Annotated in this window: 395 protein-coding genes, 14 pseudogenes and 2 riboswitches (1 of these 411 running past the window's edge); of the genes and pseudogenes, 177 read left to right on the top strand and 232 right to left on the bottom strand. The window is 67.6% G+C overall.

Annotation, left to right across the window (positions count from 1 at the left end):
• Window positions 1-10: 10 nt before the first annotated feature.
• The gene (locus AC1VVG_RS32295) at window positions 11-991 is read right to left on the bottom strand and encodes an alpha/beta fold hydrolase (protein WP_034192068.1); all 981 of its coding nucleotides are present in this window, start codon (window positions 989-991) and stop codon (window positions 11-13) included.
• Window positions 992-1,390: 399 nt separating this feature from the next.
• Here AC1VVG_RS32295 and AC1VVG_RS32300 point away from each other — a divergent pair, with 399 nt between their 5' ends.
• From AC1VVG_RS32300 to AC1VVG_RS32310, 3 genes are all read left to right on the top strand, one after another.
• A complete protein-coding gene (locus tag AC1VVG_RS32300) occupies window positions 1,391-1,792 on the top strand; it encodes a DUF3331 domain-containing protein (protein WP_124608304.1) in 402 nt (133 codons plus the stop codon).
• Window positions 1,793-2,185: 393 nt separating this feature from the next.
• Window positions 2,186-3,943 (top strand): ATP-binding protein, encoded by a 1,758-nt coding sequence (locus AC1VVG_RS32305; protein ID WP_124669445.1) that lies wholly within the window; start codon window positions 2,186-2,188, stop codon window positions 3,941-3,943.
• Between the two features lie 260 nt (window positions 3,944-4,203).
• Window positions 4,204-4,617 carry a DoxX family protein gene (locus AC1VVG_RS32310; RefSeq protein WP_034192071.1) on the top strand — a complete coding sequence of 138 codons (414 nt, stop codon included), beginning with the start codon at window positions 4,204-4,206 and terminating at the stop codon, window positions 4,615-4,617.
• A 495-nt stretch (window positions 4,618-5,112) separates the two neighbouring features.
• Here AC1VVG_RS32310 and AC1VVG_RS32315 read toward each other — a convergent pair whose 3' ends face one another.
• The 3 genes from AC1VVG_RS32315 to AC1VVG_RS32325 all read right to left on the bottom strand — a co-directional run bounded on the left by AC1VVG_RS32315 (window position 5,113) and on the right by AC1VVG_RS32325 (window position 9,035).
• Window positions 5,113-5,766: a hydrolase gene (locus tag AC1VVG_RS32315; protein ID WP_482837463.1), complete on the bottom strand. Its 654-nt coding sequence runs from the start codon at window positions 5,764-5,766 to the stop codon at window positions 5,113-5,115.
• Between the two features lie 198 nt (window positions 5,767-5,964).
• Window positions 5,965-7,839, bottom strand: coding sequence for an amidohydrolase (locus AC1VVG_RS32320; protein WP_482837464.1), 1,875 nt, complete (start codon window positions 7,837-7,839; stop codon window positions 5,965-5,967).
• 275 nt (window positions 7,840-8,114) lie between these two features.
• Window positions 8,115-9,035 carry a LysR family transcriptional regulator gene (locus AC1VVG_RS32325; protein ID WP_049033807.1) on the bottom strand — a complete coding sequence of 307 codons (921 nt, stop codon included), beginning with the start codon at window positions 9,033-9,035 and terminating at the stop codon, window positions 8,115-8,117.
• Window positions 9,036-9,153: 118 nt separating this feature from the next.
• Here AC1VVG_RS32325 and AC1VVG_RS32330 point away from each other — a divergent pair, with 118 nt between their 5' ends.
• On the top strand, window positions 9,154-10,059 hold the full coding sequence (locus tag AC1VVG_RS32330; RefSeq protein WP_049033806.1) for a helix-turn-helix transcriptional regulator: 906 nt from the start codon (window positions 9,154-9,156) through the stop codon (window positions 10,057-10,059).
• 315 nt (window positions 10,060-10,374) lie between these two features.
• Window positions 10,375-12,564: a TonB-dependent siderophore receptor gene (locus AC1VVG_RS32335; protein ID WP_482837465.1), complete on the top strand. Its 2,190-nt coding sequence runs from the start codon at window positions 10,375-10,377 to the stop codon at window positions 12,562-12,564.
• A 21-nt stretch (window positions 12,565-12,585) separates the two neighbouring features.
• Here the strand turns inward: AC1VVG_RS32335 and AC1VVG_RS32340 are convergent, their stop codons facing one another.
• On the bottom strand, window positions 12,586-13,401 hold the full coding sequence (locus AC1VVG_RS32340; RefSeq protein WP_482837466.1) for a response regulator transcription factor: 816 nt from the start codon (window positions 13,399-13,401) through the stop codon (window positions 12,586-12,588).
• A gap of 1,136 nt (window positions 13,402-14,537) precedes the next feature.
• On the opposite strand from AC1VVG_RS32340, the gene AC1VVG_RS32345 reads away from it, so the two are divergent.
• Both AC1VVG_RS32345 and AC1VVG_RS32350 read left to right on the top strand, forming a co-directional pair.
• Window positions 14,538-18,131 carry a YadA-like family protein gene (locus tag AC1VVG_RS32345; protein WP_482837467.1) on the top strand — a complete coding sequence of 1,198 codons (3,594 nt, stop codon included), beginning with the start codon at window positions 14,538-14,540 and terminating at the stop codon, window positions 18,129-18,131.
• Window positions 18,132-18,500: 369 nt separating this feature from the next.
• The gene (locus AC1VVG_RS32350; protein ID WP_226229864.1) at window positions 18,501-18,887 is read left to right on the top strand and encodes a VOC family protein; all 387 of its coding nucleotides are present in this window, start codon (window positions 18,501-18,503) and stop codon (window positions 18,885-18,887) included.
• 222 nt (window positions 18,888-19,109) lie between these two features.
• On the opposite strand, the gene AC1VVG_RS32355 is transcribed toward AC1VVG_RS32350, so the two are convergent.
• The 3 genes from AC1VVG_RS32355 to AC1VVG_RS32365 are packed head-to-tail and all read right to left on the bottom strand — an operon-like array spanning window position 19,110 to window position 21,761.
• Window positions 19,110-19,907, bottom strand: coding sequence for an ABC transporter ATP-binding protein (locus AC1VVG_RS32355; protein WP_482837468.1), 798 nt, complete (start codon window positions 19,905-19,907; stop codon window positions 19,110-19,112).
• The gene (locus AC1VVG_RS32360; RefSeq protein WP_482837469.1) at window positions 19,904-20,758 is read right to left on the bottom strand and encodes an ABC transporter permease; all 855 of its coding nucleotides are present in this window, start codon (window positions 20,756-20,758) and stop codon (window positions 19,904-19,906) included. Before AC1VVG_RS32360 ends, AC1VVG_RS32355 begins: the two co-directional genes overlap by 4 nt.
• A gap of 10 nt (window positions 20,759-20,768) precedes the next feature.
• The gene (locus tag AC1VVG_RS32365) at window positions 20,769-21,761 is read right to left on the bottom strand and encodes an aliphatic sulfonate ABC transporter substrate-binding protein (protein WP_034192079.1); all 993 of its coding nucleotides are present in this window, start codon (window positions 21,759-21,761) and stop codon (window positions 20,769-20,771) included.
• Between the two features lie 347 nt (window positions 21,762-22,108).
• On the opposite strand from AC1VVG_RS32365, the gene AC1VVG_RS32370 reads away from it, so the two are divergent.
• On the top strand, window positions 22,109-23,536 hold the full coding sequence (locus tag AC1VVG_RS32370; protein ID WP_034192080.1) for an MFS transporter: 1,428 nt from the start codon (window positions 22,109-22,111) through the stop codon (window positions 23,534-23,536).
• A gap of 127 nt (window positions 23,537-23,663) precedes the next feature.
• On the opposite strand, the gene AC1VVG_RS32375 is transcribed toward AC1VVG_RS32370, so the two are convergent.
• The gene (locus AC1VVG_RS32375) at window positions 23,664-25,064 is read right to left on the bottom strand and encodes an LLM class flavin-dependent oxidoreductase (RefSeq protein WP_059560900.1); all 1,401 of its coding nucleotides are present in this window, start codon (window positions 25,062-25,064) and stop codon (window positions 23,664-23,666) included.
• Window positions 25,061-25,219: a hypothetical protein gene (locus tag AC1VVG_RS32380; RefSeq protein WP_376698771.1), complete on the bottom strand. Its 159-nt coding sequence runs from the start codon at window positions 25,217-25,219 to the stop codon at window positions 25,061-25,063. The genes AC1VVG_RS32375 and AC1VVG_RS32380 overlap by 4 nt, the downstream gene beginning before the upstream one ends.
• Before the next feature lie 303 nt (window positions 25,220-25,522).
• On the opposite strand from AC1VVG_RS32380, the gene AC1VVG_RS32385 reads away from it, so the two are divergent.
• A complete protein-coding gene (locus AC1VVG_RS32385; RefSeq protein ID WP_124669453.1) occupies window positions 25,523-26,761 on the top strand; it encodes an SfnB family sulfur acquisition oxidoreductase in 1,239 nt (412 codons plus the stop codon).
• Window positions 26,762-26,914: 153 nt separating this feature from the next.
• A complete protein-coding gene (locus AC1VVG_RS32390) occupies window positions 26,915-27,247 on the top strand; it encodes a LysR substrate-binding domain-containing protein (RefSeq protein ID WP_482837643.1) in 333 nt (110 codons plus the stop codon).
• Between the two features lie 181 nt (window positions 27,248-27,428).
• On the opposite strand, the gene rfbB is transcribed toward AC1VVG_RS32390, so the two are convergent.
• Genes rfbB through AC1VVG_RS32440 form a run of 10 tightly spaced genes read right to left on the bottom strand, consistent with a single transcriptional unit; the run spans window position 27,429 to window position 36,574 of the window.
• Window positions 27,429-28,433 (bottom strand): dTDP-glucose 4,6-dehydratase, encoded by a 1,005-nt coding sequence (gene rfbB, locus AC1VVG_RS32395; RefSeq protein WP_034192083.1) that lies wholly within the window; start codon window positions 28,431-28,433, stop codon window positions 27,429-27,431.
• Window positions 28,430-29,314: a dTDP-4-dehydrorhamnose reductase gene (gene rfbD, locus AC1VVG_RS32400; RefSeq protein ID WP_482837470.1), complete on the bottom strand. Its 885-nt coding sequence runs from the start codon at window positions 29,312-29,314 to the stop codon at window positions 28,430-28,432. The genes rfbB and rfbD overlap by 4 nt, the downstream gene beginning before the upstream one ends.
• On the bottom strand, window positions 29,311-29,883 hold the full coding sequence (gene rfbC, locus AC1VVG_RS32405) for a dTDP-4-dehydrorhamnose 3,5-epimerase (protein ID WP_049029918.1): 573 nt from the start codon (window positions 29,881-29,883) through the stop codon (window positions 29,311-29,313). The genes rfbD and rfbC overlap by 4 nt, the downstream gene beginning before the upstream one ends.
• Window positions 29,880-30,776, bottom strand: a complete 897-nt coding sequence (rfbA, locus tag AC1VVG_RS32410; protein WP_059560909.1) for a glucose-1-phosphate thymidylyltransferase RfbA — start codon at window positions 30,774-30,776, stop codon at window positions 29,880-29,882. The genes rfbC and rfbA overlap by 4 nt, the downstream gene beginning before the upstream one ends.
• 42 nt (window positions 30,777-30,818) lie before the next feature.
• Entirely contained in the window at window positions 30,819-32,198 is a 1,380-nt protein-coding gene (locus tag AC1VVG_RS32415) for an MFS transporter (protein WP_482837471.1), read from the bottom strand.
• Entirely contained in the window at window positions 32,195-32,914 is a 720-nt protein-coding gene (locus AC1VVG_RS32420; protein ID WP_034192088.1) for an ABC transporter ATP-binding protein, read from the bottom strand. The genes AC1VVG_RS32415 and AC1VVG_RS32420 overlap by 4 nt, the downstream gene beginning before the upstream one ends.
• Complete coding sequence (locus tag AC1VVG_RS32425) at window positions 32,911-33,693, bottom strand: ABC transporter ATP-binding protein (RefSeq protein ID WP_482837472.1); 783 nt, start codon at window positions 33,691-33,693, stop codon at window positions 32,911-32,913. Before AC1VVG_RS32425 ends, AC1VVG_RS32420 begins: the two co-directional genes overlap by 4 nt.
• Window positions 33,690-34,577 (bottom strand): branched-chain amino acid ABC transporter permease, encoded by an 888-nt coding sequence (locus tag AC1VVG_RS32430; RefSeq protein WP_226252993.1) that lies wholly within the window; start codon window positions 34,575-34,577, stop codon window positions 33,690-33,692. The genes AC1VVG_RS32425 and AC1VVG_RS32430 overlap by 4 nt, the downstream gene beginning before the upstream one ends.
• On the bottom strand, window positions 34,570-35,463 hold the full coding sequence (locus AC1VVG_RS32435; protein ID WP_059560921.1) for a branched-chain amino acid ABC transporter permease: 894 nt from the start codon (window positions 35,461-35,463) through the stop codon (window positions 34,570-34,572). Before AC1VVG_RS32435 ends, AC1VVG_RS32430 begins: the two co-directional genes overlap by 8 nt.
• Before the next feature lie 16 nt (window positions 35,464-35,479).
• Complete coding sequence (locus AC1VVG_RS32440; RefSeq protein ID WP_049032445.1) at window positions 35,480-36,574, bottom strand: ABC transporter substrate-binding protein; 1,095 nt, start codon at window positions 36,572-36,574, stop codon at window positions 35,480-35,482.
• A 306-nt stretch (window positions 36,575-36,880) separates the two neighbouring features.
• On the opposite strand from AC1VVG_RS32440, the gene AC1VVG_RS32445 reads away from it, so the two are divergent.
• From AC1VVG_RS32445 to AC1VVG_RS32500, 12 genes are all read left to right on the top strand, one after another.
• Window positions 36,881-37,228: a RidA family protein gene (locus AC1VVG_RS32445; RefSeq protein ID WP_034192093.1), complete on the top strand. Its 348-nt coding sequence runs from the start codon at window positions 36,881-36,883 to the stop codon at window positions 37,226-37,228.
• Between the two features lie 13 nt (window positions 37,229-37,241).
• Window positions 37,242-38,486: a D-amino acid dehydrogenase gene (locus AC1VVG_RS32450; RefSeq protein WP_049032443.1), complete on the top strand. Its 1,245-nt coding sequence runs from the start codon at window positions 37,242-37,244 to the stop codon at window positions 38,484-38,486.
• A gap of 20 nt (window positions 38,487-38,506) precedes the next feature.
• Window positions 38,507-39,274 carry a maleate cis-trans isomerase family protein gene (locus AC1VVG_RS32455; RefSeq protein WP_034192095.1) on the top strand — a complete coding sequence of 256 codons (768 nt, stop codon included), beginning with the start codon at window positions 38,507-38,509 and terminating at the stop codon, window positions 39,272-39,274.
• Between the two features lie 82 nt (window positions 39,275-39,356).
• Window positions 39,357-40,061, top strand: coding sequence for a GntR family transcriptional regulator (locus AC1VVG_RS32460; protein WP_034192096.1), 705 nt, complete (start codon window positions 39,357-39,359; stop codon window positions 40,059-40,061).
• A 122-nt stretch (window positions 40,062-40,183) separates the two neighbouring features.
• Window positions 40,184-41,068 (top strand): glycosyltransferase family 2 protein, encoded by an 885-nt coding sequence (locus tag AC1VVG_RS32465; protein WP_482837473.1) that lies wholly within the window; start codon window positions 40,184-40,186, stop codon window positions 41,066-41,068.
• A 70-nt stretch (window positions 41,069-41,138) separates the two neighbouring features.
• Window positions 41,139-42,074 carry a dihydrodipicolinate synthase family protein gene (locus AC1VVG_RS32470; RefSeq protein ID WP_482837474.1) on the top strand — a complete coding sequence of 312 codons (936 nt, stop codon included), beginning with the start codon at window positions 41,139-41,141 and terminating at the stop codon, window positions 42,072-42,074.
• A 42-nt stretch (window positions 42,075-42,116) separates the two neighbouring features.
• Complete coding sequence (gene rhmD / locus AC1VVG_RS32475) at window positions 42,117-43,295, top strand: L-rhamnonate dehydratase (protein WP_034192099.1); 1,179 nt, start codon at window positions 42,117-42,119, stop codon at window positions 43,293-43,295.
• A 9-nt stretch (window positions 43,296-43,304) separates the two neighbouring features.
• Window positions 43,305-44,090 carry an L-rhamnose 1-dehydrogenase Lra1 gene (gene lra1, locus AC1VVG_RS32480; RefSeq protein WP_049032030.1) on the top strand — a complete coding sequence of 262 codons (786 nt, stop codon included), beginning with the start codon at window positions 43,305-43,307 and terminating at the stop codon, window positions 44,088-44,090.
• Between the two features lie 11 nt (window positions 44,091-44,101).
• Window positions 44,102-44,416 (top strand): L-rhamnose mutarotase, encoded by a 315-nt coding sequence (gene rhaM, locus AC1VVG_RS32485; protein WP_049032029.1) that lies wholly within the window; start codon window positions 44,102-44,104, stop codon window positions 44,414-44,416.
• Between the two features lie 15 nt (window positions 44,417-44,431).
• The gene (locus AC1VVG_RS32490; RefSeq protein WP_482837475.1) at window positions 44,432-45,325 is read left to right on the top strand and encodes an amidohydrolase family protein; all 894 of its coding nucleotides are present in this window, start codon (window positions 44,432-44,434) and stop codon (window positions 45,323-45,325) included.
• A gap of 111 nt (window positions 45,326-45,436) precedes the next feature.
• The gene (locus AC1VVG_RS32495) at window positions 45,437-47,170 is read left to right on the top strand and encodes an ABC transporter permease (protein ID WP_482837476.1); all 1,734 of its coding nucleotides are present in this window, start codon (window positions 45,437-45,439) and stop codon (window positions 47,168-47,170) included.
• A gap of 119 nt (window positions 47,171-47,289) precedes the next feature.
• Window positions 47,290-48,549, top strand: coding sequence for an ABC transporter ATP-binding protein (locus AC1VVG_RS32500; protein ID WP_482837644.1), 1,260 nt, complete (start codon window positions 47,290-47,292; stop codon window positions 48,547-48,549).
• A 55-nt stretch (window positions 48,550-48,604) separates the two neighbouring features.
• On the opposite strand, the gene AC1VVG_RS32505 is transcribed toward AC1VVG_RS32500, so the two are convergent.
• On the bottom strand, window positions 48,605-50,203 hold the full coding sequence (locus AC1VVG_RS32505; protein ID WP_482837477.1) for a bifunctional aminoglycoside phosphotransferase/ATP-binding protein: 1,599 nt from the start codon (window positions 50,201-50,203) through the stop codon (window positions 48,605-48,607).
• A gap of 321 nt (window positions 50,204-50,524) precedes the next feature.
• Here AC1VVG_RS32505 and AC1VVG_RS32510 point away from each other — a divergent pair, with 321 nt between their 5' ends.
• The 4 genes from AC1VVG_RS32510 to AC1VVG_RS32525 all read left to right on the top strand — a co-directional run bounded on the left by AC1VVG_RS32510 (window position 50,525) and on the right by AC1VVG_RS32525 (window position 52,591).
• Complete coding sequence (locus AC1VVG_RS32510; RefSeq protein ID WP_069706180.1) at window positions 50,525-50,965, top strand: hypothetical protein; 441 nt, start codon at window positions 50,525-50,527, stop codon at window positions 50,963-50,965.
• Window positions 50,966-51,187: 222 nt separating this feature from the next.
• Window positions 51,188-51,661, top strand: coding sequence for a universal stress protein (locus tag AC1VVG_RS32515; RefSeq protein ID WP_069706181.1), 474 nt, complete (start codon window positions 51,188-51,190; stop codon window positions 51,659-51,661).
• A 41-nt stretch (window positions 51,662-51,702) separates the two neighbouring features.
• Window positions 51,703-51,978, top strand: a complete 276-nt coding sequence (locus AC1VVG_RS32520; RefSeq protein ID WP_034192175.1) for a DUF1488 family protein — start codon at window positions 51,703-51,705, stop codon at window positions 51,976-51,978.
• A gap of 178 nt (window positions 51,979-52,156) precedes the next feature.
• Window positions 52,157-52,591: an Hsp20/alpha crystallin family protein gene (locus AC1VVG_RS32525; RefSeq protein WP_049030574.1), complete on the top strand. Its 435-nt coding sequence runs from the start codon at window positions 52,157-52,159 to the stop codon at window positions 52,589-52,591.
• A 104-nt stretch (window positions 52,592-52,695) separates the two neighbouring features.
• On the opposite strand, the gene AC1VVG_RS32530 is transcribed toward AC1VVG_RS32525, so the two are convergent.
• Entirely contained in the window at window positions 52,696-53,361 is a 666-nt protein-coding gene (locus AC1VVG_RS32530; RefSeq protein ID WP_034192106.1) for a nitroreductase family protein, read from the bottom strand.
• 230 nt (window positions 53,362-53,591) lie between these two features.
• On the opposite strand from AC1VVG_RS32530, the gene AC1VVG_RS32535 reads away from it, so the two are divergent.
• Window positions 53,592-54,242: a BON domain-containing protein gene (locus AC1VVG_RS32535; RefSeq protein ID WP_482837478.1), complete on the top strand. Its 651-nt coding sequence runs from the start codon at window positions 53,592-53,594 to the stop codon at window positions 54,240-54,242.
• Between the two features lie 397 nt (window positions 54,243-54,639).
• On the opposite strand, the gene AC1VVG_RS32540 is transcribed toward AC1VVG_RS32535, so the two are convergent.
• From AC1VVG_RS32540 to AC1VVG_RS32555, 4 genes are all read right to left on the bottom strand, one after another.
• Entirely contained in the window at window positions 54,640-54,864 is a 225-nt protein-coding gene (locus AC1VVG_RS32540) for a hypothetical protein (protein ID WP_049030575.1), read from the bottom strand.
• Window positions 54,865-55,004: 140 nt separating this feature from the next.
• A complete protein-coding gene (locus AC1VVG_RS32545) occupies window positions 55,005-56,033 on the bottom strand; it encodes an LOG family protein (RefSeq protein WP_482837479.1) in 1,029 nt (342 codons plus the stop codon).
• A 22-nt stretch (window positions 56,034-56,055) separates the two neighbouring features.
• Window positions 56,056-56,391 carry a c-type cytochrome gene (locus tag AC1VVG_RS32550; RefSeq protein WP_482837480.1) on the bottom strand — a complete coding sequence of 112 codons (336 nt, stop codon included), beginning with the start codon at window positions 56,389-56,391 and terminating at the stop codon, window positions 56,056-56,058.
• 19 nt (window positions 56,392-56,410) lie between these two features.
• Window positions 56,411-57,418 carry an Acg family FMN-binding oxidoreductase gene (locus tag AC1VVG_RS32555; RefSeq protein ID WP_034192111.1) on the bottom strand — a complete coding sequence of 336 codons (1,008 nt, stop codon included), beginning with the start codon at window positions 57,416-57,418 and terminating at the stop codon, window positions 56,411-56,413.
• 173 nt (window positions 57,419-57,591) lie between these two features.
• On the opposite strand from AC1VVG_RS32555, the gene AC1VVG_RS32560 reads away from it, so the two are divergent.
• The gene (locus tag AC1VVG_RS32560) at window positions 57,592-58,581 is read left to right on the top strand and encodes a zinc-dependent alcohol dehydrogenase family protein (protein ID WP_482837481.1); all 990 of its coding nucleotides are present in this window, start codon (window positions 57,592-57,594) and stop codon (window positions 58,579-58,581) included.
• Between the two features lie 25 nt (window positions 58,582-58,606).
• Here AC1VVG_RS32560 and fnr read toward each other — a convergent pair whose 3' ends face one another.
• The 3 genes from fnr to AC1VVG_RS32575 all read right to left on the bottom strand — a co-directional run bounded on the left by fnr (window position 58,607) and on the right by AC1VVG_RS32575 (window position 62,423).
• Window positions 58,607-59,380, bottom strand: coding sequence for a fumarate/nitrate reduction transcriptional regulator Fnr (gene fnr / locus AC1VVG_RS32565; protein WP_482837482.1), 774 nt, complete (start codon window positions 59,378-59,380; stop codon window positions 58,607-58,609).
• Window positions 59,381-59,790: 410 nt separating this feature from the next.
• Complete coding sequence (locus AC1VVG_RS32570; RefSeq protein ID WP_034192114.1) at window positions 59,791-60,438, bottom strand: response regulator; 648 nt, start codon at window positions 60,436-60,438, stop codon at window positions 59,791-59,793.
• The gene (locus AC1VVG_RS32575) at window positions 60,435-62,423 is read right to left on the bottom strand and encodes a PAS domain S-box protein (protein ID WP_482837483.1); all 1,989 of its coding nucleotides are present in this window, start codon (window positions 62,421-62,423) and stop codon (window positions 60,435-60,437) included. The genes AC1VVG_RS32570 and AC1VVG_RS32575 overlap by 4 nt, the downstream gene beginning before the upstream one ends.
• A gap of 250 nt (window positions 62,424-62,673) precedes the next feature.
• On the opposite strand from AC1VVG_RS32575, the gene AC1VVG_RS32580 reads away from it, so the two are divergent.
• Window positions 62,674-63,144, top strand: a complete 471-nt coding sequence (locus AC1VVG_RS32580; RefSeq protein WP_059560960.1) for a universal stress protein — start codon at window positions 62,674-62,676, stop codon at window positions 63,142-63,144.
• Between the two features lie 46 nt (window positions 63,145-63,190).
• Here the strand turns inward: AC1VVG_RS32580 and AC1VVG_RS32585 are convergent, their stop codons facing one another.
• The 4 genes from AC1VVG_RS32585 to AC1VVG_RS32600 all read right to left on the bottom strand — a co-directional run bounded on the left by AC1VVG_RS32585 (window position 63,191) and on the right by AC1VVG_RS32600 (window position 66,645).
• The gene (locus AC1VVG_RS32585) at window positions 63,191-64,024 is read right to left on the bottom strand and encodes a universal stress protein (RefSeq protein WP_482837484.1); all 834 of its coding nucleotides are present in this window, start codon (window positions 64,022-64,024) and stop codon (window positions 63,191-63,193) included.
• Window positions 64,021-64,524, bottom strand: a complete 504-nt coding sequence (locus tag AC1VVG_RS32590) for a universal stress protein (protein ID WP_175028192.1) — start codon at window positions 64,522-64,524, stop codon at window positions 64,021-64,023. The genes AC1VVG_RS32585 and AC1VVG_RS32590 overlap by 4 nt, the downstream gene beginning before the upstream one ends.
• Before the next feature lie 69 nt (window positions 64,525-64,593).
• Entirely contained in the window at window positions 64,594-65,796 is a 1,203-nt protein-coding gene (locus AC1VVG_RS32595) for an acetate/propionate family kinase (RefSeq protein WP_069706186.1), read from the bottom strand.
• Window positions 65,797-65,805: 9 nt separating this feature from the next.
• A complete protein-coding gene (locus AC1VVG_RS32600; RefSeq protein WP_034192120.1) occupies window positions 65,806-66,645 on the bottom strand; it encodes a universal stress protein in 840 nt (279 codons plus the stop codon).
• Between the two features lie 190 nt (window positions 66,646-66,835).
• Between AC1VVG_RS32600 and AC1VVG_RS32605 the strand changes: the two genes are divergently transcribed.
• The 5 genes from AC1VVG_RS32605 to AC1VVG_RS32625 are packed head-to-tail and all read left to right on the top strand — an operon-like array spanning window position 66,836 to window position 71,996.
• On the top strand, window positions 66,836-67,366 hold the full coding sequence (locus AC1VVG_RS32605; protein ID WP_034192121.1) for a hypothetical protein: 531 nt from the start codon (window positions 66,836-66,838) through the stop codon (window positions 67,364-67,366).
• Window positions 67,356-68,102 (top strand): beta-ketoacyl-ACP reductase, encoded by a 747-nt coding sequence (locus tag AC1VVG_RS32610; RefSeq protein ID WP_034192122.1) that lies wholly within the window; start codon window positions 67,356-67,358, stop codon window positions 68,100-68,102. Before AC1VVG_RS32605 ends, AC1VVG_RS32610 begins: the two co-directional genes overlap by 11 nt.
• A complete protein-coding gene (locus AC1VVG_RS32615; protein ID WP_482837485.1) occupies window positions 68,099-69,919 on the top strand; it encodes a PHA/PHB synthase family protein in 1,821 nt (606 codons plus the stop codon). The genes AC1VVG_RS32610 and AC1VVG_RS32615 overlap by 4 nt, the downstream gene beginning before the upstream one ends.
• On the top strand, window positions 69,916-70,959 hold the full coding sequence (locus AC1VVG_RS32620) for a bifunctional enoyl-CoA hydratase/phosphate acetyltransferase (protein WP_482837486.1): 1,044 nt from the start codon (window positions 69,916-69,918) through the stop codon (window positions 70,957-70,959). Before AC1VVG_RS32615 ends, AC1VVG_RS32620 begins: the two co-directional genes overlap by 4 nt.
• Entirely contained in the window at window positions 70,956-71,996 is a 1,041-nt protein-coding gene (locus tag AC1VVG_RS32625; protein ID WP_482837487.1) for a zinc-dependent alcohol dehydrogenase family protein, read from the top strand. Before AC1VVG_RS32620 ends, AC1VVG_RS32625 begins: the two co-directional genes overlap by 4 nt.
• A 90-nt stretch (window positions 71,997-72,086) precedes the next feature.
• Here the strand turns inward: AC1VVG_RS32625 and AC1VVG_RS32630 are convergent, their stop codons facing one another.
• The 7 genes from AC1VVG_RS32630 to AC1VVG_RS32660 form a co-directional block, all read right to left on the bottom strand.
• The gene (locus AC1VVG_RS32630; protein WP_343726820.1) at window positions 72,087-73,490 is read right to left on the bottom strand and encodes an MBL fold metallo-hydrolase RNA specificity domain-containing protein; all 1,404 of its coding nucleotides are present in this window, start codon (window positions 73,488-73,490) and stop codon (window positions 72,087-72,089) included.
• 159 nt (window positions 73,491-73,649) lie between these two features.
• Complete coding sequence (locus AC1VVG_RS32635) at window positions 73,650-73,835, bottom strand: DUF2964 family protein (RefSeq protein ID WP_059560974.1); 186 nt, start codon at window positions 73,833-73,835, stop codon at window positions 73,650-73,652.
• Between the two features lie 156 nt (window positions 73,836-73,991).
• Window positions 73,992-75,116 carry an ABC transporter permease gene (locus AC1VVG_RS32640; protein WP_482837488.1) on the bottom strand — a complete coding sequence of 375 codons (1,125 nt, stop codon included), beginning with the start codon at window positions 75,114-75,116 and terminating at the stop codon, window positions 73,992-73,994.
• Window positions 75,117-75,118: 2 nt separating this feature from the next.
• The gene (gene rbbA / locus AC1VVG_RS32645) at window positions 75,119-77,941 is read right to left on the bottom strand and encodes a ribosome-associated ATPase/putative transporter RbbA (RefSeq protein ID WP_482837489.1); all 2,823 of its coding nucleotides are present in this window, start codon (window positions 77,939-77,941) and stop codon (window positions 75,119-75,121) included.
• Window positions 77,938-79,011: an HlyD family secretion protein gene (locus AC1VVG_RS32650; RefSeq protein ID WP_034192130.1), complete on the bottom strand. Its 1,074-nt coding sequence runs from the start codon at window positions 79,009-79,011 to the stop codon at window positions 77,938-77,940. Before AC1VVG_RS32650 ends, rbbA begins: the two co-directional genes overlap by 4 nt.
• Window positions 79,008-80,504 carry an efflux transporter outer membrane subunit gene (locus tag AC1VVG_RS32655; RefSeq protein ID WP_034192131.1) on the bottom strand — a complete coding sequence of 499 codons (1,497 nt, stop codon included), beginning with the start codon at window positions 80,502-80,504 and terminating at the stop codon, window positions 79,008-79,010. The genes AC1VVG_RS32650 and AC1VVG_RS32655 overlap by 4 nt, the downstream gene beginning before the upstream one ends.
• 182 nt (window positions 80,505-80,686) lie before the next feature.
• Window positions 80,687-80,875 carry a DUF2964 family protein gene (locus AC1VVG_RS32660; RefSeq protein WP_034192132.1) on the bottom strand — a complete coding sequence of 63 codons (189 nt, stop codon included), beginning with the start codon at window positions 80,873-80,875 and terminating at the stop codon, window positions 80,687-80,689.
• Window positions 80,876-81,157: 282 nt separating this feature from the next.
• On the opposite strand from AC1VVG_RS32660, the gene AC1VVG_RS32665 reads away from it, so the two are divergent.
• From AC1VVG_RS32665 to ftsH, 3 genes are read left to right on the top strand one after another with little or no spacing between them, the layout of a single operon-like run.
• Complete coding sequence (locus tag AC1VVG_RS32665; RefSeq protein WP_034192133.1) at window positions 81,158-81,805, top strand: BON domain-containing protein; 648 nt, start codon at window positions 81,158-81,160, stop codon at window positions 81,803-81,805.
• 40 nt (window positions 81,806-81,845) lie between these two features.
• Window positions 81,846-82,355 (top strand): BCAM0308 family protein, encoded by a 510-nt coding sequence (locus AC1VVG_RS32670; RefSeq protein WP_034192134.1) that lies wholly within the window; start codon window positions 81,846-81,848, stop codon window positions 82,353-82,355.
• Between the two features lie 33 nt (window positions 82,356-82,388).
• Window positions 82,389-84,296: an ATP-dependent zinc metalloprotease FtsH gene (gene ftsH, locus AC1VVG_RS32675; RefSeq protein WP_482837490.1), complete on the top strand. Its 1,908-nt coding sequence runs from the start codon at window positions 82,389-82,391 to the stop codon at window positions 84,294-84,296.
• Between the two features lie 52 nt (window positions 84,297-84,348).
• On the opposite strand, the gene AC1VVG_RS32680 is transcribed toward ftsH, so the two are convergent.
• The gene (locus AC1VVG_RS32680; protein ID WP_482837491.1) at window positions 84,349-86,142 is read right to left on the bottom strand and encodes an adenosylcobalamin-dependent ribonucleoside-diphosphate reductase; all 1,794 of its coding nucleotides are present in this window, start codon (window positions 86,140-86,142) and stop codon (window positions 84,349-84,351) included.
• A 183-nt stretch (window positions 86,143-86,325) separates the two neighbouring features.
• Between AC1VVG_RS32680 and AC1VVG_RS32685 the strand changes: the two genes are divergently transcribed.
• The 4 genes from AC1VVG_RS32685 (at window position 86,326) to AC1VVG_RS32700 (ending at window position 89,669) form a co-directional block, all read left to right on the top strand.
• On the top strand, window positions 86,326-87,261 hold the full coding sequence (locus AC1VVG_RS32685; RefSeq protein WP_034192137.1) for a 1-phosphofructokinase family hexose kinase: 936 nt from the start codon (window positions 86,326-86,328) through the stop codon (window positions 87,259-87,261).
• 118 nt (window positions 87,262-87,379) lie between these two features.
• A complete protein-coding gene (locus AC1VVG_RS32690) occupies window positions 87,380-88,174 on the top strand; it encodes a polysaccharide deacetylase family protein (protein ID WP_367190751.1) in 795 nt (264 codons plus the stop codon).
• The gene (locus AC1VVG_RS32695; RefSeq protein WP_034192139.1) at window positions 88,167-89,423 is read left to right on the top strand and encodes a putative glycoside hydrolase; all 1,257 of its coding nucleotides are present in this window, start codon (window positions 88,167-88,169) and stop codon (window positions 89,421-89,423) included. The genes AC1VVG_RS32690 and AC1VVG_RS32695 overlap by 8 nt, the downstream gene beginning before the upstream one ends.
• 45 nt (window positions 89,424-89,468) lie before the next feature.
• On the top strand, window positions 89,469-89,669 hold the full coding sequence (locus AC1VVG_RS32700) for a DUF2188 domain-containing protein (RefSeq protein ID WP_482837492.1): 201 nt from the start codon (window positions 89,469-89,471) through the stop codon (window positions 89,667-89,669).
• A gap of 26 nt (window positions 89,670-89,695) precedes the next feature.
• On the opposite strand, the gene AC1VVG_RS32705 is transcribed toward AC1VVG_RS32700, so the two are convergent.
• Window positions 89,696-90,199, bottom strand: coding sequence for a lecithin retinol acyltransferase family protein (locus AC1VVG_RS32705; RefSeq protein ID WP_059560997.1), 504 nt, complete (start codon window positions 90,197-90,199; stop codon window positions 89,696-89,698).
• A 466-nt stretch (window positions 90,200-90,665) separates the two neighbouring features.
• On the opposite strand from AC1VVG_RS32705, the gene AC1VVG_RS32710 reads away from it, so the two are divergent.
• Window positions 90,666-91,142, top strand: a complete 477-nt coding sequence (locus AC1VVG_RS32710; protein WP_034192142.1) for a hypothetical protein — start codon at window positions 90,666-90,668, stop codon at window positions 91,140-91,142.
• Between the two features lie 292 nt (window positions 91,143-91,434).
• Window positions 91,435-92,178, top strand: a pseudogene (locus AC1VVG_RS32715) (exo-beta-N-acetylmuramidase NamZ domain-containing protein); the annotation flags it as partial.
• 47 nt (window positions 92,179-92,225) lie between these two features.
• On the opposite strand, the gene AC1VVG_RS32720 reads toward AC1VVG_RS32715, so the two are convergent.
• Complete coding sequence (locus AC1VVG_RS32720; RefSeq protein WP_034192143.1) at window positions 92,226-92,843, bottom strand: membrane protein; 618 nt, start codon at window positions 92,841-92,843, stop codon at window positions 92,226-92,228.
• Window positions 92,844-93,071: 228 nt separating this feature from the next.
• On the opposite strand from AC1VVG_RS32720, the gene AC1VVG_RS32725 reads away from it, so the two are divergent.
• Window positions 93,072-95,363 (top strand): heavy metal translocating P-type ATPase, encoded by a 2,292-nt coding sequence (locus tag AC1VVG_RS32725; RefSeq protein WP_124608270.1) that lies wholly within the window; start codon window positions 93,072-93,074, stop codon window positions 95,361-95,363.
• A 12-nt stretch (window positions 95,364-95,375) separates the two neighbouring features.
• On the opposite strand, the gene AC1VVG_RS32730 is transcribed toward AC1VVG_RS32725, so the two are convergent.
• Both AC1VVG_RS32730 and AC1VVG_RS32735 read right to left on the bottom strand, forming a co-directional pair.
• Window positions 95,376-96,329, bottom strand: coding sequence for a universal stress protein (locus AC1VVG_RS32730; protein WP_200087755.1), 954 nt, complete (start codon window positions 96,327-96,329; stop codon window positions 95,376-95,378).
• Between the two features lie 228 nt (window positions 96,330-96,557).
• Window positions 96,558-97,025: pseudogene (locus AC1VVG_RS32735) on the bottom strand (Lrp/AsnC family transcriptional regulator); the annotation flags it as partial.
• 219 nt (window positions 97,026-97,244) lie between these two features.
• Between AC1VVG_RS32735 and AC1VVG_RS32740 the strand changes: the two are divergent.
• Window positions 97,245-98,261 (top strand): 1-aminocyclopropane-1-carboxylate deaminase, encoded by a 1,017-nt coding sequence (locus AC1VVG_RS32740; protein ID WP_482837493.1) that lies wholly within the window; start codon window positions 97,245-97,247, stop codon window positions 98,259-98,261.
• A 267-nt stretch (window positions 98,262-98,528) separates the two neighbouring features.
• On the opposite strand, the gene AC1VVG_RS32745 is transcribed toward AC1VVG_RS32740, so the two are convergent.
• On the bottom strand, window positions 98,529-99,425 hold the full coding sequence (locus tag AC1VVG_RS32745) for a LysR family transcriptional regulator (protein ID WP_482837494.1): 897 nt from the start codon (window positions 99,423-99,425) through the stop codon (window positions 98,529-98,531).
• Between the two features lie 134 nt (window positions 99,426-99,559).
• Between AC1VVG_RS32745 and AC1VVG_RS32750 the strand changes: the two genes are divergently transcribed.
• From AC1VVG_RS32750 to AC1VVG_RS32765, 4 genes are all read left to right on the top strand, one after another.
• The gene (locus tag AC1VVG_RS32750; protein ID WP_482837495.1) at window positions 99,560-100,984 is read left to right on the top strand and encodes a M20 family metallopeptidase; all 1,425 of its coding nucleotides are present in this window, start codon (window positions 99,560-99,562) and stop codon (window positions 100,982-100,984) included.
• 48 nt (window positions 100,985-101,032) lie between these two features.
• A complete protein-coding gene (locus AC1VVG_RS32755; protein ID WP_482837496.1) occupies window positions 101,033-102,319 on the top strand; it encodes an MFS transporter in 1,287 nt (428 codons plus the stop codon).
• 72 nt (window positions 102,320-102,391) lie between these two features.
• On the top strand, window positions 102,392-102,865 hold the full coding sequence (locus AC1VVG_RS32760) for a hypothetical protein (protein WP_482837497.1): 474 nt from the start codon (window positions 102,392-102,394) through the stop codon (window positions 102,863-102,865).
• A gap of 492 nt (window positions 102,866-103,357) precedes the next feature.
• Window positions 103,358-104,923: a methyl-accepting chemotaxis protein gene (locus tag AC1VVG_RS32765; protein WP_059561015.1), complete on the top strand. Its 1,566-nt coding sequence runs from the start codon at window positions 103,358-103,360 to the stop codon at window positions 104,921-104,923.
• 579 nt (window positions 104,924-105,502) lie between these two features.
• Here the strand turns inward: AC1VVG_RS32765 and AC1VVG_RS32770 are convergent.
• On the bottom strand, window positions 105,503-106,132 hold the full coding sequence (locus tag AC1VVG_RS32770; RefSeq protein ID WP_482837498.1) for a hypothetical protein: 630 nt from the start codon (window positions 106,130-106,132) through the stop codon (window positions 105,503-105,505).
• Window positions 106,133-106,310: 178 nt separating this feature from the next.
• Here AC1VVG_RS32770 and AC1VVG_RS32775 point away from each other — a divergent pair, with 178 nt between their 5' ends.
• A complete protein-coding gene (locus AC1VVG_RS32775; protein ID WP_034192153.1) occupies window positions 106,311-106,556 on the top strand; it encodes an AbrB/MazE/SpoVT family DNA-binding domain-containing protein in 246 nt (81 codons plus the stop codon).
• Window positions 106,553-106,951: a PIN domain-containing protein gene (locus AC1VVG_RS32780; RefSeq protein WP_034192154.1), complete on the top strand. Its 399-nt coding sequence runs from the start codon at window positions 106,553-106,555 to the stop codon at window positions 106,949-106,951. Before AC1VVG_RS32775 ends, AC1VVG_RS32780 begins: the two co-directional genes overlap by 4 nt.
• A 208-nt stretch (window positions 106,952-107,159) precedes the next feature.
• Here the strand turns inward: AC1VVG_RS32780 and AC1VVG_RS32785 are convergent.
• From AC1VVG_RS32785 to AC1VVG_RS32805, 5 genes and pseudogenes are all read right to left on the bottom strand, one after another.
• Window positions 107,160-107,309, bottom strand: a pseudogene (locus AC1VVG_RS32785) (helix-turn-helix domain-containing protein); the annotation flags it as partial.
• A 170-nt stretch (window positions 107,310-107,479) separates the two neighbouring features.
• Window positions 107,480-107,934 (bottom strand): annotated as a pseudogene (locus AC1VVG_RS32790) (IS6 family transposase); the annotation flags it as partial.
• Window positions 107,935-108,011: 77 nt separating this feature from the next.
• A complete protein-coding gene (gene proC, locus AC1VVG_RS32795; protein ID WP_482837499.1) occupies window positions 108,012-108,824 on the bottom strand; it encodes a pyrroline-5-carboxylate reductase in 813 nt (270 codons plus the stop codon).
• A 66-nt stretch (window positions 108,825-108,890) separates the two neighbouring features.
• Window positions 108,891-110,519: an electron transfer flavoprotein-ubiquinone oxidoreductase gene (locus AC1VVG_RS32800; RefSeq protein WP_482837500.1), complete on the bottom strand. Its 1,629-nt coding sequence runs from the start codon at window positions 110,517-110,519 to the stop codon at window positions 108,891-108,893.
• Window positions 110,520-110,628: 109 nt separating this feature from the next.
• Entirely contained in the window at window positions 110,629-111,789 is a 1,161-nt protein-coding gene (locus AC1VVG_RS32805) for an alpha-hydroxy acid oxidase (protein WP_482837501.1), read from the bottom strand.
• A gap of 103 nt (window positions 111,790-111,892) precedes the next feature.
• Between AC1VVG_RS32805 and AC1VVG_RS32810 the strand changes: the two genes are divergently transcribed.
• Entirely contained in the window at window positions 111,893-112,723 is an 831-nt protein-coding gene (locus AC1VVG_RS32810; protein ID WP_034190081.1) for an IclR family transcriptional regulator, read from the top strand.
• A 14-nt stretch (window positions 112,724-112,737) separates the two neighbouring features.
• Here the strand turns inward: AC1VVG_RS32810 and dapA are convergent, their stop codons facing one another.
• The 9 genes from dapA to AC1VVG_RS32855 all read right to left on the bottom strand — a co-directional run bounded on the left by dapA (window position 112,738) and on the right by AC1VVG_RS32855 (window position 123,837).
• Complete coding sequence (dapA, locus tag AC1VVG_RS32815) at window positions 112,738-113,649, bottom strand: 4-hydroxy-tetrahydrodipicolinate synthase (protein ID WP_049028609.1); 912 nt, start codon at window positions 113,647-113,649, stop codon at window positions 112,738-112,740.
• A gap of 26 nt (window positions 113,650-113,675) precedes the next feature.
• Window positions 113,676-115,478 (bottom strand): ABC transporter permease subunit, encoded by a 1,803-nt coding sequence (locus AC1VVG_RS32820; RefSeq protein ID WP_185732804.1) that lies wholly within the window; start codon window positions 115,476-115,478, stop codon window positions 113,676-113,678.
• Between the two features lie 3 nt (window positions 115,479-115,481).
• A complete protein-coding gene (locus tag AC1VVG_RS32825) occupies window positions 115,482-116,591 on the bottom strand; it encodes an ABC transporter ATP-binding protein (protein ID WP_034190079.1) in 1,110 nt (369 codons plus the stop codon).
• Between the two features lie 30 nt (window positions 116,592-116,621).
• Window positions 116,622-117,722: an ABC transporter substrate-binding protein gene (locus tag AC1VVG_RS32830; protein WP_473375730.1), complete on the bottom strand. Its 1,101-nt coding sequence runs from the start codon at window positions 117,720-117,722 to the stop codon at window positions 116,622-116,624.
• Window positions 117,723-117,817: 95 nt separating this feature from the next.
• Entirely contained in the window at window positions 117,818-119,245 is a 1,428-nt protein-coding gene (locus AC1VVG_RS32835; RefSeq protein WP_049032567.1) for an FAD-binding oxidoreductase, read from the bottom strand.
• A 504-nt stretch (window positions 119,246-119,749) separates the two neighbouring features.
• Window positions 119,750-120,511 (bottom strand): enoyl-ACP reductase FabI, encoded by a 762-nt coding sequence (gene fabI, locus AC1VVG_RS32840; protein WP_034190077.1) that lies wholly within the window; start codon window positions 120,509-120,511, stop codon window positions 119,750-119,752.
• A gap of 17 nt (window positions 120,512-120,528) precedes the next feature.
• A complete protein-coding gene (locus tag AC1VVG_RS32845) occupies window positions 120,529-121,650 on the bottom strand; it encodes an alpha/beta fold hydrolase (protein ID WP_049032569.1) in 1,122 nt (373 codons plus the stop codon).
• A complete protein-coding gene (locus AC1VVG_RS32850; protein ID WP_482837502.1) occupies window positions 121,647-122,867 on the bottom strand; it encodes an acetate/propionate family kinase in 1,221 nt (406 codons plus the stop codon). Before AC1VVG_RS32850 ends, AC1VVG_RS32845 begins: the two co-directional genes overlap by 4 nt.
• Before the next feature lie 10 nt (window positions 122,868-122,877).
• Window positions 122,878-123,837, bottom strand: a complete 960-nt coding sequence (locus AC1VVG_RS32855) for a phosphate acetyltransferase (protein ID WP_059561045.1) — start codon at window positions 123,835-123,837, stop codon at window positions 122,878-122,880.
• Window positions 123,838-123,984: 147 nt separating this feature from the next.
• Between AC1VVG_RS32855 and atpG the strand changes: the two genes are divergently transcribed.
• Both atpG and atpC read left to right on the top strand, forming a co-directional pair.
• Window positions 123,985-124,854, top strand: coding sequence for an ATP synthase F1 subunit gamma (gene atpG, locus AC1VVG_RS32860; protein WP_059561356.1), 870 nt, complete (start codon window positions 123,985-123,987; stop codon window positions 124,852-124,854).
• Between the two features lie 9 nt (window positions 124,855-124,863).
• A complete protein-coding gene (gene atpC / locus AC1VVG_RS32865; protein WP_034190073.1) occupies window positions 124,864-125,304 on the top strand; it encodes an ATP synthase F1 subunit epsilon in 441 nt (146 codons plus the stop codon).
• A 233-nt stretch (window positions 125,305-125,537) separates the two neighbouring features.
• Here atpC and AC1VVG_RS32870 read toward each other — a convergent pair whose 3' ends face one another.
• From AC1VVG_RS32870 to AC1VVG_RS32960, 19 genes are all read right to left on the bottom strand, one after another.
• Window positions 125,538-126,284 (bottom strand): response regulator transcription factor, encoded by a 747-nt coding sequence (locus AC1VVG_RS32870; RefSeq protein ID WP_034190072.1) that lies wholly within the window; start codon window positions 126,282-126,284, stop codon window positions 125,538-125,540.
• A gap of 117 nt (window positions 126,285-126,401) precedes the next feature.
• A complete protein-coding gene (locus AC1VVG_RS32875) occupies window positions 126,402-127,139 on the bottom strand; it encodes an iron-containing redox enzyme family protein (protein WP_482837503.1) in 738 nt (245 codons plus the stop codon).
• A gap of 20 nt (window positions 127,140-127,159) precedes the next feature.
• On the bottom strand, window positions 127,160-129,559 hold the full coding sequence (locus tag AC1VVG_RS32880; RefSeq protein ID WP_034190070.1) for a putative bifunctional diguanylate cyclase/phosphodiesterase: 2,400 nt from the start codon (window positions 129,557-129,559) through the stop codon (window positions 127,160-127,162).
• Between the two features lie 162 nt (window positions 129,560-129,721).
• A complete protein-coding gene (locus tag AC1VVG_RS32885) occupies window positions 129,722-130,498 on the bottom strand; it encodes a Crp/Fnr family transcriptional regulator (protein WP_049033390.1) in 777 nt (258 codons plus the stop codon).
• 431 nt (window positions 130,499-130,929) lie between these two features.
• Window positions 130,930-131,940 carry a lipase secretion chaperone gene (locus tag AC1VVG_RS32890; protein WP_226103831.1) on the bottom strand — a complete coding sequence of 337 codons (1,011 nt, stop codon included), beginning with the start codon at window positions 131,938-131,940 and terminating at the stop codon, window positions 130,930-130,932.
• Window positions 131,941-131,958: 18 nt separating this feature from the next.
• Window positions 131,959-133,071: an esterase/lipase family protein gene (locus AC1VVG_RS32895; RefSeq protein WP_080287901.1), complete on the bottom strand. Its 1,113-nt coding sequence runs from the start codon at window positions 133,069-133,071 to the stop codon at window positions 131,959-131,961.
• On the bottom strand, window positions 133,064-133,480 hold the full coding sequence (locus AC1VVG_RS32900; protein ID WP_059561056.1) for a DUF4345 domain-containing protein: 417 nt from the start codon (window positions 133,478-133,480) through the stop codon (window positions 133,064-133,066). The genes AC1VVG_RS32895 and AC1VVG_RS32900 overlap by 8 nt, the downstream gene beginning before the upstream one ends.
• A 16-nt stretch (window positions 133,481-133,496) precedes the next feature.
• On the bottom strand, window positions 133,497-134,813 hold the full coding sequence (locus AC1VVG_RS32905) for a hypothetical protein (RefSeq protein WP_482837504.1): 1,317 nt from the start codon (window positions 134,811-134,813) through the stop codon (window positions 133,497-133,499).
• A complete protein-coding gene (locus AC1VVG_RS32910; RefSeq protein ID WP_034190065.1) occupies window positions 134,810-135,589 on the bottom strand; it encodes an outer membrane lipoprotein-sorting protein in 780 nt (259 codons plus the stop codon). Before AC1VVG_RS32910 ends, AC1VVG_RS32905 begins: the two co-directional genes overlap by 4 nt.
• Window positions 135,590-135,640: 51 nt before the next feature.
• Window positions 135,641-137,047 (bottom strand): ABC transporter permease, encoded by a 1,407-nt coding sequence (locus AC1VVG_RS32915; RefSeq protein WP_034190100.1) that lies wholly within the window; start codon window positions 137,045-137,047, stop codon window positions 135,641-135,643.
• Window positions 137,047-137,763 (bottom strand): ABC transporter ATP-binding protein, encoded by a 717-nt coding sequence (locus tag AC1VVG_RS32920; protein WP_034190064.1) that lies wholly within the window; start codon window positions 137,761-137,763, stop codon window positions 137,047-137,049. Before AC1VVG_RS32920 ends, AC1VVG_RS32915 begins: the two co-directional genes overlap by 1 nt.
• Window positions 137,760-139,151 (bottom strand): flavin-containing monooxygenase, encoded by a 1,392-nt coding sequence (locus tag AC1VVG_RS32925; RefSeq protein ID WP_301742434.1) that lies wholly within the window; start codon window positions 139,149-139,151, stop codon window positions 137,760-137,762. The genes AC1VVG_RS32920 and AC1VVG_RS32925 overlap by 4 nt, the downstream gene beginning before the upstream one ends.
• Before the next feature lie 20 nt (window positions 139,152-139,171).
• Window positions 139,172-143,185, bottom strand: coding sequence for a cytochrome P450 (locus AC1VVG_RS32930; protein WP_482837505.1), 4,014 nt, complete (start codon window positions 143,183-143,185; stop codon window positions 139,172-139,174).
• Window positions 143,182-149,160 carry an SDR family oxidoreductase gene (locus AC1VVG_RS32935; RefSeq protein WP_482837506.1) on the bottom strand — a complete coding sequence of 1,993 codons (5,979 nt, stop codon included), beginning with the start codon at window positions 149,158-149,160 and terminating at the stop codon, window positions 143,182-143,184. Before AC1VVG_RS32935 ends, AC1VVG_RS32930 begins: the two co-directional genes overlap by 4 nt.
• A gap of 75 nt (window positions 149,161-149,235) precedes the next feature.
• On the bottom strand, window positions 149,236-150,828 hold the full coding sequence (locus AC1VVG_RS32940; protein ID WP_482837507.1) for an acyltransferase domain-containing protein: 1,593 nt from the start codon (window positions 150,826-150,828) through the stop codon (window positions 149,236-149,238).
• Window positions 150,810-152,237 (bottom strand): TolC family protein, encoded by a 1,428-nt coding sequence (locus AC1VVG_RS32945; protein WP_059561069.1) that lies wholly within the window; start codon window positions 152,235-152,237, stop codon window positions 150,810-150,812. Before AC1VVG_RS32945 ends, AC1VVG_RS32940 begins: the two co-directional genes overlap by 19 nt.
• Complete coding sequence (locus AC1VVG_RS32950; RefSeq protein ID WP_482837508.1) at window positions 152,238-154,460, bottom strand: peptidase domain-containing ABC transporter; 2,223 nt, start codon at window positions 154,458-154,460, stop codon at window positions 152,238-152,240.
• An 11-nt stretch (window positions 154,461-154,471) separates the two neighbouring features.
• Window positions 154,472-155,743 carry an HlyD family secretion protein gene (locus tag AC1VVG_RS32955; RefSeq protein WP_034190059.1) on the bottom strand — a complete coding sequence of 424 codons (1,272 nt, stop codon included), beginning with the start codon at window positions 155,741-155,743 and terminating at the stop codon, window positions 154,472-154,474.
• Between the two features lie 164 nt (window positions 155,744-155,907).
• On the bottom strand, window positions 155,908-156,150 hold the full coding sequence (locus AC1VVG_RS32960; RefSeq protein WP_034190058.1) for a hypothetical protein: 243 nt from the start codon (window positions 156,148-156,150) through the stop codon (window positions 155,908-155,910).
• A gap of 1,402 nt (window positions 156,151-157,552) precedes the next feature.
• Here AC1VVG_RS32960 and AC1VVG_RS32965 point away from each other — a divergent pair.
• Together AC1VVG_RS32965 and AC1VVG_RS32970 are read left to right on the top strand one after the other, a co-directional pair.
• Window positions 157,553-159,250, top strand: a complete 1,698-nt coding sequence (locus AC1VVG_RS32965) for a M4 family metallopeptidase (protein ID WP_473375722.1) — start codon at window positions 157,553-157,555, stop codon at window positions 159,248-159,250.
• A gap of 411 nt (window positions 159,251-159,661) precedes the next feature.
• Window positions 159,662-160,504, top strand: a complete 843-nt coding sequence (locus AC1VVG_RS32970) for a hypothetical protein (RefSeq protein WP_482837509.1) — start codon at window positions 159,662-159,664, stop codon at window positions 160,502-160,504.
• A 51-nt stretch (window positions 160,505-160,555) separates the two neighbouring features.
• Here AC1VVG_RS32970 and AC1VVG_RS32975 read toward each other — a convergent pair whose 3' ends face one another.
• Window positions 160,556-161,830: a hypothetical protein gene (locus AC1VVG_RS32975; protein ID WP_482837510.1), complete on the bottom strand. Its 1,275-nt coding sequence runs from the start codon at window positions 161,828-161,830 to the stop codon at window positions 160,556-160,558.
• A 309-nt stretch (window positions 161,831-162,139) separates the two neighbouring features.
• Here AC1VVG_RS32975 and AC1VVG_RS32980 point away from each other — a divergent pair, with 309 nt between their 5' ends.
• A complete protein-coding gene (locus AC1VVG_RS32980; RefSeq protein WP_367190728.1) occupies window positions 162,140-162,616 on the top strand; it encodes a hypothetical protein in 477 nt (158 codons plus the stop codon).
• Window positions 162,617-162,672: 56 nt separating this feature from the next.
• Here the strand turns inward: AC1VVG_RS32980 and AC1VVG_RS32985 are convergent, their stop codons facing one another.
• Both AC1VVG_RS32985 and AC1VVG_RS32990 read right to left on the bottom strand, forming a co-directional pair.
• Entirely contained in the window at window positions 162,673-163,671 is a 999-nt protein-coding gene (locus tag AC1VVG_RS32985) for an ABC transporter substrate-binding protein (RefSeq protein ID WP_482837511.1), read from the bottom strand.
• 42 nt (window positions 163,672-163,713) lie between these two features.
• Complete coding sequence (locus tag AC1VVG_RS32990) at window positions 163,714-164,058, bottom strand: DUF3088 domain-containing protein (protein WP_049029151.1); 345 nt, start codon at window positions 164,056-164,058, stop codon at window positions 163,714-163,716.
• A 491-nt stretch (window positions 164,059-164,549) separates the two neighbouring features.
• Between AC1VVG_RS32990 and AC1VVG_RS32995 the strand changes: the two genes are divergently transcribed.
• On the top strand, window positions 164,550-165,734 hold the full coding sequence (locus AC1VVG_RS32995; protein WP_034190051.1) for a porin: 1,185 nt from the start codon (window positions 164,550-164,552) through the stop codon (window positions 165,732-165,734).
• A gap of 179 nt (window positions 165,735-165,913) precedes the next feature.
• The gene (locus AC1VVG_RS33000; RefSeq protein ID WP_482837512.1) at window positions 165,914-167,101 is read left to right on the top strand and encodes an LLM class flavin-dependent oxidoreductase; all 1,188 of its coding nucleotides are present in this window, start codon (window positions 165,914-165,916) and stop codon (window positions 167,099-167,101) included.
• 30 nt (window positions 167,102-167,131) lie between these two features.
• Here the strand turns inward: AC1VVG_RS33000 and AC1VVG_RS33005 are convergent, their stop codons facing one another.
• Together AC1VVG_RS33005 and AC1VVG_RS33010 are read right to left on the bottom strand one after the other, a co-directional pair.
• Window positions 167,132-168,349: an acyl-CoA dehydrogenase family protein gene (locus AC1VVG_RS33005; RefSeq protein WP_482837513.1), complete on the bottom strand. Its 1,218-nt coding sequence runs from the start codon at window positions 168,347-168,349 to the stop codon at window positions 167,132-167,134.
• Between the two features lie 321 nt (window positions 168,350-168,670).
• Window positions 168,671-169,635 (bottom strand): annotated as a pseudogene (locus AC1VVG_RS33010) (SDR family NAD(P)-dependent oxidoreductase).
• Between the two features lie 139 nt (window positions 169,636-169,774).
• On the opposite strand from AC1VVG_RS33010, the gene AC1VVG_RS33015 reads away from it, so the two are divergent.
• Window positions 169,775-170,695, top strand: a complete 921-nt coding sequence (locus tag AC1VVG_RS33015; RefSeq protein ID WP_482837514.1) for an AraC family transcriptional regulator — start codon at window positions 169,775-169,777, stop codon at window positions 170,693-170,695.
• Between the two features lie 185 nt (window positions 170,696-170,880).
• Here the strand turns inward: AC1VVG_RS33015 and AC1VVG_RS33020 are convergent, their stop codons facing one another.
• The gene (locus tag AC1VVG_RS33020; protein WP_006489184.1) at window positions 170,881-171,093 is read right to left on the bottom strand and encodes a twin transmembrane helix small protein; all 213 of its coding nucleotides are present in this window, start codon (window positions 171,091-171,093) and stop codon (window positions 170,881-170,883) included.
• Window positions 171,090-171,440, bottom strand: coding sequence for a hypothetical protein (locus tag AC1VVG_RS33025; protein ID WP_034190047.1), 351 nt, complete (start codon window positions 171,438-171,440; stop codon window positions 171,090-171,092). Before AC1VVG_RS33025 ends, AC1VVG_RS33020 begins: the two co-directional genes overlap by 4 nt.
• A gap of 241 nt (window positions 171,441-171,681) precedes the next feature.
• Between AC1VVG_RS33025 and AC1VVG_RS33030 the strand changes: the two genes are divergently transcribed.
• Together AC1VVG_RS33030 and AC1VVG_RS33035 are read left to right on the top strand one after the other, a co-directional pair.
• A complete protein-coding gene (locus tag AC1VVG_RS33030) occupies window positions 171,682-172,440 on the top strand; it encodes a YoaK family protein (protein WP_034190046.1) in 759 nt (252 codons plus the stop codon).
• 86 nt (window positions 172,441-172,526) lie between these two features.
• A complete protein-coding gene (locus AC1VVG_RS33035; RefSeq protein ID WP_034190045.1) occupies window positions 172,527-172,712 on the top strand; it encodes a ribbon-helix-helix protein, CopG family in 186 nt (61 codons plus the stop codon).
• Window positions 172,713-172,756: 44 nt separating this feature from the next.
• Here AC1VVG_RS33035 and AC1VVG_RS33040 read toward each other — a convergent pair whose 3' ends face one another.
• Together AC1VVG_RS33040 and AC1VVG_RS33045 are read right to left on the bottom strand one after the other, a co-directional pair.
• Window positions 172,757-173,593: a class I SAM-dependent methyltransferase gene (locus AC1VVG_RS33040; protein ID WP_482837515.1), complete on the bottom strand. Its 837-nt coding sequence runs from the start codon at window positions 173,591-173,593 to the stop codon at window positions 172,757-172,759.
• A 41-nt stretch (window positions 173,594-173,634) separates the two neighbouring features.
• A complete protein-coding gene (locus tag AC1VVG_RS33045; protein WP_367190720.1) occupies window positions 173,635-173,973 on the bottom strand; it encodes a zinc ribbon domain-containing protein YjdM in 339 nt (112 codons plus the stop codon).
• 334 nt (window positions 173,974-174,307) lie between these two features.
• Between AC1VVG_RS33045 and AC1VVG_RS33050 the strand changes: the two genes are divergently transcribed.
• The 3 genes from AC1VVG_RS33050 (at window position 174,308) to AC1VVG_RS33060 (ending at window position 175,618) form a co-directional block, all read left to right on the top strand.
• Window positions 174,308-174,571 (top strand): HPr family phosphocarrier protein, encoded by a 264-nt coding sequence (locus tag AC1VVG_RS33050; RefSeq protein WP_034190042.1) that lies wholly within the window; start codon window positions 174,308-174,310, stop codon window positions 174,569-174,571.
• Between the two features lie 65 nt (window positions 174,572-174,636).
• Complete coding sequence (locus AC1VVG_RS33055) at window positions 174,637-174,858, top strand: hypothetical protein (RefSeq protein ID WP_034190041.1); 222 nt, start codon at window positions 174,637-174,639, stop codon at window positions 174,856-174,858.
• Window positions 174,859-175,078: 220 nt separating this feature from the next.
• The gene (locus AC1VVG_RS33060) at window positions 175,079-175,618 is read left to right on the top strand and encodes a GNAT family N-acetyltransferase (protein WP_482837516.1); all 540 of its coding nucleotides are present in this window, start codon (window positions 175,079-175,081) and stop codon (window positions 175,616-175,618) included.
• A gap of 31 nt (window positions 175,619-175,649) precedes the next feature.
• Here AC1VVG_RS33060 and AC1VVG_RS33065 read toward each other — a convergent pair whose 3' ends face one another.
• On the bottom strand, window positions 175,650-175,871 hold the full coding sequence (locus AC1VVG_RS33065; RefSeq protein ID WP_034190039.1) for a hypothetical protein: 222 nt from the start codon (window positions 175,869-175,871) through the stop codon (window positions 175,650-175,652).
• Window positions 175,872-176,471: 600 nt separating this feature from the next.
• Between AC1VVG_RS33065 and AC1VVG_RS33070 the strand changes: the two genes are divergently transcribed.
• Entirely contained in the window at window positions 176,472-177,182 is a 711-nt protein-coding gene (locus tag AC1VVG_RS33070; RefSeq protein WP_059561100.1) for a response regulator, read from the top strand.
• Here AC1VVG_RS33070 and AC1VVG_RS33075 read toward each other — a convergent pair.
• The 11 genes from AC1VVG_RS33075 to AC1VVG_RS33125 form a co-directional block, all read right to left on the bottom strand.
• Window positions 177,160-177,546 carry a hypothetical protein gene (locus AC1VVG_RS33075; RefSeq protein ID WP_376698768.1) on the bottom strand — a complete coding sequence of 129 codons (387 nt, stop codon included), beginning with the start codon at window positions 177,544-177,546 and terminating at the stop codon, window positions 177,160-177,162. The genes AC1VVG_RS33070 and AC1VVG_RS33075 overlap by 23 nt on opposite strands.
• A gap of 18 nt (window positions 177,547-177,564) precedes the next feature.
• Complete coding sequence (locus AC1VVG_RS33080; protein WP_049030435.1) at window positions 177,565-178,062, bottom strand: low affinity iron permease family protein; 498 nt, start codon at window positions 178,060-178,062, stop codon at window positions 177,565-177,567.
• A gap of 149 nt (window positions 178,063-178,211) precedes the next feature.
• On the bottom strand, window positions 178,212-178,610 hold the full coding sequence (locus tag AC1VVG_RS33085; protein WP_049030437.1) for a RidA family protein: 399 nt from the start codon (window positions 178,608-178,610) through the stop codon (window positions 178,212-178,214).
• An 85-nt stretch (window positions 178,611-178,695) separates the two neighbouring features.
• Window positions 178,696-179,472, bottom strand: a complete 777-nt coding sequence (benD, locus tag AC1VVG_RS33090; RefSeq protein WP_482837517.1) for a benzoate diol dehydrogenase BenD — start codon at window positions 179,470-179,472, stop codon at window positions 178,696-178,698.
• Window positions 179,469-180,491: a benzoate 1,2-dioxygenase electron transfer component BenC gene (benC, locus tag AC1VVG_RS33095; RefSeq protein WP_482837518.1), complete on the bottom strand. Its 1,023-nt coding sequence runs from the start codon at window positions 180,489-180,491 to the stop codon at window positions 179,469-179,471. The genes benD and benC overlap by 4 nt, the downstream gene beginning before the upstream one ends.
• A gap of 39 nt (window positions 180,492-180,530) precedes the next feature.
• Window positions 180,531-181,019: a benzoate 1,2-dioxygenase small subunit gene (gene benB, locus AC1VVG_RS33100; RefSeq protein ID WP_034190024.1), complete on the bottom strand. Its 489-nt coding sequence runs from the start codon at window positions 181,017-181,019 to the stop codon at window positions 180,531-180,533.
• On the bottom strand, window positions 181,016-182,374 hold the full coding sequence (locus AC1VVG_RS33105; RefSeq protein ID WP_034190095.1) for a Rieske 2Fe-2S domain-containing protein: 1,359 nt from the start codon (window positions 182,372-182,374) through the stop codon (window positions 181,016-181,018). The genes benB and AC1VVG_RS33105 overlap by 4 nt, the downstream gene beginning before the upstream one ends.
• Window positions 182,375-182,487: 113 nt before the next feature.
• The gene (gene catA, locus AC1VVG_RS33110; protein ID WP_226253114.1) at window positions 182,488-183,423 is read right to left on the bottom strand and encodes a catechol 1,2-dioxygenase; all 936 of its coding nucleotides are present in this window, start codon (window positions 183,421-183,423) and stop codon (window positions 182,488-182,490) included.
• Between the two features lie 53 nt (window positions 183,424-183,476).
• Entirely contained in the window at window positions 183,477-184,613 is a 1,137-nt protein-coding gene (locus AC1VVG_RS33115) for a muconate/chloromuconate family cycloisomerase (RefSeq protein WP_482837519.1), read from the bottom strand.
• A 352-nt stretch (window positions 184,614-184,965) separates the two neighbouring features.
• Window positions 184,966-185,403 (bottom strand): hypothetical protein, encoded by a 438-nt coding sequence (locus AC1VVG_RS33120; protein ID WP_154233787.1) that lies wholly within the window; start codon window positions 185,401-185,403, stop codon window positions 184,966-184,968.
• A 138-nt stretch (window positions 185,404-185,541) separates the two neighbouring features.
• Window positions 185,542-187,701 (bottom strand): alpha-galactosidase D, encoded by a 2,160-nt coding sequence (locus AC1VVG_RS33125; protein ID WP_482837520.1) that lies wholly within the window; start codon window positions 187,699-187,701, stop codon window positions 185,542-185,544.
• 104 nt (window positions 187,702-187,805) lie between these two features.
• On the opposite strand from AC1VVG_RS33125, the gene AC1VVG_RS33130 reads away from it, so the two are divergent.
• From AC1VVG_RS33130 to AC1VVG_RS33145, 4 genes are all read left to right on the top strand, one after another.
• Window positions 187,806-187,988 carry a hypothetical protein gene (locus AC1VVG_RS33130; protein WP_034190020.1) on the top strand — a complete coding sequence of 61 codons (183 nt, stop codon included), beginning with the start codon at window positions 187,806-187,808 and terminating at the stop codon, window positions 187,986-187,988.
• A 758-nt stretch (window positions 187,989-188,746) separates the two neighbouring features.
• Window positions 188,747-190,216 (top strand): benzaldehyde dehydrogenase, encoded by a 1,470-nt coding sequence (locus AC1VVG_RS33135; protein WP_482837521.1) that lies wholly within the window; start codon window positions 188,747-188,749, stop codon window positions 190,214-190,216.
• 14 nt (window positions 190,217-190,230) lie between these two features.
• Entirely contained in the window at window positions 190,231-191,358 is a 1,128-nt protein-coding gene (locus AC1VVG_RS33140) for an NAD(P)-dependent alcohol dehydrogenase (RefSeq protein ID WP_124669514.1), read from the top strand.
• 170 nt (window positions 191,359-191,528) lie between these two features.
• Window positions 191,529-192,698 (top strand): helix-turn-helix domain-containing protein, encoded by a 1,170-nt coding sequence (locus tag AC1VVG_RS33145; RefSeq protein WP_482837645.1) that lies wholly within the window; start codon window positions 191,529-191,531, stop codon window positions 192,696-192,698.
• Window positions 192,699-192,773: 75 nt separating this feature from the next.
• On the opposite strand, the gene AC1VVG_RS33150 is transcribed toward AC1VVG_RS33145, so the two are convergent.
• Window positions 192,774-193,958 carry a sugar transporter gene (locus AC1VVG_RS33150; protein ID WP_482837522.1) on the bottom strand — a complete coding sequence of 395 codons (1,185 nt, stop codon included), beginning with the start codon at window positions 193,956-193,958 and terminating at the stop codon, window positions 192,774-192,776.
• A gap of 230 nt (window positions 193,959-194,188) precedes the next feature.
• On the opposite strand from AC1VVG_RS33150, the gene AC1VVG_RS33155 reads away from it, so the two are divergent.
• The 7 genes from AC1VVG_RS33155 (at window position 194,189) to AC1VVG_RS33185 (ending at window position 202,175) form a co-directional block, all read left to right on the top strand.
• Window positions 194,189-194,863 (top strand): HAD family hydrolase, encoded by a 675-nt coding sequence (locus AC1VVG_RS33155; RefSeq protein WP_034190015.1) that lies wholly within the window; start codon window positions 194,189-194,191, stop codon window positions 194,861-194,863.
• Window positions 194,864-195,487: 624 nt separating this feature from the next.
• Window positions 195,488-196,450: an SAM-dependent methyltransferase gene (locus AC1VVG_RS33160; RefSeq protein WP_034190014.1), complete on the top strand. Its 963-nt coding sequence runs from the start codon at window positions 195,488-195,490 to the stop codon at window positions 196,448-196,450.
• Window positions 196,451-196,463: 13 nt separating this feature from the next.
• Complete coding sequence (locus AC1VVG_RS33165; RefSeq protein ID WP_482837523.1) at window positions 196,464-197,546, top strand: terpene synthase family protein; 1,083 nt, start codon at window positions 196,464-196,466, stop codon at window positions 197,544-197,546.
• Window positions 197,547-197,558: 12 nt separating this feature from the next.
• A complete protein-coding gene (locus tag AC1VVG_RS33170; RefSeq protein WP_482837524.1) occupies window positions 197,559-198,611 on the top strand; it encodes a Rieske 2Fe-2S domain-containing protein in 1,053 nt (350 codons plus the stop codon).
• 26 nt (window positions 198,612-198,637) lie between these two features.
• Window positions 198,638-199,660, top strand: a complete 1,023-nt coding sequence (locus tag AC1VVG_RS33175; RefSeq protein WP_226103835.1) for a Rieske (2Fe-2S) protein — start codon at window positions 198,638-198,640, stop codon at window positions 199,658-199,660.
• A 953-nt stretch (window positions 199,661-200,613) separates the two neighbouring features.
• Complete coding sequence (locus tag AC1VVG_RS33180) at window positions 200,614-201,768, top strand: DUF6402 family protein (protein ID WP_260435766.1); 1,155 nt, start codon at window positions 200,614-200,616, stop codon at window positions 201,766-201,768.
• 2 nt (window positions 201,769-201,770) lie between these two features.
• Window positions 201,771-202,175 carry a hypothetical protein gene (locus AC1VVG_RS33185; protein WP_124608231.1) on the top strand — a complete coding sequence of 135 codons (405 nt, stop codon included), beginning with the start codon at window positions 201,771-201,773 and terminating at the stop codon, window positions 202,173-202,175.
• Window positions 202,176-202,205: 30 nt separating this feature from the next.
• On the opposite strand, the pseudogene AC1VVG_RS33190 reads toward AC1VVG_RS33185, so the two are convergent.
• Together AC1VVG_RS33190 and AC1VVG_RS33195 are read right to left on the bottom strand one after the other, a co-directional pair.
• A pseudogene (locus tag AC1VVG_RS33190) lies at window positions 202,206-202,527 on the bottom strand (hypothetical protein); the annotation flags it as partial.
• A gap of 26 nt (window positions 202,528-202,553) precedes the next feature.
• Window positions 202,554-202,796 carry a DUF6566 family protein gene (locus tag AC1VVG_RS33195; protein ID WP_049035449.1) on the bottom strand — a complete coding sequence of 81 codons (243 nt, stop codon included), beginning with the start codon at window positions 202,794-202,796 and terminating at the stop codon, window positions 202,554-202,556.
• Window positions 202,797-202,908: 112 nt separating this feature from the next.
• Here AC1VVG_RS33195 and AC1VVG_RS33200 point away from each other — a divergent pair.
• The 9 genes and pseudogenes from AC1VVG_RS33200 to treY all read left to right on the top strand — a co-directional run.
• Window positions 202,909-203,249, top strand: a pseudogene (locus AC1VVG_RS33200) (endonuclease/exonuclease/phosphatase family protein); the annotation flags it as partial.
• Complete coding sequence (locus AC1VVG_RS33205) at window positions 203,135-203,623, top strand: phage protein NinX family protein (protein WP_034190005.1); 489 nt, start codon at window positions 203,135-203,137, stop codon at window positions 203,621-203,623. The pseudogene AC1VVG_RS33200 and the gene AC1VVG_RS33205, both read left to right, overlap by 115 nt.
• A gap of 151 nt (window positions 203,624-203,774) precedes the next feature.
• Window positions 203,775-207,167: a maltotransferase domain-containing protein gene (locus AC1VVG_RS33210; RefSeq protein ID WP_482837525.1), complete on the top strand. Its 3,393-nt coding sequence runs from the start codon at window positions 203,775-203,777 to the stop codon at window positions 207,165-207,167.
• Window positions 207,167-210,580 (top strand): maltose alpha-D-glucosyltransferase, encoded by a 3,414-nt coding sequence (treS, locus tag AC1VVG_RS33215; protein ID WP_482837646.1) that lies wholly within the window; start codon window positions 207,167-207,169, stop codon window positions 210,578-210,580. The genes AC1VVG_RS33210 and treS overlap by 1 nt, the downstream gene beginning before the upstream one ends.
• Window positions 210,577-212,784 carry a 1,4-alpha-glucan branching protein GlgB gene (gene glgB / locus AC1VVG_RS33220; RefSeq protein ID WP_482837526.1) on the top strand — a complete coding sequence of 736 codons (2,208 nt, stop codon included), beginning with the start codon at window positions 210,577-210,579 and terminating at the stop codon, window positions 212,782-212,784. Before treS ends, glgB begins: the two co-directional genes overlap by 4 nt.
• Before the next feature lie 32 nt (window positions 212,785-212,816).
• On the top strand, window positions 212,817-214,931 hold the full coding sequence (glgX, locus tag AC1VVG_RS33225) for a glycogen debranching protein GlgX (protein ID WP_034190002.1): 2,115 nt from the start codon (window positions 212,817-212,819) through the stop codon (window positions 214,929-214,931).
• An 8-nt stretch (window positions 214,932-214,939) separates the two neighbouring features.
• A complete protein-coding gene (gene treZ / locus AC1VVG_RS33230) occupies window positions 214,940-216,811 on the top strand; it encodes a malto-oligosyltrehalose trehalohydrolase (RefSeq protein WP_482837527.1) in 1,872 nt (623 codons plus the stop codon).
• Window positions 216,808-219,051 (top strand): 4-alpha-glucanotransferase, encoded by a 2,244-nt coding sequence (gene malQ, locus AC1VVG_RS33235; protein ID WP_482837528.1) that lies wholly within the window; start codon window positions 216,808-216,810, stop codon window positions 219,049-219,051. The genes treZ and malQ overlap by 4 nt, the downstream gene beginning before the upstream one ends.
• Complete coding sequence (gene treY, locus AC1VVG_RS33240) at window positions 219,048-221,813, top strand: malto-oligosyltrehalose synthase (RefSeq protein ID WP_482837529.1); 2,766 nt, start codon at window positions 219,048-219,050, stop codon at window positions 221,811-221,813. The genes malQ and treY overlap by 4 nt, the downstream gene beginning before the upstream one ends.
• 92 nt (window positions 221,814-221,905) lie before the next feature.
• Here the strand turns inward: treY and AC1VVG_RS33245 are convergent, their stop codons facing one another.
• Complete coding sequence (locus AC1VVG_RS33245; RefSeq protein WP_482837530.1) at window positions 221,906-222,154, bottom strand: hypothetical protein; 249 nt, start codon at window positions 222,152-222,154, stop codon at window positions 221,906-221,908.
• Window positions 222,155-222,264: 110 nt separating this feature from the next.
• On the opposite strand from AC1VVG_RS33245, the gene AC1VVG_RS33250 reads away from it, so the two are divergent.
• The gene (locus tag AC1VVG_RS33250; RefSeq protein ID WP_482837531.1) at window positions 222,265-223,515 is read left to right on the top strand and encodes a phosphatidylserine decarboxylase family protein; all 1,251 of its coding nucleotides are present in this window, start codon (window positions 222,265-222,267) and stop codon (window positions 223,513-223,515) included.
• A 30-nt stretch (window positions 223,516-223,545) separates the two neighbouring features.
• Here AC1VVG_RS33250 and AC1VVG_RS33255 read toward each other — a convergent pair whose 3' ends face one another.
• The 5 genes from AC1VVG_RS33255 to AC1VVG_RS33275 form a co-directional block, all read right to left on the bottom strand.
• Window positions 223,546-223,791, bottom strand: coding sequence for a hypothetical protein (locus AC1VVG_RS33255; protein WP_034190091.1), 246 nt, complete (start codon window positions 223,789-223,791; stop codon window positions 223,546-223,548).
• A 255-nt stretch (window positions 223,792-224,046) separates the two neighbouring features.
• Window positions 224,047-224,379, bottom strand: coding sequence for a DUF1488 family protein (locus AC1VVG_RS33260; protein ID WP_482837532.1), 333 nt, complete (start codon window positions 224,377-224,379; stop codon window positions 224,047-224,049).
• Window positions 224,380-224,383: 4 nt separating this feature from the next.
• On the bottom strand, window positions 224,384-224,932 hold the full coding sequence (locus AC1VVG_RS33265; protein WP_482837533.1) for a type 1 glutamine amidotransferase domain-containing protein: 549 nt from the start codon (window positions 224,930-224,932) through the stop codon (window positions 224,384-224,386).
• A gap of 198 nt (window positions 224,933-225,130) precedes the next feature.
• Window positions 225,131-225,496: a hypothetical protein gene (locus tag AC1VVG_RS33270; RefSeq protein WP_482837534.1), complete on the bottom strand. Its 366-nt coding sequence runs from the start codon at window positions 225,494-225,496 to the stop codon at window positions 225,131-225,133.
• Window positions 225,497-225,592: 96 nt separating this feature from the next.
• Window positions 225,593-226,009, bottom strand: a complete 417-nt coding sequence (locus AC1VVG_RS33275; RefSeq protein WP_069705771.1) for a hypothetical protein — start codon at window positions 226,007-226,009, stop codon at window positions 225,593-225,595.
• A 157-nt stretch (window positions 226,010-226,166) separates the two neighbouring features.
• Here AC1VVG_RS33275 and AC1VVG_RS33280 point away from each other — a divergent pair, with 157 nt between their 5' ends.
• Both AC1VVG_RS33280 and AC1VVG_RS33285 read left to right on the top strand, forming a co-directional pair.
• Complete coding sequence (locus AC1VVG_RS33280) at window positions 226,167-226,523, top strand: DUF3175 domain-containing protein (RefSeq protein ID WP_482837535.1); 357 nt, start codon at window positions 226,167-226,169, stop codon at window positions 226,521-226,523.
• A gap of 42 nt (window positions 226,524-226,565) precedes the next feature.
• Window positions 226,566-227,885, top strand: coding sequence for a cation:proton antiporter domain-containing protein (locus tag AC1VVG_RS33285; protein WP_124608221.1), 1,320 nt, complete (start codon window positions 226,566-226,568; stop codon window positions 227,883-227,885).
• A 5-nt stretch (window positions 227,886-227,890) separates the two neighbouring features.
• On the opposite strand, the gene ligD is transcribed toward AC1VVG_RS33285, so the two are convergent.
• The 12 genes from ligD to AC1VVG_RS33345 form a co-directional block, all read right to left on the bottom strand.
• Complete coding sequence (gene ligD, locus AC1VVG_RS33290) at window positions 227,891-230,686, bottom strand: DNA ligase D (protein ID WP_482837536.1); 2,796 nt, start codon at window positions 230,684-230,686, stop codon at window positions 227,891-227,893.
• 24 nt (window positions 230,687-230,710) lie between these two features.
• The gene (ku, locus tag AC1VVG_RS33295; RefSeq protein ID WP_069705774.1) at window positions 230,711-231,706 is read right to left on the bottom strand and encodes a non-homologous end joining protein Ku; all 996 of its coding nucleotides are present in this window, start codon (window positions 231,704-231,706) and stop codon (window positions 230,711-230,713) included.
• Between the two features lie 37 nt (window positions 231,707-231,743).
• Window positions 231,744-232,247, bottom strand: a complete 504-nt coding sequence (locus tag AC1VVG_RS33300; protein WP_034189988.1) for a DUF421 domain-containing protein — start codon at window positions 232,245-232,247, stop codon at window positions 231,744-231,746.
• A gap of 15 nt (window positions 232,248-232,262) precedes the next feature.
• Window positions 232,263-234,368, bottom strand: a complete 2,106-nt coding sequence (gene katE, locus AC1VVG_RS33305) for a catalase HPII (protein WP_482837537.1) — start codon at window positions 234,366-234,368, stop codon at window positions 232,263-232,265.
• A gap of 123 nt (window positions 234,369-234,491) precedes the next feature.
• Window positions 234,492-234,878: a DUF3022 domain-containing protein gene (locus tag AC1VVG_RS33310; RefSeq protein WP_034189986.1), complete on the bottom strand. Its 387-nt coding sequence runs from the start codon at window positions 234,876-234,878 to the stop codon at window positions 234,492-234,494.
• Window positions 234,875-235,036: a DUF1328 family protein gene (locus AC1VVG_RS33315; RefSeq protein WP_027792525.1), complete on the bottom strand. Its 162-nt coding sequence runs from the start codon at window positions 235,034-235,036 to the stop codon at window positions 234,875-234,877. Before AC1VVG_RS33315 ends, AC1VVG_RS33310 begins: the two co-directional genes overlap by 4 nt.
• A 46-nt stretch (window positions 235,037-235,082) precedes the next feature.
• On the bottom strand, window positions 235,083-235,271 hold the full coding sequence (locus tag AC1VVG_RS33320; RefSeq protein ID WP_049028728.1) for a DUF3008 family protein: 189 nt from the start codon (window positions 235,269-235,271) through the stop codon (window positions 235,083-235,085).
• 74 nt (window positions 235,272-235,345) lie between these two features.
• Entirely contained in the window at window positions 235,346-236,779 is a 1,434-nt protein-coding gene (gene rpoN / locus AC1VVG_RS33325) for an RNA polymerase factor sigma-54 (RefSeq protein WP_482837538.1), read from the bottom strand.
• Between the two features lie 212 nt (window positions 236,780-236,991).
• Window positions 236,992-237,306 (bottom strand): hypothetical protein, encoded by a 315-nt coding sequence (locus AC1VVG_RS33330; RefSeq protein WP_034189983.1) that lies wholly within the window; start codon window positions 237,304-237,306, stop codon window positions 236,992-236,994.
• Window positions 237,307-237,331: 25 nt separating this feature from the next.
• The gene (locus tag AC1VVG_RS33335) at window positions 237,332-237,643 is read right to left on the bottom strand and encodes a hypothetical protein (RefSeq protein ID WP_226229543.1); all 312 of its coding nucleotides are present in this window, start codon (window positions 237,641-237,643) and stop codon (window positions 237,332-237,334) included.
• Entirely contained in the window at window positions 237,640-237,882 is a 243-nt protein-coding gene (locus AC1VVG_RS33340; protein WP_425340602.1) for a hypothetical protein, read from the bottom strand. Before AC1VVG_RS33340 ends, AC1VVG_RS33335 begins: the two co-directional genes overlap by 4 nt.
• Before the next feature lie 178 nt (window positions 237,883-238,060).
• Window positions 238,061-238,366 carry a hypothetical protein gene (locus tag AC1VVG_RS33345; protein WP_034189982.1) on the bottom strand — a complete coding sequence of 102 codons (306 nt, stop codon included), beginning with the start codon at window positions 238,364-238,366 and terminating at the stop codon, window positions 238,061-238,063.
• Between the two features lie 166 nt (window positions 238,367-238,532).
• On the opposite strand from AC1VVG_RS33345, the gene AC1VVG_RS33350 reads away from it, so the two are divergent.
• The 3 genes from AC1VVG_RS33350 (at window position 238,533) to AC1VVG_RS33360 (ending at window position 239,870) form a co-directional block, all read left to right on the top strand.
• Window positions 238,533-238,787, top strand: coding sequence for a hypothetical protein (locus AC1VVG_RS33350; protein ID WP_034189981.1), 255 nt, complete (start codon window positions 238,533-238,535; stop codon window positions 238,785-238,787).
• A 79-nt stretch (window positions 238,788-238,866) separates the two neighbouring features.
• The gene (locus AC1VVG_RS33355; protein ID WP_034189980.1) at window positions 238,867-239,298 is read left to right on the top strand and encodes a CBS domain-containing protein; all 432 of its coding nucleotides are present in this window, start codon (window positions 238,867-238,869) and stop codon (window positions 239,296-239,298) included.
• An 89-nt stretch (window positions 239,299-239,387) separates the two neighbouring features.
• The gene (locus AC1VVG_RS33360; RefSeq protein ID WP_034189979.1) at window positions 239,388-239,870 is read left to right on the top strand and encodes a PRC-barrel domain-containing protein; all 483 of its coding nucleotides are present in this window, start codon (window positions 239,388-239,390) and stop codon (window positions 239,868-239,870) included.
• Between the two features lie 212 nt (window positions 239,871-240,082).
• Here the strand turns inward: AC1VVG_RS33360 and AC1VVG_RS33365 are convergent, their stop codons facing one another.
• Entirely contained in the window at window positions 240,083-240,571 is a 489-nt protein-coding gene (locus AC1VVG_RS33365; RefSeq protein WP_034189978.1) for a response regulator, read from the bottom strand.
• A gap of 232 nt (window positions 240,572-240,803) precedes the next feature.
• Here AC1VVG_RS33365 and AC1VVG_RS33370 point away from each other — a divergent pair, with 232 nt between their 5' ends.
• Entirely contained in the window at window positions 240,804-241,469 is a 666-nt protein-coding gene (locus tag AC1VVG_RS33370; RefSeq protein WP_482837539.1) for a UdgX family uracil-DNA binding protein, read from the top strand.
• Window positions 241,466-242,776 (top strand): NRAMP family divalent metal transporter, encoded by a 1,311-nt coding sequence (locus tag AC1VVG_RS33375; RefSeq protein WP_482837540.1) that lies wholly within the window; start codon window positions 241,466-241,468, stop codon window positions 242,774-242,776. Before AC1VVG_RS33370 ends, AC1VVG_RS33375 begins: the two co-directional genes overlap by 4 nt.
• A 67-nt stretch (window positions 242,777-242,843) precedes the next feature.
• On the opposite strand, the gene AC1VVG_RS33380 is transcribed toward AC1VVG_RS33375, so the two are convergent.
• The 7 genes from AC1VVG_RS33380 to AC1VVG_RS33410 all read right to left on the bottom strand — a co-directional run bounded on the left by AC1VVG_RS33380 (window position 242,844) and on the right by AC1VVG_RS33410 (window position 247,551).
• On the bottom strand, window positions 242,844-243,452 hold the full coding sequence (locus AC1VVG_RS33380) for a DUF892 family protein (RefSeq protein ID WP_034189977.1): 609 nt from the start codon (window positions 243,450-243,452) through the stop codon (window positions 242,844-242,846).
• 58 nt (window positions 243,453-243,510) lie between these two features.
• Window positions 243,511-244,116 carry a DUF4142 domain-containing protein gene (locus tag AC1VVG_RS33385; protein WP_124669544.1) on the bottom strand — a complete coding sequence of 202 codons (606 nt, stop codon included), beginning with the start codon at window positions 244,114-244,116 and terminating at the stop codon, window positions 243,511-243,513.
• Window positions 244,117-244,157: 41 nt separating this feature from the next.
• On the bottom strand, window positions 244,158-245,015 hold the full coding sequence (locus AC1VVG_RS33390; protein WP_482837541.1) for an SDR family oxidoreductase: 858 nt from the start codon (window positions 245,013-245,015) through the stop codon (window positions 244,158-244,160).
• A gap of 127 nt (window positions 245,016-245,142) precedes the next feature.
• The gene (locus AC1VVG_RS33395) at window positions 245,143-245,709 is read right to left on the bottom strand and encodes a hypothetical protein (protein WP_473375687.1); all 567 of its coding nucleotides are present in this window, start codon (window positions 245,707-245,709) and stop codon (window positions 245,143-245,145) included.
• 66 nt (window positions 245,710-245,775) lie between these two features.
• Window positions 245,776-246,075, bottom strand: a complete 300-nt coding sequence (locus AC1VVG_RS33400; protein ID WP_049035074.1) for a DUF2795 domain-containing protein — start codon at window positions 246,073-246,075, stop codon at window positions 245,776-245,778.
• 27 nt (window positions 246,076-246,102) lie between these two features.
• Complete coding sequence (locus tag AC1VVG_RS33405) at window positions 246,103-247,131, bottom strand: SDR family oxidoreductase (RefSeq protein ID WP_473375686.1); 1,029 nt, start codon at window positions 247,129-247,131, stop codon at window positions 246,103-246,105.
• A gap of 27 nt (window positions 247,132-247,158) precedes the next feature.
• Entirely contained in the window at window positions 247,159-247,551 is a 393-nt protein-coding gene (locus AC1VVG_RS33410; RefSeq protein WP_343727763.1) for a BON domain-containing protein, read from the bottom strand.
• A 282-nt stretch (window positions 247,552-247,833) separates the two neighbouring features.
• On the opposite strand from AC1VVG_RS33410, the pseudogene AC1VVG_RS33415 reads away from it, so the two are divergent.
• Window positions 247,834-248,407: pseudogene (locus tag AC1VVG_RS33415) on the top strand (glycosyltransferase); the annotation flags it as partial.
• 118 nt (window positions 248,408-248,525) lie between these two features.
• Here the strand turns inward: AC1VVG_RS33415 and AC1VVG_RS33420 are convergent.
• Complete coding sequence (locus tag AC1VVG_RS33420; protein ID WP_473375684.1) at window positions 248,526-250,838, bottom strand: hybrid sensor histidine kinase/response regulator; 2,313 nt, start codon at window positions 250,836-250,838, stop codon at window positions 248,526-248,528.
• A 241-nt stretch (window positions 250,839-251,079) separates the two neighbouring features.
• Window positions 251,080-252,447, bottom strand: coding sequence for a sigma-54-dependent transcriptional regulator (locus tag AC1VVG_RS33425; RefSeq protein WP_034189967.1), 1,368 nt, complete (start codon window positions 252,445-252,447; stop codon window positions 251,080-251,082).
• Between the two features lie 350 nt (window positions 252,448-252,797).
• On the opposite strand from AC1VVG_RS33425, the gene AC1VVG_RS33430 reads away from it, so the two are divergent.
• Entirely contained in the window at window positions 252,798-253,826 is a 1,029-nt protein-coding gene (locus AC1VVG_RS33430) for a sigma-54 interaction domain-containing protein (protein WP_473375683.1), read from the top strand.
• A 193-nt stretch (window positions 253,827-254,019) separates the two neighbouring features.
• Here AC1VVG_RS33430 and AC1VVG_RS33435 read toward each other — a convergent pair whose 3' ends face one another.
• Window positions 254,020-254,739: a BON domain-containing protein gene (locus AC1VVG_RS33435; RefSeq protein ID WP_473375899.1), complete on the bottom strand. Its 720-nt coding sequence runs from the start codon at window positions 254,737-254,739 to the stop codon at window positions 254,020-254,022.
• A gap of 90 nt (window positions 254,740-254,829) precedes the next feature.
• Window positions 254,830-255,213 carry a chemotaxis protein gene (locus AC1VVG_RS33440; protein WP_473375898.1) on the bottom strand — a complete coding sequence of 128 codons (384 nt, stop codon included), beginning with the start codon at window positions 255,211-255,213 and terminating at the stop codon, window positions 254,830-254,832.
• Between the two features lie 271 nt (window positions 255,214-255,484).
• On the opposite strand from AC1VVG_RS33440, the gene AC1VVG_RS33445 reads away from it, so the two are divergent.
• Window positions 255,485-257,077, top strand: coding sequence for a PAS domain-containing hybrid sensor histidine kinase/response regulator (locus AC1VVG_RS33445; protein ID WP_482837542.1), 1,593 nt, complete (start codon window positions 255,485-255,487; stop codon window positions 257,075-257,077).
• 146 nt (window positions 257,078-257,223) lie between these two features.
• Here AC1VVG_RS33445 and AC1VVG_RS33450 read toward each other — a convergent pair whose 3' ends face one another.
• Together AC1VVG_RS33450 and AC1VVG_RS33455 are read right to left on the bottom strand one after the other, a co-directional pair.
• Window positions 257,224-257,688, bottom strand: coding sequence for a hypothetical protein (locus tag AC1VVG_RS33450; protein ID WP_482837543.1), 465 nt, complete (start codon window positions 257,686-257,688; stop codon window positions 257,224-257,226).
• Window positions 257,689-257,733: 45 nt separating this feature from the next.
• Window positions 257,734-258,372 (bottom strand): MarC family protein, encoded by a 639-nt coding sequence (locus AC1VVG_RS33455; RefSeq protein ID WP_034189954.1) that lies wholly within the window; start codon window positions 258,370-258,372, stop codon window positions 257,734-257,736.
• A 122-nt stretch (window positions 258,373-258,494) separates the two neighbouring features.
• Between AC1VVG_RS33455 and AC1VVG_RS33460 the strand changes: the two genes are divergently transcribed.
• Window positions 258,495-258,713: a DUF6566 family protein gene (locus AC1VVG_RS33460; protein WP_034189953.1), complete on the top strand. Its 219-nt coding sequence runs from the start codon at window positions 258,495-258,497 to the stop codon at window positions 258,711-258,713.
• Between the two features lie 49 nt (window positions 258,714-258,762).
• Here the strand turns inward: AC1VVG_RS33460 and AC1VVG_RS33465 are convergent, their stop codons facing one another.
• Together AC1VVG_RS33465 and AC1VVG_RS33470 are read right to left on the bottom strand one after the other, a co-directional pair.
• Window positions 258,763-259,140, bottom strand: coding sequence for a DUF5594 family protein (locus tag AC1VVG_RS33465; RefSeq protein WP_175029294.1), 378 nt, complete (start codon window positions 259,138-259,140; stop codon window positions 258,763-258,765).
• A 41-nt stretch (window positions 259,141-259,181) separates the two neighbouring features.
• Window positions 259,182-260,714, bottom strand: coding sequence for an FAD-dependent oxidoreductase (locus AC1VVG_RS33470; RefSeq protein ID WP_482837544.1), 1,533 nt, complete (start codon window positions 260,712-260,714; stop codon window positions 259,182-259,184).
• 234 nt (window positions 260,715-260,948) lie between these two features.
• Here AC1VVG_RS33470 and AC1VVG_RS33475 point away from each other — a divergent pair, with 234 nt between their 5' ends.
• A complete protein-coding gene (locus AC1VVG_RS33475) occupies window positions 260,949-262,109 on the top strand; it encodes an NAD-dependent formate dehydrogenase (RefSeq protein WP_034189950.1) in 1,161 nt (386 codons plus the stop codon).
• 34 nt (window positions 262,110-262,143) lie between these two features.
• Here the strand turns inward: AC1VVG_RS33475 and AC1VVG_RS33480 are convergent, their stop codons facing one another.
• The 6 genes from AC1VVG_RS33480 to AC1VVG_RS33505 all read right to left on the bottom strand — a co-directional run bounded on the left by AC1VVG_RS33480 (window position 262,144) and on the right by AC1VVG_RS33505 (window position 265,727).
• Window positions 262,144-263,568, bottom strand: coding sequence for an aminotransferase-like domain-containing protein (locus AC1VVG_RS33480; protein ID WP_059561253.1), 1,425 nt, complete (start codon window positions 263,566-263,568; stop codon window positions 262,144-262,146).
• Between the two features lie 290 nt (window positions 263,569-263,858).
• Window positions 263,859-264,113: a hypothetical protein gene (locus AC1VVG_RS33485; RefSeq protein WP_034190485.1), complete on the bottom strand. Its 255-nt coding sequence runs from the start codon at window positions 264,111-264,113 to the stop codon at window positions 263,859-263,861.
• Between the two features lie 34 nt (window positions 264,114-264,147).
• Window positions 264,148-264,603 carry a DUF1269 domain-containing protein gene (locus AC1VVG_RS33490; RefSeq protein WP_034190486.1) on the bottom strand — a complete coding sequence of 152 codons (456 nt, stop codon included), beginning with the start codon at window positions 264,601-264,603 and terminating at the stop codon, window positions 264,148-264,150.
• 68 nt (window positions 264,604-264,671) lie between these two features.
• Window positions 264,672-264,869: a hypothetical protein gene (locus tag AC1VVG_RS33495; RefSeq protein ID WP_059561260.1), complete on the bottom strand. Its 198-nt coding sequence runs from the start codon at window positions 264,867-264,869 to the stop codon at window positions 264,672-264,674.
• 49 nt (window positions 264,870-264,918) lie between these two features.
• Window positions 264,919-265,368: a phosphate-starvation-inducible protein PsiE gene (locus AC1VVG_RS33500; RefSeq protein WP_034190488.1), complete on the bottom strand. Its 450-nt coding sequence runs from the start codon at window positions 265,366-265,368 to the stop codon at window positions 264,919-264,921.
• Entirely contained in the window at window positions 265,365-265,727 is a 363-nt protein-coding gene (locus AC1VVG_RS33505) for a LysR family transcriptional regulator (RefSeq protein ID WP_482837545.1), read from the bottom strand. Before AC1VVG_RS33505 ends, AC1VVG_RS33500 begins: the two co-directional genes overlap by 4 nt.
• A 376-nt stretch (window positions 265,728-266,103) precedes the next feature.
• On the opposite strand from AC1VVG_RS33505, the gene AC1VVG_RS33510 reads away from it, so the two are divergent.
• From AC1VVG_RS33510 to AC1VVG_RS33530, 5 genes are all read left to right on the top strand, one after another.
• Window positions 266,104-267,174 carry a Dyp-type peroxidase gene (locus AC1VVG_RS33510; protein WP_034190490.1) on the top strand — a complete coding sequence of 357 codons (1,071 nt, stop codon included), beginning with the start codon at window positions 266,104-266,106 and terminating at the stop codon, window positions 267,172-267,174.
• Window positions 267,167-267,982: a family 1 encapsulin nanocompartment shell protein gene (locus tag AC1VVG_RS33515; RefSeq protein ID WP_034190491.1), complete on the top strand. Its 816-nt coding sequence runs from the start codon at window positions 267,167-267,169 to the stop codon at window positions 267,980-267,982. Before AC1VVG_RS33510 ends, AC1VVG_RS33515 begins: the two co-directional genes overlap by 8 nt.
• A gap of 108 nt (window positions 267,983-268,090) precedes the next feature.
• A complete protein-coding gene (locus AC1VVG_RS33520; RefSeq protein ID WP_049031555.1) occupies window positions 268,091-268,360 on the top strand; it encodes a hypothetical protein in 270 nt (89 codons plus the stop codon).
• Between the two features lie 620 nt (window positions 268,361-268,980).
• Complete coding sequence (locus AC1VVG_RS33525; RefSeq protein WP_069705794.1) at window positions 268,981-271,821, top strand: ATP-dependent Clp protease ATP-binding subunit; 2,841 nt, start codon at window positions 268,981-268,983, stop codon at window positions 271,819-271,821.
• A gap of 120 nt (window positions 271,822-271,941) precedes the next feature.
• The gene (locus AC1VVG_RS33530) at window positions 271,942-274,221 is read left to right on the top strand and encodes an FdhF/YdeP family oxidoreductase (RefSeq protein ID WP_482837546.1); all 2,280 of its coding nucleotides are present in this window, start codon (window positions 271,942-271,944) and stop codon (window positions 274,219-274,221) included.
• 100 nt (window positions 274,222-274,321) lie between these two features.
• Here AC1VVG_RS33530 and AC1VVG_RS33535 read toward each other — a convergent pair whose 3' ends face one another.
• A complete protein-coding gene (locus AC1VVG_RS33535) occupies window positions 274,322-275,743 on the bottom strand; it encodes a purine-cytosine permease family protein (protein ID WP_069705795.1) in 1,422 nt (473 codons plus the stop codon).
• A gap of 403 nt (window positions 275,744-276,146) precedes the next feature.
• On the opposite strand from AC1VVG_RS33535, the gene AC1VVG_RS33540 reads away from it, so the two are divergent.
• Entirely contained in the window at window positions 276,147-277,079 is a 933-nt protein-coding gene (locus AC1VVG_RS33540) for a LysR substrate-binding domain-containing protein (protein ID WP_034190495.1), read from the top strand.
• 45 nt (window positions 277,080-277,124) lie between these two features.
• Here the strand turns inward: AC1VVG_RS33540 and argE are convergent, their stop codons facing one another.
• The 4 genes from argE to AC1VVG_RS33560 all read right to left on the bottom strand — a co-directional run bounded on the left by argE (window position 277,125) and on the right by AC1VVG_RS33560 (window position 280,811).
• On the bottom strand, window positions 277,125-278,288 hold the full coding sequence (gene argE / locus AC1VVG_RS33545) for an acetylornithine deacetylase (RefSeq protein ID WP_482837547.1): 1,164 nt from the start codon (window positions 278,286-278,288) through the stop codon (window positions 277,125-277,127).
• Window positions 278,281-278,958, bottom strand: coding sequence for a DUF1028 domain-containing protein (locus tag AC1VVG_RS33550; RefSeq protein ID WP_482837548.1), 678 nt, complete (start codon window positions 278,956-278,958; stop codon window positions 278,281-278,283). The genes argE and AC1VVG_RS33550 overlap by 8 nt, the downstream gene beginning before the upstream one ends.
• An 8-nt stretch (window positions 278,959-278,966) precedes the next feature.
• On the bottom strand, window positions 278,967-279,404 hold the full coding sequence (locus AC1VVG_RS33555) for a RidA family protein (protein ID WP_034190498.1): 438 nt from the start codon (window positions 279,402-279,404) through the stop codon (window positions 278,967-278,969).
• Between the two features lie 84 nt (window positions 279,405-279,488).
• A complete protein-coding gene (locus AC1VVG_RS33560) occupies window positions 279,489-280,811 on the bottom strand; it encodes a flavin-containing monooxygenase (RefSeq protein ID WP_482837549.1) in 1,323 nt (440 codons plus the stop codon).
• 703 nt (window positions 280,812-281,514) lie between these two features.
• Here AC1VVG_RS33560 and AC1VVG_RS33565 point away from each other — a divergent pair.
• Both AC1VVG_RS33565 and trpS read left to right on the top strand, forming a co-directional pair.
• Entirely contained in the window at window positions 281,515-281,676 is a 162-nt protein-coding gene (locus AC1VVG_RS33565) for a hypothetical protein (protein WP_176730054.1), read from the top strand.
• 214 nt (window positions 281,677-281,890) lie between these two features.
• A complete protein-coding gene (trpS, locus tag AC1VVG_RS33570; protein WP_175028497.1) occupies window positions 281,891-282,904 on the top strand; it encodes a tryptophan--tRNA ligase in 1,014 nt (337 codons plus the stop codon).
• 9 nt (window positions 282,905-282,913) lie between these two features.
• Here the strand turns inward: trpS and AC1VVG_RS33575 are convergent, their stop codons facing one another.
• The 4 genes from AC1VVG_RS33575 to AC1VVG_RS33590 form a co-directional block, all read right to left on the bottom strand.
• Window positions 282,914-283,327, bottom strand: a complete 414-nt coding sequence (locus AC1VVG_RS33575) for a VOC family protein (RefSeq protein ID WP_049031105.1) — start codon at window positions 283,325-283,327, stop codon at window positions 282,914-282,916.
• Window positions 283,328-283,420: 93 nt separating this feature from the next.
• Window positions 283,421-284,341, bottom strand: coding sequence for a bestrophin family protein (locus AC1VVG_RS33580; protein WP_034190501.1), 921 nt, complete (start codon window positions 284,339-284,341; stop codon window positions 283,421-283,423).
• Window positions 284,342-284,501: 160 nt separating this feature from the next.
• Window positions 284,502-285,509 (bottom strand): cytochrome d ubiquinol oxidase subunit II, encoded by a 1,008-nt coding sequence (cydB, locus tag AC1VVG_RS33585; RefSeq protein WP_059561279.1) that lies wholly within the window; start codon window positions 285,507-285,509, stop codon window positions 284,502-284,504.
• A gap of 3 nt (window positions 285,510-285,512) precedes the next feature.
• The gene (locus AC1VVG_RS33590; RefSeq protein ID WP_069705799.1) at window positions 285,513-286,913 is read right to left on the bottom strand and encodes a cytochrome ubiquinol oxidase subunit I; all 1,401 of its coding nucleotides are present in this window, start codon (window positions 286,911-286,913) and stop codon (window positions 285,513-285,515) included.
• A 406-nt stretch (window positions 286,914-287,319) separates the two neighbouring features.
• Here AC1VVG_RS33590 and fdhD point away from each other — a divergent pair, with 406 nt between their 5' ends.
• From fdhD to moaD, 5 genes are all read left to right on the top strand, one after another.
• Window positions 287,320-288,192: a formate dehydrogenase accessory sulfurtransferase FdhD gene (gene fdhD, locus AC1VVG_RS33595; protein WP_482837550.1), complete on the top strand. Its 873-nt coding sequence runs from the start codon at window positions 287,320-287,322 to the stop codon at window positions 288,190-288,192.
• A complete protein-coding gene (locus tag AC1VVG_RS33600) occupies window positions 288,189-289,403 on the top strand; it encodes a molybdopterin molybdotransferase MoeA (RefSeq protein WP_482837551.1) in 1,215 nt (404 codons plus the stop codon). The genes fdhD and AC1VVG_RS33600 overlap by 4 nt, the downstream gene beginning before the upstream one ends.
• Window positions 289,404-289,602: 199 nt before the next feature.
• Complete coding sequence (gene moaA, locus AC1VVG_RS33605; RefSeq protein WP_482837552.1) at window positions 289,603-290,727, top strand: GTP 3',8-cyclase MoaA; 1,125 nt, start codon at window positions 289,603-289,605, stop codon at window positions 290,725-290,727.
• 47 nt (window positions 290,728-290,774) lie between these two features.
• Window positions 290,775-291,347, top strand: coding sequence for a molybdenum cofactor biosynthesis protein MoaE (locus tag AC1VVG_RS33610; protein WP_034190507.1), 573 nt, complete (start codon window positions 290,775-290,777; stop codon window positions 291,345-291,347).
• Between the two features lie 52 nt (window positions 291,348-291,399).
• Window positions 291,400-291,657: a molybdopterin converting factor subunit 1 gene (gene moaD / locus AC1VVG_RS33615; protein ID WP_034190508.1), complete on the top strand. Its 258-nt coding sequence runs from the start codon at window positions 291,400-291,402 to the stop codon at window positions 291,655-291,657.
• A 2-nt stretch (window positions 291,658-291,659) separates the two neighbouring features.
• Here moaD and AC1VVG_RS33620 read toward each other — a convergent pair whose 3' ends face one another.
• Entirely contained in the window at window positions 291,660-291,794 is a 135-nt protein-coding gene (locus AC1VVG_RS33620; RefSeq protein WP_264172389.1) for a hypothetical protein, read from the bottom strand.
• Window positions 291,791-293,137, bottom strand: a complete 1,347-nt coding sequence (locus AC1VVG_RS33625; RefSeq protein WP_482837553.1) for an aminotransferase class III-fold pyridoxal phosphate-dependent enzyme — start codon at window positions 293,135-293,137, stop codon at window positions 291,791-291,793. Before AC1VVG_RS33625 ends, AC1VVG_RS33620 begins: the two co-directional genes overlap by 4 nt.
• Before the next feature lie 125 nt (window positions 293,138-293,262).
• Between AC1VVG_RS33625 and gcvA the strand changes: the two genes are divergently transcribed.
• The gene (gcvA, locus tag AC1VVG_RS33630; RefSeq protein WP_124608189.1) at window positions 293,263-294,183 is read left to right on the top strand and encodes a transcriptional regulator GcvA; all 921 of its coding nucleotides are present in this window, start codon (window positions 293,263-293,265) and stop codon (window positions 294,181-294,183) included.
• Window positions 294,184-294,241: 58 nt separating this feature from the next.
• Here gcvA and AC1VVG_RS33635 read toward each other — a convergent pair whose 3' ends face one another.
• Window positions 294,242-295,666, bottom strand: coding sequence for an aminotransferase-like domain-containing protein (locus tag AC1VVG_RS33635; RefSeq protein WP_059561294.1), 1,425 nt, complete (start codon window positions 295,664-295,666; stop codon window positions 294,242-294,244).
• Between the two features lie 427 nt (window positions 295,667-296,093).
• On the opposite strand from AC1VVG_RS33635, the gene AC1VVG_RS33640 reads away from it, so the two are divergent.
• Both AC1VVG_RS33640 and AC1VVG_RS33645 read left to right on the top strand, forming a co-directional pair.
• A complete protein-coding gene (locus AC1VVG_RS33640) occupies window positions 296,094-296,252 on the top strand; it encodes a hypothetical protein (RefSeq protein WP_176730055.1) in 159 nt (52 codons plus the stop codon).
• A complete protein-coding gene (locus AC1VVG_RS33645) occupies window positions 296,245-298,419 on the top strand; it encodes a DUF4132 domain-containing protein (RefSeq protein ID WP_482837554.1) in 2,175 nt (724 codons plus the stop codon). The genes AC1VVG_RS33640 and AC1VVG_RS33645 overlap by 8 nt, the downstream gene beginning before the upstream one ends.
• 25 nt (window positions 298,420-298,444) lie before the next feature.
• On the opposite strand, the gene AC1VVG_RS33650 is transcribed toward AC1VVG_RS33645, so the two are convergent.
• On the bottom strand, window positions 298,445-299,857 hold the full coding sequence (locus tag AC1VVG_RS33650) for an aminotransferase-like domain-containing protein (RefSeq protein ID WP_049032151.1): 1,413 nt from the start codon (window positions 299,855-299,857) through the stop codon (window positions 298,445-298,447).
• A gap of 231 nt (window positions 299,858-300,088) precedes the next feature.
• On the opposite strand from AC1VVG_RS33650, the gene AC1VVG_RS33655 reads away from it, so the two are divergent.
• Both AC1VVG_RS33655 and AC1VVG_RS33660 read left to right on the top strand, forming a co-directional pair.
• Window positions 300,089-301,318, top strand: a complete 1,230-nt coding sequence (locus AC1VVG_RS33655; protein ID WP_482837555.1) for an NAD(P)/FAD-dependent oxidoreductase — start codon at window positions 300,089-300,091, stop codon at window positions 301,316-301,318.
• Window positions 301,319-301,359: 41 nt separating this feature from the next.
• Entirely contained in the window at window positions 301,360-302,511 is a 1,152-nt protein-coding gene (locus AC1VVG_RS33660) for a branched-chain amino acid ABC transporter substrate-binding protein (protein WP_059561305.1), read from the top strand.
• Window positions 302,512-302,541: 30 nt separating this feature from the next.
• Here AC1VVG_RS33660 and AC1VVG_RS33665 read toward each other — a convergent pair whose 3' ends face one another.
• Together AC1VVG_RS33665 and AC1VVG_RS33670 are read right to left on the bottom strand one after the other, a co-directional pair.
• Window positions 302,542-303,459, bottom strand: a complete 918-nt coding sequence (locus AC1VVG_RS33665) for a hypothetical protein (RefSeq protein ID WP_034189566.1) — start codon at window positions 303,457-303,459, stop codon at window positions 302,542-302,544.
• Between the two features lie 71 nt (window positions 303,460-303,530).
• Window positions 303,531-303,854 (bottom strand): TfoX/Sxy family protein, encoded by a 324-nt coding sequence (locus AC1VVG_RS33670; protein ID WP_034189565.1) that lies wholly within the window; start codon window positions 303,852-303,854, stop codon window positions 303,531-303,533.
• Between the two features lie 284 nt (window positions 303,855-304,138).
• Here AC1VVG_RS33670 and AC1VVG_RS33675 point away from each other — a divergent pair, with 284 nt between their 5' ends.
• On the top strand, window positions 304,139-306,169 hold the full coding sequence (locus AC1VVG_RS33675; RefSeq protein WP_482837556.1) for an SMI1/KNR4 family protein: 2,031 nt from the start codon (window positions 304,139-304,141) through the stop codon (window positions 306,167-306,169).
• Between the two features lie 62 nt (window positions 306,170-306,231).
• Here the strand turns inward: AC1VVG_RS33675 and AC1VVG_RS33680 are convergent, their stop codons facing one another.
• The 3 genes from AC1VVG_RS33680 to AC1VVG_RS33690 are packed head-to-tail and all read right to left on the bottom strand — an operon-like array spanning window position 306,232 to window position 308,713.
• Entirely contained in the window at window positions 306,232-307,968 is a 1,737-nt protein-coding gene (locus AC1VVG_RS33680) for a site-specific integrase (protein WP_124610151.1), read from the bottom strand.
• A gap of 58 nt (window positions 307,969-308,026) precedes the next feature.
• The gene (locus AC1VVG_RS33685; protein WP_034189563.1) at window positions 308,027-308,218 is read right to left on the bottom strand and encodes a DUF2964 family protein; all 192 of its coding nucleotides are present in this window, start codon (window positions 308,216-308,218) and stop codon (window positions 308,027-308,029) included.
• Between the two features lie 15 nt (window positions 308,219-308,233).
• Window positions 308,234-308,713: a universal stress protein gene (locus AC1VVG_RS33690; RefSeq protein WP_034189562.1), complete on the bottom strand. Its 480-nt coding sequence runs from the start codon at window positions 308,711-308,713 to the stop codon at window positions 308,234-308,236.
• Between the two features lie 296 nt (window positions 308,714-309,009).
• On the opposite strand from AC1VVG_RS33690, the gene AC1VVG_RS33695 reads away from it, so the two are divergent.
• On the top strand, window positions 309,010-309,771 hold the full coding sequence (locus AC1VVG_RS33695) for a 2-keto-4-pentenoate hydratase (RefSeq protein ID WP_124671266.1): 762 nt from the start codon (window positions 309,010-309,012) through the stop codon (window positions 309,769-309,771).
• A 128-nt stretch (window positions 309,772-309,899) separates the two neighbouring features.
• Window positions 309,900-311,315, top strand: coding sequence for a 3-deoxy-D-arabino-heptulosonate 7-phosphate synthase (locus tag AC1VVG_RS33700; protein ID WP_482837557.1), 1,416 nt, complete (start codon window positions 309,900-309,902; stop codon window positions 311,313-311,315).
• A 21-nt stretch (window positions 311,316-311,336) separates the two neighbouring features.
• Here AC1VVG_RS33700 and AC1VVG_RS33705 read toward each other — a convergent pair whose 3' ends face one another.
• The 3 genes from AC1VVG_RS33705 to AC1VVG_RS33715 form a co-directional block, all read right to left on the bottom strand.
• Entirely contained in the window at window positions 311,337-312,389 is a 1,053-nt protein-coding gene (locus tag AC1VVG_RS33705; protein WP_482837558.1) for a helix-turn-helix transcriptional regulator, read from the bottom strand.
• Window positions 312,390-312,536: 147 nt separating this feature from the next.
• On the bottom strand, window positions 312,537-312,863 hold the full coding sequence (locus AC1VVG_RS33710) for a hypothetical protein (protein ID WP_059561318.1): 327 nt from the start codon (window positions 312,861-312,863) through the stop codon (window positions 312,537-312,539).
• A gap of 32 nt (window positions 312,864-312,895) precedes the next feature.
• Window positions 312,896-314,401 carry a hypothetical protein gene (locus AC1VVG_RS33715; RefSeq protein ID WP_482837559.1) on the bottom strand — a complete coding sequence of 502 codons (1,506 nt, stop codon included), beginning with the start codon at window positions 314,399-314,401 and terminating at the stop codon, window positions 312,896-312,898.
• Between the two features lie 449 nt (window positions 314,402-314,850).
• Between AC1VVG_RS33715 and AC1VVG_RS33720 the strand changes: the two genes are divergently transcribed.
• Together AC1VVG_RS33720 and AC1VVG_RS33725 are read left to right on the top strand one after the other, a co-directional pair.
• On the top strand, window positions 314,851-317,022 hold the full coding sequence (locus AC1VVG_RS33720; protein ID WP_124610148.1) for a PA5441 family protein: 2,172 nt from the start codon (window positions 314,851-314,853) through the stop codon (window positions 317,020-317,022).
• Window positions 317,023-317,029: 7 nt separating this feature from the next.
• A complete protein-coding gene (locus AC1VVG_RS33725) occupies window positions 317,030-317,737 on the top strand; it encodes a DUF3142 domain-containing protein (RefSeq protein ID WP_049029037.1) in 708 nt (235 codons plus the stop codon).
• An 84-nt stretch (window positions 317,738-317,821) separates the two neighbouring features.
• Here the strand turns inward: AC1VVG_RS33725 and AC1VVG_RS33730 are convergent, their stop codons facing one another.
• Window positions 317,822-318,472, bottom strand: a complete 651-nt coding sequence (locus tag AC1VVG_RS33730) for a LysE family translocator (RefSeq protein ID WP_124610147.1) — start codon at window positions 318,470-318,472, stop codon at window positions 317,822-317,824.
• Between the two features lie 164 nt (window positions 318,473-318,636).
• Between AC1VVG_RS33730 and AC1VVG_RS33735 the strand changes: the two genes are divergently transcribed.
• Window positions 318,637-319,557, top strand: coding sequence for a LysR substrate-binding domain-containing protein (locus tag AC1VVG_RS33735; protein WP_482837560.1), 921 nt, complete (start codon window positions 318,637-318,639; stop codon window positions 319,555-319,557).
• A gap of 103 nt (window positions 319,558-319,660) precedes the next feature.
• Here AC1VVG_RS33735 and AC1VVG_RS33740 read toward each other — a convergent pair whose 3' ends face one another.
• Both AC1VVG_RS33740 and AC1VVG_RS33745 read right to left on the bottom strand, forming a co-directional pair.
• Window positions 319,661-320,497, bottom strand: a complete 837-nt coding sequence (locus AC1VVG_RS33740; protein ID WP_034189573.1) for an alpha/beta fold hydrolase — start codon at window positions 320,495-320,497, stop codon at window positions 319,661-319,663.
• Window positions 320,498-320,650: 153 nt separating this feature from the next.
• The gene (locus AC1VVG_RS33745) at window positions 320,651-321,484 is read right to left on the bottom strand and encodes an oxidoreductase (protein WP_482837561.1); all 834 of its coding nucleotides are present in this window, start codon (window positions 321,482-321,484) and stop codon (window positions 320,651-320,653) included.
• A 94-nt stretch (window positions 321,485-321,578) separates the two neighbouring features.
• Here AC1VVG_RS33745 and AC1VVG_RS33750 point away from each other — a divergent pair, with 94 nt between their 5' ends.
• A complete protein-coding gene (locus tag AC1VVG_RS33750; RefSeq protein ID WP_049029029.1) occupies window positions 321,579-322,550 on the top strand; it encodes an AraC family transcriptional regulator in 972 nt (323 codons plus the stop codon).
• 80 nt (window positions 322,551-322,630) lie between these two features.
• Window positions 322,631-323,491 carry a PhzF family phenazine biosynthesis protein gene (locus AC1VVG_RS33755; protein WP_482837562.1) on the top strand — a complete coding sequence of 287 codons (861 nt, stop codon included), beginning with the start codon at window positions 322,631-322,633 and terminating at the stop codon, window positions 323,489-323,491.
• Window positions 323,492-323,518: 27 nt separating this feature from the next.
• On the opposite strand, the gene AC1VVG_RS33760 is transcribed toward AC1VVG_RS33755, so the two are convergent.
• From AC1VVG_RS33760 to AC1VVG_RS33780, 5 genes are all read right to left on the bottom strand, one after another.
• Window positions 323,519-324,673: an aldose epimerase family protein gene (locus AC1VVG_RS33760; protein WP_124610142.1), complete on the bottom strand. Its 1,155-nt coding sequence runs from the start codon at window positions 324,671-324,673 to the stop codon at window positions 323,519-323,521.
• A 255-nt stretch (window positions 324,674-324,928) separates the two neighbouring features.
• Window positions 324,929-325,678, bottom strand: a complete 750-nt coding sequence (locus AC1VVG_RS33765) for an amino acid ABC transporter ATP-binding protein (RefSeq protein ID WP_482837563.1) — start codon at window positions 325,676-325,678, stop codon at window positions 324,929-324,931.
• Entirely contained in the window at window positions 325,665-326,315 is a 651-nt protein-coding gene (locus AC1VVG_RS33770) for an amino acid ABC transporter permease (RefSeq protein WP_034189548.1), read from the bottom strand. Before AC1VVG_RS33770 ends, AC1VVG_RS33765 begins: the two co-directional genes overlap by 14 nt.
• The gene (locus AC1VVG_RS33775) at window positions 326,312-326,998 is read right to left on the bottom strand and encodes an amino acid ABC transporter permease (protein ID WP_049036812.1); all 687 of its coding nucleotides are present in this window, start codon (window positions 326,996-326,998) and stop codon (window positions 326,312-326,314) included. The genes AC1VVG_RS33770 and AC1VVG_RS33775 overlap by 4 nt, the downstream gene beginning before the upstream one ends.
• Window positions 326,999-327,087: 89 nt before the next feature.
• Window positions 327,088-327,894 (bottom strand): transporter substrate-binding domain-containing protein, encoded by an 807-nt coding sequence (locus AC1VVG_RS33780; protein ID WP_034189546.1) that lies wholly within the window; start codon window positions 327,892-327,894, stop codon window positions 327,088-327,090.
• A gap of 515 nt (window positions 327,895-328,409) precedes the next feature.
• Here AC1VVG_RS33780 and ansP point away from each other — a divergent pair.
• The 6 genes and pseudogenes from ansP to AC1VVG_RS33810 form a co-directional block, all read left to right on the top strand.
• Window positions 328,410-329,900, top strand: a complete 1,491-nt coding sequence (gene ansP / locus AC1VVG_RS33785; protein WP_034189545.1) for an L-asparagine permease — start codon at window positions 328,410-328,412, stop codon at window positions 329,898-329,900.
• Window positions 329,901-329,967: 67 nt separating this feature from the next.
• Window positions 329,968-331,380 (top strand): circularly permuted type 2 ATP-grasp protein, encoded by a 1,413-nt coding sequence (locus AC1VVG_RS33790; RefSeq protein WP_069245753.1) that lies wholly within the window; start codon window positions 329,968-329,970, stop codon window positions 331,378-331,380.
• 64 nt (window positions 331,381-331,444) lie between these two features.
• Window positions 331,445-332,386, top strand: coding sequence for an alpha-E domain-containing protein (locus AC1VVG_RS33795; RefSeq protein ID WP_069245754.1), 942 nt, complete (start codon window positions 331,445-331,447; stop codon window positions 332,384-332,386).
• Between the two features lie 8 nt (window positions 332,387-332,394).
• Complete coding sequence (locus AC1VVG_RS33800) at window positions 332,395-333,201, top strand: transglutaminase family protein (RefSeq protein WP_049034049.1); 807 nt, start codon at window positions 332,395-332,397, stop codon at window positions 333,199-333,201.
• 35 nt (window positions 333,202-333,236) lie between these two features.
• On the top strand, window positions 333,237-334,058 hold the full coding sequence (locus AC1VVG_RS33805; RefSeq protein ID WP_482837564.1) for an IclR family transcriptional regulator: 822 nt from the start codon (window positions 333,237-333,239) through the stop codon (window positions 334,056-334,058).
• A gap of 363 nt (window positions 334,059-334,421) precedes the next feature.
• A pseudogene (locus tag AC1VVG_RS33810) lies at window positions 334,422-334,526 on the top strand (transposase); the annotation flags it as partial.
• Window positions 334,527-335,517: 991 nt separating this feature from the next.
• Here the strand turns inward: AC1VVG_RS33810 and trxA are convergent.
• Both trxA and AC1VVG_RS33820 read right to left on the bottom strand, forming a co-directional pair.
• Window positions 335,518-335,838: pseudogene (gene trxA, locus AC1VVG_RS33815) on the bottom strand (thioredoxin); the annotation flags it as partial.
• A gap of 232 nt (window positions 335,839-336,070) precedes the next feature.
• Window positions 336,071-336,499, bottom strand: a complete 429-nt coding sequence (locus AC1VVG_RS33820) for a methyltransferase domain-containing protein (RefSeq protein WP_343727981.1) — start codon at window positions 336,497-336,499, stop codon at window positions 336,071-336,073.
• 692 nt (window positions 336,500-337,191) lie between these two features.
• On the opposite strand from AC1VVG_RS33820, the gene AC1VVG_RS33825 reads away from it, so the two are divergent.
• The 5 genes from AC1VVG_RS33825 (at window position 337,192) to AC1VVG_RS33845 (ending at window position 344,645) form a co-directional block, all read left to right on the top strand.
• Window positions 337,192-338,373, top strand: a complete 1,182-nt coding sequence (locus AC1VVG_RS33825) for an efflux RND transporter periplasmic adaptor subunit (protein WP_049028349.1) — start codon at window positions 337,192-337,194, stop codon at window positions 338,371-338,373.
• 4 nt (window positions 338,374-338,377) lie between these two features.
• Complete coding sequence (locus tag AC1VVG_RS33830; RefSeq protein ID WP_482837565.1) at window positions 338,378-340,372, top strand: MacB family efflux pump subunit; 1,995 nt, start codon at window positions 338,378-338,380, stop codon at window positions 340,370-340,372.
• A gap of 71 nt (window positions 340,373-340,443) precedes the next feature.
• Complete coding sequence (locus AC1VVG_RS33835) at window positions 340,444-341,910, top strand: efflux transporter outer membrane subunit (protein ID WP_482837566.1); 1,467 nt, start codon at window positions 340,444-340,446, stop codon at window positions 341,908-341,910.
• A 23-nt stretch (window positions 341,911-341,933) separates the two neighbouring features.
• Entirely contained in the window at window positions 341,934-342,248 is a 315-nt protein-coding gene (locus AC1VVG_RS33840; protein WP_226194316.1) for a transposase domain-containing protein, read from the top strand.
• A 216-nt stretch (window positions 342,249-342,464) separates the two neighbouring features.
• Complete coding sequence (locus AC1VVG_RS33845) at window positions 342,465-344,645, top strand: LamG-like jellyroll fold domain-containing protein (protein WP_482837647.1); 2,181 nt, start codon at window positions 342,465-342,467, stop codon at window positions 344,643-344,645.
• A 129-nt stretch (window positions 344,646-344,774) separates the two neighbouring features.
• Here AC1VVG_RS33845 and AC1VVG_RS33850 read toward each other — a convergent pair whose 3' ends face one another.
• Window positions 344,775-345,707, bottom strand: coding sequence for a LysR family transcriptional regulator (locus AC1VVG_RS33850; RefSeq protein ID WP_034190464.1), 933 nt, complete (start codon window positions 345,705-345,707; stop codon window positions 344,775-344,777).
• Between the two features lie 81 nt (window positions 345,708-345,788).
• Between AC1VVG_RS33850 and AC1VVG_RS33855 the strand changes: the two are divergent.
• The 8 genes and pseudogenes from AC1VVG_RS33855 to AC1VVG_RS33890 all read left to right on the top strand — a co-directional run bounded on the left by AC1VVG_RS33855 (window position 345,789) and on the right by AC1VVG_RS33890 (window position 353,070).
• Window positions 345,789-346,739 (top strand): annotated as a pseudogene (locus tag AC1VVG_RS33855) (ketopantoate reductase family protein).
• Window positions 346,736-347,128: a VOC family protein gene (locus AC1VVG_RS33860; protein ID WP_034190462.1), complete on the top strand. Its 393-nt coding sequence runs from the start codon at window positions 346,736-346,738 to the stop codon at window positions 347,126-347,128. The pseudogene AC1VVG_RS33855 and the gene AC1VVG_RS33860 overlap by 4 nt, the downstream one beginning before the upstream one ends.
• Window positions 347,129-347,130: 2 nt before the next feature.
• Window positions 347,131-347,589, top strand: coding sequence for a MaoC family dehydratase (locus AC1VVG_RS33865; protein ID WP_034190461.1), 459 nt, complete (start codon window positions 347,131-347,133; stop codon window positions 347,587-347,589).
• Window positions 347,589-348,809 carry a CaiB/BaiF CoA transferase family protein gene (locus AC1VVG_RS33870; protein ID WP_034190460.1) on the top strand — a complete coding sequence of 407 codons (1,221 nt, stop codon included), beginning with the start codon at window positions 347,589-347,591 and terminating at the stop codon, window positions 348,807-348,809. Before AC1VVG_RS33865 ends, AC1VVG_RS33870 begins: the two co-directional genes overlap by 1 nt.
• A pseudogene (gene aroE, locus AC1VVG_RS33875) lies at window positions 348,809-349,635 on the top strand (shikimate dehydrogenase). Before AC1VVG_RS33870 ends, aroE begins: the two are co-directional and overlap by 1 nt.
• 19 nt (window positions 349,636-349,654) lie before the next feature.
• Window positions 349,655-350,098 carry a type II 3-dehydroquinate dehydratase gene (aroQ, locus tag AC1VVG_RS33880; RefSeq protein ID WP_034190458.1) on the top strand — a complete coding sequence of 148 codons (444 nt, stop codon included), beginning with the start codon at window positions 349,655-349,657 and terminating at the stop codon, window positions 350,096-350,098.
• A 206-nt stretch (window positions 350,099-350,304) separates the two neighbouring features.
• Entirely contained in the window at window positions 350,305-351,732 is a 1,428-nt protein-coding gene (locus AC1VVG_RS33885) for an MFS transporter (protein ID WP_124609965.1), read from the top strand.
• Between the two features lie 144 nt (window positions 351,733-351,876).
• Window positions 351,877-353,070, top strand: coding sequence for an MFS transporter (locus AC1VVG_RS33890; protein ID WP_343728022.1), 1,194 nt, complete (start codon window positions 351,877-351,879; stop codon window positions 353,068-353,070).
• Between the two features lie 29 nt (window positions 353,071-353,099).
• Here the strand turns inward: AC1VVG_RS33890 and AC1VVG_RS33895 are convergent, their stop codons facing one another.
• The 6 genes from AC1VVG_RS33895 to AC1VVG_RS33920 form a co-directional block, all read right to left on the bottom strand.
• Window positions 353,100-354,011, bottom strand: coding sequence for an ABC transporter ATP-binding protein (locus tag AC1VVG_RS33895; protein ID WP_049028185.1), 912 nt, complete (start codon window positions 354,009-354,011; stop codon window positions 353,100-353,102).
• 45 nt (window positions 354,012-354,056) lie between these two features.
• Window positions 354,057-355,031 (bottom strand): ABC transporter permease, encoded by a 975-nt coding sequence (locus tag AC1VVG_RS33900; RefSeq protein WP_034190455.1) that lies wholly within the window; start codon window positions 355,029-355,031, stop codon window positions 354,057-354,059.
• Window positions 355,032-355,096: 65 nt separating this feature from the next.
• Window positions 355,097-356,965, bottom strand: a complete 1,869-nt coding sequence (gene atzF / locus AC1VVG_RS33905; protein WP_482837567.1) for an allophanate hydrolase — start codon at window positions 356,963-356,965, stop codon at window positions 355,097-355,099.
• Window positions 356,962-360,555 (bottom strand): urea carboxylase, encoded by a 3,594-nt coding sequence (uca, locus tag AC1VVG_RS33910; protein ID WP_482837568.1) that lies wholly within the window; start codon window positions 360,553-360,555, stop codon window positions 356,962-356,964. The genes atzF and uca overlap by 4 nt, the downstream gene beginning before the upstream one ends.
• Window positions 360,552-361,208 (bottom strand): urea amidolyase associated protein UAAP2, encoded by a 657-nt coding sequence (locus tag AC1VVG_RS33915; RefSeq protein ID WP_034190452.1) that lies wholly within the window; start codon window positions 361,206-361,208, stop codon window positions 360,552-360,554. Before AC1VVG_RS33915 ends, uca begins: the two co-directional genes overlap by 4 nt.
• Window positions 361,209-361,219: 11 nt before the next feature.
• Window positions 361,220-361,987 carry an urea amidolyase associated protein UAAP1 gene (locus AC1VVG_RS33920; RefSeq protein ID WP_034190451.1) on the bottom strand — a complete coding sequence of 256 codons (768 nt, stop codon included), beginning with the start codon at window positions 361,985-361,987 and terminating at the stop codon, window positions 361,220-361,222.
• A gap of 57 nt (window positions 361,988-362,044) precedes the next feature.
• Window positions 362,045-362,176, bottom strand: a riboswitch (guanidine-I (ykkC/yxkD leader).
• A gap of 432 nt (window positions 362,177-362,608) precedes the next feature.
• Window positions 362,609-362,730: riboswitch (guanidine-I (ykkC/yxkD leader) on the top strand.
• A 138-nt stretch (window positions 362,731-362,868) separates the two neighbouring features.
• On the opposite strand from AC1VVG_RS33920, the gene AC1VVG_RS33925 reads away from it, so the two are divergent.
• Complete coding sequence (locus tag AC1VVG_RS33925) at window positions 362,869-363,891, top strand: ABC transporter substrate-binding protein (RefSeq protein WP_124671155.1); 1,023 nt, start codon at window positions 362,869-362,871, stop codon at window positions 363,889-363,891.
• 136 nt (window positions 363,892-364,027) lie between these two features.
• On the opposite strand, the gene AC1VVG_RS33930 is transcribed toward AC1VVG_RS33925, so the two are convergent.
• Window positions 364,028-364,786, bottom strand: coding sequence for a sulfite exporter TauE/SafE family protein (locus AC1VVG_RS33930; RefSeq protein WP_482837569.1), 759 nt, complete (start codon window positions 364,784-364,786; stop codon window positions 364,028-364,030).
• A gap of 477 nt (window positions 364,787-365,263) precedes the next feature.
• On the opposite strand from AC1VVG_RS33930, the gene AC1VVG_RS33935 reads away from it, so the two are divergent.
• A complete protein-coding gene (locus AC1VVG_RS33935) occupies window positions 365,264-366,598 on the top strand; it encodes an aminotransferase-like domain-containing protein (RefSeq protein ID WP_034190448.1) in 1,335 nt (444 codons plus the stop codon).
• Window positions 366,599-366,902: 304 nt separating this feature from the next.
• Here AC1VVG_RS33935 and AC1VVG_RS33940 read toward each other — a convergent pair whose 3' ends face one another.
• The 3 genes from AC1VVG_RS33940 to AC1VVG_RS33950 form a co-directional block, all read right to left on the bottom strand.
• A complete protein-coding gene (locus tag AC1VVG_RS33940) occupies window positions 366,903-370,007 on the bottom strand; it encodes an efflux RND transporter permease subunit (protein WP_059562112.1) in 3,105 nt (1,034 codons plus the stop codon).
• Window positions 370,004-371,125 carry an efflux RND transporter periplasmic adaptor subunit gene (locus tag AC1VVG_RS33945; RefSeq protein WP_482837570.1) on the bottom strand — a complete coding sequence of 374 codons (1,122 nt, stop codon included), beginning with the start codon at window positions 371,123-371,125 and terminating at the stop codon, window positions 370,004-370,006. Before AC1VVG_RS33945 ends, AC1VVG_RS33940 begins: the two co-directional genes overlap by 4 nt.
• Before the next feature lie 76 nt (window positions 371,126-371,201).
• Window positions 371,202-371,819 carry a TetR/AcrR family transcriptional regulator gene (locus tag AC1VVG_RS33950; protein WP_049035844.1) on the bottom strand — a complete coding sequence of 206 codons (618 nt, stop codon included), beginning with the start codon at window positions 371,817-371,819 and terminating at the stop codon, window positions 371,202-371,204.
• A 97-nt stretch (window positions 371,820-371,916) separates the two neighbouring features.
• Here AC1VVG_RS33950 and AC1VVG_RS33955 point away from each other — a divergent pair, with 97 nt between their 5' ends.
• The 3 genes and pseudogenes from AC1VVG_RS33955 to AC1VVG_RS33965 form a co-directional block, all read left to right on the top strand.
• Window positions 371,917-373,383 carry an efflux transporter outer membrane subunit gene (locus AC1VVG_RS33955; RefSeq protein WP_482837571.1) on the top strand — a complete coding sequence of 489 codons (1,467 nt, stop codon included), beginning with the start codon at window positions 371,917-371,919 and terminating at the stop codon, window positions 373,381-373,383.
• A 236-nt stretch (window positions 373,384-373,619) separates the two neighbouring features.
• Window positions 373,620-374,552 (top strand): helix-turn-helix domain-containing protein, encoded by a 933-nt coding sequence (locus AC1VVG_RS33960; RefSeq protein ID WP_080287916.1) that lies wholly within the window; start codon window positions 373,620-373,622, stop codon window positions 374,550-374,552.
• Between the two features lie 376 nt (window positions 374,553-374,928).
• Window positions 374,929-376,350: pseudogene (locus AC1VVG_RS33965) on the top strand (catalase); the annotation flags it as partial.
• On the opposite strand, the pseudogene AC1VVG_RS33970 reads toward AC1VVG_RS33965, so the two are convergent.
• From AC1VVG_RS33970 to AC1VVG_RS33995, 6 genes and pseudogenes are all read right to left on the bottom strand, one after another.
• Window positions 376,329-376,607, bottom strand: a pseudogene (locus AC1VVG_RS33970) (ATP-binding cassette domain-containing protein); the annotation flags it as partial. The pseudogenes AC1VVG_RS33965 and AC1VVG_RS33970 sit on opposite strands and share 22 nt — an antisense overlap.
• 102 nt (window positions 376,608-376,709) lie before the next feature.
• On the bottom strand, window positions 376,710-378,092 hold the full coding sequence (locus AC1VVG_RS33975; RefSeq protein WP_367190618.1) for an LLM class flavin-dependent oxidoreductase: 1,383 nt from the start codon (window positions 378,090-378,092) through the stop codon (window positions 376,710-376,712).
• A 26-nt stretch (window positions 378,093-378,118) separates the two neighbouring features.
• Window positions 378,119-378,886 (bottom strand): ABC transporter permease subunit, encoded by a 768-nt coding sequence (locus AC1VVG_RS33980; RefSeq protein WP_034190419.1) that lies wholly within the window; start codon window positions 378,884-378,886, stop codon window positions 378,119-378,121.
• Window positions 378,883-379,617, bottom strand: coding sequence for an ABC transporter permease (locus AC1VVG_RS33985; protein ID WP_059562182.1), 735 nt, complete (start codon window positions 379,615-379,617; stop codon window positions 378,883-378,885). The genes AC1VVG_RS33980 and AC1VVG_RS33985 overlap by 4 nt, the downstream gene beginning before the upstream one ends.
• A 4-nt stretch (window positions 379,618-379,621) precedes the next feature.
• Window positions 379,622-380,425 carry a transporter substrate-binding domain-containing protein gene (locus AC1VVG_RS33990; RefSeq protein ID WP_049036649.1) on the bottom strand — a complete coding sequence of 268 codons (804 nt, stop codon included), beginning with the start codon at window positions 380,423-380,425 and terminating at the stop codon, window positions 379,622-379,624.
• Window positions 380,426-380,600: 175 nt separating this feature from the next.
• Window positions 380,601-381,908, bottom strand: coding sequence for an NtaA/DmoA family FMN-dependent monooxygenase (locus AC1VVG_RS33995; protein WP_034190417.1), 1,308 nt, complete (start codon window positions 381,906-381,908; stop codon window positions 380,601-380,603).
• A gap of 339 nt (window positions 381,909-382,247) precedes the next feature.
• On the opposite strand from AC1VVG_RS33995, the gene AC1VVG_RS34000 reads away from it, so the two are divergent.
• Window positions 382,248-382,445, top strand: coding sequence for a hypothetical protein (locus AC1VVG_RS34000; protein WP_082744785.1), 198 nt, complete (start codon window positions 382,248-382,250; stop codon window positions 382,443-382,445).
• A 60-nt stretch (window positions 382,446-382,505) separates the two neighbouring features.
• Here the strand turns inward: AC1VVG_RS34000 and AC1VVG_RS34005 are convergent, their stop codons facing one another.
• Window positions 382,506-383,507 carry an AraC family transcriptional regulator gene (locus tag AC1VVG_RS34005; RefSeq protein ID WP_059562187.1) on the bottom strand — a complete coding sequence of 334 codons (1,002 nt, stop codon included), beginning with the start codon at window positions 383,505-383,507 and terminating at the stop codon, window positions 382,506-382,508.
• 58 nt (window positions 383,508-383,565) lie between these two features.
• Between AC1VVG_RS34005 and AC1VVG_RS34010 the strand changes: the two genes are divergently transcribed.
• The gene (locus tag AC1VVG_RS34010) at window positions 383,566-384,621 is read left to right on the top strand and encodes an SDR family oxidoreductase (protein ID WP_473376916.1); all 1,056 of its coding nucleotides are present in this window, start codon (window positions 383,566-383,568) and stop codon (window positions 384,619-384,621) included.
• A gap of 37 nt (window positions 384,622-384,658) precedes the next feature.
• Here the strand turns inward: AC1VVG_RS34010 and AC1VVG_RS34015 are convergent, their stop codons facing one another.
• The 5 genes from AC1VVG_RS34015 to AC1VVG_RS34035 all read right to left on the bottom strand — a co-directional run bounded on the left by AC1VVG_RS34015 (window position 384,659) and on the right by AC1VVG_RS34035 (window position 388,663).
• The gene (locus AC1VVG_RS34015) at window positions 384,659-385,120 is read right to left on the bottom strand and encodes a MarR family winged helix-turn-helix transcriptional regulator (RefSeq protein ID WP_034190413.1); all 462 of its coding nucleotides are present in this window, start codon (window positions 385,118-385,120) and stop codon (window positions 384,659-384,661) included.
• 160 nt (window positions 385,121-385,280) lie between these two features.
• Complete coding sequence (locus AC1VVG_RS34020) at window positions 385,281-385,994, bottom strand: SDR family oxidoreductase (protein WP_069706427.1); 714 nt, start codon at window positions 385,992-385,994, stop codon at window positions 385,281-385,283.
• A 72-nt stretch (window positions 385,995-386,066) separates the two neighbouring features.
• Window positions 386,067-386,441: a hypothetical protein gene (locus tag AC1VVG_RS34025; RefSeq protein ID WP_124609944.1), complete on the bottom strand. Its 375-nt coding sequence runs from the start codon at window positions 386,439-386,441 to the stop codon at window positions 386,067-386,069.
• A gap of 33 nt (window positions 386,442-386,474) precedes the next feature.
• The gene (locus AC1VVG_RS34030) at window positions 386,475-387,356 is read right to left on the bottom strand and encodes an NmrA family NAD(P)-binding protein (protein ID WP_473376915.1); all 882 of its coding nucleotides are present in this window, start codon (window positions 387,354-387,356) and stop codon (window positions 386,475-386,477) included.
• Between the two features lie 383 nt (window positions 387,357-387,739).
• Complete coding sequence (locus AC1VVG_RS34035) at window positions 387,740-388,663, bottom strand: LysR family transcriptional regulator (protein WP_034190410.1); 924 nt, start codon at window positions 388,661-388,663, stop codon at window positions 387,740-387,742.
• Window positions 388,664-388,768: 105 nt separating this feature from the next.
• On the opposite strand from AC1VVG_RS34035, the gene AC1VVG_RS34040 reads away from it, so the two are divergent.
• The 7 genes from AC1VVG_RS34040 (at window position 388,769) to AC1VVG_RS34070 (ending at window position 394,583) form a co-directional block, all read left to right on the top strand.
• Complete coding sequence (locus tag AC1VVG_RS34040; protein ID WP_059562232.1) at window positions 388,769-389,503, top strand: SDR family NAD(P)-dependent oxidoreductase; 735 nt, start codon at window positions 388,769-388,771, stop codon at window positions 389,501-389,503.
• Between the two features lie 12 nt (window positions 389,504-389,515).
• On the top strand, window positions 389,516-390,283 hold the full coding sequence (locus AC1VVG_RS34045; RefSeq protein WP_069706430.1) for an SDR family NAD(P)-dependent oxidoreductase: 768 nt from the start codon (window positions 389,516-389,518) through the stop codon (window positions 390,281-390,283).
• A gap of 27 nt (window positions 390,284-390,310) precedes the next feature.
• The gene (locus AC1VVG_RS34050; protein WP_059562196.1) at window positions 390,311-390,907 is read left to right on the top strand and encodes an NADPH-dependent F420 reductase; all 597 of its coding nucleotides are present in this window, start codon (window positions 390,311-390,313) and stop codon (window positions 390,905-390,907) included.
• Between the two features lie 501 nt (window positions 390,908-391,408).
• Window positions 391,409-392,251: a transporter substrate-binding domain-containing protein gene (locus tag AC1VVG_RS34055; RefSeq protein ID WP_049036066.1), complete on the top strand. Its 843-nt coding sequence runs from the start codon at window positions 391,409-391,411 to the stop codon at window positions 392,249-392,251.
• Window positions 392,248-392,982: an amino acid ABC transporter permease gene (locus tag AC1VVG_RS34060; protein ID WP_124671283.1), complete on the top strand. Its 735-nt coding sequence runs from the start codon at window positions 392,248-392,250 to the stop codon at window positions 392,980-392,982. The genes AC1VVG_RS34055 and AC1VVG_RS34060 overlap by 4 nt, the downstream gene beginning before the upstream one ends.
• Window positions 392,972-393,757: an amino acid ABC transporter permease gene (locus AC1VVG_RS34065; RefSeq protein ID WP_482837572.1), complete on the top strand. Its 786-nt coding sequence runs from the start codon at window positions 392,972-392,974 to the stop codon at window positions 393,755-393,757. Before AC1VVG_RS34060 ends, AC1VVG_RS34065 begins: the two co-directional genes overlap by 11 nt.
• Window positions 393,744-394,583, top strand: a complete 840-nt coding sequence (locus AC1VVG_RS34070; RefSeq protein ID WP_343728017.1) for an amino acid ABC transporter ATP-binding protein — start codon at window positions 393,744-393,746, stop codon at window positions 394,581-394,583. The genes AC1VVG_RS34065 and AC1VVG_RS34070 overlap by 14 nt, the downstream gene beginning before the upstream one ends.
• 1 nt (window position 394,584) lies before the next feature.
• On the opposite strand, the gene AC1VVG_RS34075 is transcribed toward AC1VVG_RS34070, so the two are convergent.
• From AC1VVG_RS34075 to AC1VVG_RS34130, 12 genes are all read right to left on the bottom strand, one after another.
• Window positions 394,585-395,916, bottom strand: a complete 1,332-nt coding sequence (locus AC1VVG_RS34075) for an LLM class flavin-dependent oxidoreductase (RefSeq protein ID WP_034190403.1) — start codon at window positions 395,914-395,916, stop codon at window positions 394,585-394,587.
• Window positions 395,913-397,280 (bottom strand): MmgE/PrpD family protein, encoded by a 1,368-nt coding sequence (locus AC1VVG_RS34080; protein ID WP_482837573.1) that lies wholly within the window; start codon window positions 397,278-397,280, stop codon window positions 395,913-395,915. The genes AC1VVG_RS34075 and AC1VVG_RS34080 overlap by 4 nt, the downstream gene beginning before the upstream one ends.
• 214 nt (window positions 397,281-397,494) lie before the next feature.
• Window positions 397,495-398,616, bottom strand: a complete 1,122-nt coding sequence (gene ssuD / locus AC1VVG_RS34085; RefSeq protein ID WP_175027792.1) for an FMNH2-dependent alkanesulfonate monooxygenase — start codon at window positions 398,614-398,616, stop codon at window positions 397,495-397,497.
• Between the two features lie 181 nt (window positions 398,617-398,797).
• Complete coding sequence (locus AC1VVG_RS34090; protein ID WP_343728018.1) at window positions 398,798-399,595, bottom strand: ABC transporter ATP-binding protein; 798 nt, start codon at window positions 399,593-399,595, stop codon at window positions 398,798-398,800.
• A gap of 2 nt (window positions 399,596-399,597) precedes the next feature.
• On the bottom strand, window positions 399,598-400,962 hold the full coding sequence (locus tag AC1VVG_RS34095; protein WP_425551672.1) for an ABC transporter substrate-binding protein: 1,365 nt from the start codon (window positions 400,960-400,962) through the stop codon (window positions 399,598-399,600).
• A gap of 52 nt (window positions 400,963-401,014) precedes the next feature.
• A complete protein-coding gene (locus AC1VVG_RS34100; protein WP_482837574.1) occupies window positions 401,015-402,055 on the bottom strand; it encodes a branched-chain amino acid ABC transporter permease in 1,041 nt (346 codons plus the stop codon).
• A 10-nt stretch (window positions 402,056-402,065) separates the two neighbouring features.
• On the bottom strand, window positions 402,066-402,947 hold the full coding sequence (locus AC1VVG_RS34105; RefSeq protein ID WP_034190398.1) for a branched-chain amino acid ABC transporter permease: 882 nt from the start codon (window positions 402,945-402,947) through the stop codon (window positions 402,066-402,068).
• A gap of 26 nt (window positions 402,948-402,973) precedes the next feature.
• Window positions 402,974-403,753 carry an ABC transporter ATP-binding protein gene (locus AC1VVG_RS34110; protein ID WP_482837575.1) on the bottom strand — a complete coding sequence of 260 codons (780 nt, stop codon included), beginning with the start codon at window positions 403,751-403,753 and terminating at the stop codon, window positions 402,974-402,976.
• Window positions 403,754-403,768: 15 nt separating this feature from the next.
• Window positions 403,769-404,872 carry a dimethylsulfone monooxygenase SfnG gene (sfnG, locus tag AC1VVG_RS34115; protein ID WP_482837576.1) on the bottom strand — a complete coding sequence of 368 codons (1,104 nt, stop codon included), beginning with the start codon at window positions 404,870-404,872 and terminating at the stop codon, window positions 403,769-403,771.
• A gap of 30 nt (window positions 404,873-404,902) precedes the next feature.
• On the bottom strand, window positions 404,903-405,481 hold the full coding sequence (gene msuE, locus AC1VVG_RS34120; protein ID WP_049033006.1) for an FMN reductase: 579 nt from the start codon (window positions 405,479-405,481) through the stop codon (window positions 404,903-404,905).
• A 244-nt stretch (window positions 405,482-405,725) separates the two neighbouring features.
• Window positions 405,726-406,916 carry an acyl-CoA dehydrogenase family protein gene (locus AC1VVG_RS34125; RefSeq protein WP_069706439.1) on the bottom strand — a complete coding sequence of 397 codons (1,191 nt, stop codon included), beginning with the start codon at window positions 406,914-406,916 and terminating at the stop codon, window positions 405,726-405,728.
• 40 nt (window positions 406,917-406,956) lie between these two features.
• Window positions 406,957-407,184, bottom strand: coding sequence for a hypothetical protein (locus AC1VVG_RS34130; protein WP_482837577.1), 228 nt, complete (start codon window positions 407,182-407,184; stop codon window positions 406,957-406,959).
• A 174-nt stretch (window positions 407,185-407,358) separates the two neighbouring features.
• Between AC1VVG_RS34130 and AC1VVG_RS34135 the strand changes: the two genes are divergently transcribed.
• Complete coding sequence (locus AC1VVG_RS34135) at window positions 407,359-408,576, top strand: acyl-CoA dehydrogenase family protein (RefSeq protein ID WP_482837578.1); 1,218 nt, start codon at window positions 407,359-407,361, stop codon at window positions 408,574-408,576.
• Entirely contained in the window at window positions 408,573-409,679 is a 1,107-nt protein-coding gene (locus AC1VVG_RS34140) for a sigma-54 interaction domain-containing protein (RefSeq protein ID WP_059557401.1), read from the top strand. The genes AC1VVG_RS34135 and AC1VVG_RS34140 overlap by 4 nt, the downstream gene beginning before the upstream one ends.
• Before the next feature lie 224 nt (window positions 409,680-409,903).
• Here AC1VVG_RS34140 and AC1VVG_RS34145 read toward each other — a convergent pair whose 3' ends face one another.
• On the bottom strand, window positions 409,904-411,181 hold the full coding sequence (locus tag AC1VVG_RS34145; protein ID WP_482837579.1) for an acyl-CoA dehydrogenase family protein: 1,278 nt from the start codon (window positions 411,179-411,181) through the stop codon (window positions 409,904-409,906).
• Window positions 411,182-411,843: 662 nt separating this feature from the next.
• On the opposite strand from AC1VVG_RS34145, the gene rbsK reads away from it, so the two are divergent.
• The 3 genes from rbsK to AC1VVG_RS34160 are packed head-to-tail and all read left to right on the top strand — an operon-like array spanning window position 411,844 to window position 415,239.
• Window positions 411,844-412,770, top strand: coding sequence for a ribokinase (rbsK, locus tag AC1VVG_RS34150; protein WP_175029076.1), 927 nt, complete (start codon window positions 411,844-411,846; stop codon window positions 412,768-412,770).
• Window positions 412,771-412,810: 40 nt separating this feature from the next.
• Window positions 412,811-414,184 carry an L-fucose:H+ symporter permease gene (gene fucP, locus AC1VVG_RS34155; RefSeq protein WP_034191098.1) on the top strand — a complete coding sequence of 458 codons (1,374 nt, stop codon included), beginning with the start codon at window positions 412,811-412,813 and terminating at the stop codon, window positions 414,182-414,184.
• Window positions 414,185-414,186: 2 nt separating this feature from the next.
• Window positions 414,187-415,239, top strand: a complete 1,053-nt coding sequence (locus tag AC1VVG_RS34160; protein WP_124671301.1) for an aldose 1-epimerase family protein — start codon at window positions 414,187-414,189, stop codon at window positions 415,237-415,239.
• A gap of 34 nt (window positions 415,240-415,273) precedes the next feature.
• On the opposite strand, the gene deoR is transcribed toward AC1VVG_RS34160, so the two are convergent.
• Entirely contained in the window at window positions 415,274-416,044 is a 771-nt protein-coding gene (gene deoR, locus AC1VVG_RS34165) for a DNA-binding transcriptional repressor DeoR (protein WP_034191096.1), read from the bottom strand.
• Window positions 416,045-416,181: 137 nt separating this feature from the next.
• On the opposite strand from deoR, the gene deoC reads away from it, so the two are divergent.
• Window positions 416,182-416,862 carry a deoxyribose-phosphate aldolase gene (gene deoC, locus AC1VVG_RS34170; RefSeq protein ID WP_124671302.1) on the top strand — a complete coding sequence of 227 codons (681 nt, stop codon included), beginning with the start codon at window positions 416,182-416,184 and terminating at the stop codon, window positions 416,860-416,862.
• Between the two features lie 65 nt (window positions 416,863-416,927).
• Here deoC and AC1VVG_RS34175 read toward each other — a convergent pair whose 3' ends face one another.
• Entirely contained in the window at window positions 416,928-417,788 is an 861-nt protein-coding gene (locus AC1VVG_RS34175; RefSeq protein WP_482837580.1) for an ATP-binding protein, read from the bottom strand.
• A gap of 106 nt (window positions 417,789-417,894) precedes the next feature.
• The gene (locus AC1VVG_RS34180) at window positions 417,895-418,803 is read right to left on the bottom strand and encodes a DMT family transporter (protein ID WP_482837581.1); all 909 of its coding nucleotides are present in this window, start codon (window positions 418,801-418,803) and stop codon (window positions 417,895-417,897) included.
• 91 nt (window positions 418,804-418,894) lie between these two features.
• Here AC1VVG_RS34180 and AC1VVG_RS34185 point away from each other — a divergent pair, with 91 nt between their 5' ends.
• Window positions 418,895-419,695, top strand: a complete 801-nt coding sequence (locus tag AC1VVG_RS34185; protein ID WP_059557410.1) for an AraC family transcriptional regulator — start codon at window positions 418,895-418,897, stop codon at window positions 419,693-419,695.
• 21 nt (window positions 419,696-419,716) lie between these two features.
• On the opposite strand, the gene AC1VVG_RS34190 is transcribed toward AC1VVG_RS34185, so the two are convergent.
• The 5 genes from AC1VVG_RS34190 to AC1VVG_RS34210 all read right to left on the bottom strand — a co-directional run bounded on the left by AC1VVG_RS34190 (window position 419,717) and on the right by AC1VVG_RS34210 (window position 425,066).
• The gene (locus AC1VVG_RS34190) at window positions 419,717-420,277 is read right to left on the bottom strand and encodes an OmpA family protein (protein WP_051701087.1); all 561 of its coding nucleotides are present in this window, start codon (window positions 420,275-420,277) and stop codon (window positions 419,717-419,719) included.
• A gap of 4 nt (window positions 420,278-420,281) precedes the next feature.
• Entirely contained in the window at window positions 420,282-421,892 is a 1,611-nt protein-coding gene (locus AC1VVG_RS34195) for a C1 family peptidase (RefSeq protein WP_049030028.1), read from the bottom strand.
• A 31-nt stretch (window positions 421,893-421,923) separates the two neighbouring features.
• Window positions 421,924-423,435, bottom strand: a complete 1,512-nt coding sequence (locus tag AC1VVG_RS34200) for a caspase family protein (RefSeq protein WP_049030027.1) — start codon at window positions 423,433-423,435, stop codon at window positions 421,924-421,926.
• Window positions 423,436-423,753: 318 nt separating this feature from the next.
• On the bottom strand, window positions 423,754-424,239 hold the full coding sequence (locus AC1VVG_RS34205; protein ID WP_069706457.1) for an anthrone oxygenase family protein: 486 nt from the start codon (window positions 424,237-424,239) through the stop codon (window positions 423,754-423,756).
• A gap of 2 nt (window positions 424,240-424,241) precedes the next feature.
• On the bottom strand, window positions 424,242-425,066 hold the full coding sequence (locus AC1VVG_RS34210) for a Rossmann-fold NAD(P)-binding domain-containing protein (RefSeq protein WP_482837582.1): 825 nt from the start codon (window positions 425,064-425,066) through the stop codon (window positions 424,242-424,244).
• 94 nt (window positions 425,067-425,160) lie between these two features.
• Between AC1VVG_RS34210 and AC1VVG_RS34215 the strand changes: the two genes are divergently transcribed.
• Complete coding sequence (locus AC1VVG_RS34215; RefSeq protein WP_200087867.1) at window positions 425,161-425,826, top strand: TetR/AcrR family transcriptional regulator; 666 nt, start codon at window positions 425,161-425,163, stop codon at window positions 425,824-425,826.
• A gap of 96 nt (window positions 425,827-425,922) precedes the next feature.
• Here AC1VVG_RS34215 and AC1VVG_RS34220 read toward each other — a convergent pair whose 3' ends face one another.
• The 10 genes from AC1VVG_RS34220 to AC1VVG_RS34265 all read right to left on the bottom strand — a co-directional run bounded on the left by AC1VVG_RS34220 (window position 425,923) and on the right by AC1VVG_RS34265 (window position 440,248).
• Window positions 425,923-426,225, bottom strand: a complete 303-nt coding sequence (locus AC1VVG_RS34220) for a hypothetical protein (protein ID WP_482837583.1) — start codon at window positions 426,223-426,225, stop codon at window positions 425,923-425,925.
• Window positions 426,226-426,228: 3 nt separating this feature from the next.
• Window positions 426,229-429,129 (bottom strand): tetratricopeptide repeat protein, encoded by a 2,901-nt coding sequence (locus AC1VVG_RS34225; protein ID WP_482837584.1) that lies wholly within the window; start codon window positions 429,127-429,129, stop codon window positions 426,229-426,231.
• On the bottom strand, window positions 429,126-430,514 hold the full coding sequence (locus AC1VVG_RS34230; RefSeq protein WP_482837585.1) for a hypothetical protein: 1,389 nt from the start codon (window positions 430,512-430,514) through the stop codon (window positions 429,126-429,128). Before AC1VVG_RS34230 ends, AC1VVG_RS34225 begins: the two co-directional genes overlap by 4 nt.
• Window positions 430,515-430,924: 410 nt before the next feature.
• Window positions 430,925-431,818 (bottom strand): 3-hydroxybutyryl-CoA dehydrogenase, encoded by an 894-nt coding sequence (locus AC1VVG_RS34235; protein WP_482837586.1) that lies wholly within the window; start codon window positions 431,816-431,818, stop codon window positions 430,925-430,927.
• A gap of 37 nt (window positions 431,819-431,855) precedes the next feature.
• A complete protein-coding gene (gene bktB / locus AC1VVG_RS34240) occupies window positions 431,856-433,049 on the bottom strand; it encodes a beta-ketothiolase BktB (RefSeq protein WP_034191088.1) in 1,194 nt (397 codons plus the stop codon).
• A gap of 48 nt (window positions 433,050-433,097) precedes the next feature.
• Window positions 433,098-434,726, bottom strand: a complete 1,629-nt coding sequence (locus AC1VVG_RS34245) for an electron transfer flavoprotein-ubiquinone oxidoreductase (protein WP_209392573.1) — start codon at window positions 434,724-434,726, stop codon at window positions 433,098-433,100.
• An 81-nt stretch (window positions 434,727-434,807) separates the two neighbouring features.
• Window positions 434,808-436,598 carry an acyl-CoA dehydrogenase gene (locus AC1VVG_RS34250; RefSeq protein ID WP_482837587.1) on the bottom strand — a complete coding sequence of 597 codons (1,791 nt, stop codon included), beginning with the start codon at window positions 436,596-436,598 and terminating at the stop codon, window positions 434,808-434,810.
• Window positions 436,599-436,902: 304 nt separating this feature from the next.
• The gene (locus AC1VVG_RS34255) at window positions 436,903-437,091 is read right to left on the bottom strand and encodes a hypothetical protein (RefSeq protein ID WP_124609327.1); all 189 of its coding nucleotides are present in this window, start codon (window positions 437,089-437,091) and stop codon (window positions 436,903-436,905) included.
• A gap of 353 nt (window positions 437,092-437,444) precedes the next feature.
• Window positions 437,445-438,605, bottom strand: coding sequence for an AraC family transcriptional regulator (locus AC1VVG_RS34260; protein ID WP_482837588.1), 1,161 nt, complete (start codon window positions 438,603-438,605; stop codon window positions 437,445-437,447).
• An 8-nt stretch (window positions 438,606-438,613) separates the two neighbouring features.
• Window positions 438,614-440,248 carry an AMP-binding protein gene (locus AC1VVG_RS34265; protein WP_482837589.1) on the bottom strand — a complete coding sequence of 545 codons (1,635 nt, stop codon included), beginning with the start codon at window positions 440,246-440,248 and terminating at the stop codon, window positions 438,614-438,616.
• Window positions 440,249-440,556: 308 nt separating this feature from the next.
• Between AC1VVG_RS34265 and AC1VVG_RS34270 the strand changes: the two genes are divergently transcribed.
• From AC1VVG_RS34270 to AC1VVG_RS34280, 3 genes are all read left to right on the top strand, one after another.
• Window positions 440,557-441,348 carry an HAD family hydrolase gene (locus tag AC1VVG_RS34270; protein WP_482837590.1) on the top strand — a complete coding sequence of 264 codons (792 nt, stop codon included), beginning with the start codon at window positions 440,557-440,559 and terminating at the stop codon, window positions 441,346-441,348.
• 306 nt (window positions 441,349-441,654) lie between these two features.
• Window positions 441,655-442,110: a carboxymuconolactone decarboxylase family protein gene (locus tag AC1VVG_RS34275; protein ID WP_482837591.1), complete on the top strand. Its 456-nt coding sequence runs from the start codon at window positions 441,655-441,657 to the stop codon at window positions 442,108-442,110.
• A gap of 129 nt (window positions 442,111-442,239) precedes the next feature.
• Window positions 442,240-443,340 (top strand): AraC family transcriptional regulator, encoded by a 1,101-nt coding sequence (locus tag AC1VVG_RS34280; protein WP_034190994.1) that lies wholly within the window; start codon window positions 442,240-442,242, stop codon window positions 443,338-443,340.
• Between the two features lie 25 nt (window positions 443,341-443,365).
• On the opposite strand, the gene AC1VVG_RS34285 is transcribed toward AC1VVG_RS34280, so the two are convergent.
• Window positions 443,366-444,856: a sensor histidine kinase gene (locus AC1VVG_RS34285; protein ID WP_124670585.1), complete on the bottom strand. Its 1,491-nt coding sequence runs from the start codon at window positions 444,854-444,856 to the stop codon at window positions 443,366-443,368.
• Window positions 444,856-445,575 carry a response regulator transcription factor gene (locus tag AC1VVG_RS34290; protein WP_049030868.1) on the bottom strand — a complete coding sequence of 240 codons (720 nt, stop codon included), beginning with the start codon at window positions 445,573-445,575 and terminating at the stop codon, window positions 444,856-444,858. The genes AC1VVG_RS34285 and AC1VVG_RS34290 overlap by 1 nt, the downstream gene beginning before the upstream one ends.
• Before the next feature lie 448 nt (window positions 445,576-446,023).
• Here AC1VVG_RS34290 and AC1VVG_RS34295 point away from each other — a divergent pair, with 448 nt between their 5' ends.
• The gene (locus AC1VVG_RS34295; RefSeq protein ID WP_049030863.1) at window positions 446,024-446,683 is read left to right on the top strand and encodes a carbonic anhydrase; all 660 of its coding nucleotides are present in this window, start codon (window positions 446,024-446,026) and stop codon (window positions 446,681-446,683) included.
• A gap of 57 nt (window positions 446,684-446,740) precedes the next feature.
• On the opposite strand, the gene AC1VVG_RS34300 is transcribed toward AC1VVG_RS34295, so the two are convergent.
• Window positions 446,741-447,310 carry a lipocalin family protein gene (locus tag AC1VVG_RS34300; RefSeq protein ID WP_482837592.1) on the bottom strand — a complete coding sequence of 190 codons (570 nt, stop codon included), beginning with the start codon at window positions 447,308-447,310 and terminating at the stop codon, window positions 446,741-446,743.
• A 250-nt stretch (window positions 447,311-447,560) separates the two neighbouring features.
• Here AC1VVG_RS34300 and AC1VVG_RS34305 point away from each other — a divergent pair, with 250 nt between their 5' ends.
• From AC1VVG_RS34305 to AC1VVG_RS34335, 7 genes are all read left to right on the top strand, one after another.
• On the top strand, window positions 447,561-448,157 hold the full coding sequence (locus AC1VVG_RS34305) for a sigma-70 family RNA polymerase sigma factor (RefSeq protein WP_034190990.1): 597 nt from the start codon (window positions 447,561-447,563) through the stop codon (window positions 448,155-448,157).
• Window positions 448,154-448,888: an anti-sigma factor gene (locus tag AC1VVG_RS34310; protein WP_034190989.1), complete on the top strand. Its 735-nt coding sequence runs from the start codon at window positions 448,154-448,156 to the stop codon at window positions 448,886-448,888. Before AC1VVG_RS34305 ends, AC1VVG_RS34310 begins: the two co-directional genes overlap by 4 nt.
• A gap of 155 nt (window positions 448,889-449,043) precedes the next feature.
• Window positions 449,044-449,877 (top strand): DUF1295 domain-containing protein, encoded by an 834-nt coding sequence (locus AC1VVG_RS34315; protein ID WP_482837593.1) that lies wholly within the window; start codon window positions 449,044-449,046, stop codon window positions 449,875-449,877.
• Window positions 449,874-450,974 carry an SAM-dependent methyltransferase gene (locus AC1VVG_RS34320; protein ID WP_482837594.1) on the top strand — a complete coding sequence of 367 codons (1,101 nt, stop codon included), beginning with the start codon at window positions 449,874-449,876 and terminating at the stop codon, window positions 450,972-450,974. The genes AC1VVG_RS34315 and AC1VVG_RS34320 overlap by 4 nt, the downstream gene beginning before the upstream one ends.
• A gap of 8 nt (window positions 450,975-450,982) precedes the next feature.
• Complete coding sequence (locus AC1VVG_RS34325) at window positions 450,983-451,594, top strand: lipocalin family protein (protein ID WP_482837595.1); 612 nt, start codon at window positions 450,983-450,985, stop codon at window positions 451,592-451,594.
• Window positions 451,595-451,686: 92 nt separating this feature from the next.
• Window positions 451,687-452,994 (top strand): NAD(P)/FAD-dependent oxidoreductase, encoded by a 1,308-nt coding sequence (locus AC1VVG_RS34330; RefSeq protein ID WP_124670581.1) that lies wholly within the window; start codon window positions 451,687-451,689, stop codon window positions 452,992-452,994.
• Window positions 452,991-453,155: the 5' end (the start) of a DUF1365 domain-containing protein gene (locus AC1VVG_RS34335; protein WP_343727852.1), read on the top strand. It continues 690 nt past the right edge of the window; 165 of the gene's 855 nt are visible here — the first part of the coding sequence; the start codon lies at window positions 452,991-452,993; the stop codon falls past the right edge of the window. The genes AC1VVG_RS34330 and AC1VVG_RS34335 overlap by 4 nt, the downstream gene beginning before the upstream one ends.

The following is a 453,155-nucleotide window of genomic DNA, read 5'->3' on the forward strand; positions in this document are numbered from 1 at the left end:
GACGGCGCGCTTACGCCTGCAGGAACGCGAGCAGCTCGGCGTTGATGCGATCGGCGCTCACGACGCACATGCCGTGCGAGCCGCCCTCGATCACCTTCAACACCGCATGCTTGACGATCTTCGACGACAGCCGGGCCGAATCGTCGATCGGCACGATCTGGTCGTCGTCGCCGTGCAGCACGAGCGTCGGCACGTCGAACTTCTTCAGGTCCTCGGTGTAGTCGACTTCCGAGAACTCCTTCACGCACAGGTACTGGCCGTGAATGCCGCCCATCATCCCCTGCGACCAGAACGCGTCGATCGTGCCCTGCGACACCTTTGCGTTCGGGCGATTGAAACCGAAGAACGGCACCGCGAGATCCTTGTAGAACTGCGAACGGTTCTCCGCGACGTTCTTGCGGATACCGTCGAACACGTCCATCGGCAGGCCGCCCGGATTGGTCGGCGACTTCACCATCTGCGGCGGCACGGCGCCGATCAGCACGGCCTTCGCCACGCGCTTCGTGCCATGACGGCCGATGTAGCGCGCGACTTCGCCGCCGCCGGTGGAGTGGCCGACGAGCGTTGCGTCGCGCACGTCGAGTGCGTCGAGCAGCGCGGCGAGATCGTCCGCGTACGTGTTCATGTCGTTGCCGCGCGACGGCTGGCTCGAACGGCCGTGGCCGCGGCGGTCGTGCGCGATCACGCGATAACCGTGCTGCACGAGGAACAGCATCTGCGCGTCCCAGGCATCCGCGCACAGCGGCCAGCCGTGCGAGAACACGACCGGGCGGCCGGTGCCCCAGTCCTTGAAGTAGATCTGCGTGCCGTCCTTCGTGACGATCGTGTTCATCGTGTGTGCTCCAGCGTGGGGGGAAGAGGCGGCGCGGGCGGGCGTGGCGGCCGCGGCAGCCGCGGCCGGCAGGGCGGCTGCGGCGACGGCGGTCGCGCCGGCCACGAGCATGTCGCGGCGGCGGGCCGACGGCACCACGTCGTTCTTGACGGAATCCATCGAAACTCCTGATAGGTGCGGCGCCGGGGCGCCGCGGGAAATGGCGGGCGAGGCGGCGGCCGCAGCCGTGGCGCCTGGCAGCAGGCCCGCGCCGGTCGTTGCGCACCCGGCAGGGCGCGCAATGCCGACGAATGCATGCCGACCGGAGCCTATCCCGGCGGACTGCGCGCCGTACTGAATGACGGCTGAATTGTTATGAACACGGCCGGTTGGCCGGCCGCGACGACCGCACGGCAGATCGATTAAGCGCGCGACCGGGACTATTCAGCCGCGCGTGGCTATCGTGGGATCCGTCCGCTTGCCGTGGATCGCACGGGGCGCGCCGGCGCACGACGCGTGTCGCGGCACAAACGGGTCCGATCGCGCCGGACCGCCCGACATTTGCCTGGAGATGCCGACATGGATGCCTTCAACCGCTGGGCACACACGATGACGCTGCTGGGCCCGCCGCTCGATGCGGGCCGCTGGATCGCGCCGCGCAGCCGTCGCCATGGCGACGTCTCGATGCCGTCGAGCGGCAGCGTGCGGCGCCACAGCGCGATCGTCGCCGTCGAGCGGCAGACCGATTCGTCGGTGCTGGTGTCGTGGAGCGACCCGACGCACTGCCGCTACGACGAGCAGCGCTGGATCAGCGCGAAGGCGCGCGCCCGCGGGCGCTGCGCGCTCACCGGCCACGAGATCCGTCATGGCGACGCGATCTACAAGCCGCAGTGGCGCGGCGCGAAACGTCCGGCGAATTGCCGCGAGATGGTTCTCGCGTCCGCGGTCGACCAGTTCGTGTCGCGCCCGGTGCGGGCGTGACGCGCTGCCTGTCGACATACCGACTGCGGTGAAATGAATTTGAAAGAATTGGCGAGCCGATTCAGGCCACCCATTAACCACGGCCGCTCGTTTCGATACGACGAAAAGCTGTATTTTCCTGAAAACATCCTGAAATGCATTTCATCAGGGAATTGGAAATGCATTAACGAATGAATGAGGCATTCGCGCATGAAGCAGGCCGGCGTGTGCGGGGCGGGGCCGGCCCCGCCGCGGCAGGCTGCCATCCGGGTCGGTGCGCGTCATTTCAAAAAATTCGATCGCTTCATTTCAATAATTTGAATCTTTCATTCATGCAAATGCCGTAGCATTGAAGTCGAAACCGGCGCGCGATTTCGACTGTGCGCCGTTGAATGTCATCCACAAGAAATTCCCATGATCCGGATTGGAACACTTCACGTTTTTCTAGACAGACGTGAAATCCGTTCGAACGGCAAGCTGCTGCGTATCGGCAGTCGCGCATTCGACATTCTCGAGTTGCTGATTCGGGCGAACGGCGCACTGGTCTCGAAAGACGAAATCATGCAGCGCGTCTGGCCGCACACGGTCGTGGAGGAAAACAACCTGCAGGTGCACATCGCGTCGCTGCGCAAGGCGCTGGCCGACGATCGCAACCTGATCGTGACGGTGCCGGGCCGTGGTTATCGCCTCGTCGCACGACAGGATGACGGCGAGGTGCCCGTGCGTACCGCAGCGGTGCGCGCCACGAGTGTGTCGAGCGTGCTGTTCGGCCGCGAACAGGCGGTGGCCGACGTCCTGGCCGCGCTGCAGGCTGCCCGCGTCGTGACGCTGGTCGGCGCGGGCGGCATCGGCAAGACGCGCATCGCGGTCGAGGCGGCCGCGCGTGCCGGTGCGCGGTTTCCCGACGGCACGGTCGTCGTGTCGCTGGCGACGGTCGCGTGCCCGCGTTTCGTTCCCGAGGCGCTGGCCGCTGCGTTGGGTGTCGCGCAGCCGGCCGGATCGCCGACGCTCGAGACCGTGCTCGCCCGCGTCGCGCATCGCCGGATGCTGCTCGTGCTGGATGACTGCGAGCATCTGCTCGATTCGGCGGCGCAGCTCGCCAGCGCGCTGACCGATGCGGCCGGCGGGGCATGCGTGCTCGCGACCAGTCGCGAGGCGTTGCGCATCAACGGCGAGCGCGTCTGCCCGGTTCCGCCGCTCGACGTGCCGGGCGAAGACGATGACGACGCGATGCGCGCGAGCGCGGTGCAGCTGTTCGCGGCGCGCGCCTGCGCGGCCGACCCGCGTTTCCCGCTCGATGCGCGCAGCGTGTCGCTGATGGCATCGGTCTGTCGCCGGCTCGACGGCTTGCCGCTCGCGATCGAACTGGCCGCGGCGCGTGCCGCCGTGCTCGGCATCGACGTGCTGGCCGCGCACCTCGACGACCATTTCCGGCTGCTGACCGGCGGCTTTCGCACTGCGTTGCCGCGCCACCGGACGCTGCGTGCGATGTACGACTGGAGCGACCGCTTGCTCCACGACGACGAGCGCCTGCTGTTGCGCTGGCTCGGCGTGTTCCGCGGCGGGTTTTCGATCGAGGCCGTGCGCGGCGTTGTCGGGACTCGCGGCCTGACCGGCACGCGGCTGCTCGACACGATCGCCGGCCTGGTGTCGAAGTCGCTGCTGATCCTCGACGCCGCGCAGGAGGTGCCGCGCTACCGGCTGCTCGCGACCACGCGCGCGTATGCGCAGCAGCAGCTCGACGCGCACGGCGAGTGCGAGGCGGCGGCACGCGCGCACGCACACTATTTCCTGACGTCGTTCACGGATGCGCCGGACGACGGCGGCACGCGGCTCGATGCGGTGCGGCGCGAACTCGACAATCTGCGCGAGGCGCTCGACTGGGCGTTCTCTGCACAGGGCGACACCGCGCTCGGCATGGCGCTCGCGGCCGTCGCGGTGCCCTGCCTGTTCGAGCTGTCGCTCGTCGACGAGTGCCGCGAACGGGCGCGCGCGGCGCTCGACGCGATGCGCGATCCGGATGCGCCGCCGGTGTCCGTCGACACGCGCACACGGCTGCTGGCCGTCCATGCCGCGGCAACCGCGCAGACGGCCGTGCAGGAAACGTGGCCCGACGCGCACGCGATCGGACTCGATGCGGCCGAAGCCGAACCGCGTTCGGGCGGGTCGTAACGACACGCCCGTCGGCCGCGGTATCGCGCTTCAGAACGTTTCAGGCAATCGGCGGGACCAACAGCGGGACAGCGGCGGGCGGCGCGCGTAGATTGCACGAACGCGTCGGCGACTCGCCGGCACGCATGCGGCGCCCGCCGCGCGCGTGCGCCGGGGTCGCGCGACGCCGTCCATCGCAAGCGCGGCAACACGCGCCCGACGCCGGACACGCGCGTCGCCGCGGCCTTGCGCCGAACCGAACCTCATCCTTTTCCCGTCGCATGAATCCTGCCCAATCGAATCTTTCCCGCCACGCCGTCGATCTCGGCCTGCTGTTCCTGCGGGTTGCCGCCAGTCTGTTGCTGATCGCCGTTCACGGCCTGCCGAAGCTCATCCACTACACGGCGGAAGCCGCCGCCATCGAGGATCCGTTTCATCTCGGCCGGACGCTGTCGATCCTGTTCGCGATCTTCGCCGAAGTCGTCTGCCCGGTCTTCATGATCGTCGGCGTGTGGACGAGGCTTGCAGCGCTGCCGGTGTTGATCGTCACGCTCGTCGCGCTGGTGTTCGTCCATCCGGACTGGTCGCTGCGCGACGGGCAATTCGCATGGATGCTGCTGATCCTGTTCGGCACGATCGCCATCGCGGGCGCCGGCCGTTATGCGCTGCCCGCCGTCATTCGCCGGCAGGAATAGCGCGTTGGCGGCCTGCGTCGGCGCATACCCGTGCGCCGTTCGCGGCCGGACGAAGCCAGCCGGCTCCGGTGCCGCGAGCGTCCGGTTTTCGTATCGATGTAGCGCATTTCCCGCGCGTGGCCCGCTATGGTGCGTCGGCCGGACGAGCGGGATTCGTCGGCACGCGGCTTCATACGGCCGTCCGTGCGGTGGCTGCGCCGAGCGTCCGTCGGCGTCGAAGCGATGACGTGTGCCCGGTCGTCGGCGGCAAACCCGAACCGGCGCGGGCGACGAGCGGGTTCGCGACCGAACGGGGCGCGATGGAAGAAAGGAGGATGATCCCGCCGGCCGGGACGGGGCATGCCCCGCTCGGCTCGATCGTACGGATCAGGAAGGAGATGAAGCGTCCGCCCGGTTCGACCGGCTGACGCGATGCCCGGCAAGGGCACTGCCGGCGACGCAGCCGCCGCCGGCAGCATGCGGCGTTCGCGGGCGGCATGCCGCCCGCGACACCGGTCAGTGACCTTCGCTCGCGCCGAACATCGACTTCGCGTAGGTGATGCCGAGGCCGTATGCGCCGCCATGTTGCACGGCGGTCTTCGTGGTCTGCGCATACGTCTCGGTACGCGCCCAGTCGCGCTGCAGCTCGAGCAGGTATTGCAGCGACGTCATCGGGCGCGCGCCGGCCTGGATCATGCGCTGCATCGCGCGCTCGTGCGCTTCGTCGGATACGTCGCCGCATGCATCGGCGATCACATACACTTCGAAGCCCTGATCGATCGCCGACAGCGACGGGCCGACGATGCAGACCGACGTCCACAGCCCGGCGAGCACGATCTTGCTCTTGCCGATCGCGTTCACGCGCTCGGCGATGCGCGGATCTTCCCAGGTGTTCATCGACGTGCGGTCGATCAGCTTTTCCTCGGGGAAGACCGACGTGATTTCCTCGTACATCGGACCGGAGAAGGTCTTCTCGGCGACCGTCGTGAGGATCGTCGGCACGTTGAATTCCTTCGCGGCCTTCGACACGAGCGACGTGTTGTTGCGCAGCAGGTTCGGATCGATCGACTTGGTCGCGAACGACATCTGCGACTGGAAGTCGATCATGATCAGCGTGTGATTGGTCGGGTTGATCAGCGACTTGCCGGGTTGGGCCGAAGCGGTGGGCATTGCAATTCTCCAAGAGTAGGTCGGGCGCCGAAGACGATCGACGCACGGGTTGGGCCGCGCCGATATCGGATCGGCACAGCCTGGAAGGGTGTGCATCCATGCGGTGCGCGCGGCACGCGCGACACATGGGTGCACGGCGGACGAGCGGCGGCGCCGCCCGTCGCGTTTCGGCGAAGGAAACCGGCCGGGTGGCCGGCGTTAGAACGCGAAGCAGCTGCAGCCGAGCGCGCCCCAGAAACCGTTGTGGTCGCTCACGGGCACGTCGTTGCGCCACGCGGCCAGATGGCCGTGCCCGTGCACGCCGCACTGGTTCGCGCAACTGTCGATGCAGGCGCGGGCAGCCGCGACCGGGCGATAGCGGCTGTAGCCGCCGAACTCGGCCACCGGCGACCACGCGGGGCTGACCGGCAGCGGCGGCGGCGCGAGCGGCGCGAATTCCTCGTCCGCGTGCACGACCTTGCCGTTCACGACCGTCAGCACCGACGACAGGTATTTGATCTGCGGCTCGTCGACCGTGAAGTAGTCGTCGGTGAGCACCGCGAAATCCGCGTACTGGCCGGGCACCAGCGCGCCCTTGTGGTCGTCCTCGTTCGAGAACCAGGCGCTGCCGACGGTATAGCGGCGCAGCGCTTCCATGCGGTCGAGCCGGTTGCGCTCGCCGTACAGCGCGGTGCCGCCGACGGTGCGCCCGGACACCATCCAGTACAACGACACGAACGGGTTGTAGCTCGCGACGCGCGTCGCATCGGTGCCGGCGCCGACCGGCAGGCCGGCGTCCAGCATCGCGCGGATCGGCGGCGTGCGCATGGCCGCGTCGGCGCCGTAGCGCGCGATGAAGTACTCGCCCTGGAACGCCATCCGGTGCTGGACCGCGATGCCGCCGCCGAGCGCGGCGATCCGCGCGATGTTCGCGTCCGAGATCGTCTCGCAGTGGTCGAAGAACCAGCGCAGCCCGTTGAACGGGATCTCGCGGTTCACGGCTTCGAACACGTTCAGGAAGCGGCTGATGGATTCGTCGTAGGTCGCATGCAGCCGGAACGGCCAGCGGTTCTGCACGAGCAGGCGGACCACCGCCGTCAGCTCGGCTTCGAGCGTGTCGGGCAGGTCGGGGCGCGGCTCCAGGAAATCCTCGAAGTCGGCGGCGGAGAACACGAGCATCTCGCCCGCGCCGTTCACGCGCAGGAATTCGTCGCCGTCGCCGGGCTTCGTCATCTTCACCCACTTCGCGAAATCCTCGATCTCCTGCTTCGCGTTCTGCGTGAACAGGTTGTAGGCGATGCGCATCGTCAGCTCGCCGCGTTTCGCGAGATCCATGATGACCGCGTAGTCGTCCGGGTAGGCCTGGTAACCGCCGCCCGCGTCGATCGCGCTCGTCACGCCGAGACGGTTCAGTTCGCGCATGAAGTGCCGCGTCGAATTCACCTGGTCGTCGTAGCCGAGCTTCGGGCCTTTCGCGAGCGTCGAATACAGGATGCCGGCGTTCGGCCGCGCGATCAGCATCCCGGTCGGGTTGCCGTGGCGATCGCGCCGGATCTCGCCGCCCGGCGGGTTCGGCGTGTCCTTCGTGTAGCCCACCGCGCGCAGCGCCGCGCCGTTGAGCAGCGCGCTGTCGTACAGGTGCAGGATGAACACCGGCGTATCGGGCGCGATCGCGTTGATTTCGTCGAGCGTCGGCAGACGGCGTTCGGCGAACTGCAGCTCGTTCCAGCCGCCGACCACGCGCACCCACTGCGGCGCGGGCGTGCGCTGCACCTGGCGGCGCAGCATGTCGAGCGCGTCCGCGAGGGACGGCACGCCGTCCCAGCGCAGCTCCATGTTGAAGTTCAGGCCGCCGCGAATCACGTGCAGGTGCGAATCGTTCAGGCCCGGGATCGCGGTGCGGCCGTTGAGGTCGACGCGCGGCGTGTCGCCGCGTGCGTGGCGCATCACGTCGTGTTCGTTGCCGGCGGCGAGCACGCGGCCGTCCTTCACCGCGAGCGCGGTGACGAACGAGCGCTTGTCGTCCTGTGTCGCAATCTTGCCGTTGAAAAAGATCGTGTCCGCGATCGGCACGTCGTTCGTCTGGGCTGTCATCTGGCGTTTCCCTTGAGTACTCGCGCGGCGAGTCGTGGAGGCGTGCCGGCGCGCTGTCGCGTGTCGGCGTCGTACTCCAACGTTAAGGGACGCGCGGATGAAAGTCCTGAGCGGCGTCTTAAACGATCTGAAAGGAAACGATCGAGGCGGGTGGGGGCGGTGTGAGGCGGATGGTGCGGTTGCGCGCAGGCCGGGTCGGCGGCGTGCATGACGGGTGCGCGGTCAAGCGTCGGACGGATGGCTGCCCGCGCCAGCCCCGGCCGTGAATGGACGAATCAGCCGGTCGATTTGTCGGGCGCCGTGAAGCGCTCGACCAGGTCGGGACGGTCGAGCTGCTCGACCCACCAGTGCAGCGCGCGGCCTGCTTCGTCACCGCGCCACGCGAGATAGCAGTGCGTGGTGTCGCGCATGCCGGTCACCTGGCGGGCGACGAGCCTGCCGTCGGCGATCGCGCGCGCGGCGATGCATTCCGGCAGCGTGCCGACCGCGAGCCCTTCGCACTGCGCATCGAGCTTGGCCGCGAGCGTCGGCACCGCGAGATACGGCTGGCCGGCGTCGATCGCGACCGACTGCGGTTGCAGTTCGCGCGACGTATCGCTGATCACCGCGCCGCGATACTGGACGACCGACGCCATCGGCAGCGGCTCGGGCAGCGACGCGAGCGGATGCGTCGGCGCGACGGCGAAGACGTGCCTGAGCGAGCCGATCGGCCGCGCGACGATGCCCGGCAGCTCCGGCGGGTCGCCCGCCGCGCCGACGACCAGATCGGCGCGGCGCGAAATCAGCGCGTCCCATGCGCCGCCGAGCACTTCGGTCGACAGTCGCAGCCGCGTGTCCATCCCGAGCGCGTAGAACCGGTGCACGTACGGCCACAGCGCGTCGAATGGCAGGATTTCGTCGATGCAGACGCGGACTTCGGTTTCCCACCCTTGCTGCGCACGCTGCGCCTTGATTTCGAGCTGCTCGGCCGCACGCAGCAGGCGTCGGCCTTCCTCGACCACGATGCGTCCCGCATGCGTGAGCTTCGCGCGCCGCCCGCTGCGGTCGAACAGCACCACGCCGAGATCGCTTTCGAGTTTCTGCACCAGGTAGGTCAGCGAGGACGGCACGCGATGCAGCAGTTCCGCGGCTTCGGCAAAGGTGCCGGTGCGGTCGATCGCGTCCAGCGCCTCGAGCGCTTCGAATGACAGCTTCATCGCGGGTTCCGGGAGGAGGGGCTCGCGCATCATACCAGCGCATGCGCGGTACGGGCAGCGCGTCCCACCGCGATTTGCTAGACTGGCGAGCCTCGTCATTCGCCGCTCGCGTCAACCGATGACTGCGCCTCAGTCAGACACCGCCACCTCCGATTTCATGCCGGCCGACGTGCGGCAGACCGTCGTTACCCAGACGTTGCCGAAAGGGCAGGTCGGCATCAGCCGGCTGAAGACGCTGCGCAGGAACATGGGGCTGACCGCCCCCTACACGCCCGAGCACTCGGATCTCATCGTCCTGCAGTTGCGCCCGTTCGGCGAACAGGAGCTGTGGCTCGACGGCCGCCGCGCGCCGTTCGTCCCGTACGACGCGGGGACCGTGACGATCCACGACCTCGACCGCAACTGGGTGGCGGATCTCAAGGGCGCGTTCGATTGCCTCCATTTCCACCTGCCGCGCCATACGCTGGAGGAGACGGTGGACGACCTCGGCGGCCGGCAACGCCCGCAACTCTACCTGCCGCCTCACCTCAGCGCGAACGACCCGATCATCCATGCGCTCGGCCGCGCGTTGCTGCCGGCGCTGTCTAGCCCCGACCAGGCGTCGCAGCTCTTCATCGATCATGTGGGGCTGGCGTTTCAGGCACACGTCGCCCATCGGTACGGCGGCGTCGGCGAGCGGCGGGAAAAGTCGGCCGGCAAGCTCACGCCGTCGCAGGAGCAGCGGGCGAAGGAACTGCTGCTCGAACACCTCGACGGGAAAATCGGACTCGCCGATGTGGCGAGCGCCTGCGGCCTGTCGCGCGGCCATTTCGTCAAGGCGTTTCACCAGACGGCCGGGATGCCGCCGCATCGCTGGCTGATCGTGCAGCGCGTCGAACGGGCGAAGACATGGTTGCGCAACCCGCAGATGCCGCTGAGCATGATCTCGGCGGCGTGCGGGTTCGCCGACCAGAGTCACTTCTCGCGCACCTTCACGCGCCTGACCGGCGTCAGTCCGCGCCGGTGGCGCATGGACAATACCTGAGTCGCCGCTGACGATACCGGCGCCGCGGGCAGCGCGTATGCCGGCGCGGCCCGTCGTCTGCGACGCGCCCGGACGCGCGCGCCGCCCTTCGCGTCGTGCCTGCCGGCGACGCCTACGAATTTTCCCGAACACCGCGTCACATCCACCCGGTATGATCGCTGCGCCCGCGCGCGCCGCGGCGGGCCGGCGCATGCCGGTGCGCGCGCGATCGACTTCGCCGGCACGACCATCACGACATCCCGGGACGGGCGCCGGCGCACGGCGCCGGTCGATCCGGCCGAACGGGCCAGGACAGCACGACGGAGTATTGAAGCGATGCGGACGCAGACAGGCGCGATACGGCGCACCATGACGATCGTTGCGGGCGGGACGTTGTGCGCGGCGGTCGCGGGCGGCGCGCAGGCGCAGGCATCGGGCACGGCGGCGGCGAAGGCAGGCGCCGCCGCGGCCGTGCTGCCGGCAATCGACGTGCAAGGAACCGCCGATGCCGCGTCCGCCGGGCTCGTCGGGCGGCGGACCACGGCCGGCACGAAGACCGACACGCCGGTGGCCGAGATCCCGCAAACGGTCAATATCGTCACCGCGCGGCAGATCGAGATGACCGGCGCGGCCGACCTGAACCAGGCGCTGCGCTACGTGCCGGGTTTCTCGACGTTCGGCGCCGACAGCCGGACCGACTGGTATGCGGCGCTGCGCGGCTTCACGCCGACGCTGTACGTCGACGGCGTGGCGGCGCCGAATACGGCCGTGATCGCGAACTGGCGCGTCGATCCGTACACGATCGATTCGATCGCGATCCTGCGCGGCCCGACGTCGGTGCTGTACGGCGCGGGCGAGCCCGGCGCGATCGTCGACGCGCACACGAAGCGCGCCGATGGCGAACGCGTGCGCGAGGCCGGCGTGCAGATCGGCAACGATGCGCGCAAGCAGGTCATGCTCGATGTCGGCGACACGCTCGATCCGGACGGCAAGTATGCGTACCGCTTCGTCGGCGTCGCGCGCGACGGCAACGCGGTGACGGGCCCGAACGGCGATCGCCGCGTCGCGCTCGCGCCGTCGTTCCGCTGGCGGCCGGACGCCGATACGTCGCTGACGGTTGCCGCGACGTTCCTGCAGGACAGCGGCGACATTTCGTCGAACTTCCTGCCCGCGTCGGGCACCGTACTGCCGAACCCGAACGGCCGCCTGTCGCAGGACATCTACATGGGCGATCCGTCGTTCAACGACTACCGCAAGAAGCAATGGTCGCTCGGCTACACGCTGGAACACCGCGTGAATGCGATCTGGACGCTGCACCAGGACGTGCGCTGGTCGCACCTGTCGCTGGACGATGCGACGGTGTTCGGCAACGGCCTCGCGCCGCGCAGCACGACGAACATGATGCGTTTCGCGGGGCTGTTCCAGCTCAACTACAGCCGGCTCGACGTCGACCATCACGCGCAGGCGCGCTTCGGCACGGGGCCGCTCGATCATACGCTGCTGTTCGGCCTGCAATTCGACCGGCAGACGACGACCAACAGCGTGTGGCTTGCGCTGGCGCCGTCGCTCAACCTGTACCACCCCGTCTACCGGCCGGTGACGGCCGCGATCTTCGCCGGCCCGACGTCGCTCGGTCATGTCGACCAGTACACGGCGATGAATGCGGTCGGTGTGTATGCGCAGGACCAGATCCGCTGGCGGCGCTGGACGCTGACGCTTGGCGGCCGCGAGGACGTCGTGAATGCGCGTTTCGACGACCGGACGGCCGGCACGCAGGCGCGGCAGGACGTCAGTGCGTTTTCCGGGCGCGTCGGACTGACCTATCAGGGCGACGCGGGGGTGTCGCCGTACGTGAGCTATTCGACGTCGTTCGATCCGGTCGTCGGCGTGCGGATGTTCGGCGGCGGTTTGCCGAAACCGACGCGCGGCGCGCAGGCCGAAGCCGGGCTGCGCTGGCAGCCGCCCGGCAGGAACCTGATCCTGAGCGCGGCCGTCTACCAGATCGACCAGACCAACGTCGTGACGCCGACGCCGGTGAATCTCGACCCGACCGGCACGACGTCCGTGCAGACCGGCAAGGTGCGCTCGCGCGGCATCGAGCTGAGCGCGGTCGGCAAGATGACGCGCGAGCTGTCGATCGTCGCGTCGTATGCGTACCAGGACGTCAAGAACGTGCAGGCGAACGATGCGTCGCTGAACCACTGGCCGGTGTCCGTGCCGCTGCCGCGGCAGATGGCGTCGATGTGGGCCGACTGGACCTGGCGTACGGGGGCGCTGTCCGGGCTCGGGATCGGCGGCGGCGTGCGCTACCAGAGCGCGTCGGCCGGCGCGCCCGACAATTCGCTCACGGTGCCGAGCGCGACCTTGTATGACCTCGCGTTGCATTACGACCTGCCGCACTGGCGTTTCGCGCTGAACGTCGCGAACCTGTTCGACCGGCGCTACGTCAGCGGTTGCCAGTCGTACGCCGTCTGCGTGTTCGGCAACGAGCGGACCGTGCTGGCCAGCGCGAAATACGACTGGTGACCGCGAGCGGGCCGAGCGCCGCTACGCGCCGCGCTGCGGTTCGCGGGTCGCGGCGCGCGAGCGCGCCCGGCGCTGGCGCCGCCACTCGGTCGGCGTGACGCCGAAGCGTTCGCGAAAGGCCGTCGCGAAATTGGCCGGCGTGGAAAAACCGATTTCCTTCGCGATGCTCGCAATGCTGAGCGACGTCGAACCCAGCAGATCCTGCGCGATCCGCAGCCGCTCGTGCCGCAGATACTCGAACACCGTCTGCCCGAGATTGTCGCGAAACGCGCGCGACAACCGCTTTTCATGCGTGCCGACCGCGCGCGCCAGTTGCTCCACCGTCGGCGGGTCGTTCAGCGTGCGCGACAGGTGGCGGATCGCCGCGCGCACGATGATGCCGTCGTCGTCGCCGGCCGCGAACGAGCCGTCCGCCGGCGCCGTATCGGCCGGTCGTTCGCGCGTCGTCCGCGCGAGCTGCACGCGAATGCGCGCGACCACTTCCGCCGGCTCGAATGGCTTCACGACATAGTCGACGCCGCCGATTTCCAGCCCTTCGAGGCGTTCGTGCAACGCGCCGGCCACGGTCAGGAAAATGACCGGAATCGCGCGCGTGGCCGGATCGGCGGCGAGCAGCCGGCATGCGGTGAAACCATCCATCCGCGGCATGCGGACATCCATCAGGATCAGGTCGGGCAACAGTGCCTGCGCGCGCTGGCATGCCTGCATGCCATCGGACGCGATGCTGATCCGGCAGCCCGTGCTGCGCAGGATGTCGGTCAGCAAACGCAGCTGGTCGGGTTGATCGTCGACGACCAGGATATGGGCGTCGCGCAATGCGGAGGTCGATGAAGGCATCGTGCACCTGTTCTGGAAAGGCGGTTGGATGCGTTTCCGCGGGTGGCCTGCCCGGTGCGGGGGAAACGTCATGCGCCGCTCTATGACGATGCATCAGCGCATCGCACGCTCGCATCGGTTCCGGAGGTTGGCGGCACGGCGCGGCAGCAACCGGCCGCCCGATGACACGGCGTTCGTTTTTTGATCGTCGGGCCGGTAAAGACACGGACGATTGCCGGGCGCGCATCGTGAGGATCGCGACTGCGGAAATCAATGCGAGCGGAATTGTAGGAGCTTATTTCGAATCCCGCCAGACGTGTCCGGAATATTCGCGCCATTCCGCTTTCCCGATTTTTAAAATGGCGGATTACGACAAGAGTGCCGCGCTTCGACATGCGTCGCCGCTCATGGTTTACGCGAACATCCTCCGCTTAACCATTCCATTGCTCGGTCGCGGGATTATCGTTTCGAGGTCGAATCGAATTTAAATCCGCTTCGGCAAAGCATTTGTCCTCTCCATAAAACATTTCGATTAATACCGGTGGCGCGAAATCGTTTGCGAGATGTCCGTATTTTGCGCAAGTCATTGAATGAATTGAATTTCACAATCTATAAAGAATGTCGTCTTTAATAATTCTAGATCGTGTCTCATAATTCGTCCGAACTTTGAACGCCGGGTGGCACAGCGCAACGGAAGGCACCGCAAGTGGTGACGGAAGTTGTGTGATTCGGATCCGAGGCGGCAATCGATGCGCGTCCGGGCGAAGGCTCGCGGCACGGAGGCGAAACGCCGGTAGTCGAAGATGAAATAAAAGAAACGGGGTTGGTCGCGGTCGGCGCGACATCACATCAGAGGTGTGGGTAACGGCAGGTTGAATCTCCGGATTCATCCGGGGAAAGACTCGTCCATAAAGCGCATTACGTATTCCTAATTCAGTTTCCGGATTGACGGAACGGGCCGTAGAACGTGCGGCGTGCCCGGGGGCTTCGATCGTCCTGTCGAAACGGATGGTCGACGCAACGCGCCTCCGGCATGGCCGGACCGGATATCGGAATCGGGTTCCGCACTGAAGTCGCAATCGCAATCGAAGTCGAAGCTTTCATAAAAGTAAGTAGTCCGTATTCAAACCAGACGCTACACAACGGAGCAGAAGACCATGAAGAAGAAGCAGATTTCGGCGCTGGCCGCCGCGATGTTCACGGGCGCGGGGATGCTGATCGCCGGCACCGCGCATGCCGACAATTTCGTCGACCGCGGCAATCCGGACAACGCACTGACCGGGCAGTGCATCGACGGAACCAACCCGCTGTGCGTGGCGACGAAGAGCGGGAACTACGTGGCGGTGAGCACCGCGAACGTGACGCAGGGCACGAATGCGAAGGCCGGCACCAGCGGCATCGCGATCGGTGACCAGTCGAACGCAAGCAGCAACGGCGGCGGCAGCAGCGGCGGCGCGATCGCGATCGGCGTTGGCTCGCAGGCGCTGGCGAACTCGTCCACCGCGATCGGCACGGTGGCCGTCGCGCAAGGCAACACGGCGCTGGCGATCGGCCGCCAGTCGGCCGCGATCGGCGATTTCTCGATGGCGCTCGGCAACGTCGCGGATGCGCACGGCACGAGCTCGATCGCGCTCGGCCACTCGGCGCTGGCCAGCGGCGACCGCTCGATCGCGATCGGCGGCGCGAACCCGACGTCGAGCGACGGCGTGTCGGCCGGCGCGTCATACGACGCGGCGACGCAGACGCGTGCCGGCGGCACGCAATCGGTGGCGATCGGTGCGGGGGCGCAGACGAACGGCAACAACCAGGTGGCGATCGGGTCCGGCAGCATCGGCGCGAACAACGGCGGCACGCCGGTGTTCGGCGGCACGGCCGCGCCGGTCGGCGGAGCGGTGTCGTTCGGCGCGATCGGCAGCGAGCGCCAGCTCAAGAACGTCGCGGCGGGCGCGGCCGATACGGACGCCGTCAACGTCCAGCAGCTGAAGAACGTGAACAGCACGCTCAGCATGGGCATCGGCAACGTCGACGCACGCGTGACGTCGGTCGGCAATTCGCTGTCGACCACGATCTCGAACGTCGACCAGCGCGTGACCAGCGTCGGCAACAGCCTCAGCACGAGCATCGTCACGGCGACGCAGAACGTCGTGAAGTACACCGACAACACCCACGCGGCGATCGCGCTCGACGGCGCCGGCGGCACCACGATCGGCGGCGTCGCGGCCGGCGTGGCCGATACCGACGCCGTCAACGTCGGCCAGCTGAAGGGCAGCGTCGCGCCGCTGCAGACGTCCATCTCGACCGCGGCTTCGACCATCACGAACCTGCAGAACAGCGTGACCGGCATCAACGCATCGCTGAGCACGGCGAGCGCGAACATCGGCAGCCTGCAGGCGGCCGACGCACGCAACGTGAAGTACGACGGCGCGAGCGGCTTCGACTCGGTGACGTTCGCGGGCGCCAACGGCACGACGCTGCACAACGTTGCCGACGGGACGGACGCGCACGACGCCGTCAACGTCGGGCAACTGAGCGGCGGCCTCGCATCGCTCAGCACGAGCGTGACGAACAACCTCAGCACGACGCTCGGCAACCTGAGCACGTCGATCACCAGCCAGATCGGCAACGCGACGAAGAACGCCGTGCAGTACGACAGCGACGCGCACAGCGGCGTCACGTTCGGCGGGACGGGAGCCGCGGCGCCGGTCGGGCTGCACAATGTCGCGGACGGGGTGGCCGCGAACGACGCCGTGAACGTGGGCCAGCTCGGCAAGGCGACCGACACGCTCAACCAGTCGATCACGGCCGTCGGCAACCAGGTGACGACGAATACGGGCAACATCGCGGCGCTCCAGCAGGATGCGCTCCTGTGGAACCCGGGCCTCGGCGCCTACGACGCGAGCCACGGCGGCCATGGCCCGCAACGCATCGGCAACGTCGCGGCCGGCACGAACGGCACGGACGCGGTCAACGTCGACCAGCTGACCGCCGCGATTCACGACGGCACGAGCCAGCTCGATGCGCTCGCCGTGAAGTACGACGATGCGAGCAAGCGGCAGGTGTCGCTCGGCGCCGGCAATGGCGGGAGCCCGGTGCACCTGACCAACGTCGCGGAAGGCAACGTGGCGGCCGGCAGCACGGATGCGGTGAACGGCGCGCAGTTGCGCCGCGCGATCGACGGGACGGCGGCCGCGCTCGGCGGGGGCGCGACCGTCAACCCGGACGGCTCGATCGGCGCGCCGTCCTACAAGGTTGGCGGCGGTTCGTTCAACAACGTCGGCGACGCGCTGACGAACCTCGACGGCCGCGTCGGCAGCAACACGACGACGCTCGAGAATCACGAAACGCGCCTCGGCAATGCCGAAACGAACATCGCGGGCAACACGGCCGCGATCGCCGGGTTGCAGCAGGACGCGCTGCAGTTCGACCCGACGCTCGGCGCGTACAGCGCCGCGCGCGGCGGCGCGCCGACGAAGCTGACGAGCGTGGCCGACGGCAACGTCGCCGCGGGCAGCACGGATGCGGTGAACGGCGGGCAGCTGTCGGGCGTGAAAACCGCGCTCGAACAGCAGATCACGAACGTGTCGAACCAGGCCGGCGAGGCCGTGAAGAACGTCGTCAAATACGACGTCGATCCGAACGGCAACCGGTTGAATTCCGTGTCGCTCGTCGGCGGCGACGTCAATTCGGCGGTCGTGCTCAAGAACGTTGCCGCGGGCACCAGCGATACCGACGCGGTGAACGTGAAGCAGCTGAAAGACGTGCAGTCGAACCTCAACCAGCTAGGCGCGCTCGCGGTGCAGTACGACGACAGCTCGAAGAGCACGATCACGCTCGGCGGCGCCGGCGGCACGCGCATCACCAACGTGCAGGCCGGCACGCTGAGCGCCACCAGCACGGATGCAGTGAACGGCTCGCAGCTGTACGCGACCAACCAGCAGGTATCGAAGAACACCACCGACATCTCGAACCTGCAGGGGAGCGTAACCAATATCGCGAACGGCAAGGCCGGCCTCGTGCAGCAGCAGGATCCGAACGGCGCGATCACGGTCGGGAAGGATAGCGGCGGCACCAGCGTGAACTTCACCGGCACGGCAGGGGACCGCGTGCTGACCGGCGTCGCGGCGGGCGTGAATGCGAACGACGCGGTCAACATGGGCCAGTTCAACACCGCGTTGCAGAATGTCGCGGCCAACGACAAGATCCACGCGGCGGCCACCGATGCGAACACGTCGTGGATCGCGCGCGCCGATGCCGGTTCGATCGGGTCGACGGCGACGGCAACCGGCAAGAACGCCGTGGCGGTCGGCCAGGGCTCGGTCGCCGATCGCGACAACTCGTTCTCGGTCGGCGCGAAGGGCAGCGAGCGCCAGGTTACGAACGTCGCGGCCGGGACGGCGCCGACCGACGCGGTGAACGTGCAGCAGCTCAACGACAACCTGTCGGCGGCGTCGACGCAGGCGAAGGGCTATACCGACCAGCGCATCGGGCAGGTGTATAACGCCTTCAACGACCTGAAGAAGGACATGTACGGCGGCGTTGCATCGGCGATGGCGGTGGCCGGCTTGCCGCAACCGACGGGCGCGGGCCGCTCGATGGTGTCGGCGGCGACGTCGAACTATCACGGCCAGCAGGGCTTTGCGGCAGGGTACTCGTACGTGACGGAGAGCAACCGCTGGGTCGTCAAGGCGTCGGTGACGGGCAACACGCGCTCGGACTTCGGCGCGGTGGTCGGCGCGGGTTATCAGTTCTGAGGCCGCAGCCGTAGCGTCGAGCGCCGCCGGCATCCGGGGATTCGCGGTTCGACCGGTCGCCAGCGGGACATGCGTGGCCCGCGGTCTGTCCGCGGACCTCGGGCCAGCGGCGTTCGATGCCGATCGCCGATCGGGCCTTTCGCGTCAAGGGGGCATGCCCGGAATGCGAGCGGCGCCGCCCGCGGCGATCGTCGACCACGCGCTCACCGCCGTGCGGCGCGGGTTTCGCGCACGGTCCGGATGCCTGCGCAATGCGAGTTGTCGCATGCGGGCGCCGGCTCGTATTCTGAAGTCGTCGGGCGGAACGGCATGGGGCCTCTGCCCATCACCGCATGCGAGCGCACGACCATGACCGCAACGACACCCACGATGAAGCTCAACCATTTGAGCTTCCCTTCGGCCGATACGCTGGCGACGGCCCGTTTCTTTGAGCGTTACCTCGGCTTCACGATCGCGGGAAGCTGGGACCAATCCTGGATCCTGAAGCGACCGGGCTTCGACGTCGTGATCGATCACGTCGGCGACGGCGTACCGGCATGGCCGACGAATTTCCACGTCGGGTTCGAACTGCCGAACCTCGAAGCCGTTCGCGCGCTGTTCGAACGCTTCAGGGACGAGGGCGTCGCGATGGAGACGGACATCTTCAACAACGGGCGCGGTTCGCGATTCTTTTGCCGGGCGCCGGGCGGCGTGATGTTCGAGCTGAACACGCGCGCGGATGCCGCGCCGGAGTATCAAGGCACGTTCGACGATTGACGCGAGCGCCGGTCGTCGCGGCCAGTGCGGCCTGCTCGAATCGTTCGGGCCGCACGGCTGTCCAGCGCCGGCCCCGGCGGAGCCGATCGAGTTCGATGGATGGGCAAGCGCGTGGCAGCGGCCCGCGCACGGGAGAACGCGGTTTTCCCCGCGCCGCTTGTTCAGACGACGAAGAAGCGCGTGGATTGACCGTGGTCGAACGTTCAGGCCGCGTATCGTGGCTTATTCCGCGTCATCCGCATGATCGTGAAAGCGCTGAAACGCACCGAGCAGTCGGGCGCGCAGCGCGGCCAGCGACGGGTCGCGCCGATCGCGCGGCCGTGCGAGGTCGACGCGGATCTCGTCGTCGACGCGCCCCGGGTTCGGCGCGAGCATCAGCACGCGATCGCCGAGATACAGCGCTTCGTCGAGATCGTGCGTGACGACGATCGCCGCCATCCGGTGCCGGTGGACGACGTCGAGCAGCAGTGTCTGCAGGCGCATCCGCGTGATCGCGTCGACCGCGCTGAACGGCTCGTCGAGCAGCAGCAGATCCGGCTCGCCGAACAGCCCGCGCGCGATCGCGGCGCGTTGGGCCATCCCGCCCGACAACGTGGCCGGCAGTTGCCGCGCGACGCCGGCCAGGCCGACTTCGTCGAGCAGGCGCGTGACGCTCGGGTCGCGGCCGCCGTGCGGGCCGGACGCGAAGCCGACGTTGTCCGCAATCGACAGCCACGGCAGCAGCCGGGGTTCCTGAAAGATCACGCCGACACGCGCCGACGGCCCGTCGAGCGCGACGCCGTCGAGCTTCGCGTTGCCGCGGAAGTGCGTGTCGAGCCCGGCGACGATCCGCAGCAGCGTGCTTTTCCCGCAGCCGCTCGGGCCGACCACGCAGACGATCTCGCCGCGCGCCACCTGGAGCGCGATATCGGCGAGGATCGTGCGATCGCCGTATTGCTTGCGGGTGATCCGCAGGTCGAGCAGCGGCGTATCGATATGCGCCGCCGTGCGCGCGGAAGCCGCGGAAGCGGTCGTGCTCATTTCGAACCCTCGCGCGACGTGCCGTCGAAGACATCGCGCCAGCCGAGCCAGCGCGACTCGACGCGGCGCATCGCGCCGTCGCTCAGCTTGCCGAGCAACGCGAGCAGCAGGATCGCGCCGAACACGAGATCGGGGCGCCCGGTTTCCCGGCCGTCGCTCAGCAGGAAGCCGAGGCCGCGCGTCGCCGCGATCAGTTCCGCGGCAACCATGAACATCCACGCGAGGCTCAGGCCGGTACGCAGGCCGGTGACGATCTGCGGCAACGCGGCCGGCAGCAGGATGCGGCGGAACAGCGCCAGCGGGCCGAGCCGGTATACCGCGCCGAGCTCGACGAGCTTGCGGTCGACGTCGCGAATGCCGGCGACCACCGCGAGGTGCACCGGGAAAAATGCGCCGATCGCGATCAGCGTGATCTTCGGCGCTTCGTCGATGCCGAGCCACAGCAGCAGCACGGGCACCCACGCGAGCGACGGAATCGCGCGCAGCGCCTGGAACGTCGGCTCGAGCAGCGCGTCGATCCGGCGGCTCAGGCCCATCGCCGCGCCGACGACGAGCGCGAGCCCGGCGCCGGCCGCAAAACCGGCCGCGACCCGCAGCGTGCTCGCGCCGACATGCCGTGCGACACGCGTGACGCCCATCCGCGCGAGCGTATCGAGGATCTCGCTCGGCGCCGGGACGAGATGGTCGGGCAGCCAGCCGCGCCGCACGACGCATTCCAGCACCACGAGCGCCGCGAACGGCAGCACGAGGCCGGCGATGCGCCACGCGCGAAGCGCATCGCGCCGGCCGGGGCGGGGCGAGACGGCGTGACGCTGCGCGAGTGCATCGCCACGGGCCGCGGTGTCCGTCATCGCGGCAACCTCACTGCGACGCGGCAACGAGCGGGCGCGCGAACGACGGATCGATCAGCGTATCGACGATCTTCGCGGGATCGACGCCCGGCTTGGTCAATTGCTCGGCCGTCAGCACCGGCGCCGCGGCTTTCAGCGCCGCGCGCTGCGCTTCGCCCGGCACCGGGTCGCTGAAATCGTTGCGCTGCAGCTGCAGCTTCGCGACCGGCAGCGACACCTTCGATTCGTCGGCCACGATCTGCGCGGTTTCGGCAGGATGCGCGACGATCCACTGGCGCGCGCGGTCGTAGACCTTCAGCACGCGCGCGACCGCCTGCGGATACTGGCCGGCGAACCCGTCGCGCACGTTCAGGAAGCCGTACGTATTGAAGGCGACGTTACGGTACAGCAGACGCGCGCCGTCGTCGAGCTGGGCCGCGGCCATGTGCGGATCGAGCCCGGCCCATGCATCGACCTGGCCGTTCGCGAGGGCCGTGCGGCCGTCCGGATGCTGCAGGTTGACGATCTCGACGTCGTCACGCGTCAGGCCGGCCGTGTGCAGCGCGCGCAGCGTGAACAGGAACGGGTCGGTGCCGCGGGTCGCGGCGATTTTCTTGCCCTTCAGGTCGGCGAGCGTGCGGATCGGCGAATCCTTGCGCACGACGAGTGCCGTCCATTCGGGGCGGGAGAACACGTAGACCGCGTGGATCGGGTTGCCGTTCGCGCGTGCGAGCACCGATGCGAGCCCGGCGGCCGAGCCGAAATCGACCGCACCGCTGTTCAGGTATTCGAGTGCGCGATTGCTGCCGAGGCTCAGCACCCAGCGAATCGACGTGCGGTCGGCCTTGAACTCGTCGTCGAGCCAGCCGAAGTGGCGGATCACGAGACTCTCGGGCGAGTAGTACGCGTAGTCGACGCGGATTTCGGCGGGCGTCGCCGCGTGCGCCTGAATCGATACGAGACCGGCAAGCGCGGCAACGACGAGGGCCGCGGATTGCCACGCGCGGGACCAGGACAGCTTCATCGGGGAATCTCCGGAAGGGCGGCAATGCGCCGCGAACAGGCAGGTGACCGACTAATGTAACGAAGCGCCCGCAATCCGTTAACGAAGAAATCCGCGTTTGAACATGCGCGCTGCTGCTAAGGGACCCGGCGGGCAACTTTATGACCCAGGCCGATTAATTTATCGCTTTATATCGCTTGGGATACGAGGGGCCGGGGAACAGAATGCCCGCTTCCGGGAGTCGACGGCTGCGCGTATCGTCGAGCCGGCATTCGCTCGATGCGATGCGATGTCGATCGCGAATGCACGCGTCAGCTCCTGCACCTTGCGAGCATCGCCGGTCATCCGGCGACCCATTAAGGAATGCGATGAGTTCAATCGATCTGAACGCGATCACGCCGGTTTCTTCCCCCATCCGCTCGGCCAGCGACGTCGCGCGGCTGATCAACACGGTCGACAGTTCGGTCAGCCATGCCCGGATGATCGTGCTGTTGGCGCTGGGCGGCGTGTTTCTCGACGCGTACGACCTGACGACGCTGTCCTACGGCATCGACGACGTCGCGCGCGAGTTCGGCCTGACGCCCGCGCTGACCGGGCTGGTCGGATCGGCGATCATGATCGGCACGATCTTCGGCAGCCTGATCGGCGGCTGGCTGACCGACCGGATCGGCCGCTACCAGGTGTTCATGGCCGACATGCTGTTCTTCGTGGTCGCGGCGCTCGCGGCCGGGCTCGCGCCGAACGTCTGGGTGCTGATCGGCGCACGCTTCGTGATGGGGCTCGGCGTCGGCATCGACCTGCCGGTCGCGATGGCGTTCCTCGCCGAATTCTCGAAGTTCAACGGGCACGGCAACAAGGCGTCGCGTCTCGCGGCGTGGTGCCCGATGTGGTACGTCGCGTCGTCGGTCTGCTTCCTGCTGATCTTCGGCTTGTACTTCCTGCTGCCGGCCGAGCACGCGGGATGGCTGTGGCGGGCGTCGCTGATCTTCGGCGCGGTGCCCGCGCTCGTCATCATCCTGTTCCGGAACCGGTTCATGAACGAATCGCCGCTGTGGGCCGCGAACCAGGGCGACCTGGCCAATGCCGCGCGCATCCTGCGCGAATCGTACGGCATTCACGCGCACGAAGCCGAGGATGCGCGCCGCGAGCCGAGCCCGCCGCCCGTGCGAATCCGCGTGCTGTTCCAGCGCCCGTATCTCGGGCGCACGATCGTCGCCAGCGTGATGAATCTGTGCATTCCGTTCGAATACACCGCGATTGCGTTCTTCCTGCCGTCGATCCTGTCGCAGTTTCTCGGCGCGGGCGTGTTCGAGACGATCGCGGCGTCGCTCGCGCTGAACGTGTTGTTCGCGTTCACCGGCGGCCTGCTCGGCATGCGCCTCGCGTATCGCTATCCGTCGCGCCATGTCGCGATCGCGGGCTTCGCGCTGCAGACGGTCGCACTCGTCGCGCTCGCGCTGGCGGGGCATCCGCACGGCGCGCTGGCGGTCGGCGTCGTGCTGCTGATGCTCGGCACGTGGCTGTTCGCCGAAGGGTTCGGGCCTGGCGCGCAGATGATGATCTATCCGACGCTGTCTTATCCGGCCGCGATCCGCGGAACCGGCGTCGGCTTCGGACGGTCGCTGTGCGGGATCGGCCAGGCGCTCGCGCTGTTCGTGCTGCCGATCCTGCAGGCCCGTCTCGGCACGGACATGTTCTGGGTTGTCGCGATCAGCGCGGTCACGCCGATCGTGTTTCTGCTGATCGTGCGCTACGAGCCGACGGCACGCGACATCGACGACGAAAGCATCGCCTGAACACCCGCCGGCGCGTGAGCGACGCCCCGAGGAAAACGCAAACGGCTTCGTCGGACCGCACGAAGCCGTTTCGTTTTGCACGGAAGACGGTCGACGCGCACGCGGGCCGACCGGCTTCCCCCTTTCACTACGCGCTGACCGCCTCCCGTTCGGCCGCGCGCTTGACCTGCTCGATGTCGCGAAACCGTGCGGCCGGATGCGTGTCCGGCAGCCGCGCGGTGCCGCCGAACAGTTTTTCGCGCAGCGTGCCCGGTGCATACGCGGTGGGGTACACGCCGCGCCGCTGCAGCTCCGGCACGAGATAACGCACGACATCCTCGAAGGTTTCGTGCGCCACCGCGTACGCGAGATTGAAGCCGTCGACGTCGGTCGCCGCCACCCATTCCTGCAGGATGTCCGCGACGGTCGCGGCCGAGCCGACGAACACCGGACCGAGTCCGCCGATGCCGCCCCACGTGGCCAGCGCCTCGATCGTCCACGCGGTGTCGCCGCCGGCCAGATGCTCCACCGCCGACACGATCGCGTTCGTTTCGACGCGCCGCACCGGATCGGCCGGCGCATACTGGCCGAAGTCGATGCCGGTCCAGCCCGACATGAACACCAGCGAGCCGTCGTACGACACGTAACGACGGTATTCGTCGAACTTGGCCTGCGCCTTCTCGTCGGTCTCGTCGACGATCACCGTGACGAGGTTGTAGATCAGCACCTTCGCCGGATCGCGCCGCGCGGCTGCTGCCTGCGCGCGCACGTCGGCCACGTAGCGCGCGAGCTGCTCGCGAGTCGGCGCGGCCACGAACACGCATTCCGCGTGCTGCGCGGCGAACGCCTTGCCGGGGCCGGACGCGCCGGCCTGGAACAGCACCGGCGTGCGCTGCGGCGACGGTTCGCACAGGTGGTAGCCGGGCACGTCGAAGAAGCGGCCCTTGTGGCCGATCTCGTGAACCTTCTCGGGATGGGTGAACACGCGGCCGTCGCGATCGCGCACCACCGCGCCGTCCTCCCAGCTGCCCTCGAACAGCTTGTACAGCACCTCGACGTATTCGGCCGCGACCGCATAGCGGTCGTCGTGCGTGCGCAGGCCGTGATCGCCGACGTTTTTCGCGCCGCTCTCCAGGTAGGACGTGACGATGTTCCACGCGAGCCGGCCCTTCGTGTGATGATCGGCCGTCGACAGCCGGCGCGCGAACGTGTACGGGTGCTCGAACGTCGTCGACGCGGTGATGCCGATGCCGAGATGCTCGGTGGCCATCGCGATCGGCGCGGCGAGCTGCAGCGGGTCGTTGACCGGAATCTGCGCGGCCTGGTGCAGCGCGTGATAGTTGCTGCCCTTGTAGACGTCGTAATAACCGATCACGTCCGCGATGAAGATCGCGTCGAAGATGCCACGTTCGAGCACGCGCGCGAGGTCGGTCCAGTAGTCGAGGTCCTTGTACTGCCACGAGCGGTCGCGCGGATGCGCCCACAGGCCGGGCGACTGGTGGCCGACGCAGTTCATCTCGAACGCGTTGAAGCGGATGGTCTTGCTCATCGCGCGGCTCCCGTTGCCGCGCCGGCGCGCCAGCCGGTTGCCTCGTGCGGCGATTCGCGGCGGCGTTCGCGCTCGAGGATCGGCCGGAGCCGGCTCGCGAGCGCGTCGTGGTCGGTGCCGGTGGAAAGGTCGGGAGCTGCGTGCGACGAAGTCATGCGGTGTTCCTCGAAGAGCGGGGCCGATTGCGCCGGGAGGCCAGTATAGGAAGCGCGGCGTGCGCGTTCCAATAACGGATTCGCAGATCGTTATCGTCGATGCGTATTACTTCGGGCACGCGGGGGCGCCCCGACGCTGACGCGTCGATTGCGATGCATCAGCACGACGTCGCCGGCGCGAAGCCGCCGTGAATCGCGCGGTCGTTTGTTATCCCAAGGAATATCGTTACGAGAATCGCTCGTTTTTCCGGCTCGCGCCGCGCTGCTAGATTGAATGCTTTCGTCATTCGACAGGAGAGTCCGATGTCAGACACGAGCGCCACGATTCAGGAGCGTCCCGCCGATGCGCAACCGCATGCCGCCCGCGTGATCGCCAACGACGCACAGGCGATCGAGGCCGCGCACGCGCTGGCGAAACGGCTCGCCGAAGGCGCGGCCGAGCGCGATCGGGACCGCCGCCTGCCGCGCGACGAAATCGAATGGTTCTCGCAGTCGGGGCTGTGGGCGATCACGGTGCCGAAGGCATACGGCGGCGCGGGCGTGTCGCATGTGACGCTGACCGAAGTCGTCAAGATCGTCGCGGCGGCCGATCCGTCGCTCGGGCAGCTGCCGCAGAATCATTTCGGGCTGGTCGACGTGATCACGCTGACTGGCACCGACGCGCAGAAGCGCCATTTCTTCGCGGAAATCCTGAGCGGCAAGCGCTTCGGCAACGGGTTCTCGGAGAAGGGCACGAAGCACGTGCTCGACCTGAAGACGCGCGTGCGCAGCGACGGCGACGACTATATCGTCGACGGGACGAAGTTCTATTCGACCGGTGCGCTGTTCGCGCATTACGTGCCGGTGCTCGGCCTCGACGACGCGCACCAGGCGTGGCTCGCATACGTGCCGCGAGCGACGCCCGGGCTGACCGTGATCGACGACTGGTCGGGATTCGGGCAGCGCACGACCGCGAGCGGCACGGTCGTGCTCGACGCGGTGCGGGTCCCGGCGTCGCACGTGCTGCCCGCGCAGCGCGTGTCGGACGTGCCGACGCTCAACGGTCCGCTGTCGCAGATCATCCAGGCCGCGATCGACGCGGGCATCGCGAAGGCGGCCATCGACGATACGCTGGCGTTCGTGCGGACCCGCACGCGCCCGTGGGTCGACAGCGGTGTCGAGCGCGCGGCCGACGATCCGCTGACGATTCGCGAGATCGGCCACCTGCACATCCAGCTGCACGCGGCCGAGGCGTTGCTCGAACGCGCGGCGCGCACGCTCGACGAGATCGCGGCGCGCGGCGACGTGACCGAAGACGACGTCGCGCGCGCATCGGTCGCGGTCGGCGAAGCGAAGGTATTGACGACCGAGATCGCGCTGCTCGCGGGCGAGAAACTGTTCGAGCTGGCCGGCACGCAGTCGACGCTCGCCGAGCACAACCTCGACCGGCATTGGCGCAACGCGCGCACGCATACGCTGCACGATCCGGTGCGCTGGAAATACCACCTCGTCGGCAACTACTACCTGAACGGCGTGCGTCCGGCGCGCCATGCGTGGAACTGAGCGGATGGCGGGGCGGCCGTCGGCGACGGCGCAGGCATTCGGATTGGCTTCCGGGTTCCAGGCCGGAAAGCAGCCAGTGGATGACCTTGTCTGTTTGCGCGGACATTCCGATGCCGGAAGGCCAGCACGTCGGATCTGTCCGCGCCGCAGGGCCTGCGCGCGGCAATCGAGCACGCGGCGGCCGAGGCCGACGTGACGCTGCGGGTGGTGGCCGAAACGAATGCGCTGAGCGTGCAGAAGGAACGGGTCGCGCGAGGTCACGGGTGGACGATTCTGCCGGCCGTCGCCGTCACGCAGGAGATCGCGCAGCGCACGCTGAGCGCGGCGCCGCTCGCGCCGCCCGGGCTGCGGCGCACGATCGTGCTGGCGGCGCCCGGCAGCCGGCAGGCGAGCGCGCCGGTTCGCTGCGTGGTCGGCGTGCTGCTCGACTGCGTGAAGACCACGTTCGAGCAGGGACACTGGCTCGACGCGCGCTGGCTTGGCTAGGCGGACCCGCGCGGTCGTACGCGTTTGTGCGTCTCGTGCGGCTGATCGGCCATCCGCATGGGCCGGACCCTTCCCTCAGGCTCTTCAGGTTTTCGAGCGAGACGCGGCGCGCCTGCCGTCCCCCGGTTTTTTACCTCCCCGAGGGATCGACTTTCGGGGCCGCGTCAACCCATCGCGACGTCTACAGGTACCAGTCGAGCGTCTTCACGATGCCTGTCTCGAAGGTTTCCGTCGGTTGCCACTGAAGTTCGCGTTCGAGCTTGCCGGCGTCGATCGCATAACGACGGTCGTGACCGAGGCGGTCGGCGACGAAGTGCTTGAGGCGCGCGTGCGGCGCGCCCTGCGGCCGCCGCACGTCGAGCAGCGAGCAGATCAGGTCGACGATGTCGGCGTTGCGCCACTCGTTGCATCCGCCGACGTTGTACGTTTCGCCGAGCGTGCCGCGCCGGATCACGGCATCGATCGCCCGGCAGTGATCGTCGACGAATAGCCAGTCGCGGACGTTCGCGCCGTCGCCGTAGAGCGGGATGGGCGTGCCGTTGACGCAGTTGCGGATCACCGTCGGGATGAACTTCTCGGCGTGCTGGCGCGGGCCGTAGTTGTTCGAGCAGTGGGTCGTCGTGACCGGCAGCCCGTATGTGTGGAAGTACGCGCGCACGAGATGGTCGGAGCCGGCCTTGCTGGCCGAATACGGCGAATTCGGCGCGTACGGCGTGGTTTCCGAGAACGGCGGATCGGTCGGGGCGAGCGATCCGTATACCTCGTCGGTGCCGATGTGATGAAAGCGGCGCGGCGCGCGCGCGTCGGCGTCGGGCCCGTTCATCCAGACCGTGCGCGCCGCCTCGAGGAGCGTCCAGGTGCCGACGACGTTCGCGCGGACGAATTCGCCGGGGCCGGTGATCGAGCGGTCGACGTGGCTCTCGGCGGCAAAGTGGACGATCGTGTCGATCGCATGGTCGCGCAACAGGCTTTCGACGAGCGGCCGGTCGCAGATGTCGCCGAGCACGAACCGGTGGCGGTCGGTGCTTTCCGCGCCCGCGAGATGGTCGAGGCTGCCGGCATACGTGAGCAGGTCGAGATTGACGATCCGGACCAGCGGATCCGTCGCGAGCAGGTGATGGACGAAGTTGGCGCCGATAAACCCGGCGCCGCCCGTGACGAGGACATGTTTCGGTCGATGGCTCATGAGGTTCGTTTCCAGGTATCGAGCACGTCGGCGAGCGCCGGGATCCAGCACGGCGCGTCGATGCCGAAATGCTCGCGAATGCGGGTGCAGTCGAGTGCGGAGTTCGCCGGCCGTGGCGCCGGCAGCGGATAGGCGGCCGTGCGGATCGGGCGCACGAGCGGTAGGCGATCGATGAGGCCGGCGCGCCGTGCCTGCGAGAAGATCGTCTCGGCGAAGCCGTGCCAGGTCGTGACGGGGGTGCCGCACAGGTGGTAGGTGCCCCAGCGCATCGCGGCGCCCGCGCGATGGCGATCCGCGATCGCGAGCAGCGCGTCGGCGACCGCGGCGGCGTGCGTCGGGCCGCCGTACTGATCGGCGACGACGGCGAGTTCGTCGCGTTCGCGTCCGAGCCGCAGCATCGTGCGCACGAAATTGCCGCCGTGCGCGCCGAATACCCACGCAATGCGGAGAATCACATGCGCATCGGGCAGCCGCTGGCGAACGGCTTCCTCGCCGGCCCATTTGGTGTGTCCGTAGACGCCGAGGGGCGCGACGTCCGCCATTTCATCGTACGCGCCTGGCGCGCGGCCGTCGAACACGTAGTCGGTCGACAGGTGCAGCAACGGGATGCCGGCCGCGGCACACGCGTCGGCGAGCGCCGCCGGGCCGGCGCAATTGGCGCGCCAGGCGGCGTCGGGTTCGGTTTCCGCGCGATCGACGGCCGTCCACGCGGCCGCATTGATCACGAGCGTCGCGTGGTGCGTGGCGAGCGCGTCACGCACCGCCTGCCGATCGGCGATGTCGAGCTGCTCGCGGGACAGCCCGATTGCCGGGCGTCCTCCCGCGCGCAGCATGAGTTCACGGCCGACCTGGCCGAGCACGCCGGTCACGAGGATCGTCATCGCGCGGCTCCGTGAAGGTCGGGCACCGCCGGCGGCCGGTCGCGCAGGCGCGGCTGCCGGAGATCCTTGTCCGACAGCTCGAACGGCACGTCGAGCGCGGGCCATTCGATGCCGATGTCGGGATCGTCCCAGCGTACGCCCGCGTCCGACGACGGATCGTAGTACGCGGTGCACTTGTACGCGAAGTCGGCCTCGTCGGACAGCACGCAGAAGCCATGCGCGAAGCCCGGCGGAATCCACAGCTGGCGATGCGACACGTCGTCGAGCACGGTGCCGAACCAGCGTCCGAGATGCGGCGAACCGGGCCGGATGTCGACCGCGACGTCGTACACGGCGCCGCGCGACACACGAACGAGCTTGCCCTGCGGATGCCGGAACTGGTAGTGCAGGCCGCGCAGCACGCCGCGCCGGGAGCGCGAGTGGTTGTCCTGCACGAAACCTGCATCGACACCTGCGTCGCGCAGCCACGACTCGCGATAGCTTTCGACGAAGAAGCCGCGCGCGTCGCCGAAGCTCGCCGGTTCGATCAGCAGCACGCCCGGCAGCGTCGTCTCGATGACGGACGTCATGCGGCGACCTCCTTGTTCAGGACGTCGAGCAGGTAACGGCCATAACCGCTTTTCGACAGCGCGTGCGCGAGCGCTTCGAGCCGTTGCGAGTCGATCCAGCCGAGCCGGTACGCGATTTCCTCGGGGCAGGCGATCTGCAGCCCCTGGCGGGCCTGCATCACCTGGATGAAATTCGCCGCGTCGAGCAGCGACTCGTGCGTGCCGGTGTCGAGCCACGCATAACCGCGGCCGAGGATCTCGACGTTCAGCTTGCCGTTCGCCAGATAGGCGCGGTTCAGGTCCGTGATCTCCAGCTCGCCGCGCGCGGACGGGCGCACCTCCTTCGCGAGGGAAACGACGTCGTTGTCGTAGAAGTAAAGCCCCGTCACCGCGTAGTGCGATTTCGGGTCGCGCGGCTTCTCCTCGAGATCGATCGCCCGCCCGTGCTCGTCGAACGATACGACGCCGTAGCGCTCCGGGTCGCGCACGTAATAACCGAACACCGTTGCGCCCGTCGTGCGCGCGGCGACGCGCTGCAGCAGCGACGACAGCGCCGGACCGTGATAGATGTTGTCGCCGAGCACGAGCGTCGCGGCGTCGTTGCCGATGAACGGCGCGCCGATCACGAAGGCCTGCGCGAGTCCGTCCGGGCTCGGCTGCACCGCGTACGAGAAATTCATGCCCCATTGTTCGCCGTCGCCGAGCAGTTGCCGGAACGCGTCGAGATCGCGCGGCGTCGAGATGATCAGGACGTCGCGGATGCCGGCCAGCATGATCGTGCTGAGCGGGTAGTAGATCATCGGCTTGTCGTACACCGGCATCAGTTGCTTTGATACCGAATGCGTGAGCGGATGGAGCCGGGTGCCGGATCCGCCCGCCAGAATCAATCCCTTACGGCCAGTCGCTGTGTGCATGATGTCCTCGCTGTCATGAAGAAGGGCGGGCCCGCGTGCGCGTCAACCCGGGTCGATGCGTCCGAACACGATCGCGAAGCCGGTCAGGTAGACCAGCGCGATCACGGCGAAACCGGCCGCGGTTGCGCGGTCCGGACTGGCGATCGCATGAAGCACGACCGACGCGATCGCCACGCCGACCAGCGAGCCGATCTGCCGGCTCGCGTTCAGCGATGCGGCGGCGAGATTCGCGTCCGCGGGGCCGGCCGACTGCATGACGACGAGATTCATCGCGGGGATGGCCTGGCCCGCACCGAAGTTCGCGATGCCGACCGCGATCGCGAGCGCCGTGTACGGGAGCGCCTCGATACCGATCAGCGCGGCGCTGCCGAGCGTGGCGAGCGTCAGGCCCGCGAGCAGCGTGCCGCGCGGACCGAGCCGCGCGCTCACGCGGGCGGACGCGAGATTGCCGATGCCGAACATCGCCATGAGCGGAAACAGCTCGAAGCCGGCGCGCAGCGCGCTTGCACCGCGCACCTGCTGCAGGTAAAGGCTCAGCAGGAAGATTTCCGCGAGGATGCCGAAATTGATCGCGAGCCCGAGCAGGCCGCCCGCGACGAAGTGCCGGTTGCGCAGCAGCGCGGGCGGCAGGATCCGGTCGCGGGCGCCACGTTCGCGCCAGACGAATGCCGCGCCGGCGGCGAACGTCACGGCCGCACCGGCGACGATGGCGGGCGAGCGCCAGCCGGCGCCCGGCCCCTCGATCAGCGTATAGCTGAGTGCCGCGAGCGCGAGCGCGCCGAGCAGATGGCCGAGCGTGTTCAGCGGGCCGGGATGGCGCGGCGAATGGCCGACATGGCGGCGCGTGAGCCACAGGCCGGCGAGCCCGACGGGGAGGTTGACCCAGAAGATCCCGCGCCAGCCGATCGCATCGACGAGGATGCCGCCGATGCAGGGCCCGATCGCCATCGCCGCCGATACCAGGGCGCCCCAGATGCCGATCATCCGTGTGCGCAGCGGTCCGGCCGGAAACGCCAGCGTGAGCAGGCTCAGCGAGCTCGGCATGAAGAGCGCGGCCCCCACGCCCTGCAGCAGCCGCGCGGCGACGAGCATGCCGCTCGTCTGCGCGGCCGCGCACAGCACCGACGCGGCGACGAACAGCGCGAGCCCGGCGACGTAGATCGCCCGCGGCCCGTAACGGTTCGCGAGCGCGCCGCCGAACAGCAGCAGCGCGGCGAAGCTGAGCGTATAGGCGTCGACGACCCAGACGAGGGCGGTCAGCGACATGTCGAGACTTGCCTGCATCGCCTTCAGCGCGACGTTCACGATGGTCACGTCGAGCATCGCCATCACGAAGCCGCAGGCAAGCGCGACCATCACGTGCACCGGCCGCGCGGCTGGCGCGCCGGCCGCACCGGCGGCGGGAGTGGTGTTCGTGCTCATGCCGCGCGCCCGCCGAGATAGAGACGCCGCATCTCGTCGCTGTCGAGCAGGTCGGCCGACGTGCCCGTCAGCGCGACGCGGCCCATCGTCAGCACCACGCCGCGATCGGCGATGCGCAGCGCCTCGATCGCGTTCTGTTCGACCATCAGCACGGCGATGTGCTCGGTATCGCGCATCCGCACGATCGCGTCGAATACCTCGTCGACCATTTTCGGCGACAGGCCGGCCGACGGCTCGTCGAGCAACAGCAGCACCGGGCGCGACATCAGCGCGCGCGCGAGCGACACGATCTGCCGCTCGCCGCCGGACAGCGCGCCCGCGGGCGACCGGTAGCGGCGCCGTAGCACCGGGTATTGCTCGCACAGCTCCTCGATCCGCGTTTCGCGGGGGAACGCGGACATCGCGTGGCCGCCGAGCATCAGGTTCTCGCGGACCGTCAGCGCGCCGAACACGTTGTCGGTCTGCGGCACGAAGCCGATGTCGTGTTCGCGGATCTTGCGGTGTACCGGCACGCGCGCGATGTCGCGGCCATGCATCGTGACCGTGCCGGCGCGGGGCAGGACGAAGCCGGCGATCGCCTTGAGGAGCGTCGATTTTCCGCAGCCGTTCGGGCCGAGGATCGTGACGATGTCGACCGGCCCGACGGACAGCGATACGCCGTGCAGGATGTCGATGTCGGCCGTGTAGCCGGCGACCAGGTCGCGAACGTCGATCATGACGCCTCCATCAGGCGGCGCGCATGGGCGCGTCCCAGGTACGCATCGAGCACGCGGCGGTTGCTTTCGAGTTCGGCGGGACGGCAGTCGGCGATCGCGGCGCCGCGATCGAGCACGATGCAGCGGTCGCACAGCTCGCGGATGAAGTGCATGTCGTGCTCGATCACGACCAGCGTGACGCCCAGCCCGCGGATGCGGCGCAGTTCGGCGACCAGTTCGCCGCGCAGGTTGGGGTGAACGCCCGCAGTCGGCTCGTCGAGCAGCAGCAGCTTCGGCTCGGTCATCATCGCGCACGCGATGCCGAGCAGTTTCTTCTGGCCGCCCGAGATCGCCGCGGCGCCCAGTTGCGCGACGTGCGCGAGCTTCAGTTCCTCGAGCAGCGCGGTGGCGCGTGCGTGCGTCGCGGTTTCCAGCGTGCGGGTCGCACGACTGCGCAGGAGCGCCGCGACGGGGCCGTGACGGGCCGACGACGCGGCCATCGCCAGTTCGAGCACCGACATGCGCGCGGGCATCGACGGCAACTGGAACGTCCGGCGGATGCCGAGCCGTGCGATCCGGTGCGGCGCAAGCGTGTCGATGCGACGCCCGGCGAAGCGGATCGCGCCGGCCGCGACGGGGGCGAAGCCCGTGATCGCGTTGAGCGCCGTGCTTTTGCCCGAGCCGTTCGGGCCGAGCAGCCCGACGATCTCGCCGTCGCCGACGGACAGCGAGAGGCCGGACAGCACCGCATTGTCGCCGTAGCGGATCGTGACGCCTTCAAGGTCGAGCAGCGCGCTCATGGATGAACCTCCAGTCGTTCCGGCACAAGGCCGCGCGGGCGCCACAGCACGCACGCGAGCAGCATCAGGCCGACGAGGCCGAGGCGCACCGCACCGGCGAGGTCGCTGCCGACGCCGAGCCAGTCCTTCAGGAACGGCGCGAACGCGTACACCGCCTGGACGATCAGCGCGCCGGCCAGCACGCCGGCGTGGCTGCCGAGCCCGCCGACCATGACGATGGTCCACAGCGCGAAGGTTTCCGACGCCACCATCGCGTCCGGGCCGACGTAGCTGATGTACCAGGTGAGCAGCGCGCCCGCGAACGCCGCGGGCAGCGCGCCCGCGACGCTCGCCCAGGTCTTCAGCGCGACCGGGTCGTAGCCGAAGCAGACGGCGAGCGCGGGCTCCTCGCGCATCACCTTCAGCGCGCGGCCGAAGCGGCCGGTGGTCAGCAGCCGGCAGGCGGCATAGGCGACGGCGAGGCCGCCGGCCGCGACGGCGAGGAACGCAAGATCGGCCCACGGCGCGCGCAATCCGGGAAAGAGCGGCGCGATGCCGCCGATACCCTGTGCGCCGCCCGTCAACCAGCCCTCGTTCAGCGCGAACGTGCGCAGGATCTCGGCGATCGCGAGCGTCGCGATGCCCCAGTAGTCGGCCGACAGGTGACGACCGAGCCGCGCGATCGCGACGGCCAGCACGCTCGCCGCGCCCGCCGCGAGCGCGAGGGCGGCCGGCAGCGGCCAGCCGAGCTGCGACGCGATGCCGGCGGCGTAGGCGCCGAGCCCCGCGAACGCCACGAAGCCGAAATTGACGAGCCCCGCGTAGCCTGCCTGCAGGTTCAGGCCGAGCGCCATCGTCGCGTACAGGCACGTGACGGTCAGCAGATGGACGATGAAACTAGACACGACGGACCTCCCCGTCGAAGAGGCCATACGGCCGGAACACGAGCACGACGAGCAGGATCGCGAACGATACCGCGCCGACGTATTCGACCGGAAAGAACGCGAGCGGCCGACCGACCAGCCCGCCGAAGTCGACGTCGAGCGCGATCGTCTCGGCCAGCGCGATCAGGAAAGCGCCGGCCGCCGCGCCGAGCGGATTGCCGAGGCCGCCGAGGATCGCGGCGGAAAACACCGGGATCAGCAGCCCGTAGCCGAGGTTGACGTGCACGCTTTCGGTCGCGCCGAGCATCGTGCCGCCGAGCGCCGCGAGCACGCCGCTGGCGAACGTGATCACGTTGGTCACGCGCTGCGCATCGATGCCCGTCGCGAGCGCGAGCGCGCGATTCGATGCGAGCGCGCGCATCGCCCGGCCGAGGCGGGTGCGGTACAGCAGCAGCGCGAACACGGCGAGCGCGACGCCACCGCACGCGATCGAAGCCGCCTGCGCGGACGACATCGCGACGCCCCCGACCATCAGCGGCGGGCGCACCGCCTGCGCGTACTGCAGCGGCCGCGAGCCGGCCGTGCCGAGCATCAGCGCGACGGCGAGCAGCGACACGGCGAGCGAGCCGATCATCGCGACCGCGCTGCCCGAGCGCAGCAGGCGCGTGAACACGAACAGGTTCAGCAGCGTCGCGGCAAGGCCGACCAGCGCGCACGAGACGGCGGTCGCGAGCGCGAACGGCATGCCGACGCGCTCGAACCCGAGGGTCGCGAACGCGCCGACCATCGCGTACTGGACGTGTGCGATGTTCGGGAAGCGAATCAGCGAGTACAGCGTCGACAGGCCGACGGAGACCAGCAACAGGTCGGACGTGCGCATCAGGACATCGATCAGGAATTGCAGCATCGCAGGCTCCCGGTGGCTACTGCGCGACGACGGATTGCCGGTACACGACCTTCTCGTACGGCTGCACCAGCCGCTGGCCGTCGGCATCGAACGCGATCGTGCCCGTCACGCCGTCATAGGGCTGGCCGGCCGCGAGTTCCGCACGCACCTTCGCCGGATCGGCCGAACGCGCGCGATTGATTGCCGCGGCGGACAGCATCGTCGCGTCGTACGCGTAGCTGCCGAAGGCCGAGCGCGGCGCCTCGTGATACGCGGCGCGATAGGCCGCCGCGTACGCGGCGGCGCTGCCGCCGAGCGCCGCGACCTCCAGGCCGATCTGCCCCTGCGCGATCTGGGCGGGGGTGTCGCTCGTGCACATCGTCAGGTAGATGCCGTACCACGGCCGCTGGTTGAGACGCATCTCGAACGCCTGCCGGTTCAACGTCGCGGCTTCCTGTCCGTACGCGCTGTACACGTAGCCGTCGGGCTGCGCACGCGACGCCTGTTCCAGCTCGCGCCGGTAGGTCGACTGGCCCTCGGTGTAGAGAACCGTCGAGACGATTGTGCCGCCGAGCGCCTCGAAACGCTTTTTGAACTCGGTGGCGATGCCCTGGCCGTAACCGTTGTTCGGCGCGATCAGTGCGACGCGCCGCAGCTTGCGGTCGTACACGTCCTGCGCGGCGAAGCGCGCGGACTGGTCGTCGAGCCCGATCGTGCTGAACGAACCCGCGCCGATCTTGCGGACCTGCTGGCTCGACGAACCGATGTTGACGTGCACGTCGCCCTGGCGCACGAGGAATTGTCCGACCGGAATCGTCACCGACGACGAGAATTCGCCGAGCACGAGCGGCACGCGCTCGACGGTCGCCAGCTTGCGGGCGGCGTCGAGCGCCGTGTTCGCGGTGCCGCCCGAATCCTCGATCCGTACCTGCAGCTTCTGCCCAAGCACGCCGCCTTGCGCATTGATCTTCGCGACCGCGAGCTCGATCCCGCGCCGCTGGTCCTCGCCGATCGACGCGCTTGCGCCGGTCAGCGGCAACACGGCGCCGACGCTGACGTCCGCATATGCAGGAAACGTTGCCCACGCGCCGAGCGCGACGCAGATCCCGAGACTCCAGCAACCCAGCTTCATTTTTGCGCTCCTGAATCGATGTTGAATCGCGTTTGAAATACAAAAGTGTCGACAGAATCACAGAACAAAAATCGTTGGCAAACATTTTTTGGACGAATCTCGAGCGGTTCGCGAAGCGCCCCGGAATTCACAAGAAAATGCGTTGTTTTAGCGCATGAAATGCACAATACGGGCGACGGTAAACACCAGCTGCGGGCACGTGCGCCAAATTGGCTCAGCGTCGAATCTTTTTGAAAAAAGTGTATACAGTCGTGAATATGGATGCTTAGAATTCAATCCACTCGACACGGAAGCGGAGGCGGTGCGATGGAAATCAAGCGTTATGGCGCGGGGGAACGGATGAGCCAGCTCGTGGTCGCGGGCGGCTTCGCGTTCATTGCCGGACAGGTGGCCGACGACACCGCGCTCGACGTCGCCGGCCAGACCCGCCAGATCCTCGACAAGATCGACCGGCTGCTCGATGGCGCGGGGCTCGACAAGCGCAGGATCGTGTCCGCGAGCATCTGGCTTGCCGATCACCGGAGCTTTGCCGACATGAACCGGGTCTGGGATGCGTGGGTGCCGCAGGGCGACGCGCCGGCGCGCGCCTGCGTGGAGTCGGCGCTCGCGTTTCCCGAATACACGGTCGAAATCGCGGCGATCGCCGCGTGCTAGCGGGGGACGCGCGATGAAGACGGTCGTGCTCGGAGGCGGCATCGTCGGTGTGACGACCGCGTACTTTCTCGCGAAGGCCGGCGACGAGGTCGTGGTGGTCGACCGGCGCGACGGCGTCGCGCTCGAGACGAGCTTCGCGAACGCGGGACTGATCGCGCCGGGGCATTCCTATACGTGGGCCTCCCCGCGCGCGCCGAAGATCCTGCTCAAGTCGCTGTTTTCGGACGGGCAGGCGTTGCGCCTGAAGTGGTCGCCGGACTGGCGGATGTGGGCGTGGTGTCGTCTGTTCCTGCGGAACTGCACGGCGGAGCGCTCGCGCCGGAACACGTCGATCAAGGTGCGGCTGTGCCGCTACGCGCAGCAGCAGCTGCAGTCCGCGACGCGCGACGAGGTGCTCGCGTACGACCGGATCAGCAGCGGCTTGCTGTATCTGTACCGCGATCCCGCATCGTTCGAGCGCGGCATCGCGAACATGCGAATTCTGTCCGAGAACGGCTTGCCGCTCGAGACGCTTGATTCGCGCGCGGTGATCGAGCGCGAGCCCGCGCTTGCCGGCGCGGCGGATGCGATCGCCGGTGCGATCTACTGTCCGTCCGACGAGAGCGGCGATGCGCACCTGTTCACCCGGGCGCTCGCCGAACGCTGCCGCGCGCTCGGTGTCGAGTTCCGTTTCGGCACCACGATCGACGGCATGCGCGCGAGCGCGGACGCGGTGGACTACGTGCAGACGTCGCAGGGCCGCGTGAGCGGCGACCGCTACGTGCTTGCGCTCGGCGCGTACTCGCCGTTCGTCGCGCGCGGGCTCGGCTACCGCTTGCCGATCTATCCGGTGAAAGGCTATTCGGTCACGCTGCCGATCGATGCACGCCACGAACCGCCGACGCTCGGCGGCGTCGAGGAAAACCAGCTCGTCGCATGGGCGCGGTTCGGCGACCGGCTGCGCCTGACCGCGACGGCCGAATTCAGCGGCTACGACACGACCCACACGCCCGCGGACTTCGCGCACATGCTGGCGACCGCGCGGGCGCTGTTTCCGAACGGCGCCGACTACACGAAGCCGTCGTACTGGGCCGGATTGCGGCCGATGACGCCGGAGGGCACGCCGATCATCGGTGCGACCCGCCATCGCAATCTCTTTCTCAACACCGGGCACGGCCACATGGGCTGGACGATGTCGTGCGGTACCGCGAAAATCGTCGCCGACCTGATCCACGGCCGGCAACCCGACATCGACATTACCGGGATGACACTCCAGTGAGCGAACTTCTTACGACCCCCATGCAGCAGGATGCCGGTTCGTACGCGCGCTTCGGCTTCTCGCTCGATGCGGGCATCGCGCGCCGCGCGGCGATCGGGCTCGTCGTGCTCGCGACCGACCATACGATCGAATACGAATGGCGGCGCGTGCTCGCGCTCGACGGCGTCGCGTTCTACGAGAGCCGGATCGCGAACTCCGCCGACATCACCGCGGAGACGCTCGCGCGGATGGACGGCGGGATCGCGGCGGCCGTCGAGCTGATTCGCCCCGGCGAGCGCCTCGACGTGGTCGCGTTCGGCTGCACGTCCGCGTCGACGGTGCTCGGCGAGGAGCGCGTGTTCGAGCGGATCCGCGAAGCGCGGCCGGGCGTCGCGTGCACGACGCCGATCACCGCGGCACGGGTCGCGCTCGGTGCGCTGGGCGCGCGCGGCGTCGCGCTGCTCACGCCGTACGAGCGCTCGATCAACGAAGCCATGGCCGCCTACCTGCGCGCACGTGGCGTCGACGTCGTCAGGGCGGGCTCGTTCGAGCATCGCGACGACAACGAGGTGGCGCGGATCGACCGCGCGTCGATCGAGCGCGCGGTGCTCGCGCTGGCCGCCGATCCGGCGGTGGACGCGGTGTTCGTGTCGTGCACGAGCCTCCGGCTCGTCGACGCGCTCGCGGAGATCGAGGCGCGCGCCGGCAAGCCGGTCCTGTCGAGCAATCACGCGCTTGCGTGGCATGCGCTGCGGCTCGCGGGCGTCGACGATCCGGTGCCGGGTTTCGGGCGCCTGTTGATGCAATGACGGTGGCCGCAGCACCCGAGGCGCCCGCAGGCCGGTTCATGGCCGATAATGACGGTCGCCGACAGACGAAGGAGGAGGCGAAATGGCAGCGAATTCCGTGCTTGGCGGCCGCGAGACACTGGCGCCGAAACGCGCGGGCCTGACGGTCAACGAGATTTACGAGCAGTTGAAGCAGATGGCCGTGCTGTACAAGATCCGGCCGGGCGAGCGGGTCAACGAGCTTGAACTGGCGGAGCGGTTCGACGTCAGCCGCACGCCGATCCGGGAAGCACTGAACCGTCTCGTCGCGGAGAACCTGCTGGTCTTCGTGCCGAATCGCGGATTCTTCATCCGCCAACTGGAAGGGAAAGACGTGTTCGATCTCTTTGAGCTGAGGCGTTCGATCGAGTCGACCGCGGTGATGCTCGCATGCGAGCGGGCGTCCGACAACGACATCAAGACCCTGCGCCGCTTCTGGCGGCAGGTGATGAAGAGCGCATCGCGGATGCCGTCGTCGGAGCTCGTCCTGAAGGACGAACTGTTTCACCTGGAGCTTGCCGCGCTGTCGGGCAATGCGGAGATCGGACGCGTGCTGCAGGGCATCAACGCGCGGATTCACTACGTGCGGTGGGTCGACGTCGATCAGCGGCGCGACGAGGCCTTCACCGAGCACCTGGAGATCCTGGACGCGCTCGCCGCGCGCGACACGGAACGTTGCGTTGCATTGACCGACACGCACATCCGCTGGCGGATGGAGGAAATCACGCGGGTCGTGGAAGCGAGCGTCGTCAAGCTGTACGCGAAATAACGGGCGGCCCGCGATGCACGCGTGCATCGCGAGGCCGTACCGACGAGACGCAAGGCAAAGGAGGACGGGCCGCCCGCAACCCGGTGCGGCGCATCGCCACGCTTTCGTTACGAGGTGCCGTCATGAAACATGGCACGCTGGTCACGTTGTACAAGCCGTCCGCGGCGCAGATCGATCATTTGCTGGGCTTGCCCGCGTACAGTCCGGCCGTCGTTGCCGTCGACAACTCGCCGGTCGTCGATCGCGAACTGCACGCGCGGCTCGCCGCGCGCGGCGTCGACGTGGTTGCGAACCACAACCGCGGCGGGATCGCCGGCGCGTTCAACGCCGGCGTGGAGTTTCTGATCCGCCGCGGTTGCGACGTCTTCTTCATCTTCGACCAGGATTCGACCGTGCCCGCCGACTATTTCGAGCGGATGCTCGCGGGGTGCGCGACGATCGGGGATACGCGCTTTCTGGTCGGGCCGCGGATCTTCAACCGCAACTTCCGGCGCAACCTGCCGCTCTTCACCGTGGGCCGCTGGTCCGCGCGGATCACGCCGATCGGCGACGGCGCGCACGGCTTGCTGCCGTGCTCGGTGATCATCTCGTCCGGCACCGCGATTTCGCTCGACGCCTATCGCGCCCTCGGGCGGTTTCGCGAGGATTTCTTCATCGACCATGTCGATGCCGAGTACTGCATGCGTGCGCAGGCGAACGGCGTGCCGGTGCGCGTGAACGCGGACGTGTCGCTGCCGCACGAACTCGGCAGTCCGTCGGCCCGGCAGCACTGGCCGCGCGTCGAGATCTTCGACCAGAGCGCACTGCGCCACTACTACGCGGCCCGCAATTGCATCCTGGTCGCCCGCGACTACTGGCGCCGCTATCCGGCCATGCTGCTGATCAACCTGATCACGCTGAAGCACGTGGCGTTCATCCTGCTGCATGCCCGCGACAAGCGAACCAAGCTGCACGCGATTCTGTGCGGCGTGACGGACGGGCTGCGCGGCCGGTACGGCAGGGTCTGAATCAACGTATGACGACGTGCGAAATATCGTTTCATGATTTATGTAATCCTAAATAATAGAGGCGGACAAGATGATTCACGACACGCAGGCCACTCGCCGCTATACGGGCGCGTTTTCCGTCGCGCCGACCATTTTCACCGAATCGGGCGAACTGGACCTGGAAGGGCAGATGCGTTGCGTCGACTTCATCATCGACGCGGGCGCCGACGGGCTGTGCATCCTCGCGAACTACTCGGAGCAGTTCTCGCTGTCCGACGACGAACGCGAGCGGCTCACCGGGATGATCCTCGAGCACGTCGCGGGGCGGGTGCCCGTGATCGTGACCACGACCCACTTCAATCCGGTGATCTGCGCGGCACGCAGCCGGCGCGCACAGGCGGCCGGTGCGGCGATGGTGATGATCATGCCGCCGTATCACGGCGCGACGATCCGCTGCGGCGAGGCGGCGATCGGCGCGTTCTTCTCGGAGGTTTCCGACGCGATCGACATTCCGATCATGTACCAGGACGCGCCGATGAGCGGCACGCAGGTATCGGCGGCGTTCCTCGCGCGGCTCGCGCGCACGATTCCGAACCTGCGCTATTTCAAGATCGAGGTGCCGCAGTCGGCGGCGAAGCTGCGCGAGCTGATCGCGCTCGGCGGCGACGCGATCGAGGGGCCGTGGGACGGCGAGGAGGCGATCACGCTGCTCGCCGATCTCGACGCGGGCGCGACCGGCAGCATCCTCGGCGGTGGGTATCCGGACGGCCTGCAGCCGATACTGGCCGCCTATCGCGCCGGCCGTCGCGACGAGGCGGTGGCCGGCTACGAGAAGTGGCTGCCGCTCATCAACTATGAAAACCGCCAGGCCGGGCTGCTCGCCTGCAAGGCGCTGATGAAGGCGGGCGGCGTGATCGCGTCGGACGCGCCGCGGCGCCCGCTAATGCCGCTGCACCCGCAGACGCGCGCGGGCCTCGTGGAGATCGCGCGGCGGCTCGACGCGTGCGTGCTGCGCTGGGCGCGCTGACGCGCCTGCCTGTTTTCTTTTTCCCCTGCGAGGAATGTCCCGATGAGCATGCCCACGATACGACACATCCGCGCGCTGACGGTGCGCGGCGGCGGCGCCGACTACCATGACCAGGGCGCGGACCACTGGATCGACGATCACATCGCGACGCCAATGGCGCGTTACCCCGAATACCGGCAGAGCCGGCAGTCGTTCGGCATCAACGTGCTCGGCACGCTCGTGATCGAGATCGAGGCGAGCGACGGCACGGTCGGTTTCGCGGTGACGACGGGGGGCGAGATCGGCGCGTTCATCGTCGAGCGCCATCTGGCGCGTTTCATCGAAGGTCAGCGCGTGACCGACATCGAGAAGATGTGGGATCAGATGTTCCACGCGACGCTCTATTACGGACGCAAGGGCGTGGTGCTGAACGCGATCTCCGGCGTCGACCTCGCGTTGTGGGACTTGCTCGGCAAGGTGCGCGGCGAGCCGGTGCACCAGTTGCTCGGCGGCAAGGTGCGCGACGAACTGCAGTTCTACGCGACCGGCGCGCGGCCGGACCTCGCGAAGGAGATGGGGTTCATCGGCGGCAAGCTGCCGCTGCATCATGGTCCGGCGGAGGGCGACGACGGCTTGCGCCGCAACCTCGATGAACTGGCCACGATGCGCGAGCGCGTCGGCGCCGATTTCTGGTTGATGCTCGACTGCTGGATGAGCCTCGACGTGCGCTATGCAACCCGGCTCGCGCACGAGGCGCACGCCTACGGGCTCAAGTGGATCGAGGAGTGCCTGCCGCCCGACGACTACTGGGGTTATGCGCAATTGCGCCGCGCGGCGCCGCCCGATCTGCTCGTGACGACGGGCGAGCACGAGGCGACGCGCTGGGGCTTCCGCATGTTGCTCGAGATGGGCTGCTGCGACATCATCCAGCCCGACGTCGGCTGGTGCGGCGGAATGACGGAACTCGTCCGCATTTCGGCCCTCGCCGACGCGCATGGCGTGCTGGTGGTGCCGCACGGCTCGTCGGTCTACAGCTATCACTTCGTGACGACGCGGCACAATAGCCCGTTCGCGGAATTCCTGATGATGGCGCCGCAGGCGGATCGCGTCGTGCCGATGTTCGATCCGCTGCTGCTCGACGAACCGGTGCCGAGCGGCGGACGGATGAAGGTGCCGGACACGCCCGGGTTCGGTGTGCGGCTCAATCCGGCCGTGCGCACCGAACGGCCCTACACGCACTGAGCCGCCGCGATGAAACTGCTCGAGAACAAGGTGGTCGTCGTCACCGGCGGCTCGCGCGGCATCGGCCGGGCGATCGCGCTTGCATGCGCGCGGCATGGCGCCGACGTCGTCGTCAATTACTGGGCCAACCCGCTGCTGCCGGCGCAGTCGGATCACGCGCTCGACGCGCTGATCGACGAGATCGGGGCGACCGGCCGGCGCGCGCTCGCGGTGCCGGGCGACATCGCGCGGCCGGACACCGCGGACGAACTGGTCGAGCGGGCCGTCGATGCGTTCGGCCGGATCGACGTGCTGGCGAGCAATGCGGGGATCTGCCCGTTCCACGCGTTCCTCGACCTGCCCGCCGACCTGCTGCGACGCACGATGGAGGTCAACCTGCACGGCGCGTTCCACGTGACCCAGGCGGTCGCGCGCCAAATGGCCAGGCAAGGCGACGGCGGCGCGATCGTCGCGACCAGTTCGATCAGCGCGCTGGTCGGCGGCGGCATGCAGACGCACTACACGCCGACGAAGGCCGGCGTGCATGCGCTGATGCAGTCGTGCGCGGTCGCGCTCGGCCCGCACCGGATCCGCTGCAATTCCGTGCTGCCGGGCACGATCCGCACCGAGATCAACGAAGCGGATCTCGCGGCGCCCGGCAAGGCCGAGTACTTCGAGCAGCGGATTCCGCTCGGCCGCCTCGGCGAGCCCGACGACGTCGCGGACTGCGTGGTGTTCCTCGCGTCGGACCTGGCACGCTACGTCAACGGCGCGGCGCTGCTCGTCGACGGCGGCCTGTACGTGAACCTGCAATGAAGGGGGCGGACATGGAGACGATCGCGTTCAGGATGCGGCTGCATCGCGGGCGCAAGGACGAGTATCGGCGGCGCCACGACGCGATCTGGCCGGCGCTCGCCGACGCGCTGCGCGCGGCCGGCATCGCGGACTACTGGATTTTCCTCGACGACGAAACGGATTGCCTGTTCGCCGTCCTGAAACGCCCGGCCGGGCACCGGATGGCCGAGCTCGCGCAGGCCGACGTGATGCGCCGGTGGTGGGCGTACATGGCCGACCTGATGGCGACGGACGAGGACGGGCGGCCGCTCGAAAAACCGCTGGAACCGATGTTCCATCTCGCGTGACCGTCAGGAGGCGCCATGCAGGTCGTCGATCCACATGTGCATTTCTGGGATGCCGATGCGTTGAGCTACGGCTGGCTCGACCGCGCGCAGCCGGCGTTCTCCGGGCCGGTGGCCGCGCTGCCGCGTGCCTATGGCCCGGCCGACCTGCGCGCGGACGCGGGCGAGATCGATGTCCTGAAAGTCGTGCACGTCGAGGCGATCCATGACGCGTGGACCACGCCGAGCGAGGTCGAATGGCTGCAGGCGCTTGCGGATGCGCCGGCGAGCGGCGGCATGCCCGAGGGCATCGTCGCGGGCGTCGACCTGTCGCGTGCCGACGCGCCCGCGCGGCTCGAGGCGGCCGCCGCCTGCGCGAACGTGCGCGGTATTCGTCAGGTGCTGAACCGTCACGCGAACCCCTGGTACAACTACGTCGACCGGGACTATCTCGACGATCCCGGCTGGCGCGCGCATTTCGGGTGGCTCGCCCGGCTCGGGCTGTCGTTCGACCTGCAGCTCTATCCGTCCCAGGTCGAGGCCGCGCTGGCCCTGGTCGACGCGCATCCGGACACGGTCTTCATCGTCAATCACGCGGGCATGTTCGTCGACCGCGACAGCGTGCACGGCTATCGCGCGTGGCGTACCGGGCTGCACGGGCTCGCCCGCCGCGAGAACGTCATGCTCAAGCTGAGCGGGCTTGCGATGTTCGATCACCGGTGGACGGTCGAGAGCTTCCGGCCCTATGTGCTCGAGGGCATCGACGCGTTCGGCGCCGCGCGATGCATGTTCGCGTCGAATTTTCCGATCGACCGGCTGCATGCCGGCTATCCGGCGCTCTGGCGAGCGTATGCGGACATCGTCGCCGGCGCGAGCGATGCGGAACGGCAGGCGCTGTTCATCGGCAATGCGGAACGGATCTATCGCCTCTGACCACTCGCCGCATGCATGGCGCCGCCCGTTGCGGCGCGCTTGACGCAAGTCAAGCCCGCCGGCCGCCCCGCCCGCGAAGATGAACCGCCATCATCGGCGGGGAGGGGCGTCGTGGAGCACCATGCGGAGGGTTTGCGGGGCGGGCGCTGGTCGCTGCCGGCGCCGGGCTGGCGGGATCTCGCCGCGATGCTGATCGTCGTCGGGTTCCTGTTGCTGGCCGGCCTCTCGGCGCACCAGATGGCCGGCCCGCTGGCGGTGGCGCCTCCCCCGGCCATTTCGCTGTCGCCCGCGGCGCTGCCCGGCTACGCGCTGCGCACCGTCGCGCGCATGTTCGCGGCACTGCTCGCGTCGATCGTCTTCACGTTCGTCTATGCGACCGCCGCGGCGCGCAGCCGCCGCGCCGAGCGCGTGCTGATCCCGCTGCTCGACGTGCTGCAGTCGGTGCCGATCCTCGGCTACCTGTCGTTTACCGTGCCGTTCTTCCTGGCGCTGTTTCCGGGGCGGATGCTCGGCGCCGAGTGCGCGGCGATCTTCGCGATCTTCACCAGCCAGGCGTGGAACATGACGTTCAGCTTCTACCAGGCGTTGCGCACCGTGCCGCTCGATCTCGACGAGGCCAGCCGCAGCTTCCGGCTGTCGGCATGGCAGCGCTTCTGGCGCCTCGACGTGCCGTTCGCGATGCCGGGGCTCGTCTGGAACGCGATGATGTCGATGTCGGGCGGCTGGTTTTTCGTGGTCGCGGCCGAGGCGATCGCGGTCGGCAGCCGGCGCGTCGACCTGCCGGGCGTCGGCGCCTTCGTCGCGCAGGCGATCGCGAATCGCGACCTCGCGGCCGTGGGCTGGGCGATCGTCGCGATGAGCGTCACGATCGCCCTGTACGACCAGTTGTTGTTCAGGCCGCTGGTCGCGTGGTCGGAGCGGTTCCGTTATGGCGATGCGTCGCCCACGGTCGCGTCGCGCAGCTGGATGCTCGACCTGTTCCACCGATCGCCATGGATCGCCCGTGGAGTCGGCCCGGTCCGGGCGGTGTTGCGCCGGGTGGCGCGCGCGCGGCTGCACGGGTTCGTGCCGGCATGGCGCGCCCGGATCGCGCTGCCGCGCCACGCGGGCGACGTGCTCGGGTTTGCACTGTGCGGGGCGGGATGCGTGTATGCGGCGGTCGAACTGTACCGGCACGGACGTGCGACGCTCACGTGGACGGACCTGCGTGTCGTCGCGAGCGAAGGCGCGCTGACGTTCGTGCGCGTGACCGTGCTGGTCACGATCGCGTCGGCGATCTGGGTGCCGGTCGGCATCGCGATCGGTCTGCGGCCGCGCGTGGCCGCCCGCATCCAGCCGGTCACGCAGTTCCTCGCCGCGTTTCCGGCCAACCTGCTGTTTCCGGTCGCGGTGTTCGCGATCGTGCACCTGCGGCTCGAACCCCGCATCTGGCTGTGCCCGCTGATGATATTGGGCGCGCAATGGTATGTCCTGTTCAACGTGATCGCCGGGGCGAACGCGTTCCCGGCCGACCTGCGCGAAGCGGCCGCGTGCTTTCGGGTACGGCCGGCGACCTGGTGGCGACACGTGATGCTGCCCGGCGTCCTGCCGTACTTCGTGACGGGCGCGATTACCGCGTCGGGCGGCGCATGGAACGCGAGCATCGTCGCCGAGGCCGTGAGTTGGGGCAGCACGCGCCTGGATGCCGGCGGACTCGGCGCCTATATCGCGCGGATGACCGACGCCGGCGACTATCCGCGTATCGCGCTCGGCGTCGCCGCGATGTCGCTGCTCGTGATCGCGACCAACCGGCTCGTGTGGCGCCCGATGGTCGCGTTCGCGGAACGCCGCACGCGGCTCGATTGAGCCCTCAACCGATCCTTTACGCACGGGAGACGCGGGTGCCGAACCTCAGCGAAGACACCGAACGCAACGTCACGCACGCGGCGGCGCCGCCGCCCGACCCGGCGGCGGTCGTGCTCGAGATGCGGGCCGTATCCCGATCGTTCACGGAGCCGTCCGGCGAGCCGCGGCACGTGCTGGCCGACATCGACCTCGCGCTGCACACGGGCGAGATCCTGGGGCTGCTGGGCCGCTCCGGTTCGGGCAAATCCACGCTGCTGAGGATCGCCGGCGGGCTCGTCAGCCCCTCGTCCGGGACGGTGACGTATCGCGGTGCGCCGCTCGCCGGTCCGACCGACGGCATCGCGGTGGTATTCCAGACCTTCGCGCTGTATCCGTGGCTGACCGTCCTCGAAAACGTCGAGCTCGGCCTCGACGCGCTGGGTCTTGCGCCGGGTGATGCCCGCGCCCGCGCGGCCGCCGCGATCGAGCTGATCGGGCTCGACGGGTTCGAATCGGCGTTTCCCCGCGAACTGTCGGGCGGCATGCGTCAGCGGGTCGGTTTCGCCCGCGCGCTCGTCAGCGAACCCGTGCTGCTGTTGATGGACGAACCGTTCTCCGCGCTCGACGTGCTGACCGCCGAAACGCTGCGCACCGACTTTCTCGACCTGTGGGATGCGCACCAGCTGTCGACGCGGTCGGTGCTGATGGTGACGCACAACATCGAGGAAGCCGTGCTCATGTGCGATCGCATCCTGGTGCTCGGCGGCGGCCCGGCGCACGTCGAGGCGACGCTGAACGTGCCGCTGCCGCGCCCGCGCAGCCGGCACGATCCGGCCGTGCAGGCGATCGTCGGCAAGATCTATGCGGCGCTGACGGCACGCATCGCCGATGCGACGGCCGACCGCGCAGCGACGGGCGGTGCGCTGGCCATGAAACTGCCTAACGTGTCGAGTCACCACCTCGCCGGATTCGTCGAGACGCTCGCGGCCGCGCCGTACGACGGGCATGCGGAACTCGGCACGATTGCAGCGGCGCTCGCGCTCCGGGTCGACGCGCTCCATTCGACGGCGGCCGCGCTCCATCTGCTCGCGTTCGCCGAATGGCGCGACCGGACCATCCGGCTGAGCGCCGCGGGCCAGGTGTTCGCGCAAAGCGACGACGATGCGCGGCGGCGCCTGTTTCGCGAGCACGTCGTCCGGTTCGTGCCGCTCGCCGAGCATATCGACGAAGTGCTCGGCGAACGCGAGGGGCGTCGCGCGCCGCGCGAGCGTTTCGAACTCGAACTGGAGGATCGTCTCGATCCGCGCAGCGCGGACCAGGCGCTGCGGGTCGTGACCGACTGGGGCCGTTACGCGGGACTGTTCGACTACGACGACCACACCCGCACGTTCGGCCGCTGACCGTCACGGCGATGGGGCGGCCCGGCCGTGTGCCGGCGGGATTCGCCCCGCGCGCCTACGCGCGCAGTGCGGCGAGCAGCGGCGACCAGAACGCGCGGCTGCCATATGCGGCGGCGTCGCGGTCGGTATCGAAGCGGACGGCGATCGCCGCTTCGGCTTCGGTCAGCGGATCGGCCTGCTCGATCTGCCGGGCCAGCACGGCGGTGTCGGCATCGGAGGCATCGCGTCCGCGTGCCGCCCGGGCAGCGACACGCGCGGCAAGCGTTGCCGGGCTCGCGGTGAAATCCAGTATCGCGACGCGCACGCCGAGCCGTGCGGCGAGCGCGATGAACGCTGCCCGGTGGCACCCGCGCAGGAACGTGGCGTCGACGATCGCCGTGTAGCCGCTGTCGAGCACTACGCGAGCCGTCGAAAGCAGTCCGTCGTAGATCTCGTCGATCGCCGTGTCCGAATACGCATTCGAGGGCAGGCGGGTGCCGGCCGAGGCGCCGGCCACGCGCTTGCGTGTGTCGTCGCTGGACAACCGGATCGCGCCGAGCCGCTCGGCCAGTGCGCGGCTGGCCAGCGATTTGCCCGAGCCGGACAGCCCGTGACACAGGAGCAAAACCGGTTGCGCATCGCGTCGTGCGTCGGCCATCGCCGACGCCGTGCGCAGATAGCGCTCGCGCGCCGCTTCGTCGCCGCGCAGCCGGGCGGTCAGCGCGCGCACCAGCGCACGGTAGACGAAGTAGCACGGCAGCACGCCCAGTGCCGAGGGGTCGCCCGTGCGTGCCAGCCAGCCGGAAAGGAGGCGCCGGGCGCAATCCTCGCGTCCGTGGGCGGAGAAATCCATCAGCGCGAACGCGAGATCGCTCGCCACGTCGATCCAGCGCAGCGCGTCGTCGAATTCGATGCAGTCGAACATCAGGATCCGGTTCCGCCAGCGCACGATGTTGTCGAGATGCAGATCCCCGTGGCACGCGCGCACGAAACCGCGCGACTGCCGAGCGGCGAGCAGCGGCGCGATGCGGATCAGCTCGGCGTCGTACCAGGCGCGCAGCGCGGCTTCGTCCGGCACCGTGACGTCGAGCGTGTCGAGCAAGGGGCGGCACTGGGCCGCGACGCCGGCGGCGCTACCGGGATGGCCGCGCGGCGCACGGCGCGGCGCATGCAGATGGTGGCGGGCCAGCGTATCGGCGAGGGCGTCCGCATCCGCGAGACCGTCGTCGTACGATGCGCTGCGAGCCGACAACATCGCGTGCGCATCGAAACGGCGCATGCGTACCACGTATTCGCCCGGCACCGTCCGCTGCCGGCGCCCGCCGGTCGGCACCGGTGCCCCGAACGCGCAGCGCCGGCCGTGCGCGAGGAGCGGCCAGACGCCCAGGTACAACGGGCCGGCAAACGGCCGGTTGAGCGTGCACTCCGCGAGCGCGCAGTGGCGCCGCCGCGCCGGCCGCACGAGATCCACGAAGGCGAAGCGCACCGGCTTGATGCGCTTGTACGCATAGCGCCCGGCCAGATAAACGACGGACAGATGGGTTTCGATCCGCTCGATCCGGCCCGCGGGGTGCGGATAGGTGGCAGGTCGGCGCATGGCGCGATCGAATTGCGTCGACTGTCGTCGCGTGTTTCCGCGACTCGGCACGAACGGGGGATGCGGCGCTCGGGACATGATGAACGAATGGGTTGTACGGGTGCGTCTGCGCGTTGCCGCACCCGGCGGGTTGGATTCGACCCGAGCCTGCGCGCTCCCGTCTGCCCGATGTCGCCGGACCGGCAGGCCGGGCATTGCCGACTCGATGAGCCGTATTGCAGCCGAGCGCGGCGCATTCCGGCTTGATGCCGGTCAAGCCGGAGGCGCGAAAGCGCGCTTGATGCAGGTCAACCGCGGCCGCCGACGCGGCGCATACAGTCGGCTGTGGCGCCTGCGTCAAGCGGCGCGCGACCATGTGCGGCATTCACGGCCTCATTCACGGCCCGAGAGGCATTGACGATGAAACGACGAGCGTTCGCGATGATCGTGCTGCTCGCGCTGGGCGCCTGCGCCGGCGCGGAGCGATCCGCGACATTCAGGACGATGGAAACACGACTGCTCGCGATGCGTCAGGCCGCATCGCTGCCGTGTTCGACACCGTCCGAATGCGACCGTGCGTGGAGCCGCACGCGGCGCTACGTCCAGGCGCATTCGTCGACCCGGATCACGCGATTCGGTGCGGACCGGATCGAGACGGCGCAACCGTATGCGGCGGGACAAGTCTATCTCTGGGCATCGCGCGTGGAATCGGGCGGCGGCGGCGCGGTGATCCGGCTCAAGGCGATGTGCAAGGGCATGTACGACACCGACGGCGGCCCCGGCTGGCAATACGATGTGTGCGCGCGGAAGATCCTTGAAATCGAGCAGGGCTTCCGGCCTGATGAGAACCCGCCGAGCTAGCGTCGGATGCCGCCGATTCCGGGCCACGCGGTGCCGCGCCTCCCGGTCGGCCGGATGCCGGCCGCTCGGGCCCGCATGCCGCGGCTGCCGCCAGTCTCCGCGCGTGCCGGTTTCATCGCGGCTTCAAACCGTTGACTCCGGTCAACGCGTGCCGGCGGCGAGCGCCGATGATGGAAGCGAATCCGGACGCCGCTCGCGCGTCCGTTCCTCAGCGAGGCCCGCATGTACACGACGATCATGGTTGCGACGGATGGCAGTCCTACCGCTAATCAGGCGCTCGACGCAGGCCTGAGGATGGCCAAAGTATGCGGCGCCCGCCTGTTCGCCGTGTTCGTCGTCGACAAATCCGCGCTTCTCGCCTACCGCGGCCGCATCGAGCCGGAAGCCTTGCTCGACGAGATCCGGCGCCACGGCGCCGCAATCTTGCACGATGCCGACCGGACGATCGCGCGCGCGGCCGTCAACGGCGAGACGGACCTCGTCGAGACCGATTTCGGTCAGGACGTCGCGGAGCGCCTGCAGCGCTACGTCGTCGATCATTCGATCGATCTGGCCGTGGTCGGCACGCATGGTCGACGCGGTGTCCGGCGGCTGGTGCTCGGCAGCGTCGCCGAGCGCTTCCTCCGCGCATCGCGTTGCCCGGTCCTGCTCGTGCGCGGCGAGGATGCCGCGCACGCGACGGTCGCGGCGGCCTAGTCCCGCCGTCGGCCCGTGCGTTACCCGCCAAGGTGATCATCATGCAGATCTCGTTTCCTTCCGAACATCCGACGTATTGCGACCTCGATTCCGCACTGAGCTTTCCGGCGCTCGTCGAGGGCCGCCGCGTACGCTGCGCGATCACCGCGGCCGCGCTGGAAGATCATTTCCGCGCGGCATCTCCTCGCGAGCCGGACCTCGTCGACGCATTCGCACGCCATCGTCCCGCGATCGAGCGCGCCGCGCGCTGCCTGCTCGAGGAAATCGGCGGACGGCCGATCCTGCTCCATAGCGGCCATTTCCGGTTCTGCACGTAATCGGCCGCCGCCCTTGACGCGCATCAAGCGCGTGCCGGGGCGCGGAGGTACGCTGGAATTCGAAAGATCATTCGTCCCACGCGCGGCATTGGGTGCCGCGCCATCCGGTCTTCATCGCGGCCGCTGCTGCCGGGACGAGCGCACCGGCTGCACGTCATCCCTATGAGGAGTGCGAATCATGAGCAACATGACGCGTTACGATCCGTTTTCGATCGAACCCGTGGCCGATCTGTTCCAGGGTCTGTTCAGGCCGCTGCGCGGCATGACGCTGGCCGACGAGCCCGATCTCGCATCGATGAAGATCGACGTCACGGAAAACGACAAGGCGTACACGGTGAACGCGGAGCTGCCCGGCGTCGCGAAGGACGACATCGACGTCCAGGTGACGGGCAACACCGTATCGATCCACGCGAAGATCGAGCGCAACAACGAGCAGAAGGACGGTGAGCGCGTGATCCGGCGCGAGCGCTACAGCGGTGCGATCAGCCGCTCGTTCTCGCTGTCCGGCGACATCGACGATGCGAACGCGAAGGCGACCTATCAGGATGGCGTGCTGTCGCTGACGCTGCCGAAGAAGGCGCCGGTCGGGCAGAAGAAACTCGCGATCAGCTGATCGGACGACGGGCAACGGGCGATGCGGGCACGCGTCGCCCATCGGGAGGATCCGGCGCGCGGAGCGATCCGCGCGCCGTCTTGCAGGCGCGGCCGCCGCCGTGCTCACGCATGCGAGGGCGCACTGCCGGTCCGATAGCCGACCGTCTGCGCGAGGATCGGCAACTCGTCCTCGTTCAGCCGCAGCGCGTCGGCGAGCGTGCGGTGATTGATCCAGCCGCGCACGACGGTGCCGAGGCCGGCCGCCGCGCAGTACAGCGAGACGTTCTGCGCGATGGCGCCGGCCGCGATTGCCGAGAACACGTCGCGTTGCTGGGGCGGCATGTCGAGTATCGCGGCCGTCCGGACGACGTAGACGAGATCCAGCGGCGCGCGGCCGACGAAGTCCTGATAGCCGGTCAGGTTGCGCGCATCGACGGCATGCTTGAGCACGAGCCGGTGCGCGGGCGCATCGTAACGATAGACGCCGCCAGGCAGCGCCACGTAGATGTCGATTTCGTTGAATGCGTGCGCGGACGGCGCGGTTCGGCCGCCGCTTGCCGGCCGGTTGATGCCGTCCGCCGCCCACAACAGCGTGCCGAGCGTCACCGGCGGGAGCGGCGCGGCGGCGAATTCGCGGGAACTCATGCGGGTCGCGAGCGCGGCCATCAGCGGCACGTCGTTGTCGAGCATCGGGCGCGGCAGGTCGATGATCTCCGGCGAGTCGCCCTCGGGCGACGCCGGCCGCGCGGCGGGCGCCGGCGAATAGGCCAACAGGTGCGGTGCGGTCATGCGAGTCTCCTTGAAGCGTGATTGCGCGTGCCTGGAACCTCGCGCATCGGCGATCTCACGATAAGGCGGCTGGGCCGTATCGGCTTGACTTCCGTCAAGCAGCGCACCGGCCGGCCACGACTTGCGGCGTGCGGCATCCGTTGACCTGCATCAGCGACCGGGCGCCGCGCGTGTGCAACGCTGACGACGTGCGGCGGACAGGCGCGCCGCGGCTCACAGGAGAGCAGACGATGAAAACCGACAAGCAGTTGAAGCAGGATGTCGAGGACGAACTGGAGTCCGACCCGTCGATCGATTCGACCCGCATCGGCGTCGAGGTGGCCGACCGGATCGTGACGCTTTCGGGTCATCCGCCGAGCTACGCGGAGAAGCTGGCGATCGAGCGTGCGGCGAACCGCGTGGGCGGCGTCAAGGCGCTCGTCGTCGACATGACCGTGCATCTGCCGGACGACGACGTGCGCACCGACGAGGACATCGCGAAAGCGGTGCGTTCGGTGCTGCACTGGACGGTCGGGCTGCACGACGACGCGGTCAAGGTGCAGGTCGAGCGCGGCTGGATCACGTTGTCGGGCAGGGTCGACTGGGCGTACCAGAGCCACCTGGCCGTGCGCGCGATCTCGCAGATGCGCAGCGTGACGGGCGTGACCGACCACATCGCGGTGCAGGGCACGGTCGGTTCGGACGACATCGGCGGCAACATCAAGCGCGCGATCATGCGTCACGCTGAGCGTGAGGCGAAGCACATCGCGATCGACGTGCACGACGGTACCGTGCGGCTGTCCGGCAAGGTCGGCTCGTTTTCCGAACGCAAGGCCGTGCGGGGTGCCGCGTGGTCCGCGCGCGGCGTGCGTGCCGTCGTCGACGACCTGGTGGTCGAGTAAGTCCGGCAGGCGGACGGGCGGTCCACGGCGATCCGGCAGGGTCGCCGGATGACGCTTTCAGGTGCACTTCACGAAACGGGCGGGGCGGTTGCGATCGAGACGGTCGCGGCCGCAACGGGCGGCTTCCGCTGCCGGCCCCACGTCACGCTCGAATCACCGGACGGTATCCGCGGGCGGACGTTCGAGCACGCCCGGAAGCATGCGGGCGACCCTTCCGGAAACGGGCGGTTCATCGCGGCTTCATCGGGACAAGGTCGGGGCGCAAGGGTTGCCGTGCCCCGACAGGCAGCCGTTCATTGAAAGGTGGCCGCTCCCGAACGGACGCGCGACACCGCGCGGCGACAGCGGCCGTCGCAGCGGCGACGGCTGCCGATGCCCGCCGCCTCGATGCCGGGCATCACGCCGCCTTGAGCGTGGCAAGCTGCAGCGCCTGGGCGAAGCGGGCCAGCGTGGCGATCGATCCCGTCACGCTTTCGTACCGCTCGCGCCCGATCTGTCCGTCGAGTATCACCAGCATGCCGGCGTCCCGGGCGAGGGCGACGAGTGCCAGCGTGTCGAGCGCTGCCGTGTCGGACGCGGCAACCCGCATCCCCGAATCGGAACGATAGTCGGCGTTTGACATGGCGTCTCTCCTGGTGGTTGCGCGATCGGCGTGCCGGTCGGCCGGTACCCGTGATTTCAGTATCGTTGCCGCGCGCCCGCGGTTCAATCAGCCTGCCCCGAAGTTGCGGTAGGAATCGCGCCCGTTCCGTCGGCCGATTCCTACACGGCACGTGGCGTCGAAGCCGCGTTGCAGCGTGCCGGCGCGCGTTCGCGCCGCCGCGCATACCAGCTGCCTATCGCTTGCCAGATCGCCGCGGCGGATTCGCAATACGTGAACAGTTCCAGGTCGCGGCGGTCGATCATCCCTTCGTCGGCAAGAAACGCCAGGTCGATCGCACGGCGCCAGTACGCCTCGCCGACGAGGATGACTGGCAGCGGCGCGATCTTTCGGGTCTGCAGCAAGGTCAGCACCTCGAACAGCTCGTCGAAGGTGCCGTAGCCGCCGGGGAAGAAGACGGCCGCTTTCGCGCGCTCGAGCAGGTGCAGCTTGCGGATCGCAAAATAGTGGAACCGGAAGCCGAGCGCCGGCGTGATGTACGGATTGGGCGCCTGTTCGCGCGGCAGCTCGATATTGAAGCCGATGCTCGGCGCGCCGCGTTCGTAGGCGCCGCGGTTGGCGGCCTCCATGATGCCGGGACCGCCGCCCGTGACGATGGCGAGGCGCGCGGTGCGCGTGCAGCGGTCGGCATGCGCGACGATGCGCCCGAATTCGCGCGCAACGCGGTAATACACGCTGTATTCGACGAGCCGGCTGGCGATCGTGACGGCGCGCCGCCGGCCCGCGTCGTACGGACGCTCCGCCAGCAGGCGATTCGCTTCGTCCAGCCGCGCCTTCGCGACCGACGGCGCGACGATGCGCGTGCTGCCGTAGATCACGACCGCATGGCCGATCCGCTCGTTCTGCAGCCGCTCCTCGGCTTTCCAGTAATCGAATTGCAGCCGGATGCCGCGCATGCCGGCACCCTGCAGAAGGGTCGCGTCTTCCTCGGCCGGCGGCCGGTTCAGGGAATGGGCGCCGCGCCGCGGCCGGCGCGGGGTGCGCCCGACGGAGTCCTCGCCGACGACGGCATCGGGCCTTGCGCGCGGCCGTTTGGCGCGGGCCTTCGCGAGCGTCGCGGCGGATGCGGGGCGGCGGCGTGCGCGGCCTCTTGCCATGCCGGCGGGCGCGCGTTTCACGAGGGTCGACATGAACGGAAGTGCCGCGCGCCGATCACTGGCTCAACACCCATTGCACGAGCTGCTGCGCGTCGTCGGGAGACAGCGGCCCGCCGCGATCGACGGCGGACGGCATCGGCGTGTCGCCCCAGTGCACACGGCCGCCGACGCGCAGCTTGCGTTCCAGTTCCGCCGCGGCGTGCGGATCGCCGCGGTAGCGCTCGGCGATCTCGTGAAACGACGGCCCGAGGAACGTCATGTCGATCGTATGGCAGAACATGCAGTGCTGCGCATTGACGAGTTCGGTCGGCTCGGGCACGGTCGTCTGCGCCGCGGCCGAGCCGGCCGCCACGGCGATCACGCAGAGGGCGGCGCAACGCATGACGTTCATGTTCGGTTCCTCGTCGAGGTCAGGTGAAGGAGATCACGTCGTCGAGCGGGCGACGCGGCGAATGCGGCGTATGCGGACCGCGCCCGACGCGCAGCAGCAGTTGCGGCTCGCCGCGCAGCCCGAGCATGTGGCGCAGGTGGGCGCGCAAGCCGGCCGTCTCGATCGGCTGGTTCAGGTACGACGCGGTATAACCCGCGCGCGTCGCGACGAGCAGGATGCGCTCGAGCGCCTGGCCGGCGGCGAGCCACGCTTCGCGATCGTCGCGCACGGTCGCGATGCACACGATCAGCGGCGATGCGCCGACGAGCTGGTGATGCAGCGCGGCGAGCCCGTTGCCGAGATCGAAGGTCCGTACCGCCATCGTCACGACGGGCGCGGCGAAGTCCAGCAACGACGGCACGCCGGCCGCGAAGGCCGGCATGCCGTCGACGTGCCGGCGCGGATCGATCCAGCTCGCCAGCTCGCGGCGAAAGCGCGGGTCCGCGAACTGCTGACGGTCGGCCTCGGCCACCAGCTCGGCGACGCGCGCGCGATGCGCGATCGAGTCGACACACGCGACGTCGGCGCCTTCCGCGACGCCCGCCGCGATCAGCGCCTGCTGGATCTCGTCCGGCACGGCCGTCGATTCGAACGGCGCGCGCGTGGTGACGCGCTCCGGAATCGCATCGAACAGCGCGCCGAGCGACGCATCGGAATAACCGTCGTCGCAGACCCGGACGAGTGCCAGGAGATCGGGATCGACTTCGGATGGAAACGTGCGGATCGTATGGGCGAGCCCGGCGTGATTGAGCGCGACTCGCAGGTTGAGCAACGCCGCGCCGCAGCTCATGATCAGCTCGCGATCGAACGGATCGACCACCGGCAGCGCGCGGACGCGGTCCGCGCAGACCGACATCGTGGTGCCGTTGACCAGGAAGCGCCACGGCTGGGAATTATGGCTGGACGGCGCCAGCACCGCGTAGCCCAGCAGCTCCCGCAGTTGCTGGTCGGGATGGGCGCTTGCGGCAAGCGGGGGAACGGATATCATCGATCATCTCCTGGTTGCCGCGCGGGCGGCGTCATGCCACTTCATCGTGTCAGCAACCGACCGGCGGCCGTTGACCCACGTCAAGCCCCCGTCATCGGGCGAGCCGCGCGCGTTGCGGTGCGGCTACGCTTGGAATGCGAAACGCGCGAGACCGATCGCGCAGGGAGGGGAGCATGCTCGCGATGATGTTTGACGGCACGACGCCGCACTTGCGCGAAGCGCGCGTGCCGGATCCGACGCCCGCGCCGGGCCAGCTGCTGATCGACGTGCACGCATGCGGCGTGTGCCGGACGGATCTTCACGTCGTCGACGGCGAGCTCGCGCATCCGAAGCTGCCGCTGATTCCGGGGCACGAAATCGTCGGAACGGTGCGCGCGATGGGTGCGGGCGTGACGGGCTTCGCGGTGGGCGACCGCGTGGGCGTTCCGTGGCTCGGCTCGACGTGCGGGCATTGCGCGTATTGCACGTCCGGCCGCGAGAACCTGTGCGACACCGCCGGATTCACCGGCTATACGATCGACGGCGGCTACGCCGAGCGTGCGGCCGCCGATCACCGGTATTGCGTGCATCTGCCGCGGCGCTATGCCGACCTGGAAGCCGCGCCGCTCCTGTGCGCGGGCCTGATCGGCTACCGAACCTTGCGCATGGCGGGCGACGCGCGCCGCATCGGCATCTATGGCTTCGGTGCGGCGGCGCATCTCGTCGCGCAGGTCGCGCATGGCGAAGGACGCGAGGTGTTCGCGCTGACGAAGCCCGGCGACACGGACGCGCAGCAGCTCGCGCTGTCGCTGGGCGCCGCATGGGCCGCCGGCAGCGACGAAATGCCGCCGGAGCCGCTCGATGCGGCGCTGATCTTCGCGCCGGTGGGCGCGCTGGTGCCGGCCGCGCTGCGCGCGGTCGACAAAGGCGGGATCGTCGTGTGCGGAGGCATTCACATGAGCGACATCCCGGCCTTTCCGTACGCGTGGCTGTGGGGCGAACGTCGCATCGCGTCGGTGGCCAACCTGACCCGTGCGGACGCAGTCGAATTCATGCGGGTCGCCGCCGCGATGCCGCTGCGGGTCGAGGCAGTGCGCTACGCGCTGACCGACGCGAACCGCGCACTCGACGACCTGCGCGGCGGACGCGTATCGGGCGCCGCCGTGCTGGGCATGCGCGGCTGATCCGCCCGACGGCGCCGCGGCGCGCTCAGATTTGCCGCAGGCCTTCCGAATCGACGATCCGGATCTGCTTGCCCTGCGCCGCGACGAGCCCCTTGTGCTGGAATTTCGACAGCATGCGGCTGACCGTTTCGAGCTTCATGCCGAGGTATTCGCCGATCTCGTCGCGCGTCATCCGCAGCACGAATTCCGCGGCCGAGTAGCCGCGCGCCTTGAAGCGCGCGGAAAGATTGAGCAGGAACGCGGCCACCCGCTGCTCGGCGTTCATCGTGCCGAGCAGCAGCATCTGGGACGATTCGCGCACGATCTCGCCGCCCATCATCTGGTACACGTGATGCTGCATCGGCCGCACTTCGCGGCACAGCTGCTCGAGCTGGCCGAACGGGATGATGCAGACCGTGCTGTCCTCGAGCGCGACCGCGTCGCCGTTGTGATGCCCGGTGTGCACGCCATCGAGCCCGAGCGATTCGCCGACGATCTGGAAGCCGGTGATCTGCTCGTCGCCGTCGCGATGCATCATGATGGTCTTGAACGACCCGGTCCGCACCGCGTAGATGCTGGTGAAGGCGTCCCCCGCGCGAAACAGCGTTTCGCCGCGCCGGACGTGGCGCGTCGTGCAGATCATCGCGTCGACGCGCGCGAAATCGTCGGGAGAAAGATCGGGCGGCATGCAGACGGTACGCAACGCGCATGTCGAACAGCGGGACGCGGCGCGCTTGGGCTGATCCGCCGGCTCGACGGAGCGCAGCGGGATGAACGGGCGTAACGGCATGGTCGTCGGGACTTCGGCACTGCTCTGCATGATCGGCTCCTGTTCGGCGGCAGCGGCGGTTCGCCGTCGGGCGGGATCGCGCTGGCCGTTGTAGCGGCGGTCTTGGTGTCTGCCGCCTTCCTGTCGGGAAAGCCCGCCGGACGCGCCGGAGACCGCTACGCCGGTCTCGTCGATGATGCTGCCCTGGCTCCGGGAGGCACGTTTGCTCGTTTTTCTTGATGCGAAGTATGGAGGTTGCGCGGCGTCAAGAAAATCAGCCGGAATTGAAGTTGCGGTAGGGGAGAGGGAAGCCTTGTAGGACGTTTCCTACAGCGCTGCGGCATCTTGTCGCGAGCGTCGCCGGCGTGCGCCGGACACGGACGGCGGGCGGCGCTTCGCCGCGCCGATGCGTCCGGCCCCTTCGCGCGGGGAAGCGGCCGTGCCCGATGCCGCCGTCGGCGTCACAGCTCGTCCGGGTCCTCGAACAGCTTGTGGCGCATCGCGTAGCGGACGAGCGCGGTGTCATTCGGCATCTGCATTTTTTCGAGGATCCGCGTCTTGTACGTGCTGACGGTCTTGACGCTGACGCAGAGCGCCTGCGCGATCTCGGAAATCGACTCGCCGGTGGTGACGCGCCGGAACACGTCGAACTCGCGGTCGGACAGGCGCTGGTGCGGCAGGAGATCGGTCGGCTCGTTCAGGCTCTGCGCGAACTGCTCGGCCATGGTCAGGCTGACATAGACGCCGCCGGCCGCGATCTTGGTCAGGGCGGCGACCAGTTCGGCGCTGGCACTTTCCTTGGTCATGTAGCCCGAGGCGCCCGCGCGGAATGCCCGCACCGCGTACTGCTGCTCGGCATGCATCGTCAGCACGAGGATATGCAATCCCGGCTTCTCGTCCTTGATCTGCTTGATGAGCTCGACCCCGTTGCGGCCGGGCATCGACAGGTCGAGCACCAGCACGTTGGCGTCCGTGCCGCGCATGAGCGCGATCGTCGACGCACTGTCCTGCGCTTCGCCGACGACCTCGAACCCGCTCGCGCTCTGCAGGATGTGCCGAAGACCGTCCCTGACGAGTGCGTGGTCGTCGGCGATGAGTACCCTGATCATGACCGCATCTCTCCTTGCTCGATGGCGTGCAGCGGCAGCGCCACGGTGATCGTGAATCCCTTGCCTGGCAGGCTGTCGATCGTCACCGTGCCGTCGAGCATGTGCGCGCGCTCGCGGATGCCGATCAGGCCGAACGACGGACGGTCCTGCGCATCGCGGGGGGGCGCCGGCGCGCCGTGACCGTTGTCCGCGATGCGCAGCATGCAATAACCGTCTTCCGCTTTCAACGACAGTTTCACGTTCGTCGCGTCCGAGTGCCGCGCGACGTTGGTCAGCGCCTCCTGCACGATGCGGAACAGCGTGGTCGCCCCCGCGCCGGTGAACGCGATGTCGCCGGGGGCGATGTCCCGGTCGACCGTGATTCTGTAGCGGCGCGTGAAATCGTTCGCCAGCCAGTCGATCGCCGGGACGAGGCCCAGGTCGTCGAGCATCACCGGCCGCAGATCGGCCGCGATGCGCCGGAGCGACGCAACGGTCGAATCGATCAGGCGGTGCATGCCGCCCAATTGCTCGCGCACGCCGGGGTTGGGCGCGACGACGCCCGCGAGCCCCAGTTCGACGGCCGACAGATCCATCTTGAGCGCGGTGAGTTGCTGGCCGAGGTCGTCGTGCAGTTCGCGCGCGATCCGCGTCTTCTCTTCCTCGCGCACGTTCTGCAGGTTGGCGGACAGGTCGCGCAGTTCCTCGCGCGACTGCTTGAGGGCGTTTTCCGCGCGCACCCGCTCGGTCACGTCGCGCAGCATGACCGTGTACAGCTTGCCGGTGCCGTCGCGAATCTGCGAGATCGACGCCTCGATCGGAAACTCGGTGCCGTCGCCGCGCAAGCCGAACAGCACGCGTTGCCGGCCCATCTGGCGCTCCGACACGCCGGTCACGCCGAATTGCTCGACGTGTCGCGCATGCGCGGCGCGAAAGCGCTCGGGGATGAAACGCGACAGCGGCGCACCGACCGCCTCCATCGCGGAGACGCCGAACACGCGCTCCGCGGCCGGGTTGAAGATCACGATCGTCTGGCTTTCGTCGACGGTGATGATGGCCTCCATCGACGAGCGGATGATGCCCATCATCCGGGCCTCGGTGGGCTGGCTGTCGCCGGCGGGCGCCGGCGTTCGGTTCGCGACGGCCTGCCGCACGAGCGCGGCCAGCGTCAGCGACAGTACGATGCCCGCCAGCAGCACGGCCGTCGCGGCCGCGTCCGTCGCGGCGCGCGGCGCGCTGTAGTGGAGCGAGAGCGGCGTGCCGCCGAACGTCAGCGCGTCGGTCCGCTCGAACGTCGCGCCGGCGTCGAATGCGTCGCTTCCGCCGAAACCGCCCGAATACACGGGCGCCGCGGGATGGTCGGCCAGGATTTCCAGGCGCAGCCGTTCGAGCAGGGACGGATCGACGAGACGAGCCGGATTCAGCGCCGCATACACGTACCCGGCCGCCGTTGCGTGCCGCGCGCCGGGCGACGTGCGGTCTTCACCCTGTGCATCGATCGGCAAGTACAGCGTCAGTTCGGTCCGGGCGATCGCCGCATCGGTGCCGTCCTGAATGGCGTTCGCGGCGAGCGCGACCTTGCCGGTTTCCGCCGCCCGCTGCAGCGCCTGCCGGGTCGGCTGATCGTTGTTCGCCAGGCTCGGCTCGATTCGCCCGAGGCTGCGGACCGGCGACTGCAACCCGTCCAGATCGAGACCGGCGAGATAACGGCGCCACGCGCCGCCGTCCGGCGGCGCGGGCAGTGCCGACGCGAATTCCCGGGCGCCGCGCAGGACGACGGCGGCACCGAGGAGGCTGCGGCGAAGGTCGGCTGTCGCGCGCGTCGCGGTTTGCGCGAAGCGCGCCTGGGCGGCTTGCTCCGCCCGATGCTGCAGCAGCCGGGATGCGGCAAACGAGGCGGCCACGCCGAGCACCAGCGTCAGCAGCACGGCAACGGTCGCATATCGGCTGGGTCGAATCGGCTGCGAAGCCGGTCCGGCCCGGAAGGGGGGCGCATTCACGGTCATTGCCGTTCATCCTGACGGATTTCGTCGACGGCGGGCTGGCGGCGGGCCGGACGCCGGGCACGGAGGGCGGAGCGGGCCGCAACCACGATATCGCCCTGAATTGTGCGCGTTTTGTCGGCATTCGCCAATCGGGACCGATGCGCAAGGGGGCGACGCCGCGCGTGCTTGACCCGTGTCAACGGACCGGCGCCTGCCGGGATCAGACTGGCTTCATGAACCGGTCGAACCCGGACGACAACTGGGAGGCGTCATGTATCACAGGATCTTTGCGGCACTCGACGGCAGCCGTGGCGCGCGGCTCGCGCTCGACGAGGCGATCTCGCTCGCCCGCGAGTCGGGCAGTCTGGTCATCGCCATGTGCGTGGTGTCGGATGCGCCGCGGCTCGCCGACGTCGACAGCGGCTATATCGATCAGCGCGATCCGGCCGGGCTGGACGCGGACCGGGCCGCGACAGCGGTCTCGGACGCCGAAACGGCGTTCCGGCTCTCGGGGGTGCGCGGCATCGCGCAAACCATCGACGCGTGCGGAGAAGACATATCGGACGTGCTGGCGCGCGCCGCGGCCGAATGCGAGGCGGACCTGATCGTGATGGGCACGCATGGCCGGCGCGGCGTGCGCCGCGCGTTGCTCGGCAGTGTCGCCGAGTCGCTGGTGCGCATCGCGGACCGGCCGGTGCTGGTCGTACGGGAGGGGCCGGACGCGTGCGCCGGCGTGTTGTGAGGGGAAGGAAGCGGGCAGCCGCGAGTGGCTGCCCGTTCGCGCCGGCTCAGTGGGACAGCAGGACCGGCACCGTCATCGTTTCGAGGATCGTGCGGGTCGCGCCGCCCAGCACGCGCTCGTGGGCGCGGGTATGGCTGTACAGGCCCATGACGAGCAGATCCGCATGCAGGTCGGTCACCCGGTTCAGCAGCGTCGCGCCCACGCCGACCGACCGATCGCGCGGCGTCGTCGAGAACGATGCGCGCACGCCGTGCCGTTCGAGATACGCGGCGACGTCGACGCCGGCGGGCGTCTTGTCCGGATCGGGCCGGCCGCGGACAACCGTCTCGACGTTGACGAAGCGTGCGCGGGCGAGCAGCGGCAGCGCGTCGGCCATCACGCGCGCGGCTTCCCGCCCGCCGTCCCAGCCGACCAGCACGTTCTCGCCGAGCGTGCGCACGTCGCCCGCATACGGCACGACGAGCGCCGGACGGCCGCTGCCCATCACGACATCCTCGACGAAACGGCGCGCCACGTAGGTCATGCGGTCGTCGGGATCTTCCTGGCCGAGCACCAGCAGATCCGCGTGACGAGCATGCAGGATCGTGGCGGCAATCGGGTCGCCGGCCGGCGCCTGCCATTCGACGCTGCGTCCCGCGCGCTCGGCGGCGGTCAGGAACCGTTCTTCCGCCTCCTTGCGCCGCTGGTCGCACAGGCGCTCGTAGACGGCAAGCTTGAGCGGCTCGTCGGGCCGGCGCAACGGCTCGAGGAGATCCTGGCAGACCACGTAGAGGCCGATCAAATGCGCGTTCCAGCGTCCCGCGAGTTCGAGCGCGAGGTCGACTCGCGTCGCACAACGCTCGCTGTCGTCGAGGTGAACGAGCAGGGTCTTGTAGCTCATGACGGTACCTTTTCGGTTGAGGCGGCGGGGGATTCGGCGGGGTGCTCCGACGGGCAGCTCGCCGGAATCATCAGGACCGGGCAGGTGGCTTGACGCAGCACGCGCTCGGCCACGCTGCCGAGGAAGAGGCGCTGAAAGCCGTGACGGCCGTGCGTGCCCATCACGATCAGGTCGGCCTCGATCTCCCCGGCGAGACCGACGATCCGGTGCGGGACGGTTTCGCCCGCGGGCGCGACGTTGGAGATCTGCGGCGTGCCGGCCACGCCGCGTGCTTTCATGCGTCGCGCCGCGTCCTCGGTGACGCGCAGCCCCTCTTCACGGAATGCATCGACCAGGATCGACGGATCGTATCCGTACATGTCGTAGGCCGGCACCAGGAAATCGACGACGTAGACGGGTGTCAGCCGGGCACCCGTTTCCGACGCGAGCGTCAGCGCGGCGTCGAGTGCACGGGACGACGTGTCGCTGCCGTCGAGCGCAACCAGAATGTTCGAGTACATGGCAGTTCCCTTGAACGGATGTCGATGCACTCATCATCGGCGCGTGCACGCCGGTCGCGCTGATCTGGATCAAGCGTCCCGGTTGCCGCGCAGCACGCGCACCGCCGCGCGCGCCGCGATCCAGGCCTCGTTGGTCGGCTCGACGACCACCGTGACCGCGCTCGCCGCGGACGACACGACATGCGCGTCGGCGGCATTCGCGCGCGCGTCGAGCGCGACGCCGAGCCAGCCGAGCGCCGCGCAGATCCGCTCGCGCAACACCGCCGAGTGCTCGCCGATGCCGGCCGTGAAGACGAGCATGTCGAGGCCGCCGAGCAGGGCGGTCAGCGCACCCGCCTCGCGCACGATGCGATGGACGTACAGCGCCAGCGCGTCGCGGGCCGGCGCGTCGCCGGCCGCCTCGCGCGCGAGCAGCACGCGCGGGTCGCCGGAGGCCCCCGACACGCCCTTGAGCCCCGACTCGTGATACAGCAGGTGTCCCAGCGCGTCGCCGGACAGCTTGCCGGCCTCGAGCAGGTGCAGGACGACGCCGGGGTCGAGCGTTCCGCAGCGGGTGCTCATCATCAATCCGTCGAGCGCGGAGAAGCCCATCGTCGTCGCGACGCTGCGGCAGTCGCGCAGCGCGCACAGGCTCGCGCCGCTGCCGAGATGGGCGGCGATCACGCGGCCGTGCGCACGCGCGCCGAACGACTCGTCGAGCGCGACGGACAGGTATTCGTACGACAGTCCATGGAATCCGTAGCGGCGCACGCCCTGGTCGAACCACGCGTGCGGCAGCGGCAGCAGCTGCTCGGTGCGCGGCAGCGTGCGATGAAACGCCGTGTCGAACACGGCGATCTGCGGGACGTCCGGAAACGCGTCGCGCAGCGCGTCGATCGCATCCAGGCTGTGCGGCTGATGCAACGGCGCCAGCGGCGTCAGCGTGCGCAGCGCGTCCAGCACGTCGTCGTCGACGAGCACCGGCTCCAGGTATCGCGCGCCGCCGTGCACGACGCGATGCGCGATCGCGCCCAGCGCGACATGCGGCAATTTCGTGCGGATCCACGTCGCGATCCGCGCGAGCACCGCGCGGTAGGGGTCTTCCCGCGTGCCGAGCGGCAGCGAACCGTCGGGCTCGGCGTCGAAGCGGATCGATACGCGGTGGCCGGCCGCGACCGCTTCGCCCTCGTGCAGCGGCCGCCGCGCGGGGGCGCCGTGCGGCGGGTACGCGAAGACCGCGAACTTCACGCTCGACGAGCCGGCATTGACGACGAGCAGGGCGAGCGTACGCATCGGCCGCCCTCAGTGCGACATCAGCACCGGCAGCGTCATCGACGCCAGCACCGTGCGCGTGGCGCCGCCCATCACCAGCTCGCGCCAGCGCGAATGGCCGTAGGCGCCCATCACGAGCAGGTCGGACCCGGTTTCATACGCGCGCGACAGCAAGGTGTCGCCGACCGCCGAGCCGGCGCCGGCATCGATGTCGAGCACGTTCACGTCGCGTGCATGGCGGGCCAGCATCAGCGCGGCATCGGCGGCCGGAATGCGCGTGGTCGCCGCTTCCGAGTTGCCGTCGACCACGGCGGCGACCGTCGTGCGCTTCGCATGCTCCAGAAAGGGCAGTGCGTCGTGCGCGGCGCGAACGGCTTCGCGGCTGCCGTCCCATGCGACGAAAACCCGTTCGCCGATCGACGGAAATTCGCCGGTGTACGGCCAGAACAGCACCGGGCGGCCGGCGGACAACACGAGGTTCTCCGGAAACTGGTCGTCGATATAGGTCTCGGGGTCGTTCGGGTCGCTCTGGCCGGCAATCACCAGATCGGCGAGACGGGCGGCGCGCGGCACGGCCACGTTCGCGCGCTCGTCCGCGCGAACCCAGGTGGCCGGTACTTTTGCCCGGGCGGTCTCCGCATGGAACAGGCGTTCCAGCGCGGCGAGCCGCTCGTCGCGTTGTTCGCGGTGCGCGTGGAAATAGTCGGCGGAGCCGGCCATCACGTAGAACGAGTAGGGCTCGGGCGTGTAGACCGCGAACAGCCCGGTGAGATGCGCACCGAAGCGCCGGGCGAGACGCAACGCGCACTCGAGGCGCGAATGCGCGCGGGCGCTCGTATCGAGGTGCACGAGCATGCTTTTGTAGCTCATCGGAATCGCTCCATCGACGGGGGAACCGCCAGTGCAATCCAGTCTACGAAGCAGGGTTTCCGCGTACTTGACTCAGATCAACGGCTCCCGCGCGCGATGCCCGCACAGTGAAGCGGTCGCGATGCCGATCCCGGGCAGGCGGCATGTGGCGCGATGCCAACCCATTGACCGGATCGAAAGAGGGAAGCCGATGAGTACGTACGCTTGGACGACACCGAACGACGTTTGCCGCGCGGGCTGCGATCTCGCGCTGCGCATGGCCGCGCTGAACCGCGACTGGCAGCATGAATGGCATGCGCTGGCCGGGCGGCGTATCGAGCGGGACCGCGCCGCGGTGGGCCACCTGCAGCAGGCGTTGGCTGAAACGCAAGAATGGACGGCGTTCGGCGAGGCGACCCGGCAGGTGATGCGCGACTACGCGATCGCGAGCGTCGCGATCTGGCAGGACGCCGTCGAGCTGGGCATGCGTGCGCAGTTCGAGAACGCCGGCGCGTGGCGCAACTGGTTGCGCGAATACGGCGCGGGTGCGTTGTCGCGTTATCAGACCGACTGGCTGCCCGATCTGGGACGACTGGCCGCGGTCAACGAAGCCAGCATGCCGTGGGCCGAATGGATGACGGCACTGGAACGCGGGCTCGAGGACGCGAACGACGAGGCGCCGGTTGCCCGTCGCCGTCTGAACGGCGTGACCGACGCCCGGGAGAACGATCATGTGCGCTGATCGTGTCGCGTTCGTCACGGGCGGAATGGGCGGGCTCGGCGCGGCGATCGGCCGGCGCCTGCACGACGCGGGCATGACGGTGGCGGTGTCGCATACGGAGCGCAACGACCACGTCGCGACGTGGCTCGCGCAGGAACGCGACGCGGGCAGGACGTTCCACGCTTTCGAAGTCGACGTCTCCGACTACGATTCGTGCCAGCACTGCGCGGCGCGCGTGCTGGCCGAGTTCGGGCGCGTCGACGTGCTCGTCAACAACGCGGGGGTCACGCACGACGCGACCTTCGTGAAGATGACCAAGAGCATGTGGGACGCGGTACTGCGCACCAACCTCGACGGCATGTTCAACATGACCAAGCCGTTCGTGCCGGGCATGATCGAGGCCGGCTTCGGGCGGATCGTCAACATCGGCTCGGTGAACGGCTCGCGCGGTGCGTACGGGCAGGCGAACTACGCGGCGGCGAAGGCCGGCATCCATGGCTTCACGAAGGCGCTGGCGCTCGAACTCGCGCGCCACGGCGTGACGGTCAACACGGTTGCCCCCGGCTATCTGGCGACCGCGATGCTCGCGACGGTGCCGAAGGAAGTGCTCGACACCAAGATCCTGCCGCAGATTCCGGTCGGCCGCCTGGGCAATCCGGACGAGATCGCCGAGCTCGTCGCCTTCCTGTGTTCCGATGCGGGGGCTTTCGCGACCGGCGCGGAATTCGACGTCAACGGCGGCATGCACATGCGATGAAAGCATCCGTCACGCGCATGCCGGTCGAGCACGAGCCGAAACGGCCAACGGGTACGCACGCACCGGCGTCGAACCCGGCCGAATGCATGCCGGCCCGGCCGTCGCCCGCCGACCAATGGAACCGCGCCGCGCATGCGAACGTGGCCGCGATGACCTTCGGGCTGTCGCCCGTGTCGCTCGCGCTGGCCGTGCTCGACTGGGGCGCGCATCTGGCCGTGTCGCCGGGAAAATGCTTCGGGCTTGCGACGCAGGCGTGGCTGGCCGCCGCCGCACCGGCGGCAAACCCGGGCGACGACGAGGCCGACGCCGCCGACACGAGCGGCCTGGCGGTGCACGCCGGGCAGGCCGATCCGCGCTTCGTCGCGCCCGCATGGGCCGGCTGGCCGTTTTGCGCGTACCGCGACGGCTTCCTGTCGATCCAGCGCTGGTGGCGCGACGCGACGCGCGGCGTGCCGGGCGTCGAACGGCACCATGAGGCACTGGTCGGATTCGCCGCGCGGCAGTGGCTCGACGCATGCTCGCCGGGCAATTTCCTCGCGACCAACCCGGTCGTGCTCGACGCGACGATGCGCAGCGGCGGCGCGAATCTCGCGGCAGGGCTGCGGCACTGGCTGGACGACGCGCACGCGCTGCTCGAACGCACGCGCGGCACGCGGGCGCGCGACACACGCACCTATCTGCCGGGGCGCGACGTGGCGATCACGCCGGGCCGCGTGGTCTGGCGCAACGCGCTGTGCGAGCTGCTGCAATACGACCCGACGACGGCCGACGTCGCACGCGAGCCGATCCTGATCGTGCCGTCGTGGATCATGAAGTACTACATCCTCGACCTGCAGCCGCACGATTCGCTGATTCGCTTCCTGGTCGACGCCGGCTACACGGTGTTTGCCGTATCGTGGCGCAATCCGGGCGCGGAAGCGCGCGAGCTCGGGCTCGACGATTACCTGCGCGACGGGTGCATGGCGGCGCTCGACGCCGCCCGCTCGATCTGCGCCGAGGCCGTTCACGCGGTCGGCTATTGCCTCGGCGGCACGCTGCTGGCAATCGGCGCGGCGGCGCTCGCGCGCGACGGGCGGCAACACGAGGTATTGCGCTCCATCACGTTGCTGGCCGCCCAGACCGATTTCAGCGAGCCCGGCGAGCTTGGCCTCTTCATCGATGCCAGCGAACTGTCCGCGCTCGATGCGCTGATGTGGCGGCAGGGTTACCTCGACGGCGCGCAAATGTCCGCCGCGTTCCAGCTGCTGAACGCGCGCGACCTGATCTGGTCGCGCATGATGAGCGAATACCTGCTCGGCACGCGCACCAAGCCGAACGACCTGATGTCGTGGAACGAGGACACCACGCGCATGCCGTACCGGATGCATACCGAATACCTGACGCGGCTTTTCCTCGACAACGATCTCGCGGCCGGCCGCTACTGCGTCGACGGGCGGCCTGTCGCGCTGTCGGATATCGACGTGCCGACGTTCGCGGTCGGGACCGAGCGCGATCACGTGTCGCCCTGGCATTCCGTCTACAAACTCCATCTGCTCACGCACCACGCGCTGACGTTCGTGCTGACCTCCGGCGGCCACAATGCCGGGATCGTGTCCGAACCCGGCCATCCGGGACGCCACTATCGCTGCGCGACGCGCGAGCCCGGCGCGCCATACCGCAGCCGGCACGATTTCGCGAGCGCAACGCCCGCGGTCGACGGCTCGTGGTGGACGTGCTGGCGCGACTGGTTGCATGCGCATTCGTCGGGCGACGTGCCGGCACGGGTGCCGGCCGCCGGCTTCGGCGCCGCGCCCGGCAGTTACGTGCTCGAGACATGAACCTGAACCCGAAGATGAACCTGCCTCCGGAAGCGCCCGCCGACGCGTGCCTGCCCGGCCTGTTGCCGCGCGCGGACGGCGCGCCGCCCGACCTGATCGCGCGTGCGTGCCATGCGCCGCCGCTGACGGTGGCCGTCGTGCATCCGTGCGACACGGCCAGCCTCGTCGCGCTCGCCGCCCTCGCCGCGTCGCCGCTGGGCGCATCGATCGAACCGCTGATCGTCGCGCCGCGCGCGAAGGTGTCGCGCGTGGCGGCGGAGGCGGGCGTCGATCTGGCGAAATGGCCGATCGAGGACGTGCCGCACAGCCATGCGGCGGCGGCCCGCGCGGTGCAACTCGCGGCGGCAGGCCGCGCCGGCGCGCTGATGAAGGGCAGCCTGCATACGGACGAGCTGGTGGAGGCCGTCGTGGCCGCGGAATCGGGCCTGCGCACGGACAAGCGCATGTCCCATTGTTTCCTGATCGACGCGCCCGCGTATTCGCGGCCGTTCATCCTGACGGACGCGGCGGTGAACATCGCACCGGATCTCGCGCAGAAGGCGGCGATCACGCAGAACGCCGTCGACGTCGCGCATGCGCTCGGTGTCGCGCGCCCGCGCGTGGCCGTGTTGTGCGCGGTCGAGACCGTCAATCCGGCGATGCGTTCGACGCTGGACGCGGCCGCGCTCGCGAAGATGGCGGAGCGCGGGCAGATCACGGGGGCGATCGTCGACGGCCCGCTCGCGTTCGACAACGCGATATCGCAGCGCGCCGCGCGCGAGAAGGGGATCGACTCGCCGGTTGCCGGCCGTGCCGATATCCTCGTCGTGCCCGATATCGAAGCGGGCAACATGCTCGCGAAACAGCTCGAATACCTGGGCGGCGCCGCGAACGCGGGCGTCGTCGTGGGCGCGCGCGTGCCGATCGTGCTGACGAGCCGCGCCGACGGCGTCGCCGTCCGGCTCGCCTCCTGCGCGCTCGCGGTGTTGCTGGCGCAAGTCCGGCACGACGCCGCCCCGATGCCTGAACAGGCCCCCCTTTCGATGGAGGAATCGCGATGAAAGCACTCGTGTATCACGGGCCCGGGCGCAAGGCGCTCGAACAGCGGCCCCGGCCGGAACTGCAGTCGCCGACCGACGCGATCGTCCGCGTGACGCGCACGACGATCTGTGGCACCGATCTGCACATCCTCAAGGGAGACGTGCCGAGCTGCGAACCGGGCCGCATTCTCGGCCATGAAGGCGTGGGCATCGTCGAGCAGGTCGGCGCGGCGGTCGATTCGCCGAAGCCGGGCGACCACGTGCTGATTTCATGCATCTCGTCGTGCGGCCGCTGCGAATACTGCCGCCGCGGCCTGTATTCGCATTGCACGACCGGCGGCTGGATCCTCGGCAACCGGATCGACGGCACGCAGGCCGAGTACGTGCGCATCCCGCATGCGGCGACCAGCCTGTACCGGATTCCGGCCGGCGCGGACGAGGACGCGCTCGTGATGCTGTCCGACATCCTGCCGACCGGCTTCGAATGCGGCGTGCTGAACGGCAAGGTGCAGCCGGGCTGCTCGGTCGCGATCGTCGGGGCCGGGCCGATCGGGCTGGCCGCGTTGCTGACCGCGCAGTTCTATTCCCCCGCGCGGATCATCATGATCGACCCGGACAGCCATCGGCTCGACGTCGCGCGGCGCTTCGGCGCGACCGACTGCCTCGACGGCCGCGACGGCGACCCGGTAGCGGGCGTGATGAAGCTGACCGACGGCGTGGGCGTGGATTGCGCGATCGAGGCGGTCGGCATTCCGGCGACGTTCGAGATGTGCACGTCGCTGGTGGCGCCCGGCGGGGTGGTCGCGAACGTCGGCGTCCATGGCGTCAAGGCCGACCTGCACCTCGAGAAGCTGTGGGATCGCAACATCTCGATCACGACGCGGCTCGTCGACACCGTCAGCACGCCGATGCTGCTGAAGACCGTGGGGGCCGGACGCCTCGATCCGGCGCGCCTGATCACGCACCGGTTTTCGCTCGACGACGTGGAAAGCGCGTACGACACGTTCGGGCGCGCCGCGCAAACCCGCGCGTTGAAGGTCATCATCGAGATCGGCTGAGTGCCGGCCCGGGGCCGCGTGTGGCGGGAACCGCGGCGGCGGCGCGTCCCGTCACGCGCGGCAGGCGTCTTGCCGGCGCTTCGCCGGCGGTCAGGACGACAGCGCGGCCGGTTCCTGCGTGCCGCGCGATTCGGCTTCGTCGAGATCGACGCACTGCTCGTAGGTCGGCACCTCGCACGGCCAATGCAGGCGTTCCGAGATGCGCCGGCGCATCGCATCCGCGGCAGCGGGTTCGCCATGCGTGACGAACGTCCGCACGGGCGCGCCCTGCATCGTGCCGAGCCAGTTCAGAATCTCTTCGTAATCGGCGTGGGCCGACAGCGTCGTGATCGACTCGACCTGCGCGCGCACGCGGACGTATTCGCCGTGAATCTTCAGCGTCGGCTCGTGCGCGGCGAGCGCCGCGCCGCGCGTGCCGGCCGCCTGGTAGCCGACCAGCGCGATCGTGTTGCGCGCATCGGGCGCGTAGCGGGTCAGGTGGTGCAGCACGCGCCCGCCCGTCGCCATCCCGCTGCCGGCGATGATGACCATCGGGCCGTGGTGTTCGGCGATCGCTTTCGACTGGTCGACCGAGCGGATCATCGTGGCCGCGTGGCCGAGGGCGTTCGCGTCGGAAACGGTCAGCCGGTGTTCGAGGATATGGTGGCGATAGAGCTCGGTCACGTCGGTCGCCATCGGGCTGTCGAGGAACACCGGGACGCGCGCCATGCGGCCGGACGCCTTGAGCCGCGCGATGTAGTGCAGGATTTCCTGCGCGCGGCCGACGGTGAAGCAGGGCATCACGACGACCCCGCCGCGCGAGAAGGTCTTGTCGAACAGCGCGGCCAGTTCATTCTCGGGGTCCGACGCCGGGTGCAGCCGGTCGCCGTACGTCGACTCGACGACCAGGTAGTCCGCGTGCGCGGGCGGGCGCGGCGGTTGCATGATCGGGTCGTGGTACCGGCCGAGGTCGCCCGAGAACGCGAGCACCTTGTGATCCCAGTGCATCACGACGCTCGCCGCGCCGAGGATGTGCCCGGCCGGCAGCAGGCGGAACGACACGCTGCCGCCCAGCGCCGTGCATTCGTCGAAGGCGACGGGCTTCAGCAGGCGCAGCGCGCGCTGCGCGTCGTCCAGCGTGTAGAGCGGTTGCGCCGGATGATGCTTCGAGTAACCGTGCCGGTTCGCGAAGTCGGCTTCCTCCTCCTGCAGCCGCGCGCTGTCGCGCAGCATGATGTCGCAGAGTTCGGCGGTGGCCGCCGTGCAGTAGACCGGCCCGCGATACCCTTCGCGCGCGAGCACCGGCAGATAGCCGGTGTGATCGAGGTGCGCGTGCGTGAGCACGACCGCGTCCAGCGTGTCGGCCGCGAGCGGCAGCGGCCGCCAGTTGCGCAGCCGCAGGTTCTTCGTCCCCTGGAACAGGCCGCAATCGACCAGCACGCGCCGGCTGCCGTGCTCGACCAGATACTTCGAGCCGGTCACCGTTTCGGTCGCACCGAGAAAAGTCAGTTTCATGGATTGCCTCACCGCGAGTCGACGGAACAGTAGGTCGATTACATCCCGAACGCGCGCGCGGCGGTTGATCGAAATCAGGGATGGCGGGATCCGCGTGCCGGCCGGGCGAGCCGGAGGATGCCGTTCATGATCGCGAATCCCGCGCGCCCGGCCGTGCCGCTAGCGCCCGGACGACGCGGGATCCAGCTGCGCGACGAACGCGACGATGCCGGCAACCAGCGCGACGGCCGCGTACGGAACGACCCGCGAGTCGATCAGCATCGCGTGCACGACGCCCAGCAGCGACGCGAGCGCGACGAACACGCAGAGCGTCGCGAGCGCGCTTCGGTATGGCAGACCCATCATGACGTTCTCCCGGGAGGCGGCCGCCGCGGACGGCGTTGCCGTCGACGCAGCGGCCGCGGATTGCGCAACACATGGCCCCATGATCGCGTGCCGCGCGCCCGCCCGCTTGATCTGTATCAACGGACGAATCTCGGCGTCACGGGGGCGATGCCCCGATCACGCCATCTGGCCGATCGTCTTGCGGAACCACGTCAACGACAGCAGGAACAGCACGCAGCCGATCGCGAACAGCGCCGCGAACTGGGCCCACACCGCATCAAGCCCGGCACCGCGATACAGGATGCGCTGCGCGAGTTCGACGAAATGGGTGGTCGGCGCGGCCAGCATGATGTCCTGCACGACGGGCGGCATGCTCTCGCGGGGCGTCAGTCCGCCCGACAGCAGTTGCAGCGGCAGCAGCACCAGCACGAGCAGCATGCCGAACTGCGGCATGCTGCGCACGAGCGTCGCGAGGAAGATCCCCATCGACGTCGTCGCGAACAGATGCAGCGCCATCCCGGCCACGAACAGCGGCACGGACCCGGGAATCGGCACGTGCAGCGCGCCGCCCACGACGAACGTCAGCGAAGCGACGGCCGCCACCGTGACGACGAGCCCCATCGACCAGACCTTCGCGAGCATGATTTCGGCCGCGGTGACCGGCATGACGAGCAGATGCTCGATCGTGCCGTGCTCGCGCTCGCGAATCAGCGCGGCCCCGGTGAGGATCATCGACAGCATCGTCACGTTGTTGATCAGCTCCATCAGCGCGCCGAACCAGACTTCGTCGAGATTCGGGTTGAAGCGCATCCGCATCGCGAGATCGACGGGCGGCAAGGACGTGCCGCGATGGCGGCGCACGAACGCATCGATCTCGCCCGCCACGATCTGCTGGACGTAACTGCCGCCGGTGAACGCCTGCGTCATGCGGGTCGCATCGACGTTGAGCTGGATCGTCGCGCGGCGGCCGGACAGCACGTCGCGCTGGAAGTCCGGCGGAATGTCGAGCGAGAACGTGTAGTCGCCGTTGTCGAGACCGCGGTCGGCCGCGCCGGCGCCGACGATCGGCGGCGGCGCGAACTGCGGCGGGAAGAACGCGGCCGCGATGCGCGCCGACAGCGGCGACGCGTCCTCGTCGACGATCGCGATTGGCACCTTGTGCAGCGTTTCCGGGCGGGCGGTGGCGGCGACGTAGATCGATGCGCTGAACGTGTAGACGATCAGCGCGAGCAGGATCGGGTCGCGGGCGAGGCTCCACAGTTCCTTGATGCCGAGCCGGTAGATGACGAGCAGGCGTGACATGATCACCGCTCCTGCTTGCGCAGCAGGATGCCGGTCGCCACCATGATGACCGGCACGGCCGCGAGCATCGGCCAGAACTGGGACGACAGGTCGGCCAGCCCGAGCGCCTTGTTGTAGACGCCGCGGCTGATCGCGAGCATGTAGGTGGCCGGATAGGCGGTGCCGACCCACTTGCCGCTGCCCTCGAGCGACGACAGCGGCGTGAGCAGGCCCGAGAACTGCACGACGGGAATCAGCGTGCCGACGATCGTCATGAAGATCGCGGCGATCTGGCTGCGGGTGAACGTCGACGCGAACAGCCCGATGCCGGTGGCCACGACATTGAAGATCAGCACCGCGGCCGCCAGCGTCGCGAAACTGCCCTTGATCCGCACGCCGAACACGACGTCGGCCAGCACGACCATCAGCAGGAAGTTCAGCATGGCGAGCATGACGTACGGCGCCTGCTTGCCGAGCAGGAATTCGGCCCGCGTGACGGGCGTCACGTACAGGTTGACGATCGAGCCGAGCTCGCGCTCCCGCACGACCGCGAGCGCGGTCAGCATCGCGGGCAGCATCAGCAGCAGCATCGGCATGATCGCGGGAATCATGGCCGGCAGGCTCTTGACGTCGGGGTTGTAGCGATAGCGGATCGCGATGTCGACGGCCGGCGCGAGCGACATGCCGAGCCGGCGCTTCGCCTGGTCGCGCAGCCAGTTCTCGTGCATGCCGGCCACGTAGCCGCGGATCGTTTCCGCGCGCATCGGCATCGCACCGTCGACCCATGCGCCGATCTCGACGCGGCGCCCGCGCGCGACGTCGCGCGCGAAACCGGGCGGGATCTCGATCGCGAGCGACAGCCGGCCGTTGCGCATGCGGCGCTCGATGTCGCGATCGTCGACGAGCGGCGCGCGCGGCACGAAGTAGCGGGAACCGGCGAGGTTCTGCGCATAGTCCTGGCTCAGGATCGACTGATCGCGGTCGAGCACCGCGAACGTCAGGTTGTCGACGTCGAGGCTGATCCCGATGCTGATCACGCACATCAGCACGAGCGAGCCGAACAGCGCCAGCGTCGCGCGCAACGGGTCGCGTCGCAGCTCCAGCACTTCGCGCCACAGATAACTGCCGGCGCGCGCCGGGCTGAACCACGCCGCCGCATGGGCGCCGCCGCCGCCCGCACCGGCCGCCGCGGGCGGCGGGGCGAGCCAGCCGGCGTCGGACGGTGCGCCGTCCGCGCCGTCCGCGGCGTCGGTACGCTGCGCGTCGCTCAAGTAGCCGATGAACGCCTCCTCGAGCGTGCCGGCGCCGCGCTGGCGGACCAGTTCGTCGGGCGCGGCGCTCGCCAGCACGCGGCCCGCGTGCATCAGCGAGATGCGGTCGCAACGGGCGGCCTCGTTCATGAAGTGCGTCGAAATGAAGATCGTGACCCGATCGTTGCGCGCGAGCGCGATCATCAAGCGCCAGAAGTCGTCCCGCGCCACCGGATCCACGCCCGACGTCGGTTCGTCCAGGATCAGCAGGTCGGGCTTGTGGACCATCGCCACGGCAAGCGAGAGCCGCTGGCGTATGCCGAGCGGCAGGCGTTCGGGCAGCGCGTCGAGCACCTCGGCGAGCCCGAAGCGCCCGACCATTTCGGTGATCCGCGCGGGCAGGTCCGGTTCGGGCACGCCGAACAGGCGCGCATGCAGCACGAGGTTCTGCCGGACGGTCAGCTCGCCGTACAGCGAAAACCCCTGCGACATGTAGCCGACCCGCCTGCGCGTGTCGATGTCGTTCGCGGCGACCGGCCGGCCGAACAGCGTCGCCGTGCCTTCGGACGCGGCGAGCAAGCCCGTGAGCATCTTCATCGTCGTCGATTTGCCGCAGCCATTGGAGCCGAGAAACCCGAAGATTTCGCCGCGCCGGATCTTCAGGCTCACGTGGTCCACCGCGACGAAATCGCCGAAGCGCATCGTCAGCGCGTCGGCCTCGATCGCGTAGTCGACGGCCGCGCCGGGCTCGAACGGCGTCGGCCGGACCGGCTGGTGCCCGTGCCGCCGCGCTTCCGGCAGCAGCGCGACGAACGCGTCTTCCAGCGTGTCGCAACCGGTGCGGGCGAGCAGCTCCGCGGGGCTGCCCGTCGCCAGCACGCGGCCGGCGTCCATCGCGATCAGCCGGTCGAACCGCCGTGCCTCGTCCATGTAGGCGGTTGCCACGAGCACGCTCATCGCAGGACGCGCGGCGCGGATGCGTTCGATCAGTTCCCAGAACTGGGCGCGCGACAGCGGGTCGACCCCGGTTGTCGGCTCGTCGAGGATCAGCAGGTCGGGATCGTGGATCAACGCGCAGCAGAGGCCGAGTTTCTGCTTCATGCCGCCGGACAGTTTGCCGGCAGGGCGGTCGAGAAACGCATGAAGGCCGGTGCTGTGCGTGAGTGCGTCGATGCGGCGGCGCCGCTCGGCCGCATCGTGGCCGAACAGTCTCGCGAAGAACTGCAGGTTTTCCTCGACCGACAGCGTCGCGTACAGGTTCCGGCCCAGGCCTTGCGGCATGTAGGCGATGCGCCGGCATACCCGCGCGCGATGGCGGCGCGACGACAGGTCGCCGTCGAGCGTCCAGACCCGGCCCTGCTGGATCGCCCGCGCGCCGGACACGAGCGCGAGCAGGCTCGACTTGCCGACACCGTCCGGCCCGATCAGCCCGATCATGCGGCCGGCCGGGATGTCGAGCGTCACGTCGTCCAGCGCGCACGTGGCGCCGTAGCGCAACGAGACACCCGACAGCCGGGCGACCATGCCCGATGGCGCGGACGCCGGCGGATCTTCCGCCGCGCCGGCCCCGGTGTCGACGGGCAACGTCGACTTCATTGCGGCACCTTGATCGCGAGGCGGGCCGGCCAGCCTGCGCCCGGATCGGTCTTCAGCCACGCGACGCCCGGCAGGCCGGTCTTGACGAGTTTCAGGTGGCGCTGCAGCAGGTCGCGGTCGATGCGTGCCTTGACCCGAAACATCAGCTTCTGCCGTTCGGTGGCCGTCTCGACCGTCTTCGGCGTGAATTGCGCGGTGCTCGACACGTACGACACGCGGGCCGGAATCACGTATTCCGGTGCCGCATCGAGCACGATCCGCACGTCGGCGCCGAGCGGCACCCTGCCGACGACCGTTTCGGGCAGGAAGAACGTCATGTAGACGTCGGACAGGTCGACGACATTGAGCACCTTGCCGCCCGCCGGCAGGACTTCACCGGATTCGGCGATGCGATACTGGACGCGCCCGTCGCGCGGCGACGTCAGCTCGCTGTCCGAGATGTCGGCCCGCACGCGTGCGACCGTCGCCTGCGCGGCCGTCACGGCCGAGCGCGCCGCGACGAGCTGCGCGCGGGTCGCGTCGATCCCGGCCTGGGCGGCGTCCACCTGGGCGCGCGCGGCATTCACGGTCGCTTTCAGGCTGCCCGCGCGGGCGCGATCGTCGTCGAGTTCCTGCAGCGACGACGCACCGTCCCGCGACAGCGTTTCGGAACGCGCGAGGCGTCGCATCGCGGCGTCCAACTCGCTTTCCCGCTGCACGACGAGCGCGGCGGCGGCGGCCTTGTCGCTGCGGCGCTGGGCCACCTGCGCGTCGATGCTCGCCGCGGTGTTCACGGCCTGCTGTTCCCGGGCCTGCGCCTCGTCGAGCTGGGCCTGCAGGACGACGACGTCCATGCGTGCCAGCGGTTGACCGGCCGTCACGAAGTCGCCTTCGTCGACGAGCATCGCGGTGACCCGTCCCGGCAGCTTGGTCGCGACGTCGATCTCGGTCGCCTCGATGCGGCCGTTGCCGCTGACGAGGCCCGCATCCGACTGTCCGTCGCGCCAGCGGGTCCACCCGTAATACGTGAGGCCGATCGCGAGCACGGCCGCACCGGCACCGATCAGAAGAGGGTGCTTGATGGTTTTCATTGTCGGGAACCCGAATCGGTGGAAAGGTGGTCCGGTGCGGCGGCGGTCTTGCCGGTATCGGTCGTTCCGCCGCCGAGCGCGCCGTACAGCGCGACGCGGCTCGACAGCAACGCGCGACGTGTCATGACCCATTGCTGCTCCGCGTTCATCAGGTCCCGTTGTGCATCGAGGACTTCGAGGAAGCGGGTGGCGCCGCTGTCGTAGCGCAGCTTCGCGAGGCGCGCCCGCTCCATCTGGGAGACGAGCGTGGCATGCTCGATCGCGACCTGATCGGCGAGCCAGTAGCGCGCGGCGAGGGCATCGGACACGTCGCGAAATGCGCGCTGCACGGTCTGCTCGTACTGCGCGAGGGCCTCGTCGCGCTGCGCGCGCGCGAGGGCGAGATTCGACCGGTTGCGGCCGCCGTCGACGAGCGGCAGCGTGACGTTCGGGATCACCGACCACACGCCCGCTCCGGACGACAGCAGGTCGTGCAGCGCGCTGCTTCCCGAACCGATCGCGCTCGTCAACGCGATGCGCGGGAAGAACGCCGCGCGGGCCGCGCCGATATTCGCGCGCGTCGCCTGCAGTTCGTGCTCCGCGGCCATCACGTCCGGACGCCGGGTCAGCAGCGAGGCGGGCAGGCCCGGGGCGAGCGACGGCATCACGGCGCCGTCGTCGAGCGTGAGCGGCGTGTCCGCCCGCTCCGGCGTCGCGCCGACCAGCAATGCCAGCGCATCGGCAGCCGATGCACGCGCCTGCGCCAGCTGCGTGCCGAGCGACTCGGCCTGCTGCAGCAGGATCTCCGATTGCGTGAGGTCCAGGCGCGAGATCGCACCGGCCGCATGACGCAGCCGGAAAATCCGCAGCGACTCGCGTCGTGTATCGATCGTCGCGCGCGTCAGCGCGATCCGTTCATCGATCTCGCACAGGGTCAGGTAGGCGTTCGCGACGCCGGTGATCACGCTCAACGCCATCGCCTGCCGGGCCGCGTCGCTCGCGAGATAGCGCTGCAGCGCCGACGCCTTCAGGTTGCGCACGCGGCCCCAGAAATCGATCTCCCATTGCGTCTCGGCCAGCTGGACTTCATAGACCTGGCCGACGATCGGCGCGGGCGTCAGGAAGCCGCCGGGCGTGCGAAACCGCGCATAGGCCGCGCCGGCGCCGATCGTCGGCCACTGATCCGCGCCGCGGATGCCGTAGACGGCGCGCGCCTGTTCGACGCGGGCCACGGCGGCACGCAGATCGCGGTTGTTGGCGAGCGCCTGCTCGATCAACGCGCGCAGGCGTGCATCGACGAAGTAGTCTTGCCAGGCAGGCGGCGCTTGTGCAATGGCGGGGCCGCGAGCCGACGGATCGGGGAACGCGGCGGGGATCGGGGCGGCCGGACGTTCGTCGGGTGGCGCGAACGACAGGCATCCGGACAGCAGGGCCGCACCCGCGGCCAGCGCAACGAGACGCATGCGCCGCGCGAAGGCAGGCTGAAACAGCGGCGGAAGCGCGACGGCGCGCATGGGATCTCCCATCGGATACGCGAACACTGGATGACGCCGCCTTCATGGCGACGCCGCTTCGGGTTCACTTATATCCGACGATTGCCGCGCGCTCCCTTGATCTGCATCACTGCCGCTGTAATGCGTTTCGAGTGAACCCTCGCTTGACAGGCAAACGCCAGATCGCCCGGCCGATGCGCCATTTACAGGCGGTCGCCGGGCGCGAGATTCAGCAGCACGACGAACGACAGGATGCTCAGGATCAACGTGACGATCGAATACCTGAACACCCGTTCGTCGAACAGCATGCCGTGCACGATGCCGGCCAGCGATGCCAGCGCGATGAACACGCTCAGCGTCGCGAGTGCGATGCGGTACTGCTTTCGGTTCATGACGGTCTCCCGGGAAGCGGTTCTGCCCTCTCGACGCGACCTGCCGGCGTTGTCGCGGCGTTCGCGGCGTCTCCGGTCATGATCGAGTCGCGCCGCGGCGCACCGTTGATCTGCATCAACAGACGAATTCAGCGGTGACGCATGCGCGTGCCGTGCCGGCAAGCCCGCGGTTGATTGATCCTCGTCAAGCCGCCGGCGCCGCCATGCGCGATGCTGAATCGGGTACGGCACGCGTCCGGTCGCACGCTTCGCGATCGGCACGCGCCCGGACGGGAGACCGACATGAAGTCCGATGCAGCACTCAAGCAGGATGTCGAGCAGGCGCTGTTCTGGAATCCGGCGATCGATGCGCGCCGGATCGACGTCGACGTACGCGACCGGATCGTGACGCTGCGCGGCACGGTCGACAGCTGGGCCCAGAAGCTCGAGGCGCAGAAAACCGCGCTGCATGTCGCGGATGCGCGCGCGCTGGTGCTCGAGCTGAACGTCGAGCCGCCGGAGGATGCCTGCGCCGACCACGAACTGGCGATCGCGATCACGTTCGCGCTCGGCTGGCAGGAGGCATTGCGCGATCACGCGATTCGCGTCGAGGTCGATCACGGCTGCGTGACGCTCGACGGCGAGGTCGATCATGCATACCAGAGCCGTGCGGCGGAAAAGATGGTGAGCCGGATGAAAGGCGTCGTCGGCGTCGCGAACCGCATTCGGGTGCGCGCCGACCATACGGTGCCCGACGTGGGCACCCGGATCGCCGAAGCGCTGGCCCGTCGCGCGCAGCGCGAGTCCGCCGGGATCTCGATCGATGCGGACGACGGCATCGTCACGCTGACGGGCACGGTCGCGTCGCTGGCGGAACGACGCGCCGCGTGTGGCGCGGCGGCGTCGGTCAGGGGCGTGCGCGAGGTCGTCGACCGGCTGACTGTCGCGTGAACGTCGCGCCCGTACGGTCCATTACCACGGAGAAGCAGCCATGAATCGCTCGCATTCCGGCCCCGGCCGCCACTATCTGCGCCGCGACAAGCGCATGCAGCCGCACACGAAGGACAGTTACCGCGAGCCGAAACGGCCGCCGGGCGACCGGATCTGCGACGGATGCGGGGCCGTCTGCGATGCCGGCCGCTGGACCTGGTACGCGACGCCGCTCGACCGGCGTCAGCTCGAATGCCCGGCCTGCAAGCGCATGCGGGAAAACGCGCCGGCGGGCGAACTGGTGCTGCGCGGCGAATACATGCGCAAGCATCGCTCGGCGATCCTCGAACTGCTCGAGCGGCAAGCCGGTCTGGAAATGAGCGAGCACGCGCTCGAACGCATCATGGAGATCGAGCAATCCGGCGACACGCTCGTGATTCGAACCACCGGCGTGCACGTGGTGAGGCGCATGGGCGAGGCGCTGCTGCATGCGCATCACGGCGCGCTGGCATTCAACTATCGCGACAGCGAGGACCTGCTGCGCGCGAGCTGGACGCGTGACGCGGCTTGAGCGGTCGCGAGTCCGGCGCACAGGCGCGACGTCATGAAGAAGCCATTCGACTACTCCGCGTTGCTGATCCCGATCGCGTTCGCCATCCTGATCGCCTATCAGTTGCTGATGGCCCAGCCGGCGACGACATCGATTTCGTACAGCGATTTTCATCGGCTGGTCGACGCGCGGCTCGTCGACGAGCTCGAAATCGGTCAGTCGTCGATCTCGGGTGCGCTGCGCATGCCTGAAGCCGGCGCGCTGCTGCCGGCTTCCGACGCGGTTGCCGTCAAGCAAGCCGGGCCGCCGTGGCGCTTCACGACGAACCGCGTCGGCGACGATCATCTGGTCGCCGCGCTGACCGCCGCCGGCATCCGCTATCGCGGGATGCCGGATTCGGGCTGGATCGCGACGCTCGCGACGTGGATGTTTCCGATGATCATGTTCTTGCTGGTGTGGAACTTCATGATGCGGCGGCCGGGCGGGATGAGGGACCTGAGCGGCATGGGCAAAAGCCAGGCCCGCGTGTACGTGCAGCAGGAAACCGGCATCACGTTCGACGACATCGCGGGTATCGACGAGGCGAAGGCCGAGTTGCAGCAGATCGTCGCGTTCCTGCGCAGCCCCGAACGTTATCAGCGGCTCGGCGGCAAGATTCCGAAGGGCGTGCTGATCGTCGGCGCGCCGGGCACCGGCAAGACGCTGCTGGCACGTGCCGTTGCCGGCGAGGCGGGCGTGCCGTTCTTCACGATCAGCGGGTCGGCATTCGTCGAGATGTTCGTCGGCGTGGGCGCGGCCCGCGTGCGCGACCTGTTCGGGCAGGCGCAGCAGAAGGCACCGTGCATCGTGTTCATCGACGAACTGGACGCGCTCGGCAAGGCGCGCGGCGTCGGACTGATGTCGGGCAACGACGAGCGCGAACAGACGCTCAACCAGCTGCTCGTCGAGATGGACGGCTTTCAGGCGAATTCGGGCGTCATCATCATGGCCGCGACCAACCGGCCGGAGATCCTGGATCCGGCGCTGCTGCGCCCCGGACGGTTCGACCGCCACATCGCGATCGACCGGCCGGACCTGACCGGACGCAAGCAGATCCTGGCCGTGCATACGAAGCGCGTGAAACTCGCGCCGGAAGTCGATCTGGCCGAGCTGGCGTCGCGCACGCCGGGCTTCGTCGGCGCCGATCTCGCGAACGTCGTCAACGAAGCCGCGCTGCATGCGGCCGAACTCGGCAAGCCAGCGATCGGCATGGCCGACTTCGACGAGGCGATCGATCGCGCGATGACGGGCATGGAGCGCAAGAGCCGCGTGATGAACGAACAGGAGAAGCGGACCATCGCCTACCATGAGGCAGGGCACGCGCTCGTCGCGCAAAGCCGTGCGCACTGCGATCCGGTGAAGAAGGTGTCGATCATCCCGCGCGGCATCGCGGCGCTCGGCTATACGCAGCAAGTGCCGACCGAGGATCGCTACGTGCTGCGCCGGAGCGAACTGCTCGACCGGCTCGACGTGTTGCTGGGCGGCCGGGTGGCCGAGGAAATCGCGTTCGGCGACGTCTCGACCGGCGCGCAGAACGATCTCGAACGCGCGACCGCGCTGGCGCGGCACATGGTCATGCAGTACGGGATGAGCGACGCGATCGGCCTGATGACGCTCGACGACGCGGCATCGCCGGGCGGGGCGCCCGGCGTGTGGACGCCGGGCGACGGCCGCTGCAGCGAGCACACGGCGCAACTGATCGACGGGGAAGTGCGCGCGCTGCTCGAGGACGCGCATGCGCGGGTTGCGGCGACGCTCGGCGCGCGTCGCGATGCGCTCGAACGGATCGCGCAGAGCCTGTTGCAGCACGAATCGATCGATCACGACAGGCTGGTGGCCCTCATGGGGCCGCCGGACGATGGCGACGGGGAGCACCGTCCGGCGCAAGCCGATACGGAAGCCGTCACCGGCGTCTCCGCCTGAGCGATCGAGCGCCGGAACGACGCCGGACGCCTGCCGTCGGCCATGGTGCCGGTCAACAGCTGATGCAGACGGCGTTGTCGCACGGTCGTGCCGCGTCATCCGCGACGACCGACGCAAGCTGCGGATCGGGGCGGAAGACGGTGATGCCCTTGAGCCGGTCGCGCCAGGCCTGGAAGAACAGCGCATCGACCTGGGCGAGCGAACACTGGCCGGGCATCGTGACGGTCTTCGAGATGCCGGCGTCGACGCACGGCTGCAATGCGGCGAGCATCGCGACGTGATCGGACGGTGCGATATCCGCCGCCGTGACGAAGTAGTCCGGTAGCGCGACGTGCTCGCCGTGCCGCTCGCGAAACAGCCGGTAAGCGTGATTCTCCACGCGAAACGGACGGATCCGCCCGTCCGCCGTGCGCACCATGCGGCGCTGCGTCCAGCCGACGGCCGGCTCGATCCCGTTCGAACAGTTGTCGCAGAAGGCGAGGCTCACGCTGCCGGCCGGCGCAAACGACAGCAGATGGCTGTTGCGCAGCCCGTGCCGCGCGATCGCGTGATGGACCTTCAGCTGCAGGCGCATGCGGTACGCGGGGCCGCTCAGATAGGCGGCCGGATCGTAGGCGGGAAATGCGCCGCGCTCGGCGGCAAGCGCAGCGGACGCGGCAAACGCATGCTCGCGCATCGTCCGCGCGATGCCGGCCGCCACCGTACGCGCGTCGATGCTGTCGTAGCGCAACCGCAGCATCGTCAGCGCGTCGCCCAGCCCGGTGACGCCCACGCCGACGCGCCGCATCCGGCGCGCCTCCCGTTCATGCGCCGCGAGCGGCCACGCGGTCAGGTCGAGCACGTTGTCGAGCAGGCGCACCTGGATGCGCACCGCGTCGGCGAGCGCCGCGGCATCGAAGCGCGGTTTGCCGTCGACACCGAACGGGTGAGAGACGAACCGCGACAGGTCGATCGGTCCGAGCACGCAACCGCCGTAGGACGGCAGCGGCTGCTCGCCGCACGGATTCGTCGCGTCGATCCGCTCGTGCGCGCGCATCGGATTCGCCTCGCGGATCGTGTCCAGAAACAGCAACCCGGGTTCGGCGCTGTCGCGTGCGGCATGGACGATCGCGTGCCAGAGCGCGCGGGCCGGCACCGTTGCATGAAGATAGCGCCCATCCAGCCGCCGGATCGATGCACCGGATGCGGCGCGGGGCGGCGCGTGATGAACGAGCGCCCAGGGCAGATCGTGCGCGACCGCTTCCATGAACGCGTCCGTGATGCCGACCGACAGGTTGAACGTCGGCCAGCGCATGCGTGCGCGCTTGGCGGCGACGAACGCGAGGAGATCCGGATGATCGCAGCGCAGCACGCCCATTTGCGCGCCGCGGCGCGGGCCGGTGAACGGCAGGGCGCCGCACATGGCATCGAAGCGGTCGATGGCCGCGCATGCCCCTCGTTCGGCTGACAGGCGCCGTTCGTACGCACCGGCGGGCGGCACCGGCGAGAAGTCGTAGCCGATTCCGCCCCCCATCAACAGCGTGAGCCGCGCGTCGTCGAGCGCCTGCTCGAGCGCGGCGTCGACGGTCTGCACCGGCCGGTCGGGCGACACGGCAAGCGGATGGACGAAGCAGTTGATCATCGTCCCGCCCGTCCGTGCGCCGGCGTTCGCCAGGATGCGGCCGGCGCCGATCGCACCGTGCTGCAGGTTCCGGAAGAACGCCTGCTCCATCTGCGCACGCAATCCGGTCGGCTCGGCGAGCGACAGCGCATGCGCGACCCGACGGAAGACGGCCGCGCGAGACGTTTCGCCGGGCTGCGCATAACGTTCGGCGAACACGGTGGTGCAAAGCGGCTGCTCGTCCATGGCGGGGCTCGGCGACAACGAATGATTCAATGTAGGCGCCTGCCCGGCCGTGCCGTTGATCGAGCGCAACCGGGCGCTTTCGCGGCACCGCTTGATGGCGGTCAACGCCGTCGCCGGCGTCGGACGTAACGTGGAGCCACGCCGGCGTCCTGCGCGCCTGCCATCGACTACGAGCAACCTGCCATGACCGATATCGTGACCGTCACGCTGAATCCGGCCGTCGATGTCTCGACGTCGGTCGAGCACATCGTCGATACCCACAAGCTGCGCTGCGCACGGCCGCGGCGCGACCCCGGCGGCGGCGGGATCAACGTCGCCCGGACCGTTCACCGGCTCGGCGGCGACTGCGTCGCGTTGTACCTGGCCGGCGGGCCGACCGGCGACGTCTTGACGCTGCTGCTCGAAGCGGAGCGCCTGCCGGCGGTGCGCATCCGGATCGCGGGCGAGACGCGCGAGAACGTGTGCGTGACCGAGACCGCGACCGGACGCGAATACCGCTTCCTGATGCCCGGGCCGCCGGTCACGGAGGCCGAGTGGCGGGACTGCGCGGCCCGCATTGACGCCATGCAGCCCGCGCCGCGTTACCTCGTGCTGAGCGGCAGCCTGCCGCCCGGCGCGCCCGACGACCTGTATGCGACGCTCGCGCGAACGGCCCGGGCACGGGGAAGCAGGGTGGTCGTCGATGCGGCGGGCCGCGCGCTGCAAGCGGCCCTCGAGGCCGGCGTTCATCTCGTGAAACCCAGTCTCGGCGAACTGAGCGCGCTGGCCGGCGAACCGCTCGACGACACGTCGGCGTGCCGCAAGGCGAGCGAACTCGTGGCGCGAGGCCAGGCCGACATCGTCGCGTTGACGCTCGGTGCGCGCGGCGCCTGGGTCGTCACCCGCGACCGCACGCTGCGCCTGCCCGCCAGGCCGACGGCGGTATGCAGCACGGTCGGCGCCGGCGACAGTTTCGTCGGCGGCATGGTCTGGGCGCTGGCGCGCGGCGTGCCGTTCGACGACGCGTGCCGCTACGCGCTGGCGGCATCGTCCGCGTCGGTCGAGCATCCGGGGACGGCGCTGTGCACCCGCGACGACATCGAGCGGATTCATGCCGAACTGGTTGCGCAGGCAAGCTGACGGTTCGCCGGCTCGACGCAAGCACGATCGCGTCGATGCGCGATCGATCATTGATCTGGCTCAGCGGTATTCGCGCCGCGATCGCGAAAAATGGGGCAGCCATTCCACGAGGTCCGCCATGGCCGTTCGCCCGATCGCCTGCCTGCTCCTGCTGTCGTGCGTGTCGGCGGTGTCGTCCGCCGACGTCGCAACCGTCGACTCGCCACCGCCGCGCGTGCTGATCCTCGTCTATCACCGGTTCGCCGCCACGCGCCTGGATTCGATGACGGTGCGTACCGAAACCTTTCGCCATCAGCTGCAGGCAATCGACGCGAACGGCTACCGCATCGTGCCGCTTGCCGACGTCGTGCGCTGGCACGGCGGCCAGGCCGATGCCGTGCCGGCGCGTGCGGTCGCGATCACGGTCGACGACGGTCATCGCTCCGTCTACGACATGCTGCGTCCGTTGCTGGCCGCCCGTCCGATGCCGGTCACGCTGTTCATCTATCCGTCCGCCATCTCCAACGCCAGCTACGCGATGACATGGGACCAGCTGCGCACGCTCGGGCAGGCCGGCGGGTTCGACATCGAGTCCCATACGTACTGGCATCCGAATTTCCACACCGAGCACGCCCGGCTCACGCCGGACGACTACCGGCGCTTCGTGTCGTTCCAGTTAAGCCGGTCACGAGATCGACTCGAGTCGGAAACCGGTAAGCCGGTGAGGCTGCTGGCCTGGCCGTTCGGCGTCCATGATGCGCAGACCGACCAGTTGGCCGCCCGTGAAGGCTACGTCGCGGCGTTCACGCTCGACGCGCGCCCCGTGCGCGTCACCGACCCGGCAATGGCGTTGCCGCGCTATCTGATGACGGACGACTGCGACACACGGTGCATGAACGGATTGTTGAGAACCGCCGGGGGAAGCCGTGATTGAACGCTTGATCGTCTGCCTGCTCGTATCGCTCGCCGGCTTCGCCGCCCGGGCGGCGCCCGTCACGATCACCGTCGTCGATGCCACGAACGGGCAGCCGCTCGCGGGCGCGATCGGCCATGCGGCGGGCGCGAACCGGACCGCCGATCGCGACGGCGCGTTGTCACTGGAGATCGACGCGGCGGGGACACGCGTGAGCGTGCGGGCGCCCGGCTACGCGCGAACCGAAGTGACGCTCGCGCCCGCCGAGGGCGCGCAGACGATCCGGATGACGCCGGTGCGTCCGAAAGCCGTGTATCTGTCCGCCTACGGCGTCGCGGACCACACGCTGCGCGACGCGGCGCTGTCCCTGCAGGACAAGACGGCGATCAACGCGCTCGTCGTCGACGTGAAGGGCGACAGCGGCGTGACGCCCTATCGCAGCCAGGCGCGCGACATCTCCGGTGCCGCGAGCAATACCGAAGGTGCCATCGTTCGTCCGCCCGATCTGCCGGACCTGTTGCGGACGTTCCACGCGCGCGGTCTTTACGTGATCGGCCGCATCGTCGTGTTCAAGGACGACCCGCTGGCGCGCGCGCATCCCGAGTGGGCCGTGCGCGACGCGGCGGGCGGGATCTGGCAGGACCGCGAGCATCAGCGCTGGATCGACCCGACGTCGCGGGCGGCCTGGCAACACAATTACGATATCGCCGAGGAGGCTGCCCGCATGGGTTTCGACGAAATCCAGTTCGACTACCTGCGTTTCCCCGACGCCAACGGTCTCCGGTTCGCCGAGCCCAATACCGAGGCCAACCGGGTCGCGGCAATCACCGGATTCCTGACCGGCGCGCGCGAACGGCTGCGGCCGTACAACCTCTACGTGTCGGCCGACATCTTCGGGTACGTCTGCTGGAACGCCGACGACACCGCGATCGGGCAGCGGCTCGACGCGCTCGGACCGGTCGTCGACTATGTGTCGCCGATGCTGTATCCGTCCGGCTTCACGTGGGGCCTGCCCGGCTGCCGGAAGCCGACCGAGCATCCCGGCGAGATCGTTGCGCGGTCGCTGGCCGAGGCGAAGCGCCGGACCGGCCTGGGCGGTGTCCGGTTTCGGCCGTGGCTCCAGGCGTTTCGCGACTATGCGTTCGATCGCCGGCCGTTCGATGCCGACGAGATCCGCGCACAGGTCGACGCGGCCGACGCGGCGGGCACGGACGGCTGGATGCTGTGGAACCCGCGCAATCGCTACGATCCTGCCGCGTTGCCGCGCTGAGCGGCACGGGCATGGCGGCGCGAACGTGCGAGAGACGAATCGATCATGCCGTGGAATGACGAACGTTATCCGCCTTCGATGCGGTATCTGCCGCCGCCGGTTCGCCGCAAGGCGATCGAGATGGCCAATGCGCTGCTGCGGCAGGGGCGGACCGAGGGCAGCGCGAGCCGCATCGCGATCGCGCAGGCGAAGCGTTGGGAGGATACGCGCGCCAACTTGCGCGGGCGCTCGCGCGGGTCGACGTGACGCGCGGCTGCACGACCGCCATGCCGTCAAAACTGGGCCGTACACCGCACCGGACATTCGCGCGCGGTCATCGCCGGATGCCACCGCGCGGCCAGCACGCACGCGGCGAGCATGACGGCGACCGCGATGCCGTGCACCGGGTTGCGCAGGCACGACGCGACCTGCTCGCTTCTCCCCACACCGAACAGGCACCACAGGCAGAAGTGCTCGCAGTTGTTCGTGAGCAGTCGGTAGCGGCATTCGCCGAGGCGCGATGCCGCGCGGCGCGCTACCTCCGTTCCGTCGTACAGCGTGCGCGCGTGGCGGATGACCGCGAGCCCGAAACCGGCCCGGAAGCCGTCCAGCGTGACGACCTCGACCGGGCCGCCGCTCGCACGGCGCGACCATCCCGCGTAATGAATCACGTTGCCGTCGCCGATGTAGATCCCGTGATGCACGTAACCGGGGCGGCGGGTCGCGAGGTGCGCACCGACCGGTGGTTCGCCATCCGGCATGGCGTCGTCGGCGTGTGCTGCGGTCGGATCCATCATCGCCAGCTCCTCGGTCCTGCGGCGGCGGGGTGGAAGAACCAGGCGCCGGCCGCGAAAGCATTGCGTCCTGTCACGTTTCCAGTATCGGCAGCGGCGCCGCGCGGAACAATCAGCGTGGCCTGAGCTTGCTGTCCGACGTCGGGCCGCCGTGTCGGAAATTTCCGACGAGCCCTGCAATATCGGCTGACAGCCGTCACGGACGATTGCGCCGTCCGCATGCTGTTTCCCCGAGTTTTCGGGTTTGCCGCGCGTTCGGGGCGGGTCGGGCGCGATGACCGTCTCGCGCGCCCGTCCCGCATCACCCGGCTTCGAGAGACGCGCACTTGACTTGAGTCAACGGGAAATCGACGTTCCGCGCGACGCTGACAGCGTCGTCGGCTCGCCCGAGCGACGTCACCGCACGCGCCCCGTTCCGCGACCGGACGGGCGGCATGGCAGCCCTGCGTGCTCGATCAGGAGAGTGAAGATGTGGACCGGAACCGTGAAGAGGCTGCTGCTGGCAGCCTGCCTGCTGAATCTCGTGGCGAACGCGCTGGCTGAAACATCGCCCGAGCCGATCGTGCGCAACGGCGTCGCTTATGTCACCGGCGGCATCGGTCAGGACGAGGTCGCCGCGTTTCGCGACGTCGCACCGCGATACAACCTGCGGATCACGTTCGCCTCGAAGCGGGGCCATTATCTTTCCGATGTCGACGTCACGCTGTCGTCCGGCAAGTCGACGATGCTCGACGCGCATACGAGCGGGCCGTTCCTGTTCGCCCGCGTGCCGCCGGGGCGATATACGGTGTCCGCGCACGACCGGGGCGTTCAGGAGGTGCGGCACGTCGTCGTACCGGCGCGCGGCGCCGTCGACGTGCGCTTCTACTGGCACGACCCCGAACGGCAAGGGGCGATGCGTCTGTGTAGCGGGTGTGCCGGATCGCAGCAGCAACCGGCGCGCTAGCCGTACGTTCGATCGCGACCGGCGAAGCGGCAATGCGCGGCGTGCGCGCCATCGGCGTCGCGGATTTCGGTGCCGAACGCGGTAGCGCCGATTTCGTCGGCACGAAGAAATGGATGCGGTGAAACCGGCTCGATCGCTACGGTCCCGCTGCGCCGCCGCGCTGACCGGCGCGCTGCTGTTCGCGCTTGCCCCGGCCGATGTGCGGGCGGAATCCGGCACGGCCGCGACGATCGACGAGGCGATCGCCGCCGAGATCGCCGACGGCCGTCTTGCCGGTGCGGTCGTCGTGACGGGCGACGCCGCGCATCGCCCGGTGCTTGTGCTCGACCGCCCGGACCCGCTGGGCGGCGATACGTTCGGCGGCCCCGTGGCCGATGCCGGGCCGGCCACGTTCACCGGGTACTTCCCGTTGCCGCTTCAGCCCGGCATGACGCTCGGCGAACTGGCGCGGCTGTTCAACGACCGCCTGCATACCGGCGCGGCACTGACCGTGGTGCCGATGGCGAACTACGCCCGTGCGATGCGCTTCGACGACACCGGGCTCGGCCGGGTGCCGCCATCGCCGAACCTGCGCGATGACGCCGCGCTGTCGCTCTACCCGGAGACAGGGCTCGTCGAAGGGGCGGCGGTCAGCGTCGGGCGTGGCACCGCGACACCGTTCGGCGTGGTCGGCGCGCCGTGGATCGATGGGCGCGTCCTCACCGACGATCTTCGCGCGATGCGGCTGGACGCGACGTTCTCGCCAGTACGCTTCGTGCCGACGGAGGAGCCGCATCGCGGCAGGATATGCGAAGGCGTGCGCATCGAACGGCCGCAGGGCCCGGCACGGCCGGGCGTGATCGGGCTGGCACTCGCGCTGGCGCTGCATCGGCGTTACCCGGCGCAGTTCCGGATCGGCGCGATCCGCGCATCGATCGGCTCGCGCGAGGTGGCGGACATGCTGGAGGCGGGGCGGTCGCTCGACGAGATGGAACGCGTGGTCGAGGCGCAAAACGCCGCTTTCGCGCGCGAGCGGGCGTCGTTCCTGCTGTATTGAGGCAGGAACGCCTGCCGCGGCATGGGCAGGCAAGTCTGCCTGCGATGTCAACCGGAGCTGCGCGGGCGATGGCCGCGCCGAAACGTCAACCGGCGTTCGTTGAAAAGCGCGCGCCAGTCGAGCTTCATCAACACGAACACGAGACCCAGCAACACCAGTTGCGTGACGACGAAGTATCCGCCGAGATAAGTGCCTTCAAGTTCGGATTCCACGTCGAGCCGGGTCGACGCGAAGCGGCCGAGATGCGCCCAGATCGCATAGGTCGTCGCGCGGCCGACGAAGAAGGCCGCCGCGATGATCCTGAGCGGCAACCCGGACAGTCCGTACGCAATGAACAGATAGTTCGACGGAAGCGGGCTCAACGCATAGAAGAAGAACGCGCCGGTGGTGAGCGTTCGGTGCCTTCTCAGCCAGCGTGCGGCGACGTCGATATTCTCGCGATCCGATTCCCGCATCCAGCGGGAGCGGACGAGCGATCGTGCGAAGGTCGCCAGAATCACGCGGCCGGTCGTTGCCGCGCCGGCCGCCACGATGGCAAAGATCAACGGATTGCCGTCCGGCAGGTTGAACCCGACCCACGACATCGCCATCCAGGTAGGCGGGGCGAACGCAGGCATGAGATTCAGCAGAAGAATCAGCAGAAAAAGTATAGCCAGCGTCAGCACGATTTCGATTCCAGGCCATCCGGTGTCACGGTTCAATTTTGCTGACGAAAGGGGCCGGCGGCTTGACTCACGTCAAGCAACGCGCCGTGCCGGCATGTCGCGGGACGCGCATCGTGCTGACCCATGTCAACGGTCGAACCGCGGCGCTCCCTAGACTGATGTCACGCCGTCTGCAACCGGAACAGGATGCAGTGAACGCCTCCATGCACGGCGATCGGAACAATCGTCATGTCGCGCATTCCCTGGTCGATCGATCTTGCGTTGCTGATTCTGGCGGCCGTCACGCTCGCTGCAGGAGGCGCGTGCATCGCGTTCGGCCTGCCTTCGTTCGCGCGCGTCGTCTGGCTGCTGGGTGCGCTGCCGGTCTTGTTCGCGTTGACGGTATCCGTTGGCAGGGCCGTGGCGAGGCGGCAAGCCGGCATCGATGTGCTCGCGTGGCTCGCGATCGGTCTGGCGATCGCGCTCGACGAGACCCTGACTGCCGCGGTCATTGCCTTGATGCTGGCAAGCGGCCGGACGCTGGAGCGGTATGCGCAAGACCGCGCGCAACGCGAGATGACCGCGCTGCTCGCTCGCGCGCCTCGGCAGGCAACCCGGTTCGAGAACGGCGAATGGCGTTCCGTTGCCGTCGAGACCCTCGTTCCCGGTGACAGGTTGCTCGTACGAAGCGGCGAATGCGTGCCAGTCGACGGCACGTTGACGGATGACGCGGAACTCGACGAATCCATGCTGACGGGCGAGTCGTCCATCCAGCGGCGGCGCTCGGGGGAAAACGCATGCAGCGGCGCGGTCAACGCCGGTGCGCCGTTCGACATGGTTGCCCGCACGACGGCGGGCGACAGCACGTTTGCCGGTATCGTCCGCATGGTCGCTCGCGCGCAACGCGAGCGCAGTCCGTCCGTGCGCCTCGCGGATCGATATGCCGCCTTCTTCGTGCTCGCGTCGCTGCTCGTCGCCGGCATCGCCTGGGTGCTGACCGGGGACGTCGCCCGTGCGCTCGCCGTGCTCGTCGTGGCCACGCCTTGTCCGTTGATCCTCGCCGTCCCGGTCGCCATCGTGTCGGGCATGTCGCGTTGTTCGAAGCGCGGCATCCTGGTCAAGGGTGGGGGCGCGCTGGAACGCCTTGCGCAAGCGACGATCCTGTTCTTCGACAAGACCGGGACGCTGACGGGAGGGCGGGCCCGCATCGTGGCGATCGAATGCGAGACGGGCGTCGGGGCGGCCGAGGTGCTGCGTTTCGCGGCGTCGTTGGGCCAGGCTTCGGGGCACGTGATTTCGGATGCGCTGACGGTTGCCGCACGGGAACGCCGGATCGATCTGTCGCCGCCGTCGGTCGTCGTGGAAACGGCGGGCGAGGGCGTGACGGGCCGGGTCGGCAACCGGACCGTCGCGATCGGCAAGTTCGGGTACGTGTCCGCCTGTTCGGCGATCGCCCCGTGGAGCGACGCATTCCTCAAGCGGGTCGGCAACGAGGGCGGGGCTGCCGTGTTCGTCGGCGTCGACGGCATCATGATCGGCGCGATCCAGATGGCCGACCAGGTGCGGCTGGAAACGCCGCGGGCGTTGCGGCTGTTGAAACGAGAAGGCGTCGAGCGCCTCGTCATGCTCACCGGCGACCGGCGGGACATCGCCCAGGCCGTCGGCGAGTTGCTGGGTGTCACCGACGTGCGTGCCGAGCAGACGCCGACGGACAAGCTCGTCGCGATTCAGGCCGCGCGCAAGGAGGGCGTGACGATCATGGTCGGCGACGGCGTGAACGACGCACCGGCGCTGGCGGCCGCCGACGTCGGTATCGCGATGGGGGCGCGGGGGGCGGCCGCGTCATCCGAAGCGGCCGACGTGGTACTGCTGGTCGATCGGCTGGATCGACTCGTGGATGCGATCCGTATCGCACGACGGTCGCGCCGAATCGCACTCGAGAGCGTGGTGGCCGGCATGTCGCTGTCGGTCGTCGCGATGATGGTTGCGGCGGCCGGATTCCTGCAGCCGATTGCAGGCGCGGTGATTCAGGAAGTCATCGACGTCGTCGTCATCGTCAATGCGTTGCGCGTGTCGCTGGTTCGCCCGAGGCCGACGAACGCCCGGCTCGACGATGCCGACGTCGAGCGGCTCAGGCGCGAGCACACGGCATTGTCACCGTTGCTGGACCAGATCAGGGATCTCGCGGATCGCTTGCCGCGACTATCCGGGGCCGCCATCGCCAGCGAGCTGGTCCAGATGATCGACTCGCTCGACGAACGGCTGCTGCCGCACGAACGCGCCGACGATCGGGACGTCTACGCGCGCCTTGCCCCGCTTCTCGGCGGCGAGGACCCGCTGGCTGCGATGAGCGGCGCGCACCGGGAAATCTTCAAGATGGTCCGATCGCTCCGGCAGATGGTCGCGGACCTGCCGCGCGACGGCACGAACGCCATGCAGGTGCAGGCGATACAGCGCCTGTTGTACGGACTGGAAGCGATCGTGCGCCTGCATTGCGCCCAGGAGGAGGAGCTGTTCCACGCCGTCGGAGCGGATGCGTGACGGCGAAACGCATCACGCATGCGGCGCACTCACGAGAAGAACCGGCGTTTTCGCGATGCGTGCAACGCGTCCGGCCACGCTGCCGACGAGCCAGCCCGTGACGCCGCGCCGCCCATGGGTGCCCAGGACGATCAGGTCCGCATGCCATTCGAGCGCGTCTTGCACGATCAGGTGAGGCACGTCCGCACCGGTGCGATCCGTTCGAATCAGTTGCGACTGCGCGCGCCCGGCGGGTGGGCCGTCGAGCAGGGTCATGGCCTTTTTCAGTACGTGATTGCCTTCGCTGATCAACGCGCCTTCCAGCGTCTCGACGGGGACGAAATCACCCAGCGATGTCGGGCGATCGAGCACGTAGATTGCCCGGCATTCGGTGTCGGGTCGCGAGAATTTCAACCCCGTTCGCAATGCGTGGAACGCAATCGCGCTTCCGTCGACGGCGAACACCATCCGCCGCGGCAGGTGTTCGGCAACCGACGCGAAACCGTCCGGAACGATCAGCAGCGGGCAGCCGACGAGCTTGCCGAGCGGGCCGGAAACCGTGCCTTCGATCCAGCCGAGCAGGCCGTGATGCTGACGTGTGCCGACGATCAGGAGGTCGGCCTGCCAGGCTTGTGCGCTGTCGGCCAACGCATCCACGACATCCCCGCCACGCGTGGCGAGGTCGATGACTTCCGTGTCGACGACGAGGTCGCCGCGATCCATTGCGGCTTTGGCGCGCGACACCGTATCAGATGCATCCCCGAGCAACTCGGCGCGCGCGGATTCGAGGAACGCCATGGTTTTCGATCCGAGCGGGACGAGCGTTCTCGGATTTTCCGCAACGCTAATGATGTGCACCGCTGCATTCGACGGGAGGAACGCTTTGGCATACGCGAGCGCGTGAGCGGATGCCGTCGAACCGTCGACGGCGATCAGCACCCGCTGGAGAGCGGGTGTCGCGTGGAAGGGGGAAGTGCTGGTGCTCATGAATGTCTCCCGCGGGCAACCGGCGATCGTGCATATGCAATTTTTCGCACGGGCGGTCTTCACGGGTTTGACCTTCGTCAAGCCAAGGTTTTGCGGGCAGAAGGAAACATGAACCACATTGTTTTCGACCGCACGTATTTTTGTTCCTCGGCAAGTCATGTTCCGAAAACGGAATGGCTCGCTGTATCAACAGGCGGCCCGGCCTGATGCCGTGTTCGCTGTCGTCCGCTATATAGCGATCTGGGTCGAAGGAAAAACCGGTTTGAGCACCGTGAAAGTCCGAATCTGACACACGCCGGGAAGATAAAGAAGCTGCTCGGCATGGAGCCGGTTGAAGCGTTCGCTACCGCGGGTGCACAGCACCATGAAGTAGTCGAACTCGCCGGTCACCACGTGGCATTCCACGCATCCGGATACGTTCTGGGCCGCTTTTTCAAACGCGGAAAAGGATTCGGGAGTCGACCGATCCAGCACGACGCCGATGAGGACGACCATGCCTGTGTCGAGGGCAGGAGCGTTGAGCAACGCGACGATTCCTCGGATCAAACCCAGACTCTTGAGCCGTTCCACGTGGCGCAGACAGGCCGGCGCGCTCAAATTCACCTTCGCCGCCAGCGCAACGTTCGAGATCGATGCGTCCTTCTGAAGGGCTCGCAGGATCGCTTTGTCCGTACGGTCAAGCGCGACGCGGCTCGCGTCATCGGGGTGAGATTTGTCGAGAAATTTTGTTGTCTATTTCATCGATTCAAAAAAATAAACATTCGTACGGATGGCGGAAATTGCATTTCAAGGCACGACAACGAACGTATGTTTGCAAGCACGTTTCGTGGTCAATTAACTAGAATTTCATCGTGCCCGGTCGCCCTGACGACATCAGGCGTCGGAACCCACCGACCCATCTTTCGGAGAACTTCCGTGAACCTCGATCGCTTTCCTCGCCACAAGCTGACCTTCGGCCCCACCCCCATCCATGAGTTGCGCCGTCTCAGCACCGAGCTGGGTGGCAAGGTTCATCTCTATGCGAAACGCGAAGACTGCAACAGCGGTCTGGCGTTCGGCGGCAACAAGACGCGGAAGCTCGAGTACATCGTTCCGGACGTTCTGGCGAGCGGAGCCGACACGCTGGTATCGATCGGCGGCATCCAGTCGAACCAGACGCGTCAGGTCGCGGCAGTCGCGGCTCATCTTGGGCTGAAATGCGTGCTGGTTCAGGAAAATTGGGTCAACTACTCGGACGCCGTGTATGACCGCGTCGGCAATATTCAGATGTCTCGCATGATGGGCGCTGACGTTCGGCTGGTCAGCGACGGTTTTGACATCGGCATTCGTCCCAGCTGGGAAGACGCAATGGAGAGCGTTCGCAAGGCGGGAGGGAAGCCGTATCCGATCCCCGCCGGTTGTTCCGAGCATCGGCTCGGCGGCCTGGGGTTTGTCGGTTTCGCGGAGGAAGTTCGCGCCCAGGAAGCTGAACTCGGATTCGAGTTCGATTACATCGTCGTTTGTTCGGTGACCGGCAGTACGCAGGCCGGCATGGTCGTCGGGTTCGCGGCGGACGGACGCGCGGATCGCGTGATCGGGATCGATGCGTCGGCCAAACCCGAGCAGACGCGCGAGCAGATTCTACGCATCGCACGCCAAACCGCCGACCTCGTGGAACTCGATCGGCCGATCAAGGACGCGGATGTGGTGCTGGACACGCGCTACGGGGGCCCCGAATACGGCCTCCCGTCGGAAGGTACGCTCGAAGCGATTCGACTGAGCGCGAAGACCGAGGGGATGTTGACCGACCCGGTTTATGAAGGCAAGTCGATGCACGGGATGATCGATAAGGTGCGCCGGGGCGAGTTTCCGGAAGGGTCCCGGGTTTTGTATGCGCACCTCGGCGGCGTCCCCGCACTGAACGCCTACAGCTTCTTGTTCAAGAACGGTTAAGGCTTGGCTGCGTTCCGGCTGCCAGATGGAGTCGGAAGCGATGGACATACAGACAATTCGGTCTACCGACTGACGGTCTATTCGCGTCGCCCCTACGCGGGGCGGCGGTCACTTTTCCTTGTCTTCCGAGGAAAGGTAACCAAAGGAAAGGCGCGTTCCTGGGCAGACGCCAAAGGGGCCTGCCCAGGTTCGTGTTCTCTTGATCGGCCGCGGTTCGTGACATGCCGGCACTGGGTGGCGACGAGCCGGTACGAAGCCGCCGCGTATCTACTCGGCCGTATGCAACTGCTTGATCAATTCGCCAACGAAGTCCGTCAATACGGTGGACAACACGCGTCCGGCCAGCGTCTGGATCTGGATCGCGCGTAACGACATCCCCGGATGATCGATCGGAATTGCTACCAGGCCGTCCGCCGCCAGACGTGCCTGCACCGTCATGCGGCTAGTCAGCGACACCACACCGGACATTTGAGTGAACGCATACAGCGTGCTCGAGTTGTTGCAGGTCAGAACGGGCTCAAAGAGCAGATTCTCGAGGCTGGCGGTCGTATCGAAAAGTTGGCGGATCGTCGTGCCGCGGTCCAGCAGGGCAATCGGGAAATTCCGCAACTCGGCCATCGACACGGTCGCGTGCCCGGCCAGCGCGTGAGTGCGAGGCACGACGGCGCAAATGGGCGCGCTTTGCGTGTACTCGACGTTGATCTCCGGCTCTCGTACGACACCGAAGGTCAGACCGATATCCGCTTCGCCACTCCGTACGTGTGCCGTCACATCGCCAGGCGCAGTCACTGCCACCTCGAAACAGGTACCGGGTGACCTTTCCAGGAATTGCGTGATGGCGCGAGGGAGAACATCCCGGGCAAACGCTTCCGACGCCGAGACGCGGATGGTGCTTCGATCGAATGAGTTCAGCGCCTTGATCTCCTCGATCACCTGCTGACCTTCGAGCAGGGTTCTCCGGACATGCGCGGCCAGCAGCTCCCCGGCCTTGTTGGGGACCATGCCACGCGCCTGACGCTCGAAAAGCGGGCAGCCGATCTCCTCCTCGAGCTTCGTGATCTGGCGGCTGATCGCCGAGATCGAAACGTGCAACTTGTCGGACGCCTCGCTCAGCGAACCGGTGTTTGCAACGGCAAGGAAGTATCGGAGTGCAGCGTTGTGCATGACGGGCCGCCAAGTTTGCGTTATCGGAAAGCGGGGCAGGCGAAAAAGTCAATTGTAGTGCGCATTTTGGTTCCGTACGCTTGACTCATCAGGGTTGAACACACCGCTCTTCCACGATACACGCGAGGATCACGATGACGCGCCGCCAAGCAATCGACTCTGCCACAAACTATTTCGATTCGGGTGGATTCCTGAAAGATCTCGCGCGTCGCGTCCACATGATGACGGAAAGTCAGGATTCCGGAAGATTGAACGAGCTTCGAGCATACCTCGTCGACGAGATTGCCCCATCGATTGGCCGTATTGGTTTTGAGTCGCGTATTGTCGAAAACCCCGTTGAAGGGCATGCGCCGTTTTTGATTGCGACGCGTATCGAGGATCCCTCGCTTCCGACGATGCTGATGTACGGGCACGGTGATGTCGTTCGTGGTTATGACGGACAGTGGATGGACCAGATGTCGCCATGGAACATTACGGTTGAAGGAGACCGGTGGTTTGGGCGGGGCACGGCGGACAACAAAGGGCAACACACCATCAACCTGGCCGCGTTGGAGCAAGTCATCGAGGCCAGGAATCGACGTCTGGGTTTCAATGCGACGCTGCTGCTCGAGATGGGGGAAGAGACAGGATCGCCTGGGCTACGCACGGTGTGCGAGCAGCACAAGAACCTTCTCGCGGCCGACCTTCTGATCGCTTCGGACGGCCCCCGGGCCAGATCGAATGTCCCGTGTGTTTTTCTTGGGTCTCGCGGATTCGTCAACTTCACGCTTTCCGTCCGGCTCCGTTCGGGCGCCCATCATTCCGGAAATTGGGGAGGGGCGCTCAGCAATGCCGGAACCGTACTCGCCAACGCCATTTCATCGCTCGTCGACGGGCGTGGGCGGATCCTCGTCGACGCGCTGTTGCCGAAGCCTATTCCGGTTGCGGTACGAACAGCGCTGAAGAATATTGCCGTCGGCGGCGGTCCCAACGATCCTCAGGTCGACGGTCATTGGGGAGAACCTGGCTTGACGGCTCAAGAGCGTGTCTATGCATGGAACGCCCTTGAGGTACTGGCCTTCACCACCGGTAACCCGACCAGCCCGATCGGGGCGATTCCTCCCGTTGCGCATGCGCATTGCCAACTCCGATACGTCGTCGGTACGGATTGCGAGCGTATCGAAGAAGTTCTACGGCGTCGCCTCGACGCGTGCGGCTTCGACAGGGTCGAGGTTGCGATCGGCGAGCGGATGGGCGCCACGCGTCTGCCGCCGGAAGATCCGTGGGTCGCATGGGCGCTCGATTCAATCGAGCAGACGACGGGAAAGCATCCCGACTTGCTTCCCAATCTTGGCGGGTCTCTGCCAAACGACGTCTTTTCCGAGGTTCTGGGCCTTCCAACGATCTGGATTCCGCACTCGTACGGAGCCTGCTCCCAGCATGCCCCGAACGAACACCTGCTTGGAAGCGTCGCTCGTGAGGCGCTGCAGATCATGGCCGGCATATTCTGGGATCTCGGGGAGTCGGCATCCGCCGTCCGAGATCGACGCAGGGAAGGAGCACGTGTCGAACGGGCATAAGACGCCCATTTTTAATGCACTTGTTATCGTAAGTTAACGGAGAATGAGATGCGTACGATGGAAATGGTGGATGCCGCGCCGGCAAGGGAACGAGCGCCAAACGTTTTTCGACTGGTGTCTGCCGCAACCGTCGGCAATGCGTTGGAGTGGTTCGACATACTGATTTACGGATTCTTCGCCATCTCGATTTCAAAGGCTTTCTTTCCGGCGTCGAGCAGTGGGGTATCCCTGCTTCTGACCTTCGGGACATTCGCGATCTCGTATTTGGCCAGGCCGATCGGCGCGCTCGTGCTGGGTTCGTATGCGGATCGTCGCGGTCGCAAGGCATCGATGATGGTTTCGATTGTTACGATGATGGTCGGCACGACGACGATCGCACTGACGCCGAGTTACGAGTCGATCGGGGTGACCGCACCGATCCTGGTGATCTGCGCTCGATTGCTTCAGGGTTTTTCCGCGGGCGGCGAATTTGGCAGTACAACGGCCTTTCTGGTGGAGCAGTGTCCCGAACGCAAGGGATTGTTCGCCAGCTTCCAGTTCGCGAGTCAGGGATTGAGCTACATGCTCGCGGCCGGTTTTGGTGTTCTCCTCACCTTGACCCTGGATGGAGACGCGATCGACTCATGGGGTTGGCGCGTGCCGTTTCTCTTTGGCGTGCTGATCGGTCCCGTCGGCCTGTACTTGCGAAAGCACGTGCATGAGAGCGATGGCGCAAGGCATGAAAGGCCCGAATCGTTCCCGGTGAGGGAGGTGTTCGTCAATCAGAAAACCAGAATGTTGTTGGCGATCGGTACGCTCGTCCTTTCCACTGGCGCCAGTTACGTCATTCTTTATATTCCGACCTACGCGGTACGCGAGCTTCATCTGCCTGCCAGTTTCGGCTTCATCGCAACGATGTTGACCGGCGGCATCCTGACGTTCGTCACGCCGTTCGTTGGCTATCTTTCGGACAAGATCGGCCGCGTTAGACTGATGACCTGGGCCGGGACAGCATTTATCTTGACCATTTATCCGGTCTTCAAATTGCTTGGGGCGCATCCCGATCTGGGAAGGCTCATTGCGATGATGGCTTGGATCGGGACGCTGAAGGCGGTCTATTTTGGCGCACTACCTGCGTTGATGGCGGAAGTATTTCCGACAGGAACCCGGGCGACCGGTATGGCTATCAGCTACAACATCGGCGTCACGCTGTTTGGCGGCTTCGCGCCGCTGATCGTCGCATCGTTGATACATCAGACAGGCAATTTGGCATCGCCGGCGTTTTACCTGATGCTGCTCGGCGTGCTGAGTTTGAGTGCATTGCGGGGATGCCGATCGATGTTGAATCTTCGATAGGCAGCGCATCGAGCGATTGCTTCACCGGATGCGGTCCGAGACTGTTTCGATGAAATGCGAGGCGAGGTCGGAATGAGTGCAAGGAAACTGGACACGGTATCGTTGGAGGCCTCGATGTGGAATTGGCTATTACCGCCTTCGGAGCGGGCCCGCGTGTGTGTCGTCGTTGATCCAAGCCCTGGCGTGGCCGCGGTTTCAGCGACCGTAGCCTCCTTGGCGGCGGTGCCGGAGGTGGCGCTTCTCCAGATTGACGATCCCGCTGATGCACACCGTGCATGGAGCGAGTCGCTGATGTCGGGCAGCATGTCCAATGCGTCGAAGACGAGCGGGGATGACCGGTTGAGTCAATTGCCGCGAGGCGTGCCGTTGCTATTGTGGTCGACACGTCCGCAAGACCTCGACTGGCTCGGCAGCATCGAAGGAAACAGGGTGAGTGCTCTCGTTACCGTCGAGGGCGACGGGGTCGAAATGCAAGTATCTCGTCTTCTCACGCTTGTTTTGAAGGAGTTGAAGCAGGCGATCGCCGAGCACGTATTAATTTACTGATGCGATAAAAATGGTCTTGCTTCGGAGTGTGGCTTTCCGGATTTATTCGAGTCATTTCAATGACGGAGAACGGGCCCGGTCGCTACGGGATTCCCGCGTGTATGCAGGAACGACATGCGCGACCAGGTATCCCGCTACACGCGATGTCGGCTTGTTTTACGCATGACAGGCAGCGGACTCGATGCAACGCCTCGAATAGCCGAGTTGGCTTGAAAGATATTCGACGATTCTCGTTCCGAGGCGAGATCGGTTCAGTCGACACCTGGTAATCGGCATGACGATGCGCGCGAAGTGCCGGGCACGCGCCCGCGCTTCGCGGGCAGAACATATGTCCGCCTGGAGTGGCGCTACGGGAAAGCGCGGACCTTGTCCAGAACGGCATCTTTCCTCAAGTTTATTCGATGCGTGACGATAATGAGAATACTCAGTAAACCGAATTAATCACGTGTCTTGAATTCATCAATTTTTCATCAACATGAACGAGTGAAAGGTATGTTGACCGTTATTTCGAAGTTGAACATCGGCAAGCGGCTGGGGCTCGGTTTTGCCTTGGTATTGGCGATGTCGTTGATCGGGATCGTCATCGGACTGATGCGTTTGTCTTCCGTTGCCCAGGCAACCCGCGACCTGGTCGCCAAGCCGTTGCAGACCGAACGGCTGGTCAATGACTGGTCCCGGCAAATCAGCGTCGCGGTTACGCGTACTACCGCGATTGCCAAGAGTGCCGATCCGGGGCTGGCCAGCTATTTCAACGACGAAGCCATTGCTGCATCGAAAGTGTCTGCGGCGAAGCAAACGGCCATCGAGGCGCTGATGACGTCGGGCACGGAAAAGCGCTTGTTCGCTGCCATCGGCGAACAACGCAAGCTTTTCCTCGCTATCCGGGATCGGATCTATGCGTTGAAGAAAGAAGGAAAAGCGGAGCAGGCCGACCAGTTGCTCGAACAGCAGTTCATACCGACCGCGCGGCAATTGGTCGACAAAGTCGATGCGTTGGTGAAGTACCAGCGCGTGGAAATCGACGGACTCGCGGCCGAGATCGACGCAAATTATCAATTCGGGCGCACGTTGATGATCGCGTTCGGCGTGGTCGGCATGCTGCTGAGCGTGGTATGTGGATGGCTGATCACCAGCAGTATTACCCGGCCGCTCATGCGCGCGACGGACGTCGCGCATCGAGTGGCCAGAGGCGACCTTAGCGTTCGTGTCGATGTTCATGGCACGGACGAACTCGGCCAATTGCTCGGCAGCTTGCGTGACATGCAAGCTGCACTTCTTCGCGTGGTTTCCAATGTGCGCCGCGGCTCGGATAACCTGGCGGCGGCGAGTGCCGAAATCGCACAGGGCAACGACGATCTCAGCTCCCGCACGGAGAGCCAGGCCAGTGCGCTCGAGCAAACCGCCGCGTCCATGGAAGAACTGAGTTCCACGGTGGCCCGGAATGCCGATAACGCTCACGAAGCGAATCAATTGGCCGTGAACGCGTCCACGGTTACCGCGCAATGCGGCGAAGTGATCAACCAGGTTGTGGCGACCATGAAGGGCATCCACGACAGTTCCCATCGAATCTCGGATATCACGGGTGTCATCGACAGCATTGCCTTTCAGACGAACATTCTGGCCTTGAATGCCGCGGTCGAGGCTGCGCGTGCCGGCGAGCAGGGCAGAGGTTTCGCGGTCGTTGCCAGCGAGGTGCGCAGCCTGGCCGGACGTTCGGCCGATGCGGCCAAGGAGATCAAGAAGCTGATCGGCTCGAGCGCGGGGCGCGTCGCTCAAGGCTCGGCGGAAGTCGAGCGCGCGTGGGTGGCGATGACCGAAGTCGTGAACTCGATCCGTCGCGTCACCGAGACGATGAGCGAAATCAGCGCCGCCAGCACCGAGCAATCGCTCGGCGTGGCCCAGATCGGCGAAGCCGTCGGCCAGATGGAGCGTACGACGCAGCAAAACGCCGCGTTGGTCGAGCAAACGGCGGCAGCGGCCATCAGTCTGCGTCAGCAGTCCCGGGAACTCGTGGAGGTCGTGTCGGTGTTTCAGCTTGGACGAGGTGAGGGGCTGTAGAGCCGAGCGTATTGTCGAATGGAAGAGACGGTGCGCTCGCGAGCACGGCATGCGGGCGCACCGTCGCGCTGAATCGCGGTCAAGCGAACGCGGACGAATGGCCCGGTCCCTTGATGCCGGATGTTGCCCGACAGCGCGTCGGGCAATGCGACGATCGAATCGTAGCGCGCGGAAAGGCGGTCTGCCTGCGCACCCGCGTGACTCAGTGTTTCCCGCTCCGCAGTCGTGGCTTCCCATTGTCGACGCACGAATTGCTCGTGTCGAATCGGCAGCGGGTTCCGCAGCCCGATGTCGTCGTGTCAGCCTCGATCGAGCATCGCACGGTCCGGCATGCGTCCGTCCATGGAGTATCGGGTCAACGCGTCCTGGATCGCCCGGGCTTCTCCCATTGAACGCCGACCAGATAGAACCGGCTCATCCGCGCGCTTGCAGATGCAGGTCACGGCGGACGATAGGCGTGGCATGCCGTTCTCCCTGTCCGGCGCATGATCGGCAGATGGAAGCCGCGAGCCGCCGCCGAGGCGTTGCTCGGCGATGCCCGGCCGGCATCGGGCAGGGCACCGGTTGCCGGTGCCCCGTTTACTTGTCGTACCAGGTGTGGATTTTCGACGCGCCCTGTTGCTGCAGGTATTGCTGAAGCTCCTGCTCACTGCGGACCGACGTCGTCTGGTTGATTTGACGATCGGTGATATCGAGGCGGTCGCCGACACGTTTCGCGGACACCAGGTGGCCGATGCCCGAATCGCGCTGCATGCCGAGCGCGAACTGGTGACCTTCCGGGAATTGAGCCAGCCCCTTGACGAGATCGTCGGCGGTGCCCTGGCGATGCTCGACGTTGCCGTTGTTGATGTGCTTGAACGCGGCGGTCACCGTATCGGGCTGCATGCCGTGCGCACTGATGTCTTTCACGTCCTGCTCCGACAGCCCGAGCTTCTGCACCACCGTGGGTTCGGACCAGCCGGTCAGGGACGCGATGGTATGCAGGCCGCAATCGTTCTGCGTGCCGGCATGAAACGGCGTGGTGCCATTGTCCGCACCCATCGCGGGGCCCGTTGCACCTGCACCCCGCTTCGGGCGAGCCATCGCTGACAAATCGGAAAGCTGTCCTAACGATGCGGCAGGCGCCCGCGGTTTTCCTGCGGGATGCCCGGCCGGGCTGTCCTGCGTGTGTTCGGAAACGGCGCCGCTGCGGGTGGACGAAATTTTCATGATGGACGTGCTCCAGGAAGAATCGGGAGGGTGCCGGCGGCCCCGGGCCGGACAACGGCTTCCAGGGGAAGGTGCGACGGTCGCCGAACCTGTCGGACCGAGTGTGGTGGATGCATCGATCTTGCCCTTGCGTGAGCGATCGCCTTACCTTAAAGTAAGGAATATAGGAGGTACCATCATGACAGCAGCAACCATCACATCAAAGGGTCAGGTCACGATTCCCGTGGACGTGCGCAATCAGCTTGGTTTGCAGGCCGGCGACCGGATCGAGTTCAGCTTTAACGAGGGAACTGGCAGGTATGAGGTCTATCCGGCCACGCGGTCGCTTGCGTCGCTCAAGGGCATCGTGAAAAAGCCCGCGAAACCGGTGTCGATCGAGGAAATGAATCGAGCCATCGCGGACCAAGGAGCATCCGCGAAATGATCGGATTGGATACGAACGTGCTGGTCCGCTACTTCGCCCAGGACGACGACGTACAGTCGAGGAAGGCGACGGCGCTGATGGAGTCTCTGTCGACCGAGCGGCCGGGATACGTTTCGCAGGTCGCCTTGGTCGAAGTTGTGTGGGTGCTCGGGCGGTGCTACGGCGTTGAGCGCGAGCAGATGAAGGACATCATCGACTCGATGATCGGCACCAAGGAACTGGCAGTTGAAGGTGCGGACACGGTGCGAAAGGCACTTCGCGTGTACGCGGCATCTTCAAAGGCGGATTTCGCAGACTGCCTGATCGAGCGTTCCGGCCATGCAGCCGATTGTGAGTACACGGCTACCTTTGATGTCGGGGCCGCCAAGGTCGCAGGGATGCAGTTGATCAAGTAATCGCCGTGCAAGCCGATAAACAGGAAACCAACCTGGCGCGCTAGCCAGTGCTCCGCACGGCCGGCAGCCGAAGCAGGTGTACAAGCTGAAAAAGCTTTCTTCATGGCGTGCAGTGTTGCGAGCGTGGCAATTGGCGCCGCCTCGGCAGTAAACGCAATGGATGGAAGCTACGAAGTTCGTTGGGAGTCTCCTACGCTGGAAAAATCGGACCGGCCGGGCCAGCAGCCCGATACCGGGCGACCAGCCGTTCAATCTGCCGTCGACTGATCCCGAGCCGCTCCGCGGCCCGCCAAGGCATCAGACGCTGCTCGACCACAGCTTCCACGACCTTCAGACGATCCAGCTCCCGCATGCTCATGGTGATCAGTCCAGGTTGCCCCACGATGCGCTCCGGCAGTTCGAACCGCCGCCAGCACGCGCCGAAACCCCCGAACACGACATTAGGATATAGCTGCTACACACAAAAAAGTTGATCATCAGCATTATGTAAAATTACTGCCCAGGAATGCCTGCGTGCGCTCCGGCAGTCGGAAGCCGGAAGCCTCGCATGCGGCGCTCGCGTTCGCGTGTAGGCTGATGACTGTTCTCGCTCGGTTGTTCACGCGGGCAGCCGCTTTGACGAAAATATGCTCCGCGTTTACGAGTTCCGGAACATCTGCCTTGGCCGCCGGATAGCTGCGCAACTGATCGGTGACGATCTTGTTCGGTGCGGAGCACGAGCGCAGCACTCGCTGAAAGAAGCGTTTGGCTGCGGCCTTGTCGCGTAGATTCTGCAGCAAGATGTCGATTTCGGTGCCCTGCTCGTCGACCGTGCGCCACAGCGAATGCGGCTCGCCACGCAGCGTCACGAAGATTTCGTCGAGGTGCCAGGTGGTTCCAAGGCGGCGCCGGCTGGCCTTGATCCGGTGGGCGAAACCGACGCCGAACTTGTCGCACCAACGGCGGATCGTTTCATAGCTTACGATCACGCCGCGCTCGAACACGTGACAAAGCCGCTTGTCGGGTGGAAATGCGCAATTTTTCGCTTTGGATCTTTCGAATCTGCCGGCGAATCGCATCGTTATACAGAAACCCATTCGTCGCCGAGCTGTTTCGAGCGAACTTTCGCCGCGAGCACACCGCGCTTGATACTCGTGGCGACATCGGCCCGCGCGAATGTGGCGAGCGCAGCAGCCGTTGTCCCCCCCTTTGAGGTCACGCGTTCGCGCAGCACGCTCACTGGATCGGTCGATTCGAACGCAAGTTGCACCGCGCCTTTGAATGTCGCAAGCGTCAGCGCGCGTGCCTGCGCCGACGAGAATCCGAACTCTTCAGCGGCCGCCTGCATCGCTTCGATGAAATAGAAAATGTAAGCGGGCCCGCTACCCGAGATCGCCGTCACCGAATCCAGATCGTCCTCGGCGTCGAACCAGCTGACAACGCCCACCGCGCCGAGAATCGTCGATGCGTCTTCGCGATCATCGCCACCGACTTCCGGGGATGCAAAAAGACCCGTAGCGCCCAAACCGATCAACGCGGGCGTGTTCGGCATGGCGCGCACCACGCGTGTGTGCCCGCCCAGCCAGTTCGACAGTTCCCGCACCCGAACGCCCGCAGCAACGCTAATGACGAGCTGTCCCCGCAGCAGTGGCGAGATCGATGCACAGGTTGCCTGCATCTGTTGAGGCTTGACGGCCAGCACGATCACGTCGCTTTCCGACAGCCCCGAATCGATGCGTTCGTGTGCGTCGATGCCGAACGTCGTGCTGCATTTCGCGCGCGCTTCTGCGCCCGGGTCGATCGCGGCGATATCGCCCGGAGCGGCACCACGGCTGATCAATCCGCCAATAAGCGCGCTCGCCATATTTCCTGCGCCGATAAATGCAATCTTCATGAGTGGCTCGCTATCTGGATGAGGTGTTCATTGATTTCGACGCAGCGCGATCGGTGGACTGCGTCATTACATATTCGGGTAATTCGGCCCGCCGCCGCCTTCCGGCGTGACCCACGCGATGTTCTGCGTCGGGTCCTTGATGTCGCAGGTCTTGCAGTGCACGCAGTTCTGCGCGTTGATCACGAGGCGATCGCTGCCGTCGTCGTTCTTCACGAACTCGTACACCGCCGCCGGGCAGAAACGCCCCTCCGGTCCCGCGTACGTGCGCAGGTTCACGTTCACCGGCACGCTCGCATCCTTCAGCGTCAGGTGCGCCGGCTGGTTCTCCTCGTGGTTCGTGTTCGAGATGAACACCGACGACAGCCGGTCGAACGTCAGCTTGCCGTCCGGCTTCGGGTATTCGATCGGCTCGCACTGCGACGCCGGCTTCAGCATCTCGTGATCCGCATGCTTGTGGTGCAGCGTCCACGGCACGTTGCCGCCCATCACCTTCTGCTCGAGCCCGACCATCAGCGTGCCCAGGTACAGGCCCTTCGCCATCCACTGCTTGAAGTTGCGCGCGCGGTACAGCTCCGTGTACAGCCACGACTGCTTGAACGCGTCCGGGTACGCGTTCAACTCGTCCGACTGGCGGCCGGCCTGCACCGCGTCGAACGCCGCGTCCGCCGCCAGCATGCCGGTCTTGATCGCCGCGTGGCTGCCCTTGATCCGCGATGCGTTCAGGAAGCCCGCGTCGTCGCCGATCAGCGCGCCGCCCGGGAACACCGTCTTCGGCAGCGACAGCAGGCCGCCCGCCGTGATCGCGCGCGCGCCGTACGACACGCGCTTGCCGCCTTCGAGGAACGCGCGGATCGACGGGTGCGTCTTGTAGCGCTGGAATTCCTCGAACGGCGACAGGTACGGGTTCGTGTAGCCCAGGCCCACCACGAAGCCGACCACGACCTGGTTGTTGTCCATGTGATACAGGAACGAGCCGCCGTAGGTGTCGGACTTCAGCGGCCAGCCGGCCGTGTGGATCACGAGGCCCGGCTTGTGCTTGGCCGGATCGATTTCCCACAGTTCCTTGATGCCGATCCCGTATGCCTGCGAATCCGCGTTCGCGTCGAGCTTGTACTTCGCGATCAGTTGCCGCCCCAGATGGCCGCGGCAGCCTTCGGCGAACAGCGTGTATTTCGCGTGCAGCTCCATGCCGAGCTGGAAGTTCTCGGTCGGCTCGCCGTCCTTGCCCACGCCCATGTTGCCGGTGGCGACGCCTTTGACCGAGCCATCATCGTTGTAGAGGATCTCGGCGGCCGGGAAGCCGGGGAAGATCTCGACGCCCAGCGCTTCGGCCTGCTGACCCAGCCAGCGCGTGACGTTGCCCAGCGAAATCACGTAGTTGCCGTGGTTCTTGAAGTTGTCGGGCAACGCCCAGTTGGGCGTGGTGACCGCGCTGCTCTCCGACAGGAACAGGAAGCGGTCTTCCGTCACCTCGACGTCGAGCGGCGCGCCGCGTTCCTTCCAGTCGGGGAACAGTTCGGTGATCGCGCGCGGGTCCATCACCGCGCCCGACAGGATGTGCGCGCCGATCTCGGAACCCTTCTCGAGCACGCACACGCCGATCTCGGTGCCTTTCTCGGCGGCCAGCTGCTTGAGCCGGATCGCCGCCGACAGCCCGGCGGGGCCGCCGCCGACGATCACGACGTCGTATTCCATCGATTCGCGTGCTGCATTCGAATCCGGGTGTATCACGTCACATCATCCTTAAAATAAGTAGATCTAAGCGAAGAAGCGAGACAAGTACAAAAGTATTCGTCAGACTCGCTTAATCGACTTCCGCCAATGAAGTCCCAATAGGCCGTACACACTCGCGATTCAAGCTCTCGACTCGGGTTCGTCCAAGCAGAGTCATCGTCGTATTCATTTCCGCTTTCATCAGCGCGAGCACATGCGAGACACCGCCCTTGCCTCGCGCGGCCAGCCCGTAGAGCGGTGCGCGTCCGAGCAGCACCGCTGTCGCGCCAAGCGAGACTGCCTTGACGACGTCCGAACCGCGCCGCGCGCCACCATCGACGAAAACGCGCAGATCGCGGCCCACCTGCCGATGAATCGCCGGCAGCACGTCGAGCGGCGCAGGCGCGCTCGCAAGCTGCCTGCCGCCATGATTCGACAGCACGACGCCATCCGCGCCGGCGTCGCGAGCGAGAAGTGCGTCATCGACATCCAGAATGCCTTTAACGACCACGCGCCCGCGCCAATGACGCCGTATCCACGTGACATCGGACCATTGCAACGCCAGGTCCATCTCTCGGCTCAGCAACGCGGCCTGCCGGTCCAGGTTCTCGGCTTCGCCCACGCTCTTCGCGATGTTGCGCAGTTGCGGCACGCCGTGCCACAGCATCTGGCACGACCACCGCGGATGCCGGACGCAGTCCAGCAACAACTTCGCCGACGGCCTCAGCGGCATGCGAAAGCCATTGCGCACATCGTGGTCGCGATTGCCATGAACGGGCGTATCGACCGTCAACACCAGCGTGCTGAACGCCGCATCGCTCGCGCGCCGCATCATGTCCTCGGCGATCGCGCGGTCGCGCTGCACGTACAACTGAAGCCACAGATCCGCATCCGGTGCAGCGGCACGCACGTCCTCCAGCAACGACGTTGCCGCCGTGGACACGACGAACGGCAAACCCGCTTCGGCTGCGGCCGCCGCCAGTATCTCGTCGCCCCTCGGCCAGAACAGACCATTGAGCCCGGTTGGTCCGACGATCATCGGTGCAGCGACTTCGCGGTCCCATATCGAAGTGGCCGGCGAGCACGCGGACACATTCGCCAGGACACGCGGCCTGAACTGCCATCGCCCGTAGCTGTTGCGCGCCGCGCGCATCGAATCGCCATCTTCGGCCGCGCCTTCGAGGTAATCCCATGCAATCCCGGCAAGGCGCGCCCGAGCGGCACGGCGGTAATCGTCAATACAAGCCAGCATGTCGGCCCCTGAAGTTCCGCGAGAAAATAATTGCATTACAATTACACTGATTGAAAATCGATGCGTCGCCACCTGGCCGCCATCCGTCTCCTACGGACTGTCCATGCCGAAAACTACCTCCGAATCCCCGCGCAAAACGGAAAGCGCACGCAAAGCCGAGCGTTCGTCGCTGTTCATCGGCTCGACCGAGAAGACGTTTCGCGTGCTGCACGCCTTCGACGGACCGAGCCGTCACATGACGCTAGGCGACATCGCGCGCGTAGCCGATCTCGATCGAAGCGCCACCCAGCGCGTCGTGCATACGCTGGAGGAACTCGGCTATCTCTATCGCGTGCCGGACACCCGAAATTACGGTCTCACCTCGAAGGTGCTGCAGTTTTCATACAACTACATTCGCGCCAATGAACTCGTCGACAAGGCGTCGCCCTATCTCCTCGAAATCAGCCGACAAATCGGCGAGACCACCAATCTCCAGGAGCTCGACGGCACTGAAATCGTGTTCGTCGCGCGCTTCCCGGGCCGTCACCTCGTCAATGTCGATATCGTCGTGGGTGCGCGCCTGCCAGCCATGTTCACCGCATCCGGTATCGCTATCCTGTCGCGCTTGCCCGAGGCGCAGGTCAAACGCATCCTCGCCCAGACGCGCCTTGAACCGATCACGCCCTACACCGAAATCAATCCCGACAAGCTGCTCGAACGCATCCGGCTCGCGACGCGACGCGGCTATGCCATCGTCGAGAACGAAACCGTGCTGGGCGACATCGCCGTGGCCGCGCCGATCACCGATCATGGTGGCACCGCAGTCGCCGCCATCAACATCGCCGTGCCCACCTCGCGCTGGTCGATCGAGCGCGCCGAAGCCGAACTCGCCAAACACATTCAGGTCGCCGCGACTTCCATTTCGAAGTCACGGCTTTCCACTTTCCGTCGCTGACGTAGCAGCGCCGCTCAGGCGGCAACCCCCGGCTCGAACAGGGCGAGCTGCTTCGCGAGCTCGGAACGCAGCTTCGTGGCCAGCGCGGCATCTGGCTTCACGAGCGGTGCGAGCATATGCGGCGCGTCGACGCCGATCAGATCCATCACTGCCTTCATGGGCCCCGGATTCGTCTCCGCGAACGCGAGATTCATGAGAGGAATCAGCGACCGATGCAATTCGAGCGCTTGCCCGATGCGGCCGTTCTCGACATGCTCCTGAATCTTGCGCCACGCGGTCGGCAACAGCGTCGCGGTCACGACGATGCCGCCGCGCGCGCCTGCCGCGAGGTGCATCGGGAACAGCGTGTCCTCGCCGCTCAGCACGGAGAACGATTCGTCGACGCCCGCCACCGTGCGCAGGAAGTGCCACATGTCCGTGTTGCATGCCTTCATGCCGATGATGCGTTCGTGACGAGACAGCTCGTGCAGCACCTCCGGCGCGATTGCAATGCGCGTGCGGTACGGAATTTCGTAGATCAGGATCGGCACCGGCGACTCGTCCGCATAGCGCAAGAAGTAGTCGCGAATGCCCTGCTGGGTCGGGTTCGTGTAGTACGGCGTTAGCACCAGCAGCCCGTCCGCGCCCGCGGCGGCGAACTCCTTGCCGGCCTGCAATGCGTCGTGATAGCCCGGGTCGAGCACGCCTGCGATCACCGGCACGTCGCCGTTGACTTCCTTGACCGACAACTCGGCCATGCGGATGCGTTCAGCACGCGGGAGCGCGCCGTATTCGCCAGTGCCGCCGAGCGGAACCAGACCGTCGATGCCCTGTTTGAGCAGGTAACGCAGCAGGTTGCGCGCGGCGTCGACGTCGATCGTGTCATCCGCATGGACCGGCGTCGGGATCGCGGGCAGGATGCCGCGCAGATTTTGTGAAGTGATCATTCAATCAATCTCTCAAGGAAAACCAGTCAGGAAGCCAGACTGCGGCGGCGCAGGCGGTCTGCAACCGCGATCAGCACCGAAATGAAGACAAACAAGCACGTCGAGACGGCAGCGATCACGGGCGAGATCTGCATGGTCGTCTCGTCCCAGAACTGCTTGGGGAGCGTCGTGCTCAAACCGCCCGAGGTGAACAGCGCAATCGTGAGTTCATCGAACGACGTGGCAAACGCGAACAGGAACGACGACATCAAACCCGCGCCGAGAATCGGGAACGTCACACGGCGCAGTGTCGTGAAGCGGCGTGCGCCCATGCTCTGCGCGGCGAGATCGAGACGCACGTCGTAGTTGCGCAGCACCGCCATCATCGTGATGACGACGTAGGGCACAGCCACGACCGTATGCGCGAGTATCAGCCCGAACGACGAGCCGACCAGGCCGATGCGGGCGAAGAAGTAGAACACCCCGACCGCCAGAATCATGCGCGGCACCACAATCGGCGCGAGCACGAAGGCCAGCATCGCCGCATTCCACTTGAGGCCGCCGCGCACGAGCAGGAACGCGGCGGGTGTACCAATCACCATCGAAAGCACGCCGGTGCCCACGCCGACCAAGAGCGACCGCGTGACGGCCTGCATCCAGAGCGGCGAATCCGCGACCTGCTGATACCACTGCAACGAGAAGCCGTGGGGCGGCCACGCGAGACCCGAGAGCGAGTCGAACGACAGCGGAATCATGAGGAACGCGGGCGCGCTCAAGAAGATCAGGATCAGCCAGACCACCGTGCGGAGCGAACGCTGCTTGTCGCCGCTCGCGCTGCGGCGTGGCGTAGGCACAATATGCAACACGGCGTCGGTCAGATTTCCGAGCGCGGTCAGCACGACGTCGCCGGCCTTTCGGCTCCAGCGGCGGCCGCTCTGCGGCGTGCCCGTCGTGGAGCTGCCGCCGGCCATCGTCGAAAGACCCACCATGCGGTCGTAGACCACGAACACCACCAGCACCACCACGAGCAACAGCACCGAGATCGCGCCAGCGAAGCGCCAGTTCAGCGCCTGCATCACCTGGTCGATGATGAGCTGCGTGATCATGGTCTGGCGACGGCCGCCGAGCAGCGCCGGTGTGATGAAGAAGCCGATCGCAGTGACGAACACCATCAGCGCCGACGACGCGACGCCCGGCAGCGAGAGCGGGAAATACACCTTCCAGAACACGGTGCCCGGGCGCGCGCCAAGCGTCGCCGCAGCGGTCGGCAGGCGACGGTCGATATTCTCCATCACTGAAAGCATCGTGAGGATCGCGAGCGGCATCAGCGCATGCACCATGCCGACGATCACGGCGGACAGGTTGTAGAGGAGATCGAGCGGCTGATCGATGATGCCGAGATGCATCAGCGTCCAGTTGATGACGCCGTTGCGCCCGAGCAGCACCACCCATGCGAACGTACGTACGAGAAAGCTGGTCCAGAACGACAGCAGCACCCAGTACAACACCTTGCTCTTGCGCTCGCGCGTGAGCGTCGAAATGAACAGCGCGACGGGATACGCGGTCAGCACTGAAAAGAACGTCGTGAGCAGCGAGATTTTCATCGTCACCCACAGCACTTCGATGTAGACGGGCGACGCGAACAGCCGTCGGTATTCGGTGAGCGAGAAGCCGCTGTCGTCGCGAATGCTCAGCAGCAGCAATTGCCCGACGGGGTAAATCAGGAACACCGACAGAAGCACGACGATCGGCGCGACCATCGCGGCGATGCGCAGCGCGCGGCGCCAGCGCAGCCGTTGCAGGCCAGTGCGGTTCGCCTCGGCGGGAACAGTGAGCGCGAAAGGATTCATGACTTACTCCGCAATCGCGACGGCATCGGACGCCGACCAGCGCAGGCGCAGCGCCTGGCCGATCTCGTATTGCTCGCCGAGCCGGTTGGTCGGGAACGCGGCGATCACTTCCGTGCCGCCGTTCACGGGCTCGATGGCCTGCAAATACAGCTTCGTCATGCCGCCGGTCACCATGATGTCGGTGAGCCGCGCCTGCATCGACTCCGCCTGGTTCGGCTGGTCCGCACCGATGTTGCCGGCTTCCACATGCAGGTTCTGCGGACGGATCATGATCCGCGCCTTGCTGCCGGGGCGCAGGCTGCCGTCGTACGCCATCGCGTGACCGCAGTGGCGCCCGCCGATGGCGATACCCACGCGTTCGTCGTCGCGCGACGACACCGTGGCGTCGAGCAGATTCGATTCGCCGAGGAAATCGGCCACAAACACGCTTTTGGGCCGAAAATACAGATCAGCAGGCGTGCCAAGTTGTGCGATCGCGCCGGCGTTCATTAGGCAGATGCGGTCCGACATCGTCATCGCCTCTTCCTGATCGTGTGTCACGTAGACGATCGTGGTGCCGAGGTCGCGGTGAATGCGCTTGATTTCGAGCTGCATGTGATCGCGCAGCTTCTTGTCGAGCGCGCCCAGGGGCTCGTCCATCAGGATGATCGACGGGCGATACACCATGCAACGCGCCAGCGCGATCCGCTGCTGCTGGCCACCGGACAGCTCGCGCGGATAACGCCCGGCCAAGTGCGGAAGATGCACCATCTCCAGTGCTTCGGCGACGCGCTTACGCGTCGCGGCGGCGTCGACCTTGCGCATCTGCAACGGGAACGCGATGTTTTCGCCCACCGTCATGTGCGGGAACAGCGCATAGTTCTGAAACACCATGCCGATGTCACGTTCGTACGGCGCGCCGTAGGTTACGTCGGTCCCGTTGATGTGAATGCTGCCGCTATCGGGATGCGACAGCCCCGCGATCAGGCTGAGCAAAGTGGTCTTGCCCGATCCGCTCGGCCCGAGCAAGGTCAGGAATTCGCCCTGGGCGACGTCGAGATCCGTCGGGGCAAGCGCGACGAAATCGCCGTAGCGTTTGCTGAGTCCGTTGACAGTGAGATTGGTAGCTGACATTGGCGTCGAAATCCGGAAAGTGCTGAAAGATCAGGAAAGAATCCAACGGTTGAATCGTTCCAGCGCAGTACTCTGGTTTTGCAGCCAGTACTTCGCGTCGATATGGACACCAGTCTTCATGTTGTCCGGAAAGGTCGGACAATTTTTCGCGACTTCGGGCTTCACATAATTGAACGCCGCAGGCAGTGTGAGGCCCGCCGGGAAGTAATCGACAAGTTGCGCCTGGCGCTTCGGATCGGTCGCGAACTTGATGAATTCGCGGCAGGCATTCGCGTTCGGCGTGCCCTTCAGGATCGCCCAGCTGTCACATCCCCAGATGTTCTGGTTCCAGACGATGGAAACCGGTGCACCGTTGGCCATCGCCGATTGCGCGCGCGACGCCCAGGTCGCGACCATCGCGACTTCGCCGGAGCCGAGCATCTGCTCAACCTGTGCGCCCGTCGTCCACCAGACATCGACGTGCTTCGAGATCTTGTCGAGGCTCGCGAACGCGCGGTCGAGATTGCAGGGATACACCTGGCCGGGCTGAACGCCCGACGCCATCAGCGCTTCCTCGATGGTGTCGAACGGATATTTGCGCATGGCGCGGCGACCCGGAAACTCGTTCACGTTCCAGAGATCGGCCCACGACGACGGCGCCTTGCGGCCCTTGAACGCATCGGTGCGATACGCCAGTACGGTCGCATACACGTTCGTGCCCACCGCGAACGGCGACATATATTGGCTGGGGACTTTCGATACGGCCGGATCGGCTTCGAGTCCGTGGCGCTCGAGATATTCCTTGCCGCCCGCCGTGAGCATCAGCACGGCCGGCTGGCTGATCTTCGCCATGTCCCAGGTGTAGCTGCCAGCGTCCACCATGCTCTTGATCTGCGCGGTCGGTTCCGCGTTCGCCTGCACGCCGACCACCTCGATGCCGGTCGCCTTGGCGAACGGCTCGTAGTAGACGGCCCGGTACGCCTTCGTATAGATCCCACCGTCGTCTCGAACGACGATGCGCTTGTTCGCTGCACGCGCCGGAGTCCAGACAAATGGAAACGCCGCCGACGCCGCACCGGCGGCCGCCAGTTTCATCACGCTTCGGCGTGCCGGATTTTCGATCGTGCAGTGCTCGGATTTCTTCGACTTCATCGTGAACTCCAAAGATTTGTACTACGTATTAATCATTGAACGCAGTAATCGACCGATTGACGAGCTGGCCTGCGCTCCGATCACATCCGCCAAGCTCAGGGAATGAGACGCCCCGGATTCATGAGATTGTTCGGGTCCAGCGCCTGCTTGATGGCGCGCATCGCGGCCAGTTCGACCGACGACTTGTAGTGCGCCATTTCGACGAGACCGGTTTCGCCGATGCCATGCTCCGCACTGAACGAACCGCCGAGCCGATGCGCCACGTCGTTGACGGCGCGACGCAGCGCACTGCCCATCGACGGCGCATCGGCCAGCGCTTGCCATGCCGAGAAGGAAAACATCGGGATGAAGTGAATATTGCCGTCACCCATGTGCCCGACGATCACCACGTCCAGATCTGGCGCGATCTCATGCACGGCGCGCGTGGCATCGTCGATGAAGGTCGGCACGGCGGAGATCGGCACCGAACAATCTGTCGTCAAGCCCACGCCCGCGCCCTTGTTTGCCTCGGTCACGCTGTGGCGCACTTCCCAGAGATTCGCGCGCTGCGCGTCGCTCATGGCGATGATCGCGTCCTCGATCAGATCCGCTTCTGCGGCTTCCTCGAGCGTGCGCTGCAGGATGGCCTCCATCTCCGCGCCATCGCGCGTATCCGACAATTCGACCAGTACGTGCCACGCATGCGTTTCCGCCAGCGGGTTGCGACGGTCCGACACGCGCTCGACCACGAGCTGCAATTGCCGCGCGTTCATCAATTCATAAGCAGACAGACGCGATCCACAGTTTGTCTGGAACATGCCGAGTACGCGCAGAGCCGCTTCGGGGCTGACCGGTGCAAACCACGCGAGCGCGTGGTGAGTGGGCAGCGGATGCAGCTTGAGCGTCGCGGCGGTGACGATGCCGAGCGTGCCTTCCGCACCAATGAACACCTGTTTGAGATCGATACCGGTATTGTCCTTACGCAGGCTACGCAGCCCGTTCCAGATGCTGCCGTCGGCGAGCACGACTTCCAAGCCGAGCACGTTGTCGCGCGTATTGCCGTAACGCAGCACGCTCGTGCCGCCCGCATTCGTCGACAGCGTGCCGCCTATCTGGCAGGAACCTTCCGCGCCCAGGCTCACGGGATACAGGCAATTGACCGCCGCCGCTTCGTCCTGCACGGTCTTCAGAATGCAACCGGCTTCGACTTCCATCGAGCGATTGGCGGCATCAAGCGCACGGATGCGCCGCATGCGCGCGAGGCTGACGATCACAGGTGCCGGACCCGCGCTGCGCGGCACTGCGCCACCGCACAGACTCGTGTTGCCGCCTTGCGGCAGGACCGACACGCCGTGCGCGGCGCACTGTCTGACGATGAAAGCGACCTGCTCCGTCGACGACGGATGCGCGACACACAGCGCGCGGCCCTTGTAACGCCCTCTAAAGTCCTCGACGAAGCCCGCCATGTCAGTTTCGGCGGTCAGCACCGCATCTGCGCCCAATTTCGCTTGTAGTGCTGCGATCAGTCCGACCTCGACTTCCATGTTCCATTCCTCGCCAGGTTGCACCGGTTGCCGTTGCCGCCGGTCAATTCATGTTGCGAAGGATAGGATCATCAAAATTGCAATGGAATACAAATAATCGCATTGCAATTGATTCGAGTGCAAACCCGTAGCGCTTCCGCTTGAATCAAGGGCGTATCCGGTGCAATTTGTCGCAACCCGAGCGTTTGTTCGTTGGTTTGGTCCTTGATGACGCGGGCGGGGTATGCGTCCTTTTCATGCGAAATGTGGCGACTTCAGGGTGCCGAGTTGCCTGCAGCCGGCCCTTGCCGCTATTGGGGTTGCACGCAATCGGCCTGTTCGCGAGCCCTCGATCTTTTATCTTTCTTCCGCGCTAACCGGCATTTTCTGGGCGATTCAGTCGGTTACGGTACTGCTAGCCGGCGCGGTGTCGCCCGCCTCGGCCAGCATCGTGAGCACGGCGGAGCGGATTTGCTCTTCGAGGCAGGATCTCGATCGACGATCGCCTCATATGCATGCGGAAGCCTAACCGAGCATGTGCATACCGGAATCGACATAGTGCGTGCCGCCCGTGATCGCCCGTGCGCCGTCGCTGGCAAGAAACGCGCAGAACGCACCGACGTCGTCGATGTCGAGCGCGTGATGCAGCGGTGCCCGGCGCGCGGTGTCGTCAAGCAGCCGGCCGAAGTCCGGCAGGCCCGACGCCGCGCGCGTCGGCAGCACGCCCGGCGAAATCGCGTTGACGCGAATGCCCGCGCCGCCGAGTTCGGCCGCCAGGTACCGCACGCTCGCCTCGAGCGCGGCCTTGACCGGCCCCATCACCCCGTAGTTCGCGACGACCTGCTCCGCGCCGAGATAGCTCATCGCCATCAGGCTCCCGCCGCGCGTCATCAACGGCTCGGCCAGCCTCGCCATCCGGATGAACGAGTGGCACGAGGTATCCATCGCGAGCGCGAACCCTTCCGGCGAACTGTCGACCACGCGGCCCTGCAGATCGGCCTTCGGCGCAAACGCGACCGAATGCAGCACGAAGTCGATCGCGCCCCATTGCGCCGCAAGCGCGTCGAACACCGCCGCCATCTGGTCCGGCCGCCCGACGTCGAGCGGCATCCGGATCGGCGCGTCGAGTTGCGCGAACAGCGGCTCGACGTGCGGCAAGGTCTTGTCCGACTGCCAGGTCACCGCGAGCGTGGCGCCTGCCCGGCAAAACGCGCGCGCGCATCCCCACGCGATGCTCCGCTCGTTCGCGATGCCGACGACGAGCCCCCGCTTGTGTCGCAATGTCATGTCGCCCCCCCGCCGGCCTAGCGTTGCGCCGCGATCCATCGCGCGATGTCGGGCCACACCGTCTTCAGCGTGCGCGTCCCCATGAACAGGCCGATATGGCCGCCCGGCACGAGCCGGCTCTCGATCCTCGACGCAGGCGTTCCGAGCAGATCGCGCGCGCCGAACACCTGCTCCGGCGTCGTGATGTCGTCGGCCTCGCCGGCGAGCAGATAGGCCGGGCATGCGATGTCCTTCAGGTCGAGCGTGCGCCCGAGCGCGACGAACGAGCCCTTCGCGAGCCGGTTCTCCTTGAAGATCTGCCCGATCGCCTGCAGGTACCAGCGTCCCGGCAGGTCGATCGGGCTTTCGTACCAGTTCGCGAACACCTCGCGCTTGCGCAGGTATTCGGGATCGTCGAGATGCTCGTACAGGTCGACGTGCTCGGCGAGATAGTGCTGGTCGGGATGCATGTTTTTCCAGCCGCGCAGCATGAAGCGTCCGCGCATCAGCCCGCCGCCCATCGCGACGAGTTCCTCGTAGAACGACGTCGGATACGTGTGCGCCATCTGCTTGATCGGGCCGTCGCCCGCGTCGGTGTCGATCGGCGAGCCTGCCAGCACGAGGCTCGCGACCTTGTGTGGGAAACGCGCCGCGTACATCGCGGACATCCAGCCGCCCTGACACAGGCCGACGAGATTCACGCGGCCGCCGAGTTCGTCGACGCACACGTTCAGCTCGGCCAGATACTGGTCGATCTCGAGGTCCTTCATGTCCTCGGTGGCCGAGCGCCAGTCGGTCAGGTACAGACGCGTCACGCCGTGCTCGCGCAGCGTCTGCATCAGGCTCTGCCCCGGCTGGTAGTCGGCGATCATCGCGCTGTGCCCCGCGTACGGCGCATCGACGATCGTCGGCAGCCCATGTGCCGGCGCGGACGAATAATCGCGGAACGTCATCGTCCGCAGCTCCAGCAACGGCCGGTTCGCCGATGCCAGCGCCGGATGCGCTTCGAAATGGAGCTTCTCCTCTTCCGAGAGGAAGCGGAGATTGCGCGCCGTGATCTCGGAGCCGGCCGCAAACATCGCCGTGGCGGCGGCCATCGGCCAGAAAATCGGCAGCGCGGGGGCGCTGACGGCAGGGGAAGACGTGTCGCGTGCTGTCATCGGAGGTCTCGCGAGGTCGGATACGGCGTGGAAGGGATTGCGTCGTCCAGCACGCGGCGCGTGTGCCGCGCGATCATCAGGTTCTCGTCGGTCGGGATCACGCGCACCGTCACGCGCGACGCGTCGCTCGAAATCACCGGCAGGCCGGCGGCGTTCGCCGCGTCGTCGAGCACGATGCCGAGCCACGCCGCGCGGCTGCAGATCCGTTCACGCACGCGCGGCGCGTGCTCGCCGATGCCTGCCGTGAACACGAGCGCGTCGAGGCCGCCGAGCACGCCGGCCAGCGCGGCGAGTTCGCGGGCCGCGCGATAGGCGAACAGCTCGACCGCGTGCGCGGCCGACGGCGCGTCGCTCGCGAGCAGCGTGCGCATGTCGCTCGACACGCCGGACACGCCGAGCAAGCCCGATTCGGCATAGATCAGATGCTCGACCTCGTCGAGCGACAGGCCGGCGTGACGCTGCAGGTACAGGATCACGCCCGGGTCCAGCGCGCCCGTGCGCGTGCCCATCGGCAGTCCGTCGACGGCCGTGAACCCCATCGTCGTCGCGACGCTGCGGCCGTTCGCGAGCGCACACAGGCTCGCGCCGTTGCCGAGGTGCGCGACGACCGTCCGTTGCCGCCCCCACGACGGATCGAGGGCCGCGAGCGCCGTCGCGATGTACTCGTACGACAGCCCGTGAAACCCGTAGCGCACGATGCCCTGCTCGGTCAGCGCGCGCGGCAGCGCGAACTCCCGTTCAAGCGCCGGTACCGTCGCATGGAACGCGGTGTCGAAACACGCGACCTGCGGCAGGTTCGGCGCCACGGCGGCAACCGCGCGGATCGCGTCGACGTGATGCGGCTGGTGCAGCGGCGCGAGCGGCGAAAGCGACGCGATCGCATCGAGCACGCGCGCATCGATCCGCACCGGCGCGGTGAAATACGGACCGCCATGCACGACCCGGTGCCCGACGCCGTCGAACGCGGCCTCTCGTCCGACATGAGCGGCGAACCACGTGTGCAGCGCCTCGATCGCGCCTTGATGCCCCGGTCGCGCGACGGCGCTGTCGGCGAGCACCTCGCCGTGCGCATCGGCCACGAACAGATGCGGTGTGCCATGCAGGTTCTCGACCTGCCCGTGCAGGCCCGCATCGAGCGAGCGATCCTCGTGCGTGTCGTAGACCGAGAACTTGAGGCTCGACGAGCCGGCGTTGAGCACCAGGACGGGATGTCGCATCGCGGCGCCGTCAGTGCGTGCCGGCCGCAACCGCCGGCGTGGCCACGGGCGCCGCCGCCGCCGCGACGAGCGCCGCGACCGCGCAGCTCGCCAGGCGCGTGCGTTCGCTGTCGGCGCGACTCGTCAGGATCACCGGCACGCGCGCGCCGAGCACGATGCCGGCCGCATCGGCATTCGCCAGGAACGTCAACTCCTTCGCGAGCATGTTGCCGGCCTCGAGGTCGGGCGCGACGAGGATGTCCGCATCGCCCGCGACCTCGGAACCGAGATGCTTGAGGCGCGCGGCCTCCGGGCTGATCGCGTTGTCGAACGCGAGGGGCCCGTCGAGCAGCGCGCCGGTGATCTGGCCGCGCTCGGCCATCTTGCACAGCGCGGCCGCGTCGAGCGTCGACGGCAGCTTCGAGCTGACCGTCTCGACCGCCGACAGGATCGCCACCTTCGGCCGGGCGATGCCGAGCGCGTGCGCGAGATCGATCGCGTTCTGCGCGATGTCGGCCTTCTGCTCGAGCGTCGGACGGATATTGACGGCCGCGTCGGTGATGAACAGCGGCTTGTGGTAAGTCGGCACGTCCATGATGAACACGTGGCTCAGGCGCCGCCCGGTGCGCAACCCCGTATCGGCGCGCACCACCTCCGCCAGCAACTCGTCGGTGTGCAGGCTGCCCTTCATCAGCGCCTGAGCGTCGCCCTCGCGCACCAGTTCGACGGCGCGTGCCGCCGACGCATGACTGTGCGGCGCATCCACGAGCCGATAGCCGGACAGGTCGACACCGAGCGTCGCGGCGAGCATCGTGATGCGCGCCACCGGGCCGACCAGGACCGGCACGACGATACCGGCCCGAGCGGCTGCGGCCGCCGCATGCAGCGATACCTCGTCGCAAGGATGCGCGACCGCGACCGTCACCGGGCGTAACGCGCGGCAACGCGCAATCAGCGCTTCGTATTTCTGATGCGTACGCAACTCGGTCATCGACTGCCCCTTTGCAAGGATCACGTGAACGGATTCTGGTGCGGGACCGGGCGACGTCGTTTGATTTCAGTCAATCGTTTCAGGTGAAGTCCCGATAGCATGAAGCCGCACGATGACATCCGGATGGCCCCGACGCCCCTCCCTGACATGCACATACGCGAAATCCGCTCGAAGATCGCCAGTACCTCGTCCACGCGCAAGATCACCAAGGCGATGGAAATGATGGCGCGCACCAAGATGGCGAGCGCGCAGCGACGCGCGCGTGAGTTCCGCCCGTACGCGGCGCGCATCGGCGCGATGGCGGAACGCGTGCTGCGCGACCGTCCCGACTACGTATCGGCGCTGATGGCGCGACGCGATACCGTGCGCCGCGTCGGCCTGATCGTCGTCAGCACCGATCGCGGGCTGTGCGGCCCGCTCAATGCGCGGCTGCTGGTCGAATGCGTGGATGCGCTCGAACGCTGGGACCGGGCCGGCGTCGCATGCGAACTGAGCGTGATCGGCGCGCGCGGCATCGCGCCGCTGCTGCGCCACGGCGCGACCATCACGGCGCGCGCGAGCGGCCTGGCCGCCGAGCCGCACTTCGAGCAGTTGCTCGGAGCGCTGCTCGTGCCGCTGACCGCGTTCGTCAACGGCGAGCTCGACGAAGTGCACGTCGCGTACAACCGGCTGACGAGCCCGCTCGCGTACGAACCGCGCATCGATGCGATGCTGCCGATCGCGGGGCTCGACACCAGCGCGCCGACCGACGGCGCGGCCGCGTCCGATTATCTGTACGAGCCCGCGCCCAAACCCGTCGTCGACACGTTGCTGCTGCGCTACGTCGAGGCGATGCTCTATCAGGCCGTCGTCGAGAACTACGCGTGCGAGCAATGCGCGCGGATGTTCAGCATGCAGACCGCGACTGACAACGCCGACCGCGTGTTGCGCGAACTGAGGCACCTGTACCAGAAGACGCGACAGGCGCAGATCACCACCGAGCTGTGCGAAATCGTCGCCGGCGCGGCGGCGGTCTGAAGGAGTCCCATGAAGACGTCGATGAGGCTCGACATCGTGAGCGTGGAAGCGGTGCTGTATGCCGGCGACGCGCATTTCGTCGTCGTTCCGGGGGAAAGCGGAGAACTGGGGATCTATCCGCATCACGCGCCGCTGCTCACGCGGATCCGGCCGGGCGTCGTGATGCTCGTCGATGCGCCGACCGGCGAGCATCGCCGTCTCCTCGTCGCGGGCGGTGTGCTGGAGGTCAGCCGCGACGGCGTGACGCTGATCGCCGATCACGCATTGCGCACGCCCGAACTCGACGATCTGCGCGCACGCGAAGCGCGGCATGCGGCCGACGACTGGCGCCAGCGCTACGCGCACGAAAACCGGCGCGCGTTCGATTTCGCGTCGGCCCGCACGGAATTGATGGATGAGATCCGGCGCTTCTTCGCGCTGGCACTGCGGCAACCCGCATCGCGGGAGTGAGTTGACCTGACGGCAGTAGTGAGAAGCACGGCATCGCAATTGGACGGGATTTTTCCATCGCCCGCCATTATTTTTGTTTTGGACCTTGGTCCGCGAAAGTCTCCCCGCCCTTTCTCGACGCTGGAGCAGCCCGAACAGCCCGAGCGGGTCTGCATGAAGACGCAGCGCGAAAACGCCGTTCGCAGGGGTGTCGATTTCCGCCGAATCCCGGCCCGGAACGGCCGCCGCCCGGCTCACGCGTGCGGCAACGCATCCGCTTCGTCTGCCAGCCTGCCGAGCGGCACGAAAATGTAGCCCTTCCCGCGCACGGTGCGAATGTAGCGATAATCGCCGACCGCCTGCTCGACCAGGTTGCGCAGCCGGAAGATCAGCACGTCGAGCCCGCGCTCGGAGCGCCCGGCCACGCTCAGCCCCAGCAGCGCGAGAATCTCCGCGCGCGACAGGACGCGCATCGGCTGCGAGATGAACAGCGCGAGCAGCGCGAATTCGCTGGCACGCAGCCCGAGGTCCTGTCCCGCGCGGGTGGCGCGCCGCGTGACGAAATTCACCTCGATGTCGCCGAATGCGTACGATTCGGGATTCACCGGCGCGCGCACCGACACGGGACGGTTCGGCGCGTAGCGGCGCATCGCGCTGCGCACGCGTGCGATCAGTTCCATCGGGTCGAACGGCTCCACCAGATAGTCGTCCGCGCCGATTTCGAGCGCAACGACCTTGTCGAGCACCTGCGCGTCGCGGCTGATCACGATCACCGGCATGTCGTGACCGGCGCGCCGCAGCGCACCGAGCGCCATGTAGAACGTCGTGGCCGGCCGTTCGACCCGCATCACGATCAGGGTGGGCGGCGTGGCCGTCACGTGCGCCAGCAGCCGCGACGCGTCGTCGAGCGCCGACGTGGCGATCTGGCAGCCGCGCAGGAGCGCGCGGATCCGGTCGCCCATGCGCGGATCGGGCTCTACGACAAGAACGTGGGTGGCCATGGAAAATCGTCCAGCACGACGGCCCGCACGGCGTATCGCGACGTCACGCCGGCCCGCCTTCCGGCCGGAACGGCCGGGCGCGGCCTGCACGAACCCGCGAACGTGCGGCGCAGCCAACTACACATGCATGCAGCAATCGAGACTCGTCAGTAGATAGCTCAGGCTCTTGCGGATCGACGCCTCGACGTCCCGCACGTCGCGGGCCGCGGGCGACTGGCCGAGCAGCGTCGCGACGATGTCGAGCGCTTCCCACGGATGCCGGTCGTCGTAGTCGGCATGCAGTTTGAGCCAGCGCATCGCGCGATGCCGCACGGCCGGGTCGAACTGCCGTTCATACGGCGATGCGCACAGCAACGCGCTCCACTCGCCGGTCACGCCTTCGATCGCGTAGTTGGTCGCGGCGATGCTCGGCGCGAGCGCGTCGGCGCTGCTGCTTTTCCAGCACCAGTGGCTCAGCGCGAATCCGTCCAGCGGCGCATCGCCGTGCAGCAGCATGTCGATCGTCACGCCCGATTCCGCAGCCCAGTTGGCCCAGTGATCGACGTGGTTCTGCTCGACGCGGATATTGCGGATCAGATAGCGTCGCGCCTTCTCGTCGCCGCGCGACCGATAGGCCGCGGTCTTCACCAGGTTCATCGCCATGTATTCCGGAAACTGGCTGACCACCGCCCAGCCGGTCACGAAGAACGCGCGCAGTTGCGACGCGCACAGCGTCCCGCCGCTCATCGCCGCGAACACCGGATGCGCTCGGACACGGGCCTTCAGCTCGTCGGTCGCGCCGACCACGTCGCGCAGCCAGGCCGGATAGTTCGTCAGGTCCATCAGGTCGCCGGTCAGTTCAAATGGAGCACTCATGCGTTCGTTCCTCGCTTGGTTCAATGGAATCCCCCTTCCTGCCAGGGTGCGGGGCGGCTGAAGTAGTAGCCCTGGCAATAGTCGACGCCCAGCGCGCGAAGCATCTCGGCCGTCGCCTCGTCCTCGACGTGCTCGGCGACGGTGCGGTACTGCATCACGTGAGCGATGTCGTTGATGGCGGACGCGATGCCGCGCTTGACGCTGTCGGACGTCATGGTCGCCACGAGGCCGCCGTCGATCTTCAGGTAGTCGATCGGCAACTGGCGCAGATACGAGAACGACGACATGCCGGCGCCGAAGTCGTCGAGCGCGAAGCGGCAGCCGAGGTCGCGCAGCTCGTGCATAAAACGCGACGCGACCTCCAGGTTGCGGACCGCGCTCGTCTCCGTGATTTCGAAGCACAGCAGCGTCGGGTCCAGCCCCGACGCCGACAGCTCGGCGATCGCGAACTCCACGAAGCGCTCGTCGGTGATCGACATCGCCGACAGGTTCACGTTGTATTCGACGTACTGGCGCCGTTCGAGCCGCGCGAGCCGCCGGATCACGTTACGCACGACCCAGCGGTCGATCATCGTCATGTGGCCGTAGCGCTCGGCGGCCGGCAGGAAGACCGGCGAGATCAGCTTGCCGTCGGCGTCCGGGATGCGCAGCAGGATCTCCGCGCGCTCCTGCGCGCCGTGCGCCGGCTGGATCGGCACGATGCGTTGCGCATACAACTGGAACGAATTCGTTTCGAGTGCCGTCTTCACGCGGCGGCTCCACTGCATGTGGTACGCCTGGCGTCCCGAGTTCATGTCGCGCGAATCCGCGACGTGCACGCGGTTGCGGCCGCGGTCCTTCGCGATGTAGCACGCGATGTCGGCCATCTGCATCGCCTTCTCGACGCTCTCGGGCCGACAGGCGAGATCCAGCACGCCGATGCTCACGCTGATCTTGAACGGCTCGCCCTCCCACAGGAACGTGAAATCCTCGAGACACGCGCGGATGCGCTCGGCCTTGCCGTCGTCCGGCGAGCCGTTGCGGCCGGCCGGCAACAGGATGCCGAATTCGTCGCCGCCCAGCCGGCCGAACACGTCGTCGTCCGCGAGACAGCGCGCGAACACCGCGGTCGCGTCGCGCAGCAGCGCATCGCCGGCCGCGTGCCCGCACACGTCGTTGACTTCCTTGAATCCGTCCAGGTCGAGAACCATCAACATGCCGCCGCCGCGGTGGGTCAACGCGTCGCCCAGGCGCTGTTCGAACGCGGTGCGATTGATCAGACCGGTCAGCGCATCGTGCGACGCCTGCCAGGTCAGTTTCTCGATCAACTGGTATTCACGCGTCATGTCGCGCAGGATCAGCACGTAACCGACGCAGCGGCCCGCGGCGTTGTCCATTCTCGACAGCGATGCGCGCACCGACACCGCCGCGCCGCACACGCGGATCAGGTCGAGATCGCGGGTGAACGTGTGATCGCCGCTGTTGCTGAGCGACGCGAGCAGCTTGATCGACATGCCGGTCGACGTATCGATCAGGTCGAGCACGTCGTTGATCGGCTTGCCGACACACAGCCGCGACGGCGCGCCGAGCAGCTGCTCGGCCGCCGGATTGACGGTCTCGATGCTGCGCGTGAGGCCGATCGTGACGATCGCATCGGCCACCGAGCGCAGCGCCGCTTCCGCGAACGCCTGGCTACGGTCCAGCTCGGTCTGCATCGACGCCTGCTGGCGCTGCGCGCGGCTCGCCCATCGCACCGACAGCAGGACGATCAGCAGCGAGGCCGCGACGTACGACAGGAACAGCTGGATGACGGCCGAACGGAATTCGGCGCTCAGTTCGTCGGAAAAGCGTTTCGGCAGCGGCTCGATGTGCGAGTTGAAGTCCCAGACCGCGCGGTTCAGGCGGCTCGTGCGTCGAACGTCGTCCGCCTGCACGGACGCGCGCAGCGCGTTCGCGATCGCGCGCAGGTTGACCAGTTGCCGGTCCGCGTCCTCCCAGTATTGCAACGCGGCGTTCAGGCGCGCGAAGCTGCTCAGGATCGGATAGAACCACACCACCGCGACCGCATCGACGGGATTGATGCCCGCGTCGATCAGCGCCTGGCGCGCCGCGCGGTGGTCCGGCGGCACGCTGATCATCGCGCGGCGGGCGACGCCGAGAAACGTGAGGGTGCGGTCAACCGCCAGGTAATCGTCGAACAGCTTTTCGTCACCGGTCTGTCCGTAGCGGGTCAGCAGGATGATCTCGTCCTTCTGCGCCTTCGACCAGCTGCTTTCGCCGCCGACGTACACGCGCAGCGACATGATCACGATCAGGCTGACCGCGACGAACCCGGCCAGCGCGACGATCACGACGACGATCGGCAGGATGCCGAGCGCCGGACTCCATGGCCACACGTGAAACGAGCTGCGCTGACTCTGGAGCTTCGAAATGTTTTCCATACCTGATTGACTGCTTTTCTGATTCTTCTCGATACCGCCGGCCAGCCGCGTCGCGACGCGTCTTGCGCCCGGACCTCGCCCCTTCCCTGCGCGCGCCGCGCCGGCGCACACGCCGTCGCGGCGGCACGCCGGTGCCGGCCGCGCGGCAGGAGGCTGCGGCCACTAGGTCGTCCGGACGCGTCGCGACAGCCCGACACCGGCCCCGGTACCGGCATCGATCGCGAGAATGCGGCGCGTTTCGTCGCGGATGACCCGATGGCAGTCGCAGCCCTGCCCTTCGAGACGGGCGAGATCCGTCAGCACGATGGCGCCGCGATGCTGATGGATCAGGCCGAGCTCGTGGAGCTGTCGCACGGTATCCGTGATGGTCTCGCGGCGCACGCCCAGCATCTGCCCCAAAGTGCCGTGCGTGACCGGGATTTCGATGCTGCGTGAGCGCTCGTAGGCGATCAGCAGCCAGCGGCCCACCTGATGTCGCATCACGTGATGGCGGCTGCAGAACATGACCTGCGACGCCTGCGCCAGCACCAGCTGCATCCGCACGAAGACCTGCCGCCTGATCGCCGCCGATGCATCGCACGCGTCGACGAAGCGGCGCGCATGCAGCCGATACGCGAATCCGCCGTGATAGACGACGACGCGGCGCTGCATCGTGCTGCCGATCACGTCGTCGCACACGATGCCTTCGCGGCCGATCTCCGTCACGCCGAGCGTCGTCTTGCCGCCTGTCGTGTATTGAAGCGAAATACCCGCCGTCACCGGGAAATAGACGGCCTCCAGATTCTCGCCGGCGTCGCACAGCAGCTGGCCGGTCTTGAGATTCGAAAGCATCAAATGAGGCGCCAATTCCGCGCGGCTAATTCCGTCGAGCGCAGACAGGAATTGATTGGCACCAAGCGCATGCGGCAACTCGATGACATTGTCGGCCTGATGTATCACGGTGCACCTCGTACGTTGTATTGCTGCCCCTCGGCCACCGAATCTTCATGCAGCGTTAAAACGAACCGGTTTTCCGGTTTTGCCGTTTTCCTTACGGTCTAATTAAACAAAAAGGTATCACGCAGCCCTGTCGTTCGCGCCACTCCGGCTTTGTTACATGAAGTAATTTGACAGTTTCAGGCATTGCCAGAAGATATTTGCATGGTCAATCAATTATCGGAGATTTAAATACCGCCCTTGAAAAGACACTTTCCCGGAGAATCATTGAAAATTCCGAATAGTGGCCAATGCAACGAAATGCAGTTAATTCTGAAAATAAAAATCATTCCTCCATCGAAATAATGCGGACTGAGTGACATATCCCACACTTCTCCAACGGAGAACGTGGAAGATCCATGACGGCGCCTGCCCGGGATGCCGTCGCCGGGCGGCTATCGCGCGCGCTGGCGAGCGGTGATGTCCGCGCTGTCCGCGTCCAGCGACGCTGCGCGCAGTGCGTCCGCCGGATCCGGAAAATCGCGCTGCAGCAATTGCGCGAGCTGGGCATCGCGCGCATCGGGCCCAAGCTGCTGCGCGGCGAGCCGCTCACGTTCGGCCGCATGGTCGCGATAGCGCGCCTGCCACGCATCGTCGTCCTGCCGCAGCCGTACGACGCGTGCGGCGACGTCGGCGCCGAGCTGCGCACGCAGCGCATCGGGCGTCGCGCGCTGCGCGTCGAGCCGTGCAACCGTCGCGACCGCCTCGCGCTGCCGCGCGAGCCGCTCATGCGCATCGCGCATGTCCGGCGGCAACGACTGGTCGAGCGCCACAATGCGTTCGCGCTTCTGCGCGTCGCTCAATGCCGGGTCGCGCGCAATCCGGATCCGGTCGAGGTCGTCGTGCTGCTGCCGGAACTCGTCGGCGAAGAACGGCGCGCTCCAGTCGCCGAGCCAGCGGCTCGCGAGTGCCGCCCGTCGCTCGAGCTGGCCCGCGAGCGCGTCCGGATCGATACGCATGCCGGGCTGCACGGCGCCCGGCTGCGCATCGAGCGCGGCGAGACACGCGCGATAGCGCGGCCACAGGTCGAGCGCTTCGCGCTGTGCCTGCCCGCCGATCGGCTGCGCGGCGACCTCCCGCGCAACCAGCGCGTCGAGCGCGTCCGGCGTCAGGTCGTGCTGCGCGAGCAGGAAGTAATCGAAGAATTCCCGCACCGCACGCCGTTTCGCGAGACGCCCGTCCGGCCCGAGCGGCAGGCGCGGCGCGCGCGAACCCGCCAGCGACGCGGGCGGCGCGACGTCGGACGCGGCAGGCACGGGCCGCGGCACCGCCGCGTCGGACACCACGACGCGCGCGGCAGGCAGCGCAGCGGCTTGCGGCGACGCCGCCGGCCGGTCGAGCGCATGCCATACCGCCGCGGCCGCGAGCACGCCGACGGCGCCATGGAGCACGGTGCGAGACAGCATCGTCCGGACCGTCATCGCTCAAACGCCCTGCAGCTTCAGCCGGTTCGCATGCACGCGCAGCGCGGCGACCGGATCTTCCGCATACGCGCCGCGGATGCCGAGCAACTGATTGATCGCGTCGAAGTGATTCCAGTGGTAGCGCGTCGAGATCACCGTGCCGAACAACGAACTGCAGGTCGACGTGAAGCCGTCGTTCGGCCCCGCGCCGGCCAGCGCCATCACGTTGCCGGCCGTCAGGAACACGAGCGTCGACGGATCCAGCAGATTCGCCGGATCGATCACCGGAATCACGCTGGTATCGACGGCGCCCGTCACGATGCCGAGCAGCGACACCGGCTGATATGCGGCGCCGCTCCATGAATACAGCAGGTGTACGTTGCCGCCGATCGTCTCGGTCGGCGCGCCGGTGCGACAGGCACCGGCGCCGAGGCCGGGGCTCGGGAACAGCTGGTTGAACCGCGTGGTTCGCGCCGTGCCGAGTGCGTCGAGCGCGGCGATCGCATCCTGGTTCGTGTTGTGCGTGTCGCTGGTCAGGATGCCGAACAGGTTCAGCAGCGCACCGAACACCGGCGTCGAGATGCCCGTCGGGTCGAGCTTCAGCGCGGCGAGCACGAAGTCGGCGAACTGCGAGCCGCGGTGCGGCGTCGCGATCGTCGTGACCGACGCGACGAGCGCGGGCGCGACCGACGCCACGTAGCGCGACGTCAGCCCGCCCTGGCTGTGTCCGATCAGGTTCACCTTGGCCGCGCCCGTGACCGCCAGCACCTGCTTCACATAGGCGAGCAGTTGCTCGCCGCGCCCGTTCGGGCCGAGGTCGCTCTGGAACCCCGACAGGTCGGCGACGTAGACCGTCGCGCCATGCCGCTGCAGGTCTGCCTGCATCCCGTACCAGTACGGCACCACGCCGAAATAGTCGTCGGTGCCGGTCAGGCCGTGCACGAGAATGATCGGATAGCGGGTCGCTGCATAGTCGTCGAGCGCGGCGCCGGCCGCTGTCTGCGCACGCGCCGCGGGTGCGGCCAGGCCAACGCCGGCGAGCAGCGCGGCAGCGGCCAGGAACCGCGCGCACGCGCGCGCAAGGCGTCGCAGCGGCACGGCGCGCCGAGCGATATCGATGTCGATGTCATGCATGCGCGTTCCCCATGGTTGCGTGAGCGGCCACGCGCCGCTGCCACGCGATGAACAACGGCGCGCCGACGACTTCGAGCACCGTGAAGCCGACGAACGGCGGCCACGGCAGCCCGAGCGTCGCGAGCGAAATCAGCCGTCCGATGCCGCCGAGGAAGATCATCGTCCACAGCGTCGCGAACAGCCGCCCCTGGCGCTCGATCCCCGGAATCACCGAGAACGCCGCGAGGCCGAGCCCGAGCCAGACGCCCGCGTAGAAGCGCAGGTTGCCGTCCAGCGTCGCGTCGGCCGGCAGTGCGAGGCCGAGCGACGCGTACAGCGGATCGTGGATGCCCATCATGCCGAGCACCCCGGTGATCGACGGGACCAGCGCAAGCACGGCGGTCGCCGTCTGAAGCGCGCGTTTGCTCATTCGAAACCTCCTTGCGTCATCGATAGAAAATGCCCAGCACCTGCACGCTGGTCGACTCCGGCATCGCACCGAAGCGGCTCCACGACGGCCCGCCCTGATGCAGCCACTGCAGCGCGACGTCGAACCGGTCGAAGCGCCGCCGCAGCTCGACCCAGTATTGCCGGCCGCCGCCGAGATCGGCCTGCATGAAGCCCGACAGATCCAGACGGCGCACGCCGATATTGCGCCATGCCGCCATCAGGAACACGCCGTGACGGGTTTGCAGCTCCTGCGCGGCGATCGACGTCTGCACCGCACTGCCCCAGGCGACCGGGTTCGCGCGCTGCAGCGCGCGCCATTGCGCGGCGTCCGCGCCGCCGCCGTTGCTCTGGAACTCGGCACTCAGCGACAGGTCGATCGGCAACGTCCAGGTCGCGCCCACCGACGAGCTGGTGCGGAACGCGCTGTCGCCGGCCGCACCGGTCGCGCGCGCGATCAGCGAGCGCCGGTAGCCGCCCGCCCATTCGACGTAGGCGACCACCGAGTTGCCGAGCAGCACGCTCAGGTTCTGGCCGAACTGCGGCGCCTGCCCGCTTTCGCCGTAGACGATCCATTGCGGCTGGATCGCCGTGCTGAGCCGCTGGCTCGCGACCAGCATCCAGCGATCGACGCCGTTGGTACGCTGCAGGTCGGACGATGCGGCCGGGTCGCCCGGCAGGCTGCGGCGCTCGAGCCGCGGCGACAGCAGCGCCGCGAGCGAGCCCGTGTCCCACACCTGCTGCGCGCGCAGCGCGACCGTACCGAGCCGGTTCGTGTGCCGGCTGTCCGGATCGGGCGGCACGTCGAGGCTCACCGCGCCCGCGCGAAAGAAGTCGGTCGGGTTGTAGCCGAGCGCCGCGCCGAGCCGCTCGTTGACGCGCCCCGCGTCGACGACGAACGTCGGCGCCGCGCGCCAGCTCGCGTACGCCTCCTTCACGAGCGTCACGTCGCGCGACGACGTGCGCGAGGTCCCGAGCGGATCGAACCGGTCGAAGCGCATCGAGAAGTGCGCGGCGAACGTCGGCGTCAGCCACTGCCCGTACTCGAATTCGACCGACAGCTGGTTGCGCCCGGCGTGCGCGCCGTCGCGATAGCGGCTCGCACGCAACGCGTCCTGCACGTCGAGCTTCCACGGCTTTGCGGTATCGGCCGGCGCGGTGGCGGACCGGTCGGCGAGATCGAGCGCCGCGGCATCGGCCGCATCCACGCCGCCCGCCCCGCTCATCGCCTCCGCGCCGGCCGGCGCCGCACGCGCCAGCGCCGGCAGCAGCACGAACGCGAGCGCGGCGACCCGGCATCGACGCCGCGCCGTCATTGCGCCTGGAAGCGGGACAGGTAGTCGCGCTGCAGCCATGCATCGGGAATGTCGCGCCATGCGTAGTCGGAGAAACGCATGACCGTGACCCAGTTGCTGTCGAGCCCGTCGATGATGACCGTCTCCGTCGGCCGCTCGACGCCGAGCTGCATCGTGTAGCGCCGGTAGAACGCGGTCTTCAGCAGCCGGTCGCTTTCCGAATAGAAGCGCGCCTTCAGCGGCCGGTTGTTCGCCGCGTCGATCCAGATCTCGATGCGGCGGTACGTGAGCCCGTCGCCGTGGCCCGTGAGCGCGAGCCGGTAGGCGCGGCGGGTCTGCCGGTCGCCGTCGGCGATGTCCTCGACGCCCTTCAGCTCGGCCGTGTAGTCGTGCGCGAGATTGACCGTCACGACGTCGCCGTTCGCGGCCTGCCCGAGCAGCCGCTGGTCGGGCGAGATCCGCACGCTCGCCTGGTTCGCGGGATCGTAGAACCACAGGTCGTTGCCGTTCTTCAGCATCAGCTTGCCCGTGTCGCGCGCCGGCGCGACGAAGCGCACCAGCGTGCGGAACGCGCCACCCGGCGCATCGGGCTTCGAATAGATCGACAGCGTATTGCCGTCCACCTGCTTGCCCGACCGATACTCGATCAGCGTCGCGGTCAGCACGAACGATTTCGCCGGCGCGCGGATCGCGTCGCTCGCCGCGAGCACCTTCTGCGGATCGGGCGCCGGCTGCGCGTGCGCGGCGCCGGCCAGGAACGAAAGACTCAGACAGCATGAAACGAACAGGCGACGCACGTGCGCTCTCCCGAAAGTGAAATGAACGAAAATGACCGCATCCGCACGGCGTCACACATGCCGCAGCGCATCGACGATCGACAGCCGCGCCGCGTGCCGCGACGGCAGCCACGCGGACAGCCCGGCCACGCATGCGAGCCCCGCGAACGTGACCGCGATGGTTCGCCACTCGCCCCACACGCGCACCGTGAGCGCGACCGCGTCGATGCGCGCGGGCGGCGTCCAGGCCAGCCCGCTGTGATTGACGGCCGCGGCAATCGCGAGCGCCGCCAGCACGCCGAGCGATGCGCCGGCCACGCCGAGCAGCGCGCCCTCGCAGACGAACAGCGCCTGAATGCCGCCGCGCCGCATGCCCATCGCGCGCAGCGTGCCGATTTCGACCGTGCGCTCGATGATCGCGGTGCTCATCGTGTTGCTGATCACGAACAGCACGATCGCGCTGATCAGCACGAACACGAAGCCGAAGATCACCGAGAACATCCGGTTGGTCTGGTCGTAGAACGGGTTCAGCGTCGCGAAATCGACGACGTCGAGCGGCTGGCCGTCGAAGCCGCCGCGCAGCAGCTGCTCGATGCGCGCGCGCGCCGCCGGCAGATCGGCCGTGCGCGCGAGCTGGATCTCGAGCGCGGTCGCGCGCGGCTCGGCGCCGCCGTATACGAGCCGCTGCGCCTGCGGCAGGCGCACCGCGAGATACACGTCGTCGAGCTCCTTCACGCCCTGCTGCTCGGCCTTCACGACCGAGAAGCGGCCGACGTTCGGCGCGCCGCCCGCGCTCGCGGTCAGCACCTCGATGTGGGTTGCGCCGTCGCCGGCCGGCTGCGAGCCGGCCTCGCCCTGGGCGAGCGCGAGCACGTCGGCCGGCGCACTCGCGTCCGGGCCGGCGGCGGCGGGCGCGGCCGGCCCCGGTGGTGCATCGCGGCAGTCCGCCACCTGCAGCGGCCCGCACAGATGCAGCACGCGCGCGACGCCGAGACCGACCACCGCCGCATCGTCGGCGCTGCCGCGCAACGCGAACGCGCGCGGGCGCAGCGGAAAACCGTAGGCGTTCCACTGCTGCATCCGGTACTGGTCGTCGGGAATCGCGCCGAATCCCATCACGGTGCGCGACACGCCGGCCGCGAAATTGCCGGCGATGCCGCCGAACTGCAGCGTCGGCGTGACGACCTGCAGCAGCGGCGCGAGCTGCGGGTCGCGCCGCAGGAGGTCGATCAGCGCCGCATAGCGGCGGATCCCGTACGCGGCCGGATCGCCCGTGCCGTACAGGTAATAGCCCTGCCGCTGGATCTGCAGATGGCCGCTGCGCTGCACGAAGTCGGTTTGCAGTCCGAGCGTGATGTCGCGGCTGAAACCGCCGAACAGCAGGATCGCACTGACGCCGACGATCATCGCGAGCAGCGTGGTCAGCGAGCGCCGGCGGTTGCGCTGCAGGTTGCGCAGCGCGAGCATCAGCGTATGGATCATCGGCACACCTCCTGCGCCGCCGTGCCGTCGCCGGCCCGTTCCCGGCCGACGATGCGGCCGTCGAGAATCCGGATCACCTCGTCGGCGACGCTCACCACCTGCGGATCGTGCGACGACACGATGAACGACACGTCGCGCTCGCGCTGGATCGTGCGCATCAGCGCGATGATCGCGTGGCCGGTGGCGCTGTCGAGGTTCGCGGTGGGTTCGTCCGCCAGCACCATCGCGGGCTCGGCGGCCAGCGCCCGCGCGATCGCGACGCGCTGGCGCTGGCCGCCCGACAGCTGGCTCGGCCGGTGCCGTCCCTTGTCGGCCAGCCCGACCGCGTCGAGCAGGTCGCGCACGCGCGCCGCGCGCCGGGCCGGCGCCCAGCCCGCCATCAGCAGCGGGTACTCGACGTTCTCGTACGCGGACAGCACCGGCAGCAGGTTGAAGGTCTGGAACACGTGGCCGACATGGCGCGCGCGGAAATCGGACAACGCATCGTCGGACAACGACGCGGTATCGTGGCCCGCGATCGTCACGCGCCCGCTGTCGGGACGGTCGATGCAGCCGATCATGTTCAGCAGCGTCGTCTTGCCGCTGCCCGACGGGCCGCTCAACACGGTGAAGCGCCCGGCCTCGAGCGTCGCCGACACGTCGGCGAGCCCGGTCACGCGCACGCTGTCGAGCAGGTAGGTCTTCGACAGGTGTTCGACGTTCACGAGGCTCATGACGCACCTCCCGCGCGCACGGGCGCCGCCGGGGCCGCCGGCGCGGCGCGCGCATCGGTGCCGGCCGCGCCCGGCACGGCCGGCAGGCCGCGTATCAGCCGCCGCAACTGCAGCCGGTAGGCGAAATGCTCGACCTCGATCACGTGCCGCGGCGTGCGATGGAACGCGATGCCGCCGCTCCAGTCGGACCGTCCGCGCCGGATCAGCCGGTCGACGTGCGCGGCCTTGCGCGGCGCCGCGTCGCGCGCATGCAGATAGCGCGCGAGCAGCTGCGCCTGGTAGTCCATCAGCGGCCAGTTGCCGGTCGACGTCTGGAACAGACCGATGAAGAACAGGTCGCGATGCTGCGCGTCGAACATGTTGAGGTACAGCGACGGCTGCTGCTTGTGCCATTGCAGATGCGCCTGGTCGATGAACGGAAAGCTCGGCCGATAGCCGGTCGCGTAGACGATCACGTCGACCGGCTCCTCGCGGCCGTCGGCGAACACGACGCGATCGCCCTTCAGTTCGCGCACGTCGGGCCGCGCATCGAGATCGCCGTGGCCGAGGTGGTAGAACAGCGTCGAATTGATGATGAAATGCGATTCGAACAGCTTGTGGTCGGGCTTGCGCAGTCCGTAGTCCTCCGGCTGCCCGGCCGTCGTCAGCCGCAGCAGCCGCTCGCCGAAGAAGCGGCGCGCCCACAAAGGCATGCGCAGCCGCAGCGGCCATTCGGCCCACTGGTCCGCCGGTATCCCGAACAGGAATTTCGGCCAGTAGTAGTAACCGCGCCGCGTGCTGTGGAACACCGCGCGCGCATGATGAGACGCCTCGACCGCGATGTCGCAGCCCGAATTGCCCGCGCCGACCACGAGCACGCGCCGGTCGCGAAAGATCTCCGGCGTACGGTATTGCGACGAATGCAGCTGCAGCCCGTCGAAGCGGCCCGGATAGTCCGGCAGTTGCGGATGCGACAGATGCCCGTTGCAGACGATCACGCCGCGATAGGTGCGCACTTCGCCGCGATCCAGCTCGACGCGCCACCCCGAGCCGCCGTCGACCGGCGCGATCTCGAGCACCGAGCGGCCGAACTCGATCCGCTCGTACACGCCGAAGCGCCGCGCGTACGCACGCAGGTACGCGAGCGCCTGGTCGCCGCGCGCATACGTCGGGTAGTCGTCGGGAATCGGAAAATCGGTGTATTCCGAAAACCGCTTCGAGCTGATCATGTGAATCGAGCGATACACCGCGCCGCTCGGCCGGCCGTAGTACCAGTTGCCGCCGACGTCGTCCTCGCGCTCGATCACGTCGAAGCCGATCCCGGCCGCGAGCAGGTTCTTCGCGGCGGTGATTCCCGCCGCGCCCGCGCCGATGATGCAGTACCGCGCGCCGTCGTTGCGCTCCGTCATGGTGGATCTCCCCTTTCCGTTCAAAGAACCGGCGCGGCCGCGGCCCGCGTGCCGGTCGCGCCGGCCAGCCGCGCATCGCGCAGATCGGCGATCGATGCGCCGCCGCGATCGGCGATCGCGAAGCGGCCGTCCGGATAGCGCAGCAGCAATTCGGCGTCGGCGGCGCACGCGGCGCCGAATGCGATGCCGCCGATGCGCCACGTGCGCGGCGGCTCGCCGTCTGCGGGCCACGCGCCGAGCAGCACGCGCAACACGTTCTCCAGATGATTGACCGGCAGCCATACCTGCGGGGACGGCGCCGCGTCGCGCGCGTCGCCGGCGCCCGGCGCGCGCCACAACGCATCGGCGTCGGCGGCCCTGACCTGCGCGATGCCGCCGCGCCAGTCCGCGTCGGGCAGCAGGTCGCCGCGCCAGATCGCGCACACGGCCGGCCGGACCGCATCGTCCTGCCCGTCGTGCGGCAGCGGCACCGTCGTCCCCGCGGGCGGATGACCGTGGTACACGAACGTCGCATCGAGCAGCACGCGGCCGGCGAGCGACGCGCACCGCACCGTCACGTGCCAGCCGTCGCCGGCCGTGCGGCCGGTCACGTCGGTGTCGAGCGCGAGGTCGCCGTGCGCATCGAGCGCGTCGGCGAGCGCATCGAGCGCGATCGTCACGTCGGCGGCTTCATGCAGGTAGGCGCGCTCGCCGTCGGGCGGCGCAACCCAGTCGGCCACGACGCGCGCGTGCTCGAGCAGCAGCGACGCGGGCACCGCCGCGCGGCCGCCGAAGCGGAATGCGCGCGTATAGGGCGCGCCGGCCGCGCGATAGCGCGTCGAGAAAAACGCGAACGGCCGGAATCGCCGCGGCTCGCCCGCGTGGTGCCGGCGTGTCGCCAGCTCGCCGAGATTCGGCAAGCCGTCGACCGCATCGAAGCCGCGAAGCTGGATCGGCGTCAACGCACGGCCGACGGCGCCCATGTACATCGGTTCGCCGTCGCCGGGGGCCGCGGGCAGCGTGGGCGGCGCGAGCTCCGCCAGCCAGTGCCGAACGCCGTCGGCGATGCGCATCGGCGTCACGTAGCGCCGCGTGACGGCGAGGTTCGTGATCATGCCGACGCCGTCCCACGTTGGCCAGACGAGCGTCTTCACGTCGCGCCCGGGCGCATCGCGGCGCGCCCACCAGCCGAGCCGCGCGAGCGCCTCGTTCGCGGCCGCGTAGTCGGTCTCGCCCGTCATGCCGCCCCAGCGGCCGGTCAGCGAGCCGACGTTGACGAAGCAGTCGACACGCGGCCGCTCGCGCACGGCCGCGTACAGATTCATGAAGCCGAGCACCTTCACGCGCGCGGTACCGACGAATTCGTCCACGGACTTGCGCGGCAACCGCACCGGCTGGTCGATGCCGGCGTTGTGGATCACGCCACGCAGCCGCGCGCCGAAGGCGTCGCACAACGCGCGCACGGCGTTCGCATCGGTCACGTCGCATACCGCGTAGCGTACCGGCAGGCCGAGCGCGGCCGCGGCGTCGAGCGACGCCTTCAGCTCGCGGCGCCGTTCGAGTTGCTGCAGCGTGTGCCGGATCGCCTTGGGCGGCCGCTCCGGCGTCGCCTGGCGCAGCAGGTCGAGCCCGTAGCGCCTGAAGCCCGCATCGTCGAGCGCGAGCCACGGCTCGTCGCCGGCCGGCGGCGCTTCGCGACCGGTGACGATCACCGTGCAGCGATACTGCTTCGCGATCTCGCAGGCGGCCAGGAACCCGATACCGCGTGCGCCGCCCGAGAACAGCACGACATCGTCGGGCCCCCAGTCGGGCGCCGCTTGCGCCGGCAGGTCGTCGCGGGTCGCGACGAGCGTGTGGCGGCGCCCGTCGCGATGACCGACCTCGAAGCGCCCCCAGCGATACAGCTCGCGTGCGATCAACCCGTCGACGCGGCCAGTTTCGTCCGGCGCGATGTCCAGCACGCGCACGTTGCAGTTCGGCAATTCCTGCGGCAGCGTCTTCGCGAGCCCCGCCCACAATCCGCCGAGCGGCTGGACGAGCGTGTCGTCGCCGTATCCCATCAGTCCATCCAGCCAGGTCACGGCGAGATAGAACAGCCGCGACGTCGCTTCTTCCTGCACCCAGTCGCCGTAACACGCCTGCAGCAACGCGACCGTGCGGCGCAGCGGCGCTTCCCACTGATCGCGCACGTCGAGCGAGAACGGTGCCTCGACGCCGAGATCGACGATCCCGTCGAACGGACCCGACTGGGCGACGAACGCGTTCGCGGCCGCCGCCGGATCGACGCCGTCGGCGGGGGCGAACACCGCGGGCTTCGCGCAGGCGCGTGCGAGCGCCGCCACCACGCGCTCGGCCGTGCGGCCGAGGCCGTTGACGATCGCGATCCGCTTGCCGCTCAGTTCGGCCGCCGGCCGTTCGGGCAGCGGTTCGATCTCGACCGGCCGCCACGTGAAGCGGTGGGTCGGTGCGCCGTCCACGTCTGCTTCGACGTCCATGCCGCGCCGGGCTTCGGGTGCCATCGCGTCGCGTTGCAGAAACGCCCACACGTCGGGCGGCAGCGTCGGCCCGGCAGCAGGCGCGGGCGCCGCCACGCTTGCCGCCCGCTCGCCGCCGGCCGTCGTTGCCGGCGCACCGGTGAACGGACACGCCGTGCCGCGCGAAGCCGGCACCTGCACGTCGCGCCCGGCAGGCGCCGCGCTCGTGCGTTCGCGCGATCTCGGCCGGGCGACCAGCTGAATGCCGTCACGCGGGCGCAGCGAAATCGTCGCGCCCGTGTCGAGCGAACGACCGGGCACCGCGCTCAGATCGACGTGCTGCGCGACCACCGCGATCAGCACGCGGATCTGCAGCAGCGCGGTCTGATAGCCGATGCACTTGCGCATCCCGCCGCCGAACGGAAAGTACGCGTACTTGTGCCGCGTCGGCGCGTGCGATCCGAAGTTCTCCGGATCGAATGCGTCCGGGTTGGCCCACAGCGCCGGATGACGATGCGTGACGTACGGCGACATGAATACCGACGAACCGGCCGGCACGTGATAGCCGCCGATCTCGTCGTCGTCGACCAGATCGCGCGTGAAGCCCCAGATCGGCGGATAGAGCCGCAGGATCTCGTCGACGGTCTGCACCAGATACGGCAGGCGCGCGATGTCGTCTGCCGTGGGCGCGCGACCGCCGAGCACCGCATCGAGCTCCTCGCGCAGCCGCCGCAGCACGTCCGGATGCTGCGCGAGCGCATAGAGCCCCCACGCCATCCCGCTGCCGGTCGTTTCGTGGCCGGCCAGGAACACCGTCATCACCTCGTCGTGCACCTCGCGCTCGGTCAGCGGCGCGCCCGTGTCGGGGTCGCGCGCGGCGAGCAGCAGCGCGATCACGTCGCTCGTGTCGCAGCGTCCCGCGCGATGCTCGGCGACGATCGCATCGACGATCGTGTCGATCCCGCGGCGCGCGCGTGCGATCCGGCGGTTGAACGGCGTCGGCATCCAGCGCGGCACGAAATCGTTCATGTTGCCCTGCGGCATCATCGCCTCGATGCCGAAGCGCACCGCCGGCCCGACCTCGTCCGCGTGCCGCGAGATGTCCGCGTTGAACAGCATCAACCCGAGCATGCGCAGGCTCACGCGCATCATCTCCTCGACGGCGTCGAACGGCGCGTGCGCGGGCCGCTTCAGCCAGCGCTCGACGAGCGCGAGCGCCGCGTCGCCGACGGCGGCCGTATGCGCTTCCACCTGCTTGCGGTGAAAGAGCGGCTGCACGACGCGCCGGTGACGCCGCCAGAACTCGCCGTCCGTCGTCAGCAGTCCGTCGCCGAAGAACATCTTGAAGTTGTCGTAGAAGCGGCCGCGCACGTAGTTGCGGTGATTGTCCTGCAGCACGTGCTGGACGCCGTCCGGATGCGCGAGCGCATGCGTGAGAAACGGGCCCAGCCGGTTGCGGGCGATGTCGCCGTACTGCTGCTGCAGCTTCAGCAGCATCGTGACGGGATTGCGCTTGTATTCCGCGAGATTGCCCATCACGACGCTGCCGCGCGGGCCGGGCGCGAGACGCTTCGTGCTCATGCCGACACCTGTTCGGAAGCCGCGGGCGCGGCGAGCCGAGCATCGATCTCGCCGCGCGTGGCGAACGCGCCGGTCACGCGGTGCACGTAGCCGGTCACGATGCCCGTCACGTCGCGCATCTGCATCACGATGCGGCCGTCCGGGCGCACCGCGACGAACCGGTTGCCGCTGCTCGCCGGCCCTTCGAGCGCGAAGGCGCGCGGCGTCACGCGCAGCGCGATCGACGCATGGCGCGCCGCCAGCTCGCAGTCGTTGCCGGCTTCGTACAGGTCGATGCGGCCGATCGACATCGGCGCCGCGAGCGGGATGTAGTCGCCGGCGACATGATCGAGCGCCGCCACGCGTGCAAGACCGTCGAGCAGGATGCTCGGCACCACGAAGCGCGAGAACACCGGATCGCCGTCCGGCACGTTCAGCCGGAAGCGCGCCTGCTTGCCCGTTTCGCTCATGCCGGTGTCGGTCGTCGACACGAACATGCCGGTCAGTCTCACCGGCGCCGCGTCGAAGTGATACGGATCGGCGACGGGCACAAACGTCCCGCCCGGCGGTTCGCTCCACACCGGTGCCGGCGCGTAGGCCGCGGCCAGGCGCACGGTGATCTCGAAGTGCGGCTTGTCGCGCACGAGCACCTGGCCGCCGGGCGCCAGCACGTCGCCGGAGATCCGCACGTGCACGAGCACGGCGTCGCCATCGCGTGCGGCGATGCGCGCGTGGATGCGCTTCGCGCTCGGCCGCTTCGCATCGTAGACGCGCAGGAAGTGCAGGAACGCCGCGTCCGCGAATCCGATGACCTTGAGCCCCGGCACGAGCCGCAGCGCGGCCTCGGCGGCCACTTCGGGCACGAACGTGCCCGGCAGCGTCGGAAAACCGTTGACGACGTGATGCTGCAGATACGCATCGCGCTCGAGATCGAACACGCGCTCGAAGCTCACGCTGTCGCCGGTGCGCGCCAGCTCGCGGCCGAGATAGAAATCCGGCTCGCGCGGCGTGGCGACGTGCGGCGCCGCTTCCGCTTCGTCGAGCTCGAAGTAGCCGGGCAGGTGCGTCTCGATCGCCCGTCGCTCGGCCTCGCCCAGATGCACGGACATCGCCGCGCGCTCGCCGAGACCGAGTTCGCGCATGAAATGATGCTGCCCTTCCGCGGTGCGCATGCTCGTGAACAGTCCGCTCTTCTCGAGAAACGCGCGCGTGACCGGATTCGAGCCGAGCCCCACCGAGCGCCACAGCGTCCAGCCAATCGTGAATTCGTCGTGGCCGAGCGCCGCGCGGTGATACGACGCCTGCGTGTTCAGGAAGTCGTTGCCGGACGCGTAGTCGGTTTCGCCGGCCTGGCCCGTCAGGCCGATGAACGACCCGAAGTTGCACCACAGGCGAGGCTGCCGGGCGCCGAACGCGCCGCGCAGGTTCCAGTAGCCGCGCACCTTGATGTCGCGCACCGCGACGAAATCGTCCAGCGACTTCACGAGCACCGATGCGGAACGGTTCAGTCCGGCCGCGTTGACCAGCAGGTCGACGCGCGGTTCGCGCGCGAGAATCGTGTCGATGGCCGTGCGCACGCTGCCGGGGTCCATCACGTCGGCGCGCAGGTACGTCACGCGATGCGCGCCGCAGAAGGCGCGCATCGCCTCGATGTTCATGCACGCCGTGCGCGCGTCGGCACGCCGCTCGAACGCGCGGATGATCGCCGGCAGCGGCTGCTCCGGATGCCGTGCCTTCTGCTGGCGAATGTAATCGGGGCGGGTCTTCGCGAACGCTTCGTCGTCCATCGCGAGCAGGTCCGCGTCGACCTCGTCGAGCGCGCTGCTGCCGATCAGGTACAGCGTCGGGCGCACGTGCGCGGCCAGCGTCTTCATCAGCTCGCCGGTGATCCCGCGTGCGCCGCCGACCGCGACGACGACCGCGTCGGGCCCGAGCGCCAGGCGCTCGTCCGCGCGCAGCTCGCCCGCGTCCTCGATCACGCGCGGCGTGCGGCGACGCCCGCCGCCCAGCGCGACGACCGGCAGCCAGTGACGCGCGCCGCTTTCACGCTCGGCGTCGCGCAGCGCATCGGGCAGCGAGCGGGCATCGGTCAGCACGGCCACCGGGCGCGCTTCCGGCATCTCGATCGCCAGCGCCTTCACGAGACCGGTGTAGAGCCCGGCATCCGGATGCGGCACCTCGCCCGCGAGCGCATCGAGCAGCAGCGCGACGAAGCTGCCGTCGCGCTTGAGTGCCGCATGGCAACGCTTGATCGCGAGGAACGCGAGATCGTGCAGCGCGAGCCGCGCGGGCGCGGCCGGCGCCGCGGTGCCCGAGGCGAGCGTGCCGGCATCGAGCGACGTCAGCACGCGCACGTGGCCGATGTCGTCGGGCAGCCCGTCGAGCACGGTTTCGTCGATTCGCTCGATCCAGTGCCAGCCCGGCCGGCTCGCGGCGAACGGACGCGTCGACAACACCACGCAGCCGGGGCCCGGATCGGCCTGTGCCGCGAGCGCTTCCGGCAGGTCGGTGACGATCACGCAACGCGGCGCGATGAACGGCGTCGATCGTCCCGCGGGCCGCCACGGCGCATCGCGCCATTCGATCCGGTATCGTGCGACGCCGAGCGGCTCGCCGTCGGCCGCGACGCCGGTCCGGCGCAACGTGCCGGGCAGCAACGTCCCGGGCCCGACGGGTGCGGCAGCCGGCGCCGGCTGCACGGCCTGCACCGGCGCGGCTACAACCGCGGCTTGCGGTTCATGCGGGGCGGCCGCCTGCGCGGCGGCCGGCTCGCAGGCGACGTGCAGCGCATAGCGCGGCCGGTCGCCGCCGCTGTCGCGTGCCAGCGTCACGTCGGGGGTACGCGCAACGATTGCGCGCAGCACATCGATCGCCGCATCCGCGCCCGCGTACGTGACCGCGCGGCCCGTCGCGTCGCACGGCGCGGCCGGCTCGACCGCGGCCCGCGCGTCGCCGCCGCCGACCACCGCGAGCACCGGCAGCCCTTCGGCCTGCGCGTGTCGCACGGTCGTCACCGCGAACAGCACGATACCCTCCGCGAGCGGCAGCCCGAATGCCGGACCCACCTCCTCCGCGGCGTTGCCGTTGATCCCGCCGACGATCGCCATGTCGAGCTCGCCGCTGCACAGGAACCGCTCGGCCGCCTCGAACGCGGCGAGCGTCGATGCGTGGCCCGCGTCCACCGTCATGTTCATCCCGTGCAGATCGTGGTAATTGGCGACGCGCGCCGGGATCACGTTCGGCATCATCCCGGGAAACGAGTTTTCGGTGGTCGGCGCGACGAGCCGCTGCGTCGCGTCGCGCAAGCCGTCCAGCAGGCGCTCGGTCGTCGCGCGCTCGTCCGGCCGCGTCGCATCGAGCACCGCCGCCGCGATGTCGTCGAGATAGCAGCGGCTCGCATACAGCGCCGCGTTACGTGTGGGCCCCATATGTCCCATCACGAGCCCGATCGTGTCCGCATGCTCCTGCCAGAACGTGCCGAGACGTTCGCGCAGATCGTGCGCGGCATCGAGCGCCATCAGCTGGCAGCGATCGAGCGCGCGCAACACGGCCGGCGGCATCTTCACGCGCGCGAAGCTCGGCAGCGGATAGCCGATCCCGAAGCTCGCGTCCGGCGCGCGGCCTTCGCCGCGCAGCCAGGCCGCGACCTCGGCGTCGCCGTCGAGACCGGGAAACTTCGCGGACCAACCGACGATCGCCAGCGGTTCGCGCTTGAAGCGGCCGCTCGCGCCGCCGGCGGGCAGATCGGCGCGGTACTCCGACACGATCAGGTGGCCGTTCGTGCCGCCGAAGCCGAAACCGGACACCGCCGCGACGCGCGCCGAATCGCGCCGGACCGGCCACGCCACCGGCGCCACCGGGATCCGCAGGCTCGTGCCGCCGAGTTCGAATTCCGGCGGCGGTTCGCTGAAGCGATGCTGGGGCGGGATGACCTCGTGGCGCAAGCCGAGCAGCGCCTGGATCACCGATACGACGCCCGCCGCCCAGCCCGTATGCCCGACCAGCGACTTGTTGGAGGTCACCTGCACCGGGCGATCGCGCCGGATCGCGTCGCGCAGGCTCTGGAATTCGGCGAGATCGCCGGCCGGCGTGCCGGTGGCATGCGCCACGACCCAGTCGACGTCGGCGGGCACCGTCGCGGTGCGCGCATACGCGCGGTCGATCGCGATGCGCTGGCCGGCCGAATTCGGCGCGTAGATCGCCTTGCCTTTCCCGTCCGACGACGAGCCGAACGACTTCAGCACGCCGAGAATGCGGTCGCCGTCCGCGCGCGCCCGCGCCAGGCGCTTCAGGATCACGACGCCCGCGCCGTCCGCGAACAGCACGCCGTCGCAGTTGCGATCGAGCGGCCGCACCTCGCCGCTGCGCGACAGCCCGTGCAGCTTCGAAAACAGGATCGAGCCGCGCGGTGCGAGCGCGAACGCACCGCCGCACGCGACCACGTCCTGCTTGCCGAGCAGCAGCGCCTTGATCCCGAGATCGATCGAATACAGCGACGACGAACATGCGGTGTCGACCATCATGTATTCCGCATCGTCCGGCAGCACGCCCTTCATCGCGTTCAGGCCGACACGATGCGGGAAGAACGACGCAAGATCGCCCGCGCCGCGCGCATAGCGCGCGCTCAGCACCGCATCGATCGCGGCCACGCGGCGCGCGCGCTCGGCCGCGTCGACGCCGGCGTCGGCCAGCACCGCGTTCAGGCGCTCGCGCGCGGCGGCCAGCACCATGCCTTCCTCGAGATGCTGGCTGCCGTCCGCCGTGTAGCCGACCAGAAACGCGACGCGATCGGCGTCGCGCAGCGTCACGCCGTCGAGCGCCTGGCATAGTGCGTGGCGCAGCCACAGCGTCGTGAGTTCGCGCGGCGCGGTGCCGGCGTCGAGCTCGGCGCGCACCGTCGAGCACGGCTCGAACTGTTCGATGAAGACCGAGCGCGACTGGTAGCTCTTGTCTTCCGCCGACGTATCCGGCGAGTAGAACGAGCGGTAGTCCCACCGATCCGGGGGCACGTTGCCGAACAGCTCGGGGCCGTCCAGCAGCGCGCGCCAGAATGCGTCCGGATCGCTTGCGCCGGGCAATGCGAGACCCATGCCGACCACGGCGATGTCGTCGCTGTCCGGTGCGTCGTCGGCAGCGGCGGCCGTACGGGCAGCCGGTTGCGCGACGGCAGCGGCCGCGGCTGCGGCCGCATCCTGCCCGGCGGTCGGCCAGTCCGCGCGCGGCGACAATCCCTCGCTGCACAGCGACAACCCGCCATCCGCGACGACCACCTGTCCGGTAATCCAGCGCGCGGCATCCGACGCGAGAAACACGACGAGATCGGCAAGATCCTCCGCGCGCGCGAGCCGCTTCAGCGGGGTCGCCGCGATGCTCGATCGCTTCGTGTTCTCCGGGTCCGGAAACTGCGCGGCGACGTCGCCGTCGATCAGCGTCGACGATGCGCCGTTCACCCGGATCTGGCGCCCCGCGTACTCGACCGCGAGATAGCGCGTCAGCGATTCGAGCGCCGCCTTCGCGGTGCCGACGACGAGATAGTTCGCGGGCACGAGCATCGCGCCCACCGACGACACGTTGACGATCGCGCCGCCGCCCGAGCGCGCCATCAGCGCCGCGGCACGGCGCGCGCACCAGAACGCGCCTTTCAGGTTGGTGTCGAGCGCGCGATCGAAATGCTCGGCGCCGATCTCGTCGACGCCGAGCAGCGCGCCGGACGCCGCATTGTTGACGAGCACGTCGAGGCGGCCGTAGCGCCGTTCGATCTCGTCGAACATCCGGTCGACCTGCGCCTGCTGCGCGACCGACGCTCGGATCACGTCGACGGTCGCGCCGAGCGCGCGCAGTTCCTCGGCCGTCTCCTTCGACGCGTCGAGCGAATGGAAGAAATTCAGGATCACGTGCGCGCCCTGCTCGGCGAAACGCCTGCAGATCGCCTTGCCCACGTTTTTCGCACCGCCCGTCACGAGAACGAGCTTGCCGCGCATGCTGGTATTCGACATGGATCGCCTGCCTATCGAGAACTTGTGATTACGGGCAGGGCCCCCCCTGCCGACCAACGTTTCGGCCCACGGCCGTCAGGCGAGCGCCTTTCCCTGGTTTTCGTAGACGAAATCGACGATCTGCCCCATCGCCTTGAAGTCGCCGCTGCGGAAATTCGCGGGCAGCGGCGGCAACGCGTAGCGCGCGGTGATGCGCTGGATGATCTCGGTCTGCTTGACCGAGTCGATACCGAGTTCGGCTTCGAGCTCGATCGATTCGGAGAACACCTCGGCCGGATATTCCATCGCCTGCGCGTAGATATCGACAAGCTCCGAGAACAGCCGCTCGCGCGGCACGTGCGCGGGCCGCGCCGCGGCAACCGCCGCGGGCGCCCCCTCACTCGGCGGCGCCGGAACCGGCGCCAGCGCCGCTCCACCCACTGCCGCGAGGCGCGGCGCGGGCGCGAGAATCGGGTCCGGCTGCGGCGCGAGTGGCGTCGCCGTCGGTGCGGTGCCTGCCGGCACCGTGCCCGCCGCGTCGAACGCGTGACGCAGTTCGCCCTTGAGCCAGTCGACGATGTGCGGTCCGCGCGCTTGCCAGAACGCGTCGAAGCCGGAGCCGGCGTTGCCGATGCGAATATCGTCCTTCATGATGCTGTCCTCCTGGAAATAACGGGTGATCGTCGTGACGACGCTCGATTCCTCTGCCACGCTCGTCGGGCCGCCGAACGTCCTGACCGCGCCCGGCCCGGCGATGCGCACGACGATGCGCGCCAGCGCATTGAGCGCGCCGCACTCGACGTAGCGGGCGATGCCGTCCGCGCGCGCGGCGCGAATCGCGTCCGCGAAGCGCACCGGCATCACGAAATGCGACGCGAGCCGCATGCCGGGATCGTCGGCGCCGCTATAGCGGCGGCCGAGGATCGGCGAATACACCGGAATCGCGAGTGCGCCGGGTCGATAGGCGGCAAGCCGCGCGGCGAACTGCGCGCGCGCGCCGGCCAGGTCGGGGTGATGAAAGCCATACGGAGACCGGAGCGTCTGTGCGGTCACGCCGCGCGCCGCGCAGGCCGTGACGAAACCTTCCAGCGCGTCGCGCGGGCCGGACACGACGGTCTGCGACGCGTGGTTCTCGACCGCGATGCAGACGTTGCGCACCCCGTGCGTGATCGCGCTCGCGTCGATCAGCGCGAGTGTCGCGTCGGCGCCGGCCGAAATCGCGGCCATCATGCCGTCGGCCGGCGCCGCGGCCTGCAACGACGCAATCCGGTCGCACACGATGCGCGCGCCCTGCTCGATCGAATAGACGCCGCCGCACACCAGCGCCGCGATTTCGCCGAAGCTGTGTCCGATCAGCAGGTCGGGGACGACGCCGCGTTCGCGCAGCACGCCGAACATCCCGACCGATGCGCCGAAGATCCCGAGCTGCAACAAGTCGGGCGCCTCGCGCAGCCACGTATCGAGCCCCGCATCGTCGCGCCACAGCGCGCCGGTCAGCGGCTGGCCGAGCCGCTCGCTCGCGACCGCGTCGATCGCGTCGAGCGTCTGCCGCACGCCGCGGTGTTCTCGCCCGAGTTGCCGCAACGCGCCCGCATAGAACGCCCCTTGTCCCGGGAACAGGAACGCGCAGCCGCGCGCTTGCGCGTCGCCCACGTTCGGCCCGGTACCGTTCAACTCGCGTCGTTCCATAATCCCAATCTCCCCAGGCTCTCGGCCAGCTTCAGTCTCGCGGTCCGCCACCTCGACACCGCGAGCACGCGCTGCCGGCGCGCATCCGCGAGCGCCGACTGCGCATTCAGCAGTTCCGTGAACGTGCCGACCCCGGCCTTGTAGCGGCCGCGGGCGATGTCGAGCGAATGCAGCGCGGTGTCGAGCAGATGCTGCGAGTTGTCGAGGTTCGTCGTGTCGGTTTGCAAGCTCTGGTAGCTCTTCCACACGTCGAGCGACACCTTGAGTTCGGTACTGCGCACATCGGCTTCCTGCGCATCGGCCTGCGCCTTCGCCTGCGCGATGCGATACCCGGATGCGAATCCCTCGAACAGCGGAATCGAAACCTGGATGCCGATCGAGTTGCTGTGACTGCTCTGCAACTGGAACAGCGACGGCTGCTGCTGGTACGACGGGTTGTTGCGCGAGAGGCTGCCCATCAGCGAAATCGTCGGCAGCGACTGGGCACGCACCGCGCGGATCTGGTCGCGCGCCGCTTCGAGCCGCTCGCGGGCGGCAATCAGTTTCGGGTGATCGCGCTTCGCCTCGGCGATCAGGTTCGCGACGCCGCGCGTGAAATCGTCGCGATCGGGCGACGGTTCCGCGTCGGCGATCCGCAGCGGCGTGTCGGCGTCCGCGCCGAGCGTCGTCGCGAGCGTGCCGATCGCGTTCTGCAGGTCGCCCTCCGCGCTCACGCGGTCGAGCAGCGCCTTGCGATAGGTCGTCTGCGCCTGCAACGCGTCGCCGAGCGTGCCGGCGCCGCCGTCGTGCCGCGCGCTTGCTTCGGCCAGGCTCTCCTGCGCCGCATGTTCGACCGCCTGGGCGGCCTCGAGCGCCGCCTGCGCATCGCGCAGCGCATAAAACGCCTGCGCCGCGTCGAAGAAGACGCTCTGCAACGCGTCGTCGTGCGCCGCGTTGGCCGCGCGCAGCAACGCACGCGCACGGTCGAGGTTCGCGCCGCGCTTGCCGAAATCGAACAGCACCCAGCTCAGGTTGAGCATGCCGTAACGGCTGGTGCTGCGCTGATCGCCGGAGAATCCGCCCGTATAGGTCGTGTTCACGTTGTCGCGCTGGATCCCGGCCGTCGCGTTCAGCGTCGGCAGGTACGCGGCCTTCGACACGCCGACCTCGGCCGTCGCCGCGCGTGCATCCGCCCACGTGCGGCTCAGTTGCGGATGGGAGCAGATCGCGAGCAGGATCGCGTCCTCCAGCGCGAGCGGCCGGTCGTCGAGGCGCCGTGCGCCGCACGCGGTGGCCGATGCCATCGACCCGGCCTGCGTCGCCGCGACGTCGTCGCGCGTGCGATAGACGTCGAGCATCTGCGCGCTCGCGGGCAGCGCGGCGGCCAGCGCAACGGCGGTCAGCACGACGGCGAATGATCGCTTCATCATCTAGCGCCCCGCCACCGGCTCTACCGGCCCGGCATCGTGCGGTGCCGGCCGGGACGCGGCCGGCACGCCGGCATGCGACTTCGCCGCGACCGCCGCGCGCATCGCCGCGGTCGACTGATCAAGCACGACCTTCCCGCCTTGCAGCATGATGACGCGCTGCGCGGACGCGATCGTCTCCGGCCGGTGCGCGACGATGAGCCGCGTCATCGCGAGCTGCGTGACGGCCGCATTGACCTGCATCTCGCGCTGAATGTCGAGATGGCTCGTCGCTTCGTCGAGCACCAGGATGCGCGGCCGCTTGTACAGCGCGCGCGCCAGCAGCACGCGCTGCTTCTGGCCGCCGGACAGCACGGTGCCCATGTCGCCGACGAGCGTGTTGTAGCCCATCGGCATCGCCGCGATGTCGTCGTGCACGGCCGCGATGCGCGCGCACTCGGCGACCCAGTCCGGGTCCGCTTCCGGATCGAAGAAGCTGATGTTCTCCGCGATCGACCCCGCGAACAGCACGTCGTCCTGCAGCACCGTGCCGACCAGCGCGCGCAGCCGCTCGATGCCGAGCCTGGCCACGTCGAGCCCGCCGATGCGCACGGCGCCGCCCGTCGGCTCGTGAATCCCGAGCAGCACGCTGATCAGCGTCGTCTTCCCGCAACCGGACTGCCCGACGATCGCGACCGATTCGCCGGCCGCGATCGTCGCATTGACGCCGTCCAGCACCAGCGGCTCGCCGTCCGCATAGCGGAACGACAGCCCGTCGATCTCGATGCTCGCGTCGAGCGTGTCCGCCTCGCCCGGCACGCTGCGCAGGCTCGCGTCGGGTTCCGCTTCCGCGAACACGATGTCGGCCAGCCGCTCGCCCTGCAACTGCAGCATCTTGACCTCGAAATACTTGTCGATCAGGCTGCCGACCCGGCTGTCGAACTGACTCTTGTACGCGTTGAACGCCATCAGCACGCCGACCGTGAACTGGCCGTCCATCACCATCCGCGCGCCGAGCCAGATGACCAGCACGTTCTCGATGCCGAACAGCAGCCCGTTGAGCTGTTGATAGAAGATCTGCAGCTTCTGCACGTGCAGGCTCGCGTTCACTTGCTCGACCAGCAGCGTGATCCAGCTCGCGCGCCGCTCCGTCTGGCGGTTGAACAGCTTGATCGTCTTCACGCCGCGCACCGTCTCGAGGAAATGGCTCTGCTGCTTGGCCGCGTGCACGATCTGGTCCTCCGTCGCGCGCCGCAACGGGCCGTACCACATCCATCGGACAAGCGCGTACAGCGCCATCGTCGCCAGCGCGACGAAGCCGAGCGTGCGGCTGTAGACGAACATCATCGCCAGCGTGACGAGCGTCATCAGCCCGTCGATCACCGCGCCGAGAAACGACGTGGTCAGCGTCTGCTGGATCGTGTCGATCGAGCCGAAGCGAGACACGACGTCGCCGAGATGGCGGCGTTCGTAATAGCGCACCGGCAGGCTCAGCAGATGCGTGAACACGTTCGCGCGCCACTGGATGTTGAGCGTCACGCCGACATACATCAGCGCCCACGCGCGAATCGCGCCGGTCGCCTGCTGCATCAGCAGCAACAGGCCGAAGCCGAGCGCGAGCACCGTCAGCAGGTCTCGATCGGCGCTGACGATCACTTCGTCGATCACCCATTGCAGGAAGAACGGCTGCACGAGCATGAAGACTTCGAGCGCGATCGCCAGCACCAGGATCTGCGCGAGCGAGCGCGACAACCCCGACACCGGGCCCAGCAGTTCGCGCAGCCTGACCGCCGGCCGCGCCGCGCGCGGCGCGAAGCCGGCGTTCGGCCACAGCTCCAGCGCGACGCCGGTGAACGCGCGCGAGACATCGGCGAGCGATACCTTGCGAATACCGTGCGACGGATCGTGGATCGTCGCGGTCTTGCCGTTCACTTCCTTCAGCACGACGAAGTGGTTGAAATTCCAGTGCAGCAGGCACGGCAGGCGCAACTGGCCGAGCTGCGCCAGGTCGAGCTTCACCGCGCGCGTGCCGAGCGACAGGCGCTGCGCGATCTCGATCACGCGCCCGAGGCCCGCGCCTTTCAGCGAAATGGGAAACTGCGCGCGCAGCGTCGCGAGATCCACGTGATGGCCGTGATAACCGGCCACCATCGCGAGACATGCGATGCCGCATTCGGCCGCTTCGGTCTGCAGGACCATCGGCAGCTTGCGGCCGAGGCCGAACGAGAGTCGATCGAGTAATCGCATGCGTGCGCCCGTCAGAGTTTGCCGGTCAGGCTGTAAAGCGGCTCGAGCACCCATTCGTACAGGCGCCGGCGTTCCTGCAGGATGTCCGCCTGCAACGTCATGCCGGCCTGCAGCGGCTGCTGCGCGCCGTATGCGGTGACGTGCTGGGCGTCGAGCGCGACGATCACACGGTAGAACGTCGCGTCGCGCCCCTCGCCCGGGGTCGCCGCCGGGCCGCCGTCGTTCGCGAGTTCGGCCGCCGACAGCGCCGTGCGCGCGATCGACACGACCGTGGCCCCGTACTGGCCGAATTTCTGATAGGGGAATGCCTGATAGCGGACCAGCACCGGCTCGCCGGCCCGCACGAAGCCGATCGCCGTGCTCGGCACGAACAGGTGCGCCTGCCAGCGCGCGCCGCCCGGCACGACACTCGCGAGCGGCCGCGACGTATCGACCGACTGGCCGACGTCCGCGATCGCGGCCGTGACGATGCCCGCCTCCGGCGCGGTGACGACGATCCGGCGCTTCGCCTCGCTTTCGATCAGGTTCTGGTCGACGTCGATCACGTTGCGGTCGATCTGCGCGAGCTGGTTCTGCTGCTTGAAGCCGAGCCCCGACAGTTCGTTGCTCGCCTCGGTGAGCGACTGAAGCGTCGATGCACGGTCGCGCAGCAACCCGTTCAGCTTCGACTGCTGGTCGAGCAGGTCGGCCTCGCGCTGCTGCGCCTGGTCCTTCGAGATGTAATCCTGCGCGAGCAGGCGGCGATAGCGCGTGGCGCCGTCGGCCGCGATCGACGTGCGCAGCCGCTGGGCCGCGAGTTGGTCGTCGATTTGCGCGAGCGCGCCTTTCAGGTTGGCGATCTTCGCGCGCAGCGTGTCGCGCTCGTCCTGCTGCAGGCTGCGGGTCTTGTCCATTTCCGCGAGCAGGGATGCCTTGCGCTGCCGCGCCTGCGCGATCAACGCGGCCTGCGTCGCACCTTGCGCCGCGCTTTGCAAGTCGGTCGACACCGTGTAGAGCGTCTGCCCGCGCGTCACGCGCTGCCCTTCCTTCACGTCGCGCTCGACGACGATGCCCGGCTGCAATGCATAGACCTTGACCAGGCCCGCATCCGGCATCACTACACCGGAGACCGTCGTGCGCCGCGTATACGTACCGAACGTGAAGAACAGCACCACGCAGGTGGCCATGACCATCGCGGCGACCGTCAGCAGCGTCATGGACAGAGGGTGCACGAGCACGATGTCGCCCAGCACCCGCATGCGCCGAGCCTGTGCCGCTTCAGAACGAAAAAGACCGAACTCCATTTTCACCAACGTGTCGCCCAATATCGGTATCGGCGTCCATTCCGCTTCCACGCGTCGGAACAGGCAAAAGCGATCCGGTATACATGGAAGACCCGTGCATACCGGATCGTCAGTTCCATCATCGGGAGACGCGGCCGCTACCGCGTCGCCTCAATGCAGGCAACTCAGTACTGCGGGCCGCCGAACAGGCCGTCCAGCAGGTTCACCGCGGCGGTCGTGATCGTCTCGCCGATGTTGTATGCCTGCTTGACCGGTGCGGCGAAGATGCCGAACGTCAGCGCATTGCCGATGCTCTCCGCGGTGCTGCCGCCCCATTCGATGATGTTGCCCAACGCCGACGGGATGCCCGGGCCGCTGTAGTAGCCGCCGGAAACTTGTGCGATTTCCTGTTGATTCAGTTCTTGCATTGCATTTCTCCAGTTTCAAATTGCTAGATAATCCATCTAGCGGGGCATCGAACAACGCCGCGATTGCGACGCAGATCAACACGTTAAATAGATTTAAACTTTCGAACGACGCGACATATCGATCAATCCGAATTAAACCCTTGCATCAATCCTGCTCAAACGGCGCATAAAATCCCGGCGGCCGAGATCAATCGGTCGACCTTTCACCGTAATCGGCAACCGGACGGTAATTCATCGGCGCTATGCGAGCACTCCTCGTCCCGTCCGGCATCCGTCTGAAAGACGTCGAGTAACGGACGTACAGGTGCCCCCGCGCATGGATGCTGCGGCACCCGCACGTCATGGAGTACGAAATTTCAACGAGAACGACTGCCCGACCGAGGATCGACCGAGAATAATCGCGCGCTAAATGCCGCTCACCTAATCAACGAAATGTCATTGAATGGCGCGTCGACATCAGATTTCACCTCAGTTTTTTTTACAGCACTGAATCCGACGGGCCAATGATCCGTCACTTTGCCGGCGCTCTTTGTACGATACCGCACCATCGGGCAAACCCGATATTTTGCGGATATTTGCTCTTTTTTATTGATAATTCCGAGCTTGCCTGCTGCGATTGAATGCCCTCAGTTGATTCTGGAAAGCTCGTGTCTCCACGGTCGATCCGTCGCTCCCTTGCAAGCATCGAGCCGTCGGCCGGATAAACCCGGCCACCCGCGCCCGCGGCGGTGCGCCGCCCGCTTCGACGAAGCAGCCACCGGCAGCGGCTATGTTTGGGCCGGTCCCGGCAAGCCTGTCGCCGGCCTCGATATCCGTCACACGATCAGTCCGGCAGCAGCTTGCACGACCGGGATTACCCGCCATCGGGTCACGATCAACACGGCATCAAAATATCTGACGGCCTCACGTTCAAAATTTCGCTACGTAGCGGGCGTCCTCCCAAATCTCAACGTGGATTCAAAGTCTTCTACATCAAAAAACTGAAATATCTCAATCATTATTCATGCTCGCAAATTCAGTACCAAATGAAAACAATCAAAACCGACGTTTAATAAATCAAGTTTCTGCGGCCGCTTTCAATCCGCTCCACTTCGCTCATTCCTCCCGACCCACGTCGAGCCGCGTCCCGCGCCGCGCTGAGCGTCACGAGACGCCTCGCAGTCATCCACCGCCGATGCAATGCCGGCGAGGCCTCCGATGAAGCCGACAAGATCATTTCAAATCCATCACCAAATCATGACTTGATTAACGATAGCGATATGAAAATTTAATCCAACCGGAAATATCTTGTAATTATAAAAACCACCCTCTAGCATGCCTCTGCTGTTCGCGACATGTCTTGTATGGAAGTCTTCACTTGATTCATTCCTCGAACAAACCCATTCATAATCTGGGGAATTACATGAAGAAACTGTCTCGACTGCTGCCCGTCACCGCGATTACCGTCGCGAGTCTCAGCGCTTTTGCCCAGGCCGGCGACCCGTCGGCCGCGGTCGACAAAGCGCTGCAACTGATCCAGCAGAACCCGTCCGCCTTCAGCCTCGCCACCGGCGGCACGGCACGCACGTTGAAGTTCGCGGGGCCGCAGGCGAACGCGCCGGCGGACGGCGATCAGTTCCAGGTACGCGACGTGATCGTCGATCCCGACGGCACCGAGCACGTGCGCTTCGACCGCTTCCACGCGGGCCTGCCCGTGATAGGCGGCGACGTTGTCGTCCATTCGCGCAACGGGCAGTTGAAGCAAGCGAGCCTGACTCAGCCCGCGCCGATCAATCTCGCCGCCACGATCGGCAAGGTCGGAAACCGCGCGGTGGTACGCAACGCACCCGATGTCGGCGCGTCCAGGGCCACGCGCATCGCGGCCGCGCGTTTCAACTCGGACGTACGCCGTGTCGATGACGCGGAACTCGTCGTGTTCGCGCGCGACGTCGCGCCGGCTCTGGCCTACGCGGTGCGCGTATACGGCAAGGCCACCGAAGCGCACGGCGATGCGGTGCTGTACTACGTCGACGCACGCACCGGCACCGTGCTCGACGCGCAAGACCTGATCAAGACCGCCGCCGCGACCGGCACCGGCCGCTCGCTGTACTACGGCAACCTGACGCTCACCACGGACCAGACCGGCACGAACGCGTACCGGATGCTCGATCCGGGCCGCGGCAGCGGATCGGTCTACGACGGCCGTGGGCTGAGCTCGGACGATGTCGAGCAAGCGACCGACCTGCCGATCTTCACGAGCAGCACGAACGTGTGGGGCAACAACACGACGACCGACCGGCAGACGGTCGCCGCGGACATCGACTACGGGCTCGCGTTGACGTGGGACTACTACAAGACCACGCACAACCGCAACGGCATCTTCAACGACGGCCGCGGCGTGAAAAGCTACGCTCACGTGGTCTTCAACACCGGCAGCGGCACGACCGGCGCGAACGCGGCCTGGCTGTCGTCGCACGTGATGGTGTATGGCGACGGCGATCCGGGCACTCGCCTGCCGAAACCGGTCGTTTCAGTCGACGTCGCCGGGCACGAGATGAGTCACGGCGTGACCGAAGCCACCGCCAACCTGAACTATTCGGGTGACGCGGGCGGCCTGAACGAATCGACGTCCGACATTTTCGGCACGCTCGTGAAGTACTACGCGAACAACCCGAACGATCCCGGCAACTACGTGATCGGCGCGCGCGTGGTGAGCGGCGGCCTGCGCAAGATGTACAAGCAGGATCTCGACGGCCGGTCGTTCAGCTGTTACCCGTCCGGCGGCTTCTCGTGGTCGAATCCGCGCCACGATCCGCACTTCACGTCGGGCGTCGGCAACCGCTTCTTCTACCTGCTGTCGGAAGGCCCGTCGGTGCCGTCGACCGACACCGGCCTGTCGAAGGCGCAACTGGTCTGCAACGGCGACACGACCTTCAGCGGCCTCGGCCGCGAGAAGGCCGGCAAGATCTGGTACCGCACGCTGACCGTGTACCTGAACGCCAACTCGAGCTACCCGAACGCGCGACGGGCGTCGATCCAGGCGGCGAACGACCTGTATGGCGCGAACTCGGCCGAAAGCGCAACGGTCGCGCGGGCCTGGAGCGCGGTCGGGGTGAATTGACGGTGCGTGCGTGAACCCGTCGAACGTCGGGCGATCGCGCAGCCGTCCTTCGGTCCTTCGCATCGAAGGCTGGCCGGACGCGGTCACGCGACGTTCACGCGAACGACGGGGACCGTTGCCGGTCAACCGCCTGCGATTCTCGGGCGGTTGATCGGCGGATCATTGCAGAGGCGTCGACGCGGCACCGTGACCGAAGCATCCGCCCAAGCAGACGACACGTTCGTTCAACCCATTGCGCTGCCCCGCCGGCCCGCCGCCCGGCATCGTCCGGGTTCATGCCATGCTGGCGATACGCCGGCAACGCGCTATATTCTCGTCCGAGCAGGACGACGCGCTCGCCTCCGCGGAAGACGCCCGTCCGGCCATCGCCGCATGCTCCGACGTGCTTCCTCACCCAGCGAGAACGAAAAAATGGACCACGCGCAGTACTTCAGCCAAAGCTCGATCCAGGCCGCGAATCTTCGCCTGCACTATCTGTCGCAGTTGCTGCGCGAGCAGACCGGCTCGATCGTCCAGTACGGCATCCTTCGCGGGTTTCCGATCGGCTTCAGTCACTGGGCGGAAGTCGCGGTCGGCGGCTACCTGCTCGGCACCTATGAAATTGCCGTCTGCGCGATCCTCGAGGCGCTCGGGTCACCCGACAAGGTGCTGGTCGATCTCGGGGCCGCCGACGGGATCTTCGGCATCGGCCTGGTCCGGAACAACGTCTTTGCCCGCAGCCTGTGCTTCGAGATGGACGAGCAGCGCCGCCAGGCCATCCAGCACCGCGCCGCGGAGATGGGGCTGGCGGATCGCGTCGCGGTCTACGGCAAGGCCGATCGCGACCTGCCGGCGATCCTGTCGGAGCACGGCGGCGCGCCGGCCGAACGCGTCATCTTGTGCGATATCGAAGGCGCGGAATTCGACCTGTTCGACGACACGCTGCTGGAACAGCTCTCCGGCAGCCACGTGATCATCGAGATCCACGATTTCCTGCTGTCCGACCCGGAGCAGGCCGCCCGCGCATTCGACGAATTGAGCCAGCGCGCGAGCCAGCATTTCCACGTGTACGAGATCCGCGACGGATTGCGGGACATTCGCAATATCCCGCTGCTGCGCCACTGGTCGGACTGGGACGCCTGGCTGATGTGCGTCGAGGCGCGCTACCGGATGATGCGATGGCTCTGGCTCGAACCGAAAAGCGAGCCGCCGCGCGTCGCGCAGGACATCGATCGCCTGATCCTCGACTACCAGCGCCGGATCTTCGCCGCCTGACGCATCCGCGCCGGCACGTATCGGCCTACTGCATGCCCGGCAGCCGCGGCATCACGCGTGTCGCACGACGATATCCCACGCGGTATGGCATGCCTGCCCCGGCAACGTGAGCGCGCTCAACACGATGCGGTCGCCCGGTTGCGTCGAGACGCTGATCTTGTACGGCGCCTGCAGCGAGACGCTTTCGCCGTTGCGCGCCACATGCGCCCGGGGCGCCGACGGCTGGCCGCTCAGGTGCGACAGCCCGATGTCCAGCACCGTCCGTTCGCGCGTCACCTCGAATTCGACCGTGTGCGCCGCCCATGCATTGAGCGCACTGCCCTGCGGGTGCCGGAACGACGCTCCCGCGGCGAGACGCGGGACATCCGGCAGCACGTCCTCGTGCGCGGCCACGAGCGCCAGCCCGTTGGCGGCCAGGCGTTCGAACGGAAGCGCGTCGAGGGCGGCCGGCTGTTCCCGCATGCCGGGTTCGGGCGGCAACGCGAACGCCTGGCCGAGCGCGATCGCCTGCTCGGCATCGCGAGACAGATATCGCCAGTGATTGAGGAAGCGCACGTCGCCCGTCATGTGCAGGCCGCGGATCGGCTTGCCCTGATGCTCGAGCAGGATTTGCACGGCATCGAAATCGTGCCGCTCGTGAAGCCCCCATTTCGTGACGAAATTCTGTTCGCAGCCGACGAGGCGAACCTGCCCCAGCCCGCCCCACAGATGCAGGAACGTCGTATCGAGCCCGTGGATCCCGGCGAAGTCCAGGCCGATGCGTCCAGCCTGCTCGCGGACATACTGCGCAAACCGCGCCCACGGCGCTCGGCCGCCCACGACGAGCCCCGCCTGCAACGGATGCCCGACCCGATCGAGTACGTCCTGGACGCACTGACGAACCAGCGCGTCCCGCCGCTCGCCGATGATCGGCGACATCACGAACGCGCAGAAGTGGGCATCGGGCGCGACGTGCAGCAGATCGTCATCGGTCGCGACGTCGAAGATATCGAATCGCGGCCCCGGGAACCAGATATCGGCGTCGTAGAGCGCGAGCGTCTGCAGTTCCGGATCGGCGTCGAAGACCGCGGCCGCGGAGATGTAGCGATCCCACGAAAGGTCGCCGACGCCTGCCCCGGCATAGACTTCGATACCGTTATCGCGCAGCCGCTGCTGCTTGTCGGCGGACAAGCCGTAGCCGATGACGCCGATGCGCCCGCGGTAGTCCGTCGCGCGCAGCGAGACGATGAACGGAATGACCATCTCGTACCAGGCTTGCCGGTTGTCGTCGATCGCGAAGGCGACGAGATGGCGGCGGCTGGTCTCGTTGTTATCGGACGTGTTCATGCGTGTGGTGGCGAAAAGGTGGCGCGTATCGAGTCAGTCCGGCTGCAGGTTCTTGCGCGCGAGACCGGTTGCCGGGCAGCAATCGAATATTCGTTATCGTCATACGATATCGCGGTGAATCCATTTCAGCAGCTTCGTATCGACACATCCGTTCGCTCGACAAGCGATGTCCGATTGTAATGAAGAACGACGGATTCCTGAAGACGCACGCCGGTGCGTCGTACCCGGCCCGATTGCCCGACGATCACGATCGCGCCGGCGCCCGATGCAGGATGAAAATGCTGCGGCGCCGGGCATTTGTTAAATAGCTTGAATGACCGACAACCGGCCGGCAATTTGCCTTACCATCCGGCCGTCATCCTCGCCGATGCCGCCCACGGTCGACCGGCCGCGGGCGCCGGCCGTGGAGTTTTCCCTCGGCAGCTCGACCGCGTTGCCGATTTCATTCGAACGCCAGGACCGATCATGTTCCAGTCCCCGGGAGATTCATTCGTCAGCGGCTCGTTGCTCGGCCTGTGCGTCGAGGTGCCGCTCGCCGCGCTGGTTTCGCTTGCCATGCACGGCGTCGACTGGAACGGGCAGCGCATCGCGATGCTCATCGCCACGCCCGTGCTGATCGCATGCATCGCGCTGCTCACCCGCCCGGTGGCGCTGAGCACGATCTGGAAGCACAAGCGCTCGCCGTTCGTGCTCGACGACAATGTTCGCGCGTCGATTTACGGCCGGCTCAGCGGGATCGCGATCGGGCTGGTATTCGGCATCATGGTCGCGACGACGTTCTCCTGATTCCGCCGGGCCCGTCGCATCGCCCGTTCACATGAGCAGCGCCCGGCAGCGGCGCGTCACCCCGCCGCAACCACCGAATTGAACGACGTATCCCACAACGGTGCGACGTTGGCCGGCCCGTCGAGTACGCCGATCCGGGTAAACACATCGGCGACCTGTTGATGCTGCGCGACCACGTCGGGCGTCACCGGCAGTAGCGCGAAGTCTTCGCTGCGCTGGTCGAACATCGCGACGAGATCGGCAACCGGCACGCGCGTCTCGCGGTTCTGCGCGAGCGCATAGTCGCGGAAGCGCCCGTTCGCCCACGCATACGCGTGCCGGAACCGCAGCAGCAGATCGGCGGTGGCCGCGCGCCGGCGCGCATCGTCGAGCACCCGGGAATTCGCGTACACCGGAAAATTTCCCGACAGATAGCCCTTCCCCGTCTTCAGCACGCGCGCGCCGTAGCGATTGCGCGCGAGCTGGCCGTTGTAGCCGTAGATCGCCCACGCGTCGATGTCGCCGCGATCGTACGCCGACAAACCGTCGGTCGGCGACAGGTTGATCGGCTGGATGTCGTCGAAACCGAGGCCGGCCTCCGTCAGCTGACGATACAGAAAATAGTGCGACGTCGTCGCACGCACATAGCCGACGCGCTTGCCCTTCAGCGCCGCGATGCTGCGGATCGGCGTGTCCTTGCGCGCGAGCGTGACCTGGTTGTTCAGGTCTTCGCGCACCCGCGAAATGAACCGCACGTCGGCTTTCTGGCGCGCGGCGAACACCGCGGGGATTTCGCTGCCCGAACCGATATCGAGCGCATCGGCATTGAGCGCCTCGATATGCAGCACGCCGTTGTTCAGCTCGCGCCAGTCGATCCGGTACGGCGTGTCGCCGAGCCCGGCAGCCTGCAGCAGTGCGCGCCAGCCGCCCTTGTAGGTCGCGACGCGCAACGTCGTGCCGGCGAGATCGGTGTTGACGGCCGGCGCCGCGAACACGGACCTCGCGGCCAGGGGTGCCGCCACTACCGCGGCGCCGGCGAGCAGCAGGCGGCGGCGTGACGCCGAGATTGACGACATCGGGTGCTCCTGTCGATTGAATGGGTTGCCGGAACCGGCGTGTCAATGCAGCGCCGGAAATCCGTGGCGCTCGGCCAGCAGCTCGAGAATGCGGCGCGCGTCGGTGACGAAGCGCACGTCGCCGAGCGTCTGCGCGTCGTCCGGCGCCGGCTGGTCGCGGCCGAGCACGAGGACCGGCAGGCCCTGATGGGTATCGTCGAGCGCGTCGATCACCGCGGCCCGCGGCCGCTCGAACCCGACGCGTTTCACGTCGAGGCGGCCGGCACGATCGGGCGCGCTCGCCAGCAGTCCTTCGATCGACAGTCCATGCGGACAGACGAAGCGTTGGCCCGGATGCTTCGGATCGGCAAAGCCCGGTTCCAGCAGAAACAGTACATCGCGACTCATGTCAATCGGCTCCCATGTTCGTTGATCCACCCGGCCGGGACGCATGCACCCGTGTGCGCGTCGATTCCCGGCGCATGCCGGCCCGCGACCGGATGCCCGACTCTACCGTCACGCGTCGTGCGGCCCTACCAACGTTTTGCGGAATCGATATGCGGGACCGCATAGCGCATCGGTGCTACGCCGCCTAGCGCGGCGTTGCATAAAAACATCGCGGTCGGGTCTGCATATATTGCGGATATCGAACGATTTCATCGATCGATATGACATCGCGCATGGGTTGCCGCTGCCCGCCGTATGCGGTCCAGGCGATGTGTTCGCCGCAGCATGCACGCCGGACGCGATCACGACGGACATGCCGGGCCGGCGACCCTGCACATTACAAATCGGCCGCGCGACGATTTACAAACCACGGATCGACCGTTCGTCGGCGCGGCCGTCGTCAATAGCATCGTGATCCTCACGGACGTACCCATAAAAAACAGAGGATAGCGATGATCAAAAAATCGGTAGTACTGGGTTTGGTTTCGATCGGTTCGGTCAGTGCGTATGCGCAGAGCTCGGTGACGTTGTACGGCGTCGTCGACGCCGGCATCGCGTATACGAACAACCAGGGCGGCGCGAGCAACATCCAGCAGACGAGCGGCAAGCTGAGCGGCAGCCGCTGGGGCCTGAAAGGCGCGGAAGATCTCGGCGGCGGCCTGCAGGCGGTCTTCACGCTCGAAAGCGGGTTCCGGCCGAGCGACGGCGGCCTCGGCCAGGGCGGCCGTCTGTTCGGCCGCTCCGCGTACGTGGGTCTCGCCAAGTCGGGCCTCGGCACGCTGACGTTCGGCCGCCAGTACGAGCCGATCACCGACCTCGTCGCGCAGTACTCGGGCGCCGGCTTCTGGTCGCCGGCCACCCACGTGGGCGACAACGACAACCTGAACCAGAGCTTCCGGCTGAACAACGCGGTGAAGTTCCGCAGCGACACGATCGCCGGCTTCACGGCCGACCTGCTCTATGCATTCAGCAACCAGGCGAACGGCGGAGCGGGCACGGGTTTCTCGAACAACAACGCCTGGGGTGCATCGGCGAACTACGTGAACGGCCCGCTGTCGGTCGGCGGCGGCTACGTGCGGTTCAATCACCCGAACGCGACGTCGAACACAAGCGGCGCGGTGGGCGGCGCAACCTCGACCACCGGCAACGACTACAGCGGTGCATTCTTCTACGGGCTGAACGGCGGTGTGCTCAAGCAGCAGATCGGGGCGCTGGGCGCGAACTACGCGCTCGGCCGCGCGACGGTCGGCTTCGCCTGGAGCCACACGCAACTCGACTATGTCGACGGCTCGTCGCGCAAGTTCAACAACTACGACGTGAACGCGCGCTACCAGATCACGCCGGCCGCCACGCTGATCGGCGTCTATACGTTCACCGACGGGCGCGCGAGCGGCCTGCCGGGCACCGGCGGCCAGACGCTGAAGCCGCGCTGGCACCAGTTCACGCTCGGGTTCGACTATGCGCTGTCGAAGCGCACCGACATCTACGTATCGGGCATCTACCAGCTCGCGGCCGGCGATGCGAGCACGGCCACGTCGGGCGGCTATCGCAAGATCGCCGCGATCTCGAACATCGGCAGCGCGTCGTCGACGAACCGGCAGCTCGCGTTCGTCAGCGGGCTGCGCGTGAAGTTCTGACGGCACGCGTATCGGGGGCGGCGCGATAAGCAAAGCGGGATTCGTTGTTTGCCGCGCCGTGCCCGGTTGCCGAGAATGTGCGTTTCGCCGCGCGAGGCCGCCTGCGTGAACGCCGAACCGGACGGGCGTCGCGCCCGTCGCCGTTGCCCGGCGCGCGCCACCCTCGCCAGGAGCAAGCCATGAGCGACACCTCCCTTGCCGCCCCGCTCGCGCCGTCGCCGTTCGTCGACGTCCGTTCACCGGCGGATTTCCCCGACAGCCCCGTGTCGCGAGCGCTCGCGCAGCCGCTGATGCTCGGGCTGTTCCTGCCGATCCAGGCCGGCGGATGGAGCGCGTCGACCTTGCCGCGTTCCACCGACTGGACCTTCGACTACAACGCCGATCTGGTCGCGCGCGCCGAGGCACTCGGCTTCGATCTGGTGTTCGCACTGTCGCAGTGGCTGCCGAAAGGCGGCTACGGCGGCGTGTTCGACGGCCAGGCGCTCGACTCGTTCATGACGCTGGCCGCGCTGACCGCGCGCACCGAGCGGATCATCCTCGTCGCGACGACCCACGTGCTCTACGGGCCGTGGCATCCGCTGCATTTCGCGAAATTCACCGCGACGCTCGATCACATCTCGCGCGGGCGCTGGGGCATCAACGTCGTGACGGGTCATCGCGCGATCGAACACGAGATGTTCGGCTGGAACCGGATCGAGCACGACCGACGCTACGAGATGGCCGCGGAATTCCTCGATGCGGTCCAGCAGTTGTGGGCGCAACCGGACAACTTCAGTTATACGCCGGCACTGTCGAACTGGCGCCTGGGCGGCGCATTCGTGACGCCGAAGCCGCGTTACGGCCGCCCGTTGCTGATCAACGCAACGGGCTCCGACGCCGGCATCGAATTCGCGGCGCGCTATTCGGACATCGTGTTCGTCACGAGCCCGGCCGGCCCCGACGCCGAACGGGCGATCGACGCGCTGCCCGCGCATACTGCCCGCGTGAAGGCGGCCGCTGCCGCACGCGGCCGGACGATCCGCACGCTGCTCAATCCGCTCGTGATCTGCCGCGAGACGGCGGCGCAAGCGCGCGCGTACCGCGACGCGATCGTCGCGCACGCGGACGAAGGCAGCTTTCACCGTTTCGACAGCGACGCGCATGCGTGGCGCGGCGGCTTCGACCAGCGTTCGCAGACGGCCGCGCGTGCGATCGGCGGCAACATCTCGATCACCGGCTCGCCCGACGAAGTCGCCGACACCATCGTGCGGCTGCACCGCGCCGGCATCGACGGTATCCAGCTGAGCTTCTACGACTTCAAGCCCGACCTCGACTTCTTCGGCGAACGCGTGCTGCCGTTGCTGCGCGAAGCCGGCTTGCGGCGCTGACGTCCGGCCGCGGCAGCCGGCCTGGTGCGATCAGAACACGCGCCCTTCGGTCAGGTGCGTCGTCACGCCGTTCAGTTCGTAGTCGCCGATCACGCGTGCCTTGTGCAGCAGCGGGTTGTGACTGAAGATCGTGCGCAGGTTGCGCCAGTGCCGGTCGAAGTTGTGCGCGCGCGCCGTCGCCGACGCGCCGCCGACTTCGAACAGCCGCTCGGCCGCATGCAGCGCGAGCTTGCTGACGATCAGCTGCGTGCGCGCGGTCGCGAGCGCGCTGTCGAGCACGTGCGCATGCGCGTCGGCGTCGCCCGCTTCGATCGCGTCGGCGGAGCGATCGAGCGCCCGCGCGTTTTCGCGCACGAGCGCGTCGATCGCGTGGCTGTGCGCGGACAGCTCGCCGACGACCTGCTGGACGAAATGGTCGTCGTGCGCGGTGGGCGCCGGGCTGTGCAGCGCCGGGCGTCCGTGCACGAGCACGTAGCGACGTGCATCGGCCACCACGTTGCGCACGATGCCCGCCGCCGTCGCGACGAGATGCAGCTGCCGCAGCGCGCCGCAATGGCGGCCGACGAGCGTCGACCCGTCGCGCGCGGTCACTTCGTCCGCGAACACCTGCACGTTGTCGAGCAGCAGGCTGCCGCTCGCCGTCATGCGCTGCCCCATCCCGTCCCAGTCGTCGAGCACCTGCACCCCGTCGCGCGCGACGGGAATGATCACGGCCAGCGCGTCGCCCTGCTCGTTTTCCACGTTGATGCGCGCGAAATCGGCAAACGCGGTGCCCGTCGAATAGTATTTTCGTCCCGTGACCCGATGGTGATCGCCGTCCCGGCGCAACACGGTCGTGTTTTCGCCCGGCCGCGACGTGCCGAGCTCGGTCGACGCGCCGCCGAAGATCGCGCCGGCCAGCACGCGTTCGAGCTGCACGTCGTTGAACGGTGTGCGCGGCGACAGCCGCAGCGTCTCGGTCTGGTCGTAGTGAATGCGCAAGGCGTGCGCGAGATTCGAATCGGCGGCGGCCAGCGTCGCGATCGTATCGAACAGATCGACCAGCGTGCCGCCGAGGCCGCCGCGTGCCACCGGAATCCGCAGCGCGCCCAGTGCCGAGCGCCGAAAGATCGCGAAACCCTCGAACGGCAGTTCGCGGCGTGCCTCGCGTTGCGCGGCATCCTGGCCGATCGCGTTCGCGAGATCGGCCAGCGTGGCGAGCGCGTCGCGCAACGCGTCGCGTGGATCGACGGCATCACGGGCAGTCATCGGGAAAATCCTTGTGGGAGGTGATCGGGTGCGTCGCGGCGAAGTGCGATCGCGGCATCGCAAAGTATAGGGACGCGTCCCGCGCACGTGAAAAGCCGATTTCAGCTTTTGTTATGCGTGCGCCGGGAATGGTCGCGCATGGCTGCCGTGTCGGCGCCGGATGGGCCTGCGACGCACGGTCACGATGATGCCCGCGCACGAAACCATCCGCTCGCGGCGCGCAGAGACAACGCTCAGCCCGCCGCGCCGTTCCAGCAGAACCCGTGCGCCGACTCGCCAACCCGGCCCGGGCCCGAGCGGTTCCCGGCGCTCGCTCCGGCGTCAGCGGCGTGGCGCGAAGGCGTCGACACCCGTCAACGCAGCGGACCACCCCCACAGACGTTCAGCGTCCTCCCGATCGATCGCGTGCGGTCGCACGCCCGACTCCTCGTTGCCGCGCGTCACCACCGCGATGTCGCAATCCTCGCAGTAAACGCCGCCGATTTCGGCGAGGCGCGGCGACGTTGCGGCCCACACCTGCGTCGCCGCGCCCTGCGCCGGCGTTTGAAAGTCGGGTCGATCGGCACGCCGTGCTCGTCCACCCAGCCCTGCGCCATCATCTCCTCGCGGGTGAGATGACGTTGCAGCGACGTCGCGATCTTGCCCGGATGCAACGAGTAGGCGCGGACGCCAAACCGGGCGCCGAGCGCGTCGAGTTGCACCGCGAACAGCGCATTGGCGGTCTTCGACTGCGCGTACGCGAGCCATTTGTCGTAGCCGTGCGCAAACTGAACGTCATCCCAGCGGATCGGCGAAAGCCGGTGCCCGAGCGACGACACCGCGACCACGCGGGCGCCGTGCCCATGCGCGAGCGCGGGCCACAGCCGGTTGACCAGCGCATAGTGGCCGAGATGATTGACGGCGATCTGCGCTTCCCAGGCGTCGCCGACGCGCGTCTCGGGGCACGCCATCACGCCCGCACTGTTGATGACGATATGCACGTCGCGCCGCGCGTCGACGAACCGCGCGGCGAATGCGGCCACGCTCGCGAGATCGGCGAGGTCGAGTGCCGCGCTCTCGACGCCGGCCATCCCGCGCGTCGCGTCGCGCGCGGCATCGGCGCTCCGCGCGCCGACGATGACCTGCGCGCCGGCCTGCGCCAGTGCGCACGTGGTCTCGAGGCCGAGACCCGAATGGCCGCCTGTGACGATGGCGGTTTTGCCTCGAAGGTCGAGACCGGCCAATACATCGCTCGCCGTCGACGCGGCGCCGAATCCGGAATGAAGGGGGTGTTGCCTGCTCGTCATTGAAGGCTCCAGGAATGATACGCACGGCACGCGGCCGCCCGCCGGTCACGTCACCGCACGAGCCCATTCTCGGGGCACGCACCCGGACTGTGAATGCAATAGAATCCGGTTTTTCGTCGAGATCGTCCGGGAGTTGCGCATGGATCCGCTGTCGGAAGTGCTGTCGCTGCTGGAAACGCGCGATTCGTTTTTCACCGGTCTGCGCGCCGGCGGTGCGTGGGCAGTCGCGATTCCGCCGCCCGACGGGGTCAAGTTCAACGCGGTGGTCGAAGGAAGCTGCTGGCTGACCGTCGACGGAGCGGGGCCGCCTGTCCGGCTGCGCCCGGGGGACTGTTTCCTGCTCGCTTCGCCGCGCGCGTTTTCGCTGGCGAGCGATCCCGCGCTCGCCCCGGTGCCGGCCGCCGACGTCTATCGGAATGTCGAACGCGGTATCGCGCACTTTGGCGAGCCGGCGGATTGCTTTCTGATCGGTGGCCGCTTCGTGTACGAAGAAGGCATGCCGCTGCTGCTCGGCAGCCTGCCGCCCGTCGTCGTCGTGAACGGCGGCTCCGAACAGGCGGCGGTGCTGCGCTGGGCGCTGCAGCAACTCGCGCAGGAATTCGGTGCGTCGTCGCCAGGCGGGTCGCTGATGGTCCGGCATCTCGGACACATGATGCTGGTGCAGATCCTGCGGCGCTATGTGGACGACGGTGCGAACGGCGATGTCGGGTGGCTTGCGGGGTTCGCGGATTCGCGGGTGAGCGCGGCGCTGGCCGCCATTCACGCAGAGCCGGCGCGACGCTGGAGCGTCGACGCACTCGCGGCCTGCTGCCACGTGTCGCGCTCGACGTTCGCGCTGCACTTCAAGCGACGGCTGGGATTCGGGCCGCTCGAATACGTGCTGCGCTGGCGGATACAACTTGCGATGCGGGAGCTGCGACGTTCGAACGTCTCGATATCGGCGATCGCGCAGCGGCTCGGCTATGACTCGGACAGCGCGTTCGGACACGCATTCAAGCGCATCGTGGGTTGTTCGCCGCGCGCGTATCGGCATGGTCCGGCCGACGGGTCGGGCCGCTAGCGCCGGTCGCCTCTGCGTCTGTTGGCGCCCGCGAATGGCCTCGGCGGCACAGCCGAAGCGGCACTTCCGCCAACGGGATTCATTTACATCAACGACGTCAGGATAAGTATTCTTATCACAACACCATGATTAGATAACCAAACTCGCATTTACGAGAACGCCCCGCATGCCGCGAGGCGCCCCGCTCAACGTCCGATCGGCAATCCGGTCGGCTCGATCCAGCCGAGCTTGTACGCGATCAGCAGCGACAGAAACAGCGTGACCGACAGCCCGACGCGGGCCGCGAGCGACCACGCCATCCGCTTGGATTTGCCGCGATCGTGATTCATGAAATACAGCGCGAAGATCAAGCTCGCGATGATCATCGCGAATGCCACAGAAACCAGCAGGGTTTTCATTGCTGTTGCCTTTGAAGATCCGAATCGGCCTGAATCAGTTCGGCCAGTTTATTCCGTTCGTCGGCGATGCCGCCGACGCCTGACGCGGGCCAGTCCAGCGCGACCCCGTTGCCCAGCGAATCGCGCACGAGCGCCTGGTAGCGCCGGTCGTTGAGCCGGCCGTGATCCATGGCTTCCGAGATCTCGCGCCGGAACGGCAGCGGGAAACTCGCGTAGGCGCGCGACAGCGCCGCATATTGTCTCGCATCGATCTCTTTCGACGATGGTATGACAGTCCAGAGCACCACGGCCACGATGGCCGTGAACGGGATCGCCGTGTAGCGAAGGATGAACTTGATCGGGGTCATGAAGCGGTGGGTCGAAGGAATCGCAAACGCGGGCCGCGCGGCAGCGAAGCCACAGGCCGGTCGTACCGGGCATATTGTACTGAAAGCCCCATCCGGCTAACAGAGTATGATAATGACATTATCATGTTCATCACATGATTCGACAGACCCGGTCTCCGGCGCAGGCAGCGTGCCCACCCTGCCGCCCGGCGCCGGCTTTCCCGTCCGTGCCCGCGATCCGCGGCGATTGAGCGAAACCCTTATGCCAGCGCAGTACTTTCGAAACCTGACCGGAAAACACCGCAGCGCGACCGCGAACCGTCAGCTCGGGTTTTCGCTGGCCTTCGTCGCCGGCGCGGCCAATGCCGGCGGCTTTCTCGCGGTCAAGCAGTACACGTCGCACATGAGCGGCATCGTGTCCGCGATCGCCGACCAGACGGCGCTCGGCGACGTCCGGCTGGCCCTGGCCGGCATCAGTTCGCTGGGGTCGTTCCTGTTCGGCGCCAGTTGCTCGGCGATCCTCGTCAACTGGGGGCGCCGCCGCGGGCTGCATAGCCAGTTCGTGCTGCCGCTGCTGGTCGAGGCCGCGTTGCTGCTCCTGTTCGGGCTGCTCGGCAGCCACCTCGCGCTGTGGGAAACCTTCTTCGTGCCCGTGACCGTGACGTTGCTGTGCTTCATCATGGGGCTGCAGAACGCGACGATCACGAAGCTCTCGGGCGCTGAGATCCGCACGACGCACATGACGGGCATCGTGACCGATCTCGGCATCGAACTCGGGAAGCTGTTCTACTGGAACCGGTCGGCCATCGACGTCGACGCGCATGCGGTGATCGCCAACCGTTCGAAACTGAGGATTCACGCGATGATGCTCACGTCGTTCTTCGTCGGCGGGCTGGCCGGCGCGATCGGCTTCAAGCATGTCGGCTACGTATCGACGGTGCCGCTCGCCGCGGTGCTCGTGATGCTCGCGATCGTTCCCGTGATCGACGATCTGCTCGCGCTGCTCCGCGGTAGCCGCTGATCGGCCCCGAGGCCCTCGTTCCGGCGGCGGCACCGAAGTCGGATCGATTATAATTTGATTAACATACCGACCACGCTCGACCCGTCATGGAAACGAAAACCGCCCGCCTGACCGTCCTGATCGACCCCGCGAAGAAGGAAGCCTTCGAAATGCTCTGCGCGGAGCAGGATCTCACGCCGTCGCAAGTCGTGCGGCAACTGATCCGCGACTATCTCGACCGGCACGGCGTCACGTACAAGACCAAGAGCGCGCTCGGCAAGCGCGTGAAGTAAGCGCGGCCACACCGGCCGCGCCCGCGACGGCGGTCACACGCCGGTCATGCGCCGATTTCCCATCGCCCGCGCGCTTGCGCGCGCCGCGTCAGCCGCCGCGGATCGACGTTCTCCCCTGCCTTCATGCGCCTCGCCGTGGCCGCCAGCTTCAGCGTGCCGGCCTGCTCGCACGCGAGCGCGCGTTCGAGCAGGATCCGCAACGACGGCAGCCGGGTGTCGTGCTTCCATGCGAACGCGACGAAGTTGTTGTCGTCGCCGCACGGCACCAGCGTATACGACGCGCCGAACACCGTTCGCAGGTGCTCGAGATGCCGCGGCAGCGCCGGATCGTCGTCCATCAAGTTGATCGCCAGCACGCCGGTGTCGCCCAGGCGCGCGCGGCACGCGTCGAGGAAGGCCGCGCCGGTACACCGGCCCGGCGTGCCGTCGGCGACGAACGCGTCGTGCAGGATCACGTCCGTCCGGACGTCCGCCCGGTTCACATGATCCGCGCCGTCGGCGCATATCACCGAGAACCGTGCATCATCGGCGGGAATCCTGAATATGTCGCGCAGCGCGATCACGTCCGGATTGATCTCGACCGCGTCGATCGCCGTACCGGGCAGGTGCCGGTAGCAATATTTCGCGAGCGAACCGCCGCCGAGCCCGAGCATGCAGATGTGCGCAGGCTCGGGCTGCAGCAGCAGAAAGCCCATCATCACGCGCGTATAACCGAGCTCGAGCCGCACGGGATCGCGCAGCGACATGAAGCTCTGCGTCGCGAAATGATCGAAGTGCAGCGACAGCGCATGCCGTGTCTCCAGCACGAACGGCCGGCCGTCGTTCAGCGGCGCCGCCAGGAATTTGACGAACGCGTCGTAGGAAGCTGGATCGTCGATCATGGGCGGGCAATCGGGCGAAAACGGCCGGGCGCGACGTGCGCTCAGACCTTCTTCAGGTAGCAGGCCTTCAGCATGAAGCCGCCCATGTCGGTCTTGCAATCGACTTCGTGATCGCCGCCGACGAGCCTGATACTCTTCACCTTGGTACCCATCTTCAGCGTGATCGACGAGCCCTTCACGCGCAAATCCTTGATCAGCACGACCGAATCGCCGTCCGACAGCACGTTGCCGTTCGCATCCTTGACGACGTCACCCGCCGGTTCGTCGAGCACTTCGGCACCCGCCGACCATTCATGGCCGCAGTCGGCGCAGACGGTCAGCGTGCCGTCCGGGTAAGTGTTTTCCATCGCGCATTGCGGGCAGGCGGGGGCGGCGTTCATTGCAGCTTCCATTCGGGAGGAGTTGGATCGGTCAGGAAAATGCCGGGCGGGCAGGTTGCGCACCCGGCCGGTCATGCAACCGGGACACGCCTGCCAGGGACGCGGCAGGTCGCCATCGGCGCACACGACATTATAATGCAATACACATATTCTGACCGATGCATTATAATCCTCGACTTCACGATATTCAGCGAACTTGAAGGCAGCTTTACTGAGGATGTCTGCAAGTTCGCACCGGATCGCGCGCCGCGCTCCCGCGGAAAACCGCGAAAGCCCGGCCCGACGGTGCACGCCGCACATCGATCCCGCCCCCGTCCGGAGGATTTCCAGCATCGTGGCAACCGTTGTGTACGTTCAGATCGGCTCGGCGTGGAACCGCAACCGCGGTGCCGCCGCCCGCGACGCAACCGCCGACGCAGCGCGCCGCTTCGAAAGCGACATCCTGCTGATCGCGAACGGGCTCAGCGGGAACGCGAAGGACAGCGCGGCCATCGCGTCGCTGCAGGTACACGGCGGCACGTCGGCCCAGGTGCTGGCCACCGGGCCCGATGAAGAAGCCGCGCTGCACGCGCTGCTGCCGCTGCTCCAGGCGCGCTGATGCTTGCGCCACCCGTCTCGCGGCATTGCGCCGCGCCCCCCGAATCTCCACTCCCCGAGGAAGCGATGAGCGATACCGACATGTCCAACACTCCCAACCTGTCCGCCTCCGCCATCTGGGCGCTGGAACGCCTCGCCGATGTCCGCTACGGACGCGATGCGCCGGCACTCGGCTGGTCGATCGCGCGGGAGCTCGTCAGCGCCGGCTTCGTCAGTCATCCGGTGCACGGCCGCTCCGGCGCGTCGATCACGGCCGAAGGGCGGACCTTCCTGAAAAGCCGGAAATAGGCCGCCGCCCGCGAGCGGCCTTGCCTTGCACGGGAGGAGCCCGATTGCCGGTTGCGGCCGCACGGGGTTCCACGGCGGGGATGCCCGCGGCCATGCGGATTGCCCGTTGCATCGGGCAACAGCGGCTGCGCGACGCCGCCACCGCCGCGCAGGGGTTTTGATATGATTTCGGCGCCTTGACGGCCTGGTTGTTCTGTTCAACCCTGTTCCGGAAACCTCGATGCCGCCGGTCTCTTCCCCGCCCGTTCTCGACACGCCCCGCCTCGTCCTCGAAGGCCATCCGCTCGGCGACTTCGACGCGCTTGCGGCGATGTGGGCCGAGCCGGCGGTCGTCGCGCACATCTTCAACGGCCAGCCGTCCGCGCCGCGCGATTCGTGGATGCGCCTGCTCGCGTATCGCGGGCTGTGGCCGCTGCTCGGCTACGGCTACTGGGCGATTCGCGAGAAGGCGTCAGGGCGCTATGTCGGCGATCTCGGCTTCGCGGATTTCCACCGGAACATCGAGCCGTCGGTGCGCGGCGTGCCGGAAGCCGGCTGGGCGCTCGCGAGCTGGGCGCACGGCAAGGGCTATGCGACCGAGGCGCTCGCGGCCGCGCTGGCGTGGCTCGACGGGCAGCAGCGCTTCGAGCGCAGCGTGTGCCTGATCGCGCCGACCAACGTCGCGTCGATCCGCGTGGCGGAGAAGGCCGGGTATGGCGAACCGGAACGTATCCGCTTCAACGACGCCGATTCGTTGCTGTTCTCGCGCAGGCGTCGATAGACGCGAATACCGCGTTAATCCGGCGGCCGCCTCACTCCGCTGCCGGTTCGTAGAAATGCCTGAAAAGACTGTCGTCCATCGGCCAGCAGTTTCCGCATTCATCGAGCAGGATCCAGTCGCCCGGCTTCACCGTGCGCCAGCCTTCCGGCGTCGCGATGGCCCAAACGCCGTGACGGCTCTTCACCCGGTCATGATCGCCGTCGGCGAACCACCGTGTTGCATCGACATAACTGGTGCGTTTTCTGAATCTCATGCCATTCCCAAAGGAAGCGAATATCCGCTTCGTGTTGCCGGACGGGAAACGGATCGGGTGCCCGCGCGGAAAGCGCGGCTCGAGGCGGCGGTGCCGCCTTCGGCGCGATGATCCCCGCGTGGATTTCGTGTGGCGCGACCCGGCTCCCCGCCCCGCGCACCTGCAACGAATCGCGATCCGTCCGGCGCGCGCGACAGGTGCCGAAATTGTAGGGACGGATACTCGGCGACATTGGTAATATTTTGTAATGATATGTCGAGTAACCTTGCCTGGCCTCGGTTTTGCCCATACAGACGACGGTGGGAACAACGGATTTTCCGCAAACGTTTTCGTCTGAAGGATGCCCGATCACGCATCCTCGCCGGCCCCGCGCCGGCTATCGCGCCGACCGTTTCGGCCAAACGTGCGTCTGCACGCCGACAGCCATTCGCCGCTTCGCCAGGCAGCGGCGGTCCCCCCATCGATACGCTCACCGAACGAATCAGATTTCGTCACATTCCGTCGGAATGTCGCGCAGTACCATGCACGTCGCGTCGGCTACCCCGCGTTCGGACTGGGCCTGACCGCTCGCCACTTTCCCGTTTCCCCCCTCGTTCCGCGATGCCCATCCGAATCCTGCTCGTCGAAGACGACGTCCCCCTGTCCGCGCTGATCGCCGACTATCTGCGCCAGCATCATTACCAGGTGGACACGCTGTCCGACGGCACGGGCGCGGCGACGACGATCATCGCGAGCCGCCCGGACCTGGTGCTGCTCGACATCAACCTGCCGGGCAAGGACGGCTTCGAGATCTGCCGCGCGGCGCGCACGCAATACGACGGCATCCTCATCATGATGACGGCCCGCGACGAACCGTTCGACGAGTTGCTCGGCCTGGAACTGGGCGCCGACGACTTTCTCCGCAAGCCGGTCGAGCCGCGCATCCTGCTCGCGCGGATCAAGGCGCAGTTGCGGCGGGCACGCCCGCAGCCGGCCGACCGCGGGCCGGAATCGCCGCAGCGGTTCACGTTCGGCAAGCTCTCGATCGACCGCACGGATCGCCGCGTCCACCTTCCCGACGGCAGCGTGCCGCGCCTGACGTCGACCGAATTCGACCTGCTGTGGGCCCTTGCGTGCCGCGCCGGCGAAGTGGTCAGCCGCGCCGACCTGACGTTGCTGCTGCGCGGCATCGCGTTCGACGGCCTCGATCGTTCGATCGACGGCCGCATCTCGAAGCTGCGCCGCAAACTGCGCGACGACGCGACCGAGCCTAAACGGATCAAGACCATTCGCTCCAAGGGTTATCAGTTCAGCAAGCACGCGTGGGAGTGACGCGGTGCGTGTGCAAACCTAACGTGTTCGTGCTGCGACGGCTCCAAGCGCCGACTTCATGCAGCGCATCGGCGGCCGTGAACACGGTGCGGCCGAACCGTTCGGTCGGAATGCGCGACAGCGCCGTCAGCAGGACCGCGAGACTCTGCAGCCCGCTTTGCATGCCCGGCGCGTCGGGCGTATCGGTCTCCGCATGCGGAGACGTCGCGTCGGGGGGCTCGCGCGCGGTCGTCGGCACGCCTCCACTCGATACGGTCCAGTAACCGCCTTCCACGGTCCGCGCCGCCAGACGGATCGTCCGGCCCCGACGGGGACGAAATGACAAACGCTTGAAAAAGCGGATACCCGACGTCGTCGACGGCAACGCGAGCCTTCTCGCCGGTCACGACTCTTCCGGGCGCGTTTCGGGCCGCCCGCCGGCACCGTCGCGGCCGGCGACCCGCTTCGCCAGTTCGAGATAGTTCCGCGCAAGCTCGCGCAGCTCGTCCTCCGACGCGTCCTCGATCCCGATCAGCTGGTCGTTTGCCGCACGCGTCACGGCGACGAGTTCGTCGAGCTTCAGGTGCAGCGCAACGCTGTCGCGGTTCTGGTTGCGTTGCAGCAGGAACACCATCAGGAACGTGATGATCGTCGTCCCGGTATTGATGACGAGCTGCCACGTGTCCGAAAAATGAAACACCGGCCCGCTGGCGAGCCACAGCGCAGTCACGGCGACTGCACTGCCGAACGCGATCGGCGAACCGGCCCACAAGGTCACGTGCGACGCGAAACGTTCGAAGGCACGCGTGACGGGATGTCTGGCCGGTACCACCCGCCGGTCGGCCGCGGCTGCGCCGCCCGCATGCACACTTGCTCGTGATGATTCGTTCGATTCGCGCATGGCGCCTCCCGGACAAGACTGTCGGTCATGGCGCGAGCAGGCACGGGCCGCGAGCGCGCGGCTGCGGCGCGGCCCGCATGCGAGCGCCATCGCCGAGCGAGCATTTCGTGTGCCCGGCAGGTGCCGTCCCGCACGCGACGACGCCGCGCTCAGTCCCGCAACACCGCCACCGCCTTGATCTCGACGATGTAGCCGGGCGAGCCGCCCAGCATGTGCGCGCCGACCGCCGTCCATGCCGGTTTCGGATCGGCGTGCAAATACCGGTCGCGCACCTGCATGAACAGCGGCAAGTCGCGCATGTCGGTATGGAACGTCGTCAGGTCGACCACGTCGCCGAACGATGCGCCGGCCGCCTCGAGCACGAGCCGCAGGTTCTCGAACGCCTGCACGATCTGCGCCTCGCGGCCGTCGACCGGTTGCATCGCCGCGTCGCGGCCGATCTGGCCGGACACGTACAGCGTGTCGCCGACCTGCAGGCCCGGCGCGTAGCCGATTTTCTCGTACACCGCTTCCATTCCCGCCGGAACGATGGCTTTGCGATCACGCATGGAGGTCTCCGTGGCCGGCGGCATCGCGCCGGCCGTCTGGTTGTCGATGAAAGCGGTCGATGGACGAAGTCCAGCGGCACCCCGCTCAACCCGTATCGCCGCCCGCGACCGGCAGCACCGTGCCGGTGATGTAGCTCGCCTCGTCGGACGCGAGGAACAGGATCGGCGCGATCTGCTCGTCGAGGCTGCCATAGCGCTTGAAGTATGTCGACTCGGTCACCTGCCGCACGGCCTCGGCCATCCACGCCTGCTCCTGCGCGCTGTCGCCGGCCGCATTGCGCGGCACGCGACGCGGCGGTGCATGCGTGCCGCCCGGCGCGGTGGCCACGACACGGATGTTGTGCGCCGCGTACTCCATCGCGAGCGCCGACGTCAGCGCATTGACGCCGCCCTTCGCCGCCGAGTACGGCACGCGGCGAATCCCGCGGGTCGCGTTCGACGAGACGTTGACGATCGTGCCGCCGCCGCGCGCGATCAGGGGCGGCAGCACGGCGTGACAGGTATAGAGCGTCGGCATCAGCGAGCGGCGGATTTCCGCGTCGATCTGCGCCGGCTCGAATTCGGCGAACGGGCGCATGCGAATCGCGCCGCCGACGCCGTTGATCAGGATGTCGATGCCGCCGAACGTCCGCACCGCGCACGCGATCGCCGCCCGCGCGCCTTCGTAGGTTTCGAGATCGGCGACGCAGCCTGCCGTGTCGCCGCCGCTCGCCTCGGCCGCCACCTCGGCGACGAAATCCGCGCGATCGACGAACAGCACCCTGCCGCCCTCGGCCGCCGCGCGCAGCGCGACGCCTCGCCCGATACCCTGCGCCGCGCCGGTGACGACGACGACCTTGCCGGAGAATCGTTGCATGATCATGCCGCCTTTGCCGTGACGTTGGGCGTGAACTTCTCGTAGTGGAAGCTGTTCGGCTTCACGCCTTCGTCGTCGAAGTACTGGCGCACCGCGTCGACCATCGGCGGCGGCCCGCACAGATACACGTCGACATCGCCGTCGTTCAGTGCATCGGCCGGAATGTGCTGCGTGACCCAGCCCTTGCGCGGATGGTCCGACGCGGCATCCGCGACGACCGTCGCGAAGCTGAAGTTCGGCAGCTTCGCCGCATAGGCCTCGATCGCGTCGACCAGCACGAGATCGAGATCGCGCGTCACGCCGTAGATCAGGTGCACCTTCTGCCGCGAGCCGCCGCGCGCCAGCACCTCGAGCATCGACAGGAACGGCGCGAGGCCGGTGCCGCCGGCGAGGAACAGCAGCGGCCGCGCGACGTCGCGCAGGTAGAAACTGCCGAGCGGGCCGTGCAATTGCAGCGTGTCGCCCGGCCGCGCCGATTCGAGCCACGTGCTCATCACGCCGCCGGGAATCTTCTTGATCAGGAAGCTGACCTTCGCATCGGCCGGCGCCGACGAGAACGAATAGGAGCGGTGCTGGCCGCTCGCGGGCACGTCGATGTTCACGTACTGGCCCGGCAGGAACACTGGCGCGGCCGCGCCGACGTCGAGCTCGAGCACGACGGCCGCGTCGTTGTGCTGCTCGACCTTCGTGACCGTCGCGGCAAAGCCGCTCTGGCCGGTCTTGCACGCGACCGACGAGGTCGGCACCGCGATCACGCAATCGCTTTGCGGCACCATCTGGCACGTCAGCACGAGGCCGTCGTCCTTCTCGTCTTCGGTGAGCGCGTCATCGATGTAATCGTCGCCGAGGTCGTAGCGGCCGCTTTCGGCGCGGCACTTGCAGGTGCCGCACACGCCGTCGGAGCAATCCATCGGCAGGTTGATCTTCGCGCGGAAGGCCGCATCGAGAACCTTCTCGCCGGCCTTGCAATCGATGAAGCGGGTTACCCCGTCCTCGAAGTTCAGTGCAATCGTGTAGCTGGACATGGTGTCGCCTCCACTTCCTTTCATCACAAAACGACGGCGTCAGACGTGATAGACGTCGAGCACCTGCCGGATGTAGTCGTTCTTCAGCACGATCTTCTTGTGCGAGATCAGCAGCGCATCGCCCGCCCGGCGCAACGTGACGAACATCGTGCCGAAGAAGTGGTCGGTCACGCGGTAACGATGGTTCAGCGTGTGAAAGTTGTAACGCACGTCCACTTCGTCATCGCGCTCGGCCAGCACCTCGACGTTCGTCACGTTGTGGCTGGTACGCGGCTCGGGCGTCGATGCGCCGCTGCGCTCGGTCTTGATCCGGAACACGCGGTCCTCGAGGCCGCCGCGGTCCGGGTAGTACATCAGCGAGATCTGGCTCTGCGGGTCGTCGGTCGGCCGGTCGTCGTCGTCCCACGCGGGCATCCAGTACGTGACGTCCTCCGAATAGCAGGTCAGCCACTCGTCCCACTGGCGATCGTCGAGCAGGCGCGCTTCGCGATACAGCGTCGTGCAAATGGTCCGGTAATCGAAGCTCATGCCGCCACCTCCCCGCGTTCCTTCTTCAGCGCATCGCGCATCACGTGCACCCAGTGTTCGTGCTGGCACACGAACAGCCCTTCGTCCTCGCTGCGCTCGCCCGAGATGCGCGGGTTCAGCCCCATCTTCGTCGCGTTCTCGTCCGGCCCGTCGACCCACAGCGGCGCGCCGCGCGACAGGTCGTTCCACATCGCCGTGACGCCCGCATAGCCGGCCTGGCACGCGCGGAACTCCTCGAGATCGTCGGCGGTGCCCATGCCCGTGACGTTGAAGAAATCCTCGTACTGGCGGATCCGAAGCGTGCGATCGGTGTCGCTCTCGCCCTTCGGCGCGAAGCAGAAGATCGTGACTTCGGTCCGGTCGACGCCGAGCGGCCGCACCACGCGAATCTGCGTGCTGAACTGGTCCATCAGGAACACGTTCGGGTACACGCACAGGTTGCGTGTCTGGTTCACGATGAAATCGGCCTGCACGTCGCCGACGCGCGCGCGGATCTCGTCGCGATGCCGGTACACGGGCCGCACTTCCGGGTTCATCGTCTGCGTCCACAGCAGGATGTGGCCGTTGTCGAAGCCGTACACGCCCGCGACCGACTTGCTCCAGCTGTTCGCGTCGACGGCCTTGGTGCCGTCTTCCTTGCGGCGGCCCATCGTCGCCGCATAGTTCCAGTGCACGGTGCTGACATGGTAGCCGTCGCAACCGTTCTCCATCTGCATCTTCCAGTTGCCTTCGTAGATGTAGGACGAGTTGCCGCGCAGCACTTCAAGCCCGTTCGGCGCCTGGTCGACGATCTGGTCGATGATCACGCGCGCTTCGCCGAGGTAGTCCTCGAGCGGCAGCACGTCGGGGTTGAGGCTGCCGAACAGGAAGCCGCGATAGCTTTCGAAGCGCGCGACCTGCTTCAGGTCGTGCGACCCGTTCGTGTTGAACTGCACCGGATATTCCGTCGTCTTCTCGTCCTTCACCTTCAGCAGCTTGCCGGTGTTCGAGAAGGTCCAGCCATGGAACGGGCACGTGAAGCTGCCCTTGTTGCCGTGCTTGCGGCGGCACAGCATCGCGCCCTTGTGCGCGCAGGCATTGATGACCGCGTGCAGCTCGCCGGTCTTGTCGCGCGTGATCACGATCGGCTGGCGGCCGATCCACGTCGTGTAGTAGTCGTTGTTGGCCGGAATCTGGCTTTCGTGCGCGAGGTACACCCAGTTGCCCTCGAAGATGTGCTTCATCTCGAGCTCGTACAGTTCCGCGTTCGTGAAGATGTCGCGGCGGCAGCGGAATACGCCGGCCTCCTTGTCGTCCTGCACGGCGGTGGCGAGCAGGTGATCCAGTTCGTTGGTGGGGTCGATCGTGGCGGACATGTTGTCTCCTTCCATGCGCGTGCCGCGTCCTGCAAGCACGCTCGCATCGGTTTCGGTTGAATCTCGCGGAAACCCGGCCGGCGGCGGCGCATGCGCGCCGCGCCGCCAGGCGGTTACGCCGTCGCGGCTGCGCGCGGGCGGTGGACGATCTGGTTGTCCTGGCCCTGCACCAGCGGCGTCAGCACGAAGTTGAATTCGATGTCCTGGTAGGCATCGGCCTTCATGCCGAGCGCCGTGCCGCCGGTCTTCCCGACCACGGGCGGGATCAGCTCCTCGCGCGTCGCGTACGCGAAGTCGTCCCAGATCAGCGGATCGCCGTCGATGTTGAACTGCGTCGTCAGCTTGCGGTGATCGGGGCTGTCGACGAAGAAGTGCACGTGCGCCGGGCGGTTGCCGTGGCGGCCGAGGCCGTTCAGCAGTTGCTGCGTCGCGCCTTGGGGCGGGCAGCCATAGCCGACCGGCATCAGCGTGCGAAATTCGTACTTGCCGTCGGCACCCGTCTTCACCGCGCCGCGCAGGTTGAAGTCGGTCTGTGCGCCGGTCGGGTCGAAGTGCGAATAGAAGCCCTTCGAGTTCGCGTGCCAGCATTCGACCACCGCGCCCGCGACCGGCTTGCCATCGAGGCCCGTGACCGTGCCGTGGATCACGAGCGGGCCCGCGCCGTCGTCCGCGTCGAGATCGATCTTCGACACGCCGTCGCGAACCGGCGCGCCTGCGACGTACAGCGGCCCTTCGATCGTGCGCGGCGTGCCGCCGTCGAGGCCGGCGGCCTGGTCAGCGGCGTCCATCCGGATGTCCAGGTACTTCTCGAGACCCAGACCGGCCGCGAGCAGCGCTGCCTCGCCATCCTGACCGAGCTTGTTCAGGTAGTTGACGCCGGCCCACACTTCGTCGGGCGTGATGTCGAGATCGTCGATCGCCTTGAACAGGTCGCCGAGCAGGCGCAGCACGACCTGCTGCGTGCGCGCGTGACCGCCGGCGCCGCCCGCGTTCGACGCGGCCTTCAGCAGATCCTGCACTTCCCGGGTTTCGAAAACTTTGACGCTCATGATGGTGTCTCCACGTGTATTTTGGGAGGAATGACGGCTTTGCCTGACTCGGGCTAGCGCGCGACTCGCACGAGTCCGTCGCGGGTGAAACGCCTGACCTTGTCTTCGTCGAGCTCGATGCCGAGACCGGGGCCGTCCGGCACGGCCAGTTCGAAGTCGCTGTAGTCGAGCGGCTGCGTCAGGATCTCTTCGGTGATCAGCAGCGGCCCGAACAGCTCGGTGCCCCACTGCAGGTTCGCGAAACTCGCGAACAGGTGCGCGGACGCCACCGTGCCGAATGCGCCTTCGAGCATCGTGCCGCCGTACAGCTCGATGCCGGCGGCATCCGCGATCGCGGCCACGCGCTGCGCGGCGAAGAGGCCGCCGCTCTGCTCGATCTTGATCGCGAACACGTCCGCGCCGTGATGCTTCGCGATGTCGAAGGCGCTGTCGGGGCCTTGCAGGATTTCATCGGCCATCAGCGCGACCGGGAAACGGCGCATCAGGCGCGCCAGCGCCGCGGCGGACGCGACCGGCTGTTCGACCAGTTCGCAGCCCGCATCGGCCAGCGCGGGAATCGCGCGCGCGGCCTGCGTTTCGCTCCATGCCATGTTCACGTCCACGCGCACCGACGCACGATCGCCGACGGCCTTCTTGATCTCGGCCACGTGCCGGATATCCGTCTCCGGCGACTTCGCGCCGATCTTCAGCTTGAACACGTTGTGGCGGCGCAGGTCGAGCATCCGCTCGGCTTCGGCGATGTCGGTGGACGTGTCGCCCGACGCGAGCGTCCATGCGACCGGCAGGCGATCGCGCCGGCGGCCGCCGAGCAGCTCGCCGACGGGCACGCCGAGCCGCTTGCCGTGCGCGTCGAGCAGCGCGGTTTCGAGCGCGCTCTTCGCGAAGTGATTGACCTTCGCGAGCTTGCCGAGGAAGGCCATCAGCGTCTGGATGCGTGTTGCGTCGCGGCCGACGGTCGCCGGGGCAAGGTACGCATCGATCGCGAGCTTCATCGCCTCGGGGCTTTCCGGGCCGTACGCCATGCCGGCGATCGTCGTGCCTTCGCCGAGGCCCGTCACGCCGTCGCTGCAGAACACCTTCACGAGCATCAGCGTCTGGCCGTGCATCGTGGCCACCGACAGCTTGTGCGGGCGGATTGTCGGCAGGTCGACGAGGCGGGTTTCGATGCGTTCGATGGTGGCGGAAGACATGGCGCGTGCGGCTTGGGGGCTGTTCATGGAACGGATTTATACGCGGCGGGGAAATGGGGCGTCCAATACTTTTGGTCGCCGAATTTCATACCTGACAGGTATCAAACCTCGGCAATATGCACGCATTATTGCGACGCACCATACCTATTTTGGCTAGTTAGCGAGATGCAGAGCCTTGCTGGAACGGGGTGTGCGCGAATGCGCGCTACGGTGGGGGAGGCGGTGCGCTGCGGTCGCCCGCGCACCGGCCATAAGCGAGGAAATCGGCGGTCGATACGGGAAGATCAGGGTTTTCCTGAGGGAAAAAACTGCCGGACCGTGGCGGCACGACGGGCCGCCGCGCCATCGTCGGTCAGCGGCAGGCCGCCGCGATCGTCGCCTGCCATTGCGCGGCGACGCCGGCGTAATCGTCGACCTTGAAAGCCGAGCCGTCCTGGACATGGACCCAGCCGAGCGTGCGCTCGGACAGCGGCTTCTCGTGATCGTCCGTCGCGACCTTGACGATCGCATGCGCACGGACATGCACGACGCCGTTCGGGTAGTCGGACGACGGGTTCGCCAGCGTCACCGTCACGAACGGCCCGAGATCCTGCAGCAACTGCGCGGCCGGCGGATCGTCGGCCAGCAGCAGCGCGCCGCCCTTCACGCGGTCGTCCACGCGGATGGCCGTGCCGCCCGGCCGCCGGTGCGCGGCGGTCGGCAGCGACATCCACAGCACGTGCGCCGGGTTGAGATAGACCACGTCGGGGTCGCCCATCGCGTCGCGCGTTTCAATCCGGGGTATCGGCATCGAGCCTCTCCAGTCGAATATCGGGCACCGCATGCGGGTGCGTCGGCACCATGATGATGCCGCACGATGTCGGCTTGCCGCGCGTGTTCCGATGAATGGCGCGACGGCCCGCGAGCGGGGCGCCGCGCCATGCGCACGTCACTGCCTTGCCGGCGCACCGATACCGTCGATGTCGGGCGCCCAGCCCGTCGGATTGGAGAACTTCAGCGTGTTGGCGCTCCCTTGCCTGAACGTGCCCGTCACCGTCACCGTCGACACGTTCCCCCATCCGCCCGTCGACGGGAACGACACGGACACGGGCGCCGCGCCGTCGGAACCGACCTGCGCGCTGCGCGGCGTCGAATCGCCGTTCACGTAGGCGATCACGACGCTGTAGGTGCCGTCCGCCGGCACCGAGATGCCGTTGATCGTGAGCGTGCCGTTGCTGGTCCCGTCACCGTTGCCGATATAGCCGACGTCCTGTCCGCGCGAACACGCGCCGCATGACGACACGTGCGCCGCCCCGCCGAGCGTGTTGCCGGCTGCCTCGGCCTCGTAAGCCAGCGGCGGCGGCGGCGGAACCTTCACCGGGCCGGCCACCACGGCGACCGACGTGACGTCCGGTGCTGCCGTCGTACCGCCGGTGCCCGACAAGGTCAACGTGTTCGGCCCGGACTGCAGGTTGACAAAGACCGTCACCGTGCCGACGGTATTGCCGGTGGGCGGAAACGCGAGCGTCGTGCCGTTGCTGCCGTTCGCCGCGAGCTGTGCGCTGGCGGTTTCCGTCCCGGTGTTCAGGTAGGCGATCTGGACATAACCGCCCACCGTTTGCGAGGTCACGTTGTTGAACGTCACCGCGCCCAGCCCCGTCACCTTCTTGCCGCTCGCACACGCGGTGCAGTCCGCGACCGTCGCGCCGCCCGACAGCGGGCCCGGCAGGTAGGCGGTCGACGGCAGGTCCGTGCCGCTCAACACGAGCATCACGGTGCCGCCGGCCGGCACGCTCGCGGCCGTGTAGGCACCGGTCGCCGCGCCGAGATCCTTGTGCGCCCAGACATCGCGGACGGTCGCCGACGTACCGGCCGCGAAGCCCAGTTGCTGCCACGTCACCGTGATGTCGCTCGCCGCCGTGCCGTTATTGAACAGCAGCACCGCGCGTTTGCCCGCGCCGGCCAGCAGCTTCGCCCACACCTGCTGCCCGTTGGCATCCGCGACCTTCAAGCCCTGCAGGCCCAGCATGTCCTGGTCGATCGCGATCAGCTCGGGATTGGTGAGCAGGCTCGCCGTATCGCTCGACAGCGACTTCGACAGGTCGTTGCCGAGTATCATCGGCGCGCCGGCGATGGCCCACAGATTCACGTGCGCCAGGTCGTTCGCCGCCGTCATGCCCATGCCGGCCACCATCATGTCCGGATCGTTGTAGTAACCGGTGTGCTGGCCTTCGGGGTGATAGTTGCCGTTGAAGTTGCCGAGCACCGAGCCGAACTTCGGCACCCCGCTCCCCGGCCCGTAGATGTCGCCCGTCGTGCGCCACGAAGTCGCGATCCCCGCGCCCCAGTCCCAGGGCCCCAGGTTGTAGTCGGGATAACCGCTCTTGCCGAGCGTGCCCCAGTCGCACATGTTCAGCACCAGCCGCTTCCCGGTGGCGACATAGGCTTTCTGAATCGCCTGCGAGATCGCCGTATAGGCTTGCTGCGGATCGTATCCGGCCGCGCTGCCGCCGCACCAGTCGACCTTGACGAAGTCGTAGCCCCACTGCGCGAACTGCAGGAAGTCGTGATCGTAGTGCGCGTAGTCGCTGCCGACGAAATGCGTGCCGTTCGTGTTTCCGCAGCCCTGCGGCCCGGAGTCGATATAGATGCCGGCCTTCAACCCCTTGCCGTGAATGTAGTCGGCCATCGCCTTCATCCCGCCCGGCCACTGATTGGTGGGATTGCCGTTCATGTCGACGTTGAGGATGAAGTTGCCGTTCGCGTCGCGCTTTCTGGACGTCCACCAGCCTTCGTCGATGTTCACATACTGGTACTTGTTGCCCGTCGCGAGGTTCGCGTTCAGCGCGGCCAGGCCGTCGGCCTGCGCCTTGATCGTATCGAAGCTGACGTTTTCCTCGAGGCTGTTCCACGACGACCAGCCCATCGGCGGCGGATTCACCGCGATCTGCTGCAGTGCGGTCGGCGACGTACCGGTAGGGGTCGTGCCGCCGCCAGTCGTCGACGTCGTGCCGGTGGTCGAGGTCGTCCCCGTCGCCGACGTGTTCGTTCCCGGCGACGAACCGACATCGTCGCCGCCGCATGCCGACAGGCCAATCGCTGCCGCCACGAGGCATATCATCAACATTCCTAAATGATTGACGCCCTTCATCTTCGTCTCCCGATTGTTGTGAACGACGCACGCCAGTCAGCTTCGTACGCGTACGAAGATTAATGACGTTCGTTTCCCCGTTTCAATCTTTGCGGCACGCGGTCACATATTGGGAGATGACGGTGTTCCGGTCGCCCATCGCGTTGACGTCGATGCTTGCCGCGATCGTCCGCGAAAACCCACTCTTTGGACACTTGATCGACCAGGCGGAAACAATCCGCGTCGTTATTGCCGGTTTGAAGTAAAACCGGACAGGCGCGCCGCTACGCTCGCGACGTTGCGTGCGCGAGCTTCGCCACGCGTTCGTCGTACCCCCCGGATACGCCGTGGCATCGGGCCGCGGCCGATAGACGTGCGGCCTCCACGGTTCCGGTTCGAGGCTCGGCAACAGGCGCACCAGGCGCCCCTGCTGGACGTACGGCCGAACCAGGTACGCCGCGCACCGGCCGAATCCGGCTCCGGCTCATACGGCCTCGATCTCCGCCTCGGTGTCGTCCGTCAGACAGGCCGGCGACAACGGCACGAAGTGTGGTTCTCCACGGAAGATCCATGGCCACGCGCACCCGCTCGCACAATCGATCAGGCACGTCACCGGCATCGCCTCGAGTTAATTGCGGAATGGGGCTGCCAGGCCAAAGCGCATTCTTGAAAATGACTGCAATCGGGGGCGCCAGATATCCTTTGCGGATCGATAACGGCCGATCCGAACACGCGTGACCGAAAGTCTTCGCGCAGGTTTTCACGCCGGGCCTTCAGATCAGGCACCGGTCCCGCCGCACCAGCCACACCTGCAGTGTCATCAAACAGAATGCGGCAACAAAACCCACAGCGACTGTTCAGTTTCCGCACACCGCATCGCGAACACGCCCCAATCCATACGCCTCCCGCGCGTGGGAAGAAACCCGGATAGCTCCGTTTCGCCCTGCCCGCCTACCCTCGCGGGCATGCTGGAGCGGGCCGCGCGTTGCCCGATCCGGCGATCCGAATTTCCACAGGAGCGCACATGGATAGCAGCAACACCGCACTGTTCGACGCCGACATCTGGCGCGGCAAGATCTTCACCGGCCGCTGGGACGCGAGCCCGCACGCGGCCGACGTGATCGAACCGGCGACCGGCAACACGCTCGGCCGCATCGGTCTCGCCGACGGCGCGGCCATCGCGGAAGCCGCCATCGCCGCCCATCGCGCGCAACCCGCATGGTTCGCCCTGCCCTACGACGAGCGCGCGGCGGTGCTGCGCCGCGCGGCGGCCGTCGCCGAAACGCATTTCGATGCGATCGTCGACTGGCTCGTGCGCGAAAGCGGCTCGACGCGCGCGAAGGCGTCGTTCGAAACGTCCGTTACGATCAAGGCATTGCACGAGGCCGCCGGGCTGCCGTCGCGCGCAGCCGGTGAAGTGCTGCCGTCGGCGGCCGGCCGGCTGTCGCTCGCGCGCCGCCGCCCGCGCGGCGTGGTCGGCGTGATCTCGCCGTTCAATTTCCCGCTGTACCTCGCGCTGCGCGCGGTCGCACCGGCGCTCGCGCTCGGCAACGCGGTCGTGCTGAAACCCGATCCGCGCACCGCCGTGTGCGGCGGTGTCGCGATCGCGCGCGTGTTCGAGCTTGCCGGCCTGCCCGAGGGCGTGCTGCACGTGCTGCCCGGCGACGGTGCGGCCGGCGCCGCGCTGGTCGCCGATCCGCATGTCGCGATGATCCAGTTCACCGGCTCCACCGCGGCCGGGCGCAAGGTCGGCGAAGCGGCGGGCCGCCATCTGAAGAAGGTATCGTTGGAACTCGGCGGCAAGAACTCGCTGATCGTGCTCGACGACGCCGATCTCGACCGCGCGGTCGCCAACACCGCGTGGGGCGCGTATCTGCATCAAGGCCAGATATGCATGGCGACCGGCCGCGTGCTCGTGCAGCGCGCGATCCACGACCGCTTCGTCGCGAAGCTCGTCGAGAAGGCGCAAAGCCTGCGCGTCGGCGACCCGGCTACCGGCGACGTCGGCCTCGGACCGTTGATCAATGCCGCACAATGCGACCATGCGGCGAGCGTGGTCGATGCAGCCCGCCGCGCGGGCGCACGCGTCGAGACGGGCGGCGGCCATCGCGGCCTGTTCTTCGAGCCGACCGTGCTGAGCGGCGTCACGCCGGGCAATCCGGCGTTCGACGAGGAAATTTTCGGGCCGGTCGCGATCGTCGTGCCGTTCGATACCGACGAAGACGCGATCACCCTCGCCAATCAAACCGAATACGGGCTGTCGATGGCGATCCTGTCCGCCGACGTCGGCCGCGCGCTGAGGATCGGCGAACGCCTGAACACGGGGCTGCTGCACATCAACGACCAGACGGTGAACGACGAAGTGATCAATCCGTTCGGCGGCGTCGGCGCATCGGGCAATGGTGCGAGCATCGGCGGCAGCGCGAACTGGGAAGAATTCACGCAGTGGCAGTGGCTGACGATCAAGTGCGAAGCGCCGTTGTACCCGATTTGACGAGGAGACCGACCATGTACACCGAAAACGATACGCGCGCCGTCACCGCGGCCGTCGCACGCGCCGCCGGCGCGCCCTTCACGATCGAATCCGCGCGGCTCCGCGCGCCGCGCGCCGACGAGGTGCTGGTACGCGTCGTCGCGACGGGCCTGTGCCACACCGACCTGATCGTGCGCGACCAGTACTACCCGGTACCGCTGCCGGCCGTGCTCGGTCACGAAGGCGCCGGCGTGGTCGAGGCGGTCGGCCCGGACGTGAAGACGCTCGCCGCCGGCGATCACGTCGTGCTCACCTACGGCGCGTGCGGCCACTGCGCGTCGTGCGTCGGCGGTCACGGCGCGTATTGCCGGCAGTTCTTCGCGCTGAATTTCGGCGGCGCCGACGCCGACGGGCAGACGGCCATCCGCGACGAAGCCGGACAACCGCTGCACGATCATTTCTTCGCGCAGTCGTCGTTCGCGAGCTACGCGCTCGCACGCGAGAACAACGCGATCAAGGTGCCGAAGCAAGCGCCGCTCGAACTGCTCGGCCCGCTCGGCTGCGGGATCCAGACCGGCGCGGGGGCGGTGATCAACTCGCTCGCGGTGCGCCCCGGCAGCAGCTTCGCGAGCTTCGGCGCGGGGGCGGTCGGCATGAGTGCCGTGATGGCCGCACGCATCGCGGGTGCGACGACGATCATCGCGGTCGACATCGTCCCGTCGCGGCTCGCGCTGGCGCTCGAGCTCGGCGCGACGCACGCGCTCAACAGCCGGGAAGTCGACGTCGTCGCCGCGATCCGCGAGATCACCGGCGGTGGCGTCGACTATGCGCTCGAATCGACCGGGCTGCCGGCGGTGCTGTCGCAAGGGATCGACGCGCTCGGCTCGCGCGGCACGATGGGCGTGGTCGGCGCGCCGAAGCTCGGCACGAAGGCCGAATTCGACGTGAACAGCCTGCTGCTCGGCGGCCACACGATCCGCGGCATCGTCGAAGGCGACAGCGTGCCGCAGACGTTCATTCCGCAACTCGTGCAACTGTATCTGCAGGGGCGGTTTCCGTTCGACCGGCTGGTGAAGTTCTATCCGCTCGAGCAGATCAACCAGGCGGCGGAAGACAGCAGCACGGGAATCACGCTCAAGCCGATCCTGCGCTTGCCGCATTGAGCGCACGCGGGCGCCGCGCGGGCCGCCGACGCCTCGCGGCGGCACGCAACGACGCCCTCGGGGAAGGAAAATGCCGCATTCCGGGCACCGGGCTATATTACGCATTCGCTCGACACGCCGGCGCGGCACGCGCGCCCGGACTTTCGACCCACATGGAGCGCAGCGTGAACATGGCCCCCGAATCCCCTGCACGGCCGGTCGACCTCGACCGGCTCCGCGCCCCCTTCGCCGCGGGCGAGCCGCTGCCGGACACGGCGTTGCCGGCCGGCGTCGCGCGCTCGTGGCTGCGCTCGCGCGATGCCGGGCTCCGGCCGTGGCAAACCGCCCGCTATGAAATGCAGCGCGAGCACGACGAATCGCGCGCGGACCGGCGGCTCTATCGCTGCGTCGCGCAGGAGATCGAGCCGCTGTGGGCCGCATTCGGCGGCAGCGAATGGACGATCATGTGCGTCAATCCGCACGGCACGGTCGTCCACGCGCGACGCAGCCCGCAATGCGACGACGCGCTGCTGACGCCGATCGTCGCCGGGCGCCGGATCGTCGAACCGAACATCGGCACGACCGCGCCGAGCTGCGTGATTCACGACGGCGTCGAGACCGTCGTCGCGGGCGCGCAGCATTATCTCGACGCGTTCTCGCGGGTGTTCTGTCTCGCGGTACCGCTGGTCGGCTTCGACGGTGAAGTCATCGGCGCGCTCGACATCACCGGCACCGGCCGGCGCAATGTCGCGCAACTGCGCGAGCCGTTCCGGCATGCGTCGCTGTCCGCCGAGCAGCGGCTTTATGCGATGCTGCGCGACTGCCATCTGCTGCAGGTGCAATACGATCCGCGCTGGCTCGGCACGCCGCTCGCCGGCGTCATTGCGCTCGACGGGGCGGCCCGCGTGCGTGCGGTGAGCCGGCCGGCGCGCCGGATGCTCGACCTCGCGCCCGACGGGCCGGCCGCACCGGTCGAGCTCCGGCAACTGTTTCCCGGTGCGACGCCCGCGCAGCAGCGTCGCTTGCTGACACCGTCGCGCACGCCGCAGCGGATCGCACGCGACGATGGCAGCCACATCTGGGTGCGCACCGTGCGCGCACCGCTCGATCGGGCGACCGCCGCGCGCCACGCCGACGTGCTCGCCAACGCGGAGGACCTGTGTCACGCTGCGCCGGCCGTCAGCCCACCCGCCAGCGTCAGCCTGCGCGAACAGTCGCTCGACGCGATCCGCCGGGCGCTCGACGAGCATGACGGCAACGTGTCGGCGGCCGCGCGGCAACTCGGCATTTCACGCACGACGCTGTACGCGAAACTGCGGCAGCGCGATGCGGCGGGGCTCCCATACGACGCGCCGCATTGACGACGCGGGACGAAGCGGGCCGCATGACAATGGCGCTTGGGGCCCGTTCATGCCGATAACGGGCTTGCGCGGCCCCTAAGCCACTGCCTGCCGCGCATGAAGCCGCAACGCGAGCCACGCGATCCCGACCGCGAACGCGCCGACCACGCCGCCAAACGTGCCGATCCACGGCAGCCCGTAGTCCCCGGCGATATGGTTGCCGAGCAGTGCACCCGCGCCGATGCCCACGTTGTACAGCCCGGAGTAGATCGACACCGCGAGGTCGGTCGCGTCCGGCGCCAGCTTCAGCACCCACGCCTGCATCGCGAGGCCGAAGCAGACGATCGCGCCGCCCCACACCAGCGTATGCACGGACAGCGTGACGATGTTCAGCGCGCACGGGAACAGGACCAGCAGGCAACCCGACAACGCGATGATCGACGCCAGCAGAAACCGGTCGGGATCGCGCGGGTACGCGCGATTGAAGCAGAGCGCGGCCGGCAGGCCGGCGATGCCGAACAGGATCAGCACGTACGTGATCCGGCTGCTGCTCGCGTGGTTCACGCTCTGGACGAACGGCTCGATGTACGTGTACGACGTGAAGTGCGCGGACACGACCAGGACGGTAATCGCGTAGAGCGCCACCAGGGCCGGCTTGCGCAGGAACACGCCGATACTGCTCAGCGAGCCGGCGCCCTGGCTCGGCAGGACCGGCAACGTGGCGCGCAACACCAGCGCCGCGCCGGCCGCGGCGCCCGCGATGATCAGGAACGTGACGCGCCAGCCGAACGCCTCGCCGATCACGCGGCCGAGCGGAATGCCGGCGACCATCGCGATCGCCGAGCCCATCGCGATCAGGCTCAGCGCGCGGCTTTTGCGGTCGCTCGGCGCGAGCCGCACCGCCAGCGGGACGGAAATCGACCAGAACACCGCATGCGCGCACGCGATGCCGAGCCGGCCGATCATTAGTACCGTGAAATTCCATGCGACGCCGGTCACGATGTGGCTGCCGATGAACACCAGCAACGCGCCGACCAGCAGCTTGCGCCGTTCGACGTGACGCGTGACGAAGGTCAGCGGCAGCGACACGACGGCCACCGCCCATGCGTAGATCGTCAGCATCAGGCCGACGGCGGTCGGCTGCATCTGCAGGCTGTCGCCGATCGCGCTGAGCAGCGCGACCGGCACGAATTCGGTGGTGTTGAAAATGAAGGCGGTGAGTGACAGGGCCAGTACGCCCCACCACGAGTGCCTGGAACTGATGGCGTCCGGTGTTGCCATGCGTGGAATCGACGAGACGAGGGTTGGGGGTGTGTACGGCACGGGCGCGGCGCGGAAAGCGGCACAGAAGGCCCGGCCCGGCGCATCGGGCGATTGTACCAGCGGCGCATGACACGTCGCCGTACCGGCGGCCGGACATGGCGACGACACGGCCATGCGCCGATAATGTCTCCATCGACCACGATTCCCGCGGACGCTTCGCCCGCCTGTCACCGGACCAGGAGATTCACATGCGCATTGAAACGTCGTTTCTGTTCGATCTCGACGGCACGCTCGTCGACAGCGTCTATCAGCACGTGCTCGCGTGGAAGGAAGCGCTCGACGCGGAGGGCATCGAGCTGTCGGTATGGCGCATCCACCGCAAGATCGGGATGAGCGGCGGCCTGTTCCTGAACCAGCTGCTGCGCGAGACGGCGGGCGACATCGACGCCGAGCGTGTCGAACGGCTCGCGCGGCTGCATGCGGCCGCCTACCAGCGGCTGCGCGCGCAGGTGCGTCCGCTGCCGGGCGCGCGCGAACTGCTGGCCGCGCTGTCCGGCGCGGGCATCCGCTGGGCGATCGCCACCAGCGGACGGATGGAAACGGCCGCCATCAATCTCGAGGCGCTCGGCGTCGATCCGGCGAAGCAGGTGGTCGTCACGCGCGATCAGGTCAAGTATGCGAAGCCGGACCCGGACCTGTTCCTGACTGCCGCCGCGCAGTTGAACGTGCCGATCGAGCACACCGTCGTGGTCGGCGACAGCATCTGGGACATGCTGGCCGCCGCCCGCTGCCGCGCGCTCGGCGTCGGGCTGCTGTCGGGCGGCTACGGCAGCGACGAACTGGAACGCGCCGGCGCGCTGCGCGTGTACGACGACCCGGCCGACCTGCTGTGGCATCTCGACGAGATTGCCGCGCGGCCGTAGGCGCCCGTTCACCGCGCCCGGCTCGTTCGGCGCGAGCGCGCGTTCCCGTCGAGCCTGACGTCATGCGGCCGGCCTCGTCCTGCCAGGCAGCCGCGTGCGCGATCGTTCGCGGCGCGGCCGCCCGGCTTCGATTCATCGAATCGAAATAATCCCAATCGCCGTCGACCATTGCGATTTCAATATTTTAATTAGCGCCTGCTTTCCCGGTGTTTTTAAAACAGGCTGGAAGATTCTTGAAAAAACGAATTGCCTCTCATATAACGAATACACTTCGCTTCCGTTTCACAATCGCAGTATCGGAATCGTGAAAACGCAAGCGACATACCGCGCCGAACCGGCTGGCCGGCGCGATCCCGCAATGCCAGAAGGCCCGCACATGGTATGGGGCCGGGGTTGCGATGCTTCGTCTCGGCACCCTTTCCGCCATTTATCCGGGGACCTTTAAATGCGCACGGATCTTTCACCTTCATAACGCTTCGACAGAAGCATTACATCGATTTATTCGATCTCACGTATCGGCGGGCGCATTTTCGTGCCGACGTCTCGTGAAGACCTGCGCTGCCGCTCAATCGGCAGGCATTGTTTCGTCCGGTTTTTTCGGAAATAGACGACGCGAGGATTTCGATGAATCAGCTCAGCGAACGGGCGAGTGCCGAACTGCGCGCGCCCCACCTGGAGCGCGCGCTGCCTATCCGCGTGCTGCATGGCGAAACGGTGAACGATTACGAACGGAAAGTGCAGACGACCTACGCCGGCAGTCCGGACGACTGGCGCAAGGCGATCGGCGAGTACCTGCTGTTCCAGTTCGGTGTTTACGACGATCCCCGCTCCACGCCGCCGATCTCGCTCGACGAATCGGGCATGCGCTACTTCGAACGCCAGCTTCATCTCGCCGGCTTCGACGCCCCGGCTCCCGCGCGCGTCGAGCGCATTCTCGACATCGGCTGCGGCTGGGGCTACATCCTCAAGTATCTGGCCGGCCGCTTCCCCGACTGCCTGTGTCTCGACGGGGTCAACGTCAGTCGCGAGCAGCTCGACTACTGCGCACGTTTTCATGCGCAGCACGGGCTCGCGGGCCGCATCAACCTCTATCAGTGCAACGCCCAGGACGTCGATCGACTACCCGATCCCGCGACGCCGTACGATCTCGTGATCATTCGCGGCGTGATCTCGCATTTCCCGAACGCGCTGTACGAAAAGGCGATGCGCGCGCTGCATGCCCGCGTGCGCCCCGGCGGATCGGTGGTCATCTCGGATAATCTGTACAACGTCGACCTGAGCGAATATCAGTCCGACACGCCGGACGAGATCGACCGGATCGCGTGCAAACACCGCAAGACGCCCGATTATTTCAGGCAGGTGCTGGTCGACGCCGGGTTCGCCATCCGCGACATGCGCGTGCTGCCGTCGAACATCGACGTCGCGCGCTGGCTGATGGACGCCAAGGCCAACATCGATCGCCATTTTCCGCACCATGCGCCGGACACGCTGGAAGAACTGCGCGTGCTCGCCGAAAACTGGTCCGTCGCGCTGATCAAGAACAAGGTGTCGACCTACAGCGTCGTCGCGGTCAAGCCGGACGCATGACCGGGAGACTCGCATGCACGCCTCCCAAACGCCACGCACCGCGAGCGCCACGCAGACGCTGGTGCTGCCGCTGCCGCGTCTGTCGCTGCCCGTTGCACGGCACCCGCGGCATGAAGCGATCGAGCGGCAGCTCGCGATCGACGACTACCCGACCATCCTGCAGCACTATCGCAGCGAGGCAGCGGCGCGCCGTTTTCTCGCGCAGCGCATTCCCGCCTATGGCAGCCTGTGTTACCCGAATGCGCGGCCCGATCGCGTGTACACGATCCACCGCATGATGCACGTCACGACGCTGATGGACGATGCGTTCACGCATCTCGCGCGCACCGGCGATCAGGCGGGGCTCGACACGTTGCGCGAGCATTTCCTCGCGGCCGTCGACGGCAAGCTGCCGCCGGCCGACGCGCCTTCCGCGCGACTGCTGCACGACACGCTGCGCCTGATGCGCACCGCGGGCGACGCGCGCCCGGCCTTCTGGCAGCGGTTCGTCGAATGCATCCGCGACCAGATCCGCACCCAGGCCAATCCGACGGCGACCGACGCGTCGCGCCTGTCGCTCGCCGACTATCTGGCGTTTCGCCGGGTCGAGGGATTCGGGCACTGGATCACCCTGCTCACCGAATACGCGCTCGACATCGACATGGGCGAGCGCCTCGCGAAACACCCGGCACTGGCCGATGCGCGCGACGCGGCCATCGATTCGGTGATCCTCGTCAACGACCTGTTTTCGTTTCGCAAGGAGTGGTCCGCGCACGAGCGATTCAATGCCGTCTGGATCCTGATGCGCGTCGAACAACTGGACGTGCAGGCGGCGCTCGACCGGCTGGCTGCCCTGTGCGCGTCGAACGAGCGCCACCTGATCGACGCGCGCGACGCGATCGCGACAGGCGTGCTGGCCGGCGACGCCGACACGCAGGCGTACGTGACGGAACTGGGCTATATGAGCGCCGGCAACGCGGAATTCCACGCGTTCAGCACCCGCTACCACGGCGACGATCTCGGCGGCGGGCGCTTCGCCGGCGGCGAAGTCGCGATGACGGCGCTGCCGACGCTCGAGGAAATCGCGGCGTCGGAGCGGCACGATTCGCACCGGTGACGGGAGACGCGCATGCACGCATCGATCCCTCCCGTGTCCGCGCCCGCCGCCTCGCGACATCGCTATCCGGACGGCTGGTTCGCGCTGGCCTACGGCCGCGACGTCAGACCCGGCGCGCTCGTCGTCACGCGTTTCATGGGTGAGGACGTCGTGCTTTATCGAACGGCATCCGGCCTGATTCGCGCGGTCGCGCCGCATTGCCCGCACCTCGGCGCGCATCTCGGGCACGGCGGCGTCGTGCGCGGCGAGGAGATCGTGTGCCCGTTCCATCACCTCGCGTTCGCGCCGGACGGCACCTGCGTGCGCGCCGGGCAAGACGGCAAGCCGCCTGCCGCCACGCTGCGGCACCGCCAGGTGCGCGAATGGAACGGCCTCGTGCTCGCATGGCAGGACCGTGCGGGCGCACCGCCGTCGTGGTCGCTGCCCGACCTCGACCTCGATGGTTATTCGCGGCCGCGCGGCGCGTGCCACACCCTGAACGGCAATCTGCAGAATCCGGCCGAGAACGGCGTCGACGTCAACCATTTCAGTCCGGTGCACGGCTGGTCGAATCCGGTGCTGGAGCCGCCGCAAGCCGACGGCCACCGGATGACGATGCGCTCGACGCTCGTGCTGCTCGGGCAACGGCTGTTGCTGGATATCACGATGCACGGCCTGGGCTGCATGGCCGCGCGCATGGAACTGCCGGACCTCGGGCTGCATGCGCGGGTCGTGCTGTTCCCGACGCAGATCGAACCCGATCGCTGGACGTGCCGTGAATTCGTGGCACTGCGCGTCGAACGCGCGTCGGCGTGGCCGTCGCCGCTGCGCCTGGCCCTGCACGAGGTACTCGCGAGCGCCGCTTACCGGTGGTGGTTCGTGCCCCAGTTCAAGCGCGACCTGCGCATCTGGCATCACCGCGACTACGACGCGCGCCCGACGCTGATGGCCGACGAGATGCCGATCATGACGTTCCGGCGCTGGGCCGCGCAGTTCTATCCGGCACCCGACGGCGATGCGCCCGACGGGCAGGACGGCGCCGGGCCGGCGGCCGTCGCCTACGTCGATCGGGCATTCGCGCGATGAGTGCCAAGCCGACGCAGGAACACGCGATGAATGCAACCGGCCCCGCCGACGAGACCGCGCCGCTGCCCTATCCGGACGGATGGTTCGCACTGTGTTTCAGCCGCGAGCTGAAGCGCGGCAGCGTGCTCACGACGCCGTTCATGGGACGCGATGTCGTGCTGTACCGGACCGCATCGGGCGTCGCCTGCGCGGTCGACGCGTATTGCCCGCACCAGGGCGCGCATCTCGGCCACGGCGGCACGGTCGACGGCGAGCAGATCGTCTGCCCGTTCCATCACTACGCATACGGCCCCGACGGCCGGCGCGCCACCGCCCGCTGCCCGCACGGCGCCCAAGGGCTGACGCTTCGCACCCGGCACGTGCGCGAATGGAACGGCTTCGTGTTCGTGTGGCAGAACGCCGACGGCCTGGCGCCGACCTGGGAACTGCCCGACGTGGACATGACCGGCTTCTCGGCGCCGGTCGGCCAGGCATTCACGCTGCGCGGCGTGATGCAGAACCTGCCGGAAAACGGCTACGACCTCGAGCATTTCGGCGCGCTGCATCGCTGGAAGGACATGAAACCGCATGCCCCGGTGATCGACGGCCCGCGTATTTCGATGCAGGTGGACATGGCGTGGAAGAACATCAGATGGAGCACGCTGATCGGCGTGCACGGCCTCGGGTGCGTGTCGTCCGACCATGAAATGAAGGCGATCGGCCTCGAAGCGAAGATCTTCGCGTGCGGCGTGCAGATCGCGCCGCTGCGCTGGACCTTCCGGGACGGCATCTCGTTCCGCTTTTCGTGGCTGTCGAGGTGGCCGGCCCCGCTGCGGCGCGTCGTCTACGCCGCGCTCGGCCGGTTGCTGCACCGACTGTGGCTCGTGCCGGTGTTCAAGGAAGACATCATGGTGTGGAGCAACCGCGACTACACGGGCTACGGTACGCCGGGCGCGGGCGACGGGCCGTACCCAGTGTTTCAGCGATGGGCGCGGCAGTTCTATCCGGGCAGCGATCGAACCGAAGCCCGGCATCGCGCCGCGCATGCCGATGCGTTCGCCGGGAAATAGCAGGAGCCGATGGCCCCGGCAGCGGGGTGTCCTGCGTCACACCGTCCGCCTGGACCAACATTGTTCTGATCTCCCAATCGCCCGGGTCTGAGTCGCCCCCGTCCGGTACGCGTCCGTGCAGTTCACGATCGCCGGCACGCGAACAGCAGGTACGGATCCTCGAGGCTACGGCCGCGACGAACTCGAACGCGCCGGCACGCTGAGCGTGTACGACGTTCCGGCCCATCGCCATGCATTAAAGCGACGTCGAGCTTCGCGGCCGGCGCAAACGGCATGACGCGTACAACGCCAGGACCGACGTTCTCTGCGAGCAACGCTTGCGTATTTTCCCCGTATTTTAAAATTGCCAATCGATAATCCTCACATGGGAGTCTCGGCAGGCGAGCGATTTTCTCGCACAAGATAATCTTAATTATCAATTCGCGAATAGAAGTGACTATTTAATTCATCGATAGATTATAAGGTCGTCCTCCCGGACAGCTACAGCCGCACTTCTGCATCCCGGTAGACTAGACGGGTTTCGATAAACAAATAGAGGTGACCAACACGATGGCAGGAGCCACCTGGCCTATCAGTACGTTAATGTCGAACGCCGAGGCCGCAGGAATGCGCTGCCGTCGCTGACGATGTCGGCATCGTATCGGGCGGAGTACGCCAATCGTCGCGAGTTGCTGTACGCCTCCGATGGCGAGCCACCCATATCTTTACGATCTCAAATGCAAGGAAAATTCTGACAGTTGTTTTCATTGTTGCCGTTCTATTTTTCCAGATCATTGATTAAATCATTGCCACTCCATTTCAAAAAATCTTATATCGAACACCCTATGCCGGAAGTCAAAAAATTACCTTATTACGAAATCAAAACATCATCGGTTCCATTCTCATTGCCGAAGTGGAAGGAATACGCTGGCGTCAACGGGTGTGTCCCCCTGAATACCCCGCACGGAGTTTGCATGGACAAGCTCGCTCCGGGCGAACCCGAACCCGCCAAGTCTCCGGGGCCCAAACCCGCCCAGCCCGAGACGATGAAAGCACCTGAGCCGGCAAAGACTCCTCCACCCAAGCAAGCCCCGCCACCCAAGTCGCCCGAGCCAGCCGATGCGGAGCATTGCGAAAATCCGCCTCCGTTTGACCTGCTGGAAGTCCCTGAGGCGATGAAACGAATGAAATGGCCTGTTGCCGCCAAGCTCGCCAGGCGATGGTTCAGCGGCCCCAAGCACGTATGGGACAACAGCTTCAAAACAGATCAGCCGTTTGACAATACCGCAGTCACCCTTGATTGGGCCCTGAAATTCGGGAAGGTCAAAGAGCGATATGAAGAACTTATCTCGAAAAATATCTACAACGAAAATGCCACGGCTAGGTTGAGAGATCTGCTACGGCATGTGGTGAAAGAAAAATTCGCATCTTCGGTAGCTCTCGATTTTCAGACGGTCGGCGACAAAGGCAATCCCGTCGAGTTTTGCAGGAAGTGGCAATTTCAACTTGTCAATGTGTCCAGCTTTGATACAACGGGAGGCCTCCCATATGCGCCGACGGATTTGACTGCTGCTCTGGCGAATTTCAACATCTATGCCGCCATTGGGCGTGTGGAGTTTTCTGGAGACAGATATTACAAATACAACAATCATGAAAAATCAAAATCATACTGCGTCGATCTGGCCGCATCCATAACACATATCTATGTATATATAAAAGATAGCTATTCCTTCAACGACGGGAAATCGCCATCGAGCAGCCAGTATTTGGGACACTGGAACAAAAATGGCATGATTATCACGAACGGAGGGAGAATCAGGGAGCTTCTATATCGAAGTGGCGTCAATTCGAATCTCGGAACCTCCCTCGAGGTTGACTCGAGGATTAAGTGGAAGTATCTGATCGATGACTTTCTCGATAATCCGATCGACACACGAAAAGGTCTGCTCAAGAAATTCAGGGCATGTGATGTGTACTATCCCATTTTCAACAAAACCTACAACGACTGGAGAATCAAACATAATCGCGGGGAAGATTTTGTGATATATTCACCATTTCGATACCTCAAGTTAACAAATCCCATTAAATTGAGTCTGGGCGAAATATGCAGGTCACCCGAAAAAATTTAATCGTGCTCTCGCTCGTTTCGGCGTTGGCGATTTCGTCGCTTACGTTGCGAAAATCATATGAGGGTTGCAAAAGCTATACTCAGGCTCTTAACGGAGGAACAAAAGAGTTCAGTGGCGAAAAATACAAAATCGAGCTGTGTGGGGCACGTCGCTCTTTTGGTGACGGTGACGAAATTCGGCTCCAAGTGATAGGACCGGCGGGGGATGTGCTGGCGGAGCGGTATTTTGCAGTACGCACGATCAACGATGCCGTTCCTCGGGAACTGGAGTACGGCGACGACAATATTTTCTACTACGACCAATCGAAATCGTCTCCATTGCGCTTCATCGCCATGCCGCCTTCCAGGATGGACAGATGGACGGCGCGAATACCTTTTCTGCAACGACTGATCGCATTATTTTCATGAGTTCGAACGCAAGCATTCAGACGTCGCGCGTCACACCGTCCGCCTGACCGGCATCGTCCGGATCTCCGAAATCGCCCGGGTCGGATTCAGCCCCTTCGGGCATACGTCCGTACAGTTCATGATCGCCCGGCAGCGGAGCGGCCGGTATGGATCCTCCAGGTTGTCGAACCGGCCGTCGCGAGATCACGCGAATCGGCAATGGGGCGGTACGCCTGCAGCAGCCGCGCACCACCGGCAGCCCCTGCAACCGCCGCAGCACGCTCGCGCGCGGCAGCGTCCGCATGTGGGTCAGGCATGCGAGGCCGTTCTTGCCGTCGATGTTCATCGCGTCCGCGCCGCGGATCCCCTCGCGGCGCACGACGTCGCAAGCGCCGCCGGTCAGTCGTCGTCCACACGCTTGTCGATCAGGTAGCGGCCGCGCTCGACGCCCGCGCGCAGCGCCTCGAGCTCGGTCAGCCATTCCGGGCCGGCCGGTTCCGGCGCGACCCTCTCGATGCGTGCGCCGCCGACATATACCTGCACCTCGTCGCGCCATGCGCCGTTTTCATCGCGCCGCGCCCAGACGAGGATCTCGTGACCGCGATACGGGTCGCGAACCTGTGCGTCCTGTTGATGTTGCACGGTGGCCTCCTGTCCTTCTCTGCGATATCGATCAAGAAATGCGCGCCACATGATCGCCGCGCACCCGTCGGGACTTGCGCGCAAGCCTCATGCCCGGTCATCCACGCGGTGACGGCGCGCGCCGGCGCCGCGCACATTCCCGACCGTGTGCCCGGTGTTCTCGCTGGACCGGATCTGGATCCACCCGGGCGAGCTGCTGGTCGACGTGGTCGTGCATCGCAGCGCGCGGGCGCGGCATGCGTCCGACCACTACCCGCTGGTGGCGCGGATGCGCACGCCCCCCGCAACGGGCACGTTGCTTGCGCGCTGAGCCCTTTTTCGATTCGGCGGAGCGACCCATGCAAACCGACGCCCTCGACGGCAAGGATCTCGATTACTGGTGCGCCCGCGCGCTGTGCGCGGACGACGAAGACACCCTGCGCTTCACGGCCGTCGCGCCGACCGTCGTCGTGACGGCCGCCTGCGACGCGTTCCGGCACCTCGACGCGCCGTTCGCGCCGTCGACCTCGTGGGCCGACGCGGGCACGGTGCTCGATCGCGTCGACGACCTGCGGATCGCCCGCCACGGCGACGACGTGGAATGCGACGCAACCTTCGTCGACGGGCCGTCGACCTGCGGCGCGCACGGCCGCGACGCGCGCGTGGCGCTGCTGCGCGCGTTCGTGCGCGCACGCTTCGGCGACGACGTCGACGCCCCGCCGCCGTTCGCGCATCGCATCGAACACGGCACCGTGGTGCGCTATGACCCCGGCGTGCCGTTACCCGCCGCGGATGACGATCGCGGCAGCGGCGACAGCACCGATATCCGTTCGATCCCGCGTATGTAAGTGCATGCGCCTTCCCTGCGGTCATGTAAAAACGACAGTCCCGGCGCCGGCCGGCTTCGCGCACCCGCCTTGCCCGCCGGGAAACCGCGGGGCGGGCACGCGTGTTGCGGCGCACCGGCGTCACCGACCGCCACCCGCCCCGCGCCACGCCATGGACTCCACGCCGACTTTTGCTCCGCACCTCTATTTCTGCGACGCCCGCCTCGTCGGGCCGCTCGACGCGTGGTCGCGGACGTTCGCGCATATCGCGGGCATGGGTTTCGATCACGTGCTCGTCGGCGCGTTCTGGGCCGCGAGCGTCGCGGGCTTTCCGCGCCACGTGGCCGATTACCGGCGGCCGGTGCAGGCCTTCGCGACCCGCGCGAGCGCGCTCGAAACCTTCTCGCGGCTCGCCCAACTCGCGCACGGCCACGGGCTGCGCCTGCTGCTCGAAGTCGTGCCGGACCGCATCGCGCGCGACAACCCGCTGCGCGCCGAGCATCCGGACTGGTACGTCGAGCTCACGCACGACGATGCGCTGATCGACCCGCGCGGCACCGCGCATGCGCTCGATATCGCGCACGCGAACAGCGGCGACGAAGCGGTACGCGACGCGCTGGCCGCCTGGTGGTGCGCGCACCTCGCCACCTTCGCCGATGCGGGCGCGGCCGGCTTCCTGATCGACGCGCCCCATCACCTGCCGGCCGACTGGTGGCCGGGCTGGCGCGCGGCGCTGCGCCGCGCCCGCCCCGACGTCGCGGTGCTCGCGGGCGTGCCCGGCCATGCGCGCGACGCGCTCGCGCAGCTCGAGGCGGCCGGATTCGACGCGGTGTTTTCGTCGGTACGCTGGTGGGACCTGCACGCGCCGTGGTTCGCGGACGAGCACCGGCTGCTGCGGCGCATCGGCTCGCCGATCGCGTTCCCTGACGCGCTGGACGGCCCGCGTCTCGCCGACGACTGGCCCGACGCGCCGGACGACACCGTCGCCCGCGCATATCGCCGCGCGCTGTGGACGGCGGCGGCCGTCGGCACCGGCTGGCTGGTGCCGATGGGCTTCGAGCGCGGCGTCGCGGTGCCGCTGATGGCGCGCGATGCCGACGCCGGGCGCTACCGCGCCGCGTTCGAGCACGGGCGTTTCGACCTGTCGGGCGCGATCGCCGATGCGAACGCTTGGCGGCGTGCGACGCCCGTCGCGGCGGCCCGCGGCGAGATCGCGCAACTGAGCGCGCCCGGCGCGGCCGCGACGGTGCTGCTGCGCGGCACCGGCCCGTCGCTCGAACACGACGACGCGGCGCTGCTGATCGCGCTGAATCCCGCTCTCGACGCACGGGCGACGGTCGACCCCGCGACGATCCTGCCCGGCGTGCCCGGCGGCTTCACGCGTGTCGCCACGCAGGCGGGCGCGCACACGCAGCCGCCTGCCGCGCTCGCACCGTTGACACTCGAACCCGGCGCCTACGCGTTGCTGCACGCGTGGCCGGCGCCCGCCGTCACGACGCGCCCCGATGCCGCGCGCGAGCGCGAAGCGTTGTCGGCCGCGCTCGCGGCCGACCGGATCGCGATCGAGCGCGTCGAGCCGTCGGTCGACGACGGCCGCTTCGCGGTCAAGCGCGTGATCGGCGAGTCGCTCGTCGTCCATGCGTCGATCTTCACCGACGGCCACGCGCATCTCGCGGCCGCGCTCCAGTGGCGCGCCGACGGCGACGACGCGTGGCGAGAAGTCCCGTTCGAAGCCGGGCCGAACGACCGCTGGCATGCGCGCGTCGCGCTCGACCGGCTCGGCCGGCATGAATTCCGCGTGATCGCCTGGCGCGACGACTGGGCGTCGCTCGTCGACGACGTCGCCAAGAAGCACGCGGCCGGCCAGGACGTGACGCTCGAACTGCGCGAGGCGCAGTTGCTGCTCGCGACCGCGCTCAAGCTCGCCGATCCGGTCGACCCGCGCGCCCGCGCGCGGATGGAGCGCCTCGTCGCCGAGTTCAAGGACGCGCCGCCCGATGCGCGACGCGCGCTGCTCGCCGCGCCGCCGCTCGCCGACGCATTCGCGGCGCTGCGCTACCGCCCGTTCGCCACGCACGACGACACCGCCTACCCGGTCGACGTCGAACGCCGCAAGGCACGCTTTTCGAGCTGGTACGAGATGTTTCCGCGTTCGGCGAGCGACGATCCGCGGCGGCACGGCACGTTCGACGACGTGCTCGCGCACTTGCCGCGCATTCGCGACATGGGGTTCGACGTGCTGTACTTCCCGCCGATCCATCCGATCGGCACGACCGCGCGCAAGGGGCGCAACAATAGCCTGAGCGCCGGCCCGGACGACGTCGGCAGCCCGTATGCGATCGGCTCGCCCGACGGCGGCCATACGGCCGTGCATCCGCACCTCGGCACGCTCGCGTCGTTTCGCGCGCTGGTCGATGCCGCGCGCGACCACGGGCTCGAGATCGCGCTCGATTTCGCGATCCAGTGCTCGCCCGATCACCCGTGGCTCGCCGAGCATCCCGGCTGGTTCGCGTGGCGCCCCGACGGTTCGCTGCGCTTCGCGGAGAATCCGCCGAAGCGCTACCAGGACATCGTGAACCCCGACTTCTATGCACCGGATGCGCTCCCGGCCCTGTGGCTCGCGCTGCGCGACGCGGTACTGTTCTGGGTCGACGCGGGCGTGCGGATCTTCCGCGTCGACAACCCGCACACGAAGCCGCTGCCGTTCTGGGCATGGATGATCGGCGACGTGCGCGGCCGGCATCCGGACGTCGTGTTCCTGTCCGAGGCGTTCACGCGGCCGGGGATGATGTACCGGCTCGCCAAGATCGGCTTCTCGCAGTCGTACACGTACTTCACGTGGCGCGAATCGAAGCGCGACTTCATCGACTACCTGACCGAATTGACGGCCGGCCCCGCGCGCGAATTCTTCCGGCCGAACTTCTTCGTCAACACGCCCGACATCAACCCGCGCCACCTGCAGAACGCGCCGCGCGCGCAGTTCGTGATCCGCGCGGCGCTCGCGGCGACGCTGGCCGGTTCGTGGGGCATGTACTCGGGCTTCGAGCTCGGCGAGTCGGCGCCGCTGCCGGACAGCGAGGAATACGCGAACGCCGAGAAGTACGAACTGCGCGCGCGCGACTGGAGCAAGGCCGCGCACATCGGCACGGAAATCGCGCGGCTGAACCGCGCGCGGCGCGATCACCCGGCGCTGCAGACGCATCTGGGCCTCGCGTTCGTCGAGGCGGACAACGACAACGTGCTCGTGTTCGTGAAGGCGACGCCTGCGTTCGACAGCGTGGTCGTCGTCGCGATCAGCCTCGACCCGTGGCATCCGCAGGCCGCGAACTTCACGCTCGACGCCGCGCTGTGGCGCGGTTTCGGGCTCGTCGACGGCGAACCGCTCGACGCGCTCGAACAGGATGCGGCCCACGCGCAAACGTGGCGCGGGCATCGTCAGTACGTATCGCTCGATCCGCACGTGCGGCCCTACGCAATCTGGCGGCTCGCGCCGTCGCCGGACGCCGCGCGGGCGGCGGCGCCCGCACCGGACGTCGCCCGCCCCTCCTCGGGAGCCCATGGATGATGAAACGCGAAGATTCCCTCGACGACGTGCGCCGCGCGCAATTCCCGTCGCTCGCGCCGGCCGGCACGCCGCGCCGGCGTCGCGCGCGCCGCCGCGCCCCCGCGCTCTGCACGGACGATCCGCTGTGGTACAAGGACGCGATCATCTACCAGGTGCACGTGAAGTCGTTCTACGACTCGAACAACGACGGCATCGGCGATTTCCCCGGCCTGATCGCGAAGCTCGACTACATCGCCGAACTGGGCGTCGACACGATCTGGCTGCTGCCGTTCTACCCGTCGCCGCGCCGCGACGACGGCTACGACATCGCCGACTACCGCGACGTGCATCCCGACTACGGCACGCTCGCCGACGTGCGGCGCTTCATCCGCGAAGCGCATGCGCGCGGCATTCGCGTGATCGCCGAGCTCGTGATCAACCACACGTCGGATCAGCATCCGTGGTTCCAGCGCGCGCGCCGCGCGAAGCCGGGCTCCGCGCATCGCGACTACTACGTGTGGTCCGACACCGACACGAAATACGCGGGCACGCGGATCATCTTCCTCGACACCGAAACGTCGAACTGGACGCACGACCCGGTGGCCGGCCAGTACTACTGGCATCGCTTCTACTCGCACCAGCCCGACTTGAACTTCGACAACCCGGCCGTGGTGCGCGAAGTGATCCAGGTGATGCGCTTCTGGCTCGACCTCGGCATCGACGGGCTGCGGCTCGACGCGGTGCCGTACCTGGTCGAGCGCGAAGGCACGAACAACGAGAACCTGCCCGAGACGCATGCGATCCTGAAGCGGATCCGCGCGACGATCGACGCCGAATACCCGAACCGGATGCTGCTCGCGGAAGCGAACCAGTGGCCGGAGGACGTGCAGGAGTATTTCGGCAACGAGGACGAATGCCACATGGCGTTCCACTTTCCGCTGATGCCGCGCATCTACATGTCGATCGCGAGCGAGGACCGCTTCCCGATCGTCGACATCATGCGACAGACGCCGGCGCTCGCGCCGAGCAACCAGTGGGCCGTGTTCCTGCGCAACCACGACGAACTGACGCTCGAGATGGTCACCGATTCGGAGCGCGACCTGCTGTGGCAGACCTATGCGAGCGACCGGCGCGCGCGGCTGAACCTCGGCATCCGGCGCCGGCTCGCGCCGCTGATGGAGCGCGACCGGCGCCGCATCGAGCTGATCAACTCGCTGCTGCTGTCGATGCCCGGCACGCCGGTGATCTACTACGGCGACGAGCTCGGGATGGGCGACAACATTCACCTCGGCGACCGCGACGGCGTGCGCACGCCGATGCAATGGTCGTCGGACCGCAACGGCGGCTTCTCGCGCGCCGACCCCGAGCTGCTCGTGCTGCCGCCGGTCATGGGCTCGCTGTACGGCTACGACGCGATCAACGTCGAGGCGCAGACGCGCGACCCGCATTCGCTGCTGAACTGGACGCGGCGCATTCTCGCGACCCGCCGCGCCTCGCAGGCGTTCGGGCGCGGCACGATCCGCTTCCTGCGGCCGGAAAACCGCAAGGTGCTCGCGTACCTGCGCGAGCTGGACGGCCACGAGCCGGTGCTGTGCGTCGCCAACCTGTCGCGCGCGTCGCAGGCCGTCGAGCTCGACCTGTCCGAATTCGCGGGCCGCGTGCCGATCGAGATGACGTCCGATTCGCCGTTTCCGCCGATCGGTCAGCTCCCGTATCTCCTCACCTTTCCGCCGTACGGGTTCCTGTGGTTCGTGCTCGCCGAGCACGGCCGCGAACCGTCGTGGCGGCAGCCGCACGCGGAGCCGCTGCCCGAATACGTGACGCTCGTGATGCGGCGCGGCGAAACGCGGCCGGACGTCGCGCAGCTGCACGCGCTCGCGCACGACGCGCTCGCGTCCTGGCTCGCGCGGCGGCGCTGGTTCGCGTCGAAGGATCGCGCGATCGGCGACGCGTGGCTGAATGTCGTCACGCCGATGCCGGACGAGCCGTTCCAGTATGCGGAGGCGTGGGTGTCGGCCAGCGACGGCGGCGTCGAACGCTACGTCGTGCCGCTCGCCACCGCATGGGGCGGCGAGACCTCGCAGCCGCTGTTCGCGCAGTTGGCACTGGCGCGCGTGCGGCGCGGCCATACGGTCGGGTACCTGACCGATGCGTTCGCGCTGCCGGCGTTCGCGCGCGGGATACTGCGCAAGCTGCGCGACGGCGCGACGGTGCCGACCGCCGACGGCGGCCGGCTCGCGTTCCTGCCGGAGGAGGCGCTCGCGGCGCTCGATCCCGGCGACGACGCGGACATCCGCTGGCTCGCGGCCGAGCAGAGCAACAGCTCGCTCGTGATCGGCGACGCGATCGTGCTGAAGCTGGTGCGCAAGGTCGCGCACGGCATCCACCCGGAAGCGGAAATGAGCCGGCATCTGACGCGCATCGGCTATGCGAACACCGCGACGCTCGCGGGCGAAGTCGTGCACGTCGATCCGGACGGCACGCCGCACACGGTCGCGATCCTGCAACGCTACGTCGACAACCAGGGCGACGCGTGGACCCGCTCGTTCGACTTCCTGCGGCGGGCGGTCGACGAACTCGCGCTGCCGGCCGCGGACGACGAAGAAACGGCCGACGCGGACGAAGCACCCGATGCGCTGCTCGGCTACGCAGCGTTCGCGGGCATCATCGGCACGCGGCTCGGACAGTTGCACGTCGCGCTCGCGCAGCCGTCCGGCGACCCCGCGTTCGCACCGGAGCATGCCACGCCCGACCACGTCGACGGCTGGTGCGCGGACGCGATCGCGTCGCTCGAGCGCGCGCTCGACGTGCTGCGCACGCGGCTCGATACGCTCGACCCAGCGATGCGCGCGACGGCCGACACGCTGCTCGCGTCGCGCGACGCCGCCGTGCAGGCGCTCGGCGACCTCGTGCCGCGCACGCTCGACGCGCAATGCCTGCGGATTCACGGCGATTTCCATCTCGGCCAGGTGCTCGACGTCCAGGGCGACGCGCTGCTGATCGACTTCGAGGGCGAACCGGCGCGCCCGCTCGAGCACCGCCGCGCGAAATCGCATCCGCTGCGCGACGTCGCCGGCCTGCTGCGTTCGCTGTCGTACGTGAGCGCGACCGCGCAGTTCGCGATCGAGAAGGCGCCGCCGCAGGCGGCCGGCCGCAAGCGTGCGCTGTTCGACCGCTTCGGACAGGCGGCCGCCGACCGCTTCGTCGACTGCTATCGCACGGCCGCCGATCTCGCTCCCGCGCGCTTCGTCGATCCGCGCTATGCCGACCGCCTGCTCGCGCTGTTCCTGATCGACAAGGCGTCATACGAGCTGTGCTACGAAGCCGCGAACCGGCCGGACTGGCTGAGCGTGCCGGTCGGCGGGCTCGCGGCGCTCGTCGAACGCCTGCTCGGCGACGGCGGCCCGCCCGACGACGACGGAGACACGCGATGACCGATACGTTGTTCGACCGCACCGATATCGATGCGCTGCTCGCCGGCCGCCATCCCGATCCGTTCGCGTGCCTCGGCCCGCACGGGCAGGCTGGCCGGACCGTCGTGCGCGCGCTGCTGCCCGGCGCCGAACGCGTGCGTGCACTGGCGCCGGACGGCGACGAACTCGCGACGCTCGCGTGCGTCGATCGCGCAGGCTGCTTCGCGGGAACCATCGCACGCAACGGCGGCGCGACTCACTACCGGCTCGCGATCGACTGGCCGGACGCGCGGCAGGTGATCGACGACGCGTACGCGTTCGGCACGCTGCTCGACGAGGCCGCACTGGCGCGCCTCTCGTCCGGCGACCCGGCCGCCGTGCTCGACTGCCTCGGCGCGACGCCCGCACGGATCGACGGCATCGACGGCGTGCGCTTCGCGGTCTGGGCGCCCAACGCGCAGCGTGTGTCGGTGGTCGGCGACTTCAACGCGTGGGACGGCCGCCGCCATCCGATGCGGCTGCGCCGGCCGTCGGGCGTGTGGGAGCTGTTCGTGCCCGGCATCGGCGCGGGCGAGTGCTACAAGTACGAGCTGCGCGCGGCCGACGGGCGCGTGCTGCCGCACAAGGCCGATCCGTGCGCGCGCGCGACCGAAGCGCCGCCGCGCACGGCGTCCGTCGTCGCCGACGTCGCGGCGCTCGACGCATTCGCGTGGCACGACGACGGCTGGATGCACGCGCGGCCGCGCGCCGACCGCTACCGCGTGCCATGGTCGATCTACGAGGTGCATCCGGAGTCGTGGCAGCGCGTGCCCGAGGAGATGAATCGCAGCGCGACGTGGGACGAGCTCGCCGAGCGGCTGATTCCTTACGTGCAGGGGATGGGCTTCACGCACGTCGAATTCATGCCGATCGCCGAATACCCGTTCGGCGGATCATGGGGCTACCAGCCGCTCGCGCAGTTCGCGCCGTCCGCGCGCTTCGGGCCGGTCGACGGCTTCGCGCGGTTCGTCGACCGCGCGCACGCGGCCGGCATCGGCGTGATCGTCGACTGGGTGCCCGCGCACTTCCCGGACGATCCGCACGGCCTCGCGCAGTTCGACGGCAGCGCGCTGTACGAGCATGCCGATCCGCGCGAAGGGCTGCATCCCGACTGGCACACCTGCGTGTTCAACGTCGGGCGTGCCGAAGTCGGCGCGTTCCTCGTCGCGTCGGCGCTCGCGTGGGCGCGCCGCTACCACGTCGACGGCATCCGCGTCGACGCGGTCGCGTCGATGCTGTACCGCGACTATTCGCGCAAGGAAGGCGAATGGGTGCCGAACCGGTACGGCGGCCGCGAGAACCTCGAATCGGTCGCGTTCCTGCGCCAGTTGAACGACACGCTGCACGGCGCGGCCGCGCCGGGCGGCGTCGTCACCATCGCGGAGGAATCGACCGCGTGGCCGGGCGTCACCGCGCCGACGCGCGACGGCGGGCTCGGCTTCGACTTCAAATGGAACATGGGGTGGATGCACGACACGCTCGCGTACCTGCACGAAGACCCGATCCACCGCCGCCATCACCACGACCGGATGACGTTCGGGCTCGTCTACGCGTTCTCGGAGCGCTTCGTGCTGCCGCTGTCGCACGACGAGGTCGTGCACGGCAAGGGCTCGCTCGTCGCGAAGATGCCGGGCGACGCGTGGCAGCGGCTCGCCACGCTGCGCGCGTACTTCGGCTTCATGTGGGCGCATCCGGGCAAGAAGCTGCTGTTCATGGGCAGCGAATTCGCGCAATGGGCGGAGTTCGCGCACGATGCGACGCCGCACTGGGACCTGCTCGACGCGCCGGCCCATCGCGGCGTGCAGCGGCTCGTGCGCGACCTGAACCGGACCTACGCCGCCGAACCGGCGCTGCATGCGCTCGACTGCCACGCGGCCGGCTTCGCCTGGCTGATCGGCGACGACCGCGACAACAGCGTGTTCGCGTTCGCGCGCCGCGACGACGCCGGGCACCTGGTGGTCGCCGTCTGCAACTTCACGCCCGTGCCGCGCGCCGGCTACCGCCTCGGGCTGCCCGCCCCCGGCCACTGGCGCGAACTGATGAACACCGATGCCGCGCCGTACGGCGGCACCAACGCCGGCAACGACGGCGCCGTGTGGGCCGAGGCCGTGCCCGCCCATGGCGAGGCGTGGTCGGCGACCCTGCGCTTGCCGCCGCTCGCGACGCTGTGGCTGACCCCCGCGTGATTTCCCGCTCCCTCGACTCGGAGATTCGCCCCATGCCGACCGCCCTGCCCGCCCGCCTCGAAGCCGGCCGCGCCTATCCGCTCGGTGCGACCTGGGACGGCCTCGGGACCAACTTCGCGGTGTTTTCCGCCCACGCGCAGCGCATCCAGCTGTGCGTGTTCGATCCGACCGGCCGCAAGGAACTCGCGCGCCTCGACCTGCCCGAATGCACCGACGAGGTGTGGCACGGCTACCTGCCCAACGCCCATCCGGGCACCGTGTACGGGTTTCGCGCGGACGGCCCGTACCAGCCGCAGCATGGTCACCGCTTCAACCCGACCAAGCTGCTGCTCGACCCGTACGCACGCAAGCTGGTCGGCCAGTTCCGCTGGTCGGACGCGCTGTTCGGCTATCGTGTGCATTCGAACCGCGCGGACCTGTCGCTGGACCGCCGCGATTCGGCGCCCGCGATGCCCAAATGCGTGGTGGTAGACGAGGCGTTCGACTGGAGCACCGACCGGCGCCCGCGCGTGCCATGGCGCAACACCGTGATCTACGAGACGCACGTGCGCGGCGCGTCGATGCGGCGCGCCGGGTTGCGCGTGCCCGAGCGCGGCACGTTTTCGGCGTTCGCGCATCCGGCGTTCGTCGATCATCTGCTGTCGATCGGCGTGACGACGGTCGAACTGCTGCCGATCCACGCGTTCCTGCAGCAGCGCGCGCTCGTGAACCGCGGGCTGCGCAACTACTGGGGCTACGACACGGCCGCGTTCTTCGCGCCGGAGCCCGCGTATCTCGCGACGCGGCGGCTCGACGAGATGCGCATCGCGATCCGCCAGTTGCATGCGGCCGGCATCGAGGTCGTGCTCGACGTCGTCTACAACCACACCGCCGAAGGCAACCAGCTCGGCCCGACGCTGTCGTGGCGCGGCCTCGACAACGCGAGCTACTACCGGCTCGTGCCGGGCGACCAGCGGTTTCATGTCGACGAGACGGGCTGCGGCAACACGCTGAACCTGTCGCATCCGCGCGTGCTGCAGATGGTGATGGACTCGCTGCGCTACTGGGCCACCGCGTTCAACATCGACGGCTTCCGCTTCGATCTCGGCGTCACGCTCGGCCGCGAGGCGCACGGCTTCGATCCCGGCGCGGGATTCTTCGACGCGTTGCGGCAGGACCCGGTGCTCTCGCAGCGCAAGCTGATCACCGAACCGTGGGATCTCGGCCCCGGCGGCTACCAGCTCGGCCGCCACCCGCCCGGCTTCGCCGAATGGAACGACCGCTTTCGCGACACCGTGCGGCGCTTCTGGCGCGGCGACGCGGGGCAGCGGCCGGAACTCGCCGCGCGGCTCGCCGGCTCCGCCGACCTGTTCAACCACCACCGGCGCCATACGTGGGCGTCGGTCAATTTCGTCACTGCGCACGACGGCTTCACGCTCGCCGATCTCGTGTCGTACTCGGCCAAGCACAACGACGCGAACGGCGAGGACAACCGCGACGGCCGCGACGACAACTGCAGCGCGAACTGGGGCGTCGAGGGGCCGACCGACGATGCGGCGATTCGCGCGGTACGCTCGCGCGTCGCGCGCTCGATGCTCGCGACGCTGTTCACCGCGCTCGGCACGCCGATGCTGGTGGCCGGCGACGAATTCGGCCGCACGCAGCACGGCAACAACAACGCGTACTGCCAGGACAACGAACTGTCGTGGCTCGACTGGGATCTCGCGCGTGGTGACGAAGCCGTGACGCTGATGCGCTTCGTGTCGCGGCTCGCCGCGCTGCGGCGCATGTACCCGGTGATGTCGGCGCCAGGCTATCCGTCCGGCGATCGCGACGGCGCGCCGGGGATGGCCGAGATCGGCTGGTTCGACGAGCACGGCGACGCGCTGACCGTCCCCGCGTGGCAGGACCGCGAACGCCGCGCGCTGACGATGCGGCGGGTCGGCACGGGCCGCACCGGGCGCACCGAGGCGCTGCTCGTGATGCTGAACGCGTCGTCCGAGACGATCGTGTTCGTGCCGCCCGCACCGGTGCTCGAGTATCGCGTGCTGGTCGATACGGCCACGCCCGACGCCGGCCCGCGCACCTGGCCGGCCGACGGTCTCGACGTCGCCGCGCATGCGGCCGCGATCGCGGTCGCGGCCGTGCCGCTCGACCCGCCTTCGTGAGGATCGCCATGACAACCCGTTCCGCCGGCCCGTCCGGCACGCATGCATTCGACTCGTCGTTCGGCGCCACCTGCATCGATGCCGGCCACACGCGCTTCAGGCTGTGGGCGCCCGCGAGCCGTGCGGCCGCCGTCGAGCTGCACGACGACAGCGAGCAGGTGATCCCGATGACACCCGTCGGCGACGGCTGGTTCGAGACGGTCGCGCCGTGCGGCCCCGGCGCACTGTATCGCTACCGGCTCGACGGCGGTCTCGTCGTGCCCGATCCCGCGTCGCGCTTCCAGCCCGGCGGCGTGGACGGCCCGAGCCAGGTCGTCGATCCGGGCGCCTATCGCTGGCGCCACGATGCATGGCGCGGCCGCCCGTGGCACGAGACGGTGCTGTACGAGCTGCACGTCGGCGCCTGCGGCGGTTATGCGAGCGTCGAACGGCGGCTGCCGTCGATCGCCGCGCTGGGCGTGACCGCGGTCGAGCTGATGCCCGTCAACGCGTTTCCCGGCGCGCGCAACTGGGGCTACGACGGCGTGCTGCCGTTCGCGCCCGACACGTCGTACGGGCGGCCCGAGGAACTGAAGGCGCTCGTCGATACCGCGCACGGGCTCGGTCTGCAGGTGTTCCTCGACGTCGTGTACAACCATTTCGGCCCCGAGGGCAACCTGCTGCCGCGCTACGCGCCCGCCTTCTTCCGCACGGACCGGCAGACCGCATGGGGGCCGGCGATCGACTTCTCGTGCCCGCAGACGAGCGCGTTCTTCATCGACAACGCGCTGTACTGGCTCGACGAATTTCGCGTCGACGGCTTGCGCATCGACGCCGCGCACGCGATCGACGACGATGCGTGGCTGCGCGAACTCGCGCGCCGCGTGCGCGCGTACGCGGGCGACGCACGCCACATCCATCTGGTGCTCGAGAACGAGCGCAACGCGGCGAGCCTGCTCGGCCCCGGCGGGTTCGACGCGCAGTGGAACGACGACTTCCACAACAGCGCGCACGTGCTGCTGACCGGCGAGCGCGACGGTTATTACCGCGCGTACGCCGACGCGCCGCTGCGCCATTTCGCCCGCACGCTCGCCGAAGGGTTCGCGTACCAGGGCGAGCCGTCGCCGCTGCACGACGGCGCCGCGCGCGGCGAGCCGAGCGCGCACCTGCCGCCCACCGCGTTCGTCACGTTCCTGCAGAACCACGACCAGATCGGCAACCGCGCGTTCGGCGAACGCCTGCGCGCGCTCGCGAACGACGACGCGGTACGCGCGGTCACCGCGCTGATGCTGCTCGCGCCGCCGATCCCGCTGCTGTTCATGGGCGAGGAAGACGGCAGCACGCAGCCGTTCCAGTTCTTCACCGACTATCGCGGCGCGCTTGCCGATGCCGTGCGCGAAGGCCGGCGCCGCGAATTCGCGGCGTTTCCCGCATTCGCCGATCCCGCGCATCGCGACCGGATTCCCGATCCGAACGACATCGCGACCTTCGTCCGGTCGTCGCTGCACCACCCGCCCGACGACTCCTGGGCCGACGCGGCCGCCTGGCAGCGCTTCTACCGCAGCGCGCTGGCCGTGCGCATGGCGCTCGTGGCGCCGCATCTGCCCGGCGCGCACGTGCTCGGCGTCGACCTGCTCGCGGGCGACGACGAGCCGCAGGCACTCGTCGCGCGCTGGCGGCTCGGCGACGGCAGCACGCTGACGATCGCGCTGAACCTCGGCTCGCACGATGCGGTGCTGCCCGCGCTGCCGGTCGGCAAGCTCGTGTTCGAGACGCCGCCGCGCGCCCGCGACCGGCTGCGCGACTTGCGGATGCCGCCACGTGCCTGCATCGCGTGGCGCGACGGCGCGGTCAACCACGATGCGCGGCATCACCGCGCGAACGGACTGGGAGGATCATGACGACCGACGTCTCGATCGCGGTACTCGCACACGCGGCCGGCCTCGAAACCGACTGGACCGACGCCGGCGGCGTCGCGCGGCGGGTGGACGACGTCGCGCTCGCCGCGCTCGTCGATGCGCTCGGCTGGCCGTGCGGCACCGCGGCCCAGCGGGTCGACAGCGCGGCGGCACTCGCCGACGGGAACGCGGCGCCGCCGCGCCTCGTGACCGGCGACGCCGGGCTGGCGCTCGCCCTGCCCGCGACGCTCGCGCCGCCCGGCGCGCGCTTCCGGATCTCGTTCGAGACCGGCGGGCACGTCGACGGCCGCGTCGGCGGTGCCGGCGAGCACGGCTTGCTGCCGCCCCTTTCGATGCCCGGCTATCACGCGCTCGACATCGGCGAGCAGCGCATCGGGCTCGCGATCGCGCCGCAGCGGGCGCGCCCGTTCGACACCCTGGCGCACGCGCACGACACGGGCGGCCGCTGGGGCATCGCGGCCCAGCTCTACAGCCTGCGCCGCGGCGGCGACGACGGCGCGGGCGACTACACGGCCCTCGCGCGGCTGGTCGCCCAGGTGGCGCGACACGGCGCGCAGGCGGTCGCAATCAGCCCGACGCACGCCGGTTATCCGGCCCTTCCCGCGCACGACAGCCCGTATTCGCCGTCGTCGCGGCGCTGGCACAACGTCGCGTATCTCGACTGCGACGCGGTGCCGGGCGCCGATGGCGCGCATCACGCGCCCGCCGGCCCGGCCGACGCGCCGCTGATCGACTGGCCGCGCGTGCTGCCGATGAAGCTGCGCCGCCTGCGTGCATGCTTCGACGCGTGGCGCGCCGGCAACGACCCGTCGCGCGACACATACCAGCGGTTTCGCGCGGCGGGCGGCGCGGCGCTCGACGCGCATGCGCGCTTCGATGCGCTGCAGGCGTTCTGCATCGAGCACGGGATCGGCGCGGACTGGCGGCAGTGGCCGGCGCCGTGGCGCACGCCGGGATCGGCGGAAGTCGAGGCGTTCGCGCACGAGCACGCCGACACGATCGCGTTCCACACGTTCCTGCAATGGTGCGCATCGCGCGCGCTCGGCGACGCGCAGCACGCCGCGCGCGGCGCGGGCATGGCGACCGGGCTGATCGCCGATCTCGCGGTCGGCTCCGATCGCGCGGGCAGCGACGCGTGGGCGCACGGCACGGCGCTGCTGCGCGGCGTGTCGCTCGGCGCGCCGCCCGACCTGTTCAACGCAGCCGGCCAGGCGTGGGGTGTGACGACGTGGACGCCCGCCGCGCTGCGCGCCGACGGCTTCGCGCCGTTCGTCGACCTGTTGCGCGCCGCCTTCGCGCACGCGGGCGGCATCCGCATCGATCACGTGCTCGGCTTCGCGCGGATGTGGATCGTCCCGGACGGCGGCTCGCCGCGCGACGGCGCCTACCTGCGCTATCCGCTGGACGATCTCGTGCGGCTCGTCGCGCTCGAGGCGGCCCGCCATCGCGCGATCGCCATCGGCGAGGATCTCGGCACCGTGCCGGCCGGATTCCGCGAACGACTCGGCGCACAGAGCATCGCAGGCATGCGCGTGCTGTGGTTCGAGCGCGACGCCAGCGGCGCATTCCGGCCGCCGTCCGCCTGGGACCGCGACGCCATCGCGACGACGTCGACGCACGATCTGCCGACCGTTGGCGGCTGGTGGCGCGGGGTCGACCTGGCGTGGCGACAGGCCGCTGCCGACGCCGCGAAGGCGCGCAGCGAAACGGACGCGCCCGCCGGGGGCGAGGTGGCCGCCCCCGCGCCGGACGACGCCAGCGCGCACGATGCCGACGAGATCGTGCAAAGCGCGCCGTCCGGGCACGACACCGTGCAGCCGCCGGAAAGCGGCGACGCCTTGCTGCCTCCCGCCCCGCCTTCCGTCCCGCCCCCCGGCCTCGCCGCCGCGCATGCGGCACGCGCGACCGAGCGCGCGGCGCTGTGGCACGCGATGCAGCAAGCTGGCTGTGCACCGGCCGGCACCGCCGTGCCGCCCGCCGCCGCGCCGCCGGTGAGCGCGATCCTCGCGTACGTCGCGCACGGCCCGTCGCCGCTCGCGATCGTGCCGCTCGAGGATCTGCTCGCGCTCGACGCGCAGCCGAACCTGCCGGGGCCGCCGTGCGGCCATCCGAACTGGCGGCAGCGGCTGCCGCGCACGATCGACACGCTGGTCGACGCCGACGTGCGCGAACGCATCGCGGCGATCGTACACGCGCGCCGTTCACCGAGGCGCGGCGCATGACACCGCGTGCGACGCTGCGGCTGCAGCTTCATGCGGGCTTCACGTTCGACGACGCCGCCGCGCACGCCGACTACTTCGCGCGGCTCGGCGTGAGCCACCTGTACCTGTCGCCGGTCGCGACGGCCGAGCCGGGCTCGCGGCACGGCTACGACACCGTCGACTACGGCGTGCTCAATCCCGAACTCGGCGGCGAAGCCGGTTTCGTCCGGCTCGTCGACGCGCTGCGCGCACGGGGCCTCGGCGTGATCGTCGACATCGTGCCGAACCACATGGGCGTCGGCGGATCGTCGAACGGCTGGTGGAACGACGTGCTCGAATGGGGACCGGCGAGCCCGTACGCGCACTACTTCGATATCGACTGGCACCCGCCCGATCCAGACCTCGACGGCAAGGTGCTGCTGCCGTGCCTCGGCGTGCCCTATGCCGACGCGCTCGCAGCCGGCGACATCACGCTCGGCGTCGACCCGGCCGCCGGACGTTTCTTCGTCGCATGCCCCGGACGGCGGCTGCCGGTGGCCGCCGCCACGTATGCGGAGATCCTGCGCCTCGCGAACCGCGCGGACCTGAACGCCCTCGCCGAACGCTTCGACGCCGCGCCGGCGCGCGACAGCGCGCGGCTGGCCGCCGCGCATGCGGCGCTGCGCGATCATGCGGCCGCGCACGGCCCGCACGCGTTCGACGCGGTGCTGCGCGGGGCCGACCCGCGCCTCGCGCGTTCGCGCATCCGCCTGCACCAGGTGCTCGAACGCCAGCACTACCGGCTCGCGTGGTGGCGCACGGCTGCCGACGAACTGAACTGGCGGCGCTTCTTCGACATCGCGACGCTCGCGGCCGTCCGCGTCGACGACGACGCGGTATTCGACGCCGTGCATGCGCTGCCGCTGCGCCTGCATGCGGCGGGGCTTGTCGACGGCTTGCGCGTCGATCACGTCGACGGCCTCGCCGATCCGCCGGCGTACTGCCGGCGGCTGGATGCGCGACTCGCCACTCAGCGTCGGGCACCGCCGTACGTCGTCGTCGAGAAGATCCTCGCGCCCGGCGAGGCGCTGCCCGCCGACTGGCCCGTCGCCGGCACGACCGGCTACGACTTCATGAACGATGTCGGCGCGCTGCTGCACGACCCCGCCGGCGCCGAGCCGCTCGCCGCGCACTGGGCCGCCGTGTCGGGCGCATCGCGCACGTTCGCGCAAGAGGTGCTCGACGGCAAGCGGCGCGTGCTGATGCGCCAGCTCGCCGCCGAGCATGCGCGGGTCGCGCGGCTGCTGCACGGCGTCGCACGCGCGTCGCCCGCGACGCGGGACGTCAGCCGGATCGCGATTCAGCGCGTACTTGGCGAACTCGCGGTGCGGCTGCCCGTGTACCGCACCTATCCGTCACCGCGCAACGGACTGGCCGACGCCGATCTCCGCGTGCTCGCGCAAGCCTACGAAAGCGCGCGGGCAGCCGTCGAGCCGGCCGACCGGTTCGCGCTCGACCGGGTCGCCGCATGGCTGGGCTTGCCGGTCGTGCGCGTGCCGCGCGCGGCGCCGGCCGAGCGCCATGCGGCGCGCATCGCGTTCGCGCAGCTCACCGCGCCACTCGCCGCGAAAGGCGTCGAGGATACGGCCCACTACCGCTACGGCCGGCTGCTGTCGCGCAACGAGGTCGGCGCCGATGCCGGCGACTTCAGCCTGTCGCGCGGCGCGTTCCATGCGCGCAACCGGCGCCGCGCGCGCACCGTGCCGCACGGGCTCGTCGCGACGGCCACGCACGACCACAAGCGCGGCGAGGACGCGCGGGCGCGGCTCGCGGTGCTCAGCGAGCTGCCCGATGCGTGGCGCGCGGTGTCGCTCGACTGGTCGGCGCTGAACCTGCCGCACCGCGGCCGCGCGCACCGCGACCTCGCGTGGGCGCCGGGGCCGGCCGCCGAGGCGATGCTGTATCAGACGCTCGTCGGTTGCTGGCCGCCCGCACTCGCCCCCGACGATGCGGCCGGTCTCGACGCGCTCGCCGCACGCGTCGCGCAGTGGCAGACGAAGGCGCTGCGCGAAGCGAAGCGGCATACCGACTGGCTGGCGCCCGAGCAGCGCTACGAACGGGACTGCGACGCGTTCGTCCGCGCGATCCTGACGCCGCGCGGCCCCGGCGATTTCGCGCACCGGCTGCACGCGTTCGTCGCGCGGATCGCGCCGGCCGGTGTCGTCAACAGCCTGACGCAGACGGCGCTGCGGATCGCGTCGCCCGGCGTGCCGGACCTGTACCAAGGCACCGAATCCTGGGATCACTCGCTCGTCGATCCGGACAACCGGCGCGACGTGCCGTTCGCCACGCTGGCGGCCGAGCGCGTTGACGGACCGGTCGCGTCGTACCTGCCGGCGTGGCCCGATGCGCGCGTGAAGCGGGCGCTGGTCGAGCGGATGCTCGCGCTGCGTGCGCGCTGGCCGGCGACCTTCGCGGAGGGCGCGTACGTACCGCTGCGCGTGCGCGGCAGGCTCGCACGTCACGCGATCGCGTTCGCGCGGTGCGACGACACGGCCGCCGTGGTGGTGATCGCGACGCGGCTCGCGTGCCGGTTGCTGGGCGAAACGCCCGGCTTGCCGCGCGTGGAACCCGCGCGGTGGGGCGATACGGCGGTCGTGCTGCCGCGCGCGATGGAAGGGCCGTGGACGGACTGGCTCGACGGGCGCGCCGAGATCGATGCGACGGACGGCGTGCTGGCGCTCGAGCGCTGCCTGAGCGGGTTGCCGGTCGCGGTGCTCGTTGCGGCGCGTGCCGGACGCTGAAGCCGATTCACCCTGCCGGCGCGTGCCGCGCGCCGGCAGTACACGATCGTCCGCGTCAACGACCGAGCGGCGGCCGCTGCGCGATGACGGCCTCACGACCCTTCTTCCGGCGGCATCGCCCCGCGGTCGTCTTCCCATAACGGCTTGTCCTCGCCGTGGCCGTCGTGCGCCGCCACCGGCCCGCTCGCGTCGTGCTCCGTCGGCCGTCGCGCATCGCGCGGCGCGGCCCGGGTGGCACGCACCCGCGGGCGCGTCGGCGTCACCGTATGCTGTCCGCCGCCGCGGCGCGTGTCGGTCGCCTTGGCCTCCTTCGTTTGTCGTGCCTTCGAAGTCGTGTTCATCTTGCTCTCCCGTGTCATGAAACAGTCGTCGAACGAGCGTCGCAATTCCGGTGCCGCCGCCGGGCAGGCATCTTGCTGCGCTTCACGCGAACCGACGTCCGGAGGAGACAATGTCCACCCATTCCAACCCGCCGCCCGCCACGCGCCGCCGGCTCGGCGACTGGATGGCGCGCGAAGAGGCTCATATGGCCGCGTTCCGCGAGAAAGTCGCGGCGCAAGCGCGCGCGCATGCCGGCGACCGGCTGCGCACGCCGGCCGTGCAGGACCTCGCGCGGCTGTTCGACGATCACGCGGTGCTGCGCATGGGGCTGAGCCGCGCGATCGACGAAGCGGTCGCGTCGGGCCGCCGGCTGGGCTACACGTCGATCGGCGAACTGATGACGGTGCTCGATCACCTGATGACCTACACGCCGCCGTTCAGCGAAGCGAGCCTGATCGTCTGCCCGATCAACGCGTTCCTGGACTGGCCGATGTGCATGCCGTCCGGCCACGCGGTGTTTCGCGACCAGACCGTCAACGCCCACCTGAAGCGCATGCTGACCGTGTGGTGCGACTTCCTCGGCGGCCCGCACTCGCGCGCGCATCTCGACACGTCGGCGCCCGACGGCTGGTTCTGCGACGAAGCGTACGAGCGCCTCGGCCTGTCGCAATTCCGGTATCGCGACGACCAGCCGCACTGGGGGTTCGATTCGTGGAACGATTTCTTCACGCGACGCTTTCGCGACGGCGCGCGGCCGGTCGCGGCGCCCGACGATCCGCACGTGATCGTCAGCGCGTGCGAGGCCGCGCCGTATCACACCGAAACGAACGTGAAGCTGCGCGACACGTTCTGGATCAAGGCGCAGCCGTATTCGCTGCGCGATCTCTTCACGCCCGCGCGGCTGTCGCTGGCCGAACGCTTCGTCGGCGGCGACGTCTACCAGGCCTATCTCAGCGCCTACAACTACCATCGCTGGCATGCGCCGGTGCGTGGTGTCGTCACGCATGCGTACCGGGTCGACGGCGCCTACTACTCGGTCGCCGAAGCCGAAGGCCCGGACCCTGCCGGACTCAACGATTCGCAAGGCTACATGACGTCCGTCGCCGCGCGCGCGGTGGTCGCCTTTTCCTGCGACGATCCCGGTATCGGCACCGTGGCGGCCGTGTTCGTCGGGATGGGCGACGTGTCGTCGTGCGTGATCGAGGTCGTGCCGGGGCAGCGCGTCGACAAGGGCGACGAGATCGGTTATTTCCAGTTCGGCGGGTCGACGTACTGTCTGCTGTTCGAAGCCGGCGTGATCGACCGCTTCCTGCATGCTCCGCCGCACGACGGCCCGGCGCCCGTCGTGCGGGTCAACGCAGCCGTGGCGATTGCGCGGTGAGCGGCGCGCGCAGCGCGCAACCGCGAAACATTACGCGTCGGCGGTGTCGCTCAGGCCGATCGCGCCGGATTCGGCCGCGTCATGCCGCTGCACGCTGCGCAGCACCGACAGCCCGTCGGCCGTCAGCGCGGGACGGTGCTCGCCCGACGCGTCGTCGTGCTGCATCACGATCAGGTGTTGTTCGACGAGGGCGACGATGTCGTCGCGATCGATCTGGATCTGTTCCGGCGCGTGATGCGCCAGGAACAGCGCGGCAAATTCATGGGCGGTCAGCATGCTCGTTTCCCCGTTGACGGCTGCGCGCGACGCCCCCCCGGCGCCGCATCGGCGTGCGGCGCGCATCGTGCGCCGGCAACGGGATGAACATGCAGGGTCCGTGCCAGCCGGCGTGAGGCGATCGATGTCCGGGCGGCGTGCCTGCCGCGCGATGTGGCACCGGACGGCGGGTGCGCCCGGCTGGAAAGTTTTCAATTGCGTGTAAGGCCGGCGGCCTGGGTGCGCCCGAATCCCGGCACGGGAACGGCACGCGGGTCAGCGCCGCCCGGAAGGGAACAGCCCTGCCCGCGCGCGGCCCGCCGGCGCCCGGAAATACCCGCTGTGCAGCACGACATCACCCTCATTGCCGTTCGCCAGCAGGTCCGCACATGCCGCCTCGATGCGCGCACGGCCGCGTTCGAACGCGTCGCGCAGGTCGGCCTCCAGCGCGGAGCGCGCGCCGAAATGATCTTCCAGCGCTTCGACCGTGATCGCCCAGGTCTGCGGCGTGCCATCGACCTCGATGACGAAACGCAACTGCAGCGCCGCCCCGTCGAACACGGGCGGCGCGGCGGTCAGCGTTACTTGGCGGGCGGAATCGGCCGGCATCGCGCTATGCGCCCCGCGCCGCGAGGCGATCGACCAATGCGCCGTTGAACGCGGGAAGGTCGGCCGGCTTGCGGCTCGTGATCAGGTTGCCGTCGCGCACCACCTCCTCGTCGACCCACTTGCCGCCCGCGTGCCGGATATCGTCCTGCAGGCTCGGCCAGCTCGTCATCGTGCGGCCCTCGACGAGTTCGGCCGACACGAGCAGCCAGCCGCCGTGGCAGATCGCCGCGATCGGCTTGCCGGCGCCGACGGCCGCCGTCACGAATTCGCGCGCGGCCGGCAGCATCCGGATCGCGTCGCCGTTTACGACGCAGCCGGGCAGCACGACCGCATCGTAGTCGCCTTCGCGCGCTTCGTCGAACGTGCGGTCGACCTTCACGCGCTCGCCCTTGTCGACGTGCCGGAAACCCTGGATCTCGCCGCGCTGCTGCGAAATCACGTCGACCTGCGCGCCTTCGGCCGCGAGCGCGCGCTGCGGCTCGACGAGTTCGGCTTCCTCGAAACCGTCGACCGCGAGAATGGCTACCCTGCAATGATCCAGCCTGCCGCTCATGAATGCCTCCGTCGGAATGGCGGCACACGTCGTGCCGCGTCGATTGCGCCGCAATCGGCGTGCCGGCCGGGGAACCACCCCGCAATCACGCGAAGGCCGCCACGCGCGTGCGCGCGGCCGGCCATTCGACGTCGCCACGTACCGGCTGCAAAGATTTCAACGGGATGTAATCCGATGCGGCAGGGCGATCCGCCACGGCTACTGCAGATGGCGCGCGGCGTCGAGCATCGCGTCGGTCAGTTCGACCGTCAGCGTCAGGTGCTCGTCGGTGTCGGGCAACTGGTCGAGCGTCTGCTGCACGGCCTCGTGCAGCATTGCGTGCACGCGCATCCGTGCGCCGTCGTCGAGATCCGCGTAACGCTCCATCGTGTCGCAGTCGAGTGCGAGCACGACCGCATGCCGCGCGACCTCGGGCGGCGCTTCGGGCGTGAGCGCCCATGCCGCATGGAACATGATCCGGCCCGTTTCGACATCGACCTGGACGGTCGTGTCGAGATCGTCCGCGTCGATCGCGTCGCCGTCGATCTCTTCGTTCTCCAGCAAAATCCGGGAATTCGATTGCATGATGTCCTCCTGCGTGGTGGCGGTGCGCCGGTCCTGGAAACCGCGCCGCCATCGCGCCGTGCCGGCCGCGCCGGCACGACACCGTCGATTACCGCCTCAATATCCGCTCGAACCCGCGCCGCCGGCCCCGCCGCCGCCCGAGCCCGTCGCCCCCGGCGAGCCGCCGTTGCCCGCGCCCGTACCGCCACCGACACCGCCCCCCGCGGCACCGCTGCCGCCCGCACCCGCACCGTTGGGGCCGCCGCCCGGCTTCACGTGGCCTGCCGCCCCGCTGTGCGACGGCATGCCGTGCTTCGCGCCGTGCCGCTTCGGGCTGGCGGGCGGAGGCGGCGCGGCCGTATTGCCGTTGGTGTCCGGCGTCGACATGTCCATCGACGGATTCGGTGCGCCCGTTCCTTCGTCCGGACGCTGCGTGTTCTGGGCCCATGCGGCCGGCGCGGCCGCAACGATCGCGACAGCCGCGCAAGCGAGCACGCGCCGCGCGACGCACATCGATTTCAATACTGACTCCATGGTGTTGTCTCCCTGGTGGTGATGCGGTCATGGAAAAGCCTGCCCGTACCTTTCAGCAAGGCCCATGCCGTCGCCGGCAGCGGCGCGCCGCGCGGCACGCGGTTTGCGTCGTCTCTCTCCGTACGCCCCTCCCCCGACCCCATATGGAGCCGCCTTCATGCCTTCCGCCTCCGCTTCCCATGCGCACGGCAAGCGCCTCACGCGCCGCGCCGGCCGCGCCCGCAGCGCCGACCCGAAACACCGCAAGCGCTGGTCGGGCGAAGTCACGCAAAAAAGCGATACGCTCGACCTCGAGCCCGACATCTTCAAATCCGACGATCCGGCCGCGATCGCCGCCTCGCTGAAGCGTTCGGCCGAGCACAGCCGCCGCCGCAAGGCATCGCCGTTCCAGTCGGCGATGTCGATGCTGAACTTCTACGTGAACCGCGCGGGCCGCAACCTCCCGAAAACGCGCCGCACGACGCTCGAACGCGCGAAGCGGAAACTGCGCGAGGCATTCGGCCGCAAGCCCTGACGGCTTGCGCGCCTGCGTTGCCCGCCAGCCACGAGCGCACCCATGCACGAGACGCTCTGGTACCTGATCATCGGCGCCGTGCTGCTGGGCATGGGCCTCGCGACGTCCGCGTTGCGCCACCTGCCCTGCAGCACCGCGATGATCTATCTCATCCTCGGCATCGCGCTCGGCCCGGCCGGCGCCGGCCTGCTGCATCTCGACCTGGAACGCGACGGCCGGCTGCTGCGTGAAATCGTCGAAATCGCGCTGCTCGTGTCGCTGTTCGCGATCGGGCTGCGGCTGCGCGTGCCGCTGTCCGACCGGCTGTGGCTCGTGCCGTGCCGCCTCGGCCTGCTCGCGATGGTCGTCACCGTGCCGCTGCTCGCCGCCTGCGCGGTGCTCGCGCTCGGGCTCGGCTGGGGCCCCGCGTTGCTGCTCGCGGCGATCCTCGCGCCGACCGACCCCGTGCTCGCGCACGACGTGCAGGTGCACGATCCGGGCGATCGCGATCTCGTCCGCTTCGCGCTGTCGGGCGAAGGCGGAATGAACGACGGCATCGCGCTGCCGTTCGCGCTCGCGGGGCTCGCGCTGTGCGGCGCAAGCAACGCGACGCATGGCATCGCGCCGCTGTCCGGCACGTTCGCGCTCGCCGCGCTGTGGGGCATCGCGGGTGCGGCCGCGATCGGCGGCGGCCTCGGCTGGGCGACGACCTGGACGATCGGCTGGCTGCGCACGCGCCATGCGCAGGCACTCGGCCTCGAAGGCTTCTTCGCGCTCGCGCTGATCGTGCTGTCGTTCGGCGCCGCGCAGCTCGCGCACACGTTCGGCTTCATCGCGACGTTCGCGGCCGGCGTCGCGATGCGGCGCGTCGAGCATCGCGCGAGCGGCGACCGCAAGCCGCGCGAAGTCATCGGCCAGATCGATTCGGAGGACGTCGTCGCGACCGAAAAGCATCCGGAGAAGGCCCACGCGTTCATGGCCGAATCGGTGCTCGGCTTCACGATCGAACTCGAACGGATCGCGGAAGCCGTCGTGATGACGATGGTCGGCAGCGTGCTCGCGACGTTGCCGGGCGCGCTGTTCACCTGGGGCGCCGCCGCGCTGGCCGCCGTGCTGTTCGTCGCCGTGCGGCCGCTCGCGGTGCTGCTCACGCTCGCCGGTTCACCCGCGACGCACGCGCAGCGGCGCCTGATGGCATGGTTCGGCATTCGCGGAATCGGCTCGTTCTACTACCTGCTGTTCGCGCTCGAGCACGGGCCGTCCGATGCGGTGCGCCCGCTCGCCGCGCCGGTGCTGGCCGTCGTCTGCGCATCGGTGGTCGCGCACGGGATCTCCGCGACGCCGCTGATGAACTGGTACTACCGGCTGCAGCACCGGCGCTGACGCGTTCACGTTTGCACGCCGAGCCGCGCACGCATCGCGGCGGTGACGCGCTGGCGCGTCTTCGCATAGTCTTCCCACGGATCGCGCTTCAGCGTATCGAGCCGTTCGTGCAGCGTGTCGATCGTCCATTGCGCGCCGCCCGTCGTCGCGGGCACCTCGTCCCAGTCGAGCGGCACCGACACGCCCATGCCGGGCCGCGCGCGCACCGAGTACGCGGCGATCGTGCTCGCGCCGCGGCCGTTGCGCAAGTAGTCGACGAAGATCTTGCCGCGCCGGTGGCGCGGCCCCATCGTCGCGGTGAAGCGCTCGGGCAACGTGCCGGCGACGTGCTGCGCGACGGCGCGCGAGAACGCCTTCACGTCGTCCCAGCCCGCGTGCCGCGTGAGCGGCACGACCACGTGCAGCCCCTTGCCGCCGCTGGTCTTGCAGAAGGACACGAGTCCCAGCGCATCGAGCAGCCCGCGCACGAGCTGCGCGGCGTCGATCATCTCGCGCCACGGCAATGCCGGATCGGGATCGAGGTCGAAGACGATGCGGTCCGGCCGCTCGATGTTCGACGCATGCGCGTTCCACGTATGCAACTCGATCGTGCCCATCTGCGCGGCGCCGAGCAGCGCGTCGACGCTGTCGATCGACAGCAGCGGCCCGTGGCCGGGATCGAGTCCTTCATGCTGCGTGACGAACGGGATCTCGCGTCGCTCCGCATGCTTCTGGAAGAACAGTTCGCCGGCGATGTCGCCCGGCGCGCGCACGAGCGATACGGGCCGCCCTTTCAGGTCGGGCAGCAGCCACGGCGCGACCCGCTGCCAGTAATGCGCGAGGTCGATCTTGCGCGTGCCGCTTTGCGGATCGAGTACGCGATCGGGGTGAGTGATGCGAACCCGGCCGACCCGGGCGACACCGGATTCGTCTTGCATGCGGCCGGCCGACGCATCGGAGCGCGTACGCGGCGGGCGGCCGTGCGCGGTTTCGGCAGGCGCGGCGGGCGGGTGCCGGTCGTGCGTGGTGCGGGGTCCATCCATCGTCGTCTCCGTGTCGGTGTGGCGCGGCACCTCGCGGACGATCTGCCGCGCCGGCTTGTCTTCGCGCAGCGCAACGAACGCCGCCTGCCGCACGATCCCGTCGCCGGTCCATTCCGCGAATTCGCATTCGGCGACGAGCGTCGGCTCGACCCAGTGGACCCGCGTGCGCGACCGTTCGCGCGGCGGCGGGTCGAACGGCGTCGTGGCGCGTTCGTGCTTGCGCAAGGCGGCCGCGAGCCGGTCGAGCAGGCGCGTATCGAACCCGGTACCGACACGGCCGACATAACGCAGCGGCGGCGTGCCGCGCGGCCGCCTGCCGCCCGCGGCGGGCTCGTGGACGCCGAGCAGCAGCGCGCCGAAGCCATGCCGGCTGCCCGACGGCTCGGTATAACCGCCGATCACGAACTCCTGCCGCCGCCTGCATTTCAGCTTGATCCACGCGGGCGAGCGGCCGCCGCGATAGCGCGAATCCGCGCGCTTGCCGATCAGCCCCTCGAGCCCCGTGTCGCACGCGCTCGCGATCAGCGACGCGATATCGTCGCCGAGATCGGGCGAGTAGCGCAGCCGCGCGGGGTCGCTGCCGGCGAGCAGCGGTTCGAGCAGCCTGCGACGCGCGGCGAGCGGCGCGTCGCGCAGGTCGTATCCGTCCAGAAACGGCAGGTCGAACACGAACAGCGTCACCGCGTCCGAGCGCCCGGCGCCGAGCGCGTTCTGCAGCGCCTGGAAATCCGGCAGGCCGGTGTCGCGGAGCACGACGGCCTCGCCGTCGAGCCACGCGTTGTCGACGTCGAGCGCCGCGAGCGCATCGCGCTGCAAGCGCAGCTTCGCGGTCCAGTCGCGGCCTTCGCGCGTCATCAGCGTGACGTGCCGCCGTGCGCCGCGGCCCGCGATCCGCGCAAGGATCCGGTAGCCGTCGAATTTCACCTCGTAGCGCCAGTCGCCGTGCGTCGGCGGCGCATCGACCAGCGTCGCGAGTTGCGGCGCGACGCGCTCGGGCAACGCCGCACGCACGGCGCCGTCTACCTGCGACAGGTCGGTGGGCGGCCTTTCCAGCCCGTCGTCGTGCGCCCCGCCGCGCACGCCCGACGCGTTGCGCCGGGCGCGGCGCGATGCACGCACGGCAGGCGCCGCGTCGGCCGGTGCCGGATCGCGCGCGGCCCGCGTGTGTCCGTCATGCACGCTGCCCGGCCGCTGGGCAACGACATCGAACGTCTCGGCGTCGCGCGCGTCGTCGTCGCGTTCCTTGATCAACAGCCATTGCGCCTGGCGGCCCTGCTGCCGCCCGCTGCGCACGAGCGCCCAGCCGCCGTGCAGCTTCGCGCCGTCGAGCCGGAACGTCAGCTTGCCGGCACGATAGCCGGCGCGTGCCTGTGCGACGCCGCCGTCGGGCGTCCACGTGCCTTCGTCCCAGACGACGACCGAACCCGCGCCGTAATGGCCGGCCGGAATCTCGCCTTCGAACGACGCGTATTCGAGCGGATGATCCTCGACGTGCACGGCCAGCCGTTTCACCGACGGGTCGACGCTCGGCCCCTTCGGCACGGCCCACGACTTCAGCGTGCCGTCGAGCTCGAGACGGAAGTCGTAATGCAGGCGCCGTGCGTGGTGTTCCTGAATCACGAAGCGCAGCGGCCTGGCCGCGCGCGCGGACGGTCGCGCGTTGCGCCCCGTGCGCGTATTCGCATCGGCGGAAGCGCGCCGCCGCCCGTGCGCGCCCTCGGGTTCCGGGCTCGCGTCGAAGCGGCGTTTGCGGCGATACGGATCGAGCTTGCCTGCCATCGCGTCATCCTCCGTCACGCGGCGTCATGCGGCGTGCTTGCGGCGCGCGGCGGCCTTCTTCGCCGAGTGCGCACCGGTGGCGCCGTGCTTCGCGGCCGTACGTTTCGCGGGCGCCTTCGCCGCTCCTTTGGCGGGCGTTTTCTCGGCCGGTTTGCGGCGCGCGCCGGCCGCACGCGAAGGCGCCGATGCTTCAGTATCCGCATCGTCGTCCCCACCGCCCGCGCGCCCGCCACCCTTCAGGCTGCGCTTGAGCAATTCGGTCAGATCGACGACGTTGGACGCCGCACGCCCCGTCTGCGCGGGCCGGTCCTCGATCTCCTCGATCCGGCCCGCGCGGACCTTGCGCTCGACCAGCTCGAGGATGTCGTCGCGGAACGTGTCGTGATACGCGTCGGGCGACCACGATCCGGACATGTCTTCGATCAGCTTCTTCGCCATCGCGAGTTCGCGCGCGCTGACACCGGCACGTTTCGCGTCGTCGGCCGGCACCGCCAGTTCGTCGAGCGGGCGCAGCTCCTCCCGCCAGCGCAGCGTGTCGAGCGCCAGCAGCGGCCCGACCGGAATCAGCGCACCGAGATGCTGGCGGTCGCGCATCACGACGTGCGCGATGCCGATCTTGCCGCTGTCCTTCAGCGCGTCGCGCAGCAGCGCATAGACCTTCTCGCCCTTGCGGTCCGGCACGAGGTAGTACGGCGTGTCGAGATACAGGAACGACACGGCGTCCTCGTCGACGAACGTGACGATGTCGACCGTCTGCGTCGATTCGGGGTTCGCCGCGCGGATCTCGTCGTCGGTCAGCACGACGTAGCGCTCCTTCTCGTACTCGTAGCCGCGCACGATGTCCTCGCGCGTGACTTCCTTGCCGGTGCGCTTGTTGATCTGCCGGTAGCCGACCGGGTCCATCGAGCGCTTGTCGAGCAGCCGGAACGACGGCTTCACGGTGCGCGTAGCCGGGAACAGCTGCACCGGCACGTGAACGAGCCCGAAGCTGATCGCGCCTTTCCAGATCATCCGTGCCATCGATGTCCTCCTTGCCGCGTGTGGGGTCCGGCGCAAGTCACGGCCTGCGGCGGCGGCTGCGCCGCACGATGCTGACGTGGCCGTTGCGCTCCAGGATCGCCGCGTCGACGTCGGACAGGTCGTTCGCGCCGAGCGCCTGCCGCACGCTCTCGCGGATGTCGGTCGGCGTGAGCAGCGCGGCACGCATCTGCGCGTCGTCGAAGCGGCCGTTGCGATACACCTCGCGCTCGACGCCCACCAGCAGCCGCTCGAGCCGGCGCGAGCGCACGCAGGCCCAGCCGATCGCGCGATGCAGCAGCGCGATCGCGAACGACGCCGCGACGGTCGCCACGAACGGCGACGCGCCGACCACCGCGCGGCTCAGGATCGCGCCGAGCAGGATCCCGACCACGTAATCGAACGGCGAACGCTGGCCGAACGCGCGCCGACCGGCGACGCGGATCAGCACGAGCGCGATCGCGGACACGACGACCGCGCGCAGCGCCATCTGCCCGGGGCCGAGCATCCGGCCCTGTCCGAACAGCGCGACGACGACGTCCATGATCGCGCGGCGGCGCTAGGCCGGCAACTCGGCCGCCTGCTGCTCGCGCGCCCAGACGCGATGCTGGCCGAGGTGGTCCGACAGCGCCTTCAGGACGGCGTCGAGATCGACGGCCTGCCCAACGCACACGCCTTCGGCCGGGTCCGGCAGGTGCGCGGTGCGCAGCAGTTGCCGCCCCGACCCGACGGCCGCGATCGGCTTCAGGTGCTTGAACGCCTCGCGCACGAAGTGCCGTGCGTCGGCGCTGTGCGCGAGATCGCCGCCATCGTCGTCGCCGCCGCAGACGAATACCGCGTCGAACATCACCGACGGCATGCCGGCCAGCGTCGCCTCCGGCACGATGCCGCCGATCGGCGCGAGCGTCGGCGCGACGATCGTCGGCACCGCGTGCGCGGCCTGCAGCGTGTCGCGCACCTGCTCGACGAGCGCCGGGCTCGTACCCGGCGTCGCGATCAGCGCGATCTTGCGCGAGCGGACGCCCGGCTTCGCGCGACCGATCAGGCTCAGTGCCGGCGAGCGCTGCGCGACGGCCGGCGTCGCGGCCGCGTGCGGCGCGGGCAGCCCGAGCCGTTCCGCGACCTGCGCGGCGAGCCCGCCATCGAAGCGCGCGATGATGTCGTTGACCACCCGCTCGCGAATCCGCGGCTGCGTCACCTTGCCCAGCTCGAAGCAGTACGCGTCGCGGATGTGCCGCTGCTCGATCCCGGTCATGCTCTGGTAGAACAGCGCGGCCTGCGAGAAATGATCGGCGAACGATTCGCTGCGCACGCGCACCTTCTCGCCCTCGAGCGGCTCGTGCACGGTCTCGAAGCCGCCGCCGGACGGCGCGGGCGGCGTCTCGCGCGGCCAGCCGCCGCTCGTCGAATTCGGCTCGTACGACGCCTGCCCGACGTTGATCGTCTGCCGGTGTATCGCGTCGCGCTGGTTGTTCGCGAACGGGCACACCGGACGGTTGATCGGAATCTCGTGGAAATTCGGGCCGCCGAGCCGGCTCAGCTGCGTATCGGTGTATGAGAACAGGCGCCCCTGCAACAGCGGATCGTTCGTGAAGTCGATGCCCGGCACCACGTGGCCCGGGTGAAACGCGACCTGCTCGGTTTCCGCGAAGAAGTTGTCGGGATTGCGGTTCAGCGTCATCCGGCCGATCGGCCGCACCGGCACGCGCTCTTCGGGCACCAGCTTGGTCGGGTCGAGCAGATCGAAGTCGAACTGGTCCGCATCGGCCGGATCGATCATCTGCACGCCGAGCTCGAACTCCGGATAGTCGCCGCGCTCGATCGCCGTCCACAGGTCGCGCCGGTTGAAATCCGGGTCGTGGCCGGCAATCCGCTGCGCTTCGTCCCACAGCAGCGAATACGCGCCGCTCACGGGGCGCCAGTGGAACTTCACGAAGCGCACGTCGCCGGCCGCGTTCACGAAGCGGAACGTGTGCACGCCGAAGCCGTCCATCGCGCGAAAGCTCGCGGGCAGCGCTCGGTCAGACATCAGCCACAGCACCATGTGGGTGGCTTCCGGCACCAGCGACACGAAATCCCAGAACGTGTCGTGCGCGGAAGCGCCGGTCGGCATCTCGTTCGGCGCCTCGGGCTTCACCGCATGCACGAAGTCGGGAAACTTGATCGCGTCCTGGATGAAGAACACCGGCATGTTGTTGCCGACGAGGTCGTAGTTGCCTTCCTCCGTATAGAACTTCACCGCGAAGCCGCGCACGTCGCGCACGGTGTCGGCCGACCCGCGCGGCCCCTGCACCGTCGAGAAGCGCACGTATACCGGCGTCTCGGCGGCCGGATCCTGCAGGAACGCGGCCTTCGTGTAGTCGGCCATCGGCTCGTAGACGCGGAACACGCCGTGCGCGGCCGAGCCGCGAGCGTGCACCACGCGCTCCGGAATACGCTCGTGATCGAAGTGCGTGATCTTCTCGCGCATGATGAAGTCTTCGAGCAACGACGGGCCGCGCGCGCCGCCGCGCAGCGTGTTCTGGTTGTCGGCGATCCGCACGCCCTGGTTGGTGCGCAGCGCCTCGCGGTCGGGCCGCGAACGGTTTTCTTCGAGTTGGCGCGACTTCGCGCTGTCGGGCGACGGCGCCGGCGGGGTCTTGCCGGCTGAGGGGGAATGGGTCATCGAGAGTCCTCGTGGCATGTGTGAGGCCGCCGCGACACGCGCCCTCGCGCTACGGCGCGCGCGTGCGGACAGCGGCGAAAGCCGGCGCGGGCGGAACCGCACCCGCGAACCGGCCGCGAAGCGTCAGGGCGCGCGTAGCGCCGCGTCGAATTCGGCGCGTGTCACGTCGAGCGCCACGCTGCATTCGATCGCGGCATCCTCGACGCGCGGCTTGTACTCGTCCACCGCGCGCCGCGCGCGATCGCACAGCTGCGTGCGCACGCGCAGCCGGTCGGCCGCATCGAGCGACGCATAGCGCGCGATCACGTCCGGATCGAACCGCAGGTCGACCGCGCAGCGCCATTCGCGCGCGTCCTGGTCGGACGGCACGCGCACCCACGACACGTGGATCGTCAGCCGGCCTGACGCGTCGTCCGCCTGCACGACGACGGTCGACTGCGACGGAAAACCGATCGCGAGCGCGTGTTCGAGTTCGGCCACGCGCTGCGACCGGTCGGGCGCATCGCTCATCGTCGCACGACACCCAGCAGCAGCGTGACCAGGAAGATCACGACGAAGATGTAGAACAGGATCTTCGCGATCTCGGCCGCGCCGGCCGCGATGCCGCCGAAGCCGAACACGGCCGCGACGATCGCGATAATGAAGAAGATGATGGCGTATCGAAGCATGGAACCCTCCTGAAGGACAGCGGTCGTCACCAAACGTCGTCGTCGGTCACGCATCGTGCTTGTGTTTCGGTTTGCCGCGCACGGGCGTGGAAGCCATTTTCTCGAGCTCTTTCTCGCTCATCGATTTGGCCATCGACTTCGACGGCGGCTTGAGATCCTTCATTTTCGTTTCGCCGCGCTTGGCGGACAGCGCGGCGCCTGCGGCACGCTGCTGGGCCTGGGATTTTGCTGGCATGGTTGCGCTCCTGTCGTGAGTGCGCGGGCCGCTACGACGGGCAGCCTCGCGCGGTGGATTCGTCAGGCAAGCCGTCACGCGGCATCGCGACGCCGCAGGTCGGCCGGCGGAATCTTCATCGCCTGGCGATACTTCGTCACCGTGCGACGCGCAAGAAGAATGCCGCGCCCCGCGAGGTACGCCGCGAGCGCGACGTCGGACAGCGGATCGGTGCGCCGCTCTGCCGCGATCATGTCGCGGATCAGCACCTTCGCCGCCGATGCCGAACACACGCCGCGGCCGGCCGCCTCGAGCTTGCGCGGGAAGAAATGCTTGAATTCGAACGTGCCGTGCGGCGTGGCCATGTACTTGTTGCCCGTCGCCCGCGACACGGTCGATTCGTGCAGGTCGAGTTCCTCGGCGATGTCGCGCAGCACGAGCGGCTTCATCGCGATCTCGCCGTAGCGGAAGAAATCGCGCTGCCGCGCGACGATGCATTCGCCGACGCGCTGGATCGTGTCGAAGCGCTTCTGCACGTTGCGGATCAGCCAGCGCGCTTCCTGCAGCTGCTGGCCGAGCGGCGAATCGCGCTCGCCGCTCGACTGCGCGAACAGCGTCGCGTAGCGCTCGTGCAGGCGCGCGCGCGGGAGCACGGCCGGGTTGATCGTCACGATCCACTCGTCGCGCACCTGGCGCACGATCACGTCGGGCACCACGTAGTCGCCGCGCGTGCTGCCGTAGTGATTGCCGGGGCGCGGGTCGAGCCCGCGCACCAGTGCGCATGCCGCGTGCAGCGTCTCCTGATTGCAGCCCAGGCGCCGCTGGATTTCGGCCGTCTCGCGGCGGGCGAGCCGCTCGAGATGCTCGCGCGCGATCGCTTTTGCTTCCGCCAGGGCCGGCGTGCCGGCCGGAATCGCATCGAGCTGCAGCACGAGGCATTCGGACAGCGAACGCGCGGCAATCCCCGGGCGGTCGAGCATCTGCACGAGCCGCAGCGCGATCGCGAGATCCTGTTCGGACAACAGCAGCGCGGGATCGGCCGCGGCCAGCAGCTCGGCCAGCTCCTGGCGCAGGTAACCGTCGTCGTCGAGCGCGTCGATCACCATGCGCGCGGCTTCACGGTCGCGCCTGTTCAACGGATAGAGCCGCAGCGCATCGTGGAGTTGCTGATGCAGCGACGGTTCGGCGGCGATCCATTCGCCGGGCGACAGGCCGCCCCCGTCGTCGCCCTGACGATTGGTGCCGCGCGGCGCGGGCGCGGCCGTAAAGGGCACCTCGCCGTCCGGCGGGCGCCCTTCGTCGGGTTCGGGCGCCGGGTCGGGCGCGGCCGTTTCGGCCGGCTGCGCCGCCGTATCGGCGGCAGGTTCGTCGTCGCCCTGTCCGTCTTCGAGAAACGGATTCATGTCGAGCGCCTGCCGCAGTTCCTGTTGAAATTCGAGCGAGGACAACTGCAGCAGCCGCAGCGACTGCTGAAGCCTCGGCGTAAGTGCGAGATGCTGTCGCATCTGCAGCGCAAGCGAGACGGGCATCGAAAGCCTCCTGACGGTTCGGTTCGTGTTCAATCGTGTCCAGGATTCATGCAGCTTTCGTGCCAATCCGGCAAAGCGCGTGGCGCCGCGGCTCTCGCGGGTTCCTACCCCGGGTCGCCGCCGCTCGGGGCCGCTTTTTTACAAGCCGGCGGCAAGTTTGGGGCACGCATTTCGCTCATGCCGCCCCCTGCCTCAGGTCATGCGTCGCCGGTTCAGTACTGCATCGGCGGCGGCGTGCCCGGCAACGGCTGGTCGCCCTGCGCGCCGTTCGGCCCCGGCGGCGGCACGTCGGCCGGTTCACCGCCGGCCGCGCCTTGCGGCATCATGTTGCCCGGCGACGGACGCGTGTCGTAGCGCGTATTCGCGTCCGGCATCGTCGTGGTCGACTGCGCGCCGCGGCCGTCCGGCGGCGCGGGCGGCGCCGCATGGGCGCCGTACGGACCGTTTGTCGGCTGCGTGCAGGCGCCCAGCGCGCACACGGCGGCGAACGCACAGGCGCCCGCGCGGATCGTCTGGATCGTGTTCATCGAAAACCTCCCTCGGATCGGCGGCTCAAAGCCGGTTGAAATGGAAATCGCCCGCATAGGCGGTCGGTGCGCGGCGCGCCATCATCGCGTCGAATTCGGCCGCGACCCGCATGAGCGTGCCGCGCTGCCGCTCGATGCCGGCCTGTTCGAGCGCCGCGAATGCGTGCGTGTCGAACGTCACGGTCAACGATGCCGGATGGCCGTCGACCCGGAAGCCGATATGCAACGCGCCCGCCGGCTGTTCCTCGACATGGAACGGCAGCGCGCGCGCCTCGAAATGGCGGCCGAGCGTCTCGGCGATCTCGCGCAGCATGCCGGGTTTCACGCGGAGGCTCATCGCGGTGCCTCCCGACGGGTTCGTCGCACCCTGCTCACCGCCCAAGCACGCACCGGCGGCTCGCGCGACGGCGGGTCGCGTTCCGGCGGCGCGGTCCCGGGCGGGTCGCCCGCGGGCTGACGGTGCGGTTCCGGCATGTCGGGCGGCAGGTCGTCCGGACCGGGCGGTTCGGGGTCGGGCTCGATGTCGGGAATCGGCGGCTCGGGTCGCTGCAGCCACTGCACGGGATCGTGTTTCATCGGCATTCCATCGTTGCGGGTTCGGACCGTACTGCGGATAGCGGCCGCATTCGGGTACAGCGGTCGCGCAATGCGCATGCCGTCGCGCGCGGACCGGCATGAACGCGCATGCGAGCGGCTCTCCCCGGCACGCCGTGCCTTCGCTACACCGTCCACTGCAAAACTTGCAAGCGCCACGCTACGCGTCATACGCGGCCATCACGAGCCACAGCTCGCGGCCGTCGTCCGTCACGCGTGCCGCGAGCGCATACGGGTCCGACGGCTCGCACGCGCGCTGCAGCGCGAAGCGCGCGGGCTCGGTCGCGCCGAACGTCTCGTCGCCGAGCGGCCGCACGTCGGCCTTGCCTTCGAACATCCTGCGCTCGGGCCGGTAGATCAGCGGTTCATGCTTCCATTCGTTGAAATGGTGCTTCACCGAATCGAATGCGCCGCCGCATACGTTGACCTCGTAGCGCACGCCAGGTCGTCGTTTCGGAATCGTCATCGTGCCTCCCGCTGGACACGCGCACGGCAGGCACCGGTTGCGCCGCGCATCGTCGTCGTGTCGTGTTCGTCGTCGCCGTTCACGCGGCAAGTCGCGTGCCTCGCGCGCGCCGGGAACGTCCGTTGCGGGAAGATCCGCGTCATCGTCACCGATACGGAGCCTCGCGATGAAGGATTCGACCCGGTCCGGCCACGACGCGCCGGCCCACGAGCGGCACGACGACCCGTCGCCGCCGCTGAAACACCAGGACCGCACGCACACTCGCCACTCGGAACGCCATATCGACAAACAGCTCGAGGACACCTTTCCGGCGAGCGACCCGCCGGCGACCGGCGGCGTCACGCGTATCGAACCCGACACGCCGCCCGGCACGCACGACGACGCGCCGCGGCAGGACAAGCGCGAACGCGGCGACACGTGAGCGGCCGCGCGCGCCGTGCGGCACGCGGCTTGCTGGTTCGGATGACCAACACACCGTACCCACCCGCAAGGAGGACTTCATGCATCGCGTCAACGAAATCATGTCGCAGGACGTCGTGCGCATCGCGCCGACCGATTCGATCCGTCATGCCGCGCAACTGATGGAGCGCTACGACATCGGCGCGCTGCCCGTATGCGACAACAACCGGCTGATCGGGATGGTGACGGACCGCGATCTGGCGGTGCGCGCGATCTCGGCCGGCAAGCCGCCGGAGACACGAATCCACGAGGTCGCGTCCGGCCCGATCGAATGGTGCTTCGACGACGATTCGCTGGAGGAGATCCAGCACTACATGGCCGACGCGCAACTGCGCCGCCTGCCCGTCGTCGATCACGACAAGCGGCTGGTCGGCATGCTGTCGCTCGCGGACATCGCGACGCGCTCCGCGAGCCCCGAGCGCGACGACGTCGCGAACACACTCGAAAGCGTGTCGCAACCGAAGCAGACGTGACGGCGCGATCCTCGCCCGTCCCGACAACCCGCGCGACCCGCAGGGCCCGCCCCGGGCACGGTCGCGCCCCACGCAGCCTGGAGGAAACCATGCAGACTTCCGATCAAGGTCAGACCCGCATCATCGGCAAGGGCGCCGCGACCGCGGCCGGCCCCGGCCCCGACGTGATGGCGGCCGATACGCTGGAAGGCAACAAGGTCTATACGACCGACGGCGACGACGTCGGCAAGATCAAGGACATCATGCTCGACGTGCGCTCGGGCCGGATCGCCTACGCGGTGCTGTCGAGCGGCGGCATCCTCGGCATCGGCGACAAGCTGCACGCGATTCCGTGGAGCGCGCTCACGCTCGACACCGAGCGCAAGTGCTTCCTGCTGTCGGTATCGTCCGAGCGGATCCGCAACGCGCCGGGGTTCGACAAGGACCACTGGCCGGCGATGGCCGACCCGCAATGGGCCGAGCCGCTGCACGAGTTCTACGGCAGCGCGCCGTACTGGAGCGCCGGCGACGAACTCGGGCTGACCGACCCGACCGAGGAACTGGACGATCCGCGCACGCGCGGCCGTCACTGATCGCAACGATGCGGCGCCGGTTCGCCGGCGTATCCGCTTGCGACACGCCCCGCCCCGCGCGGGGCGTTTTCGTGCGGGCCGCGGCCGCGCCGGACGCACGCGTGAACGCGCGGCAGCCTCGGCCGACGTCCTCGACCCATGTGATGCCGAACCCGTCGAGCGCCGTCTGGAGCCCTGTCCGGCTGCATGCGGCAGGCGATCCGGCCGCCTTTTTACAAGCGCCGTGTAACGTCCTCGTCGGGGCTCGCAGCGCCACCGCCAGCGCCGCTCGCCGATTCCAGATAGCCCAGCAACCGGTGCGGCGTCAGCGGTTTCGCGCAATGCGCGTCGAAACCCGCAGCCTTCGCCTCCTCGCAATCGCGTCGCGACGCGAACCCGCTGCACGCGACGAGCAGCATGTCGGCCGTGCGCGGATCGGCGCGCAGCCGCGTCGCGAGCTGCAGCCCGTCGAGGCCCGGCATCGCGATGTCGAGCAGCACCGCGAACGGTTGCCAGTCGCGTGCGACGTCGCACACGGCGAACGGATCGTCGGCGATGCGGCATTCGAAGCCGCGCGCCTCGAGCAGCAGACTCAACGCGTCGGCCGCGTCGCGATAGTCGTCGACGACCAGCACGCGGCGCGGGCGGCGCGGCACGCTGTCGGGCGCGCGCCACAGCAGCACGTCGGCGGCGGCCGGATCGTCGCCGGGATCGGGTTGCATCGCGTTTCTCCTGTCGTTGGACCGGACGGCCCCGCAAGCCGCGCACCCGTCACGACCGCACGCGGCATGCCGGTTGCTGCGTCGTTCGCATCGTCGACACGGGAGTCCTTGATGCGAGCGATGCGGCTTTCTCCGTCCGGTCTGCACCCCGTGCGCGGGCGACAGGCCGAGCGCCAGACCGTTCCCCCCGATGGCGGCGCGATCCGGCGTCGACCCGCGCGGGGCGCGCCGCATGACCCGCCAGCCGCCGGGCCGCTCAACACCGTCGTCCGCCGAAGACGACGTGCCGCCGACGCTCGACGCGTGCCGCCGCTGCACGCTGTGGGAACACGCGACGCAGCCGGTGCCCGGCGCGGGACCGCGCGACGCGTCGATCATGCTGGTCGGCGAGCAGCCGGGCGACCAGGAAGACCGCGCGGGCCTGCCGTTCGTCGGCGCGGCCGGCCGCCTGCTCGACCGCGCGCTCGACGAAGCCGGGATTGAACGCACGCATGTGTACCTGACCAACGCGGTCAAGCACTTCAAATGGGAACCGCGCGGCAAGCGGCGGCTGCACAAGACGCCCGCGCAGCGGGAGGTGGCCGCATGCCGCTACTGGCTCGAGCGCGAGCTCGATGCGGTGCGCCCGCGGGTGGTCGTCGCGCTCGGCGCCACGGCGCTGCGCGCGGTGCTGCAGGACCACGACGCGACGCTCGAGCGCACGCGCGCGCCGGTGCGTACCACCGGCGGCCAGCTCGTCGTCGCGACCTATCATCCGTCGTACGTGCTGCGCACGCGCGGCGCCGATTCGCGCGAGCACGCGTACCGGACGCTCGTCGACGCGCTGCGCACCGCATCGGACCTCGCGCGCGACGCACGCCGCGGCGGCACGCGCGGCGCGCACGGCAACGCCGGATGAGTGCGCCGGACCCAGGCGCAGGGCCGGCGGCCGTGACCTCGCCCGCCGCCGCCACGGCGAAACCCTGGTACCAGCGGCTCGGCCCAGGACTGCTCGCGGGCGCATCCGACGCCGATCCGAGCAACGTCGCGGTCTACGCGCAGGCCGGCAGCCAGTTCGGTTTCAACATGCTTTGGATGATCGTCGTCACGCTGCCGATGATGGTCGCCGTGCAGCTCGCGGCGGCCTTCGTCGGACGCCGCAACCGCGAAGGCCTCGTCGCCGGCATTCGCACGCACTTCTCCGACCGTCTCGCGAAGGCGCTGATCGTGATGGTCGCGGTGGTCAACGTCGTGAACGTCGGCGCCGATCTCGCGGCGATGGGCGACGCGACGGCGCTCGTCGCCGGCGGCCGCGGCTACTGGTATGCGCCGCTCTACGGAATCGCCTCGCTCGCGCTGCAGGTGATGCTGTCGTACGAACGCTATGCGCGCTGGCTGAAATGGATGACGCTCGGGCTGATCGCGTACGTGCTCGAACTCGGCTTCGTTCATGTCGACTGGCGCGGCGTGCTGCATGCGCTCGTGCTGCCGCAGATCGCGTTCACGCATGCGTATGCGACGACCGCGGTCGCCGTGCTCGGCACGACGCTGAGCCCGTACCTGTTCGTGTGGCAGGCCGCGCTCGAAGTCGAGGAAACCGCGGCCGAACAGCGCGACGAGGGGACCGGCACGCAGGCCGATACGCAGGCCGGCACCGAGGGGCGCGTCACGCTCGACACATGGACGGGCATGATCGTCACCAATGCGGTGTCGTTCTGCATCATGGTGATCGGTGCGGCCGTGTTCTTCGCGCACGGCCGGCACGATATCGGCACCACCGCGCAAGCGGCCGAGGCGCTGCGGCCGATCGCCGGCGAAGCCGCGTTCGTCGTGTTCGCGTTCGGCATCGTCGGCTGCGGGCTGCTCGCGATTCCGGCGTTCGCCGGCAGCGCCGCGTATGGCTGCGCGGAAGCCTGGCGGTTTCGCGAAGGGCTGAACGAACCAGTGCGGCGCGCGCCCGCGTTCTACGCGGTACTGGCGCTATGTGTGATCGTCGGCATCGCGATTTGCGTCGGCCCGATCGATCCGATCCGGGCGCTGTACTGGAGCGCCGTGCTCAACGGCGTCGCGGCGGTGCCGATGCTCGTGCTCGTGATGCTGCTCGCAAGGCAGCGCGACGCTGCCGGGCAGCCCGGGAGCGGTCCGGCAGCGCAAGCGTTCGGCTGGCTCGCGGTCGCGTTGATGGCCGCGGCCGTGGCCACGATGATCGTCGACCTGCTCACCTGAGCGTCACGAGACGGTTGCGTCGGCAACCGGGCAGCCGCGCGAACGGCTGCCCGGTCCGCATCGCGCGTCACATCATCTTGCCGCGCGAGCGTTCGGCGCGCGCCGCCTCGGCCGCCGATTCGACCTTCTTCACTTCCTCCGGCGGCGGCAGCACGGCCTTGAAGCCCATCGACTCGATCCACATCTCGCGCGCCCAGCCGCGCGTGTGATACAGGTGGTGATCCTCGTCGGCCTCGACCTCGTCGTGCGCGTCCTTCAGCGTCTTCGCCGCATCGCCCGACAACTGGTCGGCCGCGTAGCCGATCAGCTCCCAGTTCAGGTGGTCCTTGGTTTCGGCGAGCACCACGCATTCCGCCGCGACGACCTGCGCGACGGCCGGATCGGCGTGCTTCTGCGCCTGCTCGATCACGTGGACCAGCGACTGGCCGGTGGCCGCGACCGCGCTGCGTCCGGGCGACTGCGCGTCGAGGTCCATGCCGAACGTCTCGAACACCTTGCGCAGCACCTCCTGGTGATGCAGCGTCTCGCGATGGTACTTCTCCCACTCCTTGTGCAGATCGTCGTCGGTCGCGCACTGCAGCGCGGCCTCGTAGATCTTCGCGCCGCCAAGCTCGGTTTCGTAGGCCTGACAGAGTAATTCGCGGATGCCTTCGTGTTTCGGTTGCCGATGGGCCATGACTCTCTCTCCGGAAAAAACGGGCCGCGCATGCGGCCCGGGGTTGAACGGGCACGCGTTATCGCGCGCCCACCTTGCGTTCGAGCGCCTGCGCCATGCTCAGGTGATGCCGGAGCGTCGGCAGCGTGGCGCTCGCGAATTCGCGCAACTGCGGATCCCTGCCGTCGCGCGCCTCGCTTTCGAACAAGGCGACCGCCTTGCGGTGCGCGTCGGGGCCGACCGCCGCGACATACGCGACGTCGAAGTCTCGGCCGTTCTTGCCGCGCAGCGCCTCGACGTCGGGGTCCGAAATCTGTTCGACCTGCGGCTTCATGCCCTTGCGCGCGGCAAGCTCGGTGAGCCTTGCATTCGCCTTGCCGTGATCGCTCACCATCCGCTTCGCGAATGCGCGCACGTCCGGCGACTGCGCCTGCTTCAGGGCGAGCTGGCTCGCCTGCACCTCGGCCTTGCCGGCGAGCGCGGCCTTGTCGATGAATTCCGCGTCGCCGCCTTGCGGCGCCTTCGCGATCCGCGCATCGCCCGCGCCCGACGACGGATTGATCACGCCGCCCGGCACGTGCGAATTCGATGCGGGCGGCTCGCTCGGCGCCTGCGCGCGGGCGAGCCCCGACACGGCGAGCGCGCCTGCGGCGAGCATCGCGATCGTCCAGTCCGGATGTCTCATCTGCTTTCTCCTAGTGCTTGCGTGGAAGCCGCCGGCGGCCGTCAGCCACCGACGATCGAGCCGCCGTTCGGGTGCAGCGTCTGCCCCGTCATGTAGCTCGCGCCGTCCGACGCGAGCAGTACGTAGCACTCGATCAGTTCGTCCGGCTGCCCCGGCCGCTTGAGCGGCACGTTCGAGCCGAACTTCGCGACCTGGTCGGCGGTGAAGGTTGACGGGATCAGCGGCGTCCAGATCGGCCCCGGCGCAACTGCGTTGACGCGGATGTCGCGTTCGGCCAGCTCGATCGCCAGCGAACGCGTGAACGCGACGATCGCGCCCTTGGTCGCCGAGTAATCGGGCAGCCTCGGGCTGCCGTGATAGGCCGTCACCGACGCCGTATTGACGATCCGCCCGCCATGCTGCATATGCGGCAGCGCGGCCTGCGTGCAGAAGAACATGCCGTACACGTTCGTGCGGAAGGTGCGTTCGAGCTGTTCCTCGGTCACGTCCTCGATGCCCGGTTGCGGATGCTGCTCGCCCGCGTTGTTGACGAGCACGTCGAGCCGACCGAGCCGCTCGACCGTGCGCGCCACCGCGTCGCGTGCCTGCCGGCGCTCGCCGACGTCGCACGCGATCGCCTCGCAACGCCGGCCGGCCTGCTCGACCAGCCGCTTCGTGTGCGCCGCATCGTCGGACTCCTTCAGATAAACGATCGCGACATCCGCGCCTTCCTTCGCGAAACCAACCGCGACCGCGCGGCCGATCCCGCTGTCGCCGCCCGTCACGAGCGCGACCTTACCGGCCAGCTTGCCGCTGCCGATGTAATCGGCCGCGTCGTCGCGCGGCTGCGGATGCATGTCGCGCTCGGTGCCCGGTTGATGGCGTTGCTGCTGGGGCGGGGGCGTCTGTGCGGTAGTCATCGGTTCCTCCTTGAACGGGTGCCGTTCCTGTTGCGCAAGCGGCATGCCGCGCGCGACCCGCAGGCGCACGGCGCTGCTGCCGCGTTTTCCCGGTCGGCGTTGCAAGCGCATGCAGGAAAGCGCGTACTCAGCGCGGGCCGCCCGACGCGGGTTCGTCCGGCCGGCGCACCGGGTCGAAATCGCGCCATTCACCGTCCTGCCAGTCGCCTTCGACGCGCTCGATCGAATGCGCGCCGGTCGCGCGCAGCACGTCTTCGGCCGTGCTCGCCGTGTCGGGCGTCACGCGTGCGGCGAGAATCACGCCCGTTTCGCTCCGCGCGAGCGTGCCCTTGCCTTCGGCCGGCTCGCCGCGCATCCGGCCGAGCGCACCGCCGAACGCGCCGAGATACGCGCCGGCCAGCGCGCCGGCCGCGGGCACGAACCAGTAGCGCACGCCGACCGCGTAGACGACCAGCCCCGCGACGGCGCCGATCAGCAACCCGCGCATCGCACCGATCATCGCGCCGCGGCCGCCCGGCTTCGCCGCCGTATCGGCATACACGTCGCCGCCGATCGGAAAGCGCGCATGCTGGCCGCCCGGATTCAGAAAGAAGATCGATACGTCGTCCGGGCCGAACGCGCGCTCGTAAAGGTGGCGCGCCCCACCTTCCGCTTCATCGAACGTCGTGAAGCGGCCTGCGACGATCATCGCCATGCTCGTCCTCCTCGTGACGGGTCAGGCGCCGCGCGCGGCAACCCGCGCGGCGCGACGCGGCGGCACTTACATCAGCCGCCCGAGTTCCTTCGATACCGATGCCGGCGTCGCGTACTCGCGATCGGGAATCCGGCGCAGCATGTCGAGCACACCGGCGTCCGCGTGCGAACGTTCCGCGCACTGGACGACTTCCGCCTTGCTCGCGGGATAGTCCATGCCCTTCAGCGCCTTCTGCACGTCGACCGGGCTCGGCGCCTTGCCGTGCCCAGTCTGGTGGCCGCCCTTGTCGTGGTCCTGCTGCACGCGCTCGCCTTCGTGCGCGCGCGAATGGCTGTATTCGTGGCCCGTGTGTTGTCGGGATGTCATGTCGAACTCCTTTGCAAATGAATGAAATCACGTGGATGTCCGGCGCGAACGCGCCAGCGCGGCGAACACGAGCGCCGCCGCGCCCAGCGCGACCGCGCCGGCCACCTTCGGCCGCTGCACCACCGCGTTGTACGCGCAGCCGCGCAGCACCGGGCCGTCCATCCCTTCGCGCTCGTGCAGCGCGTGGCGCGACTCGTACAGCGCGTTGTCGTCGCGCGGCCGTGCCGGCCGCACCGTGCGCTGGCCGCGCGAGAACAGCGTGGCCGCCACGCGATCGAACAGGCGCGGCGCGTGATACGCGCTCGCCGACGTGAATTTCGCGGCACCGCCGACGAACAGCGTGCGGCGCGGGTGCGCGGCCGCGAACAGGATCGCGTCGGCGACGAGATCGGGGTCGTAGATCGGCGGCGGCAGCTTCGCCTCGACGTTCATGTAGTTCTTCGCGTGCATCACGAACATCGTGTCGATCGCGGCCGGCTTGATCAGCGTGATCGACACCGGCAGACGGTCCGACTCCATCTCGAGCCGCAGCGAATCGGTGAAACCCTTCACCGCATGCTTCGATGCGACGTACGCGCTCTGCAGCGGCACCGGCGCGTCGGATGCCTCGCTGCCCATGTTGATGATCGCGCCGCCGTGGAAATCGCGCTTGCGCCGGAAATGATCGGCCGCGACGAGCGAGCCGTGCACGACGCCCCAGTAGTTGGTGTCGAACAGCCGCCGCTGGTCCTCGAGCGGCACCGCGGCCGCCGTGCCGAAGATCGACACGCCCGCGTTGTTGACCCACGTGTCGAAGCCGCCGTAGGTGTCGGCCGCTTGCGCGGCCGCGCGCTGCAGATCCTCGACGTTGCCGACGTCGCCGGCGACCGGCACCGCCAGGCCGCCGTGCTGGCGGATTTCCTCGCACAGCGTGTTCAACGCGTCCTCGTTGCGCGCGAACAGCACGAGCTTCGCGCCGCGCCGTGCCGCCTTGCGCGCGGTGACGAGGCCGATGCCGCTCGTCGCGCCGGTGATCACGATCGTCTGTTCGCCGATCGGTTTGAGCATGCAGTTCATCACTGGACTCCCTGGGCGCGGCGCCCGTTACTTGGGCCGGATGGTCAATTGATCGCGCACGCCCTGCACGCCGTCGACCTGCTTCACGACGCTCACGGCCTGCGTGCGTTGCTGCTCGTCCGGCACGCTGCCGGTGAGCGTCACCGTGCCGTGCCGCGTCTTCACGTGGATGTCGCCGGCCGACAGGCCGCTCGTGCCGACGAGTTCGGCTTTCGCCTTGGTCGTGATCGTCGCGTCGCGAATCTTCGTGCCCGTGCTCGAATGCGACGACGAGGCGGCGGTGCCGTCGCCTGCCGCGCTCGCGTTCGGCGCGATCACAGCGCAGCCCGTGGCTGCGACGATGGCGACCGCCATGCCGGCACGCATCGCGCGCCGACGACGGTCTCGAGGAGAGCGGGCTTGCAGCGGGAATGACTTCATCGTGACCTCCTTTCGTCAGGCCGACCTCGCCGGCGGATGCGTATCCGTCGCGCAAGTCGCGTGCCGTCGCGCAGGCGACACGTGCACGCGGCAAACCGCGATCGGACGTCCTTTCATCCAACGCGTTGTAATTTTTTCGGCATACCGGGAAGCGACTTTTCCGGCAACGCGCCGGGCATGCCGTTTGCCGAACGAGCGGCAACGCTGGCCCGTCTGCGCGGCCTCGATACCGGGAGCAATGCCGCGCAAAGAATCACGTCGATCAGTGAACCTGCATCGCTGATGGGGGTGATCGGTGTGTCGACGTGGGCGGACAGAACATCTATGTCGCGAAGCAACTGGCCGAGCGCGGGCTCGACGTCGACATCGACACCCGTTGCGACGATCCGCACCTACCGGAAGTCGTGCCGATCGGCACGCGCGTGCGCAGGACCTACGGGCGGCCGAGGCCGCCGGCCGACGTGCTGAAGGAACCGCTGTTGCCGTACACGGTTGCGTGCATGGACGCCATGATCGCGCGCGTGCGGCGCGAGCCCGACCGGGTCGACGCGATGCACACGAACTTCTTCATGTCGGGTGACGCCGCGCTGCGCGTGAAGTGGCGGCTCGGCATGCCGTTCGTCACATGCGCTGGGCGGCGGGCGGCGCCTGCGCCAGGGCGCGGCCGACGGATTCCCGGACGCACGCTTCGCGATCGAGCACACGTTCGCTCGACGCTCCGACCACCTGATTGCCGAATGTCCGCAGAACGCGCTCGACCTGATCGCGCACTATCGCGCCGACAAGACGCACATCGAGATGCGTGCCGCGCGGTTTCGATCTTCAGGGATTCCGGCGGGTGCCGCGCATGGATGCGGCGCCGCTGGCGAATGGACCCGCGCGCACGGCACGGTATTTCATCCGGCGCCTGCGCGCGCCGGTTCATACGCGGAACCGGCCGGCACACGCGACGTCGCGCCTCCGCGGCCGGCGCGTCAGCCGTCCCGCTTCGTCACGTTCGCGATCTTGTGCGCCAGTTCGCGCACGTCGACCGGCTTGCACAGATAGCCGTCGAACCCTGCTTCCAGCGCGCGGCGCTCGTCGGCGAGCCCCGCATGCGCGGTGACGGCGAGCACGCACATGTCGGGTTGACCGCCGTTACCGTTCACCGACCCGCGCCGCAGCGCGTCGAGCAGCCAGAAGCCGTCGCCGTCGGGCATCGCGAGATCGGACAGCACGACGGTCGGCCGCATGTCGGCGACCACCGCGAGCGCTTCGCGGCCCGACGACGCGATCGCGACGGCCGCGCCGAAGGTGGTCAGCGCGGCCGTGAGGCTCGCGCGCGTCGTCGCATCGTCGTCGACGATCAGGATACGCTGCGCATCGAGCGCGAGCGGCGTGCGGAGACTGCTGCCCGCCGGCGCGACGCCCCACGCCATCGCGCCGGCCGGCTGCCAGCCGGCCGGCAGCGTCACCGTGAAGGTCGTACCGCGATTGCGGCCCGCGCTCGCGACGGTCACGCGGCCGCCGTGCAGTTCGGCGATATGCCGCACGATCGACAGGCCGAGACCAAGCCCGCGCCGCGACGACGCGGGCGAATCGTCCGCGCGACGGAACATGTCGAATACGTACGGGACGAACTCCGGCGTGACGCCCTGCCCGGTATCGACCACGGTCAATACCGCACGCGTGTTGTCGCGCGCGAGCCGGACCGTCACGCTGCCGCCGCTTGGCGTGAATTTCAGCGCATTCGAAATGAGGTTCGACAGCATCTGCCGCAGGCGCTCGGCATCGCCCGACACGATGCACGACGCGGCGTCGCAATCGAATTCGAGCACGATGCCGGCCGACGACGCGGCCGTCTGGAACGTGCCGACCGAATCGGAGAATAGCCGCACGAGGTCGACCGGCGTCGTGTCGAGCCGCAGCTTGCCGGTCGCGAGCGACGACGCATCGAGAATGTCGCCGACCATCCGCGTGAGCGAGCGCGCGCTGCGGTCGATCGCGTCGACCGCCTGATGCTGCAGCGCGTGGTCGGCGGAATTGCGCAGCACCTCGATCCAGCCGTAGATCACGTTCAGCGGCGTGCGCAGTTCATGCGATACCGTCGCCAGCAGTTCGTCCTTCAGCCGGTTCGACATGGCCGCCTGGTCGCGCGCATCGCGCGCGCCCTGCAGCGAGCGCTGCGCGCGGAGGTCGCGACGGCGCTGCGCGCCGGTTTCGCGCAGCGTCAGCGACAGCGCGACGCATTCGCGCGCGTCGCCGCGTACCGGGCACGCCGACACGGTCGCGCGAAAACGCCGGCCGTCGCGCCGCACGCACAGCAGCTCGAGCGGCCCGACCGGTTCGCGCATCGCGTCGAACGAATCGGCCAGCGGATTGAGCCGCAGCCAGCGCATCGCGATCAGCGTGTCGAACATGCGACCGCGCGCGTCCGCCTCGTCATAACCGAAGATCCGCTGCGCGGCCGGATTCCAGCTGGCAATGCGCCCGCTCGCGTCGATGCCGACGATCGCGTCCGGCGACGCGTCGACGACCGCATGCTGCAACCGCGACGCGTCGGCGCGCGCGCGGTCCGCACCGGCATCGCGCAGCAGCAGCACCGCGCCGTCGACGTTGCCGTCCGCATCGCCGAGCGGCGACGCCACCTCGACGATCGGTACCGGGTCGCCTGCGCCGCCCGGCTGCAGCCAGTGCCGGTCGGACACGGCATCCGCCCCCCCGAGCGCGCGATCGAGGGGCGTCGTCTGCACGCGACGCCCCTCGTGATCGACGATCCGCAGCACGTCGCGCACGGGCCGACCCGTCGCGTCGTCCGGCCGGCAGCCGGCAAGTTCGGCCGCCGCCGCGTTGATGTAGGTCAACCGCCCTTTCGTATCGGTCGCGACCACGCCGTGCGGCAGCGCGCGCAGCACGGCTTCGAGCTGCCGGCGCGCGGCGGCCTCGCGCCGGCGCACGCGATCGTTCGTGACCCGCGTGTGTCGCAACATCGACGCGATCGCACACACCAGCGCACCGACGAGCATGAAGGTACCGAGCTGCACGAGCCGCTCGGGCAGCGGCGCAGGATAGGCGGCCGGATCGGACAGGAACAGCGTCCACACGAGCAACCCGCTCACGACGGTCGACACGACGCCGAACAGGAACGACGTCGCCCACGCGGCGCCGGCGAGCAGCGGGTAGTACAGGACGAACGGCAGGTTCACGCCGCCGAAACGGATCGCGAGCGCCTGCAGCACGGTCGCGATCGCGACCAGCATCACCGCCGTTGCGTAGTTTCCGGCCGGCGGCCGGACCAGGTCGATCATCGGGCACGCTCCTCGGGGGAAGACCGGCGGCAAGCAGGCGCGGCGCGTGTTGGCCGGCCGCACTGTTCGAGACTCATATGCGCGCCGATCTCCTGGAATCCGAAACATACTGGCGGTTCGCTTGTGACGTCACGTGCGCGTGACGGCCACCCCGAGCCGCGACCGCTTTCCGCGTGCGCCGCCGTCTCGACCGCGATACGCGTCGTGATGCGAAAACGAGGGCATGTGCGCGATTGCGACATCAGGAATCCGGCTTCTCCGCTTCGTCTTCCAGTTGCGCGAGCCGGTTGTAGATCGTTTTCAGGCTGACGTCGAGCACCTCGGCCGCCTGCGCCTTCACGCCGCCGCACTGGGCGATCGTGCCGAGGATCAGCTTGCGGTCGACTTCCTCGAGCGGCGTGCCGAACGGCACCGTCACGCGATCTTCGTGCGAATCGACCATGTTCGACAGCTCGTCCATGATCGGCGGCGGCAGCGTGTCGATCACGTCGCCATCGGTGAAGATGCTCGCGCGCTGCACGAAGTTGCGCAGCTCGCGCACGTTGCCGGGCCACTCGTAGGTCTTCAGCGCTTCGCGCGCGGCCGGCGCGAAACGCAGGTTGCGGCCGCTTTCCTCGTTGTAGCGCTGCAGGAACGCATCCGCCAGCATCGGAATGTCGTCGCCGCGCTCGCGCAGCGACGGCAGCGGAATCGGGAACACGTTGATCCGGTGGAACAGGTCGGGCCGCAGCTTGCCGTCCGCCATCGCGGCTTCCGGATCGCGGTTCGTCGCGGCGACGATGCGCACGTCGACGTCGATCTCGCGCGTCGAGCCGAGCCGCGTGAGGCGCCCCGTTTCCAGCACGCGCAACAGCTTGACCTGCGACTCGAGCGGCATTTCGGTGATCTCGTCGAGAAACAGCGTGCCGCCGTCCGCGCGTTCGAAGAAGCCCTTGTGCTGGCGCTCGGCGCCGGTGAAGCTGCCGCGGTCGTGGCCGAACATCTCGCTCTCGACGAGGTTCGCGGCGATCGCGCCGCAGTTCACCGCGAGGAACGGACCGCGGCGGCGCAGGCTCAGGTCGTGCACGGTCTGCGCGGCGAGCTCCTTGCCGGTACCCGATTCGCCCGTGAGCAGGACCGACGCCTCGGTGCGCGCCACGCGGCCGATCGCGTCATAGACGGCCTGCATCGCGGGCGAACTGCCGAGCATGCGGCCGAAGCGGCCGAGGCGCTTCAGTTCCGAGCGCAGCTCCGCGATTTCCTCGTGCAGCGCGGTCGTGCGCGGCACGCGCGCAAAGATGCTGTTCAGCCGCTGCATGTTGAGCGGCTTCACCAGATAGTCGGTCGCGCCGCGCCGCAATGCGTCGATCGCGGTTTCCAGGCTCGCGTGGCCGGTGGTCAACACCATTTCGCAATGCGCGCGCTTGGGCAACGCATCGAACAGATCCATGCCGTTGCCGTCGGGCAGCACGAGATCGCACAGCACGAGATCGGGCGTATTCGTCGAGACCAGCGTACGCGCCTCTTCGAGCGTAGCCGCCGTATCGCACGCAAGCTGCTGCGTGCGCGCAAGCGTGGCCAGCATCGTTCGCGTATCGGCATCGTCTTCGACGATCAGGACATATGGCATCGAGGCTCCTTGGAAGGCGGCCCGGCGCGATCGTCGGCCGGCACCGCGACAGGTACGGCGCAAAACGCGCCGCCGCGCAGGCCGCGGCGGCACGCTTCCGCCGCACGCGAACGGGCAGACAAGCTGTCCTGCACTGACAAACAAGTGCTCAGGCAGTATAGAAGAACGAGGTTGCGCATTCGTCGTTCATCTAATAAATCTATCTGTCGACGCTACCTGCATTGCCAGATTCAATGCCGCGAAATTGGCACAAAATGTATCCTCGGTACATGAAAAACGACGTGTGCCACGTCATTTTTTCATCCAGCTTCGACGCATTCGGTCATATTTTCCCAATTCGATCTCACATCATGTCGAAATCAGTCGATGAGGGTGCACGTCTGTTCGGTCGCTCGCGTACGATTCAGGATCTGTTGTTGAAGATATCGCGCGTGGCGGCGACGCGCATCAGCGTATTGATCGTCGGCGAAAGCGGTGCCGGAAAGGACATCGTCGCGCGGCTCATTCACGACATGAGCCCGCGCCGGCGCGGGCCCTTCGTCCCCGTGAACTGCGGCGCGATCCCGCACGACATCGCGGAATCGCAATTGTTCGGCCACGAAAAAGGCAGCTTCACGGGCGCCATTTCGCAGCACGTGGGCATGTTCGAAGCCGCACGCGGCGGCACGCTGTTTCTCGACGAGATCGCCGAAATGCCGGCCGAACTGCAGGTCAAGCTGCTGCGCACGCTGGAGACGAACACGATCGTGCGCGTGGGCGGCCACGAGCCGGTTCCGCTCGACGTGCGCATCGTCGCTGCCACCCATCACGATCCGGTCGAGGCGCTGCGCACCGGGCGGCTGCGCGAGGACCTGTTCTACCGGATCGCGCCGGTCGCGCTGCACGTGCCCGCACTCAGGCAGCGCGAGGACGATGTCGGCGATATCGCGCTGCAGATCGTCGAGCGGCTGAATGCGCGGCACCGTACGCGAAAGCGGCTGTCCACGCAGGCGATGAAGGCGTTGCGCGCTTATACGTGGCCCGGCAACGTGCGCGAACTGCGCAACGCGCTGGAGCGCGCGTTCATCCTCGCCGACGAGCAGATCGAGCTGCAGTTGCCGCGCCGCCAGCCGCCGCGCGAGGAAGTGCGTCACAACGCGATGACGCTGCATATCGGCACGACGCTCGCACATACGCAGCAGCGCTTCATCGTCGCGTCGCTGCGGCACTTCAACGGCGACAAGCCGCGCACCGCGAAGGCGCTCGGCATCAGCCTGAAGACGCTGTACAACCGCCTCGCGCTGCTGCCCGAACACGAGCGCAATGCGGCCAGCAGAGCCCCCCAGCCGAATCCAAACGGCGCCGGCACGCCCGCTCCGCCGCCCGCGGCGAACCCTTAAGCGTCATGCGGTCATGTCGCGCTGCGAACCGTTCGATGCCGAAGCGTTCGCAAGCGGCGCGCACGGCGTGTCGCCCGGTTGCAGCGCATGGAATTACCGCCATGCGGCGCGGACCGCGAATCGTCCCTTCCGGTCGTCATGCGCGCGCGGCGCGCGGACGGGTTCGAGAGCGTGCCGTGTCGCGCCTGACCGGTCAATGGTGCGGCTTGCGCTCGCGATCGGAGCCGACGGTGCCGGGTTCGGGGTCGCGCGCGGCCGGCAGCGTCGGCGTGACGGTACGCTGGTCGGGATGCAGCACCATGCCGGTATCGTGCTCGCCTTCGCGACGCACGCGCACGCGATTCTCGACGTCGCGCACGCCCATGCAGCCGTCGGCCAGATCCTCGATGTCGTGCTTCATCCAGCGCGCCGGCACCGTGCCGTCCAGTTGGACACAGCCGTCATTCACCAGCACGGTGACGTCGCTCACGTCGATGTCGAGCGCATGCGCGAGCCGTTCGCACACGTCCTCGCGGATCCGCTCGTCCGAGCGTGTATAACCTTTCGGCCCGCGGCGGCGACGCATCGCGTCGCGTTCGGCTTCATTGCCGCAACGCGACAGGTCCGGCGCCCTGTCGCCGTAGCGCGGGTTGCCGCGCGGACCGCCAGGGTCGCGTTCGACGCCGGACACGCCCATCGCGCGATGGCCGCGGAATGCCGGGCGTTCGGCTTCGCCCGCTGAACGGCGATCAGCCGATTCAGGGTCGTCCTCCGGCCAACGTGCCAGATCGTCCGGGATGCCACGCGCGCCGTATCGTCCGGGATCTCGTCGTTGCATCGTGTCTCTCCTTGATCGTGCCTGCGCCGCGCACGGCCCCATGCCGCGTTGCGACGCATGCCGAGCGGGTCGAACGCAAGCCGCGTGCCGACGCAGTGGCCGGCTCGCGACAGATGCGTGTCGTGATCGCGATCTGCGCTGGCGGCGCGAATCTGCAACACGATTGCAGTTTTTGCGTACCGGGCGTCACGTTGCGCCGCCGTCGTCCGGTTCGTCCGGTTCGTCGGGCTCGTCCGGCTCCCCTATGCGGCCGGGCCCGCCCAGGCGCTCGGTGCGGTCGGGTTCGATGTCGGCGCTTTCGTCGAGCGTCGAATCGCCGTCGGCCGACGCGCGCTCGCCGGTACCCGCGCGGTCCGTATCGCTGTCGAACGACGCATCGCCGCGTTCGAGCGCGTGATCGTCGAGCGGCGAATCGATATCGAACGGATGGCGCCGCGCGCCGGCCGTGTCGCTGCCGCAGTCGGACGAGTCGCTCGGCCCCAGCGCGCGGCCGTCGCGGCCGCGGGTGGTGTTGTCGTCGTCCGGGCCGGCCGGTTCGTTGTCGGGGTTCAGCGTGCTGTTCGTGTCGATCTCCGTGCGTGGCTCGCCGTCGCGTGCGGCCACCCGGCCGCCGCCCGACAGGCGGACCTGAGGGTCGTGCAACCGGCATGCCGCGTCGCGCCGCCGACCCCGGTTTCGGCGGCCGGCACGACGGATGGCACAGCCGATGCGTGCCCATTGATCATGCGAATCGAGTTCCCTTATGCTTTCCGGGGTGCCAATCCGATTCTTGTAGCCGCCACCGGTCCATCCGGCGACGGCCTGGCAGCGTCTGCCTGCCCGCCTTCGACCCGCCGCAACGATGAATAGAGACGACGCCGATCCTCGCCCGCACCCCTCGCCGCCCGGCTTGCCCGACGCGCGCGACCTGCTGCATCGCTTCGCCGAGTTCCGTTTCCAGACGGTCGTCGGATCGATCACCGATTACGCGGTGTTCATGCTCGATCCGTACGGCAACGTCGCGACCTGGAACGCGGGTGCCGAGCGCATCAAGGGCTATCGCGCCGCCGAGATCGTCGGCCAGCACTTCTCGCGCTTCTATCCTCCCGACGCGATCGCGGCGGGCCGGCCGTCGCACGCGCTCGACGAGGCGGCCACGCAGGGTCGCTTCGAAGACGAGGGCTGGCGCGTGCGCAAGGACGGCTCGCAGTTCTGGGCGAGCGTGACGATCACCCCCGTGCACGATCACGGAAACCAGCTGTGCGGCTTCATCAAGATCACGCGCGACATGACCGAGCGCAAGCGGCTCGAGGAACTCGAAGCGTCGACACACCGGCTCAGCGTGTTCATCGCGATGCTCGCGCACGAACTGCGCAACCATCTCGCGCCGCTGCGCCATTCGGTCGGCATATTGCAGAACCTGCCCGATCCGGCGCCCACGCTGGCACAGTGCCGCGACGCCGTGGATCGTCAGGTCGGACAACTGACGCGGCTCGTCGACGATCTGCTCGACGTCGGACGTATCACGGCCGGCAAGGTCGAGCTTGACGATCGCCCCGTCACCGTGCGCGATATCGTGTGTCGCGGTGTCGAGAGCATCCAGCCGAAACTGGCCGCGCGCGGGCAACACATCCACGTCGACCTGCCGTCCGATGCCGTGGTGCTGCACGGCGACGATGCACGGCTCGTCCAGGTGCTGCACAACCTGCTCGACAACGCGTCGAAGTTCTCGCCGCCCGGCGGACGAATCGACGTCGGTGCCCGCACGGAAGGGCCGGTGGTCGCGATCCGCGTCACCGATCACGGTGTCGGCATCGCGCAGGGCGCGCTTGAAACGATCTTCGACCTGTTCGAGCAGGAAGGCGCGCCGGGGCGCCGGCCGTCCGACGGTTTCGGGCTGGGTCTCGCGATCTGCCGGACGTTCGTCGAGCTGCATGGCGGGCGCATTTCGGCCGAGAGCGCCGGGCCCGGCCGCGGCGCGACGTTCACCGTGCGCTTGCCGATCGACCGGATGGGGCGCACGGAACGCGTCGGCGAGCCCGAGCCGGCCGCACCCGCGCAGCCGGTCACCACGCCGCTGCGCATCGTCGTCGTCGACGACAACCGCGATTCCGCCGACACGCTCGCCGTGCTCCTGCAGATGAAGGGACACGCGCCGCGCGTCGCCTACCGGGCGGACGAAGCGCTGGCGCTCGCCCGCGACTACGTCCCGCATCTGATGATCCTCGACCTGACGATGCCCGACATCGACGGCTTCACGCTGCTGTACGAACTGCGCGCGATCGACGCGTTGCGCGACACGACCTGTGTCGCGCTGTCCGGCCATGCGCGTGCGTCGGATCTCGCGCGAACCGAACGCGCGGGCTTCGACGACCATCTCGTGAAGCCGGTCGAGATGGCCGTGCTCGACGCGCTGCTGCAGCGCGTCGCCCGCCGGCTTCAGCGTACGCCGTAGCCGCCCGTGCTCAGGCCATCGCGCGGCACATCGCCGCGCAGGCGTCGCACGCGGCCGTGCCGTCGTCGCACCGATCGTCCAGCGCCGTGCTCCCGGTTTCGGTTCTTCGCGTCTTCATGGCGTCGGCGTCGGCGTCGGCTTCACCTTCAGTCCGTCGCCGCGCCGCGGCCGCCGTCGTGCGCGTTCGAGATCGCTTCGACGAGTTTCAGTTCGTCGTCGATCGACAGCGTCGTGTCGGTCACTTCGCCGCCGAATGGCGCCAGCGCCGCACTCAGCGCATAGATGTCGAGCTGCGTCGCGGCGAGCCCGAGCGAGACGGCGCCGGGGCGCGCCTTGCGCGCGGCGCGATCGGTCAGCGCGTCGTCCACCGGCCGCTCGCGCCACGCGTCGAGCGACGATTCGATGTGTCCGACCACGCTGTCGAGCAGCGATCCGGACGACACGCGGCCGGGATCGACCGAATGCGCGCGCAACTGTCCGTCGGTCGTACATTCGACGATCACGACGCCCGACAGCGCGACGACGTGCCGGTCGCGCAACGTGCCGAGTTCCGCCAGCGCGCGACGGGCGGCCTCCAGGTCGGGATAGGACAACACGATCAGCGTGTTCATCGACAACTCCATGCAATCAAACGGTCGCGTGCCGGCAGCCCGCGCTCAATGCGGCAGCCCGAACGCGGCCTTCAGGCTCGCGACGATCATCTGCATCGCGATCGCCGCGAGGATCATCCCCATCAGCCGCTGCGTGACGGCCGTCACGCGCGGCGACAGGTAATGGCCGATCAGCGGCGCCGACAGCAGCGAGACGGCCAGCAGCACGAGAAACGCGGCCAGCCCGAGCGCGAACGCAAGCTCTTGTCCGGTCGTGAACGCGCTGTGCCCGAGCACGATCATCGTCGCGATCGTGCCGGGGCCGACCAGCAGCGGGATCGTCAGCGGATAGATCGCGACGCGCTCGGCCGCCGCCGGATCCGCGCCTTCGTCGTCGCCCGGCGCATGCTGGCGGCTCGGCGAACCATGCAGCATCGACAGCGCGATCAGCAGCACCAGCAGCCCGCCCGCGAGGCGGAAATCGTCGATCGTCAGGCCGAACACGTGCAGGATCGCGCCGCCCGCGACGGCCGACACGATGCAGCCGATCGACACGCCGATCGCGGCCGTCAGCGCGACCTTGCGGCGCACGCCGTCCGCCGCGCCCTCGGTCAGCGACAGGAACACCGGAATGTTCGCGATCGGGTTCATGATCGCGAACAGCGCCGCGAACACCTTGATGGAAAAGGTCAGATCGAAGCCCACAGGCTTGCTCCCGTTTCGCAGGCCGAATCGAATGCGGAATCCGGCCGGTTTCCAGTGCGCGGCGCGCGCCATGCTGATACGATCGACGCACCGCGTTCACGCACGACGGAGGGCCCCGACCGATGCAAGCCACCGATACCTTCATGGATCACGAGATACGCGTCGAAGCGACGCGCAACGCAAACGGCGCGTGGGTCGCGCAGGTGCGGATCTTCCGCGACGGCGCGCCGGTCGACCTGCCCGCGCCCGAGCTCGTCACGCCCGAATGGCTCACGTGCGACGAGGCGCTGCGCGGCGGCATCGACCAGGGCCGCGTGATCGTCAAGACGCGCGACCGGTAACGTCGCGCGGTTCGCCGGCGCGTCGTCGGCCGGCATCGCACCGCGCGGGTCACGCATCGAAATCGAGGTCGCCGATCAGGATCTCGCGATCGCGCTGGGTCCGTGAGCTGAAATCGACCGGCAGTTCCATCTGCCAGCGCTCGATCGTGACCGGCAGCGCCGCGAGATAACGGTCGAAGCGGCCGTGGTCGGGCTCGGCGAGCAGACCGGCGATCGCATCGTCGCGCCACGCGAGCCGCGCATTCAGCCGGTTCGGCAGCCCCACCGTCGACGTGAGGCCGACGACGTCGACGCAGGTCGGGCTGCCCTGCCCGTCATGCGGCACGACGTCGACCTTCACGTCGCCGGGCGAGTACAGGCCGCGCAGGCGCGCGGCGATGCGCGGCGCGAACTCGGTTTCGAAACGGGCACGGACATCGGAATTCATCTCTTCTCCACTCCAGGTTGGTTCGTGTCGTCACGCCGCCGTCACGCGGCTGCAATCTGCTGCTCGAATGCCGCTTCCGCCTTCAGGCTGTCGAGATCGCGGCCGACCGTCACGACCGCGAGCCGCGTGTTGCCGCGCCAGTACGCGATCGAGCAGTCGTGCGCGCCGAGGTCGCCGTCGATCTCGGCGCGGTCCCATTGCTCCGCATGCCCGACATAGCGAATCGTCAGGTCGTAATGCTGGCTCCAGAAGAACGGCACCGCGTCGAACGGCCGTTGCTGGCCGAGCATGTTGCGCGCGGCGACGATCCCCTGCCGCTCGGCCAGGACCCAGTGCTCGACGCGAATCCGCTCGCCGGTCAGCGGATCGGGCCAGCGCGCGATATCGCCGGCCGCGTAGATGCCGGGCGCGCTCGTCCGAAGGAACCGGTCGACCGTCACGCCGCGTTCGACGGCGAGCCCGGCGTCCTGCGCCAGCGCCACGTTCGGATGCACGCCGATGCCGACCACGACGACATCGGCCGGCAGCACGTCGCCGGTCGACAGCGTCACGCTGTCCTGCGTGATCCGCGCGGGTGTCGCGCCGAGATGGAACACGACGCCGTGCGATTCGTGCAGCGCCTTGATCGTATCGCCGAGCGCGTCGCCGAGCACACGCGCCATCGGACGCGCATCGGGCGCGACGACCTGCACGTCGAGCCCGCGCGTGCGCAACGCGGCCGCCGCCTCGAGACCGATGAAGCTCGCGCCGACCACCACGCAGCGGCGCGCCGTTTTCAGCCTGCCGATCAGCGCGTCGCAATCGGCACGCGAGCGCAGCACGCACACGTGCGGCAGGTCGGCGCCCGGCACCGTCAGCCGGTTCGGCTCGGCGCCCGTCGTGAGCAGCAGCGCACCGTATTCGACGCGGCTGCCGTCGGTCAGCTCGACCGCGTGCCGCGCGGGATCGATCCGCGCGACGCGCGTGCCGCACCGCACGTCGATGCGCCGGTCGGTATAGAACGACGGCGCGCGCAGCGGCAGCCAGTCGGCATCGGCCGTGCCCGCGAGGTAATCCTTCGACAGATTCGGCCGGTCGTACGGCGGATCGCGATCGGCGCTCAACAGCGTGACGGGATGCTGATAGCCTTCCTGCCGCAGCGTCACGGCCGCCGCGATCGCGGCGGCGCCGCCGCCGACGATCACGACCGACGCCGGCAGCCCGGCCGCTTCCGGCGCAGGCGGCACCGGTGCCGGCCGTGCATCGAGCACGACGGCGCGGCCATCGCGGCGTTCGACGCGCCAGCACGGCAGCCCGTCGAGCGCCGGTGCGCGCTGCAGCTCGCCCGTGCGCAGGCAGAACGCCGCGTGATGCCACGGGCAGCGGATCGTGTCGCCCACCAGCAGGCCGTCGGCCAGCGGGGCGCCGTAGTGCGGGCATTGCGCCCCCACGGCATACAGTTCGTCGGCACGGCGCACGAGCAGCACCGCCGCATCGCCGACATGGCCCTCGATCATCGCGCCGTCGGCGATATCGTCGAGCGCGATGCCTGCCGCGAGATCGGGGCGCGAAGACGAATCGTCGCTTGCGCTCATGACGTGGCTCCCGGAAAGTCAGGTAACGATCCCATTATCGACATCCCTCCTGAAAATAACAGGTACAGACGACCTCGCAGCGCACGCAAACGCGGACTGTAGCTTGTGCGCGATCCATGACGGGCGTAGAACGTCACCCACGTTGCGGCGCAACACATCCGCCACGCCGCACACGCGTCGCGCCACCTGTGCAATCCGCGTGCCGCCTCTCTTTCCTCATCAGGAGCGCTCCCGATGGCCACCGTTCTGTGCGTGCTCTACCCCGATCCCGTCGACGGCTATCCGCCGCGCTACGTGCGCGACACGATTCCGGTCGTGACGCGGTACGCGGACGGCCAGACCGCGCCAACGCCGGCCGGCCCGCTCGGCTTCCGGCCCGGCGAACTCGTCGGTTCGGTATCGGGCGCGCTCGGGTTGCGCGATTACATGGAAGCGCACGGTCACACGCTGATCGTCACGAGCGACAAGGACGGCCCCGATTCCGAATTCGAGCGCCGGCTCCCCGAAGCCGACGTGGTGATTTCGCAGCCGTTCTGGCCCGCGTACCTGACGGCCGACCGGATCGCCCGCGCGCCGAAGCTGAAGCTGGCGCTGACGGCCGGGATCGGCTCCGATCATGTCGACCTGGACGCCGCGGCGCGCGCGCACATCACCGTCGCCGAAGTCACCGGCTCGAACAGCATCAGCGTGGCCGAACACGTGGTGATGACGACGCTCGCGCTGGTGCGCAACTACCTGCCGTCGCACGCAGTCGCGCAGCAAGGCGGCTGGAACATCGCCGATTGCGTGTCGCGCAGCTACGACGTCGAGGGGATGCAGTTCGGCACGGTCGGCGCCGGGCGCATCGGGCTTGCGGTACTGCGCAGGCTGAAGCCGTTCGGCCTGCAGCTGCACTACACGCAGCGCCACCGGCTCGACCCGTCGATCGAACAGGAACTCGCGCTCACGTATCACGCCGATCCCGCGTCGCTGGCGAGCGCCGTCGACATCGTCAACCTGCAGATCCCGCTGTACCCGTCGACCGAGCACCTGTTCGACGCGGCGATGATCGCGCGGATGAAACGCGGCGCGTACCTGATCAACACCGCGCGCGCGAAGCTGGTCGACCGCGACGCGGTCGTGAATGCCGTCACGTCCGGGCATCTCGCCGGCTACGGCGGCGACGTGTGGTTTCCGCAGCCGGCGCCGGCCGACCATCCGTGGCGCGCGATGCCCTTCAACGGGATGACGCCGCATATCTCGGGCACGTCGCTGTCCGCGCAGGCGCGTTATGCGGCCGGCACGCTGGAAATCCTGCAATGCTGGTTCGACGGCAAGCCGATCCGCAATGAATACCTGATCGTCGACGGCGGCACGCTCGCGGGCACGGGCGCGCAGTCGTACCGCCTGACATGACGCCGGGCGCGGCGCGCAACGCACGGCGGTACGGTCAGTCGAGACAGTGCGCGGCGAGCTTGCCGACGGTCACGACCGCCTGTTCGATCTCCGGCGACCACGGGCTGCTGTAGTTCAGGCGGATGAAGTTCCGGTAGCTGTCCGCGATCGAGAACATGTAGCCGGGGCCGATCGTGATCCCCTGCTCCAGCGCGAGCTGGTACAGCCGCATCGCATCGACCTGCGCGGGCAGCTCGATCCACAGCACGTAGCCGCCCGCCGGGCTCGAGATGCGCGTGCCCTCCGGAAAGAACCGCGACACCATCGCCCGCATCAGGTTCGCCTGTTGCGCATACGCCTTGCGAATCCGCCGCAGGTGGTGCTCGTAGCCGTCGCGTTCGAGAAACTCCGCGATCGCCAGTTGCGGCAGCGACGGCGTCGCGAGCGTGTTCAGGAACTTCAGCTTCTCGACCTGTTCCCGATAGCGGCCCGGCAGCGCCCAGCCGATCCGGTACGCGGCCGTCAGGCTCTTCGAGAACGACGAGCAATGCAGCACGATGTCATGGCGGTCGAACGATTTCAGCGTGCTGGGATGCATGTTGCCGAAGTACAGTTCGTTGTACACGCCGTTCTCGATGATCGGCAGGTCGGCTTTCGTTGCGAACTCAACCAGCTCGCGCTTGCGCTCGTCGGGCATCTGAAAGCCGAGCGGGTTCTGGAAGTTCGGCATCACCATGCACGCCGCGATCGGCTGCGACTTCGCGATCGCGGCCAGCGCCGCGATGTCGATCCCGTACTCCGGATGCGTCGCGACCTCGATCGCCTTCATCCCCATCCGCTCGATCGCGTGCAGCATCGCGTAGAACGTCGGCGATTCCACCGCGATCGTGTCGCCCGGCTTCGCCACCGCCTGCAGGCACAGGTTGATCGCCTCCGTCGCGCCCACCGTCACGATGATCTCGTTCGGGTCCACCGACATCCCGTTTTCCAGGTAGCGGCGCGCGATCTGCCGAATCAGGCGCGGATGGCCGGGCGGCAGCCCGTCCGTCACGCCCCACAGCGACTTGTCGCGGCCGGCCGCATACGCGTAGCGGTTCAGCTTCTCGAACGGAAACAGGCTCGGGTCCGGATACGGCGAGCCCAGCGGCACCGCGTCGTCCGTGCCGATCGAACGCAGCGTCGACAGCACGAGCCGGCTCACGTCGACCGACGACGAGATCGCGATCGGCTTCGACGGCCGCAGCTCGCGCACCGGCGCGTGGCCGTCGTCGCGGCGCAGGTTCACGAAATAGCCCGACTGCGGCCGGCTTTCCAGCAGCCCGCGGCTTTCCAGCAGCAGATACGCGTGCAGCACGGTCGTGATGCTGATCCGGTGCTGCTGGCTCGCCTGCCGCACCGACGGCACACGATCGCCGTGTCGATATACGCCCTGCCGGATGAGTCGCTCTACGTCGTTTGCAAATTTCTCGTAGAGCTTCATCCGCCTCGCCCCGCCAGCGGTGAACCGGCCGGCGACGCATCGGCGGCATGGCCGCGCCGATGCACGAAGCCGGATAGCGGCGCCGGGGAGCGGGTATCCCGGTTCGAACCTCGTCCGTTATCGAAATTGAAGGCGGATAGCAATGCGAATCTCATCAAGACAAGGTTCGGCATGCTACTGCGTCATTTCGACGAATGTAAGTGACAGTTTGGCGAGGAAACGCCAAATCCGGCCGGCGTGGTGAACAGATTCACACGCGACGGCGCGGGCCCGCGCAGGCCCGCGTGCCCTCACGCGTCGTCGACGTTGTCCGCGTAGTGGTCGATCGCGACCTTGCACTCGTCGAACACCACCGTCAGCAGCGCGATGTCGTTCGACTCGACCCACTTGCGGATCTGCAGGAACTGGCCCGTGCCGAGATCGGCGAGGCGGGCCGGATCGTCGGTCGTCACGTCGACGGTCGCGATCGCGCGATTGCCGTTGCCGGGCAGCGGCGCGAGCGTCGCCGCGATGTCGAAGCGCCGGTAGGATTGATCGATGCGCATGCGGTTCTCCCGAATCGGTTCGAAAAAGGCGCGCTCAACCGAGCGCCTGACGGAAGACCTTGCCGCCGAATCCCGTCACGACGTTGTCGACCGAAAACGGCGTGTCTTCCTTCGCCTCGACGATGACCGCGACGCTGCCGGGCGCGAGCCGCGCGGCCACCGTCTCGACGAAGCTGCCGTCGAGCAGCGCATTGCCGGCCGCATCGGCGAGGATGCCCGCACCCGCGCCTGCGGCCATACCCGTGACCACGCCGAGCGGCCCGGCAAGCAGGCCGAGCAGGCCGCCCGCGATCGCACCGATCACGCCGCCCTTGAACGGCCGGGATTCGGCCGCGAGCACCGCAAGCTTGCCGGCCGCGTCCTTCTCGACGACGACGCCGTTCTCGATGTGGAATCCTTCGTTCTTCTCCGACAGCGCCTCGAAATCGTTCGCGGCCTGGCGGGCCGTGTCGACGCTGCCGAACACGGCGACGATCAGTTGCCTGGTCATTCGAACCCTCGCTCGGTTGGATGATCGGAAATGGCCGCCGCCCCGCGTGCGGCGCGCCGGAATTCGCTTCAGATGCCGGTTGCCGCGACGCGCGCACCAACCGCATCGGCGTACGCGTGCGCGGCCGCCTGCTGCAGCGCCGCGACGGCCGGCGCGCGCGCGCGTGCCGGGTCGGCATCGTACGCGTCGCGCGCCAGGCGGTACGCGTGCGACGCCGCGTGCTGCCGTTCGATCGCCTGTTTCGTGTCGACGTTCTGCGTGTTCATGCGGCGTCCTCCTGCGGAGACGGTGCGTTGATCGGTGGCTGGCGGCCCTTCACCTGCGCGCATGGACGTCGTCCTCGACATCGTCGACGTCGGCCGGGAAACGATGCTGACCGAAACTAAGGATCAGCACGCCGACCGCGAGCAGCACGATGCCGAAGGTCGTCATCAGCATCCGCTCGGGGCTGTCGGTCGCGCCGCGCAGGATCAGGTCGCGCGCGAGCGACGTCATCGCAATGAACAGCGGAAACCGCACGGGCAGCCGGCCGAGCCGCAGGTAACGCACGTCCATCGCGAGCACTTCGAGATACAGGAACATCAGCAGCAGGTCGGTCAGCGACACCTCGCCCGCGAGCACGACCTTCCACGCTTCCTGCACCATCGCGAATGCGGTCGCGAGGCCGATCACGATCAGCCCGGCCAGCTCGGCCGCGTGAAGAAAATGACCGAAGCGGCGGCGGATGCGCTCGGATGGCGAACGGGACAGGGCGGACGTATTCAAGGCGACAGTCGGTGTGATGAAGCGTGGGTGGCGCCGGGCGGCGGCAAATCGGAGCAACGCGCGGGGCGATGCGCGCCGTCACGCGCCTGCGGCGCCTGCCGCGGATGAGCCGCGCCGGTCGCCTGCTCGACCGCGGACAGCGTGCGGCGGCAGCACACGTGGAACGCGTCGCCCGCGTCGGTGCAGGCGACGTCGCCGGGTTCGCGGCACAGCAGCAGCCGGCAGCCGAGATAACGTTCGAGCGAGTCGAGCCGGTCGCGCACCTGCGCCTCGCGCAACTGCAGGTCGGCCGCGGCGCCGGACAGTCCGCCGTGCTCGACCACGGCGACAAACACGCGCATCGCTTCCAGCAGGTTCATGATGACGCTCCTCGTCGGCGGCGTAGCGGGACCTAATCTACTGCACGCGGCTCGCACGCTCAAGAGCACAGCGCCGCGGGCGCCAGGAGTACAGCTGCGCGGGCAGCGCGCAAATTCCGTCCCCGTTTGACGCATTCGAATGACAGATTGTCGATACGTGTTCCAAAGACCCGCCGAAGCTGCTAGATTGCATGCTCGACGACGTTACGCGGTGCGGGCAGGTCACGCGCCGGGCGGCCGGCCGCCGCTGCCGCGGCCCGTTGCGCGATGCCCGCGCAACGTCCTTCATCCGCATGTCACACAGAGAACAGTCGCATGACACAGTTCAACCGTTCGCCTTCGCGCGCCGCGGCACCCGCGGCCCGTCCGTCCCGACATGACTGACCGGCAGGCCGCGATGCAGACTACCCCTCCCCCCCTCTCCCAGGCCGTTCACAGCACGGTCACGCGCAGCGCGATCTTCCTCGTGGCGACGGTCAACCCCGGTGCCGATCACGCCGACACGATCCGGTCGTGGTGCGGCGACATCGCCGCGCTCGTGCGCTCGGTCGGCAAGCGCGTGCCGGGCGGCAACCTCACGTGCGTCTGCGGTTTCGGCGCCGACGCATGGGACGCGCTGTTCGGCGATCCGCGTCCCGCGTCGCTGCATCCGTTCCGCGAATTCGGCGCCGGCCAGCGCGTCGCGGTCGCGACGCCCGGCGACATCCTGCTGCACATCCGCGCCGAAGCGATGGACCTGTGCTTCGAACTCGCGACGCAACTGCTCGGCGCGCTCGGCGATGCGGTGACCGTCGTCGACGAGGTGCACGGTTTCCGCAATTTCGACCAGCGCGCGATGATCGGCTTCGTCGACGGCACCGAGAACCCGGAGGGCCGCGAAGCGGTCGACTTCACGGTGATCGGCGACGAGGATGCCGAATTCACCGGCGGCAGCTACGTGATCGTGCAGAAGTACCTGCACGACATGGCCGGCTGGAACGCGCTCGCGGTCGAAACGCAGGAGCGCATCATCGGCCGCACCAAACTGGCCGACATCGAGCTCGCGCCGGACGTGAAGCCGTCGTGCTCGCACAGCTCGCTGACGACGCTCGACGAAAACGGCCAGGAAGTGAAGATCCTGCGCGACAACATGCCGTTCGGGCGCCCGGGCGCCGGCGAATTCGGCACTTATTTCATCGGCTATGCGCGCTCGCCGGCGCCGATCGAGCAGATGCTCGAGAATATGTTCGTCGGCCGCCCGCCCGGCAACTACGACCGCCTGCTCGACTACAGCCGCGCGGTCACCGGCTCGCTGTTCTTCGTGCCGTCGGCCGACCTGCTCGAGGCGCTCGCGGACCGCGCGGCCCCGGCCGCCGACGCCGCGCCGCCGGAATCCACGCCGTCCGCGCCGCGTCGCGACGGCTCGCTGAACATCGGCTCGCTGAAAGGAACCCCGACCTATGAATAACCTGCACCGCGAACTCGCCCCGATCTCGTCGTCCGCCTGGGAACAAATCGAGGAGGAAGTGGCGCGCACCTTCAAGCGATCGGTGGCCGGCCGCCGCGTGGTCGACGTCGACGGGCCCGAAGGCCCCGAGCTGTCGGCCGTCGGCACCGGGCACCTGCTGGAGGTCACCGCACCGCGCGAGCACGTGAATGCGCGGCTGCGCGAAGTGCGCACGATCGTCGAGCTGACGGTGCCGTTCGAACTGAGCCGCGCCGCGATCGACAGCGTCGAGCGCGGCGCGCGCGACGCCGACTGGCAACCGGCGAAGGAAGCCGCGCAGCGGCTCGCGTTCGCCGAAGACAACGCGATTTTCGACGGCTATCCGGCCGCCGGGATCGTCGGCATCCGCGAAGGCACGTCGAACCGCAAGCTCACGCTGCCGGCGGACGTCAGCGCGTATCCGGACGCGATCAGCGACGCGCTCGAGGCGCTGCGCCTCGCCGGCGTCGACGGCCCGTACTCGGTCGTGCTCGGCTCGGACGCCTATACCGCGCTCAGCGAGGCGCGCGACCAGGGCTATCCGGTCCTCGGCCATATCAAACGCATCGTCAGCGGCGAGATCATCTGGGCGCCGGCGATCAGCGGCGGCTGCGTGCTGTCCACGCGCGGCGGCGATTACGAGTTGCACCTCGGGGAAGACGTATCGATCGGCTACACGAGCCACACCGACAAGGCCGTCCGCCTGTACCTGCGCGAAACGTTCACGTTCCTGATGCTGACGAGCGAGGCATCGGTGGCCGTGGCGCCGCAGGGCAACACGGCGGCCTGAGCCCGGTTGCCCGCGCGCGACGGCCCGAGCCCGGGCGTCGCGCGCAACCGGCCGCGCCGCCGGCCGCATGTTCGTCGCCGATCGAGCCCATCCCGCATGGAGATTGTCATGAGCGATACGAATGATGCACTGCAGGCGCTGCAAGCGTCGGTCGATACGCTGAAGCAGGCCGTCGACGCGAACGCGGGCAGCCAGGCCGGCGACACCGCCGTGCTGTTTACCGTCGTCTCACTGATGCTGGCCGAGTTGCCGCCCGACACGCGCAACCTGATCGAGGATTCGTTCTCCGTCTGGGCCAATGGTCTGCCGAATGCGGCACTGTCGGCCGACGTGAAGCAGATCGCGCGGCAGCGACTTGCGATGAATCTGTCCGACTGATCGCGTTTCGACACGGTTGCGCCCTGTCCGGCGCGCCCCGTGCAACCCGCCCTCGTCCTCGGTTCCCGTGCACGCACCGGCTGCGGCGTGCGCGCGGTCGGCCGTAACCGGTTCGCGCACGCTCGCGCTGCGGCATCCGCGCTGCGTCCCGTCTTCCGTATCGCCGGCCGTTTGCCGGCCGCCAGCCCCCTGCGCGCCGATGTCGCACCGTGCGGCGTCCGCGCGCCCCCGCTTCCCGTGTCCGGCCATCGCGCGCTGCGCCCGCCGCGCACGCCCGTGCCGCCGTGCGCGCGCCCGTCTGTACTCCTTCCCGCCGACGCGCGCCGCCATGTGAGGGTGCAATTCACGGCCGGTCCGGCGTGGAACTGTGTCTTGGATGGCCCCCGCCGATTCGCTATTTTGAACGCAGTCGAAGCGATGCCGTGGGCTCCTCGCAGCACTCGCGTTTCCTGCCCCGACCGCGACCGTGCGCCACGCCGGCGCGCGCTGCGCGACCGCCCGGGCGCGGCACGCGCGCCGCCGCGCCGCGCGTCGTGCGAGCGCGGTCGGGACACGCGAGCGCCGCACCGCATCGGGACTTCACCCTTCGACCCACCTTCACCGACAGGAGCCAGACCACCATGCCCGCACTTTGCGATATCTGTCACGCCCGGCCGGCCGTCGCGCGCGCAACCGTGATGCAGGACGGCGAGCGCAAGACGATTTCGATCTGCGATTACCACTTCCGTCAGCTGATGCGGCATCAGAGCATGCTGAACCCGTTCGATTCGCTGCTGGGCGGTGGCGGCCCGTCTTCGCTGTTCGGCGGGCTCGGCGACGAATCGCCGCTCGCCGCCGAGATTCCGCGCGAATCGGTCGACCCGACCGACGCGTTCAGCGAACAGACGCTCGAACTGCTGCAGCGCGCGGCCGAGAAGGCACACGAGCTGCGCCGCAGCGAACTCGACTCCGAACACCTGCTGTACGCACTCGCGGACACCGACGTGTGCGCCGCGCTGCTGAAGGAACTGAAGCTGTCGCCGCAGGACATCCGGTCGTATATCGACGAGCATGCGCACACCGGCACGGCCGACCCCGATGCGCCGCTCGACAAGCTGTCGATCTCGCCGCGCGTCAAGAAAGCCGTGCAGTACGCGTTCCAGGCGTCGCGCGATCTCGGCCACTCGTACATCGGCCCCGAGCACCTGTTGATCGGGCTCGCATCGGTGCCGGACAGCGTCGCCGGCACGCTGCTGAAGAAATACGGCGTGACGCCCGAGGCGCTGCGCCAGAAAGTCGTGAAGGTGGTCGGCAAGGGCGCCGAGGACGGCCGCGTCGACGCGCCGACCGGCACGCCGAACCTCGACAAGTTCGGCCGCGACCTCACCGCGATCGCGCGCCAGGGCAAGCTCGACCCGGTGCTCGGTCGCGCGCAGGAAATCGAGAGCACGATCGAGGTGCTCGCGCGCCGCAAGAAGAACAACCCGGTGCTGATCGGCGAGCCGGGCGTCGGCAAGACGGCGATTGTCGAAGGGCTGGCGCAGCGGATCGTCAACGGCGACGTGCCCGAAGTGCTGCGCGACAAGCGGCTCGTCGAAGTCAACATCAACTCGATGGTGGCCGGCGCGAAGTACCGCGGCGAATTCGAGGAGCGCGCGAAGCAGCTGATCGACGAAGTGACTGCGAAGCAGGACGAACTGATCCTGTTCATCGACGAGCTGCACACGATCGTCGGCGCGGGCCAGGGCGGCGGCGAAGGCGGCCTCGACATCGCGAACGTGCTGAAGCCCGCGCTCGCGCGCGGCGAGCTGAGCCTGATCGGCGCGACGACGCTCAACGAGTACCAGAAGTACATCGAGAAGGACGCCGCGCTGGAGCGACGCTTCCAGCCCGTGTTCGTGCCGGAGCCGAGCGTCGAGCAGACGATCGTGATCCTGCGCGGGCTGCGCGACAGCCTCGAGGCGCACCACCAGGTGACGTTCGCCGACGACGCGTTCGTCGCGGCCGCCGAATTCGCCGACCGCTACATCACGTCGCGTTTCCTGCCCGACAAGGCGATCGACCTGATCGACCAGGCCGCCGCGCGCGTGCGGATCGGCGCGACATCGCGCCCGGTCGACATCCAGGAAGGCGAGGCGCAGATCGCGCAACTGAAGCGCGAGCAGGACTACGCGACGTCGCGCAAGCGCTTCGACGAAGCGAAGCAGTTCGAGGAGCAGATCAACGCGAAGCAGAAGTCCGTCGACGAGAAGATGGAGGCGTGGCAGCGCAAGACCGGCTCCGAGACGCTCGAAGTGACCGTCGAATCGGTGGCCGAGGTCGTGTCGCGGCTGACCGGCATCCCCGTGTCCGAGCTGACGCAGGAAGAGCGCCAGAAGCTGCTGAAGATGGAAGAACAGCTGCGCGAACGCGTGGTCGGCCAGAGCGATGCGGTCGTCGCCGTCAGCGACGCCGTGCGGCTGTCGCGCGCGGGGCTCGGCCAGACGCACCGGCCGATCGCGACGTTCCTGTTCCTCGGGCCGACGGGCGTCGGCAAGACCGAACTCGCGAAAGCGCTGGCCGAGACCGTGTTCGGCGACGAGCAGGCGATCATCCGCATCGACATGTCCGAGTACATGGAGCGGCACGCGGTTGCCCGGCTGATCGGCGCGCCGCCCGGCTACGTCGGCTACGACGAAGGCGGCCAGCTCACCGAGCGCGTGCGGCGCCGCCCGTACAGCGTGATCCTGCTCGACGAGATCGAGAAGGCGCATCCCGACGTCTACAACGTGCTGCTGCAGGTGTTCGACGACGGCCGGCTGACCGACGGCAAGGGCCGCGTGGTCGATTTCAGCAACACGATCATCATCGCGACCAGCAATCTCGGCGCGGCGATCATCATGGACAACCTCACGCAGCCGGAAGCCGCGCGCAAGACCGACAAGGCGATCCGCGAGGAACTGATGCAGGTGCTGAAGGGCCATTTCCGGCCCGAGTTCCTGAACCGGATCGACGAGGTGATCGTCTTCCACGCGCTGTCGAAGGACAACATCCGCGCGATCGTGCAGATCCAGCTCGACCGCGTGGTGCGTACGGCCGCCGCGCAGGACATCACGCTCGTGATGGGCGGCTCGCTCGTCGACCACCTGACCGAAGTCGGCTACCAGCCGGAATTCGGCGCGCGCGAGCTGAAGCGCCAGATCCGCCAGACCATCGAGACGCGGCTCGCGAAGGAGATCCTCGCCGACCGGCTGAAATCGGGCGACACCTGCGAGGTCGACTACGACAAGGACAGCGACGAAGTGAAGTTCAACAAGCTCGCCGCGCCGGAAGCGAAGGACAAGAAGGACGCCGGGAAGGACGCGGACGGCAAGGCCAGGCCGAACGGCAAGGCCGCCCAGGCATCCGGTGACGCGAAGGCGGACGACACGCCCGCCGACGCGCCGCCGCCCGCGGCGAAGTCGGGCAAGAAGTCGTCCGGCGCGAAGAAGGACGCACATTAAAAACGCGTACCCGGCAGACCGGGCACGCATGACCGGCTCCGTCCACGGGACGGAGCCGCCCCACGCCGCGACACGGCGCAACCGAGCCACCCGTAGCGGGCCCGGCTCTTGGAGATTCACATGACAAATCGACGCGAAGTGCCAGGCATCAGGAAATACGATGGGCCCGCCGGCGGTTGGGGCGCGCTTCGCGCGACAGCCGATGCGGTGCGTACGCAGATGGAAACCATCGAGGCGCCGATCGTGCTGATGCGGACCAACCAGCCCGACGGCTTCGACTGCCCCGGCTGTGCGTGGCCCGACAAGGAACACAAGTCGACGTTCCAGTTCTGCGAGAACGGCGCGAAGGCCGTCACGTGGGAAGCGACGACCAAGCGCGTGACGCCCGAGTTCTTCGCGGCGAACACCGTATCGTCGCTGCTGCGCATGTCGGACTACGAACTGGAGGACATGGGGCGGCTCACGCATCCGCTCGTCTACGACCGCGCGAGCGACACGTTCCGCGCGATCGAATGGGACGACGCGTTCGCGCGCATCGGTGAAGTGCTGCGCGCGCTGCCGCCCGAGCAGGTCGAGTTCTACACGTCGGGCCGCGCGTCGAACGAAGCCGCGTACCTGTACCAGCTGTTCGCGCGCGAGCTCGGCACCAACAACTTCCCCGACTGCTCGAACATGTGCCACGAGCCGACCAGCGTCGGCCTGCCGCAGTCGATCGGCATCGGCAAGGGCACGGTGTCGCTGGAGGATTTCGACCACTGCGAGCTGATCATCTCGATCGGCCACAACCCCGGCACGAACCACCCGCGGATGATGGGCACGCTGCACGAGTGCGCGCGCCGCAACGTACCGATCATCGTGTTCAACCCGCTGCGCGAACGCGCGCTCGAACGCTTCGCCGATCCGCAGGACATGATCGAGATGGCGTCGTTCGGCTCGACGCGTATCGCGTCGACGTACTACCAAGTCGACGCGGGCGGCGACGCGGCCGCGCTGAAGGGCATCATGAAGGCGCTGCTGAAGCTCGAAGCCGAGCAAGGCAACGTGCTCGACCGCGAGTTCATCGCGCAGCACACCAACGGCTTCGACGCGTTCTCGGCCGACCTCGAGGCCACGTCGTGGGACGACATCGAACGCGCGAGCGGCCTCAGCCAGGCACAGCTCGAACAGGTCGCGCTCGCGTACGCGAAGTCGAACGCGACGATCGTCACGTACGGCATGGGCGTCACGCAGCACAACAAGGGCACCGCGACCGTCCGCCTGATCGCCGACCTGCTGCTGATGCGCGGCAACATCGGCAAGCCCGGCGCCGGCGTGTGCCCGCTGCGCGGCCATTCGAACGTGCAGGGCAACCGCACGGTCGGCATCACCGAGAAGCCGTCGGCCGAGTTCCTGAAGAAAATCGAGGACGTGTGCGGCTTCACGCCGCCCGCGCATCACGGGCACGACGCCGTGCAGGCCATGCAGGCGATGATCGACGGCACCGCGAAGGCGCTGCTGTGCCTCGGCGGCAATTTCGCGGTCGCGCTGCCCGATCCCGAACTGTCGTTCCCGGCGATGGCGAAGCTCGACCTGAGCGTGCATCTCGGGACGAAACTGAACCGTTCGCACCTGCTGATCGGCAAGGAAACCTTCATCCTGCCGGTGCTCGGCCGCACCGAGCTCGACATGCAGGCGACCGGCCGCCAGTCGATCACCGTCGAGGATTCGATGTCGATGGTCCACGCGTCGGCCGGCAAGCTCAAGCCGGCATCCGACCAGTTGCGCTCGGAGCCCGCGATCGTCGCGGGAATCGCGCATGCGACGCTGCCGAACAGCAAGGTCGCATGGCTCGACCTGATCGCCGACTACGACCGCATCCGCGACCTGATCGACCGCACGGTGCCCGGCTTCGAGGCGTTCAACGAGCGCATCCGCACGCCGGGCGGCTTCCGCCTGCCGCTGCCGCCCACCGAGCGCGTGTGGCCGACGCCGACCGGCAAGGCGATGTTCTCGGTCTACAAGGGAGTGAAGGAGGACGCGGACGTGCTCGGCGCCGAGCAGGTGCTGCGGCTGATCACGCTGCGCAGCCACGACCAGTACAACACGACGATCTACGGGCTCGACGACCGCTATCGCGGCGTGTTCGGGCGACGCGACGTGCTGTTCATGAACGTGGCCGACCTCGCGAAGTACGGGCTCGAGCACGGCGACCTCGTCGACATCGAGACGATCACCGCGTCGGGCCGCACGCTGCGCCTCGAGAAGATCACCGCGATCGAGTACGACATCGCGCCGGGCTCGGTCGGCGCGTACTACCCGGAAGCGAACGTGCTCGTGCCGCTCGACTACATCGACAAGGAAAGCGGCACGCCGTCATACAAGTCGGTGCCGGTGCGCGTCGTGCGCTCGGCCGTCGTTTGACGGACCGGCAGGCGGGCGGTGCATCGTTCACCGCGCGCCTGCCCGATCCCTGCCACCGGCCGCCGCGCGCCGCAACCCGGGCGGCGGCCCTCCTCGCCTTTCAGCGTGCTGCCGTCGGCGGCAGGTGCGCCGCACCCTGCCGGCGCCGATACGCGCTGTCGCGCGTCGCGAGCCAGTAGTACAGCGGCGAGGTCAGCAGCAGCCCCACGAGCCACGACAGGTCCGCACCGCCCAGGTGCGCGGGAATCGGGCCCGCGTACATCGGCGTGTTCATGAACGGAATCTGCACGAGGATGCCGATCGCATACGCGAGCAGCGCCTGCGGATTGAAACGGCCGTAGATCCCGCCGTCCACCCTGAAGATCGACTGGATGTCGTACTTGCCCTTGTGGATCACGTAGAAGTCGATCAGGTTGATCGCCGTCCACGGCACCAGCACGACCAGCAGCGCGAGCACGAGATCGACGAGGTTGCCGACGAAGTTCGTCGACGCGCCGATCGCCGCGTAGCAGCAAGCGACGAAGATCACGACCGACACCACCGCGCGCGCCTTCGCGGTCGGAATCCACTTGTACGCGAACGTCTGCACCGACGTGATGACCGCGAGCACCGCGCCGTACAGGTTCAGCGCGTTGTGGCTGATCACGCTCAGCAGGAACAGCACGAGCATCAGCGGGCCGAGCGGGCCCGTCGCCTGCTTGACGGCGTCCATCGTGTCCGCGCCGGCCGGCACCGCGAGCACCGCGACCGCGCCGAAGATGAACGCGAGCGTCGAGCCGATCGTGCAGCCGAGATAGGTCGCCCAGAACGTCGACGCGACGCCGACGTTCTCCGGCAGATAACGCGAATAGTCCGACACGTACGGCGCGAACGCGATCTGCCACAACGCCGACAGCGACACCGTCGCGAGCCAGCCCGCGAAGTCGAAGCCGCCGCGCGTCAGGAAATCGTCGGTCGTCACGTGCGAGAGGATCATCCAGAAGCCGACGAAGATGCCGATGCCGAGCACCCACGTGCCGATGCGGTTCAGGATGTGGATGAACCGGTAGCCGACGATCCCGATCAGCCCGGAGCCCACCGCGCCGATCACGATGCCGACGGGCACCGGCACCGACGCCGCGATGCCGTGTACCGACTTGCCGGCCAGCACGATGTTCGACGCGAAGAAGCCGACGTACATCACGGCCGCGATCACCGTGACGAGCAGCGCGCCCCACGAGCCGAACTGCGCGCGGCTCTGGATCATCTGCGGGATGCCCATCTGCGGCCCCTGCGCCGAGTGCAGCGCCATCAGCACGCCGCCGACGGCCTGGCCGACGACGATCGCGACGATGCCCCACATCAGGTTCAGGTGGAACATCTGCACGCCGAGCGCACCCGTCACGATCGGCAACGGCGCGATGTTGCCGCCGAACCAGAGCGTGAACAGGTCGCGCACCTTGCCGTGGCGCTCTGCGGGCGGCACATAGCCGATCGTGTGCTTCTCTATCATCGGGGACGCATTGCGTTCCGCGTTCGTCATGGTCAAGTCTCCTGTCCTGCGCGCCGATGCGCGCGTGCCGTTTCCGCCGGCGCGCGTCGGGGTGCGCGCCTGCAATCGGGTCCGGATACGCGAGCGACGACGCGCCGCGTGCATGCGCGGCGGCGTCGAACGAAGCGGACGAGGCACGCCGGCGGGGACGGATGACATGTCCCGCCGGCGTGGGCGTGGCCGCTTCGCGAGCGTCGTGATCCAGGTTGGAGACGATGGTGCGCCACGACCGTCGCGGCCGGAAAATACTAAAAATATTTCCGCGACATACGAAAAAGCTCTGCAGCGGAAATTCCGGCGCCGAACGACTTCGGGTAAGGTGCCAGGGTCTGTTTCCCCATGGAACGCGCATGCGCCCGCGGCGGCACGCCGGGGCCGGGCATCAGAGGTGCTTGTGGCTCACTACACTTTGCGGCAACTGAAATACTTCATCACGACGGTCGAATCCGGCAGCGTCGCCGAAGCCTCGCGTCAGCTCTTCATCGCGCAGCCGTCGATTTCCAGCGCGATCAAGGGGCTGGAGGAAAGCTTCGGCGTGAAGCTGTTCATCCGCCATCACGCGCAAGGCGTGTCGCTGACGCCGTCCGGCACGCGCTTCTACCGGAAAGCGCAGGAGCTGCTGCGCATCGCGCACGAATTCGAACAGAACGCACTCGCCGACAACGACGTGATTACCGGGCAGATCGACATCGGCTGCTTCGAGACGGTCGCGCCGCTCTACCTGCCGCAATTGATCGCGGGCTTTCGCGAGCGCTACCCGGGCGTGAACATCCGGCTGCGCGACGGCGACCAGCAGGAACTCGTGCAGGGCCTGACGTCCGGCACGTTCGATCTCGCCCTCATGTACGACCACGATCTCGACGGCACGATCGAGACCGAACCGTTGATGCCGCCGCAACAGCCGTACGTGCTGCTGCCGGAGAACCATCGGTTCGCCGGCCAGGCGCACGTGTCGCTGCGCGACCTGTGCGTCGAGCCGATGATCCTGCTCGACGTGCAGCCCAGCCGCACGTATTTCGTCAGCCTGTTCCATGAACTCGGCCTCACGCCGAACATCGTGTTCGGCTCGCCGTCGATCGAGATGGTGCGCGGCATGGTCGGCCAGGGATTCGGCTTCTCGCTGCTCGTCACGCGCCCGCATTCCGAATACACGTACGACGGCCAGCGCGTCGTGACGATCGGCCTCAGCGAAACGGTGAGCCCGTCGGGGCTCGTGAGCGCACGGCTGAAGCGGGGACAGCTCACGAAGCAGGCGCAGTCGTTCGTCGATTTCTGCCGTGAACGGCTCGCGCGAATCGTCGCGGAATCGGCGCGACAAGGAACGTGAAGCGCACGCGCCGCGGGACGCGGCGCATGCATCCAGGCTGCAGGCTCAGGCCGCCGAGGAAAGATGCGCGGCCAGGCGATCCAGCATCGCGTCGCAACCGTGCAGTTGCTCGAGCGTGACGAACTCGTCGGGCTTGTGCCCCTGGTCCATGCTGCCGGGCCCGCACACCACGGTCGGAATGCCGGCCTGCCCGAACAGTCCGCCCTCGGTGCCGAACGCGACCGTGCCGAATGCGTCGGAACCGCTCAACATCGCGAGCAGGCGCGCAGCTTCACTGTCCGGCGCGGTGGCCAGCCCAGGATACGCGCCCAGCGCCTGCAAGCGAATGTCGGTATCGGGCTGCACCGCACGCATCTTCGGCAACAGCTCGGATTCCGCGTAGTCCTGCAGCGTCCTCGGCACGTCGTGCGCGTCGAAATCCGGCAGCGCACGCACCTCGAAATCGAACTCGCATTCGGCCGGCACGATGTTCAATGCGCGGCCGCCCTTGATCAGTCCCGTCTGCACGGTCGAGAACGGCGGATCGAAACGGCCGTCGTGCCGCTCGGGTCGCGCGAGCGCCGCGCCGATCTCGCCGAGCCGGCCGATCAGCTTCGCCGCATAGTCGATCGCGTTGACGCCCGACGGGGCGTACGCCGAGTGACACGCGGCGCCCTTCACGTGACAACGCATCGCGAGCTTGCCCTTGTGACCGAGCACCGGCTTCAGTTCGGTCGGCTCGCCGATCAGGCACAGCCGCGGCCGATGCTCGCGCGCGGCCAGCACGTCGAGCATCGGCCGCACGCCGAGGCAACCGACTTCCTCGTCATAGGAGAACGCGAAATGCACCGGCATGCTCAAAGGCCGCGACACGAACGCCGGAACGGCCGCGAGTGCCGACGCGATGAAGCCCTTCATGTCGGCCGTGCCGCGGCCATACAGGCGGCCGTCGCGCTCGGTCAGCCGGAACGGCTCGACCGTCCACGCCTGCCCGTCGACGGGCACCACGTCGGTGTGACCCGACAGCGCGACGCCGCCGCGATCGCGCGGGCCGATCGTCGCGTACAGGCTCGCCTTCGTGCGCTCGGCGTTGTAGAACAGCTCGCTCGCCACGCCGAAACCCGCGAGATGGTCGCGGATGAAGCCGATCATCTCGAGGTTCGAATCGCGGCTGACCGTGGCGAAACCGACCAGCCGTTCGAGCAGCGCACGGCTCGACGTGTCACTCATCGCCCGGCACTCCGTAGCTCGGCGCGGCGGTCGGGTTCAGCGCGCGCGTCTGGTAGTCCTGCATCTGCGGCCGATACGCGCGCCACAGCGCATCGAGTTGCCCGATCGGATCGGTATCGGCCCAGTCGACGCGCAGGTCGACGATCGGCCAGGTCACGTCGCCGGCCACCTTCAACACGGCCGAATGTACCGGACCGGCTTCGCCGCCGGCCGCCATCGCGGCATGCATCGCGGCCAGCAGGCGATCGGCGAGCGGGCCGTGCGCCTGTTCGAACGCCCGCGCCATCGCGTCGATCACGGCCGGCGCGGCCAGCAGGTTGCCGGCCGCCACGCACTGCTCGCCCTGCACCGCGTGATGGGTGCCGAGCGCTTCCTTACCGGTGAAACACGCCGTCTGCCCCTGCCCGTCGATCACCGTGACCTGCCGGTACTGGCTCCAGCCGTTCGCGCTGAGCGCGCGGTCGAGCGCCGCGGCCGGCGCAAGCTGGTCGTGCTCGATCAGATCGAGAATCTGCGGCCCGAGCGCCGGCAGCGTGATGTTCTGCGTCGCGACGGCGCCCACGCCCGCGCGCACCCACGGGCAGCGCGCGCCCACCGCGATGCTCGACGAACTGATCGCGATCCCGAGCTGGCCCGTCTCCGGGCAGCGCCCGACGATGGAGAAAGTCATGTCGCCTCCTATGCGCGGTTCGGCTGCCAGTTGTCGGGGACCACCGCGATCACGTCGATCTCCATCAGCCATTGCGGCTGGCCGAGCGCCGAGACGACGAGCCCCGTCGAGATCGGATAGACGCCCTTCAGCCACTTGCCGACTTCCTGGTACACCGGTTCGCGATAACGCGGATCGATCAGGTAGGTCGTCGTCTTCACGATATGCGTGAGGTCGCTGCCGGCTTCCTCCAGCAGCTGCTTGACGTTCTTCATCGCCTGCTCGGCCTGCGCGCGCGGATCGCCGAGACCGATCAGGTTGCCGTCGAAATCGGTGCCGACCTGGCCGCGCACGTAGACGGTGTTGCCGGCGCGCACGGCCTGGCACAGGTCGTTGTCGAGCGTCTGGTTCGGGTAGGTATCCTTGGTGTTGAACATGCGGATACGCGTATGGGTAGGCTGGCTCATCGAGGTCCTTCGAGTGTCGGTGGGTACGCCCGCCGCGCCGGGAGCGGCCGCGGCGCAGCGGATGCGTGTCGGTCCGTCAGGTGGTCAGTTCGTCGCTTCGGCGAGCGGGCGCGCGTCGGCCGGTGCCTGCTGGGCTGCCACGCGACGCTGCGACGCGTCGTGGTACGCGAGGTACTTGCGTTGCGTGACGATGTGATCGGCGATGTGTTTCGCGTCGTGCCACACGCCCCAGATGAAGCTGGAGCCGCGCCGCGACAGCCACGGCAACCCGAGGAAATAGATGCCGGGCTCCTTCGACACGCCGCGCTGGTGCTGCGGCTTGCCGTTCGGCGCGAACGCGTCGACGTTGAGCCAACCGTAGTCGACTGCGTAGCCAGTCGCCCAGACGATCGACGTGACGCCCGCGCCGGCGAGATCGAGCGCGAGGATCGGATGCGCGACGCAGTCAGGGTTCGGCAGGATGCGCCGCGCTTCCGGCTCTTCCGGCAGGTCGAGGCCGTTGCGTGCCGCGTAGGCATCGGCCGCGTCGAGCAGCGACAGGTAGTTCTCGTCGCCGCGGGCGAGATTGACCGCGAGATCGCGTTCGAATACGGCCACGCCACCGTCGAACGACTTCGTCAGCCCGACGAGCGTCACGCCCTGGTTCGCGAGCGCGCGGAAATCGACCGTGTGGCCGCCGCACGCCCCGCTCACCGCGATCGTCACGTGTTCGCGGCCGGGCGTCGCGACTTCCTTGTCCCATTCGCCGAGCACGCCGAGCCACCAGCAGAAGTCGCGGCCGCGATATGCGCGCGGCGGGCGATCGTGCGGCCCGACCGACAGATACACCTGCCGACCCGCGCGCTGCAGCTCGTCGGCGATCTGCACGCCCGACGAGCCGGCGCCGACCACCAGCACCGCGCCGTCCGGAAGCTGGCCCGGATTGCGATAGTCGGCGGAATGGATCTGCACGAGGCGCGCATCGTCCGGCGCGATCGGCGGAACGACCGGGCGCTGGAACGGCCCCGTCGCGACGACCACGCGGTTCGCCTCGATCGTGCCGTCGGACGTCTCGACGACGAAGCCCGGCTTGCCGGTGTTGCGCACGACGTTCGTCACGTCGACGCCCGTGCGGATCGGCGCGTTGAACTTGCGCGCATACGCTTCGAAGTAATCGGCGACCTGGTCTTTCGATGCGAACGCATCGGGATCGAGGCCGTCGAATTCGAGCCCCGGGAAACGGTCGTGCCACGCGGGGCCGTTCGCGACCAGCGAATCCCAGCGCCCGGTGCGCCAGCGCTCGGCGATGCGGCTGCGCTCCAGCACGAGATGGGGCACGCCCAGCTTGCCCAGATGCTCGCTCATGGCCACGCCGGCCTGCCCGGCGCCGACGACGAGCGTATCGATTGAGGTTGTTTCGACTGCCACGGCTGTCTCCTTCAGCTTCTGACGTGCGGCTCGCTGCGACGTTCGTGCTGTCGGGCGAGTGGGAATGGAGACATTCTGCGGACAGGCCGCCTGGCGCGAAATGATGTTTTTTGTTGGTGTTGACGAGAAAAAAGCTGGGGCGGGAGCGATGGAGGTACCGACGATGACCACGCTTGCAGCAGAGCCCATACGTCGTTCAGGTTGCGCGGGCAGAATCTCCGCATGTCGGGAAACGCAGCCTTCGGGTCCTGCGCCAGCCGATCGATGACCTTCGCCCCACCCTTGTCGTTCCTGGCGTTCGAGAACGTCGCCACCGATCCGCCAGTACAGCGTCACCCACTCACGATTCACGCTTGCGACGGCGTATCCACGGGCAAGCTCGACCCACTGCTCGAGCTCCGTGAGCCCGCGGCGATAGTCTGCCTCGCCGGACCGACGGAGAGCCGATCGAGCCGCCCGACAATTCTTGACTGTGTCCGCATCGTCGAACTGGTAGCATGCGCGTCACATCGGCATGGAAGCGGATACGCGACACTCGATCGTTCCCTTTTATGTCCCACGACCGGCTAACCTCGCCAACGCACCCTCGGCGACCTGGTGTCTCAGACGGCACCCAGCCCCGTAGAACCCCGCAACACCCCGGCGTCGCCCCGCGCGACCCGTTGCAGTAACCGTTGGAGTGGCGCGCCCCGCGCCTGCAAGCATGAAAAATTCGAACCCGCCCACCCGCCCTGCCCCGCAGCGCGACAAAGACCGCACGCCGCTCGTCCGCGCCGGCGCGTGGCTGCTGATGGTCGGCCTGCTGTACCTGCTGTGGCCGTCCGCCGAAACCGCGTACCTCGCGATGGAGTCGATGATCCGCTGACGCGCACGCCCGGCCGCGCACTACGCTATACTTGCGCGATGGAAACCCAACCCGCCTCGCCGATCGTGCATTGCTGGTGGCGCGCCTGACCCAGGCGGCCCGTTTCCTTTTGCATGTCCCAAACGTGATGCCGCCAGCCATGGCGGCATTTGCGTTTCCGCACCGCACCGACATCATGGCTGGCGCCTTCGACAACCCGGAGCCAACGACGACCATGACGCAACCCACCCGCCCGACCATCCTCACCGGCGACCGCACGACCGGCCCGCTGCATCTCGGCCACTACGTCGGCTCGTTGCGCGCGCGCGTGCAGATGCAGCACGAAGCGAAGCAATTCCTGCTGCTCGCCGATACGCAGGCGCTGACCGACAACATGGGCCGCCGCCAGCGCGTCACCGAGAACGTGATCGAGGTCGCGCTCGACTACCTCGCCGTCGGTATCGACCCTGCGGTCTCGACGATCGTCGTGCAGTCGCAGGTGCCCGAACTCGCCGAGCTGTCGCAATACCTGCTCAACCTCGTCACGGTCGCGCGCCTCGAACGCAATCCGACTATCAAGGAAGAGATCCGCCTGCGCGGGTTCGAGCGCGACATCCCCGCCGGTTTCCTGACCTACCCGGTGAGCCAGGCAGCCGACATCACCGCGTTCAAGGCGACGCACGTGCCGGTCGGCGACGATCAGTTGCCGATGATCGAACAGACCAACGAACTCGTGCGCCGCTTCAACGCGACCGTCGAGCAGCCGGTGCTGGTCGAATGCGAGGCCGTGCTGTCGTCGGTCACGCGGCTGCCGGGCATCGACGGCAAGGCTAAGATGAGCAAGTCGCTCGGCAATGCGATCACGCTCGGCTCGACGCCGGACGAGATCGCGCAGGCCGTGAAGGACATGTACACCGATCCGAACCACCTGCGCGTGAGCGATCCCGGCCAGGTCGAGGGCAACGTCGTGTTCACGTTCCTCGATGCGTTCGAGCCGGACGTCGCGAAGGTCGACGAACTGAAGGCCCACTATCGCCGCGGCGGCCTCGGCGACAGCGTCGTCAAGCGCGTGCTGAACGAGCGGCTGCAGGCGTTGATCGAGCCGATCCGCGCGCGCCGCCGCGAGTTCGAGGCCGACAAGGCCGAGGTGATGGCGACGCTGAAGCGCGGCACGCTGCACGCACGGGAAGTGGCGGGTGCAACGATCGCGGAGGTGAAGCGCGCGATGGGGCTCACGTATTTCGATTGAGCAGCGCCGTCACGGCCGCTCGCGCGCCGGCACCGCCGCATGACACACGGCCTCGACCCGGTTGCCGGCCGGATCGACCAGAAAGGCCGCGTAGTAGTCGCCGTGGTAGTGCGGCCGCAATCCGGGGTCGCCGTCGGACTGGCCGCCCGTGGCAAGGCCAGCCTCGAAGAACGCATGCACCTGCTCGCGGGACGCGGCCTTGAAACACCAGTGCCGCTTGCTCGTCCCGATTTCGGCGGGATCCAGATACACCGCCAGAAAAGTCGATGCAGGGTCGTTCGCGCTGCAACGTTCGCCATAGCCGAGCGCATTGGGCCGGTCATAGACCTTGGTCGCGCCCAGCGCAGTCATGACGGCATCGTAGAAGGGGCGTGCCAGGTCGATGTCCGGAACGCCGATCGACACGTGATCAAGCAGTTGCATGGTGTAGGCTCCATTGAACGAGCACGAGTCTACACAACCCCTCCCGGTCGGACCGATCAACCTTACCGACGACTACACTACCGACCACGCTCCCTACGTGATCTGATACGTCGACGCCGGCACGAACTCCTCCGGCATCGGCCGATCCCCGAGTTCCAGCACCGACCGCTCGATCGTGCGCGTGATCGCGTCGAGCGCGAGCGCATTCGGCGCAAGGCCGAACGGTTCGGCCACTTCGTTCGCGATCGCTTCGAGCGCGATCAGCGTGTAGGCAATGAACACGCAGATCAGCGGCGTGAAGAACTCCGTCGAATCGACGAGCCCGAACGGCAGCAGCACGCAATACGCATAGACGGTGCGATGCAGCAGCACGCTGTATGAAAACGGGATCGGCGTCGACAGGATGCGCTCGCAACCGCCCACCGACTTGCCGAGCTCGTCGAGTTGTGTCTCGAACATCCAGCAGGTCGTGCCGCTGCCGGGCGCGGGGCCCAGCGCACGAACGATGCCGCCGCGCAGTTCGTCGAGGATCGCGACCGGCTTGTAGCATTTGCCGCCGAGCGCGGCCGTGCGCTCCGCCCCGAGAATGCGCAGCAGGTCCGCGGTCGGGTCGGTATGACGCAATTGATGCTTCAGCGCATACGCAAGCGCGATCAGCAGGTCGGCAAGCCGGTTGCGCTCGGCGTCGCTCACGCCGTCGGGCAGGTAGCGATGCAGTTGCGACGTCACGGCGCGCGCGGCGATCAGCAGGTTGCCCCACAGATGCCGCGCCTCCTTGAAACGCTCGAAGCTCGCGTTGTTGCGAAACCCGAGGAAGATCGCGAGCGCGAGCCCGAACAGCGTAAACGGCGCGGTGTTGAGCGGAATCTTCTCGCCGAAGATGCGCCCGTTCGTGAAGACCGCCAGCGTGCTGACGATCGCCATGAACACGAGCTGCGGAATGATCGATTGGAGCACGGAGCCGTTCCATACGAACAGCATCCTGAGCCAGTTCTGTCGTGGTCGGACGATCATGATGTTTTCTCGACTGCCAAAGGAATACGCAACCCGTTGCGCCCGCACCCGATGCGCAGCGGCCCGCGCATGGCGGGCCGCTTTCCGTCGGATGCCGTGCCGGGCGCCGCGCTGCGCGTGATGATACGCGCACGCCGCGCCCCGTCACCTCGCATGCCGCTCAGTGATAACCGATGTCGCCCTCGCGCACCTTGCCGCGGAACACGCGGTATTGCATCGCGTTGTACACGAGGATGATCGGCAGCACGATCACGGTGCCGACGAGCGCGAACAGCTGGCTCGAATGGCTCGACGACGCGTCCCAGATCGTCAGCGACGGCGGCACGATGTTCGGCCAGATGCTGATCACGAGCCCCGTGTAGCCGAGGAACACGAGCGCGAGCGTCAGCAGGAACGGCGTCGCCTCGTGCGCGCGCTTCACCGTGTGGAAGATGCCCCACACGCATGCGACGACGAGAACCGGCACCGGCAGGAACCAGACGAGGTTGCCGCTGCCGAACCAGCGGTGCGCGACGGCCGGCAGCCCGATCACGGTCCACAGGCTCACCACGCCCATCACGGCGAGCAGCACGCCCGCGAGCGGCTTCATCAGCAGCCGCATCTTGCGCTGCAGCTCGCCGTCGACCTTCAGGATCAGCCAGCCGCAGCCGAGCGTCGCATACGTGACGAGCACGCCGATCCCGCACAGCAGGCTGAACGGCGACAGCCAGTCGAACGGCCCGCCCGCGAACTGGTTGTTCTCGATCTTGATGCCCTGCAGCAGCGAACCGAGCACGATCCCCTGGCAGAACGCGGCGAGCGCCGAGCCGCCGATAAACGCGAGATCCCACATGTGCTGCGTGCGGGTGGCCTTCGCGCGCAGCTCGAACGCCGCGCCCCGGAAGATCAGGCCGACCAGCATCAGCACCAGCGGCAGGTAGTTCGCCGGCAGCAGCGTCGAATACACGACCGGGAACGCGCCATAGAGGCCCGCGCCGCCGAGCACGAGGAACGTCTCGTTGCCGTCCCACACCGGCGCGACGGTGTCGAGCATCACCTGGCGCTCGGCCTTCGCGTCGAAGAACGGAAACAGCAGGCCGATCCCGAGATCGAAACCGTCCAGCATCACGTAGATGAATACGCCGAGGCCGATGATCGCGGCCCACACGACAGGAAGATCGATGTGCATGGCTTACTCCGCTTCGGTGACGTTCAGCGGCGTGGACAGCGCGCTCTTGCGCAGCCCCGGATGCCGGTGCAGCTCGATGTACCCGGCCTGGGCCGCCGGCCCGCGCCTCATCAGTTTCATCATGTAGTAGATACCCGTCCCGAATACCAGGAAATAGACGACCACGAAGATCAGCAGCGACACGCCGACCTGCTGCGCGCTCAGCGGCGCGACCGAATCGATGGTGCGCAGCACGCCGTACACCGTCCACGGCTGCCGGCCGACCTCGGTCGTGATCCAGCCGGCCAGCAGCGCGACGATGCCCGACGGCCCCATCGCCACCACGAACCACTGGAACCAGCGCGTCTCATAGAGGCGCCCGCCCTTTCTCAGCAGCAGCCCGAGCAGCGCGGTGAGCAGCATCAGCATCCCGAGGCCGGCCATGATCCGGAACGTCCAGAAGATGATCGGCGAATACGGGCGGTCCTGCGGCGGGAATTCCTTCAGCCCGCGAATCTCGCCATCCCAGCTGTGCGTGAGGATCAGGCTGCCGAGGTGCGGCACCTGGATCGCATAGCGCGTGGTTTCGGCCTGCATGTCGGGCAGCCCGACGAGGTTCAGCGCGGTGCCGCCCTTCTCGGTTTCCCACAGCCCCTCGATCGCGGCGATCTTCGCCGGCTGGTATTCGCGCGTGTTCAGCCCGTGCGCGTCGCCGACGACGATCTGGATCGGCGCGAGCACCAGCAGCATCCACAGCGCCATCGAGAAGCTGCGCTTCACCGGCTCGTCGCGACGGCCCTTCAGCAGGTGCCACGCGCCGCACGCGGCGACGATGAAACCCGCGACGATGAACGCCGCGATCGTCATGTGCACGAGACGGTACGGGAACGACGGGTTGAAGACGATCTTGAACCAGTCGACCGGCACGACCAGGCCGTTTTCGATCTTGTAGCCCTGCGGCGTCTGCATGAAGCTGTTCGACGCGAGGATCCAGAACGTCGAGATCAGCGTGCCGACCGCGACCATCAGCGTCGCGAAGAAGTGCGCACGCGGGCTGACGCGCTGCCAGCCGAACAGCATCACGCCGAGGAAGCCGGCCTCGAGGAAGAACGCAGTCAGCACTTCATACGTGAGCAGCGGCCCCGTGATGTTGCCCGCGACGCGCGAAAAGCCGGCCCAGTTGGTGCCGAACTCGTACGCCATCACGACGCCGGAGACCACGCCCATCCCGAAGCCGATCGCGAAGATCTTCGACCAGAACTGGAACATGGATTTGTAGGCGGCGTCGCCGGTGACGAGATAACGCCATTCCAGCACCGCCAGGAAGCTCGCCATGCCGATGCTGATCGCGGGAAACACGATGTGGAACGACACCGTGAATGCGAATTGCAATCGGGCGAGATGGAATGCATCGAAGATTTCCATGACCGTAATTTGCTCGTGGTTGTGAGGACGTACGCCCGAAGCAGGAAATCGCGCGACGGCTTGGCGACTACACATGCGAACGTCAACGGACCCTCGCACGGCATCGAAGCGTGAGTGACGATATCGCGTTTGCCACGATACTCGCAATCACTCGAACGTGCGCTGAAACTGTGCTGCTTCCGTCGCCGAAGATGTGTGCACGGAAAACACATTTCGTGCCTGCGGGATGGTCAGCTGTACTGCTTTCCGCGTGGCGGCGCTGTGTCTCCGGCGCGCTGTTCACTCCACTTAACATGTTATGCAACGCCTGCCCGACGCGGTAGTGCGCCGCCCCCGGCGCCCGCCCGGCAGCACCGATTTCCGTCGTCCGGCGTACACGCCGGCCGATCCGACTGGAGAAACCCGCATGGCGTCCCGCCCCCCCATCGACGATCCGACCGGCAGCACCGCGTGTCAGGTGACGCGCCATCGTGCCGGCGAAACGCGCGACACCGTCGATCGCGTCGTCGACGAAACGCCGGTTGCACTCGTGTTCAACGGCATCTCGCATACGGTCATGATGGCGACGCCGATCGACCTCGATGCGTTCGGCCTCGGCTTCGCGCTGAGCGAAGGCATCGTCGAGCGTGCGTCGGACGTCTTCGACATCGAAAGCGAATGCCGCCCCGGCAGCGCCGAGGTGCGGCTCACCGTGTCGCAGCAGGCGTTCATGGCGCTGAAGGCGCACCGGCGCGCGCTGGCCGGCCGCACCGGTTGCGGCGTCTGCGGGATCGAAAGCATCGCGCAGCTCGACCTGCACCCGCCGCGCATCGCGCCCGCCGGCGCGGCTGCCGGCATCGGCGCCGACGCGATTGCACGCGCCGCGCGCACGCTGCCGGCCCACCAGACGCTGATGCGCGAGACGGGCGGCATCCACGCGGCCGCGTGGTGCGACCGCGACGGCGCCGTGCGCGCCGTGTTCGAGGACGTCGGCCGCCACAACGCGCTCGACAAGCTGATCGGGCATCTCGCGCGGCGCCGCGCCGACCTTGGCGCGGGCTTCGTGTTCCTGTCGAGCCGCGCGAGCTACGAGCTGGTACGCAAGGCCGCGCGGGTCGGCATCCCGATGATCGCGACGATCTCGGCGCCGACGTCGCTGGCGATCGACGTCGCTCGCGAAGCCGGCGTGCGCCTGCTCGGCTTCTGCCGCAACGACGGCTTCGTCGAATACGTGTCGCCCGACGCCGTTCACCCCGATCAACCGGCGCTTGCGCCCGCGCACCCGGCCCACTCGTCATGAAACACCTGTTCGATTTCGATACCGCGCAGCAGCAATTCGCCGGCGCATTTGCGCCGCTTGCGGCGAGCGCCTCGCTGCCGGTCGCCGAAGCGGCCGGCCATGTGCTGGCCGCGCCGCTGACCGCCGTGCTCGACCAGCCGCCGGCCGACCAGAGCGCGATGGACGGTTATGCCGTGCGTCGCGCGGACGTCTCGCCTGGCGAGCCGCTGCGCGTCGCGCAACGCTGCTATGCGGGCGACACGCCGATGCCGCTGGCCGCCCGCACGGCTGCGCGCGTCTTCACCGGCAGCCTGATCCCGCCCGGCGCCGACACCGTCGTGATGCAGGAGCACGCGCACGAACGGGACGGCTGGGTCGCGTTCGATGCCCCGCCGCGCACCGGATCGCACATCCGCCGCCGGGGCGAGGAAGTGCGTACCGGCGACCTGCTGGTGCCGGCCGGCGCGCGGCTGGGCGCGATGCACGTCGGCGTGGCGGCCGCACAAGGTTTCGCGCGCATCGATGTGCGCCCGGCGCTGCGCGTCGGCCTCCTGACGACCGGCGACGAACTCGTCGCATGCGGCCAGCCGCGCGCGCCGCAGCAGATCTACAACAGCAATGCGCCGATGCTCGCCGCACTCGTGTCGGGCACCGGTGCCCGCGTCGCGATGAACGTGCATGCGGCCGATACGGCGGCGGCCGTCGATCGTGCGTTGCGCGACCTGCATGCGGGTTGCGACCTGGTGATCTGCGTCGGCGGCGCATCGGTCGGCGACAAGGATCTGCTGCGCCCCGCACTGACCGCGCTCGACGCATCGTTCATCGTCACCGGTGTGCGGATGAAGCCCGGCAAGCCGGTCGCGCTCGCGCGGCTCGACACGCGGCCCGTGGTGCTGCTGCCCGGCAATCCGGGGGCTGCCATGACCGCGTTCGCGCTGTTCGTCGCGCCGCTGATCCGCTGCCTGCAGGGGCGCGACGCGCGCCTGCAGGCCGTGCCGGCGCTGCCGATCGACACGGACTTCGAGCCGGATGCGCAGCGCGAACGCTTCGTACGGGTGCGCTGCACGGTCGGTGCCGCTGGCGCGCCCGTGCTCGATACGCTGCGCCAGCAAGGCGCCTGCACGCTGCAGTCGCTCGTGCAGGCGAGCGGGCTCGCACGGCTGCCGGCCGGGCGGGCCATCGCGCGCGGCGACGCGGTACCGTATTACGAATTCGCGCCGTGGCTCGCATGAGCGCGACGCCCATCACGCGCCCGATGCGACCCATGCGCCGCGCCCGCCGCACGGCGAACTGTATTCCTGCAATTCGGGCGCGATTGTGCCTCTGCCGGCCCAACCCGGCGGACTATGCTCACGCTGAGGCTCGTCACGACCTGTGCGCCGACACGTCGGTACACGCACGGCCGACCGGCGACGCCCCTCCGCTTACTTCATGCAGGCCGACGAACCGATCGTGAACGCCATCGTTTCAGCCGCGCCGGCCGCCGCCGCATCATCCGGCGGCGCAGCGCCCGGCGCCTTTCCCCGCCCGTCCGACACGCTCGGACGCCCGCTGCGCGACCTGCGCCTGTCCGTGATCGACCAATGCAACTTCCGCTGCGGCTACTGCATGCCGCGCGAAAGCTTCGGTTCGGACTATGCGTTCATGCCGTCGTCCGAGCGCCTGTCGTTCGCGCAACTGGAAAAGATCGCACGTGCGTTCACGTCGCTCGGCGTCGAGAAGATCCGCATCACGGGCGGCGAGCCGCTGCTGCGCCGCAACCTCGAGGCACTGATCGAACGGCTCGCCGCGCTGACGACCGTCGACGGCAATCCCGTCGAAATCGCGCTGACGACCAACGGTTCGCTGCTCGCCGCGAAGGCACGCGCGCTGCGCGACGCCGGATTGTCGCGCGTGACCGTGAGCCTCGACGCGCTCGACGACGCCGTATTCCGCCGGATGAGCGACGCCGACGTGCCCGTGTCGCGCGTGCTGGCCGGCATCGAAGCCGCGCATGCTGCCGGGCTCGCGCCGGTCAAGGTCAACGCGGTGATCGAGCGCGGCGTGAACGACGACCAGATCCTGCCGCTCGTGCGCCACTTCCGGCAGTCGGGCGTGGCCGTGCGCTTCATCGAATACATGGACGTCGGCGGCGCGAGCTTCTGGTCCGGCGACAAGGTCGTGCCGGCCGCGCGCATGCGCGAACTGATCGAACAACACCATCCGCTCGTGCTCGTCGGCGAACCGGGGCACGACGCGACCGCGATCCGTTGCGCGCACATCGACGGTGCGGGCGAAGTCGGCTTCATCGCGAGCGTGTCGCATCCGTTCTGCGGCACCTGCTCGCGCGCCCGCGTATCCGCCGACGGGCAGCTCTATACGTGCCTGTTCGCGACGCAGGGCACCGACCTGCGGCCGTGGCTCGACGATGCGGCATCGACCGCCGACCTCGCGGCCGCCGTGCGCGATCGCTGGACGCGGCGCGACGACCGCTATTCCGAGCACCGGGCCGCGCGGCCGGCCCGCACGCCGGGCAAGACCTATCCGACCGTGCGCATGTCGCTCGTCGGCGGCTGACGGGCCGCCGCGCGATACAGGATGCGCCGCCCACTGGAGAACCTGTCATGACGACCTTCACCGAATCCCGCGCCGGGCTGCCGGACGATCCGCTGCCAGCCGGCAGCGCCCCGCCGCCCGCCGACGCGACCGACCCGCCTCCCGAACCGGCGCCCGCCATTGCCGCCGGCTTCGAAGTACGCGTGCAGCATGCGCCGATCGACGCGGGCGCGGAGCTTGCACCGATCGTTCGCAATCCGAATGTCGGGGCGGTCGTGAATTTTCTCGGGGTCGTGCGCAAGGAAGGCGACGTCGACGACGTCGTCGCGCTGGAAGTCGAGCACTACCCGACGATGACCGAGCAGGCACTGTGGAGCATCGTCGAGGAGGCCACGGCACGCTGGCGGCTCGAAGCGGTCAGGATCGTGCACCGCGTCGGCCGCATTCCGCTCGGCCAGCCGGTCGTGCTGGTCGTCGTGGCCGCCGCGCATCGCGCATCCGCGTTCGATGCGTGCGAATTCCTGATGGATTTCCTGAAAACCCACGCACCGTTCTGGAAGAAGGAGATCCGGCACGACGGCGAATCCGGCTGGGTCGAGGCGAAGGCCCACGACGACCACGCGATGCGGCGCTGGGGCTGACCGCGTCCACTTCGCGCTTTCCGATTCCGCCGCTCCTGCTCGAGACATCGCAATGAAACTGAAGATCAAATATTTCGCAAGCATTCGCGAACAACTGGCGCTCGACGAGGAAACCGTCGAGATCGATGCGCGCGAACTCACCGTCGACGCGCTGCGCGGCACGCTGGCCGCGCGCGACGCGCGCAGCGCGGACGCACTGCGGATGGACCGCCCCGTTCGGGCCGCCGTGAACCTCGAAATGGTGACCGGGGAATTCGTCGTGCGGGAGGATAGCGAGGTCGCGTTCTTTCCGCCGGTGACGGGTGGGTGAGCTCACCACGCACGCCGCCCGTTTCGACGGCGATCCTCGACCGTCCTGGCCCGGAACGCGTTGTACACCGACGGGCGGTCGATCGTGACGGTCGCCACGCCGCGCGCCTCGCGATACAGGATGTCCTCGTCGCTCATCGGGCAGCCTCCAGCACCGTCAGCGCCGCGTCGAGCGCGTCCAGCCCCTCGTTCAGCTCCGTGCGCGAGATGACCAGCGGCGGCGTCACGATCACCACGTTGTAGCGCCCGTACGCGTGGACGCCGCGCTTCAGCAGCTCGCCATAGAACGCCCGCATCGGCGCCGATCCCGCCGGGTGGTGCCACTCGACGAGCGGCTCGCGCGTGTCCCGGTCGCGCACCAGCTCGATGCCGAACTGGGCACCCATGCCCCGCACGTCCCCGATCGACGGATGACGGTCTGCGAGATCGCCGAGACCGTCGCGCAACCAGCCTTCGATCTCGCGCGCCCGGTCGAACAAACCCTCTTCCAGATAGACCTTCAGCGCGGCGAGCCCGCCGGCGACCGCCAGCACGTGGCCCGCGTGCGTGTGGCCCACGTCGAAGAGTTCGGTATCGAAGTGGCGGGCCACGCCTTCGCGCACCAGGACACCGCCGAGGGGTGTATCCGAAGAGCTGGCCCCCTTGGCGAACGAAATCAGGTCCGGCAATACGCCGACACGCTCGGCGCAGAACAATGCCCCCGTGCGCCCGAAGCCCGTCATGATCTCGTCGAAGATCAGCAGGATGCCGTGCCGGTCGCACAGGTTGCGAACGCCTTCGAGGTAGCCCGGTGGGTAGACGACCACACCGCTGGACCCGGTCATCGGCTCCATCAGGATCGCGGCGACGTTTTGCGCGCCTTCGTGCGACAGGACGCGCGCAAGGTGATCGAGGGCACGGCGCGTCTCCTCGACCGGATTCGACGTGTAAAAGGGGCTGCGGTACGGATACGGTGCAAAGAACTTCACCATGCCCGGGAGCGCCGGGAAAGGATCGCGCCAGCGGTCCACGCCCGTCATCGCGCTCGCGCTGATGGTGCTGCCGTGATACGACCGATGGGCAGTCAGCACCTTGGGCCTGCCTGTCACCAGCCGGGCGATCTTCACCGCGTCATCGTTCGCCTCGGCTCCGCCGCACGTGAAATGCACACGCAGTCCTTCCGGCCACGGCGAAACACTGTTCAGGAGTCCAGCGTATTCGGCACGCACGTCGTTGAAGTAGCTGGATGCGACCCAGCACATGCGCTCGGCCTGTGCCTGGATCGCCTGGACGACCTTCGGATGGCCATGGCCCAACGACACCGCGACATAACCGCTGGTGAGGTCCAGATAGCGCTTGCCGTTCGCATCGTGGAAGTAGCATCCCTGCGCATGCGTAATGACCGGCGGGTTGAGTCCGCCCTGGACCGCCCAGGGAACGAGCACCTTTCGAAACGACGGCGCGAGCGCGCGATCCGACTCGCCGTGAATGCGTAGATCCATGTTGACTCCGGAAATGTCATGGCTCACTATTTCTGAGCCTCGTGATGTGAGGCTGATAGATTAAGCACGCATTTCACGCACAACAAATCAAACGTTTCGACACTGAGCCTCAATTTAACTTAGTCATGGCACGACAAATTCCGCCCCTGCTCTCCGTGCGCGCATTCGAGGCGGCGGCGCGCCATGGCGGCTTCGCCCGGGCGGGTGAAGAGCTATGCGTCACGTCCGGTGCGGTAGGGCATCAGGTACGGCTGCTGGAGGAATGGCTGGGAACGCCGCTATTCATGCGCGGCGCCCGGTCCGTCCAGTTGACGGACATCGGACGGCGGTACTTCCTGGAAATCGAGCGCTTGATGGACGAGCTCGAGCGTGCGTCGCTCGGCATCCGCCAGGCCGCGGACGCCCCGGAGGTGACGGTCACCGCGATGCCATCGTTCGTGACCCGCTGGCTGATGCCGCGCCTGGGTGAGTTCAGGCGGCTGCATCCCGACATCGAGGTGCGCTTGCTGGCCTCGGTGCCCGCCGTCGACTTCAGCCGCGAGCGGGTGGACGTGGCGATCCGGCTGGGCTCGGGCCCCTATCCGGGGCTCGTCGCGGAAAAACTGATGTCGGAGACGTTCCTGGCGGTCGGTCAACCTCTGGTGTGCCGGGCGTTGCACACCGTGGACGATATCTTGCGGGCAACCTTGCTGCATGACGAATACGAGGCCCGCATTCCGGAGCAGGTGGACTGGGTGCGCTGGTGCCGCATGCAGAACGTACACGCGAGCGCGACCCGTTTGCGACAGGGCCCGAGCTTCTCGCACACCTATCTCACGCTCGATGCCGCGATCGCGGGCCAAGGCGTGGCGGTGGCGTCGGACGTCCTCGCCGCCGATGCGGTCAGGCAGGGGCTGTTGGCCATGGCGCCGGGCAAGCCGGTACAGGGACCCTACAGCTACCACCTGCTGACGACACGCGCGGCAACCGCACGGCCGCCAGTCGACGCCTTCTGCAGTTGGCTGCGATCGGCCGCACGGTCGTTTTCGGAAGCCGGCTGGGCTTGAACGACGCGAATCGCCGCGCGGCGGATACCGACGCCCGCGTTCCACCTCGCCCGCCCGATCACCGCATGCACGCGGCGGCCAGCTTCCCGACCGCGATCACCGCCTGCTCGATCTCCGGCGACCACGGGCTGCTGTAGTTCAGGCGGATGAAGTTCCGGTAGTTGTCGGTGATCGAGAACATGTAGCCGGGGCCGATCGTGATGCCCTGCTCCAGCGCGAGCTGGTACAGCCGCATCGCGTCGACCTGCGCGGGCAGCTCGACCCACAGCACGTACCCGCCCGCCGGGCTCGAGATGCGCGTGCCCTCCGGAAAGAACCGCGACACCATCGCCCGCATCAGGTTCGCCTGCTGCGCATACGCCTTGCGCAAGCGCCGCAGGTGATGCTCGTAGCCGTCGCGTTCGAGAAACTCCGCGATCGCCAGCTGCGGCAGCGACGGCGTCGCGAGCGTGTTCAGGAACTTCAGCTTCTCGACCTGATCGCGATAGCGGCCCGGCAACGCCCAGCCGATCCGGTACGCGGCCGTCAGGCTCTTCGAGAACGACGAGCAATGCAGCACGATCCCGGTCCGGTCGTAGGACTTCAGCGAACTCGGATGCGTATCGCCGAAATACAGCTCGTTGTACACGCCGTTCTCGATGATCGGCATGCCGGTTTTCGTTGCAAACTCAACCAGTTCGCGCTTGCGCTCGTCGGGCATCTGGAACCCGAGCGGGTTCTGGAAGTTCGGCATCACCATGCACGCCGCGATCGGCTGCGACTTCGCGATCGCGGCCAGCGCCGCGATGTCGATCCCGTACTCCGGATGCGTCGCGACCTCGATCGCCTTCATCCCCATCCGCTCGATCGCGTGCAGCATCGCGTAGAACGTCGGCGATTCCACCGCGATCGTGTCGCCCGGCTTCGCCACCGCCTGCAGGCACAGGTTGATCGCCTCCGTCGCGCCCACCGTCACGATGATCTCGTTCGGGTCCACCGACATCCCGTTTTCCAGGTAGCGGCGCGCGATCTGCCGAATCAGGCGCGGATGGCCGGGCGGCAGCCCGTCCGTCACGCCCCACAGCGACTTGTCGCGGCCGGCCGCATACGCGTAGCGGTTCAGCTTCTCGAACGGAAACAGGCTCGGGTCCGGATACGGCGAGCCGAGCGGCACCGCGTCGTCCGTGCCGATCGAACGCAGTGTCGACAGCACGAGCCGGCTCACGTCGACCGACGACGAGATCGCGATCGGCTTCGACGGCCGCAGCTCGCGCACCGGCGCGTGGCCGTCGTCGCGGCGCAGGTTCACGAAATAACCCGACTGCGGCCGGCTTTCCAGCAGCCCGCGGCTTTCCAGCAGCAGATACGCGTGCAGCACGGTCGTGATGCTGATCCGGTGCTGCTGGCTCGCCTGCCGCACCGACGGAATCCGGTCGCCGTGCCGGTACACGCCCTGGCGGATCAGGCGCTCGATGTCGTCCGCGAGTTTTTCGTAGAGTTTCATCGTGCGTCTCCCGCCGGCATGCGCAGCCGCGCCGCCCTGCCGTGTGCGTCCGGCACGCACGTGTTTCGCCCGCCGACCGGGCCGTCGTGATTCCTGATCCTTCCCTCCGGTTTTGCCTTTTCCATCGCGGCTCTCTCTTGAAGATGCGCCGGCAGGGTTCCGGTACGACTGGATCCGCGGCACTGTGCACTTGATGGTGGAATCTTAAGAGCAGAACAGTTGGCGGCGAGTACACACATCGACCACGCGAACAAGAGTACAGTTCGGCGCGAATCGCGCATGGCGGGAGAACTGTACGTCTTATGAAATGGCCGGGCGGCCGGAAACCGCGCGCGGCGCGGCCGGATCGGCCTGGAACGACCGCGACACGGGCATTCGCCCGACCGTCTCGACGGGAGTGCAATACTGTGCGGCCGCACGGTTTTTCATGACCGGAGTCAGCCCCGCCGCGCATGCGATCGAACGGGCCGCCGCCCCCGGCGCCTTGATCCGCAACGCCCGACCAGTACAGATGATGAAATGGTGTCAGAACGTAACGACTGCCCGCGCATCGCGCGCCGCCGGCCCGGAAACCGCCGATGACTGATCGCGACCTCGCCGCGCGGCTCGTCGCGCGACTGACCGGCAGCGCCGACCATCCGCGCTTCACCGGCGCGCCGATCGACCTGTCGACGCTCGATGCGCACACGCTCGGTACGGTCTGGCCGGCGCTGCGTCGCGCCGAGCACGACATCATGCTGCGCGACCACGCGTACGACGACCCACGCGCCGAATTCACGCGCTGGCTGCGCGGGCAGATCGACGCGCTCGGCCTCGTGCCGCTCGTCGACGCCGATGCCGCGCTCGAACTGTTCCGCGACATTCCGCCCGGCGGATGGAAACGTGCGCTGGAAGACCTGCCCTGTCTCGACGCGCTGCCGTCGCCCGCGCTGCAGGCCGAACTGGCGCGCATCGCGGGCGAACCGGAAGACGGCGAACCGCGGGCGAAATCCGCGTATGGCGCGTATGCGCTCGACTGGTTCGCCGGCCGCCGCGACTTCTCGGCGCGGCGCGATGCGTACGCGCAGGCGCTGGCGGATTCGCCGTTTCGCGTGCGCGAACTCGACGTGTTGCCGGAACTCGGGCCGGCCGCGCTGCTCGCGCTGGCCGCGACGAACGACGGCTATTTCGCGCCGAAACGGCTGTGGCTCGACTTCGGCGACCCGGCCGTCACGCTCGCGGAAGACGCCGCGTACGTCGCGTTCGCGCGCGACGCGCTGACCGAGGCCGCGCGACTGGTCGCCGCGCTGCACGCCGGCGCCGCGCCGTACGAGGCCGATCGCGCGTTCACGACCGACGACGCGCAGGTCGTCGCGCGCGCCGCGCGCGTGGCCGCCTATCGCGACGAAGCATGGCTGCGCCCGCTGATCGGGCCGCTGCTGACCGGCGTATGCGTCGCGCCGACGACCGCGAAAACAGTGCCGTCGCAGTCGCTCGCGATTGCGCTCGGCCATGCGGTCGAGACGATCCCGACGCCGGAGAGCGTGCGCGCGCTGCGCGACGCGCTCGCCACGGTGCGTCACGCGGGCGTGCAGAAAAAGCTCGCGCGCAACCTGAAACCCGCCGAACGTGCGCTCGGCGAGCGGCCGCGTACCGCGCTGCGCATGACGCTCGACGCGAAACCGGACAAGAAGCAGCTCGCGATGCTTGCCACCTGCATTGAAGCCGGCTTCTGGCAGCCGATGTCGCTGGGTCATGCCGAATGGCACGAGCGTCTCGTCGATACGCCGGCCGGCGCCGCGTTCTCCGCGCGGATGATCTGGCAAGCGTGCGGCCGCGATGGCTCGAAGCAATCGTTCATCCCCGACATCGCGAAAGGCAAGGTCGTGCCGCGCGACGCGGCGGGGCACGCATGCGAGATCGCCGACGACTGCACGATCCGGCTATGGCATCCGCTGCTGGCCGACGCGCACGAGCGGCTCGCGTGGCAGCGCGCGATCGTCGACCGCACGCTCCGGCAGCCAGTGCGGCAGGCGTTCCGCGAGTACTACGTGCCGGCCGACGGCGACGCGTCGGCGAGCGATTCCGCGATGTTCGAAGGTCACGTGCTGTCGAGCCGGCCGCTGCTCGGCGTCGCGCGCCGCGAAGGCTGGTCGATCCGCGCGTACGACGACGGGCTCGCCCGTGAATTCGGGGACGTGCGCGCGACCTTCCTCGTCGATGCGCGGCTCTATCCCGGCACGGAGGGCCACGGCACGTCGCGCCGGCTGGTCTTCGAGCGCCGGCACGACCGGCGCTGGGTGCCGGTGCCGATCGGCGAGATCGACGCTGTCGTGTTCTCCGAAGTGGCGCGGGCGGTCGACCTGCTGGTGAGCGTGGCCGCGTTCGCGCTCGACGACCCCGCGACACGCGCGGCCGCCGCTTCGCTCGCGGCGGCCCCGGCCCGCCAGCGCGACCTCGAAACCGAACGCCGGCAGCGCCTGAACCGGTTGTCGGCGCTGCCGCTCGGCGTGATGGCGCGGCATCGCAAACACGTGCTGTCGCTCGTGTTCGCCGAACCGGTCGCGCAAGGGAAGATCACGATCGACGATCGCCACGTGCACGTCGGCGCGTGGTCGGTGCATTGCGCGACCGGCCGCGTGACGCGCGACGGCGAGCCTGTCGACGCCCCGCTCGAGCCGCCGCCATCGCCGCTGCGCGCGGTGCCGTGGCTACCCTACGACGAGGCGCTGCTGCAGCGGATCGTCGACGTCGTCGCGCATCTGCTCGAGTAGGCCTTGCGAACGTGCGTGCCCGCCGTCAGATCGACCCGAACAGCGCGCGCGGCCGGTCCTTCAGCGTGCCCGCCAGGATCCGCAGCCCGTTGACGAGTTCGTCGCGCGTGGCCGGACACGCGAGGTTGATGCGCACGCCGTGCTCGATTTCCGCGCGGTCGACCGCGAACGTCGACGACGGCATCACGATCACGCCGCGCGCCTTCGCATTCGCGGCGAAATCGTCGGCACGCCACGGCGGCGGCAGCCGCAGCCACACGAACATGCAAGCCGGGTCGGCCTTCAACTGCCCGGCCGGCAGCAGTTCGCGCGCGAGATCGACACGTGCGCGGATCTCCGCGAGTTGCGCGGCCATGATCCGCTCGGCGGTGCCGTCCTCGATCCACACCGTGGCGATCAGCATCGAGGTCGGCGCGGGCATCCATGCGGTCGTGCGCACGGCTTCCGCGCACAGCGCGACGCTGTCGCGCGGGCAGCTCAGGTAGCCGAGGCGCAGCCCCGGCGCGAGGATCTTCGACGTCGCGCCGAGATGGAACGTCAGCTCGGGACACAGCCCCGCGATCGCCGGCAGCCGGTCGCGCACGAGCGGGCCGTACACGTCGTCCTCGATGATCGTCACGTGATGGCGGCGCGCGATGTCGACGAGCGCCATCCGGCGTGCGAGGCTCATCGTCGTCACGGTCGGGTTCTGCAGGTTCGGCACGACGAAGATCGCCTTGACCGGCATGCGCTGGCAGATCCGCTCGATCTCGTCGGGCAGCAGGCCGTCGTCGTCGGCCGGCGCGCTGACGATCTCGAACTGGAATACCGGCGCGAGCGCCTTGAGGCCGTAGTACGTGAGGCGATCGGCGACGATCACGCCGTCGGTGCCGATCAGGCTGTTCAGCACCGCATACAGCCCGTGCTGCGCGCCGCTCGTGACAACCACCTGGTCGCGCGACGGCGTGAAGCCGGGCGCGGCAAGCCACTGCGCACCGGCCGCCCGCGCCCAGTCCGGGCCCTGCGGCGGCTGGTATTCCTGCAGCGCGGCGAACCGCGGGTCGCTCGGCAGCGTGCCGAACGTCTGCGCGAGGCTCGCGAGAAACTCGCCGGTCGCCGGGCGGTTCACGGTCAGGTCGATCACGCCGTTGCCGGCCGCGAGCGCCGCGCGGGCCGGCGCGATGCTCGGCATCGCGCCGCCGGTGACGAGCGAGCCGCGCCGCTTGCTGCCGATCACGAGGCCGCGCAGCTGCAGTTCCTTGTACGCACGCGACACGGTCGACACGTTGATGCCGAGCTCCGTCGCGAGCTGGCGCTGCGGCGGCAGGCGACTGCCCGGCGGATACGTGCCGCTGCGGATTTCCTCCTCGATCGAGCTCGATACCTCGACATAAGTCGGCCGCTTCGCCTGCGCCGGCAGGCCGCCGTCACGCTCGCCGGAAAGTTTGTCTGATGCCATTTGTCGCCCATGACCACACAAAAAGCGTTTGTCTGCCGTTTTGACTTGCTCAGCGATTGTATATGACATCCCCGCCCCGTCAAACGCTTAAGGAAAAGTCTGCGGAATCAGCGGGTTGAAATCGGGTAAACACCAACATCACACAATCTCTTTTTGATTGCACACAAAAATTTACTGTGTGATTCTTGATCGCAACTTTGTGTGAACCTTGTGGACCGGAGGGGAAGCGTCATGGCGAACGTCGCCATCGTGGGTGCGGGCTTCATCGGGATCGGCGCGGCGGCATGGCTGCAGCGCGACGGGCATCGCGTGACGCTGTTCGATCCGGCCGGCATCGGCGAGGGTGCATCGTTCGGCAATGCCGCGACGTTCGCGCCTTACGGCTGCGTGCCGGTGAACGGGCCGTCCGTGTTCCGCGAGCTGCCGCACTTCCTGTTCGCCGCCGACAGCCCGCTGCGTATCCGCTGGCCGTACCTGCTGCACGGCGCACCGTGGCTCGCGCGGTTCCTGCTCGCATCGACGCCCGCGCGCCACGCACGCAGCGCGAGCGCGCTGGCCGCCCTGTTGTCGCGCGCCGCCGACGGTTATGCGCCGCTGCTCGCCTCGCCGCGGCTCGCGGCGTTCGTGCGGCCGCGCGAATGCCTGTACCTGTATGCGCGGCAGGCGTCGTTCGATGCCGCGCAACCGTCGCTCGCGTTGCGACGCCGGCTCGGCGTGCCGTTCGAGACGCTCGACGCGGGCCCGATCCGCGCGCTCGAACCCGCGCTCGCGCCGATCTTCACGCGCGGCGTGCTGTTCGTCGGCAGCTGGCATTTCTCCGATCCGCACGGCTTTCTCGGCGCGTTGTTCGCGCACCTTTCCGCCGGCGGCGCGACGCTCGATCGCGCGCGCGTCGAGCGCATCACGCCTGCCGGCGATGCCGTGAACGTGCAGGCGGGCGGGACGGTCCGCGCGTTCGATCACGTCGTCGTCGCCGCAGGCGCCCGCTCGCGCGAATTCGCGGCCGCATGCGGCGATGCGGTGCCGCTCGACACCGAGCGCGGTTATCACGTGCAGTTCGGCGCGCCCGGGGAGCGCGTCACGCGGCCGGTCGGCTGGGCCGAACGCGGCTTCTACATGACGCCGCTCGACGAAGGGCTGCGCGCGGCCGGCACCGTCGAGCTCGGCGGCTTCGACGCGCCGATGAACCCGTCGCTCGTCGCGCTGCTCACGCGGTCCGCGCGCGAAGCCGTGCCGTCGCTCGGCGCGCCGACGCGCAACTGGCTCGGCTTCCGGCCGACGCTGCCCGACGGCGTGCCCGTCATCGGCCACGCACGCGGCAGTGCGCGCGTGATCCATGCATTCGGCCATCAGCATCTCGGCGTGACGCTCGCCGGCATCACCGGACAGCTCGTCGCCGACCTCGTCGCCCGGCGCGCCCCGCCGCTGGACCTCGCGCCGTACCGGGCCGCGCGATTCTGACGCGCGCCACGCCCCCTTCCACCCACGCAAGGAGAAGCATCATGAATCGTCGTCACTGGCTGGTATGGCTGGCCGTCTGCTCGATCGGCACGGTCGCGGGGTCGGCGCTCGCAGCCGACCCGGAAACCGTCAAGATCGGCTTCGCCGGCCCGCTGACGGGGCCGGTCGCGCGCGTCGGCAAGGATCTGCAATACGGGGCGCAGCTCGCCCTCGACGAGGAGAACGCGAAGCATCCGACCGTCGGCGGCAAGCCGGTGCGCTTCGTGCTCGACGTGCAGGACGACCAGGCCGATCCGCGCATCGCGATCCAGGTCGCACAGAAGCTCGTCGACGACGGCGTGGTCGGCGTGATCGGCCACTACAATTCCGGCTGCAGCATTCCCGCGTCGGCCGTCTACAAGCAGGCGAACGTCGCGATGATCACTCCCGGCTCGACCAATCCGCAGCTGACGATGCAGGGCTTCAAGAACGTGTTCCGCACGATGGGGCACGACGGCGTGGGCGGCGTGGTGGCCGGCCGCTTCGCGGTCGAGCAGTTGAAGGCGAAGCGGATCGGCATCATCGACGATCGCACCGCGTTCGGCCAGGGCCTCGCCGACGCATTCGAGAAAGGCGTGAAGGACGCGCACGGCAGCATCGTCGGCCGCGAATACACGAACGACAAGGCCGTCGATTTCCGCGGCATCCTGACGACGATGAAGAGCAACAACGTCGACCTGCTGTTCTTCGGCGGGCTCGACGAACAGGGGGCGATGCTCGTCAAGCAGATGCGCTCGCTCGGCATCCGTGCGCAGCTGTTCGGCGCCGGCGCATTGAAAAGCAACGCATTCCTGAAGATCGCCGGCAACGCGGGCGAAGGCACGCAGGATCTGGAGCCCGGCCCCGCGCTCGACAAGCTGCCGTCGGCCGTCGCGTTCGCACAGCGCTACAAGGCGCGCTTCAACCAGGACGTCGAGCTGTATGCGCCGTTCGCCTACGATGCGGCGCTCGCGATGATCGCGGCGGTCCGCAAGGCCGATTCGCTCGATCGCGGCAAGATCGTCGCGAGCCTGCCGGGTGTGGCGGTGACCGGGGTGACCGGCAAGATCTCGTTCGACGAGCGCGGCGACCTGATCAAGCCGCCATACACGCTGTTCCGCGTCGAACAGGGGCAGTGGCACAGCATTCGCACGGTCGGCGGCGCGTCGAACTGATCGACGCCGGGCAGCCGACGGCGGGCGGCGTCACCGTGCCGCCTGCTGCCGCTGCACCTCCTGCGCTTTCATCTGCAGATACGCGCTCCGCTCGACTTCGTGCAGTTGCTGCGGATACTGCTCGGTGGCATCGAACCAGCGCGCGAGGCGCTGGTCGAGCGGCTTGTCGAGCGTCGCGAGATACGTGTCGATCGCGAGGTAATAGCGCATCGTGTTGCGCTCCAGCAGCCCGCGCACGCCGCCGACATATTGCGGCTGCGCGGCCGATGCACCGACGTTCGTGAATCCGACCTTGTCGCTGCCGACCGTCGCGAGGTAGGTCTTCATCGCCATCCGGCCGACCGTGCCGAAACCATACGAATACGTGAGGTGAAGGAACGTGCGCGACGCGCCGACCGGCACGGCCTCCAGCGCGATCCGGTAATCCTTCGTGCCCATCGGGCCGCTGTCGGCGGCCAGATCGACCTGGAAGTAGTCGGGCGTCGCGGCCGCCACGCGATAGCGGAACTGCACGCGATAGGTGTCCGACAGCTTCTGCTGGATCTTGCGGCCGAGGTTCACGTCGAGCACCGGCCCGTTGCCGCCGCTCGACGCATGACAGTATTTCGTGTTCAGGTGCAGGATCAGCACCGCGCACCAGTTCGCGGGGCCCTGCGCGGGATCGTCGAGCTGGCCGCTCACGACCGCGAACGGATAGTCGACCACCGCGTAGATGTCGCCCTTCAGCGACGACGACGCCTCCGCCGACTCGAGGTACAACGGCCGGTGAAACGCGTTGTCCTTCAGTTGCGCGCCGAGGCTGCGATAACGATCGAGCAACGCGGCCGCGCCGTTCGCGCCATCGGCGCCGAACGACAGCGCGCTCCAGCCGACGCACAGCGCCGCGACGCACGCGTGCCAGACGCGGCGGGCACGCCACGTGCCGCGCGAATGTCCGGATGTCTCCATTCTTGTACTCCCTGCCGCGCGATGGGCGCGCGCATGTGTCACAGAATACGCCTGCATGCCGCGCGCTGCCGCTATCGGTTCCGCTTCACCGGCATCGGCAACTGCGCGGCGGTGATCCGGATCAGCGCGGCCAGCCACTCGCGGTCGTCCCAGCGATCGCCGGGGATGACGAGGTGCGGCTTCGCGGCCGGATACGGCGGCGCCTCTTCGCAGGCGCCGAGATACGCGCGTCCTTCCGGTGTCGGCTTGACGAACAGCCGGTCGTCGCAGACGAGCGCGACCATCCTGCCGTCGCAATAGATGCCGTATTCCCCGAACATCTTGCGCGCCGATACCGTACCGGCCGCCGCGCTCTGCTCGACGATGAAATCGACCGTGCCCTGGCTCGATGCCATGCGCTGCTCCTTGCAAAAAAAATTATGACCGCAGCGTACACCGACCGTTCCGTTGCCTCGGCGGATACGCCGTGGCGCGTCATCCATTCGTCGACGGAAAGCGTGTTCGGTCATGGACCGGCGTTCCCGGCCGGCCGTCTCCTGACACACCTGACAGTTACATCGCGGCGCGATGAATCGTCCAATGGCGCTTCACGAAAATCCGGCCTCGATCGTATGTCGGGCGCGACGCGCCGGCGATCAGGCCGCACAATGAAGCATCACGAATCACGACGAGGATGTCGATGAGCGTACCCGCCAACCTTCCCGCATGGCTCGGGCAAGCCTACGAACGATGCCGGTCTCTCGTCCCCGGCGCGATGCGGCGCGAGACGGTTCCGGTCGACGACGCCGCATGGCGCGTCACGGCTGAAGACGTCATCGCCCCCGACGACGTTCCGTCCGTTCCGCTCGCCGCCTGCGACGGCTACGCGCTGCGCGCGGCCGATACCGCAGCGGCCTCCCGCCGCGAACCCGTCGAGCTCGATTGCGAACTCCGGCTGGCCCCGCTGGCGTCGCGAACGGCCAGCCAGGCCGCCCGCGCACTCGACGCACGGCAAGCGGCCGGCATTCCGGCCTACGTCGCGATGCCGGCGCACGCCGACGCGGTTGCGCCGAAGGCCGAGCATCGATGGATCGACGGGAACGCGGGCGCACGCCTGCGCTTCCATGCGCCGCTCGCGGCCGGACAGCACGTGATCGCCGTCGGCAGCGAATTCCGGAAAGGACAGGTGCTGCTCGCGAAAGGGATGCGGATCACGCCCGCACGGCTGGCGGGGCTGATAGCCGCGGGCGTGCGCGACGTCGTCGTCACGAAGCGGCCGCGGATCGGCGTCGTGATCGCGGGGTACGACGTGGTGCCGCCGGGCCATGCACGCGAGCCCTGGCAGCGATTCGACTCGCTGGGTCCGTATCTCCGCGCGGTACTGCGGCAATGGGGATACGCGGTGCCGGCCGCGGAAACCCTGCCGTTGCCCTCGTCGTTTCCGTGCTCGCCCGATACGGAACGCGACGAAAGCGCGTTCAAGCAACAGCTGGGCGCGCTTTCCGGGCGCTATGACCTGATTGTCGGCGCCGGATTGCCGGCGGGCGCGCCGTTCGAGATGCGAGGCCTGAATGCGCAGACGGTCTACGCGAACGATCGCGAGACGATCCGGATCAGGCAGACACCCGGCGAGCGGTTCAATGTCGGGCGAAGCGACGACCGTTCGCCGCCGACGAAGTGGACCGTGCAATCCACCCGGCCGGACGGCGTCGTCTACCGAACGGAAACATGCGTCGGTTACGACCAGGCCGTGCTGGTCAATCTGCCCGGCCATGCGAGCGGCGTCGCCGTGCTGATGCACACGATCGTTCCGCACGTGCTCGACCTGCTGGAACATGTTGCGGCGCCGGGCCCTTGCTGGGAAACCGCGCCGACCGTGCACGACATCGAACCCGATGCCGAATGCAACGGGATGCGATGGGGCTGCCTGTCCGCTACCGAACGCGGCGAATCGCGAGTCCGCCTGCTGCCGTTCCAGGGCGACGGGCCGATTCGCGGTGTCGCCGAGGCCGATGCGCTCGTCGCGATCCCGGCGGGCGTCGAGGTACTGCCGGCCGGGACGCCCGTTCTGTTTCTGCGGCTGGATGGCACGGGCGCGCGCGCCTCGCACGCCGGCGTGACGCCGGACGAAACCGCGAACGTTCCGGCGCAACCGCGGCAGACCTCACCTTCTCCCGACGTACCGGTTGCCGGCCCCGCGACGCCTGATGTTCGCGAAGCGTGGCAACGCATCGAACGCGCGATCGCCGCTCATCCCGCCAGCTTGCCGGGCGGCCTGAACGGGCCGGCCGACGATCATGTGCTGGCCGAATTGCCTGCCGCACTGGGCGCGACGCTGCCCGATGACGTGATCGACAGCCTCCGGCTGCACGACGGGCAAGCCGATCCGGACGCCGTCTTCACCGAAAGCGATGCGCTGCTCGGCGCGCAGGCGATCGTCGCGCAATGGACGATCTGGCGGACACTCGTTTCCGGCGGCGATTTCGCCGGCATGACGTCGGAACCCGATGCCGGCGTCCGCGACGACTGGTACAACCTCAAGTGGATTCCGTTCACGCACGACGGCAGCGGCAATCATCTCTGCATCGACCTCGATCCCGCGCAAGGCGGCGTGAGCGGCCAGGTGATCCGCGTGTGGCACGACGACGAGCTGCGTGAGCGCGTCGCATCGAGTTACGCGGAATGGCTCGCACGCGTGGCGGCGGAACGCGACGGCCCGGCCGCCGACTGACCGGCTCGCGCAAACGGGTGCAAACGGGTGCAAACGGGCGCGAGCGCCGCCGCGCCATCCGCTTACTTGTCGGCCGCAAACGCGCTCGACATCTGCCGCGCGCGCTTCACGTCGTCGCCGTGCAGATAAATCGACGTCGTCGAGATCGACGCATGCCGCAGGTTGTCGCGCACGGTCGTCAGCTCGGCCCCGCGCGCAAGCGCGTGCGTCGCATGCGTATGCCGCATCCAGTGCGGGCTCGCCTGCCGCAGCTTCTGCGCGAGCGCCGGGTTATCGGCTTCGACGGCATCCGCCGTCTGCGCAAAGAAGCGCTGCATCACCTTCCACAGCCGCACGCTCGTGATCGCGGCCGCCTCGTCTTCCGCGAGACTCGCGATCAGCGGCGTATCGGGCCGCCAGCGCACCGGTGTGACCGGCAGCCGGCGCGCGACCAGATAGCGGTCGAGCGCCGTGCGCGCGAGCGGCGGCAGCGCGACGCGGGCGGCCTTGCTCCCCTTGCCGATCACCTTCAGCCACGCGTCGCCGTGCGCATCCGTCTCGATGCCGCCGAGCGTCGCGCCGACCAGCTCGCTCGCGCGCAGCCCGGTCGCATAGCCGAAATCGAGAATGAAGCGCAGCCGTTGCGCGGCGGCCGGCGTCCAGCCCGACTGCGGCGCGCCGTCAGCCGTGCGCGTCCGGAACTCGAGGCCGTCGGCGATCGTGCGGACCAGCAGCCACTCGCCTTCGGTGAACGCATGCGACGTGTCGAGTGCGTTCGCGCCGCGCGTATCGCGCACCTTCACGCCCGCGAACGGATTCGCGAGCAGGTAGCGCTGCTCGATCAGCCAGCGGAACAACGCCCCGAGCACCGACAGCGTGTACGCCGCCGACCGCGCGGACAGCGCGCCCGAGAACGGCCGCCAGTCGGGCGCGCCGCGCGGCCGCACGGGCCCGACCCAGCGTTCGTGCGGTGTCGGGCGCCGGATGAACGCGCGATAGGCGACCGCATCCTCGGTCGTCAGCGACGACAGCGCGCGCCCGCGCTCGACGATGGCCCACAGGATCAGCCGCTCGGCTTCCTTGCGGTATGCACGCCGCGTCGCGGCCGATTCGTGCAGCGACAGCCACGCGTGCACGGCCGCGTAATCGTTGTCCGCGTCGAGCGTGCTGGTCGCGCGCGGCGCGCGGAACGTGCCGGCCGAGCCGTCGACCTCGTGCGGCAGCTTCAACTGCTCCCACGGCACGATGCTGCCGCGCGGCGTCGCGGCGATCAGCGCGCGCGCCCGCTCCGTCAGGTCGGGATGCTCGGCGAAAAATGCCTCGATGCGCCGCGCGCCGGCCACGCCGAGGCCCGCGATCGCGGTCCACCACTGGCGCCGGCGCGGAATGCGTACCGTCAGGTCGGCCAGCGTCGCGATGCCGTGCGCCCGCAGCGCGACGACCGCGCGCGCGGGCAGCCAGAGGCCGACGTCGTCGCTGATCTGCGGCAACGGCGCGCGCGCGTGACGCAGCAGGCCGATTGCTTCGGTCGCGGCCTTCGCCTCCCGCACACGCTCACCGTCGGGATGGCCGAGCCGTTCCGCGAGATCGGGGCGGCCGGCCTGCCGCGCGACGCGCACGAGGCGGCGGCGAATGGCGCCGATCACGCCGCGCGCCGACCGTCCTGCGCCGAGGCGATCGGGCAGGTAGCGTTCGACGGCCTGGCGCACGGTCATGCCCGCGTACCACGCGCGCAGCGCGGCCAGTTCGTCGGCGTCGGGAAAGCCCGCGGGCGCAGGCGCGGCATCGGAGGAAGGCGGTGAAATGAGGCGCGGTTTCATGGGCGCCAGTTTGACAGAAGCGTGCGCGGCCGGGTACACGCGGCCGCGCGTCCCGGCGTCACTCCTCGCCTTTCGGCCCGGGATTGAGCATCACGACGAAGCCGGCCACGCCGACGATCAACGCGATCGCGCCGCCGCGCAGCGCCGTCGGGGTATCGAACAGCAACCCCGTCACGACGGCCATCATCCCGGCGAGCGACACGAACACGGCGATCGCCGCGACGACGATGCGGTACTGGCGACGTATCATCGAGTGTCGTCCGCGTTACGCTGCCGCGGCAGCCGCCGGCTCGTCGGCATCGTCGCCGCGAATCAGCAGCACCGGACACTTCGCGCCGCGCACGAAGTGCTCGGCGACGCTACCGAGCAGCACGCGGCGGATACCGCGCCGCCCGTGCGTGCCGACCACCGCGAGATCGATGCCGCGTTCCTTCACGTAGCGCTGCAGGCGTTCCGCGATATCCTCGCCGATGCTTTCGGTCTCGACGAGTTCGGCCTCGCCCTTCGCGCCGGCCAGCGCGATGACCTGTTCGGCTTCGCGCAGCACCTTGCGCCCGTCGTCGCGGATTTCCTCGATGAGCGCGTGCGGATCGAAACGTCCCGCATACGTGAACAATACCGACTTGTCGACCACGTACACGGCGCTGACGTGCGCGCCGGCCGCCAGCGCCACCTTCACGGCCTCGGCCAGTGCCCGTTTCGACGAAGCGCTGCCGTCGACGGCCACCATGATCTTTTCGTACATACGAACCTCGCTGGGGTGAACGCCGCGCGCCCCCTCGCACGCGGCCATGTCACCATCATCGGCCGACGCGGGGGCCGGATATTGACGATCGTCAACCCTGACCGGAACCGTGCATGCGGCAAACCGACGCGACGCAGGACCGGCCCCTTGCGTCGTCGGCAGCGCGGCGAACCGGGCGGATGACCGGCCCGCCGAGGGGCTTTCGAGCGGCCATCGCGCCGAAGGCGCTATCATCGGATGTGCGACTTTCGTCCGGCCCTTTTTTGCCGGCCCCACTTTCAACTCGCTCAACCGACATGACAACGACTACCGAACGCGTGGACGGCGCCGCCCAGCATCTCGTCGCCGCCCGCCATGCCGGCTCGCCCGGCCCGCTGCTGCCCGATGCGCTGCGCCCCGAGGACGTCGACACCGCGCTCGCGATCCAGCAGCGCGTGGCCGACCTGCTCGGCGAACCCGTCGGCGGATGGAAATGCGCGCTGCCGCCGCCCGACCGCGTGATCCTCGCGCCGATCTTCGCGTCGACGATCCGCGAAGCCGATGCGCCGTACCGCGTCGTCGGCGGTCCGATCGTGCGGATCGAACCGGAAATCGCATTCGTGCTCGACCGCGACCTGCCCCCGCGCGCGCGGCCCTATGAAGAAAGCGACGTGCGCGCGGCGATCCGCGAAGTGCGCATCGTGCTCGAGGTGCTCGGCTGCCGCTACGCGGAGCCCGCGCGCGCGTCGAAGTTCGAGTTGCTGGCCGACGGGCAATTCAACCAGGGGCTGTGCGTCGGCCCGGTCGTGCCCGACGGGCTGAACGTGCCGCTCGAGACGCTGGCGCTGTCGTTCGAAGGCGCGCTGAACCGCACGATCGACGGCCGCCATCCGGACGGCGATCCGCTCAAGCCGCTGGTGTGGCTCGTCAATTTCCTCGCGGCGCGCGGCGAGGTGGTGCGCGCCGGGCAGATCGTGACGACCGGTTCGTATGCGGGTGCGATCGACGTGCCGCTCGGCGATGCGCTGACGGTTCGCTTCGGCGAGCTCGGCAGCCTGTCGGTGACGTTGACGGCGTGATCGATCCGGCGCGTGGCGGCAGGCGCACGGCGCCGTGCACCTGCCGCCCGCCGTGATACCGTTGCACAACGTCGCGCGTTCCGGCCCGAAGGCCGCCCCCGCGAACCGCCTTTACGCCCGAACCCGCCATGTCGCTGACACCGCTGCCCGCCCTGCTCGACGAAACCCTGCGCATCGTCGCTCGTCGCTACCGGCTGCCGCCGCTCGACAGCGCAGCGTCGTTGACCGACGCCACGCCTCCGGCCACCGCCCTCGCGATCGTGATCGAGGAGGCGCGCCGGATGCGGGCGGACGGCGAGGCGCCCGGCACGGCATTGCGGCAGCGCTTCATCGATGCACTCGCGCGGATGATCCGCGACGCGATGGACCCTCGATCCGGCGATCCGTCGTTTCAGGCATCGGTACTGCGGCACGATGCGCCGAACGTGCGCGAATATGCGTCGCTGTCCGCGCACGCCGAGCAGGACCGGCGCGCGCTGTACTCGGCCGTCAATGCGATCGCGCACCCGGCCAAACTCGAGCGCAGCGCCCAGACGTGGCAACGCGACGCGCTCGCGCGACTGCATGCGGCCGCCACCACCGCGTCGTGGGCCGACCTTCATGCGACGCTGCGGCAACTGCTCGCGCTGCCCGAGATGACCACCGACACCGCTTTCGAGCAGGACATCGTCAAGCTGAAGGACAGCCCCGCGCTCGAACGCCTGTTGCATCTCGACAGGCTGGCTTCCGACGACGACGTCCGCCGCTACCGCGCGCTGTGGGTCCGCCAGGGGCCGCTCGAAGGCAGCACGATCGCGGTCGCGCAGGGCGTTGCCTCCCAGCAGCGCGGCGCGGCCGTCGAGGCGCTCGCGGCACAGGCGCTCGACGCATTGGCCGGCAGGCTCGAAGCGGTGGACGGGCAGCGGTCCTACCGGGTGGTCACGTCGATGCGCGTGCCGTCATCGATCCCCGGCCGCCACGACCGTGCCAAGACCGAGTGGGACGCGATCCTGCTCGAACGCGCACGAAGCGACGACGCGGCATCCGCATGGAACGTCCGCTTCCTCGTCGAAGCAAAAGCGTCCGCCGATGCCGCGACGACCGATCTGCCGCGGCTGCTGCGCGGCCTGAACCTGCTGGCGCAGGCCGATCCGGACACGGTCTACGCGTTCGAGACGCACCAGGGCACGGTGCGCGTGCATGGCGCGTCGCTGCGCGCGCTGACCACCGACGCCGCCGCGCTGCAACGGGAAGTGCTCTATTGCTGCGACGCCGCCGCGGACGCGACACCGCGCCTGCTGGGCGCCGGGAGCCGGATGCAGTTGCTGTCGGCGCAGGCGAGCCTCGAATACGCGAGCGCGCTCGCGCAGCAGCGCCCGGATGCCGATCCGGACGGCCTCGGCGTCATCTGGCACGCGCTGCTGACCGTGCCGCAATGGCACGCCGTGCTGCATCAGTATCCGTCGTTGCGGCAGGTGCGCGAACTGATGGTGGCGATCGACGACCTGCGGGCCGCGATCGGCGACGCCGACGACGGGGAGGTCGCCAGCAGCGTGTGCGCATGACCGGCGAGCGGCCCGGTCCGCTCAGTGGGTGAGCACGCCGAACGGCAACGTCCACCCCGCCAGCCGGCCGCCGTCGGCCCATCGCGCGTCGGTCGCGCCGCAAGGCAGCAGCACCGGCGCGGCCGCGTACTCGAGCGTTTCCTTCGGCGTATGGCCGAACTCCGCCTTGAACAGCCGGTGGAAATACTTCTCGTCGGGGAAGCCGTGCGCCCAGGCGATCTCGGCAATGCGCCGGTGCCGGCGCTGCGGATCGCCCAGCACGTGGTAGGCATGACGCAGCCGCCTGCGCGTGATCCGCCGCATCACGCCGCCCTCCTCCTTGAACAACTGATAGAGCCGCGCCCGCGACACGCCGATGTCGCGGCAGATCCGCTCGGGCGTGAGGTCCGGCTCCAGCAGGTGCACGTCGATGTAGCGGCGCACCCGGTCGACCAGCGCATGGTCGATCGGGCCGCGCGCATCGCCCAACGCCTGCGCGGTGGGCGCCACGGCCGCGGCCAGCAGCAGCAACATCGACTGGACGACGCTCGGCACTTCGTGCGTGCGCAGGTTCGGCAGGTTCCGGAACAGCGACAGCATCTGGTCCGCGACCAGGCGGCCCACGCCGCTCGTCAGCGTCTGGCCGTGCGCTTGCGCCGCATGGCCCGGCAACAGGTATCGGGGCACGACGAGGCTGATCACGTCGCCGGCGTCGACCCGGCAGTCGTTGATCTGCGCGACATCGTAGACGAACAGGTCGCCGGCGCGCTTGACCAGCTCGGGGCCGCCCGTATGACTCGCGAGCCGCCCGCCGAGCAGCAGCGTGAAGCGGATCGAATCCTGCCCGTCGAGGCGGATGCGCCGCGGCGTCCTGCGAACCGTATAGGTCGGCGCGCGCGAGCGCCATTGCCGGCCCGACAGGATCAGCGGGCCGATTGCCGCGCCGCTCGCCTCCGCGTCGAATGGGCCAAGCCCGCCGTCGTCATCGAGCCGGTAATCGCACAGCATGTCCTTGACCCAGACGTGGAACCGGTCCGGCTCGGGATAGTCGATCGTGCGAAACTTGAAAACAGGGACGAATGCCGCTTGATCCATGACAGTTTTTTATCGAACCGGTGGAAAAGGAGGAATCGGTTCGTCGATTATCGGACCAAATTGCGCCGGCGCAAGGCCGACGCGGCCATTCGTCCATTCAAGCGGTCGGCCGGCGCCCGCTGACGGGCGCCGTCGTCACCGCGGCCATCAGCGTTGCGGATGGCATTCCCAGTTGTTGTACGTCGGCCGATCGAGCGGCGTGAGCCCCGGAATCATGAACACCGTGCAGCCGAAACGCCGCCCCTTGCCGGTCGTCGCGTCGTAACTCACCTTCTGGCCGCCCAGCCCGTCCTTTTTCGCGTACTGCACGTTGGCGATGGTGATCTCGTCCGACGACGCGAGCCCGAGCGTCTTCGCGGTCGACGTCTGGACGTCGACCATGTTCATCTGCGTCGTGCCGCATGCGGACAGCACGAGGGCGGCGACCGTGACGCCCAAGGCGGTCCGGACGGTGCAATGCAAGGTTCTTTTCATGTTTTCTCCTTCAAATTCATGGCGCGAATCCGTTACGAGCCCGGTGTGTAAAAACTTGCCTGTACCTGGCTGCCGACGCTCGGGACATACGACAGCCACGCCAGCGCCATCGCCCCCGTCGCGTTGACGGCCAGCGCCGGCCACGATGCGCTCTGTGCCGCCACCGTCGACGCGCTCCATGCGCCCTTCCGGTAGCTGGCCGCGATGACGGCCGATGCCCCCGGCAAGCCGGTGTCCTGCCAGGCGGCCGTCACGTTGCCGGCCGCATCGATCACGAGCGGCGGGTACTGGCCTGCCGCGCCGTTCAGGTGTTCAGTCAGCCGCTGCAGCGGCCCCCAGTTCCCGCTCGCATCGGACACGCTCACCTGCAGCGCCGCGCCGCCTTCCGCCCACATCGCGGCGGCCACGCCGTTGTCGTTGACGGTCAGCATCGGCGTCGCGATGAACCCCGTCGGCTCGACGATCGCCGGCGAAACGGGCTGCGCGGGTTGCCACCCGGTTCCGGACACATAGCGTTGCGACATCGTGGCGGTGTAGATCTTCCCGTTCGTCACGTCGATCTGCCCCCAGAGCAGCGTGATGTTGCCCTTCGCGTCCATGCCGGCCACCGGCGAGATGATCGTCGTGAACAGGCTCGTGTTCGACACGGCCTGGTTCACGTTGGTCCAGCCGTTGGTCGCGTCGTACGTGGCCGTCCACAGCGCCGAGTGCGTATGGTTGGTCTGCCGCCACGCGAGCACGGCACGGCCGGACGCCAGCACCGAGATCATCGGCCGCACGTTGTCGGTGTCGCCGGTCACCGCACCCGGCCCGGTCTGCACCGGCATCTGGATCACCGCCGCCGGCGACCACTGGCCGGCCGGGGTGTAGCGCGACCACGCGATGCGCGTATCGAGCAGGCTGATCGACTGCGTCCACGCGACGAGCGCGTTGCCCTGGCTGTCGATCCCGGCCGAATAGGTCGAACCCGCCACGTCCGGCACCAGTTCGAATGCCGCGCCCCATCCGCCGGCCGGGCTGTACGGGCGCGCCCACAGCGCGTACGTGTTGGGGCCCGGTTTCCATTCGGTCCAGAATGCGACGGCCTGCCCGCTCGCGTTGCCGACCAGCTGCGGCGGGCTCGAACTCGTCGTGTTCATCGAATGCGAGCCGTCGCCCGTGTCGAGCCGCGTCGCGCTGCCCCAGCCCGAGCCCGCGACATAGCGCGCGCCCCACATCTCGTTGCCGTTCGCGCCGGCGGGCCCGTTGGTCATCCAGGTCGCAAGCGCGTTGCCGCTCGCGTCGATCGTCACGCTGGGCTCGCCCTCCGGCCCCTTGCCGTCGACCGCCGCGGCCTGCGACCAGCCGGCCTGCGGTTGCGCGGTCCCGCCGCCCGTCGGGCCGCCACTCGAACCGCCGCCGGGCGAGGTCGAACCGGAAGGCGAACCGGGCGTGTTCGGCGTCGACAGCGACGCGCCGCCGTTCGGCGCGACGTCGTCGCCGCCGCATGCAGTCAGCGCGAGCGCGGCTGCCATGACCATCCATGTAATGGGTTTCATCGGAATCCTCTTGTTTTCATTTGCCGGCGCACGCGCGTCTGCGATGCGGAGAAACACGCATCGCACCGCCCGAAAGATTGATAAGCAATACTATTTAAAAGGCATGGAAACCGGCATGCGTTCGCGCCCCTGTCATGATCGAAGCCGTCGTTAGGATCGGTGCGAACGCCGCTTTCGGCAGACGGCCCCCCGTCGGGCAGCGAGGACGACGACAGGTCGTCTATCGTCGGATGTCCGTCACTGCCGGCTGCATCTTAATTCAGGCAGTCCCGATTCAAGGTGGCGTTGCGTCCACACTGGGTGGACTTCCGTTTCACCCGGCGGCGATCGACGCGATCGGCCCGCGCGTGCCGGCAACCGTTGCCGGCCGTGAGGTACGATACGCGCCGGGGCGACGCGCCCCGCCTGAGAGACCCGGCCATCGCGGCCCCCTACCCAGCACAAGAAAAATGCCAAGCAACCCATTGCTGCACCGAAACCTGTTCGCCGCGCTGGCGGCCAGCCTGCTCTGGATTCCGGCCGCCCACGCCAGCGGGGACGACGGCTGCTATGCGCCGACCACGCTCCGGCAATCCGGCTACTCGTGCGCCAACCTGCCGATGCTGAGCCCCGCCAACGACACGCGCGTCAACGCGATGCTGATGATGGTCGACAGCGCCAGGGTCGCGCAGGTGTTTCCGGACCCGAAGACCATCCCGGCGAAAGACCGGATCAACCAGATCATCGTGCCGTTCCCGATGGACTTCTCCGGATGGATCTATATCGGCCAGAAGGAACCGGAGAAAACCGGCGGCACGCCGGACGCCGATGCCTCGTCGAACCGGTATGCCGACGGCGAAGGCAGTATCTGCCGCAGCATGAACGCAGGCGCCGATGCGTTCAACGACGCACTGACCGGCGCCGGCGGCCTCCCCGCCGACGAAGCCGCGCGGCTGCGCACGGCACGCGCCGACATCGCGCAGAAGACCTGTGCCGCCGGCGGCGCGAGCGCCGCCTGGACGAAGCCGCCGGTCAAGTCGCCGCTCGGCCAGCAGTTCGCCGCGTACCTCGACGGCACGAACGCGTTCTACCGCGCCGACTTCCTCACCGCGACCCGGTCTTTCGCGCAGGCGTCGCACAGTGCGAACCCGTGGCTGAAGGAAACCGGCCTCTACATGGCCGGGCGCGCGCAGCTGAACGCCGCGCAGGCCAACGTGTTCGACAACGACAGCCCGACGCCGACGCGGGCGCGCGTGACGAAGGTGTCGCTCGACGCCGCGAATACGGTGTTTCGCACCTACCTGAAGGTGTATCCGCAGGGGCGCTACGCGGTGTCCGCGACGGGGCTGTTGCGACGGGTCGCGTGGCTCGGCGGGAACGTGACGCAGCAGGCCGATCTTTACGGCCACGCGCTCGCGCGCTGGTCGCCGGCGACGTCGAACGTGCCGCTGATGCAGCTGGCGAACGAACTCGACAGCAAGCTGCTGTTCGGACCGGATTTCGACGCACGCCAGATCCAGTCGCCGACCGTGCTCGCGACCGTCGACCTGATGCGCATGCGCGTGTCGGACAGCGGCGATTCGAGCAGCAGCAAGCCGATCACGCTGGACGAGTTGCAGGCGCAGAAGCCGCGCTTCGCGAACGCGCCCGTGCTGTACGACTATCTGCTCGCGACCTGGTACGTGCAGATCGGGCACAAGCCGGAGGCCGCGCTCGAATTGCTGCCGCAGACGCCCGCCGCGCCGCTCGACTACTTCGGCCTGAGCCAGCAGGCGCTGCGCGCGTTCGCGCTGGAAGACAGCGGCCAGAGCGACAAGGCACGCCAGCTGTGGCGCGACCTGATCCCGCTCGCGAAATTCCGCTTCCAGCGCGAAGCGCTCGAACTCGCGCTCGCGATCAACCTGGAGCAGGCCGGGCTCGTCAACGACGTGTTCGCCGACGATTCGCTCGTGCAGAACGTTGCGATTCGCGCGGTCCTGCTGAGGCGCGCGGCCAATGCGGACCTGCTGCGCGCACAGGCGCAAAACCCGGCGGCCGGCGCCGCGCTGCGCGACGCCGCGCTGTACACGCTGCTGTACAAGGAGCTCACGCGCTCGCGCTACGCGGAGTTCATCGCCGATACCGCGCTGGTGTCGGGCACGCCGGCCGACCCGCTGAAGCCGTTCGTCGCGGCCGGCCCGCGGAAAGACGACGGCTACACGTGCCCGTCCGCGCGCGACATCGCGACGGTACTCCAGCAGAATCCCGCCGACGCGAAAGGGTTGAACTGTCTCGCCGATTTCGTGCGACTCAATCCGCTCGAGGCCAACCTCGAGGGCGATGCGTCGCCGTGGGCGCGTTACGCGCCGCCGTCGAGCACCCCGCGCACGGCGCCGCCGACACTCGGCAACGCACCGTCGCAGTTCGCCGGCAAGCCGTACGAGCGGATGTCGAGCTATGTGACGGTGATGGCCGATGCGCAGGCGAACCCGAACGACCGCGCCTACGCGTTCTACCGCGCGATCAAGTGCTATGCGCCGTCGGGCAGCAACGAATGCGGCGGCAAGGAAGTGCCGAAGAATACGCGCAAGCGCTGGTTCGATACGCTGAAGACCGCCTATCCGGGCAGCCCGTGGGCGCAGAAGCTCCGCTACTACTGGTGAGCGCCGCATGACGCGCATCGCGTGCGTCGCGCTGCTGCTGGCCGCGCGCGTCGCGCTGGCCGGCACCGTCGACGCCGCCCGGTACGACGCGTTCTGGCTGTGGGCGGGCGTGAAGCCGCAGGCGGTCGTGCGCGACGCGCGCACCGTCTACGTGCTGCAAGGGCAGATCGAGGCGGCGCCGCGCGACGAATCGCAAGTCCGCGTGATCGCGCAGGGCGTCGCGCTGCCGCCGGCGCCCCGCGCACGCGTGTGGCTTGTCTATCGTGCGCACACGCTGCGCTGGACGCCGCGCGTGACGCAGATCATGCTCGCGCAGCTCGAGCGCTGGCGCGCGTCGGGCCGCACGATCACCGGCATCCAGATCGACTTCGACGCGCGCACGCGCCATCTGCAGGATTACCTCGAATTCCTGCGGACGCTGCGCGCGAGCCTGCCCGCCGATTGCCGGCTGAGCATCACGGGGCTGCTCGACTGGAGCAGCCGCATCGATACCGACCAGGTCAACCAGCTCAGGGGCATCGTCGACGAAGTGGTCGTGCAGACCTACCAGGGGCGCAGCACGATTCGCGACTATGCGGACTACCTGCCGCGCGTCGCGCGGCTGCAGCTGCCGTTTCGCATCGGCGTGATCCAGGGCGGCGAGTGGGACGCGCCGCCGTACCTCGCGTCGAATCCGTGGTTTCGCGGCTACGTCGTGTTCCTGCGCAACGGCTAGCGGCCGGAACCGGGCCAACCCGCGTGCCGCCGCTCCTCACGCGTGATCGCGAACGCGGCGCCGGTCACGTAGATCGCCGACGTCCTACGCGGCACGCGCGATCGTGCCGGCGAGCCCCGCGAGCGCGATCACGAGCAGTGCGAACGCCGATGCCGCGGTGATCCAGCGCTGCTTCCGGTGAAGCAGCGGATGATTGATCGCGGCCATGTAGCCGGTCAGGATCGTGAAATCGACCGCGATCCACAGCGCGGCCAGGATCGCCAGGCTCACGCGCGAATCCGGCGTGATCGCGACGAACTGCGGAAAGAACGCGACGAAGAACAGCAGGTCCTTCGGATTCGCGATGCCGACGAGAAAGCCGCGCACGACGCCGGGCAAGCCGCGCGGCCGCGGTTCCCGTTGGGCACGCGCGTCATCGTCGCCGCCGCGCATGCGGCCGGTGCGCCATTCGCCGAGCAAGCTGCGGATCGCCAGCACCGCAATGAACACGCAACCGATCACGTGCAGCCCGTCGAGCAGGCGATCGCTGACGAGCACGACGCCGAACACCATCAGCATCGCGCCCGCGATCATCACGAGGCTCGCGGCATTCGCGCCCACCGCGGTCAGCATGCCCTGGCGGAAACCGCGTCGCGCCACGGTGCCCGTCACGAGCATGACGACCGGGCCGGGCGTCGCGATGAGCAGCACGATCGCGGCAAGATAGGCGAACAGTAGCGGGTAATGGAGTGACATGACAAAAAGTTGTTCTACCGTTTGACGTGCGAGCCGGTCACGGTGGCATCATGGAAGCCGGGCATGCCGAATTTCGCCTTTCCTGGAGTATCACGCGTCCGGGACACTGACGAAAAACGGAAAATCCTGCCACATGACATGAGTTTTATTCATATTCGAAACCCATGAAGGCCAAACCGCTTCCCCCTGTCTACGCACTGCGCGCATTCGAAAGCGCCGCGCGCACCGGCTCGTTTACGCTGGCCGCCGAGGAACTGAGCCTGACGCAGAGCGCGGTCAGCAAGCACGTGAAGACGCTCGAGGCCTACTTCGGCCGGAAGCTGTTCGTCCGGCGCGGGCCGAAGATGACCGTGACGGCGGAAGCGCACATCCTCGCGTCGGGCTTGCGGCGCGGCTTCCGGCAGGTCGAGGAAGCGTGCATGCTGTTCCAGACGCAGCGCGACGTGCTGCGGCTCAAGGCACCGTCGACGCTCACGATGCGCTGGCTGCTCGACGCACTCGCCGCGTTTCGCGCCACGCGGCCGGCCTTCGAAGTGCAGATCGCGAGCGTGTGGATGGATGTCGATACCGTCGATTTCTTCAGCGAATCCTACGATTGCGCGATCCTGCTCGGCGCCGGCGGGTTCGGCGAAAGCACGCATTGCGTGAAGCTGTTCGACGAGTGGCTGATTCCGGTGTGCTCGCGCGCGACCGCGACGGTCGCACGAGCGAACCCGTCCGCGTGCGAGCTGATCCACCCGTCGCCCGACCGGCGCGACTGGCGCCGCTGGCTCCAGGGCAGCGGCCACGCTCTGGACGTCGACATCACGCGCGGGCAGGTGTTCGACATGCTCGAACAGGGGATGGCGGCGGCGATCGCCGGCCACGGGATTTCGATCGGCGACCTCGCGCTGTGCGCGAAGGCGATCGACGAGAAGCAGCTCGTGCTGCCGTTCAAGACGGCCGTCGGCACCGGCGACGCGTACTACCTCGTCTGGCCGGAAGACACCGGCAAGGCCGCGCAGGTGCGCGAACTGCATGCGTTTCTGGCCGCCCGGATGCCGCGCCTCGCGCATCCGGGCGTCCGCTTCAACGGGGTGGGCTGAAACGCGCGGCCGGCCATCGCGCCGCCCCGTTCAACGGGGGCGACGGATCGCCAGCCGCGCATCGCGACGCCGCCCGCCGCAGGCAGGCGTGCGCCGGACGTCGTTATGCCTGCACGAACGCCAGCAGGTCGGCGTTCAGGACGTCCGCATTGACCGTCAGCATTCCGTGCGAATAACCCGGGTAGGTTTTCAGCGTGCCGTTCTTCAGCAGCTTGACCGACTTCAGCGCGGCATCCGCGATCGGCACGATCTGGTCGTCTTCACCGTGCAGCACGAGCGTCGGGACGGAAATCGACTTCAGGTCGTCGGTCTGGTCCGTTTCCGAGAACGCCTTGATGCCGTCGTAGTGCGCCTTCGCGCTGCCTTCCATGCCCTGGCGCCACCAGTTGCGGATCACGCCCTGATGCACGGTTGCGCCTTCCCGGTTGAACCCGTAGAACGGGCCGCTCGGCACGTCGAGGAAGAACTGCGCGCGATTGTCGGCGAGCGCTTTCCGGAAACCGTCGAACACCTCGATCGGCAGGCCTTCGGGGTTCGATGCGGTTTTCAGCATCAGCGGCGGCACCGCGCTCACCAGCACGGCCTTCGCGACCCGGCCGGCCGGCTCGCCGTGCTTCGCGACATAGCGCGCGACTTCGCCGCCGCCGGTCGAATGACCGATATGCACCGCATTGCGCAGGTCGAGCGCCTCGACGACCGCGAAGGCATCCGCGGCGTAATGATCCATGTCGTGGCCGTCCGAGACCTGCGCCGAGCGGCCATGGCCGCGCCGGTCGTGCGCGATCACGCGATAGCCCTTCTGCACGAAGAAGAGCAACTGCGCATCCCAGTCATCGCTGGACAACGGCCAGCCATGGTGGAACACGATGGGCTGCGCATCCTTCGGGCCCCAGTCCTTGTAAAAGATCTCGACGTGATCCTTCGTGGTGACGTATGGCATCGCGATGACTCCTGTGAGGTGAATGAACGTGGCGCACTGGCCGACGACCATTATCGGGGATTATTGTGAAACCCGATTCGACGGTGACATGCCCGGGCCAATCATCCACCCGCAGGAAGCGAACGCGCCGTTTTGCCCCGCGCACCGCGCGCGTCAGCCGTCCGTCGAGACCGTCACGGCCTCCCACGCGCGGATTTCGTCGTCCAGCGCCGACAGCTTGTTGCGCACCAGCCGCAGCGCATCGCTGCCGAGCAACAAATGCGCGGGCGGGTGGTCGGCGGCGATGACGGCGAGCATCGCCCGCGCGGCCTTCGCGGGATCGCCCAACTGCTTGCCGCTCTTTTCCTCGCGCGCCTGGCGGATCGGGTCGAACAGCGCGTCGTAGTCGGCGATCGAGCGCGGCGTGCGCGCCATCGAGCGGCCGGCCCAGTCGGTGCGGAACGATCCCGGCGCCACGGCTGTCACCGCGATACCGAACGGCTCGAGCTCCTTGCCGAGCGATTCGGAAATGCCTTCCAGCGCAAATTTGCTGCCGCAGTAGTAGGCGATGCCCGGCATCGTGATGTGGCCGCCCATCGACGTGATGTTCAGGATGCGGCCGCGCCGGCGTTCGCGCATGAACGGCACGACCGCCTTCATCATCGCGACAGCGCCGAACACGTTGACGTCGAACTGCCGGCGCATCTCCGCGAGCGGCGCTTCTTCCATGATCCCTTCGTGCCCATAGCCCGCGTTGTTCACCAGCACGTCGATGGGCCCGACGTTCGCCTCGATGTCCGCGACGACGCCGTCGATGCGATCGAAGTCGGTCACGTCGAGCACGCGTGCGACCGCCGCGTGCGCGGACAGCGCCTCGAATTCCCGTGCCGCCTGCGCGCTGCGCACGGTGCCGACCACCGTGTGACCGGCCGCCAGCGCCTCCTGCGCCAGCGCGCGACCGAATCCGCTGCTGACGCCCGTGATGAGCATGATGTTGCCGGATGCCATGTGTGCTTCTCCCGAATGTCGATTGAAGCATGCATACTAGTCTGACGTTCGATGTCGATTAAGCCAGATTCCGCTGATTTTCTTGCACAAAACTATGAGCGACGCCCCAACCTCCGCCCGATATCCGTCGCTGTCGCCGCGCGACCGGAAACGCCTGGTGACGCTGCTGCGCACGCTGGCGCCCGACGAAGGCTACAACCTGACGGCGCTGCCGAGCGTGCGCATCCTGCGCTCGAACCGCGCGCTGTCGCGCACGCCGGTGCTGTACGACCCCGGCATCGTGATCGTGTGCCAGGGCTCCAAGTGCGGCTACTTCGGCGGCGAGCGCTATCTGTACGACGAACACCATTACCTGGCCGTGTCGGTGCCCGTCCCGTTCAGCATGGAAACCGACGCCACGCCCGAGCGCCCGCTGCTCGCGCTGTACCTGCACCTCGATTTCACGCTGGCCGCCGAACTCGCCGCGCAGATCGACCGCGAAGGCAGCGCGGAACCCGTGCACGCACCGAGAAGCATGATGTCGACGCCGATGGACGAAGCGATGCACGCGTCGGTGCTGCGTTTCGTCGAGGCGATGCACCGGCCGCTCGACGCCGCGATACTCGGCCCGGCGCTGCTGCGCGAACTGTATTTCCGCGTGCTCACCGGCGCCCAGGGCAGCGCGATGCGCAGCGCGCTGGCGATGCGCGGACAGTTCGGCCGGATCGGGCGGTCGTTACGCGTGATCCATGCCGACTACGCGCAGCCGCTCGACGTGTCGCGACTGGCCGACGCGGCCGGCATGAGCGTGCCGAGTTTTCACAGTCACTTCAAGGCGATCACGCAGGTGTCGCCGATGCAATACCTGAAGTCGACGCGCCTGCATCAGGCGCGCCTGTTGATGGTGCGTCAGGACCTGACGGCGGAGGCCGCCGGTTATGCGGTCGGTTATACGAGCCCGTCGCAGTTCAGCCGGGAATTCAAGCGTCTGTTCGGCCTGACGCCGGCAAAGGAGACGCGGCGCATGCGCGACAGCTTCGCGATTCCGGATGCATTCGACGATGCGGTGTTCGTGTCGTCGCATTGACCGGCGTCGATCACACCGGCATCCACACCCGGCCCATCCTGTTTCGAAGCCGGATCATCACCCCCTCACGCGAGATTCACATGACGCCGTATGCCTTTCGCCTGTTGAATGTCTTCGCCGAATCGACGTTCGGCGGCAACCCGCTTTGCGTGTTCGACGACGCACGCGGCATGGACGACGCGACCATGCAGGCGCTGGCCGTGCAGTTCAATCTGTCGGAGACGACCTTCGTGCTGCCGTCGGCGCGCGCGCATGCGCATGTCCGCATCTTCACGCCGGGCTACGAGATGGCTTTCGCGGGCCACCCGACGCTCGGCACCGCGCACGTCGTGCGCGACCTGCGCAAGACCGGCGACACGCTCACACTCGAATTCAAGGCGGGCATCGTCGACGTCCACGCGCGCGACGACGTCTGGACCTTCACCGCGCCGCATGCGGGCATGCCGAACACGGCGCCGTGCGAGCTGTCCGATGCGCAGACGGCAGCGCTGCTGGGGCTCGCCGAGGACGACCTGCTCGCGCCGCCGAAGTGGATCGACACCGGCACCGATCAACTGCTGGTCGCGCTCAGGGATCCCGCCGCCGTGCGGCGCGCGCAGCCCGACAGCGCCTGCCTGGACATCTGGCCTCGCAGCAGTCTCGGGCGCAGGACCGCATACGTGTTCGCGTTCGACGCCGAACGCCCGGGGACGGTCGTGTCGCGCTACTTCTTCGTGAAACAGGGCGGCGGCGTGTCGGAAGATCCGGGCACCGGGTCGGCCTGTGCGAATCTCGGCGGCTGGTTGCTTGCCGCCGGACACGATCTGCCCGCCGCGTTTCTGGTCGAACAGGGCGACGCCGTCGGCCGGCCTTGCCGGCTGCGGCTGTCGATCGGCGCAACGGGCGACATAGGCGTCGGCGGACGCGTGATCGAAATCGGCCGCGGCGTCGTCAACCTATGACGCACGCGCGCCGGGCGTCGCCTTCGTTCATCGTGCCCCTACCCGCCACACCGTCACTTCGTGCAGCGTCTCGCCCGGCTTGAGTACCGTCGTCGGGAACGCCGGATGGTTCGGCGAGTCGGGAAAATGCTCGGCTTCCAGCGCGAACGCATCGGTTTGCCGGTAAAGCGTTCCGCCCTTGCCCGCGACGCTGCCGTTCAACCCGTTGGACGTGTAGAACTGCAGCCCCGGCTGGGTCGTGTACAACTCGAGGAAACGCCCCGACGCCGGGTCGTAAGCGCGCGCGGCAAACGCCGGTGCCGGCTGGCCGCCCTGGTCGAGCACCCAGTTCTGGTCGTAGCCGTGCGCGATCATGAGCTGCGGATCCGCGTCGCGCAGACGCGCGCCGATCGGCGTCAACTGGCGCAGGTCCATCGGCGTGCCCGCGACGCTCGCCAGTTGCCCGGTCGGAATCGACGTGGCGTCGGTCGGCGTGAAGCGCGATGCGGCGATCTCGATCAGTTGCCGCTCGACGCTGCCGCCGGCCTGCCCCGCCAGGTTGAAGTAGCTGTGGTTGGTCAGGTTGACGACCGTGTCCTTGTCGGTCGTTGCGCGATAGTCGATGCGAATGACGTTGTCGGGCGTCAATGTGTAGGTCACGTCCGTCGTCAACGTACCGGGGAAACCGTTCTCGCCGTCGGGGCTCACGTAGCGCAGCGTGACGCTCGAACCGTCCGCGTCGCTCCGCGTACCGGTGACCGTCCATACCTTCGCGTCGAAACTGTCGGGGCCGCCGTGCAGCGTGTTCGGCCCGTCGTTGACCGGCAGCTTCCACGTGCCGCCGCCGAGCGCGAAACGCCCGCCGGCAATCCGGTTCGCATAACGGCCGATCAGCGCGCCGAAATGGATGTTGCCGTTGTGGGCCTCGTAATCGCGCAGCGAATCGAAGCCGAGCACGATGTCGGCGACGTGACCCGACCGGTCCGGCACGTCGAGCGCGGTCACGATGCCGCCGTACGTGATGATCTTCAACGTCACGCCGCGCGGGTTCGCGAGCGTGTACTGGGCCACCGGCTGCCCGGCGGCGGTCTTTCCGTAATCGGCGCGGTGGATCGATACGTCGGGCGCCGCCGAGGCGATACCGGCATGGAACCCGATCGTTGCGACCGCACAGATCGCGATCAGCGGGTGTGGTCGTTTCATGGAAGCCTCCGAAGCGTTGCGACGGGCGGCTGCGCGCAAGCTGCGTGCCCGCACGCCGCCGGGCGACAGGCGGAACCGGTCTCGTCTCGGGGATCCGAACACGGCGCCGCGCCATCGCACGCGCATGATCGCACGGAAGCGCATCGATACGGCGGCACGTCCGGCTCGCACGCACCGGATACGGCGCGGCGCACGGCAGGCTGAAACGTCGGTGTCGAGCCGGCGCCGATGTCCGCACCGCTCAGGAGTAGCCGGTCAGCGCACCACCGCTTCCGTATTCCGGACGCTGCCCAGAAACCGCGTCAGCTCCACCGTCTGCGGCCGCTCGAAGATCTCTTCGGCCGTCCCGGTTTCCCACACCCGGCCCTGGTGCATGAACACGATCCGGTCGCTCACCGCGCGCGCGAAGTTCATCTCGTGCGTGACCATGATCAGCGTCATGTCCTCGCGCGCGAGTTGCTCGACGACGCCCAGCACCTCGCCGACGAGCTCGGGATCGAGCGCGGACGTGATCTCGTCGCACAGCAGCACGCTCGGTTTCATCGCGAGCGCCCGCGCGATCGCCACGCGCTGCTGCTGGCCGCCCGACAGCTGTTCCGGAAACGCGTCGAACTTGTCGCCAAGGCCGACGCGCTCGAGCATCAATTCCGCGATCGCGCGCGCCTGCTGGCGATGCGCCTTCTTCACGACCGATTGCGCGAGCATCACGTTCTGTCCGGCGCTCAGGTGCGGAAACAGGTTGTACTGCTGGAACACCATCCCGACCTTGAGCCGCAGCGCGCGCAGGTCGGCGTGCCGCGCATCGACACGCTCGCCGTCGACCGAGATCGTGCCCGCGTCGATGCTCTCGAGCCCGTTGAGCGTGCGCAGCAGCGTGCTCTTGCCGGAGCCGCTGCGGCCGATGATCGAGACGACCTGCCCGCGCTCGACGGAGAAATCGATGCCCTTGAGCACATGATGGGTACCGAAGTTCTTTTCGAGACCACGGGTTTCAACGAGCGACATGCCATCTCCTTTGCAACGTGCGCGCATAACGGGTAAGCGGGTAACAGAGCGCGAAATAGATCAGCGCGACGAGCCCGTACACGACGAACGGCCGGAACGTCGCGTTCGAGATCGCGATGCCGACCTTGGTCAGCTCGGTGAAGCCGATGATCGACACCAGCGCCGTATCCTTCACGGCCTGCACGCCGAAGCCGACCGTCGGCGCGATCGCGATGCGTGCGGCCTGCGGAAGGATCACGTGACGCAACTGCTCGACATAACTCATGGCCAGGCTTGCCGAGGCCTCCCACTGCCCTTTCGGCACCGCCTCGACGCAGCCGCGCCAGATTTCGGCGAGATACGCACTGGTGAAGAACGTGAGCCCGGCCGTGGCCGCGACCCACGGCGGCACGTCGAGCCCGACGAGCGGCAGGCCGAAGAACACGATGAACAGCTGCATCAGCAACGGGGTGCCCTGGAATACCTCGATGTACAGCTTCGCACCGCCACGCAACACCGGCGAACCCGACACGCGCATCACGAGCACCCCGAGGCCGACCAGGCCGCCGGACAGGAACGACACGATCGACAGCACGATCGTCCAGCGCGCGGCCAGCAGCAGGTTGGCGAGAATCTGCCCGAACGTGAAATCGATCATCGCGCACCTCGCACACGACGGGAGAACAGGCGGCGCCCCATCGAACCGAGCGCGCCGCGCAGCAGCAGCGCCATCGCCAGGTACGCGAGCGTGATGACGAAATACGTCTCGAATGCGCGGAAGTTGCGCGATTGAATGTAGCCCGCCGCATAGGTCAGGTCGGCCACCGAGACCTGCGACACGACCGCCGAACCGAGCATCGTGATCACGATCTGGCTCGAGAGCGCGGGAAACACCTTGGCGAGCGCCTGCGGCAGCACGACGTGGCGCAGCATCTGCGCGCGCGACATCGCAAGCGCGGACGCCGCCTCGAGATGCCCGTTCGGGACGGCGGCGACGCCCGCGCGCACGATCTCGACCGAGTACGCGCCGAGATTGAGCGTCATCGCGAGAATCGCGGCCGTGTATTCGTCGATGTGCACGCCGAGCGCGGGCAATCCGAAGAAGATGAAGAACAGCTGGACGACGAACGGCGTATTGCGGATCGCCTCGACGTACGCGCCGATCAGCGGGCGCAGCCGCACGACCACCGGCGCGTCGACGCTGTACGCGGCCGCGCCGAGCACGCCGATCGCCACGCCGAGCACGGTCGCGACCGCGGTCAGCGCGAGCGTGATCGCCGCGCCGCTCGCGAACACGCCGGCGTATTCGGCGAGATCGCCGAATTGAAGCTGGTAGCTCATGACGATTGAGTAAGTTCAGGTTCGGACAACGACACCCGCCGCGCCGGCGGCGCCGGCCGCGGCGGTGTATCAGGCAACACGGCGATCCGTCACAGCCCCGCCGGCAACGGCTGGCCGAGCCATTTCCGCGACATCGCGCCCAGCGTGCCGTCCTGCTTCGCATGCGTGATCGCATCGTCGATCTTCGCGAGCAGGCGCGGCTCGTTCTTGTTGACGCCGACGAAGCACGGCGAATTCTTGATCACGAACTTGACCTCGGGCCGGCGCGGCGGATTCTTCGCGAGAATCGCCGCCGCGACGATGTTGCCGGCGGCGATCAGCTGCACTTGCCCCGACAGGAACGCCTGGATCGTCGCGTTGTTGTCCTCGAAGCGCTTGATCGTCGCGTTCGGCGCAAGCTGCGTCAGCGCGATCTCCTCGAGCGCGCCGCGCGTGGCGCCGACCGTCTTGCCGGTCAGGTCGGCGGGCCCGCTCACCTTCACGTCAGCCGGCCCGAACACGCCCTGGAAGTACGGCGCGTACGCGGTCGAGAAGTCGATGACCTTCTCGCGCTCGGGCGTCTTGCCGAGCGACGAGATCACCATGTCGACCTTGTTGGTCGTCAGGTACGGAATCCGGTTCGCGCTGTTCACGGGCACCAGCTTCAGCTTTACGCCGAGCGATTTGGCGAGCAGCTCGGCCATGTCGATGTCGTAGCCCTGCGGCTGCATGTCCGTGCCGACCGAGCCGAACGGCGGATAGTCTTCGGGCACCGCCACGCGCAGTGCGCCGTTTTTCGCGATGGTGTCGAGCGCGTCGGCATGTGCCGGCGCAGCGGCGAACAGCGCCATCACGGGTGCGGCGATCAGCGCAGCCAGCCAGGTGCGTCGGGGGAACGGTCGAGTCGTCGGGCTCACGGTGAATCTTCCTTGTCTGGTATGTCGTCGGGCAGCGCGCAACCGTTGCGCGGCCGATGCAACTCCAGCAAAAACCGGGCCATTGCCGTGAAACGCTTGCCGTGCCGGCACGAGCGGGAAATGCCGGCAACCCGCATTCCTCATTTCGGTGCATGAGTCGGCATCGGCGACAGCTGTTGCCCCCGCAGTGCGCGCGGGCGCACCAAATTACCTAACCGGTTCATCCGGGAAACACGACCGCCGTGCATGCGCGGTGCCGGCCGGCGCGTTTTGCTGCGCGATCATCGTGGCCCATATGCACGGATTCGAACAGGTTCAGTCCAAATTTGCATTCCGTTTGTGACGGGAATTACGGCCGAATACGTTCGCGACATACCGTGCGTTTCGCCGCGATCGGCAAATCGCAAGCAGGACGGGCGCGCCTGATTCCGCGCCCGGGTTCTCCGGTACGAGTCGTTCCCGATCGTCCCGCGATCGGGACGAATGCAATCACTTCAGAGCACGAGGACGCAATCATGGCATCGCTTCCGGAACCGTCGACAACGGGCGAAACCAACAAACGCAGCTGGCTCGAATCGCACGAAGCCGGCTATCACAAGACCCTCGGCAATCGACAGGTACAGATGATCGCGATCGGCGGGGCCATCGGCACCGGTCTGTTCCTCGGCGCCGGCGGCCGCCTGCAGGCCGCCGGACCGTCGCTCGCGATCGTCTACCTGGTATGCGGCGCGTTTTCGTTCCTGATCCTGCGCGCGCTCGGCGAACTCGTGATGCATCGCCCCAGCAGCGGCAGCTTCGTGTCGTACGCGCGCGAATTCCTCGGCGAAAAGGCGTCGTTCGTCGCAGGCTGGATGTACTTCCTCAACTGGGCGATGACCGGCATCGTCGACATCACCGCCGTCGCGCTGTACATGCATTACTGGGCGCCGTTCGCGGCCGTGCCGCAGTGGATCTTCGCGCTCGTCGCGCTCTGCATCGTCGCGACGATGAACCTGATCGGCGTGAAGTGGTTCGCCGAGATGGAGTTCTGGTTCGCGCTGATCAAGGTCGCCGCGATCGTATTGTTTCTCGCGATCGGCTCCGTGCTCCTCGGCACGGGCGTGCCGGTGGCCGGCCACGACACCGGCATGCATCTGATCACCGACAACGGCGGGTTCTTTCCGCACGGGCTGATGCCGGCGCTGGTGCTGGTGCAGGGCGTGGTGTTCGCGTTCGCGGGCGTCGAACTGGTCGGCACGGCGGCCGGCGAATGCAAGGATGCGCGCAAGGTGCTGCCGCGCGCGATCAACAACGTGATCTGGCGCATCGCGATCTTCTACGTCGCATCGGTCGTTCTGCTGGTCTGCCTGCTGCCGTGGAGTGCGTACAAGGCGGGCCAGAGCCCGTTCGTCACGTTCTTCGGCGCGCTCGGCGTGCCGGGCATCGGCTCGGTGATGAACCTGGTGGTGCTGACGGCGGCGCTGTCGAGCCTCAACTCGGGCCTCTATTCGACCGGGCGCGTGTTGCGTTCGCTGTCGATGGGCGGCTCGGCCCCCGCATTCCTCGGACGAATGAGCGCGCAATCCGTGCCGTACGCGGGCATTCTGGTGACCGTCGCGATCTATGTGGTTGGCGTCCTGCTCAACTATCTCGTGCCGTCGAACGTGTTCGAGATCGTCCTGAACATCGCGTCGCTCGGCATCATCAGCACGTGGGGCTTCATCGTCGTGTGCCAGATGAAGTTCCGCGCCGCGGTCAGGCGCGGCGAGGTGGACGACGTGTCGTTCAAGATGCCCGGCGCGCCCGTGACGTCGTGGCTCACGCTGCTGTTCCTGCTCGGCGTGCTGGTATTGATGGCATTCGACTATCCGAACGGCACCTGGACGATCGCCTCGATCCCGCTGGTCGCGCTGCTGCTCGTGGCCGGCTGGAAATGGCTGAGCAGCCGCGCACGCCGCGGGTTGCTCAAACCGACCATCCCGTCGGTCACGCTGACCCAGCAAGTACTCGAAAAAGGCAACGACTGAGCCGACGCGCAATTGGCGGACGGCCTGAGGCCGACGCAGGCCGCCTCGCAGAACAAGAGACAATTCAATGGCACCGTTTGACGAAATGCTTGCGGGCGATCAGGTTCGCCCGCCCTACTCGCGAGTCAAGGCATGGCTCGACACGCAGAATCCCGCGAGCCTCGCCCAGAAAGCCCACGACGCGGAAGGCGTGTTCCGCAAGACGGGCATCACGTTCGCCGTCTACGGCGACGCGGAGGCCGCCGAGCGGCTGATTCCGTTCGACATCGTCCCGCGCATCATCTCGGGCGCCGAATGGAGCCGCCTCTCGCTCGGCATCGAGCAGCGCGTGATGGCGCTGAACGCCTTCCTCGACGACATCTACCACCGCCAGGAAATCGTGCGCGCGGGCATCGTGCCCAAGCACCTGATCGCGCACAACGAGGCGTTCATCCCGGAGATGATCGACTTCCGGCCGCCCGGCAACGTGTACACGCACATCATCGGCGTCGACATCGTGCGCACCGCCGAGAACCAGTTCTACGTGCTGGAGGACAACGCGCGCACGCCCTCCGGCGTGTCCTACATGCTGGAAAACCGCGAGACCATGATGCAGCTCTTCCCGGAGCTGTTCCAGCAGGTGAAGGTGCGCCCGGTCGAGACCTATCCGCAGATGCTGCGCCAGTCGCTGGCCGCGGTGTGCCCGCCGGGCGGCAACGCCGACAACCCGACCGTGGCCGTGCTCACGCCCGGCATCCACAATTCCGCGTACTACGAACACTCGTTCCTCGCCGACCAGATGGGCGTGCACCTCGTCGAGGGCAGCGACCTGCAGGTGATCGACGGCCGCGTCGCGATGCGCACGACCGAAGGCTTCCAGCCGATCGACGTGCTGTACCGCCGCGTCGACGACGCCTTCCTCGATCCGCTCACGTTCCGCCCCGATTCGGTGCTCGGCGTGGCGGGGATCATGGACGTGTACCGCGCCGGCAACATCACGATCGCGAACGCGCCGGGCACCGGCATCGCCGACGACAAGGCGATCTATTCGTACATGCCGGAGATCGTCGAGTTCTACACGGGGCGCAAGGCGCTGCTGGAGAACGTGCCGACCTGGCGCTGCGGCGAGGCCGACAGCCTGAAGTACGTGCTCGAGCATCTCGACGAACTGGTCGTGAAGGAAGTGCATGGCTCGGGCGGCTACGGGATGCTGGTCGGCCCGTGCGCGTCGAAGGCCGAGCTCGAGGCGTTTTCCGCGAAGCTGCGCGCGCGTCCGGCGAACTACATCGCGCAGCCGACGCTCGCGCTGTCCACGACGCCGATCCTCACCGACGCCGGCCTCGCGCCGCGCCACGTCGACCTGCGGCCGTTCGTGCTGGTGTCGGACCGGATCCGCATCACGCCGGGCGGGCTCACGCGCGTGGCGCTGAAGGAGGGATCGCTGGTCGTCAACTCGAGCCAGGGCGGCGGCACCAAGGACACCTGGGTGCTGGCCGACTGAGCCGGATGCGACCGCGCGCGCCGCAGCCGGCGCGCGAACCGAACGAAGACGGAGTGGACACGAGATGCTTCTAGGACGTACTGCAAGCGGGCTCTACTGGATGTACCGCTATATCGAGCGCGCGGAGAACATCGCGCGCATCGTCGATGCCGGGCTGCGGATGGCGCTCACGCGCACGTCCGACGCGCCGGCCGAATGGTCGTCGGTGCTCGTCAGCTCGGGCGCGGACGACGGCTACCGGGAGAAATACGACGCGTATGCGGCCGATACGGTGACCGACTACCTGCTGCGCGACCGCGACAACCCGTCGAGCGTGCTGTCGTGCATCGAGGCCGCGCGCTCGAACGCGCGGATGGTGCGCACGGCGCTCACGCGCGAGGCGTGGGAAAGCGTGAACGGCGCGTGGCTCGCGCTGCGCCGCGCGCTGGCGCAGCCGGTGCCGGAGAGCGAGCTGCCGGCCGTGCTCGACGAAGTGAAGCGCGAAACCGCGCTGATCCTCGGCAGCTTCTACAGCACGATGCTGCGCAACGAGATCTTCGATTTCGCGCAGATCGGCGCATTCATCGAGCGCGCGGACAACACCGCGCGGATCATCGACGTGAAGTACCACCTGCTGCTGCCGTCGGTGTCGCACGTCGGCACGATCCTCGATACCAACCACTGGGAATCGATCCTGCGGTCGGTCGAAGCGCACAACTCGTACCGCTGGGTGTACGGCGTGAAGTACAAGCCGATGAACATCGCCGACTACCTGCTCCTGAACGGCCGCATGCCGCGTTCGCTGCGCCATTGCTACGGGCGCGTCATGTCGAGTCTCAACTTGCTCGTGAAGGAGCATGGCACCGCTCACGCGTGCCACGACACCGCCGCGCAGACGCTCACGATGCTGTCCGACAGCACGATCGAACGCATCTTCAAGAACGGCCTGCACGAGTTCCTGACCGGATTCATTCGGCGCAATCAGCAACTGGGGCTCGACATCGCCCAGGCCTACAATTTCGATTGAGTACCGCAATGCATATCGGAATCGCCCACACCCTGCGTTATACCTTCGACACGCCATTGCCGCAGGCACTGCAGCGCCTTCGACTGCGACCGTTGTCGAATCCCGGCCAAACGGTCGAACGTTGGGAATTGCTCGCAAACGACAGGCAGCCGGAATTGTCGTACATCGACGGATTCGGAAACCATGTCGACCTGGTGCGTCGCCCGAACGACGACCCGGAGATCGTCATCGTTTCACGCGGCGAAGTGACGACGCACAACAAGGACGGCGTGCTGGGCTCCGCGGACGATCGGACCAATCCGTGGCTGTTCCTGCGCGAATCGCCGCTCACGCGCCCCGGGGACTCGCTGATCGAACTTGCGTCGGCCCTGAAGAGCACGCAGAACCGTCTGCTGCAACTACACGAATTGATGGACATCGTGCACGATCGCCTCGCATCGGGGTTCGAGAACGACGACGACGCCACCGATGCGGAAGCGGCGTGGATCCGTTCCGGCGGGACATGTCGCGACCATGCGCATGTCTTCATCGCCGTGGCGCATCGGCTCGGCCTTCCCGCGCGCTTCGCTTCCGGTTATCTGATCAGCGACGATGACGACACCGGAGCCGCTGATCATGCGTGGGCTGAAGTTTACGTCGACCCGCTCGGATGGATCGGCTTCGATCCGGCGAACAACCTCTGCCCGGACGAACACTACGTGAAGCTGGCGACCGGCATCGACGCTTGCAGCGCCGCGCCCGTCACCCGCATCCGGTCGAATTCGGGCGCGGAAACGCTGGCTGTGGACATCGCGGTCACCCTGCCGGCCCGATGAGTCGAGCGACGAAAATCCCGGCACTCGCACCGACGATGCAAACGACCCGCGCCCTGCCATCCGACTTCGAGCTGCCGGATTCGATCGACGCGATCGACCGCTATCGCGCCCCGGCGCTCGACAAGGGACTCGACATTCTCGAACTCCTGTCCGAGCAGAAGGAAGGCCTCACCCGCACCGAAATCACGAAGGAACTCGGCCGCAACGCGAGCGAGATCTACCGGATGCTCGAGCGCCTCGTCGCACGCCGCTACGTGATGCGTTCGACCGGCGGCGATCGCTACACGCTCGGCCTCAAGCTGTTCGCGCTCGCGCACCGGCATCCGCCGATGAGCCGGCTGATCGCCGATGCGTTGACGCCGATGCAACGCTTCGCCGATGCGGTCGAACAGTCGTGCCATCTGACCGTCTACGACCGCGGCAACCTGCTCGTGATCGCGCAGGTCGACGGCCCCGGCACGTGGGGTGTATCCGTGCGGCTAGGCTCCCGTATCGCGCTCGCCGATACCGCGTCGGGGCGCGTGATGCTGTCGTTCCAGGGCCCCGAGCAGCGCGCGCACATGCTGGCCGAGCATCGCAAGGTCAAGGGCGAGGCGCCGCTGAACGAGCAGGAACTCGCGTATGCATGCCAGTCCATCCGGCAGTCCGGCTACCTGCGCCAGGACAGCCGTCAGGCCTATGGCGTGACCGATCTGAGCGCGCCGATCCTCGGGTCGTCCGACCATGCGATCGCGGTGCTGACCTGTCCGTACATGCGCCGGATCGACGCGCACATGGCGCCGACGGTCGACAAGGTCGTTGCGGCCTTGCTCCGCACGGCCGATCATCTGTCGATACCCCAACACCCCCCCTGTTGACGGGAGACCCGGCACGAGAGCCCGGCATGGCGGAAGACAGCAGACTACAACCATCGCTCGCGGGGATCGGCCAGATAAGACTCCCACAGGCGCAGATAGCCCCCTACCCATATTTGGCTCAGCGGCAATCTAATATCGACCGCAATGCCTTGCTGGCAAAGGGACGTCGAGCAGTTTCCCGCCAAAATGCCCCCAAATTGCCCGCACGAACTCGGTTACGTTCGGGACGCTCGCTACAAGCCTCCAAGAGGCTGGCATGTGGTCCGACGAGAGTGTTAATTATGTTACATTGATTGTGTGCGCAACTATATGGATAGTGGCGATGCCCATCACTGCAGCCGATGAGGCTCAAAGAATTACACGAATGAGTTTCGCATGCAGGTCGTAGCGGAAATACGAGCCCCGACACGTTCACTGGCGGAAGCTGCACGCGCGCATGGGTTGAACGCGGATCTCGTGTCGAAGTAGCGTCGGGATTCCGATCTTTATAAATAGTCGCCGGAGTGTTGTCGCGTTGCCCTCCCTCGTCCGTCTCTCGAACAGCCTGACACTACCCTCAAGCGAATTGTCGGGTTAGAGAAATCAGCAGGTCGCCAATCTGGCTGCCCCGCTCGCTAGAGGCTCGTTGGCCTTCTTCGTATTGGAAGAGGAACCGCTCCATCAGTTGGGGATCGATCTCCGCCACACGTTTCTCCATCGCTTTGCCTCTCGGCGGCTCGGCGCCGGTCTCGCGCGCATGCTTGTCGATGCCGCGCATCAATTTGAAAAAACGAGTCTCATCCTCATCGCTCCAGTTGCATTCGGCCTTCAGGCACGCTTGAACGAATCTACAAAGGGCCGCGACGAATTCTGCCAGCATGTCCGGATTCCGGGCCAACGAAGACGCCGCTGCTACCAGCACGGCGGCTGCCCTTGCCCGGTTCCCTTCGGTGGGCTCAACGGTCGCCTCCTGGGCCGTTTGCGCCACGGCCGCCCACCTCGCGTCCGCCTGATGCGAGCCGTCCATCTCCGCGACATGCAGCGCGGCCACCTCGTCCCGAATCGCAAGCAATGCCGCGTCCCCGCCCAGCGTATCCGAGAGAAGCGGACTCACCAGAATGGCGTTCAGTAGCCGGCGCGGCAGCGCCGAGAGGTTGGCGCCCACCGGTACGCTCTCCAGCCAGTCGGCGACGAACACCGCGACGTTGAAATTGGTGCCGCGGTAGCTCGACAGCACTCGCGCCAGTTCCACCACATCGGTCGGCATGCCCAGCGCGGTCGCCCACTCGTCCGGGTCGGACGAGCCGACGACAAAGGCGAACGCACTGCTGACGTTTTCCGGCCACATGGGGACGCTCCGTGGCGGTTGCATGCGCGTCAGATAATCACGCAGACGTGCAATTCGATCTGCTTTCACTTGCGGATCGCCGCCGAACGCAGATAGCGCGACATCGGGCTTCGACAGTTGCGTGACGGTTCCCAGGTACGCATCCAGGTAGCTGGCGAGTTGCGTGGCCGAACGAGGCCCCACCATGCGGCCCGCCTCGTGGGCGCCTTTCATGAGCACCAGGGTGGGAATGCCGCACACGCCGAAGCGCTTGCGCAGTGCTGGGTGCTCGTCGACGTTGACCTTAACGATGTCGACCTTCCCTTCGAAGCTCCGCGCCACTTTCTCGAGCGTCGGCGCCAGCGCCTTGCACGGTCCGCACCATTCGGCCCAGAAGTCGATCAGTACTGGGCGGCTGTTCAACGTCACATCGGACTCGAAGCTCGCTTCGGTCACATCTTTTAAATCACTCACTTCAGGTTCCTGTTTGCTAGTTCGATCGCAATCGGCCGTGCCTCACTGACTTGCGGGCCGTCGTCGCGACTCCTCCGCGGCGCCAGGCCGGCGAATTGGTCGGCAAGCTCGCGCGTCAAAATCGAAGACATAGAGAGGAGGGTTTCGATAAGATCAGGTAGCCCTGCAGTATCGCTCCAGACGCTTCGCAACTTCGTCGATCACCTTGACGGGGGCGACTTCCAGCTGCAAATCATGCGTTGTCAGCACCCTGGCGAACAGATGGAATGCGTCGCCGTCGAAATGGAAATGCCCATGGCGGCCCGAGGAAAAACGCGTGGTTCGCGATCTTTTCCAGGTCCTCTCCGGCAAGTGGTAGCGGCTCATTCAGGTTTGCCAGGATCAACGACACACACCCTTTCAGGCGGATCCGAGCGATGTCCGATAGCCCCACGCGTGCGTCAATGCCGGTGAGGTTCGCACCTTGTTCAACGAGTGCCGCCGCATGCGCTCCACCGCCACACCCCGCATCGAGCACGCGAAGATTGGCTACATCGCCGGCCATCGAAAGAATCGCTGGTCGTTCATTGAAGGCATTCCAAGCATTCACTTCGTTGCCGGCGTCATACGCTGCAGCAAACGCGTCGTAATCATTTTCAGGCATTAAAAATGCCGTATCCATTGGATGGGGCAATTGAAATCCGTGGCCCGCTGTTTCGCATTCATCACTGCCGATATTTATTTATTAAATAGCAAGCAAAGGCGATAACACTGTAAGTGAGCGTAAATATCGTGACGAACGTTGCGAACTGCCAATTTGGCGTATGGAAAAAGAAGTGGATGACCACTGCAGTGAAAATGGATGCATGAAATCCCAACAAAATACTGCACACTCGGCGTTCCGCAGGACGGATGTTTGTGGATTTCACTGGAAACCTCATTCTAAGAATATTTGGTAAGCCATGTGCACGCGCACTTCCTATTCTGTAATTTTCGCCGAAATAATCTGGAATTATTTTTCAAAAAAATCGTGATTTTTGCAAATTCTTGCCGATCGATATCGAGACGCTTTGGAGTTAAAAAAAGCAAGCGATACGCCTGAAGGTTTCCAAGCCGAACTGTCCCGGGTTGGGCCGTGGGCATGTATTTTCGAGCGGGGGTTTACGAAAAGGTTGCTGGACAGGTTGGAAGGTATTCCAGAACGAGAAAGCAAAAATATTCCAATTGGCTCCGGTTATTCTGTGACATCAACCAGAATCAACAAGCAAACAAGAAGCTGAGTCGGCCATCGACATGATGTCGTTTAGCGCGTATATGCGCAACGCGTCATCCAGCGAGGCAAGCTGGGACTTCGGATAAGAAGGCGCATGTGTCGTGAGAAAAAAGGTTATCCAGTACGTCACCTTAGGTTTGGCCATTTCAATAGTGGTGGCCGTCGCCTTCAGATATACACGGCACGACAAGCCAAATATTCAATACGTTACCGCCCAGGTTTCGTATCAGGACATCGAATCGACCGTCGAGGCCGTAGGTACGATCCGCGCAGCGGATCTCGTTAGCGTCGGCGCGCAGGTCAACGGCCAGATCAAGTCGATGCACGTGACGCTCGGCGACCATGTCAGGAAAGGTCAGCTGATCGCGGAAATCGACTCGCAGCCACAGATCTACGCATTGGACACGGCTCGGGCCCAATTGCAAAGCGCGGTGGCCGCAGTACATTCGAGCGAGGCGTCGCTTGTCCAGGCCAGGCTCGCGCTGCGACGGCAGAAGGAACTGGCTGAACATGACGCCGGGTCGCATGCCGATTTGGAAACGACACAGGCAGCCTTCGACGTGGCTCGCGCAAATGTCGAAACGAGTCATGCCCAGATGAAGGTAGCGCAGGTCAATGTGGACACTGCGCGCGTCACGCTTGGCTACACGCGCATTGTTGCCCCGAGCGACGGAGAAGTCGTCGCCGTGCTCGCGGTAGAGGGCCAAACCGTCAACGCCAATCAGACGACGCCGAATCTGGTGAAGATCGCGCGCCTCGACACGATCCAGGTCAAGGCGCAAATCTCGGAGGCCGACGTGGTGCGGCTCAGGCCTGGCCTGCCCGCCTATTTCACGATTCTCGGCGACCCGTCGCATCGATATGAAACCACGCTGAAAGCCATCGAGCCCGCGCCGGACTCGATCATGACCGACACGACCACCAGTCCCACGACAACTTCGTCGGCGACGAATACGGCCATCTATTACATCGGCCGGCTCGATATGCCGAATCCCGATCATCGACTTCGCATTTCGATGACGGCACAGGTGTCGGTCGTGCTTGCGCGTGCGCGACACGTGGCGGTCCTGCCGGTCGCTGCACTGACTGCACCGCCACGCGACGGGCGCGCGACGGTGCGGGTGCTGGCGGCCGACGGCAACGTCACGAGCCGGATAGTACGGACTGGCATTGCCAACGACACCGTTGTGCAGATCGTCAGCGGCCTTGGGGCGGGAGATCGTGTCGTCGTCGGACAGTCTTCCGGCGCAGGGCCGCGTGATCCATACGGCATGGCGGGGTAACGGAATGTCCACGCCACACGCACAGACGTCGAATCCGGCGCTGATCGAACTCGAGGGTGTGAGCCACACCTATGGAGCCGGCGAGGCGGCGGTTACCGTCCTGCACCAGATCGATCTGCGCATCGAACGAGGGGAGATGGTGGCCGTCGTCGGCGCATCGGGTTCGGGAAAATCGACCTTGATGAATATCCTCGGTTGTCTCGACACGCCGACCTCGGGTACTTACCGGATCGCCGGGGTCGAGACGCAGTCGCTCGATGCAGACGTACTCGCGCAGTTGCGTCGGGAGCATTTCGGCTTCGTATTCCAGCGCTATCAGTTGCTGAACGATTTGACCGCACTCGCCAACGTCGAAGCACCCGCCGTCTATGCGGGCCTCGACGCAGAACAAAGACGCGGAGCAGCAACGAAGCTGCTCGAGCGTTTGGGTCTTGGTGACCGCCTCAGCCATCGGCCGTTGCAGCTCTCTGGCGGCCAACAGCAGCGGGTCAGCATCGCGCGCGCCTTGATCAACGGCGGCGACATCATTCTCGCCGACGAACCGACAGGCGCACTCGATAGCCAGAGCGGCGAAGAACTGATGGCGCTGTTCCACGAGCTCAACGGGCAGGGCCATACGATCATCATCGTCACGCACGATATGGACGTCGCCCGGCATGCGCGCCGGATCATCGAGATTCGCGACGGGCGCATCGTCGGCGATAGGCGGCCGGAATCGACGGGACCGGAAAAGCCCCCCAATGTGCAATCTGCGTCACCGGTCGAGCCTCCGGTTTCGCTTCGGCGCAAGCATGCGCAGCCGCTTGCATTGGGCCGGCTCATCGAAGCATTCCGGCTTGCCATGCACTCGGCGGCGAACCATCGTCTGCGCTCATTCCTGACGATGCTGGGCATTATTGCCGGTATTGCGTCAGTTGCCTGCATGGTCGCTCGTGGCGAGGGAAGCCGCAGAGCAATCATCGATCATTTACGGCAGTTTGGCACGGATACGATCAGCATCTATCCAGGACGGATGGCCGGCGATTTGCGTGCGAACTCGATTCATACGCTGAGTCTCGGCGACGTGCACGCGCTACAGGCGCAAAGCTACATTGATAGCGTGACGCCGGAAGTGACGAGCACCGGAACGATTCGCGTGGGCAATAAAAACGTATCCGCGACAGTTCATGGCACAGGGCCCGATTATTTTCGCGTCCACGGCATCCATATGATCGAAGGCCGGCCTTTCGACGAGTCGCTGGTCGAATCGAACGCTCCGGTCGTCGTCGTCGATGAGAAGACCCGGCAAACGCTGTTCGGCTCCGATTCGCCGATAGCGAAAGTGGTACTCGTCGGAAATCTGCCGTGCCATGTGATCGGCGTGGCGGGTTCGAACGCCATGTCGTTTGCACCCGGTACGCTGGGGCTCTATATGCCGTACACCTCGGTCATGTCGCGTATGACCGGATCGTACGATCTCCAGAGCGTCACCGTCCGGCTCGCCGACGGCGTACCTTCGAGCGCCGCGCTCGCCGGCATCAACAAGGTTCTGAAGATGCGCCACGGTGCCATCGATTTCACGACCTTCAATTCGGATGCCTTGTTTCAGGTCGCGACGGCGTCGAACGAAACCTTTCGACTCTTTATTGCGTCGATTGCGGGCATTTCCTTGCTTGTCGGTGGCATCGGCGTGATGAACATCATGCTCGTGTCGGTGACGGAGCGCACCCATGAAATCGGCATCCGCATGGCGATCGGCGCGCGTCGATCCGATATTCGCGATCAGTTTCTTATCGAGTCCGTCTGGTTATGCGTCGCCGGTGGAGCGGTCGGTGTGGCGCTCGCGTTAGGTGTCATCCGGTTTTTTTCCGAGCCTCATAGTCGTTTCTACATGGTGCTGTCGCTCGACTCGATCGTGACTGCGTTCGCCAGTGCCGCGCTCGTGGGTGTCGTGTTCGGCTACTTCCCGGCGCGTCAGGCCGCGCGCCTCAACCCGGCAGAAGCACTGGCCCGCGAATGAACAAGTTCCCTCATTCATTGCATGCTGTTCTGATACGTACGGCTCTACGGCAGGTTCGAGCGTCCTGGTCGATGTCGCGATTCGGCACGATCGCCTTGTTGATCGTGTCGCTGGGCGTCGCCGCATGCGGGACGTTGACGCGCACGACATGGACGCGGCCCGAGGTCTCGATTCCCCGGCATTGGCAGACAGAGTCTGCTGCCGTGAGGCAGACACCCGCTTCCGTGTCGGTCGGAGCATCGTACAGCTGGAGTGACGTTCCCGATGCGTCCAGATTGTCGCCGGCAGACACGGAAGCAAACCCCGGTGGTGATGCGAGTATCGACCCGTGGTGGAACGCGTTCGGCGATCCCGAACTGAGCCAGCTTATCGAGCGGGCGTTGGCTGGCAATCACGATCTCAAGACCGCCGTCGTCAATCTGCGCGCGGCGCAATTTGCCGTCGATCTCGCCCGCGCAAACCAATTGCCCCTGATCAGCTCTAGTGCGGCGTTGTCGAATTCTCATTCGCTGCGTGGTGCGCGCGTGGTGTCGCACTCGAAATCGCTTCTCGCATCGGCCAGCTATGTCGTCGACCTATGGGGTTCGCTGTCGAGTTCGACCGATGCATCGCGCTGGGAGGCGCGGGCAACCGAGCAGGATGAACGGACGGTCAAGATGACCGTCGCATCCCTGGTCGCCCAAGACTATTGGTTGCTCGCGCTGCTGGCGGAACAGATCGAACAGAGCGATGCATCGATTCTTTACAGCGAGCAAACGCAGGCATTGACGAATGTCCGGTATGCGTCGGGGGCGATTACGGCAGTGGACCTGCTTGCCGCCCGTCAATCGCTCGCGTCGCAACGCGCGTCGCGCAATGCGCTACTGGCGCAGCGAACCCAAACCGAAAACGCGCTCGCGATCTTGCTCGGTCAGCCACCAGGCGAAATCTTCGTTGTACCTTCTGCGCGTCTGACGACCCCGTTGCCCGCCGTCGCCGCGGGTGTGCCGGCTTCCGTGCTCGTTCGGCGTCCAGACGTCATGGCGGCGGAGTTGCGCACGCGAAGCACACTCGCAAGGGTGGATGCCGTACGGACCAGTTTCTACCCTAACCTCACGTTGACGGGGTCGGCCGGTACCGCGAGCGACGCATTGCGCAATCTGCTGCAAAACCCGCTCGGCACGATCGCAGCCGATATCGCGGCGCCGTTTCTGAACGTCTGGACGATGAAAGCGCAGGTGGGTTCGGCGCAAACCGCCTATGATGCCGCGGCGGTCGCATTCGCCAGGACGTTTTATCAGGCACTCGGCGACGTAGAGAACGCACTTGCCGCGCGTGCCGACTATCAGGCCGAGATCACGCAATGGGCCGATGCGCTCGAAGCAGCACGACAACGCGAGCAACGCATCGGCTGGCAATATCGGGCGGGTTCAATTCCCCTGCAGAACTTACTCGACGCGCAGCAGGCGAGCCGCAACGCCGATGCCGAACTCGCAAGCTCCCGCTATGCGGCCCTTATCAACCAGGTGGCACTTTATGTTGCGCTCGGTGGAAGGTAGTCAAGCCTTGCAGCATCGCACGCTTGCACCGCGTCGAGCCATATCGCTATCTGGTCTGGCTGTTCACCAGATTGCCGCTCGCTGCAACCGCCGACGACTACGCGGATCTCATGCCTTGGAGAAGGCCTTCCACGGCGCAACGTCATGTCTCGCGCGCATCAAGTAAGATAGCTCCGCCCTCATCGCAGCCTTCGCACATTCGAATTCCACCCGTCGCCGATACCGGATGCGCGCGCCCGTGTGCCATGCCCAAGTGTCCGATGACCGTCGCACGACGGCGCCCCCGCGCGTCTCGATGCCGCTACGTCGCCGACATGACAAACACATGTCATCAGTGAATTCGTTATTTACCTCTTGATCGCCTCCCTGCCCTGCTGGATAGAATACCCAGCCGCTCATAATGAAATACGGAACAGTTAGTACATTCACTAACAATTCGATTATATCAAAAGAAAAGGAGTCCATACATGAGAGACAAGGACGCGGCGACACCCTTATCCGAGGAAATCGCCGGGCTCGGTATCATCGAAAACATAGCGCGGCGCCATTTCCTGATGGGACTCAGTGCAACGCTCCTGGCAGGATGCGGCGGAGACAGTGAAAACGCGTTTGCCGAGGGCGTGCGCACAGCGCCGGCCAGTAGCGGTCAGTCGTCGGGCGCCGTGCCCGCATCGAACGGTAGCGAGGATGGTACGCCGTCAACCGGCGCCGCTCGAATCCGCACCTTCTCCCATCCCGGCCTGCTCCATACCGAAGCGGATTTCGCACGCATGCGCGCCAAGGTCGGCGCACATGCTTCGCCGTGGATCGACAGCTGGAACCTGCTCCTCTCCAACTTCCATACCCGCCTGACGAGCATCCCGAACCCGCAGCCCGAGATCAGGCGCGGCGGCAGCAACGAGAACTACTGGATCCTCTACGGCGACATCGCCTTCGCCTATGGCCATGCGCTGTGCTGGCGGGTATCGGGCGACAAGCGTCACGGCGACAAGGCGGTGGAGTACCTGGACAGGTGGTCGTCGACGCTCACGGCGCTCGGCGGCAACAGCAACGTGGCGTTGGCTGCCGGCATCTACGGCTACGAATTCGCGAACGTGGGCGAGATGATGCGCGGTTACGACGGCTGGAGCGCCGGCGGCCTCGCCGCGTTTCAGAAGATGATGCTCGACGTCTTCCATCCGATCAACCACGGGTTCCTGCACCGCCCGGTCGACCGCCAACGCACGCATTACTGGGCCAACTGGGAACTGTGCAACCTCGCGTCGATGCTGGCCATCGGCGTACTGTGCGACAACGCGGATATCGTCGACGATGCCGTCTCGTACTTCAAGAACGGCGCCGGCAACGGCAGTATCGGCATGGCCGTGTATTTCGTACACCCCGGTTACCTCGGCCAATGGCAGGAAGCCGGCCGCGACCAGGGCCATACCCAGCTCGGCATCGCGCTGACCGGCGCGATCTGCGAAATGGCGTGGAATCAGGGCATCGATCTGTACGGTTACGACAACAACCGCTTCCTGGCGGGCGCCGAATACGTGGCGAAGTCGAACCTCAAGCAGGCGGACGGCTCGTTCTTCCCCGTGCCGTTCGCCACCTACCAGAACGTGGACGTCACGCAGACGGCGTTCGCGACCGGTTCGCAAGGCGGCGGCCGCCCTTGCTGGGCCCTGGTGGCAAACCATTACATCAATCGAAAGGGTCTCGCGGCACCTTACACGCAACGCTTTGCCGAATTCGTTGCGCCGGAAGGCGGCGGCGGCAACTACGGCAGCGCCAGCGGCGGCTACGACCAGCTCGGCTACGGCACGCTCACGTGCACGCGCGATCCGGGCGCACCGGCCCCGACGCCGAGCGGCCTCACCGGCTACGCAAGCGCGGACAAGGTCGTGCTGTCCTGGTGGGGATGCAGCAATGCGAGCGGCTACAACGTCAAGCGTGCGACGATCGCCGGGGGGCCGTACACCACCCTCCGCACCGGCGTCACCGATTGGCTGACGCACACCGATACGCCGCCCGGGCCCGGCACGTACTTCTATGTCGTCACGGCGCAAACGCCGGCGGGCGAATCGGCCGCGTCGAACGAGGTGAAGGTGGCAACCTCGACGCTGTTGCTCGCGCACCTGACGTTCGATGAGGGCAGCGGCCTCACGGCCGCCGACCGGTCGGGCAACGGCCACCACGGCACGCTGAACGGGGCGACATGGGCCCCGGGACGCCGCACCCATGCGGTGTCGCTCAACGGAGCCGGCGCGTACGTCGAACTGGCGGGCGAGATTCTGTCCGACGTAGCGGATTTCACGATCGCGGTGTGGGTGTACTGGAACGACCGCGGGCAAAGCTGGGCACCGATTCTCGACCTGAGCGGCCGCTTCGGCAGCTACGTCACGCTGATGCCGCGTACCGACTGGCGCACCGACAATCAGTCGATGCGCTTCGCGATCGCGGTGAACGGGTTCGGCGACCAGATGGTCGACGCACCGACGATGCCGGACAAGCAATGGGTGCACGTGGCGGTCACGCTCGCCGGCCCGACGGCGACGCTTTACATGAACGGCAAGCCGGTCGCCGGCAACACGGGCATGTTTCTCGCGCCGTTCCGGCTCGGCGGTCTCACGCATAACTGGCTCGGCAAATCGCAGTACCCCGTCTCGACCTTCAACGGCCTGCTCGAGGACCTGCGCATTTACCGCGGCGCGCTCGGCGCCGCGCAGATCGTGGCGCTGATGAACGGTTGAGGCCGGCCAGCGCACGCCGTCCGGCCACACGGCGGCACGATCGGTGCATCGAGAACCGGTCGTGCCGTTCGTGGCTGCCGTCCGGCGGTGACGTTCGGTCTCCAGGCACCGCCGAACACGCGCACTTCCCTACGCCGTGGACGGATGCGATGCACCGAACAACCGGATCACGACACCGCGCAGCCATCGATTGCCGGCCTCGTGGTGATAGCGCGCATGCCAATGCTGCCGAACCGCGAAGCCTTCGACCGGGATCGGGCAGGCATGAACCGCCAGATCGCTCGCCTGAGCCAGGGTCTGGCCGATATGGCGCGGTAACGTCGTGATCAGGTCGGTCGTCTGGACGATCGCACCCAAACCCAGGAAACCCGGCAACTCCAGCACGACGTCTCGCTCGATGCGCGCCTGCCGCAGCGCCTGTTCGAGCAGTTGCGCCCCCGTTCCGCCCGTAATGGCGACATGGCCTTCGGCACGGTACTGCTTCGCGCCGAGGCGGCCGCGAATCCTCGGATGATGCCGGTTGGCCAGACAGACCCAGTCCTGGTCGTACAGCTTCTGCTGATAAATGCCGCCGCCCAGCCACGGCACGTAGCCGATCGCGAGATCGGCTTCGCCGGATTCGAGCGCGCGTTCCGTATTGCCGTCGATCCGTGCGGCTTCCAGCCGGACGCCGGGCGCCTGCGCGCGGACATGGGCCAGCAGCCGCGGGAGCAGCGTGACGTGACTCGCGTCGGTCATGCAGATGCGAAACCGTCGCTGGGCCGTCGCGGGATCGAACGCGATCTCCCACGCGGTGAAGCGCCGCAGGGATTCGAGAATTTCCCGGCAGGGCCCGATCAGCGCGTCGGCTTGCGGGGTCGGCGCCATGCCGCCGGGTGTGCGAATGAACAGCGGATCGTGCAGATGTTCCCGCAAGTGCCCGAGCCAGATGCTGACCGTCGGTTGGCTCTGGCCCAGTTGCTCGGCGACGCGCGTGACGCTGCGCACGTCGTACAGGAGATCGAAAAGCTGAAGCAGCTTCAGGTCGGGCAGGTCGGCGGGCATCGTGGCGTTATTGTCCATGGCAATGACGACATTGTATCCATTGCATTGTCGGCATGAGCAGCGACTCCTATCGTGACGCCATACGTCAAGGAGAAGCCATTGAAAATAGCGATTCTGGGGGCCGGCGCACTGGGCTGCGCGATCGGCGCCACCCTCACCCAAGGTGGCCACGAGACCTGACTGATCGACCGCTCGCCCGCGCACGTCGATGCGATGCGCGATAACGGCCTGCGCGTCGACGATACCGGCGGCACCCGCCACGTACGGGTCCACGCGACGACGCGGGCTGCCGATGTCGGCGTGGCCGACCTGGTGGTCGTGCTGGTCAAGTCGTTCCACACCGATGCGGCCATCCGCGGCGCCCAGTCGCTGGTGGGGCCCGATACCACCGTGCTGTCGCTGCAGAACGGCCTCGGACACGAGGACATCCTGATCGACGTCGTCGGCCGCGAGCGCGTCCTCGCGGGCAAGACCTACGTCGGCGGCGTGCTGCGCGGCGCGGGTCACATCGAATCCGGCGTGATCGGCAAATACACCTATATCGGCGAACTCGACGGCCGCATCACGCCGCGCGTCGAGGCAATCGCCGCCGCGTTCAATGCCGCGGGCCTCGCCACGACGATCAGCGACAACATCGTCGGCACGATGTGGGACAAGCTGCTGGTGAATGTCGCAACGGGCGCGCTGACCGGCCTGACCGGTCTCACCTACGGGCAGCTTTACGACGAGCCGCTGTTGAAGGCGACGTCGCTCGCGGCCGTGGCCGAGGCGATCGCGGCCGCCCAGGCGGCGGGCGTGAAGCTGTCGATGACCGATCCCGAGCAGGCATGGACGTTGGCCGCCGAGGGGCTGCCCGCGAGCTTCAAGACGTCGATGCTGCAAAGCCTCGAGAAGGGCTCGATCACCGAAATCGACTTCATCAACGGTTCGGTCGTGCGCTGGGGGCAGCGCTACGGCGTGCCGACCCCGGTCAATGCCACGCTCGTCGCCTGCATCAAGGGGCTGGAACGCGCGATGGCCGACCGTCAACGGAAGGAGACCGCCGCATGAGCGTCCCGAAAGCCTATCTCGAACACGTCGCGATCTGGGTGAAGGACATCCGCTGGCACATCCGTTTCTTCGAGGACGTGCTCGGCATGACCCTGCGCGAAGTGGACGGCACGCTCGACGCGCCGCGGCAGTACTGGACGCTCGGCGGCCTGCAGTTCATCCACGCGCCGGAACACGACGGCCCGGAAGGCCGCCTCGCCCATCTCGGCGTGATGTGCGAGGACCTGGAGGCCGCGCTGGCCGCGGCACAACGATTCGGCGTGACGGAAATGCCGCAGGGACGGAACTGGCTTCGCCTGCCCGACGGGCTGGCGGTCGAACTGATCCAGGCCAGGCCGGCTTCCTGCGTCGCGCAGGCACTGGCGATCAACCCGCGCGCGGAGGCATGACCATGACGATCGTCGAAAAATACTGGGACGACGCCCGCGAGGGCGACACGTGCACGAGCCCGACTTACACCGTGACCAAGGCGCGCATCCTCGCGTACGCCGACCTCACCGGCGACCATACGCCCGTCCACGTGGACGAGGAATACGCGAACGCCAGCCACTTCGGCTGCCTCGTCGCGCACGGGCTGTTCGGCCTGTCCATCGCCGACGGCCTGAAGACGCAGAGCGACTATCGCTTTCTGCCGGGCATGTCGCTCGGCTGGACCTGGGATTTCCTGCTGCCGATCAAGGTCGGCGACGTGCTTCACGTCAAGTTTCGCGTCGGCTCGATGCGGGCGAGCAAGAGTCGCCCGGGCTGGGGCATCGTCGTGCTGCCGTCGGAGCTGATCAATCAGGACGGTCAGGTCGTTCAACACGGCGAGCATCGCCTGATGGTGCCGCGCCGCCCGGAGGCACTGTAATGCAGGCTCGCCCACTCGAAGGCATTCGCGTCGTCGACTACAGCCACTTCCTTGCCGGGCCGTATGTCGGACGCTGTCTGGCGGCGCTCGGCGCCGAAGTCATCAAGGTCGAGCGCCCCGGGTCAGGCGACGCCGGACGGCAGCACGCGACCGTGCTCGACGACCAGCAAAGCGGCTACTTCCTGCAGCTCAACATGGGCAAGCGCGGCGTGAGCGTCAACATGAAGGATGCGCGCGGCAAGGCATTCATGCAGCGGCTGTGCGACTCCGCCGACGTGTTCATCGAGAACTATCGGCCGGGCGCGCTGGACAAGCTCGGGCTCGGTTATGACGAACTGTCGGCGCGCAATCCGGGCCTCGTCTACTGTTCGATTTCCGCGTACGGGCATACCGGCCCCGATGCGCATCGCGCGGGCTTCGGGCTGATCGCCGAGGCCAAGAGCGGGATCATGCAGATGGTCGGCACGCCGGGCGAACGGCCGCCGCTGCTGCGCATCTCGCTCGGCGACATGTACACCGGCATCCATGCGGTCGCGGCCATCAACGCCGCGCTGCTGGGGCGCGTGAAGAGCGGCCGCGGGCAGCACATCGACATGGCGCTGTACGACACGCTGGTATCGATGCACGAATATGCGGTGCAGTGCTACACGCTGCAGGGCGTGCTGCCCGAGCAGACCGGGCACGACATGCCGACCTCGACGCTCTACGGCGTGTTCCGCGCGTCGGACGGCGATCTCGTGATCGCCGCGCAAGTCGACGATGCGTGGAAACGCTTCGCCGAGCTGATCGCGACGCACGGCGGGCCGGCGGATTTCGGCGCCGATACGCGCTTCCACGACAGCGTCGGGCGCAACGCGCACCGCGCGGAGATTCTGTCGGTCGTCGAGCCGTGGGTGGCCGCGCGCTCCGTCGCGTCGGTACTGGACCTGCTGGACGGCATCGACGTGCCGTGCGCGAAGGTGCAGCGCATCGACGAAGTGCTGAACGATCCGCAGATCCAGGCCAGAGGCATGGTCGTCGAGCAACAGCATCCGCGCTACGGGACGCTGCGCCTGCCGAACCTGCCGTTCCGGTTTTCCGATTGCGACACGACGATTCGCGACGTCGCGCCCGATCTCGGGCAGCACAACGCGGAAGTCGCGCGCGCCCTCGGGTTCGATTCGGCCGAGATCGACGCGATGCAGGCCGACGGCGTCCTCTATTCAAAAGCGAGCCAATGATGACCGACCAATACGCGGTGATCGGCAATCCGATCGGGCACACGAAATCCCCGCTGATTCACGGTCTGTTCGCGAAGGAAACGCGGCAGGACATCAGCTATACGGCGATCGAGGGGCCCGTCGCGCCGGCAGGCGCGTTCGCGGCCGCGGTTCGGGCGTTTTTCGAGGGTGGCGGCAAAGGCATCAACGTCACCGCGCCGTTCAAGCTCGACGCGTTCGCGATGTCGGACGAACGCAGCGAGCGCGCGCGGCTGGCGGGCGCGGCCAACGCGCTCAAGTTCGACGGCGGCCGCATCCTGGCGGACAACTTCGACGGCATCGGGCTGGTGCGCGACATCGAAGCGAACCTCAACCTGCCGATGGCCGGCAAGCGTGTGCTGGTGCTCGGCGCAGGCGGCGCGGCGCGCTGTTGCCGTTCCTCGAAGCGGGACCGGCCGAACTGGTCATCGCGAATCGCGACGTCGACAAGGCGCGCGCACTGGCGGAGCAGGTCGCCGGACGCGGTCCGCTCGTCGCCAGCGGCTACGCGGACCTCGCCCGGATGGGGCGTTTCGACCTGGTCGTCAATGCGACGTCGGCCAGCCTGACCGGCGACCTGCCGCCGGTCCCGCCGAGCGTGTTCAGCCCGGCCGGCACGGCCTACGAACTGGCATACGGCAAGCGTCTGACGCCGTTTCTGCGGCTCGCGAAAAACGCAGGGGTCCACGGGATCGCGGATGGCGTCGGCATGCTGGTCGAGCAGGCGGCCGAAGCATTCGCGTGGTGGCGCGGCGTACGCCCGCAGACCAGCGCGGTGATCGATCGCCTGGCCGTGCCCTTTGATTGAACCCGCGACGGAGATTCGCATGAAGAAGATCCTGATGCTGCACGGCATCAATCACAACATGTTCGGCAAGCGCGATCCCGCGCAGTACGGGACGATCACGCTCGCGCAGATCGATGCGCGGCTGCAAGCGCTGGCGACGGAACTGGGCGTACAGGTGGAGTCGTTCCAGACCAACGGCGAAGGCGCGATGTGCGAGCGCATCCATCGCGCTTTCGAGGAACGCCAGGACGCGGTGCTGATCAACGCGGGCGCATGGACGCATTACAGCTACGGCATTCGCGATGCCCTGGCGATCCTCACGTGCCCGATCGTCGAGCTGCACATGTCCAACATTCATGCACGCGAGCCGTTCCGGCATCACTCCGTCCTGGCCGAGATCGTCAGCGGGCAAATTTGCGGGTTCGGGGTCCAAAGCTATCTGCTCGCACTGAGGGCCGCGGTTTCGGCGCTCGGCGACGAATAAGCCGATTCCCGCATCGGCTGCCGATGCGGGACCGACGCGCATGCGCAGCCGTCGCCAGCGCGCGGCGTTGCGCACCGCGCGTGCTCGCCGCGCGCCGTATCGACGGGCCGCGGTCTGGTCGCACGACGGAGTCGACACATCGGGCAGTGACGACGCCGCGCATCACCCGCCTTGCCCGGCACGCATATCAATATCCGGAGACGACGATGACCACGACCTTGCGAGACGAGCCCAGGGGTAGGCACCAATCGAGAAAAGCCGCCATCAGCGGCTGGATCGGATCGGTGCTCGAATACTACGATTTCTTCATCTACGCCACGGCATCGGCGCTGATCTTCCCGCAGATATTCTTTCCGCACGGCAGCCCCACCACCGCCATCATCGCGTCGCTGGCCACTTACGGCGTCGGCTACGTGTCCCGCCCGATCGGCGCGTTCGTGCTGGGCCACCTCGGCGATACGCGCGGACGGAAAACCGTCCTGCTGTTCTGCATGTTCCTGATGGGCATCTCGACCGTCGGCGTCGGCCTCCTGCCGACCTATCAGCAAGCCGGGCTGATCGCGCCCGCGTTGCTCGTGACGCTTCGCCTGCTGCAGGGTTTCGCCGTGGCCGGCGAGATCACCGGCGCGAGCTCGATGATCCTGGAGCACGCGCCGTTCGGCCGGCGCGGCTACTTCGTCAGCTTCACGCTGCAGGGCGTGCAGGCCGGGCAAGTGCTGGCCGCCGCCGTGTTCCTGCCGCTCGCCTACTACATGCCGTCCGCGCAATTCGACAGCTGGGGCTGGCGCATTCCGTTCCTGCTGAGTGCGCTGGTCATCGTCGCGGGCCTGATCATTCGCCGCGAGGTCGACGAGTCGCCGGCCTTCGACGAAGCGGTGCGCAACCGGTCGCAAGCCGGCTCGCCGGTGGCCGACGCTTTCAGGCACCACTTTCCCGACATGCTGCGCGTGGCCTGCATGTCGATGATGAACGTGATTCCGGTCGTCGCGACGATCTTCGGCGCGGCCTATGCGGTCCAGCCGGCGTATGGAATCGGATTCCAGAAGGATGTCTATCTCTGGATCACGGTGATGGGCAATATCGTTGCGATGATCGTGATTCCGTTCGTCGGCAACCTGTCCGACCGCGTCGGCCGCCGGCCGCCGATCATCGTCGGCTCGCTGGCCGCCGGACTGCTTGCGTTCGCCTACCTGTATGCGATCAGCATCCGGAACGTGCCGCTCGCCTTCGTGATGTCGATGCTGATGTGGGGCGTGGTGTACCAGGGCTACAACGCGGTATTTCCCGCCTTTTACCCGGAACTCTTCCCGACCCGCACGCGCGTGTCTGCGATGGCCATCGCGCAGAACCTCGGTACCGCGGCCACGGCGATGCTGCCCGCGCTGTTCACCGCGGTCGCGCCGCCGGGTGCCCATCACGTCTGGCTGATCGTCGGTGCGATCGCGTTCGGCATCACCATGATCGCGTCGCTCGCGGCCTGGAGCGCACGCGAGACCAGTCGTGTCCATTTGAACGATTTGGGGCGAGCGAACGCGCAACCGGTCGGCAAGGCAGAATACGACCTGCTGCGCGCCGAGGCACTGTCGCACGATCGCGTCGTGCGCGAACCCGTGCCCGGATCCGTCGGCGGCTAACCGGCGTTCGGCGGGGCGTCGGGTTCGGCGCCCCTTCCGTCCAGCCATTTCAGCTCGCCGCGGCCGCCCTCGCCGCACGAGCAACCTTGCGTAACCGCTGCCCTTATTCGAAGCTCGATGCCCGATACCGTGTCGAAAACCGCCATGCCGGACACCACGCGACCCGCTCGCCTGAACTTCGCGCTCATGTTGCCGCTTCTGCTGGCGGCCCAGCCGGTGGCGACCGACAGTTACCTGCCGGCGCTGCCCGAAATCGCCGCCACGCTGGGCTCCGCCAGTGTCAGCCTCACGGTTTTCGCGCTGATATTCGGTGTCGGGCAATTGCCGATGGGCAGCCTTGCCGACCGGTTCGGCCGCCGCCCCGTGCTGCTGACCGGCCTTGCGCTCTATGCGCTGACCGCGCTGGCCGCTGCGCTGGCCTCGACCGCGGCGATGCTGGTGGCCGCTCGCGCGATGCAGGGGCTGGCCATGGCCGCGATACTGGTATGCGCGCGTGCGACGGTGCGCGACCGGTATTCGGCGGGCGACGGTCCGTACGTGATGGCGCGCGGTTTCATGGGGATGGGGATGATGGCGTTCCTCGCCCCGCTCCTCGGTGCGTATGTCGCCCAGCAAGCCGGATGGCGATGGGTGCTCGCCGGGATGAGCGTGTATGCGTTCGGGTTGCTCGTCATGTGCTGGTACGGCTTCGAGGAAAGCTTCGTGCGCAGCCCGCCGAGCCGGAACTCGACCCGGGAGGTGCGCGAGATACTCGGCAATGCCCCGTTCAGGGTATGGACGCTGCTGGCCGCGTCGACGTACACCGGCATGTTCTGCTTTCTGCTGCTGTCGCCGACGATCTACATCGGGCAGCTCGGCATCTCGCCCCAGCGTTATGGCTGGATACCGGCAACCGGGACGCTCGTCTACGTGCTGAGTACGTTTGGCTGCCGCGTGTTGCTGCGCCGCCAAAGCATGTTGCGAACGGTACGACAAGGCGCGACGTTGAGCCTGTCCGGCGCGGTGATCCAGGCATTGGGGTGCGCGCTGCTTCCCGGCAGCATCTGGCCGCTGCTCGTCGGGCATGGCGTGTATTGCCTCGGCCACGGCATTCATCAGCCGTGCGGACAGGCTGGAGCGGTCAGCGGCCTGCCCCACCTTGCAGGCCGCGCCGTCTCCTGGTCCGGCTTCATCATGATGTTCTTCGCGTTCAGCGCGGGCCAGACGGCAGCGAGCTTCACCGATCCGCGCTATCACCTGGGCGCGTGGCCCATGGTGGTGCCGATGCTCGTGGTGGGCGTGACGCTGGTGACGATCGCGTTTGCATGGCTGCCTCGAATCAACCACGCAAGCGCGTGACCGCGTGACATGTCGCGGCACGCTCGCCGCTACTCGACGTTGTCCGAAACGTCCGTCATCCGGATCATGTGCGGCTTGACACCCTCGTCTTCCGCCGTGACGGCCTCCTTCGGATGGATCAGTGCCTCGAGCCGCGCTTTCGTCGCGATGAACTCGGGCGTATTGACCTGCGAGAGGTCGCGCGGCCGCGGCACCGGCACCTCGATCAGTTCCTGCACTCCGCCAGGGTTCGCTTTCAGCACCAGGATCCGGTCGGCCAGAAAAATCGCCTCGTCGAGGTCGTGCGTGATGAACAGGATCGTCACGTCGATGTTGCGCCAGATGTCGAGCAGGTGCGCCTGCATCCGCGCCCGCGTCTGCGCGTCGAGCGCACCGAACGGTTCGTCCATCAGCAGGATCCGCGGACGGTTCGCGAGCGCGCGGGCAATCGCCACACGCTGCTTCATGCCGCCCGACAACTGATGCGGATACACGTCCGCGAAACGCGTCAGCCCGACGAGATCGAGCCACTGCAGCGCCTCGCGCTCGGCCTCGCCGCTGCTGCTGCCGTTCATGCGCAGGCCGAACATCACGTTCTTCTTCACCGTGAGCCACGGAAACAGCGTATAGCCCTGGAACACCATCCCGCGATCGGCGCCCGGCCCCTGCACCGGCTTGCCGTCCAGCAGCACCTCGCCGCTCGACTGCGCCTCGAGCCCGGCCAGGATGCGGATCAACGTCGACTTGCCGCAGCCGGACGGGCCGATCACGCACACGAACTCGCGCCGGTGCGTGCGGAAACTGATGTCGTCGAGCGCGATGCATTCGCCTTGCGGCGTCGCGAAACGCTTGCCGACGTGCCGCACGTCGAGTATCACGTCGCGGGCCTTCAGCCGCGCGAAGCGCTCGCGCACCGCGTCGGATTGAACCAGGTAATCGGGAACGGCCTGGGGGTTCTGCATGATGCCCTCTGCGAGAAACGGTCGATGGGGTTGCGTCAACGGATGTCACGCCTTGAGCGTGCGGTCCCACGGAAAGAACCGGCGGCCGAGCAGCCCGAGCACGATGTCGGTGCCGAGGCCGATGATCCCGATCATCAGGATCGCCGCATACACGTTGTCGAAATGCTGGTAGCGCGCCTGCTGGCTGATGTACCACGTGATGCCGGAACTGGTGCCGACGAGTTCGGCGACGATCAGGTAGGTCCATGCCCAGCCGAGCAGGATCCGCTGATCCCGATACAGGTCCGGCAGCACGCCCGGAATCACGACATGCGTGAGCAGCTTCAGCTTCTTCGTGCCGAGCGTCATCGCGGCCTCGAACAGCCCGTATTCGAGCTTGCGTGTGGTATTCGCGATGATCAGCACCTGCTGGAACAGCGTGCCGATCACGATGATCGCGATCTTCGGCGCATCGTAGATGCCGAGTATCGCGACCATCAGCGCGCCGAACGCCGGCGCCGGCAGGTAGCGGAAGAACTCCAGGAACGGCTCCTGCAGCCGCGCGAGCGCGCTGAAGGTGCCGCAGACGATGCCGAGCGGCACGCCGATCGCGGACGAGATCACGAAGCCCCAGAAGATGATGCGGATGCTGTGCCACAGGCTCTCGTGCAGCCATACGCCGTCGCGGGAGGCCGGCGGCGTCGTGAACGCCGTGTAGAACGCACGCAGCACCTGATGCGGCGCCGGCAGGTAGACCGGATTCGCGCGCACGCCTTCGGGCACCGCGGCGTGGGCGGCCCGCGCATGCGCGAGCTCGTCGTCGAACACGTCGCGATCGACCTGCATGCCGGTCTGGAAATAGTCGACGCTGCCCGGATTCGTCACGCGCATTTGCGGATGCCAGACGAACGGCACATAGCTGATCAGGCACCAGACGGCGAACGGCAGCAGGAACGACGCCAGCCCGAGGGTCCATTTGCCGCGCGTCGTCAGCTCGCGGCGCACCGCGAGCCAGCCGGTCGTGTAGCGGGTCGTTGTCATGGGAATCTCCATTTCGGTTTCGGGTACCGGTCGCGCGGCTGCCGCGGCAGCGCGCGACCGTGCAATCAGTGCAATGCGCCGCCGGACTGCGCGCGGTAGGCCCGCCAGCCGCCGAAGCGCGTGATGTCCTGCGCGTCGCCCAGCGCGACGCTCTCGCACAGGAAGCCCTGCACCCGCGAATCGTCGGCGAGCGTAAGCGTGCCGATACCGAGCGGCGCCGCGATGCCGGCGACGAAGCTGCCGTATGCCTCGACCGGCATCTCCCAGATCTCGACCGCGATCGGCGCGCCGCCGTCCGGCACACGCACGAGGCCCGGCTTCGCCACGCCGCCGCTCGCCTCGGCGGAGAGCGCATAGAGGCGATAGGCGGGCGCCGTCGTGGTGGCGGCGACGAAGCGCGCGCCGCGTTCCGTGAGCTGCCCGTTCAACGGTTCGCCGCGAAGATGCGCGCCGACGACGGCCAGCCGCACGACGCCGGCCGATGCGGCACGCGGCGTGACCGCGGCTGCCGATGGCCGGAGGTCGCCGGCGCTCGCGGCGCCGTCGCCCCACGCGTGCGCGAGATCGAGCAGCCGCGCATCGTCGTGCGCGCGACCGACGAACGTGATGCCGAACGGCAAGCCCGCGTGCGGCCCGGTTTCGCACGTGCCCGCCGGCACCGCGATCGCCGACAGGTCGAGCAGGTTCACGAAGTTCGTGTAGTAGCCGAAGCGCGAATTGATCGCGATCGGATCGGCTTCGAGCGCGTCGACGGTGGCCGTCGTCGCCGAGGTCGGCATCACGATCGCGTCGAGGCCATCCCACGCGCGGGCCGCGTCGATCCGCAGCGCGGCGAGCCGGTCGAACGCGGTGAACGCATCGGCGGCGCTGAAGCGCGACGCGCCGCCGACGATTTCGCGGATCACCGGATGCAGCGCATCGGGTTCGCGCGCGGCGAACGCGCCGATCGCGGCGAGCCGCTCGGCCACCCACGGGCCTTCGTACAGCAGCCGCGCGGCGGCCAGGAACGGGTCGAAGTCGATCTCGACGAGTTGCGCGCCGGTCGCGCGAAGCCGCTCGAGCGCCGCCGCCCAGGCCGCGCGATACGACGCGTCGCCGAAGAATTCGAGCTGATCGGCGCGCGGCGTGCCGAAACGCACTTGCCCGAGCGGCCGCGCCGCGTGCGCTCGCAAGCCGTCCGCGCCCAACAGCGGTTGCCACGCGCGCCCGTACGGGTCGCCTTCGGTCACGCCGTGCGCGGCGGCGAACACCGTGCGCGCATCGTCCGCCGAACGCGCGAACACCGATACGCAATCGAGCGACCGGCAGGCAGGCACCACGCCGAGCGTGCTCAGCACGCCACGCGTCGGCTTGAGCCCGACCAGCCCGTGGAACGCGGCCGGCACGCGCCCCGAGCCGGCCGTGTCGGTGCCGAGCGAGAACGCTGCGACGCCGAGCGCGACCGCCACGGCCGACCCCGAGCTGGAGCCGCCCGACGCGTAGCGCGGATCGAGCGCATTGCGGCACGCGCCGTAAGGCGAGCGCTGCCCCGAGAGCCCGGTCGCGAACTGGTCGAGATTGGTCTTGCCGACGGGAATCGCGCCGGCCGCGATCAGCCGTTCGACGACGGGCGCGCTGCGTGCCGGCGTGTAGGCGTACGCGGGGCAGCCTGCCGTCGTCGGTATGCCGGCGAGATCGATGTTGTCCTTGATCGCGAACGGCACGCCGTAAAGCGGCAGCGACGCCATGTCGCGACCGGCCAGCGCGTCGGCATACGACGACATCTCGTCGCGCGTCAGCGGCCGGATCCACGCATGGTGCGGATCGCCCGCGTCGAAATGCGCGGCAATCGCATCGACGAGCGCATGCGGCGTCAGGTCGCCCGCCGCGTAACGCGCGCGCAGCGCGGCAATCGATTGCAGCCCCGGCAGGATCGAGTGCTCCGTCGTGCTCATGCCACCTCCTCGGCGGCACCCGCCTTCATCACCATCAGCCGCTGCCCGGCCACCACCGCCGCGCCGGGCGCGCAATCGATCGTCTCGATCGTGCCGTCTTCCGTTGCCGTCACCGCCACCTCCATCTTCATCGATTCGACGATCGCGACGACCTGCCCTTCGGTCACGCGCTCACCGGCTTCCACCAGCACCTTCCATACGCTGCCCGACACGTCCGCGGCGATCGCCCGCTGCGTATCGTCGAGCGTGGCTGCCGCCGGCGCCGCATGCGCGTCGTCCTGCTCCGTCTCGCCGACGTATTCCGCATGGCCGGCTGCCCGCCACCGCTCGCGTTCGGCGTCGAATGCGGCCTGCTGCGTCGCTTTGAACGCCGCGATCGAGTCGGCCTCGTCGTGCAGGAAGCCGTTGTAGGCGCGCAGATCGAACACGGAATCCTCGATCTTCAGCGTCGCGCGGCCCGCGATGAAATCCGCGCGCAACTCGCTCAATTCGGCCTCGCTGACTTCATAGAAACGGATCTCGTCGAAGAACCGCAGCAGCCACGGCTTGCCGGCTTCGAATTCGCGCGTGCTGCGGTGACGGTTCCACATCTGCACGGTACGGCCGACGAACTGATAGCCGCCGGGCCCTTCCATCCCGTACACGCACAGATACGCGCCGCCGATGCCGACCGCGTTCTCCGGCGTCCAGGTCCGCGCGGGGTTGTACTTGGTCGTCACGAGCCGGTGGCGCGGATCGATCGGCGTCGCGACGGGGGCGCCGAGGTAGACGTCGCCGAGCCCCATCACCAGGTAGCGCGCGTCGAACACGATGCGCTTCACGTCGTCGATGCTCGCAAGGCCGTTGATGCGCCGGATGAACTCGATATTGCTCGGACACCACGGCGCGTCGGGCCGCACCGACTGCATGTAGCGCTCGATCGCGACGCGCGTCGACGGGTCGTCCCACGACAGCGGCAGATGCACGATGCGGTTCGGCACGCGCATGTCGGCCACGTCGGGCAATTCGCGCTCGGCGGCCTGCAGATGCGCGAGCAGTGTTTCGAGCGACAGCACGCTTGCATCGAACTGCACCTGAAGCGAACGGATGCCCGGCGTCAGGTCGAGCATGCCGGGCAACCGGTGCGCGTCGAGCCAGCACATGAGGGCGTGCACGCGAAAGCGCAGGTTCAGGTCGAGCACGAGCGGCCCGTATTCGACCAGCACGTTGCGATCGCCCGAGCGCCGATAGACGACGCCGACGCCGCCGGCCGACGGGTCGCGATGCAGCACGCATTCGCCGGGCGCCGCGGCGACGTCGCGCGTCGGCTGCACGATCTCGTCAGCCGGTTTCCCGGCCGACGCGCCCGCACGCACGAACTGCACGGTATCGCCCGGCCGCAACTGCCCGAGCTTCCACAACTCGTCGCGCACGACCGTCACCGGACACACGAAACCGCCGAGGCTCGGCCCGTCCGGGCCGAGAATCACCGGCATGTCGCCGGTGAAGTCGACGGCACCGATCGCATACGCGTTGTCGTGGATGTTCGACGGATGCAGCCCAGCCTCGCCGCCGTCCGCACGCGCCCACCGCGGCTTCGGCCCGATCAGCCGCACGCCGGTGCGGCTGGAGTTGTAGTGGACCGTCCATTGCGTGCCGTGGAGCATCGCGATGTCGTCCGGCGTGAAGAAATCCGGTGCGCCGTGCGGGCCATCGAGCACGCCGAGCGTCCACGCATGCGTCAGCGCGGGAACGTCGGCCGTCGACAGCGCCGCGCCCGCGTCGCCGCGCCCGGCGTCCGCGTGCAGATGCAGCACGTCGCCCTTGCGCAGCGCGCGGCCCGCGTGGCCGCCGAACTGGCCCAGCGTGAAGGTCGCCTTGCTGCCGAGATAGTCGGGCACCTGCAGCCCGCCCTTGACGACGAGACACGCACGCACGCCCGCGCCCGTCACGCCGCCCAGTTTCAGCACCGCGCCCGCCCGCGCGCGAACGACCTGCCAGAACGGCACGGGCTCGCCGTCGAGCGTGGCCGAGAGCGGCGCGCCGCCGAGCGCGAACAGCGTCGCGGTATTGAAGCGCAGCGTCGCGCCGACCATCGTGAACTCGAGCCCGGCCGCGTCGCGCGGGTTGCCGATCAGCGCGTTGGCGAGATCGAACGCGCGATCGTCCATCGGACCCGACGGCGGCACCCCGACACTCCAGTAGCCGACGCGCCCCGGGGACTGCTGCACGGTGGTCTGCACGCCGCCGTCGAGCACGTCGATCGTGTGCGGCGCGAACGCGAAGCGCGACAGAAAGGCGGTCGTCGGCGCGCCGCGCGCAAACGTGTCGGAGCCGGCCACGGCACGCAGGTAGTCGAGATTGGTCTCGATCCCGTACAGCTCGGTCTGTTCGAGCGCGGCCCGCAGCGCGGCCAGCGCGTCGCGCCGCGTGTCGCCGCGCACGATCAGCTTCGCGAGCAGCGGATCGTAAAACGCGCTGATCTCCGTGCCTGCCTCGATCCAGCCGTCGACCCGCACGTTTTCGGGAAACGCGACGTGCGTGAGCAGCCCGGCACTCGGCTGGAACTGCTTGTGCGGATCCTCCGCATAGAGCCGCACCTGAATGCTCGCGCCGCGCGGCGCAACGGCAAGCGTGTCGAGCGGCGGCAGGTCGCCTTCGGCCTGCAGGATCATCCATTCGACGAGATCGACGCCCGTCACCGCTTCGGTCACGCCATGCTCGACCTGCAGCCGCGTGTTCACCTCGAGGAAATAGAACCGCCGCGCGCTCGCGTCGAACACGAACTCGACCGTGCCGGCCGACGCGTAACCCACCGCGCGCGCCAGCCGCACCGCGCTCGCGTGCAACGCGTCGCGCTCGGCGTCGGTCAGGTCGGGCGCGGGCGTTTCCTCGATCACTTTCTGGTTGCGCCGCTGCACCGAGCAATCGCGTTCGCCGAGCGAGATCGCGCCGCCACGGCCGTCGCCGAAGATCTGCACCTCGATGTGCCGCGCGTGTTCGACGAACTTCTCGAGATACACGCCCGCATGCGCGAAGTTCGCGGTGCCGAGCCGCACGACGGATTCGAACGCCGCGCCGAGCTGCGCGGCATCGCGGCACAGCGACATGCCGATGCCGCCGCCGCCGGCGGTGCTTTTCAGCATCACCGGGTAGCCGATCGCGTCGGCTTCGGCGAGCGCCGTCGCCACGTCGTCGAGCAGCCCGGTACCCGGCAGCAGCGCGACGCCCTGCGCGGCGGCGAGTTCGCGCGCGGTGTGCTTGAGACCGAACGCGCGCATGTGATCGCCGCGCGGCCCGATGAAGCGCAGGCCGGCCGCTTCGCATGCGTCGGCGAAACCGGCATGCTCGGACAGGAAGCCGTAGCCGGGGTGCACCGCCTGCGCGCCGGTCTCGCGCGCGGCCGCGAGGATCGCCGCGACGTTCAGATAGCTGTCGGCCGCCGGTGCCGGCCCGACTCGCACGGCCTCGTCGGCGAGCGCCACGTGGCGCGCGTCGCGATCGGCGTCCGAATAGATCGCGACCGACGCGATGCCGAGGCGCTTCAGCGTGCGGATCACGCGGCAGGCGATTTCGCCGCGGTTCGCGACGAGCACTTTGGAGAATCTCATGCGGCCTCCCAGATCGTCAGCCGCACGGGCGTCGGGTTGTAGCCGTTGCACGGATTGTTGAGCTGCGGGCAGTTCGAGATCAGCACCGTAACGTCCATCTCCGCGCGCATCTCGACGTATTTGCCGGGCGCGGAGATGCCGTCCTCGAACGTGAGCCCGCCGCGCGGCGTGACGGGTACGTTCATGAAGAAATTGACATTGCCGACCAGGTCGCGCTTGGTGAGCCGCGCGCCGGTTCCGCATGTGCAGTGCGCGATCGCGTTGAGGAAACTGTCGCGGCAGTTGTGCATGTAGCGTTTGTCGAGCGCATAGCGCACCGTGTTGCTCTCGGCCGCGCAGGCGCCGCCGAGCGTGTCGTGGCGGCCGCACGTATCGGCGACGATCGTCGCCATCGGATTGCCGCGGCTCGAGACGAGCACGCTGCCCGCGCTCAGGTACAGGTTGCGCTGCGCACGGATCGTGTCCTGCGCACTGTAGCGCTCCTCGGGATCGTCGGAGCGGTAGAACAGCGTATCGACGGCCTGGTTGCCCTCGAGGTCGAGAATGCGCAGGACCTGCCCGCGCTTCAGGTCGTACAGCCACGGGTCGCCCGCGTTCAGCGTGACGTCGTGGATTGCGTCGCGCGGGTCGAGACGGCTTTCGATGATCGGCATGGCCTCGCTCCTTATGCGAACAGACGGTCGGTGTTGGCGAAGCCGCGCGTGTTCTCGGCGCACGCGCGCCGGCACGGGTCGTCGTCGGGCGCCGCGCCATCGGCCGGATACGCGCGGTACGCGATCAGCTTCACGGCCTTCGGCGCATAGTCGGGGCGCGGATCGAACGGATGCGGCGCGGTCGAGAACGCCGCGAGCGTGTTCATCTCGAAGCGCAGGTCCAGCGCGCTGCCGGCCGGCGAATGTCCCGCGACGAAATCGAGCGCGCCGTCCTCGCGCGTGTCCAGCTTGCTGAAGAAGTTGACGTTCGCGGCCAGGTCGCGCGCCGACAGCCCGTATTTCGCGAGCTCGAGCACGAGACTGTCGCGGCCGTTGCGGATCATCGCGTTGCGATCGGCCTGGTACGACGTCGTGCCGTACTTGTGCGCAAACAACCGCGCATCGCCGACGCCGCCGAGCGGGTCGTGCCAGCCGAGCGTATCGGCGGTGATCGACGCGATCACGCGCCCCATGTCCGTGTACAGCGCATGGCCGCGCGTGAGATGCGCGGTGTGCTGCGCCTTCAGCGTGTCGGCCATGTTGTAACGTTCGAGCAGGTCTTCCTGGCGATGAAAGACGGCGGACAGGTTCGCGCCGCCGTCGACGTCGACGATGCGCAGCGCGAGACCGCGGCGCAGGATGCCGGACCAATGGGTTCCGGCAGGAATCAGCGTTTCCCACGCGACGTGCGGCGGTGGCGCGAGGACAGAGACGGGGGTGGCTTGGGGGCTCGGCGACATGGCGGCTCCGGGGTCGGTTGGACAAAAGGCGTGAGAGGGCGACCGAACGACATCGCGACCTCCCGGGCTTTTATCCCTCCGTGGAGCCTCGCCGTTTCCTCGCATCGAGGCAAAGGCAAGACCGGATTGCTCTCGGACCAGGCATCGCGCGGCGTACGCCGCACGACCGGAACCCTAGCGATCCTGAAGATGATGCAAATTGCTTCGCACCTCTCGAACGTCGATCAAGCGAATTGCGTGCCAACGTCCTCGCCCTGACCGCACGACGCCGCACGGCGGCGCGCCGACGCCCGCCATGCGCGAAGCCGCCGTGTACGGTTGCCCCCGCACCGGGCGCGCGGCGCACCACGCACACGCGAACGCGCACCGGCGCAGTGCGTGCAATGCGATCGCGCATGGTGCGATACACGGTGGCACGGGCATTGCTGAATCGGCACACCGTCACTCGATGTCCCGCCCCTCATGAACAAGCTCGACCTGCTCCGGCGCGTATTGACCGCGCTGTTCGCCGCCCGCTTCATCGAACTTCAGCGCGCCACGCGCCGCCGCTGAAACGCGCCGCCGCGTGCCGTTGGCACGCTTCTCGCTCGGCATGACGCCGAGAGGTGCGGCGGCGTCGCATCTTAGGGGTGCTAGGGTTCCGGTTCACCGAACGTCTGGTCCGAGAGCAGCCCGGCGCGGGTTCGTCCGATCGCGAGAGCGGACGCGCATGCGCTACACGGCGGGACAAAAGCCCGGGAGATTGGCGATGGCAACGGCCATCGTGCCTCTCCGTGGCCGCTTTTTCCGTTCCGCATCCGCAGGAACCGGTCACGCAGTCGGACCGTGCGTTCGCGCGGTCCGTATCGACGATCCCGATCCCGGTCTCCTGGAGAACAACGATGACCCGTCCCGCCCCGGCGTTCCGCCGCCTGTCGTCCTTCCGTTTCGTCCGCCACGCAGTGGGGGCCGCCGTCGCGGCTGCCGCGCTGTGGGCCGCCCCCGCCGCGCAAGCCGCCGCCCCGCTGAAGATCGGCTACAGCGACTGGCCCGGCTGGGTCGCGTTCCAGGTCGCGCTCGACAAGGGCTGGTTCAAGGAAGCCGGCGTCGACGTCGATTTCGAATGGTTCGATTACTCGGCGTCGCTCGACGCGTTTTCGGCGGGCAAGCTCGACGCGGTCGCGGCGACCAACGGCGATGCGCTCGTCACCGGCGCGTCCGGCGCGAAGAACGTGATGATCCTGCTGACCGACTATTCGGCCGGCAACGACATGATCGTCGCGAAGCCGCCGTTGCGCACCGTCGAGGCGCTGAAGGGCAAGAAGGTCGGCGTGGAACTCGGCCTCGTCGACCACCTGCTGCTTGAAACCGCGCTGCAGAAGCACGGGCTCAAGAACAGCGACGTCACGCTCGTGAATGCGAAAACCAACGAACTGCCGCAGGTGCTCGGCTCGTCGGCCGACATCGCCGCGGTGGCCGCGTGGCAACCGAATGCGGGCGAAGCGTTGAAGCGCGCACCGGGCGCGCGGGCGATCTTCACGTCGGCCGATGCGCCGGGGCTGATCTACGACGCGATCACGGTCGCGCCGACGAGCCTCGCCGCGCGCCGGGCCGACTGGGCGAAGGTGGTCAAGGTCTGGTATCGCTGCGTCGCGTACATCAACGATCCGAAGACGCAGGGCGACGCGGTCAAGATCATGTCGGCACGCGTCGGACTCGCGCCGGAACAATACCTTCCGCTGCTGAAGGGCACGCACCTGCTCGACGAGGCCGCCGCGAAACGTGCGTTCCGCAAGGGCGACGGGCTCGACTCCATCTACGGCTCGACGCGCAACGCGAACGCGTTCAACGTGCGCAACGCCGTGTACAAGCAGTCGCAGGACGTCGACGCGTACATCGATCCGCGGTTCACCGCGCCGCATTGACGGCGGCCGGCCCGCGTGCCGCCCCGGTTACCGATCCGGCCGTTCCCGACGAACGGCCGCGCGGTGGCCGCCGCGGGCCGACTGTCGAATCGGCGCACGCTGCCACCAGCCGGTCGCGAGCAACAGCGCAGGATCTCTAACGCAGAAATCCGGATGCACCATCCCACAGCAGTTTCAGGGCCGTGACCATCAGCAGGCCATAACAGGCTCGGTACATCTGACGCTGGTTCAGCCTGTCATGCAGGCGCCAGCCCAGCCAGACGCCTGCGGGAATGGCGGGAAGGCAGATGGCCATCAACGCCCAGACAGCGCCCGTCGGCCTCGCCAGCGCCAGCCAGGGCAACGCCTTGAGGAGGTTGCCTACCGTGAAAAACATGCTGGTCGTCCCCGCATACATCTGCTTGCCGAGACCGAGCGGCAGCAGGTACATCGCCAACGGCGGCCCTCCGGAGTGCGCGACCATCGTGGTAATGCCCGAGGTCATGCCGGCTGCGACCGCTTTGCGCGACGAGCGCGCACGCACCACGACTTCACCCCCTCGCATGAACCACATTCCGACGAACGTCAGTGTCACGACGGCCATCACGATGGCGATTGCCCGGTGGTCCAGCCCGCGAAACAGCACATAACCGATCCCGATGCCGACGACCAGTCCGGGCACCAGCCACACGAGGTCGGGCTTGGACCAGGTCGACGGCCTCCAGTACCGCAGACCGAACAGATCCATTGCAATGAACAGCGGCGCAAGCAAGCCGCCCGCCGTGACGGGATCCATGACGAGCGACAGCAGCGGGATGCCGACGATGGCGAAACCGCCACCGAAGGCGCCCTTCATGAAGCAGATCAGGAAAACACCGGCGAAAGTGATGAGGATGACAGTGACGTTCAGTTCCATGTTGCCTCCCTTCCCTTCACCTCGGTAACGGGAAGCGTATTCGGTGAGATCGACCCCGCAAACGACGGCGCATGCAGTCCGGCGCGCCGGGTCGGTGTGACGCTCGCGCTGACCGTCAGTGCGGCGATCTGCCGGAAATCGCGGGTCTGGCTTGAATCGACAATGCATCGTAGTTCGCCATGTCAGTACAATCAAATTATTGTCATGGATACATCCGGCGATGTCTTGGACGTGCAGCAGCCTGCCAGGCCGGCTCCCTTCAGGTCTTTTCCGGGCCGGCAAGCGTCATCCGGATCGCTGGTTTCGGCGTATGTAAATCTGTCGAATTGCGCCGTAATTTCTGATCCTGGAGGCGCGTGACCTGCACAAATGTCGATGCGTAAAGGCGAGCGACTGCGACAAGACGCGAGAAGCGTTGGTATCACGCGCGATGTTTGGAAGATAATCGGTACATTCAAACGATTGTATTGAATCGACATGCCTCGACTTCGCTACAAGGAAGTGGTTGACCGGTTCGCGGCGGACATCCACGAAGGTCGACTGCGTCCCGGAACCCGACTGCCGACCCACCGCGATCTCGCCGCCCGAGAGGGCCTGTCGCTCGCGACCGCCACGCGCGTCTACGCCGAGCTCGATGCAATGGGATTGGTCAGCGGTGAAACCGGCCGCGGCACGTTTGTGAAGGAAGTGCTTCCGCGCGGTCATGGCGTCGATCTCCAGGCCTGGAACGACGGCGCGATCGACCTGAACTTCAACAACCCTTCCATGCCGGGTCAGGGCGAGCTTCTGAGAACGGCGCTGCGAGAGCTGGCGGGGTCGGGCAACCTGGACGCATTGCTTCGCTACCATCCCCATGGCGGGCGGCCGCACGAGCGGGAGACCATGGCCCGCCATCTGACGAGCCGCGGCTTGTCGGCGTCACCCGAGAACACGGTGCTCGTGAGCGGCGCACAGCACGGGCTCACCGCGACCGCCATGGCATTGCTCGACCCCGGCGACGTCGTCGCGGTGGACGCGCTGACGTACCCCGGTTTCAAGCTGACCGCCGAGGCTTTCCGGCTCGAACTCGTGACGATTCCAGGTGCGGCAGACGGCCCCGATCTGGATGCCCTGGCGAAATTGTGCCGGCGAAGACGGGTGCGCGCGATGTACACGATGCCGACCCTGCATAACCCGCTGGGATGGGTGGTGAGCGCCCGTCAAAGGCGTCATCTGGTGTCCATTGCCCGGCAACACGGACTGATCCTGATCGAGGATGCGGCTTATGCCTTTCTGGAGAAGCGTCCGCCGCCGCCGCTTGCGATGCTTGCGCCCGAACTGACGGTGTACGTGTCCAGCTTGTCGAAGAGCGTCGCGACGGGGCTGCGCATCGGCATGGTCAGCGCACCGCGCGACTGGGTCGGCAAACTGGAACGCACGATCCGGGCGACCGTCTGGAACACGCCCGCCGCCATGACGGCGATTGCCTGCGGCTGGATCGAGGACGGCACCGTTGCAAGGCTCGAAGCGGAGAAACGGCGTGACGCTTCCCTGCGCCAGGCCGTCGTGAGCGAAGTCCTCGGTCATTTGAAGCCGGTCCGTCACTCCTCGTCGTACTTCGTCTGGCTGCCGCTGCCACACGAGGTTCGGGCGGATGCCGTTGCGAAGGCGTTGCTGCGTGAGCGCATCTCGGTGTCGACGGCACATCCCTTTGCTGCGTCGAGACACGTTCCGCACGCCGTTCGCCTGGCACTGGGTTCGGTCGACCTCGACACGCTCCGGCGCTCCCTCGAGACAGTCGCGAACGTGGTGAAAGACCATACTGATCGGTAGTCAGTCTTGTCCCGGCCGGCATTGCCGGCCTGCGAAGGCCGGATCTCGTCTCACCTGCCTGTCACCTCCCGCCGCCGCATCGAGTCGCCGTCCGGCGTCGGTCCGATTCCGTGCCACGGCCCGACGCCCCGAAGTCACCGCGCAAAGAACAAACGGGGCGCACCGGATCGCCTCTCCCGATCTCGACTGCAAGCCATGGCTCGCCTTCCCGCAGCGTCAATCCGTTCGCCGCCGGGCTCGCAACCGGACGCAGGTCGACTCCGCGTCGCGAGGCGCCGGGCGATACCTTCATCGCCCGGCGCGCTCATGCCTCCGTTGTCACGCTGGCGCTGGGTTCGAGCGCGGAACGGCTTTCTCCTGCCGCGGGCCGGATCTTGAACCAGATCGAGTACATGGCCGGCAGAAACACCAGCGTCAGAATCGTTCCGGCGAAGGTTCCTCCGATCAGCGTATAAGCCAGCGTGCCCCAGAACACGGAATGGGTCAGCGGAATGAACGCCAGCATCGCGGCAACCGCCGTCAGGATCACCGGCCGCGAGCGCTGCAGGGTCGCCTCCACCACCGCATCGAACGGCATCATGCCCGCGTGCGTGTTCACCTCGATCTGGCCGATCAGGATCAGCGTGTTGCGCATCAGGATGCCGGACAGCGCAATGAGTCCCACCAAGGCGTTGATGCCGAAGGGCTGATTGAACAGCAGAAGCGTCGGCACCACGCCGATCAGACCCAGCGGACTGGTCGCGAACACCATCATGGTCGCGGCAATCGAGCGCGTCTGGAAAATGATGATGAGCAACGTCAGCGCGATCATGATCGGAAACAGCGGCGCGAGTGCATTGGTCGCCTTGTTGGCCTCCTCGATGGAGCCGGCCTCCTCGATCCGGTAGCCGCCCGGCAGCTTCGCGATGATGGGCTGCAGCTGCGCGAGCATCGCGGTCGACACATCGGGCGGTTGCAATCCTTCGGCGATATCGCCGCGCACGGTGATCGTCGGCGTTCGATCGCGACGGCGCAGGATCGGATCCTCCATGCGGATGTCGACCTTGCCGACCTGCGAGAGCGGCACCCGCTGCCCCGCGGTACCGACCAGCGTGAATCCTTCGATCCGTTGCGGGTCGAGCCGGGTGTCTCCCGCCGAACGCGCGACCAGTTCCACCGAACGAATGTCCTCGCGCACGTGCGTGACGGGAATCCCGGTCAGCAGGAATTGCAGTTGCTGCGCGACCGAGCTGGACGTCAGCCCGAACGACCCGAGACGAGTCTGATCGAGCGTGAAGTGCACGGTGGGTACGCGCGGCCCCCAGTCGGCGTTCACCGTTCGCATCATCGGGCTGGCGTTCATCGTCCGTTCGACCTGTGCGGCGATCGTGCGCAACGTCCCCGCGTCCGGGCCCATGACCCTGAACGCGACGGGGTAAGGCGAGTAAGGGCCGAACACCAGCTGCGTGACGCGAACCTGCGCCCCGGGCACCAGGCCTGCGGCGACGACCTTGCGCAGACGGAATTTGAGCGCTTCACGTTGACGCTCGTCGTTCGTGCGGATCACGATCTTCGAGAAGGACGAATCCGGCAGCTCCGGAGACATCGCCAGATAGAAGCGCGGCGCGCCCTGCCCGATGTACGAGGTCACGATCTGCGCTTCCGGCTGCTTCGCGAGCCACGCCTCGACCTTTTCCGTTGCCGACGCGGTCTGCTCGATCGAAGTCCCGTAGGGCATCTGCACTTCGACGAGCACTTCCGGGCGATCGGACGTCGGGAAGAACTGCTTCTTCACCAGCCCCATGCCCATCACGGCGATCACGAACGATGCCACCACGATCCCGGCGACCATCCACTTGCGGCCGATCACGCGCCCGAGGAAACGGCGAAAGCGCTGGTAGTTCCGCGTGTTGTAGATCGCCTCGTGGCCGCCTTCGATCACGGCGATGTCGGGCAACAGCTTGACGCCGAGGTACGGCGTGAAGACGACGGCCACGACCCACGACGTGATCAACGCGATGCCGACGATCCAGAACATGTTGCTCGTGTATTCGCCCGCCGTCGAGCGCGCGAAGCCGTTCGGCATGAAGCCGACCGCCGTGACCAGCGTGCCCGACAGCATCGGCGCGGCCGTGTGGCTCCACGCGTAAGCCGACGCCTGGACGCGGTTGTAGCCCTCCTCCATTTTCACGACCATCATTTCGATGGCGATGATCGCGTCGTCGACGAGCAGGCCCAGCGCGAGAATCAGCGAACCGAGCGTGATGCGGTCGAAGCTCTTGCCCGTGGCGGCCATCACGACGAAGACCCCCGCGAGCGTCAGCGGCACCGCCGCCGACACGACGATGCCGACGCGCCATCCCATGCTCGCGAAGCTCACGACCATCACCACGAGCAGCGCGACGAAGAACTTGACCATGAATTCGTCGACGGCCGAATGGATATTGACGGCCTGGTCGGTCACCTTCGTGAGGCTCATGCCGAGCGGCATCCCGCCGTTGATCGATGCGACCTCCGCGTCGAGCGCCTTGCCGAGGTTGAGCCCGTTCCAGCCGTCCCGCATCACGACGCCGAGCAGCAACGCCGGTTCGCCGTTGTTGCGAATCTGGAATGTGGCCGGGTCTTCGTAACCGCGTTCGACGGTCGCCACATCGGAAAGCTTCAGCGTGCGGCCCTGAACGACGATCGGCGTGTCACGAATGGTCTGCAGCTTGTCGAACGCGCCTTCGACGCGAATGAAGACCTGCGCGCCCGCCGTATCGATCGAACCGGCCGGCGTCAGAACGTTCTGGTTGTTCAACGCGGCGAAGATCTCCTGCGGCGTCACGCCGAGCGTCGCGAGCCGGTCGTGCGAAAACGAGACGTAGATCCGTTCCGCCTGCTCGCCGATGATGTTCACCTTCTTGACGCCCGGCACATGAAGAAGCCGCTGGCGCAATCCCTCGGCGTCGCGCACCAGCACTCGTTGCGGCTCGCCTTTCGCCTTCAGCGCGAACAGCGCGAACGTCACGTCGGAGTACTCATCGTTGACGAGCGGGCCGATCACGCCGGGCGGCAGGTTGCCCGCTTCGTCATGCAGCTTCTTGCGCGCCTGATAGAACTCCTCGGGCACGTCCGCGGGCGGCGTACTGTCGAGCAAGGTCACGGTGGTGAAGGCCAGCCCCGGACGCGTATAGGTCTCGGTCCGGTCGTACCAGCGCAGTTCCTGCATGCGCTTTTCGAGCGGCTCGGCCACCTGGTCCTGCATTTCCTGCGCGGTCGCGCCGGGCCACGCCGTGATGACCGTCATCGACTTGACGGTAAAGGGCGGATCTTCGGCCCGCCCCAGTTTCAGGAAGGCCACCACGCCGGCGATCGAAATCAGGATGATCAGAAACAGCGTGACCGAGCGCTCCCGCACCGCGAGCGCCGACAAGTTGAAGCCGCTCATCGCGCCGCTCCTTGCGCGGCGACGGATGCCGCGATCATCTTGTCATTGGCGAGACGCACCTGCTCTCCGTCGTGCAACAACTGGGCACCGAGCGCGACGACCTGGTCGCCGTCGCGAAGGTCGCCCGTCACCGTCGCACTGTCGTCGCTCAATGCGGTGACGCGCACCTTGCGCCAGGTCACGCGCGACTGGGCCCGGTCGACCGTCCAGACCCCGGTGCCCGTGCCCGGATCGAACACCGCGCCGACCGGTACCACCATGGCGGCGGGTGCGTGGCCGGCGTCGCCTGCGAGATCGAGCGTCACGGTCGCGCCGAGCGGCGCATTCGACAGCGCGCCCTGGAGAACGTATCGCGCCTCGTAGGTCCGTGTCAGCCGATCGGCGGAGTCGGAGAGCTGGCGCAGGACGGCGGGAACGGGCTTCTGGGCCGCGCCGTACAGCGTCGCCTCGGCGATCGAGCCGGATGCGGGACGCAGCGTCTCGGGAAGCTGGACGACGGCCTCGCGGGGGCCGGCATGCGCGAGCCGCACGACGATTTGTCCCGGCGCGACGACCTGGCCGGGCTCCGCCAGCGTCTCGACCACCACGCCGTCGGCGTCCGCCATGACGACGGCGTAGCCGGACGCGTTGTTGGCGAGCACCGCCTGCGCCTGCGCCGCGACGAGCTGGGCCTTGGCGGAGTCGGCCGCCGCCTTGAGCTGGTCATAGGTCGATGCCGAAACCGCGCCGGCCGCGACGAGATCCCGATAGCGCGCCTCGTCGGCGGCCGTCTGCGTCGCGCGCGCCTGGGCGGCATCCACGAGCTTCTGCTGCGCACGGGCCTGCAGCCCCAGGTCGATCGGATCGATGCGCATCAGCGGCTGGCCGCGCTTGACCGTCTGGCCCGCGTCGACCAGCCGCTCGATGACCTTGCCCTGAACCCGGAAACCGAGATCGCTCTGAACGCGGGCGCCCACGACACCCGAAAACGACCGGCTCGCCCCCGCCGCGCCGTGAACGGCGCTCGTACGCACAAGTGGCGCCTCGGTGCGCGGATCGGCGGCCGGATGCTCGCCGCATGCCGCGAGCGCAAGCGAAGCCACGCCCAATGTGTAGACAAAATGATGGCGCCGGAACATGAGGTCCCCTCTCGCAAAGAACAGGAGCCCTCATTCTGATACCAGTGACCAATTCAGTCAACAGTCACAAAAAGATTCATGGCGCGAGACTTCTGAGTACCAGGTTCGCAAGTTGGGTCGTCGCCTCTTCCGCACCCTCGAGGTTGTACTGGAGCAGCAGCGGATTGAAATAGGGCTTCATCACCAGAAAGATCCCGTTCACCGCCTCGTCTTGCGGCGTCTTGCGTTCGAATTCGCCGGTTTCGCGCCCGAGCCGCAAGATCTCGGCGACGAGTTGCCGGATCTGGTCCTCATAACCCTGGACCGATGGCCAGGGCGATGCGGCCGACACGGCGGCGATGTCGTAAAGCTTGCGATCCTGGAAGAAGAGCTCGCTTCCGGATGAAAGCAAGGTCTTGAACATACAGCGAAATTTTTCCGTCGCGCTGTGCGCGCCGTCGATGTTTTCCTTGACCGCGGTGATCATCGCGGCGAGGCGATTCGCGCAGATGACTTGACCGATCGCCTGCTTGGAATCGAAGAATTTGTAGATATAGGCTTTTGAAAACCCGATTTCCTTCGCGAGGTCGGAAACGGTGGTCTTTTCGTAGCCGTAGCGGCTGAAGTATTCCGTTGCGGCGTCGACGATCTGCGCGCGAACTTCGTGGTCCGAGGGGCCGCGGGACGGGGAGGCGGAGGGAGTCGGTTTGTTCATGTCTCAAGCTTAGCCGCTCACTCGCGAGTTGACAACTTGTGACCATATTGTATATTGGTCACACTATCCGCTCTGCCGTTGCGCTCCCGAGATGATCATGCCCCTGCACCGTCCACTTGTTCTCCTGGCCAGCGTCGCCGCCCTTTCGGCGTGCGCCGTGGGTCCCGACTACCACCGCCCGCATGCGCCGCTGGCGCAGCACTACCTGACCCAGCCGTCCGCCGGCACGGCACAGGCTCCGGTTGCCGATCTCTCCGCCTGGTGGGAAAGCTTCAACGACCCGCTGCTCACGCGTTACGTTTCGCTGGCGCTGGCGCAGAACCTGGACCTGGCTCAGGCCGTCGCGCAAATCACTCAGGCACGCGCGCGCCTCGGCGCGGCCAACGCGGCGCTCCTCCCGTCGGCCTCGGTTTCCGCGTCGGCGGCACGCGCCTATCAGTCCGTCGACACGCCGTTGGGGCAATTGCTCAATGCCACGCCGGGTTACGCGCGCTGGGGCACCGAGTACGAAACCAACCTGGAGGCCAGTTGGGAGATCGACATCTTTGGCGGTCTGCGCCGCCAGCGTGAAGCCGCGCTCGCCGATTACTCGGCGACGCAGGCGGCGGCGGTCGCCACCCGCCTTGCCGTCGCGGCCCAGACCGCGGACCTCTACGTCACGATCCGGGGGCTCCAGGCCCGTCTGGACATCGCGACCCGGCAGGTGCAGACGCAGCAGACACTGCTCGCGGACGTGAAACTCCTGTATTCGAAAGGTGCGGCGGCCGACTATCAGGTTCAGCAGGCGCAAGGCGCGCTCGATCAGGTTCAGGCCAGCGTGCCCGTCCTGCTCGCGGCGCTCGACGCGGCGTCGAACGCCCTCGACGTGATGCTCGGCACGCCTCCCGGCACGCACCGCGCGGAGCTGAGCCCGCCCGCCATGATCCCCGTTGCGCCATCGCTCGCGGAAATGGGCACGCCGGCCGATCTGCTGCAAAGACGTCCCGACCTGATCGCCGCCGAACGTCACCTCGCCGCGGCCAATGCGCGCATTGGCGCCGCGATCGGCGAGTACTACCCGACGGTCTCGCTGAACGCCTTCCTCGGCAGCGCGACCGCCGCCGCCACCGGTACGTTGTTCTCGAGCGGCGCCAACCAGGCGGCCGGCCTCGTCGGGCTGCGCTGGCGCCTGTTCGATTTCGCGCGCATCGGCGCCGATGTCGAAGCGGCGAAAGGCGCCGACGCGCAGGCACTCGCGGCCTATCGGCAGGCCGTCCTCCGCGCGTCCGAGGACGTCGAGAACTCGCTCTCGTCATTGGTGAATCGACAGGCGCAGGCGGCCACGCTGTCGCATGCCGAGTCGTCGTTTTCCCGCGCCAAGGATGCGTCGATGGCCGCGTACCGCAGCGGTGCGGCGAGCTTCATCGACGTATTGCACGCGAACGAGACGCTGCTGCAGGCCGCCGACGCGCGCGCGCAAGCACAGACGGAATCCGCGCGGGCCGCGATCTCGACGTTCAAGGCGCTCGGCGGCGGCTGGGACCCGGCATCGCACGTCGGTCAGACGTCGTTGAGTTCACGCTGACGAAGCCGCCCTGCGTTGGCGCGCGCAACGACGCCCGCGCACCGTCCGGTTCCGCGCGAGTGCGAATCGCACCATTGCCGTGCGCGTCGCACCCGCGATCGGACAGCGTCACGCGCGTGACTGCACGCATCGCGCGGCCGTCATCGAATTGCGATAAATTGGGCCTGATTTCATTTGAACCCGCCGTCGGGCAAAGGCACGCCAAGCCCGACCGGGCGCACTCCAGGGCGCGATGAATGAACGACAAGGATCCTGTCGATTTCGGTCAACCGGTTGCAGACGACACGCTCGCCAGACGGTTTCTCCTGCGAGACGCACCGACCGTGCGGGCCGGCGTTTTCTCCCACGGGCAACCGATTTCGTTCACCCGGTTGATCAACCCGCGGCCCCAGCCGGGGCGCTCGCTCACGCCGCAACCGGAGGAAGCCTTCGTCTTCCAGATGCCGCTGATACTCGGCCCCGATCCCGGCCTCCGTTATTCAAGCGGCAATCTCGACGCGTCCGCGTCGTGCAGTCCCGGCAGTTGCTTTCTGCTCGACCTGCGCTCGAGCCCGACGCGCCGTCTCGACATGCCGTTCGATACCATGCGGCTCTATCTGGCCCAGGGCGCGATCGAGGAATTCACCGATCAAAAGCGGCGCCGGCGCATAGGAGGACTCGTGCAGCCGCATCTCGGCGCCAGCGACCCGGTGCTGCTCAGTCTGTCGCATACGCTGCAGACGGTCCTGCAGCAGCCCAACCTGACGAGTGCGCTGTTCATCGATTACCTCGCGCTGGCGTTCTGCGAACACGTCGTCACACGCTATGGCCGAGCCGATCCGGCGCTCCGGCCGCGCCGCTCCGGACTCGCTCCTTGGCAGATGCGGCGCATCGAGGATTATTTCGCGTCCCACCTGCACGACAATCCGTCGATCGCCGATCTCGCGCGCGAGTGCAATCTCTCCACCAGCTACTTCGGCGAAGCCTTCAAGCAGACCACCGGCAGCACGCCCCATCAGTGGCTGCTCAAGCGCCGAATCGAGCGCGCGAAATCGCTGTTGCGGGACACCGATGCGAGCCTGGCCAGCATCGCGTCGGACTGCGGATTTTTCGACCAGAGTCATTTCTCGCGCGTGTTCTCGCGTCTCGAGGGGTGCGGGCCGAAAGACTGGGCGCAGCGCAACCGATAGCACCGCACCGGTGCAAACGTCACGGGCGGCGCATGTGTGTCCGCTCGACATGCGCCGACGCACCCCGCACCGCCGCCTCCTGATCCGGATTCAGCCCCTGCCCCCGGTATTCGACGGTCGTCCGCGAATCGTCCAACGAACCGGTGTTTTATACAAGATCGCGCGGGCACCCCGCGGGTACGCTTCTCTCACATCGACTCGTCGATGCCTCCGTGGCGCGTCACTCGTCGAACGGGTGGCCATCGCGGTCCGGCCGTTTCATGTCGGCGCACCTGCCGAAATTGCACGTTGATTTTCCCGTAAAGCCTCGCGCGGCCGCCCGCCCCGAAACGGCATGGCGCCGCGCCGGTCCGCCCACCCCTCCTGGAGTCGACGCATGAAAAATCGCGATACGTCTACGCGTCTCGATCACGCAACCGGTGCGCCCGTCGCCGACAATCTGAACATCGAAACGGCCGGCCCGCGCGGTCCCGCGCTGCTGCAGGATATCTGGCTGATCGAGAAACTCGCGCACTTCGACCGCGAGGTCATTCCCGAACGACGCATGCACGCCAAAGGATCGGGCGCGCATGGCGTATTCACGGTCACGCACGACATCACGCGCTACACCAAGGCGAAACTCTTTTCGGAAATCGGCAAGGCAACGCCGGTATTCATGCGCTTTTCGACAGTCGCCGGCGAGCGCGGCGCCGCCGATGCCGAACGCGATATCCGGGGCTTCGCGGTGAAGTTCTATACGGAAGAAGGAAACTGGGACATCGTGGGCAACAACACGCCCGTGTTCTTTTTCCGTGATCCGCTGCGTTTTCCCGATCTCAACCACGCGATCAAGCGCGACCCGCGCACCGGACTGCGCAGCGCAAACAGCAACTGGGACTTCTGGACGCTGCTGCCGGAGGCGCTTCATCAGGTCACGATCGTCATGAGCGACAGGGGCATCCCGCGCAGCTATCGTCACATGCATGGATTCGGCAGCCATACGTTCAGCCTCGTCGATGCCGACAACCAGCGGACGTGGGTGAAATTCCACTTCCGTACGCAGCAAGGCATCGAGAATCTGACCGACGGCGAAGCCGAACAGCTCGTGGGCAAGGACCGGGAAACGCATGGCCGCGACCTTTACGAAAGCATCGAACGCGGCGAGTTCCCGCGCTGGACCCTCTTCATTCAGGTGATGAACGACGACGAGGCCAGGGCGCTGCCGTTCAACCCGTTCGACCTGACCAAGGTCTGGCCGAAAAGCGATTTCCCGCTGATCGAGGTCGGCGTGCTCGAATTGAACCGCAACCCGGGCAACTACTTCGCCGAGGTCGAGCAGGCCGCGTTCTCGCCCGCGAACGTCGTGCCCGGCATCGGCTTTTCGCCGGACAAGATGCTGCAGGCGCGGCTCTTCTCTTATGGCGACACGCAACGTTATCGACTGGGCGTGAACTTCAATCACATTCCCGTCAATGCGCCGAAGTGCCCCTTCCACAGCTACCACCGCGATGGCGCCATGCGCACCGACGACAACCTCGGCGGCACGCCGTCCTACTACCCGAACAGTGCCGGCGAGTGGGAAGTGCGGCCCGATCTTCACGAGCCGCCGCTGCGAATCGAAGGCGACGCCGCACATTGGGACCACCGCGTGGACGTCGATCACTTCGCGCAGCCCGGGAATCTGTTTCGCCTGATGAGTCGGGCGCAGCGACAGGTGCTGTTCGACAACACCGCCCGGCAGCTGGCCTCCGTCCACGCGCCTATCCAGGAACGCCACATCCTCCATTGCGCGAAGGCGGACGCCGGTCGATACGGTTCGCCGCGCAGTGTCAGCGTGCCGCCGTCCGGGCGCAGCGCGCCGCTCAGGATCTTGACGAAGGTCGACTTGCCCGCGCCGTTCGCGCCCATCAGCGCGACGACTTCGCCCGCGTCGATCGACAGATTCAACGCCGACAGCGCGACGGTCGCGTCGAAACGCTTCGCGATGCCAGCCGCGCGCAGGACCGGCGGCGACGCCGATCGATGTGATCGACTTTCGCGCGTCGCACCGGCAATCCCGTTCGCCGTCGCATTCATGCCGGATACCCCTGTCGGGCACGGCGTGGTTGAAACCGGAACAGCACGTCGTGATTCACGTCACGTACCTCCCCTGGTAGCAGCTCGGTATCGCCCGGCTCGTCACCGTTCGTCGGATGCGGATTGCCGGAACGACGCGCCATGCGCGGTGTCCGGCAGACGGTCGCGGCCGCTCAGCCGCGAGCGGAAGGTACCGGCCGGCGAAGTCGTCCGGTACAGGCCGCGCTTTTTCAGTTCCGGCACGATCAGTTCGGCGAAATCGTCCAGCGTGCCCGGGCTGATCAGCGGATTGAGCATGTAGCCGCTCGTGGTCGACTGCCGTGCATGCTCGGCGAGCTGATCCGCGACTTCGTCCGGCGCGCCGACGAGGATCAGGTCGGTGCCGCGCGTGACGCTCGCGAACTTGCGCCGCACGTCGCCGGCCGTGAGCGGCTTGCCGCCGCCGTCGGGACGCACGACGTAGGACGTGAGCCCTTCCGTGCGCGTCGTCAGCGGTTCGTCGTCCGCGTAGCGGTCGATGTCGATACCGGTGTCGCCCGCATAGCTGACGAGCTGTGCGTGCTGATGGTAGTGCTGCTGCAGCGCGTGGTATTTCTCCTTCGCGTCGCTCGACGAGCGCGCGGTCACGATCCGCAGCACGGTCAGCGACTTCACGTCGTCCGCCGCCCGGCCGCGTTCGGCCGCCAGCCGGCGAATCTCGTCGAGGCCGGCGCGGATCTCGTGCGGATTCGACTTCGCGACGAATACCACCTCCGCGTGCTTCGCCGCGAACTCGCGCCCGCGCCCGGACCAGCCGGCCTGGATCAGCACGGGCGAGCGCTGCGGCGACGGCGCACAGACGTGCGGCCCCTGCACGCGATAGTGCGTGCCCTCGTGTGCGATCGGCCGCACGCGGTCGCCACGCGCATAGCGCGGCGCGTGCTTGTCGGCCACGACCGCGTCGTCCGCCCAGCTCCCTTCCCACAGTTTGTACACGACGTCGAGAAATTCCTCCGCGCGCGCGTAGCGTTCGTCGTGGCCGACCATCCGGTCGAGCCCGAAATTGCGCGCCGCACTCGTCAGGTAGGACGTCACGATGTTCCAGCCGATCCGGCCGTTGCTCAGATGATCGAGCGTGCTGAAGCGGCGCGCGAGCGCGAACGGATGCTCGTAGGTCGTGCTCGCCGTCACGCCGAACGCGAGCCGCTCGGTCTGCGCGACAAGTGCCGGAATCAGCATCATCGGATCGTTCGCGGGCGCCTCGACCGCCCATCGCAGTGCCGCGTCGGCCGACCCGCCGTAGACGTCGTACAGACCGAGCACGTCCGCGAAGAACAGCATGTCGAGATCGGCCTGCTCGGCCGTGCGTGCGAGATCCGACCAGAACGCGAGCGTATTCGCGCGCAGCCGTTCGTCGGCCGGATGGGTCCACAGGCTCGGCGCGCCGCCGCAGCCGACGCTGGCTTGTTCGTACAGGGAAAACAGCAAGGGGCGAGGATCGGACATCGTGGGGTTCGTTACCAGGGCAGGAATCAGTTGGGTGCCGCCCACGCGTTGGGCGACGCGCGGCGACGGCGTGCAGGCACGCGAGCGTGGGGGGCGCGCGCCAGATGGCGATTGACATGCCTCTCGAGACGAGAGGCCGGAATGGTGAGGAGCGCGACCAGCACGACATAGACGACGGCCGCGCCGGCCAGCGGCTCGTAGACGCGCAACGTCTCGAAGCGCAGCGTATTGGCCGTTCCCATCACGTCGAACACCGTCACGGTCGACGCGAGGACGGTCGATTTCAGCAGCAGGATCGCCTCGCCGATGAGCGCGGGCAGCGCGAGCCGCCACGCGCGCGGGCCGACGATGCGGCGCAGCACCTGCACGCGCGTCATGCCGTATGCGTACCCGGCTTCGATCTCGCCGGCCGGCACGCCGGCGATCGCGCCGCGCAGAATCGTCGCGACATACGCGCTCTCGTTCACGCTCAACGCGACGATTGCGTACCAGAACGCGTCGCGCAGCAGCGGCGATGCCCAGCTGTCGCGCATCCATTCGCGCGGGACGATCTGCCCGAATCCGTAGTACAGCAAATACAGCTGAACGAGCAGCGGCGTGCCGCGAACGAGCATGATCCAGCCGCGCGCGGACCAGCGCAGCGGCGCATGGCGCGCACCGGCGGCGAGCGCGAGCGGCACGCCGAGCAGCACGCTGGCCGTGCCCGACAGCAGCGTCAACGCGAGCGTCGTCGGCACCGCGGCGAGCAGCTTCGGCATCACCGTATCGAACAGGAACGGCAGCGAGAAGATCATGCGGTCGCGCGCCTCGTGCCACGGTTCGCGTGCCGCTCGAGCACCGCGAAGATGCCCGTCGACGCGATGCTCAGCAGCAGGAACAACGCGGCCGTGACGAGATAGAAGAATACGTAGTGACGGGTCGCGCCGGCCGCGAGCTGGCTCGCCTTCAGCAAGTCCGTGAACGAGCCGAGCACGCTGATGAACGACGCGTCCTTGGTCGCGTTCAGCCACACGTTGCCGACGCCCGGCAATGCGAGCCGCGCGGCGGCCGGCAGCCGGATGCGCGTGAACGTCTGCCATGGCGTCATCCCGTATGCATGCGCGGCTTCGATCTCCCCGATCGGCACGTTGACGAGCGCCGCGCGGAAAATGTCGGTCAGATACGCGCCCTGGATGAAACCGAGCGACAGCGCAGCAACGAGGAACGGCGGGAACGCGAAGCCGTCGGGCACCAGGCCGCCGCGGTGCAGCGCGACCTCGACGGCAGGCGCGAGCGCATAGAACGCGAGCAGCAGGCACAACAGCTCGGGCAGCGCACGCACCAGCGTCGTGTAGAGCCGCGCGAGCCATGCGAGCGGCGCGTGGCGCGACAGCTTGCCGAGCGCGCCGGCGATGCCGAGCAGCACGCCGGTGCAGAACGACGCCGCCGCGACGCCGAACGTCAGCGCGAACGCGCCCGCGAACACGTGGCCATATCCACCGTCGTCGAATGCAAGCAGCGCGAGCAGCGAGTCGTCCGCGGCCATCGGGTCAGCGGCCCTTCTCGATCGTGCCCTTCAGGTTCGGATAGCGGGCGGTGATCGCATCCCACGTACCGTCCTGCTGCAGCTGCGCGATCGCGGTCGACAGCTTGCCGCGCAGCGCATCGCCGCGGCGCACGCCCGCGCCGACCCCGAGGCCCAGCAGCGGATTGTCCGCGCAGGTCGCCTTGACCTCGAAGTCCTTGCCGTCGCGCGACGCGAGGAAGGCCGTGAACAGCCCCTTGCCTTCCTGCACGTAGTCGACACGGCCGGACACCAGATCCGCGAGCGCGTTGTCGAACTTGTCGAATGCCTTGATCTGCGCGTCCTGCTTGAAGCGGGCATCGAGGAACGCCGAGAAGTTCGTGCCGGCCTCGACACCGATCACGCTGCCCTTGACGCTCGCGGGCACCGCGCAGTCGACGCGGCGCCGGTCGCTTTTCGCGCCGACGAACACCGTCGGCGATTCGTAATAGGCACGGCTGAAATCGATCGCTTTCTGCCGCTCGCCGGTGATCGTCATCGACGACCAGATCACGTCGATCTTGCGGTTCTGCAGTGCCGGAATCAGGCCGTCCCACGCAATGTCGGTGAGCTCGCACCGCACGTTCAGTTTGCCGCACGCGGCATCGAGCACGTCGATTTCCCAGCCCTTCCACTTGCCGCCCGCGTCCTTCGAAAAGAACGGCGGATACGACTCGGCGTCGATGCCGACGCGCAACGTCGGCTGGGCCGCATGGGAAGCCGGCACGAGGCCGAGCACGAACAGCGCGGCCGCGGCACGGCGGACCCTGGAACGCATCAAACGATTCATGTGGCGAATTTCTGAAATAACGTCGGAACGACCGGCGTCGCGGCCGGCAGGAGGCGAGACTGTAATGCGTGCCGAAGCGTGTACCAAATGGTTATTTTTTCGATGAATATCTGATCGCGCGATATGGCGGAACGGCGCACCGCCGAACGCGACGCACGGTGCATCGTTCGCCCGCTCACGCCTCCGCTGTTTCGCGCCGCAGCGCCGGCAGCTCCAGATTCGCGCGGAAATCGCCGCCCACGTAGTCGGTATCGAGCAGGCCGCGACGCCGCAATTCAGGCAGCAGGCCGTTGAGCAGCAGGTCTTCCTGGTCCGGCTGGCCGAGCCCGTGCAGCGACAGCACGTCGACGAGCCCCTCGCGATAGCGCGCCTCGATCGCATCGGCGAGCTGCTCGGGCGTACCGGCGACGAACCAGTGGCCGGTCTCCTGTGCGCGGATGATCAGTTCGCGCAGCGTCAGCCGCTGGCGCGCATAGGCGACGAAGATGGCGACACGCCCTCGCCGGCGATGGACGCTGTCGATAGCAGGCAGCAACGCCGCCGGCAGCGGCTGATCGAGCGGCAGGTCGCGCAAGTCGACACTGCCGCCGAGCATGTCGGCGAGCTTCAGCCTGCCTTGTTCGTAATCGATGCGCTCATGCTTGTCGCGCAATCGTCGCGCGACGTCGGCATCGGACTCGCCGATCACCGAATGAAACGAGTTCATCACGAGCGGCGGCCGGTCGCCGCGACCGAAGGCGGCGGCCTGCCGGCGCAGCTCGGCGACGAACGCGCGCGCATCGTCGTGCGTCGGCTGAGACGTGTAGACGACCTCCGCGTACCTCGCGCCGAGCGATACGCCGCTGGCCGACTGCCCGGCCTGAAACAGCACCGGCCGGCGCTGCGGCGACGGCGGCACGTTCAGCGGCCCCCGCACCTGGAAGTGCTCGCCGTGGTAGTCGATCGCACCGAGCTTGCGCGGGTCGACCGAGAGGCCGCCGCCCTGCGCGCGCCGCGTCGCACGCGGATCGTTCGCATCGAACAGCGCGTTGACGACTTCGACGAATTCGGCCGCACGGGCGTAACGCCGTTCGGGGTCGGGCAACGCCGCGTCGCCGAAATTCTCCTCGCCGACCGACGACGTGACCGCATTCCACGCGGCCCGCCCGCCGCTGACGTGATCGAGCGTGCCGATCAGCCGCGCGAGGTTGTACGGATGGTGATACGTGGTCGACACCGTCGCGACGAGCCCGATCGACGAGGTCGCCTGGCTCAATGCCGCCAGCGCGACGATCGGCTCCTGGCTGCCCGTGGTGCCGGCCAGGCCAGCCGCGTCGGCCTGCAGCAGGTCGGCGGTAAAGAGGCCGGTGATCTTCTCGGCTTCCGCCTTGCGTGCGAGCGACGCCGCGCGGCGCACACCGTGCACGACGTCCGGGTCGCCGGGCGCGTACAGCACGCTCGCCGCACCGACGAGCGTCTTCAGTCGTCTGCGCGCGCCGCTCATGACGCGGCTCCGTTCGTCGCGCCATGGCGTGCGCTGCGCGTCGCGTATCGTTCGCGTGGATCGTTCATCTGCATTCCTCGTGATTCCGTTCGATCGGTGGCAGCATGCCGGCATCGCGACGGCGAGCACGCGCGCGCCGGGCCGTCCTGCATGCGCCGGGAACGCGCCGCGGGGGGCGCAACCACTGACCATAACGCAAGCGCCCGGGGCGGCAGGAACGAATATTTTCGGCTTTCGATATTCTTCTTGATTGTTTGACCGTGCGAACGGCGCCGCAAAATAATTCGGCATGCAAAACCCGTTGATCAGGCCGCCTCGACCCGCGCCGATCGCCTCATCATGACGTTCGACGCCATCCGCTCCCACTCCGATTTGTCTGCGCTACCGTTCCGCTTGAGCGTGCTCGACAAGAGCCCGGTAGCATCGGGGGACACGCCCGCCGACGCGCTGGCGCACCCGTACACCGCGTCGCTGCTCGATGCGCTGCCGGCGCTGCCTGGCGTGCATGCCGCGGCGCCGCCCGCCGTGCCGGCATGAACCTCGACCGTTCTCATTGAAGCGCCGCCATGAGACGGCGGCAGTGCCGAACCGGCAGCGTCAGCTTTCCCCGCGAACGCCGCCGCGTTCACTGCCGATGTTTTCGGCAGCCGTTCGAGCGATATGACGATAGGCCGTCGGCGCATGTCCGGACATGCGCTTGAACGCGTTACTGAATGCGCTTTCGGACGAATAGCCGAGCGACTGCGCAAGCAGGGCGACCGGGATGCTCTCGTCGCGCAAACGGCGTTCCGCAACCCGCATGCGCCACTGGCCGAGATAGGTCAGCGGCGCGACGCCAGCGCTCGCCCTGAAGTGCGCAGCGAACGTGGTTCGTGACATCGCGCACGCGGCGGCAAGCTCGTCCAGATGCCACGCGCGTGCGGGATCACCGTGCATCAATCGCAGTGCCGGTGCGATGCGTGGGTTGCTCAACGCACGCAACCATCCCGCCAACGGCGCGGACGCGTTCAGATGGGCGCGCAGTATCTGAATGAAAAGCAGTTGCGAGAGCTGGGCCGATACGAGCTGCGCGCCGGGCAGATCGGCCGCACGCTCTTCCACGAGTTGCTCGAGAAGCCAGCGCACCCTCACTGCCTGCGGCGATGCGGCCGGTACGTGAATCCAGGGCGGCAGTACGTCCGACAGCAAGTTGCCGGTTACCGGATCGAGCAGGACGTGTCCTCCGATGTGGGCGAAATCATCGCCGTTGCCCAGTTTCGCCGACGACTTGCCGGCGCCCGAGAACAACGCCATCGCATCGACGGGTGGAACGCCAGGATCACTGGCGAGGACAAAGGATCGTTTTGCCGTCAGCAGACCGACATCACCGCTTTCAAAGCGGATCGGCGTTTCCTCTTCGTCGATGCAAACCCAGCACGTGCCCTTCACCACCGCAAAGAATTTGATCTTGTCGGGTGCCGGAAAGCGAATGGCCCAGGCGCCGCCGGCCGAGAAGCCTCCCGTTGCCAGCGATTCGGCGTTCGCGAGTCTCAGGATGTCGGAGAAGGGATCGTCGCTCATCATCGTACTGTCGCGCAAGTAAATCGCACTATAAAGCATTAACAAGCGGCAGACCGGCCCTTAACCTTCCGGTTCTTCATCCCTGACATTCAACGACATGAACAGCAATACCAGCCTCGAATCGGTTCTCGTAACGGGCGGCACCGGCTTCATTGCACAACACTGCATCCTGGCGCTGCTGCATCGCGGCTATCAGGTACGAACCACCGTCCGCTCGCTCGCGCGCGAAACGCAGGTGCGCGCCCAGCTCGAAAGAGGCGGCGCGGAACCCGGAGATCGTCTGTCATTCGTCGAGGCGGATCTCCTCGCCGACGACGGCTGGCAACGGGCAACCGCCGGCTGCGCCTACGTCGTGCATGGCGCGTCGCCCACGCCCACCGGCACGCAGACGAGTGAAGACGATTGGGTCAAGCCCGCCGTGGCAGGCACGCTGCGCGTGCTGCGTGCGGCGCGGGACGCGGGTGTCCGGCGCGTCGTGCTGACCTCCGCTTTCGGTGCGATTTGCGCCGGACACGGGCCAATGAACCGCCCCTTCGACGAAACCGACTGGAGCAACCTGACGGCCGCCGATGTCTGGCCTTATCAGAAGTCGAAGACGTTGTCGGAACGCGCGGCATGGGACTTCATCGCGCGAGAAGGGCACGGCATGCAACTGTCCGCGATCAACCCGGTGACGGTTGTCGGGCCCGTGCTCGGCGACGACTATTCGCACTCCATCCGCCTGATCAGGGGCATGCTGAACGGCCAGCCCGGCAATCCGCGCATCAATTCCGGTTTCGTCGACGCGCGCGACGTCGCCGACCTGCATGTGCGGGCGATGACCCACGACACCGCGAACGGAGAGCGCTTCATTGCCATTGCCGGCGAAAGCATGTGGCTCGCCGAAGTCGCGCAGGTGCTCAAGACGCGCATGGGCGATGCCGCGCGCCATGTGTCCACCCGGGTGCTGCCCGACTGGCTGGTGCGCATCGGCGCGCTCAGGGATCCGGCGCTGCGAGGATCGTTGCCGCTGCTCGGCCGCAACCTGAACGCCACCAGCCAGAAGGCCATCGGCTTGCTCGGCTGGTCGCCCCGCCCGCGCGAGGACGCCCTTGTTGCTACCGCCGAAAGCCTCGCGCGCCTCGGACTGCTGCGCGATGCAGGCCAGCGATAACGACAGCGGATTTCATCGCCCTTCGTCGAATGACTGCTCAGTCTTGCGACGAGCGCATCGACACGTCGCCGATCTGCACGCCTCTCAACCCTTCTCGCAACGCCGTCACATTGGCCACACCGTTCAGTTGCTCGAACTCCCGTTGCGCTTCCTGCCAGAGCGGGGAGGCTCTTTCGTGCAGGCGCCGTCCCTCCTCGGTAAGTTCAACGAGGCGGCTGCGGCCGTCGGTGGGCGACGGCTTGATCGTGACGAAGCCGTCGCGCTCCAGGAAGCCAACCATCTTCCCCATCGCCGTTCGTTCGATATCGAGCCGTTCGGCAAGGGCGTTGACCGGCGTACTTCCCACTTCGCGCAGGGCGGCCAGCGTGAGGAATTGCGTGATGCGCAAGCCCGAGGGCTCGAGATGACTATCGTAGAGTCGGGAGATCTGCCTGCTCGCCTTCCTTACGGTGAAGCAGTTGCATTGATCGATGCCAAGCGGCTGGTTGACGGGCAACATCGGGTTCACTCCTGATTTCGGTTCCTTGCGCGAGCGCGACGCACACGTCGCGCAAGGGTATGGTCGTATCCATCGATGATAGCCGGGAGCGACAACGCTGGCGCACGATCCGCGCACCTCGTGTCTCGCCGCCCAATCCGGCCCGTGTCGACCGCGGTGTTCAAAGCCCTGCCGGCGGCGTGATGTAGCCGGGTATCTCGGCCGCGAGCGTGCTCTTCAGCACCGCGGTCCCCTCGTCGGCCATGACCTCGCTCTTGCCGGCGGCGAGCGCGTCGTAGGTCCGTCGTACGACGTCGCCGGGACTGGCTTTGGGCACGTCGATGCCGTTGGTCAGATCGGTATCCACGAACCCGACGTGCAGGCCGAGAACCTGGATGCCGCGCTCGCGCAGGTGAAAGCGAAGCTGGTTCGTGTAGCTCCAGGCGGCGGCTTTCGACGCGGCATACGGCGTCAGATAGGGCCGAGGGAGCCACACGATATCGGAGAGCACGTTGATGATCGCGGCATGCGGCTGGGCCGCGAGGATCTGTTCGAAGGCCTGTGTGACGCGCACCACGCCGTAGTAGTTGGTATCGAACAAGCGGGCGGACTGCGCTTGCATGTCGGCCGCCAAAGGCCCGTCGATCAGCGCGGCGATGCCCGCGTTGTTGATCAGCAGCGTCGTGTCGGCCGCCCGTTTCGCGGCCTCGGCGATCGACGCCGGATCCGTGACATCGATCCTGACCGGCACGATGCCCGGCTCGTCGAAACCGCTCGTGTTGCGCATACCGGCGTACACTTTCGCCGCCCCGCGCCGCAGCGCCTCGCGTGCAAAAGCGAGGCCCAGGCCGCGATTGGCGCCGGTGATGAAGACGGTGGCGTTCTTGATATCCATGACAAGCTCCTGTTTCAAAAGCCGCGTGCCGGGGGCGTGTCGACGCCCGCCACGAGCACGCGGGTGCCTGGCTCAGAGAAAGACGTGTTCCGGCAACTGTTTCGAAAGCGACTCCCGCAGATGGGTCGCGAGAGTCAGTACGGCGCCAAGCGGGCTCATTCGCACGCTGACTCGCGGCACCGAGCCGTCGGCGTTGCGATCGACGACCACGACCGCGCTCAGCATCTCGCCGCTCGTCAGTACGGCCTCGTATTCGAGAAAGAGCCGCGAGCCGACGGCCTGAACGAACGTGGGCGTCTGCGAAACGTAAAAGGTCCCGACGGCGTCGACGGCGAGCCGGATTTCGTCGCGCCCGGTCACGGGCGTGCGCAACACCGAGCTGACCAGTTCGGCATCGGCCGTCAGATCATCGAGAAACGGGTGACGATCAGGCTGGATGGGTGACATGTTCAAACCCCTCGATTCGTTTCAGGGACGTGTTCACACGAATGCGGCCCGATATTTCTCGACGAACTGCTGGACCGACAGCGGCGGCGTTCCGGTGATCTTCTCGACGGCGTCGTTGGTGCCCGAGAAGATGCCGTCTCGGTAGTTCTGCGCGACTTCGACCAGATGCTGCGTGAGGAACGGCGGAAACTTGTAAAGGGTCTCCATCTTGATTCGGAATGCCTCGATGGAAATCGGCGCGTATTCGATCCGGGCGCCGAGAACCTCGCTCATCGCGTCCGCGATCTCGACGTGGTTCATCTCGACGGGGCCGTGCAGCGTGTAGGTCTTGCCCCCGTGGCCTTCGGGTTTGGCGAGGAGGTGGGCGATCACGCGTCCCTGGTCGTCGCTGGAGATGGGCGCGTGACGGCCGTTGCCAAACGGAAATTCGATCTTCTTCGTGGCCCATATCTCCCGCGCAAAATGCGGATAGACGAGCCAGTCGGCAAAGAACGTCGGGCGCAAATGCATCGTCGCGACGCCCGACCAATCGAAGACCTGCTCGGAGACCCAGTGATCCTGTGCCGCGTGGCTCAGCGACGCCCGGCGCGCGGAAATCTGCGACATGTTGACGATCGCCGTGACCCCCGCCTCCTTTGCCGCCTGTGCGAAATAGGCTGCGGCCCCGATGATCCCCGGCGCGATCGGATGAAGGAAATACGCCGATCGGATGCCTTCCATCGCTGCCCGAATGTCGTCGATGCCGGTGAAGTCGCCGACCGCGACATCGACACCGCGCCGCCTCAGGGCTGCCGCCCGATCGTCATCGGTGCGCACGTAGGCACGCACGCGTTTGTGCATCTTGAGCAGTTCGTCAATCGCCATACCTCCGGTGCGACCGGTTGCACCGCTCACAAGAATCTCAGGCTCGTTCATCGCTTCGCTCCGTTCGAAAATGAGAGCATATGCTCCCTTGAGACAAAGAATAGGAGCATATGCTCTCACAGTCAAGATTTTTGGTTGGCGGGGCGACGGCGCTGGAGTTCATCAGTCAGGAGCCCGAGTATTCGACCTGCCCGCCGATTCGGCCGGGCTGCAAACCGCAAATCGCCGTTCGCGCTGGCCCTCGCCAACGATTCGCTCAGCGACGATGCGACTCATCAGCGGGATGGCCAAGGGATCGCACCATCTCTGGAGCCGACAGTTGAGTGCGCATCCGGCGGGCGCGAGCGAACAAATGAAAATGGCAGGAATCAACCGACAGCCGCCCTCCGACTGGCGACTTTCGATTGCGAATTCAACCCGTCAGCGGCCGCACGTTACGTCGACTTCCCTCTTCCCGCCTTTTGTGGCGCCCGATTGCCGAGCAGTTCGACCAGCCGCGCCTCGCATCCGGAAAGCGCGTACCCGCGCCGCTGCGAGATCATGAACGTCAGGGGACGCATGTGCCAGGCACGCCGCTTGAGCTCGACAAGGGCGCCGTTGGCGAGGTCCGCCTCGACCATGTGGCGCGGCATGTGCCCCCAGCACAGGCTGCCTTTGAGCAAGTCGTGCTTCGCGCCGAGGTCGTTTACCCACCATTGGCGTTCACTGGCGACTCCCTGCTGGGTCTTTTCCGCATCGGGCTGGTTGTCGGTGACGACGAGCTGGATGTGCCGGCCGAATTCTTCCCGCGGGATCGGCATCGCCATCGCGGCCAGCGGGTGCGATGGCCCGCAGACGGTCACCATCTGCGCATCGCATAAATGATGCCGTTCCACGGTGCCCGGGCTCAGCTCGGGCACGTCCGTGATCGTGACTGCCAATGCGCACGTCCCGTCGAGAACCAGACGCTCGCCGCCCTGCATGGTTGTCATGCGCAGATTGATTGCAACCGTCGGAAAGTCCGCCTGCACGGTGTGCAGGCATTCAATCAGGTGCGCCCGCGAAAAATAGGTGTCCACGGCGATCGAGACCTGCGGGACGCCGGTCTCGGCAATCGCCACCGCACGCATCTTCATTTCCTCGGTGCGCGAGATCACCCCGCGTGCATCAGGCAGGAGGCTGCGGCCCGCGGCCGTGAGCGTCGCTTTGCGCGTGTTGCGCTCGAACAGCACCACGTCGAACGCGCTCTCGAGCGCGCTGATCGCATGACTGACCGCCGACTGTGCACGCCTCAGCTCCCTCGCGGCGCCGGAAAAGCTTCCCTGGTCACACACGGCAACGAACGCCCGAAGTTGATTGATGGTGACGTTGTCCAGCATATCTATCTATAAAGTAGATGGTACTTATAGATATTCAGTCAATTGGCTTCATGAATCAAGTGCTCCAGAATCGGCGTGTCACTTTTGTTTCGAAGGATGCACGACATGAACAGACTGAATGGCAAGACTGCCGTGATCACCGGCGGCGCAACCGGCATCGGCCGCGCCGCGGCGCAGCGCTTCATCGAGGAAGGCGCTTTCGTCTACCTGTTCGGCCGCCGGCAGGCGGCACTCGACGCCGCGGTGGCCGAGCTGGGGCCCAATGCCCGCGCGGTGAAGGGCTCGGTCGCCGATCCGGCCGACCTCGACCGGCTCTACGCGGCGGTCAAGGCGGAGCGCGGCACCCTCGACATCGTCTTTGCCAACGCCGGAGCGGGAAGCCCGCTTCCGCTCGGCCAGCTCACCGCCGAGCACATCGACGAAATCTTCGACACCAACGTGAAGGGTTCGATCTTCACGGTCCAGAAGGCGCTGCCGCTGATGGGCCCGGGTGGTTCGATCATCCTGACCGGATCGAGCGCCGGCACCACGGGAGCCCCGGGATTCACGGCCTACAGCGCGAGCAAGGCCGCGGTGCGCAACCTCGCGCGGACCTGGGCTGCGGACCTGAAAGGCACCGGCATCCGGGTCAACGTGCTGTCGCCCGGGGCGACGGCGACCGAACTCGCCAAGGAGGCGCTGGGCGAAGCGGGCCAGAAGGCCTACGGCGCGCTGACGCCGCTCCAGCGTATGGCCGATCCGGCCGAGATCGGCGCGGTGGCGGCCTTTCTTGCGTCGTCGGACAGCAGCTTCATGACCGCCAGCGAGGTCGCCGTTGACGGCGGCCTGGCACAGCTCTGAGGAGAAAAACAGATGACGCAATCACTGAAGGGCAAGACCGCGCTCGTGACCGGGGCATCACGAGGCATTGGCCGCGCCATCGCCGAACGTCTGGCAAAGGACGGGGCGACCGTCGCACTGACCTACAACGCCAGCAAATCCGGCGCGGACGAAACGATCGTGGCCATCGAGAAAGCGGGAGGCAAGGCGTTCGCCGTCCACGCCGATCTCGTTGATCCGACGACCGTCCCGGCATTGTTCGAAAGACTCGACGACGAGTTCACGAGGCGGAACGGAAGCAAGACTCTCGACATTCTGGTCAACAACGCCGGCAATTCCGGCTGGCTCGGCTTCAAGGAAGCGACGCCGGAGAGTTGGGACACCCTGATGGCGGTCTACGCCCGCGCGCCCTTCTTCATCATTCAAGCCGCACTGGATCGCCTCGCCGACGGCGGACGCATCATCAACATATCTTCCGCGGCCGCCACGAAGCCCGTGACGGCCGCGCCCGTCTACTCGATGGCGAAAGCAGCCATCAATACCCTGACCCATACGCTCGCAATCGAGCTGGGGCCGCGTGGCATCACCGCGAACGCCGTGGCGCCGGGCTTCACGCGAACGGATGCGAACGCCGCCTTTCGGGAGAATCCCGAACTCGTCAAGGCGGCCGAGGCCCAGATCGCGCTGGGCCGCTTCGGCGAGCCTGCGGAAATCGCCGCTGTCGTGGCGTTCCTGGCGTCCGATGAGGGCCATTGGGTCACCGGCCAAACGATTGAAGCGAGCGGCGGTTACAAGCTCTGACCACACTGGGAAACGAAGGAGAAACCCATGCGTTACGCAATCGTCGGCTTCGGCAAGATCGGCCACGCACTGGCCAGGGCGTTCGCCCGCAACGGCATCGACGTGGCCGTTGCAAGCACGCGCGATCCGGCAAGCTTCGCGTCCGATGCGGCAGCGATCGGGCGTTCGATCATTCCCGCCACGCTGGCGGAAGCGGTCAAGGCGGACATCATCTTTCTGGCGGTCCGTTTCGAGTCGCACCCGGCGGTCGCGAAAGCGCTGCCGGACTGGACGGGCAAGATCATCGTCGACGTGACGAACACCTTCGCCCCGCCCGAGGAACTGGACGGTCTTCCCTCCTCTGCGTTCGTCGCGCACGCGTTCACCGGAGCCAGGCTGGTGAAAGGCTTCAATCATCTGGCGGCGGCCATTCTCGGCCAGGACCCGGCCGTACAGGGCGGCAGGAGAGTCGTGTTCCTCGCGAGCGATGATGACGGTGCCGCGGCGGAGATCGGCGCGCTTGCGGAAAAACTGGGTTTCGCGCCGATATCACTCGGCGGACTTTCGGACGGTGGACTGCTTGTTCACGCGCGCGGAAACAACTGGGGAAAACTGATCTTTAAGGACTTGATCACGTTTGACTGACGGTCAACGGTTTCCGGATGTTCCCTGAGCCGACGAGTCGGAGGGCGCCCACGACAGAATTATTTTGATTCGCATGACGAATCACCTCCTCCACCGATGCCAGGTCGACGACGCCGTTTCGCCGGTCGTCGTCGACCCAGGGAAGTGAAACCACCGTGAGTTCAAACGGTTGTCCGCCACACGCTCGAGTCGTCTTCCAGCGGGCATCGCCTCGAGCCTCGCGGCCGCATGCGCGTGCGTGATCGCTGGCGCCGCGCCGCATGGCGCGGCCAGCCGACCGGTTCGCGCAGATCCGTTCAGCATCCGCCCGCGCGAGCCCTCCGCTAAATCGCCATTTTGGCCGCGAAAACGTCGCGTTCCTCTGCGTAAATCGGAGGATCAGATAACGGTATGAGAATTTGTTGGTTCTTGGATGCGTTCCACATCCCGAGAATACAGGCTCCCGACAACCGGGCGCGCGACGCTCCGCCCCGCGTCGCTCCAACAACGTTCCTCTTTCCCATGTTCAGCAGATCGTTTCGCACCACGTCGGGCCACGCGCTTTTCCTCGCCGCCCTCCTTTCCGCTTTTTCCGGTGTCGCTCGCGCGGACAGCACGCTCGATCGCATCCATCAACGTCACAAGATCTCGATCGGCGTGATCCTGTCGGGCCCGCCGTTCGGCTCGCTCGATCCCGCGACGCAAAAACCGGTCGGCTTCAACGTCGATCTGGCGAACGACGTCGCGAAGCGGCTCGGTGTCGACGCCGAGCTGACACCGGTGCAGCCGTCGAACCGCGTGCAGTTCCTGCAGCAGGGCAAGGTCGACGCGCTGATCGCCAACATGGAGCTGACGACGGAGCGCGCGGAGATACTGTCGTATGCGCCGACGCCATTCGAATCCATCGGCGGCGCGCTGATCGCGCGCAAGGACAGCGGTATCAAGTCCTGGGCCGACTTGCGCGGCAAGCCGGTCTGCGTGTCGCAAGGCAGCAACTACACGAAGCCGCTCGCGACGGAATACGGCGCGCAGGTGAAGGCCTTCCGCGGTCAGCCGGAATCGCTGCTCGCACTGCGCGGCAACAACTGCGTGGCCGCCGTGCACGTCGCACCGACGTTGCGCATGCTCGTCGCGCGCAACCCCGACTGGAAGGACTATACGACCCCGCTGTCGAGCGACCTGATTCCGTCGCCGGCCGTGATTTGGGTCCGCAAGGGCGAGACCGATACCCAAAACGCGCTCGACCGGATCGTCCAGGACTGGCACCGCAGCGGCTGGCTGCTCGACGTCGAGCGGAAGAACGGAATGACGCCGTCGCAAGCCGTGCTCGACCTGCACGCGAAGCTCAAGGCGCAGCGCACATGACGGTGGCCGCCGCCGTCGATGCACTCCGCACGTTCGGCCTCGATTACAGCTTCGTGCTCGCCCCGGACGAACGCGCGTCGTTCGTGCACGGGATGGGCGTGACGCTCGAACTGTCGATCGCGACCGCGTTCGGCAGCCTCGCCTGCGGCATCGTGCTCGCCGCGCTGCTGGTGTCGCCGAGCGCGGCGCTCGCGCGCCCTGCGCGTGCCTTCGTCGAAGTCACCCGCAACACACCGACGCTCGTGCAATTGTTCTGCGCATTCCTCGTCGTCAACATGCTGATCAGCGCCGCGCTGCGCGATCTGGGCGGCAATCCGCTGACGCCGTTCCTCTGGAGCGTCATCGTGATCTCGCTGCACAAGGGCGCGTTCCATGCTGAAGCGCTGCGCGCCGGCCTCGAAGCGGTCCCGCGCGCAACGCTCGAGGCAGCGCAATCGCTCGGCTACAGCCGCCGCCAGCGGCTCTGGCACGTGCAACTGCCGCTCGCGGTGCGCTTCGCGCTGCCCGCGCTCGTCAACAACCTGGTCGACCTCGTGAAGATGACGACGGTCGCCTCGGCGATCGCCGTCGGCGACGTCACCTATGCGTCGATCATGATCTGGACGCAGCGCGACAATGTGCTCGAGCTGATGATCCTGATCCTGCTCTTCTTCGGCGCGCTCACGTTCGCGGTCAACCTCGCGGGACGCTGGCTGGAACACCGCCTGAGGATACCCGGCTATGGCCATTGACTTGCGCGCACAGCCCGTGCGCGTCGTACGATGGCCCGCCGTCGCGGCGACACTGACCGCACTGGCCGTCGTCGCGCTGGCCGTCGCGGCCCGCCATCACCCGACCCTCGTCGCGCTCGCCACGTGGCTGCCGGCGCTCGGCAAGGCGATGCTGGTCAACATCGGCATCAGCGCGATCGCGATCGCGATCGGCACGCTCGCCGGCCTCGTGCTCGGCCCGCTGACGCTGTCGCGGCTCGGCATCGCACGCGTCATGGCGCGCGCGTACGTGCAAGTGTTCCGCAACGCGCCGCTTCTCGTGCTGATTTATTTTTCGACCTACGTATTCCCGTTCGAGATCAGGTTCGGCCATGCGGCGCTGCCGTTTCCGGACTGGTTCAAGGTGACGCTCGGCCTCGCGCTGCCCGCGAGCGCGAACTTCGCGGAAATCTTCCGCGGCGCGATCCAGTCGATTCCGAATGCGCAGTGGGACGCCGCCCGCTCGCTCGCGTTCAGCCGCGTGCAGGTGTTCCGCTGGATCATCCTGCCGCAATGCGTACGCCGCATGCTGCCGCCGTGGATGAACCTGTATGCGAGCATTGCGATGGCGACCGCGCTCGCGTCGCTGGTCGGCGTGCACGACCTCCTCGACACCGCGCAGGTCGCGAGCAACACCGTCGCGCGTGCCGACTTCACCGTCGTCGTCTATTTCACGGTACTCGGCCTGTTTTTCGCGTACTGCTACCCGATCGCCCGTTTCACCCGCCTTCTCGAACGACGTCATGCATTCCACTGAAACTCCGCGCGGCGCGGACGAGCCGCTCGTCCGCCTGCGCGACGTGCATCTGTCCTACGGTACGACGCCCGTGCTGCGCGGCATCGATCTCGACGTGCACCGCGGTCAGGCCGTGTCCATCATCGGTCCGTCCGGCTCCGGCAAATCCACGATCCTGCGCTGCATCACCGGGCTGTTGCGGCCGCAGCGCGGCCTGATCGACGTCGACGGCACGCGCGTCGACCGGCTCGCATCGGAGCGCGACGAAATCGCGCTGCGCAAGCGGGTCGGTTTCGTGTTCCAGCAATACAACCTGTTTCCGCACCTGAGCGTGATCGACAATCTCGTCGTCGCGCCGGTACGGATTCTCGGCCGCGATCGCACCGACGCGGTGCGCACCGCACACGCACTGCTCGAACGCGTGCGTCTCGCGGACAAGGCGCATGCCTACCCCGGCGAGCTGTCGGGCGGCCAGCAGCAGCGCGTCGCGATCGCCCGCGCGCTCGCGATGCAGCCCGACCTGATCCTGTTCGACGAGGTGACGTCCGCGCTCGATCCGGAAACCGTCGGCGACGTGCTGGCGGTGATTCGCGATCTCGTGCGCGACGGCATGACCTGCGTGCTCGTCACGCACGAGATGCGGTTCGCCGAGGAAATCAGCGACGTCGTCTACTTCACCGAGGCGGGCGTGATCGTCGAGCACGGGCCGGCCGCGCAACTGTTCCGCGCGCCGCAAAGCCCGCGCACGCGGGCCTTCCTCGCCCATGCGCTCGGCCCGGCCGGCAGCGCCCACGCAAGCCGCGACGACGCGCCGATCGCCCTGGACCTGACGCGCTTCGCGGTCTGACTCAACGCGCGGCGTAGCGGCTCGGCGGGCGCGCGAGCCCGAGATGGTCGCGCAGCGTCGTGCCCTCGTATTCGGTGCGGAACAGGCCGCGCCGTTGCAGTTCCGGCACGACATGCTCGACGAAATCGTCGAGTCCGCCCGGGAAATAGGGCGGCATGATGTTGAAGCCGTCTGCGGCGCCGCCATCGAACCACTCCTCGAGCGCGTCCGCGACCTGCGTCGGCGTGCCCCACACGATCCGATGCCCGCGTGCGCCGGCGACGAGATAATAGAGTTCGCGCAGCGTGAGGTTCTCGCGGCGCGCGAGATCGGTCAGCAGCTTCGCGCGGCTCTTCAACTGGTCGGATTCGGGCAGGTCGGGCAGCGGGCCGTCGAGCGGATACTTCGACACGTCGTGGCCGAGACGGTCCGACAGCAGCGTCAGCGCGCCGGACGTATCGGTCCATTGCTGGAGCTGCGCATATTTGTCCTTGGCTTCCTGCTCGGTGCGGCCGATCACCGGGAATACGCCCGGCATCACGGCAATTGCGTCCCGGGCGCGGCCGTATGCCGCGAGCCGCCCCTTCAGGTCGCGATAGAAAGCCTGCGCTTCCTCGAGCGTCTGCTGCGCAGTGAACACGACTTCCGCGGTGCGCGCGGCTAGCTCCTGGCCGGGACCCGACGAGCCGGCCTGGATCACGACCGGATGGCCCTGTGGCGGACGCGACGCGTTGAGCGGCCCCTTCACGTTGAAGAAGTGTCCGGCGTGATCGAGCGTGTGCACCTTCGCCGGGTCGAAATACACACCGCGCGCCTTGTCCCTGACGACCGCGTCATCGTCCCAGCTGTCCCACAGCCCCTTCACGACATCGACGAATTCGCCGGCCATCTCGTAGCGCTGCGCGTGATCCGGATGATTGCCGCGCGTGAAATTCGCGGCGGTGCGGTCGTATGAAGTCGTCACGACGTTCCATGCCGCGCGCCCACCGCTCAGGTGGTCGAGCGAGGCGAACACGCGCGCGATATGGTAAGGCTCGCTGTACGTCGTCGACGCGGTCGCCGCCAGGCCGATGCGCCGCGTATGCATCGCGAGCGCCGACAGCAGGCTCAGCGGCTCGAAGCGCATGGCCATCGACGGATGCGCGTCGGGGCCGCTCGTCAGGCCGTCGGCCAGGAAGACCATGTCGAACTTCGCGCGCTCGGCGGTCTGCACGACGCGGCGCATGAGATCGAAGTTCTCGCTGCCGGATTCGGCATCGGGGTGGCGCCAACCGGCGACGTGGTGTCCAGCGCCCTGGAGGAACAACCCGAGACGCATCTGGCGGCGGGAAAGTGTGCTGCGATCGGTGCTCATGATTGAAGCGGCGTAAAGGTGTGGAAAAGCCGGGCGAGATCGGCCGTGCTTCGCATCGTGTCGATCAGTGCCGGGACGAACGCGAGTGCGGGATCGTGAGCGGTCGCGTCCGCGAACTTCGCGGCAAGGTCATCGGCACCGACGAGGCGTTCGGTGCGTTGCCGCAGCGTGTCGCCGTTGCGCAGCGCAATCTCGACGACCGAGAAACGCGTCGCGGGATCGGTCGACGCGCGCGGCGCCGCGGCATCGTGGCGCCGCGTCACGCGTGCGGCGAGCGCGATCAGGTCGCCGCGCACGGGCACGTCGGCGAACGTCGCGACACCGGGCGGCCCGTCCGTCAGTGCGGCGGCCACCGCGTATTCCACGCTGAAGCGCGCTTCGAGGCCGGTGGCCGGCAGTCGGTTCGACAGCGGCGTATCGCCGCCGGGCGGGAACGTGACCGCGATGCCGTCGATGTCCGCCGGCGCGATGCGATGGCGGGCGCGCAAATCGAGCGCGGCCTGCACGGCGTAATGAGTTGCCGTGCAGCACGGCCACGGCTTGAAGTACAGCCCCGGCGCCACGATCTGCCACGGCGCGCCCCAGTCGGCCAGCACGCGCGCCGGTTGCGACGCACCGCCGCCGAACACGGCGAAGAATCCCTCCGGGCCGTCGAGTGCGCCCGGTGCGCCGGCCAAGCCGGCCTCGGCGAGTTCCGCGGCGAGCAGCCCCGCGCGTGCCGCCAGGCCCGCGTGCAACGGCTTGACCTCGCTACCGAACTGCAGCCGCAGCCCGGCCGATTGCGTCGCGGCGATGCCGAGCGCGTTTTCGGTGGCCGCCGCATCGAGCCCGAGCAGACGTGCGGCGGCCGCCGCCGCGCCGAGCGTGCCGAGCGTCGCGGTGTTGTGGAAGCCGAGTTCGTAGTGGCGGCTGCCGAGCGCGAGACCGATTCGCGCCATCGTCTCGACGCCGACGACGTATGCATCGAGCAGTTCGAGCGCGCCGCGGGCGCGCACCTGCGCGAGCGCGAGCAGCGCCGGCAGCAGCACGGTGCCTGGATGGCCGCGCACGCTGCTGTGCACGTCGTCGTAGTCGAGCGCGTGGCCTGCATAACCGTTGAGCAGCGCGGCATGTTGCGACGATGCCGGAATCGCACTGCCGATCACCGCTGCCGCGCCGGTCGATTCTCGAGCGCACACCGCCAGCAGCTTGCGGTAACCGTTGTCGCGAGCGCCGGCGAACGCGGCGGCAAGAAAGTCGAGCAGGCCGCGCCGCGCGGCAGCGATCGCGGACGGATCACGCGCGGGTTCGGCGCACGCGATCGCCTCGGCCAGCCGGCGCGTGATGTCGCCGGCCGTGCCGTCGGGAATCAAGTGGGAAGACATGTCGGCAGTTGGAAAGTCGCGAATCGCCGCAACGGGCGGCGCAACCGGGAACCGTCCGGTTCCCGCTCGAATGGGAGCGTTGGATACTAGCGAAGCATCCGTGCGCGCCCAACCAAGTATTCGAGCTTTCTATATCGCGTAATCAGCGTTGCCTGGACGGAGGCAGGCTGTCGCAAAACGCGCGATCGCATCCGTCCGGGCTTCCCCAAGCGGGTCAGTTGGCCCGGATATCGAACGCGCCACCGGTGAGCGTCCGATCGCGCAACGTGACCGGTGTTTTGCCGGGCAGCAGCGGAAACACCAATTCCGCGAAACGAATCGCCTCTTCCAGATGCGGATAGCCGGACAACACGAAACTGTCCACACCGAGGTCCGCATACTCGTTGAGTCGCGCGACCACCTCTTCCGCGCTTCCGACCAGCGCCGTGCCCGCCCCTCCGCGCACGAGGCCGACGCCCGCCCACAAATTGGGACCGACCACCAGTGTTTCACGGCTGCCGCCGTGCAACGCCGCCATCCGTTTCTGCCCGACTGAATCCATGCTCGCATAGTTGCGCTGTGCCGCCGCGATTTCCTCGTCGGTCAGGTGACTGATCAGTCGATCTGCGTCCGCCCATGCCTCCTCGCTGGTTTCGCGCACGATGACATGCAGCCGCACGCCAAAACGAATCTCGCGACCATACTGCCGGGCGCGCCGACGCACGTCGGCGATCTTCTCCGCCACGGCATCGGGCGGTTCACCCCAGGTCAAATAGGCATCGACATGCTTCGCGGCCAACTCGTGCGCCGCTGGCGAGGAGCCGCCGAAATACAACGGCGGATAAGGCTGGCTCGCCGGTGGGAAGAAGTTCTGCGCGCCCTGCACCTTCAGGTGCTTGCCGTCGAAATCGACTTTCTCGCCCAGCAACAGACGACGCCAGATCGTGAGAAATTCGTCGCTGGCCTCGTATCGCTCGTCGTGGCTGTAAAACACGCCATCGGCAGCAAGCTCGGTTGCGTCGCCGCCCGGCACGACATTCAGCAACAGCCGCCCCGCGCCGAGGGCCTGGTCCAGCGAGGCCGCCTGGCGTGCGGAAGCCGTCGGATTGCCAAGTGATGTCCGCAGCGCCACCAGCAGCTTGATACGCTGCGTGACCGGAATGAGGCTGGCCGCCGTCACCCACGGATCGAGACAGGAAGCGCCCGTCGGAATCAGCAAACCGTCGTAACCGAGTTCGTCGGCCGTGACCGCAATCCTGCGCAGGTAAGCGTTCGTTGCCTGACGGCCGAAATCCGATCTGCCGAGATAGCGCGTATCGCCCGAAGTGGGCAGAAACCAGAAAATATCGAGACTCATCATGTATTCGTGAAATCATCATCCGCAGCGCGCGCGGGTCGATGCAATGCCGGGTTCTCGCACGATCGGCGCCACGGCTGTCGAAACGCGGCAAGCAGGAGCGACGACGGCGAGCTCGGGACATCGCTCGGCCCGATGCTGTCGATTGCGCATCCTGTCCGACTTCCGACCGGCGGCCCCGTCACGCCGAAGTCGTCACCAACGTCCGTTGTGCCCGTCTGGCCGCATATTCGACCGGCGTACCGCCAAGATAGGCATCCCGTAAAGCATCGAGCTCCCTGAGTTCCGCCGACGTGCCATGCGCGACGACTCGACCGCTTTCCAGCACGTAGCCATAACCGGCAAAGCGCAACGCAATCGACGCGTTCTGCTCGGCGAGCAGGAAACTCACGCCCTCGTCACGGTTGAGCGTCGCGACGACCTCGAAAATCTCCTCGACAACCAGCGGCGCAAGTCCCATCGACGGCTCGTCCAGCAACACGAGTGACGGGTGCGCCATCAGCGCCCGGCCAATCGCGAGCATCTGCTGTTCGCCGCCCGACGTATAGCCGGCCAAGGCTTTCCGCTTCAACTTCAGGCGTGGAAAGATCGTGTAGATCCGCTCCAGATCCGTGTCGATCCCGACCCGCTTCGAGCGCCGCGCGAAAGAACCGATCCGCAGGTTCTCCTCGACCGACAGGTGTCCGAAACAGCGACGCCCTTCGAGTACCTGGACCAGACCACGCTCGACCAGCGTCCACGGCTCGACACGCGTGACGTCCTCGCCGCGATAGACGACGCGGCCGCTCGTCAATTCGCCGCGCTCGGCATGCACCAGGCTCGACAGTGCCTTGAGCGTCGTGGTCTTGCCCGCCCCGTTGCCGCCGAGCAGCGCAACGATCGCGCCCTCGGGGACCGTCAGCGACACCCCGCGCAACGCGGGAATGATCTGGCTGTAAGTTACGGCAATCTCGTCGACCTGCAGGATCGGGGCGCTCATGCTCACGGCTCCTTGCTGCAATCGCGCGGCGTGATGCCCTTTTCCTTCGCATAGGCGAGCGCCGACTTCTCGATGATCGGGCGCAGCAGCGCGCGATCGGCCTGCACCCAATCGCTGATCACGTGCCACTTGGCACCATCCCATTGCTGAAAACGCACCGCGCCGCCCCCTTCGTGGTCCGCGCAGGACAGCTTGAGCGGCTGCACGAGACCGAGCGCGCCGAGCTGCTTGAGCCGGGCGTCGTCGAGATTCAGATGCTCGAAGCCCCAGCGCACCTGCTCGCCCGTCAGCGGCTTGTTGCCGTACTTGCGCTGCGCGACGCGCACCGCCTCGACATTCAGGATGCCGTTCACCACGCCGAGGTTGTAGTACACGGTGCCGAAGCGCGCGGGATCCTTGAGGTTGCCGTTACCCGGTTTGATCACGAACTGGTTGATCGCCTGCAGCACCGGGTAATCCGTTCCCGACGGGTGCGTGGTGATCGAGATGAAGCCCTTGGCCGCATCGCCGGCCGGGCGCACGTCCTCCTCCGAATTGCTCCAGATGTTGCCGATGATGTGGTCGACCGGATACCCGACCTTCTGTGCGGTCTTGATCGCCACCGGGTTCATCACGCCCCAGCCGCGCAGGATCACCCAGTCGGGATTGATCTGGTGAATCTTCAGCCACTGCGAACCCTGCTCGTTACCCGGGTGCGGAACCTCGATCTGGGTCACGATGAAGCCGTATTTCTTCGCCAGCAGATCGACCACGGGAATCGTCTCGCGGCCATACGGCGAGCCGTGATAGAGCACGACGATCTTCTTCCCCTTCAGGCTCGCCAGTCCGCCCGAGCGCTGCCCGACGTAGTTGACGATCGCCGACACCTCGCTGTACGGATTCAGCTGCAGCGGAAACACGTACGGGAACACGGAACCGTCCGTGGAGTCGGTACGTCCGTGGTTGATCGTAATGAGCGGGATCCTGTCGGCCGTGGAACGGTCGAGCGTCGCATACGCGATACCGACCGACAGTGGATTGGTGGCCGCGGCCGGAGCGCCGTCGGGGCCGCTGTTCTTCAGGCGTTCGTAGCACTCGACACCCTTTTCCACGACGTATTCGGTCTCGCACTCCTTCCACACCAGCTTGACACCATTGACGCCGCCGTCGCGCGCGTTGATCAGCTGCAGGTAGTCGATAAAGCCGCCGAAGAAGCCGCTGCCGCCCGCCGCGTACGGACCGACGCGGTAACTTTGCAGCGGGAAGTATTCCGCGCCCGCCGCGCGCGCCTGCGGCACGACCGCCGGGCAGAGCGCGAGCACGGCGGCAAAGGCGCCAACCCATCTTCTCCATGCCGAACCCGAAAATTGTTTTCGAACAGCTTCCATATGATTGGATTCCTTGTTGATATGACTAAAAAAATTCCTCGTCGACACGGCTTCATTTCTTGTTCACGAATCGCGCCCACGCTACCTGGACCAATCGTACGAGCCCGTCCGGCTCCTTGATCAGGAACACGATGACGAGGCTGCCGAATATGATCTTCTGCAGGTTCTGCACCTGTTCGCCGCCGATCCCGAATCGCGCGAGCTCGCCGCCCGCGTTCGACAGCAGGATCGGGAGCAGCACGATGAAGGCGGCGCCGAGGAAGTTTCCGCCGATGCTGCCCATGCCGCCGATGATGATGATGAACAGGATCTGGAACGACAGGTTGAGGCTGAAGCCGTCCGGTTCAATCGTGCCGAGGTAAGCGAAGGCCCAGAGTGCGCCGGCAATCCCCAGCACGAAGGAACTCAGCGCAAACGCGAGCAGTTTGGTCCGGCCGATCGGAATGCCGATCACGCGCGCCGCCGTATCCATGTCGCGCACCGCCATCCAGCGCCGCCCCAGCTCGCTTTTCACGACGCTCGCTCCCAGTGCGAATAGCACAGTCGCGACGCCGAGCACCAACAGATAGCGCGACGCCGGCTTGTCGATGTGCCAGCGACCGATCTCAAGCAGCGGCGCGCTCAGCACACCCGACGTATCGTTGTTCGAAAACCAGCTCACGCGGGTAAACAGCCAGACCACGAAAAATTGCGCGGCCAACGTGGAGACGATCAGATAGAAACCCTTGATGCGCAGGCTGGGCAACCCGAATAGCACGCCGACCGCGGCACTCACGCCCCCGCCAAGCAGCAGACTCGCCGGCAACGGCAGCGCCGGCACGCGCACGAGCAGGTTGTAGCTCGCGTAGGCCCCGATCGACATGAATGCCGCCGAACCCAGCGAAAGCTGCCCCGCATAGCCGGTCAAGAGGTTGAGGCCGAGTCCCGCGATCGACAGGATCAGAAACGGCACCAGAATCGCATTGAGCCAGTAATCGTTCGCCCACAGCGGCACGCCAACGAACGCGACGAGCACAAGCACACCCGGCGCGATCCACCGGCGCGGGTTCACGCGACGCGATACGGGGACCGAAGCGGTATTCGTCAATTCCATGTGACTTCCCTCAGACACGCTCGACGGGCGGCTCGCCGAACAGGCCGTACGGCCGCGCCAGCAGGAACAGCATCGCCATCAGATAGGGGAACCAGTTCTCGATGCCGTCGCCGATCAGCCCACCCGCGTAAACCTCGGCCAGCTTCTCGGTGGCACCGACCAGCAGCCCTCCCGCGATCGCGCCGCCAATCGACGAAAAGCCGCCGATGATCAGCACCGGCAGCGCCTTGAGCACGACCAGCGAAAGCGAAAACTGCACGCCAAGCCGAGCGCCCCACAATAGCCCGGCGACGAGACTCGTGAACCCCGCCAGCGCCCAGACGACCGCCCATACGCGCGGCAGACGCACGCCAACCGCCAGTGCGGCAAGCGGATCGTCGGCCACCGCACGCAGCGACAGGCCAAGGCGGGTTCCTCGCGCGAACAGCGACAGTCCAAGCACCAGCGCGCCCGCCGTCGCAGCCGCGAACAGATCGAACTGGCTGACCATGACGCCGGCCAGATGCAGCGGCTTGTCGTCGATGCCGAGTTCGAGACCGTGCACCTGCGCGCCCCAGAGCAGTTGCGCTCCGCCCTCGAGCACCAGGCTCAGGCCAAGCGTCGCCATGAACAGCACGATGGGCGGCCGGTTCACGAGCGGGCGCAACACCAACCTCCCCGTCAGGATCGCGATCACGACCAGCGCGCCGAGCGTGGCGACAAACGCGAGCCATCCACTCCAGCCGCGCTCGACAAGGCTCACGTAGGTCAGCGCGCCGAACAGCACGAGCGCGCCCTGCGCAAAGTTGAAAATGCCGGACGCCTTGTAAATCAGCACGAAACCGATCGCGACAAGCGAGTACATCACGCCCGCAAGCAACCCGCCGGTCAGCACCTCGATGAAGAACTCCATTACCCCCCCGTTGTCGTCCGTTCCCGTCAGTGACGGGTGCCCAGATAGGCCGCCAGCACATCCGGATGCCTGCGCACCTCGTCGGGCCTGCCGTCGGCGATTTTCCTGCCGTAATCAAGCACCACCACGTGATCGGACACGCCCATCACGACGCCGATGTCATGCTCGATCAGCACCACGGTCACCCCGAGATGCGCGTTGGCATCGAGCACGTATTCGGCCATCGCATGCTTCTCGTCGGCGTTCATCCCGGCCATCGGCTCGTCGAGCAACAAAAGGCGCGGCGCGGCCGCGAGCGCGCGCGCCAGTTCAACGCGTTTTTGCAAGCCATACGACAGCGTGCCGACCACCGTGTCGCGATGGTCCTGCAGGTCGAGTTTCTCGATCACACGTTCCGCGTACCTGCGTTGTTCGGCCTCGTCATGGCGTGCGCGTCCGACATGCAGCGTCTGCTCCAGCCAGGTGCTGCGTCGATGCAGGTTGCGCCCCGTGAGCACGTTGTCGAATACGCTCATCCGGCGAAACAGCGCGAGATTCTGGAACGTGCGCGCGATGCCTCGGTGCGCGGCGCGATACGGATCCATGCGCCGGTACACCTGCCCGTCGAACCGGACGGCACCCTGCTCCGGCCGATATACGCCGTTGATCACGTTGAGCAGCGAACTCTTGCCCGCGCCGTTGGGTCCGATCAGCGCGCAGATTTCGCCCGCCGCCACCTCGAAACTGATGTCGGTGACGGCCTTGACGCCCTTGAACGACAGCGAGATGCGCTCGAGCGCGAGCAGCGGCGGTGCGGTCTGAGTCATGCGTCTCGCTCCGGGTCAGGCCGCGACCGGCTGCTGGCGGCTTTCGAGTTCGCGCACGAGCGGCAGCACCTTCTTGCCGAAGTACTCGACTTCCTCGATGAAATGCAGGAACCCGGCCAGCACCAGATCGACGCCGATCGCCTTCAACGCGACAATGCGCTCCGCGATCTGCCGCGGCGTGCCGATCAGGTTCGTGCGGAAGCCGTCGTTGTACTGCACGAGATCCTCGAACGTCGATTTCGCCCAGTTACCCTCGCCTTCGGGCGACGCCTTGCCCGCCTGCTTCACCGCATCGCCGAACGCATTGACCGCCTCGACGTGCGCATGCGCAATGATGTCGTCGAGCACGGCCTTCGCCTCTTCCTCGGTATCACGCGCGATCACGAACGCGTTCACGCCGATCCGCACGCGATGGTTGTTCGCGGCGGCCTTCGCACGGATATCGTCGATCTGCGCCTTGAGGTTCTCCGGCGTGTTGCCGTTGGTGAAATACCAGTCCGACACGCTCGCCGCGTTGTCGCGCGCCGCGCGCGAGCTGCCGCCCTGGAAGATTTCCGGGTGCGGTTTCTGCACCGGCTTCGGGCTCAGCGTGTAATCGTTGAAGCGGTAGAAGTCGCCCTTGAACGTGAAGTTGTCCTGGGTCCAGATGCCCTTGAGCGCCTGGATGAATTCCTTCGAGCGCCGATAGCGTTCGTCGTGCTCGAGCCACGGCTCGCCGATCGCGGTGAATTCGCCCTTGAACCAGCCGCTCACGACGTTGATCGCGATGCGCCCGTTCGAAATGTGGTCGATCGTCGCGAGCTGCTTCGCGACCACCGCCGGATGCCACGGCCCCGGCAGGATCGCGGCGAGCACCTTGAGCTTCGTCGTCGCATGCAGCAGCGCCTGGCTGAACGACACCGACTCGTGCTGGTATTCGGCGCCGTAGCCGGCCGTGAAGCGGATCTGGCTCAGCGCGTAGTCGAAGCCGGCCGCCTCGGCCGTGCGTGCGAGTTTCTGGTTGTATTCAAGGCTCCAGTCGGTACGCTGCTCGATCGTGCTGACGACGAGGCCGCCGCTGACGTTCGGCACCCAGTACGCGAATTTGACGGCATCGCCGGAGGAAGTCGTGTTGCTCATGGAAATGTCCTGGTTGGAAAATGTCGAGATTCACGCGACCGGCACGGCCGCGGAAGATTCAAATCCGCCGACTTCGCGAACGAGCGGGACGGCCCGCTCGATGGCCAGCCGGATGCGCCCGCGCAACTCGGGGCTCGTAATCGTGTAGTTCTGGAAATCCCGTTCGGACGCGTACACGCCGATCGGCAAGGTACGCGCCTGGAAAAAACTGAACAGCGGGCGCAATTGATGGTCAATGACCAGCGCATGACGTTCGCTGCCCCCCGTCGCAGCCAGCAGAACGGGCACGTCGATCAGCGCCTCGTGATGCACAAGATCGAACAGATGCTTGAAGAGCCCCGTATACGAAGCCCGATAGACAGGACTTCCTACGATCAATGCATCCGCCTCCTCGATCGCGCGCAACTGTCGCTCCAGTTCGTCTCCGGCATCCGCTCTCGACAGCACACCGGACAGCACCGGCGCGATCACCCCGAGTTCGATCAAATGCGGCTCGACAGGCAACTCGGCACGCAAGCCGGACAGCAACGCCTCCGACAGCGCGAGCGTTCGTGACGGCCGCGAGGTGTTGCCCGATACCGCAACGACCTTGTATGTCTTCTTTCCCATCAAGCATTCCTCTTCATCTGTCGCACGAGTCCGATAACGTCGACCAACCATCTAGCGAATACCGTGCCAAACACGCCTCTTCCATTCCGCAACGGAAAAAATGGGCTCAATCTACGGTCACGCCGCGACATTTCGCGGATCGCAAGCCGATCCTTAAATCATTCCGAACGGACTGGAATCCATATCTCCGATCCAGATGACTGACCCGCAGCATCCCTGCTTCCGGGCCGCGTCACGAGCAGCATCAGGAGTAAAAAGAAGGCGTCGGAAAACGCTCGTTGAGGGCCCAGTCCCCCAACTCGCGAATCTTGTAGTCGATCGGATCGTGCAGGGTATGAACACGCAGGTTCCGCCAGAACCGATCGAACCGCAGCGCGGCCGTCGTTGCCCGCGCGCCGGTCACTTCGAACATGCGCTGCGTGATATCGAGACCAGCCTGCGCAGACGAAACCTTGGCCGCCGCGACGGCTATCGCCACCTCGCCCCGTTCGCGTTCCGTCAGCGCCGCCTCGCGCCGCCAGGCCACATCGAACGCGCCCGCGGCGCGCTCGACCAATGCGCTTGCCCCCTCGATGGCAAGCCAGAACCGACCGTAGTGACCCTGCACATACAGATCCTCCGTCGGATGCGATGCCGGAGACGCGACCCACGATCGCGTACTCTCCCGCGTAAAATCCCGCGCGGCGCCTATCGCGCCTTCGCCTAGACCAAGATAGATATGCGCCAGAATCAACTGGGCCAACAGCGGCCGCAAGCATGCAAACGGCGAAGACAAAGGCCCCGGATCGGCTAGGATCTCGTCGCCGGCCACCTTCACCTGTTCGAACAGCACCGTCCCGCTATCCGTCTGACGCTGCCCCATGTTGTCCCAATCGTCGAGGATCGCGATCCCTTCGCGCGCAGTCGGCACCACGCCGATCAGCAAACGTCCCTGCGCATCGAAAGCCGACGCCAGCAGGCGATCCGAATCGGCCGCGCCGGAGCAGAAGCTCTTGCGCCCGACGAAAACCCATCCGTCCGCCCCATCCGATTCCGCGCGCGTACCCTTGTCGAGCGGATTGAGCGCGTTCCCCCAGAACCAGCGTTGCGAAACGGTCCGCTCCAGCCAGGGCTCCCACTGCTGCGGGCGCCCGAACAAGCGCACTGTCGCGAGATGCAGATGGTGAAAGGCGAAGAGATGCGCGAGCGAGCTGTCCACCCGAGCGAGACGCCGTACGACGGCCAGCGTGTCGGACCAGGTCGCTCCGTGCCCCCCGTATGCGCGGGGCACGCTCAGCGCAAGCAAGCCGCTATCGCGAAGTACTCGACGCTCGTGCAACGCCGTTCCACCCGCCCGGTCGCGCGCTATCGCCGTACGTGCCAGCTCCTGCACGACGGACTCCACCACGGGCTGCCACGCGGCCATTTCGACTGTCTCCGCACCGATATGCTTCATGAGCGAAACACCTTCTGATCGACATTGTTCGAGCAGACGCTCACGCATGTTCCATGCCATGGGCGAATGGAATCAAAAGCATCAGAACCAGCAGGCGCCGCTCTTGCCCCGTAACGGGCTTGCACACGACCGACGACGGTTGCAATCCAAGCAGTGCCAAGCTGATGACGATCGATGCGCGTATGGCCGGCACCGCGCCGCCGCCCGTCGGGAGAAACTCATTCGTGGCGTTGCCCGCTCTGACGCGCCGATCGCCGCGCGTGCTCATCAATCAGCATTCCGTCAGCAGGATGCTGACCACCAAGCAACCGCGCCCCTTCCCGCTGCCTGAAAATCAAGCTTCTGATTTGGATATGAAAATTCGTTGCTTTCCAGGAAGCATCGACGCAAAGAGAATCCCTCATACCGGAACACTACGCCGCACTTCACTCCTACCTTTCACATGGCAACACTCTCGACCTATCCGGATACGATCGGGCTTCGCGGCACGCCCTCCGATACCTCGGCAGTACGCGTCATCGCCGAAGAACTGGCTGCCCGATTCGGGCAGACCGCCGCCGAGCGAGATCGTGCGGGCGGCACGCCAAAGGCCGAGCGCGATGCGCTACGCGCCAGCGGCCTGTTGCGACTCAGTATTCCAGCCGCCTATGGCGGACTCGGTGCGAACTGGCTGACCACGCTGGACGTCGTGCGTACGCTCGCGCGTGCCGACGGCTCGCTTGCCCACCTGTTTGGTTTTCATCATCTGCTGCTTGCCACCGTCCGTCTGTTCGGCGCCGCCGAGCAATGGGAGCCATGGTTCCAGCAGACGGCCGCCCACGACTGGTTCTGGGGCAACGCGCTCAATCCGCTCGACGAGCGCACGATCAGTTCTCCGGGCAACGGCTGGCTCGAGTTCAGTGGCCAGAAAAGCTTCTGCTCCGGCGCACTCGATTCCGAAATGCTGATCGCTTCCGCTCGGGACGTCGACACCAACGCGCTGCTCATCGCGGCTGTCCCGACGCACCGCAGCGGCATTTCCATCTCCGAGGACTGGAACAATATCGGCCAGCGCCAAACCGACAGCGGCACCGTGACCTTCGAACGGGTGCGCGTCGAGCATCACGAAATCCTCTCTGATCCCGGACCGCTCTCCACACCGTTCGCCTGCCTTCGCCCGTTGATCGCGCAGCTCGTCCTCACGAACGTCTACCTGGGCATCAGCGAGGGCGCTTTCAACGACGCACGACACTACACCTTGCACGAGGCCCGACCCTGGCCCTCGTCCCGTGCGGAAAGAACCGACGACGACCCCTATATCCTCGGCCAGTATGGAGAGTTCTGGGCTGGCCTCGAGGCCGTCCGCGTTCTGGCCGACCGCGCCGCCGCCCGACTCGACGATGCATGCGCACTCGGCGCGGCACTCAGCGACGATGAGCGCGGAGAAGTCGCGATTGCGGTCGCGAGCGCAAAAGTCTCGGCGATACGGACCGGGCTGGACGTTTGTACCCGCATGTTCGACGTCGCGGGCGCACGCGCCACCCACGGCGCACTGGGTCTGGACAGACACTGGCGCAACCTGCGCACCCACTCGCTGCACGATCCGTTGGCCTACAAACTGCGGGAACTCGGCGAGTGGGCACTCAAACGAACCTACCCCCAACCGACCTTCTACTCATGAACCGCCCGCTCCCTCCCGCCCAACCGGGCGACCCGGATGACACTGCCGACCCGGACGTGCTGACCTTGCCGGACCGGCACGCGCTCACCACCTCGATCCGTGCACGCGCGCAGGTCTTCGTCGATCCGCGCTCACTCGCGTTGCTCAACCAGATACGCATGATCGCGCCCAGCGACGCAAGCGTGCTCATCATCGGTGAAACCGGAACCGGGAAAGAACTGATTGCCCGCCACGTACACAATCTGAGCCATCGCAAGAATCAGCCGTTCGTCGCGGTCAACTGCGGCGCGTTTTCGGAAACGCTGGTGGAGAGCGAACTGTTCGGCCACGAGAAGGGGGCGTTCACGGGCGCGTTCAGCGCCAAGCCCGGATGGTTCGAGGCGGCCAACGGCGGCACGTTGTTCCTCGACGAGATCGGCGATCTCCCGCTGTCGATGCAGGTCAAGCTCCTGCGCGTGCTGCAGGAGCGCGAAATCGTCCGGCTCGGGGCGCGTCACAGTATTCCGATCAATGTGCGCGTGGTCGCGGCCACCAACGTGCATCTCGACGATGCCGTCGCGGCAGGCCACTTCCGCGGCGATCTGTTCTACAGGCTCAACGTCGTCCAGCTCGCGATCCCCGCACTACGCGAACGCCCGGGCGACGTCCTTCCGCTCGCGCGATACTTCATCGAAGACTATCGCGGTCGTCTTGGCTACGGCCCCGCGGATATCGACAGACGAGCCGAACAGAAGCTGCTTGCGCATCACTGGCCCGGCAATATCCGCGAACTGGAGAACGTGATCCACCACGCACTGCTGGTCAGCCGCCATGATCTGCTCCAGGATTCCGATCTCCAGATCCGGTATGGCGACACGACGTTCGCCCGCCGTCACGAGTCGACGCCACACCTTGATCCTCAGGAAACGTTCGAGCAGGCGCTACGCTGCCTGTTCGACGCGGAACACGACAATCTGTTCGAGCATATCGAGGATACCGTGATGCGCGTGGCCTTCGAATTCAGCCACCGCAATCAGATCCAGGCAGCGAAGCTGCTCGGCATCAGCCGCAACGTATTGCGTGCACGCCTGATCCGGGCAAAGGAAATCAACGCCTTGAAGTAGCACGCGCCGAAGCGATGCCGTGCATGACATGCATTGCGTCGCCGGCTCATGCGCGAAAGCATCGGAATACATGAATCGCTCGCAGTCGTCGCTCACGTGCACGCATACCGAAAAGCAGCGATGCCGAACATGTACACGTTACGCAGCAATCCTTTTCAATTCGGCAAGTCCTGCTTGAAGAAGTAAAGGGAGCGGGATACACCTAGTCCGCTCCTCGCACGCGTTCAGGCGGCAACCGTGGAAGTGCCTTGCGCACCCGGCCCGCTGCCGATGGCCCAGACATACGGCGGCTCGGTACCGTTGATTTCCCGATCGCCGACGATGCGGGCCTTGAACACCAGCGGATTGTGCGAGGCCGCCGTGCGCGCGTTGCGCCAGTGGCGATCGAGGCCCTTCGCGGCACTCGAGCCCGATGCGCCAAGCGCGTTGAACAGATCGGTCGTCGCGCGCAGCACGAGGTCCGACACCACGATCTGAGCACGCGCCGAATCCAGTTCCGCGTCGACATTCGCACGGTGCTCGGCTTGCTCGTCGCCGCCAAAACGTGCCTCGTACGCACGCTGCGACGCCTCGCTCGCGCGCACCGCCGTGGCCTCGGCCGCGAATACGCGCGCAGCCACCTCTCCCACCACTTGCTGGATCTGCGGGTCCTGCGCGAACGACGGGGCGTTGCCGTGGCTGAAGATGCGCTTGCGCGAACTCACCTCGCGCGCGATGTCACGCAGCGCGGCGCGCCCGGTGCCCGCGAGCACCGCGAGCAGCACGAGCTGGTAGAACGCCGTCTGATACTTGAAGCGCGTCGCGAAGTCGAACACGTTCTGCGCATCGACTCGCGCCGCGTCGAAGCGGGTCGTGCCGCTACCGGTCGTGCGCTGACCGAAGCCGTCCCAGTCGTCGCTGCGTTGCACGCCGGGTTGGTTCGTCCGGACGGCCGCGATCACGTCTCGGCCGTCTTCATCGCGCGCGAATACGTCGATCCAGTCCGCGAAGATGCTTCCGGTCGAATAGTATTTCTCTCCGTCGAGGATCCAGCCATCCCCGTCGCGCCGCACACGGGTAATCACATCGCCTATCGCGACGCTGCCAACCTCGGTCCACGCGTTGCCGACGAGTTCTCCGGCGACAAAGCGCCGGAACCATTCGTCACGCGCCACATCCGGCGCGGAATTCAGCCGATCCTCGACGAAAGCGAAGTGGCCTCGCAACGCCTGCGGCAGGTTCGAATCGGCGGCGGCCAGTTCGATGAGAAGCTGTATCAATTGCGGCAACGACGCGCCCGCGCCGCCATGCTCGACCGGTACGCGAACCGCGCCGAACCCACTCTCCCTGAGCCATTCGATCGGGTCATACGGCAACGTGCGGGAACGTTCACGTTCGAGCGCCCCGTCTGCGATACGCGCGAAAACCGGGCGGAAGCGCTCCGCCAGGCGCTCGTAATCCGTGCCCCGCGACAGCTGGACATCGGAATGATGGACGGATTTCAGATGATTTGAAGCGGTCACGTCGGCTCCGGCAGATTGGAAATGGCGTCGAAAGCATCACCCGATGCAGAAACCGTGCCATACCGCACAAGCACCGTCCGGCATTGAAATCCCCTCACCGCAATTTCAATGCTGCTGATTCCGCAGCAAACATGCTGACATGCTGCTGGCGGACAGCGGACATCGGGTGTGTCGCTTCATGATCTCCTTCGCCGCGCCTCCATATCGCCGGAACGGAACGCCCTCAGGACGCCGGATCCGCCGGCACCGCGTGCCATCGCGCGGCAAATTGACGGGTATGAGGCATCAACGGATGCGGCTTCGATGTCGCGTGCGGCGCGTGACGCGCACGTCGGTCCCCGGCACGCCGTAATCGGCGTGCGGCGTCGACTCGTCGAGGCCTTCCAGAGACGCGCGAAATAGCGCGAAACCAGGGTCCGGGTATCGCCCAGGCCCGTCGTGATGATCGGTACCCGCAGACGGTTGATGACGTCCAGCGTCCTGTTCGCGTCTTTTGCATGTCGACAACCTCGGTACGCGCGAGCCCCCGCGGAACGCCCGACCCAAGTGACCCTCTTTACATCATAAGATTGCATTTTCACATTTAATGTGATTTTATTATCACATACTACAGTCGTCGCCCCATTCTCGCGGCGCACCTCATATCAAAGGAAGAGACGCAGATGGAGACAATCGCCGTCATCGGCAGCAACATGGTCGACCTCGTGACCTACGTCACACGCATGCCCGGCCGGGGCGAAACGCTCGAGGCGCCGAACTTCGAGCTCGGCTGCGGCGGCAAGGGCGCGAACCAGGCCGTCGCGGCCGCGCGCCTCGGCGCGCGTGTCGTGATGGTCACGAAGGTCGGCGACGACGTGTTCGCCGACAACACGATCCGCAACTTCGAACGCGAGGGAATCGACGCCACGCACGTGCGCAAGGTCGCCGGCGTGCCGAGCGGCGTCGCGCCGATCTTCGTCGAACCCGATTCGAGCAACAGCATCCTGATCGTCAAGGGCGCGAACCGCCACCTGCGGCCGGCCGACATCGACGCGGCCGCGCCGGCGCTCGCCGAATGCGCGCTGATCGTGCTGCAGCTCGAGATCGAGCTCGACACCGTCTATCACGCGATCGAATTCGGCGCACGGCACGGCATCCCCGTGCTGCTGAATCCCGCGCCGGCGGTGGCCGACCTCGATTTCGAACGGATCCGCTCCGTCGAATTCTTCGTGCCGAACGAAACCGAGCTCGCGATCGTGTCGGGCATGCCGGTCGATTCGCGCGAAAGCGCCACTCGCGCCGCCGAAGCGCTGGTCGCACGCGGGCTGAAGCACGTGCTCGTCACGCTCGGCGACCAAGGCTCGCTGCTCGTCTCGCGCGACGGCGCCCGGCACGTGCCGGGCGTCCCGGTCGACGCACGCGACACGACGGGCGCGGGCGATGCGTATATCGGCTGCTTCGCGCGCTGCTACGCCAGGTCGCGCGATGCCGTCGACGCGATGCGCTACGCATCCGCGTACGCCGCGCATTCGGTCACGGGCCTCGGCACGCAGAAGTCGTACGCCGACGCCGCGACGTTCGAACGCTTCCTCCACGACGCCGGCCTCTGAACGGCGCCTTCATCGACGAGACATTGGGAAGGAGACACCCATGAGCCGAGCCAGGATCGAACACACACCCGACGGCTACTACCTGAACCGCACGCCGCTCTTCGCGTTCACGCTGCTGTGCTGCCTGTTCGCGCTGTGGGGCACCGCCGCGAACCTGAACGACGTGCTGATCGCGCAGTTCAAGAAGTCGTTCTTCCTGTCCGATTTCGAATCGGCATTCGTGCAGTCCGCGTTCTATCTCGGCTACTTCTTCCTCGCGATTCCAGCCGCGACCGTCGTGAAGAAGTTCAGCTACAAGACAACGATCCTCGTCGGCCTGCTGCTCTACACGACCGGCTGCCTGCTGTTCTTCCCGGCCGCGTCGATGGCGAAATACGGGATGTTCCTCGTCGCGCTGTTCGTGATCGCCGCGGGCCTGTCGTTCCTCGAGACGGCGTCGAACTCGTATTCGACGCTGATGGGCCCGCGCGACACCAGCACGCGGCGGCTGAACATCTCGCAGACGTTCTATCCGTTCGGCGCGATGGCCGGCGTCTACATGGGCAGCTTCCTGATCTTCAAGGAAGGCGACGCGTCGCATGCGCAGCTCGCGGCGATGTCGGCCGCCGACGCACACGTACACCAGCTCGCGATGATCCAGGCGACACTCGAGCCGTACAAGTGGCTGATCGTCGTGCTCGTCGCGGTATTCATCGTATTCGCGCTCACGCCCTACCCGGCCTGCAAGGGCAACGGTCCCGGCGCGGTCACGCACCGGATCGACGCGCGCGGCACGCTCGCACGCCTGTTCGGCAACCGGCGCTTCGTCGCGGGCGTGGTCGCGCAATTCCTCTATGTCGGCGCGCAGGTCGGCGTGTGGAGCTTCACGATCCGGCTCGCGATGCAGATCGGCGGCCTCACCGAGCGCGGCGCGTCGCGCTACCTGCTCGCGACGTTCTTCGCGTTCTTCGTCGGCAAGCTGGTCGCGACACTCGTGATGAAGCGCGTCGGCCCGGCCAAGGTGCTGATCGTCTACGGCATCCTGTGCATCGCGCTGCTCGCGTATACGATCAGCGTGCACAACATCACGGCCGTCTATGCGGCCGTGTGCGTGAGCGTGTTCCTCGGCCCGTGCTGGCCGACGATCTACGGCCTGACGATCGACGGCCTCGGCAAGGACACCGAATACGGCGGCTCGATCCTCGTGATGAGCATCGTCGGCGGCGCGGTCGTGCCGCTGATCCAGGGGCTGATCTCCGATCACACCGGCGGCAACATGCAGCTCGCGTTCGTCGTGCCGCTCGCATGCTTCGTCGTGATCGTCTACTACGGCTTCCACTGCCTGCGTCACCTGCCGGCCGCGACGCCCGACGCAGCCGCCGACGGCCGTGCGCCCGCGCGCTACGCCGCATCGCGCAACACGTCGGGAGCGTGACCATGCGCGGCGAAATCGAACTGCGGCGCGACGACTTCCGCGAAACGCCACGCACGCTGTACCGCACCGACGGCCTCACCGTCACCGCGTTCGCGTATCCGTCGGGCGTCGAGGCGCTGAAGCTCGAAAACCGCCGCGGCCATCTCGTCGTGCTGCCGTATCTCGGCCAGATGATCTGGGCCGCCGAATTCGACGGCCGCGACCTGACGATGAAACACATGTTCCGGCAGCCGAAGCGCGCCGCATCGATCATCGATACCTACGGCTGCTTCATGTTCCACAGTGGGCTGCTGCGCAACGGCTGCCCGGGGCCGGACGACACACATGCGCTGCACGGCGAGATGCCGTGCGCGCCGATGGACCGCGCGAGCCTCGTCGTCGGCACGGATGCGCGCGGCGCGAGCGTCGAAGTGACCGGCGAATACGAGTACGTGCAGGGCTTCGGCAGCCACTATGTCGCGCGTCCGTCGGTACGGCTCGCGGAGCACGAGGCGCGGATGACGATCGCGATGGGCGTGACGAATCTCGGCGGCACGCCGATGGACCTGATGTACATGGCCCACCTGAACTACGCGTACGTGCCGGGCGGCCGCTTCGTGCAATCGCTGTCGCGCGGCGGGTTGCGACTGCGCGACAGCGTGCCGGCACACGTGAAGCCGACCGCCGCGTGGCGCGACTACACGGCCACGCTCGCGCGCGAACCCGAGCGGCTGACGACGCTCGATACGCCCGCGCTGTACGACCCCGAGATCGTGTTCTTCATGAACGGTGCGGAAACGGACGCCGATGGCATCGCGCATTTCCGGCTCGCGCATCCGGATGGCGGCGCATTCCACACCGCGTACCGCCCCGGGCAATTCCCGCATGCGACGCGCTGGATCCTGCACAACGCGGACCAGCAGGTCGCCGCGTTTGCGCTGCCGTCGACCTGCGAGCCGGAGGGATATGAAGCGGAGCGCCGCAAGGGCCATGTCGCGGCGCTCGCGCCGGGCGCGACGCGCCGCTTCGACGTGCTCACCGGCTACCTGAGCGCGGCCGAAGCACGTGATGCCTGATGCGATGCAACGCGCGACGCATGGCCGCGGGTCATCAGGTCACGAGCGCGATGCCGTGTTCGCGGATCGCCGTTTCGTAGCGGTGGCTCAGTTGCCCATCGGAGATCACGTAGTTGAAATCGGTCAGCTCGGCGAAATAGGCCGCGCGCACTTCGTCGAACTTCGTGTGGTCGACGAGCAGGAAGCGGTTCTGTGCGCGCGCCATCACCTTCTTCTTCGCGTCGACCTCGTGGAAGTTGAAGCACGTGACGCCGCAGCGCTCGCTGACGCCGGCCGCCGAGATGAATGCCTTCGACACGCGCACCGAGTCGAGGATGCCCGTTTCGGCGACCGATTCGAACACCATGTTCTGGCGGTGATACGCGCCGCCGCACAGGATCACGTTGCAATGCGGCTTCTGCTGCAGCTTCGCGAATACGTTCAGCGAGTTGCAGACCGCCGTGAACTCGAGGTCGTCCGGGATGAAATCGACGATGAACGGCGTGGTCGAGCCGCAATCGACAAAGATCGTGTCGCCGGTCGTCACGAACTGAGCGGCCAGCTTGCCGATGCGGCGCTTTTCCTCGGTCTGCCGGTTGTTCTCGGCACTGATCAGGTACTCGCCGATGTCGCTGCGCTGCGCGGCGAAATGGCGCGTCACATAGCCGCCGATCAGGCTGAGGCCGTGCGGGTTGTCCGCGAGATCGCGGCGGATCGTCATCTCGGAGACGCCGAACAGCTCGGCGACTTCCTTCAGATGAATCGCGTTCTGCCCTTGCAGCACGTTCATCAAGGTCTTGATCCGTTCGCCCTTCTTCGTTTCCATGCCAGTATCCTGCCTACCCGTCGCGTGTCGTGCCGGGCGCCCAGGCCCGGCCGGAATGTCGTATTTGTAACAAACCGATGTGAAAACATCAACTTTCCGTGTGCCCTTCCGGCACACGAACCGTGGAGTCCTGACACATGCCGCTTTCCAACGCCCAACTCGCCCACACCATCGATCACACGCTGCTCGCGCCCGACGCGCGCGACGCGCAGATCCGCGAACTCTGCCGCCAGGCGGCCGAGCATCGCTTTTACTCGGTCTGCGTGAATTCGGCGAACGTGCCGCTCGCCGCACGCGAGCTGGCCGATACCGGCGTACTCGTCTGCGCGGTGGTCGGCTTCCCGCTCGGTGCGGGGCTGTCGGCCGCGAAGGCATTCGAAGCCACCGCCGCGATCGACGCGGGCGCCGGCGAGATCGACATGGTGATCAACATCGGCGCGCTGAAGAGCGGCCGCGCCGACGACGTGAAGGCCGACATCGCGGCCGTCCACCGCGCATGCGGCGCGGTGCCGCTCAAGGTGATCCTGGAAACCGGGCTGCTGACGGACGACGAGAAGGTGCGCGTGTGCGAGATGTGCCGCGATCTCGGCGTCGCGTTCGTGAAGACGTCGACCGGGTTCGGCCACGGCGGCGCGACGCTCGCGGATGTCGCGCTGATGCGCCGCACGGTCGGCCCGGCACTCGGCGTGAAGGCCTCGGGGGGCGTGCGCGATCGCGCGGCCGCACTCGCGATGCTCGAGGCCGGCGCGACGCGGCTCGGCACGAGCTCGGGCGTCGCGATCGTCACCGATCAGGCAGGCGGCGGGGCGGGGTACTGACGACGCCAACGGCGCACGGCCGCATCGGGCCGACGGGCGTCGTCACGCGCGACGTTGCGCCCCGTTCAACCCGTCCGCCGAATCGGCCCGCCCTCTTCGGCGCCGCGTTCGTCCGCAAGCCGCCCCGCGTAATCGCGCGCGAACTGCACGGCGATGCGGCCCGAGCGCGCACCGCGTTCCAGCGCCCACTGCAGCGCGGGCTCGCGCGCCGCGCGGATTGCTTCGTCGTCGAAGCCGGCCGCGCCGAGGCGGCTCTCGACGACGGCCAGGTACTCGTCCTGCGTAAAGCCATAAAACGTGACCCAGATCCCGAAGCGCTCCGACAGCGAAATCCGCTCCTCGACCGCGTCGCCCGGATGCAGTTCGCCGTTCTCCGCGCGCGTCACGTTCGCGTTGTCGCTCGCCTGCTCGGGCATCAGGTGGCGGCGATTGGAGGTCGCATACACCAGCACGTTCGACAGGTCGCTCGCGACCGAGCCGTCGAGCACCGTCTTCAGCCCCTTGTAGCCGGTCTCGCCGGCCTCGAACGACAGGTCGTCGCAAAACACGATGTAGCGCTCGGGCCGCGCGCGTACGAGCTCGACGATCGCAGGCAGGTCGCTCAACCCTTCCTTGCTGACCTCGATCAGCCGCAACCCGTGCACCGCGAACGCGTGCAGGCACGCCTTCACGATCGACGACTTGCCGGTGCCGCGGGCGCCGGTCAGCAGCACGTGATTGGCCGCGAACCCGCGCACGAATTGCCGCGTGTTCCGTTCGACGATCGCCGCCTGCCGGCCGATGTTGCGCAGCGCGTCGAACCCGACGAGCGCGGGCGTGGCGATCGGCTCGAGCGGCGCCGTTCGAGGGCCGCCGCCGAAGCCGCGCCAGCGAAACGCGACGGCCGCCTCGAAATCGACGTCGGCCGGCCGCCCGGTGTGCGCCATTGCTTCGAGCGCGGTCGCGATGCGTTCGAGCTGGCGCGCAAGCGACGGGTCGGCGCAGGTCCGTCCGGCAGCGCGGCAATCAGGTCCCGCATGTCGAATCCGGCGCTCATTGGCGGACCTCTTGCGATGCCCTGGCATGGAGCGGAAACCGCTGCGCGATCGCCACGCCGACGAGCGCGACACCGCCGCCGACCAGGTGATACAGCCGCAGCGATTCGCCGAGCAACACGATCGCGCCGGCGGCCGTCATCACCGGCAGCAGGTTCATGAACATCGCGCAGCGGCTCGGGCCGAGCAGCCGCACGCCCTGCATCCACAGATACGGCAGCACCACCGACGCCAGCACGCCGGCGTACAGGATCAGCGGCACGCTCGCGCGCGTCGGCCAGGCGGCCTGCGCGGGCAACCGCAGCAGCATCGGCAGCATGAACACGAGCGCGGCCAGCGCCTGCACGTAGGTCGACTGCCATGCCGGCAGCGCGCCGATGCGCCAGCGCTTGAGCAACACGCCGTACAGCGCGTACGCGGCCGACGCGGCCAGCATCAGCAGGTCGCCCATGTGCACGCCGCGGGCGGCGATCGCCGTCGGGTGCCCTTCGGCGATCAGGTAGACGACACCCGCGAGCGACAGCCCCCCGCCGCCGATCATGCCCGCGCCCGGCGGATCGCCGAGCAGCAGCGAGCTGAGCACCATCGTCATCAGCGGCACGAGCGCGGTAATGATCGCCATGTTGGTCGCGCTGGTCGTCTTCGCGGCCTCGTAAGACAGGCTCTGGAACAGCGCCATCGCGAGAAAGCCGAGCGCCGCGAGCTTCGGCAGGTGCGCGACGAGTACCGCGCGATTGCGCCATGCGGGGGCGAGCGTGAAGACGCTCATCAGCACGACCGCCAACAGCAGCCGGTAGAACGTGATGGCCGACGGGTCGATCGTCGACGCCGACAGCTTCGACACCACGACGTTGCCGGCCCACAGCGCGATCGCGCAGAAGGGAAACAGAAAAGGTGACTTGTTCATCGCGTTCGACGGATTAATATCCTGACAGGGAATCTGGCGTGAATCGGAACGCCATCGTGCCCGTCCGCCCAACTGCCTGTCTCACGCCAAAATGTCAGGACTTATCGCCAATCGGACATTCGAGTCCACCCAGCCCTTCGCGCACCTGCGCTACGAATCGACGCCGATGCCGGTGTCCGCGATGGCGGCGGCCTATACGCACGGCACGTCGATCCCGGCGCACCGGCACCGCCGCGCGCAGCTTCTCTACGCGATCGAAGGGGTGATGCACGTGCAGTCGGAGGGCGCGTCGTGGGTCGTGCCGCCGACGCGCGGCGTGTGGCTCGAAGCCGGCCTCGACCATACGGTGCAGATGAGCGGCGACGTGCAGATGCGCACCGTGTTCGTCGAACCGGGTGCGGTCGAGCACCTGCCCGCGCGCAGTTGCGTCGTGGAAGTGCATCCGCTGCTGCGCGAGCTGATCCTCGCCGCGGTCGAGGTACCGCTCGACTATGCGCCGGGTTCGCGCCACGATCACCTGATGCACCTGCTGCTGGCCGAGGTGACGGTCGCACCGCTGCTGCCGCTGTACCTGCCATGGCCGCACGACGCGCGCCTGCGGACGATCTGCGACACACTCGTCGCCGCGCCCGACGACCTGCGCACGATCGCCGAATGGGCCGACCTGCTCGGGCTGTCGGTGCGCACGCTGCATCGCGCGTTCCGGCGCGAGACGGGGCTCAGCTTCCGCCGCTGGCGCGAGCAGGCGCGGCTGCTGCTCGCGCTCAAGCGTCTGGCGCACGGCGAGAAGGTGGTCACCGTCGCGATGGATCACGGCTACAGCAGTCAGAGCGCGTTCTCCGCAATGTTCAAGCGGCACTTCGGCGTGTCGCCGTCGGCGTTCTATGCGTAGCGCGGGTCGCCCCGGCCCGACTCACTGGCCGCCGTCGAGATTCACGACTTCGACCCGCCGGTTCACGGCCGCACGCGGATGCGCCGGGTCTTTCGGGCGCGCACTGCCCACACCCTCGACTGCGAGCCGCGTGCCGTCGATCCCGAAGGTCGACACGAGGTAGTCCGCAACGGCCTGCGCGCGCCGCCTCGACAGAGAGAGATTCGTGCTCGGGTTGCCAGACGCGTCGGTGTGCCCGACGATCCGGAACCGGGCGTGCGCGAGCGCGTCGTCGCTCAGCGCATGACCGAGGTTGTCGAGCAGCACCCGGCTGCCCGGCGTGAAACGGGCCGACGAGAAATCGAACTGGATCGCGAGGTTCACGGACGGCGGGCCCGGCGTATCATCCTGCGTGCGCACCGGTGCCCGTTCGACGACGATGCCGCGCAAGCTGCGGCTCGCGCCATGCGGCGCGAGCTGACGCACGATTTCGTCGGCAGACGGCCGCATGTCGGCTACATCGCCGGCATGGACAGGCAACGCGGCAAATCCGCCAGCGCACCACAGGCAGGCCGCGATGCGCGCGGCAAGCATCGTCTTCATGCGTTCACTCCTTCGCCACCGTCTTCAAAGGCAACACGGCAACCGCCACTGCGTCGTGCGCGGAGGCCGCCGGATCGGGGTCGAGCAGCGGCATCCGGAATTTCGTCAGGAATTCGCGATCGACCTCCTTGTCGGGCAGTGTGCCCACGACGAGCCGCCGGCGCGACGCGATCACGACGACGATCTCGTCGCCAAAAGGTTTCGCGACGCGATACACGGGCTGACCGTTCCTGCCACCGCCGAACACGAGCCGGCTGCGCGGTGGAACAGGGCGCGGCGACGCGCCTTCCGGCCAGCTCAGATAGACGACTTCGCCGCTCGCCTGCAGGTACGCGACATACAAGTAGCTCGGATAGCCTGGACTCGTCACCTGCAGCGCGAGCGAATCGCCTTCCCGATAGCGCTCGGCCGGGTGTCCGACCGCTTTCACGTCGAGCCCGCCCGCATGGCGCAGCCCCTGGTCGAAACTCAGGTAGACCTCGCATTGCGGCCACGGATGCACGGTCACGCGATTGTCGACGCGCCCTGAATCCGGCATCGCAGCAACGGCCTTCAGCAATGCGTCGAGATCGCCCTGAGAGCCGACGAAGCCCGTTAGCGCCACGCTTCGGTCAGCCGCCACACCGGCGTCAACGCGCGCGCACTGCAGTTTGTCCACGCGGCGCCGGATCGCATCGCGCAGCGCATCAGGCGACACGTTCTGTCGAATCACCGGCGGCACCGGCGGCGGCTCCGGTTCGACATGCGCGGCGGTCAGCAACCGCCGAATCCCGTCCGGGTCGATTTCATCGATGACGAACGGGCCGTTCGACAAGTTCGTGAGCAGCGTTTGGTAGTCGATGCGCAGCAGCCCCTGTTCGCCCCAGTGCTCGCCCCATGAGTTGACGACAGTGAAGGTCTGGCTCGCGTCGTCATAGCCGGCGATGACCATCGCGTGCGCATTCTCCTTCGGCAGCACGTCGCGGAAAACCCCGCCGCGGTATCGCTGCAGCGCGCTCGTGATGTCGCCCGAATAGATCCCGATCACAACCGGCTTGCGCGCGAAGACCGCGCCGCGAATCTTCTCGAGGACGTCGCGGTCATCCTTGTCGATCAGGCTGTAGGTAAGCAGGCGATTGTTGCGCGCGTCGCGCATGCGCAGGTCGTCGGGCAGCGCCGAACACGTCTTCGGGTCGTACGGCAAGCCGTCGAACGTGACGAGGCCGTTGTCGTGAATCGCATCGAGGGCGGCCGTGACCGACGTGCCGCCCTCGCAGCGGCCGCGATGCAGCAGGTTGAACAGGTAGGCCGGGCTGAAGGCAACGCGACGCCGCTCACCGCCCGCCGCGCCCTGCCGTTCGAGCTGCAGGTTGAAGGCGGCGCTAAGCGCGTTGTAGCCGGTCGCCCAGGCCGTACAGGAACCCTGCTCGCCCTGCGAGCGCACGAGCGGGAAATAGCGTGTGAAATCCGAGCGCGGAGGCAGGTACGCGCGATAAGCAGGCTGGCGCGGCACGGCCGCGAGCACGGCGGGCGGGTCGTCGACGAGCCCCGTGGCATGACCGGTCTGCGCGGACACGGGCCGCGCGGCGGCCGCAAGCAGAACGCACGCGATGGAGAAGCGGAGGCGACGGCACATGATCGTACTCCTCGGCAGCCGGATACGTGTGTCACGTTTTCGTGAACGACATCAGTTCGCGGCGCTCGCTTGCGGACATGACGCCGTGCCGGTCGTAGTTCACGGTATCGATCGCGACGAAGCGCGGCACCTTGCCCGGGGCGACCCAGTACGTCCGGGCGCGCCGCGACGGCACATACAGCCGCCAGCCGTTCGCCTCGACCCGAAACGCGTCGAAGCGACCGGCCGGCACGTCGATCGTCTCGCGCGCGACCACCCTGCATGTCAGTTCGACGACGTCCACCTTGCCATTCGGAAACGTGTAGTCGAAGCGCGTGATCCATTCCTTGCCGATCGAGTACTCGCTCGCGAACAGCTGGTTGTCGCCAAGCACGCCGCCGTCGGCCTCTCGGCGCGGATTGCCGAGCAGATCGGTCACGAATTTGCCGCCGTTGAATTCGATCCGGTCGCCGACGATACGCGTTACGCGATGCACGAACACCCGCTCGTCCTGATGAAGACGATCGACGAACCGGTAAACGTAACGGTCGCCAAGCGCGATCCTGCCGGCTTCCGCACTGCCCTGGCTGTACGGATTCGCGGATGAGGTCTGAACCCTGATCCGTTGCTCGCCGCTCTCTGCCAGCAGACGATCCAGTTCGACCTGGGCGATTTCGCTGAAATGTCCGTTCGGATGCGCTTTCAGGTACGCGAAGATCGCTTGCGCGGTGCCGGACTGCTGCGCCGCCTGCCAGTCATCGCGATCCTTGCCGAACGCCGCGTCGCGCTCCGCCTGCGTCGGCACATGTGCGTCGGCCGGCGGCACGAAAAAGAAGTCGTCTTCGAGCGACGTGCTCTCCCACGGAATCTGCCGCCCCTGCGAGCGCTGCCGCACGGACAGCCGCACGCGCTTGAACACGTCCTCGATCTGCACGCCCGGGCGCACGATTTCCTTGAGCAGGTTCTCGGTGTAGAGACCGTTTCGGCCATCGCCGTCCGACGCGACATTGCCGGGTGCGGTTGCATACGCGAGCAGCGTGCGTGTCGGCGCGTCCATCTGGCTCAATCCCGATCCCGTCTTGCCCGCCGCACCGAACGGATTATCGCGGCACGCATCGAGAATCACGACACTTGTCGGCGTGTCGGCCTTGCCGAGGCCGTCGAGCAGCGTCGCGACATCGACGGACTGCCGCATCACGTCGTCCGCGCGCGCGAGCCGGACATCGATGGGCAGCAAGTAGTTACGCCAGTCGATCTGTATCCCGTGCCCGGCGAAATAAAACAGCGCAACGGATTGCGTACGCGTGACCTTCGCGCAGAATTCGCCGATCGCGTCGACCATCGACTGGCGGCCTGCATCGAGCCGGCGATCGATCGAAAAACCGAGTCTGCCCAGCACGTCGGCGATCGCGGTTGCATCGTTGACGGGATTGTCGAGCGCCGCGCGCGGATACGCGGCATTGCCGATCACGAGTGCCGCACGCGGCGCATCGCGAAGCGCCGCCTGCACTGCCGGGCCATCGAGCCACGGCAGCGCGGCTAGCGCGGACAAACGGCCGAGCATCACACGACGCCGTGGATCGAATCGTAATTGCGAACCCGGCCGCATGTCTCCTCCCTTCGCCTAGCGAGCGGCCGAGGTCGGCGCGGCAATTCGCGCGAATGGTCTGACGATTCCGTTCACGGCACCTCCCCGGTACATCCCCGACACGCGGTCGGTCGCGTGCCCGATGTTTGTCCACATATCATCCGGGGAAAGCGTATTCCGTTCAAATCGGGTGTTTCGCCAATGCGGCCGGAGCACGATGCTTCAATATCCTGACGATTGACGGCGATACGGTCCCCGTTGCATCGGCCGTGGCGCCTCGCCCGCACTCTGCCGCTACCGCGCCGCAATCCCCGCGATGAAACACACGCACGCAACCGCCGACGCGACCGTGCGCACGTGATTCCACATCGTCCAGTCGCGCAGGTAGCGCGTCCAGAGCGCCGCGCCTTGCGCGGTCGCCGGATCGGCCGCGGCGAGCGCGTCGTTGAGCGGCACGTTGACGGCCATCGTCACCGCGAACATGCCGAATACATAGAGCACGCCACCCGCGACCGCCGCCATCGCGCCCGGCTGGCCGCGATCGAACAGCGCGATCACGACGAGTGCGAGCGCCATCAGCGTCGTGCCGAGGAACAGCGGCATGAACGGCGAGCGCACGATGTCCACGTTGATCGCGTTCATCGCGGCCACGCCGGCCTGTGGCGCGAGCCGCCCGAGCGACGTCATCACGAACGTCGAGAACGCGAAGTACACGCCGGCCATCAGCCCGCAGCCGATGGCCGAACCCCACAGCAACGCGGCAGTCACGAACGCGATCATGATCAGGCGCTCCACACGCCGGTTGCGGCCGTCGCCCGCGCGTAGTCGGCGAAATCGCGCGCCGGCCGCCCGAGCGTCTCCTCGATGCCATGCGCCACCGCGCTGTTGCGCCCGTCGAGCACCACGCGGAACAGATCGTCGAGCAACGCGACGACCGGCTCCGGCACCCCGACCTCGTGCAGTCCGGCGACGAACGCGCCGTGTGAAATCTCGCGATAGGTAACCGGCCGGCCGGCGGCGCGTGCAATTTCGCCGACGGCTTCGGCAAACGTCAGCGCGCGCGGGCCCGTGACTGCGATCACGCGGTCAGCGAACCGCACGTCGGTGAGCGCCGCCACGACCACGTCGGCGATATCGTCCGCATCGACGAACGGCTCGCGCACGGCGCCGGCCGGCAGCGCGACTTCACCGGCCAGCACGCCGTCGAGCAGATAACCTTCCGAGAAGTTCTGATTGAACCAGCTTGCCCGCACGACACCCCAGCCGATGCCCGACGCCTGCAATGCAGCCTCGGCCGCTTGCGCGCCGGGCTCGCCGCGCCCGGACAGCAGCACGACGCGCGCGACGCCGCGTTCCCGCGCGAGCCGCGCAAAGGCCGCGATCGCTTCCACAGCGCCTTCAACGGACAGGTCGGGCTGGTAGGTCACATATGCAGCCGACACGCCCTCAAGCGCGGCCGGCCAGGTCGCCGGCGCCGTCCAGTCGAAGCGGACGGCCGACGTACGCGATACGGGCCGCGTCGCGATGCCGCGCGCGCGCAGCCGTGCATCGACGCGGGCGCCCGTCTTGCCCGAACCGCCGACGACGAGGATGGGAAGTGCCGACATGTGCGTCTCCTTTGACAAAAATGCGAGAATTTCTCGCGTTTTAAAAACACGATAGACTCTCGCATTAGCAACGTCAAGTTTTTCCGGAGGCGGCATGGGCCGACAAAAATCGGGGCAAACCACCGAGCCCGAAGCGGCGGCAGCGGACGCACCGGCGCGTGCACGGCTCGTCCCGACGCAGCAGCGCAGCCGCGAGCGGTTCGAGCGCATCCTGGCGTGCGCGTCGGAAGTAATGATCGAGAAGGGGTGCGACGCGTTCCGGATGAGCGACATCGTCGAACGCACGGGCATCTCGTTCGGTTCGCTGTATCAGTACTTTCCGGACAAGGCGGCCGTGATCGGCACGCTCGCGGAGCGCTACAACGCGGCCGGGCATGAATGCGTGCGGCGCGACCTCGCGACGCTGAAGACGCTGGGCGACCTGCACGACACGCTCGCGCGCATCACGGACAGCTACTACCGGATGTTCGTCGACGAGCCGCTGATGCGCGACATCTGGCGCGCGACGCAGGCCGACCGCGCGCTGCAGGCGCTCGACCGGGCGGACGGCGAGTTCCTGGCCGGCCTGCTCGCGGACGCGTTGGGAGAAGTGGCGCGCGACACGACACGCGCACAGCGGAGCGCGTTCGCCGAGCTGATGATGATCCAGATCGCGGCGGCCGTGCGTCACGCGATCACGCTGCCGCCGAAGGCCGCGCGGCAGATCCTCACGATGTTCAAGCACACGCTGCCGCGCGATCTGGCGGTGCTCGACGCATAGCTGCGGAACGGCGCCGCACGGTCCCGCCCCTTGCACGACATCGGGCCCGCGCACCGCTTCTTGCAGCGAAGCGCGCGGCACGGGTATTTCACGCGATCAACCGAGATGAAAAAGGATGACTGCGAGCGAACCGACGCGATAGACGATGACCGCGCGCGCGACGGTCGTCCAGATGCGATTCTCGACGTTCGGCGCACACATCCATGCGCAACGCATCCATGCACAGAACGGCACGATATAAGCGACGAATGCCACGATGCGCAGCGCGACCGGATACGCCGGCCCCTGCACCAGCACGAGCAACGGGATGAACAGCAGGCCGAGCGGCACGCCGATCAGCCACCAGACTTTCCAGAGGCGCTCGGTGCCGCGCCAGGCGTTTTTCAGGGTGTTCTTCATGGCTCACGGTAGCGTCGCGATCAAGTTTCCCGCGATGTCGGCGGCTCGCCTTTTTTCCGCGTCATCCAGCCGCCGGGAAATACGCGCCTCGACCCGCGTCGCGGCAACGCCGTACTGTCCGAGACCGGGCATCGCATCGAAGCTCGCACGCGCACGCTCGACCCATGCTGCGCCCAGCGCCCGGTCTCTCGGCAAGCCGTTGCCGGTCAGGAACCGGATACCGGCCGCGTATTGCATGAACGGATCGCCACGCAACGCCTCGTTCAGGCTCGACAAGCCCTCCCATTGACGGTTGGCGGCCGCCAACGCATTGACCGGCGGATCGCTCCACAGCGTCGCCACCGGATCGGCCGGCACAAGCCAGCGCCGCTCCCCGGTCGACAGCCCTGCCTCCGTTCCGCGCGTGACGCTGCGCAGCGCCAGCGCGATCTCGGAGAGCACCGAACCCTGGCGGGACGCGCGACGATGCAGGTCCTGCGCGGTCGCTTCATTCGCGGGCACGCCGTCGCCGGTTTCGTACATCACCGCAAGTTCGCTTTCCGCCCACGGCGATCCGGCCGACGCCGCGCGGTTGAGCCAGACGGCCGCTTCCTTCGGATCGCTCGCTACGCCACGGCCGTGCAGATAGGCGACGCCCACCATTCTCTTCGCGTCGGCGCTCGACGGCGCGGCACGCAGCGCCCAAGCGAACGCCTCGTAGTCGTCGGTTCGACCGCCGAGCCCGTTCGACAGATGCCAGGCGAGCGAACCCTGCGCCGAGACGTCGCCCCGATCCGCCGCGCGGCGGAACCAGTACATGGCGGCATCGAAGTCCACCGGTACGCCATCGCCCAGATCGTATGCATCGCCGAGCATCGACTGATACGCCGGTTCGCCGCGATCCGCGAGCTTCCACCGCCAGTACGCCCGCTCGTCGGCGGCAACCAGACCGTTGTCGGCCGACGCCAGCACGCGCATGGCGCCGGCGTGGTTGCCCACGGCCGCCGCGCGGCACCAGCGCGCGGCCTCGACCGGGCTGCGCGGTGTGCCGCTGCCATCCAGATGCATCGTGCACAGCATCGCTTGCGAGCTGACGTCGCCCAGCTTCGCGCCGCGCGAGAACCAGTCGAACGCGGTCGCCGGCTGTTCACGCCAGTACAGCGATCCCAGCGCCGAATACGCGGCGGGCACCTTGCGGTTCGCGAGATCCGAGAGCCACTGGAGCCCTGTCCGGCCCTCGAACGACTGGTGGTGCTCGCCGAGGTAGAACCCGATCAACACGCCGGCGGCCTGATCGCCGGCGTCGGCGGCCTGCGATAGATAACGCAGGCCCGCCTGCTCGTCGCGCGGCATGCCGTCGGCACCCGTCAGAAGCTGATAGCCGACCCAGCGCGCCGCGTCGATATCGCCGCGGTCCGCGGCGAACCGGAACCACCGCATCGCCTGCGCCCGGTCGACACGCGTCCCCTCTCCGCGCCACGTCATGCCGGCGGCGATCAGCGCGCCCGCCGCATCGCCGCGCTGCGCACCGCGTGTCGCCAGCCGCAACGCCTTGTGCAGATCCACCGGTTCACCGTCGCCGCGTGCCGCGTAACGGGACAGGTTGGTCGCCGCCGCACCATCGCCCTGCGCGTCTGCCTTTTCGAACCACGGTCTCGCGGCGGCCGGATCCGGATGCGTCCCGAGGCCGTTCCGCAGCATCGCGCCGAGATCGTTCTGGGCGGCGGCCAGGCCCGCTTCGGCCGCCCCCCGCATCCATCCCAATGCGGCCTCCTTGTCGACCGGGCCGCCCCGGCCAGACAGATAGAGCTTGGCCAATGCATGACGCGCCCGCGCGTCTCCGGCCAGCGCGGCTTTCCGGTACCAGTCGCGCGCCTTTGCATCGTCGCGCGCCACCCCCGTCCCGCTGCCGTACAGGTCGCCGAGCCTGCGCTGCGCATAAGACGAGCCGGCCTGCGCCGCGGCCGACATCAGGCCGAAACCCCGACGCGCGTCTCGCGGCACGCCGATGCCGTCGAGATAGAGATTGCCCAGCACCGCCCGTGCTTCGGTATGTTGCTGGTCTGCCGCGGCGCGCAGCCACATCGTTCCCTGGCCGACATCGCGCGGGACGCCGTCGCCCCGGACCAGTATCAGCCCGAGCAGGAACTGACCATTCGGTTCGCCACTGGCCGCGGCGCGCGCCAGCCACGCCACCGCGACCGCCGGGTCGCGCGGCACCCCACGGCCTGCCAGCGCGAATTTCCCCGCATTGGTCGCGCCCGCGGCCGACCCGCCCTCGGCTGCCGTCACGAAGTAGCGATAGGCGGCAACGTCGTCGGCCGGCTGCCCGGCGCCGTCAGCACTCATCCCGCCGAGCTGGTTCATCGATGCCATGTCGCCATCGCGCGACGCCGACGCGAACCATGCGTGCGCCACCGCATAGTTTCGCGGCAGCGCGACACCGTCGTAGTAGAGGTAACCGAGTGTGCGCTTGGCCAGCGTCGACCCGTCGTTCGCCGCCGATTCGAGGATCGTCAAGCCGTGCATCCGGTCCGGCCGACCCGCATAGCCGTGCAGCACCATCTGCCCGTAGAGCGCGCGGGCCGTCAGGTTGCCGGCCTCGGCCTCGCGCCGGCAGAGGCTGCGCCGCCGCTCCGGTCGATCGGGCGACGGAACGCTGCCGAACCAGGCGCTCAATGCCAGCACGCAGGGCGTCGTGTCATCGGCGACAGGAACGGACACCGTGCGTTGCATGGCCGGTATCGCCGCATGGCCGATGGGCGACAGCGGCGACCATTCGGGTTGCGACGCAGAAACGCCGCTCGCCCCGACACTCAACGCCACCGCCATGCCGACGGCACGCGCCGGCCATGTCGGCGCACGGCCAAACACCGCCCGCCCGCTCGCGACCGCGCGGCGCGCCGGTTCATCCGTAGGCCTCATGGCTGCGTGACCGTGACGTTCTTGATGATGACGTCGGTCCTGCCATCCTGGTCGTCGATCGTCCGGGTCAATTCGACCCGGTAGTCGGCCAGCCATACGGAGCGCACGCGCGTCTTCGTGCCGTCCTTGCGGACCTCGCTGCAATCCAGGTTGACGGCATTGCCGGTCAACGTGCCGAAGATCGTCGACGCGGGCTCCGTCTTGCCGATGTCGCATCGGCGGGTCAGTTGCCCATGGCTGGACGGCTGCGGCAACGCGATCTCGATACGCTGGCCCTCGGTCATCGGTTCGTTCGCCGCCACGATCGCGGACGCTGCCTTCAGCGTCCGGAGCGTGGTGGCGTAGCGGGGTGCGCGCACGGTCTGGTCCAGCAGTTCGGTGAGCCCGTAGCCCATGCCGAATGACGCCCAGTTCGTGTTCCCCGACGCGTCTTTCGTGGTCATCAGCTCGGCGACCACACCGTTGTTGCGTCGATTGACGTAGGTATCGACGTACGGACCCGAATCCCGCGGCGTCGTCTTGTTCACCCATTCCCCGTCAATGCTCAGGCGCGCATAAGGCAGCGGCCGGCTGCCGTCGGGCGGCAATTGGCCGCGAATGGCATCCGGCAGGCGGCGATCGTCGAACACGTCGTCGAGATACGCGCCGGGATCGGCCAGCACGGTCTCGGACGCCGACTTCCCGCCGGCGATCAGCTTGAAGAGTTCATAAGTCGCCCGCCGCTGGTCCGGCTCCGGAAACTTGTCGAGCGAATCGACGGCGAACCTGATCAGCGCACACGTGCTCGGCTCGTCCTGCTTCGCGAGCCATGGCGGCACCTCGATCTCGTCCATCCGCGCGTTGACGGCGAGCAATTCGGCGACGGTGTAGTGTTCATCGTCGCCGGACGAGACGCCCTTGCGCTCGCCGATCAGGTCCATCAGCTCGAACGTGCCGCGCAACGCCTTCGGCGACGACGTCTTCGCGATCGATGCCAGATTGCCGCCGGTCACCTTCGGGATTTCGCAGCCGCTCCCGGATTCGTTCGCGATGTCCCTCATCAGCCGAAGGAACCGCAGCCGTTCGGCCGGAGGCAGGATCATGTTGCTGCCGTCGGCGGACAGGCTGCGCATGCTGGACAGTCTGGCGAGATAGTCCGGGTTTTGCGCTACCCGGGTGAACCACGCAACGATGATCCGCCCGTTTTCCGAATCGGGATCCACCCCGATCTGCACCATGTAGGCGCGCGCCCGTTCAACGATCTGCGCCTGCGTCAGCTTGACGGCCGGACTGACCGCCGGTGCGACAACCGCCGGTTCGGCAGGTGCGCTCTGCACGCCCAACCCATATGCCGTTGCCGTCGCAACGGACAGCAACACCCCGAAAAGGCCCGTATTTATTTTCATCTTGTTGATATTCGATTGCGTTGATCAGACGACCGCGATGCTGCGTCGGAGAGTCACGGGAAATCCGGCGCGAATCGCACCACCGCATGATGCCGCAATGTCGAGAATGCGTCGTCATTCCAACAGCGACGGCAAGCGGTGAAGTGCTTGTTGCCGCGAGATCATCCGTTGTCTTTCAGCAGGCCCGGCAGACGATCCTCTCGATCCGGCCGTTCCTCGTCGAGCGGGCCGCCCGTCGATATTCTGCATGACGGGCCTCGCTTGCCCGTCCAATAGTTGCACAGACGAAACCGCGGGATGGTCAGGAATTGTCATCGCATGCAACGCCCATGCCGCCATCATTTGCACGTCGCCCAATAGACAACGCGGATGACGAGCCGACACCGGGGCACAAGCTCCGATGCGACGCGTCATCCGCGTTGAAGACCGGCCGGCGTGTCCGCCGCGGGGGGGCAGCTGTAGTCGTACACCCCGCGCCCGGTCTTGCGCCCGAGCCGCCCTGCCGTCACCATCTCGCGCAACAGCGGGCATGCGCGATACTTGGGATCGCCGAAATCCTTCAGGAACACGTCCATCACCGCGAGGCACACGTCGAGGCCCACGAGGTCGGCCAGCGCGAGCGGCCCGATCGGGTGGTTCGCGCCGAGCTTCATCCCCGCGTCGATTTCCTCGGCCGACGCGATACCTTCGGCCAGCACGAAAAACGCTTCGTTGATCATCGGCACGAGAATGCGGTTCACGACGAAGCCCGGCGAGTTGCGCACGCCGATCGGCGACTTGTCGAAACGCTCGGTCAGCTCACGTACGGCCGCCGCGGTCGCGTCGCTCGTCTGCAGCCCGCGGATGATCTCGACGAGCGGCATCAGCGGCACCGGGTTGAAGAAGTGCATGCCGAGAAAACGCGACGGATCGGCAAGGCGCGCCGCGAGCGCGGTGATCGAGATCGACGACGTGTTGGTCGCGATGATCGCATCGGGGCGCGCGACGGCCTCGATCTGCGCCAGGATGCGGCCCTTCAGCTCGACGTTCTCGGTCGCGGCTTCGATCACGATGTCGACCGATGCGAGCTTCGCGTAGTCGGTCGACGTCGTGATGCGCGCCAGCGCCGCGTCGCGTGCGGCCGCGTCGAGCTTGTCCTTCGACACGAGCCGTTCGAGGCTGCCCTTCAGCGTCGCGACGCCCTTGTCGAGCGCGGCGTCGCTGACGTCGATCATCACGACGTTGAGTCCCGCAACGGCCGCGGTCTGCGCGATGCCGTTACCCATGGTTCCGGCGCCCACGACGCCGACGATTTCGATGGCCATGTAGTTCCTGTGTGTTCGGGTGCTGAGGGTTCGATTATCAGATGTTCTCGAAGATCGCAGCAATACCCTGGCCGCCGCCGATACACATCGTCACGAGCGCGTAACGCCCGCCGATGCGCTTCAGTTCGTACAGCGCCTTCACCGTGATCAGCGCACCGGTCGCACCGATCGGGTGACCGAGCGAGATGCCCGAGCCGTTCGGGTTGACCTTCGCGGGATCGAGGCCGAGCTCCTGCGTGACCGCGCAGGCCTGCGCGGCAAACGCCTCGTTCGCCTCGATCACGTCGAGATCGGTGATCTTCAGGCCCGCGCGTTCGAGCGCCTTGCGCGTGGCCGGCACCGGGCCGATGCCCATGTAGGCCGGATCGACGCCCGCGTGCGCATACGCGACGAGGCGGGCCAGCGGCTTCACGCCCTGCGCGCGCGCGGCATCCGCGCTCATCATCAGCACGGCCGCGGCTGCATCGTTGATGCCCGATGCGTTGCCGGCCGTCACGGTGCCGTTCTCCTTCGCGAACACCGGCTTGAGCTTCGTGAAATCGTCCGCGCTGGCATCGTGGCGCACGTGCTCGTCGGTATCGAACGCCACCTCGCCCTTCTTCGTACGGATCGAGATCGGCAGGATCTGGTCCTTGAAGCGCCCTTCCGCGATCGCGCGCGCCGCGCGACGATGCGATTCGAGCGCCAACGCATCCTGCGCGTCGCGCGAGATGTCGTATTGCTTCGCGACGTTCTCGGCCGTCACGCCCATGTGGATCGTCTGGAACGGATCGTGCAGCGCGCCGAGCATCATGTCGACGAGCTTGCCGTCGCCCATGCGCTGGCCGAAACGCGCGGCCGGCACCGTGTACGGCGCGCGGCTCATGCTTTCCGAGCCGCCGCCGATCGCGACGTCGGCATCGCCGAGCATGATCGTCTGCGCGGCCGACACGATCGCCTGCAGGCCGGAGCCGCACAGACGGTTCACGGTCAGTGCCGGCGCGTGCTGCGCGACCCCGCCGTTGATCGCCGCGACGCGCGCGAGATACATGTCCTTCGGCTCGGTGTTCACGACGTGGCCGAACACGACATGGCCGACCGCATCGCCCGACACGTTCGCGCGCGACAGCACTTCGGCCACCACCTTCGCGCCGAGATCGGTCGGCGAGAAATCCTTCAGGCTGCCGCCGAAATCACCGATCGCGGTACGGACACCGCTCACCACCACGACTTCCTTCGCTGCATTGCTCATCGTCTCACTCCGGTTCGTTCGCGCCCGCGGGCGCGGGGATGCGTTGCGTTACATGTTCGGGTAATTCGGCCCGCCGCCGCCCTCGGGCGTGACCCACACGATGTTCTGCGTCGGGTCCTTGATGTCGCAGGTCTTGCAGTGCACGCAGTTCTGCGCGTTGATCACCAGCCGGTCGCTGCCGTCGTCGTTCTTCACGAACTCGTACACCGCCGCCGGACAGAAACGCCCCTCCGGCCCCGCATACGTGCGCAGGTTCACGTTCACCGGCACGCTCGCATCCTTCAGCGTCAGGTGCGCCGGCTGGTTCTCCTCGTGGTTCGTGTTCGAGATGAACACCGACGACAGCCGGTCGAACGTCAGCTTGCCGTCCGGCTTCGGGTATTCGATCGGCTCGCACTGCGACGCCGGCTTCAGCATCTCGTGATCCGCATGCTTGTGGTGCAGCGTCCACGGCACGTTGCCGCCCATCACCTTCTGCTCGAGCCCGACCATCAGCGTGCCCAGGTACAGGCCCTTCGCCATCCACTGCTTGAAGTTGCGCGCGCGGTACAGCTCCGTGTACAGCCACGACTGCTTGAACGCGTCCGGGTACGCGTTCAACTCGTCCGACTGGCGGCCGGCCTGCACCGCGTCGAACGCCGCGTCCGCCGCCAGCATGCCGGTCTTGATCGCCGCGTGGCTGCCCTTGATCCGCGATGCGTTCAGGAAGCCCGCGTCGTCGCCGATCAGCGCGCCGCCCGGGAACACCGTCTTCGGCAGCGACAGCAGGCCGCCGGCCGTGATCGCGCGCGCGCCGTACGACACGCGCTTGCCGCCTTCGAGGAACGCGCGGATCGACGGATGCGTCTTGTAGCGCTGGAATTCCTCGAACGGCGACAGGTACGGGTTCGTGTAGCCCAGGCCCACCACGAAGCCGACCACGACCTGGTTGTTGTCCATGTGATACAGGAACGAGCCGCCGTAGGTGTCGGACTTCAGCGGCCAGCCGGCCGTGTGGATCACGAGGCCCGGCTTGTGCTTGGCCGGATCGATTTCCCACAGTTCCTTGATGCCGATCCCGTACGCCTGCGGATCGGCGTTCGCGTCGAGCTTGTACTTCGCGATCAGTTGCCGCCCCAGATGGCCGCGGCAGCCTTCGGCGAACAGCGTGTACTTCGCGTGCAGCTCCATGCCGAGCTGGAAGTTCTCGGTCGGCTCGCCGTCCTTGCCCACGCCCATGTTGCCGGTGGCGACGCCTTTGACCGAGCCATCATCGTTGTAGAGGATCTCGGCGGCCGGGAAGCCGGGGAAGATCTCGACGCCCAGCGCTTCGGCCTGCTGGCCCAGCCAGCGCGTGACGTTGCCCAGCGAAATCACGTAGTTGCCGTGGTTCTTGAAGTTGTCGGGCAGCGCCCAGTTGGGCGTGGTGACCGCGCTGCTCTCCGACAGGAACAGGAAGCGGTCTTCCGTCACCTCGACGTCGAGCGGCGCGCCGCGTTCCTTCCAGTCGGGGAACAGTTCGGTGATCGCGCGCGGGTCCATCACCGCGCCCGACAGGATGTGCGCGCCGATCTCGGAACCCTTCTCGAGCACGCACACGCCGATCTCGGTGCCTTTCTCGGCGGCCAGCTGCTTGAGCCGGATCGCCGCCGACAGCCCGGCGGGGCCGCCGCCGACGATCACGACGTCGTATTCCATCGATTCGCGCGGGCCGTATTGCGCGAGCAAGTCCTGTGTGGTCAAAATCCTGTCTCCTCCTGCGTCCCGACCGTCAACCGGTCAGAACTGGTCTTCCGTCAACGCGAGCACGCTCTCGTTGCCCTTCGCGCCGACGATCGACGCCTCGAGCGCGCCGGCCTGCACGAGAATGTGTTCCGCATAACATTGCGCGATCGCGATCTTCGCATCGAAGAACGCCGGGTCGCTCGCGCGGTTCGCCTGCGCCGCCACCAGCGCGCGCGCCATCTGCCACCCGCACAGCACCACGCCCGCCAGCTTCAGGTACGGCACGCTCCCCGCGAACACCGCGTTCGGGTCCTGCTTCACGTTCGCCAGCACGTAATCCACCGCCGACGCCAGCGCGCGGGCACCTTTCTCCAGCTGTACCTTCATCGACGCGGCCGCCGCACCGTCCAGCTTGCCCAGCGCCGCCACCGTGGCGTCGATCTCCGCGAGCAGCCCCTTCGCCACCGCGCCCCCGTCGCGCATCGTCTTGCGGCCCACCAGGTCGTTCGCCTGGATCGCCGTCGTCCCTTCGTAGATCGCCAGGATCCGCGCATCGCGGTAGTACTGCGCCGCGCCCGTCTCCTCGATGAAGCCCATCCCGCCGTGCACCTGCACGCCCAGGCTCGCCACGTCGTTCACCATCTCCGTGCTCCAGCCCTTCACCACCGGCACCAGATACTCGTAGATCGCCTGATGACGCGCCCGCGTCGCCTCGTCCGCATGGCGATGGGCCATGTCGCTGTGCGACGCCGCCACGTACGCCAGCGCCCGCGCGCCTTCGGTCAGCGCGCGCATCGTGCCGAGCATCCGCCGCACGTCCGGGTGATGGATGATCGTCACCGACTGCCTGGCCGAGCCGTCCACCGGGCGGCTCTGCACGCGCTCCTTCGCGAATGCCGCCGCCTTCTGGTACGCGCGGTCCGCCACGCCGATCCCCTGCATCCCGACGCCGAAGCGCGCCGCGTTCATCATGATGAACATGTATTCGAGGCCGCGGTTCTCCTCGCCCACGAGGTAACCGATCGCCCCGCCGTGATCGCCGTACTGCAGCACCGCCGTCGGGCTCGCCTTGATCCCGAGCTTGTGCTCGATCGACACGCAGTGCACGTCGTTGCGCGCGCCCAGCGACCCGTCCGCGTTGACCATGAACTTCGGCACGATGAACAGCGAGATGCCCTTCACGCCTTCCGGCGCGTTCGGCGTGCGCGCCAGCACCAGGTGGACAATGTTGTCCGCCATGTCGTGCTCGCCCCACGTGATGAAGATCTTCGTGCCGAACACCTTGTACGTGCCGTCGCCCTGCGGCTCGGCGCGCGAGCGCACCAGCGCGAGGTCGGAGCCCGCCTGCGGCTCGGTCAGGTTCATCGTGCCGGTCCATTCGCCGGAAATCAGCTTCGGCACGTAGCGCTGCTTCTGCTCGTCGGTGCCGGCCGTCAGCAGCGCCTCGATCGCGCCGTCGGTGAGCAGCGGACACAGCGCGAACGACAGGTTCGCGGCGTTCAGCATCTCGATGCACGGCGTCGCGATCAGCTTCGGCAGCCCCTGGCCGTCGTACTCGGCCGGATGCTGCAGCCCCTGCCAGCCGCCTTCGACGAACTGGCGGAACGCGTCGCCGAAGCCGGGCGTCGCGCTCACCACACCGTCCTTCCAGCTGCTCGGGTGGCGGTCGCCCTCGACGTTCAGCGGCGCCAGCACCTCGCCGCAGAACTTCGCGGACTCCTCGAGCACGGCCTGCGCCGTGTCGTAACCGGCATCCTCGAAACCCGGCAACTGCGCGACGGCGTCGATGCCCGCGAGTTCCTTCAGCACGAACAGCATGTCCTTGACGGGGGCGTTATAGCTCATGGTCGATGTTCCAATCAGGCGGTGAATGAGGCGCGATCGGGCGGGCGGATACGGCAGAACCGGCCAGACCCGGGCGACGTGATGACCCATCGTAATGCCGCCGTCGCCGATTCTCATTGTCATATCCGGCCCACATAGTGACAAAACCGGCCACGGGATGGGGAGGTGTGGCCGGGAACGGTCGGCTGGACACGGGTTTGGCGGGAAGGCGTTTCAGGGATTCGGCCTGCGTTCGACAGTACACCCGACCTGAGAAATCGGCTGCTACGTGTACCATACCTCTCAAATCGCACATCTCGACCGATCAAACATCACGCAAATAGAAAATGACCATAACGGATGCAGTGATTCGAGCCGGGGCATTGGCTGCAGTATTGCTTGCGGCAAATCGAATCAGGAAAAAAGGGACAGCCTCCCGACCGCCTGTCAAGTCAAAATCGGCCGCGGCGCAGCGCGTGGCAGCCACCGCAGTGTCGGCAGTCATCTTGCTCATTTACCTCTACGCCATGCGCCACTATCTGGCGGCACTCTTTCGCCATTAAGTCCCCATAGAAAAGCGAATACGAGGTGATGACGCCGTCGGTCAGTCCGCACCACGCTTCTTCGACATCCATTCTCGCAAGCGCACGTTTGGCTTGACGAAAACGAGGCCGCGCCGGTTCGATATTCGATTCGATTGCCGTCCGGCGCATGGACACCCTTCGGGCGCGTGGCGGTGCGCTGCAGTGAGTCAAATCGCGTTTTGCCTTCGCAAATGCCCACGTCATAAAGGGAGCCGGCTATGGGACCAACCGATGGCAGCCGGTTATGGGAGCCGCCCGCGAAATCCGGCTGCCCCCGCACGTATCAGGCCTGGCGCCGGTAAGTCCCCGGCGTGCTCCCCGTCCAGTGCCGGAACGCGCGATGGAACGCGCTCGGATCGTCGAAACCGATATCGGCGCCGATCGCCGCGATCGTGTCCGGCGTGTCCGTCAGCCGCTGGATCGCGATGTCGCGCCGCAACTCGTCCTTCAGCACCTGGAACGTCGTCCCTTCGGCAGCAAGGTGACGGCTCAGCGTGCGCACCGAACAATGCAGGTGCTCGGCCGCCTGCTCGATCACGGGCAGGTCGGGCAGCGCCGCCGACAGGTACTGCCGCACGCGATGGCACACGAGCTGTTCGCTGAACGTTTCGAAGATCCAGTCTCCGGGCGCACGCGCGAGAAACTTGCGCAGGTTGCGCTTGCTCTGCCGGATCGGTGCGTCAAGGTAGTCGGCACTGAAGCGCATCAGCGTGCGCTCGCGGTCGAACTTCACGGAGCCGGTGAAGAAATACAGGTGCTCGACCGCGTGGCGCGGCCGCGGGCACGCGAACTCGATCTGCAACAGCGGGATCTTCTGCCCGATCAGCCAGGAACACACCCCGTGCACGAGCTTGAGCATCAGCTCCTGGCCGAGCGCGCCGATCGGGCCGATCGCGTCGTTCGGGCGCAGCAGCACCTGCGCGACGAGGCCGTCGCGCTTCGATTCGACGGAGAAGTCGTCGAGCAGGATATGGAAGAATTGCCCGAAACGATGCAGCGCCGTTTCGAGGTTGCGCGCATCGAGCAGGCTCAGGCACAGGTACTTCAGCGTGCCGCCGCGCAGCGGGCGCGAGAAGATGCCGGGCATCTCGTCGTCGAGGTCGATCGCGAGCGTGCGGTACAGCGTCGAGAACTGCTCCTCCGTCACGCGCGCATGCGGCTCGCCAAGCAGCTCGAGCGGGATGCCGGCGCCGCGCAGGTAGCGCTCGACCACGTCGCGCTGCGCGCCCGCACTTGCCAGGAAGCCGTTGACAAGCGAGATCGGCACCGTCGCGCTCGGCGACGGCAGCGCATGCCCGGGCCGGGCGGAAAGTGAGTCAGAACCGGTCATCGCGTCCCCGTCGGTCGAACCGCTCGCATTGTACTTGAGCGGCCTGCGCCGGGCCTTCGGGGCCTTCGCGGTCTTCGACGCGCGGGGCCGCGCCGCGGCGGCAGCGCGGCGCATCGTCGCCGTCAGTCGATACGGCTCAGTTCCCGCCGCAGGATCTTGCCGACCGTCGACTTCGGCAGCCGGTCGACGAAGCGGACGATCTTGGGCACCTTGTACGCCGCCAGGCTCGCGCGGCAATGCGCGACGAGTTGTGCCTCGCTCACGTCGGTATCCGGCAAGCGCACCACGAACAGCTTGACGGCCTCGCCCGTGCGCGGGTCCGGCACGCCGATGCATGCGCATTCGGCGACGCCCGGCAGCGCGGTCGCGACCGCTTCCACTTCGTTCGGGTACACGTTGAAACCCGACACGATGATCATGTCCTTCTTGCGGTCGACGATCCGCAGGAAGCCGGCCTCGTCGAACACGCCGACGTCGCCGGTACGGAAATAACCGTCCGCGGTGAACGCGGCCGCGTTCGCGTCCGGCTTCTGCCAGTAGCCGCTCATCACCTGCGGCCCCTTCACGCAGATCTCGCCCGCTTCGCCGATCGCCACCTCGCGGTCCTGGTCGTCGAGGAGCTTCACGTCGGTCGACGGCAGCGGCAGGCCCGTGGTGCCCGTGAAGGCATCGATCGACTGCGGGTTGAACGACACGACCGGCGACGTTTCCGACAGCCCGTAACCCTCGCGGATGAAATTGCCCGTCACGGCCTTCCAGCGCGACGAGATCACGTCGATCACCGCCGCGCCGCCGCCGGCCGACAGCTTCAGCCGCGACCAGTCGACTTCCTTCAGCCGCGGATGGCCGGCGAGCCCCGCGTACAGCGTGTTCACGCCGACGAACACCGTCGGCCGCGCGGCCTTCAGCACGTCGATGAACCCGTCCATGTCGCGCGGATTCGCGACGAGCCAGTTCTGTGCGCCGATCGCGAAGTAGGACAGGAAGTTCACCGTCAGCGCGAAGATGTGATACAGCGGGATCGCCGTGACGACGACCTCTTCGCCCGGCGCCCGCGCGGCCGGCACGATCGCCGCGAACTGTTCGATGTTCGCGACGAGGTTGCGGTGCGACAGCGCCGCGCCCTTCGACAGGCCGGTCGTGCCGCCGGTGTATTGCAGCAGCAGCAGGTCCGCGCCGCCCAGCGCGACCGGCGCGTACGCGAGCGCTTCACCCGCGGCAATCGCGTCCGCGAGCGCGATCGAGCCGGGCGGCAGCGCGTCGCACGTGCCGGCCGGCGCATCGACGACGCCGAGATCGCCGCGCCCCACGCTCAGCACGGTGCGCACGCGCGTGGCGCCGACCACGTCGGCGAACGTGCCCATCGAGCCGCCGCAGACGACGGCCACCTCGACGCCCGCGTCGTCGAGCTGATGCTCGAGCTCGCGCGCGGTGTAGTGCGGGTTCACGTTGACCTGGACTGCGCCGATCTTCGCGACGGCGACGAACACAACCGGAAACGCGAGCACGTTCGGCAGCATCACGGCCACGCGATCGCCCTTGCGCACGCCGACGACCTGTTGCAGATAGGCGGCCAGCGCGGTCGACAGGCGGTCGACGTCGGTATAGGTGAGCGTGCGGCCGTACGCATGGAACGCCGGGCGATCGGCAAAGCGGCGCATCGCATCGTCCAGCAGCGCGCTGACGGAAGGGTGGCGATCGGCGTCGATCTCGGCGGGGATCGAGCCATACGACCCGGTCCAGTGTCTCTTCGTCATGTCTCACTCCTCGGCTCGGGGGACGGTGCGCACCCGGCGCACCGTTCGCACGGCGGCCTGCACGCCGAAAGGACGCGGGCCGTCGCCTGACCGGCGACTATCGCCCGCGCGACGCGCTTTGCAAATGATCCGGGCGGCCGAAAAGATGATCGAAACGGACATGCGGGCAGGCGCACTTGTCCAGACAACCTCGCTTGCCGCGGCGGGCAGCCGTTTATTCCGCAACGCGGATTGCAAAGCATCAAGCGGCATGGCAGCGCCCGCCGCCCTTCTTCATAATCGACGATCGCCCTTCATTCGCCAAAACGATGCAGCCGCTTTCCCTCGCTCCCGCCGACACCTTCTCGTCCGTTCGATTTTTGCTGACTGACATGGACGAGACCCTGACCCATCGGGGCCGCCTGGCCGCGCACACCTATGCGGCCCTCGAGCGGCTGCAGGCGCACGGCATCCGCGTGATTCCCGTGACTGCCGCGCCGGCGGGCTGGTGCGACCAGATGGCGCGCATGTGGCCGGTCGACGGCGTGATTGCGGAGAATGGCGGACTCTTCATTCGGCGCGGCCCGGACGGGCACGGCGTCGAACGCCGCTACTGGCACGCGGACGACGCGCTCGCCGACGCGCGTGACGCACGCCGACGTATCGCGCGGCATGTGGAGCAGGCCGTCCCTGCCGCACGCCTCGCGGACGACCAGGACTTCAGGCTGACGTCGCTCGCGTACGCACGCACGGGCTCCGGCCAGGACGACCGGATCCTCGACGCGCTGGTCGCGGCCGGTGCGGACGCGACCATCAACAATCTGTGGATCATCGGCTGGATCGGCGGATACGACAAGCTGTCGATGTCGCTGCGCGTGCTGTCGGGCACGTACGGCGTCGACGCCGACGCCGCGCCGGCGTGCGTCGCGTATTCCGGCGATTCCACGAACGACGCGCCGATGTTCGGCTATTTCACGCACACGGCCGGCATGAGCACCGTGGTCGACTATCTGCAGCACTTGCCCGTCCTGCCGCGATGGATCACGCAAGGCCCCGGCGGCAGCGGATTCGTCGAGTTCGCCGACGCGATCCTGCGTGCTCGCCCGGACGTTCAGGGCTGACCCGGTGCGGCGGTCCGACTATCGCCCTGCCGGCATGAACACCATACGGGATCGGGCGATTCCGGTCGCCGGCCGCGCCTGATACGATCGCTTCGCTTCCGGTTCGCGACGGTCCACCCTTCCGCAACCGCCGCCGATGAAGCCGGCGCATCCGCACGACGGATCACGTCCGTCTCGTCGCCCGGTCACGCCGGTCGCCCCATCCTCCTCATGATAAGGATTGCTTCGTAACTGCCAGCTATCCCGGCAGTGCACGGAAACAAGACCGGACTCCTCGGTCAACCACTCGATCAAAGGTCAATCGCCATGCCTGAACGCATCTCGTTTGGACAGCTTCCCGCCCGACTGCTCGACGTCGTGCTCAACGTCGAGGAATACGCGAACCACACCGGTCACGACTTCAAGCTCGTCGAACTGGTGCGCGCACGTGTGTCGCAGCTGAACGGCTGCGCGTATTGTCTCGACCGCCATATCAAGGAAGGCATCCATGCCGGCGACGATCCGCTGCGCTACAACCTGCTGCCGGTATGGCACGAAACGCCCGATCTCTACAGCCCGAAAGAGCAGGCCGCACTGCGCTGGGCCGAAGCGCTCACGTTTCTCAGCGAGCACGCGATCGACGACGCGCTCGTCGCCGCGACACGCGAGCACTTCGATCGCGACGAACTGGCGACACTCACGCTGATCGTCGCGCAAATCAACACGTGGAACCGGCTCGCGAAGCCGTTCGCATGGCAAGCCGGCGTGTTCCAGGCCGGCTGACGCCGGTCGAGGCCGGGTGCGCCGGGTCATGCCGGCGCGCGTATCAGGGTGAACCCTGTAGCGCATGGGACCGTTCCCGCGCAGAATTGCGTGCCGTAAACGATATCGATTCGGACGCAGGATCCCGCCATGCCGCGCAGTGCGCTCTTGAACCCGACGGCCACCCGCGCAGCCCGCCTGCCGGACGCCGCGCCCGCTCACGCGCTGCGCGAGCAGCGCTTCACGCCGGCCAAGCTGGCCGTGCTGCTCGACGTGGCCGCCCAGGCCGGCCTCGACCCGGCCGCGGTGCTCGACGGCACCGGCCTGACACCGGCCGACGTCGCGGACCCGTTCACGCTCACGTCGCCGCTGCAGTTCCTGACAGCCGCGCGCCATGCGATCGGCCACTACGACGGTACCGATCTCGGCGTGCGCGTCGGCCGCCGGCTGCACGCGTCGAGCTACGGGATGTACGGCTACGCGATGCTGTGCTCGGAATCGCTCGCGCACGCGTTCGATTCGGCGGTCAAGTATCACCGCCTCGCGAACGGCATGCTCGCGATCCGCTGGGTCGAACAGGGCGACACCGCGTCGTGGCTGTTTCCGGACCGGCACGAAGTCGCGCTGCCGGATCTCGACGCGCCGCTGTACCGTTTCCTGATCGACATGCAGTTCGCGCTGCACGTGACGATCATCAAGGACGTGATGGGCGCGTGGTGCGTGCCGGCGCGCGCGCAGTTCGCGCAGCCGGAACCGCCGCACGCGGCAGCACTGGCCGACGCGCTCGAATGCCCGATCGCGTTCGACCAGCCGCACCACGTGCTCAGCTATCCGGCCGCCTGGCTCGCGCGCGCGCCGCAGCTCGCGAATCCGATCACCGCCGCGCAGGTGTCGTCGCACTGCGCGAGCCTGCTCGAGGCATTGCGCAGCCAGGCCGGCGTCACGCGGCGCGTGTACCAGGAACTCACGCGCACGCCCGGGCAGTTTCCCGACATCGACGCGATCGCGGACACCTTGTGCATCACGTCGCGCACGTTGCGCCGCAAGCTCGAAGCCGAAGGCACGTCGTACAGCGAGCTGCTGACGAGCGTGCGCAAGGCGCTCGCGATCGACTACCTCAGCACGACCACGCTCAGCACCGAGGACATCGCGCTGACCCTCGGCTTCAGCGATGCGGTCGGGTTCCGCCACGCGTTCAAGCGCTGGACCGGCACGACGCCGAGCGACGTGCGGCGCAAGCGCGGCGGATAAGCACGGCGGATGCCGCCGACGGCGGTCAGCGCGCGTCGCCGGCCGCCGCCGGCGCGACCGCCAGCGCAAACTCAAACACCGCGCCGCGCCCGGCCCGGTCGACGAGCCGGATGCCGCTGCCGTTGAGCGCGAGCATCCGGTGCACGATCAGCAGACCGAGCCCGCCGCTCGTCACCGTGCCGCCGCTCATCGGCCGCTGCGGCCGCTGGAACAGCCCTTCGCGCCGCGCGGCCGGAATCCCCGCGCCGGTATCCGCCACGGTCACGACCACGCGGTCGCCCCGCGGCTCCAGCGCGACCTCGACCTCGCCGTGCGGCGGCGTGTGCCGCAGCGCGTTGTCGAGCAGGTTGGTCAGCACGCGCTCGATCATCCCGAGATCGGCCGACACGACCGGCACGCGCGGCGGAATCCGCGCATGCAGCGCGACGCCGCGCGACGCCGCGGTCAGCTCGAATTTCTGGAACACGTCCTGCACGAGATCGACGAGCGAGAACGGCTCGCGCTCGGCCTGCACGCCGCCTGATTCGAGCCGCGCGAGCTCGAACAGCGCCTGCGCGAGCCGGCCGACCTTCGCGCTCTGCGCGAGCGCGATCGACAGGTAGCGCCGCCGCTCGGGTTCGGCGAGCGTGTCGGCCTTCAGCGACAGCGTCTCCAGATAGCCGTGCAGCGAGGTCAGCGGCGTACGCAGGTCGTGCGAGATGTTCGTGATCAGTTCGCGCCGCTGCTGGTCCTGGCGCGTCAGCGCGCGCCACTGGTCGCCGATCCGGTCGGCCATCTGCGCGAACGCGGATTCGAGCACCACGATGTCGTCGCCGCGCCGGCCCGGCGAGCGCGGCACCGGCGGCTGCGTGTCGGGCGCGCCGTTCGCGTCGAAGCCGCGCATCGCCTCCGTCAGCCGGCGCAGCGGGCGCGTGATGAAACTGAACGCGGTGAGACCCGCGATCAAGCCGAGCAGCGCGACCACCGCCATCGACCACAGCGTCGTGCGCAGCACGTTGCCTGCATCGACGCGCGCGGCAAGCCGGTCGTGCGCCTCGCCGAGCAGCACCACGTAGATGTAGCCCAACGGCGGCTGCCCCGCGCGCTGCAGCGGCGCGGCGCTGAACACCTTGCGCGCGTCCGGGCTGCGCGGGTCGTCGCCGAGGATCGGCAGCGGCCGGCCCGCGATGAATTGCTGCACGGGCGCGAGATCGATACGGTCGCGCTTCACGTGGCCGGGCGGCGCATCGTCGCCCTTGATGCGCCCGGCGTTGTCGAGCAGGTACACCTCGACGCTCGGGTTCACGCCCATCAACTGGCTGAACAGCGTGCGCACGGCGTCCGGGCGCAGCCCGTTCGCGTCCATCAGCGGCGCGCTGTTGGCGATGTTCGCGGCCAGGTCGCGCGACAGCGCCTGCACGACTTCCTTTTCACGCATGTCGTTCGCGCGGATCTGCAGCCACGCGGACGCGCCGGAGCACGCAAGCAGCAGGATCGAGAACACGAGCGACAGCCGCTGGGTAAGCGTGAGCTTCATCATGCGTCCCGCTGGCCCGGCGCGGCGAGCTTGTAGCCGCGTCCCCACACGGTGAGGATCCGCACGGGTTCGGCCGGATCGACCTCGATCTTCGCGCGCAGCCGGTTGATGTGGGTGTTGACCGTGTGTTCGTAGCCTTCGTGCTGGTAGCCCCACACCGCGTTGAGCAGGTCCATCCGCGAAAACACCTTGCCGGGGTGCCGCGCGAAGAAGTACAGCAGGTCGAATTCGCGCGGCGTGAGGTCGATGCGCGCGCCGTCGACGCTCGCCTCGCGCGCAATCGGATCGAGCGCGAGCCCCCCGACGTCGAGCGTGCCCGCGTCGATGCGCGAATCGCGCGCGAGCGCATCGACGCGCCGCAGCAGCGCCTTCACGCGCGCGACGAGTTCGAGCACCGAGAACGGTTTCGCCAGGTAGTCGTCGGCGCCGAGCTCGAGACCGAGGATCCGGTGGACCTCGCTCGACCGCGCGCTCGTGATGATGATCGGCGTGTAGCGCGTCATCGCGCGGGCGCGCCGGCAGATCTCGAGGCCGTCGACGCCCGGCAACATCAGGTCGAGGATCAGCGCATCCCAACCGCCCTGTTCGAGCAGGCGCAACCCTTCGGCACCGTCCGCGCTGTGCACGACTTCATAGCGCTCGTCGCGCAGGTGCAGGCTCAGCACGTCGGCGATGTCGGCGTCGTCCTCGACGATCAGGATGCGTTTCGGTTGGTCCATGGCGGTGGGCGGCGGCACGTCGAAGCTCGGTTCGATAACGGTGGTCGGCGGGCGATCGGCGGCCCGGGTCGAGTCGCGGCGGAAAAGCCGCGCTGCCGTCATTGTGCAAAATTTTGCCGCGGGAAGTGATCACATTTCGTTGAACTCTTGATCACCCTCGTTCCGCGAGCCGGTGCCCTGAACGCTTTCCGCCCCGTCCCCCAAAACAACAGACGAGTTGTCCCGCCCGAACACGCGATTGGCGCCCGGTATGCGCGGCAAGCCGTGCGGCAGGCGAACCCGGAAGCCGGCCGGCTCGGCCGACGCGACATCGAAACATCGAATCCAGCCCTATTTGTCAGAGGGGCACCATACCCACGCGAGCCCGATATCGGCATAATATTGCCCGCCGCGCGAGCGACCCGCCTTCGCTGCGCCGGTGAATCGAATCCGAAGCCCTGGAGCAAGCATGCGTGACATCATCGACGGTTTTCTACGTTTTCAGCGCGACGTCTACCCGCAACGCGTCGAACTCTTCAAGCAACTCGCCACGTCGCAGAACCCCAAAGCACTGTTCGTCACGTGCTCCGACAGCCGCGTCGTGCCGGAACTGCTCACGCAGCGCGAACCGGGCGAACTCTTCGTGATCCGCAACGCGGGCAATATCGTGCCGTCGTACGGGCCTGAACCCGGCGGCGTGTCGGCCACGGTCGAATATGCGGTTGCCGTCCTCGGTGTTCGCGACATCGTGATCTGCGGCCACTCGGATTGCGGCGCGATGGGCGCGATTTCCCGTTGCACCTGCCTCGATCACTTGCCCGCTGTCGCGAACTGGCTGCGCCACGCCGACGCCGCGAAAGTCATCAACGCCGCGCATCAATACGATACGCCGGGCGCGAAGCTCGACGGGCTCGTGCGTGAAAACGTGATCGCCCAGCTTGCCAACCTCCGCACCCATCCCTCCGTCGCACTCGCGCTCGAGCAAGGACGCATGAACCTGCACGGGTGGGTGTACGACATCGAGACGGGCGGGATAGACGCACTGGACGGCGCGACCCGGCGCTTCGTCCCGCTGGCCGAATCGCCCACGGTGGTCGCCGTGAACGCACGCAATCGCGGGCAGGTCTAGTTCGGCCGTGCGTAGGCGCGCCGCGTCTCGCGCAAACCGATGGCCGGCGCCGCCGGTTCAATGCGCGGTGCGGCGCAGCATCGCGGTATCGTAACCGAGCGTCCGTACGCGCTCGACGAGCGCGGCGGCTTGCTCGGCCGACGGCTTCGCGACGCGCGTCAGGATCCACAGGAATCGCCCGGACGGCTCACCGACGATCGACCATGAATAATCGTCGGCGTGATCGAGTATCCAGTAGTCGCCCAGAAAGAACGGCCCGAAGAACGACACTTTCAATTTCGCGTCGCCGCTGTTCGCCACGATCCTCGCCCTTCCGTCCAAACTGCGCGCGGGGCCGTCCGGCCCGCCTTCGCGACAGGTATTGCGCACGCCGATGAGGCCGTCGTCGCGTTTCGCATAGTCGGCCGTCACGCCGCCGCAACCGCGCTCGAAACGGTTTTCATAGCGCGCGAACTCATACCATCTACCCACATAGCGATCGAGATCGACCGCCTTGGCCGGTTGCGGCACCTGCGCGTTGCCGCTCTTGCCGCCCGCGAGGCCCGCGCATCCCGCGAGCAACAGTGCCGCGCCGGCAACGGCCACGGCCGCCGTCCGCACGGACGCACGAAAAACAGATCGCTTCATTGAAGCCCTCCCGGCCACGAAATCGCATCATTGTGCATGCAACCACCCTGCCGCGTCAGCAGCGGCGGGTGCAGCGGTCGTCTGCATCCCGGCGGGCGATTCGTTCGTATCTCGTTGCAACGTCTTCATACGGTTCGCCACCATGCGCGACATTCAGCGGGTCCGCCGTCGATCGCTCGATCAAGTGCATCCGGCAGTGCTATATTTCGCTCGACATTCACGCCATGGCGATTCTCGCCATTTCTTCAGCATGAACGACACGCCGGATGGTGCCGAGCGCTTCGACCCGTCAACCGACGCCGATGCCGTGCGTCGCGAACACCTGAACCAGGTCATGTCGCGGGTCGCGAGCGGCGACCAGGCGGCTTTCGCCGAGCTGTACCGGCTGAGCTCGTCGCGGGTGTTCGGCATCATCGTGCGCATGGTTCACGATCGCGGGGAAGCCGAGGATCTGCTCCAGGAGGTCTACACGGCCGTGTGGCGACGGGCCGACGCATTCGATCCGGCACGCGGCGGTGCGATGACGTGGCTGACCACGCTGGCGCGCAACAGGACGATCGACCGGTTACGGCAGCATCGCGAGGCGCCACTCGACGACGAACAGGTGCTGGATCTCCCCGACGAGGATCCGACGCCCGCCGCGCTCGCGGAGGCAAGCCAGGAGCGCCAGCGCCTCGAACGCTGCCTCGAGCGGCTGGAGCCGGTTCAGGGCCGCGCAATACGCGAGGCTTTTTTCAGCGGCGCGACTTACAGCGAACTCGCCGCGCGCCTGCGTGTGCCGCTCGGAACCATGAAAAGCTGGATCCGGCGCAGCCTGATGCAGCTGAAGGGATGTCTCGAGCAATGAATACGCCCGCCGATCACGATCCCGAATTGCGCTGCGCGGAATACGCGCTCGGCGTGCTCGACGCCGATGCGCGGCGCGCACTCGAGGCATCCGCCGCACGCGATCCGCTATTGCAGGCGACGCTGGCGCGCTGGCAGCGCCGCTTCGCACCGCTCGCGGAAGACGTCGCCCCCGTCGCCCCGCCCGGCCGGGTCTGGACGCGAATCCAGCGTGACCTCGGCTTCTTCGTTCCGCCGGCCGCACACGGCACCGCGCCATCGGACGGATGGTGGAACAGCCTGCGACTGTGGCGCTGGGTCGGCCTCGGCGCGAGCGCGGCCGCGCTGGGACTGCTCGCGGTCAACCTGATCCGGGTGAACGAAGCACCGCCGCGCGCGGCCGCCGTCGCGGGCAGCTACATGGTGGCCACGATTGCACGAGCGGACGGCGTCGCACACTGGACCGCCACGGTCGACCTGCGCCGCGCCCGGATGGTCGTGGTACCGGCGGACAAGCCGACGATCGCCGCGAATCGCTCGACCGAGCTCTGGCTGATTCCGCCGAATGCGAAGCCGATCTCGCTCGGCGTATTCACGCCGGACGCGCCGGCGTCGATGACGCTGCCGCCCGCGATCGTCGCGCAGCTCAGCGCGCGCGCGGTGCTCGCCGTGTCGATCGAGCCGCGCGGCGGCTCGCCGAGCGGTCAACCCACCGGTCCGGTGCTCGCCACCGGGGCCATGCACGCGGCATAACGGGCGCCGCGCCACCCCGCGTCGGGCAACCGCCCTTCGCGGGAGAGCGCGGTGCGCGCCCCTGTCGTCCGCGCGCAAGTCGCGGCGCATCCCGATGCATCCGTTTGGCCTTCGGCTCCGTATATGACGGATATCGCGTCTCCGGAGCCGCCCGCATGCCTGCCGTCGCCGTTGCCCTCCTCGCTTTCGTCGGACTGTTCCTGTCGTTCACGGCGGTGTGGATCAGCCAATTGCGCTCGCGGAATGCCGGGATGATCGACCCGGTCTGGGCGGTGACGCTCGGCGGCATGGCCATGTTCGTCGCGGGGCTCGGCACCGGCCCGGTATTGAACCGCGCACTCGTCGCGACAGGCGGCGGCATCTGGGGGCTGCGGCTCGCGCGGCACTTGTGGCGTCGCAACCATCGGCAACCCGAGGACCGGCGCTATCGGCAATTTCGCCTGCAATGGGGCGACGCCGCGCCGCGCAACATGTTCTGGCTGTTCCAGTTGCAGGCGCTGATCTCGATGGTGCTGTCGGTCGCGTTCTTCGTCCCGGCATACAGTCCGGACGCGCCGTCCCGGTCCGCTGCCGTCGCCGCCGTGTCGATCTGGCTCGTCGCCGTGGCCGGAGAGGCCGCCGCCGACCGGCAGCTCAAGCGCTTCCTGGCCGCCCCCGGCCGCCGCGACGGCGTCTGTCGGGTGGGCTGGTGGCGCTATTCGCGTCACCCCAACTACTTCTTCGAATGCCTGCACTGGTGCGCTTACGCGGCGCTGGCGATCGGCATGCCGTGGGGCTGGCTCACGCTGATGCCGCCGTTCCTGATGGCGTGGCTGCTGCTCAGGGTCTCCGGCCTGCCGCTGCTCGAGGCGCATCTCGTGCGAACGCGGCCGGGCTACCGGGAATACATGCGCACGACCAGCGCCCTCGTTCCGTGGCCGCCCAGGCCGGCCGCGTGCCCGCCCCTTGCCCGCCCCGACCATTCCGAAGACAGGAGTACGCGCTCATGACCGCCACCACCTCGCAACCGTCGCCCGCCCGGATGCCCGCCCCCGGCGACACGTGGCTGATCCGCTGCTGCGAACGCGGCTGGCTGCCGGATCCGCTGATCCGCGCCGGGATGCGCGCCCTGCTGCGGCAGCGCCTGCGCGACGAACATCTGCTCGACGGCGAGCGGCGCGCGGCCGCCTTCGAGCGGCTGGTGCACGAACTGAACGCGAGCCCCATCGCGATCGATACGCAAGCGGCCAACACGCAGCATTACGAAGTGCCCGGCGCGTTCTTCGAAGCCCATCTCGGCCCCCGGCTGAAATACTCGTGCGGCTATTACCCGCTCGGCAACGAAACGCTCGCGCAAGCCGAGGACGCGATGCTGTCGCTTTACGCGGAGCGGGCCGGTCTCGCGGACGGCCAGCGCATCCTGGATCTCGGCTGCGGCTGGGGGTCGCTGTCGCTGTGGCTCGCCGAGCGCTATCCGCACGCGCGGATCGTCGGCCTGTCGAATGCTCACGGTCAGCGAAACTTCATCGAGCAATGCGCGGCCCGGCGCGGGCTGACCAATCTGCGGATCGTCACGGGCAACGTGGTCGACTTCGATTTCGCGCCCGGCGAAGCGGGTTTCGACCGCGTGCTGTCGATCGAGATGTTCGAGCACATGAAGAACTACCGGCAATTGCTGGCGAAAATCGCGCGCTGGATGCACGACGACGGCAAGCTGTTCGTGCACGTCTTCGCGCACAAGCTGCTCGCCTATCACTTCGCGGTGCGCGACGACACCGACTGGATGTCGCGCCATTTCTTCACCGGCGGCACGATGCCGTCGGCCCATCTGCTGCCGCGGTTCCAGGACGACGTCCGTCTCGACCGCCAATGGTGGATCGACGGCACCGCCTATGCTCGCACGGCCAACGACTGGCTCGCGTCGCTCGACGCCGCGCGCGGCCGGATCATGCCGATTTTCGAAACGGTCTACGGCGCCGACGCGCGGATCTGGTTCCAGCGCTGGCGCATGTTCTACATGGCGGTCGCCGAGCTGTTCGGCTATGCCGGCGGCCAGGAATGGGGCGTCGCCCACTACCTGTTCGACAAGCGGCCGGTACGCGCGTGAGACGTGTGATGCCGTCCCCGATCGTCCGCCGCTTCGCCGCCGCGCTCGCGGCAGGTCTTGCACTCGCCATCGCCGCGGGCTGCTCGGGCAATACGCCGAACACGAATCCGCGTGCGGCCGTGCCCCTGTCGAGCGTGCCCGTCGACCTGCCGCGCTACATGGGCCGCTGGTACGTGATCGCCAACATCCCGTACTTCGCGGAACGCGATTACGTGGGCAGCCGTGCCGAGTGGACGCTGCGCGAGGACGGCCGGATCGACGACGTGTTCGTCGGCCGCAAGGGCGGCTTCGACCGGCCCGAGCAACGCTATCGCTTCGTCGATACGGCAAAGCCCGGCAGCGGGGGCGGCGAATGGCGCGTGCGGCTGTTCTGGCCGGTGTACGTCACGCAGTTGACGCTCTATGTCGATCCCGACTATCGCCATACGATCCTCGGCTACCCGGGCAAGACGCTCGGATGGATCTTCTCGCGCGAGCCGACGATGGACGACGCGACGTATCGCTCGCTGCTCGCGCGGCTCGATGCGATGGGCTACGACACGTCGCGCTTCAGGCGCGTGCCGCAAACACCGGGGCAGATCGGTCAACCGGGCTTCGCCTCGCCGGGCGAGCGCGACTGAAGCGGGCCACGCGCATCCGCCGCCCGCTTTGCTCCGTATCTCCGAACAACCCTTCCCGAGACCGCCGACCCGCCTGACGGAGACCCTTCGCGATGCACCAGCCCCTCACTGCCTTGCCGCCCGGGCGGCGGATCGCCGTCGTCGGCGCCGGCATCGCCGGCCTGGCGAGCGCCTACCTGCTGGCCCGTCGTCACCGCGTGACGCTGTTCGAGGCGGCCGGCTACCTCGGCGGCCACACGCACACCGTCGATGTCGAACTCGACGGCGCGCGCCACCCGGTCGATACCGGGTTCCTCGTCTTCAACGACCGGACCTATCCGAACCTGATCGCGCTGCTCGCCGAACTCGGCGTGGCCGCGCATCCGAGCGACATGTCGTTCTCGGTGTCGGTCGACGGCGGCCGGCTCGAATGGGCCGGCAGCAACCTCAACACCGTGTTCGCGCAACGCCGCAACCTGTTTTCGCCGACGTTTCTCGGCATGCTGCGCGATATCCTGCGCTTCAATGCATCCGCGCACGACCACCTCGATGCGGCGAGCCGCCAGCGGCTGTCGGTCGGCGAACTGCTCGCCGCGGGCGGGTACGGCGCACCGTTCCAGCATCATTACCTGCTGCCGATGGCGGCCGCGATCTGGTCGAGCGCGGCCGGCGACATCCTGCGGTTTCCGGCCGCCACGTTCCTGCGCTTCTGCCTGAACCACGCGCTGTTGCAGGTCAACAACCGCCCGCCCTGGCGCACGATCGCGGGCGGTGCACGGCAGTATGTCGAGCGCATCGCCGCGACGCTCGACGACGTCCGCCTGAACACGCCGGTCCGTACCGTTCGGCGCGACGAACAGGGCGTCACGGTGGCGACCGACGCGGCCGGCGGCGAGCGGTTCGACGCCATCGTGCTCGCGTGCCACGCGCCGACGAGCCTGCGGCTGCTCGCGGACGCCAGCGAAGCCGAACGCGGCGTGCTGGGGGCCGTGCGCTATCAACGCAACGTCGCGGTGCTGCATACCGACACGGCCTTGCTGCCGCGCCGCCGGCGCGTGTGGTCGGCGTGGAACTACCTGAGCGGTCGTGCGGCGCCCGCTGCCGACGGCGCAGCGCCCGTGTGTGTGAGCTACCTGATCAACCAGTTGCAGCCGCTGCCGTTCCGCACGCCGGTCGTCGTCACGCTGAACCCGATCGACGCGCCCGCGCCCGACACGCAGCTCGGTCGCTACGACTACGAGCATCCGTTGCTCGATCTCGCCGCCGTCGACGCGCAGGATCGCCTGCCTGCGCTGCAGGGGCGGCACCGCACGTGGTTCGCGGGCGCGTGGACGGGCTACGGTTTTCACGAGGACGGCCTGAAATCCGCGTTGCGCGTGGCCGACGATTTCGGCGTGAAGCCGGCCTGGGCCAAGCCATGAACGTGCCGTTCGCAAGCGACGGCAGCGGCGCGCGGCTTCTGGTCGGGCACGTGATGCACGAGCGGCTGCGGCCCGTGCACCATGCGTTCACGTATCCGCTGTTCCAGGTTTGCTGCGACATCGAGCGGCTTCACGAAATCGGCGGCCACTGGTTCGGCGTC

The sequence above is a fragment of the Burkholderia sp. L-4 genome (genome assembly GCF_056856535.1).

What these genes read in the sequence shown, in the direction of transcription:
- AC1VVG_RS32665 (WP_034192133.1), top strand. Translation starts at nt 81,158, where the DNA reads ATGAAGTCCGATGCAGCACTCAAGCAGGATGTCGAGCAGGCGCTGTTC.
- AC1VVG_RS33535 (WP_069705795.1), bottom strand. Translation starts at nt 275,743, where the DNA reads ATGACGAACGCGGAACGCAATGCGTCCCCGATGATAGAGAAGCACACG.
- AC1VVG_RS33205 (WP_034190005.1), top strand. Translation starts at nt 203,135, where the DNA reads ATGCAAACCGACGCCCTCGACGGCAAGGATCTCGATTACTGGTGCGCC.
- AC1VVG_RS34160 (WP_124671301.1), top strand. Translation starts at nt 414,187, where the DNA reads ATGCGCGGCGAAATCGAACTGCGGCGCGACGACTTCCGCGAAACGCCA.
- AC1VVG_RS33800 (WP_049034049.1), top strand. Translation starts at nt 332,395, where the DNA reads ATGCATATCGGAATCGCCCACACCCTGCGTTATACCTTCGACACGCCA.
- AC1VVG_RS33495 (WP_059561260.1), bottom strand. Translation starts at nt 264,869, where the DNA reads ATGAACACGCAGAACGTCGACACGAAACAGGCGATCGAACGGCAGCAC.
- AC1VVG_RS33760 (WP_124610142.1), bottom strand. Translation starts at nt 324,673, where the DNA reads ATGAAACGACCACACCCGCTGATCGCGATCTGTGCGGTCGCAACGATC.
- AC1VVG_RS33490 (WP_034190486.1), bottom strand. Translation starts at nt 264,603, where the DNA reads ATGACCAGGCAACTGATCGTCGCCGTGTTCGGCAGCGTCGACACGGCC.
- AC1VVG_RS32670 (WP_034192134.1), top strand. Translation starts at nt 81,846, where the DNA reads ATGAATCGCTCGCATTCCGGCCCCGGCCGCCACTATCTGCGCCGCGAC.
- AC1VVG_RS32455 (WP_034192095.1), top strand. Translation starts at nt 38,507, where the DNA reads ATGCAGCAGGATGCCGGTTCGTACGCGCGCTTCGGCTTCTCGCTCGAT.
- rfbD (WP_482837470.1), bottom strand. Translation starts at nt 29,314, where the DNA reads ATGACGATCCTCGTGACCGGCGTGCTCGGCCAGGTCGGCCGTGAACTC.
- AC1VVG_RS33485 (WP_034190485.1), bottom strand. Translation starts at nt 264,113, where the DNA reads ATGCGCATCGATCAATCCTACCGGCGCTTCGACATCGCGGCGACGCTC.
- AC1VVG_RS32580 (WP_059560960.1), top strand. Translation starts at nt 62,674, where the DNA reads ATGTATCACAGGATCTTTGCGGCACTCGACGGCAGCCGTGGCGCGCGG.
- AC1VVG_RS34135 (WP_482837578.1), top strand. Translation starts at nt 407,359, where the DNA reads ATGGCAACACTCTCGACCTATCCGGATACGATCGGGCTTCGCGGCACG.
- AC1VVG_RS32965 (WP_473375722.1), top strand. Translation starts at nt 157,553, where the DNA reads ATGAAGAAACTGTCTCGACTGCTGCCCGTCACCGCGATTACCGTCGCG.
- AC1VVG_RS33300 (WP_034189988.1), bottom strand. Translation starts at nt 232,247, where the DNA reads ATGGACGTCGTCGTCGCGCTGTTCGGACAGGGCCGGATGCTCGGCCCC.
- AC1VVG_RS32575 (WP_482837483.1), bottom strand. Translation starts at nt 62,423, where the DNA reads ATGACCGTGAATGCGCCCCCCTTCCGGGCCGGACCGGCTTCGCAGCCG.
- AC1VVG_RS32845 (WP_049032569.1), bottom strand. Translation starts at nt 121,650, where the DNA reads ATGACAGCACGCGACACGTCTTCCCCTGCCGTCAGCGCCCCCGCGCTG.
- AC1VVG_RS34100 (WP_482837574.1), bottom strand. Translation starts at nt 402,055, where the DNA reads ATGGAATTGACGAATACCGCTTCGGTCCCCGTATCGCGTCGCGTGAAC.
- AC1VVG_RS34275 (WP_482837591.1), top strand. Translation starts at nt 441,655, where the DNA reads ATGCCTGAACGCATCTCGTTTGGACAGCTTCCCGCCCGACTGCTCGAC.
- AC1VVG_RS33395 (WP_473375687.1), bottom strand. Translation starts at nt 245,709, where the DNA reads ATGGCGATGATCGTCGCAGGCCGCTTCACGACGTTCGATGAAGCGGAA.
- AC1VVG_RS32465 (WP_482837473.1), top strand. Translation starts at nt 40,184, where the DNA reads ATGAAACATGGCACGCTGGTCACGTTGTACAAGCCGTCCGCGGCGCAG.
- rfbA (WP_059560909.1), bottom strand. Translation starts at nt 30,776, where the DNA reads ATGCACACAGCGACTGGCCGTAAGGGATTGATTCTGGCGGGCGGATCC.
- AC1VVG_RS33665 (WP_034189566.1), bottom strand. Translation starts at nt 303,459, where the DNA reads ATGGAGACATCCGGACATTCGCGCGGCACGTGGCGTGCCCGCCGCGTC.
- AC1VVG_RS32990 (WP_049029151.1), bottom strand. Translation starts at nt 164,058, where the DNA reads ATGAGTCGCGATGTACTGTTTCTGCTGGAACCGGGCTTTGCCGATCCG.
- rhmD (WP_034192099.1), top strand. Translation starts at nt 42,117, where the DNA reads ATGAGCATGCCCACGATACGACACATCCGCGCGCTGACGGTGCGCGGC.
- AC1VVG_RS34195 (WP_049030028.1), bottom strand. Translation starts at nt 421,892, where the DNA reads ATGTGCCGTCGCCTCCGCTTCTCCATCGCGTGCGTTCTGCTTGCGGCC.
- AC1VVG_RS32385 (WP_124669453.1), top strand. Translation starts at nt 25,523, where the DNA reads ATGTCAGACACGAGCGCCACGATTCAGGAGCGTCCCGCCGATGCGCAA.
- moaD (WP_034190508.1), top strand. Translation starts at nt 291,400, where the DNA reads ATGAAACTGAAGATCAAATATTTCGCAAGCATTCGCGAACAACTGGCG.
- sfnG (WP_482837576.1), bottom strand. Translation starts at nt 404,872, where the DNA reads ATGAGCAACACGACTTCCTCCGGCGATGCCGTCAAATTCGCGTACTGG.
- AC1VVG_RS34130 (WP_482837577.1), bottom strand. Translation starts at nt 407,184, where the DNA reads ATGAGCACGCGCGGCGATCGGCGCGTCAGAGCGGGCAACGCCACGAAT.
- AC1VVG_RS32445 (WP_034192093.1), top strand. Translation starts at nt 36,881, where the DNA reads ATGGAAATCAAGCGTTATGGCGCGGGGGAACGGATGAGCCAGCTCGTG.
- AC1VVG_RS32895 (WP_080287901.1), bottom strand. Translation starts at nt 133,071, where the DNA reads ATGCATGACATCGACATCGATATCGCTCGGCGCGCCGTGCCGCTGCGA.
- AC1VVG_RS34035 (WP_034190410.1), bottom strand. Translation starts at nt 388,663, where the DNA reads ATGCTGGACAACGTCACCATCAATCAACTTCGGGCGTTCGTTGCCGTG.
- AC1VVG_RS34255 (WP_124609327.1), bottom strand. Translation starts at nt 437,091, where the DNA reads ATGAGCAAGATGACTGCCGACACTGCGGTGGCTGCCACGCGCTGCGCC.
- AC1VVG_RS34045 (WP_069706430.1), top strand. Translation starts at nt 389,516, where the DNA reads ATGACGCAATCACTGAAGGGCAAGACCGCGCTCGTGACCGGGGCATCA.
- AC1VVG_RS32930 (WP_482837505.1), bottom strand. Translation starts at nt 143,185, where the DNA reads ATGAGCACGAAGCGTCTCGCGCCCGGCCCGCGCGGCAGCGTCGTGATG.
- AC1VVG_RS34080 (WP_482837573.1), bottom strand. Translation starts at nt 397,280, where the DNA reads ATGTCTTCCCACTTGATTCCCGACGGCACGGCCGGCGACATCACGCGC.
- AC1VVG_RS33375 (WP_482837540.1), top strand. Translation starts at nt 241,466, where the DNA reads ATGAGTGCGCCGGACCCAGGCGCAGGGCCGGCGGCCGTGACCTCGCCC.
- AC1VVG_RS34290 (WP_049030868.1), bottom strand. Translation starts at nt 445,575, where the DNA reads ATGGACCAACCGAAACGCATCCTGATCGTCGAGGACGACGCCGACATC.
- AC1VVG_RS33250 (WP_482837531.1), top strand. Translation starts at nt 222,265, where the DNA reads ATGTCCACCCATTCCAACCCGCCGCCCGCCACGCGCCGCCGGCTCGGC.
- AC1VVG_RS32330 (WP_049033806.1), top strand. Translation starts at nt 9,154, where the DNA reads ATGACTGCGCCTCAGTCAGACACCGCCACCTCCGATTTCATGCCGGCC.
- AC1VVG_RS32515 (WP_069706181.1), top strand. Translation starts at nt 51,188, where the DNA reads ATGTACACGACGATCATGGTTGCGACGGATGGCAGTCCTACCGCTAAT.
- AC1VVG_RS33625 (WP_482837553.1), bottom strand. Translation starts at nt 293,137, where the DNA reads ATGGATCTACGCATTCACGGCGAGTCGGATCGCGCGCTCGCGCCGTCG.
- AC1VVG_RS33720 (WP_124610148.1), top strand. Translation starts at nt 314,851, where the DNA reads ATGCCAAGCAACCCATTGCTGCACCGAAACCTGTTCGCCGCGCTGGCG.
- AC1VVG_RS32345 (WP_482837467.1), top strand. Translation starts at nt 14,538, where the DNA reads ATGAAGAAGAAGCAGATTTCGGCGCTGGCCGCCGCGATGTTCACGGGC.
- AC1VVG_RS32500 (WP_482837644.1), top strand. Translation starts at nt 47,290, where the DNA reads ATGCGGGCCGTATCCCGATCGTTCACGGAGCCGTCCGGCGAGCCGCGG.
- AC1VVG_RS32640 (WP_482837488.1), bottom strand. Translation starts at nt 75,116, where the DNA reads ATGTCACGCCTGCTCGTCATCTACCGGCTCGGCATCAAGGAACTGTGG.
- AC1VVG_RS33745 (WP_482837561.1), bottom strand. Translation starts at nt 321,484, where the DNA reads ATGGCATCCGGCAACATCATGCTCATCACGGGCGTCAGCAGCGGATTC.
- AC1VVG_RS33900 (WP_034190455.1), bottom strand. Translation starts at nt 355,031, where the DNA reads ATGACAACGACCCGCTACACGACCGGCTGGCTCGCGGTGCGCCGCGAG.
- AC1VVG_RS33380 (WP_034189977.1), bottom strand. Translation starts at nt 243,452, where the DNA reads ATGGCCCATCGGCAACCGAAACACGAAGGCATCCGCGAATTACTCTGT.
- AC1VVG_RS32365 (WP_034192079.1), bottom strand. Translation starts at nt 21,761, where the DNA reads ATGAAGCTGTCCTGGTCCCGCGCGTGGCAATCCGCGGCCCTCGTCGTT.
- AC1VVG_RS34320 (WP_482837594.1), top strand. Translation starts at nt 449,874, where the DNA reads ATGACCGCCACCACCTCGCAACCGTCGCCCGCCCGGATGCCCGCCCCC.
- AC1VVG_RS32595 (WP_069706186.1), bottom strand. Translation starts at nt 65,796, where the DNA reads ATGCGTACGCTCGCCCTGCTCGTCGTCAATGCCGGCTCGTCGAGCGTG.
- AC1VVG_RS33160 (WP_034190014.1), top strand. Translation starts at nt 195,488, where the DNA reads ATGAATCAGCTCAGCGAACGGGCGAGTGCCGAACTGCGCGCGCCCCAC.
- AC1VVG_RS33210 (WP_482837525.1), top strand. Translation starts at nt 203,775, where the DNA reads ATGGACTCCACGCCGACTTTTGCTCCGCACCTCTATTTCTGCGACGCC.
- AC1VVG_RS32440 (WP_049032445.1), bottom strand. Translation starts at nt 36,574, where the DNA reads ATGAAGCTGGGTTGCTGGAGTCTCGGGATCTGCGTCGCGCTCGGCGCG.
- AC1VVG_RS32960 (WP_034190058.1), bottom strand. Translation starts at nt 156,150, where the DNA reads ATGCAAGAACTGAATCAACAGGAAATCGCACAAGTTTCCGGCGGCTAC.
- AC1VVG_RS32470 (WP_482837474.1), top strand. Translation starts at nt 41,139, where the DNA reads ATGATTCACGACACGCAGGCCACTCGCCGCTATACGGGCGCGTTTTCC.
- treS (WP_482837646.1), top strand. Translation starts at nt 207,167, where the DNA reads ATGAAACGCGAAGATTCCCTCGACGACGTGCGCCGCGCGCAATTCCCG.
- AC1VVG_RS33175 (WP_226103835.1), top strand. Translation starts at nt 198,638, where the DNA reads ATGAATGCAACCGGCCCCGCCGACGAGACCGCGCCGCTGCCCTATCCG.
- AC1VVG_RS33645 (WP_482837554.1), top strand. Translation starts at nt 296,245, where the DNA reads ATGACTGATCGCGACCTCGCCGCGCGGCTCGTCGCGCGACTGACCGGC.
- fdhD (WP_482837550.1), top strand. Translation starts at nt 287,320, where the DNA reads ATGGCGTCCCGCCCCCCCATCGACGATCCGACCGGCAGCACCGCGTGT.
- moaA (WP_482837552.1), top strand. Translation starts at nt 289,603, where the DNA reads ATGCAGGCCGACGAACCGATCGTGAACGCCATCGTTTCAGCCGCGCCG.
- AC1VVG_RS32625 (WP_482837487.1), top strand. Translation starts at nt 70,956, where the DNA reads ATGAAAGCACTCGTGTATCACGGGCCCGGGCGCAAGGCGCTCGAACAG.
- AC1VVG_RS32525 (WP_049030574.1), top strand. Translation starts at nt 52,157, where the DNA reads ATGAGCAACATGACGCGTTACGATCCGTTTTCGATCGAACCCGTGGCC.
- AC1VVG_RS32630 (WP_343726820.1), bottom strand. Translation starts at nt 73,490, where the DNA reads ATGAAACTGACTTTTCTCGGTGCGACCGAAACGGTGACCGGCTCGAAG.
- AC1VVG_RS32460 (WP_034192096.1), top strand. Translation starts at nt 39,357, where the DNA reads ATGGCAGCGAATTCCGTGCTTGGCGGCCGCGAGACACTGGCGCCGAAA.
- AC1VVG_RS32945 (WP_059561069.1), bottom strand. Translation starts at nt 152,237, where the DNA reads ATGATGAAGCGATCATTCGCCGTCGTGCTGACCGCCGTTGCGCTGGCC.
- AC1VVG_RS32935 (WP_482837506.1), bottom strand. Translation starts at nt 149,160, where the DNA reads ATGTCGAATACCAGCATGCGCGGCAAGCTCGTTCTCGTGACGGGCGGT.
- AC1VVG_RS34180 (WP_482837581.1), bottom strand. Translation starts at nt 418,803, where the DNA reads ATGAACAAGTCACCTTTTCTGTTTCCCTTCTGCGCGATCGCGCTGTGG.
- AC1VVG_RS33350 (WP_034189981.1), top strand. Translation starts at nt 238,533, where the DNA reads ATGAAGGATTCGACCCGGTCCGGCCACGACGCGCCGGCCCACGAGCGG.
- AC1VVG_RS32995 (WP_034190051.1), top strand. Translation starts at nt 164,550, where the DNA reads ATGATCAAAAAATCGGTAGTACTGGGTTTGGTTTCGATCGGTTCGGTC.
- AC1VVG_RS32730 (WP_200087755.1), bottom strand. Translation starts at nt 96,329, where the DNA reads ATGAGCACCAGCACTTCCCCCTTCCACGCGACACCCGCTCTCCAGCGG.
- AC1VVG_RS34200 (WP_049030027.1), bottom strand. Translation starts at nt 423,435, where the DNA reads ATGCTCGGCCGTTTGTCCGCGCTAGCCGCGCTGCCGTGGCTCGATGGC.
- AC1VVG_RS33715 (WP_482837559.1), bottom strand. Translation starts at nt 314,401, where the DNA reads ATGAAACCCATTACATGGATGGTCATGGCAGCCGCGCTCGCGCTGACT.
- lra1 (WP_049032030.1), top strand. Translation starts at nt 43,305, where the DNA reads ATGAAACTGCTCGAGAACAAGGTGGTCGTCGTCACCGGCGGCTCGCGC.
- AC1VVG_RS33660 (WP_059561305.1), top strand. Translation starts at nt 301,360, where the DNA reads ATGAATCGTCGTCACTGGCTGGTATGGCTGGCCGTCTGCTCGATCGGC.
- AC1VVG_RS33750 (WP_049029029.1), top strand. Translation starts at nt 321,579, where the DNA reads ATGAGCGACGCCCCAACCTCCGCCCGATATCCGTCGCTGTCGCCGCGC.
- AC1VVG_RS32850 (WP_482837502.1), bottom strand. Translation starts at nt 122,867, where the DNA reads ATGCGACATCCCGTCCTGGTGCTCAACGCCGGCTCGTCGAGCCTCAAG.
- uca (WP_482837568.1), bottom strand. Translation starts at nt 360,555, where the DNA reads ATGAGATTCTCCAAAGTGCTCGTCGCGAACCGCGGCGAAATCGCCTGC.
- AC1VVG_RS33870 (WP_034190460.1), top strand. Translation starts at nt 347,589, where the DNA reads ATGCAGGCTCGCCCACTCGAAGGCATTCGCGTCGTCGACTACAGCCAC.
- AC1VVG_RS33345 (WP_034189982.1), bottom strand. Translation starts at nt 238,366, where the DNA reads ATGACGATTCCGAAACGACGACCTGGCGTGCGCTACGAGGTCAACGTA.
- AC1VVG_RS34070 (WP_343728017.1), top strand. Translation starts at nt 393,744, where the DNA reads ATGCATTCCACTGAAACTCCGCGCGGCGCGGACGAGCCGCTCGTCCGC.
- AC1VVG_RS32635 (WP_059560974.1), bottom strand. Translation starts at nt 73,835, where the DNA reads ATGATGGGTCTGCCATACCGAAGCGCGCTCGCGACGCTCTGCGTGTTC.
- AC1VVG_RS32420 (WP_034192088.1), bottom strand. Translation starts at nt 32,914, where the DNA reads ATGATCGACGTTCGCGACCTGGTCGCCGGCTACACGGCCGACATCGAC.
- AC1VVG_RS34265 (WP_482837589.1), bottom strand. Translation starts at nt 440,248, where the DNA reads ATGACGAAGAGACACTGGACCGGGTCGTATGGCTCGATCCCCGCCGAG.
- AC1VVG_RS33405 (WP_473375686.1), bottom strand. Translation starts at nt 247,131, where the DNA reads ATGAACTGCATGCTCAAACCGATCGGCGAACAGACGATCGTGATCACC.
- AC1VVG_RS33650 (WP_049032151.1), bottom strand. Translation starts at nt 299,857, where the DNA reads ATGGCATCAGACAAACTTTCCGGCGAGCGTGACGGCGGCCTGCCGGCG.
- AC1VVG_RS33830 (WP_482837565.1), top strand. Translation starts at nt 338,378, where the DNA reads ATGTCCACGCCACACGCACAGACGTCGAATCCGGCGCTGATCGAACTC.
- AC1VVG_RS32680 (WP_482837491.1), bottom strand. Translation starts at nt 86,142, where the DNA reads ATGGACGAGCAGCCGCTTTGCACCACCGTGTTCGCCGAACGTTATGCG.
- AC1VVG_RS34295 (WP_049030863.1), top strand. Translation starts at nt 446,024, where the DNA reads ATGCGTGACATCATCGACGGTTTTCTACGTTTTCAGCGCGACGTCTAC.
- AC1VVG_RS34315 (WP_482837593.1), top strand. Translation starts at nt 449,044, where the DNA reads ATGCCTGCCGTCGCCGTTGCCCTCCTCGCTTTCGTCGGACTGTTCCTG.
- AC1VVG_RS32310 (WP_034192071.1), top strand. Translation starts at nt 4,204, where the DNA reads ATGAATCCTGCCCAATCGAATCTTTCCCGCCACGCCGTCGATCTCGGC.
- AC1VVG_RS33400 (WP_049035074.1), bottom strand. Translation starts at nt 246,075, where the DNA reads ATGACATCCCGACAACACACGGGCCACGAATACAGCCATTCGCGCGCG.
- AC1VVG_RS33680 (WP_124610151.1), bottom strand. Translation starts at nt 307,968, where the DNA reads ATGAAACCGCGCCTCATTTCACCGCCTTCCTCCGATGCCGCGCCTGCG.
- treZ (WP_482837527.1), top strand. Translation starts at nt 214,940, where the DNA reads ATGACAACCCGTTCCGCCGGCCCGTCCGGCACGCATGCATTCGACTCG.
- AC1VVG_RS33945 (WP_482837570.1), bottom strand. Translation starts at nt 371,125, where the DNA reads ATGTTCCGGCGCCATCATTTTGTCTACACATTGGGCGTGGCTTCGCTT.
- AC1VVG_RS33795 (WP_069245754.1), top strand. Translation starts at nt 331,445, where the DNA reads ATGCTTCTAGGACGTACTGCAAGCGGGCTCTACTGGATGTACCGCTAT.
- AC1VVG_RS33520 (WP_049031555.1), top strand. Translation starts at nt 268,091, where the DNA reads ATGAGCGATACGAATGATGCACTGCAGGCGCTGCAAGCGTCGGTCGAT.
- AC1VVG_RS34300 (WP_482837592.1), bottom strand. Translation starts at nt 447,310, where the DNA reads ATGAAGCGATCTGTTTTTCGTGCGTCCGTGCGGACGGCGGCCGTGGCC.
- AC1VVG_RS33385 (WP_124669544.1), bottom strand. Translation starts at nt 244,116, where the DNA reads ATGAGACATCCGGACTGGACGATCGCGATGCTCGCCGCAGGCGCGCTC.
- AC1VVG_RS34190 (WP_051701087.1), bottom strand. Translation starts at nt 420,277, where the DNA reads ATGAAGACGATGCTTGCCGCGCGCATCGCGGCCTGCCTGTGGTGCGCT.
- AC1VVG_RS33040 (WP_482837515.1), bottom strand. Translation starts at nt 173,593, where the DNA reads ATGATCGACGATCCAGCTTCCTACGACGCGTTCGTCAAATTCCTGGCG.
- AC1VVG_RS33025 (WP_034190047.1), bottom strand. Translation starts at nt 171,440, where the DNA reads ATGACCCCGATCAAGTTCATCCTTCGCTACACGGCGATCCCGTTCACG.
- AC1VVG_RS32350 (WP_226229864.1), top strand. Translation starts at nt 18,501, where the DNA reads ATGAAGCTCAACCATTTGAGCTTCCCTTCGGCCGATACGCTGGCGACG.
- AC1VVG_RS33060 (WP_482837516.1), top strand. Translation starts at nt 175,079, where the DNA reads ATGCCGCCGGTCTCTTCCCCGCCCGTTCTCGACACGCCCCGCCTCGTC.
- AC1VVG_RS33465 (WP_175029294.1), bottom strand. Translation starts at nt 259,140, where the DNA reads ATGAATTCCGATGTCCGTGCCCGTTTCGAAACCGAGTTCGCGCCGCGC.
- AC1VVG_RS34330 (WP_124670581.1), top strand. Translation starts at nt 451,687, where the DNA reads ATGCACCAGCCCCTCACTGCCTTGCCGCCCGGGCGGCGGATCGCCGTC.
- AC1VVG_RS32425 (WP_482837472.1), bottom strand. Translation starts at nt 33,693, where the DNA reads ATGAGCGCGCTGCTCGACCTTGAAGGCGTCACGATCCGCTACGGCGAC.
- catA (WP_226253114.1), bottom strand. Translation starts at nt 183,423, where the DNA reads ATGAGCGTCAAAGTTTTCGAAACCCGGGAAGTGCAGGATCTGCTGAAG.
- AC1VVG_RS34325 (WP_482837595.1), top strand. Translation starts at nt 450,983, where the DNA reads ATGCCGTCCCCGATCGTCCGCCGCTTCGCCGCCGCGCTCGCGGCAGGT.
- AC1VVG_RS32570 (WP_034192114.1), bottom strand. Translation starts at nt 60,438, where the DNA reads ATGATCAGGGTACTCATCGCCGACGACCACGCACTCGTCAGGGACGGT.
- fnr (WP_482837482.1), bottom strand. Translation starts at nt 59,380, where the DNA reads ATGCAGAGCAGTGCCGAAGTCCCGACGACCATGCCGTTACGCCCGTTC.
- AC1VVG_RS32855 (WP_059561045.1), bottom strand. Translation starts at nt 123,837, where the DNA reads ATGACCGAGTTGCGTACGCATCAGAAATACGAAGCGCTGATTGCGCGT.
- AC1VVG_RS33140 (WP_124669514.1), top strand. Translation starts at nt 190,231, where the DNA reads ATGTACACCGAAAACGATACGCGCGCCGTCACCGCGGCCGTCGCACGC.
- AC1VVG_RS32830 (WP_473375730.1), bottom strand. Translation starts at nt 117,722, where the DNA reads ATGAAGTCGAAGAAATCCGAGCACTGCACGATCGAAAATCCGGCACGC.
- AC1VVG_RS33990 (WP_049036649.1), bottom strand. Translation starts at nt 380,425, where the DNA reads ATGAATCGTTTGATGCGTTCCAGGGTCCGCCGTGCCGCGGCCGCGCTG.
- AC1VVG_RS33950 (WP_049035844.1), bottom strand. Translation starts at nt 371,819, where the DNA reads ATGAACAAACCGACTCCCTCCGCCTCCCCGTCCCGCGGCCCCTCGGAC.
- rbbA (WP_482837489.1), bottom strand. Translation starts at nt 77,941, where the DNA reads ATGAAGTCGACGTTGCCCGTCGACACCGGGGCCGGCGCGGCGGAAGAT.
- AC1VVG_RS33430 (WP_473375683.1), top strand. Translation starts at nt 252,798, where the DNA reads ATGTCGAAATCAGTCGATGAGGGTGCACGTCTGTTCGGTCGCTCGCGT.
- AC1VVG_RS33565 (WP_176730054.1), top strand. Translation starts at nt 281,515, where the DNA reads ATGAAAAATTCGAACCCGCCCACCCGCCCTGCCCCGCAGCGCGACAAA.
- AC1VVG_RS34230 (WP_482837585.1), bottom strand. Translation starts at nt 430,514, where the DNA reads ATGAAAATAAATACGGGCCTTTTCGGGGTGTTGCTGTCCGTTGCGACG.
- AC1VVG_RS33980 (WP_034190419.1), bottom strand. Translation starts at nt 378,886, where the DNA reads ATGATCTTCTCGCTGCCGTTCCTGTTCGATACGGTGATGCCGAAGCTG.
- AC1VVG_RS33340 (WP_425340602.1), bottom strand. Translation starts at nt 237,882, where the DNA reads ATGAAACACGATCCCGTGCAGTGGCTGCAGCGACCCGAGCCGCCGATT.
- AC1VVG_RS33705 (WP_482837558.1), bottom strand. Translation starts at nt 312,389, where the DNA reads ATGGATCAAGCGGCATTCGTCCCTGTTTTCAAGTTTCGCACGATCGAC.
- AC1VVG_RS33045 (WP_367190720.1), bottom strand. Translation starts at nt 173,973, where the DNA reads ATGAACGCCGCCCCCGCCTGCCCGCAATGCGCGATGGAAAACACTTAC.
- AC1VVG_RS32320 (WP_482837464.1), bottom strand. Translation starts at nt 7,839, where the DNA reads ATGACAGCCCAGACGAACGACGTGCCGATCGCGGACACGATCTTTTTC.
- AC1VVG_RS33155 (WP_034190015.1), top strand. Translation starts at nt 194,189, where the DNA reads ATGCGCATTGAAACGTCGTTTCTGTTCGATCTCGACGGCACGCTCGTC.
- rhaM (WP_049032029.1), top strand. Translation starts at nt 44,102, where the DNA reads ATGGAGACGATCGCGTTCAGGATGCGGCTGCATCGCGGGCGCAAGGAC.
- AC1VVG_RS32750 (WP_482837495.1), top strand. Translation starts at nt 99,560, where the DNA reads ATGACGCGCCGCCAAGCAATCGACTCTGCCACAAACTATTTCGATTCG.
- benC (WP_482837518.1), bottom strand. Translation starts at nt 180,491, where the DNA reads ATGTCCAGCTACACGATTGCACTGAACTTCGAGGACGGGGTAACCCGC.
- AC1VVG_RS34000 (WP_082744785.1), top strand. Translation starts at nt 382,248, where the DNA reads ATGACGTTCGACGCCATCCGCTCCCACTCCGATTTGTCTGCGCTACCG.
- AC1VVG_RS32375 (WP_059560900.1), bottom strand. Translation starts at nt 25,064, where the DNA reads ATGAGCAAGACCATCCGCTTCAACGCGTTCGAGATGAACTGCGTCGGC.
- AC1VVG_RS32925 (WP_301742434.1), bottom strand. Translation starts at nt 139,151, where the DNA reads ATGACGGAGCGCAACGACGGCGCGCGGTACTGCATCATCGGCGCGGGC.
- AC1VVG_RS33590 (WP_069705799.1), bottom strand. Translation starts at nt 286,913, where the DNA reads ATGGAAATCTTCGATGCATTCCATCTCGCCCGATTGCAATTCGCATTC.
- AC1VVG_RS33005 (WP_482837513.1), bottom strand. Translation starts at nt 168,349, where the DNA reads ATGACTGCCCGTGATGCCGTCGATCCACGCGACGCGTTGCGCGACGCG.
- AC1VVG_RS33765 (WP_482837563.1), bottom strand. Translation starts at nt 325,678, where the DNA reads ATGTCGCTCGTTGAAACCCGTGGTCTCGAAAAGAACTTCGGTACCCAT.
- AC1VVG_RS32890 (WP_226103831.1), bottom strand. Translation starts at nt 131,940, where the DNA reads ATGCTGTCTCGCACCGTGCTCCATGGCGCCGTCGGCGTGCTCGCGGCC.
- AC1VVG_RS33920 (WP_034190451.1), bottom strand. Translation starts at nt 361,987, where the DNA reads ATGTCGCCGAGCCCCCAAGCCACCCCCGTCTCTGTCCTCGCGCCACCG.
- AC1VVG_RS32955 (WP_034190059.1), bottom strand. Translation starts at nt 155,743, where the DNA reads ATGGAGTTCGGTCTTTTTCGTTCTGAAGCGGCACAGGCTCGGCGCATG.
- AC1VVG_RS33275 (WP_069705771.1), bottom strand. Translation starts at nt 226,009, where the DNA reads ATGGAGTCAGTATTGAAATCGATGTGCGTCGCGCGGCGCGTGCTCGCT.
- AC1VVG_RS33360 (WP_034189979.1), top strand. Translation starts at nt 239,388, where the DNA reads ATGCAGACTTCCGATCAAGGTCAGACCCGCATCATCGGCAAGGGCGCC.
- AC1VVG_RS33915 (WP_034190452.1), bottom strand. Translation starts at nt 361,208, where the DNA reads ATGCCGATCATCGAAAGCCGTCTCGACCCGCGCGACGCAATCCACGAC.
- AC1VVG_RS33330 (WP_034189983.1), bottom strand. Translation starts at nt 237,306, where the DNA reads ATGAACACGATCCAGACGATCCGCGCGGGCGCCTGTGCGTTCGCCGCC.
- AC1VVG_RS32610 (WP_034192122.1), top strand. Translation starts at nt 67,356, where the DNA reads ATGTGCGCTGATCGTGTCGCGTTCGTCACGGGCGGAATGGGCGGGCTC.
- dapA (WP_049028609.1), bottom strand. Translation starts at nt 113,649, where the DNA reads ATGATCACTTCACAAAATCTGCGCGGCATCCTGCCCGCGATCCCGACG.
- AC1VVG_RS32360 (WP_482837469.1), bottom strand. Translation starts at nt 20,758, where the DNA reads ATGACGGACACCGCGGCCCGTGGCGATGCACTCGCGCAGCGTCACGCC.
- AC1VVG_RS33055 (WP_034190041.1), top strand. Translation starts at nt 174,637, where the DNA reads ATGAGCGATACCGACATGTCCAACACTCCCAACCTGTCCGCCTCCGCC.
- AC1VVG_RS32765 (WP_059561015.1), top strand. Translation starts at nt 103,358, where the DNA reads ATGTTGACCGTTATTTCGAAGTTGAACATCGGCAAGCGGCTGGGGCTC.
- AC1VVG_RS33390 (WP_482837541.1), bottom strand. Translation starts at nt 245,015, where the DNA reads ATGACTACCGCACAGACGCCCCCGCCCCAGCAGCAACGCCATCAACCG.
- AC1VVG_RS34125 (WP_069706439.1), bottom strand. Translation starts at nt 406,916, where the DNA reads ATGAAGCATATCGGTGCGGAGACAGTCGAAATGGCCGCGTGGCAGCCC.
- AC1VVG_RS32600 (WP_034192120.1), bottom strand. Translation starts at nt 66,645, where the DNA reads ATGAGCTACAAAAGCATGCTCGTGCACCTCGATACGAGCGCCCGCGCG.
- AC1VVG_RS32415 (WP_482837471.1), bottom strand. Translation starts at nt 32,198, where the DNA reads ATGAGCACGAACACCACTCCCGCCGCCGGTGCGGCCGGCGCGCCAGCC.
- AC1VVG_RS32725 (WP_124608270.1), top strand. Translation starts at nt 93,072, where the DNA reads ATGTCGCGCATTCCCTGGTCGATCGATCTTGCGTTGCTGATTCTGGCG.
- AC1VVG_RS33555 (WP_034190498.1), bottom strand. Translation starts at nt 279,404, where the DNA reads ATGAGCCAGCCTACCCATACGCGTATCCGCATGTTCAACACCAAGGAT.
- AC1VVG_RS33740 (WP_034189573.1), bottom strand. Translation starts at nt 320,497, where the DNA reads ATGCCATACGTCACCACGAAGGATCACGTCGAGATCTTTTACAAGGAC.
- AC1VVG_RS32690 (WP_367190751.1), top strand. Translation starts at nt 87,380, where the DNA reads ATGGCCGTTCGCCCGATCGCCTGCCTGCTCCTGCTGTCGTGCGTGTCG.
- AC1VVG_RS32650 (WP_034192130.1), bottom strand. Translation starts at nt 79,011, where the DNA reads ATGAAAACCATCAAGCACCCTCTTCTGATCGGTGCCGGTGCGGCCGTG.
- rpoN (WP_482837538.1), bottom strand. Translation starts at nt 236,779, where the DNA reads ATGCCCGTCTCGCTTGCGCTGCAGATGCGACAGCATCTCGCACTTACG.
- AC1VVG_RS33365 (WP_034189978.1), bottom strand. Translation starts at nt 240,571, where the DNA reads ATGCAACCCGATCCCGGCGACGATCCGGCCGCCGCCGACGTGCTGCTG.
- AC1VVG_RS33835 (WP_482837566.1), top strand. Translation starts at nt 340,444, where the DNA reads ATGTCGCGATTCGGCACGATCGCCTTGTTGATCGTGTCGCTGGGCGTC.
- proC (WP_482837499.1), bottom strand. Translation starts at nt 108,824, where the DNA reads ATGAAGATTGCATTTATCGGCGCAGGAAATATGGCGAGCGCGCTTATT.
- AC1VVG_RS33530 (WP_482837546.1), top strand. Translation starts at nt 271,942, where the DNA reads ATGACAAATCGACGCGAAGTGCCAGGCATCAGGAAATACGATGGGCCC.
- AC1VVG_RS32755 (WP_482837496.1), top strand. Translation starts at nt 101,033, where the DNA reads ATGCGTACGATGGAAATGGTGGATGCCGCGCCGGCAAGGGAACGAGCG.
- AC1VVG_RS33690 (WP_034189562.1), bottom strand. Translation starts at nt 308,713, where the DNA reads ATGTACGAAAAGATCATGGTGGCCGTCGACGGCAGCGCTTCGTCGAAA.
- AC1VVG_RS32335 (WP_482837465.1), top strand. Translation starts at nt 10,375, where the DNA reads ATGCGGACGCAGACAGGCGCGATACGGCGCACCATGACGATCGTTGCG.
- AC1VVG_RS34090 (WP_343728018.1), bottom strand. Translation starts at nt 399,595, where the DNA reads ATGAGCGCCCCGATCCTGCAGGTCGACGAGATTGCCGTAACTTACAGC.
- AC1VVG_RS33000 (WP_482837512.1), top strand. Translation starts at nt 165,914, where the DNA reads ATGAGCGACACCTCCCTTGCCGCCCCGCTCGCGCCGTCGCCGTTCGTC.
- AC1VVG_RS33245 (WP_482837530.1), bottom strand. Translation starts at nt 222,154, where the DNA reads ATGAACACGACTTCGAAGGCACGACAAACGAAGGAGGCCAAGGCGACC.
- AC1VVG_RS34050 (WP_059562196.1), top strand. Translation starts at nt 390,311, where the DNA reads ATGCGTTACGCAATCGTCGGCTTCGGCAAGATCGGCCACGCACTGGCC.
- AC1VVG_RS32505 (WP_482837477.1), bottom strand. Translation starts at nt 50,203, where the DNA reads ATGTCCCGAGCGCCGCATCCCCCGTTCGTGCCGAGTCGCGGAAACACG.
- AC1VVG_RS32450 (WP_049032443.1), top strand. Translation starts at nt 37,242, where the DNA reads ATGAAGACGGTCGTGCTCGGAGGCGGCATCGTCGGTGTGACGACCGCG.
- AC1VVG_RS32560 (WP_482837481.1), top strand. Translation starts at nt 57,592, where the DNA reads ATGCTCGCGATGATGTTTGACGGCACGACGCCGCACTTGCGCGAAGCG.
- AC1VVG_RS32780 (WP_034192154.1), top strand. Translation starts at nt 106,553, where the DNA reads ATGATCGGATTGGATACGAACGTGCTGGTCCGCTACTTCGCCCAGGAC.
- AC1VVG_RS33450 (WP_482837543.1), bottom strand. Translation starts at nt 257,688, where the DNA reads ATGAACACGCTGATCGTGTTGTCCTATCCCGACCTGGAGGCCGCCCGT.
- AC1VVG_RS32545 (WP_482837479.1), bottom strand. Translation starts at nt 56,033, where the DNA reads ATGTCGACCCTCGTGAAACGCGCGCCCGCCGGCATGGCAAGAGGCCGC.
- AC1VVG_RS33080 (WP_049030435.1), bottom strand. Translation starts at nt 178,062, where the DNA reads ATGCGCGAATCGAACGAATCATCACGAGCAAGTGTGCATGCGGGCGGC.
- AC1VVG_RS32490 (WP_482837475.1), top strand. Translation starts at nt 44,432, where the DNA reads ATGCAGGTCGTCGATCCACATGTGCATTTCTGGGATGCCGATGCGTTG.
- AC1VVG_RS33685 (WP_034189563.1), bottom strand. Translation starts at nt 308,218, where the DNA reads ATGATACGTCGCCAGTACCGCATCGTCGTCGCGGCGATCGCCGTGTTC.
- AC1VVG_RS33860 (WP_034190462.1), top strand. Translation starts at nt 346,736, where the DNA reads ATGAGCGTCCCGAAAGCCTATCTCGAACACGTCGCGATCTGGGTGAAG.
- AC1VVG_RS33610 (WP_034190507.1), top strand. Translation starts at nt 290,775, where the DNA reads ATGACGACCTTCACCGAATCCCGCGCCGGGCTGCCGGACGATCCGCTG.
- AC1VVG_RS33550 (WP_482837548.1), bottom strand. Translation starts at nt 278,958, where the DNA reads ATGACTTTCTCCATCGTCGGGCGCTGCCCGGAGACGGGCCAGCTCGGG.
- AC1VVG_RS34140 (WP_059557401.1), top strand. Translation starts at nt 408,573, where the DNA reads ATGAACCGCCCGCTCCCTCCCGCCCAACCGGGCGACCCGGATGACACT.
- AC1VVG_RS33260 (WP_482837532.1), bottom strand. Translation starts at nt 224,379, where the DNA reads ATGCCGGCCGATTCCGCCCGCCAAGTAACGCTGACCGCCGCGCCGCCC.
- AC1VVG_RS33695 (WP_124671266.1), top strand. Translation starts at nt 309,010, where the DNA reads ATGACAACGACTACCGAACGCGTGGACGGCGCCGCCCAGCATCTCGTC.
- deoC (WP_124671302.1), top strand. Translation starts at nt 416,182, where the DNA reads ATGCCGCTTTCCAACGCCCAACTCGCCCACACCATCGATCACACGCTG.
- AC1VVG_RS33655 (WP_482837555.1), top strand. Translation starts at nt 300,089, where the DNA reads ATGGCGAACGTCGCCATCGTGGGTGCGGGCTTCATCGGGATCGGCGCG.
- AC1VVG_RS32700 (WP_482837492.1), top strand. Translation starts at nt 89,469, where the DNA reads ATGCCGTGGAATGACGAACGTTATCCGCCTTCGATGCGGTATCTGCCG.
- AC1VVG_RS33885 (WP_124609965.1), top strand. Translation starts at nt 350,305, where the DNA reads ATGACCACGACCTTGCGAGACGAGCCCAGGGGTAGGCACCAATCGAGA.
- AC1VVG_RS33085 (WP_049030437.1), bottom strand. Translation starts at nt 178,610, where the DNA reads ATGCGTGATCGCAAAGCCATCGTTCCGGCGGGAATGGAAGCGGTGTAC.
- katE (WP_482837537.1), bottom strand. Translation starts at nt 234,368, where the DNA reads ATGACCCATTCCCCCTCAGCCGGCAAGACCCCGCCGGCGCCGTCGCCC.
- AC1VVG_RS33020 (WP_006489184.1), bottom strand. Translation starts at nt 171,093, where the DNA reads ATGAAAACCCTGCTGGTTTCTGTGGCATTCGCGATGATCATCGCGAGC.
- AC1VVG_RS32705 (WP_059560997.1), bottom strand. Translation starts at nt 90,199, where the DNA reads ATGATGGATCCGACCGCAGCACACGCCGACGACGCCATGCCGGATGGC.
- AC1VVG_RS32770 (WP_482837498.1), bottom strand. Translation starts at nt 106,132, where the DNA reads ATGAAAATTTCGTCCACCCGCAGCGGCGCCGTTTCCGAACACACGCAG.
- AC1VVG_RS33460 (WP_034189953.1), top strand. Translation starts at nt 258,495, where the DNA reads ATGCAAGCCACCGATACCTTCATGGATCACGAGATACGCGTCGAAGCG.
- AC1VVG_RS33525 (WP_069705794.1), top strand. Translation starts at nt 268,981, where the DNA reads ATGCCCGCACTTTGCGATATCTGTCACGCCCGGCCGGCCGTCGCGCGC.
- AC1VVG_RS33310 (WP_034189986.1), bottom strand. Translation starts at nt 234,878, where the DNA reads ATGAGCGATGCGCCCGACCGGTCGCAGCGCGTGGCCGAACTCGAACAC.
- AC1VVG_RS34220 (WP_482837583.1), bottom strand. Translation starts at nt 426,225, where the DNA reads ATGAAGAACACCCTGAAAAACGCCTGGCGCGGCACCGAGCGCCTCTGG.
- AC1VVG_RS33845 (WP_482837647.1), top strand. Translation starts at nt 342,465, where the DNA reads ATGGGACTCAGTGCAACGCTCCTGGCAGGATGCGGCGGAGACAGTGAA.
- AC1VVG_RS32880 (WP_034190070.1), bottom strand. Translation starts at nt 129,559, where the DNA reads ATGGAAAACATTTCGAAGCTCCAGAGTCAGCGCAGCTCGTTTCACGTG.
- AC1VVG_RS33510 (WP_034190490.1), top strand. Translation starts at nt 266,104, where the DNA reads ATGACTGACCGGCAGGCCGCGATGCAGACTACCCCTCCCCCCCTCTCC.
- AC1VVG_RS32300 (WP_124608304.1), top strand. Translation starts at nt 1,391, where the DNA reads ATGGATGCCTTCAACCGCTGGGCACACACGATGACGCTGCTGGGCCCG.
- AC1VVG_RS34105 (WP_034190398.1), bottom strand. Translation starts at nt 402,947, where the DNA reads ATGGAGTTCTTCATCGAGGTGCTGACCGGCGGGTTGCTTGCGGGCGTG.
- AC1VVG_RS32970 (WP_482837509.1), top strand. Translation starts at nt 159,662, where the DNA reads ATGGACCACGCGCAGTACTTCAGCCAAAGCTCGATCCAGGCCGCGAAT.
- AC1VVG_RS34020 (WP_069706427.1), bottom strand. Translation starts at nt 385,994, where the DNA reads ATGGATATCAAGAACGCCACCGTCTTCATCACCGGCGCCAATCGCGGC.
- AC1VVG_RS32940 (WP_482837507.1), bottom strand. Translation starts at nt 150,828, where the DNA reads ATGGAACGACGCGAGTTGAACGGTACCGGGCCGAACGTGGGCGACGCG.
- AC1VVG_RS32975 (WP_482837510.1), bottom strand. Translation starts at nt 161,830, where the DNA reads ATGAACACGTCCGATAACAACGAGACCAGCCGCCGCCATCTCGTCGCC.
- AC1VVG_RS32820 (WP_185732804.1), bottom strand. Translation starts at nt 115,478, where the DNA reads ATGAATCCTTTCGCGCTCACTGTTCCCGCCGAGGCGAACCGCACTGGC.
- AC1VVG_RS34055 (WP_049036066.1), top strand. Translation starts at nt 391,409, where the DNA reads ATGTTCAGCAGATCGTTTCGCACCACGTCGGGCCACGCGCTTTTCCTC.
- gcvA (WP_124608189.1), top strand. Translation starts at nt 293,263, where the DNA reads ATGGCACGACAAATTCCGCCCCTGCTCTCCGTGCGCGCATTCGAGGCG.
- AC1VVG_RS33370 (WP_482837539.1), top strand. Translation starts at nt 240,804, where the DNA reads ATGACCCGCCAGCCGCCGGGCCGCTCAACACCGTCGTCCGCCGAAGAC.
- AC1VVG_RS32340 (WP_482837466.1), bottom strand. Translation starts at nt 13,401, where the DNA reads ATGCCTTCATCGACCTCCGCATTGCGCGACGCCCATATCCTGGTCGTC.
- AC1VVG_RS32295 (WP_034192068.1), bottom strand. Translation starts at nt 991, where the DNA reads ATGGATTCCGTCAAGAACGACGTGGTGCCGTCGGCCCGCCGCCGCGAC.
- AC1VVG_RS33985 (WP_059562182.1), bottom strand. Translation starts at nt 379,617, where the DNA reads ATGGCCGCGGACGACTCGCTGCTCGCGCTGCTTGCATTCGACGACGGT.
- fucP (WP_034191098.1), top strand. Translation starts at nt 412,811, where the DNA reads ATGAGCCGAGCCAGGATCGAACACACACCCGACGGCTACTACCTGAAC.
- AC1VVG_RS33315 (WP_027792525.1), bottom strand. Translation starts at nt 235,036, where the DNA reads ATGCTTCGATACGCCATCATCTTCTTCATTATCGCGATCGTCGCGGCC.
- AC1VVG_RS33755 (WP_482837562.1), top strand. Translation starts at nt 322,631, where the DNA reads ATGACGCCGTATGCCTTTCGCCTGTTGAATGTCTTCGCCGAATCGACG.
- AC1VVG_RS33420 (WP_473375684.1), bottom strand. Translation starts at nt 250,838, where the DNA reads ATGATCGACCTGGTCCGGCCGCCGGCCGGAAACTACGCAACGGCGGTG.
- trpS (WP_175028497.1), top strand. Translation starts at nt 281,891, where the DNA reads ATGACGCAACCCACCCGCCCGACCATCCTCACCGGCGACCGCACGACC.
- AC1VVG_RS34225 (WP_482837584.1), bottom strand. Translation starts at nt 429,129, where the DNA reads ATGAGGCCTACGGATGAACCGGCGCGCCGCGCGGTCGCGAGCGGGCGG.
- AC1VVG_RS32920 (WP_034190064.1), bottom strand. Translation starts at nt 137,763, where the DNA reads ATGAGCCTCGTGAACGTCGAACACCTGTCGAAGACCTACCTGCTCGAC.
- AC1VVG_RS34260 (WP_482837588.1), bottom strand. Translation starts at nt 438,605, where the DNA reads ATGCGCCGCGCTGCCGCCGCGGCGCGGCCCCGCGCGTCGAAGACCGCG.
- bktB (WP_034191088.1), bottom strand. Translation starts at nt 433,049, where the DNA reads ATGAGCAATGCAGCGAAGGAAGTCGTGGTGGTGAGCGGTGTCCGTACC.
- deoR (WP_034191096.1), bottom strand. Translation starts at nt 416,044, where the DNA reads ATGGAAACGAAGAAGGGCGAACGGATCAAGACCTTGATGAACGTGCTG.
- AC1VVG_RS33725 (WP_049029037.1), top strand. Translation starts at nt 317,030, where the DNA reads ATGACGCGCATCGCGTGCGTCGCGCTGCTGCTGGCCGCGCGCGTCGCG.
- ligD (WP_482837536.1), bottom strand. Translation starts at nt 230,686, where the DNA reads ATGGCAGGCAAGCTCGATCCGTATCGCCGCAAACGCCGCTTCGACGCG.
- AC1VVG_RS32380 (WP_376698771.1), bottom strand. Translation starts at nt 25,219, where the DNA reads ATGACTTCGTCGCACGCAGCTCCCGACCTTTCCACCGGCACCGACCAC.
- AC1VVG_RS33410 (WP_343727763.1), bottom strand. Translation starts at nt 247,551, where the DNA reads ATGAAGTCATTCCCGCTGCAAGCCCGCTCTCCTCGAGACCGTCGTCGG.
- AC1VVG_RS33575 (WP_049031105.1), bottom strand. Translation starts at nt 283,327, where the DNA reads ATGCAACTGCTTGATCACGTGTCGATCGGCGTTCCGGACATCGACCTG.
- AC1VVG_RS33770 (WP_034189548.1), bottom strand. Translation starts at nt 326,315, where the DNA reads ATGATCGATTTCACGTTCGGGCAGATTCTCGCCAACCTGCTGCTGGCC.
- AC1VVG_RS33930 (WP_482837569.1), bottom strand. Translation starts at nt 364,786, where the DNA reads ATGGAACTGAACGTCACTGTCATCCTCATCACTTTCGCCGGTGTTTTC.
- AC1VVG_RS33120 (WP_154233787.1), bottom strand. Translation starts at nt 185,403, where the DNA reads ATGCCGATACCCCGGATTGAAACGCGCGACGCGATGGGCGACCCCGAC.
- glgX (WP_034190002.1), top strand. Translation starts at nt 212,817, where the DNA reads ATGCCGACCGCCCTGCCCGCCCGCCTCGAAGCCGGCCGCGCCTATCCG.
- AC1VVG_RS34210 (WP_482837582.1), bottom strand. Translation starts at nt 425,066, where the DNA reads ATGTCGGCACTTCCCATCCTCGTCGTCGGCGGTTCGGGCAAGACGGGC.
- AC1VVG_RS34310 (WP_034190989.1), top strand. Translation starts at nt 448,154, where the DNA reads ATGAATACGCCCGCCGATCACGATCCCGAATTGCGCTGCGCGGAATAC.
- AC1VVG_RS32870 (WP_034190072.1), bottom strand. Translation starts at nt 126,284, where the DNA reads ATGGCCACCCACGTTCTTGTCGTAGAGCCCGATCCGCGCATGGGCGAC.
- AC1VVG_RS33470 (WP_482837544.1), bottom strand. Translation starts at nt 260,714, where the DNA reads ATGAGCGCAAGCGACGATTCGTCTTCGCGCCCCGATCTCGCGGCAGGC.
- AC1VVG_RS33135 (WP_482837521.1), top strand. Translation starts at nt 188,747, where the DNA reads ATGGATAGCAGCAACACCGCACTGTTCGACGCCGACATCTGGCGCGGC.
- AC1VVG_RS33170 (WP_482837524.1), top strand. Translation starts at nt 197,559, where the DNA reads ATGCACGCATCGATCCCTCCCGTGTCCGCGCCCGCCGCCTCGCGACAT.
- AC1VVG_RS32315 (WP_482837463.1), bottom strand. Translation starts at nt 5,766, where the DNA reads ATGCCCACCGCTTCGGCCCAACCCGGCAAGTCGCTGATCAACCCGACC.
- AC1VVG_RS33145 (WP_482837645.1), top strand. Translation starts at nt 191,529, where the DNA reads ATGGCCCCCGAATCCCCTGCACGGCCGGTCGACCTCGACCGGCTCCGC.
- AC1VVG_RS34250 (WP_482837587.1), bottom strand. Translation starts at nt 436,598, where the DNA reads ATGAGCTATAACGCCCCCGTCAAGGACATGCTGTTCGTGCTGAAGGAA.
- AC1VVG_RS33255 (WP_034190091.1), bottom strand. Translation starts at nt 223,791, where the DNA reads ATGCTGACCGCCCATGAATTTGCCGCGCTGTTCCTGGCGCATCACGCG.
- AC1VVG_RS32805 (WP_482837501.1), bottom strand. Translation starts at nt 111,789, where the DNA reads ATGCTGGCTTGTATTGACGATTACCGCCGTGCCGCTCGGGCGCGCCTT.
- AC1VVG_RS33600 (WP_482837551.1), top strand. Translation starts at nt 288,189, where the DNA reads ATGAAACACCTGTTCGATTTCGATACCGCGCAGCAGCAATTCGCCGGC.
- AC1VVG_RS34040 (WP_059562232.1), top strand. Translation starts at nt 388,769, where the DNA reads ATGAACAGACTGAATGGCAAGACTGCCGTGATCACCGGCGGCGCAACC.
- AC1VVG_RS34030 (WP_473376915.1), bottom strand. Translation starts at nt 387,356, where the DNA reads ATGAACGAGCCTGAGATTCTTGTGAGCGGTGCAACCGGTCGCACCGGA.
- AC1VVG_RS32620 (WP_482837486.1), top strand. Translation starts at nt 69,916, where the DNA reads ATGAACCTGAACCCGAAGATGAACCTGCCTCCGGAAGCGCCCGCCGAC.
- AC1VVG_RS32510 (WP_069706180.1), top strand. Translation starts at nt 50,525, where the DNA reads ATGAAACGACGAGCGTTCGCGATGATCGTGCTGCTCGCGCTGGGCGCC.
- AC1VVG_RS33850 (WP_034190464.1), bottom strand. Translation starts at nt 345,707, where the DNA reads ATGGACAATAACGCCACGATGCCCGCCGACCTGCCCGACCTGAAGCTG.
- AC1VVG_RS32900 (WP_059561056.1), bottom strand. Translation starts at nt 133,480, where the DNA reads ATGAGCAAACGCGCGCTTCAGACGGCGACCGCCGTGCTTGCGCTGGTC.
- AC1VVG_RS34095 (WP_425551672.1), bottom strand. Translation starts at nt 400,962, where the DNA reads ATGGAAGCTGTTCGAAAACAATTTTCGGGTTCGGCATGGAGAAGATGG.
- AC1VVG_RS32615 (WP_482837485.1), top strand. Translation starts at nt 68,099, where the DNA reads ATGAAAGCATCCGTCACGCGCATGCCGGTCGAGCACGAGCCGAAACGG.
- AC1VVG_RS33015 (WP_482837514.1), top strand. Translation starts at nt 169,775, where the DNA reads ATGGATCCGCTGTCGGAAGTGCTGTCGCTGCTGGAAACGCGCGATTCG.
- AC1VVG_RS33820 (WP_343727981.1), bottom strand. Translation starts at nt 336,499, where the DNA reads ATGGATACGGCATTTTTAATGCCTGAAAATGATTACGACGCGTTTGCT.
- AC1VVG_RS34110 (WP_482837575.1), bottom strand. Translation starts at nt 403,753, where the DNA reads ATGACTCAGACCGCACCGCCGCTGCTCGCGCTCGAGCGCATCTCGCTG.
- AC1VVG_RS33955 (WP_482837571.1), top strand. Translation starts at nt 371,917, where the DNA reads ATGCCCCTGCACCGTCCACTTGTTCTCCTGGCCAGCGTCGCCGCCCTT.
- AC1VVG_RS33640 (WP_176730055.1), top strand. Translation starts at nt 296,094, where the DNA reads ATGACCGGAGTCAGCCCCGCCGCGCATGCGATCGAACGGGCCGCCGCC.
- atzF (WP_482837567.1), bottom strand. Translation starts at nt 356,965, where the DNA reads ATGAGCACGACGGAGCACTCGATCCTGCCGGGGCTGCAATCGATTGCC.
- AC1VVG_RS34205 (WP_069706457.1), bottom strand. Translation starts at nt 424,239, where the DNA reads ATGATCGCGTTCGTGACTGCCGCGTTGCTGTGGGGTTCGGCCATCGGC.
- AC1VVG_RS32585 (WP_482837484.1), bottom strand. Translation starts at nt 64,024, where the DNA reads ATGAGCTACAAGACCCTGCTCGTTCACCTCGACGACAGCGAGCGTTGT.
- AC1VVG_RS33165 (WP_482837523.1), top strand. Translation starts at nt 196,464, where the DNA reads ATGCACGCCTCCCAAACGCCACGCACCGCGAGCGCCACGCAGACGCTG.
- cydB (WP_059561279.1), bottom strand. Translation starts at nt 285,509, where the DNA reads ATGCACATCGATCTTCCTGTCGTGTGGGCCGCGATCATCGGCCTCGGC.
- AC1VVG_RS32520 (WP_034192175.1), top strand. Translation starts at nt 51,703, where the DNA reads ATGCAGATCTCGTTTCCTTCCGAACATCCGACGTATTGCGACCTCGAT.
- AC1VVG_RS33270 (WP_482837534.1), bottom strand. Translation starts at nt 225,496, where the DNA reads ATGCAATCGAATTCCCGGATTTTGCTGGAGAACGAAGAGATCGACGGC.
- AC1VVG_RS33150 (WP_482837522.1), bottom strand. Translation starts at nt 193,958, where the DNA reads ATGGCAACACCGGACGCCATCAGTTCCAGGCACTCGTGGTGGGGCGTA.
- AC1VVG_RS33580 (WP_034190501.1), bottom strand. Translation starts at nt 284,341, where the DNA reads ATGATCGTCCGACCACGACAGAACTGGCTCAGGATGCTGTTCGTATGG.
- AC1VVG_RS33635 (WP_059561294.1), bottom strand. Translation starts at nt 295,666, where the DNA reads ATGAAACTCTACGAAAAACTCGCGGACGACATCGAGCGCCTGATCCGC.
- AC1VVG_RS34280 (WP_034190994.1), top strand. Translation starts at nt 442,240, where the DNA reads ATGCCGCGCAGTGCGCTCTTGAACCCGACGGCCACCCGCGCAGCCCGC.
- AC1VVG_RS32550 (WP_482837480.1), bottom strand. Translation starts at nt 56,391, where the DNA reads ATGAACGTCATGCGTTGCGCCGCCCTCTGCGTGATCGCCGTGGCGGCC.
- AC1VVG_RS33445 (WP_482837542.1), top strand. Translation starts at nt 255,485, where the DNA reads ATGAATAGAGACGACGCCGATCCTCGCCCGCACCCCTCGCCGCCCGGC.
- AC1VVG_RS33620 (WP_264172389.1), bottom strand. Translation starts at nt 291,794, where the DNA reads ATGAGCGACGAGGACATCCTGTATCGCGAGGCGCGCGGCGTGGCGACC.
- AC1VVG_RS33710 (WP_059561318.1), bottom strand. Translation starts at nt 312,863, where the DNA reads ATGAAAAGAACCTTGCATTGCACCGTCCGGACCGCCTTGGGCGTCACG.
- AC1VVG_RS33425 (WP_034189967.1), bottom strand. Translation starts at nt 252,447, where the DNA reads ATGCCATATGTCCTGATCGTCGAAGACGATGCCGATACGCGAACGATG.
- AC1VVG_RS32435 (WP_059560921.1), bottom strand. Translation starts at nt 35,463, where the DNA reads ATGCTGCAATTCCTGATCGATGTCCTGATGCGCACGTCCGACCTGTTG.
- AC1VVG_RS34285 (WP_124670585.1), bottom strand. Translation starts at nt 444,856, where the DNA reads ATGAAGCTCACGCTTACCCAGCGGCTGTCGCTCGTGTTCTCGATCCTG.
- AC1VVG_RS32800 (WP_482837500.1), bottom strand. Translation starts at nt 110,519, where the DNA reads ATGGAATACGACGTCGTGATCGTCGGCGGCGGCCCCGCCGGGCTGTCG.
- AC1VVG_RS33730 (WP_124610147.1), bottom strand. Translation starts at nt 318,472, where the DNA reads ATGTCACTCCATTACCCGCTACTGTTCGCCTATCTTGCCGCGATCGTG.
- AC1VVG_RS33805 (WP_482837564.1), top strand. Translation starts at nt 333,237, where the DNA reads ATGCAAACGACCCGCGCCCTGCCATCCGACTTCGAGCTGCCGGATTCG.
- AC1VVG_RS32810 (WP_034190081.1), top strand. Translation starts at nt 111,893, where the DNA reads ATGCCGAAAACTACCTCCGAATCCCCGCGCAAAACGGAAAGCGCACGC.
- ftsH (WP_482837490.1), top strand. Translation starts at nt 82,389, where the DNA reads ATGAAGAAGCCATTCGACTACTCCGCGTTGCTGATCCCGATCGCGTTC.
- AC1VVG_RS32875 (WP_482837503.1), bottom strand. Translation starts at nt 127,139, where the DNA reads ATGAGTGCTCCATTTGAACTGACCGGCGACCTGATGGACCTGACGAAC.
- AC1VVG_RS32760 (WP_482837497.1), top strand. Translation starts at nt 102,392, where the DNA reads ATGAGTGCAAGGAAACTGGACACGGTATCGTTGGAGGCCTCGATGTGG.
- AC1VVG_RS32825 (WP_034190079.1), bottom strand. Translation starts at nt 116,591, where the DNA reads ATGTCAGCTACCAATCTCACTGTCAACGGACTCAGCAAACGCTACGGC.
- AC1VVG_RS34025 (WP_124609944.1), bottom strand. Translation starts at nt 386,441, where the DNA reads ATGTCACCCATCCAGCCTGATCGTCACCCGTTTCTCGATGATCTGACG.
- AC1VVG_RS34305 (WP_034190990.1), top strand. Translation starts at nt 447,561, where the DNA reads ATGAACGACACGCCGGATGGTGCCGAGCGCTTCGACCCGTCAACCGAC.
- AC1VVG_RS32355 (WP_482837468.1), bottom strand. Translation starts at nt 19,907, where the DNA reads ATGAGCACGACCGCTTCCGCGGCTTCCGCGCGCACGGCGGCGCATATC.
- AC1VVG_RS33775 (WP_049036812.1), bottom strand. Translation starts at nt 326,998, where the DNA reads ATGAGCTACCAGCTTCAATTCGGCGATCTCGCCGAATACGCCGGCGTG.
- rfbC (WP_049029918.1), bottom strand. Translation starts at nt 29,883, where the DNA reads ATGACGTCCGTCATCGAGACGACGCTGCCGGGCGTGCTGCTGATCGAA.
- aroQ (WP_034190458.1), top strand. Translation starts at nt 349,655, where the DNA reads ATGAAGAAGATCCTGATGCTGCACGGCATCAATCACAACATGTTCGGC.
- AC1VVG_RS33035 (WP_034190045.1), top strand. Translation starts at nt 172,527, where the DNA reads ATGGAAACGAAAACCGCCCGCCTGACCGTCCTGATCGACCCCGCGAAG.
- AC1VVG_RS34175 (WP_482837580.1), bottom strand. Translation starts at nt 417,788, where the DNA reads ATGGCGCACACCGGGCGGCCGGCCGACGTCGATTTCGAGGCGGCCGTC.
- AC1VVG_RS33355 (WP_034189980.1), top strand. Translation starts at nt 238,867, where the DNA reads ATGCATCGCGTCAACGAAATCATGTCGCAGGACGTCGTGCGCATCGCG.
- AC1VVG_RS33265 (WP_482837533.1), bottom strand. Translation starts at nt 224,932, where the DNA reads ATGAGCGGCAGGCTGGATCATTGCAGGGTAGCCATTCTCGCGGTCGAC.
- argE (WP_482837547.1), bottom strand. Translation starts at nt 278,288, where the DNA reads ATGAGTGACACGTCGAGCCGTGCGCTGCTCGAACGGCTGGTCGGTTTC.
- AC1VVG_RS33975 (WP_367190618.1), bottom strand. Translation starts at nt 378,092, where the DNA reads ATGTCCGATCCTCGCCCCTTGCTGTTTTCCCTGTACGAACAAGCCAGC.
- AC1VVG_RS33070 (WP_059561100.1), top strand. Translation starts at nt 176,472, where the DNA reads ATGCCCATCCGAATCCTGCTCGTCGAAGACGACGTCCCCCTGTCCGCG.
- ssuD (WP_175027792.1), bottom strand. Translation starts at nt 398,616, where the DNA reads ATGAGTCTCGATATTTTCTGGTTTCTGCCCACTTCGGGCGATACGCGC.
- atpG (WP_059561356.1), top strand. Translation starts at nt 123,985, where the DNA reads ATGCACATACGCGAAATCCGCTCGAAGATCGCCAGTACCTCGTCCACG.
- AC1VVG_RS33735 (WP_482837560.1), top strand. Translation starts at nt 318,637, where the DNA reads ATGAAGGCCAAACCGCTTCCCCCTGTCTACGCACTGCGCGCATTCGAA.
- AC1VVG_RS32775 (WP_034192153.1), top strand. Translation starts at nt 106,311, where the DNA reads ATGACAGCAGCAACCATCACATCAAAGGGTCAGGTCACGATTCCCGTG.
- glgB (WP_482837526.1), top strand. Translation starts at nt 210,577, where the DNA reads ATGACCGATACGTTGTTCGACCGCACCGATATCGATGCGCTGCTCGCC.
- AC1VVG_RS32305 (WP_124669445.1), top strand. Translation starts at nt 2,186, where the DNA reads ATGATCCGGATTGGAACACTTCACGTTTTTCTAGACAGACGTGAAATC.
- AC1VVG_RS32370 (WP_034192080.1), top strand. Translation starts at nt 22,109, where the DNA reads ATGAGTTCAATCGATCTGAACGCGATCACGCCGGTTTCTTCCCCCATC.
- AC1VVG_RS33865 (WP_034190461.1), top strand. Translation starts at nt 347,131, where the DNA reads ATGACGATCGTCGAAAAATACTGGGACGACGCCCGCGAGGGCGACACG.
- AC1VVG_RS32950 (WP_482837508.1), bottom strand. Translation starts at nt 154,460, where the DNA reads ATGCGATTACTCGATCGACTCTCGTTCGGCCTCGGCCGCAAGCTGCCG.
- AC1VVG_RS32685 (WP_034192137.1), top strand. Translation starts at nt 86,326, where the DNA reads ATGACCGATATCGTGACCGTCACGCTGAATCCGGCCGTCGATGTCTCG.
- AC1VVG_RS33130 (WP_034190020.1), top strand. Translation starts at nt 187,806, where the DNA reads ATGACGTTCGTTTCCCCGTTTCAATCTTTGCGGCACGCGGTCACATAT.
- AC1VVG_RS33960 (WP_080287916.1), top strand. Translation starts at nt 373,620, where the DNA reads ATGAACGACAAGGATCCTGTCGATTTCGGTCAACCGGTTGCAGACGAC.
- AC1VVG_RS32530 (WP_034192106.1), bottom strand. Translation starts at nt 53,361, where the DNA reads ATGACCGCACCGCACCTGTTGGCCTATTCGCCGGCGCCCGCCGCGCGG.
- malQ (WP_482837528.1), top strand. Translation starts at nt 216,808, where the DNA reads ATGACGACCGACGTCTCGATCGCGGTACTCGCACACGCGGCCGGCCTC.
- AC1VVG_RS33475 (WP_034189950.1), top strand. Translation starts at nt 260,949, where the DNA reads ATGGCCACCGTTCTGTGCGTGCTCTACCCCGATCCCGTCGACGGCTAT.
- AC1VVG_RS33180 (WP_260435766.1), top strand. Translation starts at nt 200,614, where the DNA reads ATGGACAAGCTCGCTCCGGGCGAACCCGAACCCGCCAAGTCTCCGGGG.
- AC1VVG_RS33065 (WP_034190039.1), bottom strand. Translation starts at nt 175,871, where the DNA reads ATGAGATTCAGAAAACGCACCAGTTATGTCGATGCAACACGGTGGTTC.
- AC1VVG_RS34065 (WP_482837572.1), top strand. Translation starts at nt 392,972, where the DNA reads ATGGCCATTGACTTGCGCGCACAGCCCGTGCGCGTCGTACGATGGCCC.
- AC1VVG_RS33890 (WP_343728022.1), top strand. Translation starts at nt 351,877, where the DNA reads ATGCCGGACACCACGCGACCCGCTCGCCTGAACTTCGCGCTCATGTTG.
- AC1VVG_RS33115 (WP_482837519.1), bottom strand. Translation starts at nt 184,613, where the DNA reads ATGTCTTCCGCCACCATCGAACGCATCGAAACCCGCCTCGTCGACCTG.
- AC1VVG_RS32655 (WP_034192131.1), bottom strand. Translation starts at nt 80,504, where the DNA reads ATGCGCGCCGTCGCGCTTCCGCCGCTGTTTCAGCCTGCCTTCGCGCGG.
- AC1VVG_RS32660 (WP_034192132.1), bottom strand. Translation starts at nt 80,875, where the DNA reads ATGAACCGAAAGCAGTACCGCATCGCACTCGCGACGCTGAGCGTGTTC.
- AC1VVG_RS33995 (WP_034190417.1), bottom strand. Translation starts at nt 381,908, where the DNA reads ATGAGCGGCGCGCGCAGACGACTGAAGACGCTCGTCGGTGCGGCGAGC.
- AC1VVG_RS33505 (WP_482837545.1), bottom strand. Translation starts at nt 265,727, where the DNA reads ATGAACCTGCTGGAAGCGATGCGCGTGTTTGTCGCCGTGGTCGAGCAC.
- AC1VVG_RS33105 (WP_034190095.1), bottom strand. Translation starts at nt 182,374, where the DNA reads ATGTCCGCCACGATCGACCCCACCAACGAACTGGATCACCTGCTCGCC.
- benB (WP_034190024.1), bottom strand. Translation starts at nt 181,019, where the DNA reads ATGAGCTTCGATTACCGGACCATTTGCACGACGCTGTATCGCGAAGCG.
- AC1VVG_RS32710 (WP_034192142.1), top strand. Translation starts at nt 90,666, where the DNA reads ATGTGGACCGGAACCGTGAAGAGGCTGCTGCTGGCAGCCTGCCTGCTG.
- AC1VVG_RS32985 (WP_482837511.1), bottom strand. Translation starts at nt 163,671, where the DNA reads ATGTCGTCAATCTCGGCGTCACGCCGCCGCCTGCTGCTCGCCGGCGCC.
- AC1VVG_RS32835 (WP_049032567.1), bottom strand. Translation starts at nt 119,245, where the DNA reads ATGGAAGTCGAGGTCGGACTGATCGCAGCACTACAAGCGAAATTGGGC.
- AC1VVG_RS32590 (WP_175028192.1), bottom strand. Translation starts at nt 64,524, where the DNA reads ATGTACTCGAACATTCTGGTTGCGCTCGACGGCAGCGACACGTCGTCC.
- AC1VVG_RS33670 (WP_034189565.1), bottom strand. Translation starts at nt 303,854, where the DNA reads ATGGCATCGAGCCAGGGCACGGTCGATTTCATCGTCGAGCAGAGCGCG.
- AC1VVG_RS33515 (WP_034190491.1), top strand. Translation starts at nt 267,167, where the DNA reads ATGAATAACCTGCACCGCGAACTCGCCCCGATCTCGTCGTCCGCCTGG.
- msuE (WP_049033006.1), bottom strand. Translation starts at nt 405,481, where the DNA reads ATGGGAAAGAAGACATACAAGGTCGTTGCGGTATCGGGCAACACCTCG.
- AC1VVG_RS33335 (WP_226229543.1), bottom strand. Translation starts at nt 237,643, where the DNA reads ATGAGCCTCCGCGTGAAACCCGGCATGCTGCGCGAGATCGCCGAGACG.
- AC1VVG_RS32325 (WP_049033807.1), bottom strand. Translation starts at nt 9,035, where the DNA reads ATGAAGCTGTCATTCGAAGCGCTCGAGGCGCTGGACGCGATCGACCGC.
- ku (WP_069705774.1), bottom strand. Translation starts at nt 231,706, where the DNA reads ATGGCACGGATGATCTGGAAAGGCGCGATCAGCTTCGGGCTCGTTCAC.
- AC1VVG_RS32605 (WP_034192121.1), top strand. Translation starts at nt 66,836, where the DNA reads ATGAGTACGTACGCTTGGACGACACCGAACGACGTTTGCCGCGCGGGC.
- AC1VVG_RS33675 (WP_482837556.1), top strand. Translation starts at nt 304,139, where the DNA reads ATGAGCGTACCCGCCAACCTTCCCGCATGGCTCGGGCAAGCCTACGAA.
- AC1VVG_RS34010 (WP_473376916.1), top strand. Translation starts at nt 383,566, where the DNA reads ATGAACAGCAATACCAGCCTCGAATCGGTTCTCGTAACGGGCGGCACC.
- AC1VVG_RS33280 (WP_482837535.1), top strand. Translation starts at nt 226,167, where the DNA reads ATGCCTTCCGCCTCCGCTTCCCATGCGCACGGCAAGCGCCTCACGCGC.
- AC1VVG_RS32535 (WP_482837478.1), top strand. Translation starts at nt 53,592, where the DNA reads ATGAAAACCGACAAGCAGTTGAAGCAGGATGTCGAGGACGAACTGGAG.
- AC1VVG_RS34005 (WP_059562187.1), bottom strand. Translation starts at nt 383,507, where the DNA reads ATGCTTTATAGTGCGATTTACTTGCGCGACAGTACGATGATGAGCGAC.
- AC1VVG_RS33480 (WP_059561253.1), bottom strand. Translation starts at nt 263,568, where the DNA reads ATGAAGCTCTACGAGAAATTTGCAAACGACGTAGAGCGACTCATCCGG.
- AC1VVG_RS33030 (WP_034190046.1), top strand. Translation starts at nt 171,682, where the DNA reads ATGCCAGCGCAGTACTTTCGAAACCTGACCGGAAAACACCGCAGCGCG.
- ansP (WP_034189545.1), top strand. Translation starts at nt 328,410, where the DNA reads ATGGCATCGCTTCCGGAACCGTCGACAACGGGCGAAACCAACAAACGC.
- AC1VVG_RS34060 (WP_124671283.1), top strand. Translation starts at nt 392,248, where the DNA reads ATGACGGTGGCCGCCGCCGTCGATGCACTCCGCACGTTCGGCCTCGAT.
- AC1VVG_RS34075 (WP_034190403.1), bottom strand. Translation starts at nt 395,916, where the DNA reads ATGAGCACCGATCGCAGCACACTTTCCCGCCGCCAGATGCGTCTCGGG.
- AC1VVG_RS33935 (WP_034190448.1), top strand. Translation starts at nt 365,264, where the DNA reads ATGCCTCGACTTCGCTACAAGGAAGTGGTTGACCGGTTCGCGGCGGAC.
- fabI (WP_034190077.1), bottom strand. Translation starts at nt 120,511, where the DNA reads ATGACATTGCGACACAAGCGGGGGCTCGTCGTCGGCATCGCGAACGAG.
- AC1VVG_RS32540 (WP_049030575.1), bottom strand. Translation starts at nt 54,864, where the DNA reads ATGTCAAACGCCGACTATCGTTCCGATTCGGGGATGCGGGTTGCCGCG.
- AC1VVG_RS32745 (WP_482837494.1), bottom strand. Translation starts at nt 99,425, where the DNA reads ATGCACAACGCTGCACTCCGATACTTCCTTGCCGTTGCAAACACCGGT.
- AC1VVG_RS32905 (WP_482837504.1), bottom strand. Translation starts at nt 134,813, where the DNA reads ATGACGGCGCGGCGTCGATGCCGGGTCGCCGCGCTCGCGTTCGTGCTG.
- AC1VVG_RS34185 (WP_059557410.1), top strand. Translation starts at nt 418,895, where the DNA reads ATGTCAGGACTTATCGCCAATCGGACATTCGAGTCCACCCAGCCCTTC.
- AC1VVG_RS34235 (WP_482837586.1), bottom strand. Translation starts at nt 431,818, where the DNA reads ATGGCCATCGAAATCGTCGGCGTCGTGGGCGCCGGAACCATGGGTAAC.
- benD (WP_482837517.1), bottom strand. Translation starts at nt 179,472, where the DNA reads ATGATCATGCAACGATTCTCCGGCAAGGTCGTCGTCGTCACCGGCGCG.
- AC1VVG_RS33285 (WP_124608221.1), top strand. Translation starts at nt 226,566, where the DNA reads ATGCACGAGACGCTCTGGTACCTGATCATCGGCGCCGTGCTGCTGGGC.
- AC1VVG_RS34270 (WP_482837590.1), top strand. Translation starts at nt 440,557, where the DNA reads ATGCAGCCGCTTTCCCTCGCTCCCGCCGACACCTTCTCGTCCGTTCGA.
- AC1VVG_RS32555 (WP_034192111.1), bottom strand. Translation starts at nt 57,418, where the DNA reads ATGATATCCGTTCCCCCGCTTGCCGCAAGCGCCCATCCCGACCAGCAA.
- AC1VVG_RS34215 (WP_200087867.1), top strand. Translation starts at nt 425,161, where the DNA reads ATGGGCCGACAAAAATCGGGGCAAACCACCGAGCCCGAAGCGGCGGCA.
- AC1VVG_RS33940 (WP_059562112.1), bottom strand. Translation starts at nt 370,007, where the DNA reads ATGAGCGGCTTCAACTTGTCGGCGCTCGCGGTGCGGGAGCGCTCGGTC.
- rfbB (WP_034192083.1), bottom strand. Translation starts at nt 28,433, where the DNA reads ATGAGCCATCGACCGAAACATGTCCTCGTCACGGGCGGCGCCGGGTTT.
- AC1VVG_RS34015 (WP_034190413.1), bottom strand. Translation starts at nt 385,120, where the DNA reads ATGTTGCCCGTCAACCAGCCGCTTGGCATCGATCAATGCAACTGCTTC.
- AC1VVG_RS33790 (WP_069245753.1), top strand. Translation starts at nt 329,968, where the DNA reads ATGGCACCGTTTGACGAAATGCTTGCGGGCGATCAGGTTCGCCCGCCC.
- AC1VVG_RS33925 (WP_124671155.1), top strand. Translation starts at nt 362,869, where the DNA reads ATGACCCGTCCCGCCCCGGCGTTCCGCCGCCTGTCGTCCTTCCGTTTC.
- AC1VVG_RS33320 (WP_049028728.1), bottom strand. Translation starts at nt 235,271, where the DNA reads ATGCCAGCAAAATCCCAGGCCCAGCAGCGTGCCGCAGGCGCCGCGCTG.
- AC1VVG_RS33700 (WP_482837557.1), top strand. Translation starts at nt 309,900, where the DNA reads ATGTCGCTGACACCGCTGCCCGCCCTGCTCGACGAAACCCTGCGCATC.
- rbsK (WP_175029076.1), top strand. Translation starts at nt 411,844, where the DNA reads ATGGAGACAATCGCCGTCATCGGCAGCAACATGGTCGACCTCGTGACC.
- AC1VVG_RS33895 (WP_049028185.1), bottom strand. Translation starts at nt 354,011, where the DNA reads ATGCAGAACCCCCAGGCCGTTCCCGATTACCTGGTTCAATCCGACGCG.
- AC1VVG_RS34245 (WP_209392573.1), bottom strand. Translation starts at nt 434,726, where the DNA reads ATGGAATACGACGTCGTGATCGTCGGCGGCGGCCCCGCCGGGCTGTCG.
- treY (WP_482837529.1), top strand. Translation starts at nt 219,048, where the DNA reads ATGACACCGCGTGCGACGCTGCGGCTGCAGCTTCATGCGGGCTTCACG.
- atpC (WP_034190073.1), top strand. Translation starts at nt 124,864, where the DNA reads ATGAAGACGTCGATGAGGCTCGACATCGTGAGCGTGGAAGCGGTGCTG.